The 461,373-nt window shown below is 67.0% G+C and carries 401 protein-coding genes, 4 tRNA genes and 4 pseudogenes; 232 read left to right on the forward strand and 177 right to left on the reverse strand.

The genetic code is table 11. The features are described from left to right. Nucleotides 1–259 precede the first annotated feature (259 nt). A complete protein-coding gene (locus F5544_RS11160; protein ID WP_167473120.1) occupies nt 260–1,189 on the forward strand; it encodes an MlaD family protein in 930 nt (309 codons plus the stop codon). A gap of 244 nt (nt 1,190–1,433) precedes the next feature. Here F5544_RS11160 and F5544_RS11165 read toward each other — a convergent pair whose 3' ends face one another. Next, a complete protein-coding gene (locus F5544_RS11165; protein WP_167473121.1) occupies nt 1,434–1,829 on the reverse strand; it encodes a VOC family protein in 396 nt (131 codons plus the stop codon). Nucleotides 1,830–1,928: 99 nt separating this feature from the next. After that, the gene (locus F5544_RS11170) at nt 1,929–2,828 is read right to left on the reverse strand and encodes a VOC family protein (protein WP_167473122.1); all 900 of its coding nucleotides are present in this window, start codon (nt 2,826–2,828) and stop codon (nt 1,929–1,931) included. Between the two features lie 105 nt (nt 2,829–2,933). Here F5544_RS11170 and F5544_RS11175 point away from each other — a divergent pair, with 105 nt between their 5' ends. From F5544_RS11175 to F5544_RS11185, 3 genes are all read left to right on the forward strand, one after another. Further along, nucleotides 2,934–3,254 (forward strand): DMT family transporter, encoded by a 321-nt coding sequence (locus F5544_RS11175; protein ID WP_167473123.1) that lies wholly within the window; start codon nt 2,934–2,936, stop codon nt 3,252–3,254. Nucleotides 3,255–3,317: 63 nt separating this feature from the next. Continuing rightward, nucleotides 3,318–3,905: a TetR/AcrR family transcriptional regulator gene (locus tag F5544_RS11180; RefSeq protein ID WP_167473124.1), complete on the forward strand. Its 588-nt coding sequence runs from the start codon at nt 3,318–3,320 to the stop codon at nt 3,903–3,905. A gap of 124 nt (nt 3,906–4,029) precedes the next feature. Beyond that, nucleotides 4,030–5,172 (forward strand): winged helix DNA-binding domain-containing protein, encoded by a 1,143-nt coding sequence (locus F5544_RS11185; RefSeq protein ID WP_167473125.1) that lies wholly within the window; start codon nt 4,030–4,032, stop codon nt 5,170–5,172. 118 nt (nt 5,173–5,290) lie between these two features. On the opposite strand, the gene F5544_RS11190 is transcribed toward F5544_RS11185, so the two are convergent. Then, a complete protein-coding gene (locus F5544_RS11190; RefSeq protein ID WP_167473126.1) occupies nt 5,291–5,836 on the reverse strand; it encodes a GNAT family N-acetyltransferase in 546 nt (181 codons plus the stop codon). Between the two features lie 293 nt (nt 5,837–6,129). Here F5544_RS11190 and thrS point away from each other — a divergent pair, with 293 nt between their 5' ends. Continuing rightward, nucleotides 6,130–7,383, forward strand: coding sequence for a threonine--tRNA ligase (gene thrS, locus F5544_RS11195; protein ID WP_238847191.1), 1,254 nt, complete (start codon nt 6,130–6,132; stop codon nt 7,381–7,383). A gap of 225 nt (nt 7,384–7,608) precedes the next feature. Further along, complete coding sequence (locus F5544_RS11200) at nt 7,609–8,016, forward strand: DUF6157 family protein (RefSeq protein WP_167473127.1); 408 nt, start codon at nt 7,609–7,611, stop codon at nt 8,014–8,016. 417 nt (nt 8,017–8,433) lie between these two features. Here F5544_RS11200 and F5544_RS11205 read toward each other — a convergent pair whose 3' ends face one another. Further along, the gene (locus F5544_RS11205; RefSeq protein ID WP_167473128.1) at nt 8,434–8,979 is read right to left on the reverse strand and encodes a GGDEF domain-containing protein; all 546 of its coding nucleotides are present in this window, start codon (nt 8,977–8,979) and stop codon (nt 8,434–8,436) included. Between the two features lie 387 nt (nt 8,980–9,366). Between F5544_RS11205 and F5544_RS11210 the strand changes: the two genes are divergently transcribed. Genes F5544_RS11210 through F5544_RS11230 form a run of 5 tightly spaced genes read left to right on the forward strand, consistent with a single transcriptional unit; the run spans nt 9,367 to nt 16,088 of the window. Next, a complete protein-coding gene (locus F5544_RS11210; protein WP_167473129.1) occupies nt 9,367–10,698 on the forward strand; it encodes a purine-cytosine permease family protein in 1,332 nt (443 codons plus the stop codon). 48 nt (nt 10,699–10,746) lie between these two features. Then, entirely contained in the window at nt 10,747–12,312 is a 1,566-nt protein-coding gene (locus tag F5544_RS11215) for a hydantoinase/oxoprolinase N-terminal domain-containing protein (RefSeq protein WP_167473130.1), read from the forward strand. Beyond that, nucleotides 12,302–13,396: a DUF917 domain-containing protein gene (locus F5544_RS11220; protein WP_167473131.1), complete on the forward strand. Its 1,095-nt coding sequence runs from the start codon at nt 12,302–12,304 to the stop codon at nt 13,394–13,396. The genes F5544_RS11215 and F5544_RS11220 overlap by 11 nt, the downstream gene beginning before the upstream one ends. Next, complete coding sequence (locus F5544_RS11225) at nt 13,393–14,520, forward strand: DUF917 domain-containing protein (protein WP_167473132.1); 1,128 nt, start codon at nt 13,393–13,395, stop codon at nt 14,518–14,520. The genes F5544_RS11220 and F5544_RS11225 overlap by 4 nt, the downstream gene beginning before the upstream one ends. After that, entirely contained in the window at nt 14,517–16,088 is a 1,572-nt protein-coding gene (locus F5544_RS11230) for a helix-turn-helix domain-containing protein (protein ID WP_167473133.1), read from the forward strand. Before F5544_RS11225 ends, F5544_RS11230 begins: the two co-directional genes overlap by 4 nt. A gap of 76 nt (nt 16,089–16,164) precedes the next feature. Here F5544_RS11230 and F5544_RS11235 read toward each other — a convergent pair whose 3' ends face one another. Then, a complete protein-coding gene (locus F5544_RS11235; protein ID WP_167473134.1) occupies nt 16,165–16,836 on the reverse strand; it encodes a DJ-1/PfpI family protein in 672 nt (223 codons plus the stop codon). Nucleotides 16,837–17,013: 177 nt separating this feature from the next. On the opposite strand from F5544_RS11235, the gene F5544_RS11240 reads away from it, so the two are divergent. After that, on the forward strand, nt 17,014–17,964 hold the full coding sequence (locus F5544_RS11240; RefSeq protein ID WP_167473135.1) for a GlxA family transcriptional regulator: 951 nt from the start codon (nt 17,014–17,016) through the stop codon (nt 17,962–17,964). Nucleotides 17,965–18,016: 52 nt separating this feature from the next. Here the strand turns inward: F5544_RS11240 and F5544_RS11245 are convergent, their stop codons facing one another. Together F5544_RS11245 and F5544_RS11250 are read right to left on the reverse strand one after the other, a co-directional pair. Then, nucleotides 18,017–18,460 (reverse strand): carboxymuconolactone decarboxylase family protein, encoded by a 444-nt coding sequence (locus F5544_RS11245; RefSeq protein WP_203217537.1) that lies wholly within the window; start codon nt 18,458–18,460, stop codon nt 18,017–18,019. Nucleotides 18,461–18,472: 12 nt separating this feature from the next. Continuing rightward, nucleotides 18,473–18,757, reverse strand: a complete 285-nt coding sequence (locus F5544_RS11250; protein ID WP_167473137.1) for a hypothetical protein — start codon at nt 18,755–18,757, stop codon at nt 18,473–18,475. A gap of 329 nt (nt 18,758–19,086) precedes the next feature. On the opposite strand from F5544_RS11250, the gene F5544_RS11255 reads away from it, so the two are divergent. After that, nucleotides 19,087–19,908: a helix-turn-helix domain-containing protein gene (locus tag F5544_RS11255; protein WP_203217538.1), complete on the forward strand. Its 822-nt coding sequence runs from the start codon at nt 19,087–19,089 to the stop codon at nt 19,906–19,908. 424 nt (nt 19,909–20,332) lie between these two features. Next, complete coding sequence (locus F5544_RS11260) at nt 20,333–20,767, forward strand: STAS domain-containing protein (RefSeq protein ID WP_275107024.1); 435 nt, start codon at nt 20,333–20,335, stop codon at nt 20,765–20,767. A 25-nt stretch (nt 20,768–20,792) separates the two neighbouring features. Here the strand turns inward: F5544_RS11260 and F5544_RS11265 are convergent, their stop codons facing one another. Beyond that, nucleotides 20,793–21,764: a threonine ammonia-lyase gene (locus F5544_RS11265; RefSeq protein WP_167473139.1), complete on the reverse strand. Its 972-nt coding sequence runs from the start codon at nt 21,762–21,764 to the stop codon at nt 20,793–20,795. 628 nt (nt 21,765–22,392) lie between these two features. Between F5544_RS11265 and F5544_RS11270 the strand changes: the two genes are divergently transcribed. After that, entirely contained in the window at nt 22,393–24,237 is a 1,845-nt protein-coding gene (locus tag F5544_RS11270; RefSeq protein WP_275107053.1) for a S9 family peptidase, read from the forward strand. 441 nt (nt 24,238–24,678) lie between these two features. Here F5544_RS11270 and F5544_RS11275 read toward each other — a convergent pair. Next, nucleotides 24,679–24,752: transfer RNA gene (locus F5544_RS11275), tRNA-Arg, on the reverse strand. A gap of 195 nt (nt 24,753–24,947) precedes the next feature. Here F5544_RS11275 and F5544_RS11280 point away from each other — a divergent pair. The 9 genes from F5544_RS11280 to F5544_RS11320 all read left to right on the forward strand — a co-directional run bounded on the left by F5544_RS11280 (nt 24,948) and on the right by F5544_RS11320 (nt 40,763). Next, a complete protein-coding gene (locus F5544_RS11280; protein WP_167473141.1) occupies nt 24,948–26,987 on the forward strand; it encodes a cytochrome c oxidase assembly protein in 2,040 nt (679 codons plus the stop codon). A gap of 49 nt (nt 26,988–27,036) precedes the next feature. After that, a complete protein-coding gene (locus F5544_RS11285) occupies nt 27,037–27,987 on the forward strand; it encodes a serine/threonine dehydratase (protein ID WP_238847192.1) in 951 nt (316 codons plus the stop codon). 108 nt (nt 27,988–28,095) lie between these two features. Then, on the forward strand, nt 28,096–30,522 hold the full coding sequence (locus F5544_RS11290) for a beta-glucosidase family protein (protein WP_167473142.1): 2,427 nt from the start codon (nt 28,096–28,098) through the stop codon (nt 30,520–30,522). Between the two features lie 245 nt (nt 30,523–30,767). Next, nucleotides 30,768–31,256, forward strand: a complete 489-nt coding sequence (locus F5544_RS11295) for a single-stranded DNA-binding protein (protein ID WP_167473143.1) — start codon at nt 30,768–30,770, stop codon at nt 31,254–31,256. A gap of 174 nt (nt 31,257–31,430) precedes the next feature. Next, a complete protein-coding gene (locus F5544_RS11300; RefSeq protein WP_167473144.1) occupies nt 31,431–31,940 on the forward strand; it encodes a hypothetical protein in 510 nt (169 codons plus the stop codon). Between the two features lie 612 nt (nt 31,941–32,552). Next, nucleotides 32,553–34,229: an energy-dependent translational throttle protein EttA gene (gene ettA / locus F5544_RS11305; RefSeq protein ID WP_167473145.1), complete on the forward strand. Its 1,677-nt coding sequence runs from the start codon at nt 32,553–32,555 to the stop codon at nt 34,227–34,229. 444 nt (nt 34,230–34,673) lie between these two features. After that, a complete protein-coding gene (locus F5544_RS11310) occupies nt 34,674–39,608 on the forward strand; it encodes an NAD-glutamate dehydrogenase (protein WP_167473146.1) in 4,935 nt (1,644 codons plus the stop codon). A 14-nt stretch (nt 39,609–39,622) separates the two neighbouring features. Next, nucleotides 39,623–40,081: a thioesterase family protein gene (locus F5544_RS11315; protein ID WP_342760430.1), complete on the forward strand. Its 459-nt coding sequence runs from the start codon at nt 39,623–39,625 to the stop codon at nt 40,079–40,081. Between the two features lie 16 nt (nt 40,082–40,097). Next, nucleotides 40,098–40,763, forward strand: coding sequence for a hypothetical protein (locus F5544_RS11320; RefSeq protein WP_167473147.1), 666 nt, complete (start codon nt 40,098–40,100; stop codon nt 40,761–40,763). Between the two features lie 135 nt (nt 40,764–40,898). On the opposite strand, the gene F5544_RS11325 is transcribed toward F5544_RS11320, so the two are convergent. Further along, nucleotides 40,899–41,075, reverse strand: coding sequence for a hypothetical protein (locus tag F5544_RS11325; protein WP_167473148.1), 177 nt, complete (start codon nt 41,073–41,075; stop codon nt 40,899–40,901). Between the two features lie 183 nt (nt 41,076–41,258). On the opposite strand from F5544_RS11325, the gene F5544_RS11330 reads away from it, so the two are divergent. Next, nucleotides 41,259–41,498, forward strand: coding sequence for a hypothetical protein (locus F5544_RS11330; RefSeq protein ID WP_167473149.1), 240 nt, complete (start codon nt 41,259–41,261; stop codon nt 41,496–41,498). Between the two features lie 42 nt (nt 41,499–41,540). Here the strand turns inward: F5544_RS11330 and F5544_RS11335 are convergent, their stop codons facing one another. Beyond that, a complete protein-coding gene (locus F5544_RS11335) occupies nt 41,541–41,852 on the reverse strand; it encodes an AzlD domain-containing protein (RefSeq protein ID WP_167473150.1) in 312 nt (103 codons plus the stop codon). Further along, the gene (locus F5544_RS11340; protein WP_167473151.1) at nt 41,849–42,553 is read right to left on the reverse strand and encodes an AzlC family ABC transporter permease; all 705 of its coding nucleotides are present in this window, start codon (nt 42,551–42,553) and stop codon (nt 41,849–41,851) included. The genes F5544_RS11335 and F5544_RS11340 overlap by 4 nt, the downstream gene beginning before the upstream one ends. A gap of 79 nt (nt 42,554–42,632) precedes the next feature. Between F5544_RS11340 and F5544_RS11345 the strand changes: the two genes are divergently transcribed. Then, nucleotides 42,633–43,250: a helix-turn-helix domain-containing protein gene (locus F5544_RS11345; RefSeq protein WP_167473152.1), complete on the forward strand. Its 618-nt coding sequence runs from the start codon at nt 42,633–42,635 to the stop codon at nt 43,248–43,250. 3 nt (nt 43,251–43,253) lie between these two features. Here the strand turns inward: F5544_RS11345 and F5544_RS11350 are convergent, their stop codons facing one another. Together F5544_RS11350 and F5544_RS11355 are read right to left on the reverse strand one after the other, a co-directional pair. Further along, entirely contained in the window at nt 43,254–43,565 is a 312-nt protein-coding gene (locus tag F5544_RS11350) for a hypothetical protein (RefSeq protein WP_167473153.1), read from the reverse strand. 41 nt (nt 43,566–43,606) lie between these two features. Further along, on the reverse strand, nt 43,607–44,203 hold the full coding sequence (locus tag F5544_RS11355; protein ID WP_374111170.1) for an HNH endonuclease: 597 nt from the start codon (nt 44,201–44,203) through the stop codon (nt 43,607–43,609). A 487-nt stretch (nt 44,204–44,690) separates the two neighbouring features. Here F5544_RS11355 and F5544_RS11360 point away from each other — a divergent pair, with 487 nt between their 5' ends. The 5 genes from F5544_RS11360 (at nt 44,691) to F5544_RS11380 (ending at nt 49,206) form a co-directional block, all read left to right on the forward strand. Then, complete coding sequence (locus F5544_RS11360; RefSeq protein WP_167473154.1) at nt 44,691–45,095, forward strand: globin; 405 nt, start codon at nt 44,691–44,693, stop codon at nt 45,093–45,095. Nucleotides 45,096–45,330: 235 nt separating this feature from the next. Next, complete coding sequence (locus tag F5544_RS11365) at nt 45,331–46,935, forward strand: glycoside hydrolase family 13 protein (RefSeq protein ID WP_428847131.1); 1,605 nt, start codon at nt 45,331–45,333, stop codon at nt 46,933–46,935. Between the two features lie 69 nt (nt 46,936–47,004). Beyond that, complete coding sequence (gene ctaJ, locus F5544_RS11370) at nt 47,005–47,283, forward strand: aa3-type cytochrome oxidase subunit CtaJ (RefSeq protein ID WP_167473155.1); 279 nt, start codon at nt 47,005–47,007, stop codon at nt 47,281–47,283. Next, nucleotides 47,270–47,734, forward strand: coding sequence for a DUF5130 domain-containing protein (locus F5544_RS11375; protein WP_167473156.1), 465 nt, complete (start codon nt 47,270–47,272; stop codon nt 47,732–47,734). Before ctaJ ends, F5544_RS11375 begins: the two co-directional genes overlap by 14 nt. 203 nt (nt 47,735–47,937) lie before the next feature. Next, complete coding sequence (locus tag F5544_RS11380) at nt 47,938–49,206, forward strand: lipase family protein (RefSeq protein ID WP_167473157.1); 1,269 nt, start codon at nt 47,938–47,940, stop codon at nt 49,204–49,206. Between the two features lie 171 nt (nt 49,207–49,377). Here the strand turns inward: F5544_RS11380 and pepN are convergent, their stop codons facing one another. Next, on the reverse strand, nt 49,378–51,948 hold the full coding sequence (gene pepN, locus F5544_RS11385; protein ID WP_167479121.1) for an aminopeptidase N: 2,571 nt from the start codon (nt 51,946–51,948) through the stop codon (nt 49,378–49,380). Between the two features lie 243 nt (nt 51,949–52,191). Between pepN and F5544_RS11390 the strand changes: the two genes are divergently transcribed. Beyond that, nucleotides 52,192–53,043 carry a phosphoribosylaminoimidazolesuccinocarboxamide synthase gene (locus tag F5544_RS11390; RefSeq protein ID WP_167473158.1) on the forward strand — a complete coding sequence of 284 codons (852 nt, stop codon included), beginning with the start codon at nt 52,192–52,194 and terminating at the stop codon, nt 53,041–53,043. Between the two features lie 121 nt (nt 53,044–53,164). Here F5544_RS11390 and F5544_RS11395 read toward each other — a convergent pair whose 3' ends face one another. Beyond that, nucleotides 53,165–53,671 carry an NUDIX domain-containing protein gene (locus F5544_RS11395; RefSeq protein WP_167473159.1) on the reverse strand — a complete coding sequence of 169 codons (507 nt, stop codon included), beginning with the start codon at nt 53,669–53,671 and terminating at the stop codon, nt 53,165–53,167. A 96-nt stretch (nt 53,672–53,767) separates the two neighbouring features. Here F5544_RS11395 and F5544_RS11400 point away from each other — a divergent pair, with 96 nt between their 5' ends. Then, entirely contained in the window at nt 53,768–54,373 is a 606-nt protein-coding gene (locus F5544_RS11400) for a hypothetical protein (RefSeq protein WP_203217539.1), read from the forward strand. A gap of 317 nt (nt 54,374–54,690) precedes the next feature. On the opposite strand, the gene F5544_RS11405 is transcribed toward F5544_RS11400, so the two are convergent. After that, complete coding sequence (locus F5544_RS11405) at nt 54,691–55,215, reverse strand: hypothetical protein (protein ID WP_167473160.1); 525 nt, start codon at nt 55,213–55,215, stop codon at nt 54,691–54,693. A 338-nt stretch (nt 55,216–55,553) separates the two neighbouring features. Here F5544_RS11405 and F5544_RS11410 point away from each other — a divergent pair, with 338 nt between their 5' ends. Both F5544_RS11410 and F5544_RS11415 read left to right on the forward strand, forming a co-directional pair. Beyond that, complete coding sequence (locus tag F5544_RS11410; RefSeq protein WP_167473161.1) at nt 55,554–55,871, forward strand: hypothetical protein; 318 nt, start codon at nt 55,554–55,556, stop codon at nt 55,869–55,871. Between the two features lie 141 nt (nt 55,872–56,012). After that, the gene (locus F5544_RS11415; protein WP_167473162.1) at nt 56,013–56,774 is read left to right on the forward strand and encodes a GNAT family N-acetyltransferase; all 762 of its coding nucleotides are present in this window, start codon (nt 56,013–56,015) and stop codon (nt 56,772–56,774) included. A gap of 185 nt (nt 56,775–56,959) precedes the next feature. On the opposite strand, the gene F5544_RS11420 is transcribed toward F5544_RS11415, so the two are convergent. Beyond that, entirely contained in the window at nt 56,960–57,202 is a 243-nt protein-coding gene (locus F5544_RS11420) for a hypothetical protein (protein ID WP_167473163.1), read from the reverse strand. An 80-nt stretch (nt 57,203–57,282) separates the two neighbouring features. Beyond that, the gene (locus F5544_RS11425) at nt 57,283–58,569 is read right to left on the reverse strand and encodes an IS256 family transposase (RefSeq protein WP_428847132.1); all 1,287 of its coding nucleotides are present in this window, start codon (nt 58,567–58,569) and stop codon (nt 57,283–57,285) included. 190 nt (nt 58,570–58,759) lie between these two features. Between F5544_RS11425 and F5544_RS11430 the strand changes: the two genes are divergently transcribed. Further along, the gene (locus tag F5544_RS11430; RefSeq protein ID WP_167473164.1) at nt 58,760–59,209 is read left to right on the forward strand and encodes a PPOX class F420-dependent oxidoreductase; all 450 of its coding nucleotides are present in this window, start codon (nt 58,760–58,762) and stop codon (nt 59,207–59,209) included. A gap of 200 nt (nt 59,210–59,409) precedes the next feature. On the opposite strand, the gene F5544_RS11435 is transcribed toward F5544_RS11430, so the two are convergent. Next, nucleotides 59,410–59,988, reverse strand: coding sequence for a TetR/AcrR family transcriptional regulator (locus F5544_RS11435; protein WP_167473165.1), 579 nt, complete (start codon nt 59,986–59,988; stop codon nt 59,410–59,412). A 51-nt stretch (nt 59,989–60,039) separates the two neighbouring features. On the opposite strand from F5544_RS11435, the gene F5544_RS11440 reads away from it, so the two are divergent. Next, nucleotides 60,040–60,894 (forward strand): phytanoyl-CoA dioxygenase family protein, encoded by an 855-nt coding sequence (locus F5544_RS11440; RefSeq protein WP_167473166.1) that lies wholly within the window; start codon nt 60,040–60,042, stop codon nt 60,892–60,894. 839 nt (nt 60,895–61,733) lie between these two features. Here F5544_RS11440 and F5544_RS11445 read toward each other — a convergent pair. Next, complete coding sequence (locus F5544_RS11445; RefSeq protein ID WP_167473167.1) at nt 61,734–62,252, reverse strand: MarR family winged helix-turn-helix transcriptional regulator; 519 nt, start codon at nt 62,250–62,252, stop codon at nt 61,734–61,736. A gap of 46 nt (nt 62,253–62,298) precedes the next feature. Continuing rightward, the gene (locus F5544_RS11450; RefSeq protein ID WP_174867313.1) at nt 62,299–63,135 is read right to left on the reverse strand and encodes an SDR family oxidoreductase; all 837 of its coding nucleotides are present in this window, start codon (nt 63,133–63,135) and stop codon (nt 62,299–62,301) included. 274 nt (nt 63,136–63,409) lie between these two features. Here F5544_RS11450 and F5544_RS11455 point away from each other — a divergent pair, with 274 nt between their 5' ends. Further along, the gene (locus F5544_RS11455; RefSeq protein WP_167473168.1) at nt 63,410–64,576 is read left to right on the forward strand and encodes a hypothetical protein; all 1,167 of its coding nucleotides are present in this window, start codon (nt 63,410–63,412) and stop codon (nt 64,574–64,576) included. Nucleotides 64,577–64,886: 310 nt separating this feature from the next. Beyond that, nucleotides 64,887–65,999 (forward strand): FAD-dependent monooxygenase, encoded by a 1,113-nt coding sequence (locus F5544_RS11460; protein ID WP_167473169.1) that lies wholly within the window; start codon nt 64,887–64,889, stop codon nt 65,997–65,999. A gap of 337 nt (nt 66,000–66,336) precedes the next feature. Here F5544_RS11460 and F5544_RS11465 read toward each other — a convergent pair whose 3' ends face one another. After that, on the reverse strand, nt 66,337–67,308 hold the full coding sequence (locus F5544_RS11465) for a threo-3-hydroxy-L-aspartate ammonia-lyase (protein ID WP_238847193.1): 972 nt from the start codon (nt 67,306–67,308) through the stop codon (nt 66,337–66,339). Between the two features lie 68 nt (nt 67,309–67,376). Here F5544_RS11465 and F5544_RS11470 point away from each other — a divergent pair, with 68 nt between their 5' ends. Beyond that, entirely contained in the window at nt 67,377–68,015 is a 639-nt protein-coding gene (locus F5544_RS11470) for a LysE family translocator (protein WP_167473171.1), read from the forward strand. A gap of 57 nt (nt 68,016–68,072) precedes the next feature. Here F5544_RS11470 and F5544_RS11475 read toward each other — a convergent pair whose 3' ends face one another. The 3 genes from F5544_RS11475 to F5544_RS11485 all read right to left on the reverse strand — a co-directional run bounded on the left by F5544_RS11475 (nt 68,073) and on the right by F5544_RS11485 (nt 71,024). Further along, a complete protein-coding gene (locus tag F5544_RS11475; protein ID WP_203217540.1) occupies nt 68,073–69,284 on the reverse strand; it encodes an RNA polymerase sigma factor in 1,212 nt (403 codons plus the stop codon). Nucleotides 69,285–69,305: 21 nt separating this feature from the next. Continuing rightward, on the reverse strand, nt 69,306–69,707 hold the full coding sequence (locus F5544_RS11480) for a YciI family protein (protein ID WP_167473172.1): 402 nt from the start codon (nt 69,705–69,707) through the stop codon (nt 69,306–69,308). Nucleotides 69,708–69,791: 84 nt separating this feature from the next. Continuing rightward, on the reverse strand, nt 69,792–71,024 hold the full coding sequence (locus F5544_RS11485) for an NAD(P)/FAD-dependent oxidoreductase (protein ID WP_167473173.1): 1,233 nt from the start codon (nt 71,022–71,024) through the stop codon (nt 69,792–69,794). Between the two features lie 187 nt (nt 71,025–71,211). Here F5544_RS11485 and F5544_RS11490 point away from each other — a divergent pair, with 187 nt between their 5' ends. Next, a complete protein-coding gene (locus F5544_RS11490; protein ID WP_167473174.1) occupies nt 71,212–71,847 on the forward strand; it encodes a DsbA family protein in 636 nt (211 codons plus the stop codon). A 9-nt stretch (nt 71,848–71,856) separates the two neighbouring features. Here the strand turns inward: F5544_RS11490 and F5544_RS11495 are convergent, their stop codons facing one another. Next, a complete protein-coding gene (locus tag F5544_RS11495; protein ID WP_167473175.1) occupies nt 71,857–72,822 on the reverse strand; it encodes a M48 family metallopeptidase in 966 nt (321 codons plus the stop codon). A gap of 195 nt (nt 72,823–73,017) precedes the next feature. Here F5544_RS11495 and F5544_RS11500 point away from each other — a divergent pair, with 195 nt between their 5' ends. Together F5544_RS11500 and F5544_RS11505 are read left to right on the forward strand one after the other, a co-directional pair. Further along, a complete protein-coding gene (locus F5544_RS11500; protein WP_167473176.1) occupies nt 73,018–73,491 on the forward strand; it encodes a ribose-5-phosphate isomerase in 474 nt (157 codons plus the stop codon). A gap of 47 nt (nt 73,492–73,538) precedes the next feature. After that, nucleotides 73,539–74,351, forward strand: coding sequence for an Fpg/Nei family DNA glycosylase (locus F5544_RS11505; RefSeq protein ID WP_167473177.1), 813 nt, complete (start codon nt 73,539–73,541; stop codon nt 74,349–74,351). Here the strand turns inward: F5544_RS11505 and F5544_RS11510 are convergent. Then, a complete protein-coding gene (locus F5544_RS11510; protein ID WP_167473178.1) occupies nt 74,339–75,394 on the reverse strand; it encodes a cytochrome P450 in 1,056 nt (351 codons plus the stop codon). The genes F5544_RS11505 and F5544_RS11510 overlap by 13 nt on opposite strands. A 384-nt stretch (nt 75,395–75,778) precedes the next feature. Here F5544_RS11510 and F5544_RS11515 point away from each other — a divergent pair, with 384 nt between their 5' ends. Beyond that, nucleotides 75,779–76,990 carry a cytochrome P450 family protein gene (locus tag F5544_RS11515; protein WP_238847194.1) on the forward strand — a complete coding sequence of 404 codons (1,212 nt, stop codon included), beginning with the start codon at nt 75,779–75,781 and terminating at the stop codon, nt 76,988–76,990. Between the two features lie 48 nt (nt 76,991–77,038). Here the strand turns inward: F5544_RS11515 and F5544_RS11520 are convergent, their stop codons facing one another. Next, complete coding sequence (locus F5544_RS11520; protein ID WP_167473179.1) at nt 77,039–77,995, reverse strand: GGDEF domain-containing protein; 957 nt, start codon at nt 77,993–77,995, stop codon at nt 77,039–77,041. A gap of 753 nt (nt 77,996–78,748) precedes the next feature. Here F5544_RS11520 and F5544_RS11525 point away from each other — a divergent pair. After that, nucleotides 78,749–78,822, forward strand: a tRNA-Gly gene (locus F5544_RS11525). Nucleotides 78,823–78,866: 44 nt separating this feature from the next. Next, nucleotides 78,867–78,940 (forward strand) — tRNA-Pro (locus tag F5544_RS11530). A gap of 448 nt (nt 78,941–79,388) precedes the next feature. Here the strand turns inward: F5544_RS11530 and F5544_RS11535 are convergent. Next, nucleotides 79,389–79,577 (reverse strand): SDR family NAD(P)-dependent oxidoreductase, encoded by a 189-nt coding sequence (locus tag F5544_RS11535; protein ID WP_167473180.1) that lies wholly within the window; start codon nt 79,575–79,577, stop codon nt 79,389–79,391. A gap of 266 nt (nt 79,578–79,843) precedes the next feature. On the opposite strand from F5544_RS11535, the gene F5544_RS11540 reads away from it, so the two are divergent. Genes F5544_RS11540 through F5544_RS11560 form a run of 5 tightly spaced genes read left to right on the forward strand, consistent with a single transcriptional unit; the run spans nt 79,844 to nt 86,282 of the window. Continuing rightward, on the forward strand, nt 79,844–80,326 hold the full coding sequence (locus F5544_RS11540; RefSeq protein WP_428847133.1) for a YbaB/EbfC family nucleoid-associated protein: 483 nt from the start codon (nt 79,844–79,846) through the stop codon (nt 80,324–80,326). A gap of 40 nt (nt 80,327–80,366) precedes the next feature. Further along, nucleotides 80,367–80,672 carry a hypothetical protein gene (locus F5544_RS11545; protein ID WP_167473182.1) on the forward strand — a complete coding sequence of 102 codons (306 nt, stop codon included), beginning with the start codon at nt 80,367–80,369 and terminating at the stop codon, nt 80,670–80,672. A 41-nt stretch (nt 80,673–80,713) separates the two neighbouring features. Then, nucleotides 80,714–84,445, forward strand: coding sequence for a hypothetical protein (locus tag F5544_RS11550; RefSeq protein ID WP_167473183.1), 3,732 nt, complete (start codon nt 80,714–80,716; stop codon nt 84,443–84,445). Beyond that, a complete protein-coding gene (locus F5544_RS11555) occupies nt 84,442–84,924 on the forward strand; it encodes a YbaB/EbfC family nucleoid-associated protein (protein WP_167473184.1) in 483 nt (160 codons plus the stop codon). The genes F5544_RS11550 and F5544_RS11555 overlap by 4 nt, the downstream gene beginning before the upstream one ends. Continuing rightward, on the forward strand, nt 84,924–86,282 hold the full coding sequence (locus F5544_RS11560) for a hypothetical protein (RefSeq protein WP_167473185.1): 1,359 nt from the start codon (nt 84,924–84,926) through the stop codon (nt 86,280–86,282). Before F5544_RS11555 ends, F5544_RS11560 begins: the two co-directional genes overlap by 1 nt. Nucleotides 86,283–86,313: 31 nt before the next feature. Here the strand turns inward: F5544_RS11560 and F5544_RS11565 are convergent, their stop codons facing one another. The 6 genes from F5544_RS11565 to F5544_RS11590 form a co-directional block, all read right to left on the reverse strand. Further along, the gene (locus F5544_RS11565) at nt 86,314–86,670 is read right to left on the reverse strand and encodes a hypothetical protein (protein ID WP_167473186.1); all 357 of its coding nucleotides are present in this window, start codon (nt 86,668–86,670) and stop codon (nt 86,314–86,316) included. 125 nt (nt 86,671–86,795) lie between these two features. Then, nucleotides 86,796–88,019 (reverse strand): serine hydrolase domain-containing protein, encoded by a 1,224-nt coding sequence (locus F5544_RS11570; RefSeq protein ID WP_167473187.1) that lies wholly within the window; start codon nt 88,017–88,019, stop codon nt 86,796–86,798. A 131-nt stretch (nt 88,020–88,150) separates the two neighbouring features. After that, nucleotides 88,151–89,044, reverse strand: coding sequence for a glycosyltransferase (locus F5544_RS11575; RefSeq protein ID WP_167473188.1), 894 nt, complete (start codon nt 89,042–89,044; stop codon nt 88,151–88,153). A 509-nt stretch (nt 89,045–89,553) separates the two neighbouring features. After that, the gene (locus tag F5544_RS11580; RefSeq protein WP_167473189.1) at nt 89,554–92,175 is read right to left on the reverse strand and encodes a polynucleotide kinase-phosphatase; all 2,622 of its coding nucleotides are present in this window, start codon (nt 92,173–92,175) and stop codon (nt 89,554–89,556) included. Beyond that, nucleotides 92,172–93,725, reverse strand: a complete 1,554-nt coding sequence (locus F5544_RS11585; protein WP_167473190.1) for a 3' terminal RNA ribose 2'-O-methyltransferase Hen1 — start codon at nt 93,723–93,725, stop codon at nt 92,172–92,174. The genes F5544_RS11580 and F5544_RS11585 overlap by 4 nt, the downstream gene beginning before the upstream one ends. Nucleotides 93,726–93,779: 54 nt before the next feature. Continuing rightward, nucleotides 93,780–94,682 carry a glycosyltransferase gene (locus F5544_RS11590; protein ID WP_167473191.1) on the reverse strand — a complete coding sequence of 301 codons (903 nt, stop codon included), beginning with the start codon at nt 94,680–94,682 and terminating at the stop codon, nt 93,780–93,782. A 277-nt stretch (nt 94,683–94,959) separates the two neighbouring features. Between F5544_RS11590 and F5544_RS11595 the strand changes: the two genes are divergently transcribed. From F5544_RS11595 to F5544_RS47490, 6 genes are all read left to right on the forward strand, one after another. Next, nucleotides 94,960–95,511 (forward strand): FKBP-type peptidyl-prolyl cis-trans isomerase, encoded by a 552-nt coding sequence (locus F5544_RS11595; RefSeq protein WP_167473192.1) that lies wholly within the window; start codon nt 94,960–94,962, stop codon nt 95,509–95,511. Nucleotides 95,512–95,682: 171 nt separating this feature from the next. Further along, complete coding sequence (gene tig, locus F5544_RS11600) at nt 95,683–97,059, forward strand: trigger factor (protein ID WP_167473193.1); 1,377 nt, start codon at nt 95,683–95,685, stop codon at nt 97,057–97,059. Nucleotides 97,060–97,258: 199 nt separating this feature from the next. Then, nucleotides 97,259–97,837, forward strand: a complete 579-nt coding sequence (locus F5544_RS11605) for an ATP-dependent Clp protease proteolytic subunit (RefSeq protein WP_167473194.1) — start codon at nt 97,259–97,261, stop codon at nt 97,835–97,837. 40 nt (nt 97,838–97,877) lie between these two features. Then, nucleotides 97,878–98,543: an ATP-dependent Clp protease proteolytic subunit gene (locus F5544_RS11610; RefSeq protein ID WP_167473195.1), complete on the forward strand. Its 666-nt coding sequence runs from the start codon at nt 97,878–97,880 to the stop codon at nt 98,541–98,543. A 467-nt stretch (nt 98,544–99,010) separates the two neighbouring features. After that, entirely contained in the window at nt 99,011–100,291 is a 1,281-nt protein-coding gene (gene clpX, locus F5544_RS11615) for an ATP-dependent Clp protease ATP-binding subunit ClpX (protein WP_167473196.1), read from the forward strand. A gap of 127 nt (nt 100,292–100,418) precedes the next feature. Further along, nucleotides 100,419–100,676: a ribosomal protein bL12 gene (locus F5544_RS47490; RefSeq protein WP_167473197.1), complete on the forward strand. Its 258-nt coding sequence runs from the start codon at nt 100,419–100,421 to the stop codon at nt 100,674–100,676. On the opposite strand, the gene F5544_RS11625 is transcribed toward F5544_RS47490, so the two are convergent. After that, on the reverse strand, nt 100,673–101,125 hold the full coding sequence (locus F5544_RS11625) for an Lrp/AsnC family transcriptional regulator (RefSeq protein ID WP_167473198.1): 453 nt from the start codon (nt 101,123–101,125) through the stop codon (nt 100,673–100,675). The genes F5544_RS47490 and F5544_RS11625 overlap by 4 nt on opposite strands. Before the next feature lie 109 nt (nt 101,126–101,234). Here F5544_RS11625 and F5544_RS11630 point away from each other — a divergent pair, with 109 nt between their 5' ends. Together F5544_RS11630 and F5544_RS11635 are read left to right on the forward strand one after the other, a co-directional pair. Then, on the forward strand, nt 101,235–101,846 hold the full coding sequence (locus tag F5544_RS11630; protein WP_167473199.1) for a LysE family translocator: 612 nt from the start codon (nt 101,235–101,237) through the stop codon (nt 101,844–101,846). A 92-nt stretch (nt 101,847–101,938) separates the two neighbouring features. Next, on the forward strand, nt 101,939–102,727 hold the full coding sequence (locus tag F5544_RS11635; protein WP_167473200.1) for an alpha/beta fold hydrolase: 789 nt from the start codon (nt 101,939–101,941) through the stop codon (nt 102,725–102,727). A gap of 83 nt (nt 102,728–102,810) precedes the next feature. On the opposite strand, the gene F5544_RS11640 is transcribed toward F5544_RS11635, so the two are convergent. Then, nucleotides 102,811–103,743 (reverse strand): hypothetical protein, encoded by a 933-nt coding sequence (locus F5544_RS11640; protein ID WP_238847195.1) that lies wholly within the window; start codon nt 103,741–103,743, stop codon nt 102,811–102,813. A gap of 135 nt (nt 103,744–103,878) precedes the next feature. Continuing rightward, nucleotides 103,879–104,256 (reverse strand): nuclear transport factor 2 family protein, encoded by a 378-nt coding sequence (locus tag F5544_RS11645; protein ID WP_167473201.1) that lies wholly within the window; start codon nt 104,254–104,256, stop codon nt 103,879–103,881. Nucleotides 104,257–104,879: 623 nt separating this feature from the next. On the opposite strand from F5544_RS11645, the gene mihF reads away from it, so the two are divergent. Then, the gene (gene mihF / locus F5544_RS11650; protein WP_167473202.1) at nt 104,880–105,194 is read left to right on the forward strand and encodes an integration host factor, actinobacterial type; all 315 of its coding nucleotides are present in this window, start codon (nt 104,880–104,882) and stop codon (nt 105,192–105,194) included. Nucleotides 105,195–105,356: 162 nt separating this feature from the next. Here the strand turns inward: mihF and F5544_RS11655 are convergent, their stop codons facing one another. The 3 genes from F5544_RS11655 to F5544_RS11665 form a co-directional block, all read right to left on the reverse strand. Next, nucleotides 105,357–105,902, reverse strand: coding sequence for a hypothetical protein (locus F5544_RS11655; RefSeq protein ID WP_238847196.1), 546 nt, complete (start codon nt 105,900–105,902; stop codon nt 105,357–105,359). A gap of 136 nt (nt 105,903–106,038) precedes the next feature. Then, on the reverse strand, nt 106,039–106,878 hold the full coding sequence (gene fdhD / locus F5544_RS11660) for a formate dehydrogenase accessory sulfurtransferase FdhD (protein ID WP_167473203.1): 840 nt from the start codon (nt 106,876–106,878) through the stop codon (nt 106,039–106,041). Beyond that, nucleotides 106,871–109,168, reverse strand: a complete 2,298-nt coding sequence (locus tag F5544_RS11665) for an FdhF/YdeP family oxidoreductase (protein WP_167473204.1) — start codon at nt 109,166–109,168, stop codon at nt 106,871–106,873. Before F5544_RS11665 ends, fdhD begins: the two co-directional genes overlap by 8 nt. A 964-nt stretch (nt 109,169–110,132) precedes the next feature. On the opposite strand from F5544_RS11665, the gene F5544_RS11670 reads away from it, so the two are divergent. From F5544_RS11670 to F5544_RS11685, 4 genes are all read left to right on the forward strand, one after another. After that, nucleotides 110,133–110,498 carry a hypothetical protein gene (locus F5544_RS11670; protein ID WP_238847197.1) on the forward strand — a complete coding sequence of 122 codons (366 nt, stop codon included), beginning with the start codon at nt 110,133–110,135 and terminating at the stop codon, nt 110,496–110,498. Between the two features lie 85 nt (nt 110,499–110,583). Beyond that, nucleotides 110,584–111,627 carry a hypothetical protein gene (locus F5544_RS11675; RefSeq protein WP_167473206.1) on the forward strand — a complete coding sequence of 348 codons (1,044 nt, stop codon included), beginning with the start codon at nt 110,584–110,586 and terminating at the stop codon, nt 111,625–111,627. Further along, nucleotides 111,624–113,693, forward strand: coding sequence for a serine/threonine-protein kinase (locus F5544_RS11680; protein ID WP_167473207.1), 2,070 nt, complete (start codon nt 111,624–111,626; stop codon nt 113,691–113,693). The genes F5544_RS11675 and F5544_RS11680 overlap by 4 nt, the downstream gene beginning before the upstream one ends. Before the next feature lie 214 nt (nt 113,694–113,907). Then, the gene (locus F5544_RS11685; protein WP_167473208.1) at nt 113,908–114,867 is read left to right on the forward strand and encodes an alpha/beta fold hydrolase; all 960 of its coding nucleotides are present in this window, start codon (nt 113,908–113,910) and stop codon (nt 114,865–114,867) included. On the opposite strand, the gene F5544_RS11690 is transcribed toward F5544_RS11685, so the two are convergent. Further along, nucleotides 114,818–117,409: an FHA domain-containing protein gene (locus F5544_RS11690; RefSeq protein ID WP_167473209.1), complete on the reverse strand. Its 2,592-nt coding sequence runs from the start codon at nt 117,407–117,409 to the stop codon at nt 114,818–114,820. The genes F5544_RS11685 and F5544_RS11690 overlap by 50 nt on opposite strands. Before the next feature lie 78 nt (nt 117,410–117,487). Then, the gene (locus F5544_RS11695; protein ID WP_167473210.1) at nt 117,488–118,135 is read right to left on the reverse strand and encodes a nitroreductase family protein; all 648 of its coding nucleotides are present in this window, start codon (nt 118,133–118,135) and stop codon (nt 117,488–117,490) included. 99 nt (nt 118,136–118,234) lie between these two features. Here F5544_RS11695 and F5544_RS11700 point away from each other — a divergent pair, with 99 nt between their 5' ends. Continuing rightward, entirely contained in the window at nt 118,235–118,696 is a 462-nt protein-coding gene (locus F5544_RS11700; protein ID WP_167473211.1) for a MarR family winged helix-turn-helix transcriptional regulator, read from the forward strand. Nucleotides 118,697–118,807: 111 nt separating this feature from the next. Here F5544_RS11700 and F5544_RS11705 read toward each other — a convergent pair whose 3' ends face one another. Continuing rightward, nucleotides 118,808–120,346, reverse strand: a complete 1,539-nt coding sequence (locus F5544_RS11705; RefSeq protein ID WP_167473212.1) for a glycerol-3-phosphate dehydrogenase/oxidase — start codon at nt 120,344–120,346, stop codon at nt 118,808–118,810. Nucleotides 120,347–120,383: 37 nt separating this feature from the next. After that, complete coding sequence (locus F5544_RS11710) at nt 120,384–121,004, reverse strand: TetR/AcrR family transcriptional regulator (RefSeq protein WP_167473213.1); 621 nt, start codon at nt 121,002–121,004, stop codon at nt 120,384–120,386. A gap of 162 nt (nt 121,005–121,166) precedes the next feature. On the opposite strand from F5544_RS11710, the gene F5544_RS11715 reads away from it, so the two are divergent. After that, nucleotides 121,167–122,744 carry an FAD-binding oxidoreductase gene (locus F5544_RS11715; protein WP_174867581.1) on the forward strand — a complete coding sequence of 526 codons (1,578 nt, stop codon included), beginning with the start codon at nt 121,167–121,169 and terminating at the stop codon, nt 122,742–122,744. Further along, complete coding sequence (locus tag F5544_RS11720) at nt 122,741–123,682, forward strand: diacylglycerol kinase (protein ID WP_167473215.1); 942 nt, start codon at nt 122,741–122,743, stop codon at nt 123,680–123,682. The genes F5544_RS11715 and F5544_RS11720 overlap by 4 nt, the downstream gene beginning before the upstream one ends. Before the next feature lie 9 nt (nt 123,683–123,691). Here the strand turns inward: F5544_RS11720 and F5544_RS11725 are convergent, their stop codons facing one another. Continuing rightward, nucleotides 123,692–124,291 (reverse strand): helix-turn-helix domain-containing protein, encoded by a 600-nt coding sequence (locus F5544_RS11725; protein ID WP_238847198.1) that lies wholly within the window; start codon nt 124,289–124,291, stop codon nt 123,692–123,694. 576 nt (nt 124,292–124,867) lie between these two features. Here F5544_RS11725 and F5544_RS11730 point away from each other — a divergent pair. From F5544_RS11730 to proB, 12 genes are all read left to right on the forward strand, one after another. Further along, entirely contained in the window at nt 124,868–127,546 is a 2,679-nt protein-coding gene (locus F5544_RS11730) for a valine--tRNA ligase (RefSeq protein ID WP_167473216.1), read from the forward strand. After that, on the forward strand, nt 127,543–128,991 hold the full coding sequence (gene folC / locus F5544_RS11735; RefSeq protein ID WP_174867316.1) for a bifunctional tetrahydrofolate synthase/dihydrofolate synthase: 1,449 nt from the start codon (nt 127,543–127,545) through the stop codon (nt 128,989–128,991). Before F5544_RS11730 ends, folC begins: the two co-directional genes overlap by 4 nt. 96 nt (nt 128,992–129,087) lie before the next feature. Continuing rightward, nucleotides 129,088–129,498, forward strand: coding sequence for a DUF4233 domain-containing protein (locus tag F5544_RS11740; RefSeq protein WP_167473217.1), 411 nt, complete (start codon nt 129,088–129,090; stop codon nt 129,496–129,498). Between the two features lie 127 nt (nt 129,499–129,625). Further along, nucleotides 129,626–129,817, forward strand: coding sequence for a hypothetical protein (locus F5544_RS11745; RefSeq protein WP_167473218.1), 192 nt, complete (start codon nt 129,626–129,628; stop codon nt 129,815–129,817). 356 nt (nt 129,818–130,173) lie between these two features. Next, on the forward strand, nt 130,174–130,407 hold the full coding sequence (locus F5544_RS11750) for a hypothetical protein (RefSeq protein WP_167473219.1): 234 nt from the start codon (nt 130,174–130,176) through the stop codon (nt 130,405–130,407). Nucleotides 130,408–130,615: 208 nt separating this feature from the next. Next, the gene (gene ndk, locus F5544_RS11755) at nt 130,616–131,032 is read left to right on the forward strand and encodes a nucleoside-diphosphate kinase (protein WP_167473220.1); all 417 of its coding nucleotides are present in this window, start codon (nt 130,616–130,618) and stop codon (nt 131,030–131,032) included. A 482-nt stretch (nt 131,033–131,514) separates the two neighbouring features. Then, nucleotides 131,515–134,655 carry a translation initiation factor IF-2 N-terminal domain-containing protein gene (locus F5544_RS11760; protein WP_238847199.1) on the forward strand — a complete coding sequence of 1,047 codons (3,141 nt, stop codon included), beginning with the start codon at nt 131,515–131,517 and terminating at the stop codon, nt 134,653–134,655. A gap of 359 nt (nt 134,656–135,014) precedes the next feature. Further along, entirely contained in the window at nt 135,015–135,326 is a 312-nt protein-coding gene (gene rplU / locus F5544_RS11765) for a 50S ribosomal protein L21 (protein ID WP_167473222.1), read from the forward strand. 31 nt (nt 135,327–135,357) lie between these two features. After that, nucleotides 135,358–135,624 (forward strand): 50S ribosomal protein L27, encoded by a 267-nt coding sequence (gene rpmA / locus F5544_RS11770; RefSeq protein WP_167473223.1) that lies wholly within the window; start codon nt 135,358–135,360, stop codon nt 135,622–135,624. 120 nt (nt 135,625–135,744) lie between these two features. Beyond that, nucleotides 135,745–137,196: a GTPase ObgE gene (gene obgE / locus F5544_RS11775; protein ID WP_167473224.1), complete on the forward strand. Its 1,452-nt coding sequence runs from the start codon at nt 135,745–135,747 to the stop codon at nt 137,194–137,196. A gap of 83 nt (nt 137,197–137,279) precedes the next feature. Further along, nucleotides 137,280–137,969: a hypothetical protein gene (locus tag F5544_RS11780; protein ID WP_167473225.1), complete on the forward strand. Its 690-nt coding sequence runs from the start codon at nt 137,280–137,282 to the stop codon at nt 137,967–137,969. Nucleotides 137,970–137,983: 14 nt separating this feature from the next. Further along, nucleotides 137,984–139,120 (forward strand): glutamate 5-kinase, encoded by a 1,137-nt coding sequence (gene proB, locus F5544_RS11785; protein WP_428847134.1) that lies wholly within the window; start codon nt 137,984–137,986, stop codon nt 139,118–139,120. A gap of 956 nt (nt 139,121–140,076) precedes the next feature. Here proB and F5544_RS11790 read toward each other — a convergent pair. The 3 genes from F5544_RS11790 to F5544_RS11800 all read right to left on the reverse strand — a co-directional run bounded on the left by F5544_RS11790 (nt 140,077) and on the right by F5544_RS11800 (nt 142,623). Then, the gene (locus F5544_RS11790) at nt 140,077–141,264 is read right to left on the reverse strand and encodes a hypothetical protein (RefSeq protein WP_167473226.1); all 1,188 of its coding nucleotides are present in this window, start codon (nt 141,262–141,264) and stop codon (nt 140,077–140,079) included. A 187-nt stretch (nt 141,265–141,451) separates the two neighbouring features. Further along, nucleotides 141,452–141,826 carry a hypothetical protein gene (locus F5544_RS11795; protein WP_167473227.1) on the reverse strand — a complete coding sequence of 125 codons (375 nt, stop codon included), beginning with the start codon at nt 141,824–141,826 and terminating at the stop codon, nt 141,452–141,454. Between the two features lie 83 nt (nt 141,827–141,909). Next, the gene (locus F5544_RS11800) at nt 141,910–142,623 is read right to left on the reverse strand and encodes an ESX secretion-associated protein EspG (protein WP_167473228.1); all 714 of its coding nucleotides are present in this window, start codon (nt 142,621–142,623) and stop codon (nt 141,910–141,912) included. A gap of 186 nt (nt 142,624–142,809) precedes the next feature. Here F5544_RS11800 and F5544_RS11805 point away from each other — a divergent pair, with 186 nt between their 5' ends. The 9 genes from F5544_RS11805 to F5544_RS11840 are packed head-to-tail and all read left to right on the forward strand — an operon-like array spanning nt 142,810 to nt 153,669. Beyond that, nucleotides 142,810–145,542 carry a phosphoenolpyruvate synthase gene (locus tag F5544_RS11805; protein ID WP_167473229.1) on the forward strand — a complete coding sequence of 911 codons (2,733 nt, stop codon included), beginning with the start codon at nt 142,810–142,812 and terminating at the stop codon, nt 145,540–145,542. Next, nucleotides 145,532–148,945 carry an AMP-binding protein gene (locus F5544_RS11810; protein WP_167473230.1) on the forward strand — a complete coding sequence of 1,138 codons (3,414 nt, stop codon included), beginning with the start codon at nt 145,532–145,534 and terminating at the stop codon, nt 148,943–148,945. The genes F5544_RS11805 and F5544_RS11810 overlap by 11 nt, the downstream gene beginning before the upstream one ends. After that, nucleotides 148,942–149,205, forward strand: a complete 264-nt coding sequence (locus F5544_RS11815; protein ID WP_167473231.1) for an acyl carrier protein — start codon at nt 148,942–148,944, stop codon at nt 149,203–149,205. Before F5544_RS11810 ends, F5544_RS11815 begins: the two co-directional genes overlap by 4 nt. Beyond that, on the forward strand, nt 149,202–149,879 hold the full coding sequence (locus tag F5544_RS46275) for an SDR family oxidoreductase (protein ID WP_238847200.1): 678 nt from the start codon (nt 149,202–149,204) through the stop codon (nt 149,877–149,879). The genes F5544_RS11815 and F5544_RS46275 overlap by 4 nt, the downstream gene beginning before the upstream one ends. Next, nucleotides 149,867–150,286 (forward strand): hypothetical protein, encoded by a 420-nt coding sequence (locus tag F5544_RS46280; protein ID WP_238847201.1) that lies wholly within the window; start codon nt 149,867–149,869, stop codon nt 150,284–150,286. The genes F5544_RS46275 and F5544_RS46280 overlap by 13 nt, the downstream gene beginning before the upstream one ends. Then, entirely contained in the window at nt 150,283–151,197 is a 915-nt protein-coding gene (locus F5544_RS11825) for a nucleoside-diphosphate kinase (protein WP_167473232.1), read from the forward strand. The genes F5544_RS46280 and F5544_RS11825 overlap by 4 nt, the downstream gene beginning before the upstream one ends. Next, a complete protein-coding gene (locus F5544_RS11830; protein WP_167473233.1) occupies nt 151,194–152,144 on the forward strand; it encodes a ScbA/BarX family gamma-butyrolactone biosynthesis protein in 951 nt (316 codons plus the stop codon). The genes F5544_RS11825 and F5544_RS11830 overlap by 4 nt, the downstream gene beginning before the upstream one ends. 2 nt (nt 152,145–152,146) lie before the next feature. Beyond that, entirely contained in the window at nt 152,147–152,761 is a 615-nt protein-coding gene (locus F5544_RS11835; RefSeq protein WP_167473234.1) for a nitroreductase family protein, read from the forward strand. Next, complete coding sequence (locus tag F5544_RS11840; RefSeq protein WP_238847202.1) at nt 152,758–153,669, forward strand: UbiA family prenyltransferase; 912 nt, start codon at nt 152,758–152,760, stop codon at nt 153,667–153,669. Before F5544_RS11835 ends, F5544_RS11840 begins: the two co-directional genes overlap by 4 nt. A 5-nt stretch (nt 153,670–153,674) precedes the next feature. On the opposite strand, the gene F5544_RS11845 is transcribed toward F5544_RS11840, so the two are convergent. Continuing rightward, entirely contained in the window at nt 153,675–156,224 is a 2,550-nt protein-coding gene (locus F5544_RS11845) for a cytochrome P450 (RefSeq protein ID WP_167473235.1), read from the reverse strand. A 73-nt stretch (nt 156,225–156,297) separates the two neighbouring features. On the opposite strand from F5544_RS11845, the gene F5544_RS11850 reads away from it, so the two are divergent. Together F5544_RS11850 and F5544_RS11855 are read left to right on the forward strand one after the other, a co-directional pair. Next, complete coding sequence (locus F5544_RS11850; RefSeq protein WP_167473236.1) at nt 156,298–157,578, forward strand: glycosyltransferase; 1,281 nt, start codon at nt 156,298–156,300, stop codon at nt 157,576–157,578. A 17-nt stretch (nt 157,579–157,595) separates the two neighbouring features. Next, a complete protein-coding gene (locus tag F5544_RS11855) occupies nt 157,596–158,360 on the forward strand; it encodes an ABC transporter permease (protein WP_238847203.1) in 765 nt (254 codons plus the stop codon). On the opposite strand, the gene F5544_RS11860 is transcribed toward F5544_RS11855, so the two are convergent. The 7 genes from F5544_RS11860 to ligD all read right to left on the reverse strand — a co-directional run bounded on the left by F5544_RS11860 (nt 158,361) and on the right by ligD (nt 165,669). Continuing rightward, a complete protein-coding gene (locus F5544_RS11860; protein WP_167479133.1) occupies nt 158,361–159,122 on the reverse strand; it encodes a MerR family transcriptional regulator in 762 nt (253 codons plus the stop codon). A gap of 99 nt (nt 159,123–159,221) precedes the next feature. Beyond that, nucleotides 159,222–160,718 carry a flavin-containing monooxygenase gene (locus tag F5544_RS11865; RefSeq protein WP_167473237.1) on the reverse strand — a complete coding sequence of 499 codons (1,497 nt, stop codon included), beginning with the start codon at nt 160,716–160,718 and terminating at the stop codon, nt 159,222–159,224. Between the two features lie 14 nt (nt 160,719–160,732). After that, nucleotides 160,733–161,653 (reverse strand): ferritin-like domain-containing protein, encoded by a 921-nt coding sequence (locus F5544_RS11870; RefSeq protein WP_167479134.1) that lies wholly within the window; start codon nt 161,651–161,653, stop codon nt 160,733–160,735. Between the two features lie 7 nt (nt 161,654–161,660). Further along, nucleotides 161,661–162,566 (reverse strand): SDR family NAD(P)-dependent oxidoreductase, encoded by a 906-nt coding sequence (locus tag F5544_RS11875; protein ID WP_167473238.1) that lies wholly within the window; start codon nt 162,564–162,566, stop codon nt 161,661–161,663. A 1-nt stretch (nt 162,567) separates the two neighbouring features. Next, nucleotides 162,568–163,551: an alpha/beta hydrolase gene (locus F5544_RS11880; RefSeq protein WP_167473239.1), complete on the reverse strand. Its 984-nt coding sequence runs from the start codon at nt 163,549–163,551 to the stop codon at nt 162,568–162,570. Between the two features lie 114 nt (nt 163,552–163,665). Continuing rightward, entirely contained in the window at nt 163,666–164,622 is a 957-nt protein-coding gene (locus tag F5544_RS11885) for a D-isomer specific 2-hydroxyacid dehydrogenase family protein (protein ID WP_167473240.1), read from the reverse strand. A gap of 87 nt (nt 164,623–164,709) precedes the next feature. Continuing rightward, nucleotides 164,710–165,669: a non-homologous end-joining DNA ligase gene (ligD, locus tag F5544_RS11890; RefSeq protein WP_167473241.1), complete on the reverse strand. Its 960-nt coding sequence runs from the start codon at nt 165,667–165,669 to the stop codon at nt 164,710–164,712. A gap of 135 nt (nt 165,670–165,804) precedes the next feature. Here ligD and F5544_RS11895 point away from each other — a divergent pair, with 135 nt between their 5' ends. The 4 genes from F5544_RS11895 (at nt 165,805) to F5544_RS11910 (ending at nt 168,541) form a co-directional block, all read left to right on the forward strand. Next, complete coding sequence (locus F5544_RS11895) at nt 165,805–166,263, forward strand: MarR family winged helix-turn-helix transcriptional regulator (RefSeq protein ID WP_167473242.1); 459 nt, start codon at nt 165,805–165,807, stop codon at nt 166,261–166,263. After that, nucleotides 166,260–167,669 carry an MFS transporter gene (locus F5544_RS11900; RefSeq protein ID WP_167473243.1) on the forward strand — a complete coding sequence of 470 codons (1,410 nt, stop codon included), beginning with the start codon at nt 166,260–166,262 and terminating at the stop codon, nt 167,667–167,669. Before F5544_RS11895 ends, F5544_RS11900 begins: the two co-directional genes overlap by 4 nt. An 11-nt stretch (nt 167,670–167,680) precedes the next feature. Further along, nucleotides 167,681–168,262, forward strand: a complete 582-nt coding sequence (locus F5544_RS11905; protein WP_167473244.1) for a hydrolase — start codon at nt 167,681–167,683, stop codon at nt 168,260–168,262. Nucleotides 168,263–168,325: 63 nt separating this feature from the next. Then, a complete protein-coding gene (locus F5544_RS11910; protein ID WP_167473245.1) occupies nt 168,326–168,541 on the forward strand; it encodes a hypothetical protein in 216 nt (71 codons plus the stop codon). 756 nt (nt 168,542–169,297) lie between these two features. Here F5544_RS11910 and F5544_RS11915 read toward each other — a convergent pair. Beyond that, nucleotides 169,298–171,418, reverse strand: a complete 2,121-nt coding sequence (locus F5544_RS11915) for a RecQ family ATP-dependent DNA helicase (protein ID WP_428847135.1) — start codon at nt 171,416–171,418, stop codon at nt 169,298–169,300. A 151-nt stretch (nt 171,419–171,569) separates the two neighbouring features. Between F5544_RS11915 and F5544_RS11920 the strand changes: the two genes are divergently transcribed. Continuing rightward, nucleotides 171,570–172,058, forward strand: coding sequence for a hypothetical protein (locus tag F5544_RS11920; protein ID WP_167473246.1), 489 nt, complete (start codon nt 171,570–171,572; stop codon nt 172,056–172,058). 47 nt (nt 172,059–172,105) lie between these two features. Here F5544_RS11920 and F5544_RS11925 read toward each other — a convergent pair whose 3' ends face one another. The 4 genes from F5544_RS11925 to F5544_RS11940 form a co-directional block, all read right to left on the reverse strand. Next, nucleotides 172,106–173,329, reverse strand: coding sequence for an RtcB family protein (locus tag F5544_RS11925; protein ID WP_167473247.1), 1,224 nt, complete (start codon nt 173,327–173,329; stop codon nt 172,106–172,108). 69 nt (nt 173,330–173,398) lie between these two features. Then, nucleotides 173,399–174,460, reverse strand: a complete 1,062-nt coding sequence (locus F5544_RS11930) for an amidohydrolase family protein (protein WP_167473248.1) — start codon at nt 174,458–174,460, stop codon at nt 173,399–173,401. A 1-nt stretch (nt 174,461) separates the two neighbouring features. Beyond that, nucleotides 174,462–175,826: a glutamine synthetase family protein gene (locus tag F5544_RS11935; protein ID WP_167473249.1), complete on the reverse strand. Its 1,365-nt coding sequence runs from the start codon at nt 175,824–175,826 to the stop codon at nt 174,462–174,464. A 64-nt stretch (nt 175,827–175,890) separates the two neighbouring features. Further along, a complete protein-coding gene (locus F5544_RS11940) occupies nt 175,891–176,769 on the reverse strand; it encodes a ribokinase (RefSeq protein WP_167473250.1) in 879 nt (292 codons plus the stop codon). A gap of 43 nt (nt 176,770–176,812) precedes the next feature. On the opposite strand from F5544_RS11940, the gene F5544_RS11945 reads away from it, so the two are divergent. The 16 genes from F5544_RS11945 (at nt 176,813) to F5544_RS12020 (ending at nt 194,585) form a co-directional block, all read left to right on the forward strand. Then, a complete protein-coding gene (locus tag F5544_RS11945) occupies nt 176,813–178,078 on the forward strand; it encodes a glutamate-5-semialdehyde dehydrogenase (RefSeq protein ID WP_167473251.1) in 1,266 nt (421 codons plus the stop codon). A 45-nt stretch (nt 178,079–178,123) separates the two neighbouring features. Beyond that, the gene (locus tag F5544_RS11950; RefSeq protein WP_167473252.1) at nt 178,124–178,999 is read left to right on the forward strand and encodes an AAA family ATPase; all 876 of its coding nucleotides are present in this window, start codon (nt 178,124–178,126) and stop codon (nt 178,997–178,999) included. A gap of 3 nt (nt 179,000–179,002) precedes the next feature. Continuing rightward, complete coding sequence (locus F5544_RS11955; protein WP_167473253.1) at nt 179,003–180,427, forward strand: vWA domain-containing protein; 1,425 nt, start codon at nt 179,003–179,005, stop codon at nt 180,425–180,427. A 58-nt stretch (nt 180,428–180,485) separates the two neighbouring features. After that, on the forward strand, nt 180,486–182,309 hold the full coding sequence (locus tag F5544_RS11960; protein ID WP_238847204.1) for an HSP90 family protein: 1,824 nt from the start codon (nt 180,486–180,488) through the stop codon (nt 182,307–182,309). A 2-nt stretch (nt 182,310–182,311) separates the two neighbouring features. Then, on the forward strand, nt 182,312–184,372 hold the full coding sequence (locus F5544_RS11965; protein ID WP_167473255.1) for a hypothetical protein: 2,061 nt from the start codon (nt 182,312–182,314) through the stop codon (nt 184,370–184,372). A gap of 55 nt (nt 184,373–184,427) precedes the next feature. Continuing rightward, nucleotides 184,428–185,102 (forward strand): nicotinate-nucleotide adenylyltransferase, encoded by a 675-nt coding sequence (gene nadD / locus F5544_RS11970; protein ID WP_167473256.1) that lies wholly within the window; start codon nt 184,428–184,430, stop codon nt 185,100–185,102. Further along, nucleotides 185,099–185,503 (forward strand): ribosome silencing factor, encoded by a 405-nt coding sequence (gene rsfS / locus F5544_RS11975; RefSeq protein ID WP_167473257.1) that lies wholly within the window; start codon nt 185,099–185,101, stop codon nt 185,501–185,503. Before nadD ends, rsfS begins: the two co-directional genes overlap by 4 nt. Continuing rightward, a complete protein-coding gene (locus F5544_RS11980; protein WP_167473258.1) occupies nt 185,500–186,159 on the forward strand; it encodes a histidine phosphatase family protein in 660 nt (219 codons plus the stop codon). Before rsfS ends, F5544_RS11980 begins: the two co-directional genes overlap by 4 nt. After that, a complete protein-coding gene (octT, locus tag F5544_RS11985; RefSeq protein ID WP_167473259.1) occupies nt 186,149–186,880 on the forward strand; it encodes a diglucosylglycerate octanoyltransferase in 732 nt (243 codons plus the stop codon). The genes F5544_RS11980 and octT overlap by 11 nt, the downstream gene beginning before the upstream one ends. Beyond that, a complete protein-coding gene (locus tag F5544_RS11990; RefSeq protein ID WP_167473260.1) occupies nt 186,881–187,723 on the forward strand; it encodes a DegV family protein in 843 nt (280 codons plus the stop codon). Between the two features lie 178 nt (nt 187,724–187,901). Then, on the forward strand, nt 187,902–188,927 hold the full coding sequence (locus F5544_RS11995; protein WP_167473261.1) for a ComEA family DNA-binding protein: 1,026 nt from the start codon (nt 187,902–187,904) through the stop codon (nt 188,925–188,927). 31 nt (nt 188,928–188,958) lie between these two features. Continuing rightward, nucleotides 188,959–191,442 (forward strand): ComEC/Rec2 family competence protein, encoded by a 2,484-nt coding sequence (locus tag F5544_RS12000; RefSeq protein ID WP_167473262.1) that lies wholly within the window; start codon nt 188,959–188,961, stop codon nt 191,440–191,442. 59 nt (nt 191,443–191,501) lie between these two features. Then, nucleotides 191,502–191,792, forward strand: a complete 291-nt coding sequence (locus tag F5544_RS12005; protein WP_167473263.1) for a hypothetical protein — start codon at nt 191,502–191,504, stop codon at nt 191,790–191,792. A gap of 44 nt (nt 191,793–191,836) precedes the next feature. Then, nucleotides 191,837–192,247 (forward strand): PIN domain-containing protein, encoded by a 411-nt coding sequence (locus tag F5544_RS12010; RefSeq protein WP_275107054.1) that lies wholly within the window; start codon nt 191,837–191,839, stop codon nt 192,245–192,247. A 44-nt stretch (nt 192,248–192,291) separates the two neighbouring features. Continuing rightward, nucleotides 192,292–193,263: a DNA polymerase III subunit delta gene (gene holA, locus F5544_RS12015; protein WP_167473265.1), complete on the forward strand. Its 972-nt coding sequence runs from the start codon at nt 192,292–192,294 to the stop codon at nt 193,261–193,263. Nucleotides 193,264–193,328: 65 nt separating this feature from the next. Next, the gene (locus F5544_RS12020) at nt 193,329–194,585 is read left to right on the forward strand and encodes an LCP family protein (protein WP_167473266.1); all 1,257 of its coding nucleotides are present in this window, start codon (nt 193,329–193,331) and stop codon (nt 194,583–194,585) included. 102 nt (nt 194,586–194,687) lie between these two features. Here the strand turns inward: F5544_RS12020 and F5544_RS12025 are convergent, their stop codons facing one another. Next, entirely contained in the window at nt 194,688–195,761 is a 1,074-nt protein-coding gene (locus F5544_RS12025; RefSeq protein WP_167473267.1) for an aldo/keto reductase, read from the reverse strand. Nucleotides 195,762–195,886: 125 nt separating this feature from the next. Here F5544_RS12025 and F5544_RS12030 point away from each other — a divergent pair, with 125 nt between their 5' ends. Next, nucleotides 195,887–196,762, forward strand: a complete 876-nt coding sequence (locus tag F5544_RS12030) for a helix-turn-helix transcriptional regulator (protein ID WP_167473268.1) — start codon at nt 195,887–195,889, stop codon at nt 196,760–196,762. A gap of 10 nt (nt 196,763–196,772) precedes the next feature. Here the strand turns inward: F5544_RS12030 and F5544_RS12035 are convergent, their stop codons facing one another. Next, nucleotides 196,773–197,027: a hypothetical protein gene (locus F5544_RS12035; RefSeq protein WP_167473269.1), complete on the reverse strand. Its 255-nt coding sequence runs from the start codon at nt 197,025–197,027 to the stop codon at nt 196,773–196,775. Nucleotides 197,028–197,339: 312 nt separating this feature from the next. Then, a complete protein-coding gene (rpsT, locus tag F5544_RS12040; protein WP_167473270.1) occupies nt 197,340–197,600 on the reverse strand; it encodes a 30S ribosomal protein S20 in 261 nt (86 codons plus the stop codon). Nucleotides 197,601–197,839: 239 nt separating this feature from the next. Between rpsT and F5544_RS12045 the strand changes: the two genes are divergently transcribed. The 4 genes and pseudogenes from F5544_RS12045 to F5544_RS12060 all read left to right on the forward strand — a co-directional run bounded on the left by F5544_RS12045 (nt 197,840) and on the right by F5544_RS12060 (nt 202,213). Further along, on the forward strand, nt 197,840–199,543 hold the full coding sequence (locus tag F5544_RS12045; RefSeq protein WP_167473271.1) for a circularly permuted type 2 ATP-grasp protein: 1,704 nt from the start codon (nt 197,840–197,842) through the stop codon (nt 199,541–199,543). Then, nucleotides 199,543–200,508: pseudogene (locus tag F5544_RS12050) on the forward strand (alpha-E domain-containing protein); the annotation flags it as partial. The gene F5544_RS12045 and the pseudogene F5544_RS12050, both read left to right, overlap by 1 nt. Nucleotides 200,509–200,512: 4 nt before the next feature. Further along, nucleotides 200,513–201,355: a transglutaminase family protein gene (locus tag F5544_RS12055; RefSeq protein WP_174867318.1), complete on the forward strand. Its 843-nt coding sequence runs from the start codon at nt 200,513–200,515 to the stop codon at nt 201,353–201,355. Nucleotides 201,356–201,424: 69 nt separating this feature from the next. Next, complete coding sequence (locus F5544_RS12060; protein ID WP_167473272.1) at nt 201,425–202,213, forward strand: aquaporin; 789 nt, start codon at nt 201,425–201,427, stop codon at nt 202,211–202,213. Nucleotides 202,214–202,236: 23 nt separating this feature from the next. Here F5544_RS12060 and F5544_RS12065 read toward each other — a convergent pair whose 3' ends face one another. Beyond that, nucleotides 202,237–202,644 (reverse strand): DUF5360 family protein, encoded by a 408-nt coding sequence (locus F5544_RS12065; protein ID WP_167473273.1) that lies wholly within the window; start codon nt 202,642–202,644, stop codon nt 202,237–202,239. A gap of 17 nt (nt 202,645–202,661) precedes the next feature. Further along, nucleotides 202,662–203,213, reverse strand: a complete 552-nt coding sequence (locus tag F5544_RS12070) for a type II toxin-antitoxin system PemK/MazF family toxin (protein ID WP_167473274.1) — start codon at nt 203,211–203,213, stop codon at nt 202,662–202,664. Nucleotides 203,214–203,799: 586 nt separating this feature from the next. On the opposite strand from F5544_RS12070, the gene lepA reads away from it, so the two are divergent. Next, nucleotides 203,800–205,695 (forward strand): translation elongation factor 4, encoded by a 1,896-nt coding sequence (gene lepA, locus F5544_RS12075; RefSeq protein ID WP_167473275.1) that lies wholly within the window; start codon nt 203,800–203,802, stop codon nt 205,693–205,695. 108 nt (nt 205,696–205,803) lie between these two features. Continuing rightward, a complete protein-coding gene (locus tag F5544_RS12080) occupies nt 205,804–206,388 on the forward strand; it encodes a Uma2 family endonuclease (RefSeq protein ID WP_167473276.1) in 585 nt (194 codons plus the stop codon). Here the strand turns inward: F5544_RS12080 and F5544_RS12085 are convergent. From F5544_RS12085 to F5544_RS12095, 3 genes are read right to left on the reverse strand one after another with little or no spacing between them, the layout of a single operon-like run. After that, the gene (locus F5544_RS12085; protein WP_167473277.1) at nt 206,369–207,952 is read right to left on the reverse strand and encodes a sensor histidine kinase; all 1,584 of its coding nucleotides are present in this window, start codon (nt 207,950–207,952) and stop codon (nt 206,369–206,371) included. The two genes, F5544_RS12080 and F5544_RS12085, sit on opposite strands and share 20 nt — an antisense overlap. Next, nucleotides 207,949–208,641, reverse strand: coding sequence for a response regulator transcription factor (locus F5544_RS12090; protein ID WP_167473278.1), 693 nt, complete (start codon nt 208,639–208,641; stop codon nt 207,949–207,951). Before F5544_RS12090 ends, F5544_RS12085 begins: the two co-directional genes overlap by 4 nt. Nucleotides 208,642–208,667: 26 nt before the next feature. After that, a complete protein-coding gene (locus F5544_RS12095; RefSeq protein WP_167473279.1) occupies nt 208,668–209,048 on the reverse strand; it encodes a hypothetical protein in 381 nt (126 codons plus the stop codon). Between the two features lie 335 nt (nt 209,049–209,383). Here F5544_RS12095 and F5544_RS12100 point away from each other — a divergent pair, with 335 nt between their 5' ends. Beyond that, nucleotides 209,384–211,609, forward strand: a complete 2,226-nt coding sequence (locus F5544_RS12100) for a hypothetical protein (RefSeq protein ID WP_167473280.1) — start codon at nt 209,384–209,386, stop codon at nt 211,607–211,609. 70 nt (nt 211,610–211,679) lie between these two features. Beyond that, on the forward strand, nt 211,680–213,488 hold the full coding sequence (locus F5544_RS12105) for a dynamin family protein (RefSeq protein WP_167473281.1): 1,809 nt from the start codon (nt 211,680–211,682) through the stop codon (nt 213,486–213,488). Between the two features lie 52 nt (nt 213,489–213,540). Here the strand turns inward: F5544_RS12105 and F5544_RS12110 are convergent, their stop codons facing one another. Continuing rightward, nucleotides 213,541–215,523 (reverse strand): glycoside hydrolase family 15 protein, encoded by a 1,983-nt coding sequence (locus F5544_RS12110; RefSeq protein WP_167473282.1) that lies wholly within the window; start codon nt 215,521–215,523, stop codon nt 213,541–213,543. Between the two features lie 176 nt (nt 215,524–215,699). Between F5544_RS12110 and F5544_RS12115 the strand changes: the two genes are divergently transcribed. Beyond that, complete coding sequence (locus F5544_RS12115) at nt 215,700–215,999, forward strand: hypothetical protein (protein WP_167473283.1); 300 nt, start codon at nt 215,700–215,702, stop codon at nt 215,997–215,999. A 77-nt stretch (nt 216,000–216,076) separates the two neighbouring features. Here the strand turns inward: F5544_RS12115 and F5544_RS12120 are convergent, their stop codons facing one another. Next, a complete protein-coding gene (locus F5544_RS12120) occupies nt 216,077–217,135 on the reverse strand; it encodes a M48 family metallopeptidase (RefSeq protein WP_167473284.1) in 1,059 nt (352 codons plus the stop codon). Nucleotides 217,136–217,224: 89 nt separating this feature from the next. Between F5544_RS12120 and F5544_RS47305 the strand changes: the two genes are divergently transcribed. The 9 genes from F5544_RS47305 (at nt 217,225) to F5544_RS12160 (ending at nt 227,291) form a co-directional block, all read left to right on the forward strand. Beyond that, entirely contained in the window at nt 217,225–217,314 is a 90-nt protein-coding gene (locus F5544_RS47305) for an Ms4533A family Cys-rich leader peptide (protein ID WP_342760417.1), read from the forward strand. Between the two features lie 199 nt (nt 217,315–217,513). Beyond that, entirely contained in the window at nt 217,514–218,557 is a 1,044-nt protein-coding gene (locus tag F5544_RS12125) for a sulfate ABC transporter substrate-binding protein (protein WP_167473285.1), read from the forward strand. Nucleotides 218,558–218,588: 31 nt separating this feature from the next. Next, a complete protein-coding gene (cysT, locus tag F5544_RS12130; protein ID WP_167473286.1) occupies nt 218,589–219,479 on the forward strand; it encodes a sulfate ABC transporter permease subunit CysT in 891 nt (296 codons plus the stop codon). A gap of 160 nt (nt 219,480–219,639) precedes the next feature. Continuing rightward, on the forward strand, nt 219,640–220,446 hold the full coding sequence (gene cysW, locus F5544_RS12135; protein ID WP_167473287.1) for a sulfate ABC transporter permease subunit CysW: 807 nt from the start codon (nt 219,640–219,642) through the stop codon (nt 220,444–220,446). Nucleotides 220,447–220,466: 20 nt separating this feature from the next. Beyond that, complete coding sequence (locus F5544_RS12140) at nt 220,467–221,462, forward strand: sulfate/molybdate ABC transporter ATP-binding protein (protein ID WP_167479137.1); 996 nt, start codon at nt 220,467–220,469, stop codon at nt 221,460–221,462. Nucleotides 221,463–222,096: 634 nt separating this feature from the next. After that, on the forward strand, nt 222,097–222,741 hold the full coding sequence (locus F5544_RS12145) for a hypothetical protein (protein WP_167473288.1): 645 nt from the start codon (nt 222,097–222,099) through the stop codon (nt 222,739–222,741). 571 nt (nt 222,742–223,312) lie between these two features. After that, nucleotides 223,313–224,533, forward strand: coding sequence for an Hsp70 family protein (locus F5544_RS12150; RefSeq protein ID WP_167473289.1), 1,221 nt, complete (start codon nt 223,313–223,315; stop codon nt 224,531–224,533). A 173-nt stretch (nt 224,534–224,706) separates the two neighbouring features. After that, nucleotides 224,707–225,711 (forward strand): AurF N-oxygenase family protein, encoded by a 1,005-nt coding sequence (locus F5544_RS12155; protein ID WP_167473290.1) that lies wholly within the window; start codon nt 224,707–224,709, stop codon nt 225,709–225,711. Next, nucleotides 225,711–227,291, forward strand: coding sequence for an FAD-dependent oxidoreductase (locus tag F5544_RS12160; protein WP_167473291.1), 1,581 nt, complete (start codon nt 225,711–225,713; stop codon nt 227,289–227,291). The genes F5544_RS12155 and F5544_RS12160 overlap by 1 nt, the downstream gene beginning before the upstream one ends. A 52-nt stretch (nt 227,292–227,343) precedes the next feature. On the opposite strand, the gene F5544_RS12165 is transcribed toward F5544_RS12160, so the two are convergent. Together F5544_RS12165 and F5544_RS12170 are read right to left on the reverse strand one after the other, a co-directional pair. Continuing rightward, complete coding sequence (locus F5544_RS12165) at nt 227,344–227,946, reverse strand: DinB family protein (protein WP_167473292.1); 603 nt, start codon at nt 227,944–227,946, stop codon at nt 227,344–227,346. A gap of 28 nt (nt 227,947–227,974) precedes the next feature. Continuing rightward, complete coding sequence (locus F5544_RS12170; RefSeq protein WP_167473293.1) at nt 227,975–228,736, reverse strand: SDR family NAD(P)-dependent oxidoreductase; 762 nt, start codon at nt 228,734–228,736, stop codon at nt 227,975–227,977. A 541-nt stretch (nt 228,737–229,277) separates the two neighbouring features. Between F5544_RS12170 and F5544_RS12175 the strand changes: the two genes are divergently transcribed. After that, nucleotides 229,278–231,224, forward strand: a complete 1,947-nt coding sequence (locus tag F5544_RS12175; protein WP_167473294.1) for an Hsp70 family protein — start codon at nt 229,278–229,280, stop codon at nt 231,222–231,224. Nucleotides 231,225–231,452: 228 nt separating this feature from the next. Here the strand turns inward: F5544_RS12175 and F5544_RS12180 are convergent, their stop codons facing one another. After that, nucleotides 231,453–232,355 carry an aminoglycoside phosphotransferase family protein gene (locus F5544_RS12180; RefSeq protein WP_167473295.1) on the reverse strand — a complete coding sequence of 301 codons (903 nt, stop codon included), beginning with the start codon at nt 232,353–232,355 and terminating at the stop codon, nt 231,453–231,455. A 15-nt stretch (nt 232,356–232,370) separates the two neighbouring features. Between F5544_RS12180 and F5544_RS12185 the strand changes: the two genes are divergently transcribed. Next, entirely contained in the window at nt 232,371–232,511 is a 141-nt protein-coding gene (locus F5544_RS12185; protein WP_167473296.1) for a hypothetical protein, read from the forward strand. A gap of 48 nt (nt 232,512–232,559) precedes the next feature. On the opposite strand, the gene F5544_RS12190 is transcribed toward F5544_RS12185, so the two are convergent. After that, nucleotides 232,560–233,570: a threonine/serine dehydratase gene (locus tag F5544_RS12190; RefSeq protein ID WP_167473297.1), complete on the reverse strand. Its 1,011-nt coding sequence runs from the start codon at nt 233,568–233,570 to the stop codon at nt 232,560–232,562. A 72-nt stretch (nt 233,571–233,642) separates the two neighbouring features. Here F5544_RS12190 and F5544_RS12195 point away from each other — a divergent pair, with 72 nt between their 5' ends. Both F5544_RS12195 and F5544_RS12200 read left to right on the forward strand, forming a co-directional pair. Continuing rightward, nucleotides 233,643–234,281, forward strand: coding sequence for a TetR/AcrR family transcriptional regulator (locus F5544_RS12195; protein ID WP_167473298.1), 639 nt, complete (start codon nt 233,643–233,645; stop codon nt 234,279–234,281). An 82-nt stretch (nt 234,282–234,363) separates the two neighbouring features. Beyond that, nucleotides 234,364–235,158, forward strand: coding sequence for an HAD family hydrolase (locus tag F5544_RS12200; protein WP_167473299.1), 795 nt, complete (start codon nt 234,364–234,366; stop codon nt 235,156–235,158). Between the two features lies 1 nt (nt 235,159). Here the strand turns inward: F5544_RS12200 and F5544_RS12205 are convergent, their stop codons facing one another. The 3 genes from F5544_RS12205 to F5544_RS12215 all read right to left on the reverse strand — a co-directional run bounded on the left by F5544_RS12205 (nt 235,160) and on the right by F5544_RS12215 (nt 237,088). Beyond that, nucleotides 235,160–235,933, reverse strand: coding sequence for an anti-sigma factor (locus tag F5544_RS12205; protein WP_167479138.1), 774 nt, complete (start codon nt 235,931–235,933; stop codon nt 235,160–235,162). Then, on the reverse strand, nt 235,930–236,472 hold the full coding sequence (locus F5544_RS12210) for a sigma-70 family RNA polymerase sigma factor (protein ID WP_167473300.1): 543 nt from the start codon (nt 236,470–236,472) through the stop codon (nt 235,930–235,932). The genes F5544_RS12205 and F5544_RS12210 overlap by 4 nt, the downstream gene beginning before the upstream one ends. A 205-nt stretch (nt 236,473–236,677) precedes the next feature. After that, nucleotides 236,678–237,088: a VOC family protein gene (locus F5544_RS12215; RefSeq protein ID WP_167473301.1), complete on the reverse strand. Its 411-nt coding sequence runs from the start codon at nt 237,086–237,088 to the stop codon at nt 236,678–236,680. A gap of 94 nt (nt 237,089–237,182) precedes the next feature. Between F5544_RS12215 and F5544_RS12220 the strand changes: the two genes are divergently transcribed. Then, nucleotides 237,183–238,124 (forward strand): helix-turn-helix transcriptional regulator, encoded by a 942-nt coding sequence (locus F5544_RS12220; RefSeq protein WP_167473302.1) that lies wholly within the window; start codon nt 237,183–237,185, stop codon nt 238,122–238,124. Between the two features lie 215 nt (nt 238,125–238,339). Further along, nucleotides 238,340–238,837, forward strand: coding sequence for a hypothetical protein (locus F5544_RS12225; protein ID WP_167473303.1), 498 nt, complete (start codon nt 238,340–238,342; stop codon nt 238,835–238,837). A 57-nt stretch (nt 238,838–238,894) separates the two neighbouring features. On the opposite strand, the gene F5544_RS12230 is transcribed toward F5544_RS12225, so the two are convergent. Together F5544_RS12230 and F5544_RS12235 are read right to left on the reverse strand one after the other, a co-directional pair. Further along, a complete protein-coding gene (locus F5544_RS12230) occupies nt 238,895–239,578 on the reverse strand; it encodes an SGNH/GDSL hydrolase family protein (RefSeq protein ID WP_238847205.1) in 684 nt (227 codons plus the stop codon). A gap of 8 nt (nt 239,579–239,586) precedes the next feature. Beyond that, nucleotides 239,587–241,005 (reverse strand): MFS transporter, encoded by a 1,419-nt coding sequence (locus tag F5544_RS12235; RefSeq protein ID WP_275107025.1) that lies wholly within the window; start codon nt 241,003–241,005, stop codon nt 239,587–239,589. On the opposite strand from F5544_RS12235, the gene F5544_RS12240 reads away from it, so the two are divergent. Then, a complete protein-coding gene (locus tag F5544_RS12240) occupies nt 240,916–241,536 on the forward strand; it encodes a TetR/AcrR family transcriptional regulator (protein WP_167473304.1) in 621 nt (206 codons plus the stop codon). The two genes, F5544_RS12235 and F5544_RS12240, sit on opposite strands and share 90 nt — an antisense overlap. A gap of 101 nt (nt 241,537–241,637) precedes the next feature. Further along, nucleotides 241,638–242,330, forward strand: a complete 693-nt coding sequence (locus tag F5544_RS12245; protein ID WP_167473305.1) for a TIGR00266 family protein — start codon at nt 241,638–241,640, stop codon at nt 242,328–242,330. Nucleotides 242,331–242,482: 152 nt separating this feature from the next. Here F5544_RS12245 and F5544_RS12250 read toward each other — a convergent pair whose 3' ends face one another. The 7 genes from F5544_RS12250 to F5544_RS47495 form a co-directional block, all read right to left on the reverse strand. Further along, complete coding sequence (locus tag F5544_RS12250; RefSeq protein WP_238847207.1) at nt 242,483–244,060, reverse strand: amidase; 1,578 nt, start codon at nt 244,058–244,060, stop codon at nt 242,483–242,485. Nucleotides 244,061–244,341: 281 nt separating this feature from the next. Then, the gene (locus F5544_RS12255; protein WP_275107055.1) at nt 244,342–245,232 is read right to left on the reverse strand and encodes a sirohydrochlorin chelatase; all 891 of its coding nucleotides are present in this window, start codon (nt 245,230–245,232) and stop codon (nt 244,342–244,344) included. Between the two features lie 184 nt (nt 245,233–245,416). Beyond that, nucleotides 245,417–246,712, reverse strand: a complete 1,296-nt coding sequence (locus F5544_RS12260) for a sulfate adenylyltransferase subunit 1 (RefSeq protein ID WP_167473307.1) — start codon at nt 246,710–246,712, stop codon at nt 245,417–245,419. Next, nucleotides 246,712–247,659, reverse strand: a complete 948-nt coding sequence (cysD, locus tag F5544_RS12265; RefSeq protein ID WP_174867322.1) for a sulfate adenylyltransferase subunit CysD — start codon at nt 247,657–247,659, stop codon at nt 246,712–246,714. The genes F5544_RS12260 and cysD overlap by 1 nt, the downstream gene beginning before the upstream one ends. Continuing rightward, nucleotides 247,638–248,357, reverse strand: a complete 720-nt coding sequence (locus F5544_RS12270; protein WP_167473309.1) for a phosphoadenylyl-sulfate reductase — start codon at nt 248,355–248,357, stop codon at nt 247,638–247,640. Before F5544_RS12270 ends, cysD begins: the two co-directional genes overlap by 22 nt. 105 nt (nt 248,358–248,462) lie before the next feature. After that, a complete protein-coding gene (locus F5544_RS12275) occupies nt 248,463–250,262 on the reverse strand; it encodes a nitrite/sulfite reductase (RefSeq protein ID WP_167473310.1) in 1,800 nt (599 codons plus the stop codon). A 134-nt stretch (nt 250,263–250,396) separates the two neighbouring features. Continuing rightward, nucleotides 250,397–250,489: an Ms4527A family Cys-rich leader peptide gene (locus F5544_RS47495; protein WP_428847136.1), complete on the reverse strand. Its 93-nt coding sequence runs from the start codon at nt 250,487–250,489 to the stop codon at nt 250,397–250,399. 327 nt (nt 250,490–250,816) lie between these two features. Here F5544_RS47495 and hemW point away from each other — a divergent pair, with 327 nt between their 5' ends. From hemW to F5544_RS12290, 3 genes are all read left to right on the forward strand, one after another. Then, the gene (hemW, locus tag F5544_RS12280) at nt 250,817–251,977 is read left to right on the forward strand and encodes a radical SAM family heme chaperone HemW (RefSeq protein WP_238847435.1); all 1,161 of its coding nucleotides are present in this window, start codon (nt 250,817–250,819) and stop codon (nt 251,975–251,977) included. 139 nt (nt 251,978–252,116) lie between these two features. After that, nucleotides 252,117–252,389 (forward strand): hypothetical protein, encoded by a 273-nt coding sequence (locus F5544_RS12285; protein ID WP_167471226.1) that lies wholly within the window; start codon nt 252,117–252,119, stop codon nt 252,387–252,389. 549 nt (nt 252,390–252,938) lie between these two features. Then, entirely contained in the window at nt 252,939–253,166 is a 228-nt protein-coding gene (locus F5544_RS12290; protein WP_167473312.1) for a hypothetical protein, read from the forward strand. 52 nt (nt 253,167–253,218) lie between these two features. On the opposite strand, the gene F5544_RS12295 is transcribed toward F5544_RS12290, so the two are convergent. Then, a complete protein-coding gene (locus F5544_RS12295; RefSeq protein ID WP_167473313.1) occupies nt 253,219–253,383 on the reverse strand; it encodes a hypothetical protein in 165 nt (54 codons plus the stop codon). A 45-nt stretch (nt 253,384–253,428) separates the two neighbouring features. Here F5544_RS12295 and F5544_RS12300 point away from each other — a divergent pair, with 45 nt between their 5' ends. Next, nucleotides 253,429–255,048: a DUF885 domain-containing protein gene (locus F5544_RS12300; RefSeq protein ID WP_167473314.1), complete on the forward strand. Its 1,620-nt coding sequence runs from the start codon at nt 253,429–253,431 to the stop codon at nt 255,046–255,048. Nucleotides 255,049–255,106: 58 nt separating this feature from the next. Here the strand turns inward: F5544_RS12300 and F5544_RS12305 are convergent, their stop codons facing one another. The 3 genes from F5544_RS12305 to F5544_RS12315 form a co-directional block, all read right to left on the reverse strand. Then, the gene (locus F5544_RS12305) at nt 255,107–255,697 is read right to left on the reverse strand and encodes a TetR/AcrR family transcriptional regulator (protein ID WP_238847208.1); all 591 of its coding nucleotides are present in this window, start codon (nt 255,695–255,697) and stop codon (nt 255,107–255,109) included. 21 nt (nt 255,698–255,718) lie between these two features. Next, entirely contained in the window at nt 255,719–256,822 is a 1,104-nt protein-coding gene (locus F5544_RS12310) for an agmatine deiminase family protein (RefSeq protein WP_167473315.1), read from the reverse strand. 175 nt (nt 256,823–256,997) lie between these two features. Next, nucleotides 256,998–257,795, reverse strand: a complete 798-nt coding sequence (locus F5544_RS12315) for a CPBP family intramembrane glutamic endopeptidase (RefSeq protein WP_167473316.1) — start codon at nt 257,793–257,795, stop codon at nt 256,998–257,000. A 138-nt stretch (nt 257,796–257,933) separates the two neighbouring features. Here F5544_RS12315 and F5544_RS12320 point away from each other — a divergent pair, with 138 nt between their 5' ends. Beyond that, nucleotides 257,934–258,278: an MmcQ/YjbR family DNA-binding protein gene (locus F5544_RS12320; RefSeq protein ID WP_167473317.1), complete on the forward strand. Its 345-nt coding sequence runs from the start codon at nt 257,934–257,936 to the stop codon at nt 258,276–258,278. Nucleotides 258,279–258,347: 69 nt separating this feature from the next. On the opposite strand, the gene F5544_RS12325 is transcribed toward F5544_RS12320, so the two are convergent. After that, the gene (locus F5544_RS12325; RefSeq protein ID WP_167473318.1) at nt 258,348–259,283 is read right to left on the reverse strand and encodes a GlxA family transcriptional regulator; all 936 of its coding nucleotides are present in this window, start codon (nt 259,281–259,283) and stop codon (nt 258,348–258,350) included. Nucleotides 259,284–259,353: 70 nt separating this feature from the next. Between F5544_RS12325 and F5544_RS12330 the strand changes: the two genes are divergently transcribed. After that, a complete protein-coding gene (locus tag F5544_RS12330) occupies nt 259,354–259,689 on the forward strand; it encodes a cupin domain-containing protein (protein ID WP_167473319.1) in 336 nt (111 codons plus the stop codon). Between the two features lie 152 nt (nt 259,690–259,841). Here the strand turns inward: F5544_RS12330 and F5544_RS12335 are convergent, their stop codons facing one another. After that, nucleotides 259,842–260,744: a hypothetical protein gene (locus tag F5544_RS12335; RefSeq protein ID WP_167473320.1), complete on the reverse strand. Its 903-nt coding sequence runs from the start codon at nt 260,742–260,744 to the stop codon at nt 259,842–259,844. Nucleotides 260,745–260,931: 187 nt separating this feature from the next. On the opposite strand from F5544_RS12335, the gene F5544_RS12340 reads away from it, so the two are divergent. Further along, nucleotides 260,932–262,218, forward strand: coding sequence for a cytochrome P450 (locus F5544_RS12340; RefSeq protein ID WP_167473321.1), 1,287 nt, complete (start codon nt 260,932–260,934; stop codon nt 262,216–262,218). On the opposite strand, the gene F5544_RS12345 is transcribed toward F5544_RS12340, so the two are convergent. Continuing rightward, nucleotides 262,215–262,820 carry a class I SAM-dependent methyltransferase gene (locus tag F5544_RS12345; RefSeq protein WP_167473322.1) on the reverse strand — a complete coding sequence of 202 codons (606 nt, stop codon included), beginning with the start codon at nt 262,818–262,820 and terminating at the stop codon, nt 262,215–262,217. The two genes, F5544_RS12340 and F5544_RS12345, sit on opposite strands and share 4 nt — an antisense overlap. A 111-nt stretch (nt 262,821–262,931) precedes the next feature. Here F5544_RS12345 and F5544_RS12350 point away from each other — a divergent pair, with 111 nt between their 5' ends. Beyond that, a complete protein-coding gene (locus F5544_RS12350) occupies nt 262,932–263,264 on the forward strand; it encodes an MmcQ/YjbR family DNA-binding protein (RefSeq protein WP_167473323.1) in 333 nt (110 codons plus the stop codon). Between the two features lie 3 nt (nt 263,265–263,267). Here the strand turns inward: F5544_RS12350 and F5544_RS12355 are convergent, their stop codons facing one another. Together F5544_RS12355 and F5544_RS12360 are read right to left on the reverse strand one after the other, a co-directional pair. Then, nucleotides 263,268–263,852 carry a hypothetical protein gene (locus tag F5544_RS12355; RefSeq protein ID WP_167473324.1) on the reverse strand — a complete coding sequence of 195 codons (585 nt, stop codon included), beginning with the start codon at nt 263,850–263,852 and terminating at the stop codon, nt 263,268–263,270. A gap of 218 nt (nt 263,853–264,070) precedes the next feature. Further along, nucleotides 264,071–264,745 (reverse strand): LppP/LprE family lipoprotein, encoded by a 675-nt coding sequence (locus tag F5544_RS12360; RefSeq protein ID WP_167473325.1) that lies wholly within the window; start codon nt 264,743–264,745, stop codon nt 264,071–264,073. A 175-nt stretch (nt 264,746–264,920) separates the two neighbouring features. Between F5544_RS12360 and F5544_RS12365 the strand changes: the two genes are divergently transcribed. After that, nucleotides 264,921–266,000 (forward strand): NAD(P)/FAD-dependent oxidoreductase, encoded by a 1,080-nt coding sequence (locus tag F5544_RS12365; RefSeq protein ID WP_167473326.1) that lies wholly within the window; start codon nt 264,921–264,923, stop codon nt 265,998–266,000. Between the two features lie 26 nt (nt 266,001–266,026). Continuing rightward, a complete protein-coding gene (gene sigJ / locus F5544_RS12370; RefSeq protein ID WP_167473327.1) occupies nt 266,027–266,947 on the forward strand; it encodes an RNA polymerase sigma factor SigJ in 921 nt (306 codons plus the stop codon). On the opposite strand, the gene F5544_RS12375 is transcribed toward sigJ, so the two are convergent. From F5544_RS12375 to F5544_RS12385, 3 genes are all read right to left on the reverse strand, one after another. Beyond that, nucleotides 266,889–267,197 carry a hypothetical protein gene (locus tag F5544_RS12375; protein WP_238847209.1) on the reverse strand — a complete coding sequence of 103 codons (309 nt, stop codon included), beginning with the start codon at nt 267,195–267,197 and terminating at the stop codon, nt 266,889–266,891. The two genes, sigJ and F5544_RS12375, sit on opposite strands and share 59 nt — an antisense overlap. A 40-nt stretch (nt 267,198–267,237) precedes the next feature. Further along, entirely contained in the window at nt 267,238–267,657 is a 420-nt protein-coding gene (locus tag F5544_RS12380; RefSeq protein WP_167473328.1) for a GNAT family N-acetyltransferase, read from the reverse strand. 79 nt (nt 267,658–267,736) lie between these two features. Next, nucleotides 267,737–268,015 (reverse strand): CopG family transcriptional regulator, encoded by a 279-nt coding sequence (locus F5544_RS12385; protein ID WP_167473329.1) that lies wholly within the window; start codon nt 268,013–268,015, stop codon nt 267,737–267,739. Nucleotides 268,016–268,095: 80 nt separating this feature from the next. On the opposite strand from F5544_RS12385, the gene F5544_RS12390 reads away from it, so the two are divergent. Then, nucleotides 268,096–268,875, forward strand: a complete 780-nt coding sequence (locus tag F5544_RS12390; RefSeq protein ID WP_167473330.1) for an enoyl-CoA hydratase-related protein — start codon at nt 268,096–268,098, stop codon at nt 268,873–268,875. Here the strand turns inward: F5544_RS12390 and F5544_RS12395 are convergent. From F5544_RS12395 to F5544_RS46285, 7 genes are all read right to left on the reverse strand, one after another. Next, nucleotides 268,872–270,530, reverse strand: coding sequence for an alpha/beta fold hydrolase (locus F5544_RS12395; RefSeq protein WP_167473331.1), 1,659 nt, complete (start codon nt 270,528–270,530; stop codon nt 268,872–268,874). The genes F5544_RS12390 and F5544_RS12395 overlap by 4 nt on opposite strands. Nucleotides 270,531–270,592: 62 nt before the next feature. Continuing rightward, on the reverse strand, nt 270,593–272,020 hold the full coding sequence (locus F5544_RS12400; protein ID WP_167473332.1) for a pyridoxal phosphate-dependent decarboxylase family protein: 1,428 nt from the start codon (nt 272,018–272,020) through the stop codon (nt 270,593–270,595). Between the two features lie 104 nt (nt 272,021–272,124). Next, nucleotides 272,125–272,526: a hypothetical protein gene (locus tag F5544_RS12405; RefSeq protein ID WP_167473333.1), complete on the reverse strand. Its 402-nt coding sequence runs from the start codon at nt 272,524–272,526 to the stop codon at nt 272,125–272,127. Further along, the gene (locus tag F5544_RS12410) at nt 272,526–273,770 is read right to left on the reverse strand and encodes a hypothetical protein (RefSeq protein WP_167473334.1); all 1,245 of its coding nucleotides are present in this window, start codon (nt 273,768–273,770) and stop codon (nt 272,526–272,528) included. Before F5544_RS12410 ends, F5544_RS12405 begins: the two co-directional genes overlap by 1 nt. Nucleotides 273,771–273,789: 19 nt before the next feature. Continuing rightward, the gene (locus F5544_RS12415) at nt 273,790–274,554 is read right to left on the reverse strand and encodes an ESX secretion-associated protein EspG (RefSeq protein ID WP_167473335.1); all 765 of its coding nucleotides are present in this window, start codon (nt 274,552–274,554) and stop codon (nt 273,790–273,792) included. Continuing rightward, a complete protein-coding gene (locus F5544_RS12420; protein ID WP_167473336.1) occupies nt 274,551–275,867 on the reverse strand; it encodes a hypothetical protein in 1,317 nt (438 codons plus the stop codon). Before F5544_RS12420 ends, F5544_RS12415 begins: the two co-directional genes overlap by 4 nt. After that, the gene (locus F5544_RS46285) at nt 275,864–276,688 is read right to left on the reverse strand and encodes a hypothetical protein (RefSeq protein WP_238847210.1); all 825 of its coding nucleotides are present in this window, start codon (nt 276,686–276,688) and stop codon (nt 275,864–275,866) included. Before F5544_RS46285 ends, F5544_RS12420 begins: the two co-directional genes overlap by 4 nt. 300 nt (nt 276,689–276,988) lie before the next feature. On the opposite strand from F5544_RS46285, the gene F5544_RS12430 reads away from it, so the two are divergent. The 4 genes from F5544_RS12430 to F5544_RS12445 all read left to right on the forward strand — a co-directional run bounded on the left by F5544_RS12430 (nt 276,989) and on the right by F5544_RS12445 (nt 279,121). Next, on the forward strand, nt 276,989–277,315 hold the full coding sequence (locus F5544_RS12430) for a type VII secretion target (protein WP_167473338.1): 327 nt from the start codon (nt 276,989–276,991) through the stop codon (nt 277,313–277,315). Further along, nucleotides 277,312–278,043 carry a hypothetical protein gene (locus tag F5544_RS12435; protein ID WP_167473339.1) on the forward strand — a complete coding sequence of 244 codons (732 nt, stop codon included), beginning with the start codon at nt 277,312–277,314 and terminating at the stop codon, nt 278,041–278,043. The genes F5544_RS12430 and F5544_RS12435 overlap by 4 nt, the downstream gene beginning before the upstream one ends. Next, nucleotides 278,040–278,555, forward strand: coding sequence for a hypothetical protein (locus F5544_RS12440; protein WP_167473340.1), 516 nt, complete (start codon nt 278,040–278,042; stop codon nt 278,553–278,555). Before F5544_RS12435 ends, F5544_RS12440 begins: the two co-directional genes overlap by 4 nt. A gap of 152 nt (nt 278,556–278,707) precedes the next feature. After that, nucleotides 278,708–279,121 (forward strand): hypothetical protein, encoded by a 414-nt coding sequence (locus F5544_RS12445; protein ID WP_167473341.1) that lies wholly within the window; start codon nt 278,708–278,710, stop codon nt 279,119–279,121. Nucleotides 279,122–279,198: 77 nt separating this feature from the next. Here F5544_RS12445 and F5544_RS12450 read toward each other — a convergent pair whose 3' ends face one another. The 8 genes from F5544_RS12450 to F5544_RS12485 form a co-directional block, all read right to left on the reverse strand. Beyond that, nucleotides 279,199–279,681 carry a SitI3 family protein gene (locus F5544_RS12450; RefSeq protein ID WP_167473342.1) on the reverse strand — a complete coding sequence of 161 codons (483 nt, stop codon included), beginning with the start codon at nt 279,679–279,681 and terminating at the stop codon, nt 279,199–279,201. Nucleotides 279,682–279,862: 181 nt separating this feature from the next. Further along, nucleotides 279,863–280,642, reverse strand: a complete 780-nt coding sequence (locus tag F5544_RS12455; RefSeq protein ID WP_167473343.1) for an ESX secretion-associated protein EspG — start codon at nt 280,640–280,642, stop codon at nt 279,863–279,865. Nucleotides 280,643–280,783: 141 nt separating this feature from the next. Next, nucleotides 280,784–281,968, reverse strand: a complete 1,185-nt coding sequence (locus tag F5544_RS12460; protein WP_167473344.1) for a hypothetical protein — start codon at nt 281,966–281,968, stop codon at nt 280,784–280,786. Beyond that, complete coding sequence (locus F5544_RS12465) at nt 281,965–282,450, reverse strand: hypothetical protein (protein ID WP_167473345.1); 486 nt, start codon at nt 282,448–282,450, stop codon at nt 281,965–281,967. Before F5544_RS12465 ends, F5544_RS12460 begins: the two co-directional genes overlap by 4 nt. A 37-nt stretch (nt 282,451–282,487) precedes the next feature. Then, nucleotides 282,488–283,069 carry a DUF3558 domain-containing protein gene (locus F5544_RS12470; RefSeq protein ID WP_167473346.1) on the reverse strand — a complete coding sequence of 194 codons (582 nt, stop codon included), beginning with the start codon at nt 283,067–283,069 and terminating at the stop codon, nt 282,488–282,490. 453 nt (nt 283,070–283,522) lie between these two features. Beyond that, a complete protein-coding gene (locus tag F5544_RS12475; protein ID WP_167473347.1) occupies nt 283,523–284,410 on the reverse strand; it encodes an alpha/beta fold hydrolase in 888 nt (295 codons plus the stop codon). Between the two features lie 475 nt (nt 284,411–284,885). Continuing rightward, nucleotides 284,886–285,092, reverse strand: a complete 207-nt coding sequence (locus F5544_RS12480; protein ID WP_167473348.1) for a DUF397 domain-containing protein — start codon at nt 285,090–285,092, stop codon at nt 284,886–284,888. Beyond that, complete coding sequence (locus F5544_RS12485; RefSeq protein WP_174867324.1) at nt 285,089–285,970, reverse strand: helix-turn-helix domain-containing protein; 882 nt, start codon at nt 285,968–285,970, stop codon at nt 285,089–285,091. The genes F5544_RS12480 and F5544_RS12485 overlap by 4 nt, the downstream gene beginning before the upstream one ends. Before the next feature lie 270 nt (nt 285,971–286,240). Between F5544_RS12485 and F5544_RS12490 the strand changes: the two genes are divergently transcribed. From F5544_RS12490 to F5544_RS12500, 3 genes are all read left to right on the forward strand, one after another. After that, nucleotides 286,241–286,699: a DNA-directed RNA polymerase subunit beta gene (locus F5544_RS12490; RefSeq protein WP_167473349.1), complete on the forward strand. Its 459-nt coding sequence runs from the start codon at nt 286,241–286,243 to the stop codon at nt 286,697–286,699. A 219-nt stretch (nt 286,700–286,918) separates the two neighbouring features. Beyond that, complete coding sequence (locus F5544_RS12495; RefSeq protein WP_238847211.1) at nt 286,919–287,407, forward strand: DUF4254 domain-containing protein; 489 nt, start codon at nt 286,919–286,921, stop codon at nt 287,405–287,407. A 177-nt stretch (nt 287,408–287,584) separates the two neighbouring features. After that, complete coding sequence (locus F5544_RS12500; RefSeq protein WP_167473351.1) at nt 287,585–288,169, forward strand: hypothetical protein; 585 nt, start codon at nt 287,585–287,587, stop codon at nt 288,167–288,169. A gap of 23 nt (nt 288,170–288,192) precedes the next feature. On the opposite strand, the gene F5544_RS12505 is transcribed toward F5544_RS12500, so the two are convergent. Both F5544_RS12505 and F5544_RS12510 read right to left on the reverse strand, forming a co-directional pair. After that, nucleotides 288,193–289,320, reverse strand: coding sequence for a hypothetical protein (locus tag F5544_RS12505; RefSeq protein WP_167473352.1), 1,128 nt, complete (start codon nt 289,318–289,320; stop codon nt 288,193–288,195). Continuing rightward, entirely contained in the window at nt 289,317–289,628 is a 312-nt protein-coding gene (locus F5544_RS12510; RefSeq protein ID WP_167473353.1) for a hypothetical protein, read from the reverse strand. Before F5544_RS12510 ends, F5544_RS12505 begins: the two co-directional genes overlap by 4 nt. Nucleotides 289,629–289,904: 276 nt before the next feature. On the opposite strand from F5544_RS12510, the gene hrcA reads away from it, so the two are divergent. The 6 genes from hrcA (at nt 289,905) to F5544_RS12540 (ending at nt 294,405) form a co-directional block, all read left to right on the forward strand. Further along, nucleotides 289,905–290,939 carry a heat-inducible transcriptional repressor HrcA gene (gene hrcA / locus F5544_RS12515; RefSeq protein WP_167473354.1) on the forward strand — a complete coding sequence of 345 codons (1,035 nt, stop codon included), beginning with the start codon at nt 289,905–289,907 and terminating at the stop codon, nt 290,937–290,939. Between the two features lie 129 nt (nt 290,940–291,068). Next, nucleotides 291,069–292,223 (forward strand): molecular chaperone DnaJ, encoded by a 1,155-nt coding sequence (dnaJ, locus tag F5544_RS12520; RefSeq protein WP_167473355.1) that lies wholly within the window; start codon nt 291,069–291,071, stop codon nt 292,221–292,223. A 5-nt stretch (nt 292,224–292,228) separates the two neighbouring features. Further along, nucleotides 292,229–292,969: a 16S rRNA (uracil(1498)-N(3))-methyltransferase gene (locus F5544_RS12525; RefSeq protein ID WP_167473356.1), complete on the forward strand. Its 741-nt coding sequence runs from the start codon at nt 292,229–292,231 to the stop codon at nt 292,967–292,969. Between the two features lie 76 nt (nt 292,970–293,045). Next, nucleotides 293,046–293,462 (forward strand): hypothetical protein, encoded by a 417-nt coding sequence (locus tag F5544_RS12530; RefSeq protein WP_167473357.1) that lies wholly within the window; start codon nt 293,046–293,048, stop codon nt 293,460–293,462. 33 nt (nt 293,463–293,495) lie between these two features. Beyond that, complete coding sequence (locus F5544_RS12535; protein ID WP_167473358.1) at nt 293,496–293,894, forward strand: nitroreductase family deazaflavin-dependent oxidoreductase; 399 nt, start codon at nt 293,496–293,498, stop codon at nt 293,892–293,894. A 148-nt stretch (nt 293,895–294,042) separates the two neighbouring features. Continuing rightward, the gene (locus F5544_RS12540; RefSeq protein WP_203217541.1) at nt 294,043–294,405 is read left to right on the forward strand and encodes a hypothetical protein; all 363 of its coding nucleotides are present in this window, start codon (nt 294,043–294,045) and stop codon (nt 294,403–294,405) included. Between the two features lie 126 nt (nt 294,406–294,531). On the opposite strand, the gene F5544_RS12545 is transcribed toward F5544_RS12540, so the two are convergent. Further along, complete coding sequence (locus F5544_RS12545; protein WP_167473360.1) at nt 294,532–294,963, reverse strand: pyridoxamine 5'-phosphate oxidase family protein; 432 nt, start codon at nt 294,961–294,963, stop codon at nt 294,532–294,534. A 182-nt stretch (nt 294,964–295,145) separates the two neighbouring features. Here F5544_RS12545 and F5544_RS12550 point away from each other — a divergent pair, with 182 nt between their 5' ends. Next, the gene (locus F5544_RS12550; RefSeq protein WP_203217542.1) at nt 295,146–296,069 is read left to right on the forward strand and encodes an alpha/beta fold hydrolase; all 924 of its coding nucleotides are present in this window, start codon (nt 295,146–295,148) and stop codon (nt 296,067–296,069) included. 72 nt (nt 296,070–296,141) lie between these two features. On the opposite strand, the gene F5544_RS12555 is transcribed toward F5544_RS12550, so the two are convergent. The 3 genes from F5544_RS12555 to F5544_RS12565 are packed head-to-tail and all read right to left on the reverse strand — an operon-like array spanning nt 296,142 to nt 298,070. Continuing rightward, a complete protein-coding gene (locus tag F5544_RS12555; protein WP_167473361.1) occupies nt 296,142–296,435 on the reverse strand; it encodes a carbohydrate-binding module family 14 protein in 294 nt (97 codons plus the stop codon). A gap of 43 nt (nt 296,436–296,478) precedes the next feature. Beyond that, nucleotides 296,479–296,790: a zinc-ribbon domain-containing protein gene (locus F5544_RS12560; protein WP_167473362.1), complete on the reverse strand. Its 312-nt coding sequence runs from the start codon at nt 296,788–296,790 to the stop codon at nt 296,479–296,481. Between the two features lie 35 nt (nt 296,791–296,825). Then, complete coding sequence (locus F5544_RS12565; protein ID WP_167473363.1) at nt 296,826–298,070, reverse strand: MFS transporter; 1,245 nt, start codon at nt 298,068–298,070, stop codon at nt 296,826–296,828. Between the two features lie 88 nt (nt 298,071–298,158). Here F5544_RS12565 and F5544_RS12570 point away from each other — a divergent pair, with 88 nt between their 5' ends. From F5544_RS12570 to F5544_RS12625, 12 genes are all read left to right on the forward strand, one after another. After that, nucleotides 298,159–299,061 (forward strand): LysR family transcriptional regulator, encoded by a 903-nt coding sequence (locus tag F5544_RS12570; protein WP_167473364.1) that lies wholly within the window; start codon nt 298,159–298,161, stop codon nt 299,059–299,061. A 385-nt stretch (nt 299,062–299,446) separates the two neighbouring features. Further along, nucleotides 299,447–300,508: a PhoH family protein gene (locus F5544_RS12575; RefSeq protein ID WP_167479146.1), complete on the forward strand. Its 1,062-nt coding sequence runs from the start codon at nt 299,447–299,449 to the stop codon at nt 300,506–300,508. 23 nt (nt 300,509–300,531) lie between these two features. Then, on the forward strand, nt 300,532–301,080 hold the full coding sequence (gene ybeY / locus F5544_RS12580) for an rRNA maturation RNase YbeY (protein ID WP_167473365.1): 549 nt from the start codon (nt 300,532–300,534) through the stop codon (nt 301,078–301,080). Continuing rightward, a complete protein-coding gene (locus tag F5544_RS12585) occupies nt 301,077–302,429 on the forward strand; it encodes a hemolysin family protein (RefSeq protein WP_167473366.1) in 1,353 nt (450 codons plus the stop codon). Before ybeY ends, F5544_RS12585 begins: the two co-directional genes overlap by 4 nt. Then, on the forward strand, nt 302,422–302,781 hold the full coding sequence (locus F5544_RS12590; protein ID WP_167473367.1) for a cytidine deaminase: 360 nt from the start codon (nt 302,422–302,424) through the stop codon (nt 302,779–302,781). The genes F5544_RS12585 and F5544_RS12590 overlap by 8 nt, the downstream gene beginning before the upstream one ends. Continuing rightward, nucleotides 302,774–303,682: a GTPase Era gene (gene era, locus F5544_RS12595; RefSeq protein WP_167473368.1), complete on the forward strand. Its 909-nt coding sequence runs from the start codon at nt 302,774–302,776 to the stop codon at nt 303,680–303,682. The genes F5544_RS12590 and era overlap by 8 nt, the downstream gene beginning before the upstream one ends. A gap of 497 nt (nt 303,683–304,179) precedes the next feature. Next, nucleotides 304,180–305,658: a serine/threonine-protein kinase gene (locus F5544_RS12600; RefSeq protein ID WP_238847436.1), complete on the forward strand. Its 1,479-nt coding sequence runs from the start codon at nt 304,180–304,182 to the stop codon at nt 305,656–305,658. Beyond that, nucleotides 305,645–306,913 carry a DUF7373 family lipoprotein gene (locus F5544_RS12605; protein ID WP_167473370.1) on the forward strand — a complete coding sequence of 423 codons (1,269 nt, stop codon included), beginning with the start codon at nt 305,645–305,647 and terminating at the stop codon, nt 306,911–306,913. The genes F5544_RS12600 and F5544_RS12605 overlap by 14 nt, the downstream gene beginning before the upstream one ends. A gap of 3 nt (nt 306,914–306,916) precedes the next feature. Next, complete coding sequence (locus tag F5544_RS12610; RefSeq protein WP_167473371.1) at nt 306,917–308,422, forward strand: serine/threonine-protein kinase; 1,506 nt, start codon at nt 306,917–306,919, stop codon at nt 308,420–308,422. Between the two features lie 21 nt (nt 308,423–308,443). Continuing rightward, entirely contained in the window at nt 308,444–309,883 is a 1,440-nt protein-coding gene (locus F5544_RS12615; protein WP_167473372.1) for a serine/threonine-protein kinase, read from the forward strand. Nucleotides 309,884–309,902: 19 nt separating this feature from the next. Beyond that, a complete protein-coding gene (locus F5544_RS12620; protein ID WP_167473373.1) occupies nt 309,903–311,126 on the forward strand; it encodes a DUF7373 family lipoprotein in 1,224 nt (407 codons plus the stop codon). Then, nucleotides 311,123–312,649, forward strand: a complete 1,527-nt coding sequence (locus tag F5544_RS12625) for a serine/threonine-protein kinase (protein WP_167473374.1) — start codon at nt 311,123–311,125, stop codon at nt 312,647–312,649. Before F5544_RS12620 ends, F5544_RS12625 begins: the two co-directional genes overlap by 4 nt. A gap of 4 nt (nt 312,650–312,653) precedes the next feature. Here the strand turns inward: F5544_RS12625 and F5544_RS12630 are convergent, their stop codons facing one another. Then, on the reverse strand, nt 312,654–314,081 hold the full coding sequence (locus F5544_RS12630) for an amidase (RefSeq protein ID WP_167473375.1): 1,428 nt from the start codon (nt 314,079–314,081) through the stop codon (nt 312,654–312,656). Between the two features lie 132 nt (nt 314,082–314,213). On the opposite strand from F5544_RS12630, the gene F5544_RS12635 reads away from it, so the two are divergent. Both F5544_RS12635 and F5544_RS12640 read left to right on the forward strand, forming a co-directional pair. Then, on the forward strand, nt 314,214–315,080 hold the full coding sequence (locus tag F5544_RS12635; protein WP_167473376.1) for an alpha/beta fold hydrolase: 867 nt from the start codon (nt 314,214–314,216) through the stop codon (nt 315,078–315,080). Next, nucleotides 315,067–315,669 carry a TetR/AcrR family transcriptional regulator gene (locus tag F5544_RS12640; RefSeq protein ID WP_167473377.1) on the forward strand — a complete coding sequence of 201 codons (603 nt, stop codon included), beginning with the start codon at nt 315,067–315,069 and terminating at the stop codon, nt 315,667–315,669. The genes F5544_RS12635 and F5544_RS12640 overlap by 14 nt, the downstream gene beginning before the upstream one ends. Before the next feature lie 57 nt (nt 315,670–315,726). Here F5544_RS12640 and F5544_RS12645 read toward each other — a convergent pair whose 3' ends face one another. Both F5544_RS12645 and F5544_RS12650 read right to left on the reverse strand, forming a co-directional pair. Further along, on the reverse strand, nt 315,727–316,332 hold the full coding sequence (locus F5544_RS12645; protein WP_167473378.1) for a dihydrofolate reductase family protein: 606 nt from the start codon (nt 316,330–316,332) through the stop codon (nt 315,727–315,729). Nucleotides 316,333–316,451: 119 nt separating this feature from the next. Then, nucleotides 316,452–316,964, reverse strand: coding sequence for a DUF1772 domain-containing protein (locus F5544_RS12650; protein ID WP_203217543.1), 513 nt, complete (start codon nt 316,962–316,964; stop codon nt 316,452–316,454). 112 nt (nt 316,965–317,076) lie between these two features. Between F5544_RS12650 and recO the strand changes: the two genes are divergently transcribed. The 7 genes from recO to F5544_RS12685 all read left to right on the forward strand — a co-directional run bounded on the left by recO (nt 317,077) and on the right by F5544_RS12685 (nt 322,959). Next, nucleotides 317,077–317,844: a DNA repair protein RecO gene (recO, locus tag F5544_RS12655; protein WP_167473379.1), complete on the forward strand. Its 768-nt coding sequence runs from the start codon at nt 317,077–317,079 to the stop codon at nt 317,842–317,844. Between the two features lie 91 nt (nt 317,845–317,935). Beyond that, nucleotides 317,936–318,745 carry an isoprenyl transferase gene (locus tag F5544_RS12660; RefSeq protein ID WP_167479148.1) on the forward strand — a complete coding sequence of 270 codons (810 nt, stop codon included), beginning with the start codon at nt 317,936–317,938 and terminating at the stop codon, nt 318,743–318,745. 11 nt (nt 318,746–318,756) lie between these two features. Then, complete coding sequence (locus tag F5544_RS12665; protein WP_167479149.1) at nt 318,757–319,170, forward strand: YbjN domain-containing protein; 414 nt, start codon at nt 318,757–318,759, stop codon at nt 319,168–319,170. A gap of 76 nt (nt 319,171–319,246) precedes the next feature. Then, the gene (locus tag F5544_RS12670) at nt 319,247–320,203 is read left to right on the forward strand and encodes an ABC transporter ATP-binding protein (RefSeq protein WP_167473380.1); all 957 of its coding nucleotides are present in this window, start codon (nt 319,247–319,249) and stop codon (nt 320,201–320,203) included. Continuing rightward, nucleotides 320,200–320,976: an ABC transporter permease gene (locus tag F5544_RS12675; protein ID WP_167473381.1), complete on the forward strand. Its 777-nt coding sequence runs from the start codon at nt 320,200–320,202 to the stop codon at nt 320,974–320,976. Before F5544_RS12670 ends, F5544_RS12675 begins: the two co-directional genes overlap by 4 nt. A 192-nt stretch (nt 320,977–321,168) precedes the next feature. Beyond that, nucleotides 321,169–322,311 (forward strand): sensor histidine kinase, encoded by a 1,143-nt coding sequence (locus tag F5544_RS12680; RefSeq protein ID WP_238847212.1) that lies wholly within the window; start codon nt 321,169–321,171, stop codon nt 322,309–322,311. Nucleotides 322,312–322,353: 42 nt separating this feature from the next. Next, nucleotides 322,354–322,959, forward strand: coding sequence for a response regulator transcription factor (locus F5544_RS12685; RefSeq protein ID WP_167473383.1), 606 nt, complete (start codon nt 322,354–322,356; stop codon nt 322,957–322,959). 75 nt (nt 322,960–323,034) lie between these two features. Here F5544_RS12685 and F5544_RS12690 read toward each other — a convergent pair whose 3' ends face one another. Then, nucleotides 323,035–323,637: a TetR/AcrR family transcriptional regulator gene (locus F5544_RS12690; protein ID WP_167473384.1), complete on the reverse strand. Its 603-nt coding sequence runs from the start codon at nt 323,635–323,637 to the stop codon at nt 323,035–323,037. A gap of 102 nt (nt 323,638–323,739) precedes the next feature. Here F5544_RS12690 and F5544_RS12695 point away from each other — a divergent pair, with 102 nt between their 5' ends. Both F5544_RS12695 and F5544_RS12700 read left to right on the forward strand, forming a co-directional pair. Further along, the gene (locus tag F5544_RS12695) at nt 323,740–324,705 is read left to right on the forward strand and encodes a hypothetical protein (RefSeq protein WP_167473385.1); all 966 of its coding nucleotides are present in this window, start codon (nt 323,740–323,742) and stop codon (nt 324,703–324,705) included. 187 nt (nt 324,706–324,892) lie between these two features. Then, nucleotides 324,893–325,837, forward strand: a complete 945-nt coding sequence (locus F5544_RS12700; protein ID WP_203217544.1) for a phosphotransferase family protein — start codon at nt 324,893–324,895, stop codon at nt 325,835–325,837. A 27-nt stretch (nt 325,838–325,864) separates the two neighbouring features. Here the strand turns inward: F5544_RS12700 and F5544_RS12705 are convergent, their stop codons facing one another. Further along, on the reverse strand, nt 325,865–326,485 hold the full coding sequence (locus F5544_RS12705) for a TetR/AcrR family transcriptional regulator (RefSeq protein ID WP_167473386.1): 621 nt from the start codon (nt 326,483–326,485) through the stop codon (nt 325,865–325,867). A 114-nt stretch (nt 326,486–326,599) separates the two neighbouring features. On the opposite strand from F5544_RS12705, the gene F5544_RS12710 reads away from it, so the two are divergent. Together F5544_RS12710 and F5544_RS12715 are read left to right on the forward strand one after the other, a co-directional pair. Beyond that, nucleotides 326,600–327,001 (forward strand): Dabb family protein, encoded by a 402-nt coding sequence (locus F5544_RS12710; protein WP_167473387.1) that lies wholly within the window; start codon nt 326,600–326,602, stop codon nt 326,999–327,001. Nucleotide 327,002: 1 nt separating this feature from the next. Then, entirely contained in the window at nt 327,003–327,404 is a 402-nt protein-coding gene (locus F5544_RS12715; RefSeq protein ID WP_167473388.1) for a Dabb family protein, read from the forward strand. A gap of 54 nt (nt 327,405–327,458) precedes the next feature. Here F5544_RS12715 and F5544_RS12720 read toward each other — a convergent pair whose 3' ends face one another. The 4 genes from F5544_RS12720 to F5544_RS12735 all read right to left on the reverse strand — a co-directional run bounded on the left by F5544_RS12720 (nt 327,459) and on the right by F5544_RS12735 (nt 329,754). Further along, nucleotides 327,459–328,427, reverse strand: a complete 969-nt coding sequence (locus F5544_RS12720; protein ID WP_167473389.1) for a hypothetical protein — start codon at nt 328,425–328,427, stop codon at nt 327,459–327,461. Nucleotides 328,428–328,515: 88 nt separating this feature from the next. Then, a complete protein-coding gene (locus F5544_RS12725) occupies nt 328,516–328,953 on the reverse strand; it encodes a Fur family transcriptional regulator (RefSeq protein WP_167473390.1) in 438 nt (145 codons plus the stop codon). Nucleotides 328,954–328,956: 3 nt separating this feature from the next. Further along, nucleotides 328,957–329,304, reverse strand: coding sequence for an ArsR/SmtB family transcription factor (locus tag F5544_RS12730; protein WP_167473391.1), 348 nt, complete (start codon nt 329,302–329,304; stop codon nt 328,957–328,959). Between the two features lie 123 nt (nt 329,305–329,427). Continuing rightward, on the reverse strand, nt 329,428–329,754 hold the full coding sequence (locus F5544_RS12735; protein ID WP_167473392.1) for a hypothetical protein: 327 nt from the start codon (nt 329,752–329,754) through the stop codon (nt 329,428–329,430). Between the two features lie 213 nt (nt 329,755–329,967). Between F5544_RS12735 and F5544_RS12740 the strand changes: the two genes are divergently transcribed. Beyond that, nucleotides 329,968–331,359: a glycine--tRNA ligase gene (locus F5544_RS12740; protein ID WP_167473393.1), complete on the forward strand. Its 1,392-nt coding sequence runs from the start codon at nt 329,968–329,970 to the stop codon at nt 331,357–331,359. A gap of 51 nt (nt 331,360–331,410) precedes the next feature. Here F5544_RS12740 and F5544_RS12745 read toward each other — a convergent pair whose 3' ends face one another. Beyond that, nucleotides 331,411–331,818, reverse strand: a complete 408-nt coding sequence (locus tag F5544_RS12745) for a DUF1707 SHOCT-like domain-containing protein (protein WP_203217545.1) — start codon at nt 331,816–331,818, stop codon at nt 331,411–331,413. A gap of 115 nt (nt 331,819–331,933) precedes the next feature. On the opposite strand from F5544_RS12745, the gene F5544_RS12750 reads away from it, so the two are divergent. Then, nucleotides 331,934–332,851, forward strand: a complete 918-nt coding sequence (locus F5544_RS12750) for an NADP-dependent oxidoreductase (protein ID WP_167473394.1) — start codon at nt 331,934–331,936, stop codon at nt 332,849–332,851. 5 nt (nt 332,852–332,856) lie between these two features. Here F5544_RS12750 and F5544_RS12755 read toward each other — a convergent pair whose 3' ends face one another. Both F5544_RS12755 and F5544_RS12760 read right to left on the reverse strand, forming a co-directional pair. After that, nucleotides 332,857–333,465: a TenA family protein gene (locus tag F5544_RS12755; RefSeq protein WP_167473395.1), complete on the reverse strand. Its 609-nt coding sequence runs from the start codon at nt 333,463–333,465 to the stop codon at nt 332,857–332,859. Next, nucleotides 333,462–333,857: a PPOX class F420-dependent oxidoreductase gene (locus tag F5544_RS12760; RefSeq protein WP_167473396.1), complete on the reverse strand. Its 396-nt coding sequence runs from the start codon at nt 333,855–333,857 to the stop codon at nt 333,462–333,464. Before F5544_RS12760 ends, F5544_RS12755 begins: the two co-directional genes overlap by 4 nt. Before the next feature lie 462 nt (nt 333,858–334,319). On the opposite strand from F5544_RS12760, the gene F5544_RS12765 reads away from it, so the two are divergent. Further along, nucleotides 334,320–335,867: a molybdopterin-dependent oxidoreductase gene (locus tag F5544_RS12765; RefSeq protein WP_167473397.1), complete on the forward strand. Its 1,548-nt coding sequence runs from the start codon at nt 334,320–334,322 to the stop codon at nt 335,865–335,867. Nucleotides 335,868–335,871: 4 nt separating this feature from the next. Here F5544_RS12765 and F5544_RS12770 read toward each other — a convergent pair whose 3' ends face one another. From F5544_RS12770 to F5544_RS46295, 3 genes are all read right to left on the reverse strand, one after another. Beyond that, nucleotides 335,872–336,687, reverse strand: a complete 816-nt coding sequence (locus tag F5544_RS12770; RefSeq protein ID WP_167473398.1) for a MerR family transcriptional regulator — start codon at nt 336,685–336,687, stop codon at nt 335,872–335,874. A 137-nt stretch (nt 336,688–336,824) separates the two neighbouring features. Beyond that, nucleotides 336,825–337,298, reverse strand: a complete 474-nt coding sequence (locus F5544_RS46290) for a hypothetical protein (protein WP_238847213.1) — start codon at nt 337,296–337,298, stop codon at nt 336,825–336,827. Continuing rightward, nucleotides 337,211–339,334 (reverse strand): TPM domain-containing protein, encoded by a 2,124-nt coding sequence (locus F5544_RS46295; RefSeq protein ID WP_238847214.1) that lies wholly within the window; start codon nt 339,332–339,334, stop codon nt 337,211–337,213. Before F5544_RS46295 ends, F5544_RS46290 begins: the two co-directional genes overlap by 88 nt. A 78-nt stretch (nt 339,335–339,412) precedes the next feature. Here F5544_RS46295 and F5544_RS12785 point away from each other — a divergent pair, with 78 nt between their 5' ends. Next, nucleotides 339,413–340,090 carry an MBL fold metallo-hydrolase gene (locus F5544_RS12785; RefSeq protein ID WP_167473399.1) on the forward strand — a complete coding sequence of 226 codons (678 nt, stop codon included), beginning with the start codon at nt 339,413–339,415 and terminating at the stop codon, nt 340,088–340,090. A 9-nt stretch (nt 340,091–340,099) separates the two neighbouring features. On the opposite strand, the gene F5544_RS12790 is transcribed toward F5544_RS12785, so the two are convergent. Beyond that, on the reverse strand, nt 340,100–340,978 hold the full coding sequence (locus F5544_RS12790) for an NAD(P)-dependent oxidoreductase (protein WP_167473400.1): 879 nt from the start codon (nt 340,976–340,978) through the stop codon (nt 340,100–340,102). Between the two features lie 294 nt (nt 340,979–341,272). On the opposite strand from F5544_RS12790, the gene F5544_RS12795 reads away from it, so the two are divergent. Genes F5544_RS12795 through dnaG form a run of 3 tightly spaced genes read left to right on the forward strand, consistent with a single transcriptional unit; the run spans nt 341,273 to nt 345,104 of the window. Then, entirely contained in the window at nt 341,273–341,851 is a 579-nt protein-coding gene (locus tag F5544_RS12795) for a YdcF family protein (RefSeq protein ID WP_167479152.1), read from the forward strand. Nucleotides 341,852–341,857: 6 nt separating this feature from the next. Then, the gene (locus tag F5544_RS12800; protein ID WP_167473401.1) at nt 341,858–343,120 is read left to right on the forward strand and encodes a deoxyguanosinetriphosphate triphosphohydrolase; all 1,263 of its coding nucleotides are present in this window, start codon (nt 341,858–341,860) and stop codon (nt 343,118–343,120) included. A 46-nt stretch (nt 343,121–343,166) separates the two neighbouring features. Further along, nucleotides 343,167–345,104 (forward strand): DNA primase, encoded by a 1,938-nt coding sequence (gene dnaG / locus F5544_RS12805; RefSeq protein ID WP_167473402.1) that lies wholly within the window; start codon nt 343,167–343,169, stop codon nt 345,102–345,104. Between the two features lie 44 nt (nt 345,105–345,148). On the opposite strand, the gene F5544_RS12810 is transcribed toward dnaG, so the two are convergent. Next, complete coding sequence (locus tag F5544_RS12810; protein WP_167473403.1) at nt 345,149–345,394, reverse strand: hypothetical protein; 246 nt, start codon at nt 345,392–345,394, stop codon at nt 345,149–345,151. A 196-nt stretch (nt 345,395–345,590) separates the two neighbouring features. Between F5544_RS12810 and F5544_RS12815 the strand changes: the two genes are divergently transcribed. Further along, a tRNA-Asn gene (locus F5544_RS12815) sits at nt 345,591–345,663 on the forward strand. Between the two features lie 891 nt (nt 345,664–346,554). On the opposite strand, the gene F5544_RS12820 is transcribed toward F5544_RS12815, so the two are convergent. Then, nucleotides 346,555–346,719 carry a DUF6374 family protein gene (locus F5544_RS12820; protein ID WP_167473404.1) on the reverse strand — a complete coding sequence of 55 codons (165 nt, stop codon included), beginning with the start codon at nt 346,717–346,719 and terminating at the stop codon, nt 346,555–346,557. 156 nt (nt 346,720–346,875) lie between these two features. Between F5544_RS12820 and F5544_RS12825 the strand changes: the two genes are divergently transcribed. Beyond that, nucleotides 346,876–347,193 carry a DUF6300 family protein gene (locus tag F5544_RS12825; protein WP_167473405.1) on the forward strand — a complete coding sequence of 106 codons (318 nt, stop codon included), beginning with the start codon at nt 346,876–346,878 and terminating at the stop codon, nt 347,191–347,193. A 21-nt stretch (nt 347,194–347,214) separates the two neighbouring features. On the opposite strand, the gene dnaE is transcribed toward F5544_RS12825, so the two are convergent. From dnaE to F5544_RS12860, 7 genes are all read right to left on the reverse strand, one after another. Beyond that, entirely contained in the window at nt 347,215–350,733 is a 3,519-nt protein-coding gene (gene dnaE / locus F5544_RS12830) for a DNA polymerase III subunit alpha (RefSeq protein ID WP_238847437.1), read from the reverse strand. 145 nt (nt 350,734–350,878) lie between these two features. Beyond that, nucleotides 350,879–351,682 (reverse strand): thioesterase II family protein, encoded by an 804-nt coding sequence (locus F5544_RS12835; protein ID WP_167473407.1) that lies wholly within the window; start codon nt 351,680–351,682, stop codon nt 350,879–350,881. Nucleotides 351,683–351,753: 71 nt separating this feature from the next. Continuing rightward, nucleotides 351,754–352,212, reverse strand: a complete 459-nt coding sequence (locus tag F5544_RS12840) for a nuclear transport factor 2 family protein (RefSeq protein WP_167473408.1) — start codon at nt 352,210–352,212, stop codon at nt 351,754–351,756. Then, nucleotides 352,209–363,158: a type I polyketide synthase gene (locus F5544_RS12845; protein ID WP_167473409.1), complete on the reverse strand. Its 10,950-nt coding sequence runs from the start codon at nt 363,156–363,158 to the stop codon at nt 352,209–352,211. Before F5544_RS12845 ends, F5544_RS12840 begins: the two co-directional genes overlap by 4 nt. 15 nt (nt 363,159–363,173) lie before the next feature. Continuing rightward, nucleotides 363,174–377,381 (reverse strand): type I polyketide synthase, encoded by a 14,208-nt coding sequence (locus F5544_RS12850; protein ID WP_167473410.1) that lies wholly within the window; start codon nt 377,379–377,381, stop codon nt 363,174–363,176. Nucleotides 377,382–377,428: 47 nt separating this feature from the next. Continuing rightward, complete coding sequence (locus tag F5544_RS12855; protein WP_167473411.1) at nt 377,429–395,272, reverse strand: type I polyketide synthase; 17,844 nt, start codon at nt 395,270–395,272, stop codon at nt 377,429–377,431. Nucleotides 395,273–395,570: 298 nt separating this feature from the next. Continuing rightward, nucleotides 395,571–396,617 carry an aldo/keto reductase gene (locus F5544_RS12860; RefSeq protein WP_167473412.1) on the reverse strand — a complete coding sequence of 349 codons (1,047 nt, stop codon included), beginning with the start codon at nt 396,615–396,617 and terminating at the stop codon, nt 395,571–395,573. A gap of 290 nt (nt 396,618–396,907) precedes the next feature. Between F5544_RS12860 and F5544_RS12865 the strand changes: the two genes are divergently transcribed. From F5544_RS12865 to F5544_RS12880, 4 genes are read left to right on the forward strand one after another with little or no spacing between them, the layout of a single operon-like run. Further along, on the forward strand, nt 396,908–398,071 hold the full coding sequence (locus F5544_RS12865) for a cytochrome P450 (RefSeq protein ID WP_238847215.1): 1,164 nt from the start codon (nt 396,908–396,910) through the stop codon (nt 398,069–398,071). Nucleotides 398,072–398,090: 19 nt separating this feature from the next. Then, entirely contained in the window at nt 398,091–399,356 is a 1,266-nt protein-coding gene (locus tag F5544_RS12870) for an LLM class flavin-dependent oxidoreductase (RefSeq protein WP_167473414.1), read from the forward strand. Next, on the forward strand, nt 399,353–400,324 hold the full coding sequence (locus tag F5544_RS12875; RefSeq protein ID WP_167473415.1) for an LLM class flavin-dependent oxidoreductase: 972 nt from the start codon (nt 399,353–399,355) through the stop codon (nt 400,322–400,324). The genes F5544_RS12870 and F5544_RS12875 overlap by 4 nt, the downstream gene beginning before the upstream one ends. A gap of 37 nt (nt 400,325–400,361) precedes the next feature. Next, the gene (locus tag F5544_RS12880; RefSeq protein WP_167473416.1) at nt 400,362–401,183 is read left to right on the forward strand and encodes an SDR family NAD(P)-dependent oxidoreductase; all 822 of its coding nucleotides are present in this window, start codon (nt 400,362–400,364) and stop codon (nt 401,181–401,183) included. Nucleotides 401,184–401,278: 95 nt separating this feature from the next. Here F5544_RS12880 and F5544_RS12885 read toward each other — a convergent pair whose 3' ends face one another. From F5544_RS12885 to F5544_RS12895, 3 genes are read right to left on the reverse strand one after another with little or no spacing between them, the layout of a single operon-like run. Beyond that, nucleotides 401,279–402,115, reverse strand: a complete 837-nt coding sequence (locus tag F5544_RS12885) for an SAM-dependent methyltransferase (RefSeq protein ID WP_167473417.1) — start codon at nt 402,113–402,115, stop codon at nt 401,279–401,281. Continuing rightward, the gene (locus tag F5544_RS12890; RefSeq protein ID WP_167473418.1) at nt 402,115–402,345 is read right to left on the reverse strand and encodes a ferredoxin; all 231 of its coding nucleotides are present in this window, start codon (nt 402,343–402,345) and stop codon (nt 402,115–402,117) included. The genes F5544_RS12885 and F5544_RS12890 overlap by 1 nt, the downstream gene beginning before the upstream one ends. Nucleotides 402,346–402,353: 8 nt before the next feature. Next, the gene (locus F5544_RS12895) at nt 402,354–403,454 is read right to left on the reverse strand and encodes a cytochrome P450 (protein ID WP_203217546.1); all 1,101 of its coding nucleotides are present in this window, start codon (nt 403,452–403,454) and stop codon (nt 402,354–402,356) included. Nucleotides 403,455–403,755: 301 nt separating this feature from the next. On the opposite strand from F5544_RS12895, the gene F5544_RS45940 reads away from it, so the two are divergent. Together F5544_RS45940 and F5544_RS12900 are read left to right on the forward strand one after the other, a co-directional pair. Next, a complete protein-coding gene (locus F5544_RS45940; RefSeq protein ID WP_203217547.1) occupies nt 403,756–404,535 on the forward strand; it encodes a phytanoyl-CoA dioxygenase family protein in 780 nt (259 codons plus the stop codon). A gap of 28 nt (nt 404,536–404,563) precedes the next feature. Then, on the forward strand, nt 404,564–405,490 hold the full coding sequence (locus F5544_RS12900; RefSeq protein ID WP_203217548.1) for an SDR family NAD(P)-dependent oxidoreductase: 927 nt from the start codon (nt 404,564–404,566) through the stop codon (nt 405,488–405,490). Nucleotides 405,491–405,643: 153 nt separating this feature from the next. Here F5544_RS12900 and F5544_RS47500 read toward each other — a convergent pair. Beyond that, nucleotides 405,644–406,492, reverse strand: a pseudogene (locus tag F5544_RS47500) (LysR family transcriptional regulator); the annotation flags it as partial. Between the two features lie 629 nt (nt 406,493–407,121). Between F5544_RS47500 and F5544_RS12910 the strand changes: the two are divergent. Then, on the forward strand, nt 407,122–407,547 hold the full coding sequence (locus tag F5544_RS12910; protein WP_167473420.1) for a response regulator transcription factor: 426 nt from the start codon (nt 407,122–407,124) through the stop codon (nt 407,545–407,547). Nucleotides 407,548–407,605: 58 nt separating this feature from the next. Here F5544_RS12910 and F5544_RS12915 read toward each other — a convergent pair whose 3' ends face one another. From F5544_RS12915 to F5544_RS45945, 3 genes are read right to left on the reverse strand one after another with little or no spacing between them, the layout of a single operon-like run. After that, on the reverse strand, nt 407,606–407,881 hold the full coding sequence (locus F5544_RS12915) for an acyl carrier protein (protein WP_167473421.1): 276 nt from the start codon (nt 407,879–407,881) through the stop codon (nt 407,606–407,608). After that, the gene (locus F5544_RS12920) at nt 407,878–409,374 is read right to left on the reverse strand and encodes an amino acid adenylation domain-containing protein (RefSeq protein WP_167473422.1); all 1,497 of its coding nucleotides are present in this window, start codon (nt 409,372–409,374) and stop codon (nt 407,878–407,880) included. Before F5544_RS12920 ends, F5544_RS12915 begins: the two co-directional genes overlap by 4 nt. Further along, complete coding sequence (locus F5544_RS45945) at nt 409,371–410,498, reverse strand: acyl-CoA dehydrogenase family protein (protein ID WP_167473423.1); 1,128 nt, start codon at nt 410,496–410,498, stop codon at nt 409,371–409,373. Before F5544_RS45945 ends, F5544_RS12920 begins: the two co-directional genes overlap by 4 nt. Nucleotides 410,499–410,902: 404 nt before the next feature. Here F5544_RS45945 and F5544_RS12930 point away from each other — a divergent pair, with 404 nt between their 5' ends. Beyond that, the gene (locus F5544_RS12930) at nt 410,903–411,751 is read left to right on the forward strand and encodes a 3-oxoacyl-[acyl-carrier-protein] synthase III C-terminal domain-containing protein (RefSeq protein WP_167473424.1); all 849 of its coding nucleotides are present in this window, start codon (nt 410,903–410,905) and stop codon (nt 411,749–411,751) included. Nucleotides 411,752–411,809: 58 nt separating this feature from the next. Here F5544_RS12930 and F5544_RS12935 read toward each other — a convergent pair whose 3' ends face one another. From F5544_RS12935 to F5544_RS12945, 3 genes are all read right to left on the reverse strand, one after another. Continuing rightward, entirely contained in the window at nt 411,810–412,100 is a 291-nt protein-coding gene (locus F5544_RS12935) for a hypothetical protein (RefSeq protein WP_167473425.1), read from the reverse strand. A 307-nt stretch (nt 412,101–412,407) separates the two neighbouring features. Continuing rightward, complete coding sequence (locus tag F5544_RS12940) at nt 412,408–414,066, reverse strand: AMP-binding protein (RefSeq protein ID WP_238847217.1); 1,659 nt, start codon at nt 414,064–414,066, stop codon at nt 412,408–412,410. Further along, nucleotides 414,063–415,001 carry an SDR family NAD(P)-dependent oxidoreductase gene (locus tag F5544_RS12945; RefSeq protein WP_167473426.1) on the reverse strand — a complete coding sequence of 313 codons (939 nt, stop codon included), beginning with the start codon at nt 414,999–415,001 and terminating at the stop codon, nt 414,063–414,065. The genes F5544_RS12940 and F5544_RS12945 overlap by 4 nt, the downstream gene beginning before the upstream one ends. 254 nt (nt 415,002–415,255) lie before the next feature. Here F5544_RS12945 and F5544_RS12950 point away from each other — a divergent pair, with 254 nt between their 5' ends. The 4 genes from F5544_RS12950 to F5544_RS12960 all read left to right on the forward strand — a co-directional run bounded on the left by F5544_RS12950 (nt 415,256) and on the right by F5544_RS12960 (nt 418,897). Further along, complete coding sequence (locus F5544_RS12950; RefSeq protein WP_167473427.1) at nt 415,256–416,203, forward strand: alpha/beta fold hydrolase; 948 nt, start codon at nt 415,256–415,258, stop codon at nt 416,201–416,203. 216 nt (nt 416,204–416,419) lie between these two features. Further along, nucleotides 416,420–418,141, forward strand: a complete 1,722-nt coding sequence (locus tag F5544_RS12955; protein WP_238847438.1) for an adenylate/guanylate cyclase domain-containing protein — start codon at nt 416,420–416,422, stop codon at nt 418,139–418,141. 196 nt (nt 418,142–418,337) lie between these two features. Beyond that, entirely contained in the window at nt 418,338–418,547 is a 210-nt protein-coding gene (locus tag F5544_RS47505; protein ID WP_203217549.1) for a helix-turn-helix domain-containing protein, read from the forward strand. 35 nt (nt 418,548–418,582) lie between these two features. Next, nucleotides 418,583–418,897: a TetR family transcriptional regulator C-terminal domain-containing protein gene (locus tag F5544_RS12960; protein ID WP_238847218.1), complete on the forward strand. Its 315-nt coding sequence runs from the start codon at nt 418,583–418,585 to the stop codon at nt 418,895–418,897. Nucleotides 418,898–418,988: 91 nt separating this feature from the next. On the opposite strand, the gene F5544_RS12965 is transcribed toward F5544_RS12960, so the two are convergent. Together F5544_RS12965 and F5544_RS47510 are read right to left on the reverse strand one after the other, a co-directional pair. Beyond that, on the reverse strand, nt 418,989–419,480 hold the full coding sequence (locus F5544_RS12965) for a nuclear transport factor 2 family protein (protein ID WP_167473429.1): 492 nt from the start codon (nt 419,478–419,480) through the stop codon (nt 418,989–418,991). 354 nt (nt 419,481–419,834) lie between these two features. Continuing rightward, nucleotides 419,835–420,113 (reverse strand): CocE/NonD family hydrolase, encoded by a 279-nt coding sequence (locus tag F5544_RS47510; protein ID WP_428847138.1) that lies wholly within the window; start codon nt 420,111–420,113, stop codon nt 419,835–419,837. Nucleotides 420,114–420,285: 172 nt separating this feature from the next. Here F5544_RS47510 and F5544_RS12975 point away from each other — a divergent pair, with 172 nt between their 5' ends. After that, nucleotides 420,286–420,699 (forward strand): MmpS family transport accessory protein, encoded by a 414-nt coding sequence (locus F5544_RS12975; RefSeq protein WP_167473431.1) that lies wholly within the window; start codon nt 420,286–420,288, stop codon nt 420,697–420,699. A 38-nt stretch (nt 420,700–420,737) separates the two neighbouring features. Further along, complete coding sequence (locus tag F5544_RS12980) at nt 420,738–423,575, forward strand: RND family transporter (protein WP_238847439.1); 2,838 nt, start codon at nt 420,738–420,740, stop codon at nt 423,573–423,575. 78 nt (nt 423,576–423,653) lie between these two features. Here the strand turns inward: F5544_RS12980 and F5544_RS12985 are convergent, their stop codons facing one another. From F5544_RS12985 to F5544_RS47515, 4 genes are all read right to left on the reverse strand, one after another. Next, on the reverse strand, nt 423,654–424,283 hold the full coding sequence (locus F5544_RS12985; RefSeq protein ID WP_167473433.1) for an AAA family ATPase: 630 nt from the start codon (nt 424,281–424,283) through the stop codon (nt 423,654–423,656). A gap of 73 nt (nt 424,284–424,356) precedes the next feature. Then, the gene (locus tag F5544_RS12990; protein ID WP_167473434.1) at nt 424,357–424,866 is read right to left on the reverse strand and encodes an AAA family ATPase; all 510 of its coding nucleotides are present in this window, start codon (nt 424,864–424,866) and stop codon (nt 424,357–424,359) included. Nucleotides 424,867–424,978: 112 nt separating this feature from the next. After that, nucleotides 424,979–425,335: a hypothetical protein gene (locus F5544_RS12995; RefSeq protein ID WP_167473435.1), complete on the reverse strand. Its 357-nt coding sequence runs from the start codon at nt 425,333–425,335 to the stop codon at nt 424,979–424,981. A gap of 94 nt (nt 425,336–425,429) precedes the next feature. Beyond that, on the reverse strand, nt 425,430–425,786 hold the full coding sequence (locus F5544_RS47515) for a DUF6924 domain-containing protein (protein WP_428847139.1): 357 nt from the start codon (nt 425,784–425,786) through the stop codon (nt 425,430–425,432). 1,186 nt (nt 425,787–426,972) lie between these two features. Here F5544_RS47515 and F5544_RS13000 point away from each other — a divergent pair. From F5544_RS13000 to F5544_RS13015, 5 genes are all read left to right on the forward strand, one after another. Beyond that, nucleotides 426,973–427,098 (forward strand): keywimysin-related RiPP, encoded by a 126-nt coding sequence (locus F5544_RS13000; RefSeq protein ID WP_167473436.1) that lies wholly within the window; start codon nt 426,973–426,975, stop codon nt 427,096–427,098. A gap of 30 nt (nt 427,099–427,128) precedes the next feature. After that, complete coding sequence (locus tag F5544_RS13005; protein ID WP_167473437.1) at nt 427,129–428,940, forward strand: asparagine synthase; 1,812 nt, start codon at nt 427,129–427,131, stop codon at nt 428,938–428,940. Nucleotides 428,941–428,950: 10 nt separating this feature from the next. Further along, nucleotides 428,951–429,208: a lasso peptide biosynthesis PqqD family chaperone gene (locus tag F5544_RS13010; RefSeq protein ID WP_167473438.1), complete on the forward strand. Its 258-nt coding sequence runs from the start codon at nt 428,951–428,953 to the stop codon at nt 429,206–429,208. Then, nucleotides 429,205–429,633: a lasso peptide biosynthesis B2 protein gene (locus F5544_RS46305; protein WP_238847219.1), complete on the forward strand. Its 429-nt coding sequence runs from the start codon at nt 429,205–429,207 to the stop codon at nt 429,631–429,633. The genes F5544_RS13010 and F5544_RS46305 overlap by 4 nt, the downstream gene beginning before the upstream one ends. A gap of 101 nt (nt 429,634–429,734) precedes the next feature. Then, nucleotides 429,735–431,411, forward strand: a complete 1,677-nt coding sequence (locus F5544_RS13015) for an ABC transporter ATP-binding protein (RefSeq protein ID WP_275107056.1) — start codon at nt 429,735–429,737, stop codon at nt 431,409–431,411. On the opposite strand, the gene F5544_RS46310 is transcribed toward F5544_RS13015, so the two are convergent. Both F5544_RS46310 and F5544_RS47520 read right to left on the reverse strand, forming a co-directional pair. Further along, nucleotides 431,385–431,900 carry an AfsR/SARP family transcriptional regulator gene (locus F5544_RS46310; RefSeq protein WP_238847220.1) on the reverse strand — a complete coding sequence of 172 codons (516 nt, stop codon included), beginning with the start codon at nt 431,898–431,900 and terminating at the stop codon, nt 431,385–431,387. The genes F5544_RS13015 and F5544_RS46310 overlap by 27 nt on opposite strands. Before the next feature lie 12 nt (nt 431,901–431,912). After that, nucleotides 431,913–432,173: pseudogene (locus tag F5544_RS47520) on the reverse strand (AfsR/SARP family transcriptional regulator); the annotation flags it as partial. Nucleotides 432,174–432,998: 825 nt separating this feature from the next. Here F5544_RS47520 and F5544_RS13025 point away from each other — a divergent pair. From F5544_RS13025 to F5544_RS13040, 4 genes are all read left to right on the forward strand, one after another. After that, nucleotides 432,999–433,289 (forward strand): hypothetical protein, encoded by a 291-nt coding sequence (locus F5544_RS13025; RefSeq protein ID WP_167473441.1) that lies wholly within the window; start codon nt 432,999–433,001, stop codon nt 433,287–433,289. Nucleotides 433,290–433,612: 323 nt separating this feature from the next. Beyond that, the gene (locus tag F5544_RS13030; protein ID WP_167473442.1) at nt 433,613–434,140 is read left to right on the forward strand and encodes an ImmA/IrrE family metallo-endopeptidase; all 528 of its coding nucleotides are present in this window, start codon (nt 433,613–433,615) and stop codon (nt 434,138–434,140) included. 14 nt (nt 434,141–434,154) lie between these two features. Beyond that, nucleotides 434,155–435,276 (forward strand): MAB_1171c family putative transporter, encoded by a 1,122-nt coding sequence (locus F5544_RS13035; protein WP_167473443.1) that lies wholly within the window; start codon nt 434,155–434,157, stop codon nt 435,274–435,276. A gap of 7 nt (nt 435,277–435,283) precedes the next feature. Next, nucleotides 435,284–436,474: an FAD-dependent oxidoreductase gene (locus tag F5544_RS13040; RefSeq protein ID WP_167473444.1), complete on the forward strand. Its 1,191-nt coding sequence runs from the start codon at nt 435,284–435,286 to the stop codon at nt 436,472–436,474. Here the strand turns inward: F5544_RS13040 and F5544_RS13045 are convergent. The 4 genes from F5544_RS13045 to F5544_RS13060 all read right to left on the reverse strand — a co-directional run bounded on the left by F5544_RS13045 (nt 436,452) and on the right by F5544_RS13060 (nt 439,072). Then, nucleotides 436,452–436,841, reverse strand: a complete 390-nt coding sequence (locus F5544_RS13045; protein WP_225731185.1) for a helix-turn-helix domain-containing protein — start codon at nt 436,839–436,841, stop codon at nt 436,452–436,454. The two genes, F5544_RS13040 and F5544_RS13045, sit on opposite strands and share 23 nt — an antisense overlap. Before the next feature lie 154 nt (nt 436,842–436,995). After that, on the reverse strand, nt 436,996–437,676 hold the full coding sequence (locus tag F5544_RS13050; RefSeq protein WP_167473446.1) for a VC0807 family protein: 681 nt from the start codon (nt 437,674–437,676) through the stop codon (nt 436,996–436,998). A 142-nt stretch (nt 437,677–437,818) separates the two neighbouring features. Further along, nucleotides 437,819–438,583, reverse strand: a complete 765-nt coding sequence (locus F5544_RS13055; RefSeq protein WP_167473447.1) for a thioesterase domain-containing protein — start codon at nt 438,581–438,583, stop codon at nt 437,819–437,821. A 72-nt stretch (nt 438,584–438,655) separates the two neighbouring features. Then, nucleotides 438,656–439,072, reverse strand: coding sequence for a GlcG/HbpS family heme-binding protein (locus F5544_RS13060; RefSeq protein ID WP_167473448.1), 417 nt, complete (start codon nt 439,070–439,072; stop codon nt 438,656–438,658). A gap of 68 nt (nt 439,073–439,140) precedes the next feature. Between F5544_RS13060 and F5544_RS13065 the strand changes: the two genes are divergently transcribed. Beyond that, complete coding sequence (locus F5544_RS13065) at nt 439,141–440,028, forward strand: aminoglycoside phosphotransferase family protein (protein ID WP_167479155.1); 888 nt, start codon at nt 439,141–439,143, stop codon at nt 440,026–440,028. Here the strand turns inward: F5544_RS13065 and F5544_RS13070 are convergent. The 3 genes from F5544_RS13070 to F5544_RS13080 form a co-directional block, all read right to left on the reverse strand. Further along, entirely contained in the window at nt 440,015–440,671 is a 657-nt protein-coding gene (locus F5544_RS13070) for a GGDEF domain-containing protein (RefSeq protein ID WP_238847221.1), read from the reverse strand. The two genes, F5544_RS13065 and F5544_RS13070, sit on opposite strands and share 14 nt — an antisense overlap. A 164-nt stretch (nt 440,672–440,835) precedes the next feature. Next, nucleotides 440,836–442,158 (reverse strand): lipase family protein, encoded by a 1,323-nt coding sequence (locus tag F5544_RS13075; protein WP_167479157.1) that lies wholly within the window; start codon nt 442,156–442,158, stop codon nt 440,836–440,838. Between the two features lie 195 nt (nt 442,159–442,353). Then, nucleotides 442,354–443,316, reverse strand: a complete 963-nt coding sequence (locus F5544_RS13080) for an Lrp/AsnC family transcriptional regulator (protein WP_174867328.1) — start codon at nt 443,314–443,316, stop codon at nt 442,354–442,356. A gap of 81 nt (nt 443,317–443,397) precedes the next feature. Between F5544_RS13080 and F5544_RS13085 the strand changes: the two genes are divergently transcribed. Next, nucleotides 443,398–444,858, forward strand: coding sequence for a carboxylesterase/lipase family protein (locus F5544_RS13085; RefSeq protein WP_167473449.1), 1,461 nt, complete (start codon nt 443,398–443,400; stop codon nt 444,856–444,858). Here the strand turns inward: F5544_RS13085 and F5544_RS13090 are convergent. After that, nucleotides 444,818–445,624, reverse strand: coding sequence for a GbsR/MarR family transcriptional regulator (locus F5544_RS13090; RefSeq protein ID WP_238847222.1), 807 nt, complete (start codon nt 445,622–445,624; stop codon nt 444,818–444,820). The two genes, F5544_RS13085 and F5544_RS13090, sit on opposite strands and share 41 nt — an antisense overlap. A gap of 240 nt (nt 445,625–445,864) precedes the next feature. Between F5544_RS13090 and F5544_RS13095 the strand changes: the two genes are divergently transcribed. The 7 genes and pseudogenes from F5544_RS13095 to F5544_RS46320 all read left to right on the forward strand — a co-directional run bounded on the left by F5544_RS13095 (nt 445,865) and on the right by F5544_RS46320 (nt 454,312). Next, entirely contained in the window at nt 445,865–447,079 is a 1,215-nt protein-coding gene (locus F5544_RS13095) for a cytochrome P450 (protein ID WP_167473450.1), read from the forward strand. A gap of 9 nt (nt 447,080–447,088) precedes the next feature. Further along, the gene (locus tag F5544_RS13100; RefSeq protein WP_167473451.1) at nt 447,089–447,283 is read left to right on the forward strand and encodes a ferredoxin; all 195 of its coding nucleotides are present in this window, start codon (nt 447,089–447,091) and stop codon (nt 447,281–447,283) included. 69 nt (nt 447,284–447,352) lie between these two features. Next, complete coding sequence (locus F5544_RS13105; RefSeq protein WP_167473452.1) at nt 447,353–448,570, forward strand: flavin-dependent oxidoreductase; 1,218 nt, start codon at nt 447,353–447,355, stop codon at nt 448,568–448,570. A 69-nt stretch (nt 448,571–448,639) separates the two neighbouring features. Next, nucleotides 448,640–450,238, forward strand: a complete 1,599-nt coding sequence (locus F5544_RS13110; RefSeq protein ID WP_167473453.1) for an FMN-binding glutamate synthase family protein — start codon at nt 448,640–448,642, stop codon at nt 450,236–450,238. Between the two features lie 212 nt (nt 450,239–450,450). Beyond that, the gene (locus F5544_RS13115; RefSeq protein ID WP_238847441.1) at nt 450,451–452,313 is read left to right on the forward strand and encodes an amino acid transporter; all 1,863 of its coding nucleotides are present in this window, start codon (nt 450,451–450,453) and stop codon (nt 452,311–452,313) included. 468 nt (nt 452,314–452,781) lie between these two features. Continuing rightward, nucleotides 452,782–453,603: pseudogene (locus tag F5544_RS46315) on the forward strand (diguanylate cyclase domain-containing protein); the annotation flags it as partial. Between the two features lie 103 nt (nt 453,604–453,706). Beyond that, nucleotides 453,707–454,312, forward strand: coding sequence for an SAM-dependent methyltransferase (locus tag F5544_RS46320; RefSeq protein ID WP_238847223.1), 606 nt, complete (start codon nt 453,707–453,709; stop codon nt 454,310–454,312). 6 nt (nt 454,313–454,318) lie between these two features. Here the strand turns inward: F5544_RS46320 and F5544_RS13130 are convergent, their stop codons facing one another. After that, nucleotides 454,319–455,020 carry a cupin domain-containing protein gene (locus F5544_RS13130; RefSeq protein WP_167473455.1) on the reverse strand — a complete coding sequence of 234 codons (702 nt, stop codon included), beginning with the start codon at nt 455,018–455,020 and terminating at the stop codon, nt 454,319–454,321. Between the two features lie 400 nt (nt 455,021–455,420). Between F5544_RS13130 and F5544_RS13135 the strand changes: the two genes are divergently transcribed. Then, nucleotides 455,421–456,449, forward strand: a complete 1,029-nt coding sequence (locus F5544_RS13135; protein ID WP_238847224.1) for an esterase/lipase family protein — start codon at nt 455,421–455,423, stop codon at nt 456,447–456,449. A 58-nt stretch (nt 456,450–456,507) separates the two neighbouring features. On the opposite strand, the gene F5544_RS13140 is transcribed toward F5544_RS13135, so the two are convergent. Beyond that, nucleotides 456,508–457,110, reverse strand: coding sequence for a TetR/AcrR family transcriptional regulator (locus tag F5544_RS13140; protein ID WP_167473457.1), 603 nt, complete (start codon nt 457,108–457,110; stop codon nt 456,508–456,510). A gap of 92 nt (nt 457,111–457,202) precedes the next feature. On the opposite strand from F5544_RS13140, the gene F5544_RS13145 reads away from it, so the two are divergent. Further along, complete coding sequence (locus tag F5544_RS13145; protein ID WP_167473458.1) at nt 457,203–458,306, forward strand: Gfo/Idh/MocA family protein; 1,104 nt, start codon at nt 457,203–457,205, stop codon at nt 458,304–458,306. 206 nt (nt 458,307–458,512) lie between these two features. Here the strand turns inward: F5544_RS13145 and F5544_RS13150 are convergent, their stop codons facing one another. After that, complete coding sequence (locus F5544_RS13150; RefSeq protein WP_167473459.1) at nt 458,513–458,857, reverse strand: histone-like nucleoid-structuring protein Lsr2; 345 nt, start codon at nt 458,855–458,857, stop codon at nt 458,513–458,515. 170 nt (nt 458,858–459,027) lie between these two features. Here F5544_RS13150 and F5544_RS13155 point away from each other — a divergent pair, with 170 nt between their 5' ends. Then, complete coding sequence (locus tag F5544_RS13155; RefSeq protein ID WP_167473460.1) at nt 459,028–459,735, forward strand: nitroreductase family protein; 708 nt, start codon at nt 459,028–459,030, stop codon at nt 459,733–459,735. Nucleotides 459,736–459,737: 2 nt separating this feature from the next. On the opposite strand, the gene F5544_RS13160 is transcribed toward F5544_RS13155, so the two are convergent. Further along, on the reverse strand, nt 459,738–461,270 hold the full coding sequence (locus F5544_RS13160; RefSeq protein WP_238847225.1) for an AIM24 family protein: 1,533 nt from the start codon (nt 461,268–461,270) through the stop codon (nt 459,738–459,740). Between the last annotated feature and the right edge of the window lie 103 nt (nt 461,271–461,373).

Raw genomic sequence — 461,373 nt, forward strand, 5'->3', positions numbered from 1 at the left:
CACCGTCTCAGGAATGAGTGGTCTCGGTCACGGTGCACGCGCCTAGAGATCGATCGACATCCTTGTGCGCACGACGGGATCGGCTGATTGCAAGCCAGCTACTAATGGCGAATTTCCGTACTAGCGAGAATGTTTGGTTGATTCGAGAAATACCGGGTTGTTTGCTGTGCACGCAGCTGAATCGACAAGTGGTTCGGTCGAGTTACATTCACACATGAAGGTTTTGACGCCGACGCGCGGACGGCGAGCAAGGAGAGCGATGCGGCACACCGTCAAACCGTTCATCGGATTCGCACTGTTCGCGCTCGTTTCGATCCTGGTGACAGCGTTGGTGTGGAATACGTTGGCACGCAACGTAACCGGTGACACCACCAGATATACGGCGACTTTCACCGACGTACTCGGTCTGCACGAGGGTGACGATGTGCGGGTGGCTGGCGTGCGGGTCGGCAAGGTCGAGGCAATCGGACTGGCCAGGGATGCCCAACGCCGGAAGACGGTGGCCAGGGTGACCTTCGTGATCCAGCGCGACCAGATGATCTATGACGACACCAAAGCCCTTGTGCGATACCAGAACCTGCTCGGCCAACGCATTCTCGCACTCGCCCCCGGCCACACTCCCGGTGCGCTGAGGTTGCGCGAAACCTTCGTCCAGGCTTTACAAGGCGACGGAGTCTCGGTGAGCGCGTTCATCACTCAGGCCGTGACACTGGCCGACGACTTCCATCGACGGGACGAAGTCCTGTCCGGCGTGATCGCCGACCTCAGCGGCGTGATGCACGGATTGGCCGGCCGCAGCGACGAATTGGAGACCCTGGTGACCCAGACTCGCGCACTCGTCAGCGGCCTCTACGAACAGGGGCAGACCCTGCAACGGTCCACCACGCGGATAGCCGATGCCACGTCCTCGATGATCGGCATGATGGACCGGATCGAGCCGAAACTACGGGAAACCCAGAACTCGACCAGTGCCGCATTGGCACTGCTGCTGGCCAACGGAGCCGAGCTCGATCGGGCCGCCATCGACCTGCCCGATGTGCTCGCCCATGCCGGGAACAACGCGTCCAACGGCGGGTTCGCCACCGGCTACCTCTGCGGTCTGGATATCTCTCTGTGCGGCGTGCTGTTCCCGCGCGGGATGTTCTCGCAGATCGGTGGCGACTCACACTCCGCGGTCTGCCGCCCGTAGCGGAAACGAGCGGCGGCGCGGGTGCCGCCGAAGCGGACCCGCGCCTGCCGTGATGATCAATCCAGCGGCCGGATCTGGTTGACGCCGATGGTGTAGCCGTTGGGGTCCTTGAAATACATCAGGCGGCCGAATTCGAATTTCTCGTCCTTGACCACCTCGACGCAGTCGATGATCGAGTCGATGAATTCATCGGCATTGTCGAGGTTGAGGTAGAGCCAGCCGGAAAAGGTGTGAAATCGGTGCGCTATTGCGGCGCGGCGATATTGAGGCAGATCGGGGTGCCCTCCGGATCCAGCACGATGGTCCATGGTTGGTGGCCCGCCCAATCGGGATCGGCGCCGGGCTGGAAGTCGGGCAGGGTGGCGCCGAGTTCGACGGCGCGGGCGGTGGCCGCGGCCAGATCGTCGACCGCGAGGTCGAAGTGGACGCGTTTGGGGTGGCCGGGGTCGTCGGGCCAGCGTGGGGGAGTGTGCCCGGCGACCGCGCCGAAGCACAGGGTGGTGTGCCCGTCGCCGACCATCGCGTAATCGGCGTCGCTGTGGTAGATCTGCCAGCCGAGCAGTCGGCTGTAGAACTGGGCCAGCGTCGGCGGATCCGCCGCATCGATGGTGGTGCAGGTGAAGGAAAGTGTTGCGGTCACGGGTATCTCCTGTTCGTTGTTCACCGCGACGGTCAGGCCGGTTCGATCGCGATGCCGAGTTCGATGAAGGCATTGCTCATGGTCGAAACTCCTTGCTGGTTACGGGCGTTCGAGTAGCCCGAGGCTGTTACCGCTGGGGTCGGTGAAGAAGGCGTACGCGCCGCCGGAGGCAAGAGATGTCTTGGGCTGGAAGGTTTTTCCGCCGGAGGCCGCGATATCGTGCAGCGTGGCTTCGATATCCGGGGTTTGCAGCAGCACCACCGGTTGGCCGACCTGGTAGAGCGGGCGGGCGGGTCCGGCGGCCGGATCGTCGGCCAGGGCGATGCCGATATCGGGTCCGGTCCCACTGGTGAGGATCGGGTAGCCGGGTGACTGTTCTTTCAACCGCAGCCCGAACAGTTGCTCGTAGAAGCGGCGGGTGCCGGGCACATCGGGTGTCGAAATGGCAACCAGCGTAGCGGGATTCGGCTTGCCGACAGCGATCGCCGGATTCGTGGCACCGGGCGCGGACCGGGTCAGTGCGATCGTATTGCCGACCGGATCGGTGAACATCGCGTAGGAGCCGCCGACCGAGACCGCCGTCTCGGGCTGAACCACCTTGCCGCCCAACGATTCAGCGCGCGTCAGCGTCGCCTTGATATCCGGGACGCCGAAGAACACGATGCTTTTACCGATCCGATACAGCGGCTCCAGCTTGCCCGCCTCTGGATTGCCGAGCATCGCGATGCCGATGTCGGGTCCGTTCCCGGCGGACAGGATCGGGTAGTTCGGGTAATCGGCCTTCAGCGTCCAGCCGAAGGAATGCTCGTAGAACGCTCGGTCGCGGGGGACGTCGGCCGAGGTGATGTCGATCAGCGTCACCGCGGGTCCGGTCGCGGCATCCGGCCCGGCCGACCGATGGCCGGGTGCAACCAGTGCCGCGATGATCGCCGCCGCCGCGAGCACGGCCGTGACGGCAATCCAACGCCAGCGTCTGGTTGCAAAACGTTCGCCAGTCATGCCCTTCTCCTCGCCTACTCGCCTGGATCAGTAATGTACTATTGTACATGTTCATGTGTACACTATCGAGTGACGACTAGACAAGACCGAACGAAAGGTTGCGCGATGTACTGGGGATTCATGTTCGGTGCGATCGTTTTCGAGGTGTTCGGCACCACCTGTATGAAGCTGGCGGACGGCTTCACTCGACCCCTGCCATCGCTTGGAATGGCGGTCGGCTATCTGGGTGCCTTCGGTTTGCTGACGCTCGCGTTGAAACAGCTCCCTGTCGGCGTCGCGTATGCGACGTGGGCCGGTGTCGGCACCGGACTGGTCGCGGTGGTCGGCGTCACGCTGCTCGGCGAGTCGTGGTCGGCGCTGAAGGCGGCCGGTATCGCGCTGGTGATGATCGGCGTCGTCGTGCTCAACCTCAGCGGCGCGCACTGAACGATGGACCCGTTGATGTACGAATGTACGCAAGAGTCCGCGTTACGAGGAAGGTGCGCTCGAGTGGTATCCGAAGGCGGTCGCCTGCGCCGCAGGCGCGACCCGTCCCAGCGGCGATCGGAGATCATCGCCGCCGCAGAGCAGATCATCGCGACGAAAGGCGTTGGCGCCCTTACTCATCGCGCGGTGGCACAGCAGGCCGGACTCTCCCCGGGCTCGGCGACCTACTACTTCGAAACCATCGACGACCTGCTCGAGGCTGCTTTGACCAGCATCGTCGACCAGTTCACCGCATGGTTGGCCGAATGGGCAGACCGATACCGCGACGCCGACCGCGACCAACTCGTCGCGGGCCTGACCGACAGCGTCATGGAAAGCTTCGGCGAGGGCCGGGAAAATTCGATCGTCGAATACGAACTCACCGTCGCGGCGATGCGCAATCCGGCGCTGCGTCCCATCGCCGACCGCTGTGCCCAGGTAGGCGAGGCGACTCTCGCCGAGGTCACCGACCCGCACACCGCGAAAGCGCTCACCGCGGCTATGACCGGCCTGATTCTTATCGGATTGGCCGCCCCGCAGCCGCCGACCCGCGCCGAAATCGAATCCGTCATGAACGATCTCGTGCCCGACACCCGAAGTGGGACACCGTAGCTCGGTCGCCTGTCCCGAGCGCCTTCGGACGTGCCCTTTCGACCTCACGGTCGACGACTGTTGGTCGGCGAGCGACAGCGCCTTCGCCGCGGTGAGCTCGCATCCGACACGAAAGCCTTTGGCCATGAAGACGATTACCCCGACGATCAGCCCCGAACAACGCCGCGCGCTACTGGTGGCCCGGCAATTGCGCCGAGCCCGAACCGCCGTCGCCGTCACCGAATCGGTGCTGGCCCTGCATGCAACCGACCCCGCCACCGTCTATCTCTCGGTGGCCGCCCGCCTGGCCGACCCCGACCACGCGCGCATCGAAAACCAGCTCTACGACCGCACCCGGCTGCTGCGGATGACCGCCATGCGCGGCACCCTTTTCGTTGCTCCCACTGCCCTCGCACCCGTGCTGCACGCATCGCTCGGCCGCGAATACGCGCAAGCGCGAATGCGAATATTGGTGCGCCACTTGGAATCCGAAGGCATCGGGACCGACTGGATCACCGGCGCGACCAGTGCGCTACTCGATGCACTGACCGAACTCGGCACCGCGACCACCGCCGAACTCACCTCCGCCGTCGCCGGTTCGGACCGCACCTTCGCCACCACTACCCGCACCCGCAGCAGCCTGGCCTCCTGGCTGCTGTTCATCCTCGCCGCCGAAGGCCGTATCGTCCGCGCCGACCGCAAAGGCGCCTGGACCAATATCCAGCACACCTGGGCCATCGCCCCCGAATTCCCGCCGCTCCCAACCGAACAGGCCCGTGCCGAACTCGCCCGCCACTGGCTGCGCACCTTCGGCCCCGGCACCGCCGCCGACCTGAAATGGTGGACCGGCTGGAAGGTCACCGAGACCCGCAAGGCGCTCGCCGCCGTCGGCACCATCCCGGTAAACCTCGATGGCACAACAGGATTCGCACTCCCCGAACACCTCGACGAAATCCCGGAGCCCGAACCCGTCGCCGCCGTTCTCCCCGGCCTCGACCCAACCCCGATGGGCTGGCGCCACCGCGATTTCTACCTCGACCCCGCACACATCCCCGCCCTCTTCGACGGCCGCGGCAACATCGGCCCCACACTCTGGTGGCGCGGCCGCATCGTCGGCGGCTGGGCCCAACGCCGCGACGGCACGATCGCCTGGCACCTACTCACCGACCCGGGCCTCACCGCCCGCACCGCAATAGCCACCGAAATAGACCGCCTCACAACCTATCTCGGCCACCGCCGCTTCACCGTCGCCTACCGCAACCCCCTCGAACGCACCCTCAGCGCCTGACAAATCGCCCCCACCGTCGACATCGGTACCCGACGGCAGCCAGTCACGATCACTTCGCGTCGATACCCGGGCGAGGTCGGCATTCATTCCGACTCGCGGGAACTGTCCCACTCCGCTGCTACGCCGACGACCGATCGAGTTCGCGTGTCATCCAGATCGAGTCGCCACGAACAGGATCCGGGGTGACGCGTCCGCTGTCGTAGAAGTCGAGCTTCTCCAGCACACGGAACGAGGCGGTGTTCCATTCCCGCACCGTCGCCCACAACCGCTGTCGCCCCGTGCGTGCGGCTGCCTCGACGACGGCCCGGGCCGCCTCGGTGGCGTACCCGTGACCGTGAGCCCGCCGAGTGAGCTCGAACGCGATTTCCGGTTCGTCGTAGGACCCCTGGCCGACGATCAGTCCGCAATAGCCGATGAATTCGCCGTTGTCCCTGCGTTCGATAGGAAGCAGCCCGAGCCCATCCGCCGCGCCAGGAGGGTTGGCGAGCAACCGGCCGCGTACCTCCTCGACCGTCGGGCGCCCGGCCGCGTCGAAGCTGCGGACGGAGCGCACGTCCCGCTCTGTCCACAGCGCATGGTATGCCTCCGCATCCGATGGAAGCCATGCTCGCAACCGGAGCCGCTCGGTCAAAAGACTTGCCGGGAAGTCCGCGTAGGCTTTCATGATCCCAATCTACTTGACGCGCAACACAATCGGCATGATCGTGCGTTCGGCCGACGGCAGATGGCCTGGCCCCGTTGATCATCCGCGGCACCGCACCGGCCGGTTCGATCAGCGGTGCCGGACGTTCGGATGCAACGTCGTGAACGGCGGAACAATGTTGTTGTTTCGTAGAGCGCAACGGGTGTAGCGTCCTGGGCGTGCAGCGCGCTCAGTTCACCACGACGCCGGACGACGTCCCGGCGCGCTGAACCTTGTTCTGAACGAAGCCCCGGGCTGATGCCCGGGGTTTTTCCGTGTGGTCATCCGCCCTCGACTGGGAGGAGACCCACGTGTACGACCACCGAAAGCTCGGCCGGGAACTCGACTTGTTCGACACCGACCCGCTGATCGGGGCCGGATTGCCGTACTGGCTACCCGGCGGAGCCATCGTGCGTCACAGCCTCGAGGAATACATACGCACCGTGGAACGACAAGCGGGCTACCAGCACGTGTACTCACCGGTCCTCGGCAAACGCGAACTGTACGAAATCTCCGGGCACTGGTCGCATTACAGCGACGACATGTACCCGCCGATGGACATCGGTGGCGAGCAGGTGGTGCTGCGACCGAGCCTGTGTCCACATCATGCGGTGATGTACCGATCCCGCTCGCACAGCTACCGCGAGCTTCCGCTGCGGATGGCCGAGCTCGGCGCGATGTACCGATCCGAATTGTCCGGAGTGCTGGGCGGTTTGACCCGAGTGCGAGGTATCCAGCTCAACGACGCACACATCTTCTGCACCCTGGACCAGGTCGCCGACGAAGCGACCAACGCATTGGCGCTGATCGGCGACGCGTATCGGGCCATGGGGACAAGCGCCGCCCGCTACCGGCTGTCGCTGCCCGGCGCCAGCGGGAAATATGTTGCGGCACAGGATATGTGGCAGCGGGCGAGCAAGGTATTGAGCGAGGTGCTCGACCGGTCCGGGGTGGCCTACGAGGCAGTCGAGGGAGAGGCCGCGTTCTACGGCCCGAAGATCGACATTCAGGTGGCCGATCACGCGGGCCGTGAGTCCACCTTGTCCACCGTGCAGGTCGACTTCTATCAACCCGAACAATTCGACCTGCACTACATCGGCGCCGACGGCAGTAAGCATCGTCCGGTCATGGTGCACCGCAGCATCATCGGCAGCATCGAACGCGCGGTCGCCCACCTGGTCGAACACCACGGTGGCGCCTTCCCCGCCTGGCTGTCCCCGGTACAGGTCGCCGTGCTGCCGATATCCGAGGCCGAGGAACCCGCCGCACGCCGGCTTCGCGACCGCTGCCTCGGCGTCGGCCTGCGCGCCCACCTGATCGGCGCCGAATCCGGCAGCCTCGCCGCGCGCGTCCGAGAAACCCGGCTGGTGCCCTACCATTTCATCCTCGGCCCGACCGAGACCGCCAACGGCGCTGTGGCCCTGCGACTGCGAGACGGACGCCGCCTACCAGCCCAACCCATCGACAATGCAGTCACCCATATCCGCGCACTCGTCGAGGGACACAACACCCGCTTATGGACCGACTGACTCCTCTGTTCGGTCTCTAGAACTGACCTTCACCATCGGTGCAGAGGGTTGTGCATGCGACTGAGCCACAGCGGAATCCGAAGGAGTTACGCTTGCGTTGTGCGAGCAGCGATGCGGGTGGATCGCTCAGGGGCGGTCGAGATAGCTAAAGCCGCAATGGAATTCGGGTGGACGTGGACGCGGTCGGATCTTGCGAACTTCATCGTCCGCACCGAAGGAGGCGCAATGAACTACATCGGGACATTCATCGCGGTCGCGGATGATTGCAAAGTGGACTACGGGAAGGTGCCGGTGGCCCGCGGGCCGTCACGATCCGTCGCACAGATCCAATACGAGATGCTGTCCGAGCACCCGTACACGTATACGCAGGAAGATGTGTTGTTCGAGTCCTGGTTCGCCCGCCAGGACCTCGAGGTCAGTGAGGCGGAGAAGGCCGATATGCGCGAGCAGTTCTTCTCGAAGGACCAGCCGTGCCTGCGATCCTCACCCCTGACGCGCACGCACGGATGGGGTTTGGTATTCGACGAGCAGGGCCGTATTGCCCTGTGCCCCAAGGGTTCACCGGAATATGACAAGTTCGTTCGGTCCAAGGACCTCGAGGTCATCAAGGCGCTGCGGTCCAAGCGAGCGTGATTCCGGTGGAGCACGCCGGTCTGGCCCAGCGGCGATATTCCACAGCAGTTTCATCTCGATTTCGAAGTGCAGGATCTCTCGGTCGCTGAGAAGGAATTGCTCGCGGCGGGTGCCGTCATATCCCTTTCCGCGTCGCAGGGTCGGCCCGGGATCGGTACGCCACCTGGCGCTGTCGACTCGGACCATGACGGCCACCGAGGCGGGTCAGCGGCACGGTCACCGCTAGCACGCAGGGATCCACGAGGGGATCGTCATCCCAGAACTCCATATGCTGTGCCGCATAGGCGATCACGTCGGATGGGTGGTGAAAGGCCATGCTGCCCGACTCCGAGAGTTCGGCGGGCAGACCGATGGACAAGCTCGGATCGCCCTAGCGACGATGTCGCTGTGTGCGCGCTCAGCCGTCGGCGAGCAGGATCAGCCGGCGCGCCGGGCGAAAGGGCGGACGGCCCTGTCGAAGGTCCAGTCGCGGCCGCCTCTGATACAGCTCTGGGCGCGGCCGTTGCGTTTCGCCGCCAGCAGCGCCGCGTCCGCGGCCAGCAGCAGGTCCTCGAGTCCGGTGCCGGTGCGGTAGGTGGCCAGCCCGACGGATGCCGAGAGGCCGGTCAGGATGATCTCGCCCTGGCGGGCGCTGAGCGTGGGTAGTCGCGCGGCGTTCAGCTCGAGGTTGAGGCGGCGGGCCACCTCGCGCGCGTCGTCGGCGTCGGTGTCCGGCATCAGCACCAGGAATTCGTCGCCGCCGTAGCGGGCGACCAGGTCGGTGTGCCGGGTGACCGCACGCAGGATGCCCGCGACCTGGCGCAGGGCGTCGTCCCCGGCAAGATGGCCGTGTTCGTCGTTGATGATCTTGAAACGGTCGAGGTCGGCGATGAGCAGGGTGACGGGTTCGCGGCGGGCGGCGCCGTCGGCCAGCACCAGATCGGCGTGGTGGTGCCAGGCGCCGCGGTCGAGCAGACCGGTCAACCAGTCCCGGCCCAGGTGATCGAGCGGACGACCACAGGTCGGACAGAGTGGAGGGTCGGTGTGGGCACACCGTTCGCGATAATCGGCCTTTGCGTGACGTGCGCGACGGCTGCGGAGCAGACCAGTGAACACGTTGTTCCCCCTTTCCGATATGTGAAATGTGACCCACCGTTGACAGACCGTAGGTATCTCCAGGGCGACCGTCCATGTGCGGACTGCATAGCCGACCGGTGTGGATCGAGCGGCTGGCACATTCGGTCACTCGATCCGGGCGTGCTGCACATTTCGGTCAGGCCGGTTGTGCGGATCGCACATGGGGTGTTTGTCCGGCTCTCGGTACTATGCGAATCCCATTACGCTACAGCGGAATTCAGAGGGGGAACGTCGATGGCCGCCCGGCTTGGGCACGACGACTACGCGCTGACCCGTGTCCCGCAACGGGCGCGCTATCCCTGGCTGTCGGTGGCTACGCAGCGATTCGGCCAGATCTCCGGGCTCAGTCAGTTCCTACTGGGCGCGACGCTGGGTTTCGGTCTGCCGTTCGCGCAGGCATTTCTGGCGTTCACCCTGGGCGCCGTGCTGCTCGAGCTGGTGGTCATCGGGGTCGGCATTATCGGTCAGCGCGAAGGACTTTCGACATCGGTGCTCAGCCGCTGGACCGGATTCGGCCAGGGCGGCGCGGCGGTGGTCGGGCTGGTCATCGGGCTGAGCGCGGTCGGCTGGTTCGGTGTGCAATCGCAGCTGGCGGGCAGCAGTCTGGAGAAGATTCTCGGGCTGCTGCCGGTGTGGGGCTGGTCGCTGCTGTTCGGCCTGCTGGTCACCGTGATCGTGACCTACGGATTCCGGTGGATGGCCTGGACGGCCTACATCACCGTGCCCGCCTTCTTCATCCTGGCGACCGTGTCGGTGGTGATCGAACTGCGCCGCCACGATCTGGGGCACCTGCTGACCGCCCCCGCGCCCGGCCCGCATCTGAGCCTGGTGCAGGCCGTCACGCTGGTCGCGGGCCAGTTCATGGTCGGCGCGGTGATCTCCCCGGATATGACCCGCTTCAACCGCACGCCCGCCGACGTGGTCAAGCAGACGATCGTCGGAATCACGCTGGGTGAGTGGGTGATCGGATCGGTGGGTGTGCTGCTCGCCCATGCGCTGCAGAGCAAGAACATCGTCGTGATCGTCACCTCGTCGGTCGGCTGGGTCGGCGTGTTGGTGATCGTCGCCGCAGCCATCAAGGTCAACGACTGGAACCTCTATGTGTCCTCGCTCGGCGTGACCAATCTCGTGGAGGCGGTATCGGGTCGCCGGGTCGACCGGGCGTGGGTGTCGATCACGCTCGGAATAGCAGGCAGTGTGCTCGGTGCGGCCGGAATCCTTTCGCACTACACCGATTTCCTCAATCTGCTCGCGGTGGCCTTCCCGCCGATACCGGCGATCATGATCGCCGAATACTTCGTTGTGCGCCGCTGGCGATCGCAACTCGCCTCGTCGGACACCACTTTGCCGATGAGCTCGCCCATGTGGGTGCCCGCAACGCTCGTGATCTGGCTGCTGGCTTCACTTTTCGGCAAGTACGTGAAATTCGGCCTGCCCAGCGTCAACGCTCTGGTTGCTGCCTTCGTGCTCTACCTCGTCGCGGACCGGATCGGGCTGCTGCGCGGGTTCGGATCCCACGATACGGAACCGGCCGCAGTCAAATCGGCTCTGCGGCAGTCGATTTGACTTGGCGATTAACCAGAACGAAGCGCCCGGTTACCGTAGGGTGATCGCATGCGCATTGGCATCGATGTCGGTGGCACGAACACCGATGCGGTCCTCATGGACGGCGCGCGGGTAGTTTCCGCAATCAAGACGCCGACCACCGAGGACGTCACGTCCGGAATCGTCACGGCGCTCGCCGATCTCGCCGCGAGCTCCGGCGTGCACCCCGCGCACGTGCGGGCGGTCATGATCGGTACCACGCATTTCATCAACGCGCTCGTCGAGGCGAACCGGCTCGCGCCCACGGCGGCGCTGCGCCTGGGCCTGCCCGCGACGGCCGCACTGCCGCCCATGGTCGACTGGCCGGAGTCGCTGGTGCGGGCTGTCGCGGGTCGGCCGTACCTGTGCCACGGCGGTTTCGAGTACGACGGTCAGCTGATCTCGGACCTGGACGAGGACGAGATCCGGGCGGCCGCGCACGACATGCTCGACCACGGTGTGCGCAGCGTCGCGATCTCCTCGGTGTTCTCGCCGGTCAGCGCGGAGCACGAAATGCGGGCGGCGCAGATCGTCGCGGCCGAGGCGCCCGAGATGTCCATCAGCCTGTCCCACGAGATCGGCAGGCTCGGCCTGCTGCAGCGGGAGAACGCCACGATCATCAATGCCGCGCTCGGTGAGATGGCCGCGCAGATCGTGGACGGGCTGATCGATGCGGTGCGCGGCGCGGGCATCGGCGCGCCGCTGTACCTCAGCCAGAACGACGGCACGCTGATGGAAATCCATTACGCCAGACAGTATCCCGTCGCGACCTTCGCCTCCGGTCCGACCAATTCGATGCGCGGCGCGGCGTTCCTGTCGGGGCTCGGTGACTGCGTCGTCGTCGATGTCGGCGGCACCACGACCGACGTCGGCGTGCTGCGCCGGGGTTTCCCGCGGGAGGCGGCGACGGAAGTGATCGTCGCCGGTGTCCGCACGAATTTCCGTATGCCGGACGTGATTTCGATCGGGCTCGGCGGCGGTTCGCTGGTGCGCGAATCCGCCTCGGACGGAATCGATGTCGGGCCGGACAGCGTCGGCTATCGGCTCACCGGCCAGGCCATGGTGTTCGGGGGCGATATCCTCACCGCGACCGATATCGGCGTTGCCGCAGGCATTCTCGATATCGGCGATCGGAGCCGGGTCCGGCAGTTGTCCGACGACTTCGTCAAGCGGGCGCTCGACGCGGTCGAGGCGAAGATCAGCCAGGTGATCGACCGGATGCGCACCTCGCGTGAACTGCTGCCGGTGGTTGTCGTGGGCGGCGGCGAATTCCTGGTGCCGGATCAGCTCAGCGGCGTCGGAAGTGTGCACCGCACAGAGCATTTCGCGGTCGCCAACGCGATCGGCGCGGCGATCGCGCAGATCGGCGGCGAAGTGGACCGCATCTACTCGGTGGAGCCCGGACGGCGCGATGCCGTGCTGGACGCCGCCAAACAGGAGGCCGTCGATCGCGCGATCGCCGGTGGCGCCGATCCGGATCACGTCGACATCGTCGACGTGGACGAAGTCCCGATCGCCTACCTGCCCGGAAACGCCACGCGCGTGCGGGTCAAGGCGGTCGGCGATCTGCTGTTGGCGAGCCGCCATGGGGCGTGAGCTGCGTGTGGAGGATCTGCCGGACCTCGCCCGGGGCGCCGCGCTACTCGGCACCGGCGGCGGGGGCGATCCCTACCTGGGCTGGATGATGGTGCGGGAGGAGTACCGGCGCGGGCGCACCGTCGAATTGGTCGACCCGGAGGAGATCGCGGGTGACACGCTGGTGATTCCGACCGCGGGCATGGGCGCGCCGACCGTGCGGATCGAGAAGCTGCCGCGCGGCACCGAGGCGGCCGCGGCCCTGCGCGCACTGGAGCGCCACCTCGGCCGGCGCGCCGACGCCACCATGCCGCTCGAGTCCGGCGGCTCCAATTCGATGGTTCCGCTGCTGGTCGGCGCGCAGCTCGGGCTGCCGGTGGTGGACGCGGACGGTATGGGCCGGGCCTTTCCGGAATTGCAGATGGTGACGTTCGCCGTGTACGGAATTCCCGGTTCCCCCATGGCATTCAGCGGTGCGCACGACGAACACGGCATCATCGACACCGGCGCCGACAATCGCAGGCTCGAGCGGCTCGCGCGCGCCGTCACGGTGCGGATGGGCGGTACGGCCAATATCGCGCACTATTCGATGAGCGGTGCGCAGGTGCGGCGCACCGCGATCCGCAACACCCTCACCCTGGCCCTGCGGGTCGGCCGCTGCCTGCGCGAGAGTCGCGACCGGCATCGAGATCCGTTGCAGGAGTTGACGGCACTGTTCAAGGAGACCGACTATGGTTATGCCGCGCCGGTTTTCACCGGTCGCATCATCGATGTGGAGCGCGCGACCGTCGGGGGATTCGCCCGAGGTAAGGCGCTGATCAAGTCGTTCGGCGGTGATTCGGTGCTGGAGTTGACTTTTCAGAACGAGCACCTTCTCGCCCGCATCGATGGCCGCGTGAGAGTTGTTGTGCCAGACCTCATTACGGTGCTCAATGCGGAGACCGCGGAGCCGATCACGACCGAGGCGCTGCGCTTCGGCCAGCGGGTGACGATCTACGCGATCTCCGCGCCGCCGATCATGCGTACACCCGCCGCGCTGGCCGTATTCGGCCCGCGCGCATTCGGATTCGAGCTCGACTTCCGATCGGTCGAGGAACTGACGTGATCACCGGCAAGCTCGGTCCCGACGATGTGGACGCATTGCAGCGCGGGGCGAGCCTGCTCGGCTCCGGCGGCGGAGGCGATTCCCACCTGAGCGCGCTGTGGTTGAGCACCGAACTCGCTTCCGGGGCCGAGGCCAGGTTGATCGGCATCGACGAACTCGATCAGGGCTGGGTCCTCGTGCTGTGCGCATTCGGGTCGACCGCGTCGGTGGCCATCGAAAAGCTGCCCGCCGGAGACGAATTGCGCCGCTGCGTCAGCACCGCTGAGCGGCAACTCGGTGTCGCGGTGGACGCCATCGGCGTGGTCGAGATCGGCGGTAGCAACGCGCTGGTTCCGTTCATCGCCGCCGCGCAAACCGGTAAGCCGGTGGTCGACGGCGATCTGATGGGCCGGGCGTTTTCCCGGCTCGACCAAACCGTATTCACCGCAGCCGAACTCACCGGTGCGTGGGTGAGTGCCGAGGCGCACGGCGCGGCCGTCATCGTCGACGGGGTGGACGCCCGGACCGCTGAGCGGGTCATGCGCGGTGCGCTCACCGGGTTGGGCGGTTGGGCGGTGCTGGCCTATCCGCCGATACCCGCGCAGATATACCGGAATGTTGCGCTGCCGGGCACAGTGGCCGAGGTCATCAGGCTCGGCCGTCGGCACCAGGAAGGCGAGGCCGCGGGGGACGACGGAAAGGCGTTGGCGGAGCGGCTCGGCGGCAATTTCCTGGGCCAGGGCACTGTGCTCGAGGTCTACCGTTACGAGGGGCGCGCCTTTGCCAGCGGCAGCGTCGCGGTGCAGACCGTTGACGAGCATGTGCTCACTCACACTCTCGGCTCCGCCTCCGATCATCCCCCTGTGCTGCGCGTCGAAATGCAGAACGAATACTCGATGGTCCTGCGGGACGGCGAGGTGGTCGTGACCACTCCGGACGTGATCTGCGTGCTCGACGCGCACACGCTGCGCCCGATCCAGACCGGGCAGGTGCGGCGCGGGCACGAGGTGGCGGTGCTGACCCTGCCGGTGCCCGATCGGCTCTGGCAACAAGACATTTTGGCTCGCATCGGACCACGCGCCCACGGCGTCGACGTGGATCCGGTTCGGGCGCAGGTGAGCCCACCCAGGAGGCCTACACGGTGAAGACAACGCCCGGCCCAGTATCGCTGGTACAACTCGTGGCCCATCCGGAACTCGCAGCCGCGCGCGTTGTCGGCGGCCCCGTCACCGATACCGTGGTGCGCCGGGTGAACGTGCGCGCGGGCGTCGATGCCGCCGGGCTCGGCGTCGGCGACCTGATCGTGGTCACCGGGCTCGGCGATTCGACAGGGTGGCAGGTCGAGGCCGGTATCCGCCGGTGCGCGCTGGCCGGTGTCGCCGGTCTGGTGCTGCCGGGCGGGCCGCACGGTCCGCTCGCCACCAGCGTGCTGCTCGCGGAGCGGCTCGGCCTGCCGCTCATCCTGCTGCCCGAGCAGGCCGGTGCGCACGACGTGGCTTTGCGTCTGGCGCAACTGGTTTCGACGCCCGAGGTGGTGCGGGCCGAGCACATACTGCGCTTCCTGCGCCGGATCCACGGGCGGGCCGACAGCCTGAGCTCGGTGATCAAGGCCGCGTCGGAGGTGCTGCGCGCCCCGGTCAGCGCGCTGAGCCCGGATGGTGAACTCGTGCACGGCGACCATGCGCCCGCGCAGTTCCGGCGCGATCTCACGCTGCCACAGGTCGTCGTAGAGGATGCGATCACCTATGTGCTGCACCCTGTCAGCACAGGTTCGGCGCCGCTGTGGACGACCGCGGCGCTGTCGCGGCCCGCGCAGGCGATGGTCGAGATCGCGCAGGCGGTGCTGGCCACCGCAGAACCGTGGGTGCTGGCGTGGCTGGCCACCCAGCGCCTCGACGCCGAGCGCGATGCCCGCGCCCGCACCACACTGCTGGCCGACCTGCTGCGCTTGCGCGAGGACGCGGGCCCGGTGCCCAGACACCGCGCCGCGATCCTGGGTTGGCGACTCGACGGCTGGCACACCGGTATCTACCTGCGCCGCCTCAACGAATCCCCGCACGACAACCTCGCCGACCGCGATGAGATGCTGCGCGCGCTCGACGACAACGAAATCAGCGGCCCCCTCGTCGAACAGTTCGACGGCTGGGTCGCCTGGCATACCACCAAGGACGAACCGTCACCCCAGACCGTCAACGGACTGCTCACCGCGGTGCGCCGGGCCCTGCTCCGCCTCGGCTCCCGCATCGAGATCGCCGCCGGTGTCGGCCGCAGCCACCCCGGCATCGGCGGCCTCGGCCGCACCGTCGACGAGGCCCGCGAGGCCGCCCTCTCCATCGATCCCACCACCCCGGATCTCGTCCAGGACACCGGAACTCGCGTCGCCCACATCGACACCCTCGGTGTCGGCCGCCTGGTCCGCGCCTGGACCCGCTCCCGCCCCGCCCGTGCCCTGGCCAACACCCTGCTCGCCCCCCTCGTCGACCAGGAACTCCTCCTCACCACCCTCGACGTCTACCTGGAACACGAGTCCTCGGTAGTAGCCACCGCCAGCGCCCTCGGCCTGCACCGCAACACCGTCGCCGACCGCATCACCCGCACCCAGCGCCTCCTCGGCGTCAACCTCCGCGACCCCGACGACCGCCTGGCCGTCGAGTTAGCCTGCCGCACTTTGCGTCCCAACGTCCGCAAAACCCAACAACCATCGGCCGTTTGAGCCCGCCGCGTTGAGCCGGTTTGCGGGAGACGCCGCCGCCGTGTGGAAATGCCTGTGGCGGTGTCGATTTCGTCGATCAGACGGTAGGAACCCGCCCGCGATCCGCCCAGGCGATGCCCCGGCGCTCGTAGGCGAAGAGGGTTTCGACGGTGTGGGCGACCTGGGGGCCGAGTTCGCGCTCGATCAGGTGCAGGGCCGCGTCGAGGCCGGAGGTGACGCCCGCGCCGCTGATCAGATCGCCGTCGTCGACCACCCGGGCGTCGATCCGGCGCGCGCCGGTGCTGTCCAGCAGCTCATTTCCGATGTGGTGGGTGGTCACCGGTCTGCCGTCGATCAGGCCCGCCATCGCCGGGATCAGCGAGCCGCCGCAGATCGTCATGACCAGCGTCTCCGGGCGGTCGAGCGCCGCCTTGATCAGGGCGGGCAGCTGGGTGCCGAGGGTACTGCCGAGAATTCCGGGGATCGTGCCCGCCAGTTCCTCCTCGGTGGTCTCCGCGCCGGTCGGCAGCGTGCCGCCCGCGCCGGGCACCAGGACCAGATCCGCGACGGCGGGGTCGAGGGCCGCGGTGGCCCGCAGGCTCAGGCCAGGAACTCCGCTCGGCACGTCGCGCGCCCCCTCCGCGGTGACCAATTCGAAGGCGAAGCGAACATCGTCCTCGGTGACCATGGCGGCGGTGTACAGCACCTCCAGGGGCGCGATGACATCCAGTGGGTCGAAGCCGTCGAACAGAACGAATTGGGCGCGCATCGGGTGCTGCTCCTTCTTTGCGAATGACGTTGCGGTGCAACGCTAAGTCGATTGGGCGCGGCCGGACATCGGCGAAATCGACAATGTCCAACGGGTTCTCGCCAACTGGTCCAACGCGTGATTTTCGCCACTGACCTGTGTCGTTGGGGTTGGCGGGAATTCGTTTATCGTGGCCGAATGCACACGGTGGCGATCCTGGTGATCGATCATGTCGTACCGGCCGATATGGCAACTCCGATCGAGGCATTCGGGCGAGTGCGGCTCGGCGACGGGCGGCGGCCGTACCGGGTCCAAGTCTGTGCGCCGGTCGAGCGGGTGCTCACCGAATCTTTCGAAATCATTGCGCCCCATCGGCTCGACGCACTGGCCGCGGCCGACACGATCATCGTGCCCGGCTGCTCGGAGCGAGCCGAGCCGCCACCTGATGAGGTTCTCGACGCACTGCGCGTCGCGGCGGCCGCGGGCACCAGGATCGCCTCGATCTGCACCGGCGCGTTCATCCTCGGCGCGGCCGGATTGCTGGATGGGCTGCGGGCCACCACGCACTGGATCGCCGCCGACGCCTTCACCCGGATGTTTCCGCGGGTCGACCTGCATGCCGAGGTCCTGTACGTGGACAACGGCCAGATCCTCACCTCCGCGGGTGCGTCGGCGGGCCTCGATCTGTGCCTGCACCTCATCCGCCGGGATTTCGGTTCGGCCGTCGCGGCCGACGCCGCCCGACTGTCGGTTGTGCCGCTGGAACGCGAAGGGGGACAGGCACAATTCATCCTCACCCCCTTCCCGGCCGCGCCGCGTGGCTTACTACTCGACCCGGTGCTGAGCTGGATCGAGGACAACCTGTCCCGCGACCTGACGCTGGCCGACCTGGCCGGGCAGAGCGGCATGAGCGAGCGCACCTTCAGCCGGCGGTTCCGCGAGCAGATCGGCACCACACCCCTGCAGTGGCTGCTGCGCGCCCGCGTCCGCCGCGCCCAATTCCTCCTCGAAACCACCGATCACGGCGTGGAACGCATTGCCGCCCAAGCCGGTTTCGGCTCCCCGACGGCCTTCCGCGAACGCTTCAAACGCGTCGTCGGCGTATCACCCCACTCCTACCGCTCCGCCTTCCGCGCGACCGCGCACTGATTCGCCCGCGCAGATCATGCGCAGCGACAGCGCGCCCGTTCGGGAGACTCCGTCACGGCTGGGAGTCTCCCGGCGACTCGGATGCCAGCAGCCCGCGCTCGGCGAAAACCCTGCGGGCGATCATGACCGCTGTCTGCACAGGCGGGAATCCCGCATACGGCAGCACCTGCACCAGGGCCTCGACGATTTCCGTAGGCGTCAGGCCGACATTCAATGCCGAATGCAGATGGATCTCCACCTCGGCGTCCCGTCCCAACGCGGTCAACGCGCCGAGGATGACCAGTTCCCGGCGACTCGGATCCAGCTCCGGGCGACTGTAGATATCCCCGTAGGCGAACTCGACGATGTACCGGCCCAGATTCGGCGCCACATCCGAGAAGGCAGCGAGCAGGCGCTCGGTTTCGACATCGTTGACCTGCTTCAGTATTCGCGCACCGCGATCGAAGCGGACCGCGCTCTCCTCGGATTCGTCGACATAGGACCGGTATTCACTCACGTGCATTCCTCCTCAACTGTTCGACGGCACGCCCGCACCGGCCAGGTCCGCGGGCAGCGTGCGGGTCCGTGTCGCGGATTCGCCTCCGGTGTACAGCATGCCGACGAATTCGGTCGCGCCCGACTCGACGATCTCACGAATTCGTGCCCTCACCTGCTCCTCCGTGCCGACGACCACCAGATCACCAGGCCCGGCAACGGCTTCGCGGTCCATCATGGCGCGGTAGTTCGGCAGGGTGCCGTAGAACTCGAATGCCCTGGCCGCGGCGAGCGCGGTCAGCGCATCCATCCCGAACATGTGTGGCAGCCAGGCCGATTCGACACCGCAGGCCCGGGTATGGCCAGGCTCCCCGAACCCCCGCGTCGCTATGCTCGATCCCGACCGCCGAGCACACCGACGCCGGCGGATCCGGAATCGAACGCGGAGTGGATTCGGTCGACGATGAACAACACGGCAGCGGAGGTCTTCGACGCGTGCGGTGGGTTCTCGCTGGATTCCACCGTCCCCGGAGCGGGATCGCGTGGTTTCGACGTGTTCCGGCACGGGTGGCGGACGCAGGTCGGCGACGGGTTCCGCTACCGACCTTCAGTGCCGTCACGACCGGCGATTTCCGGGTCAGAAGCCGCGTGGCGAAGGTGCTCGACGCGGCGATCACCGACCTCGACAGCGCGAGCGTCATTCGCACGGGTGGCACTCCGCTCGGCTATGACGATCAGGTGCGCATCTACGTGGTGCGGCGTGGCGTCTGGATGCTGGGCGGCTCACCCCATCGCGCCGAATACACGGTGACCGCCGGGCAGTTTCTGCTGCGGCACGGACCGCCATTGCACTTCGGGGCGGCGCCGGACACCACGGTGCAGATTCTCACGCTGCCCTCCGCGATGCTCGAGCCGCGGCTGCGAAACCGCAGCATGACCGAATCGGCGGTCTCGGCCGAAATGCGCCTGCTCGCGGCGCATACGAACATGATTCACAGCACCGTGGCCGAGCTCGGCCCGGTCGGTGTGTACGCGGCGCACGGCGCGCTGATCGAGCTGGCCAAGGCGGTGGTGGTGGGTCGGTTCGACGATAGGGAGCCCGGACTGCGGCCCGCGCTCGTCCAGGCGGCGAAGATGCTGGCGGACCGCCACCTCACCGACCCCGAACTGGGCCCGGCAATGCTGGCCCGTGAGCTTCATATCTCCGCGCGAACGCTGCAACGAGCGTTCACCGCGGCGGGTGAGTCGGTGACGACCTATATTCGCAACCGCCGCTTGGAACAGGCTCGGCAGGACCTGACCGCCTCGCGCCGGCGGCCGACGGTCTCCGAAATCGCCGCGCACTGGCAATTCTCCGACAGCAGTCACTTCATTCGCGCCTTCAAGAAGCGCTACGGCCAGACACCCGTCGAGTTCGCCCGCTCGAACGATCCCGGCCGGGCTCGTGGCGCGGACGTTCAACCGGAGTGACGCGATCGTTCACGCGTGCGCCGGAACAGCCTTCCTGGATTTGATAGCGAAAGCGCGCCGAGAGGCGCGAAACCCTGGCTGTCGTCGGCATGGCGCAGTCAGTCGGCTCGTGGGACGAGGAGCAGGACGCGAAAGTCGTGGTATCGCAACGTGTTACCGGCCCACAATCAACAGGCTCTTGTTGCTGCGCCACTGGTATCGGGTGACCGGGGTGGTGGCGATGCTGAACGACTCGGTCGGTGCGACCCATTCGTCAATTGCTCTGTCGGCCGTGCGGTGACGGGTGTATCCGGTGGCGGGTTCGGGTATTCCACGGTCACGGTTGAATAACCAGCCCAGTTCGCGGCGAAGAGCGCGGGCGCGAAAGGTGTTGTGGCGGGAGCCGTTTCGGTCGTCACACCTGATCGGGAAGCCGGAGTGCGTCATGCCGAGGCTGTTCGTCGTTCCGAGTCATTGTGCTGTTGCTGAACCCCAAGGGCGGGACCTGCTCGATGTCGCTGTCAGCTGGCCCTCACCGCAGGTGACGGTGTTGACCGTGCGGGGGGAGGTCGACGGCGCCACCGCGAACGTGCTGCGCCTGCGCCTGCTGGAGATTTTCGCCTCGCGGGCGCGGTTGGTGGTGGTGGATCTGTCCGGTGTCGGGTTCTTCGGCATCGCCGGGTTGGCTGTGATGCTCGAGGCCGCCCGCCGCGCCCGCGGCCGCCTACCGCTGGCCTGGGTGACCGGGCCCGGCTGCGTCGATCGCCTGCTCGAGGTATCCGGTCACGGTGATGAGGTGGTGACCGCGGTCACGGTCGCCGCCGCGGTCAGGCGGGATATTCCGGCGGCAATCGCGGAACCGGCGCAGGGCGTCGGGTAAGGCGATCTCGTTCTCTATTTCCGCGCTACTCGGGAGCCGCGCCGACCCAGCGACGATAGGCAGCCAGGTCGACGTTGCTCCCGCACACGATGGTGACCACCTGCCGCCCGGCGAAGCGGTCACGGTTCTCGAGGATCGCCGCGATCCCGAGTGCGGCTGAAGGTTCGACGACGAGTCCGGCATGCTCGAGCAGCATCCGCATACCAGCCATGATCGATGCCTCCCGGACCAGGATGGCATCGTCGGCGACCAGGAGCAGGTCGTCCAGGACGGCCTGGATCGGCCGCCTGCTGGCGACGCCGTCGGCGATGGTGTCGGTCGAATCGGTGGTGACGACGCGCCGTTGCTGCCATGAGCGTGTCATGGCCGGTGCGCCCAGCGGTTGCACGCAGATCACCTCGACCTGCGGTGCCAGCGTTTTCACCACATGACCCACCCCGGTGGCGAGTGCCCCGCCGCCGAGCGCGATCAAGACGGTGTCGAACGACGGCGGGGCATCCACCAGTTCCAGGCCGATGGTTGCCGCGCCCTCGCAGGTCTCGATGTCCAGGCTGTCTTCGAGCAGCCGGATGCCGTCGCGGCGCGCTATGGCCGCCGCTGTTTCCCGTGCCGCATCGAAATCGCCGTCCACCAAATGTAATTCGGCGCCCAACGCACGAATGCGCGCGAGTTTGGCGGCGGGCGCGAACCGTGATGCCACGACGGTGACATCCAGTCCCCGGCGCCGACCGGACCAGGCGAGGGCCTGGCCCAGGTTGCCCGCGCTGGCACACACCACGGCCCGTGAACCGTTGTCCGCGAGCAGGCCCGCGACGAGCTCGGTGCCGCGGGCCTTGAAACTGCGCACCGGATTCGCCGTTTCGAGTTTGACGCGCACGGTGCACCCGAGTTCGGGCTCCAGCGCCGGGCAGCGGTACAGCGGAGTGTCGAGAAAAATCGGATCGATATTCCGGCGAGCCGCCCGGATCCGGTCAGTGTCGAGACGCGTTTCTGGCACGACACACCACGATAGCGCCTCCGCGAGTTCGCTTGCGGCTCAAGTCGATAGCAGATCATTCGGTCGAAAATCGCTGGTGCCCAGCGAATGACAACCGATACAGATCCGACCTCGAATCGGGTGGGTTCGCCGCCGATTTCGCGGCGGCGTTTCACCGTCGAACCAGCCGGTCCGACGCCCTCGTCACCCCGTCCTCGTCGTTGTAGCGTGGCGGTGTGGAGCGGAAGATGACACCGCACGACTATCGGCGGGCCGAGCAGATGCTGAAACATCATCGGGCTGAACTGGTTTCGGGAATCATCGAGCAACATGTCTGGTCCGAGAAGCCGGAGCTGTTGTGGTATCACACAGCTCGGGGGACGGCCACCGGGTACTTCGTGGTCGATCCGATCGTCGGCATTCCGCAACCAGCATTCGACCATTCCCGGCTTACCACCGCGCTGGCCACGGCCTGGGACACACCGGTCGAGCCGATATCACTGCGCGTCACCACACTCGAGCCTGGTGATCATGTCGTGGTTGTCGGCCCGGGTGGGCGGTCGTGGCGGTGTTCCCTCGACGATTATGAGTGCGCCCCGGTCGAGCGGGCCGAGATCGGGCCCGGGGAGTCGAGGTCTCCGGGTGGACGGTGTTCGTGCGTGATCCCAATCTGTGGGCTCGGGACGGTGAGGGTCCCGCGTTCGCGTTGACCGGAGACGGCGGTCCCGACAACGCATACGCGGTGAATCCCGCATTCGGGCAATTCCGTTCGATCATGCGCGCCTTCGGAGCGGTCGCGACTCCGGTAGTGCGCTGGTCGCCGGACGGGAGCAAACTGCTCACCAACCGGATGGACGAACGTGACGTCGAACTGCTGCATCTGGTCGAGTCGGTGCCGCGCGCCGGCCGACGCCCGGTGACCCACGCCTACCGCTATCCGATGCCCGGTGAGCCCGGCCAGCCGCAAGAGCACCTGTTCATCGTCGACCTCGAACAAAGAACCGTCACACCCGCCGAGCGAGGTCCGCTGCACAGCCCGTATCTGTCGCCGCTGTCGATCGGCCGCGCGTGGTGGTCGCACGATGGCGCGACCACCTACCACCTGGACTCGGGCCGTGACGCTCGGAAACTACGCCTGCTTGCCGTGGATCCGGTTGATGGCCGGACCCATGTGATGGTCGAGGAATCCGGCGCGACGAGGGTCGAGCCGACCCAGATGATCGGCGAACCGGCGATGGTGCACACGCTGCGCAGTGGTGAGATCGTGTGGTACTCCCAGCGTGACGGGTGGGGCCACCTGTACCGCTATGCCGCGTCGGGGGAGCTGATCAATCAGGTGACGACCGGAGCCTGGGCGGTGCGGGCGGTTGTGCACATCGATGAGGATCGGCAGGTCGTGTACATTCTGGCGGCGGGTCTGGCGCAGGCTGATCCGTATGCCCGTCAGCTCTGCCGGGTCAATCTGGACGGGTCCGAATTCGCTCGGCTGACCAATGATTCGGGCGACCATACGGTCCGGATGTCGCCGTCGGGCGACTATCTGGTCGACACGGTGTCGACCCTGGCTCAACCCCCGGTCACGGTGGTGCGGGATCGGTTCGGGCGCATGGTGGTGGAGCTGGCACGGGCCGATGCGTCGGCGCTGGAACGAGCGGGTTGGCGCGCGCCGGAGCGGTTCACCGTGAAAGCCGCCGACGGGATCACCGACATCCACGGAATACTTTGGCGTCCTTATGGATTCAAGGCCGGGTCGAGCTACCCGGTGATCGACCACGTCTATCCCGGCCCGCAAACCCACCGTGCGCCGGCCGGTTTCGACAATTCCTGGACCGGCGAGCCGGAAGCGTACGCCGCACTCGGATTCGCTGTCGTGGCGATCGACGGTCGCGGAACCCCTGGGCGCGGCAAGGAATTTCACGATGCGTCCTATGAGCACCTCGACGACGCGGGCGGCATGGCCGACCACGTTGCCGCTCTTACCGAACTCGGACGACACCACCCTTGGCTGGATCTCGATCGGGTGGGTGTCACCGGTGCCTCCGGCGGCGGTTTCGCTGCGGTGCGTGCCATGCTCGAGTATCCCGAGGTCTTCAAGGTCGGTGTCGCCGCCTCGGGGTGCCACGATATTCGCCAGTATCTGTCGATCTGGGGCGAGATCTATCACGGCCCCTGGGATCCGGACCGCTATGCGGGCGTGGCCAACAGCGGTCTCGCCGCCAATTTGCGCGGCCGACTGCTGTTGATCCACGGTGAACTCGACGACAACGTCTCGCCCTATCAGACGCTGAGCCTGGTCGACGCGCTCATCGCGGCGAACAAGGATTTCGACCTGCTCCTGGTACCCGGCGCCGGGCACGTTATCGTTCATCGCGCCGCCTACGTGCAACGGCGGAAATGGGACTTCTTCGTCCGTCATCTGCTCGGTGCCGAGCCGCCCGCTGAATACCGGCTCGCTGACATCCCGCCCAGTTTCGAGCGAGGGGCACAGTTTTGACGATCACACTGATCGGCGGGGTCAGCCGGGCGAACGGATCGGTCAGCAGGATGTCTTCGGCCAGTAGATCTTTGGCGAACTGCTGAAGGCTGCGGTATTGGGGGTGTGCGTACTCGGGCGTGATCGGCTTGCCGGTGCGTCGGTTGACCCGCGTCAGCGTGTCGGTGATGTATGCGCTGATGTACTCCCGAGTGAACTCGTCCGCGGTCGCCGCGAGGAACTCGGCGAAGTATCCGATGCCGCGGCAGTAGGTGTTGATCGTCCCCGTCGACTTGTTCTGCTGCCGCAGCTCGCCCTTGAAGTCGTCGGCCAGCTCCGATAGGCCGTCCAGATCACCCCCCATGTCTGGGTTCTACCGGCAAAGTTCCTAGCTGTTTGAGCTTTGTGCTCGCCGGGTACTAGGGAATACGAGCGGCAATGCCGCTGGTAGAAGGTGTTTTGTGCCCCCGGCAGGAATCGAACCTGCGACCTAGGGATTAGAAGGCCCTTGCTCTATCCAACTGAGCTACGGAGGCAACGCGTTCCACCATGACCGAGTTCGGCCGTGCTGTCCAGCAAGGCAATTATAGCGACCGTCCAGATTGTCAGGTTCTTCGCGTTAGCAACATTCCAGCCACCTCGTTGGCCTCCGTCGGGCCTCGATCGCATCCCAGACTATCGGCCCAAACCCGGCCGGGCTATGGAATATCGGCCGAACTAGGCTCGATCCCATGTCGTCAGCGCAGGACCCGCCAGTAGAACAGGATGCCGCGGCGGCGCGGCCGGGTTCCGCGTCCGCGTTCGCCGTCCTCTCGGTGCTGGCGCTGGCCATCGCGGGTGTGGTTGCCGCGCTGGTCGTCGGGCTTTCGGCGGCTCAGGCACTGACTCTGCTCGGCATTCCGGACCCCGGCCCGCTCACCACATACGGGCTGCCCGCGATGCGCGCGCTCGCCGACCTGTCCGGCGCGCTCACCGTCGGGTCCCTGCTTTTCGCCGCGTTTTTGGCGCCCCCGCAGCGGGACGGGCTGCTCGATGTGGGCGGATATCGCGCGGTGCGCAGGGCGGGTAATACCGCACTGCTGTGGGCGTGTTGCGCGGCTCTGCTCGTCCCGCTCACCGTGTCCGACACCACAGGACAACCGGTGAGTCAGATCTGGCGCCCGGAACAGTTGTGGCGGGCCGTGAACCAGGTGGCGCTGGCCGAAGCCTGGCGCACCACAGTTGTTTTCGCGCTGGTCGTCGCGGTCGGCTGCCGGTTGGCGCTGCGCTGGGGCTGGACTCCGGTGCTGTTCGGCGGTGCGATCATCACGATGATGCCACTGGCCTTGACGGGCCATTCCTCCTCTGGCGGATCCCACGATGTCGCGACGAACAGCCTGATCCTGCACCTGATTTCGGCCGCGGTCTGGGTAGGCGGACTGTTCGCGGTGCTCGCCTACGCGATGCGTGGCGGCAAACACACCGATCTCGCGGCGCGCCGTTTCTCTCGCGTCGCCACCGTCGCCTTCGTCACCATCGCGATCAGCGGTGTGATCAACTCGTGGGTCCGGGTGCCGCTCGACGACCTGTTCACCACGACATACGGCCGATTGGTGCTGGCCAAGGCCACGGCGCTGGTGATCCTCGGCGTGATCGGCTACCAGCAGCGCCGCGCCTCGCTGCCCGCGCTGGCCGCCGACCCCACCGACCGCGGCGCGCTCATCCGGTTCGGCGGCGTCGAGGTATTGATCTTCGCGGCAACCATGGGGCTCGCGGTCGGCCTCGGTCGCACCCCGCCTCCGCCGCCGAAGTCGATACCGACACCCACCGAGGTCGAACTCGGCTACAACCTGGACGGCCCGCCGACGGTCGCGCGCATCCTGTTCGACTGGCGCTTCGATCTGATCTTCGGCACGCTGTCGATCGTGTTCGCGGTGCTCTACCTGCTCGGAGTCCGCCGCCTGCGGTCGCGCGGCGACGCATGGCCCGTCGGGCGGACCATCGCGTGGCTGTCCGCCTGTGCGGTACTGCTTTTCGCGACGTCCTCCGGTGTCGGCCGGTACTCGCCCGCGATGTTCAGCGTGCACATGGGTCAGCACATGGCGCTGTCGATGCTCGCGCCTATCCTCTTCGCGCTCGGCGGCGGCCTGACCCTGGCGCTGCGGGCGTTGCCCGCGGCAGGACGGGATGGCGTGCCGGGCCCGCGCGAATGGCTGCTGGCCATGGTGCACAACCCGTATTCGCGTTTCCTCACCCACCCGATCGTGGCCGCCGTCATCTTCGTCGGCGGTTTCTACGCGCTGTATCTGGGCGGGATCTACGGCCAGTTCGTGAATTCGCATGCGGCGCATCTGCTGATGAACCTGCACTTCCTGCTCAGCGGCTACCTCTTCTACTGGGTGGTGATCGGCGTCGATCCGAAGCCGCGTCAGGTGGAACCGCTCACCAGGCTCGGCATGGTGTTCGGCTCGCTGCCGTTCCACGCCTTCTTCGGTATCGCGCTGATGAGCATGACCACGGTCATGGGCGACTGGTTCTTCCGCGGTCTCGGGCTCGGCTGGAACGGCGATCTGCTCGGCGATCAGCGCACCGGCGGCAGCCTGGCCTGGGCCAGTGGCGAGGTGCCGCTCGTCGTCGTGATGCTGGCGCTGCTCATCCAATGGTCGCGCAGCGACAAACGCCTGGCCGACCGCACCGACCGGGCCGCCGACCGAGACAACGACGCGGCACTCGCCGCGCACAACGCGATGTTCGCCGAACTCGCCAAGCGGGACCGCGAGGTGCGCAATTGAGGCGACAGTTCTGACCAGGGTGGGTAACCAGGGAGGGATCACGGATACCGTGAACAGCACGATCGCGCGCCCGGCCAGGGTGTATCGATCCGATGTGCGCGCGGCCCGCAAACGGCTGGGCGGACGCATCCGCAAGACACCCGTATTCCACACCACCGTGCGCGGGCCATACGGTCCGGTCCCGGTGACGCTGAAACTCGAATACCTCCAGCACGGCGGCACTTTCAAGGTCAGGGGCAGCCTGAACGCGCTGCTCGAATCCGCCGATCGCGCCGACCAGGTGGTGATCGCCTCTGATGGCAATGCAGGTATCGCGGCCGCACTGGCCGCCGCCGTCCTCGGCAAGGCCTGCACGGTGGTCGTCCCGGAGTCCGCGCCGCACACCAAGGTGGCCGCGATGTGGTCGCACGGAGCCGAGGTGCTGTGGCATGGCACCACCTACGCCGAAGCGTCGCGTTACGCCGACGAGCTGGCGGTGCAGCGAAAAGCGTTGCAGCTGCACGCCTATGACCTGCCCGCGGTGGTCGCGGGCGTCGGTGTGGTCGGGCTGGAACTGGAGGAGCAGGTGCGGGGGCGGCCGCCGGTGCTGCTCGCGGTCGGCGGTGGTGGTCTGCTGGCGGGGGTCGCGGCGGCGCTGGGTAGGCGTCAACAGGTGATCGGCGTTGAGCCGGAAGGGATTCCGACCTTGCACGCGGCGCTGTCGGCCGACCGCCCGGTCGAGGTCGGCGTATCGGGCATCACATCGGATACGTTGGGAGCCAACAGGATCGGGGAGATCGCGTTGGATGTCGCACGGCGCTACGGGGTTCGCTCACTGTTGGTGACCGATGACGCGATCGCCGCCGCGCGAGATTACCTGTGGCGCGAGTTCCGGATCGTCGTCGAATACTCCGGCGCGGCCGCGCTGGCCGCGATACAGAGCGGGGTGTACGTGCCGGCCGAGGGCGAGCGGCCGGTGGTCGTGCTCTGCGGAGCCAACACCGAAGTAGGCGTACTTTAGCGTCTGCTGTGCCGTCTGCTAATGGTCGCTGACCGATAGCTCGGGCGTAGATTGGCTGCTGGCGGCGGTCCGCGCCGTCATCGATCGACGATCCGAGGAGTGGCATCGATGCCCGAGACGACGGATCCGGCGCTGGGCGCGCTGGTCGGCAAGCTCACGCTGGAACAGAAGGTGCGGTTGCTGACCGGCGCCGATATCTGGTCCACCGCGGCCGAACCGGCCATCGGCCTGCGCTCGATGACGTTGTCCGACGGGCCGTCCGGGGTGCGCGGCCCGGTGTGGGACGAGCGCGATCCCTCGCTCAACCTGCCGTCGGCCACCGCGCTCGCCGCCACCTGGGATCTGGCCCTCGCCGCCCGCTACGGCGCCGCATCGGCCGCCGAGGCCCGCCGCAAGGGTGTGCACGTCGTGCTCGGCCCGACCATCAATCTGCATCGAAGCCCGTTGGGCGGCAGGCATTTCGAGGCGTACTCCGAGGATCCACTGCTCACCGGCGAACTCGCGGCCGCGTATGTGGCCGCCGTGCAACGGCATGGCGTCGCAGCGACGCCGAAACACTACGTGGCCAACGATTCCGAGACCGACCGCTTCACCGTAGACGTCGACCTGGACGAGCGGGCGCTGCACGAACTGTATCTGGCCCCGTTCGAGGCCGCGGTGCGCGCGGGCGCCTGGCTGGTGATGTCGGCCTACAACTCGGTGCACGCCGTGACCATGTCCGAAAATCCGCTGCTGACAACGCCGTTGCGCACCGAATGGGGCTTCGACGGTGTGGTGGTTTCGGATTGGACGGCGGTGCGCAGCACCGTGGCCGCGGCCAATGCCGATCAGGATCTGGCCATGCCGGGCCCGGAGGGGCCGTGGGGCGCGAAACTCGTTGCGGCGGTGCGGGACGGTTCGGTGCCCGAGGCGGCGATCGACCGGAAGGTGTTGCGGTTGCTGCGTTTGGCCGCGCGAGTGGGTGCGCTCGATCCGGTCGAGCCGCGTCCGGATCCGGCGGTGGACGGTCTCGCCGTGGCTCGCGAGGTGGCGGCCGCCGGTATGGTGCTGCTCCGCAACGATGGCGAATTGCCTTGGGCGGGTTCGGCGCCCGGTTCGATCGCGATCATCGGCGAGGCCGCCGTCTACCCGCGGACACAGGGCGGCGGCAGCGCGACCGTGGTGCCCGACGAGGTGATCGGCCCGGTCGACGGGTTGCGCGCGGCACTGCCGGATACCGAAATCACGGTGCATCCGGGCGTTCCGGTGCAGACGGGCATCCACCCGCTGCCGCTGTCGACCATGACCGACCCGGTGACGGGAGAGCCTGGGTTGCGGGCACGCTTCCTCGACGCCGATGGCGCGGAGCTGCGCACCGAACATCGCCGCGCCGCGCAACTGGTGTACCTCGGGCAGGTTCCGGCAGGGGCCGCGGCGATCGAGTTGTCCACGAATTACCTTCCGGGACCGGATGATCCGGCGGCGGTGCGGCTCGGCGTCGCGGGCATCGGCCGCACCGAGCTCACCGTCGACGGCGAAACCGTATTCGACACCGTGCTCACCGGTACAGGGGAGGCGCTCGGCGCCGCGTTGTTCGCACCTGGCGTCGCATCGGCGCCGGTGATTACCGACAGTGGCCGCCCGCTCGCCGTCGTGGTTCATCAGGAAATCGAAAATAGCAGCGCGACAATGGGTTTGGTTGTCGTAACACTGGGAACCGAGGCCGCCGTCACCGATCCGGCCGCCGCGCTCGCCGATGCCGCGGCCATGGCCCGCGCCGCCGATGTCGCGGTCGTGGTGGTCGGCACCTCCGCGCAGACCGAGAGCGAGGGATTCGACCGGACCACCCTCGCGCTGCCCGGCGCACAGGATGAGTTGGTGCGTGCGGTCGCCGCCGCCAATCCGCGCACCGTGGTGGTGGTGAATTCCGGTGGGCCGGTACTGATGCCGTGGCGCGATGAGGTCGCCGCCGTGCTGCTCACCTGGTTCGGCGGGCAGCAGCTCGGCAATGCGCTGGCCGATGTGCTGCTCGGGCGGCGCGAGCCGGGCGGACGGCTGCCGACCACCTGGCCCGCCGCCGAGGCCGATGTCCCGGTGCTGTCCACCACTCCGGTCGACGGCGTGCTGCGTTACGACGAGGGCATTCACATCGGCTATCGCGCATGGCTGAAATCGAATCGGTTGCCCGCGTACCCCTTCGGGCACGGGCTCGGCTACACCTCTTGGGAATTGGGCGATCTCACCGTCACGCCCGGTGCCGACGAGGCATTCGAGATTCGAGTGCCGCTGCGCAACACCGGAATTCGCGAGGGCAAGCAGGTGGTGCAGGCGTACCTTTCGCGATCGGATTCCGCGGTGGACCGTCCGGTGCGCTGGCTGGCCGGATTCGCGACGATCACACTGCCCGCAGGCGCCGCGCGGGAGGTGCTGATCACGGTGCCGCGGCGGGCCTTCGCGCACTGGGACGGCGGCTGGCGGGTGGAGCCGGGCACGTTCACGGTGCACGTCGGCACCAGCGTGGCCGAACTGCCGCGCGCCGCCGACATCACCGTCTGATCCGCGAACCGTCGCCCCCGCGAACGCCCGGGATCCGGTGCCGAGGGACCCAATCCACTCTCGCCTGGATCCCGGCGTTCGCGGGGGCGACGGCTTGCGGATGTCTGAAGCGCCAGATGTCCACAAACACGAAAGTTATCCCCATTTCCGAATCGGCCGGTCCAACCGGCCGCCGCGTGCCGCAGGCTGGAGCGGTCCCCGCCGAAGGGGTGCGGGCTCGGACCGAAATGGGAAGGGGCATAACCGTGTACGAGACATTTGTGACGGTCGTCGGCAATGTGGTGACAACGCCGGTCCGGCGCGATATCGGCAATGGCGAGCACGTGGTGACCATGCGGATCGCCAGCAACCCGCGCCGCCTCGATTACGGCACGGGGGAGTGGCTGGAGAACGGCGCGATGTTCGTGACGGTCACCTGCTGGCGCAGGCTCGGTGCCGGCGTCGAGCCGTCGCTGCGGCGCGGCGATCCGGTCATCGCGTACGGCCAGCTGCGCAGCTACGAATACACCACCAGGGACGGCGGCTCCCGCCGCGACCTGGAACTGCGCGCGTACGCGGTCGGCCCGGACCTGTCCCGCTGTACCGCCCAGGTCACCCGGCGCAATTTCCATGACGGTGCGGGCGCCGACTATCGGGCGGGTGGCAGCGGCGTCGCGCAGGGGGAGTCGGCGAGCACCGCGTCACCGAACACCGAGCCCGAATCCGTCGACACCCCCGCACCCGTCGAGGCCTGAGCCCATCCGGAATCAGGCACGAAGGCGGTGCCGACCGCAGCCTTCGGCCCGATATGTCCTTCGCGGGAGGTAAGTGAACATCTATTCTGCTACCATCATCCGACTGGTTAGCCGATCGGTAGCTGAACATCAGTGCATTACCTGGACTCCTGACATTGTTCTAAGGAGGAACGGATGACTATCACTGTGAATATGTGCGCTCGAGTTCTGGCGATCTTTGCCGCCGCTCCGATCTCACTCGCCGTTGCCGCTCCGGCCGCGCTCGCCGATACCGCTGACACCGTGTATTTCAGCTATGGCCCCGAGGTGAACTGTGCGATCACCGGTGACGGCACGGTCGGATGCGACGTGTCTCCGGGCTATTGGCTGAGCCTTCCGGTCGCGGACAGGTCGATACCTGTTCCGTTCGTCCCCGTCCGCCAGGTGGTCATCGATCAACCGTGGTTGCCCGCCCACCCGGGCAGCGCGATCGGCGCATTCACCTTGCCTGGTGGGAACCCGTTCCTGGGCACGATCAAAACCGGTGAGGGCTACGCGAGTATCTGGGTCGATCACGCGGGCGCGACCTGCACGATAACCGGCTTCCACTATTCCGGCCCGGGTTTGAGCTGCTCATCCAAGGGACACAGCTTCGCGCTCTACTCCGACCACGACGGAGTACGAGGGGGAATCTATATGCGTTGACCCGGTCGGCTCCCGAACGCGCTCATGGCCATTGAGCGCGTTCGGTTGCCACCCTCGACCCAATTCGGGTTTCGCCTGCGGCCCGACGTCGTTGGCGGCCTTTCCAACATCGTGTACCTACCTCCGGAAGTGGCGCAGAAGTTCGTGACCTGGAGTAAGGCACGACTCGATGCAATTTGCGCGCGACAAGATCGTGGTCCCGCGCGGAAAAACCTGGTCGCCGATGACGGAGGATCCGGACCGGCCGGCGCGAATGGTGCACGCGCAGCGTCGGATCCGGCATATCTATATGTCGAACCAACTTGCCGGTGCGGTCCGGTTCCGGAATTGGTGGAGTTCGTGGGGCACGCTGATCCGGCGCCCGCGTCGCGTATCTACACTCACTTGATCCCGTCGAGCGACGATCGATCCCATGCCGCGACGGACGCAATGTTCGGCCTGGCGGAAACCGAGACGGCACAGCCACGGCCCGACGCGGATTCCGGCGAGCGCGGTGAGGGAGATAACGAGCGTGGGGGAGACGGTGACCAATGACTGAAAACGGCTGCGTAGCTGGACGGATGCACCCTGCCCGGATGCGTCCGCACGGCGTGGAATGGATAGGGTGAGGATATGGCTGAGTTCATCTATCAGATGAGGAAAGTTCGTAAGGCGCACGGCGACAAGGTCGTGCTCGACGATGTCAACCTGAACTTCCTTCCCGGCGCCAAGATCGGCGTCGTCGGTCCGAACGGCGCCGGTAAGTCGAGCGTGCTGCGGATCATGGCGGGACTGGACCAGCCGAACAACGGTGACGCCTGGCTCGCCCCCGGCGCCACCGTCGGCATCCTGCAGCAGGAGCCGCCGCTGAACGAGGAGAAGACGGTCCGCGGCAATGTCGAGGAGGGCCTCGGCGAGATCAAGGTGAAGCTGGACCGCTTCAACGAGGTCGCCAAGCTGATGGAGACCGAGTACTCCGATGAGCTGATGGAGGAGATGGGCAAGCTGTCGGAGGAGTTGGACCACGCCGACGCGTGGGATATCGACTCCCAGCTCGAGCAGGCCATGGACGCGCTGCGCTGCCCGCCGCCGGACGAGCCGGTCAACAAGCTCTCCGGTGGTGAGCGCCGCCGGGTCGCGCTGTGCAAACTGCTGCTCAGCAAGCCCGACCTGCTGCTGCTCGACGAGCCGACCAACCACCTCGACGCGGAGAGCGTCAACTGGCTCGAACAGCACCTGGCCCAGTACCAGGGCGCCGTCCTCGCCGTCACCCACGACCGGTACTTCCTGGACAATGTCGCGGGCTGGATCCTCGAGCTGGACCGCGGCCGCACCTACCCGTACGAGGGCAACTACTCCACCTACCTGGAGAAGAAGGCCGAGCGCCTCGAGGTGCAGGGCAAGAAGGACCAGAAGCTGCAGAAGCGGCTCAAGGACGAGCTGGCCTGGGTGCGTTCCGGCGCCAAGGCCCGCCAGGCCAAGAACAAGGCCCGCCTCGGCCGCTACGAGGAGATGGCCGCGGAGGCCGAGAAGATGCGGAAGTTGGATTTCGAGGAGATCCAGATTCCGGCGGGCCCGCGCCTGGGCAGTGTGGTGGTCGAGGTCGAGCACCTGGACAAGGGTTTCGGCGACCGTCAGCTCATCAAGGACCTGTCGTTCACCTTGCCGCGCAACGGCATCGTCGGCGTCATCGGCCCGAACGGTGTCGGTAAGACCACGCTGTTCAAGACCATCGTCGGCCTGGAGCAGGCGGACAGCGGCACGGTGAAGATCGGCGAGACGGTCAAGCTGAGCTACGTCGACCAGAACCGCGCGGGCATCGACCCGAAGAAGACGGTGTGGCAGGTGGTTTCGGACGGTCTGGACTTCATCGAGGTCGGTCAGCAGGAGATGCCGTCGCGCGCCTACGTGAGCGCATTCGGTTTCAAGGGCCCGGACCAGCAGAAGCCGGCGGGCGTGCTCTCCGGTGGTGAGCGCAACCGGCTGAACCTGGCGTTGACCCTCAAGCAGGGCGGCAACCTGATCCTGCTCGACGAGCCGACCAACGACCTCGACGTGGAAACCCTTTCCTCGCTGGAGAACGCGCTGGAGAACTTCCCGGGCTGTGCCGTGGTCATCTCGCACGACCGCTGGTTCCTGGACCGCACCTGCACGCACATCCTGGCGTGGGAGGGCGATTCGGACAACGATGCCAAGTGGTTCTGGTTCGAGGGCAACTTCGAGGCGTACGAGGCCAACAAGGTCGAGCGTCTTGGCCCGGAAGCGGCTCGGCCGCACCGGGTTACGCATCGCAAGCTGACCCGCGACTGATCCGTCGGACCGGCGGAGCGCCCGTGCGCTCCGCCGCATCGATCGCCGAACCGTCCCGTCGGCAAGACAGTTCATGTCACGAGACGGCCACACTTCTCCGTAGATCTCGTTAGGGTGGAGAGGTGAATGCGAAGGCGCAGTCCGAGCAATCAGCCGTGTCCGGTGGAGTCATTGCCTTACCCATCGTCACGGAGCTGATTCCGGAGGCCGGATCGGCGCCGTTGCCGCCGTCCGGGCGCCCAGCCGCACTCACCTGACATCCGGCGGTCCGATCGCTGTGGTGCCGAGATCATTCCGTGATCACGGCTACCCGTGGGCGAACCGTGCGGTCGCGTGAACAACCCAGGATTAGAAGGGTTTTCACCCCCGCGCCACCGGCACACAGCTACTCTCGGACCGGCGTCACTTTGTTGCGGAACCGATATCCGAGGAGTAGGCGAAAAAATGACGGTCTCGTCCGAATTGTCCAGCGCGGCGTGGGCCGCGAGCTTGCCGCAGGTGCTGCGCGGCGAGCTCGCGACGCTCGAAGAGGCGTATTTCCGCCACGTCGACGCGGGCGATGTGGACTGCGCGATCACCGGGATCACCCAGATCTTCCGGCGGCACCTGGAGCTGGCCATGACCAGGCAGGCAAGCAAGTCACTGGTCCGGGTGTACCACCCGGACGACGGCTCCGGCCTCGGCGCCGCCGTGCAACTGGTCACCGACGATATGCCGCTGCTGGTGGAGTCGATCACCTCGTCGCTGAGCCGGATGGGCGTCAGCGTCAGCGAGGTGATCCATCCGATCTTCGAGGTCGAGCGCGATGCGACCGGACAGCTGATCCACGCCGCGGCCCACGAGGTCGACGGCAACGGCAGTTTGCGCGAATCCTGGATGCATCTGCAGTTGCACCCGTCCACCAGCCGGGCGCTGCTCGACCGGGTCGCGGCGGCCATGCCGGACGTGGTCGCCGACGTCCGCCAGGTCATCGACGACACCGAGGCCATCACCGCGGTGCAGAGCCAACTGGCCGCGGACCTGGAGGAGAGCGCGAAATCCGGCACCTCGCCATTCGCCGAAACCGATCTGCTCGATACGGCGAATCTGTTGCGCTGGTTGGCAAGTGGCAATTTCACCGTACTCGGCTACGCCCGCTACCGGCTGAGCACCGAACTGGGGCAGGAGACCTCGAACGCGATGCCGGGCACCTGCCTCGGCGTGCTGCGCCCCGGTGTCGGCACCGATTTCCGGGTGCCGGTCAACAGCGGTGACCGTCCGCTGCTGATGCTCACCCAGGGCCTGGTGCCCGCCACCGTGCACCGCTCGGTGTACCCGTACTTCGTCGGTGTCGCCGATGTCGACGATTCCGGCGCGATCATCGGCGAGCACCTGTTCATCGGCGTCTTCACCGTGACGGCGGTGCACGAGAACGTGCTCGACATTCCGGTGATCGAGCGGCGGGTGCGCTCGGTGATCGAGGAGAGCGGCTTCGATCTCGAATCCTTCTCCGGGCAGGCGATGTTGGAGATCATCCAGTCGTTCCCGCGCACCGAACTGTTCTCCTCCGATGTCGAAACCATGCGCCGCACCGCGGCCGCGGTGCTCAATGTCGGCCTGCGCCGCCAGGTTCGACTGTTCATGCGTTCGGACAGCTACGGGCGTTTCGTCGCATGCATGGTGTATCTGCCGCGCGACCGCTACACCACGCGGGTGCGGCTCGAGATGCAGGACATCCTGGTGCGTGAGCTCGGCGGCGTCTCCATCGACTATTCGGCGCGGGTCAGCGAAAGCGAGCTCGCCAGCGTGTATTTCACGGTCCGGATGCCGGAGGCGGAGTACGGCACGCCGCGGTTCGCCGCCCCGACCGCGGATACCTCCGAGGTGAACCGGCTGCGCATTCAGGAGCTGCTGGCCGAGGCCAGCCGCACCTGGGACGACCACCTGTCCGACGAGGTGAGCACCTCGACCGTGCTCGACCCGAGCGTTGTCGAGCGGTACGCGGGCGCGTTCCCGGAGGGCTACAAACAGGATTTCGAACCCGGCCGCGCGCTGGTCGACATCGTCCGGCTGGAGCGGCTGGCCGAGGGCTCGATCGACCAATACCTGTATCGCAGACCGGATTCCGCGCCCGGCTCGTGGCGGTTCAGCCTGTACATCGGCGGCACCGGAGTATCGCTGAGCCAGGTGCTCCCGGTGTTGCAGAGCCTCGGCGTCGAGGTGGTGGACGAACGGCCGTACCAGCTGAAGCTGGATCCGCTGCCCGGCGGTGATCAGACCATTGAACGCTGGATCTACGATTTCGGTCTGCTGGCGCGACCGGAGCTGCTGCGCAGCGCGCTGGATCGCGATCTGGACGCCGAACTACTCGAAGCATCCGCCCGCGCCGACGCCCTGGAGGCCGAGGTACGCGGGCTGCGTGAGCGGTTCATCGAGGCGTTCGAGGCGGTCTGGTACGGGCGGGCCGAGGCGGATGGGCTGAACGAGCTGGTGCTGCGGGCCAGGCTGCCGTGGCGCGCGGTGTCGATCCTGCGCACCTACGCGAAATACCTGCAACAGGCCGACTTTCCGTACAGCCAGTACAACATCTCGCGGGTGCTGCTCACCTATCCGGATGTCGCGCGGCTCTTCGTCGACCTGTTCGCGGCTCGATTCGATCCGGATACCTATTCGGCCGACCACGCCGCCGAACTCGAGACGCGGGTGCGGTCCCGCATCGACGAGGTGGTCAGCCTCGACGCCGACCGCATCCTGCGCGCCATCCTCGGCCTGATCAAGGCGACGCTGCGCACCAACTACTACATCACCGATGCCGACGGCGTATCCCGCGGCTACGTCTCGGTGAAGGTGGAACCGCACGCGATCGCCGAATTGCCCAAGCCCAGACCGCAATTCGAGATCTTCGTGTATTCGCCGCGGGTGGAGGGCGTGCATCTGCGGTTCGGTCCGGTGGCGCGCGGCGGGTTGCGCTGGTCGGACCGGCTCGAGGATTTCCGTACGGAGATCCTGGGTTTGGTGAAGGCACAGGCGGTGAAGAACGCCGTGATCGTGCCCGTCGGCGCCAAGGGCGGATTCGTGGTGAAACAGCCGCCGGCCGCGACGGGCGATCCGGTGGCCGACCGCCAGGCGTTGGGAGCCGAGGGCGTCGACTGCTATCGCACCTTCATCTCCGGCCTGCTGGATATCACCGATAACGTCGATCACGCGACGGGCCGGGTGCTGCCGCCGGCGCGGGTGGTGCGGCACGACGGCGACGACACCTACCTGGTGGTCGCCGCCGACAAGGGCACCGCGACGTTCTCCGATATCGCCAACGAGGTGGCCAAGCGGTATGGGTTCTGGCTGGGCGACGCGTTCGCCTCGGGCGGCTCGGCGGGCTACGACCACAAGGCGATGGGCATCACCGCCAAGGGTGCGTGGGAGTCGGTGAAGCGGCACTTCCTGGAGATGGATATCGACACGCAGACCACGGATTTCACGGTGGTCGGCATCGGCGACATGTCCGGTGACGTCTTCGGCAACGGAATGTTGTTGTCCGAGCACATTCGGCTGGTGGCCGCGTTCGATCATCGGCACATCTTCTTGGATCCGAATCCCGATGCGGCGGTGTCGTTCCGGGAGCGGCAGCGGATGTTCGGGTTGGCCCGGTCGTCGTGGGCGGATTACGACCTGTCGCTGATCTCCGAGGGCGGCGGCGTCTGGGATCGCACCGTCAAATCCGTGCCGATCAGCCCGCAGGCGCGAAAAGCGTTGGGGCTGGCCGACGATGTCACCGCGCTCGCGCCGCCCGAGCTGGTGCGCGCGATCCTGCTGGCTCCGGTGCAGTTGCTGTGGAACGGCGGTATCGGCACCTATATCAAGGCGTCCACCGAGTCCAACGCCGAGGTCGGCGACAAATCCAACGACCTGGTCCGGGTGAACGGTAATCAGCTGCGGGTCAAGGTGATCGGTGAGGGCGGCAACCTCGGCGCCACCGCGCTCGGCCGGATCGAGTTCTGCCGCAGCGGCGGCAAGATGAACACCGACGCGCTGGACAACTCGGCCGGTGTCGACTGCTCCGACCACGAGGTCAATATCAAGGTCCTGCTCGACGGTGTCGTCTCCAGCGGTCTGCTGCCGCAGGAGGAGCGCAACCCGCTGCTGGCCTCGATGACCGATGAGGTCGCGGCAATGGTGTTGCAGGACAACGTCAATCAGAACTTCCTGATGGGCATCTCGCGCACCGACGCACCGGACATGCTGAATGTGCACATGCGCCTGATCGACGATCTGGTGGCGCGGCGCGGCCTGGACCGCGAGCTGGAGGCGCTGCCGTCGGAGGCGGAGATGCAACGCCGGATGGCGGAGGGCTCCGGGCTGGCCTCGCCGGAACTGTCCAATCTCATGGCGCACGTGAAGCTTTCGCTGAAGGCGGATCTGCTCGCCGCCGACCTGCCCGACAGTGCCTATTTCGCCAACCGGCTGCCGCAGTACTTCCCGACACCGCTGCGGGACCGGTTCAGCAATGCGATCAAACGGCATCGGCTGCGCCGCGAGATCGTCACCACCATGTTGGTCAACGAGATGGTCGACTACGGCGGCATCACCTACGCCTTCCGGCTCAGCGAGGAGATCGGCGCGACGACCACCGACGCGGTGCGCGCCTTCGCCGCGGCCAGCGAGATCTTCGATCTGCAGGACATGTGGGCCCGCATCCGCGCGGCAGACACCCCCACCGGCGTGCGCGACTCGCTGGAGCTGGAGACCAAGCGGACGCTGGACCGGGCCTCGCGCTGGCTGCTGTCCAACCGGCCGCAGCCCATCGCGGTGGGTGCGGAGATCAACCGGTACAGCCGCGGCGTGCGCGAATTGGCGCCCAAGGTGCCGGGTTGGCTGCGCGGACACCACGTGTCGACGCTGACCGATCAGTCGGCCGAGCTGATCGCCCGCGGCGCGCCGACCGACCTCGCCACCGAGGTGTTCGGGCTGCTCAACCTGTTCCCGCTGCTGGATGTGCTGGATATCGCGGATATCACCGATCGCTCCGGCGACGAGGTCGGCGCGCTGTACTACGCGCTGAACGAGCACCTCAAGATCGACTGGCTGTTGCAGGCGGTCAGCCACCTGGAGCGCGGCGACCGCTGGCATTCGCTGGCCCGGCTCGCGCTGCGCGACGATATGTACGGTTCGCTGCGCTCGCTCACCCTCGATGTGCTCTCCGCGGGAGACCCGGAGGAGACCGCCGACGAGAAGATTGCATACTGGGAGTCGAAGAACCAGTCTCGGCTCGGGCGTGCCAGGGCCGCGCTGTCGGAGTTGTTCGAGTCCGGAACCCACGATCTCGCCACGCTGTCCGTTGCGGCGCGGCAGGTGCGGAGCATGGTGAGCGGGGTGGGCGCCCAGTCGGAGGTACCACGTTGACGGATGTCGGTTCGCTGAACGGTCACGGGAAGGCACACGGTGGCAGCATCGTGCTACCCAAGCGGTTTCACGCCAAGGTGGAAATCAGGTGGTCGGATATGGACGTGTTCCAGCACGTCAATCACGCCCGCATGGTGACGCTGCTGGAGGAGGCGCGGATCCCGTGGCTGTTCGAGGACGGACGCCCGACCGCCGCACTGCGAAACGGGTGTGTGCTGGCCGATCTGCGCGTGCGCTACCGCGGCCAGCTCCGCCACGAGGACACCCCGCTCGATATCGCGATGTGGATCGAGCAGCTGCGGGCGGTCGACTTCACCGTCGGCTACGAGGTGCGGGCCAATGGCGCCGCACCGGATTCGCCGCCGGCGGTGATCGCGTCGACGCAGATGGCCGCGTTCGATATCGAGACGCAGCGGCTGCGCAGGCTGACCGAACCGGAACGTGAATATCTGAGCGAGTGGATGTCCGACTGACCACTGCGCGTTCGTGATGGCAGAGCAGCGGGTGCTGCATGTGTCCGATCCGGCCGAACGGGAGAATCTGGCCACCTTCCTGACCAGGGCCGTCCGGCTGGATCCCGCCGCGGTGATCCGGTTGCGCCGGCGCGGCGATCGGTACGTATCGGCCTGGGTGGCAACGGGTTTCGAGGCGCTCGCGGTGCGCACCGTGGTCGCCGAACTCGGCGTCGACGATGTCACCGTCGGGGCCGACCTGGTGCTGGCCGGTTTGGGTTCGGGCAGCCCGATCGATCTCGGGTATTCGATGGATTCGGCGTGGCGGGGCGCGCTGCCGCCGCTCGACGGCTTCGGGCACGTCGACGATGTGCCCGCGCGCACCCTGATCGAACTGGCCGAGCAGGGTGCGCGGCTGGCCAAGGAGCACGGCAGCGGGCACGGTCCGCCCGCCTCGCTGCTCGATCAGACCGTGCTGACCGTCTCCGGCGCAGGCATGGAGGTCGGGGTGCCGATGCGGGTGGTATTCGCGCTCACCGCAATGGATTTCATCCCGCATGCGGGGGAGCGGGCGGTGGCGCGGCGCATTCCGGCCGATGAGATCGTCCGGGTGCGCGCCACCAAGACCTGGCTGCGCCTGGACGCCCGCTACGGTTCGGTGGCCCGCCGCCGTGGCGGCGCCATCCCACTGTTTCCGAGCTGAGCCTTCGGTTACCAAGCTGCGCAACGAAATCCGCATCGCGTGCCCATTGAATTCGGGGCATCGGAAACCAGGGCTGGGTGGCGGCATGGTCCGCAACTAACCTCGCTGCGACGGGGGCGGAATGCAGTGAAAGGGTTAGGGTTTCATGAAGTTCAGCAGGTCTGTCGCCGGTACGGCGATGGCCGTGGCGTGCCTGATCGCGGTGGCGCCGATGGCGAATGCGGGCACCGGTTCGTCCTCCGGAAGTGCCTCGGGCAGCGCCCAATTCGCTACCGGATCGGCCTCCGGTAGCGCCACCTTCAGCAAGAGCATTATCTGCCTACTGAAAAACATTATGTCGCAGCCGGATTCGGCACCCTGTGGCAACTGGGGCTGATTTCCCCAGTTGCGCGCGTATTCGGCCCCCCAACCGTTCGGGGCGCTAGACTCCCTGGCTGGATCCCGGCCGCTGGTCTGCCGCGCGGCACGGCCGGAATCAAGAGGGAGGCAAGTGATATGCGCATTCGTTCGGCGGCCGCTACCGCGCTGGTGGCGGCCGCTTTCGTAGTTCCGACCGCCCCATTGGCCGGTGCGGCCAGCGGTTCGGCGTCGGGCAGTTCCTCGGGTAGCGGCGATCTGCTGACGAACCTCGGCACCGGCAGTTCCGGCTTCATCCACGGCATCACCTGCTGGCTGGCGGCGGTGTCGCCGCAACCGGACCCGGACAGCTGCGACACCTTCAACACTTTCGACTGAGTCCGCAAAGATGCTGGGCGGCAGCGGTTTACGGTGGCGCTGTCAGGAAACGCCGCACAGGCGTAGCGCCGCCGTCGTTGCCGCCGCCGCGACGATCACCACGAGCATCGGCGCCTTCCGCACGGCGAGCACGCCCGCGACGATGACGCCCGCCGGTAGCGCGAAGCCGAATTTGCCTGTGCCGGTGGGAATTGTCGTCACCGCGACCAACGCGGTGAGCAGCACCATGGCGCCGATCTCCAGCAGCCGCACCGCGCGCTCCGGAAAGCGGATCCGGTCGCGCAGCGCCGGACCTGCCCAGCGGAACGCGTAGGTGCCGAGGCTCAGCGCGACCATGCCGATCGCCAACATCATTGTGCCGCCACCTTTTCCGCGATACGGCTCGGGCGGGTGAGCTCCCATGCCGCGACCAGCAGGCCGGACAGGGCGAGCAACACCGGCAGCCCGGCGGGCACGAAAGGCGCCGCCGCGACGGCGATGACCGCGCCGAACAGCGCCGCGCGCAACGTGATTCGATCGCGGAACGCGGGTATCACCAGGGCCAGCAGTATCGCGGGGAATACCGCGTCCAGTCCGAGCGCCCCGGTGTCGGGCACCAGTGCTCCGATGAGCGCACCGATCGCGGCGCCGCCGGGCCAGACCACGCCGACCCCCAGCCCGCACAGCCAATATGCCGCGCGCTTGCGTTCGGGATCCGGCTGCGCCAGCGCCACCGCCACGGCTTCGTCGTTCATCACGTGGATGCCGATCAGCCGCCGCCATCCGGTACCGACGACATCGGGCACCGACAACCCGTACGGCAGGTGCCGGGCATTGACCAGCAGCCCGGCGAACATGGCGGCGATGGGATTGCCGCCGGACGCGATGATCCCGGTGAACAGGAATTCGGCGCCGCCCGCGAGCACGATGTAGCTGAGGACGATAGGTAGCCAGACGGGTAGTCCGGACGCGACCACCGTCGCCCCGTACGAAATTCCCATCACACCGACCGCGAGCAGGACGCCCCCGATGCCGGTGACGGCGTCTCGGCCGAGTGTTCGCCATATCGAACGCATGTTGTTTATAGTGAACATGGCGATCGGATTCGTCAATATGGTTTCCTGTTGGGCGATTCACACCGAGGCGGGAGGGTGCATGGGCGACGACGAATGGGTTCCGACGGATCGCTATGCCCCGGTTGTTCGATTCGAGCCGGACGCCGCGCAGCAGAGCCCGCAGGCGATCATCGCCACCTCGCTGCGGCGCGAACGCGTCCGCGCCGGTATCTCGCTCACCGAACTGGCCAATCGCGCCGGTATCGCGAAATCCACGCTGTCCCAACTGGAATCGGGCACCGGCAACCCGAGCATCGAAACGCTCTGGGCGCTCTGCGTCGCCCTCGACATCCCGTTCTCCCGGCTGCTGGATCCGCCGCGCCCGACCATCCAGGTGATCCGGGCGGGCGAGGGGCGGGTGGTGGCTGCCGAACAAGCCGACTACCAGGCCGCACTGCTGGCGGCCGGTATGTCGAACTCGCGGCGGGATATCTTCCGGATCACCGCCGAACCCGGACACGTCCGCCGCTCCCAACCGCATATGCCGGGTGTGCTCGAACATGTCATTCTCGCCGCGGGTCGCGCACTGGTCGGCCTGATGGACGACCCGGTGGAGCTGGGCCCCGGCGACTACATCCTGTACCCGGCCGACGTCCCACACGTATTCGAAGCACTCGAACCCGGCACCTGGGCGGTCCTGGTCAACGAATACCCGTGAGGGTCAGGTCGCGATGGATCGGCGTCGCTCTTTTCGTTTGGCGCGGCGCCATTCGAAAACGCTTATCGGGATGAGAGCCGCGCCGATTCCGGCCCCGGCCGCGGACAGTTTCAGCCGTGCCCAGTCGTTGCGCCGTTCGATGTCCCGAAGGTGGGGAGCCATCCAACTGCCGTGGTAGCAGACCACGTGCGAGGTTTCACCATCGGGATCGCAGTGCTGCGACGACCACAGCGACGACCCGAAATAACCGAATACGGCCACGCCGACGACGAACAATGCCGCGCCGACCAGGCCGAGCTTGACGTACCAGCGCACCGCGCCCCCCTTGCTGACAAGACTTGGGGACGGAGTCTACGTCAGGCCGCGCCCTCGCCCAGATACTGCAACCAGACAGGGTCGAGCTCGGAGGTGGTGGACAGCAGACGCCAGTGCGGGCCCTTCGGGGACACCAGCGGTGAATGCAGGGTCCAGCCCAGCTCGCTGAGCAGTTTGTCGGCCTTGCGGTGGTTGCAGGGCGCGCAGCTGGCGACGCAGTTCTCCCAGGAATGTTCGCCGCCGCGGCTGCGGGGGATGACGTGGTCGATGGTTTCGGCCTTGCCGCCGCAGTATCCGCAGCGGTAGCGATCGCGATGCATGAGGGCGGCGCGGGTCATCGGAACCCGGGCCCGGTAGGGGACGCGCACGTAGGTGCGCAGCCGGATCACGGACGGAATCGCGACGGTGGACCCGGCCGAGTGGACCACGGAACCCTCGGGATCGTGGTGGACGGCGTCGGCCTTGTCGCAGATGAGCAGGACTACCGCGCGACGGGCGGACAGAGCGGTGAGCGGCTCGTAGGTGGCGTTCAACAGCAGCACCCGGCGCTTCAACCAACTGGTGTGCGTCGTTCCGGCCTGCGGGGTGGTGCGATGTTCGGGCTGCCCGTGTTGGGCGCCGGGATAATGATCGGACAAGATGTGCAGCGGAGTAGCCCCCGACCCACGATTGTGGACGTCGGCGGGCTGGAGTTGTCGATGCGTGCGCGCCTCATGTGACTTGGCGCCGTGCCGCTGCTTCATCTGGACCTCAGTTTCATGATTGGCAGGATCATGTGGTATTCGGGCAGAGACTGCCACCCAGTTGACCATGGAACGGCGGGGAATGCACGGTGATTTCGCGCAATGTCCGGTGAACCTTGGTTGAAGAGCCGCCGGTTCGTAATCCCGAACCCCCTACTGACCGGCCGACCCCACTCCGCAGGCGATCGCGAGAGTGTTGCCGACCCCTCCGACTGTACCGCCGACCGCTGTGGTCTCGCCCACATCCACCCATCGCATCGGCAGCCGTTCGAGCCCGGTCGATCGAACAGAGCACAATGAACAGGGGCGAGATTCAATCCGACGCAACCAGCTCGCGAGCGAGTCTTACGAGCGACGTTCGCGGCCAAACAGAAAGGGCCTGATGACTTCGGGTGAACAAACGGCTACGTCGTTCTATGACGCGGTCGGCGGTGCGGATACGTTCCGGCGGCTCGTCGCGGCGTTCTATCGCGAGGTGAAGGCCGACGAGCTGCTGCGCCCGCTGTATCCGGAGGAGGATCTGGGTCCGGCCGAGCGACGGTTGCGGATGTTCCTGGAACAGTATTGGGGCGGTCCGCGCACCTATTCCGATGAGCGCGGCCATCCGCGCCTGCGCATGCGGCATATGCCGTTCAAGATCGGTCCGCTCGAGCGGGATGCCTGGCTGCGCTGTATGCGGATCGCGGTCGCCGAGATCGAGCCGGATGTGTTGGACGATCAGCATCGCCGGGCGCTGCTCGATTACCTGGAGATGGCGGCCAACTCGTTGGTCAACTCGCCCTTCTGAATGTGCCGATCCGCCTGTGCGGGGCGGATTTCCGGTCGCGGGGGACTTGTTTGCTGGCGACGCGCCGAGTGATCATGAATTTGCTGGCGCTGTCGCGCGGTGCCGTTTCGGCCGAGTAACCCGATGCCCCTAGGGTTTTCGGCTTGACACCCAGGAATGCTGGTTATTTGCGGAAACCGGACAAGTTTGCTGACGATGCGGGAATTTGTCGGTGCGCCCTGGCAATATAACGACTGTGACACAGACATCTGCCGTGCCAGCGCCGGTGGATCGCCAAGCACAGTCGTGGTGGCGGTCGGCCGTGTTCTATCAGGTCTATCCCAGATCGTTCGCCGATTCGAACGGTGATGGGATCGGCGATCTCGGCGGCGTGCGTGACAAGCTCGGCTATCTCGAGCTGCTCGGTGTCGACGCGCTGTGGATCTGCCCGGTCATGCGGTCGCCGATGGCCGATGGCGGTTACGACGTCGCGGACCCGCGCGATATCGACCCCATGTTCGGCGGATTGACCGCGCTGGACGAGTTGATCGCCGAGGCGCACGACCGCGGCATCAAAGTGACCATGGACCTGGTGCCGAACCACACCAGTAGCGAACATCCTTGGTTCATCGAGGCTTTGGCCGCGCCGCCGGGGAGTCCGCAGCGGTCTCGCTACATCTTCCGCGACGGCCGAGGGCCGGACGGCGCACTGCCACCGAACAATTGGCCGAGCATCTTCGGCGGCCCGGCCTGGACCAGGGTCACCGAGGCCGACGGCAGACCCGGTCAGTGGTATCTGCATATCTTCGCCCCCGAACAGCCGGACGTGAACTGGGACAATCCGGAGGTCTGGCAGGATTTCGAGAAGACGCTGCGGTACTGGCTGGATCGCGGTGTCGACGGTTTCCGGCTGGATGTCGCGCACGGCATGGCCAAGCCCGACGGCCTGCCCGACATGGTGGACGTCCCCGCGGGGCAGCTCACCCACATCGATGACGACGATCCCCGGTTCAACAATCCGGCCGTGCATCAGATCCACCGCCGCATCCGCAAGGTGCTGGACGAATATCCCGACGCGGTGTCGATCGGCGAGGTGTGGGTGGACGACAACCACCGCTTCGGCGAATATCTGCGCCCCGACGAACTGCATCTGGCCTTCAACTTCCGGTTGGCGGAGACGCCGTTCGATGCCGATTCGGTGCGCGGCGCCATCGACAACTCGCTGGCCGCGGTGGCCACCGTCGACGCGAACCCCACCTGGACGCTGTCGAATCACGATGTCGACCGAGAGGTATCCCGCTACGGCGGCGGCGTGGCGGGCCTGGCCAGGGCGCGGGCCATGGCCCTGGTCGAATTCGCTTTGCCCGGTGCGGTTTTCATCTACAACGGGGCGGAGCTCGGCCTGCCGAACGTCGACGATCTGCCGGAGGCGGTGCTGCAGGATCCGACGTGGGAGCGGTCCGGGCACACCGTTCGCGGCCGGGACGGTTGCCGGGTGCCGATTCCCTGGGAGGGGGGCGAGCCGCCGTTCGGATTCACCACCGGGCAGCCGTGGTTGCCGCTGCCGCCGTCTTGGGCCGAGCTCACGGTGGAGCGACAGTTGGAGCAGCTGGGTTCGACGCTGTCGCTCTACCGGGCGGCGATCGAATTGCGCGGTGTGCGACCGGAATTCGCCGGTCCCGGACTCGACTGGTACGGCAGCCCGCCCGGCTGCCTCGCCTTCCGCAGACCCGGCGGCCTGATCTGCGTGCTCAACGCGTCTCCGGCCCCGGTGGCGCTGCCGCCCGGCACGGTGATCCTGGCCAGCGCCCCGCTGGACGGCGGTCTGCTGCCGCCCGACACGGCCGCCTGGCTGGTCTGAATCGACACGAAGTCAACGATCTTTCGGCCGGTGGCGGAACTACTACACAGCATCGTCTACCGTTGATCCGTGAGCATTCTCGAGACAGTGCTGATCTTCGTCGGCATCCCGCTGGTGATCTACGGCGTGATCGCCGGATTGTCGTTTCTCGGTAAGCCACTCGCCGGCGAGAAGCCGACCCACTTCGACCTCGGTCAGGAGTGGACGGCAGAGCCGGTGCTGTGGAGTGCGACCGACGAGGTGACCGGATCCGGTCACCATGACAGTGGTTCGTCGCATGGCTCCCATGCGGCTATCGAGTCCGCCGCGGCGGAACTGATCGGAGGCCGGGCAAGTGGCAAGTTCTAAATGGCCCGCGGTGGTCGAGGCCGATCTGCCGCACGGATACGCCATCACCAGCAGCGGACGCGTTTCCGGCGTGCACGAGGCCGGTGCCGTGTTCAAGGAGGCGCCGTTCAGCGATCCGGAGCGGCTTGCCATGGACAACGTGCTCACCGAGGCCACTCGGGCGACCAAGGTGCGCTTCAACATCTACATCGGCCACCTCGGCGAGGATCCCGCCGCGGGCGCTGACGCGATCTTCCCGAAGACACCGGAGGCGGCGCGTTCGGTGCTCATCGCCGTCTCCCCGAACGACAAGGCGATCGAGGTGCGCTCCGGCCGCGAGGTCGCCGACCGCGCCAACGACCGGGTTTGCCAGCTCGGTGTCACGGCCGCGCTGAGCTCGTTCCGTCAGGGGCAGCTCATCGATGGCCTGGTGTCGGCGGTTCGCGTGATGGCCGCCGCGATCGGACGTTAGGCTCGCCCGCCCGAATGCTTTTCGGCGCGTCCACCGTAATCGGTGGGCGCGCCGAAGCTTTTGACAGAGTGCACAAATCATTGGCCCGGCTAACAGGCCTGTTGCGACTACCGCAACGCTGCGCCTTGGTGTGTTGTGAAAGCTGACACAGGGAGGTGTTGGCTGTACGACAGATCTCCCTTCAACACACGGTAGGGGAGAAGATGTCGGCACGACGGCTTTCGATGCTCGCCGGTCTCGGCGTCTGCGTGCTCACGGCGGTATCCACCGCGGTGGCCGTGGCGCAGCCACCGATACCACTGCCGAGCGAACGGCAGATCTATCCGGCGGTGGTGCCGCTGACGCCACCCGAGAGCGATCCCTGGTACGCCGATCCGCCGAATCTGGACAGCCTGAACAATGGCGATATCGTGCGGACGCGCGATGTGCAGTCCTATGTGCTCGGCATCCCGATTCCGGTGTCCACCAGGCAGATTCTGTACCGCAGCACCGATGCGCACGGGACCCCGCTGGTCACCGCGACCACGGTGCTGACCCCGGGTATTCCGTGGATCGGGAGCCCGCGGCCGCTGGTGTCCTATCAGGAGGCGATCGACAGCACCGCGAACATCTGCAACCCGTCGTATACGTTGCGGGCGGGGCTGTTCAAGGAGATCGCGCTGACCCAGTATTTCCTGGAACAGGGTATGGCCGTGGTGATCTCGGATTTCAACGGCAAACGCAATACCGCGCTCAGCCCGTCCGAGGGACGGATGGTGCTCGACGGTATCCGGGCCGCCAAGCGGGATCCGGCACTGGGACTCGCCGATTCGGCGGTCGGGCTCTACGGGTATTCCGGCGGCGGAAATGCCAGCGCGTCCGCGGCCGAACTGCACGCGTCCTACGCACCGGAGTTGCCGATCCTCGGGTCGGCGCAGGGCGGTGTGCCGGGCGATAAGAACGCGCTGCTCGACGAGGTGCTCGGGCCGGTGAACCTCGGCAACTTCTTCGCGCAGTGGGCGGTGTGGGTCTTCGTCAACGGGGTTGCCCGGGAATATCCCGACGTGCTGAAACCCGAGGATCTGCTCACGCCCGACGGCGTCGCGCACTTCGACGATATGGGCAACCGCTGCCTGTGGACCGAGATCGCGGCCGGAATGCTCAGCCCGCCGATGTCGACGTACCTGAAGGATCCGAACGTATTGCGGCGGCCCGAGATTCAGCAGGTGCTGCACGACATCAGCTTCGGCGTCGACCCGGCGCACCGCCCCGATATGCCGCTGTTCATGTGGCAGTCCACCACCGACCAGCTGATCCCGCCCCAGGTCATCCACCCGACGATCGAGGCCTACTGCCGAGCGAACGTCGACCTGCGCTACCTGGAAGTGCCGATCAGCGAACATATTTCGGCCGATGTCATCGGCTGGCCCGCCGCGACCGCCTGGCTCAGCTGGGTCCTGCGCGGTGGTAACCCGGGTCCTAAGACCTGCTGACGCCGCGGTTGGGCGCACCGCTGAAGATGTGGGCGGCGGTTCGTCCTCGGACCGGGCCGCTTCCTCTGCTGAAGGTGTGGGCGGCGGTTCCTTCTGGGAACGGGCCGCACCCTTCCGCACCCCTACCGTTCCCCCGGCGACAGCCGGGGGAACGGGATTACAGAGTTACCTCTACTCCTTGTCGAAAGCCCGTGCGCGCAGCGAGCGTTCGATGCCCGCCTTGCCCTCGGACACCAACCGGAGCAGGGCGGGCGGATGGTTGTCGGCGAGGAACTTGTCGGCCACCGCGACCGCCTCCTCGCTGATCGCCCAGCTCGGGTAGAGGCCGACCACCACGGTCTGCGCGACCTCGCTGGAGCGGCGCTCCCACACGCCGGGGATCTCGGCGAAGTAGCGTTCGACGAACGGCGCGAGCAGTTCGCCCTGACCGACCGGCGAGAAGCCGGCGACGATCGCGCGGATGGTGATGTTCGGGACGGCGTCGTCGAACATCGCGGTCTGCCAGGCCTGTTCCTTCACCGCGGCGATCGGCCGCGACGCGCCGGCGGTGGCCGCCTGCCGCTTGCCTGCCGCGGTCGGATCCTTGGCCAGCTCCGCGTCGATGAACGGATGGTCCACCCCGTCGGCGTCGATTTCGCCCGCCGCCGCCAATGCGGTGACGATCCGCCAGCGCAGATCGGTGTCGACGGCGAGCCCCGCGAGCCCGACCTCGGCCGGGTCGGCGTCGAGCAGCTTGCGCAGTACCTCGATGTGCTGGCCGGACAGCTTGGTCGCCAGCAGCCCGTTGACGAAGGCCAGCTGGTGATCCGAACCGGGCGCGGCGGCGCGGGACAGCTCCAGCAGCCGGTCGGCGTAGCCGGTCCAGCCGGAGGCGGCGAGCCATTCGGGGTCGGCGTACGCGGCGAGCGCGGTGTTGGCCTGCATCAGCAGCCGTTGCACCACGCCGACCTCGGTTTCCGCGCCGATGCCGCGCTGCACCAGCGCGACGAAATCGCGGGCCCGCATCTCGGCCTGCCGCGTCATCTCCCACGCCGCCGACCAGGCCAGGGTGCGCGGGAGCGGTTCGGCGATATCGCCGATCCGGTTGATCAGCACGTTCAGCGAATCCGGGTCGAGACGGACCGAGCAGTAGGTGAGGTCGTCGTCGTTGACCAGCACGAACTTCCCGCGCGGCACGCCGACCAGCTCCGGCACCTCGGTGCGTTCGACGGCGTCCAGGTCGAGCTCGACGCGCTTGGTGCGCACCAGCTTTCCGTCCTGGTCGTCGTAGACGCCGATGGCGAGGCGATGCACCCGGCGCTCACCGGCGCCCGGCGCGGCACCCTCCTGCACCACGGCGAACGAGGTGAATTCGCCCGCCTCGTTCACGGTGAAGTCGGGGCGCAGGATGTTCAGGCCCGTCGTCTTCAACCACTGTGCGCCCCAGGTGGAAAGGTCACGGCCGGAAGCCTTTTCGAGCGCGCCGAGCAGATCGTCGAAAGTGGCGTTGGCATAGGCGTGTTCGGTGAAGTACTGGCGCAAGCCGGTCAGGAACGGCTCCAAACCCACATAGGCCACAAGCTGTTTCAGCACGCTTGCGCCCTTGGCGTAGGTGATGCCGTCGAAGTTCACCTCCACCGCGGCCAGATCGGGAATGTCGGCGGCGATGGGGTGGGTGGACGGCAGCTGGTCCTGCCGGTACGCCCACGACTTCTCCGCATTCGCGAAAGTGGTCCAGGCGCTGGTGTATTCGGTCGCCTCCGACTGGCACAGCACCGAGGCGAAGGTGGCGAACGATTCGTTGAGCCACAGGTCGTCCCACCACTTCATGGTGACCAGGTCGCCGAACCACATGTGCGCCATCTCGTGCAGCACGGTCTCGGCGCGGCGCTCGTAGGAGGCGCGAGTCACCTTGGAGCGAAAGACGTAGTCCTCCAAGAAGGTTACCGCGCCCGCGTTCTCCATCGCGCCGGCGTTGAACTCCGGTACGAACAGCTGGTCGTACTTGCCGAAGGCGTACGGCACGCCGAAACTCTTGTGGTAGAAGCCGAAACCCTGCTTGGTCTCGGTGAACAGGCGCTCGGCGTCCATGTATTCGGAAAGTGAAGCGCGGCAGTAGATTCCGAGTGGGATGGTGCCGTGCTCATCGGTGTACTCATCGGTCCATCGAGCGTACGGCCCGGCGATCAGGGCGACCAGGTAGGTCGACATCCGCGGCGTGGTCGCGAAGACGTGCTTACCCGGATCCGGTTGGGTCGCAGCGCTGTTCGAGATCACCTGCCAGTCGGACGGTGCGGTGACCGTGATATCGAAGGTGGCCTTGAGATCCGGTTGATCGAAGCACGCGAACATCCTTTTGGCGTCGGCGGTTTCGAACTGCGAATACAGGTAGACGGCCTGGTCGGTGGGATCGACGAAGCGGTGCAGGCCCTCGCCGGTGTGCGAGTATTCGCAATCGGCCTCCACCACCAGCTCGTTGCGCTCGGCCAGGCCGGTGAGCGCGATGCCCTTGGCCTCGTCATAGTCGCCGATCTCGACGGGGGCGCCGTTGAGCACGGCCGAGCGCACACCGCGCGCGACGATATCGACGAATGTGCTCGCGCCCGGCGTCGCGGTGAACGTCACCGTGCTGCGGGAGAAGAAGGTCTGCTCGCCCGGCTTGCCGGCCCCGTCGGTGAGGTCGAGGTCGATGCGATAGTTCTCGACCCGCACTGTCGCGGCGCGTTCGATCGCCTGGTCGCGAGTCAGATTCGGTGCGGACAATTGGGCTCCTTCGTTGTCGAAGAACTGAGCACGGGCGGCACTCACGATGCCACCTCGGCGTGGTCGCCCGCGCGGGGTTTTCCTCGCTCAACCCTAGTCACTGCCCGCCGGTTGCCGCGGCGGAGTCGAATCGGTCATGGGATGCGTGTGGCTCGACGGTCCGAGGAGGTCACCGCGCCTACCGCCGCTGACCCGGCACGGCGGGCTCGGCGGTATTGTGCGGGTGCCGGGAACAGCCGAGGAATGTGGAGGTCTGCGTTGAAGCATGTGCACGCCGGGAAGGTGCGTGACCTGTACGAGGACGGTGACAGCCTGCTGCTCGTCGCCTCCGATCGGGTCTCGGTGTACGACGTGACGCTGCCGACGCCGATTCCCGAGAAGGGTGCGCTGCTGACCCAGCTGTCGAACTGGTGGTTCGACTTCTTCACCGATGTGCCCAATCACGTGCTGTCGGCCACCGACGTGCCCGCCGAATTCGCCGGGCGCGCCATCCGCTGCAAGCCGCTGAAGATGGTGCAGGTGGAATGCATCGCCCGCGGTTATCTCGTCGGACTCGGGCTGAAGGAATATCAGCGCACCGGTGCGGTTTCGGGTGTGCAGCTGCCGCCCGGACTGGTCGAGGGCGACAAGCTGCCCGAGCCGATCTTCACGCCCACCACCAAGGCGTCCGAGGGACACGACGAGTTCATCACCTTCGACGACGTGGTGGCCCAGGAGGGGCGCGAGGTCGCCGAACTGCTGCGCGAGCGCACGCTCGACATCTACTCGCGCGGTGCGGCGCATGCGGCGCAGCGCGGTGTGATCATCGCCGACACCAAACTCGAATTCGGTTGGGACGGTGACGTTCTCACCCTCGGAGACGAGGTGCTCACCTCCGACTCGTCGCGCTTCTGGCCCGCCGACGAATGGCAGCCCGGTCGCACGCAGCGGTCCTTCGACAAGCAGTTCGTCCGCGACTGGGCCACCTCCACCGGCTGGAATCAGGAACCGCCCGGGCCGGAAATTCCGGCCGATATCGTCGAGGCCACCCGTAAGCGGTACGTTCAGGCGTACGAGCTGATCACGGGCCGTGCCTGGACCGGGGTGCCTGCCTGAGACCGTTCCTGTGTAGCGTCCGGCGTTGGCCAGGCGACTCGATGTGGCCCGGTGTCGCGAACCGACGCATCGAAAGTTGGCCGACGCCGGAAAGTCAACCGCTGTGCGGGAATTGGCGATCTCAGTCGCCCATCACCGTACCGGCGGTGCGCCGATTCGCGATCAACTCGGCGAGCCGGTCGAGCAGCGGCCGTTGACCGGCCCCGAGTTTGTCCGCGGCGGTGGCCAAATCGAACCAGCCCGCGCGGTCGATCTCCGGAAACTCCGCCAGCTTGCCGGATTTCGGCGGCCATTCCATCTCGAACGTTCCCGGCACGATGGCGCCCGCATCGAGGTCGCCCTCGATCGCCCAGGCGGACAACTGCTTTCGGCTTTTGCCGCTGCCGTACGTCACATCGCCGAGCGCAACCCATTCGCCATCCGGCACCGGCAGCCCCAACTCCTCGGTGAACTCGCGGGCCGCCGCCGCCCGCGGCTCTTCCGTCGCGGGGTCGTACTCACCCTTCGGCAGCGACCACGCGCCGCTGTCCTTCTTCGCCCAGAACGGCCCACCCATATGCCCGAGCAGTACCTCGGTGGTATCGGTCATCCGGAACAACAGAATCCCCGCACTGAATTTGGCCACCATGAGTTGGCAGTTTGCCTCATCGGGCGGGCGACCGGATAACCCGAGGTCCCGAAGGCCCGGCGCGACGGGCCGGCCGAACTGGGTTTCGATGACTCTGTGAACGAACTGCTGCGCCGCCTTCCCGACATCCCGATCCTTCGCAACCGCTGTCGGGCGATGGCCATACTCGATGCTGTTCTCAGCCCGGAGTGGGAATACCGCTACTACTCGTTCGACAGTCGTTGGGGCGACGGTGCGGAGATGGCCTCGATGCGCAACGGCTCCGGTGACAACTGGTTCATCGTCTTCTCCGGCGCCGGCGTCTACGGCCGGGGCTTCGACCACGAGGCGCCGAATGCCCCACAGGTCCTCGATGCCGTGCCTCCGGTCTTCGGTCCCTATGTCACGGAGCCGGCGTTCGCCGCCCACGATGGTTCCCCTCTTGCCACCGTGTGCTTCTGGCGTGAACCCCGCGACACCGCCTGGGGCGTGTCGGCCGCCGACCGCGGTGGCCGGGGTTTGTTCGAGCTGCTGGTCGAAGGCACACCCGAGGCGTACCGGGACTGGGCCGAGAACTACTACGAGACCGAGGTCAGCCTTTCCGCCGTCCAGCACGTATACGCCCTGCAACCACTTACCCCCACCGTGCTGGCCGAACTCGATCCCGACATCGAATTCGCCGATCTAGAGCAAGACATCATCCAAATCGATTACCCGCATTGAGAATTCGCTCCAACACGCTCACAACCATCTCGGCCGGTGCCGGAGCGAAGATGTCCACCACCTCGAGCTCCGCACCTTTTCGGCACCGGACCGATCGCGAACTGTGACCTCGTGGCTGGAGGCCGGACAGACCGCGGCACGCCTGGAAACCGGTTACAGCAGATACACTGCGCGGCAACGGCTTCCACTGTGCAGACCGCCCGATCAGCGGCATGAGGAGCGGCGTAGTCGTGGTGGTTGGGTTTGCCGGGAGGGAGATCAGAGACCCGCCCGTCGGCGGGCGAATCCGATTCGCCCGCCGCCTCGCCCGTGCTCTACTACTTGTAGATGGTGAGGGTGCCTTTGGTTGTCGCGCTTGTCAGGCCCGGGCAGGATTTCGATTCCTTCTTCGTCAGAGTGTCCTTATCTATAGCGGTGTCGCCCGTGAAGTCGTTTCCGTCCTCGATGATGAGCGTGAACTCGCCGGTGCCGTTACCTTTGAACTTGCTCTGCTTCGACGCCTTCTGCTTGAACGTGGTGGTGGACCCGTCCGACCAAGACATCTCGCCACGGCCCTCGTGGCTCTCGACAGCGTCGCACGACGCGAGTTCGGTGCCCATCGCGACGGATCTCTCCGGGTACACCTGGGGTGTGGATCCGTCCGGCAGCTTGCAGTTGTCGTAGTGTTTGGTGTTCTCCCAGTCGACCTTGGCCTTGGTGTCGGTGATCCCGGCGCCGAGCCAGGTGACGTTGCCGGTCTCGTCGCACGTCATGACAACGGTGTCGGGCTTGGCCGCCGCGGGCGCCACCCACCCCGGCGCACCGAACGACACGGCCCCGGCCAGCACGCCCGCGACAATCACGCCGCTAGGTTTGCACCGGCCTGGGAACGATTCACCCGCACGGTTTCTGACCCGACCAACTCGCACTGATTCTTCCCCTGTCCTCAGATCGAATGTTCAGTTTCGGTTCTCTGCAGGGCCGAAGCGACGGATCGGGATGGTGACCTGCCTGGACCCCTCGATATTCGTTTCCACAAATGATTCCGGATGGGATGGTCGGTGCCGTAACCGTGCCGCTGACGATGGCCGCCTGAACCCACAGGCACTATCGGATGTTCGCGAAATCGACTGGCGACCAACGGCTACGGCTCGCCCGAACGCCCGGAACGCAGCATGGGAGGATGGTGTAGGGAGGACGGATGGAGCCGCAAGCACGTGTACGGTACGAAGTCGTTCGATGTTCGGTGTACGGCCACGCGCCGTATGGGCTCCTGATCGAATCCGAGGACGGCGAACGCGGATTTGTGGACAGCTCATACATCACGGACAATCCGGGCGAGCCGTGGCCTGCGGTCGGCCAACAATTGCGCTGCGTCGTTTTGTGCTATACGGGCGATGGCAGGCTCTGCGCTGCGGCAATTCCCCTCTACGTCGAGATGGTCGCCGCAGCAGACGACCCTGCTGCTGCGGCCGATCAGTGGGGTTCGCTCACAGGCAGAGGGCGACAGCACGACTGACGCGCCTCTCGGCCCGTGCGCGCATTCCGCGGGATCGCCTGTCAGCCAACGGGTGTGGCTCACTTGATCGCCGACCGCTGGTGGCGAGGTTGAGAGCACCCGCCATCGCGTAGGTCGATCGAGAAGATCAGAATGGCGGTAATGATCGAGCCGGAGAGGGATATCGAGACGATTTTCGATTCTCGGGGAACTGCGCTGGCACACTACGAGCCGGGGCGCCGTGGTGACCGGCAGTGGGCGGAGGACTTGCGCTGGGCCGATCCTGGTGATCAGAGCGCGGTGACACCGATCCTGCGGGCACTGCCAGGTTGGGGCGCGACCACGGATGCCGACCTGGGCGCCGCACTGTTGAATGCGGGCGCCCACCGTGTGCGGCTTTTCCACACCTACACACGAGATTTGACCGGGATGGCGCCGATCGAGCCCGAACTACCGTCGGGGCTGCGACCTGTCCCCGCATCCGAGGTTGCGCCCGCCGCTCTGCAGGACGCATTCTCGGCTGCTTATCCATCGGCTCATCCCGACCATGATGTCGACGGGTTGCAGACGCTCGCCGCACTGTACGACGGCTCGCTCATGGGTCCACTGCTGCCGTGTAGCACCGTGGCATGGGATGGGCGACGTGCGGTCGCCGCGGTCCTCGTCCAGGACACCGGCGGTGAGCCGCCGCTGGAAGGCGCCTGGATCTCCGACGTCTTCCGCCGCCCCGGCCCCGATCACGCCGGGCTCGGTGCGCTACTGCTGCGGGTCGTCCTGGCCCGCGCGGCGTCGTCGGGCATTGCGGCGCTGGGGCTGTCGGTGACCGACGGCAACCCGGCCCGCATCGTCTACGAGCGAATCGGTTTCCACCACACCGCAAGCTGGATCGATCTGATTTTCCCGGCATCGCAACCGACCACATAACCTTCGAAACCTTTTCCGGCGCAGACGATGCCGAGCGAACAGACATGCTCATCGGCATGGGACGAGTTAGAAAGTCATGTCTCCCAACCGGTTCGGACAGTTGGCCAACGCACGCCGTAAGCGCGGATGATTTCTAACCCAGATCGGCGGCCTCACCGGCAGAGTCGATCGCTGACCCACCCCGGCTAGGGGTAGTCGGGCCAGGTCCACTCGGTGTTCGTCTTGGCGTCGGCCGCGACGGCGGAAACACGCTCTCTGAGAAGGCCATCGAAAACGTCTGTCCACGAGCCGTTTCCGCCGATGATCACCGTATCGAGCGACTCGATCACCACATAGACCTCGGACTCGCTTCGCTGCTTGATCTCCACGTTGAAATCCCAACCACCTTGGAACTCCTCCGCCAACAGTTGCTCGACCGCGGTCTTCACAGACTGTGCTTCATGAAGATCGGCAAGACCTATCACCGTTGCGGGGTCTATCTCGCTAACGGTGTTTCCGGCGTTGTTTCTCAGTAGGTTTGGGCGTCGGGCCAGCGGTCGGCGAAGGTGATCGCGAAGGCGTTGACCGCGGGTTTCCATCGCATGGTCCATCGTGCCCGACCCTGCCCGGTGGGGTCGAGGGATCGGGTCACCAGATACAGGCATTTCAGCGCGGCTTGCTCGGTGGGGAAATGCCCGCGGGCCTTGATCGCGCGCCGGTAGCGGGCGTTGAGCGACTCGATCGCGTTCGTGGAGCAGATGACGCGTCTGATCTCCACGTCGTAGTCCAGGAACGGGATGAACTGTTCCCACGCGTTGTTCCAAAGCCGCACGACCGCACCGTATTTCGCGCCCCACTGCTCGGTCAGCTCGTCCAGCGCGGCGCGGGCGGCGTCGGCGTTGACCGCGGTGTAGATCGGCTTCACATCCCGTTTGAGCGCGTCCCAATGCTGACGAGACACCAGCCGGAAGGTGTTGCGGATCAGGTGGATGACGCAGGTTTGGACAGTGGCCAGCGGCCACACGTTCCCGACCACCTCCGGCAGGCCCTTCAATCCGTCGCAGACCACGAAGAACACGTCTTTCACGCCGCGGTTGCGGATGTCGGTGAGCACGCCCATCCAGAACTTCGCGCCTTCGCCGCCGGTGCCGGCCCACAACCCCAGGACGTCCTTTTCACCGGAGACGGTGACTCCGATCGCCGCGTAAATCGGCCGGTTCGCGACCTGCCCATCTCTGACCTTCACCACGATGGCGTCGATGAAGATCGCCACGTAGATCTCGTCGAGGGGCCGGCACGACCACTCCTGCATCTCCGCGACCACCTTGTCGGTAATACGGGAGATCGTCTCCTTCGATACCGACGCGCCGTAAATCTCGGCGAAGTGCGCCGAAATCTCGCCGGTGGTCAAGCCTTTCGCATACAACGACAACACGATCTCATCCACCCCGGTCAACCGGCGCTGTCGCTTGCGCACGATCTGGGGCTCGAAGCTGCCCTCACGGTCGCGGGGCACATCGATCTGCACGTGCCCACTCGACTCGGTCAGCACCGTCTTCGGACGAGTTCCGTTGCGCACGTTCGAGGTTTCCCGCTCTGCGGGCGCCTCGTGCTTGTCATAGCCGAGGTGATCGGTCATCTCCTCGTTCAACGCCGTCTCGAGGACGGTCTTGGTGAACTGCTTGAGCAGCCCGTCCGGCCCGGTCAGCGACAGGCCCCGCTCCTTGGCCATCCGAACCAACTCCTGGGCGGCCAACTCCTCAGCCGAAGCCTCGACCGGTTTCTTCTTCCTCGTCACCGGATCAAGTGTCGTCATGGTGGCACCTTCCCGCTGAACTTCGTTCAGCGAATAAGGCCGGAACCACCGTTAGATCAACAGTCCCCCGTTGCGTAGAGATCGCAGTTCACAGACACATGGTGGAACCTACCGTGAGACGTGGCGCGACGATCGGGTCTCCGAAATCCGGCACGAGCGCGTGTTCGGAGTCGTCGGGCAGGATGACGATATGAGCGATGCGCTGGACGATGAGATTCGGGATTGGCTACGGCGGCCGTGGTTTTGGGTGATGGGAACGTTGAACCCGGACGGCGGGCCGCAGTTGACGCCGATGTGGGCAGGGCTGGAGACGATCGATGGAACCGAGTGGATCGTCGTCGATACGTCGCGGGGACGGATGAAAGAGCAGAATCTGCGCCGGGATCCGCGATTGTCACTGTGCTCGTTCAGCCCGGACAATCCTTATGATCGCGTCGAGATCCGTGGGCGCGCAGCGGGATTCGTGGAGGGAGCTCCCGCGTCGCGGATCATGGACCGGCTGGCGCAGAAGTATCTCGGCACCGAGACGTTCCCGTGGCCGATCGACGGCGAGGTACGGGTGGCGGTGCTCATCAAGCCCGACTACGTGCATCGAACCATCGGCGTGGAGCCGTTCCGCCCCGGCGTACTGCCCACCTGACCCGGCGATGCGAATGGCCGTGTCGTGTGTCGCCGGTGCCAGTCCAGGACCGCGGTCAGGGTCTGTCTCGCCACCCGCGTCGGGCGGGGCGAATGTCGCAATCGGCATAGCAGATGTTCGGCGACGCAGTCGATCTCGTGGCGCAGGTCGCCCGCACCGCGGCACGAGTGAGTGTTCGGTGACTCGGAAGTGCGGCTGGGTCAGGTGATTTCGAGGGTGGCGGCGATCAGGCGCCACAGTCGCTCGGTGACCTGGTCGGGGGTTGGGGTCGGGGTGATGCGGAGTTGGTGGGCGATGCCGTGGCGGAATCCGCCGATGATGTAGGCGCCGGTACTGTCGGGGTCGAGGTCTGCCGATAGCTCGCCCAGGGCTTGGCCGTTGCGGATGTTGGCGGCGGCGTTGGCGATGATGGTCTGGATATAGGACGATTCGAGCTCGACGAGTTGCGGGTCCAGCGTGGGGCGGTTGAGCAGGATCGGGGCGAGCGGGTCGGCGCAGTGGTAGGCGACGGAGCGGCGGGTGCGTTCGCGTTCGCGAGTGGCCCAATCGGCGTCGGCGGGTAAGTGGGAATCGGCGATGGCGTGCAGAAATCCGTTGTAGAAATCGTCGTAGATCACCGCTAGCAGACCGCTTTTCGAGCCGAAGTGGTGGTAGAGCGCACCGGTGCTGAGTCCGGCGTGGCGGGTGAGCGCGGCGAGTTCCATCACGCCGTTGCCGCGGACCAGCTCGTCGCGGGCGGCGTCGAGAAGTTGTTGACGTCCGATCGGGGCGCGTGCCATGCTCGGGAGCATAACAGAACTCAGTTATGTTACTGATTCGAGGAGCCCCGCATGGGTGTCGAAGTGTCGTCGATACTGGATATGGGCGGCGATCTGGCCGGCTCGCATCGCCGCACCGCGAGCAGCGGTGCCGGCGTCGACTCGGCGGTCGCCGAGGCGGATCTGGCCGCGGTGCAGCGGGACGGGTATGTGATCCTGCCCGATCTGCTCACCCCCGAACAGCTCGACGCGATCCGCGAAGCCGTGGCGCCGCTGTTGGATCACAAGGGCCGCAACCGATTCGAAGGGCACGCGACCCAGCGGGTGTACAGCGTATTGAACAAGACTCGTGTCTGCGACCGGCTTGCCGACCATCCGCGGGTGCTGGCCTTGCTGGATCGGTTGTTCCTGCCGAACTATCTGTTGTCGATGCTGCAGATAATCAACATTCTGCCGGGTGAAAAGGCGCAGATGTTGCACACCGACGACGGCTTCTACCCGCTACCCAGACCGAGAAAAGCGTTGGGGGCCGCCACGATCTGGGCGATCGACGATTTCACCGCCGACAACGGTGCCACCGACATCGTCCCCAACAGCCATTGGCTGGGCAGCGAGATACCCGACGAGGCCGGACGTGAACCTGTGGTGATGGCAGCCGGCTCGTGCGTGTTCTTCCTCGGCACGCTGTGGCACGGCGGCGGCGCCAACCGCTCCGCCGCCCCCCGATTGGCCGTCACCGCTCAATATTGCGAGCCATGGCTGCGCCCGCAGGAAGCGTTCACCCTGTCGACCACCCGCGACACTGTGCGCGCCGTATCCGAGGACATTCGCCGCATGCTCGGTTACAGCATCCATCCGCCGTTCATCGGCCAGGTCGACGGCATGCACCCCAAACGTCTCCTCGAACCCGGCGCCCAACCCGTGTAACACTCAGGCCTACATGCAGTTCGACGGTAATTGCACGCTCATCGGCAGCAGGGGACGTTCAAAGACCATGTCGCCCAACCCATCTGAGCGGTTGGCCAACCCCGCCCGGCGGCATTACAGCGCAGTAGCAACTGGGTGCCCAGCCCATGGTGGCCTGGGTCGGGTGTCTCTCGATAGAGTGGCCCAGTATTCGCCACGGCGGCCCACCCGACATAGGACCCTGGTGTAGCCGGACGCGCTCAACGGAATGTGCATGCGTTGAAAGACTTTGCCGCTCAACCGATCTGAAGGATTGACCAAGGCCCACGCAGCGGCAAGGGCGGATACATGCTGCTGTCAACCGCGTTCACGACGGCGATCTTGTAGTCGGCAGTCGTACTCTCTGCACCTTGCCAGCCAATGGTCCAATCGTGCTGCGACTTCGCGCTCGGACAACACGTACGGTTCGGCGCCGCCATGGGATATGAGGTTCGAGGAGGCCGGGCTCGCGGTCATGTCCAACCCGTGTAGATACTCGAGACCCAGTGCGGCCATAGCGTCCGGTGGTATGCCGACATCAGCACCCGCTACCCACGGCTTCGCCCAGCCATGGGCTGCTTCCCGAGGCAGCTCACCCGCCAGCACTCGCCGCCAAACACTTTCGACCTCAGACCGCTTCGGCCATTCGTCTTCGATCACCACCGAGCTGATTATGGTTCCTCACGCCGCCGCGTGACAGGTACCCGGATAGCACGAACATCGGCATGAGCGCGCGGAGCCGCGCCCCTCCGGCCACCACGAAGGCCACGGTCTGCGGGTATCCCGCCCGGCACGCCCACGGGCTCGACTGAGAGCGTGTCTCATGTGGGGGTGCCGGGTGCGGGGCGGGTTTTGATGTGTGGTTGCTGTTGGTAGTTCCAGTTGCGGATGCGTTGGGCGAGTTGTTGTTGTTGGTCGACTTGTTGTCGGACGAATTCGGTCAGCAGTTGTAGCTGGCTGGATGTGTAGTTGCTCAGCTGGGTTTGTGTGTCGGTGATGGTCTGTTCCCATACTTGGTCGGCGAGTTGCCGCGCTTGGTCGGAGGCTGTGACGATCACCCTGCGGCGGTCTTGCTGATCGGACGTGCGATGAGCGAGGCCGGCCTTCTGCAATCGGTCGACCGCGAAGGTGAGTGCGCCTGGTTTCAGCCCGGCTGTTTCGGCGAGTTCGCTGGCTGTCATCGGGCCGCGGATGATCAGGCAGGACAGGCAGCGTGCGTCGGTGCGGTTGAGACCGAGGCTGTCGCTGATGGCCTGGTCGGCGATGCCGGAGGCGTTCTTGAGGTCCGTCACGGCGCGCATCAGATCTTCGATCAGCTGCTGTTTCGGAGGATTCACCACTGTGCCCGTCCCTGCTGTTCACCGCCTGCCGTTGACCATTATGTGGCTACCGGAACTCGGCCGCGTGTTCGGTCGCCCATTCGGCGAAGGTACGCGGTGGCCGGCCGGTTATCTCTTCCACTGTGTGGGTGATGCCGACTGGGTGGGCAACGGCCGCGGCGAGCTGGCCGAGTACCGCATCCACGATCATCGGCGGCGCGTAACGGGTCATGTCCTCGCGGGCCTGGGCTGCCGGTATCTCCTCGAAGTGAAGTGTGCGCCCGAGCGCGGCACCGATGAGGTCGAGTTGGTCGACATGGGTCAGCGTGTGCGGCCCGCTCAGATAGTGTGCCGCCCGGTCGTGCCCGTCGTCGACCAGCGCCCGGACCGCCACAGCCGCGATATCGCGCTCGTGGATCGGTGAGGTACGGGCTTGGCCGTATGGGGCACGCACCACGTCGCCGGTCCGAACCTGCGGTGCCCAGTGCAGGCTGTTGCCGGCGAACTCGTTGGGGCGCAGGAACGTCCATTCCAGCCGCGACGAGCGGATCGCGTTCTCGAAGCGCGCGTGATGCTCGGCCACCGCGTCGCGCCGGCACTTCACGTCGTCGCGCACGTCGCCGGTGGACAGCAGCACGATGCGCTGCACACCAGCGCGTTCGGCGAGGTCGACAAACCGCTCGGGCGCATCCCCCATCGCCATCAGATAGACGGTGCGCACACCTCGCAGCGCGGCCGTCAGCCCATCAGGTTCCGCGAGGTCGCCGCGCAGCACCTCAGCGGCGCCAGGGATATCGGCGATGTTCGGGTTGCGGGTGAGCGCGCGGACGGGGTGGCCTTCGGCGACGAGTCCGGCAACGACATGCCGTCCGACGCTGCCAGTGGCTCCGGTGACGAGGAACATCAATACTCCAATCAATAGATAATCCAACTATTGTAATATGATGACCGCCTGAACCCGCAGGCATTTCCGCGCATTGCTCATGTCGAAATGATCTCGGCGCGTTGGTCTTTCGGTGTGCCGCATGACGGGCTCGGGAAGCCGCCCGCGAAACGGCGGAAGAGGATGTTCGTCTGTTGCGCGTCGTCATGGTCCTGGCTGGGAACCGATGGCATGCGTCGGGCCCTTCGGCACAGTCCGCCTGCGCGAGTTGGGCACACCCGGCAGAGTGGGGAATATGGACGTGCTGCGTGACTATGCTCTGCTCGCGCTGCGAGCCGATCGGCTGGTGACCGAACATCCCACGGGGAGCTGGATTCTGGATTACCGGGGGCTTGATCAATGGCGGGCTCAGGTGGCGGCCGAGCCCGTGGCGAATCCGGTCGATCTGGTACGGGCCGCGCAGGATCTGGAAGCGGCTGTCGCCGAGGACGATCCCGCCCTGGCGGAGCAGGTGCGGGCGCTGCACACCATTTCCAGACGGCTGGCCGGGGAGCAGCTGCCGCTGCCCGAGCAGGTTCGGGGCATGCTGGGGATCGATGTCGAATGGATTTCCGACGAGGTGTTCGGTGAGGCCCACCGGCTGCTGGACGAGGGCCTGCCCGAGACGAAAGGCTCACTCGCCCAACGGTTACACGCCTGGCGCACCGCGCACAGCCTGCCGACGGGCCGGGCCCGGCGGCTGTCGGAATTGATCCAGCGGGCGGTGGCCGAGGCGCTGCGACGGGCCGAGGCGCTGCTGCCGTTGCCCGAGAACATCGATGTGACAGTGAAATTCGCGCCCGGGCCATTCCGTGGACTGCATCGGGGCGGAACCGAGGGGACGGTGTTCGTCGATACGAACCTGCCGTTCAACCTCGCCGATCTGTTCTACGTCGTTGCCCACGAGTCGATTCCGGGACACATCTGCGAATTCATGATGAAGCAGATACATCAGGGGCACCGGCCCGACATCCAGGTGCGCTTCATGCCGTCACCGGCGTACGTGGTGTCCGAAGGGATCGGACTGCATGCCCCGCAGCTGCTGTTTCCCGGCGACGAGGCACAGCACTGGCTGCTCGACAATGTCGAAGAACTCCAACCCGATTCGAGCAATTACGCCAAGATCCAGCACGCCCGCAATATCCTCTGGGGTGCATACTGCAACGCGTCGCTCCTGCTCGCCGACGCGACACCCTGGCCGAAGGTCCACGAGTATCTGGCCGATACCACGCTGGCCGCCGACGACGAATTGGCCTTCATGAGAGGCTTTCTCGGCACACCGTTCACCGAGTCCTACATCTTCACCTACTACCACGGCTGGCGTCTGCTGCGACCACACCTGACCGATCCGGCTTTCCTGCGGCGAGCGCTCACCGAACAGCTCGCGGTTTCCGCACTGCCGGACGCCCGGAACGCGGCATAGAGGGGATGGTGCGCTAGCAGGGTATGTGAAATACTCACGGACCCAACCGGTTCCGGTATGGACCGAGTATCACCGGTTGACCAGGGATCGTTCTCTCTGCTAACTTCCCGGTCGGAACTCCATCCAGACCGAGGAGCACTGAAGCCTATGTCGGCGCGCTCATGCGGGCCGCTGTGTTGCACCGACCAGGACAACTGAGCCTGGGGATCGGCGCTGTTCGGCTCGCCTCCTTGCCAATTCTGGATTTCTTCGCCTCCGATCAACGCTGCAGTACGGCGTCGGCTGGACGCGGCTCACAAGGAGTTTCCCCATGTATAGCAAGACCGTCCTGATTTCCGGCGCGGGCGTCGCGGGACAAGCCCTGGCCTACTGGCTGCACCGGTATGGCTACACCCCGACCGTGATCGAACGCGCGCCACGGCACTACGGCACCGGGTTCGACGTTGACGTGCGCGGACCCGCGCTGGACGTACTCGACCGGATGGCGTTACTCGAGCAGGTTCGCGCACACCAGACACCGCGCCGCGACACGGTACTGCTCGACGGAGACGGCAACCAGGTGGACGTCCTGCCCCCGGAGATTTTCGCCGGTGACGTCGAGATCCACAACCGCGACCTCCTGCGCATCCTGTACTCGGCCACCCGCAACGAGGTTCGCTACCTGTTCGGCAACTCGATCACCGGTCTTCTCCGGCGTGATGATGGGGTCCGGGTGAGTTTCGAACGGGGGGAACCAGAGGACTTCGATCTCGTGGTCGGCGCGGACGGAATCCATTCCACCGTCCGCGAGATGGTTTTCGGTGCGGAATCGAACTTCATCCACCACTTGGGAATCGCCTTCGGGGCCTTCACAACTCGCGATTACCTGACGCTCGGCAATCGCGGCATGCTGTATCGGGCTCCGGGTATCTCCGTCGGCGTGAACGGCCGCAGCGACCTGGGCGAACTCCACGTGGTCGTTTCGTTCGCCGCGGATGCCCTGGACCCCGGTCGGTACGACATCGAGCAGCGCAAGAAGATCGTCGCGGACCAGTGCGCTGGTCTGGGCTGGGAAACACCCCGCCTCATCGCTGCGATGCGAGACGCGCCGGACTTCTTCTTCGGCACGATCAGCCAGATCCGGATGGATCGCTGGGCGCAAGGCCGGGTCGTGCTGGTCGGCGACGCCGCCTATTGCGCTGCGCCGACCTCCGGGCGGGGCACGTCACAGGCGCTGATCGGCGCGTACATCTTGGCCGGTGAACTCGCCACGGCCCGAGATCACACCGAAGCCTTCGCCGAATACGAACGCCAACTGCGCGGCTACGTGGCCGGAAATCAGCGAATCGGGCGACGGACCGCCCGCTGGTTCCTGGAACCGGATGCCGACGCAGAGCACGACGCGGCGGACACCCCGGTCGCAGTCAACGATTACCTGTCCTGAAGGGAAGGGGGCCCTCGCACGCGAGGGCCCCTTTGGTTCCACCTCGGACTGACCGAGCTGCGCTCGCTCATCGGCTAGTTAGAGACTGGTATCAGGATCGAATTGCGGCCTGGATTTGGTCCAGGTGCCCGGTGGGATGCTCTCTCATGCGGCTGCCCACCGTGTGTTTGGTGTGGCTCTCTAATTGGCTTGCCTCCCATCGGGTGCCGTGCCGGGAGTGGCTCGAAAGGTGGTTTGCCCGCGGCTCGAACTAGCGGTGCCATTATGGAGCGTTAGCATGTGAACCCATCCGCCCGCGGAGTCCTGCCGAGAATCTGACGCGGGACAGAGGCGGCCACTAACCGGAAAGGGCGCCGACCAAGTGGGTGAATCGGGTGGTGTTGATATTGCCGCCGGAGATTACGATGCCGACGCGGGCGTCGGGGAGTGAGATCTGGTCTGCCAGTAGGGCGGCGACTCCGGCGGCGCCGGTTGGTTCGGCGACGATTTTCATGGTGTCGAAGAGGAAGGACATGGCTGTTGTCAGTTGGTCGTCGGTGACCAGTGCGATTTGATCCACCAGTCTGCGGTTGACGGCGAAGGTGAGTTCGCCCGGAGTTTCGTTGGCCTGCGCGTCGGCGATGGTGTGGGGCACCGGAATTCGGATCCGGTGGCCGGCTTCCAGCGAACGCTTGGTGTCGTCGCCGTCGACGGGTTCGACGCCGATGATGCGGGCGCCTGGGGACAGCGCGGTGACGGCGGTGGCGCATCCGGCCATCAGCCCGCCACCGCCGATGGGCGTGAGGAAGGCGTCCAGCGGTCCGGTCTCTTCGATGAGTTCGAGCGCCGCGGTGCCCTGTCCGGCCATCACCTGCGGGTGGTCGAATGGCGGAATCGGGGTTCGGCCGTGCTCGGCGGCCAGGGCTTCGCCGATCGCGGTCCGGTCCTCGGTGTAGCGGTCGTATGTGACGATCTCGGCCCCATATTCCTTGGTGGCGGCCAACTTCGAGGCCGGGGCGTCGGCGGGCATCACGATGACCGCCGAGGTGCCGAGCAGCCGCGCGGACAGCGCGACCGCCTGCGCGTGGTTACCGGAGGACCAGGCCACCACACCGCGCGCGAGTTGTTCGGCGGTCAGCTGGGAGATCGCGTTGTAGGCACCGCGGAATTTGAAAGCGCCGACGCGCTGGAAATTCTCGCACTTCAGAAACACTTCGGCCCCGACGCGCTTGTTCAGCACGCGGGAGGTGAGCACGGGTGTCCGGTGCACGACCCCCGCCAACCGACCCGCCGCCGCACGCACGTCATCAATGGTGAAATCGTCCGCCACGCAAGGCATTCTGTCATCCGACACGGCCCACCTGGTCGTAAAACGCTTCGCGTGGCTAACATTCCCTGATGGTGTCGGCTGATAGGTTGGTCGCGTTCGCGGCGATGTCGCTTGTGTTGCTGGCGATTCCGGGCCCGAGCGTATTGTTCCTGATCGGGCGCGCGCTCGCGCATGGGCGACGCACGGCGTTGGCGACGATTGTCGGCAGCGCGATCGGCGCCTACATATTGGTGATCGCCGTCGCTTTCGGCGTCGGCGCGATCGTGGAACGGTCGGTCATCGCGTTCACGGTGCTGAAGTGGGCCGGTGCCGGGTATCTGATCTATTTGGGGGTCAAGGCACTTCGGCAGGGTCGGTCGTTGCGGACCGCCATAGCCGGTGAGTCCGTCGCACATCCGGGGTTGCGGTCGATGTGGGAAGGGCTTGCCGTCGAGGTGGGCAATCCGAAAACCATCATGTTCTTCGTTGCGGTGCTGCCGCAGTTCGTCGATCGCGGCGCGGGGCATGCCACTGTGCAAATGCTGGTGCTCGGGTTGGTTTTCACGCTCCTCGGTCTCTTGTCCGACAGCGTGTGGGGACTGGCGGCGTCGATGGCGCGGGACTGGTTCGGTCGCTCGCCGCGCCGACTGTCGATGGTCGGCGGCGCCGGTGGACTGACGATGATCGGCCTGGGTGTCGCCGTCGCCGTGACCGGTCGCAACGATTGAATGAGCCTGGCGCAAATAGGCTGTGCCACAACGGCGGTCAGCCTATTTCGAACGGATTCACAGCCGACGCAACTGCGCGGCCCGGATGGTGAGGTAATCCCGCTCGGCAAGGCTGGTGGTGCGTTCGGCGGCAGCGGTGTACGCGGCGATGGCCGCGCGGTAGTCGCCCGCCATTTCGTGCAGGTGACCGCGCACCGCGGCCAGACGATGATTGCCCGCGAGGTCGTCGACGAGGGTGTCGGTGAGTTCGAGGCCCGCGGCGGGCCCGTGCACCATGGCGACGGCGACGGCGCGGTTCAACGTCACCATCGGATTCGGTGCCAGGCGCTCGATCATGTTGTACAGCACGAGGATTCGATCCCAGTCGGTGTCCTCGGCGCGGGCGGCCTCCGCGTGCAGCGCGGCGATGGCGGCCTGAAGTTGATAGGGGCCGGTCAACCCCCGTGCCAGCGTGCCGGTGACGAGCCGGACGCCCTCGGTGATCAGCCCGCGGTCCCATAGGGCGCGGTTCTGTTCGGCGAGCGGGATGAGCTCTCCGTGCGGGCCGCTGCGGGCGGCGCGGCGGGCGTCGGTGAGCAGCATCAGCGCGAGCAGGCCGGTGATCTCCGTATCGTCGGGCAGCAGCCGGTGCATGGCCCTGGTGAGCCGAATCGCCTCGCCGGACAGGTCGGTTCGGTGCAGGCCGGGTCCGGAGGTGGTGGTGTGGCCCTCGGTGAAGATGAGGTACAGCACGTGCAGCACCGCGCCGAGTCGTTCCCGCCATTCGGCGTCGCCGGGCCGCGCGAATGGCCGCTCCAGCGTCGACAGTTTCTGTTTGGCGCGCGAAATGCGTTGCGCCATGGTGGCTTCCGGTATCAGGAAGGCGCGGGCGATCTCGCCGGTCGTGAGCCCGCCGACGGCGCGCAGGGTGAGCGCGATGGCGCCGGCCGGGGACAGCGCCGGATGACAGCACAGGAAGAACATGTCCAGGGTGTCGTCGCGGTCGACGGCCGCGGCATCGGGCACGTCACGCTCGAAAGCCGTTGTCTCCCTGCGTCGCCGGGCGATTTCGGCGCGCACCGCATCGGTCATCCGCCGCTGGGCGACCTGGATGAGCCAGCCGCGCGGATTGTCCGGCAGCCCGTCCGCAGGCCACTGGGTGGCGGCCGCGAGCAGTGCCTCCTGTACCGCGTCCTCGGCGGCGCCGAAATCGCCGAACCGGCGCACCAGCGTGCCGAGGACCTGCGGCGCGAGTTCGCGCAGCAGGTCCTCGGTCGACGAATCAATCACGGGCGCAATAGGTTTCGAGCGTCAGTCCGATGTGGCCGGTACATCGAGCACCGCACGCACCTCGATGTATTCGCCGATCGGCTTGCCGCCGGGCCCGGGCGCGGCGGACGCCTGCCCCGCGATCTCGTAGGCGCGCTGCGGCGAATCGACATCGACGATCCAGTATCCGGCCAGGAATTCCTTGGTCTCCGGAAACGGTCCGTCGGTGACCACCGGCGCGGACCGGCCGTCGGAGCTGACGATCCGCGCCTCGGCCGGGCCCGCAAGGCCCTGCGCGTCGACGAGTTCGCCGGACCGCTGCAGTTCCGCGCCGAGTGCCCGCTGAAAGTCGATGTGCGCCTGGATATCCTCGGGCGCCCACTCGGATATCGGCGTATCGCAGAAGGCGGCGGCCGTGTAGGTCTTCAGCAGCATGTACTTCATGGCTCGAACTCCTTTGTGTGGGATGTGTTCACCAGGAGGTCGGTGCCCGCCCGCCGCATTCTACGTATTTCGATGTGACTCCGGTCACAGTGAAGTCGAGGTATCGGCGATCCGGTCAGGGGCCACCGGGTCGCCCGACAGGATGAGCTCCTTGATCCGGTCCCCGGCATCCCAAATGTTGACGTTCATCCCGGCCAGCACCCGATTCGCGCCGTCGAGCCAGAACGCGAGGAACTCCCGGGCCGCCTTGTCGCCGCGCACCACCACCCGCTCGTAATCGCCCGGCCCGGCGTAACCGGTGTACTCCATGCCGAGGTCGTACTGATCGGTGAAGAAATAGGGCAACCGGTCGTAGCTGCCCGGTTTGCCGAGCATGGTCGCCGCCGCGACGGCGGGCTGGTTGAGCGCATTCGCCCAGTGCTCCACCCGGATTCGCCGCCCGAGCACCGGATGCTGCTGCTCGGCGATATCGCCGACCGCGACGATATCCGGATCGCTCGTGGTGAGGCTCGCGTCGACGAGCACGCCGCCGTCCACTTCGAGCCCGGCCGCCCGTGCCAGGTCGATATTGGGTGCGGCGCCGATCGCGACCAGCACCGCATCCGCCTCGACGACACTCCCGTCGGCCAGCCGCACACCGGTGGCGACATCGGTGGCGATACCGTGCGTGGTGACGATCTCGGCGACCTGCACGCCGAGCCGCAGATCGACACCATGCGCCCGATGCAGGTCCGCGAATACCGCGCCCATCTCCGGGCCGAGCGCGCCGAGCAGCGGCTGTTCGGCGGATTCCAGTATCGTCACCTCGACCTCGGCGGCCCTGGCCGCCGCCGCGACCTCCATACCGATCCACCCGGCCCCGATAATCGCCAAACGCCTTGCGCTGCGGAACAATTCGATCAGCGTGTCGGAATCTTCGATGGTGCGCAGGGTGTAGACGTTCGGCGCGTCCGCGCCGGGGATGCGCAGCGTGCGCGGTGCCGAACCGGTGGCCAGCGCGAGTTTGTCGTACGGCAGGGTCGACCCGTCGGGCAGCGTCACCGTCCTGGCGGTCCGATCGATCGCGGTGACGCTGGTGCCGAGGCGCAGATCGATGTGGTGATCGCGGTACCACTGCGGCGATTCGACGGTGAATTCGATGAGCGATTTCTTGCCGAGCAGATGCTCCTTGGACAGCGGGGGCCGCTCGTACGGGAGTTGGTCCTCGGCGGCGAGCAGCGTCACCGATCCGGCGAAATCGTTGGCGCGCAAGGCTTCCGCCAGTTTGGCCGCGGCCAGTCCGCCGCCGACGATGACGAAATGCTGTCCCGAGGTCATATCCGGCTCCCTGCTCGGTTCCAGTTACTCCTGTCCGGTCAACCCTACTGGCGCGGGGCGGTCGGGGCCGTCGGATCCGGACAGAAGTCGCGTCCGAAATGGGGAACGAATCGGCCTACGGCATGGTTGGTTCGGTATATGCGGTGGCGGGTTCACCGCTGCGCGCAACACGACCGAGAGGAAGCCCGTGAGTAACAAAGACCTCGCCGAATTCTGGTTCGATCCGCTGTGCCCGTGGTGTTGGATCACCTCGCGCTGGATTCTCGAGGTCGAGAAGGTGCGCGATATCGAGGCCAAATTCCACGTGATGAGCCTGTCGGTGCTGAACGAGAATCGCGAGGGCCTGCCCGAGCAGTACCAGGAGTTGCTGGCCACCGGTTGGGCGCCGGTCCGGGTCTGCATCGCCGCCGCGCAGGAGCACGGCGACAAGGTGCTGCTGCCGCTGTACACCGCGATGGGCACCCGCATTCACAACCGCCGCGAGGAGTACCGGCGCGATTCCCGCAAGGAAACGCTGGCCGCCGTGATCGCCGACTCGCTCGCCGAGGTCGGCCTGCCCGCCGAACTGGCGAAGGCCGCCGACAGCACCGACTACGACGAGGCGCTGCGCGCCAGCCACCACGCGGGTATGGACAAGGTGGGCCCCGATGTCGGCACCCCCACCATCCACATCAACGGCGTCGCGTTCTTCGGCCCGGTGATCTCCCGGATCCCGCGCGGTGAGGAGGCGGGCAAGCTGTGGGACGCGTCGGTGACGCTGGCCAACTACCCGCACTTCTTCGAGCTGAAGCGGACCCGCACCGAGGATCCGGAATTCGACTGAATTCGCCCACTACGGAACGGGTTTCGGCGGCAGCGCCGGAACCTCTCCGTACGGTTGATAATTCGGCGGGAACGGCGCGGGCGACGGCCGCAGGAACAGCTTGCCGTGCCTGCTGCGGTCGCGCAGCGCCGCCATCCGCCAGGTGAGCACCGGATGGCTGGCCATGGCATTGACCATCCAGACGAAGAAGCCCTTCTCCTGTGCGGCCCGGTCGGCCATCTCGTCGAAGCCGACCAGGGTGTTCATATATTTGCCCGCGGCCAGCGTGCCCATCGCGGTGGGTGCGCCCTGGTGGCGGTTGCAGTAGCCGTGATTGTCGGCGGTGTACTCCTGCGCGCGGCTGAGGCTGCTGCCGAGGATCGGCAGGAACGGTGCGAGGAACATGCCGAGCTGGCGCCAATAGGAGACGTGCCCCGCCGCGATATGCCCGACCTCATGCCCGATGATGAACGCCAGCGCGTCGGGTTCCCGTGCGGCGCCGCCGATTTCGAACAGGTCGCTGTAGACGACGACATAGCGGCGGAAGCCGTGCCCGGAGGCGAACGCGTTGATCTGCCCGTTCCCGAGCACCACGTAGGCGTCCGGGACCTTGGCCATGCCGAAGCGCGCCGCGGCCTCCTGCACCATGCGGTAGCCCTCCGGGAATTGTGTCGGCGACATCTTCACGCCGTTCACCCGCTGCGCCGAATAGTTGATGCCGCGGCCGAACCACACCAGCGCCGGCGCGAACACCAGCAGCAACACCAGTTGATCGACGCTGCCGAAGATCAGCATCAGCAGGGCGATCAGGTACGCGAACACCGTCATCACGATGACCACCACCAACAGCGGGATCTCCCAGCTGTGCCGTGCCGGCCTGCCCCACGGCGACAGGCCGCGCGGTTGCTGCTGCGGCGGCACACCCGGCGGCACCGGTCCGTACGGCGACTGGGCGTAGGGGTTCGGATACGACAGTCCAGGCACGTTGTAGCTCATGTCCTGTGATTGCGCCCATCCGGGCCCGGACGGGTGTGGTTCGTGCGGCTGCATGCGATGCACTCTATTCAGTTGCTGGGAGCCGATTTCGCGGCGCTACGCGCCCAACCTCGGATTCGCGCGGTCGCCCGCCGGTGTTAATGGCGGCGTGTCCCGGCGGCCGGGCGGTTCGCGCGGCCTGACACAATGCAGCCCATGCGCGTATACCTTGGTGCCGACCATGCCGGTTTCGAACTGAAGAATCACGTCAAGGCTCATCTGGAGCAGGCGGGGCACGAGGTCGTCGACTGCGGTGCGCTCGAGTACGACGCCCAGGACGACTACCCGGCCTTCTGCATCGAGGCGGCCCGCCGCACCGTCGCGGACCCGGGCAGCCTCGGCCTGGTGTTCGGCGGCAGCGGCAACGGCGAGCAGATCGCCGCCAACAAGGTGCCCGGCGCCCGCTGCGCGCTGGCCTGGAGCGTCGAGACCGCGAAGCTGGCCCGCGAGCACAACAACGCCCAGCTGATCGGCATCGGCGGCCGCATGCACTCCACCGAGGAGGCGCTGGCCATCGTCGACGCGTTCGTCACCACGCCGTGGTCCGGTGAGGCGCGGCACCAGCGCCGCATCGACATCCTGGCCGAGTACGAGAAGACCGGTGTCGCACCCGAGGTTCCGGCGTACTGAAATCCATTGCTCGCGTAGGTAATAGCCCGAGAGGATAGCGACCTTCCATGCCTGAAGGGCATACCCTGCATCGTCTCGCCCGGCTGCATCAGCGTGAGCTGGCGGGTGGCGTCGTCCGGGTTTCCAGCCCGCAGGGGAAGTTCGCGGTCGGGGCGGCGCGGGTGGACGGGCACGTACTGACGCGGGCCGAGGCGTGGGGCAAACACCTACTGCACCACTATGATTCGGGACTCGTCGTCCATGTGCACCTCGGGTTGTACGGGAAGTTCTACGATTCCGGGCTGCCGATGGGGGAGCCGGTCGGCCAGGTGCGGATGCGGATATTCGGTGTGCCCGACGGTAAACCGGGATTCGGCACCGACCTGCGCGGCCCGACGGCATGCGAAATCCTGCTGCCGCCCGAGGTTTCCGCGCTCACCGAGCGGCTCGGCCCGGACCCGCTGCGCCGCGGCGCCGACCCGGACCGGGCCTGGCGGCGAATTCATCGCTCGCGCAAGCCGATCGGGGCCCTGCTGATGGATCAGCGGGTGGTGGCCGGAGTGGGCAATGTATATCGGGCGGAACTGCTTTTCCGGCACCATATTTCGCCGCACCGGCCGGGCACCGCGTTGAGTCCGGGTGAGTGGCAGGCGATGTGGGCGGATCTCGTCGAGCTGATGAAGGTCGGGGTGCGGGTCGGCAAGATGGTGGTGGTGCGACCCGAGGACGATCACGGCGCACCCTCGTACGCGCTGGATCGCCCGCGCACCTACGTCTATCGGCGGGCGGGCGAACCGTGCCGTCTCTGCGGAACACCGGTCGCGCATGCGGTGATGGAGGCGCGAAACCTGTTCTGGTGCCCCGGCTGTCAGCCGGACTGACCGGCGCGCACCCGCATGGTCGCGATCTCCAGCAAGCCGTCGAGTTCCACCCGACCCGTCGTTTGGCCCGGATCGACCGCGAGGCCGTCGCGGCGGGCGATATCGAGGATGCGCTCGGCCAGCGGCAGCACCATATGCCGCCCCCAGCAGCGCTCGGACGCGTGGCCGAAGGGCAGGTAGCCGGGATGGGTTTCCGGGTCGAGCGTGTCCCAGCGTTCCGGGCGGAATTCCTCCGGCACCTCCCACAGCCGTGGATCGCGCTGGCTGAGCAGGGTGAGCAGCAGGATGTCGTCGTCGGCGCCGATCCGGCCGTCGAGGGCGGCGTATTCACTTCCCCTGTTGCGCAACAGATTCCAAGACGGCGGTAGCAGCCGTAGCGTTTCCAGGAGAATATTGCGGTTGCTTACCGCCGGATCCAGCGGCGACGCCAGCCACAGTGCACCGGTGACCAGCGACGCCACCGTGAAACACACCGGCGCCGCGACCCGGCGGTACAGGTACATCGAATACTGGCGGTCGCGGAAATTATCGGCGTCGAAGACCTGCGCCGCCAAATTCGACAGCGGCCGGTCCGCGCCGAGCCTGCCGATCAACGCCGCCCCTGAGGTGGCGGCCGACCAGGTCAGCTTCGGCGTCAGCTCCAGCCTGCGGTCGACCAATAGGCGGAAGCGGAAATCCTCGCGCCCGAAAACCAGGTCGCGCACGTAATCGTGGGCGCGTTGCGGCCATTTGCCGGTGAGGTCGGCGGCGGGCTCCAGCGGGGTTTTCAGCGCGGCGCGGACGTCGGCGGTCACGGCCCGCATGAATGTCACCGCATCCGCCCGGTCCACCAGCCGCCCGCGGATGGGTTTGAACGTAGGGCGTTCCGCGGCCTGGGCGGGCCGGGCGCTGAGCACGGCATCCATCAGATCCGGATCGGCGATGCCGATCGTATCCGGCTCCAGCCGAAAAAGATCTTGTCCGCGATATTTCTCGAGCAATTCCGCCAGTCGGGGCGCGAAGGCGACGGTCCGTGAATTCCTGGTCGTATGCGATGAAGACATGGCGATTCCTCGCGAGGGTGAAAGGGAAAATGCCCGCGCCCGGAACGGCACGCCGAACCGGGCGCGGGCGCTATCGGGTCAGTGGATTACGTCCAGCCGTACCACGCGAAAGTCTTCAGACTCTTACCCTGCTTCAGCCACCTGGCAATGCGAACAAACGCCATGACTCCATCTCCTGTTTTGAGTGTGCCCTGTTATCGGAGCGCCCGGATCTCGGGTGCAGATCAATGGTATGGAATGCACGCCGACCCGGCGGTCTTATCGGTGAATCTGACTTTTTGGTTATCCATTTTATACGGAAAAATTACGATCCGAGTTTAATGTTTCAGTGGCGGACTGTGTATGCGATCGAATCGCGATCGCAGGTATTGGCGAGGACCTATTGTGGATATCGAAACCACGAATCCGATCGAAACGCTGGACGACGACTTCTATGCCGATCCGCAGGCGCATTACCGGCAATGGCGCGAGCGCGGGCCGGTCGTGCGATTCCATGCCCCCGAGGGGGTGGTGAGCTGGATGATCCTGGGCCACGACGAGGCGCGCGCCGCACTGCGTGACCCGCGGCTGCGCAAGAATGTCGACGGCACGGCGGCGATTTTCCGCCGCCAATGCCCGGCGGCGCCCGAGAGCTCGTCGCTGCTGAATCTCGACAACCATATGGGCAACTGCGACCCGCCCGAGCACACCCGGCTGCGCAAACTCGTCAACAAGGCATTCACGCCGCGGGCGGTCGCGGCGATGCGACCGCATATCGAGGCGACGACGAACGCGCTGCTCGACGAGATCGCCGGCTGCGACGAGGTGGATCTGCTCGCCGCGTTCGCGGTGCCGCTCCCGGTCCGGATGATCTGCGGAATACTCGGGGTGCCCCGGACCGACCTCGGCGAATTCCAGCGCTGGGCCAGAGAAATGTTCGCCATCAGCGGTGAGCGGCGCAGGGCCGCGATCGAGGAGAAGCGCGGATATATCCGGGACCTGGTGCGGGCGAAGCGGGCCCGGCCCGGTCCGGATCTGCTTTCCGCATTAGTGCACGCGCGGGAGGACAATGACCGGCTGACCGAAAAAGAGCTGGTGTCCATGGCGTTTCTGCTGCTGTTCGCCGGGCACGGGACCACCGCCGATTTCCTGACCACCGGATCGCTCACGCTGCTGCGCGACGAGACCCTGCTGCGGACCGTGCGCGACGATCCATCGAAGCTGCCGGGCGTCATCGAGGAACTTCTCCGATTCGACGGCCCGATCCACCTCTCCGCCATCCGCTTCACCGCCGAACCCGTCCGGTTCGGCGATATCGAAATTCCGGCGGGCGAATTCGTCCACATCGCGCTTTCCGCCGCCAATCACGATCCGGCGTATTTTCCCGACCCGGATCGGCTCGACATCACCCGGGATGCCGGGCGGCACCTGGGATTCGGGCACGGCGCCCATTTCTGTGCCGGTGCCAATCTGGCGCGGATGGAGGCCACCGTGGCGTTCTCCACCCTGCTGTGGCGCTTCCCGGATCTGCGGCTGGCGCGGCCCGCCGCGGAGCTCACCTGGCATCACGAATTCGGGTTCCCCACCCTCACCGAACTTCCGGTGCGGCTGGGGTAGCGGGCGTTCTGTCGCGCGCTCGCCGGATGGGCGCGCGACAGGCCCGCGTCAACCGGCGACGGCCGACTGGATCTCCGGCTCGTCGGAATCCGCCAGCGCGAACCGCCGCCCGCCCGCCGTCTTCGCCGAATACATCGCCCGATCCGCCCTGCGCAGCAGATCCGTGAAATCGCATGGGCTACCGGGCGGGCAGTATGCCGTGCCGACACTCGCCGACACCGGCACCGGACCCGCCGTCGACCACACCGGATCGCGCAGCGCCGAAACGATGCGGTGCGCCAGGTCGCCGAGGGTGTTGCGCCGCGGATTCACCGCGAGCACGAACTCGTCGCCGCCGTACCGGCAGATCACCGTATCGGGCGGGCACACCTCACGCAGCCGGTTCGCGAGCTCGACGAGCACCTCGTCGCCGATGGCGTGCCCGTAACCGTCGTTGATCTGCTTGAACCGGTCCAGATCAATGAGCAGCAGTCCGACGCCGCGGGTCGGATCGGTCGCCATCAGGCGCACGCGGTCCTGCAACAGCGTGCGGTTGGCCAGATCGGTGAGCGCGTCATGGGTGGCCTCGTGCCGCAGCCGATGCTGCAACGCCGCGATCTCCTGCACCCGCACCGACACCGCGGCCGAGATGTGCTGCTCCTGCTGTGCCAGCGCACGCTCCTGCAAAGCCTGCGCATAACTGTCGATGGCCTGGCTCGCGACGAACGGCCAGCGCGTCGCCACCAGCGAACCCGGCGCCCCGGACGGGAAGCCGAGCAGCCACCTGGTGGCCTGGGCGAGCATCCTGATCCGCTCGAACGGCGGCTCGGCCAGCCGCGCCCCGAGCGCGCGCGCCTCCGGCACCGGGAAAGGTTCGGATCTGGCCAGTACGAGCAGCCGGTCGACGATTTCGATCAGTACCGGTTCCAGCTGCTGGGGTGACGCGCCGGAACCCGGTTCCGCGCACACCGCGCGCGCCCAGGCACGGCACATCGCCGCTACCGGTGGCTCGATGTCGGTCGGCATCGAGATCACCCTGCGTGGGTGACGTTGGTACCCAGGTGCCCTGTGCGAACACAGGTGCCGGCGTCACCCCGATCGTTCCCACTGCTACGCGGTTGTGTCCACCTCGCTCGGCGCACGCTCACCGCCCCCTTTCCAGATACCCCCGTCCGGCAAAAAGGATCCTAGCAAGCCACTCGGCATCGAAAAACGCCGTTTCACAACGTGTTCTCGGTGCCTAGCGAATGGCGATCGGGTATGAGATCGCTGACGATCGCGAGGCGTTACACATCAATTCCGTTCGCTGAAAAATCGCCGCCGCGCACGCTGAACCGAAGCGGTCCGCACCGGCGTGCCCAGCGTCACCGACAGTCGACGCCCAGGTGGCCGCCGAGGCAGCCGGACATCGCGATAGCGAACCGGATAGCCGGTGGTAAGCGAGTTGGCGAGCCCACCGGGCAAATTTGCGTAGACCCGCCGCGTGGCGACCCGAACCGGCCGGTACGGCCCGCCCGCGACACGCGGATAGCGGATTCTTGTCATAGTCGGCCGTGTCGTCCGATTCGGGCGATTCCCGGGAGCGTCCGGCGCACAACCACTCCCGCCCAGCGGATTCCGGCCATATCCGGGCGGACAACCTTGCCGCACACGGCATTTGCGGCCCCAACCAGCCGCCACACCACCATTGGGCGGGGCGATTGGCGTTCCGGGAGCCCCGTTGGGTACAGTCACACACGCACACGGCATCATGGCGATCCCAAAGATGTCGTATGCCCAGCGGGCGTAGTTCAATGGTAGAACCTCAGCCTTCCAAGCTGATGGTGCGGGTTCGATTCCCGTCGCCCGCTCCACTGGAAATTCTTCCTCGTCGACGGAACACACGTCGCGAGGGCAACGGGGTGTAGCGCAGCTTGGTAGCGCATCCGCTTTGGGAGCGGAGGGTCGCAGGTTCAAATCCTGTCACCCCGACGGTTCCTCTCGTAGGTGAGCTGTGCTCACGGAGGGCGTTCGCCTGGCTCGAGGAACCGAGTGTTTTGTGGGGGTGCAACCCCCACACCCCGCCCGGCGGGGCTTTGCCCCCGGACCCCCCAAATTCTGTGGTTGCGTTTGGTGGGGTGGTTTGGGTTGTTGTTGGGTTCGGTTTCTTGCGGTCTGTTGGTTGCGTTTCGTTGGGGTGGTCGCCGCTCTTTCGGAAGTTGGTCATCCACGCACGTCTCATTGCGTGTGGGTGCAGATCAGGTATCTCCATGTCGGCGAGGGTGTGTCTGTTGATGCGGGCCTTCGTTGCTGGTTGCGTTTCGCTGGTCGCTGGTCGCTGGTCGCTGGTCGCTGGTCGCTGGTCGCTGGTCGCTGGTCGCTGGTCGCTGGTCGCGGGGGCTTCGGGCGGCTTTATTCCCTGGTCTGCTGGTTTGTGTAACTAGTTCGGGATGATGTGGGTGGAGTTGGTGCGCTTGATCGCGTCCGCGCGCGGTGATCGGGTTCGTGCGCAGTGATCGAGCGCCGTGTCGGGCGCGCCGCGGTCGACCACCTCGACCGTCGCACCCTCGACGGCTAGCCGTTTGGCGGTGGCCGCGCCGATACCCTGTGACGTGCCGGTGACCACCACGACCTTGCCGCTGGGTTTGTGCGTTGGCTATTAGGTGTTGGGGGAGTTCGGGGTGTGCGGGGATGGGGTTCGGTTTTTGTGATTGGGTGATGAGGTGGCGATTATTTTTGGGTGATTGGTGAGTGACCTGGATTTGGGGGGTGGGTGTTAGTTTCCTCTTCTACATCTCTTGTTCGTTTTTGGGACAACTTCGGTTCGAACGAATGGGGCAGGGGGTGCCGCTCGGGGCGCGCTGTTGATAGGGCGTTCGGTGGAAGGAGGACGGTATGGGTGATGGGGGTGGCTCGCCGTTGACTGATGCGGACGTCCGGCGGCAGTGGGACGATATTGCCGAATTGGAGCGGCGGCGGTCGCTGCTTACCGCCACGGCGAGCGTTTGTGACAAGCGGGTCACGGTGACGGTGAATGCCGAGGGGGTGCTGATCGAAACCCGCTTTGGCGACGATATCGGGGATCTGACGTATGACGAGATCGCGGTGGCTGTGCCGGATGCGGTGCGCACTGCGGCGCGGGAAGTCACTCGGAAAAGCCGGGAACTCATGTGGGGTTTGCTGGAGCGTGACACCGAGACGCCGGTGGAATTCGAAATGGTCGATGCCGGGGGCGAACGGACGACGGTGGCACTGACGCCCACGTCGCGTGATCTGCCCGCGAGCCTGCGCGAGCCGGAATCGGATACGGATGGTGAAGAGTCCGCCGGCCCCTGGGGTGGTGCGGGGTATTCCGTTGTCCGAGAAGATGATTGGTGATCTGATCGGGCGTTCTTGCCGATGTGGTTGGAGGAATTCGATGTCGGGAAATCTCGAGGTCTATGTGCCCGCGCTGGCGAAGGCCGGCAAAAGGATGCTGGAGGTGAAGACGAGTATCGGCGGTGTCGTCGAACGGCTGGCAGCCGAAGCGGGGCGCTACGGTCACGAAACCTGGGGTACCGACGAGGGCGGAACGGAATTCGCCAAGACCTACCTGCCCCAACGGACCAGCCTGGTAGGAGGCGGCAGGGAAGTCGTGAAGACACTGCACAGTAACGGCACCGGCATGGTGGATGCGGCGAAATCGCTGGACGGCGCCGAGGCGCACAGCGCAGAGAATTTCTAGCCGAGTCGGTCGAACCGCATTGCGTGCAGAGGTGAGCGGTCGTGTCCATTGAAATGCCATCCGAACTCCGCTGGCTGGCATGGGTGACGGGTTCGGTATGGCCGGATGGTGACGAGGACCGGATGTTCGCACTCGCGGATGTTTGGAATCACGCCGCACAGGAAATGCGGTCACATGTCTCCGATATAAACGAGCTCCGGGGCGAATTGGCCGCCGCCTATCCGGATGGGCGCGGCCGTGAGGCCGTGGATCAGCAATTACGATTACTGGTCAGCGGCGACAGTTCGATAGACCAGCTGGCCGACTACTTCGTCGCCGTCCACACGTCGATTCGGAATACCGGTACGGGAATCGAGCAAACCAAACTCCTGGTCCTGGTATCGCTCGCCATGCTGGCCATCGAAATCATGGAGGCCTGGCTTTTTCCGCCGACCGCGCCCGGGGCCGAGGCGGCAGCCATCGGTGCGACACGCGCATTCGTGCAACGGGTCGGTCGGCGATTCCTCGAGCTGATCGATAAACTCAAGTGGACCCGCGTTACTATCGGAGATTTCCTCCGCTATGTCGATGGTAATGTGTTCGCGCTCGCGGCCAAGCTGAGCGAGTCATTGGGTAAACGTGTCGGAGAATTGGTCGGGAAGGTGACGCCCGGCCTGGTTCGTTCCCTGGAGGGCAAGGTCGGAGCCAAATGGGCGCTCCGGATCGGGGGTGCCCCGGCCGAATTCGCGGAGTTCGCGGTCAAAAAGGGCCTGAATATGATGATCTGGGGCGCGGTCCAGGACGGCTTGGTCCAGCAGATACAGATTTGGCGGGGGCATCGCGACGGGTTCGAGGGGCGCGAAATGGGGTTGACATTGGCGGCCTCGATCGCCGGTCCGTTCGCGGGCCATCTGCCCGGCGTATGGTCCCAGAAAATTGTCGGAAAACTCTTCACCAAAGGAGGGTTCGACCCGACTCGCGGTTGGGCCGGCTCGGTAACCGGTGTTGTCTCCGCTCAGTTCACGAATAATTTCAGCAACCTCGCGGGCTCCGGCGTGGTCGCGCTGATGAACGGTACGCCCTATAAACCGTACGGCGACGGGTTCGCGGGTTTCGTCGGCGCGGTAGGCAGCGGGACGATAACGGGTGTGCAGCGAGGTTATATCGGATCCCGTGGCGCTCTGCCCGGTACCCATGAAGAATTCAAAGCTGCCTACGACAGGACGCCTGCCGAGAACAACGGCTCGCAAACATCGCTTCAGCCGGAGCATGTTCAGCCCGCTTCATCGCAAACTCATCATATGCCGCCGCAGGGCGAGCACACCACGCCACAGAGCCAGCATCCAACGGAACACGCACAGTCCGTTGCCGGTTCGAACCAACAGCCGAAGTCGTTCGCCGACGCACGCAAGGAAATGATCCAGCAGCACGAGAAAGAGCTCAACGGCACCGTTCGCGATACCGTCCGGAAAACCTACTACCAAGAACATCTGAAAAAGTTGTTCACCAAGGAGCTGTACACGCGCGACCCGCTCGTCGACAGGGCCGACCCACGGGTGTCGCATGCGCCGGGTTCCGCGGAAGCCACGGTTCTGCGGCAGCGCACAGAGCTGCACGAACTCACGCAAAAGCATTTGAGCGAGAAGACAGCGGCGCTCGAGCAGGCGAAGCAAAACGGAGGGGCTGCTCGGGCGGGCACGGCGGCTTCGACCGCACGGCAGAATCCACATTCAACGGTTGAGGCCAGCCGAACCGAGCAGGTCGTACCGCAACGGAGTAATTCGTCGGGGCAGCAGCATCAACAGCTGCAGCCGGCAGAGCATGTCCAGCAGGATCAGCCAAGTCAGCAACACCAGCCGACCGATCAGATTCAGCATCAGCAGCCGCAGCAGAATGAGCAGATCCGGTCGCAACACCCCGGCGGTTCGAACGATGATATCCAGTTACATCCGATCGGTGATGAGGCCGGCGCAAGAAACGGAAACCCTCGGCCCGGGGACAACGGACTGCCGCAGCAACAACATCAGCCGGGCGATCTGACATCCGCCGAAGCGAATGTGCGGGACCGGATCGAAAAACTCCAGAAGCAAGTGAACGATGCGCATGAGGAAGTGAATAACCTCTACGAACCCAAAAAGGCGGCAGTCGAGGGGCTCGCCGGAGAACGCCTTGCCAAGGAAATCGCAGTAGAACATGCGCAGCGCGCTCATGACGAAACCGTCAAGTCGATCAAAGACAAGGAGACGGCGCTGAAGACGGCGGATGGTGAGCAGCGCACCACGCTGAAGAATGAGATCAAAGCTCTGAAGGAAACCTTGCGAGGGCAGGAGAGCGCGCTCGATAAGGCAAACGCCGAGCTCAAACTTCACGACATCAAACTTGCCGACGAACACGCGGGACTGAAAAAGACGGTGGCCGCCCAGGACAAAGCCACGAAGGAAATCGAGGATGCCCAAGCCGAGCTGACGTCGGCCGAGCGCGACGCGCGGGAAAAGTACGAGGCGGAGGTGTCGCGATTAGGGGGTGAGTTGGAGTCGGCCCGGACGACGCAGCAGGATCATGTGCGGACCGTGTCGCGGCTGGGGGATGAGCTGGAGTCGGCTCAGCGGACGCAGCAGGATCATGCGCGGACCGTGTCGCGGCTGGGGGATGAGCTGGAGTCGGCTCAGCGGACGCAGCAGGATCATGTGCGGACTGTGTCGCGACTGGAGGGTGAGCTGGAGTCGGCCCGGACGACGCAGCAGGATCATGTGCGGACTGTGTCGCGGCTGGGGGGTGAGCTGGAATCGGCCCGGACGACGCAGGGGGAGCATGCGCGGACTGTGTCGCGGTTGGAGGGTGAGCTGGAGACGGTCCGGACCAATCAGCAGCAGCATCAGCAAACCCTGAGACGCGAGTGGGAGGAATTCCGAACCGACGAGCAGACCCATCAGGAAGAGATGTCCAAGCATCAGGGCGATCCGACCAACGAGCAGAAAGCGAGTCAAGGCCAGCTGGAGGAACGACGGAGCAGGCTCGAAGCAAAGAACGCGCGGCAGACAGAACTGCAAAACGAGGTGTCGCGGTTGGCGGGTGAGTTGGAGTCGGCCCGGACGACGCAGGGGGATCATGCGCGGACTGTGTCGCGGTTGGCGGGCGAGTTGGAGTCGGCTCAGCGGACGCAGCAGGAGCATGCGCGGACCGTGTCGCGGTTGCAGGGTGAGTTGGAGTCGGCCCAGCGGACGCAGCAGGAGCATGCGCGGACCGTGTCGCGGTTGCAGGGTGAGTTGGAGTCGGCCCAGCGGACGCAGCAGGAATATGCGCAGACCGCGGCGCGGTTGCAGGGGCGATTGGAGACCGCCCAGCACGCCCAGCAGGAGCATCAGCGCACCGTGACGCGACTGCGGGACCAGATCGAACACCTCGACCAGACCCGAACCACCATCGAAAACGACATCCGAACCCTCCGCCGACGAGTCACCGACCTCACGAACGAGTTCGACAGCCAGTTGGCCGCGTCCGGCATAACGGAGGCCAAGGCGCGGACCGAACTCGAGGCGTTCGTCAAAGATATGCGATACGAACGGGAACTCATCGGCGGTACGTCCACCAGCGGTCGGGTGCGTGCCAAAAAGCTGTTGCTGCACAACGTGATACCGAACATCTTCAATGGACAGGCGCCGCTGCCCGACGACTTCTGGATCAATCCCGACAAGTACGCGGACCTGCTGGTCCAGCCCGCGAAGCTGGCGCTGGTGGGACCGGACCTGTCGATTCCGTTCAGTCATCGATCCGACCCGGAGACCGCGAGTTGAGCAACGAATTCCTGAAACATGAACTGGCGACGGTGTTGGACGGTCTCCAGCAGCAGATGCGCGATATCGCCGAGGTGGGCAGGCGGCGCGGCGAACTCACGGCGACCGCCTCGGTGCAACAGCGGCGGGTGACGGCGACGGTGGATGCCGACGGGATCCTGACGAAACTCGAATTCGCCGACGATATCGACGATCTCACCTATGACGAGATCGCCGCGGCGATCACCGAGGCGGTGCGCACCGCCGCGACCGACGCCGCTCGGATGGGTGTCGAGCTGGTGCGGCCCCTGCGCGAGCGCCGGGCGCATTGGCCGAAGTTGTCGGATCTGCTCGAAGGGGCGCTTGATCTACCGGAGCATGTGCCGGGCGAGTCGCGGGCGCCGATCAGCCCGCCGAATGCGGATGAGCGTATTGCGGCGACCGAGCGCTCGGATGCCGATTCGCCGCAAGGCCGCTCGATCGTGGCGGATCTCGACTGATGGCCGCGGTCAATGGTGAAGAGCCGCAAGGGAGTACGACACCTGTGGTGAACGAGGCCGCATCGGGCACGGTGGAGACGGATTGCGTTGTCGCCGAGACGCTTCCGGATATCGCGTTCACGTTGTCCGATGGCGGTCCACTCGGTGACGAGCCGGAACAGCCTGCCGCGCGGGACTATCCGATCGGCCACGAGCCGGCCGCGATCGATCCGGAGCCGCCGCGCACAGAGATGTCCACGAACGCGGAAGAGGATCGTGTGGATATCGCCGGTGCCACCGCGGAGCTCACCCGTAGGTTGATGGAATCCTTTCTGCTGGAGGCGCCCATCGGATGGCGCAGGCTGGAGGCCGTATTCTCGGTCGCCGCAACGGTCTCCATCGCCGAGGCGGGGTTCTTCGACGAGGACGGCCATCTCTCCCGAGTCGATGCCACGCCCGAGACGCTCGAGTACGTTCACGAGCTGCGCGCGCTGACGAGTGTGGTCGCGGGTGGACCGTGGTGGCGAATTGTGCTGTGGCTCAGCGACTCCGGCGAGCTCGACTACGAGTTCGACTACGGTGACCGGCCGTTTCCGGCCGACCATCTGCTGCCGCCCGAAGCATACGAGGCCGATTTGGCGGTTTACCCGCGTGAGCGCCTGCCGGTATGGCTGGCCGCTTATATGCGGCACAACGACAGACAGCTGCGTATCCCGGAACGAACCGAGCATCGCGTTCTGGCCGATCGGGCCGCCGGTATCGTCCCGAGCATCCTGCGATTTCCATCGCTCGACCTGGTGTGGGCGCGGTGGGCGGTGGTGGCGGCCGCGGCGGTGGCGGTCGGATCCGATTGGGGGCCACGGATTTTCCCGTCCTCCGGGCGGTTCGAGAGCGTCGGCGGTAGCGGATCGACGTTGCAACTGCTTCCGGGGCGCCGGGCGGTGCTTTCGGGCGGGATCTGGGATGACCCGTCGCTGGACGCCGCGTACAACGCGGGTGCGCCACTACCGGATTACTTTGCCGGCGCGCCGGATTGGCTCGCCGTGCCGGTGCTGAACCCGCGCGTCGGCGGCGGGCTGCTGTCGTTCTGCTACTGGTGGGACGGCGACGGCTGGTATCGGGGCGAGTCACCCGATCCGGATCGGATCGGCGACGCGATTCCCGGATTGTGGACCGTAGAGACGGTTGTCGATGTCGTGTGCCGGGTAATGGACGAGTCGGTGCCGGCGACCGCGGTCGCGGATCTGGTCCGAGCCGGGGAATCAGCCGAGGTCGACCGCGATATCGCGGGTGCGGTGCTGCGGCCGACGGACGAAAGCGCCTTCGCGGATGCCTATCACCAACTCGCGCTCGCGGGCGTGACGGTGCGCGATCGCTGACTATCCGGCATAGGCCCAGGCGATAACCGGCTCAGGCGCAATGCAATTGGAACGGTGCGACGACGGGCACACCCGCGCGGACATCGACCTGAACATAGGCCATACTGGCGAGCGTGCAGCCGGACGGCACCGAGGTGACCTCCGCCTGGTAGCAGTTCGGCGCGAAATCGTGCGCCGCGGTTCCGTCCGCCCCGGTGGTGAGGGTCGCGAGCACCGAGCCCGCCGCGCAGGTGGTGACACCCACGCTCAAACCGCTGACCGGGATCGGGTCGGAGCCCGTGGTGGCCTGCACCTTCAGCGTGCCCTGGGCCGGATCCGCGCCCGCCACCGGGGCGGCCGCCAACACCATTGCGCCGAGTACGGATGTGACGATCAGCGTGCTGCGCACCGAATCTCCTTCTGCCTGACAAATTTCGGCCGGACAGGTCCGCCGTGGCCGAAACGGACCGGATGTCCTGCGCCAATATATGCGCTGAAAGCCGCTGGCGGCCGGACCCGGCGATGCGCGACCCATCAGGCGGTCAACTGCCGCTCGGTGTCCGCGGCACCCGGTTCCTCGCCGTTGGCCGCGCGAACCGCCCGTTCGGCGAGTGCCGCGAGCGTCGGCAGCCGCGCATCGCCGAGCGACATCACGACATTGCCGAGATGATTGGTGACGAAGGCGACCGAAAGACCGAGGCGTGGATTGGCGATGGCGCCGGATCCGCCGATGCCGAAGTGACCGAACGCCTGCCGGGTGAGCCGGGTGCCGACGATGGCGCGGTGGTAGCCGAGCGCGAAATGCGGTGGCGCACCGAGCACATAGTCGAAGCGGCTGTTCGGCGGCATTTGCGCGATCAACCGGGCGGTCTCGGGCCGCAGCAGGCGGCCGCGGCCGGTCATACCGTCGTTGGCGATCGCGCCGTACATGGCGGCCAGCGCGCGGGCGGTGAAGACGCCGTTCCATGCGGGCATCATGGCGTCGTATGGTCTGGGACCCAGCGTCATATCGGCCCAACCGTCGTATACGGCACTGCGTGCGGAGCGCAGTCCGCCGACGCGGGCCGCGGGTGCGGTGAGCGTGTCGAACGGTATGCCCGCCACCCGCAGCCGTGGCGCGAGCCGCGCCAGCCGGTGCCGGTGGCCGCGCGGCACACCGAACCAGAAATCGTTCTCGCCCAACGGTTCCGCGAGCTCGGCGCGGACCAGGTCGGGGAAGTCGCGTCCGGTGGCCCGCCCGGCGATCTCGGCGATCAGGGTGCCGAAGGTCAGGCCGTGATAGCCGGATGCGCGCAGCCGCAACGGATCCGGCGCGGCGGCGGCCAGTGCCGCGGCCACCGCGTCGTGGTCGAGCGCCAGCTCCGGCGGCACCAGATCGCGGATGCGCTGCAATCCGGCCCGGTGGTCGAGTATCTGGCGAATCGTGATGTCGCCCTTGCCGTTCGCGGCGAACTCCGGCCAATAGGCGGCCACCGGCGCGTCCAGCTCGAGCACCCCGCGTTCGATCAGGCAGTGCGCGACGGTCGCCGCGACGCCCTTGCCGGTGGAGTAGGACAGCGCCATGGTGTCGGCGCGCCAGCGCCGCCGCGGGTCGGCCCAGCCCGCCCAGATATCGAGGACCGGTTCGCCGTGCAGGTAAATGGCAAGTGCGCCACCGCCTTTGGTCCGCCGGAAGATCGAGAAGAATTTGGCGGCGACGGCGGTGAAGCGATCGTCGACGACCATCGATCGCTCGGCACCATCCGAATCAATAGGCATGGTCGGACTCCCTTGTCAGAACGCCGGGCAACCCACCGCACGCAATTGCAAGCGGCTTGCAACCGATCCGACTGTAACGGGTTCCGATCCGCGACGGCAATGGCCGCACGCGCCGATCAGCGGTACCGCGATCAGCCGTAGAAGACGCCGTGGCGCAGGCTGGTGCGCAGCCGGCCGTAGAAGACTCCGGCGTGCAGCGTCCACAGTCCACGCGGTAGCCGATTGCGCACCAGCGGAATGAACGGGTTGTGCAGCACCGTGATGGCGAGCGAGGTGAGCGTCGCCTGCCACGGCAGCCGGGGCGCGCCGAGCGGGCGGTGCTTGACGTACACCTCGGCCGCGCCGCGCCCGTAGTTGACGGACTGGCGCCAGACCTCGCGATATGTGGTGCGCAGCCGATAGGCGATCAGGGCGTCGGGCGCGTGGCCGAGGGTCATGCCCGCCTGCTGGATCCGCCACGCGATATCGACGTCTTCACCAGTGTGCGTGAGGTTTTCGTCGTAGCCGCCGACCTGTTCGAAGGCGCTGCGCCAGAATCCGACGTTATTGCCCTGCGCGAAGGGCAGATAGTGCGTGTCCCAGCGCGTCTCCGGTGCCGGTACCGGGCGCCAGCTCGCCACCTCGGGATCGTTGAGCGAGGTCACCTCGTTGGCGCCGCTGACACAGTCGTGCTCGGCGGCGGCGCGCACCAGTGCGCTGAGCCAGCCGGGGTACACCCGGTCGTCGTGGTCGGCGAAGGCGAGGAAGTCGCCCTTCGCGACGGCCGCGCCGTTGTTGCGCGCGTAGGAGATGCCGGGTTTGGCGGAGCTGTCCACGTAGCGCAGCGCGAGGCGCCGGCCGAGCGGATGCTCGTCGATATGCGCGCGCAGGCCGTCGGTGGAACCGTTGTCGCTGATGATCACCTCGAACGGGTCCGGGTAATCCAGTGCGGCGAGCGCGGTCAGCTGCTCATCCAGCAGCGGGAGGCCGTTGAAGACGGCGACCACTACCGATACGAATTCTGGCTGCTTTCGGGCATGCGTCATCGCCGATTCTCCCTTTTGGCGGAACTTAAATAAGTTAATGAGAATTTCAGATGAACCATTTCGGATGAAAGACTCATCTGAAAGACTCATGAGTAAGACTCGGCGAACCAGGTTCGGATCTACCGAGGTGAATCCGATGCCGATGTGGTGGGGTTTCGCCGCTATACGCGTCCGACCAGGCACTTCGGCCGCGCTGGGTCGGCCGTCCGGTGTCTGTGTTATCGGAGATGATTTTCGAAGGCGAATCGAATGCTCGCGGAACTATTCTGCCGGATCGCTCGGATCGGCAGAACGCCGCGCGCGGGCAACGGCGCTCTCCCCTCGGTTCGGGATGACACTTGAACAAGACAAACGGACATCCACCTTAATTCGGCGGATGACTCCGTACAAGCATGAACAATTACCAGCACTGGGAAGTGTCGTCAAACCCCCGAATTACCCGGGACCGGGTATCACGGCGCGATAACGTGAGCGTGCGCCACCGGTGGACGAATCGGCTGTGCCGATCGTCACAACCTGGGGTCGACCGGTTCCGACTCGAGGGCGAGCACCGCGAAAACCGCCTCGTGCACCCGCCACAGCGGTTCACCCGCGACGAACCGGTCCAGCGCCTCCAGCCCGAGTGCGTACTCGCGCAACGCCATCGAGCGCTTGCGGCCGAGGCCGCGGGTGCGCAGGCGGCGCAAGTTGTCCTCGCGCAGGTACTCCGGGCCGTAGATGATCCGGAGATACTCCGGCCCACGGCATTTGACGCCGGGCTGGACGAGACGTCCCTCGGCCGTCGACAATGCCGAACCGGCGCCGCCCAACGGTTTCACCACCATGCCCTCGCCGCCCGCCGCGGTCAGTTCGGTCCACCATGCGGTGGCGGCGGTCTCGCTGTCCGGATCCGCCAGATCCACCAGCACCCGTCTGGTCGGCGCGCACAGATCCGGATCGGCCGCGACCAGCCGGTCGATCCGCGTCAGATGCCAATCGTGGTCGCGCAGCGCGTAATTCACGCCCTCGGCGGCCAAGATCTGGAACGGCGCGACGCGCAGCCCGGACAGTCCGTCCACCGGCCAGCAGTAACGCCCGTACGCGCTGGTGAACGCGTGCGCGTCCGCCTCGCGCGCCGCGGTACGCGCCGCCAATTCGGCGACGTCGAGCCCGCGCGCCGCGGCCTCGGCGAGCACCGCGCTCGCGCCGCCGAGCGACGCGCGGGCGGCCGCGCCCACCGCCGCGTACTGATCGCGAAGCAGCCCAACCGCCTTCGCCGACCACGGCATGAGTTCGGCGTCCAGCAGCAACCATTCGGTGGCCAGCTCGTCGAACAGGCCCGCGGACTCGGCGGCGGCGCGCACCCGGGCCAGCAGCGCCTCGGTCTGCGCGGCATCGTCGAAAAACGGGCGGCCCGTTCGGGTGTAGACCACACCGGTCGCGCCGTCGGTCACCCCGAACCGGGTCCGCGCCGCGAGCGCCGAACGCGCCACCACCACGACCGCGCGCGAGCCCATATGCTTCTCCTCGCACACCGCCCGCGCGACGCCCTCGGCCCGGTAGTAGCCGAATGCCTCCGCGGGATGTTCGAGCAGACCATCGCGCGGCGAGGTGGCGCACGGTGCCATGGTCGGCGGCAGATACACCAGCCAGCGCGGGTCGATCGCGAAGCGGCTCATCACCTCCAGCGCCGCGCTCGCGTTCTCCTCCTGCACGCCGATGCGGCCGTGATGGCTGGTCTGCACCACCCGGCGTCCTATCACATCGTCTAGGTCGAGCACGCCACGCTCGCGATGGACCACGCCCCCGGCCCGCGTAACCACGGACGCCGCATCGGATACGGCCGTCGCCCGCAGCGGGCGCACTGGTTCGTACCAGACCTCTTGCGCCGCAACCGAAACCGGCTCCCGCTCCGGATAGCGCAGCGCGGAGAGCCGCCCGCCGAACACCGCGCCGGTGTCCAGACACATGGTGTTGTTCACCCACTGCAGTTCGGTCACCGGCGTGTGGCCGTAGAGCACCGTCGCCCGGCCCCGGTAGTCGTCGGCCCACGGATAACGCACCGGCAGCCCGAATTCGTCGGTCTCCCCGGTGGATTCGCCGTACATCGCGAACGAGCGCACCCGGCCGGACGCGCGGCCGTGATACTCCTCCTTCAGCCCGGCGTGCGCGACGACCAACTTGCCGCCGTCCAGCACATAGTGGCTCACCAGCCCGCGGCAGAACTCGTGCGCCGCCTTGCGGAAGTCCTCGTCTTGAACTTCCAGCTGAGCCAACGATTCGGCCAGACCGTGCGCGACGTTCACCTGGCGGCCGTCGAGCGCCCGCACCAGCTTGTGTTCGTGATTCCCGGTGACGCACAACGCCGTTCCGGCCGCCGCCATACCCATCACCAGCCGCAGCACACCCGGTGTGTCCGGGCCGCGGTCCACCAGATCGCCGACGAAGACGGCGGTGCGCCCTTCCGGATGCGCGGCGCCGACGGCTCGGCCGGACTCGTCGCGCAGCAGCCGGTAGCCGAGTTCGCCGAGCAGCGTTTCCAATTCGGCGCGGCAGCCGTGCACGTCGCCGATCACGTCGAACGGCCCGGTGAGTTCGCGACGGTCGTTCCACGACTTCTCGTAAGTGATGGTGGCGGAATCGATCTCGGCGACCCCGCGCAGCACGTACACCTTGCGGAAGCCCTCGCGCTCCAAACCGCGCAGCCCGCGCCGCAATTCGCGCTGCTGCCGCAGCACCACGTGCCGGTCCAGATCCTTCCGGTCCGGCCGGGTCGAATTGCGTTCCAGACAGACCGAATCCGGCACGTCGAGCACGATGGCCACCGGCAGCACATCGTGTGCGCGAGCCACCTGGACCAGCTCCTGCCGCGATCTCGGCTGCACATTGGTCGCGTCGACCACCGTGCGCAGCCCGCGCCGCAGCCGCACCCCCGTGATGTGATGCAGCAGCGCGAACGCGTCCGGCGTCGCGGTCTGGTCGTTCTCGTCGTCGCTGACGATGCCGCGGCAGGCGTCGGAGGAAACCACCGAGGTCGCGCGGAAGTGTTTGCGCGCGAACGTCGATTTGCCGGAACCGGTGCTGCCGACGAGCACGACCAGGGACAGTTCCGGGATAGTCAGCTCACGCCCATCGCTCGGCAACGCAGTCATTTCTCGGTCCCCTCCTCGGCAGCGGTCTTGGCGAATATCGCCATCTGGGTCGGCGGGCCGAGTTCGGCATCGACCGGCCCGATCGGCTCGTGCCGGACGGTATACCCGTGCGCCGCCGCCACCTGCTCGGCCCAGGCCGCGAATTCGGTTCTGCTCCACTCGAATCGGTGGTCGTGGTGGCGGAACTCGCCTGCCGGCAGCGTCTCGAACCGCGCGTTGTGCTCCGCGTTCGGGGTGGTCACCAGCACCGATCGCGGTGCGGCCGCGCCGAATACGGCGTATTCGAGGGCCCGCAGCCGGGGCGGGTCGACGTGCTCGATCACCTCCATCAGCACCGCCGCGTCATAGCCGCGCAGCCGCGCGTCGGTGTAGGTGAGCGCGCCCTGCCACAGCGTCAGCCTGGCCCGCATCCGCTCCGGCATCCGGTCGAGGCGCAGCCTGCGCTTGGCAATATTGAGCGCACGCATCGAGACATCGACGCCGACGATCTCGGTGAAGGTCTTGTCGGCCAACAGATCCCGCAGCAACGCACCCTCGCCGCAGCCGAGATCCAGCACCCGGTGCGCGCCCGCATCGTGCAGGGCGCGCAGCACGGCGGCACGGCGGGTCACCGCGAGAGATACCGGGCGATCGCCGTTTCCGGCATCGACCGCCTCGGCATGCTCGGGGCCGGTGCGGTCCGCGACGACATCGGAGGCCGTCGCCGTGGATTCGCTATCACCGTTGGCATCGGAACCCGTTGCCACCGTATCGCTTTCCTCGACCACCTCGACCGCGCCGAGTTCCTCCGGCTCGACCTCGTCCACCTCGGCCAGCCGGGCCAGCGCGGTGCGCACCAGCGACTGCCGCCGCGCCAGGTACCGCCGAGTGATCCAGGCGCGCTCCGGATGTTCGCCGAGCCAGCCGGAACCCGCGCGGATGAGCTTGTCCACCTCGTCGGCGGCCAGCCAGTAATGTTTGGCGCCGTCCAGCACCGGCAGCAGCACATAGAGGTGCGACAGCGCCTCGGCCAGCCGCAGCGCGCCGGTGAGTTCCAGCCGCAGGTGATGTGAGGCGCCCCATTCCGGGAATGCCGGATCCAGCGGCAGCGCAGTGGAATTCACCTGCCAGCCCAGCGGGCCGAACATCCGCGCCGCCACCTCCGGGCCGCCCTTGCACGGCACCGCGGGCAGTTCGATCCGCAGCGGCAGCGGTTCGCCGACCAGGTCGGGTCGCTGGGTGCAGCGCCCGTGCAGCGCCGTGCGGAACACCGACCCGATCGCCACCGACAGCAGCGACGACGCCGCGTACGGCCGGTCGTTGACGTACTGTCCGAGGCTGAAATCCGGTGTGTTGCGGGCTCTTCCGCGCACCAGGCGGATCGGGTCGACCTCGAGCAGCAGCGCGGCGGTGCAGCGCGCCGCGGTGGCCTCCGGATAGACGACGTGCGCGGTGCCGTACGACTGCTCGAACGCCTGCACCCGGTCGGGGTTCTTGTGCAGCAAGAACCCGAGGTCGGTCGCCGGCCAGGCGGCGCCCTCCGGTGGTGTGCAGGTGATGGTCAGCAGCATGGTGCGATCGTCGCCCAGTGACCGACCGGTCGCAAGGAAGTATTTATGGCGGCATTACCCGTAGAAGGTGTGGTAGCGCAGGTTTGCTCGCATCCGCCCGACGAATACGCCGGCGTGCAGCACCCACAATCCGCGCGGTAATCGCCTGCGGGTCAATCGGATATACGGATTGTGCAACACCGTGATGGCCACCGATTGCAGTGTCGCGCGCAGCGGCAGCCGCGGGCAGCCGTTCGGTCGATGCTTGACGTAGACCTGTACCGCGCCGTACCCGTAGTTCACCGACTGCCGCCATTCGTCACGGTAATCCGCGCGCAGCCGATAGGCGACGAGTGCGTCCGGCGCGTGCCCGAACCGCAGCCCGGCCTGCTGCAGCCGCCAGGAGATGTCGACGTCGTCACCGGCGATGATCAGGTCCTCGTCGTAGCCGCCGATCCGCTCGAAGGCGGTGCGCCAGTACGAGGTGTTGTTGCCGTTCGCGTAGGGCAGCCAGTGGGTCGGGAAGCCGTCCTCGGGTGCGGGCAGCGGCCGGGATGCCGCGATCTCCGGGGTGTTGAGCGTATCCACCTCCAGCGCGCCGCTCACCGCGTCGTAGTCGGCCGCGGTCCGCACCAGCGCGCTCAACCAGCCGGGATGCACCCGATCGTCCTGGTCGACGAAGGCGAGGAAATCGCCGAGGGCCAGCCGCGCGGCGTTGTTGCGCGCGAACGGCGCGCCCCGCTTCGCCGAACTGTCCACATAGCGCAGCCGCAGGCGCGCGGTCAGCGGATGGCCCGAAAGATGTTCGCGCAGGCCGTCTTCGGAGCCGTTGTCGCTGACGAGCACCTCGTACGGGCCGCGATAATCCTGTGCGGCCAGGCCGGACAACTGCTCGTCGAGATACGGCAGCCCATTGTGGACGGGAATGATGACGGAGACGAACTCGGGATGGCGCGGCGAATGTGAATCGGTAACCATTTCGGCTTCCTCGGAAACGGTGTGCGGCGGTGTGACTGTCCCTGCTACCTGGTTATTCGTTCGAGTCGCCGGAAAACGAACACTCTATTCGGTTCTATTTCGAAATATGTTGCCGGATAACCCTCTTCGCGTTTGCTGTACCCGCATTTCAGAATTCCACCGGATGCCGGGAACGGCTCGACGAATGGAAATGACCGCTCGGTACGGGATTGATCGCGGCAGGTGGTGCGGGCGGTTGCCGAGGCGGCGTCAGCGCGTGTGGTCTAGGTTCGGCCGCATGCAAACACTCGCCAGGTTCATCGGGATCGCCGCCGCCGCGGCCGCGCTGACGCTGACCGCATGCGGTTCGAGCGACAGCAAGTCGGACGCGCCGTCCTCGGCGAAGCCGACCGCCGCCGCGCAGGTGCAGAGCAAGGGCCGGGCCTGCACGGCCGAGGATATCGGCGTCACCGGCGACTTCGGCGCCGCGCCGAAGATCACCATCCCGAACGATTGCGATCCGCCGAAGCAGCTGATCACCAAGGATCTGGTCCAGGGCAGCAGTCCCGCCGCCGCGCCGGGCCAGCCGCTGACCATGAACTACGCGCTGGTCACCTGGTCGGACAAGAAGAAGCTGGACAGCTCCTTCGACCGGGGCAAGCCGTTCCAGCTCACCCTGGGCGCGGGCATGGTCATTCCCGGCTGGGACCAGGGCCTGGTCGGCGTGCAGCAGGGCACGCGCAGGCTGCTGATCATCCCGCCGGAGCTCGGCTACGGCAGCGGCGGCAACGGCATCAAGCCGAACGAGACGCTGGTCTTCGTGACCGACGCCGTCGCGGTCGGTAAGTGACGCCGGTATAGGGCTGACCGCCTGCAAGGGCTCGCGGCCGGTCGACTAACCTGGAGCGGATGCGTACGCCGCATCCCTCATCCCCCGGCAATTGCCGGAACGCGAGGAAAGAGTCCTGATGATGAGGGTTTGCGCCCCAACCGTAACGAACGACGAACAAGGAGCATGTCCGTGAAGAGCACCGTCGAGCAGCTGAGCCCGACCCGGGTCCGGATCAATGTCGAGGTGCCCTTCGAGGAGCTCAAGCCGGACTTCGACCGCGCGTACAAGGCACTGGCCAAGCAGGTCCGTATCCCCGGTTTCCGTCCGGGCAAGGCCCCGGCCAAGCTGCTCGAGGCCCGCCTCGGCCGCGGCGCGATCCTGGAGCAGGTCGTCAACGATGTGCTGCCCGGCCGCTACAGCGAGGCCGTCACCACCTCCGAGGTGAAGGTCATCGGCCAGCCCGAAATCGAGATCACCAAGATCGAGGACGGCCAGGAACTGGCCTTCACCGCCGAGGTCGACGTGCGCCCGGAGATCGCGCTGCCGGACTACACCGGTATCGAGGTCACCGTCGACGCGTTCACCGTCGAGGATTCCGATATCGAGGAGCAGCTGCAGTCGCTGCGGCAGCGCTTCGGCACCCTCACCGGTGTCGAGCGCCCGGTGCAGGACGGCGATTTCGTCTCCATCGATCTCTCGGCCACCGTCGACGGCGAGGAGGTGGCCGACGCCTCCACCACCGGCCTGTCGCACGAGGTCGGCTCCGGCCAGCTGATCGAGGGCCTGGACGAGGCGCTGATCGGCCTGTCGGCCGGTGAGTCCAAGGAGTTCACCTCCAAGCTGGTCGCGGGCGAGCACGCCGGCAAGGACGCCGTCATCACCGTCAAGGTGCAGACCGTCAAGGAGCGCGAGCTGCCCGAGGCCGATGACGAATTCGCCCAGCTGGCTTCGGAATTCGACACCCTCGACGAGCTGAAGGAAGACCTGAAGACCCGCGTCGAGCGGGTCAAGAAGGTGCAGCAGGCCGGCGAGATCCGGGACAAGGTGCTGGAGACCCTGCTGGAGCAGGTCGAGGTGCCGCTGCCGGAGAAGGTCGTCCAGGCCGAGATCGACGCCGTGCTGCACGACGCGGTGCACGGCTTCGACCACGACGAGGCCAAGCTGGCCGAGGCGCTGGAGGCGCAGGGCTCCAGCCGCGAGGAGTTCGACAAGGACACCAAGGAGGCCGCCGAGAAGTCGGTGAAGACCCAGCTGCTGCTGGACGCCATCGCCGAGGCCGACCAGGTCCAGGTCGGCCAGGAGGAGCTCACCGAGCGGATCCTGTTCCAGTCGCAGCGCTACGGCCTGTCCCCGGAGCAGTTCATCCAGCAGGTGCAGCAGGCGGGTCAGCTCGGCGCGGTATTCGCCGACGTGCGGCGCGGCAAGGCGCTCGCGGGCGTCGTCGGCAAGGTGAAGGTGACCGATTCCGCGGGCAACACCGTGGACACCGCCGAAATGTTCGGCGCGCCTGCGGATTCCGAGGCCGAGGGCGAGGCGGCCGAGACCGCGGCGGCGAGCGCGGAATAAGTTCGATGGATAACCGGCGCTACCGGCGGGTTTTTCCCGAGTCGATTGCGCTGTAAGCGAAGAAAGGGCGGTACCGGGAGTTCGGTACCGCCCTGCTTCGTTAATGTTTGTGACAAGCGAACCAGAGATGGCTGCTCGGCATTCAGCAACGAGCGAGAGAAGGCAGGTACCCGTGACAATTAATCAGGCAGGGGTCGTCATGACATCCCCGACCGCTGGTCTCAACCTCAGTGATTCGGTGTACGAGCGGCTGCTGCAGAACCGCATCATCTTCCTCGGCACCCAGGTCGACGACGACATCGCGAACAAGATCTGCGCGCAGATCCTACTGCTGACGGCCGAGGATCCGACCAAAGACATTGCGCTGTACATCAATTCGCCTGGCGGTTCGGTCTCCGCCGGTATGGCCATCTACGACACGATGCAGTTCGCCACCTGCGATATCGCCACCTACGGCATGGGCCTGGCCGCCTCGATGGGGCAGTTCCTGCTCACCGCGGGGACGAAGGGCAAGCGCTACGCCTTGCCGCACGCGCGGATCATGATGCACCAGCCGTCCGCGGGCATCGGCGGTTCGGCCGCCGATATCGCGATCATGGCCGAACAGTTCGCGCACACCAAGCGTGAGCTCAACGAGCTGCAGGCGCAGCACACCGGCAAGTCCGTGGAGCAGGTCACCGCCGACGCCGACCGCGACCGCTGGTTCACCGCGAAGGAAGCCCTGGAATACGGCTTCATCGATCACGTAATCGCGCACGCGAGCCAGGCCAACGGCTAAGCAGCGAATCCAGCTCACCCCCACAGACTTTGGAGAGAAGATGGCTCTGATCGATCCGCGCGCCGGTCTGTCCGGTATCGCACCGTCCAGCCCGCAGTCGCGCTACATCCTGCCCTCGTTCATCGAGCACTCCAGCTTCGGTGTCAAAGAGTCCAACCCGTACAACAAGCTGTTCGAGGAGCGCATCATCTTCCTCGGCGTGCAGGTGGACGACGCCTCGGCCAACGACATCATGGCCCAGCTGCTGGTGCTCGAGTCGCTGGATCCGGACCGCGACATCACCATGTACATCAACTCACCGGGTGGTTCGTTCACCTCGCTGATGGCGATCTACGACACCATGCAGTACGTGCGCGCCGACGTGGCGACGGTCTGCCTCGGTCAGGCCGCCTCCGCGGCGGCGGTGCTGCTGGCCGCGGGCACCCCGGGCAAGCGTGCCTGCCTGCCCAACGCCCGGGTGCTGATCCACCAGCCGTCGGTGGAGGGTGGCATCCAGGGCCAGGTTTCCGACCTGGAGATCCAGGCCGCCGAGATCGAGCGCATGCGCCGCCTGATGGAGACCACGCTGGCCCGGCACACCGGCAAGTCCGCGGACGTCATCCGCAAGGACACCGACCGGGACAAGATCCTGACCGCCGAAGACGCCAAGGAATACGGCATCATTGATACCGTATTCGACTACCGCAAGCTGAGCGCGAAGAAGTAGTCGGTCTGCGGTCGAGCGAGGATTTCAGTAGATCGGTTCTGCCGAATGCTCCCCGCGCCGGCGGGGATGAGCCTGCTCGTAAGTTGCTGCACGTCAGTTGAATACGGCCGGGCGAGATGCCTACCGGCAGATCGCCCGGCCGATCCGCCACCGCGGACCGGCCGACGGGTCATCCCGCCCGTCATCCGGTACGCGATGGGTGGCCGGGAGCGGTTGCCGGCCGTCGCTCTGGGTGAAACGGGTCCATTCCGGTGAGAACTCGCACAACCCTGACGAGAAACATGCTCGAGTTGTCGACCTCGGTCGCGCACACCGGGTACGGTCAACCTAGGGACCTTTGCTCCTGGTTGACAGCTCTGCCATCCGCCGGAAACGGCAGTGGTGTTCCCGACCTCGCCCGAGGACGGCAGATAGCTGGCAACCTGGAATGACGGTTGCACGCGGACAAGGAAGTAGGGACCCACGAGATGGCGCGCATCGGAGATGGCGGCGATCTGCTGAAGTGCTCGTTCTGTGGAAAGAGTCAAAAGCAGGTCAAGAAGCTCATTGCGGGACCAGGGGTGTACATCTGCGACGAGTGCATCGATCTATGCAACGAGATCATCGAGGAGGAGCTGGCCGAGTCCAGCGAGGTCAAACTCGATGAGCTGCCCAAGCCCGCCGAGATCCGGGATTTCCTGGAGAACTACGTCATCGGGCAGGACACCGCCAAGCGCACGCTCGCGGTGGCCGTCTACAACCACTACAAGCGCATCCAGGCCGGGGACAAGGGGCGCGACAGCCGTGGCGAGACGGTGGAGCTGACCAAGTCGAACATCCTGATGCTCGGCCCGACCGGCTGTGGTAAGACCTACCTGGCGCAGACGTTGGCCAAGATGCTGAACGTCCCGTTCGCCATCGCGGACGCCACGGCGCTCACCGAGGCGGGCTACGTCGGCGAGGATGTGGAGAACATCCTGCTGAAGCTGATCCAGGCGGCCGACTACGACGTCAAGCGGGCCGAGACCGGCATCATCTACATCGATGAGGTCGACAAGATCGCCCGCAAGAGCGAGAACCCGTCGATCACCCGCGACGTCTCCGGTGAAGGCGTGCAGCAGGCCCTGCTGAAGATCTTGGAAGGCACCCAGGCGAGCGTGCCGCCGCAGGGCGGGCGCAAGCATCCGCACCAGGAGTTCATCCAGATCGACACCACGAATGTGCTGTTCATCGTGGCGGGCGCGTTCGCGGGACTCGAGAAGATCATCTCCGATCGCACCGGGCACCGCGGCATCGGCTTCGGCGCCGAGGTCCGGTCCAAGGCGGAGATCGACACCACCGACCACTTCGCCGAGGTGATGCCGGAGGATCTGATCAAATTCGGTCTGATCCCGGAGTTCATCGGCCGGCTCCCGGTGGTCGCGTCGGTGACCAACCTGGATAAGGAATCCCTGGTCAAGATCCTCTCCGAGCCGAAGAACGCGTTGGTCAAGCAGTACATCCGGCTGTTCGAAATGGACGGTGTGGACCTGGAATTCACCCAGGACGCGCTGGAAGCCGTTGCGGACCAAGCGATTCTGCGTGGCACCGGCGCTCGTGGTCTGCGCGCCATCATGGAAGAGGTCCTGCTGCCGGTGATGTACGACATCCCGAGCCGCGACGACGTCGCCAAGGTGGTCGTCGATGCCGATACGGTCAACGACAATGTGTTGCCCACCATCGTGCCGCGCAAGGCGCAGCGCACCGAGCGCCGCGAGAAGTCGGCCTGATTCGAAGCCGTTCAGCGATCGCGGTCGTAACCCGGCCGCGTCGTGAAATCCATTCGCTCCGGCCATGCGCAGGCTGGGGACGGACTTCGTCCGGCAGCGCCCATTAGGTTGATCGAGGATCGAGGATATGTTCGGCGACCGCAATCTGGAACGCAGGATCGATCTGCTGAACTACAAGCTCGATCTGATCATCAAACATCTGGGCATCCAGGACGCCGATGCCGTCGTGCTGAACAAATCGTCGGGGTCCTACTCGGTCGATCTCACCGAGGTCGGCGAACTCATGGCTCAGGGCAAGAAGATTCAGGCGATCAAGCGCTACCGGGAATTGACCGGCCTGGGGCTCAAAGATGCCAAGGACGCGGTAGAGACCCGCTGGCGCTAGAGCGGTAGCGGCCGATCGGTGACCACCTGCTTCATCACCAAGGTCGACGTCAATCGGCCGACGCCGGGGAGCGTCGCCAGTCGATCATCGTAAAGCTGTTGGAAGGCAGGCAGATCCGCGGCCACCACGCGCAGCAGATAGTCGGGATCGCCGAACAGCCGCTGGGCCTGTAGCACTTGGGGAATCTCGGTGAGCGCCTGTTCGAAGGCGGCGACGGTGCCGCGGTCCTCCTGATGCATGGTGACGAAAATCAGGGCCTCGAAGGCCAATCCGACCGCGGCGGCGTCGACCGACGCCCGGTAGCCGCGGATCACGCCGCTCGCCTCCAGTTCGCGCAATCGCCGATGGCACGGCGAGAGGCTCAGCCGCACCCGGGCGGCCAGGTCGGTGATCGTCATCCGGCCGTCGCGCTGTAGTTCGGCAAGGATCTTCCGGTCGACCGTATCCATGGGGAAGATTCTTCCACCCGTAGGGCTCTAGCTGGAAATACTTGGAATCCTGTTCGGCATCGTTCGCATTAGTCTCCCTTCGGCAAGCGAAGTGAAGGGAGAAATTGTCGTGACCGCCGGTTCCGTCGCCGCCTTCTGGTTGGTGTCGTTCCTGCTCGTACTGGTTCCGGGTGCGGACTGGGCCTATGTCATCGGCGCCGGATTGCGTGAGCGCTCGGTGCTGCCGTCGGTCGGCGGATTGCTGGTCGGCTATCTGGCGCTGACCGCGGTGGTGGCCTCCGGTATCGCCGTCATCGTCACCCGCAACCCGGCCGTGCTGACCGCGCTGACCACGGCAGGTGCGGCCTACCTCATATGGATCGGGGGCGCCACCCTGATGCGTCCCGCAACGCCCGGTGCCGCGCTCGGCGAGCCGACGCCGTGGGGCGCGCGAATTCGCCAGGGCGCGGGTATCAGCGGTTTCAACCCGAAGGCGCTGCTGCTGTTCCTGGCCCTGCTGCCACAGTTCACCGATCGAAACGGCAAGTGGCCCATAGCAATTCAGATCGGCACGCTCGGGATCGTGCACACCGTCACCTGCGGCGTCATCTATCTGTGCGTCGGGTTGCTTGCGCAATCAGTGCTCAACGCCCGCCCCACCGCCGCCCGCATTGTCAGCCGAATCTCCGGCGCCGCAATGATTCTCATCGGTATCTTCCTGCTGGCGGAACGCCTCATCTGACTTCACCGGTCTGGCCGGGTGTCTCGCACAGGAACTCGGCCGACAGCGCATACGGCGTTGTGTGAGTCGAGGGATTCGGCGAAGGTGATCTTGTGACATATGCCCACCACCTGCTGGAGCTGCCCGACGCGACGTTGTACTACGAGACCAGGGGAGAGGGGCCGGTTCTGGTGCTCATTCCCGGCGCGGGCGGTGACGCGGGCGTCTATACCGAGGTCGCCGAATTGCTCGCCGACTCCTACACCGTGGTGACCTATGACCGGCGCGGCAATTCGCGCAGTACGCTGCGCCATCCGCTCGAGGAACTCACGCTGACGCGGCAGAGCGCGGATGTGTGCCGATTGATCGATGCGGTCGGTGGCGGTCCCGCCCGGGTGGTCGGCAGCGGCGCCGGGGCCGTTGTGGCCCTGGATCTCGTTGCGCGGCAACCGGATTACGTCGATCGCATGATCGCGCACGATCCCGGTGTGCTCGATGTGCTGCCGGATGTCGCGGCCATGCGGGACCGGGCCGATGCCATGATGCGCGCATTCCTGCGGGACGGCCCGCGGGCCGCGGTCGACCGCCTGCTATCGGCGGTCGGCACCGCCCTGCCGCCGGACCTGGCCGCGCGGTTGACCGGTAATCCAGAGCTGACCTTCGTGCACGAGACCAGGATGATCGTGGACTCCGTCACCGATATTCCCGGATTGTCCGCTGCCGCAGCGCGATTCGTTATCGCGGTGGGGTGTGACCAGCCGAATTCGCATCCGTACCGGGCCGGTCGGGTGATCGCCGAGCGGACCGGCGCGCGTCTCGTCGAGGTGCCCGGCGATCACTGGTCGTTCCTGAAACAACCGGAGACCTTCGCCGGTATGGTCGTGGAGCTTTTCGCCGCCTGAGTCGAAACCTGTTTGTCACGAAGACACTTCGGGCTCCCGCTGCCGGAAGGTCCGGTGTGCGGGAGCCCGAGCGGTGCGATCGGTCAGCGCTGTGTCGTCGCGGGGAACGACAGGCCGACGAATTCTCGATCGGTGGCGGGCGCCGGGTCGGCGTCCTCCACGGTGCCGTACACCATCTGCTCGTAGGCGTTGTCCGCCATCGCCTCGTCACTATCGGACAGGGTCGGCGTGCTCGACATCGGATCGGGCACCTCCCGCACCGCCTGCGTCGCGCGGGTGATCGCCATTCCGTAGCGGGCGCTCGCCGCGTCGTGCACCAGCAGTGCGACGCCGATCATCACGGGGGCGATACCGTGCACCGCGGCGTCGAACCATAGCGTCGAACGGATGTACGGGTAGGTGTTCAGCCCGACGGTCAGTGCCAGCAGGGCGATCTCGGCGGCCACCACTTTCTGGCGGCTGTCCAGGATGCCCCATTCGGCGACCTTGTTGGTGCCGATCATGATGATGACGAGGCAGGCGCTGATCATCGCCTCGATGAGGTAGCTGAACCAGTACAGCGGATCGGACGCGCCCGCCGGCGCGATATTGTGCTGCACGTTCACCGCCGACCACAGCATGCCCGCGACGACGACTCCGGCCAGCGCGCGCAGCGACCAGGCCCGATGCCGGTAGAGCGAGGCCAGGCGCGCATGCGGACTGGATTCGCGCCGTTGCGCGGCGATCGCCCTGCGGGCCGCCATCACATCCCGGATATCGGCCTTCTCGATCTCCTCGACCGTCTGGCGGACTCGATCGGCCGCGACACCGGCGGCCTGGGTGTGCTTCCAGCGCTGCTCCCGGTCCAGGGTCCGAATGCGTTCGGCGAGTTCGCGTTCCGCACGCAGCTCATCCTCGGATAGTGCCTCGGTGAGTGCCGGGTCGAACTGGTAGGCCAGGCGGCCGCGAGCCTGCTCGACGCGCGCGGCGAGCACCGCGACATCGACATCGTCGTCGAGCGGTTGCAGGTCGGACATGCGGCTCCAAACGGGATGGTCGGTAAGGGATCTCGCGCGAGTAGGAGCGAAATCCCTTCCTACGTCCGGATTCCCGGCAGTCGCGAGGATCCCAAGATACCGTCTCGGGCTCCGGCGCGCAGCATCGCGGCGAGTTTACTCGGGCTCGGCGTGCATATCCTCCTGGCTCCAGTAGGCACGCATCCGGGAGATCTTGCCGTCGGCGTCGAATTCCATGACGTCGATGGGGGACAGCGTAAACCGTTGACCGCCGACCCGGGTGACGATGGTGAACATGAACGCGGCCTGCCGATCGCCGATCCGCACGGTGTCGGGATGCAGTTCGGCCTCTCGGTCGAGCCCGGTCACCACGTCGTAGAACTCGCGCAGCGCGGCGTGTCCCTGACGTGTCGGGGTGCCGATCGGATCCTCGACGGTCGCCTCGGGTGCGAACAGCGCGAGAATTTCGGCGGTGGTTCCGGAGCCGACTGCCTTCACATACTGCTCGATGACGTCACGAATTTGCCGCACCATGGAAAACTCCCCAAAAATTGAAACGTGTTCTAGCGCGCAGCGTATCAGCCCGCAAACGCGTTTCAACCGGTTATCCGGCATTCGGCGACGGACTCGTCGACCGGCTGATCCGGCAAATCGCCCGCACAATTCGGCGGAAACGGCGCTCGCCGGCAGCGACCGGACCGGCAATGTCCGGCGGCGCCGCCGACGGCGCTCACCCCACCCCTCAGCCGCGCCGACGTCCATCCCCCGATGGTGGAGTCGGGATCCCCGATATCGGCGCCGGTGGAACCGGTGACGGCGGTGCCCGGAATGACACGTCGCGCCCGGATCGGGAATCGCCGTTGATCCCCCTGGCTCGTCGTTGAACCTTGTTTCCACGCTGGTGCTTTCACCGATGCTGTCGGCATCGGAAGGTGCGGCGTTACCGGTTCGTCGTGCCGCATGAATCGGGGGCACAAACGGGCCGTTTCGTCCGTTTGGTCGGCTCTCGTCGGCGGTTGCGGGGGTTTGCTCGGTCAGGGCCCAGAAAACTCATCGCTACCTCGTCCCGGTGTGTCGGCGTTACGCTATCGACGCCGTGCGGTTTACTCGGTCCGGTCCAACCAGATGTTCGAGTGACGAGTAGAAGCGGAGGAGACATGGCACTGCCTACCATGACCGCGGAACAACGCACTGAGGCGTTGGCCAAGGCGGCGGCTGTTCGCAAGGCGCGCTCCGAATTGATCGGCAAGGTGAAGGCGGGCAAGCTGACGGTCGCGGACCTGCTTAAGAAATCCGACACCGACGATCTGGTGAAGAAGACCAAGGTCGCCGCCGTTATCAAGGCGCTGCCGGGTGTCGGCCCGGTCAAGGCCGCCAAACTGATGGATCAGGCGGAAATCCCGGAAGACCGGCGCATCGGCGGTCTGGGTGCCCGGCAGCGGGCCGCGCTGCTCGAGGCGCTCAAGGACTGACGACGCCGATCGCGCCGTGGCGTCACGCCGCCGGGCCAACCGGGGCGGGCGCTGCGGCCAGGACGACCCACCGGGTTGCCGGGGTAGAGCCCGGCGGGTGGTTCGCACACGACGAGGGTGCCGGACCGCGGTCCGACACCCTCGTGCTGTTTTACGCCCCGGTCAGCGGGCCGGGCGCGCGCCCGTGCCGCGGCGGCGGAAGCGAAGGTTGATCGGGTCCGGGTCGGGCAGTTGCGCGCCGCGCGGTGCGATGACGAGTACGGCGGTGGCCAAGATCGCGAGCAATACGGTGGCGATCACGCTGAGCACATAGCTGCCGGTCGGCATCGCGGTGGGGTGGTGCGTCACGTGGTACAGGAAATGCGGCACCGCGAAGACGAGCCAGCCCAGCCCGGCAAGGCGCGCGGCATTGCCGGTGTTCAGGTACGCGGCCGCGGCCGCGACCACGCCGAGGGCGAGGAAGAACGCGCCGACGTCGGTGGTGAGGTGGTGGTTGTACGGGCCGTCCGCGGCGATCCAGTGCATGCCGAGCCCGGGGAAATCCTCGTAGAAGGAATGCGGCAGCACGACCGCCCAGAACCCGATGACCACACCCTGTGCGGCCGAGACGGCCAGCAGGATCCGGGTGGTCAACCATCGCCAACGCTGCCGGTCCAGGTGCATCCGCACCTGGACGCCGCCGGAATCGCCACGCACCGAGATCCGCATCGGAAACTCCCCTTCGTCCGAAGATGGTGGACCGGTGCCGCCAACCGTAGTTGCGGACGTGACCGAGGGGCAATAGCCCCATGGATCAGGTCGCGGAGCGACTCGATGAGGGGTGGTGGTCGGGCGACGGGTGGGCCTAGCGCACGGATTCGTATGCCGTCGTGTGCTCGACGAGGCGGTCGGCCTCGGTGTAGATGTTCATCGTCTCGCCGCGCAGGAACCCCACCAGCGTGAGGCCGGATTCGGCGGCCAGATCGACGGCGAGCGAGCTGGGGGCGGAGACCGCGCCCAGCATCGGGATACCGGCCATGACGGCCTTCTGCACCAGTTCGAACGAGGCGCGGCCGCTCACGATCAACACCAGATCGCTTGCCGGAACCAGGTTTTCGCGCAGCGCCCAGCCGATCACCTTATCCACCGCGTTATGCCTGCCGATGTCCTCGCGCACCGCGAGGACCGTGCCGTCCGCGGTGAACAGACCCGCCGCGTGCAGGCCGCCGGTGGCGTCGAACACCGACTGTCGCGCGCGCAGCGCGTCCGGCATCGCGGCCAGTGTCGCGACCGAGACCCGCGGACCCGGTCGCGGAATCGGGAACCTGCCGCGCTTGCGCACCTCGTCCAAAGCCGTTTTACCGCAGAGGCCGCAGGCGCCGGTGGACAGGAAATTGCGGGCGGGCAAGGGAATCGGCGTGCGGGGTGTGATGTCGAGGACGTTGTAGGTGTTGTGCCCGTTCTCGTCGGTACCGGCGCAGTAACGCGCCGCGACGATATCGTCGGCGTCACCGATGAGGTTCTCGCTCAACAGGAATCCGTGCACCAGGTCGATATCGTTGCCCGGTGTGCGCATGGTGACCACCAGCGACCGGCCGCCGACCCGGATCTCCAGCGGCTCCTCCACGGCGAGTGTGTCCGGCCGCCGCACCGCGCCGGTCGGCGCGATCCGGTGCATGGGGCGGCGGGCGGTGACCCTACTCATGACGGTGCCGTTCCAGCCGTACCGTGACGGCCTTGGCGACCGGCGTATTCGACCGTGCCGCAACATGATCCAACGGAACGAGCGGGTTGGTCTCCGGGTAGTAGGCGGCGGCGTTGCCGCGCGGGGTCGGGTAGCCGACGATCCGGAATCCGGTGACCCGGCGTTCGACGCCGTCGGTCCATTCGGAGACGATGTCCACCAGATCGCCGTCGGCGAAACCGAATTCGGCGATATCGGCCTGGTTGACCAGGATTACCTTGCGGCCGTTGTGAATACCGCGGTAGCGGTCGTCGAGGCCGTAGATGGTGGTGTTGTACTGGTCGTGGCTGCGCAGGGTCTGCAGGATCAGCCTGCCCTCCGGCACCGGCAGCCAGGTCAGCTCGTTCACCGCGAAATTGGCCTTACCGGTGCCGGTCCGGAACTCGCGGGCGTCGCGCGGCGGATGCGGCAGCTGGAAACCGTTGTGCTGGCGCACTTTCGCGTTGTAGTCGGCGCAGCCGGGCACCACGCGGGCGATGGCGTCGCGAATCAGGTCGTAGTCGCCGCGGAATTCGCGCCACGGCACGGGATGATCCGGGCCGAACAACTCCTGGGCGAGTTCGCAGACGATGGCGACCTCGCTGCGCAGCTCATCGCTCACCGGCCGCAGCCTGCCGGTGGACAGGTGCACCATCGACATCGAATCCTCCACCGACACCTGCTGTTTGGCGCCGTTCTGCAGGTCGAGGTCGGTGCGGCCGAGGGTGGGCAGGATCAGCGCGGTCTTGCCGTGCACCACGTGGCTGCGGTTGAGTTTCGTCGAAACCTGCACGGTGAGTTCGCAACCGCGCAGCGCGGCCTCGGTGACCTCGGTGTCCGGGGTGGCCGAGACGAAGTTGCCGCCCATGCCGAAGAACACCTTGCCGCGGCCGTCGCGCATGGCGCGGATGGCATCGACGGTGTCCCAACCGTGTTCGCGCGGGCTGCGGATGCCGAATTCGCGATCCAGCGCCGCGAGGAATGGCTCCGGCATTTTCTCCCAGATACCCATCGTGCGGTCGCCCTGCACGTTCGAGTGGCCGCGCACCGGGCAGACGCCCGCGCCGGGCTTGCCGATCATACCGCGCACGAGCAGCAGGTTCGTGGCCTCCTCGATGGTGGCGACGGCGTGCGTCTGCTGGGTAAGACCCATCGCCCAGCAGATGATGACGCTCTTGGCCTCGGCGAGCAGGCGAGCCGTATGCTCCAATTCCGCCCTGGTGAGACCGGTCGCCTGCGCGACTACGGCGAGATCGACCGCGCGGGTTTGCTTTTCGTATTCGGCGAAGCCCGCGGTATGCGCCTCGACGAAGGCGTGGTCGACCACCGTGCCCGGTGCGCGATCCTCGGCCTCGAACAGCAGCCGGCCGAGTCCCTGGAACAGCGCCATATCGCCGCCGAGCCGGATCTGCAGGAAGTCGTCCGCGATCGGGATGCCGGTGGTGAATCCCTTGACCGTCTGTGGATCACGGAAGCCGAGCAGGCCGGTCTCGGGCAGCGGGTTCACCGCGATCACCCTGGCGCCGTTGGCCTTTGCCGTGCCGAGCGCGCTGAGCATGCGCGGATGGTTGGTGCCCGGATTCTGGCCCGCGACGATGATCAGGTCGGCCTTGCCGAAATCGTCGATCGACACCGAACCCTTGCCGATGCCGATCGAGCTGGTGAGCGCCGCGCCGGAGGATTCGTGGCACATATTCGAGCAGTCCGGCAGGTTGTTGGTGCCGAAGCTGCGCACAAGCAGCTGATAGAGGAACGCGGTTTCGTTGGCGGTGCGGCCCGAGGTGTAGAAGACCGCCTCGTCGGGAGTCGCCAACGCGCGCAGGTGATCCACGATCAACCGGTAGGCGTCGTCCCAGCCGATGGGCGCGTAGTGGGTCGCGCCCGGCCGCAGCACCATCGGATGGGTCAACCTGCCTTGCTGGCCGAGCCAGTAACCCGACTTGTCCGCCAACTCCTCGACCGAGTGGGCGGCGAAGAATTCGGGCGTCACCGTGCGCAGCGTGGCCTCCTCGGCCACCGCCTTCGCGCCGTTCTCACAGAATTCGGCCGGGCGGCGGTGCCCCGTCGGCTCGGGCCAGGCGCAGCCGGGACAGTCGAAGCCGTGTGCCTGATTCACCCGGGACAGGGTGCGCGCGGTGCGGATGACGCCCATCTCCTCGACGGAACGCTTCAGCGCCACCGCCACCGCGGTCACGCCCGCGGCCTGATCCTTCGGTGCGGAGACCCGGAGGGCGGATTCGTCGATGTCCTCGGTCGGCCCATTTCGGTGCATATGGCCATTGTCCTCTCCACTCGGCGGCCGGTCGGTGCGCCCTCGCCTGCCCGCTGGAGTCACCTGTTGTTCGCGATCTCGATATACCGCCAGTGTTCACGATCATCGCGGTCCGCGCGATTTATCACCGAGTAGGGCGGAAGAACCCGCGTTGGCGCGCAGGGCTTTACGATGATATTGGTCACACTCCGATTCGGGGGCTACGCCGATGGGGACGCGGGCAGAGGCCGACGGGGAGCGTCGGCATGGGATGGTGTTGTGCGGCCAGGAGCCGATGGGGGACCGTCACCGGCCGAACGGTCGGGTTTTCGCGAAATTGGTTGTCCGACTGGGGATTCTGATTGCCGCAGTGGGGTTGGCGGCGCTGGTTGCGGTGCCCGCGGGCGGGCCGGATGCGCTGGCGGACCCGGTGACCACGACGCCGCGTCCGTCTCCCGGAAGGCTGCCCGGGACCCGGGACGGCGGCCGGACGGCTATATCACCGGTCCCGCAGCGACCCCTGCCGGAAAGCCGGGTCAGCCTTCAGCCGACCGTGCCACCGGTCCCGCACGGAACCCATGATGGAGTACCGACGGGCGTGTCGGCGGTCCCGCAGCGCCCGCAAGAACCGTGTACGCGAGGATGCGTCCCGGTCACGGCGATTCCTATTCCGCCGCAACCGCCGTCGCAGGTGCCGCCGTCGAGATCTGTGCCGCCTACTTCGCCGACTCCGACATCCTCGAATGTCCCGTCGAGTTCGTCGCAGGCTCCGCCGACATCGTCCGATGTTCCGTCGCCGACCTCCGCATCGCCTGAGCCCGGACCCGTGCCGGTGCCGGGACCCGTACCCGGCCCGCGGCCAGGGCCAGGGCCAGGGCCAGGGCCGGTGCCGACCGCCGTGCCGCCGGTGACCTCGGCGCGATCCGTGCCGGCCACGAGCGTCGTTGTGCCGCAGCCTGTTCCGCCCGCACCCGGGTCGACTTCCGTGCCGGGATTGCAGCTGACACCGGCCGCCGTCGCGCCGGGCGGCAATGTCACCGCGGCCGGTATGGGCTGCGCACCGCAGGCGCCGGTGGAGTTGACCATCGGCGATACGCGGGTCGGCGGCACCGTCGCGGGTCCCGACGGGCTGTTCCGTACGCCGTTGACGCTGGCCGCCGTCGCGGTCGGCCGCCACGACGTCACCGCGAAATGCGGTCCGACGCTGGCCGCGTCGCTCGATGTGGTGCTGGCCGGATCGGTGGGCACCGATTCGGCGACGCTCACGGTGATCCTGTTCTTCCTGCTGCTCGGCGGCTGGTTCTATGGCCACCGGCTGATCTCGCACCTGCCGGAGCGGAGGCGGATGTGACCCGGATTATCTTGTCGCTCTGCGCTTTCGGGCTGTTCGCCGGTGTGTGTAGGGCGGCGCATGCCATGCGTAGGGGGCGTCGGCCGTGAATCATGTAATTCGAATCGCCCTGCTGCTCTGTGCTTTCGGGCTGTTCGCCGGTTCCGGTGGGGTGGCGGGTGCGGCGCCCGCGACCGCGTCGGGCGGGGTCGGGATCGTGGCGACCATCGACGACCGGGAGATCGCGGGCGCCACCTCCGATGCGCCGGTGCGGTTGACTCCGGGCAGCGCGGTGCGGTTGACGGTAATGGTGGCCAACGGCACTGGTTCGCCGATTGTCGTGCACCGCGTCGACCTCGCCGGTCATGTGCTCGGCCTGACCTTCTTCTCCTACTCGACGGCCGTCGAATTAACCATTCCCGCAGGCAAATCCGATACGTTGCGGTACACGCTCGACCTGACCGGACTGCGCGGCCAAGCCACCGGGCTCATCGGTGCGGAGCTCACCGTCGTCGGCACCGACGGCGCCACCATAGCCACCGTGCCCACGGTGACCGATGTGCGCGGATCGGTGTGGTCGGTGTACGGACTGTTCGGCGTCGCGCTGTCGGTGCTGACGGCGCTGGCGATCGCCGATGCCGCCCTGTCCATCGCGCGCCACCGGTTGGGCGCCAACCGATGGCAGCGCGGGCTGCGGCTGCTCGCCCCCGGCGTCGGCATCGGGCTGGTCTTCGGCTTCACCGCCTCGGTGCTGCGGTGGTGGGTGCCGCAGACCGAGCTCTGGCTCGCGGTGGGCGGCGGCTGCGCCGCAATGGCATTCCTGCTCGGATATTGCTCGCCCACACCGGAACCCGGTTACGAGGTGCCGGAATTCGCTGAGCTGGAAGGTGATCTGGACGACGATCTCGTCGGTCCACCGGACCCCGTCGCCCCGAATCCGCAGATCCCGTTCGCCGCGCGATTCCCCACCGCCTCACCCGTTGAGGTCCCGTTCGCCGCGCGGTTTCCTTCGGACGAACCCGATACCGTCCGATTCGGTCCTGCCGATCCCGGTTCGGGCCAAGGGCCGCACCATCTTTCGGATGCACCGGAGACGGTGCGGTTTCCCGTGCCCGGGAAAGGGGTTCCTGGGGAGGGAGCGGGACGGTGACCGAATCCATCGAGTGGGTGCGGCGGGCGTTGCCGGGGTACGAGGTGGGCGGTGAGCTCGGCCGGGGCGGGTGCGGTGTGGTGTTGGCGGGAAAGCATCGGCGGCTGGGGCGGCCGGTGGCGATCAAGCAGATTCCGCCGCAATTCGCGCACGACGAATTGGTGCGGCGGCGGTTCGTCGCCGAGGCCAGGGTGATGGCCGCGATCGACCATCCGCATGTGGCAAGGGTTTTCGACTATGTCGAGCAGGACGAATTGTGTTTGCTCGTGCTCGAATATCTGCCCGGCGGCACGGTCGCCGATCGGTTCGCCACCGCGGGGTTCGACACCGCCGCGGCGGTCGCCGTCGCGCTGGCCGCGGCCGCGGGGCTGGCGGCGGCGCATCGGCAGCGCGTGCTGCACCGCGACGTCAAACCGGCGAACCTGATTTTCGCGGCGGGCGGGGCGATCAAACTCACCGACTTCGGCATCGCCAAGATCGTCGGCGGCGACGAGACCCTGGTGACGAAGGCGGGCGACATCGTCGGCACACCCGCGTATATCGCGCCGGAACAGGCTCGTGGCGAGGCGCTTTCACCGGCCACCGACGTGTACGCGCTGGCGACCATGCTCTATCAACTGCTCTCCGGCGTGCTGCCGTTCCCGTCCGGCGGCGGACCGCTGGCCATGCTGTTCGCGCACGCGTACGACGAACCGCGTCGACTCGGCGAGGTCGCGCCGACCGTGCCCGAACCTATCGCGGACGCCGTAATGCGCGGCCTGGCAACGGATCCGGCGCAGCGGTTCGCCACCGCCGAGGCATTCGGCATCGCCTTGGCCGAACCCGCCGCCTGGTGCTGGGGTGGTGATTGGCTCGGCCCCGTTGGCATTCCGGTCATCGGCGCCGACACCATAATCGCCGCCGCGACCGGTGGCTATCGCGGTGGTGCGCCGATTACCCCGGCACCGCGACCGGGTCCGCGTCCGCCGCAGCCGTTTACGACGACCGCGTCGGGTTCGGTCGTCACTCCGCCGCCGGTCGGCCCACCCGCACCGGCGACCGTCGCGTTTCCGAGTGGGATGCCGCCCGAATCGGGAAACTTCTGGCTGCCGCGAACTCCCCAGCAGCTGCCGAGTCCTCCAGGGGCGGATCCCGTTGGTACGCCAGGCCGTCAGGGGACATCGGCTGTGCCAGGGAGGTCGGGTCCGCAGGGAGCGCCGGTGGGCGGGCAGCGGCGGTTACCGCCGACTCATCGGGTTCGGCCCGCTGAGGCATTGGCGGACAACGGTATTCGATTGATCGAGGTCGATCGTCGCGACCTGGTGCCGATCCGCGAGGTCGTCACCTTCGATTCGCCGCGAGTGCCGTTCGGTTCGGCGGCCGTGTTGGCGGTCGCATCCGTCGCGGCGGCGCTGATCGGGATCGGCGGTCCGGCAACGGGTGGTGATCTGGCGCCCGGCACCGTGGCCGTCGCGGAGGTGGATCCGGTTTCGACGGAGCCGATCCGGGTCGACCTGTCGCAGCGGATTCCGTTGCGGGTCAACGGATTGGACGTGGACTCCGGAGCGTTGCGGCTACGTATTCTCGGGCTGTCGGTCGGCGCGGATCCGGTGCCGATCCGTCCTGGCACCCCCGCGACGCTGGCCGCTCCGGTGAACCGATACGTCATCGCCGGAATGCTCCCGGCCGAACTTTCCTTGCGCCGCAACGGCACCGAGGTAGCGACCCAGCGGCTGCGCCTGCGCAGTACCCAACCGCCGACCACCACCGCGACCGCTGTCGGCGTCGTCGTTCTCGCGCTATTCGCCCTGGCCTACATCGAATCGAATATGCGTGTATTACGCAGGGGCAGAGGCGGATTCGCCAACAGCGTCGGCCTGATGCTCAGTGCCGCCCTGCTCGCGGTGGCCTTGGTCGGTGCCGCCTGGATCCTGCTCGATCAACCGGCCACCGTGGCGACCGTCGCCGTGAGCGCCGCACTCGCGGCGGCCGCCGGACTGGCAACATCCTTCGGTGCCCGCCGAATCGGCAAACGCTATCGCTATCTACGCCGCATCCGATTACGAGTCCGCCGTCCAGCCAGCTGACTTACGGCGGTCGTCGACATATGCGCCATGAAGAATTGGGTTTCGAATTTCCCTCCCACTTAAACATATACCGGGTGGGCGGGGTTGCCGCAAGGGCGGGGTGACGGGCCATAATCGCTGGTCCGGGCGGTGACGGGCGTCCAGGAAGTGCGATTTCCGGACGCGCGGGTCCGTGGTTCCGCTGATTCGATGTCGAGGATTCGGGGAGATATTTATGGCTGAGGAAGTTGTGTCGAATGTGGGTCCGGCGGGGATCACCATGGCGTATGAGCGGCTCGGGGATCCGGCGGGGCCGCCGGTGCTACTGATCATGGGTGGCGGTGCGCAGCTGATCCACTGGCCGGATGGGTTCTGTGCGGAGCTGGTCGACTGTGGTCTGCAGGTGATCCGATTCGACAACCGGGATGCGGGACGGTCGACGCATTTCGCCGACGGTCCGCAGCCCGATTTCCAGGCGGCGCTGGCGGGTGATTTCACGACGGTGCGCTACACCCTGTCGGATATGGCAGCCGATGCGATCGGTCTGCTGGATGCGCTCGGCTACGAGAGCGCGCATATCGTCGGCGCATCGCAGGGCGGGATGATCGCGCAGTCGATCGCGATCGAATATCCGCACCGTGTGCGGTCGCTTACGTCGATGATGTCCACCACCGGCAATCCGGAGGTGGGGCGGACCGATATGCACGCGTTCGGTTCCCAAGGGCCCGCGCCGGAAGGTCGCGCGGAATTCATCGAATGGCAGGTTCGGCTGCGGCGCACCCTCGGTTCGCCGGGATTCGCCTTCGATGCGGCGGCGGTCGCCGACCGGGCCGGGCGCGCCTACGACCGCGACAACGACCGGGGCGCGCTGATACGGCAGGCGGCGGCGGTGCTCGCCTCCGGCGATCGCACGGCCCGGCTGCGCGAATTGCGAGTGCCGACACTGGTGATCCACGGGACCGCCGATCTCGTCATCGATATCAGCGGGGGAGAGGCGACCGCGGCGGCGGTGCCCGACGCGGAGCTGATCACCTTCGAGGGGATGGGCCACAGCCTGCCGCGCGAGCTGTGGCCGGTGTTCGCCGATCACATCGCCGGGCTCGTCGAGCGCGCCGATGCGCGAAACCTCCTGAGCAACAGGCGGTTCAGACGCGGGGCGGCTCGTCGGTCCGGAATGTCAGCACTCGGCTGCTGATCTTGATCCGCCAGCCGGGCGGCAATTCGACCGGCTCGGCGCCGATGCGGGTCCACTGATCGGTGCCGGGCGCGGCGACGAACGTGCCTGAGCGGGTCGAGGCGTCGCGCACGAAAACCTTGCCGCGATCCAGCGATACGTATGCGTGCACGCGGGATACGTGCCGGTCGCGGGGCAGCACGATGGGTGAGGCGGATGCCTTCTTCACCAGATCATCGGACTGCGGGCTGCGGCCGATCACATACGGACGATCCAGCGGATGCGCGGTGCCGTCGGGCATTACCAGCGCGCCCGGTCCGGTGTCTGGCGAGCCGATGCCCGCGGCGGGCCGCATGATCCGGGTCTGCCCCTCATCCGGCGGAAAGAGGTTCGCCGGCTCCAGCGGGGCGGGCGCGACCGTGCGCGGCGGCGGATACGGCCGCGGCCAGGTAGGCGGACGCGATTGCGCGCCAGGCGAATTCGGCGGAGGTAGCACGCGGCCGGGTCCGACCGGCCGCGGCCGGGCGATCATGGTCGGCTCGGCCGCCGCCGGATCCGGCCACTGCCCCGCCGGACCGAATTGGTTCGCGGCCCCCGGTCTTCGGCTCCACGCCCAAGGTTGATTCGGCGCTGGACTCGGCAGGTCCGCCTTCATGGTCACGGCCGCCGGATCCGCTTCCCCCGTACCGGATTCGTCGGCGGCATTCCACGGCGCGGTCGCTGGTTGGTCCGCGGTATCGATACGTTCCACCCCGCGCGACTGTCCGCCCGATTCTGCGGCTTCGGTGTCGGTCGTCGGCCGCCCCGGCGCGTCGCCCGCACCCGGCCCGCGCGTCTGTCTGCTCGATTGCGCAGCTTCGACGTCGGTCGTCGCCCGTCCTGGTGCACCGAAAACGCCTGGCCCGCGTGACTGTCTGCCCGGTTCCATGGTCTCGGCGTCGGTCGGCTGGCTGGGCGCGGTGAAAGTTCCTGCACCGTACGGAGTTTCGCTCCACGCCAGAGCTTGTCCGGTGGTACCTCGCGCGTTGTCATCCGAATCGTCGGAGGATGCGTCCCATGGCGCGGTCGCTGGTTGGTCTGCTGTATCGATCCGATCCGCCCCGCGCGACTGCTCACCTGGTTCCGCGACTTTGGCGTCGGTCGGCTGCTGGAATGCGTTGAAAGTGCCTGCACCATAGGGAGTTTGGCTCCGCTGGAGGGATTGGCCAGTGGAGGGTGCGCTGTCGTCCGAATCATCTGCGGTGGCATCCCATGGCGCGGTCGCTGGCTGATCCGCCGTATCCAACCGCTCGGCAGCGCGATCACGCGCTCCGGCAACGCTTATCCCGGGCACGTCGGGGCTGCCGACCGTTTCGGAGCGCACGGTCACATCGGATGCACCGGCCCGCTCGCGCCCGCCACTGTGAAGTTCGCCCAGCACCCCGGCTCCGGTATCGAATCCGGCCGCGCCGCGGATGACGCCGTCGTCGGGTCGCTCACCTGCGACTGATTTCTCGATCTCTCCGGATTCTGTTGCGGCACTTGGCTCTTCGGAGGTCTGCGGTGCCTCGGTTTGTTCCGGTGCGTCGAGGCCGCCGGAGCTGCCGCTATCACGCCGGTCGCCGCTGGCGGATCGTCCGGTCGTGCCGAACCCTCCTGTGGTGCCGGGGGTCTCGGCACTCGGTGGTCTGTTGTCCGGTGTCACCGGTGCGCCGAACTTGCCGATCTCGGTTCCGGGGCGGTCGTTCGCGGCGGGCTGGCCGGGGTCATCGAATCGCGTTGCGGCGCTTGGTGTTTGGATGCCACTGGGACTGCTCTGTGCCTGCTCTGCGCTGCGTCCGATGACATCGCGGCCTACTCCGCGCGGCGTATCGGCCGGTCCCTGCGGCGCGCCGAATACGCCGGGGATCCGGCTGGCCCTGCTGGCGGGCCGATCGGTTGCGCTGGATCCGAAAGTGCTCGGGGTGCTGGGCGTTCGGGAGATTCGCTGACCGGGATCCGGCAGCGCCTCGAAGCCGGAACCCGCGGTCGACTCGGCTGCCGCGAAACCGGATGCGGCGGTGGTGGGGAGTTCGGGTGCGACGGTTTCGGCGGGCCGGTTTTTTCCGTTGCGCCGCGCCGTCGCGACGACGAATCCGCTGCCGGGTACCACGCCCGCTTGCAGGTCGGTGCGGGGGAGGGCGCGTACGGGGGCGCCGCTGTCCGCGCCGACGGTGATGCGCCGCACGGGCTCACGCACGATTTCGTCGACCCAGGTGAAGGCCCGCGCGCCGTCGAGGCGCCGAATCCCTTCCGCGCCTTCGACGACCGCGCTCACCGGGCCGCGCAGCAGCACCAGGGTGCCGTCGGCGGTCGGTGCGACGACGCCGAACGGTGGCGGCTCCGAACCGCTGCCGAAGACGACGGCGGCCAGCCGCTGCGCGATCGCCGCTCCCGCATGCCGCTCCTGCGCGACCGCCTCGACGGCGCCGAGTATGCGGTCGGTGGACGCGGTCTCCTTCGCGAGGTACACCACCACCTCGCCGAAGCGTGCGACGAGTCCGTCACCCGCCGCGATTCCCACGGACAATTTCCTGCGCATCATGCGCCTCCTTCCCGGCGCATCGAAACCGGCGTCCAAGCCAGGATAGTGGCTCGCGCGGACTGCCTCGGCGCGGCGAAGTCACCACCGATTCCAGTGCAACACCTGCGCACGCGGTATCCGGCGGGCCGGCCGGAAGTCGGTGCCGATGGTGTAGGCCAGCGGAATCAGCGCCGCCAGCATCACATCGCGGTGCGGAATGCCGAGGGTGTGCGCGAGTTCGCCCTCCAGCGGTCCCTGTGCCGAGGTCCACACCGTGCCGAGGCCGCGGGCTCGCGCGGCCAGCATGAAACTCCAGACCGCGGGCAGAATCGAACCCCAGGTACCCGCCTGGACCTGAACGGACGCGTGATCGGTGCGGCCCTCGATGGCGGGAATCACATATGCGGGCACCCGGTGCGCGTTGTCCAACAGGTAGCGCAGGCCGTCGAAAACCTTTGCGGTGGAATCGGGATACATGTTCATCCGGCGAATATCGTTGGCGCGCAACGGCTGCCCCTCGGCCACGGCGATGGCGCGCCGGAAGATATCGGCCACCCGCCTACGCTGCGCATCCTCGGTGACCACCAGGAAATGCCAGCGCTGGCGGTTGCGCCCGGTGGGCGCCTGGGTGGCGAGGTCGACGCATTCCTCGATCAGCGTGCGCGGCACCGGCCGATCGAAATCCAGGCGTTTGCGCACCGCGCGGGTGGTCGACAGCAGTTCATCTGGGGTGAGCTCGAGGGTCATCGCCTGCTCCGGTGGGTCGGGTTCGAATGCCCTAAAAGTATGTTCAGAGATAATCTGCTGTCAAATGATTTGCACGCAGACGAGTGGTAGGCTGAGCGCATGATCAAAGGGGCCCCTGCCGTTCGCCCGGCCTACTTCCCGCGGCTGGCGACCGAACGCGTCGATATCGCGCTGTGCCGCGCCTCGACGCTGGTCGCGCGCGCCGCCGAAACCCACGCGGGCGCACACGGACTCGGCGTCGGCCAGCATCTGGTGCTGAAGATGCTGGAAAGTCAGGGACCCTGCTCCCAGCAGGCGCTCAGCGAGGAACTGCGTATCGACCGCAGCGTGATGGTCGGCGTCTGCGACGACCTGGAGAGCGCGGAATACGTTCGCCGCGAACGCAATCCGCACGACCGCCGGTCCTACGCGGTCACCATCACCGACGCGGGCCGGGCCCGTCTCGCCGAGGCGGAAGCCACCGTCGCGGACTTCCTGGACGACACCTTCGCACCGCTCACCGCCGCCGAACGAGCGCAGCTGGCCGGGTTGCTCGGCAAACTGCTGCACGTGGCGGACTGAGGTGGGTGCCCGTTCCCGCACGGCAATCGGCTTCCAGCGCGTGGAATAGCATGCGCGAGAAGCAGATACATACGCGGGATATGGGGCCGAAGCGGAACGGATCTGCGACTGCTAGAACTGTTTCTCCGCGGCCGCCATAGCCGCGGCCCGGTCCGCGGCCACCAGTCCGATTCGAGACCGCCGGTCCAGGAGATCGCTGGGATCGAGCGCACCCTCGTGCGTTACCCCGAACGCGAATTCCGCCGCGGTGACGTCGATTCCGGGCGCGACCGGCTCCAGCAGCGCCGGGTCCCGTTCGGCCGCGGCCACCAGGTGCGCTGCCTCGCTACCGTAGCGTTCTATCCAGACCTGCGGCGCGGTCATGCGGTCGCGGGCGGCGCCGGATACGGCTCCCACCAACGGAAGTCGTTTGGTGCGGCACGGACCCGCGGCCAGCCCGGCGCGCGCCACCGCGGCATCGATCGCATCCTCCGCCATCTGCCGGTAGGTGGTGAGCTTGCCGCCGACGATGGTGATGATGCCGGTGGGGGAGCGTAGCACCGCGTGCTTGCGAGAGATGTCGGCGGTGCTGTTGTCGGCGGTTTTCAGCAGCGGTCGCAACCCGGCGAACGATCCGCGAATATCCTTGCGGGTCAATGGCTCCCGCAGCGCGCCATTGATGGTGTCGAGCAGGAAGTCGATCTCGGTGTCGGTCGGCCGCGGCTCGTCGGGGACGGGGCCCGGCGCGTCCTCGTCGGTGAGACCGAGATACACCCGGCCGTGCGCGGCCGGGAGCGCGAAGACGAAGCGGCTGGTGCTGCCGGGCACCGGGACGGTCAACGATGCGCTGAGCCCGCCGAACGCCTCGGCCGAGAACACCAGGTGGGTGCCGCGGCTCGGACGCAATTCGATGCTCTCGTCGACGGTGTCGGCCCATACGCCGGTGGCGTTGACGACCGCGCGGGCCCGGATGTCGACGGTCTGGCCGGTCAACGTGTCCCGAAGGGTGGCCGAATCACCGGTCACGGCAAGGGCTTCCACGCGGGTGAGGACGGATGCGCCCGCGGCGGCGGCCGTCCTGGCCAGTGCCACAACCAATCTGGCGTCGTCGACGAGCTGGCCGTCCCAGGCCTGCAGGCCGCCGCGCAGGCCGTCCCTGCGCGCCGTCGGCGCGAGCCGCAGCGCCTCGGCCGCCGCGACCCGGCGCGACCGCGGCAGCAACGCGGGCGGGGTTCCCGCGCTGCTGCGCAACATATCTCCGGCCACGAACCCGGCCCGGATCAAAGTGCGCTGGAAGGCCCGGATTTCGGGCAGGAGGGGAACCAGCTGCGGCAGCGGCCGCACGAGATGCGGTGCGGTGGTACGGATCAGGATGCCGCGTTCGACGGCGCTCTCGTGCGCGATCCCGACCTGTCCACTGGCCAGATACCGCAGCCCGCCGTGTACGAGTTTGGAGCTCCACCTGCTGGTGCCGAACGCCAGATCATGCCGCTCGACCAGCACCGTGCGCAGTCCGCGCGCCGCGGCGTCCAGCGCCGCGCCCGCACCGGTGACGCCGCCGCCGATCACCAGCACATCGATCGCGGGACGGTCGCCGAGCTCGCGCAGCTCCCGCGCCCGCCGGTCGGCATTGAGCGCCGAATCGCCGGTGGTCATCGAATTCGCCGTCATCAGAGTTCCTTTCCGGCGGTGGGGTGGGTTTCGCGGCTCACCGCCGCGATTTCCGTTGCTCGTCGGGCGGTGGTGCGAGATATCCGTTGACGGCCCTTGCCAATTCGGTATCCAGTGCCGGGCCCGCGAGCAGCGGCGCGACGGTACCCGCCGATTGGACCGCCGATTGGGCGATCAGCAGCAGCATCGTGGCCAGCTGTGTCGGGTCGCCGTCCCGGATCGAGCCGTCGGCCTGTCCCTCCCGGATGCCCGTCGCGAACAGGTCGATCAGGGTGCGTTGATTGCGGCCGAGCCTGCCGAACACATAGGTGAGCATGAGGTCGGTGTCGGTGCGGAAGATCTTGCCGAACAACGGATTCGAGCGAATCGTCGCCGCACCCGCGACGATCCCGTTGACCAGCCGGACGCGGCCGGTGCCCGTCGCGGGCATGGTGGCCGTGACGATGCCGCGCAGTTCGCGCACCAGCAGTTCGGCCACCAGCGCGCCGGTGTCGGGCCAGCGGCGGTAGACCGTCGGCCTGCTCACGCCGGCGCGGCGCGCCACCTCGGTGAGGGTGGTGCGCCGCACACCGAACTCCTCGACGCAGGCGCGGGCGGCGTCGAAGATCGCGAGATCGATGGCCGATGGCGCGGTTTCGGGCTCATCGGGGGTGGACATGCGGGTGATCACCACCGGGGGTCGGCGGCGCCGGAGCGCCGAAGCGTGCGTTACTGCTTGACAGTCTATGTCAAACTGTAACGCATGGTCGAGATGCAGCAGCACGGCGATAACGATTCGGCTCCGGCTGGAAAGCCGGGCGTGGCGGCGCCCGCAGCGAGTATGGTGTGGGACGCCTGGGGTATTCCGGCCGGTCACAAGCCGCTGTCGGCGCAGATCCGGAGCCTGCTCGCGCAGGTGTTCGGAATATCCGGCGATCCGGTGGCGCGCCGCGATGAGGGCGACGTGCCGTTGCGCGAGTCGGCGCTGACGCCGGCCCAGCGCGATGGGCTGGTCGCGGTGGTCGGCGCGCGGCATGTGTCGTCCGACCATCGGGACCGATTGCGCCATGCGGGCGGTAAAAGCACTCCCGATCTGCTGCGTCGTCGCGCCGAAGGTCCGCAGGACGCACCCGATGCCGTCGTATTCCCCGCCGATCACGAGCAGGTGCTCGCAGTGCTGGCCCACTGCGCCGAGCACGCCATCGCGGTGGTCCCGTTCGGCGGCGGCACCAGCGTGGTCGGCGGTGTGGATCCGGTGCGCGGCCGCTTCGGCGCCGTCATCGCGCTGGACCTGCGCCGCCTCGACGGCATCGCGCGGGTGGACCCGATCAGCGCGACGGCTGCCCTCGGCGCCGGCCTGACCGGTCCGCAGGCCGAGGAACTGCTTGCCGCGCATGGGCTTTCGCTCGGACACTTCCCGCAGAGCTTCGAATTCGCGAGCATCGGCGGTTTCGCGGCCACCCGTTCGTCCGGGCAGGCATCGGCAGGCTACGGCCGCTTCGACGATATGGTCCAGCACCTGCGGATCGCGACCCCGACCGGCACCCTCGAACTGGGCCGAGCGCCCGCCTCGGCCGCGGGGCCGGATCTGCGCGAGCTGTTCGTCGGTTCCGAGGGCACGCTCGGGGTGATCACCGAGGTGACCGTCCGGGTGCATCCGATGCCGGAAACCGTTGCCTACCAAGCATGGTCGTTTCCCGACTTCGAAACCGGCGCGGCCGCACTGCGTTCGGTGGTGCAGGCGGGTGCGGCGCCGACGGTCATGCGGTTGTCCGACGAGGCGGAGACCGGTATCAACCTGGCTCGCTCCGGCGATATCGGCGGCAGGGCGGTGGCGGGCTGCCTGGCCATCACCACCTTCGAGGGCACGAAGGCACATGTGGCGGCGCGTACCGCCGAGGCGTCCGCGCTACTCGCGGCCGCCGGTGGTGAAGCGCTGGGGGACAAGCCCGCTCAGGAATGGGAGCACGGCAGGTTCGCCGCGCCTTATATGCGGGATGCGCTACTCGACGTCGGCGTGCTCTGCGAGACCCTGGAAACCGCGACCTCTTGGGCCAATCTCGCCAACCTGAAGGCAAAAGTTACTGCGGCGCTGACCGATTCGTTGTCCGCCCAGGGCACGCCCCCGCTGGTGATGTGCCACATCTCGCACACCTACCCGACCGGCGCGTCGCTGTATTTCACCATCGTCGCCAAACAACTCGACGACCCTATCGCGCAGTGGCACTTGGCCAAACGCGCGGCGGGTGACGCGATCGTCGCCGCGGGCGGCACCATCACCCACCATCACGCCGTCGGCGCCGATCACCGGCCGTGGATGACCGACGAGATCGGTGAACTCGGTGTGCGCGTATTGCGCGCGGTGAAAGCGGAATTGGACCCGACCGGGATCCTCAACCCTGGAAAGCTGGTCCCGTGAACGAAGCTCCCCGCCGCAACGTCACCGTGGTGACCAATCCGCTGTCGGGGCTCGGCAAGGGTGCCGACGCGGCCGGTGCCGCGCTGGCCCGCTTCGCCGAACGCGGCGTGACGGTCACCGAGGTGCGTACCGGCTCACCCGCGGAATCGGTACGGCGCGTACGTGATTCGATCGACGACCCGCTCGCCCGGCCGGATGCGGTGGTCTGCATCGGTGGCGACGGTCTGGTGTCGATCCTGCTCGCTGCCGTCGCGCGGACCGGCGTCCCGCTCGGGCTGATCCCCGCGGGCACCGGCAACGATCTGGCGCGCGAACTCGGCGTTCCCACCGAAGATCCCGTCGCCACGGCCGATTTGGTGCTCGACGGGCGTATCCGCACCATCGATCTCGGCCGGGTCGAGGCGCGGGATGCGGAACCGATGTGGTTCGCCACCGTCACCGGCACCGGCCTCGACGCGCGAGTCACCCTGCGCGCCAACGAGATGCGCTGGCCGAAGGGGCGTCTCCGGTACACCGTCGCCGCGCTCAGGGAACTCTCGACCGGACTCACGGTGCCCTATCGCATCGAGCTGACCGGCGTCCCCACCGCACCGGCGGCGGACCGCGACACCGTCGTCGAAACCGATGCCGTGATGGTCGCGGTCGGCAATACCCGCGCTTACGGCGGCGGCATGCTGATCTGCCCCGACGCGGTGATGGACGACGGCCTGCTGGACGTCACCGTGGTCGGCGCGCTGTCCCGCCTCGAAATGCTGAGGCTGCTGCCCGCCCTGTCGGCGGGCAAGCGACTCGACCATCCGGACGTCAAGCAGTACCGTGCCGCCGGGATCACCCTTACCGCGCCCGGCGTACCCGCCACGGCCGACGGCGAACCGGCGGGCAGCCTGCCCGTCACCATCCGCGCCGTCCCCGGCGCGCTCGATGTGCTCGTGCCCTGAAAGACTTTGTCAGGAGCGCGTTTTCGTGCGGGCGCGCAGATGCATCCGCTCGCCCTGGCTGCCGAACAGGCTGAGCACCTCGACCGGCCCGCGTCCGGTGCTGCCGAACCAGTGCGGCTGCCGGGTGTCGAATTCGGCGGCCTCGCCCGGGCCGAGGACGATATCGTGCTCGGCGAGTATCAGGCGCAGCCGACCGGCCAGCACGTACATCCACTCGTGACCCTCGTGCACCCGCGGATCGGGTTCGGTGCGGTCCGCCGGGATGATCATCTTGTACGCCTGTAACGGCCCCGGCTGTCGGGTGAGTGGAATGATGGTGGTGCCGTTGATATTTCGCGCGGTCGTATGCACCCGCGGATCGGCGACCCGCGGGCCGGAGATGAGTTCGTCGAGCGGCACGTCGTGCGCGACGGCGATCGGCAGCAGCAGCTCCAGGCTGGCCTTGCGCTGACCGGATTCCAGCCGGGACAGGGTGCTCTTCGAGATCCCGGTGGCCTCGGCGAGCGCGGTGAGCGTGACGTTGCGGTGCGTGCGCAGCGCCTTCAGCCGCGGGCCGATATTCAGGATGGTCTCGGCGATGGCCGGATTGTTCATGACCACAGTGGACATCACCTTCCCGAAATCGGCAACAATCGTTGCCGATACTGGACCGTCCCCGGGTGGTCACCGCGGCCCCTGGCGGATCGGCCGCCGCCATTCGCAGTCAACGGCAGCCTGGTCGAAGAGGATGCGCCGGTACCCGCCGACGCGGTGTGACCTGTCTCATTACGTCTGATAAGTCGGAGTGCGGGGGTGAAAAATGCCGGAATCTGAGAATTACTTGTGGATTCCGGATCGCGACCTAGAACAGCGGTAAGCTTGAACACATAGGCGGAGTGTTCGGTGTCCCTCATCCACCGAAGGCTCCGCCTTCTTTTATGCCCACATCGCATTCCCTTGCCGCACAGTCGATCTCGCGATCCCTGAGCGATCGGCCTCCCGCACCGGCCCGCCCGTCGCAAGCGCGGGAAGCGGACGCCCGTGCGGGCAACATCCGCGCGACGCGTTTTCCACGGCGGCCCGTCGATCTTCGCCGACGGTGACCGACGATCGGCGCGGTCGCCTTCCACAGCTGACGAGTCGACTGGATGCGCTGGTCACGGAGGTCTGCGTAAATGCCTTGGAGGTGACCACTAGAATCACCGCGTGACCAGCGCAACCCCTGACAACACGCGTAATCGTGCCGATGCCCTCCCGAGGAACTGGAACCCCAGTGACGTAGAGGCTCCGATGTACGAGCGCTGGGTAAACGCTGGCTATTTCACCGCGGACCCCACCAGCGGCAAGCCGCCGTACTCGATCGTGCTGCCGCCGCCGAACGTCACCGGCAACCTGCATATCGGCCACGCCCTCGACCACACGCTGATGGACACCCTCACCCGCCGCAAGCGGATGCAGGGGTACGAGGTGCTGTGGCTGCCGGGCATGGACCACGCGGGCATCTCCACCCAGACCGTCGTCGAGAAGCAGCTCGCCGTCGACGGGAAGACCAAGGAGGACTTCGGCCGCGAACTGTTCGTCGAGAAGGTCTGGGATTGGAAGCGCGAATCCGGCGGCCAGATCCAGTGGCAGATGCGCGCGCTCGGCGACGGCGTCGACTGGAGCCGCGACCGATTCACCTTGGACGACGGCCTTTCCCGCGCGGTGCAGACCATCTTCAAGCGGCTGTACGACGCGGGCCTCATCTATCGCGCCGAGCGGCTGGTGAACTGGTCGCCGGTGCTGCGCACCGCCATCTCCGATATCGAGGTGAAGTACGAGGAGGTGCCGGGTGAGCTCGTCTCGATGCGGTATGGCTCGCTCGACGACGCCGAACCGCACGTCGTGGTGGCCACCACGCGGGTGGAGACGATGCTCGGCGATACCGCGGTGGCCGTGCACCCCGACGACCCGCGCTACCGGGCGCTGATCGGCACCACCCTGTACCACCCGATCACCGGCAGACAGATCCCGGTGGTCGCCGACGACTACGTCGATCCCGAATTCGGTTCCGGCGCGGTGAAAATCACCCCCGCGCACGATCCGAACGACTTCGAGATCGGCATGCGGCACAACCTGCCGATGCCGACGATCATGGACGAGCGCGGCCGAATCGCAGACACCGGAACCGAATTCGACGGTATGGATCGGATGGAGGCGCGCGTCGCCATCCGTGAGCGGCTGGCCGCGGAGGGTCGCATCGTCGCCGAGAAGCGGCCGTATCTGCACAGCGTCGGCCACTCCGAGCGCACCGGCGAGCCGATCGAGCCGCGGCTGTCCATGCAGTGGTGGGTCAAGGTGGAATCGCTGGCCAAGGCCGCGGGCGACGCGGTTCGCAACGGCGACACCGTGATTCACCCGGCCAGCTCGGAGCCGCGCTGGTTCGACTGGGTGGACAACATGCACGACTGGTGTATCTCGCGCCAGCTGTGGTGGGGCCACCGCATTCCGATTTGGTACGGCCCGGAGGGCGAGGTCGTCTGCGTCGGCCCGGACGAGCAGGCGCCGGAGGGGTACATCCAGGATCCGGACGTGCTCGACACCTGGTTCTCCTCCGGGCTCTGGCCGTTCTCCACCATGGGTTGGCCGGACGCCACCGCGGAACTCGAAAAGTTCTATCCCACAAGCGTTCTCGTCACCGGGTACGACATCCTGTTCTTCTGGGTGGCCCGGATGATGATGTTCGGCACGTTTGTGGCGAACGATCCGGTGCTCACCTCGGGTAAGGGCGGCGCGTACCAGGTGCCGTTCAAAGATGTGTTCCTGCACGGCCTCATCCGCGACCAGCACGGCAAGAAGATGTCCAAGTCGCGCGGCAACGGCATCGATCCGCTGGAGTGGATCAACGAATACGGCGCCGACGTCGTGCGTTTCACGCTGGCCCGCGGCGCGCAGCCGGGTAGCGACCTCTCGGTGGGCGAACCGCACGCGCTGGCCTCGCGCAGCTTCATCACCAAGGTGTTCAACGCCGCCAAACTCGCGCTGATGAACGGCGCCCGCCCCGGTGACCTGCCGGACCGCGCGCAGCTCACCGATGCCGACCGCTGGATCATCGACCGGCTGGAAGCGGTTCGCGCCGAGGTGGATTCGGCCCTGGACGGTTACGAATTCGGCAAGGCCTGCGAGTCGCTGTACCACTTCTTCTGGGACGAATTGTGCGACTGGTACCTGGAATTGGCGAAAGTCCAGTTCGCCCAGGATGATTCGCGCGTCGAGGCGACCCGGGTCGTGCTCGGCACCGTGTTGGAGACGGTGCTGCGGCTGCTGCATCCGGTGATCCCGTTCGTCACCGAGACGCTGTGGCAGGCGCTCACCGGCGGCGAATCGGTGGTAGTCGCACCGTGGCCGCAGGCCACCGGCGCCGCACCGGACGAGGTTGCCGCGCAGCGTATTTCGGATGTGCAGCGGTTGATCACGGAGATCCGCCGATTCCGCAGCGATCAGGGCCTCGCCGAGAAGCAGAAGGTGGCGGCCAAACTCATCGGCCTCGCCGACGCCGATCTCGGCGGCCTGCACGAGTCGGTGACGAACCTGGCTCGGCTCACCGATCCGGAGGCTGGCTTCGCGGCGACCGCCTCACTCGAGGTGCGGCTGAGCACCGCGACGGTGACCGTCGAGATCGACACCTCCGGCACGGTGGACCTGGATGCCGAACGCCGCCGCCTGGAAAAGGATCTCGCGGCCGCGCAGAAGGAGTTGGCGGGCGCCGTCGCCAAACTCGGCAACGAGGCCTTCCTGGCCAAGGCGCCCGAGCAGGTGGTCGACAAGATCAAGGCTCGTCGCGAGGTCGCCGCCGCCGAGGTCGACCGGATCACCGCGCGACTGGCGGAGCTGAGCGGCAAGTGAACGACGAACCGGAACCGCAGCACGGCGCGGCGGCCCGCCTCGGCACCGGGCCGTCCCCGGTGGACCTGGCCGAAATGGCGCTGGTGGAGGCCGAACTCGATCAGCGCTGGCCGGAAACCAAGATCGAGCCGTCGCTCACCCGCATCGCGACGCTGATGGATCTGCTCGGCTCGCCGCAGCAGAGCTATCCGGCCATCCACGTCGCGGGCACCAACGGCAAAACCTCGGTGACGAGGATGATCGACGCCCTGCTCACCGCGCTGCACCGGCGCACCGGCCGGATCACCAGCCCGCATCTGCAGCTGGCCACCGAGCGGATCAGCATCGATAACGCGCCGATCAGCCCGGCGAAGTATGTCGAGATATATCGCGAGCTGCTGCCGTACGTCGAGATGATCGATAAGCAGTCGGCGGCCGCGGGCGGCCCGGCCATGAGCAAATTCGAGGTGCTCACCGGCATGGCGTACGCGGCCTTCGCCGAGGCGCCGGTCGACGTCGCGGTGGTAGAGACCGGAATGGGCGGCACCTGGGACGCCACCAACGTCATCGATGGACAGGTCGCGGTGATCACCCCGATCGGCCTGGACCACATGGATTACCTCGGCCCGGACCTCGCATCCATCGCGGGGGAGAAGGCGGGCATCATCAAGCGCGCCCCGGAGAGTCTGGTGCCGCGCGACACCGTCGCGATTATCGCCGAACAGGAACCCGAGGCGATGGAGGTGCTGCTGCGCCGCGCCGTCGAGGTCGATGCCGCCGTCGCCCGCGAGGGTTCGGAATTCCGAGTGCTGGCCCGCCAGATCGCCATCGGCGGACAGCAGCTCCAATTGCAGGGTCTCGGCGGGGTTTACGACGAGATCTTCCTGCCGCTGCACGGGGAACACCAGGCCCGCAACGCGGTGCTCGCGCTGGCCGCGGTCGAGGCGTTCTTCGGGGCCGGTGCGCAGCGTCAGCTCGACATCGACGCGGTGCGCGCCGGATTCGCGACGGTGGCCAGCCCCGGCCGGATGGAGCGGATGCGCAGCGCGCCAACGATTTTCATCGACGCCGCACATAATCCGGACGGCGCGAAGGCGCTGGCGGCGACGCTCACCGCGGAATTCGACTTCCGCAAGCTGGTCGGCGTCGTCGCGGTGCTCGGCGACAAGGATGCGGCGGGCATCCTGGCCGCGCTGGAGCCGGTATTCGACGAAATCGTCGTCACCACAAACGGTTCCCCGCGCGCCATGGACGTCGACACGCTCGCCGATCTGGCGGTGCAGCGCTTCGGCGACGAGCGGGTGATCACCGCGGCTACTTTGCCCGACGCGCTGGAATCGGCGATCGCGCTCGCCGAGGAATCGGGCGACGGCGACGAAATGATCTCCGGCGCAGGCGTTGTCGTCACCGGCTCGGTGGTGACGGCGGGTGCGGCGCGCGCGCTGTTCGGGAAAGATCCGGCATGATCGGTGCCTCTCGTAACCACGTGGGCCATGCCGATCGTGCCGGGATGGACGCAGCATGATCGGTGCGGCCGGAGGCAGCATCGGAAAGGACGCGACATGACCGACGCCGAGCCGGATCAGACGCCACCGCCCGCCCCCGATCCGTGGAAGGGGCTGCGCGGCGTCATGGCGGGCACCCTCGTCCTGGAGGCGATCGTCGTGCTGCTCGCACTGCCGGTGGTCGGCACGGTCGGCGGCGGCATCGGCTGGTTCTCCGGCAGCTATCTGGTGGTGCTGGCCTTACTGATGATCGTCGGCGCGGGACTGCAACGACGCTCCTGGGCGGTGCCGTTCAACCTCGGGCTCCAGGTGCTGGTCATCCTCGGGCTGTTCATCCACCTGTCGATCGGCGTGATCGGCGTGCTGTTCGCCGCGGTCTGGGCCTTCATCCTGGTCCTGCGCTCGGATGTGAAGAAGCGCATGGAGCAGGGTCTGCTGCCCAGCCAGCGCATCCAGCGCTCGTCCTGAAAACGCCTCCCGCCCCGAGATATCGGGGCAGGCCAATTTCGGTCTGCCGCGGATACCGTCCGCGCCCATAGTCTTTCGCTCGACATCCGTGATTGCGACGGATGTTCGAACGGGAGGAAAGATAGTGATGAAGCGCGTATTCGCGGGTGTGGTCGTAGCGGGGGCGCTCGCCGTCGGCATCGCGGTCGGCGCCGCGCAGGCCAGTGCCGAGTACGGATTGCTGCTGATGGGGCCTGACTCGACGTCCGGCACTTGGGCACACACCGATTCGACATCCGGCACTTGGGCCCATACCGACGCCTCCGCAACGGAGTACTGAGATCACTGCTCGGGCGCTGTCGCGACAGGGGTGCCGACGCGCTCGCGTCGAGTGATCCGGCGGTCGCGCGCCGACTGGGACGATGCGCGACCGCCGCTCCGGAGTGGTGCCTGCTGCTCCATGCGGTCAACGGGATGGGTGTAGCCGCCGAGCAGACGATGATGCCCCGGCTCCGCGGTGAGCCGGGGCATCGTCGTATCCGAGGGTCACGGGCCCCGCGTTTCGATCCGTCGGCGACCGGGTACTCCGGTCGGATCGTTCGCCGACAAGCGTTCTACCAGCGAGTTCTCCTGCGCGCGTAGCCTTTTCACTGGGTACCCGGTGTTCGATGCGGGTATCGAGGCATGGGAGGAACCATGAAGCGAATCATCGCGGGCGCTGTCTTCGCGGGGGCGATCGCCGCGGGTATCGCGATTACCGCAGGATCGGCCGCAGCCGACAACGGGGTGATCCACGTGCAGGCGGGGACCCACGGCACATCGGCCAGGTCCGATGCGACGGCGATCGAGTACGGCTCGGCGAAGTCCGGCGGCACGGCGCACACCGATGCCACCGCCATCGAGTACGGCCTGCGGTCGAACGCCCGCTGACGTCCCGACGCATGCTCTGACACAGAAACCGGCAGGTCCCGCCGACGGTCGGTATCCGCGGTGAGCGCTGGTCAGACGAAGGAGTTCGGGCCGGTGCGGTCTGAGGACGGCTACGCCGACAGCGCATATTAGGCGTACCTCCGCCTTCGCTCCGGCCATGCGCAGGCTGAGGACGGCTTCGCCGGCAGCGCCCATTAGGCTGAGCGCCGTGACAGAGCAGACGTTGGTACTCATCAAGCCGGACGGTGTGGCCCGTGGCCTCGTCGGCGAGGTGCTCACCCGGATCGAGCGCAAGGGCCTGAAGATCGCGGCCCTGGAGCTGAAGAACGTATCCGAGAAACTGGCCGGCGAACACTACGCCGAGCATGCCGAGAAGCCGTTCTTCGGATCCCTGATCGAATTCATCACCTCCGGCCCGGTCGTCGCGGCCATCCTCGAGGGCCCGCGTGCCATCGCCGCGTTCCGGCAGATCGCCGGCGGCACCGATCCGGTGGAGAAGGCCGTGCCCGGCAGCATTCGCGGTGATTTCGCCCTGGAAACCCAGTTCAACCTGGTACACGGCTCCGACTCGGCGGATTCGGCCAAGCGCGAGATCGCGCTGTGGTTCCCGGAGTTCCCCGCGTAGTTTCCCCACCGCCGACGCTGCGCGCACCAGGCGCGCCCGAGCCCATGTGGCGCGCGACTCGTCCGAACGGACCTACCGGAGTCGCGCGCCAGTGGCAAAGCCTCGGCGCACGGTGTGGGATACTGGCACTGGTTGCTTTCGATGCCGACTGTTCGCGCAGGTACGCGAGTTGTCGGTGACGTGGCAGCCGGATGACACCGCGGTTCGATGCCGATCATCGCTGCCACGGACGAGCGGCCCGTTACCTCGGGCCCGCAGTTCGCGTCGGCACGCTGGATGAACGCTCGCCTCGCGGAGTTCAGCCAACAGCCAGGCGCCGCGTGACCAGTTAGCCCGACGACGAAGATAATGGAGATAACCGGGCACGCGGGGCGAGACCACTTGACCTCGCGCCAATGGGCGTGAGTCGAATAAGCAGCGCCCCCGCGCTGGCCGCGTCACTCCGTACCGGGAGGGACGCGCCCGGGGCCCGAGGAGACTTCGTGGCCGATCAAGAGCCGCTGGACACAACAAAACAGGATGCCGAACAATTGCCGGAGCGAATCCGAGTTCATGCACTGGCCAAGCTGCTTGGTGTAACGAGCAAGCGCATCCTGGCCAAGCTGAGCGAAATGGGTGCCGACGCGCGTAGCGCGCAATCGAATGTGGACCGTGCGGTCGCCGAATCGGTGGTCGACGCCTTCGGGCCGAGAGCGGTCGAGGCCGCTCCTGACCCGGTCCCCGAGCAGACCACCGATTCGAATCAGACCGCCGAGCAGCCCACGGAACCCGTCGCCGAACCCGTCGTCGAGGTGACCGAAACCACCGAGGCGCAGGCCGAACCGTCGCAGCCGCAGCGGATGCAGCTGTTCACCAGCCCGGTGCAGGAGGATCCGCACGTCTCCGCGCCGGTCGTCTTCGAATCCGCCGCGGTGCACGTGCCGTTGTTCCTACCGCCGGACGCCGCCGCCGCGGAGGCCGCGCGCAAACAGCGTCGCGCCGCGCGGGAGGCCCGCCGGGCGGAGGAGCCCGTCGCCGAGGTGGTCGAGGAAGAGCCCGATACCACCACCGCCGATGAGGAATCGGATACCGCCGAGCAGTCCGGCGATGCCGACGATCAGCCGCGCCGTCGCAGGCGGGGTCGCCGTGGCCGTGGCCGTGGCAGGGGTGAGCAGCACGCCGAAAGCGACGAGCAGGACACCGATTCCGACACCGCCCCCGAATGGCAGGAGCCGGAGCGGGCCGGCGAGGAATCCGCCGACGAGTCGAACGAATCCGCCGAATCCACCGATGACGGGGATGCCGACGAGGAGGCCGTGCCGGAGGGTGCGAGCCGCCGTCGCCGCCGTCGTCGCCGTCGCAAGGTGGCCGGCGAATCGGGCGAGGCCGAGCCCGCCGACGACGATCCGCCGAATACCGTTGTGCACGAGCGCGAACCGCGCAACAAGAGCCGTGCCCGCGCCGCGTCCGACGAGGTGCAGGGCATCACCGGCTCCACCCGGTTGGAGGCCAAGCGTCAGCGCAGGCGCGACGGCAGGGAGGCCGGTCGCCGCCGCCCGCCGATCCTGACCGAATCGGAATTCCTGGCCCGCCGCGAGGCGGTCGACCGGGTGATGGTGGTGCGCGAGAAGTCGTTCCCCGGGGCGAACGGGCACGATCATCCGACGACCACCCAGGTCGCGGTGATGGAAGACAACGTGCTGGTCGAGCACTTCGTCACCAATACCGGTTCCGCGTCCATGGTCGGCAACGTGTACCTGGGCAAGGTGCAGAACGTGCTGCCGAGCATGGAGGCCGCGTTCGTCGATATCGGCCGTGGCCGCAACGGCGTGCTGTACGCGGGCGAGGTGAACTGGGAGGCCGCCGGGCTCGGCGGTAAGGAGCGCAAGATCGAGCAGGCGCTCAAGCCGGGCGATCAGGTGCTCGTGCAGGTGTCGAAGGATCCGGTCGGCCACAAGGGCGCCCGGCTCACCACCCAGATCAGCCTCGCGGGCCGCTTCCTGGTCTATGTGCCGGGCGGCACCTCGACCGGTATCAGCCGCAAACTGCCGGACACCGAGCGCAAGCGGCTCAAGGAGATCCTGCGCGATATCGTCCCCGCCGACGCGGGCGTGATCATCCGCACCGCCTCCGAAGGTGTCAGCGAGGCCGAGCTGGCCCGCGACGTCGAGCGGCTGCAGGCCACCTGGCGCACCATCGAAAAGGCCGCGGAGGGTAAGGATTCCGGCGGCCCGAAGACGCTGTACGAAGAGCCGGACCTGCTGGTCAAGGTGATTCGCGACCTGTTCAACGAGGACTTCTCCCGGCTGGTCATCGAGGGTGAGCGGGCCTGGAGCACGGTGGAGAACTACATCCGCACCGTCGCGCCGGACCTGCTGGCCAGGGTGTCCCGGCACGAGAACAGCGGTATCGACGTCTTCGAGACCTACCGCATCGACGAACAGCTGGCCAAGGCGCTGGATCGCAAGGTGTGGCTGCCGTCGGGCGGCACCCTGGTGATCGACCGCACCGAGGCCATGACGGTGATCGACGTGAACACCGGCAAGTTCACCGGTTCGGGCGGCAGCAACCTCGAAGAGACGGTCACCAGGAACAACCTGGAGGCGGCCGAGGAGATCGTGCGCCAGATGCGGTTGCGCGATATCGGCGGCATGATCGTCGTCGACTTCATCGATATGGTGTTGGAATCCAACCGGGATCTGGTGCTGCGCAGATTGACCGAGGCACTCGGTCGCGACCGCACCCGGCATCAGGTGTCCGAGGTGACCTCCCTCGGCCTGGTGCAGATGACCCGTAAGAAGCTGGGCACCGGGTTGGTCGAGGCGTTCTCCTCCACCTGTGAGCACTGCCACGGTCGCGGCATCATCGTGCACACCTATCCGGTGGAGCCGTCGGCGGCCGAGGACAGCGTGGTTCGCACCAAGGAGTCCGGTTCGCGCAGGCGCCGGGGCCGGGACAAGACCGCCCCGGCCGCGCCGCCGGTGGTCGTCGAGCCTGTGCACGAGGCATCCGAGGAGGATGCGGCGGTCAAGCGGGCGCATCCGGTGGCATTGGCGATGGCGGCCCATCTGGCCGAGGAGGCCGCCGTCCATGAGGCGGAGTCGGCCGCACAGCATGCGAGCGAGGCGGGCGCCGCCGCGGTGACCGCGGAAATCGCTGCGGCAGAGGCGGTTTCGGCCGTCGCCGAAGGCGTGGACGCGGCGTCCGCGGCAGCCGAGGCCGAATCGGCGGCCGCCGCTGCGGAGTCGTCCGCGGTTGCGGCGGAAACGGTTGCCGCCGAGGCGGATTCGGCTGTCGCCACGGCCGCGGTGGCCGCTCAGGTCGCCGCCGAGGCCGCGGCGGAAGCGGTGACGGCCGAGGTGTCGCCCGCCGCTGACGAGGAAGCGAAACCGGCTGCCGCTGAAGCGGTTCCGGCCGCCGAACGCAACGGCACGGCCCGCCCGGCGCGCAGGCGCCGGGTCGCCCGGTCGGCCGCCGCGCCCGCGGCCGACAGCGCGAGTGCCGTATTCGTGTTGTCCGCCGATCAGCCACCCGCCGCGGTGATCGACTACTCCGACCCGGAGCCGGTCGAGTTGCCGCACCGCGGTCGGCCGCGGCGGCGAGCCGTCGGGCGTCCGGCCGGCGCGCCGGAGGCAGGCAGCTAGATCCTCGGCCGGAAACAGCTCGGGTGGTCCCCATCGCGGTCAGCGGTGGGGACCACCCGCATTTGCGGCACCGGTTCCGGCAGGTGTGTCGAGGTAGCTTTCCGGCCCGAGCGCGGCACCCCGGTTTTGTCGCGACGGTGCCCGTCCTGTAATCTTGGACAGTCGCTGCCCGGTGACAGCATGTTCTGTCTTCGTGGCCCGGTTCTCGAATTCGCTCGATCCCGAGAGCCACCAGATGCCGAGGCGGCGGTAAATTACCAGACCAGTCGTGCGGCGGTTTCCGGTGGAATGATCCGGCCGGAAATGTCCGTCGCCAGCAAGTGCCTAGCACTACTTAGAGGAAGAAGGGCAGCCGACCGATGGCAACGTACGCGATCGTCAAGACCGGCGGAAAGCAGTACAAGGTCGCGGTCGGTGACCTGGTGAAGGTCGAGAAGATCGAGGGTGAGCCGGGCACCGCGGTGGCGCTGTCCCCGGTGCTGGTGGTCGACGGCGCCCAGCTGACCACCGATGCGGACAAGCTGGCCAAGGTTTCGGTGTCGGCCGAGATCGTCGACCAGACCAAGGGTCCGAAGATCCGCATCCACAAGTTCAAGAACAAGACCGGCTACCACAAGCGTCAGGGACACCGTCAGAAGCTGACGGTCCTGAAGGTCACCGGCATCAAGTAAGCGACTTCGAAAGTACGAGGAGACTCGAGCAATGGCACATAAGAAGGGTGCATCCAGCTCCCGGAACGGTCGCGACTCCAACGCCCAGCGACTCGGCGTCAAGCGGTTCGGTGGCCAGGTCGTCAAGGCGGGCGAAATCCTGGTTCGCCAGCGCGGCACCCACTTCCACCCCGGCGTGAACGTCGGCCGCGGCGGCGACGACACCCTGTTCGCCCTCGAGGCGGGCGCGGTCGAGTTCGGTTCCAAGCGGGGCCGCAAGACCGTCAACATCGTCGTCCCGGAGCCGGTCGAGGCCTGACCGCAGAAGCCACTCCGTAAGACTTAGAGCGGGTCAGGGTGCGAAACCCCTGGCCCGCTTTCTTTGTGCAGATAACAAGCCCTGAAGTACGACCACCTCGGAAGGAGGATGATTCGGCGTATGTCCAAGTTCATCGACCGTGTCGTGCTTCACGTGCGCGCCGGAAAGGGCGGCCACGGATGCGCCTCGGTGCATCGGGAGAAGTTCAAGCCGCTCGGCGGGCCCGACGGCGGTAACGGCGGAAACGGCGGGGATGTGATCCTCGAGGTCGACCCGAATGTGCACACCCTGCTGGACTTCCACTTCCACCCGCACGCCAAGGCAGGCAACGGCAAACCCGGCGAGGGCGGCAACCGCGACGGCAAGATGGGCGCCGACCTGCTGCTGAAGGTGCCGGACGGCACGGTCGTGCTGAGTACCGACGGTGAAGTGCTCGTCGATCTGATCGGTGCGGGCAACCGGTTCATCGTGGCCAAGGGCGGCCGCGGCGGGCTCGGCAACGCGGCACTGGCCTCGAAGGCGCGTAAAGCGCCCGGGTTCGCGCTGCTCGGCGAGGAGGGCGAGGAGCTCGATCTCGTCCTGGAGCTGAAGTCGGTGGCCGACGTCGGCCTGGTCGGGTTCCCGTCGGCGGGCAAGTCGTCGCTGGTTTCGGTGCTGTCGGCGGCCAAGCCGAAGATCGCGGACTATCCGTTCACCACGCTGGTGCCGAATCTCGGCGTCGTGGCCAGTGGTGACACCACCTTCACCATTGCCGACGTGCCCGGGCTCATCCCCGGCGCCAGCGCAGGTCGCGGGCTGGGGCTGGACTTCCTGCGACATCTGGAACGCTGCGCGGTGCTCGCACACGTCGTCGACTGCGCGACGCTGGAACCCGGCCGGGATCCGGTGTCCGACGTCGACGCGCTGGAGGCCGAACTCGCCGCGTACAAGCCCGCGCTGAACGCCGATGCCGGTCTCGGCGACCTGGCCGATCGGCCGCGCGTGGTGATCCTGAACAAGACCGATGTGCCCGACGCCGAAGAACTCGCGGAAATGGTTGCCCCCGAGTTCGCCGAGCGCGGCTGGCCGGTCTTCCAAATCTCCGCCGTGAGCCGGGCCGGCCTGCGGCCCTTGACCTTCGCGCTCGCGGATCTGGTGCGCCGGTATCGCGAGGAACATCCGAAGGCGGCGCCGAAGCGTCCGGTGATCCGGCCGATCGCGGTGGACGAGACCGGTTTCACGGTGCTCACCGACCCCGAGGAGCCGGGCGGGTTCATCGTGCGCGGCGTGCGCCCCGAGCGCTGGGTGCGCCAGACCCAGTTCGACAACGACGAAGCCGTCGGCTACCTCGCCGACCGGCTGGCCCGCCTCGGCGTCGAGGATCAACTGGTGAAGATGGGCGCCGAGCCCGGCGCACCGGTCACCATCGGCGACGTCACCTTCGAATGGGAGCCGCAGATCTCGGCCGGTATCGATATGGTGCCCACCGGTCGCGGAACCGACGTCCGTCTCGAGCAGAGCAACCGGACCAGCGCGGCCGAACGCAAACACGCGTCGCGGGTGCGGCGCGGGCTGGTCGACGAGGAGGAATAGCAGTGGCGGGCTGGACGCCGGGAACCATTGGTGCGCAAGGGCTTTCGGAGGAGCTGCGGAGCCGTCGGCTGGCCAGCGGCTGGGTGCTGCGCGACCATGTCGCCGCGCCCGTGCGGGCGGTGCTGGAGTCGACCCGTGGTCGCTCCGTGCGCCGGTTCGACCGGGATGCTCGCGCGGTGGACTCGCGGTTTGCCGAACGGCTGAGCTCGGGTTGGGTTGTGCGTCAGACGGATTCCATTGTGGCGCAGTCTATTCGGCGAGTCGGATCGTCGGGCCTTTCGCGCGCCAAGTTCATTTCAGGCATGGATGCGGATGCGGTGGATACCTCCCATGCGATGGATCCCCAGGTATCGGATTCGCGCGGGGTCCGGCGGGGGGCGTTCGGCGATGAGTCGGCCGCCGCCGGGGCGCAGGCCGATCGACGGTTCGGTGGGTCGCTGGAAGGTTGGCGTGCGGAGTTCGTGACGGGTGCGCCGCTTGCTGGTTCGTCGAGTTTTGGTGATGTGCTGGAGGATTCGGTTGCCGCTGCGGCGCAGGCTGGTCGCCGGTTCGGTGGGTCGCCGGAAGGTTGGCGTGCGGAGTTCGTGACGGGTGCGCCGCTTGCTGGTTCGTCGAGTTCTGGTGATGTGCTGGAGGATTCGGCAGGGGCTGTTGCGCGGGGCCTACTAAATGGTGGGCGCGGAAATGGTTACTTCGACGCGCCCGGTGGCGGCGTCGCAGGAGGGTTCGGCCGGGATATCTCCGGCGACGAGACAGATTCCGCTGCGGTGTAGGGAGTTCGGTGGCGATGCGGGCGAATGTGGTTGGGGCCGAGGCGGATTCGCTGAGTGAAGCGCGGCAGGCGATCGCCTCGGCGCGCAGCGTGGTGGTGAAGATCGGCTCGTCCGCGTTGACCAGCCTGAAGGGTGGGCTGGACACCGACCGGCTCGATCGGCTCGCCGATGCCGTCGAGGCGCGGATGCGCGCCGGATCCGATGTGGTCGTCGTCTCGTCCGGTGCCATCGGCGCCGGGATCGCGCCGCTCGGATTATCCAGCCGCCCAAAGGATCTGGCCACCAAACAGGCGGCGGCCAGCGTCGGGCAGTTGGCCCTCGCCCATGCCTGGGGCACCTCGTTCGGCCGCTACGGCCGCACCGTCGGACAGGTGCTGCTGAGCGCGGGCGACTTCGCCCGCCGGGAACACCACCGCAACGCCCAGCGCACCCTGGACCGGCTCCGCTCGCTCGGCGCCGTCGCCGTGGTGAACGAAAACGACACCGTCGCAACGGAAGAGATCCGATTCGGCGATAACGACCGGCTGGCCGCCCTCGTCGCGCACTTGGTCGGCGCCGACGCGCTGGTGCTGCTGTCCGATGTCGATGGCCTCTACGACGGCGATCCGCGCAAAGGCGCCGCCAACTTCATTCCGGAGGTGCGCGGCACCGCCGACCTGGACGGCGTGATCGCGGGCAACGGCGGCGCGCTCGGCACCGGCGGCATGGCATCCAAATTGTCCGCCGCCCGGCTGGCCGCCGACGCGGGCGTCCCGGTACTGCTCGCCGCCGCCACCGCGGCCGCGACCGCGCTCACCACCGGCACCGTCGGCACCGCGTTCGCGGCGCGACCCACCCGCATGTCCGCCCGCAAATTCTGGGTGCGCCACGCCGCCGACAGCCGCGGCGCGCTGCTCATCGACGACGGCGCGGTGCGGGCCGTCGCAGGCTGCCGCCGCTCCCTGCTCGCCGCGGGCATCATCGGCCTGCGCGGCAAATTCTCCGGCGGCGACGTCGTCGACCTGATCGCCCCCGACGATCGCATCGTCGCCCGCGGCGTCGTCGAATACGACAGCACCGAACTGGAAGGCATGCTCGGCCGCTCGACCACCCAACTCCCGGAAAACATGCGCCGCGCGGTAATCCACGCCGACGACCTCGTCAAGGTCTGAACGCGGGCCGGTCTCGGTTCGCGAAGGTGTCGGTGCGTCAGGTGGGTGGTCGCGCCGCTACGACGACGTAATCGCCCCAGGTAGGCGCTTGGTGCGTTGGTATGTGGTGCGGCGGTTTCCCAGTCCGGCTGCCTCTGTTCCCGCTTAGCCCCCAGTTTCTCGCGCGGCACACCCACGCCAGTTATCTACGTATCCAAAGCTAAAACTGTGCCGCCGCACCCCTTGTCGAAAGACGCGCCGCGCGACACGCCGCTGGTTTTCGTGGACGGGGTGTGGCAGTTGCGAACGGGGTGCGGCAGCGGCAACGTGCGCGGAGTGTAGGGCTCGCGCGGTGTGAACGCTACCGCCGAGTACCAACGCACCACGCGCCTACCTGGGGCGATTACGTCGTCGTAGCGGCGCGACCGCCAACTCAGCGCGCCGATCCCTCCCAACTGGGGCGGAATCCGGAACGCCGACCACGTAGCAACTTCGGTCGAGTCGTCGTAGCGGTGCGCCCGCCAGGCCTGCCGAGCCGAAACTCGTGATTCCCACCCAGCATTCGGCGCTCGCGCTGGCCATGGCGTGTGCGGGAAGCCAATTGCTATGCCGGAATCGGAGTTTCGGTGCGCCAGGTAGGTAGTCGCGCCGCTACGACGACTTGATCGCCCCCGGTAGGCGTGTGGTGCGTTGCATGTGGTGCGGCGGTTTAAATCTGAGCTGCCGCACCCCTTGTCGGAAGACGCGCCGCGCGACACGCCGCTGGTTTTCGTGGACGGGGTGTGGCAGTTGCGAACGGGGTGTGGGGCTCGCGTGGTGTCGGACCGCTACCGCCCCATGCCAACGCACCACGCGCCTATCTGGGGCGATTACGTCGTCGTAGCGGCGCAACCAACTGTTCATCGCACCGATTCCTCCGAGCCGCGATGCGAACAGTGGTGCCCGCGAACGTCATTCGTATGCGAGGTGGTTTGCGGTTAGCTCGGGATGACGCCGGGTTGGTCGGTGTCGCCGCGGGGGGTGCTTCGGTCGACGGCTGGGATGGGGCCGGTTATGCCGGGTTGTCCGCCGGGGTCGGGGAGTGGGGCTGGTTGGCTCGGGGGTGGGATGACGCCGGGTTGGCTCGGTTGGGTCGGCGGTTGGCTGGGTGGGACCGGGGCCGGTTGTGGTGGCGGCGCTGGCTGTTGGGTTGGTTGCTGTGGTGGTGGTGCCGGTTGTTCGGTTGGTGGTGCGGGTTGTTGAGTTGGTGCGGGCTGCTGTGGTGGTGCCGGTTGTTCGGTTGATGGCGCTGGCTGTTGAGTCGGTGGTGCTGGCTGCTGCGTTGGTGCCGGTTGGTCGGTCGGCGGGGCCGGTTGTTGTGTCGACGGCGCCGATTGGGTTGGCGGCGTTGGCTGTTGGGTTGGGGGTGGTTGGGGGGACTCGGTGGAGGGGGCCGTTGGTGGAACCGGTTGGGGGGCCTGGTCTTTGGGGTGCGGGGTGGCCTGCTCTGGGACGGGCTGGGGCGTTTGGGTTTCCGGCGGGGGTGGGCCCTGTTGCGGACGCTGTGGTTGCTGATCCCGTTGCGGTGGTGCGGGTTCGGTTTGCTGCGGTTGGGTTCTGGGCTGGGGCTGGGCCGGGGCGGTGTCGGGGCCATTGGGCGGGGCGGGCAGGGCGGGGACGCCGGTGCCCGCGAGGCTGTAGGCCGGTTTGTAGATCATGTTCATGGCGAGCACGGCCTCTTGCCGCAGCGTCTCCTGTGCCATCTGCGCATCGATGACGTGTGCGGCCTCCAGCAGTTGCGCTATCGCGCCGATCGGACCCGTATTGCCCGGCGGCGCAACGGCGATCTTCACCGCCTCGGCGGCCGCGGCGACCGCACCGAGGCGCGCGCCGACCTGGCCGAGCACCGCGGTGAGTTCGTCGACTGAGGCGGCGAAGCTGCGGGTGCTCGTGTATGCGGCGTCCGCGGCGGCACCCTGCCAGCCGGTCGCGTTCATCACTCGGTCGGCGCCGCCGCGGGTGAGCGGGAATGCGGTGGCGAGCGTGCCCGCGACCTCCAACCAGGCGGCCGCGGCCTTCAGGATTTCCGCAGCGTCGATCTGCTGGGCCTTGGCGTAGATCTCCTCGTGCGTCAGCGATTCGAAGTGTTCCATCGAGCTGATATAGGTGGGGTCCGTTCCGGTCATGACCGCACCCCACGGCGGATAAGCCTTGTGCGGGAGTCCCATTCGGCGGCTGCGCGGTCCAGCCCGCCGCCTGGCTGTGTTGCCGCTACGAATCCGGTATCGGCTCGTCCTTGCCAGGAGACGAGCTGGAGCACGGATACATCCGGCCGGATTTCGACGCAGGGCCTATGGGCGCCCGGCTCCGCATTCATCGGGGCAACCTCGACTGCACGGCGCGCAATGCGGCGGCATTGGCGGCGTCGGCCTCCTCGTACAGCCCGGCGCTGAGCAGGAAGGCCTCCTTCATCCGGTACGCGGCCTCGATATACCGGTCGAGCAGCGCGGCGGCATCGCGCGCCTTGTGCCCGAAACCGGCCTGGAGCTGCTGCGCTGAGACAAAGCCGCCGAAACCTGTGAGATCCGAGACGGATTCGAGCCGCTGGCGCAGGTAGTGCAGCTGTTCGGCCTGGTTGTCGTACATCTGCGCACACCGTCGCGCCGCGGCCGGATCGAATTGCACACCGCCGCTTTGCACCTGGGCCTTGAACCGGGCGATGTCGGCGCGACTGGTCTCGATCGTCATGGTGCACCCCTGAATCGGTCGGTCCGCTCAGCGTAGCGGGAAGCCGAGTGTCCGGTCAGCAATAGTTCTCCGTTATGCGTTCGTCAGCGGACCTGTGCGGGAATGCGTTTCTGCAGTTGCGCGGCTATCTGTTCGGCGGCCGCCGGGACGATGTGCACCTCGGCGCCCGCCCGGAGTAGATAGCGCCCGTCGCCTTTGACGTCGATCCAGGTGTAGTGGACCGGTGGTTGCGGTGTCGGTTGGTCGAGCCGCGATTCGATGCGGATATGCCCTTCTGCCGTATGCGGTTTCAGGAGCAGCCGCCGAATCAGCTGGGCCACGCGCTGATCCGCGGTCCGGTCGCCGTCGTCGTGCACCGCGGATGTCGCGGCGGATCTGGCCGGCTCGTGTCCCGGCGGCGTCTGCGGCAGCAGTGCCGCGATACGGACGCCGAGTTTACCGCTGTGGCCGATCGAAATCCGCACCCGCCCACCGTAATCCGGTGAACCGCCGGGCTCCTGCACGGCGAGCACGGCGTGATCGAAGATGGCGCAGGCGAGCATCCGCAGCTCGGTGCCGGGCCGGTGGCCGCCGCCGACCGCGACGATTCTGGTGTGCGGCCGGGCCAGGATGCGCAGGCACGCGGACAGATCCGGATCGCCGCCGAGCGGAAGTCGTTCGGCGAGTTGGGTGCGCAGCTTCTCGGCCTCGGTGTCGGTGCGCGGCGTCTCCAGAATCCGGATCGGATACGGGTGCCGATCGGTGTCTGTTTCCCGCCAGATGTGGGCGAACTCGTCCGGGGTGAAGGTCCAGCTCACCGTTAGATCACATCCTCACCGCACCCACGAACTCGGACTAGCGTAGCTGTGATCCCGCCAGGATTACCGGCTAACGCAACGGTGAATTCTGGGATATATCCAAACAACCCCTTTGGTTATCGCTTGTCACACGGGCTGGGACACCCTGTCCCAGCCCCGGTTATCAGGGGTGATGGGAGTGTGTTTGTGCAGGTACTCGGAGCGTGGACCGATAGCGAGACATTCGCCGCAGTCGCGGGTGGCAAGGCACGCGGTCTGCACGCGCTGCACAACGCCGGATTCCGGGTCCCGAACTGGGCCGTTCTGGGCACCGACGCGTTCACCTGGTTCCTCGCCGAATACGATCTGACCCGGGCTGTGATAAACGTCACGACCGCCGAGGATCTCGAAACCGCGCTCGCGGCGGCGGCCGAATTGCGCGCCGAAATAGCCGGCGCGGAGCTGCCGCCGGCCATCCGCGAGCTGATCGGTGCGGCCTACGAACGGATCGGCGGCGGCGCCATCGCGGTCCGCTCCTCGGTGGTCGCCGAGGATGGTGCCGGGTATTCCTATGCGGGACAGTTCGATTCGTACCTGAACGTGCACGGCGCCGACGCGGTGGCCGAGCGGGTGCGCGACTGCTGGATCTCGGCGTTTTCGGAGCGGTCGCTGCGCTACGCGTTCGCGCATGATCAGCCGCGGGCCACCGCGGCCGCGGTGGTGCTGCAGCGTTTGGTGCCCGCGCGGGTGAGTGGGGTGTTGTTCACGGCCAACCCGGTATCGGGCGCCGCGGACGAACTGGTGTTGAGCGCGGTGTACGGGCTGGGTGAGGGACTGGTATCCGGCTTCGTCGACGCCGATTCGGTGATCGTCGACAAGGCCTCCGGTGTGGTGACCGATACCGTGGTCGGGGACAAGGACCGCAGTTATCTGCCCGCGGCGGGCCAGGGAAGTGAAGTGCGGGAGGTGGATTCGGCACTGCGCGAGCGAATAAGCCTGTCCGACAGTGAGATCGCCGAGCTGGTGGCGATCGGCCGCAAACTGGAGGACGGTTTCGGTGCGCCGCAGGATGTGGAATGGGCCATCGACGACGACGGGATCTGGTTGTTGCAGTCGCGCCCGATCACCACGGCGATCGGCGCGCCCGTCGACGCGATCATCATGGGCGCGGGCGAGGACGTGCCCGACGGTGAACTGCGAATCTGGGATAATTCCAACATCATCGAAAGTTTCAGCGGCATCACCTCGCCGCTCACCTACACCGTCGCGGCGGATATCTACGGCCGGGTGTACCGCGGATACGCCGAGTCGCTGCGGGTGCCCGCCGCCCAGCTGCGCCAGACCGATAGCTGGACTCCGGTGCTGCTCGGTTACTTTCATGGACGTGTCTACTACAACCTGCTGCACTGGTACCGAATGGTCGGCATCGCGCCCGGCTATCCGCTGAACCGGCGGGTGCTGGAGGCGGCGCTCGGAGTAGGCGAACCGCTGTCCACCGAACTCGCGAAAACGCTGCGCCCGTTCACCTTCGGCAATCCGCTGGCCCGGCTTCGGTCGCGGGCCGTTACCACGGCCACCTACCTGCGCAGACTCAACGGAATCGACGATCTGGTCGAGGAGTTCCTCGACGATTTCTACCGGGTGTACGACGAATACGACGCCATCGACTACACAACGATTTCCGGCGCGCAGGCGTACGCCGCGTACCGGCGGGTGGACCGGGATCTGGTGCGGCGCTGGGGACCGCTGATGGTGCTCGACGCGATCCTGTTGACCACCACCGGATTACTGTTCGCGCTGACCAAACTGCTGCTGCCGAAGGCACCGGAATGGTTCATGTACGCCATCGTCGGGCCGGGCGCCGACGTGGAGTCGGCGGAGCCCGCCCGCGCGATGACGGCGCTCGCCGCGGCGGCGCACGCCGATCCGGAACTGGCCGCGCTGGTGAATTCGACGGCGCCGGAACGGATCTACGCCGAGCTCCAGCGCACCGGCCGCACCGAATTCCTGGCGCTGGTCGACGACTACCTGAACCGCTATGGGTACCGCAGCCTCGACGAACTGAAGCTGGAAACGCCGGATCTGCGCGAGGATCCGTCGGGTCTGTTCGTCATGCTGCGCAGCGCGCTCGGCCGGGCGGCCGATACGGCGCTGCCCGGCGCCGAACCGGTGGACCGGCGCGCCGAGGCCGAAGCCTATCTGGACGAGCGGCTGCGCGGCTGGCGGCGGCGCGTCTACGAACGGTTGCGCGGCAAGGTTTCCCGGTGCGCGGGCCATCGCGAGCGGCTGCGCTTCTGCCGGACCAGGGCCTTCGGCATGGTGAAGCGGATGCTGCGGACGATGGGCCGAGATCTGGTGGCGCGCGACATGATCGACGATTTCGCCGATGTGTTCTATTTGACCATCGATGAATTGCGGAACTGCTACGACGGCGCGGAAGCCGCGGATCTGCGCCCGCTGATCGTCGCGCGTAAACGCCAGCGCGCCAAGGATGCCGGGCTGGTCGCGCCCGCGCGGTTCGTCACGCACGGAACATCCTTCGGACGGGCCGAACTGGCCGAGCAGGGATGGGTGCCGATCGCCGATACCCCGGCCGCCGAGGCGGGCACCGTGCTCACCGGAACGCCATCGGCCGCCGGAACAGTCGAGGGGATCGCCGTCGTCGTCGACGAGCCGCGCGATGTCGCGGGCGGCATCTTGATCGCCTACCGCACCGACCCCGGCTGGGTCGCCGCGCTGCCGTCGGCGACCGCGCTGATCATCGAGCGGGGCAGCCCGCTGACCCACGTCGCGATCGTGGCGCGGGAACTGGGAGTGCCGACCGTGGTCCAGGTCCCCGACGTCACCCGGAAGATACGGACGAATATGCGAATCAGAGTCGACGGCGCCGCCGGAACGGTCACCGTGCTGTCCGAAGGAGATGACCGCGATGACCTATGAGCGCGATGTCTCGACGGTCCGGCAGTGGCTGGCCGATCCGGCGCAGGACGCCGGAATCTACCTCGCCGACGAGGCCGATGGCTGGGCCTACCGCAGCTATCGTGAGCTGGCCGATACGGCCTGGTCCATCGCCGAGCTGATGCGGGCGCGCGGCATGTCGGGCGGCGACGGCGTCTGCGTCATCATGCCGACCGGATTCACTTGTGCCGCAGCCTTTTACGCGGTCTGGGCAGCGGGCGGGGTGTTCACGCCGGTGGCGCCGCCGATGTTCGGCGATCTGCAACAGATCATCGCCCATATCGCGGGCATCGTCGCGCGGGCGCAGCCGCGGCTGGTGGTGACATCGCCGGAATTCGCCGACCTGGTCCGGCAGGCGGTCACCGAGGCGGGCCGGACGGATGAGCCGCTGATCGTCGACGCGGCCGCACTGGCCGACCCGCCCGCGGACCGGACCTTCGGTGAACCGGCCGAATGCGCGCTGCTGCAGTTCACTTCGGGTTCGACCGGCAGCCCGCGCGGGGTCCGGGTGAGCTGGCACAACCTGGCGAACAACATCGATATGATCTCGCGCCTGATGGGTTGGCGGCCCGGCGATACCAGCGTGTCCTGGCTGCCGCTCTATCACGACATGGGTTTGGTCGGCGCGTTTCTCACCACCGTGACCAATCAGGGCGACCTCTACCTGATGCGGCCCGATCAATTCGTCCGCGACCCGGCGCGCTGGCTGCGGGCGATGGCGCACGCGCAGCATTCGCCGTCGCCATCGTTCGCGCTCGGCTACGTGGCGCACCGGGTGCGTCCGGAGGAGATCGCCGACCTCGACCTGTCCGGTTGGCGCACCCTGGCAGTGGGTTCGGAGCCGGTGGAACTGGCCGATCTGCAATCGTTCGCCGAACTCACAGGGCCGCAAGGCTTTTCGACCAGCGCCTACACCCTCGCCTACGGGCTTGCTGAGGCGACGTTGATGGTGACCTCCTCCTCACGCACCGAACCGGTCACCGCGCTGCGCATCGACAACGCGAAATTGCGCTTCGGCGAACCGATCACGGTGCTCGACGAGCGCCGCCTCGGCATCGGCGGGCCGATCGAGGGCCCGGGCTGGATCACCGGGCTCGGCTATTCGACGCCCGAATCCACCGTGCGCGTGGTGGACGAGGACGGGAACGAACTGCCCGACGGCACGTTGGGCGAGATGGTGGTGATCGGCGATTCGGTGGCATTGGGCTACACCGGTGACGCGACCGGCGCCACCGCCATCACCGACGGCAAACTGTTCAGCGGTGACGCCGGATTCCTGTACCGCGGTGAGGTTTTCGTACTCGGACGGATGGGTACCAGCCTGAAGGTGCGTGGGCGTTCGGTATTCATGGAGGACATCGAGTCGCGGGTGTCCCAGGAGACCGGCATCACCAAGGGCAAGCTGGCCGCCGTCGCGATCACCGAGGCGGCCGGACAGGGCATCGCGCTGTTCGCGGAGGCCGCGGCCGGTGAGTGGATCGCCAAGGCGCGCGCCACCATTCGCGGTGAGCTCGGCCCGGCGCAGACCATCACCGTGGTGACCGGTCCGCGCGGGTTGATCCGGCGCACCTCCAGCGGCAAACCGCGGCGCAGGCATATGTGGCAGCTGTTCCGGGCCGGCGAGCTCGACGGCGCGGTGGTGCACGACGCCGAATCGGCGGCCGCCGCGCCCGAACCGGCGCTGCCGCTCGACCGCCTGCACCAGCTGCTCGACATGGCAATGGAAGACGTTGCGGTGCCGCAGGATTCGACGATCCTGTTCGAAGGTTCACTGGCCGAGGGTTTCGGCAATGCCGGATCGGATATCGACTTCCTGGTCCTGGTCGCGGGTGACGACGAGCTGCCGACGCTGCCGACGGTGCTGTTCATCGACGGCCGCCGAGTGGAGGTGCGCACGCGGTCGCAGGCCCAGCTGCGCGGCCAGCTCGAACGGGTGGCCGCGGGCACGGACCTCGATGAGGATGTATTGAACCGGTGTCAGCGCTTCCTGGCCGCCACCGTGCTGCGGCCGGGCGCGGCGAATGTCGACGAGCTGCGGGATTTGCTGCCATACACCGAGTTTCGCGAGATCGTCGCGCGCTGGTGGCTCGATCGCGCGACGCAGGCCGTGCGCTACGCGGTGGCCCTGCGGGCATTCGACGCGCGGGCGGAGGCGGTCGGCTGGATCCGCGACGGCCTGCTGCAGGCTATGAAAGGTTGGGCGGCCCGGCGCGGCGAAACCTACCTGGAGACGAAATGGCTGCCGCAGCAGCTGGATCGGCTCGGCACCGACGAATTGATCGCGCGCTACCGGGAATTGAGCGATCCGGCCGCCTGGTCCGACCCGGACCGGAACTACGGTGAACCCACGCAGGGCATCCTCGGTGACGCGACGGCACGCGAACTGGCCGAACGGATTCCCTGGGAGCAGTCCTTCGAATTGGCGGCCGCGCTCGGCGTGACCGATGTCGCGGACGATCCGCACCAGGTGCTCTTCGCCCGGGTGCCCCGGGTCACCACATGGAGTATCGGTGGTCGCGTGCATGTGCTCCGGGACGACCGCGATATTTTCGCGCTGTCGGAGAAGGCGGGCCGGGCCTGGCGCGGTGTCGTCTTCCGGCACTCGCTGCGCGATGTGCTCGGGCGTGCGCCGGAGGACCACCGTGCGGAGCTGGCCGAATTCGTCCGGCTCGGTCTGGTCGGATTGCAGTGGCGCGGAGCCGGATTCGTGACGCCGGCACTGGCCATGTGTAAGCCGGTGAAGCCGTACACCCCGGTGCCGTGCTCGGTGATTCCGACCCTCGGTGTCGCGGGTGCGGCCCGCGACGGCGCCATCGCCACCCTGTCACCGCTGCCCGCGGACCGTTTCACGGGCTGCGCGCTCGATCTGGTCTGGTCGAATGTGGTGCTGGAGAATGCCAGGGAGGATCTGGCGGGCGCGGTGAAGGACGGCCAGGGCGAGGTCGCCGATATCGCGGCGCATCGGCTCATCGCCATGACGGTGCGAATGGTTTTGTCCGCGTACGGAATTCACCCGCTGCCTGCGGATCTCGCGCCGGTGGAAACCCTGCGCAGAATCCTCGGCGGCAACGGCGACGAACTTCTGGTGTGTCTGGAAACCGCCGAGCGCCAAAGATTCACGGAACTCATTCGAACCGGTGTCGGCACCGATGCGGCGATCGTCGCGCTCGACGATCTGGTCGCCCGGGTCCGAAAGCTCGCGGGCGGCGCGGACTTCCCCGCCTCCTTCGATTCGCGCGAGCAGTGGCGGCGCACCCTCGCCATCGGTTACGACTGGTTGCGCCTCGCCGGATACCTGAATAGCGAACTGCCGCTGGACGAGGCCAGGGACCTGCTGAGTTCCGGTGGGCAGCAACCACATCTGCGTCGAGAGGGGTCAGCATGACGGCGGACCGGGTACGCGCACTTATCTCGGCCATGGCCCCCGACCGCGGGGCCCCGGTCGAGGACGGCCGCAGGCTGATCGAGGACCTCGGATTCGATTCGCTGCGCCTGATGGAGCTGACCGTGGTGTTGGAGCGCGCCTTCGACCTGCCGCGCTACCGGCCCGAGGAGTTGATCGGCGTGCGCCGGGTCGGCGATGTCGTCGAGCTCATCGCGGGCAGCCTTCGGGCGAAGGGTGAACCGAGCGAGGTGCGGTCATGACGGAGCGGGATACGGTATTGCTCACCGGCGCAACGGGTTTGGTCGGGGCCGAGGTGATGGCTCGCCTGTCGGCGGCCGGTCGGCCGGTGGCGGCGGTACTGCACAGCAATGGCCGGATCGTGCGTAACGACGGCACCGTATTGGTGGCGGGCACCGCGGTGGCGGGCGATATCCGCGCACCCGGCTTCGGCCTCGCCGAGCGTGACCTCGCGGACCTGGCCGACCGGGTCGGGATCATCGTCCACTGTGCGGCTACCACCGCATTCGACGCGCCCGCAACGGATTACGAGCAGCTGAATGTCGACGGCGCCGCCAACGCCGTCGCGCTGGCGCTGCGCTGGGGCGTGCCGCTGGTGCAGGTGAGCACAGCGTACGTGTGCGGTATGCGCGGCGGTGTCATCGCCGAGGACGAACTCGACGCGGGCCAGGATTTCGGAAGTGCCTACGAGCAGAGCAAGTTCCGCGCCGAACAGCTGGTGCGCGGCGCGGCCGGGCTGCGCTGGGCCATCGTGCGGCCCGGCATCGTCACCGGCGCCACCGGCACCGGCGTGATCCGCGAATACAAGAACCTCTACACCGTGGTGAAGCTGATGGTGGAGGGCAAGCTGCGGTCGCTGCCCGGGCGCTACGACGCGACGCTGTCGCTGGCCCCGTGGACCACGTGGCCGACGTGATCGCCGCGGCCGTACTGGATTTCGATTCGGCGGAGGGACGGACCCTGCACGCGCTCGGCCGGGATACCCTGTCGCTGCGCGAGGTCTCGGATGTACTTGCCGAGTATCCGTCGTTCGCGGTGGCAACCTTCGTCCCGGAGGCCACCTTCGACGAGGCGGCGCTGGACTCGATCGAGCGCGAATACTACCGCCGCATCGGCGTGCTCTACACGAGTTATTTCAAGCGCCGGTTGACCTTCGAGACCGCCCGCGCGCAGGTGCTGCTCGGCAGGCCCGCACCGGCCACCGGCAAGGACTATCTGCGGCTGCTGCTCGACTACTGCCTGGAATCGGGATATCTCGGAGCCCCGCTGCCGTCCATCGAGGATGTGCTGGCGGGCAACGACTTCGGGAGCGTGCCGCGATGACCGATACGGTGCGGGAGCTGCTCACGACGCTGACGCCGCAGGCGGAGAAGGTGGACGCGTACGTCGCCGACACCTATCTGCTGGAGACGGTGGACCACCTGGACCGGCTCGGCATCGACCCCGCCAAATTCGGTAGGCAGCATTCGCTGCTGCTGCTCAAACCGGACGCGATCGTCGCTCGCGCGGTGGAGCCGACACTGGAGTGGTTGGCGGACAACGGATTCCAGGTAGTTGGTGCCGAACGGGTCGCGGTGAACCGGCATGTCGCGCGGGCGCTGTGGTATTTCGCGTGGAATATCGCATCGCCGGAACGCAGGCGGCTCGCCGATCTGCTCGTCGGCATTTCGGATGTGCTGGTGCTGGTGGTGCGGGCCGCCGATGCCGCGCTGCCGGTTTCGGTGCGGCTAACCGAGGCGAAGGGGCCGACCGATCCGCGCAAGCGCAAACCGGGTGAGCTGCGCCATCTGCTCGGCAGGCACAGCTACCTGCTGAACCTGGTGCATTCGCCCGACGATCCGGCCGATACGCTGCGGGAATTCGCCATCTACTGGGATGAGTCGCGCCGCGGCGAGGTGATCGCGCGGGCCGAGGCGGGCGCGGACGGTACGGCAAGGGCCCGCGAGATCGCGGCCGAACTGTACGCGGGCACACCGGCCCGCGGCTTCGATCGGGCTGATGCGCTGGAGCGGATCCGGCGCGATATCACCGATGGGGGCGCACCTGTTCCCGCCGACCTCGAATCCGATGCGGACTGCGCGCGATTGCTGTACGACGCGTGGGCGGCCGGACAGCAACTGGATCCGTGGTCGGTGCTGGTGCTGGGTTCCCATGTGCTTCCCATGCGAATCGGAACCGGGCCGCAGACCCTGCGGCCGGTTTCCGCGAAAGAGTGGTTGGAGGGCCCTCTATGACGGCAAGTGTCGGCGCGGCAACGCATCTGCGCACGATCTCACGCGAATTGGCGCATCGGTGCGCGGTTTCCGAGGTGTTCGTCACCTCGCTGGATGACGCGGGCTCCGGCGAATTCGTGGTCGGAGCCCAGTTGCCGCGCATGCACGCCTACTACGGCGATCATGTGGGATCGCTTGCGGCCCGCCATGATCCGCTACTGGTGATGGAGGCGGCGCGGCAGGCGGCGCTGGCGGTGAGCCACGAATTCTACGGTGTGCCGCCGGAGATGGCGTTCATCGTGCGCACCTTCAACGGTGCGGTAGTCGACGGCGCTGCGTGGGAGATCGGTCCGGCCCCAGCGGATCTCGTGATGTCCGTGCGGGCGCCGCGGCAGCATCGGCAGGACGGTGTGCTGCACGGTCTGGATATGGTGCTCGATATCGAATGCGATGGAACGCCGATGCTGACCGTCGACGGCTCGTTCTCCTGGACCACGCCGGCGCGGTGGGCGCGCCTGCGCTCGGGCTTCCGGGAAAGCCTCGGGCTCGGCCCGTTCCGCGGTGCGGTGGCGCCTGCCGAACAGGCCGTCGCGGCGACGGTCGGCCGGGAGAACCGGCGCAACGTGGTGATCGGGCCGCCGTCATCGGCGGCCGATGGGTCCGCGGCGGCGGTGATCGTGGCCGATACGACCCATCCCTTCCTGTTCGACCACCAGCTCGATCATGTGCCGGGCAGCCTGCTGCTCGAGGCATGCCGTCAGCTCGGGCTCACCCTCGTCGGCGGCGAATCGCCGCGATTGGCCGGTATCGCAAGCACTTTCGAGAAGTTCGTGGAGCTGGACCTGCCGGCCGAATGCCGGGCGGTGGTCGCCGAACGCGAGGTCGGGCGGACGTTGCTGCACTGCGAGATCGAGCAGACGGGCGCGATCACCGCCCGGATCGAACTCGAATTCGCCGAGGGGGCATAGCGATGGGCGCGGAACTCCTGACCACGACGCGGTCCTTTCGCAGGCGGCTCGATCTGACCCGGCCGGTCTCGCGGCAGGATCTGTTGGCCTGCTTGGATATCGCCGTCTGCGCGCCGAGCGGCAGCAATCGGCAGCCGTGGCGGTTCCTGGTGATCCAGGACGCCGAGCTGCGGCAGCGGATCGCCGAGTACTACCGGAAGAGTTTCACCGCATTGCTTTCCGCGCGCAGCCCGCGTCCGGATCAGCTCGGCGATATCGCCTCCGGACAGTATCTCGCGGACCATTTCCACGAGGTGCCCGCGCTGGTGCTGGTGTGCGCGCCGGGCCGCCCGCCCGCCGATGGCTCGGCGCTGCGGTTGGCCAGCTTCTACGGCTCGGTCTATCCGATGGTGTGGAATTTCCTTCTGGCCCTGCACGATCGGGGTTTGGGCGGCACCATGACCACCGCCCATCTGGCGTTCGAGCGCGAGATCGCGGAACTGCTCGGCATTCCATTCGACGAGGTGACCCAGGTCGCCCTTGTTCCGGTGGCCCATCTGCGTCCTGGCGCCGAGCGCCCAGGGCCGCGCGTCCCGGCCGCCGAGGTGACGAACTGGGATCGCTGGAGCGCGACGTGAGCGTCGCCGCTCCCGCCCTCGAATCCCTCACCCGCGTAGCGCGTTTCACCGCGGTGATGTACAAGCCGCACTACTTGGTGTACGGGATTCTGTGGGTGCTCGCCGTCGAGGGTACGGCGGCCGTTGCGGCGCAACCGTATTCGGCGTGGCGGCCGGGCGGCGCCACCGTCGTGCGCATCGTGGTGGTCGCCGTTGTGCTGCTGTATCTGCGGATGGTCGACGAGCAGAAGGATCTCGAATACGACCGGGTGCACAACCCGGACCGTCCCCTCGTCACGGGGGCGGTGTCGGCCAACGAGTTGCGTGCGGCGATGGCGGTGCTCGGTGCCGTCACGATCGCGCTGAGCCTCACGCAGTCCTTCTGGTCCGCCGTAATGCTCACCGCCACCCTGCTTTACGGGCTGGCACTGTGGGCGCTGGAGGCGCGGTCGGTGGCCGTGCGCGGCAACGCTCTGCTGAACCTGGCCGTCACGTATCCGATTCAGCTGTTGCTCGCGGCATACGTGCTCACCGCGGCGGCGGCCACCGGCCAGGTCCATTTCCATTGGCGTGCGGCGCTTGTCGTGCTCATATTCACCGGGGCCTTCCTGCACTTCGAATTCGCCAGGAAGACCGCGCAGCCGCCGGAACAGGACGAGCACAGTTATTCGGCCGTGCTGGGACCCACGGTGAGCGCCGTCGTCACATTGCTGCTCGCGGCGGGCGCGGTGGTCACAGACCTGCTGTTGCTGGGACCGGGCGGCCAAGCGGTCTTTACCTTGATCCCGTTGGTGCTCTTGCTCATTCCGGGGTATTCGACGTGGACGTTCCTCCGTGGGGAACGCCCGGTGCATCCGGTCGTCCCCTCGGCGGTGTTCGTGCTCGCGTTCTACGCCGTCCTGATAGTCCAAGCGTTGGTCCGCTCCTGAATTCCCTAACGGCGCGTGAGCGTCACCGGGAGTCCGGATGGAGTCGGAACGAAGTCGAGCGTTGTCGGCCGCACCCGGTACTCCGGATCCGGAGTCGGCCGCCAGCGGGTGAACAGTGCGGCGGTGGTGAGGGTGATGGTCATGGTGGCGAAGGTGTTTCCGGGGCAGTGGCGGGGTCCGAGACCGAATGGAAGCAGGGCCTTCTTATCGATCTCGGCGAGTCGATCCGGTGCCCAGCGGCCCGGGTCGAAGGTTTCGGGAGACGGGTAGTGACGGGGATCGTGGTGAATCATGTAGGGGCTGTAGACGATCATCGATCCGTCCGGCAGCGTGGTGTCGCCCAGCGTGACCGGGCCGTCGGCGGTCTGGGTGCTCACCCACGGCGACCAGATCCGCAGGGTCTCCATGATGACCTGACGCAGATACGGCAGGGACGGAATATGCTCCGGCCGTACGGGTTCGGTGCCGACGACGGCGTCGAGTTCGGCGCGCACCGCGGCCTCGACGTCCGGATGCCGCATGATCTCGTGCCATACCCAGGACAGGATGGATGCGGTGGATCCGACACCGGCGGCCAGCATGAGCAGCAGTTCGTCGATGATGTCGGCGTCGGAGAGCTTGGTGCCGGTCTCCGGGTCGGTGTGCCGGACCAGCGCCGAGAGCACATCGTGGAAATCGCGGTCGGCGCGGCGGTATTCGGTGACGACCTTGCTGATCTCGGCGCGCACGCGGGCCGCCTTGGCGGTGAAGCGGCGATTGGCGATCACTCGCAGGCGGCGCACCGGCTCGGGCAGCGCGGCGCGCTGGATCACCTGACCGAGCAACCACGGGATATTCTGGCGCACTTCGCGTTTGGCGTCGGCGCTGAAATCGGCGGTGAACAGCGTCGCCGAGATCGTGTCGAGTACCAGGCGGTGCGCCTCGTGCACCAGGTTGTGCCGTTGGCCCGACGGCAGTGCGGCCGCCCACGAATTCGCGAGATCGGCGGCGACACCGGCGTATTCGTTCAACCGTCGCTGGCGCAGCGCGGGCGCGATCATCCGGCGGCGCAATTCGTGCGGCGGGCCGCTGAGCACGTTCGAGGCGCCCCGGATGACCTCCTGGATGGCGCCGCGCAGCTCCTCGCGGTGGAATTCGCCCGCGTCGCCGAACGCGACCGCGCGAATGAGTTCGGGCGTGGTGACCACGTAGGCGGGCCGGGGGCCGAGGTAGATGGCCACGATAGGGCCGACATCGGACAGCGACCGGACGAAGTCCAACCCGCCGCGCAGCGCGACCAGGCTGTGCCCGAGCAGTGGAATCCGACCCGGCGCGGTCGGAATACCAACCGGCCCAGCGGATTTCGGACGATCCAGCACCTCGTCGTATATGTCGAGGATGGCGGCGGTGAGTCCCGACTGCCTGGCCGAATCGGCATGCTGGGCAAGGACCTTGCGCATCGGCGCGAGCAGCGCCCGATCGCCGGACAATTCGCGCAACACCGAGGCGATCGCGGCGGGCGACGGATCGCCGGTGCGAACACCGCCGCCCTCCGGCACGGTCTCGGCCAGATCCGGATCGCAGTAGACCACGGGCAACCGCATCGCGACGGCCTCCAGCACCGCCATGCCCTGGGTATCGAAACCCGAAGAGGGGAAAAGCATTACATCGTGCCCGGCCATAGCGGCGAGGCAATCCGCCTGCGGTACATCGCCGTGCAGCCGCACCCGATCCGCGATGCCCGCCGTCTCGATCGCCGCGCGCACGGCCTCGCGCAGATCGCCGTCGCCGTACATATCGAGGGTGCAGCCGGGCGCCGCCGCCACCGCCTCGATGGCCGCCAGCGGCCGCTTCTCCGCGGAAAGGCGTGCGCACCACAGCACCCGCAGTGGGCCGGAAGATGCTGCGGTGCCGGGGATTTCGGCCCGCGCGCGGTCGAGCAGTTCATCGTCGACGCCATTCGAGACGACATGCGCAGGCCGGGTCAACCCGTGCGCCCGCAGCCGTGCCGCGAAATGCGCGCTCGGCGCGATCACCGCGTCGGCGGCCTGCGCCTGCCCGACCATGGTGCGCCATGCGTGCCTGGCCGCCCTGGATTCGGCGTTGCGCGGCATCGGCCAGCGGTGCGAGACGAACCTGCCGTGCAGCAGCCGCAGCGTGAGCGCGGAAAGGTAGGGGACCGGGGAGGTGTGCTCGATGAATGCGTCGTCGCGGCTGTGCACGGTCTGCACCAACGGAATTCCGTGCCGCCGAGCCGCCCGCAGCCCGGCGATCGCCACCCCGTAGGTCGTGTGCACATGCACGATGTCGACCGGGCCGCGCTCGGCGAACACCGCATCGATGCGGTGATTGTTCGCGGGCGTCGGCAACACCATGGCGAATCCGTTCACCGCGACGCCCGCGAGCGCGGAAAGAACAACCACATCGGGATCCGGTTCGGTAGATTCCGGCGCGGGCGCGGTGAATACGGTGACTCGATGGCCGAGACGTTCCAATCCGCGCCGTTGCGCACGCACCGAGGTCTGAATCCCACCGATGGTCGCGGGATGAAAGTCGGTGAACAGCACTACATGCATGCTGATCACGGTAATGATGAGGAGGGCCGATGAGCCACTTTCGGATAGCCACCAAAAAACTGGGGGCGGCGGCATGAGGATCTCGATACCACTGACGGGCACCCGCGGCGATGTGCAGCCCGCGCTGGCCCTCGGCCTGGAACTGCAACGGCGCGGCCACGACATACTGGTGGGCGCACCGCCGAATCTGGTCGATTTCGTCACCAGCGCCGGACTGTCCGCCATCCCGTGCGGACCCGATGTGCAGCAGCTCTATTCGTCCGATGAAGGTCAGCGCACCTTGGCCGCGGGCAGCAGCTTCCGGTTGATGCAGTTGGTCGGCAAGCAGATGGCCGATTACGCGGATCAGATGAACCACGAGGTGATCGAGGTCTGCAAGGGTGCCGACGTGGTGGTCGCCACGATGACCACCGAGGACCGGGCGGCCTCGGTGACCGAGGCGATGCGGGTGCCGCTGGTCGTGCTGCACGGATTCCCGTGCCGGAAGAATCACGCCTACCCGGTGCCCGGCACGCTGCCGCCGCACTGGCAGCCGCCGGGTGTCGTGAACGGCGCGACCTGGACGCTCGGCGAGAACCTGCGCCGGGTGGTGTTCATGCGCTATCTGAACCAGCTGCGCGCCGAGCTCGGCCTGCCGAAGACGATGGCGAGTCCGGCCGCGGAGATGGATCGGCGCGGTGTGCCCGAGGTGCAGATCTACGATCGCGCGCTGATACCCGGGTTGGCCGAGGAGTGGGGTGAGCGCCGTCCGCTGGTCGGCTTCCTGCCGCTGGAGCGCTCCGCGCGCGAGGCGGTCGGCGAGCTCGCCGCCGATCACGGTGAGGTGGTGGCCTGGGCCATCGAGGGCGAACCGCCCATTTATTTCGGCTTCGGCAGTATGCCGATTCGCGATGGCGCCGCGGTGCTCGCCATGGTTGAGGAGGTATGCGCGCGGCTCGGCAAGCGGGCGCTGGTCAGCGCGGGCTGGAGCGATCTGTCTCCCGAGGACGCGCGCACCGGGCCGAACACCAAGGTGGTCGGCCCGCTGGCACACGACATCGTCTTCCCGCTCTGCGCCGCCGCGGTGCATCACGGCGGGCCGAACACCACCTTCGAGAGTCTGCGGGCCGGGCTGCCGACCCTGGTGTGTTCGGTGTCGTTCGATCAGCCGCTGTGGGGTGCGCAGATGGAGCGGCTCGGTGTCGGCGCGCACGTGCCGTTCCGCAAATTGAACCGGGATACCCTGACCGATGGGTTGCGCAAGGTGCTCTCGGATGCCACCGCGGCGCGCGTGAAATCCTTTGTGGAGCAGCTACAGTCGAATTCGGATGCGACGATGCGAACCGCCGATATCGTCGAGGCGGCCGCCGGATGAGCCGGGGGAGCCGCTGAATGGGCCGTACCGCAGCGGCTTTCGCGGATTCGTATGTCATGTTCCTGCGCAGCGTGCGGCATACCCTGCGCAGCCCCGACACCCTGCTCATCTCGCTGACGCTGCCGGTGCTGATCATGCTGCTGTTCGTCTACGTCTTCGGCGGCGCGATCCAGGTGGGCGGACCGTACATCGATTTCGTGATCCCCGGAATCATCCTGCTGTGCACGGGATTCGGCGCATCGATCACCGCGACCGCGGTGGCGACGGATCTGCGGACGGGCGCGGTGGACCGGTTCCGCACCCTGCCCAGCTTCCGGCAGGCGCTGCTCGTCGGCCATGTCGGCGAGGGCGTGCTGCGCAACCTGGCGGCCGTCGGAATCGTGCTGGTGCTCGGGGTGATTCTCGGATTCCGTTCCGGTGCGGGTGTTTTCGGGTGGCTGGGCGCGGTCGTGACGATCGCGCTCTTCGTCATCGCGATCACCTGGATCGCGGTGGCGCTCGGTCTGCTGGCCCGCAGTCCGGAGGCGGCGGGCGGCTTCACCTACGCGATCATGTTCATCCCCTACGTCAGCGGCGCTTTCGTGCCGACCGGCTCGATGCCGTCGTGGCTGCGTGGATTCGCCGAACATCAGCCGGCCACCCCGGTGGTCGGCACGATCCGCGGTCTGCTCATGGGCGATGCGGTCGGCGGCACCGCCTGGGTGGCCGTGCTGTGGTGCGTCGGGCTCACCGTCGTCGGATATGCCTGCGCCGCACGGCTTTTCCGGCGGCTGACCGATTGATCAGCCGTTCTTCCCGGAGCGCTTGCGGTCGCGCTCGGCGGCGACGGCCAGATAGTCGCCGAGCTCGCGCCGCAGCGTGACGTCGAGCGAGCGGGCGAGCGTCGCGTGCACCGAGGCCACCGCGAGCTCCCGCATTTTGTTGAGCATCGTTGTGGTGTCGGCGATTTCGGTATTGGTCTCGGGCAGCCAGCCCGGGCCGTGCTCGTCGACGATGTGCTGTTTGGCGGCGGTGATCATGATGTGGGTGATGTCATCGATCCGGTCGGCCACCTTGGCGTATATCTCGATGAGCGTGCGCAATTCCAGGCCGTACTCGTGCAATTCGGCGAAGGCCGTGAGCAGCTGGGTGTCGGTGAACACCACCGTCTCGCCCTCGATGCGCACCAGCTTCATCTCCAGCAGCCGCCCGACCAGCTCGTCGGCCTCCGCACCGAGGATGGTGCCGATCAATTCCCTTGGCACCTCGAATGTTTCGTCCCGGCCCCAGGATGCCGTCACGGCGTGCTGCAGGCCGAGCACCTCGCTGAGGTCCTTACCGGTTTCCCAGCTGGTGATGAAGTCCGAGATGTGCGCGGTGGTGAATCCGCGCTGCAGCAGCGCATCGATCAGGCGCAGCCGTTCCAGATGCGAGTCGTCGTAGATGCTGGCCCGGCCGTCCTTGCCGACCGGCGGCGGCAGCAGGCCGCGCTCCTGGTAGGCGCGCACGTTCCGGGTGGTGGTGCCCGCGGCGCGCGCGAGGTCATCGATGCGGTATTCCGGTATCGAACTCACCTCCTCTGTGCGAGCCGGGTGGCCTGCTGATCGAGCCTGCGGTCTGCTGATCGAGCAGAGTCTAGTACGCAGGCCACCCACCACCTCCGGCTACGACACCGCGGCGACCCGGGCCGGGCGGTCCGCCGCCATCGGCACCGCGTCGTAATCCTCCAGCCGCACGGTGCGCAGCTGGTTGACGTACTGGGTGGCGAATCCGGGGTACATCGTCGCGTTGAACCCGTCCTCGGTCAGGTACCAGCTGCGGCAGCCGGAATTCCAGGTGGTGCCGGTGAGCCTGCGCTGGATGCGCGCGTTGTACCGGTCCTGCCGGTCCCTGCGCACGTCGAGCAGCCGCAGGTCGCGATTCAGGATGATGCCGATGGCGCGCACCAGGTAGTCGATCTGGGCCTCCATGTACACCAGCGCCGAATTGTGCCCCGGCCCGGAATTCGGCCCGAAGGTGAGGAACAGATTCGGATAGCCGGACACCGCGACGCTCTTGTACGCGTACGCGCCGCGCGACCATTCGTCGGCGAGCACCCGCCCACCGCGGCCGCGCACCGGAATGGGCGTCCCGGTCTTGGACACGTCGAATCCGGTCGCGAAGACAATGCAATCCGCTTGGTGCTCAACACCTTCCGCGGTGCGAATACCTTTCGGCGCCAGGCGGGCGATGGGCCAGGTGATCAGCTTGCAGTTGTCGCGCTGCAGGGCCGGGTAGTAGTCGTCGGTCATCAGCAGGCGCTTGCAGCCGGCCCGGAAGTCCGGTGTCAGCTGACGGCGCAGCCACGGATCGGCGACCTGCCGCCGCAGCTGTGCCCGGCCGACGAGCTCGACGACCCGCGTCAGCGGGGTATTCCAGACGACGCCGAGCGCCACCGACTCGTGCCCGTAGAACCAGGCCAGCCGGGCCAGCGATTCGGTGGCGGGCACCCGGCGGTACAGCTCCTTGGTGAGCCCATTGGTGCGCCGGTTCACCCGCGGCAGCACCCAGCCGGGCGTCCGCTGGAAAACCTTGACGGACGCGGCCTTTTCGACGAGCTCCGGAATGATCTGCACCGCGCTGGCCCCGGTGCCGATCACCGCCACCTTCTTACCGGTGAAGTCGTAGTCGTGATCCCAACGGGCGCTGTGGATCTTGTGGCCCTCGTAGGTCTCGATACCGCGGATATCCGGGAAGCTGACATTGGCCAGCGGACCGGAGGCGAGGACGACGGTGCGGGCGCGGATGGTGTCGGCCCGGCCTGCCACCGCGATATCCCACTCGCCCGCGGCCTCGTCGAATTCGATCCCGGTGACGTTGTGCCCGAATCGGATACGCGAATGCAGCCGGTACTCGGTCGCCATCGCCTCGATATAGCCCAGGATTTCGTCGCTGCCCGAGTAGGTGCGCGACCAATTCGGGTTGGGCGCGAAGCTGTACGAGTACAGCCGGGACGGAATGTCGCACGCCGCACCGGGATAGGTGTTGTCACGCCAGGTGCCGCCGATCCTGCTGTCCCGCTCCAGGATCGCGAAGTCGCGAATCCCCTGCTGCGTCAACCGGATAGCGGCGCCGATCCCGGCGAATCCACCGCCGATGATCGCCACGTCGAGTGTTGCCATGCCATGGTCTCCGATCAGGCCGCGGGCTCGTAGGTGAGTTCTTTGGACCAGGTCGGGTCCCTGCGCAGCAGCCGCTGCGGCATCCGGGCGGTGATCTTCACCAGCGTGTCGGCCAGCAGGTGATAGGGGTGATCGCGGTTGATCACCCAGCCGCCGTGCATCTTCACGATCTGGTACATCGGCAGCCGCTTGGCGAATTCGCTGCGCTCACCGACATTCGCGTAGCGCTTGAGCGCGGCGTAGAGCTTCTCCTCGTCGACGCCCATCGCGACGATATTGTCGCGCATCTTGTTCAGCAGCGGCACATAGCTCAGCACGCCGATGATGAACGACGGCTTGGCCCAGCCGCCCACCAGATCGATGAGCAGTTTGCGCGCGTGCGCGTGGCCGAGCAGGTCCATCACCGCGAAATCCACTGCCAGATGCCGGGATTCGTCATTGTTGATCCGTTTGAACGCCTCCTGGCATACCGGATCCTCGATCTCGTCGACGATGAACTTGATCAGCGCGCCGTCCAGCGCGACCTCGAGCATCGGGATGACGGTGCCGAGGAAGGACAGCGACATCTCGTCGGAGTACTTGTCCAGGAAGTCGATCACCAGCTTCACGTTGACATTCGGCTGCGGGATCTCGTCGCCGTTCAGCATGCCCCACCGGCGCATCAGCGCCAGCTCGGCATTGGCGTGCTTCTGCTCCTCGGCATGGAAGTACTGGTAGATCTCGCGCAGGGTTTCGTTGGGCGCCTTCTTCGCCATGGCGGCGAAACCGCGCGCGCCGACGTTCTCGATCCACATCAGGTCGGCCATGAAGGGCTTGAGCTTGGCGTGCAGTTCGGGCGTTATCGTCTCCGCACCCGGTGCGTCCCAGTCGATATCGGCCAGCGCCCACTGCCGATCCTTGATCTTGCGGAGCATATCGTCGAAGTCCATGGTGATCGCCATGTCAGACTCCCGTCTTGTCTGAGACCGACGTGCGGTCGATGGTTGTCGAATCCTCGTGCGGCAGTAGCCGTTCCAGGAGTCCGAGGGCAAAGGTGTACTGCGCGGGGAAGTAGCGCTTCAGCATCCAGACGAGGTGGGCGTCCAGCTGCGGCAGCACATACAGCTGGCCGCGGTCGTGTGCGTCGAGGGTGGTGCGCGCGACGTATTCGGGACTGAAACCGGTCCAGCGCATGAAGGTATCGGCGATTTGCAGGCCCTGCCGGGTGATCCGGCCGTCCTTGGCGACATTGGTTTTCACGAAGGTGGGGCAGAGCACCGTCACCGCGACACCGCTGCCGCGCAGCTCGGCGGACATCGTTTCCGACAGCGACAGCACCGCGGCCTTGGACAGGTTGTACGCGGCCATCGTCGGCAGGGCGGCGAATCCGGCGGCCGAGGCGACATTGATGATGCCGCCCGCGCGTGCGGCGCGCAGCCGCGGCGCGAAGATCTCGCAGCCGTACACCACGCCCCACATATTGATGCCGAGCGTCCATTCCCAGTCTTCGAATCCGATGTCGCCCACCGGTTTTCCACCGATTCCGACACCCGCGTTATTGATCACCAGGGTGGCGGGGGCCGCGAATATCGATTCGGCGAAGCGGGCCAGGTTTTCCACGTCGGCGCGGTGGGACACATCGCAGCGGAAGGCGTGCGCTTTGCCGGGATGGTCGCGTTCGATCAGCGCGACGGTGTGATCGGCGCGCGCCTCGTCGATATCGGCGCAGATCACCTGGCCGCCGCGGGCGGCGATCTCCAGCGCGAACGCGCGGCCGATACCGCTGCCCGCGCCGGTGACCACGGCTCGCGCGCCGTAGGACCGGCGCGGTCGAATGCCAAGGGGCAGCAGCTTTTCCAGTCCGAACATGTCAGCTCACCTTCTCCGGGACCAGGGTGGCGCGCAGCGCGGTGCGCAGAAAATCGGCGGCCCGGTCCAATGCTTTGGCCGCCTCGGGCGTCACCAGCGGCAGCGCCTGGAATACGTGCACCTGGCCCGGCCAGATCTCCAGGTCGCAGTGGCCGCCCGCGGCGCGCACCATGGCATGCAGCGCGCGGGCGTCCGCGCTGAGCATCTCCGCACCGCCCGCCTGCACCAGGATCGGTGGCAGGCCGGTGCCCGGCGGAATCGAAAGCCGAAGGCGCGGTGCGTCATCCGGCAGGCCGCGGGTGTACTTGCGGGGCAGCCGTCCGGCGGCGCGGGCCGAGATCACCGGATCGCGGCGCAGCCGTTCCTGTTCGGCGGCCAGGCCGAGGGTGAGATCGAGCAGCGGCGAGAACATGGCGACGCCGGCGGGTTGCGGCGTTGTGCCGCGGCCGTTTTCGATCAGCAGATCGAGGGCGAGATGACCGCCCGCCGAATCACAGCCGATCACAAGGTCTTTCGCGGCGTAGCGGTCGAGCAGCCAGCGGTAGCCCGCCTCGACGTCGTCGGCGGCCGCCGGGAACCGGTGTTCCGGGGCGAGCCGGTAGTCGGTGAGAAATACGGGCAGGCCGGTCCGGCGGGACAGTTGTGAGGCCAGTCCGCGGTGCGTGCGCGGGGAGCACAGCACATATCCGCTGCCGTGGATGTAATACACGGCCTGGCGGCCGAACTCCACCCCGGGCGCGCGGACCCATTCGCCGCGCACCGCGCCCGCGCGGACCCGGCTGACCCTGGTACCGCGGATGGGTGGACCGCCGAGGGCCATGATCGTGGCGATCAATGTGCGGGAGAACCAGACGCCCGGCGCGTTCAGCGGAATCGCGTTGTTGAGCGGCCGCAACCCGATCTCGGTGGCCGTCGCGGCGAGACGGGACCGGGCGGACGGCACGGTGGGAACGCCGGGGACCGAGGTCCTCGTTGACCTTGTCATAGATCGATGATCAGAGATCAATGTGCCATTTGTCAATGGCACATTTGTTGAAGAATAGATAGCGGCGGTGTTGTGCTGCGGAAATCCGGGCGATGATCACCGCCCGGCAGGATCTCAGTACCCGCGCTCGACGTCGACCAGGGCCAGCAGCTCTCGTCCATCGACGAATCGTGCGACGTTCGCCGAGACATGATCGGCGAACGCCGCGAGCCGCAGCTGCGGGGGATTCGAATCATGCGGTGTCACAATCGCATTCGGCAGCACCCAGAGCGGATGCCCGTCGGGCAGCGGTTCCGGATCGGTGACGTCGAGCCCGGCGCCGCCGATCTGGCCCGCGGCCAGTGCGGCGACCAGTGCGTCGGTGTCGATCAGGCTGCCGCGCGCCACGTTGATCACCCACGACGTCGGCTGGAGGCGGGCGAGTTCGTCGGCGCCGATGAGGTGGCGGGTGGCGGCGGTCGCGGGCGCGGCGACGACCACATGATCCGTGCGCGACCACAGCTTGCCGAGTTGATCGGCGGGTACCGTTTCCACACTGTCCGGAATGCCGGGACCAGTGACCGGATTGCCGGTCCGGTTGACCGCGATGACGTGCGCGCCGAGCGGAACCAGCATGGGGATCAGCGCCCGGCCGATCCCGCCCGCGCCGACGATGGTGACCGTCTTGCCGCGCAGCGACCCGACGTGCGGGAAGAAATCCCGTTGCCGCCAGCTGGCGGCGCGCAGCTGCTCGGGCAGATAGCGCACCCCGGCGAGCAGCAGCATAAGCGCGTGCTCGGCCACGCTGGCCGCGAAAGCTCCTGCGGCGGAAGTGAATCGAACGCCGGGGTGGCGTGCGAAGATGCCCGCGGTGAACCAGTCCTCGATACCGGCGGCGGGCAACTGCACCCATTCGATGCTGCCGGGCAGTTCATTCGGGAATTCGCCGGGGCCGCCCGACCAGACGAGCGCCCGCGCCGCATCGAGTTCGGCCAGCCGGGCGCCGCCCTCGAGTACGGCCTTCTCCAGCAGCGGAGGCGGGGGCACGGCCGGACCGATCGCCACCGGGACGGTCTGCTCGGATCGCCGCATGATTCCTCCTCGCCCGCGCCTGTTCGGTCGCCGCGTTCGTTCCTGGTCTGCCAAAGGCGCTGCCGCTTCGACCTTATCGCGCGCAGGCTACTGCTCGTCCTCGGGCAGTTCGTCGATCTTGTCGCGGTCCGCCCAGTCGAGCAGCGGATCGAGCCGGGATACGGCGTTATCGATGTCGGCGTGCAGATCACCAAGTGCCGCATAGCGTTTGGGCATGGTCGAGATGGTGAAATCGCGCGGGTCGATATCCGGGATCTCGTCCCAGCGGACCGGCGCGGAGACGGTCGCCGCCGGGACGCCGCGCACCGAATAGGCGGCGGCGATGGTGTGGTCGCGGGCGTTCTGGTTGTAGTCGACGAACAGCATTTTCGGATCGCGATCGCGCCGCCACCAGGTGGTGGTGACAGCGTCGGGCGCGCGGCGCTCGATCTCACGGGCGAAGGCCAGTGCGGCGCGGCGCACCTCGTGGAACCCGTGCTCCGGCGCGATCCGCACGTAGACGTGAATTCCCTTGCCGCCGGACGTTTTCGGGAATCCGACGGCGCCGAGTTCGTCGAGTACCTCGTGCACGACGCCCGCCACCTGCTGTACCCGCGACCACGGGCAGTCGGGCATCGGGTCGAGGTCGATGCGCCATTCGTCCGGGCTCTCGGTATCGGCGGCGCGCGAGTTCCACGGATGGAATTCGACCGTCGACATCTGCACCGCCCAGATCACATCGGCCAGTTCGCGCACGCACAGCTCGTCGGCGTGTCTGCCGTAGCGCGGGAAGTAGACGCGCACCGTATTGATCCAGTCGGGCGCGCCCGCGGGTAGTCGTTTCTGGTGCACCTTGTCACCGGCCAACCCCTTCGGGAACCGGTGCAGCATGCACGGCCGCTCGCGCAGCGCGTTGACGATGCCGTCGCCGACGCTCAGGTAGTACTGCACCAGGTCGAGCTTGGTCGCACCGGTTTCCGGGAAGTAGACCCGGTCCGGATTGGACACGCGCACGGTGTGGTCGCCGACCTCGAGTTCGATGGCGGGCGCCGCGGACTTGCTGGCCACCCGTCCGACGATAACGGGTCATCCGGTTCGATGTGCGGATCCGCGGGATCGTCAGCCGAAACTGAACAGTTAAAACTGGACAGTTTTAACTGAATAAATTAGAGTCGGCGACAGACCGAGTGATTGCGAGCGACTATGGGTAACGCACCGAAACTCGATGGCCGGGTTGCCGAATCCGCCGTCCGGGCCGCCAACGATGTGCGCACTGTCTTCAGCAGATTGCGCCGCAGGTTCCGTGAGCTGGCGGTCGACGACGATCTGACCCCGTCACAGACCGCGGTGCTCAGCCGTCTCGAGAAGGACGGCCCCGCCTCGACGAGCGACCTGGCCGCCGCGGAGCGGGTGCGGCCGCAATCGATGGCGATGACGGTCTCCGCGCTGGTGGGTTACGGATACGTGGAGCGGCGGCCCGATCCGGCGGATGGCCGCAGGCAGCTGCTCTCGCTGACCGAGACCGGGCGGGTCAAAGCGCTCGGTGACCGGGCCGCGCGTCAGGAGTGGTTGTCGCACACCCTGCACGAGCGGTTCACCGAGGCGCAGCGCCGCACCATCATCGAGGCGATGGCATTGCTCGACGAGGTCGCGCAGTCGTGACGGAGGTTTCCGAAAGACCCGACAGCACAACGCGATTCGATCGGAAGCTGATCGCGCCGATGATCCTGGGTTCGATACTGAACCCGATCAACTCCTCGATGCTGGCGGTCGCGCTCATCCCGATCGGTCAGGCCTTCGGCGCGCCGCCCGCGCAGACGGCGTGGCTGGTCACCGCGCTGTATCTGGCCACGGCGGTGGGGCAGCCGGTGATGGGTCGGTTGGTGGACGGCTACGGGCCGCGCCCGCTCTACCTGATCGGCACCGGACTCGTCGGAATCGCCGGGCTGCTGGGCGCTTTCGCGCCGAACCTGGGCGTGCTGATCCTGGCCAGGGTGCTGCTCGGCTTCGGTACCTCGGCGGCCTATCCGGCGTCGATGTTCCTGCTGCGCAGCGAATCCGAGCGCACCGGGCTGGCGAATCCGGCGGGCATACTCGCCGCGCTGTCGATCGCGAACCAGGTGATGGCCGTCGTCGGCCCGACGCTCGGCGGGGTGCTGACCGCGCTCGGCGGCTGGCATCTGATTTTCACCATCAACGCGCCACTGTCGTTGGCCTGCTTGGTATTCGGCTGGCTGTGGCTGCCGAGATACGCGCAGCTTCCCGCCGTGGTGCGGCAGGGCCGCGACACCGGTGTCGATGTGCTCGGTATGGCGCTGCTCGCCGGTACGCTCGTCGCCGCGCTGCTGTTCTTGATGAAACCCCTTGCGGCGCACTGGTATCTGCCGGTGCTGGCGGTACTGCTCGGCATCGCGTTCGCGATCCGTGAGCTGCGCACCGCTGCGCCGTTCATCGACCTGCGGGTGCTCGGCGGCAATGCCGCGCTGTTGGCGACCTACGGGCGGCAGGTGCTCGCCTTCATCACCGCATACGCCTTCCTCTACGGCTTCACGCAGTGGTTGGAGGAGGGACGCTCGCTCAGCGCGTCGGCCGCCGGGCTGGTGCTGCTGCCGATGTCGGTGTGCGCCATCGCGATCACCGCGATCACCGGGCGGCGCAGTCAGGTGCGCGGCAAACTCGTCGCGGGCGCGCTGCTGCAGATCGCCGCGAGCGTCTGCCTGTTGTTCATCGGCGCGGGCAGCGCGGTGTGGCTGTTGGTCGGCGTCGGAGCCCTGGCCGGATTACCGCAGGGGCTCAACGGATTGGCGAATCAGAACGCGCTGTACCACCAGGCCGATCCGGCTCGGATGGGTTCATCGGCGGGTCTGCTGCGCACCTGCATGTACCTGGGCGCGCTGCTGGCCTCCGCCGCGACCGCCGCGGTGTTCCCGCACGTCGCCGACAGCGCCGGGATGCATCACCTCGCGGTGCTGTTGATCGTCGTCTCCGCGCTGCTGCTGCTATTGACCGTGGCCGACCGCTCACTCGGCCGGGTCGGACTGAATCACACTGTGTCGGAACAAAATTGAAAGGGATAGCCATGACCGTGACCACCCTCGACGAGCGGACCGCGCTGGTCGTCATCGACCTGCAGCACGGCATCGTCGCCGCGCCGAGGGCGCCGCACAGCGCCGAAACCGTCGTCGCGAACTCGGCCGCGCTCGCGCACGCCTTCCGCGCGCACGGCCTGCCGGTGGTGCTGGTGCGGGTCAGCTTCGCACCCGACGGCGCCGATCAGGCCAAGGGCCGCAACGAATTTCCGTTCCCACAGGGGACGCCACCGGAGGGCTGGGACCGGATCGTCGACGAACTCGTCGGTCATCCGGAGGACATCAACGTCACCAAGCGGAACTGGGGCGCCTTCTACGGCACCGACCTCGACCTGCAACTGCGCCGCCGCGGCATCACCCAGATCGTGCTGGCAGGCATCGCGACCAGCATCGGCGTCGAATCCACCGCGCGCGCCGCGCACGAACACGGCTACCACGTCACGCTCGCCGTCGACGCGATGAGCGATTCCGACGCCGCCGCACACGAACACAGCGTCGGCAAGATCTTCCCGCGCCTCGGCGAAACCGGCACCACCGCCGAAATCGTCGAACTGCTCGACAAGACCCGCTGACCAGTCCTTCGCCATGCGCGAACAGCATGGGCACGAGTAGCGCCGCGACGGCACACTGGCCGCATGGCGAAGAAACCGCGGCGACGCATCATCCGGCGACTGTTCATCCGAAGACGCACCGCACCCGTTGGCGGCGCACGCGGCTCGGACGACGATCCAGGCGGCACGGCGGGCGTGCGCGAACCCCGCCGCCCGCTCCCACCGGACCGTCCGCTGCACGCGGCAAGCGACCTTCCGCGTGAAACGCGGGTGATCGAGCTGCCCGACGCGCGCCAGTAGCGTAATTGGTTGGGGCGCAACGGGTTCCCGGCGTAGAGGATCGCTCGGTCGGGTTGGCGGTTGCGTCGCGGCTCGGTTGCCGAAGGGCGGGTCGGAGTGATCGGCGGCCTTTGCGCGTGGTCGCGTCGCTACGACGACTGGATCGCCTGAGCTGGGTGCGGGGTGCGCTGGTAGGCGGTGCGGCGGTTGCGTGCCACGGATGATGCTCTCCCCAGCATTGCCGGTACTGCCGCGCTTCCCTTTGAACCAGTAGGTACTTCGCTCGTGACGGCGTGTCGGACGACACGAGCCATCATCGTCGACGTGTCCCGACGTGTCTCGATGTCGCACCCCGTCTTCGAACAAAACACACGAAGTACGGGGTGTTCGGCTCGCAGACGAGGTGCGACTGGCTCTCTTATGGCTTTGACTGCGTAGGTAATTGGCGTGAGCGTGCGCGGGAGCAACGTCATTCGTGGTGCGCGACCGCCGCACCGCTCACCACGCAACCCCGCGCCTACCTCGGGCGATTCCGTCGTCGTAGCGACGCGACCATGCACTGGCGTACCGATCCGTCCAGACGGAGCCGGAAGCCGCCACATGCCAACGTATCTCACTAACCGAGGGAACGATCCAGTCGTAGCGACGCTACCAAGTGCGAAACCCGCCGATTACTCCCCACGGAGACGAAAACCGAAGCCCCGCATGGCCAAGGCCCCCGCGCCAGCCAGGGAACGATCCAGTCCCCGGCCCAGTGCGAAGTCGGCGATTGCCGAACTATGTCACCGAGGCCAGTGCGAACGGCAGTACCGCGGTGGCGCCGGCACGGCGGAGGGTGTGGGCGGCGAGGGTGAGGGTCCAGCCGGTGTCGGTGCGGCTGTCCACCAACAGGATTGGTCCGTCGACGGTGGTGAGATCCGGTACTTCCCACGAGTCGAAGAGTCCCGCGACGCGGTAGGCGGAGTTGGCGGCCGAGGCCGGGGTGCGGTCGGGGCGGGTGCGCAGGACGCCGAGGTCGCGGAGGCGGCCCACCTGTGCCAGCCGGGCGGCCAGGCTGGTGGTGAGAATCGGGTGGTCGGCGGAATCGTTGGCGATGACGGCGGTGGGGCGCGCGGCCCAATTCCAGTCGCGCAGCACCGCTATGCATGCGTCGAAGACGCTGTCCGGTACCGGGGCGTCGGGGCCGTCCAGTATGCCGCGCAGGCGCTGACCCCAGCCGAGGTCGGTGAGCCTGCCGAGTACACGGCCCGGTTCGGCGATGTCGGTTATCTTGCCGGACAACGGGATTCCGAGTTTCGCCAGACCTGTCGGCCACTGTTTGCGTAGCGCCAGATCGATACCGGGCCGGTCGAGTCGGGCGCGGGTGGCGGCGACGGCGTCGGCGGCCACCGCGGTGTCGGGCCGGGCGCCGGTGCAATTGTCGCAGCGCCCGCAGCCGGGTGAATCCGATTGGGCGGCAGGCAATCCCGGGTCATCGAGCTGGCGGCGCAGGAACTCCATCCGGCAGTCCGCGGTCGACTGGTAGTCGATCATGGCCTGCTGTTCCACCTCGCGGGCCGCGTTCAACCGCTCATAGCGCTCGGCGTCGTAGGTCCACGGTTCGCCGGTGGCGAGCCAGCCGCCGCGCACCCGGCGCACCGCGCCGTCCACGTCGAGCACCTTCAGCACCATCTCCAGCCGCGACCGGTTCAGTTCCACCAGCGGTTCCAGCGCCTGCGTCGACATCGGCCGCTCCCGGTCCAGCGCGTCGAGCACCGCGCGGACCACGTGTTCGCGCGGAAAGGCAACGGAGGCAAAGTAACTCCAGATCCGTTGGTCCTCGGGGCCGGGCAGCAGCACCACCTCGGCCCGTTCGGTGCCGCGACCGGCGCGGCCGACCTGCTGGTAGTAGGCGATGGGGGAGGAGGGCGCGCCGACGTGCACCACGAAACCCAGATCGGGTTTGTCGAAACCCATGCCCAGCGCCGATGTCGCGATGAGCGCCTTCACCTCGTTGTTCAGCAGTGCGGCCTCCAGCGCCTCCCGCTCGGCCGGATCCGTCTGCCCGGTGTACGCGGCGACGGTGTGCCCGTGCGAATTCAGCACGTCGGCCAGATCGTGCGCCGCCGCGACGGTGAGCGTGTACACGATGCCGGAGCCGGGCAGCCGACGCAGGTGGCCGCTGAGCCACGCCGTGCGCTCCACCGCATCGTCGAACCGGACCACCGACAGGTGCAGCGATTCGCGGTCCAGGGTGCCGCGCAGCACCAGGGTGTCGGTGCCGATCTGCGTCGCGACGTCGCGGACCACCCGGTCGTTGGCGGTCGCGGTGGTGGCGAGCACCGGGACGTCGGAGCCGAGATCGGCGATCAGGGTGCGGATGCGGCGGTAGTCGGGGCGGAAATCGTGCCCCCAGTCCGAGACGCAGTGCGCCTCATCGATCACGACGAGTCCCGCGTCGGCGGCGAGCTTCGGCAGCACCTGATCGCGGAAGTCCGGATTGTTGAGCCGTTCCGGACTCACCAGCAGCACGTCGACCGCGCCCGCCGCGACACCGGCGTGTATTTCATCCCATTCGGTGACATTGCCCGAATTGATGGTCGCCGCGACGACCCCCGCCCGCCCCGCGGCCGCGACCTGATTGCGCATCAGCGCGAGCAGCGGCGAGACGATCACCGTCGGCCCGCGCCCCGCCGCCCGCAGCAGTTTGGCGGCGATGAAGTACACCGCCGACTTACCCCAGCCGGTGCGCTGCACCACCAGCGCCCGCTGCCGCCGCACGACCAGCGCCTCGATGGCGGTCCACTGGTCCTCGCGCAGGCGCGCCGACGGCCCGGCCAACTCCCGCAGCAGCTGCTCGGCGCGTGCGCGCAGTTCGGGAGTCGCCAGGTCTGCGATGGTTCCGGTCGCCGTGGTCACCCGGACCATACTGCCCGAAGACACCGACAAGAGTTGTCGGCTATCGGTCCGACATCGGACCGCGCCGATTCATTCACCGCGAATTGTCTGGGGAGGAAGGAGAATAGGGCGAACATCATCCCCATCGGTGGGAGCGCGCAGGAGGCCAAGCATGTCGAGCAACTATCAGCCGCCGGCGGGCTGGTCCCCGCCCGGCGCCCAGTTCCGGAGCAAGTCCACGGTGGGCCGCACCGTGTTCGGAACGGTATTCGCGCTGGTGGTGACCCCGATCGGGATAGGTCTAGCGGCCAACGGCGCCGCCGACACCAGGCAGTGGATCATTCTCGGCGATGCCACCGCGCGCTGGGGTTCGTCGTTCCAGATCATCGGCGGCGCGCTGCTGCTGTTCCTGGTCGCGGCGTTCGCGGCCTACTCACCCGCCGGGACCGCCATCGCGGGGCTGGTATGGGGTCTGGTGCCGGGGCTGGCGCACGTGTTCTTCCCGGAGGACACCTTCACCCAGATCCACGATCTGCCCGCGCTGTCGGATTCACTGCGTCAGGCGCTGTACTCGTGGGTGATCAACGGCTTCCCGCTGCTGCTCGGCGCGCTGCTGATCGCCACCGCGGTCGCGGCGACCCTGCGACGGCGCACCGACTGACCGCCGGGGCGAGGCGGGCCGCGAATTCTCCTGGCCCGCCTCGTTTTTCAGCCCTTGACGCAGAGCACCTGGCGCAGCGTCGCCACCACGTCGACCAGATCCCGCTGCGCGGCGATGACCTCGTCGATGTCCTTGTACGCGGCCGGGATCTCGTCGACGACACCCGCGTCCTTACGCGATTCCACGCCCTCGGTCTGCGCGACCAGATCGGCGACGGTGAACTGGCGCTTGGCCGCGGCCCGGCTCATCCGGCGGCCCGCCCCGTGCGATGCGGACTGGAAGGAATCCGGATTTCCCTTGCCGCGCACCACATACGAGCGGGTGCCCATCGAACCCGGGATCAGGCCGAGATCGCCGACGCCCGCCCGGATGGCGCCCTTGCGGGTCACCAGCATCGGCATTCCGTCGATCAGCTCCTCCGCGACATAGTTGTGGTGGCAGGAGATCGGCTCGTCGAAATGTACCGGGCGCCCGGCGAATTCGTCGCGAACCGCGCGGCATACCAGGGCGAGCATCACGGCGCGGTTGCGCGCGGCGTACTCCTGCGCCCAGGTCAGATCGCGCCGGTAAGCATCCATTTCCGGTGTGCCGGAAAGGAATACGGCCAGATCGCGATCGACCAGGTCGCGGTTGTGCGGCAGCGCGCGGGCCACCGTCATATGCCGCTCGGCCAGTTCCTTGCCGATATTGCGGCTGCCGGAGTGCAGCAGTATCCACACGGTGTCGTGCTCGTCCAGGCATACCTCGATGAAGTGGTTACCGCCGCCGAGCGTGCCCATCTGCTTGTGCGCCTTGGACTCCCGAGCCTGCACCCCCTCGTCGAGCGAGCCGAACGCGCCCCAGAAGGTGTCCCAGCCGCGTGCGCTGCGGGCCGCCGCACCGTGCGATGCGGCGAATTCCGCGCCAAGGCGGGTGACGTTCACCGGGTCGTCGTGCGCCTGGAAGCCGACCGGCACCGCGGCCTCGATGCGCGAACGCAGCGAGCGTAGATCGTCCGGCAGGTCGGCGGCGGTGAGATCGGTCTTCACGCTCTCCATCCCGCAGCCGATATCGACGCCGACGGCCGCCGGGGCGACCGCGTCCCGCATGGCGATGACCGAACCGACCGTCGCACCTTTACCGAGGTGCACGTCCGGCATGACGCGCACGCCGTGGACCCATTCCAGCCGCGCGATATTGCGCAGCTGTTGCACCGCGGCAGGCTCGATGTCCTGTTCGGTGGCCCACATCAGCGTCCGCGCACGGGTTCCGTGCAGCTCGACGGGCAACATTGCGGTCGTCCTTTCTCGTGTCCGTGACCATCAACGGTAGGGACCGAGCGGCCGCGACGCACTCGAATATCAGAGCCGGTAGGTGCGCTCGGCGTTGCCGTACGCGATCGCCGCGATCAGGCGGTCGGCGTCGGCGAGGGTGAGCACGTCGTCGGCGAGCCAGCCGTCGATGACCGCGCCGAGGCCGTCGCGCCAGAGTTTCGCGCCGAGGTAGTGCAGTTCGGGCAGCCCGTAACCGTCGGATGAATAGAGCAGCGCGCCGAACGGCGCGAGTTCGAGCGTTTCGGCCAGCAGTGCCGTGGCGCGTTGTCCCACATAGGGAATCGCCAGCCCGAGGTCCAACCGGACGTGGTCGAAGGCGTGCGCGAGATAGGCCGCGTTACGGTGAAATGGCCAGCAGTGCAACAGCATCACCGAAAGTCCGGTGCCCGCGGTCGCGTGCAGGAAGTCGGTGAGCAGCGCCGGATCCGCGCGGTGCAGGCGCAGGTCCGGATCGCCGAATCCGGTGTGGATCTGCAGCGGCAGACCGTATTCGGCGCCGAGCCGGGCGCCGAGCCCGACCAGCCAGCCGATGAGGTTGCGGTCGGTGATCCTGGCCTGCGGGATGAGCGCGGCGGGCGGCCGATGGGTGACCGGGAAGTCGAGCCCACAGCGGTAGGCGGCGATGGTCTTGAGCCCGACGGCAGTGCCGATGCGAGCGCGCAAGGCCGCCTCGATATCGTCGAATATCGTTGCCGTAGCGCCGTTCTCGGCGATTACCTGCTCGGCGACCTGTTCCAGCCGGACGATCTCGCGCACCTCGCCGCCGCTCAGCTCGGCGAATCCGGCCAGGTCGGCGCCGCCGTAGCCGGTGTCGAGGAACCAGCGGGTCACCCCGGCCGCGCCGAGTAGTCGGGAAGTGGCTTCGCGCCAGCCGATTTCGGCCCGGCGAGCCAGGTACTCCGCGGCATCCGCATGCGGTGGCAGATCGAGTATCGGTGCACACCAACGCCTTACCGCGAGACCTATCGCCGAATCGAAGGTGCCGCGCGGCCCCTCGCTGAGCAATTCCTCGAAGCCGGGCCGGTCGAGTTGTCGAGTGACGACGCCGTGGCAGTGGTGATCGGTCAGCGGTATCTCGGTGGTGCGCACGTCAGAACCGCCAGCGGGTCAGCTCGACGAGTTCCAGCGGATCGGTCTGCGCGTAGCGCTCCGCCTCGGCCCGGCGCACCGTGAGCAGCGCGTCGTGCAGTTCCGGGCCCATCGCCTCGGCCAGCACGGTGGACTTGGCCAGCCGCTCCGCCGCCTCGACGGACGACATCGGCAGCCGCCGCACTCCGGACAGCATGAGTTGCTCGGCATCGAAAGTCATCGGATCCCCGGTGATTTCGGGTGGCAGCCGCAGCTCCTCGTGCACTCCGGCCAGGCCCGCCGCGATCACCGCACCGACGATCAGGTACGGATTGCCGGTCGCGTCAAGGCATTTCACCTCGGCATTGGCCGCCCGCTCCTCGGTGCCGCGCACACCGGTGATGAAACGCAGCGCCGCCTCCCTGGTCTCCCGGCCCCAGCACTGCCAGACCCCGGCCCAGCGCGACGGTTCCAGCCGCAGGAAACTCGCCGGATTGCCCGCGCCGACCGCGACGAGCGCGGGCAGCTCGCGCAGGATGCCGGCCAGAAATGCCTCGCCCGCCGGTCGCATCCCGTGGTGGCCGGTGCCGCCCGCGAATAGCGATCCGCTCCCGTCGCGCACCGAAAAATGCAGGTGCGCACCGGATCCGGCGCCGCCGGGCTCGATGCACGGCGCGAGCATGGCCCGCCAGCCGTATCGGCGGCTCTGCTCCCGGATGGTGTGCCGCACCAGCACCGCGTCGTCGGCCGCGCCGACCGGTTCGTTCGGCGACACCGACAGCTCCAGCTGGGAGAGCGCGTATTCCGGGTGGAACTGCTGTACCTCGATCTGCTGTCGGGTCAGCGTATCGACGAGATCCCTTGCGTAGTCGGCGATTTGGCCCAGCCGGGTGATGCCGTACCCGGGACCGTACAGCACCGGGTCGAATTCGGCGGTGTCGGCGCCGAGCGCCCACTCGGTTTCGAACGCCATCGAAAGCCGCAGCCCCTGCCGCCGCGCCGCCTCGGTCTGGCGGGCCGCGAAATCGCGTTGGCAGGCGACGAAGCGGGTGCCCTCCTGGGTGTACTTGTCCGCGGGCGCCCAGGCCCAGCCGGGCTGGCAGGCCAGCTCGGTGAGCCGGGACAGATCAGGGATCAGCCGCAGGTCACCGTCGGGACCGCCCAGATATTTGCCGGTGGCCATCAGGTCGTCGAAGGTGAAGGTTTCGAAGCACGGCGATACCCCGACCCCGAATCGCGCGGCATCGGCCAACCGGGCCGCTGGCACGGTTTTCACCCGTGTGATGCCCGCGTTGTCCACGAAGGACAACACGACCATCTGTGCATCGATACGACCGATCGCGCCGAAATCGCCGTCGGCCGGTATGCGTTCCGGCGTTGAGGACATGGAATCGACGATAAACGGCCGCGGCCGGGTGTGCTGCCGAGTCGGTGAATCGGCGGACGCCGCACTACTGTTCGCCGGCGAGCGCGGCCGCGATATCGGCGCGGGCCGGAATGGAACTGCTCGCACCGAGTTTCGTCGTGGCCAGTGCGCCGGCGGTACTCGCCCAGGCCAGCGCGCGTTCCGGGCCGCGGTGCCAGGCGGCAGCGAGCGCGCCGGTGAAGGTGTCACCCGCGCCCGTCGTATCGACCACCTCGACTCGCGGGCTCGGTACCTGCGATTCGCCGCCGGGCCCGCGATAGGTCGCGCCCGCCGCGCCCTGGGTGATCACCAGATGCGTGACCTTGTCGAGGGTGCCGCCGAGCTGTTCGGCCTCGCCGGAATTCACAACGGCGATATCGACATTCGCCCACAACTCGTCCGGGAGGGGTTGTGCCGGTGACGGATTGAGCATCACCATGGTGCCGTTCGCGCGGGCGTGCCGGGCCGCGGCCGCGACGGTCGGAACCGGAATCTCCAACTGGCACAGCAGGATATCCGCCTTCGCGATGACATCGAGTTCGGCGGCGGTGAGGGTGGTGAGCGTCGCGTTCGCGCCGCCGACCACGATGATGCTGTTCTCGCCCGACCCGTCGACGACGATCGCGGCGACCCCGCTCGGGCCCGCGACGGTGCGCAGCAGGCCGGTGCCGACACCGGAATCCGCGAGGACCCGCCGCAATTCGGCGGCGAACAGATCGTCGCCGACCGCGCCGAGGAATTCGACCGTATGCCCGGAACTCCGGGCCGCGGCGATGGCCTGATTGGCGCCCTTACCGCCGGGCACCAGCCGGAAGCCGGTGCCGAGCACGGTTTCCCCCGGCGCGGGCCGCCGCTCGGTGGTGGTCACCAGATCCATATTGACGCTGCCGAGTACGGCGATCAGTGGCGCTCGATCGGGACACATATACCGGACGCTACCCGTAACCGCGGGTCAGTACGCTGTACCCATGACGGTAGGTACGACGCCCGAGCTGGATGTTCGCGAGGCGGTGCACGCGGCCGCACGAAGGGCTCGGATCGCGTCGCGGGCGCTGGCCCAGCTCACGACCGCGCAGAAGAATACGGCCCTGCACGCTGCGGCCGACGCGCTGCTCGCCGCCGCCGAATCCGTGCTCGCGGCCAATGCCGAGGACATCGCCGCGGCCGCGGCCGCGGGCACCGAGGATTCGCTGCTGGACCGGCTGCGGCTGACCAAGGCCAGGATCGACGGTATCGCCTCCGGTCTGCGTCAGGTGGCGGGCCTGCCGGATCCGGTCGGCGTCGTGGTGCGCGGTTCGACGCTGCCGAACGGTCTGGAGATCCGTCAGGTGCGGGTGCCGCTCGGCGTGGTCGGCATGGTGTACGAGGCGCGGCCGAACGTCACCGTCGACGCCTTCGGGCTCGCGCTCAAATCGGGTAATGCCGCACTGCTGCGCGGCTCCTCCTCGGCCGCGAAATCCAATGCCGCGCTGGTCGCGGTGCTGCGGGAAGCACTTGCGGCACAAGATATTCCGGCCGACGCGGTGCAATTGCTGCCGAGTGCGGACCGGTCCAGCGTCACCCATCTGATCCAGGCGCGCGGCCTGGTGGACGTGGTGATCCCGCGCGGCGGCGCCGGACTGATCAACGCCGTGGTGCGCGACGCGCAGGTGCCGACCATCGAGACCGGCACCGGCAACTGCCACGTCTACGTGCACGCCGCCGCCGACCTGGACATGGCCGAGCAGATCCTGATCAACGCCAAAACGCGCAGGCCCAGCGTGTGCAACGCCGCCGAAACGGTGCTCATCGACGCCGCCGTCGCCGATGTCGCGGTGCCGAAATTGACGCGGGCGCTGGAGCGGCACGGCGTCACCATTCACGGGGACCTGCCAGGTCAGGTGCCCGCCACCGACGCGGACTGGGGCGAGGAGTACCTCACCCTGGATATCGCGCTCAAGGTGGTCGCCGACCTGGACGCCGCGGTCGAGCACATCAACACCTGGGGCACCGGCCACACCGAGGCCATCGTCACCGGTGAGCTGGCCGCCGCCCGCGAATTCACCGCCAGGGTGGATGCCGCCGCGGTCATGGTGAACGCCTCCACCGCCTTCACCGACGGCGAGCAGTTCGGGTTCGGCGCCGAAATCGGCATCTCCACCCAGAAGCTGCACGCCCGCGGCCCGATGGCGCTGCCGGAACTTACCTCCACCAAATGGATCGTGTGGGGCGACGGCCAGATCCGGCCGGTTTAGCCGCGAAGCACCGCAGCGCGGCGGTTCTACAGGAAGGACTGCACAGTGGCCGATGCAGAGCAGAAGCCGATCTTCACCTCGGTCGACGATGTCGTCGAGCGTCTCGCCGAGACCGGCTATCTGGCCGACAAGGCAACGGCCACTTCGGTTTTCCTCGCCGACCGGCTGGGCAAACCACTGCTGATCGAGGGCCCGGCCGGTGTCGGCAAGACCGAGCTGGCCCGCGCCGTCGCCCAGAGTTCGGGCGCGGAGCTGGTCCGGTTGCAGTGCTACGAGGGCGTCGACGAGGCCCGCGCGCTATACGAGTGGAATCACGCCAAGCAGATTCTGCGCATCCAGGCGTCGAGCGAAAATGATTGGGCCGAAACGAAGGCCGACGTTTTCACCGAGGAATTCCTGCTATCGCGCCCGCTGCTCACCGCGATCCGGCGCACCGAGCCGACGGTGCTGCTCATCGACGAAACCGATAAGGCCGACGTCGAGATCGAGGGACTGCTGCTGGAAGTGCTGAGCGATTTCGCGGTCACCGTCCCGGAATTGGGCACGATCACCGCCAGCCGGAAACCGTTCGTCGTGCTCACCTCCAATGCCACCCGCGAACTGTCCGAGGCGCTCAAGCGACGCTGCCTCTACCTGCATCTGGACTTCCCGGACGAGGAGCTGGAGCGGCGCATCCTGGCCAGCCGGGTGCCGGAGCTGTCCGCCGCCGTCGCCGCCCAACTGGTGCGGATCGTGCACGTGCTGCGCGGTATGCAGCTGAAGAAGCTGCCGTCGGTGGCCGAATCCATCGACTGGGGCCGCACCCTGCTGGCGCTGGGCCTGCACGATCTCGACGACGCCACCGTGCGCGCGACGCTCGGCGTCGTGTTGAAACATCAGAGCGACCACCAGCGCGCCCTGACCGAGCTGAAGCTGGCCTGAGGCATGGCCCCGGGTTCGGCGCCGACGGAGCTGCCGCTCGATGCGCCGCACGGGCTGCCGGGTCATCTCGTCGGTTTCGTGGAAGCATTGCGGGCCAGGGGAATTCCGGTCGGTCCCGCGGAAACCGTCGACGCGGGCCGGGTGCTGACCGTCCTCGATCTGCTCGACCGCGAGGTGCTGCGCGAGGGTTTGGCGTGCGCGCTGCTGCGCCGCACCACCCATCGCGCCACCTACGACGGGCTGTTCGATCTGTGGTTCCCGGTGGCGCTCGGCGAGCGAACCGGCGCGCTGGACGAGATCGAGATCCCGCATCGGCCGTCCGGCGAGGTCGACATTCCGGCACTGCGTGAACTGCTCGCCGGACTCCTCGCCCAGGACAATGCGACCCAGCAGCTGGAGCTGTTGGCCGCGCAGCTGGTCGACCAGCTCGGCCAATACCAATCCGGGGGCGGCCCTTCGTTTTCCGCGTATCAGGCACTGAAAGACGTGCAGCCGCAGACACTGTTGGCCAGGATCCTGGCCGGGCTGGCGGCCGGGCCGGACACCAGCGAATTCGATATGGAGATCGCGCGCCGCGCGGCCCGGCAGCGCATCGCTGGCTTCCGTAGCGCGGTGGAGGCCGAGACGCGCAGGCGGGTCGCCGAGCGCGTCGGCCGCGAGCGGGTCGCGGGCTACGGGGTGGCCCGGCAGGCCGAGGACGTGGATTTCCTGCGCGCCTCCGAACGCGAACTCGCCGAACTGCGCCGCAGCACGCAGCGGCTGGCCCGCATCCTGGCCTCGCGACTCGCGGTGCGGCGCAGGCATTCCCGGCGCGGCGAGATCGATCTGCGGCGCACGCTGCGCAAGTCCATGTCCACCGGCGGCGTGCCGATCGATCTGGTGAACCGCAAGCCGCGGCCCGGTCGTCCGGAACTGGTGCTGATGTGCGATGTTTCGGGTTCGGTCGCCGGATTCAGCAACTTCACCCTGCTGCTGGTGAGCGCGCTGCGCGAGCAGTTCTCCCGGGTGCGGATCTTCGCATTCGTCGACGATGTCGACGAGGTGACCCAATTCTTCGATCCGCGAACGCAATTGGATAAGGCGATGGCCCGGATATTCACCGAGGCGCAGGTGGTCGGCAGCGACGGGCATTCGGATTACGGTGCGGCGCTGCGCGGATTCGCCGCGGGCTGGCCCGACGCCGTCACCAGCCGCAGCTCGCTGCTGATCCTCGGCGACGCCCGCACCAACTACCGGGACCCGCGCCTGAATACGCTGCGCGACCTGGTCGGCGTCGCGAAACACGCGCACTGGCTCAACCCGGAACCGATGGGCCAGTGGGGTTCCGGCGACTCCGCCGCCGACGAATACCGGCAGGTGATCGAGATGCACGAATGCCGGTCGGCCCGGCAACTCACCGCGGTGGTCTCCCGGCTGCTGCCGGTGTGATCGAAGCGATCAGCTTTCGTTAAGCCGACCATAGGGTCTTTGCGGGACCATGCGCGGCATGGCGAATACGACCAACAACGTCTTCCAGGTCGATCTGCGGGGGATCGTCGATCTGCTGTCGCATCATCTGTATTCGGGCCCGCGCGTGTACGTTCGCGAGCTGTTACAGAACGCGGTGGACGCGGTCACCGCCCGGCGGCAGCACGATCCGTTGGCGCCGAGCGATATTCGCCTCGATATCGAACAGGGCGGCCTGTGCGTCACCGATCCCGGAATCGGGCTGACGGAGGCCGATGTGCACCGCTTCCTGGCCACCATCGGCCGCTCCGCCAAGCGCGACGATATCGCGGGCGCGCGCCGGGAATTCCTCGGGCAGTTCGGCATCGGGCTGCTGGCCTGTTTCACCGTCGCCGAACATATCCGGGTGGTGAGTCGCTCGGCGATCGATCCGGCGGCCGCACCGGTGGAATGGGTGGCCGGCGCCGACGGCACCTATTCGGTACGGGTGCTCGCGCCGCGGGACCATCCGGAGCCGGGTACGACGGTCCATGTGACGCCGCGCGCCGGGGCCGGATCGTGGTTCGCCCCCGAGCGGGTCGTCGAGCTGGCCCGTGAGTACGGTTCGCTGCTTCCGTATCCGGTGACGGTGCGCGCCGAGGGGGAATCCGTCTGTGTCACCGAGGGTTTGCCGGTTTGGCGGCGGAAGTTCGGTTCGCCGGAGGAGCGCAGGCTCGCCCTCCTCGAATACGGCGCGCGCACATTGGGTTTCGCGCCATTGGACGTCATCGAACTGGATGCTGATCTGGCCGGGGTGCACGGCGTGGCCTATGTGCTCGCACAGCCGGGCAATCCCGCCGATACCGGCGCGCACCGGGTCTACCTGAAAGGGATGCTGCTCGGCGCGGCCGTGCGCGGATTGCTGCCGGACTGGGCGTTTTTCGTGCGCTGTGTGCTCGATACCGATTCGCTGCGGCCCACCGCCTCGCGCGAGGGTCTCTACGAGGACGAGCGCCTCGCCATCGTGCGTGAGGTGCTCGGCGAGCAGGTGCGCTGCTGGCTCACCGATATCGCCGCCACCGCGCCGAACCGGCTGGCCGCCTTCCTCGCGGTGCATACGCTCGGCGTGAAGGCGATGGCCAGACATTCGCCGGAGCTGCTGCGAATCATGTTGCCGCACCTGTTGTTCGAGACGACGGACGGTCGCGTCCCGCTGAGCGAATTCGCCCGCAACCATCCGGTGGTCCGGGTCACCGCGACAGTCGAGGAGTTCCGCCAGGTGGCCGCGATCGCGGCGGCCCAGGGCGTGGGGGTGGTCAACGGCGGCTATGTCTATGACCGCGAGCTGATTTCGCTGCTCCCGCACGTCCTGCCCGAAGTGACGGTCGCGGACCTGGATCCGGACACGCTCACCGCGGCACTCGATACCGTCGCGGCGGCCGACGAATTGGCGCTGGCCCCGATGCTGGCGACGGCGCGCGCCGCACTGGACCGGGTGGGCTGCGAGGTGATCGTGCGGGCCTTTCATCCGGTTTCGGTGCCCGCGCTGTACCTGGACGGCCGGGCCGCGCGCAACGAGCGCGCCAGGGCCGAGACCGCTGCAGAGGCCGACGATTTGTGGACCGAAATCCTCGGCGCCCTCGAATCCTCGATTCCGCGTGCGCAATTGGTGCTGAATCTGCACAGCCCGGTGGTGCGCGGCCTGCGCCGCATCGATGACCCCGCCTTCCTGCGCACGGCCGTGGAATCGCTGTACGGCCAGGCCCTGCTGATGACCCACCGCCCGCTGCGCCCCGCCGACACCGCGCTGCTGAACCGCGCCTTCGGCGAATTCCTCGACTGGGCGACGCGGCACGCCGTCGGGAACGGCGAAGGAGAACGCTGACCATGAACCCCGACGAAATCCGCGCCGCACTCGACCGGAGCGCGGCGCTGCCGCACGGCCGGATCCGCACCGAGCACCTGGAAACCCTTGCCGCGGAGGCGAAATCCGGTTCGGACCGGCGGCTGGAAGGTCAGGTGCTGCTCGCCCTGGTGCAGGCGTACAGCTACGCGGGTGAACGCGACCTGGCCCCGGTCGCCTACGGCAGGCTGCTGCACATCTACGACGAATTCCCGGTCGAACTCGGGCCGCTCACGTCATCGATCCACTGGTATCTGAAGTGGATGACGTGGGGCCTGATCGATAACCCGGCCATTCCGCTGCCCACCGTGCACCGCTGGCTCGACGAGCTCGAAAACCGTTACCGGCTGCGCGGTTACAGCCTGCGGCCGGTTTTCGCGTTGCGCGCCGAACTGGCCAGGGAGACCGGTGACGCGGATTCGGCGCGGGCGCTGCTCGACGCGTCGATGGCCGCGCCGCGCGACGGCATGTCCGACTGCGGCGCCTGCGAGCGCAACGAATGGGGCAGGACCAGTGCGTATTTCGGCGATGACGAGGCGGCGCTGACACACTGGCAGCCGGTGCTCGACTCCGAGCGCACCTGTGTGGAGGAACCGCACCGGGTATTCGCGCAGGCGCTTCTGCCGCTCGTGCGCACCGGCAGGCTGGCCGACGCCCGCAATGCGCACCTCACCGGCTATCAGCTGGTGCGGCACGCGCCCGACCTGCGGCATTCGGTTGGTATGCATATCGAATTCTGCGCGTTGACCGGTAACGAGGCGCGCGGTCTGGAAATCCTGGCGGCACATGCCGGTTGGCTCACCGATCCGGGTTCGGATGTGGCACATCGTCTTTCGTTCGTTACCGGGGTGTGCGTACTGCTGCGGCGGTTGACCGTACTCGGTCTCGGCGAGTTGAGCATCGGCACCGGATCGGCGAATTCGCTGCTGGCCGAGCTGGATTCGGAGATCGCCGAGCTGTGCACCCGGTACGACCTGCGCAACGGCAATACCGTCGTGAGCACCAGGATCGCTGGACGGCTGGCCCGGCAGCCGCTCGTCGACCAGCTGCCGCTCGGGCTGGGCGCCACCTTCGTGAAACGGACGCACGGATCCGCGGTGCCCGCATTCGCCGACGCGATCACCGAACGCGGGACGGTCATCACCCGGTCCGGTGGTCCCGCGGCGTCCACGGAGTCGGCCGATTCGGCCGTCGCGCCGGACAGCGACGCCGCGGACCGGGCCGCCGAGGCGCGCCGGTTGGCCGAACTCGGCACCGCCCAACTCTCGGATGATCCGAGCTCGGCGGAAGCGCTGCTGCGGCACGCCCTTTCGCTCGGCGCCCCGGTATTGCCCGCCGAGCATACGGCGCGGATGAGCGCGCAACTCGTCATCGCTATCGCCGGACAACCCGGTAACGAGCTGAAGTTGGCCGACGCGGCGCTGCGGGCGGCCGCCCGGTGGGAGGAGATCTCCGTCGCGGATGCGGTGCACCACACGCTGATCGCGGCCAGGGCGCTGCACCGGGCCGAACGGCACGGCGAGGCGGTCGCCCTGTTCGAACAGGCGTTGGCAGGTACCGAGATTCCCTATCCGGATGTCGAATTGGCGGTCGTGCGTGGCCAATTCGGCGAGTCACTGCGGGCATTGCGCCGAGACCGGGAGGCGATCGAGCAGTTCGCGCTCGGCGCCGGACTGGTGCCGTCCGACAGCGACCGCGGCGTGCTGCGTGCCGAACTCGCGCGATCGGCCGCGGCGGCGCTGAGCGCCTGCGGCGAGGACGAACGCGCGCTCGCCGCGTACCTGCATGCCGCCGAGATGTTCGGCCGCGCCGGACGGGCACTCGACCGGGTCCGCTGCCTGCGCGCCGCGGCCCGGACACAGCGCTGGCTCGGCGCGCCCGAGGCCGGGGGCCGTCCATGGCTGGACACCATGGCCGCCGTGCTGGCCGAACTGACGGAACTGGCGGCCGGGGATACCGCGCCGGAGGTGACCGCCGAACTCGCCGATGCCAGGGATCAGCTGGCCGAAATGCGGCGGCGGGAGGGCACCGGCAGGGCCGACTAGACGTAGCTCACAGCGAACGTACCGCTCGTAACGTCAACCACTAAGCTCGGCAATCATGCACGAGAACGGTCGGCGCCGACGCAAGCTGGGGGTGATGGGCGGCACCTTCGACCCCATCCACCACGGCCACCTGGTTGCCGCGAGTGAGGTTGCCAACAGGTTCGAACTGGACGAGGTGATCTTCGTCCCGACCGGTCAACCATGGCAGAAGGCGGGCGTGGCGGTCAGCCCCGCCGAGGACCGCTACCTGATGACGGTCATCGCGACCGCCTCCAACCCGCGGTTCTCGGTGAGTCGCGCCGATATCGATCGGGGCAAGGTCACCTACACGGTGGACACCCTGCGCGAGATGCAGGCCGCCTATCCGGACGCCGAGCTGTACTTCATCACCGGAGCGGATGCGTTGGCCAACATCCTGACATGGCACGATTGGGCGGAACTGTTCGAACTGGCCAAGTTCGTCGGAGTGACCCGTCCCGGATACGAGCTGAACACCGACCATCTCGAGGAACATCTGCGTGATCTTCCCGCCGATGCGGTGACCATGATCGAAATCCCGGCCCTGTCCATCTCGTCGAGCGAATGCCGGCGCCGCGCCGCCGAGAATCGGCCGGTGTGGTACCTCGTCCCCGACGGCGTGGTGCAGTACATATCGAAGCGGCACCTATATGCCGCGCAGGAAGCGGAAGGTCCATTGAGCGTGGGTAAGCGGAGCGAGGCACAGGAATGACGGCATCGGTGGAGTCGGTGGAGATGGCGCAGGTCGCCGCGCGGGCCGCGGACGAGAAGCTGGCCTCCGACGTCGTGGTGCTCGACGTGTCCGAGCAACTGGTGATCACCGACTGCTTCGTCATCGCATCCGCGCCGAACGAGCGGCAGGTCAATGCCATCGTCGACAATGTCGAGGAGAAGCTACGCGCGGCCGGGCACAAGCCGGTGCGGCGCGAGGGCACCAGGGAGGGCCGCTGGGCGCTGCTCGACTACGTGGACGTCGTGGTGCACATCCAGCACAACGACGAGCGCAATTTCTATGCGCTGGAACGATTGTGGAAGGACTGCCCGGTGGTTCCCGTCGATGGCATCGGCGTCGATCCGCGTCAGGTCAGAACGGATGTGGAAGGCGCCGAGTGAGTAAGTATGCCGGTGTTCGCACGCTGATTCTGTTGCGGCACGGGCAGACGGAGTGGAACGCCGTCGACCGGATGCAGGGGCAGATCGACACCGATCTCACCGAACTCGGTAGGCGTCAGGCGAAAGAGGCCGCGCGCGAACTGGTTTCGCGCAACGCCATCGCGATCGTCTCCTCCGATCTGCGCCGCGCGTACGACACCGCGACGGCGCTGGCCGAGCACACCTCGCTGTCGGTCGAGACCGATCCCCGGCTGCGCGAGACGAACCTCGGCCGGTGGGAGGGGCTGACCCATTACGAGGTCGACGCCGAATACCCGGGCGCGCGGGTGGCCTGGCGGCTGGACGCCGAGTACACGCCGCCGGATGGAGAGAGCAAACTGCGGGTCGGGGCGCGGGCGCTGCCGGTCGTGCGGGAGCTGTACACCGAGCGACAGGATTGGCCCGGCCGCACTATCATCCTGGTGGCGCACGGCGGGCTGATCGCCGCCCTCACGGCCGCGCTGCTCGACCTGCCGCCCCGCAACTGGCCTGCCCTCGGCGGCTTGGCCAACACCAGCTGGGTGCAGCTCAGCAGCCACGGCCCGAGCATCGATCAACCCGGCTGGCGCCTGGACGTGTGGAATGCGGCGGCGAAGGTGGCACCGGATGTCCTCTGAAGATCCGACCAGGCAGGGCCGGCCGGTGCTGCTGGTGATCGCCGACTCGTTGGCCTATTTCGGCCCGAAGGGCGGGCTGCCCGCCGACGACCCCAGGATCTGGCCGAATCTCGTTGCGGCCGAATTGGGTTGGGATGTCGAGTTGGTGGCCAGGATTGGCTGGACCTGCCGGGACGGATACTGGGCGCTGATCGGCGACCCGCGGGTGTGGGCCGCGGTGCCGCGCGCGGGCGCGGTGGTGTTCGCGGTCGGCGGCATGGACAGTCTGCCGTCCCCGCTGCCGACCGCGCTGCGCGAGCTCATCCGTTACCTGCGCCCGCCCGCGGTGCGCAGGCGGGTCAGGGAGACCTACAACTGGCTGCAACCGCGGCTGTCCAAACTCGGCAGGCCCGTCGCGCTGCCGCCGCACGTGAGCGTCGACTATCTGGAGCAGTCGCGAAATGCGTTGGCGCAGTTGCGGCCCGAGCTGCCGATGGTGGCCGTACTGCCGTCGGTGCACGACTGCGAGGCGTACGGCCGGGTGCATTCCGGACGTGAGCCCGCGGTGCGCGCGCTGCTGGAATGGTCTGGGCGCACCGGTGTTCCGCTGGTCGACCTCGCGAAAGCGGTGCGCGACAACATATTCTCCGGCGAGGCTAACCCTGATGGCATCCACTGGGGCTGGGCCGCGCACGTCGAGGTGGCCAGGGCCATGGTGAAAACCCTGCAGGAGGTTCGGTAGTTGGCCGTCGTGGTCGTCACCGATTCGTCCGCCTGTCTGCCCGCCGAATTCGTCGACGAACTGGGAATCGCCGTCGTCCCACTGCATGTGCTGATCGGCGACCGCGCGATCCGGGAGGGCATCGACCCGATCGAGATCGACTATGCCGCCGACACCGTCACCACCTCGGCCGCCTCACCGGGTGAGCTGCGCGAGGTCTACGAACAGGCATTGGCCCGCAGCGACGGTGATGGCGTTGTGGCCGTACATATTTCGCGTCAGCTGTCCGGCACCTGGGAGGCGGGCAGGCAGGCGGTGCGGGATATGGACGCAGCAGATCAAGTGCGCCTGGTCGATTCGCTCGGCGCCGGGCTGGCCACCGGGCTGCCGGTGCTCGCGGCGGCGCGGCGGGCGCGGGCGGGCGCCGCGCTGGACGTCGTCTACGACACCGCGGTCGCGACCGCGAGCCGGGCGCGCACCTTCATCCTCGTCAACCGCACCGAACAGCTGCGGCGCGGCGGCCGATTGAGCAGTGCCGCAGCGTTTTTCGGCAGCGAGCTGGTCACCAAACCGCTGTTGCAGATCGTCGAGGGACGGCTCGAACTGCGGGAGAAAGTCCGCACCAGGTCCAAGGCGTACGCGAAACTCGTCGCCGCCGCGGTCGATGCGGCGGGCGATGACGGCGCGGCCGTCGCGGTGCAGCACCTCGGCGCGGCGGACGCGGCCGAAACCGTTGCCGCGCAATTGCGCGAGCTGATTCCGGGCATTCGCGAACTCGTCGTCGCCGAATTCGGCCCCGCGCTCGGCGTACACCTCGGCCTCGGTGCGGTCGGCGTGCTCGTCGTGCCCGGCGGCTGCGCCTGACCACAACCCGCACTTCGCGGCCGCCGCGATCCGACCGTTTCGCCGAGAATCTGGTGCGACGCTGATCGTGCGGCGTGGCGGCGGCGAGTTGTACACAGCGGCGCGGTTATCCCCAGACTTCTTGAAATGCCTGGTCGCAGCGCGGATTCGGCGGTAGGCCGCGCTTAACGTCGCGGCCATGTCACGACATGACGAGCGCGAGCGGATTCGGCGGCGGCTCGGCGCGCTGCAGCGCGATATCGGGGCCGGGCGGGCTTCGGCGATCGGGGCGGCCCCGGCGCGGGCCGGTGGGGTGCGGATGCGTCCCATCCCGCTCGGCTCGCCGATCAGCGGATTCCGCGGACGGCCCGGCGATCCGAGATCCGTCGCGCGACCGGACGCCGCGGACTCCGACGTGTGCGGCGCCGCAACGGATTTCGGGAAGTGGGAGCTCGAACAGCTCGCGCCCGAGCCCGGCCGCCGCGACGGCGAATTCGCCGCCGTCGAACGACCCAAATGGCTCGACGAACCGGCGGATCGCGCCGGTTGGTGGGAACGCCTTGTGCCGGAACGGTTTCGCGGGACCCGGCTCGATCCGGGCCGCCGCGGCGTGCTCACCCTCGCCGCGGTCGGACTCGCCGCGGTGGCCGTCGCCGTCGTCATGGTGGTGCGCGACCGGCCGGTCGCCCAGGCGGTGCCGCCGCCGACGGTTCATCCGGCGGCCACCTCGGCCCGCGCCGTGCACGCCTCGGGCGCACCCTCCGTCGCGCCGCCCGCGAACACCGAATTGGTGGTCAGCGTGGTCGGATTGGTTCGGCGCGGCGGCCTGCATCGCCTGCCGCCCGGGTCCAGGGTCGCCGATGCCGTCGCGGCCGCGGGCGGCGCCACCGAGGAGGCCGACCTCACCGGCCTCAACCTGGCACAGCGCCTCCAGGACGGCGACCAGGTCGTCGTCGGCTCCCGGCAGAGCCAAGCCAGATCCGGCAGCAGCACCGTCGGCGGCGCGAACACCACCGCGTCCGGCCGCCCCGCCGTTCGCATAGACCTCAACACCGCCACCGAATCCGAACTCGACGCCCTCCCCGGCGTCGGCCCGGCCACCGCCCGCGCCATCCTCACCTGGCGCGCCACCAACGGCCGCTTCACCGACGTATCCCAGCTATCCCAAATAGATGGCATCGGCCCGGCCAAACTCTCCCGCCTCCGCGACCTGGTGACCGTATGACCCGGAAAGGGCGTGCCTGCGAGGCGCGCGGATGAGCGGAATCGATGGGGCCGGGGATGTTGATCCGCGGGCGGCGGATGAGCATGCGGGGGAGTTGGCCGTACTGGATGCGCGGCTGGTGCCCGCGGCGGTGTTCTGTTGGGCCGCAACGATTGTGGCGCTGGCAGCGGGGTGGGTTGCCGGACTGCTGCTTGCCGTCGGGTTGATGGTGGCGGCCATCGGGTTGTGGGTGCTGCTGCTGTGGGCGATGGCGCATCGCAGTGAGCGGTTGCGGGCGGTCGCGTTGGTCGCGCTGGCGGCGGTGCTGCTCGGCGCCGGATTCGCGGTGGCCGCCGCATGGCGGGAGTACCGGGTGGCGACCCATCCGCTGCGGGCCGTCGCCGGGCGGTCGATGCAGGTGGTCGTCACACCGAGCGCGGACCCGAAGGCGGTGCGGTCCAACGCCTTCGGCGAACAGCGGTGGGTGGTGCGAGCCACGCTGCGCGAGTATCGGAGCGGCGCGAAATCCACCACGGTGGGCGGCGCGGTGGTGATCCTGGCATCGGGCGAGGAGTGGGCCACCCTGCTGCCGGGGCGGCCGATGACCTTCCGGGCCCGCGCCGAGCCGCCGCGCAGACACGACCTCACGGTGGCCACCCTGCGGGCGCAGGGTCCGCCGGAACCGGCCGGCGCACCGCCGTGGTGGCAGCGGGTCGCCGGTTACGTGCGCGCCGAACTGTCGGCCGCGGCCGCGGGCGCGCTCGGCCCGGATGCGGCCGGACTGCTGCCCGCCGTGGTCGTCGGCGATACCTCTCGGCTGCCCGAACACGTCACCGAGGATTTCGAAATCGCGGGGCTGGAACACATTTACGTGGTGAGCGGAGCCAATTTCTCGATTCTGCTCTCGGCCGTGCTCTGCGTGGTCCGGATGCTGACGCTGGGGCCGCGCGCGCAGGCGGCCGTCGCCACGCTGACGCTGCTGCTGTTCGTGGTGATCGCCAGGCCCGATCCGAGCGTGCTGCGGGCCGCCGGGATGGGTGCGGTGACCCTGCTCGCCATGGTGACCGGTCGGCGCAAGCAGGCGCTGCCCGCCCTGTGTGCCGCGATCATCGGATTGCTCGCGCTGGCACCGGAATTGGCGATGCGAGCCGGATTCGCGCTGTCGGCGTTGGCCACCGCGGGCCTGATTCTGCTGGCGCCGAGCTGGTCCGACTGGTTGCGGGCCCGCGGCTGGTGGCGCGGGCCCGCCGAATCGGTCGCGGTGGCCGTCGCCGCGTTCGTGGTCACCACCCCGCTGCTCATCGCGCTGTCCGGCAAGCTGAGCACGGTATCGATTCTGGCGAATATCCTGGTGGAGCCGGTGATCGGCCCGATCACCGTGCTCGGTGTGCTCGCGGCCGTGCTCTCGGTCGTCTGGCCGCCGCTCGCCGAAGCGGTGCTGCTGTGTGCGCGCCCATTGCTGTGGTGGTTGCTCTCGGTCGCCGAGCGCTTGGCCGCCGTGCCGGGCGCGGAGCTGGCGATACCCGGCGGAACCGGCGGCGGCATTCTGGCATGCGCACTGCTCGTCGTCGCCGTGCTGGCGCTGCGGTCGCGGCGGGTGCGCAGGCTGGCCGCCGTTATCACGATTTGCCTTGCGGCCGTGCTGGTTCCGGTCCGGGTCTGGCATCCGGGCTGGCCGCCGCCGGGCTGGGTGCTGGCCGCCTGCGATGTCGGCCAGGGCGACGGGCTCGCGCTCTCGCTCGGTGGTGGCGCCGCGATCGTCGTCGATGTCGGTCCGCAGCCGCGACTCATGCGCTCCTGCCTGGATCGGTTGCGTATCACCACAATTCCGCTGTTGCTGCTGTCGCATCCGCACGCCGACCATATCGGTGGCCTCGCGGGGGCGCTGCGCGGTCGCACGGTCGCGGCGATCGCGGTAGCCGCGGGAGAGCTGGCGGCCTCTCATTCACCTCCGGCGAACAGAAGTGCGGCACAGCACCATTCGTCGAAAACCGGCTTCGAGCGTGAGCCGGTCGCCGATATCGCCGAGGTGGTCTCCGCCGCACGGGCGGCCGACATTCCGCTTCTGGAATTACAGTCCGGTGCGGAATTGAATTTCGGCCCGGTCGAATTGACGATTCTGGCCCCGATATCGAGCGGTGCAGCACAATCTTCCGCCGACAACGCCAATGACCGTTCGATTGTCTTCGCTGCCAAAACGCCTGCGGGCCGAATCCTGTTCACCGGAGATATCGAGGCCGAAGCCCAACGCGCGTTGGTTAACTCCGGCGCACCGGTACAGGCCGACATCCTCAAAGTCCCGCATCACGGATCACGAACCACCGCAGCGGAATTCCTGGACGCTGTTCACCCGCGTCTAGCCGTGGTGAGCGTCGGCGCGGACAACACCTTCGGCCACCCGAATCCGGCCATCCTGGCCCATCTCTCGGCCCTCGGCGCGACCGTGGTCCGGACGGACCATCAGGGTGACGTGCTGATCCTCGGATCCGGCCCGACCCTGCGCACCGTTGCGCGCCAGCGAAATTCCGGCGACTGATTGCCGCAATCGACTTAATCTTTCATGAGAGGAGTTGGCTATCAACGAGGAGCGTGATCATGACGGACATGAGTATCACCACGGTGTCGGCTCCGGCCGGATTTTTGGAATTCGCGATGAAGGAGTTGGGCTACACCACGACACAGGACATGATGCTGGCCCTGGTCCAGCAGGCGCTGGAGCAGGAGCGTCAGCTCTATGTGCTGGAGGGGCCGGGGGAGGGCGAGCTGGAAGTTATGGACCTAGCCACACTGCAGGAGGAACAGCAAAAGGCGTTCGATATCATTTCGGCGCATACAGGTCTGGCTTTGCTGGCGGATCCGGAATTTCGTGCGATGGCGCGCCGCTAGTTCTCTGCCAGGAATCTCCGCCGACCAGGAAGCCGGGTCGGTACCTGCTCGATTGCAGTGCGTGGTCTCGGGTGCAGTCAGGGCAGCTCGATTACACGGCAATCCGGAAGCGATATGCCGGTCATGGCTCGATGCTGGTCACGACGACGATCCAATTGCTGGAGATCCTGTTCACCGCGCAGAGCCCTGCGGAGTGGGAAAGGCTCCACACCGTAATGGCACGATATCCGTTGCTGCACGCCAACGTTCGAACGCACCGAATTGCCACCGGCATTCAGCGACGGCTCTGGCACCAAGGCCGAAAACGAGCCGCGGGCTCCGCCGACATCTACATCGCCGCGATCGCCGTGCAATACGACACCACGGTCGTGCACTACGACAACGACTTCGAGCACATCGGCGCGGTCGCTCCCGAGTTCCGACACGAGTGGGTCGCCGAACGGGGAACACTGTGAGCGCCACCGAGTTCTGTCGGCCCGCACCCGTAGGATCGTTCCCCGTGGCGGATTCCATTGCACCCCTGCACCTGGTGCTCGGGGAAGAAGAACTGCTGATCGAGCGGGCGATCGCGGAGATCACCGGGCGGGTGCGGGCGGGTGCGCCGGATCCGGACGCGGTGCCGGTGGATCGTCTGCGGGCGGGCGATGCGAGCACCGCGGAGTTGGCGGAGCTGCTGAGCCCGTCCCTGTTCGCCGAGGACCGGGTGATCGTGCTGGATTCCGCGGCCGAGGCCGGTAAGGAGGCCGTCGCGGTGATCACCGCGGCAGCGGCCGATCCGCCGCCCGGCGTGGTGCTCGTGGTGCTGCATTCCGGCGGCGGCCGCGCGAAGGCGCTGGCTCCCGCGCTGCAGAAGGCGGGCGCCGCGGTGCACAACTGCGCGAAGCTCACCAAGGCGGCCGAGCGGGTCGAGTTCGTGCGCGGCGAATTCCGCGCGGCGGGCATCAAGGCGTCCGGCGATGTTGTCCAGGTGGTGCTGGAGGCGGTCGGTTCGGATCTGCGTGAGCTGGCCGCCGCGTGTTCGCAGTTGGCCGCGGATACCGGCGGCAAGCTCGATGTGGCGGCCGTGCACCGCTACTACTCGGGTAAGGCCGAGGTCTCCGGCTTCGATGTGGCCGAGCTTGCGGTGGCGGGTGATCGCCCGGCCGCGATGGAGGCGCTGCGCTGGGCCAACGATCGCGGCGTCCCGCACGTGCTGCTTGCCGACGCGCTGGCCGATTCGGTGCACACCATCGCGAAGGTCGGTTCGGCGGGCCGGGGCGACCCGTTCAAATTGGCTTCCGAGCTGGGCATGCCGCCCTGGAAGGTGAAGAAGGCGCAGCAGCAGGCGCGCGGCTGGACCTCCGCCACCATCGGCTCGGCACTGCAGGTGGTCGCGACGCTCAACGCCGATGTGAAGGGCGGCGCGGCGGATTCGAGTTACGCCCTGGAATACGCGCTCACCAAGATTCTCGATTTGCACGCGGCGGGCTGACCAGGAGATATCGGTCACTCGACCCCCGAAATGACCAGTTGATCCAGGCAAACTGGAAACTGGTTATGAATGAGCAAACTCCACTGAAGTCCAGTCCCGGCGAGCGAGCGCGCGCCCGGCACCGCCGGATCCGCGGCGCGCATCGGCGCGCGGTGCGGCGGCGGATCGGCCGCGCGACGGCCAAGGCGTGCACGGCCGGGCTGTCCGCCGCGGTACTGGCCGCGACCGCGGTGGGCTGGGCGACGGCGGGCAGCTTCGACAGCGGCTTCACCCGGTCCGGCGCGGTGGCGGCCGACGCGCCGCGCTCCCTCGGTGGTGATCTGAACGTCCTGCTGGTGGGTCTGGACACCAGGAAGGATCAGAACGGCGACAACCTGCCGCCGGAGATCTTGTCCCAGTTGCATGCCGGCGACGGCGACGAGGGTGGCTACAACGCCAACACGCTGATCCTCGTGCATATCCCCGCCGATATGAAAAGGATTGTCGCCGTGTCGATTCCGCGCGACGACTACGTTCCGGTGCAGGGCATACCCGGCTACACCCACGCCAAGATCAAGGAGGCGTACGGGCTGAAGAAGGCCGCGGTCGAGGATCAGCTGATGAGCCAGGGCATCACCGATCAGGCCACGCTGGAGCATGCGGGCCGGGAGGCCGGGCGCGCCTCCATCGTGCAGGCCGTGCGCGACCTGACCGGGGTGCCGATCGACCGGTTCGCCGAGGTCACCCTCGGTGGTTTCTACGATCTGGCCAAGGCGCTCGGCGGCGTCGAGGTCTGCCTGAATCATCCGGTGCGAGATCTCGAATATTCCGGCGCCGATTTCCCGGCCGGACGCCAGCGCCTGGACCCGGCGCAGGCGCTGGCCTTCGTCCGGCAGCGGCACGGCCTGGAAAACGGTGATCTGGACCGCACCCACCGCCAGCAGGCCTTCCTCACCTCGGTGGCCAAGGATCTGAAGAGTGCGGGCACCTTCACCGATATGCGCAAACTTTCGGCGCTGATGGAGGTCGCGCATCGCAATATCGTGCTGTCCGACGGCTGGAATGCCACCGATTTTCTGCGCACCGTCGGCTCGGCCGACAACCCGACCGTCGAATTCCGCACCCTGCCGGTGCTGAGCTACGACGTGATCAACGGGCAGGACGTCAATATCGTCGACCAGGACGCCATCCGGCGCGAGGTGCGGGCCGCGTTCGGCGGTCAGGACCTCGCGCCGACGGCACCGACCACACCGACACCGACCGTATCGGAAACTCCCACACCGGATGTCGGGCAACCGGTCGATACCGTCATCGGTGGCGACTCCATACCCTGCGTGAATTGATGTCTCCCGCAATATGATTCGCCCGCACAGCGAAATATGCTGTGCGGGCGTAATTTTCGTCCCGAAGGAATGCGGAGTTGCCCGGCCCGCGCCACGGCCGAATCAGGCGATCCGCCCCGCCACCTTCAGGTCGCCGAACGTCACGTTCTGTGTCATCGGGCGCGCCAGAAAATCGTGCGGGAAGCCGAGTTCGATGGCGCTGGCCTGCTCCAGCCGGGCGAGCTGCTCGGCATCGAAGGTCACCTCGAGCGCGCCGAGATTGTCCTCCAGTTGTGCCGCGGTGCGCGCCCCGATGATCGGCGCGGTCACCCCCGGCCGCCGCAGCGCCCAGGCGAGCGCCACCTGTGCGGGTGTCTTACCCAATTGTGCCGCAACGTCTTTCACGGTATCCGCAATGCCGAGTCCGCGTTCGCTCAATGCCCCGTTGGCCGCGGCGACGTTCTTCCTGGTACCGGTCGGCGACGCGTCGGCCTGATGTTCGAGGTCGGCGCGGGTGTACTTGCCGGTGAGCACACCGCTGGCCAGCGGCGACCACGGGATCACGCCCAGCCCCAGTTCCTGGGCCATCGGGATCAGATCGCGCTCGACGGTCCGCTCGATCAGGCTGTACTCGATCTGCAGCGCGATCAGCGGCGACCAGCCGCGTAGGTCCGCGATGGTCTGCATGCGCGCGATCTGCCAGGCCGGCGCGTCGGAGATGCCGAGGTAGAGCACCTTGCCTTGGCGCACCAGATCGTCGAGCCCGCGCAGGATCTCCTCGACCGGGGTCAGGAAGTCCCAGGCGTGCAGGTAGAGCAGGTCGATGTAATCGGTGTTCAGGTTGCGCAGGCTGGCCTCCACCGAGGCGACCATGCTCTTGCGGTGGTTGCCGCCGGAGTTGGGGTCGCCCGGCCGCCGCAGCATGGTGTATTTCGTTGCCAGCACCAGGCTTTCGCGATTGTCCTTGGTGAACTCGCCGAGCAGCCGCTCGGACGAGCCGTTGGTGTACATGCTCGCCGTGTCGATGAAGTTGCCGCCCCGCTCGACATAGGTGTCGAAGATCTTGCGGGACTCGTCCTGCTCGGCGCCCCAGCCCCAATCGGTACCGAAGGTCATGGTGCCGAGCGACAGCGGCGACACCCGCAGACCCGAGCGGCCGAGCAGCCGGTAGGTGTCGAGGGTGAGCGCTCCGGTCATGTCGAACTCCTGTCGATCTCGTGAATCTCGTTGTTCGACAATGAGTCTGCGACGGGCGAAACCGGTGGATAAGGGAAGGTTCTTCCTGGGAAGGCCAGTACCAGGCAGCCGTATTATCAATGGTGATGACTAGAACGGTGAATGCGACTGGCAGCGCGAGCGTCAGCGTCGCGAATCCGGTAGCGGAGCTGGCGGCCTTCCTGCGGGACCGGCGCGAGCGCCTCGCACCGGCCGCGGTCGGGCTGCCTGAGCGTAAGCAGGTCCGACGCACCCCTGGTCTGCGCCGCGAAGAGGTCGCCGAGCTGGCCGGGGTCAGCATCGACTACATCGTCCGGCTCGAGCAGGGCCGCGGGCTGCGTCCCTCTCCGGAGGTGTTGGAGGCGCTGGCCGACGCGCTGCGCCTGGACGACGCCGAACGCACCTACCTGTTCGATCTGGCCCAGCAGCGCCAGCCCGGGGGCGGCAAGCCGAGCAGTGTCGCCGCGCCCGCGCTCGCCCGGCTGATCGAGGATCTGCGTCCACTGCCCGCGATGCTGGTCAACCACCGCTACGACATCCTCGAGTGGAATCCGGAGATGGCGCGGTTGATGGTGGTGGATTTCGCCACCCTGCCGACGGCGCATCGCAACACCATGTGGCTGTGCGTAATGCATCCCGCACTGCGCGACTTCTACGCGAACCGGGACCAGACCATCCGCGAGGGCATCGCCGACCTGCGCGCCGCGTGGGCGGCGCATCCCGACGATCGGGTGCTCGGCGACATGATCGCGGAGCTGCGGGCCCGCAGCGACGAATTCGCGACCGCGTGGGCGCAGCATGATGTGATGGTCCGCGGCCGGGGCCGCAAGCCGCTGCGGCATCCCGATGTCGGCGCGCTGGCGGTGAATTTCGAGGTGCTGATCTCGGCGCAGGACCCGGATCAGCGTTTGGTCATCTACCGCGCGGCGGATCCGGACTCACAGGCGGCACTGGACCGCCTCGCCGCATCCGCCACGCGGTAGTGGGCCGGAATTATTCGCCCAACAGCACGGCTGTCAGTTCCGCGTCCTCGCCCTCGTCGGACTCGTCGTAGCGGCCCTCCCAGTCCTCGTAGAGGGGCACCTCCTCGTCCCGGGTGACGACCCACTCCAGCGAGTACCCGCCGTCATCGTCCGGGACCATGACGTTTTCGATCTTCAGGCCGAAGCCCAACACTTCGGCCGCCCGGATGATGTCCGGGAGATCCTCGGCTCGCACCACAGTCTGATTGGCGTACACGGTTACCATGCGCGGCATCGTAGCTGGCTCGGGTGACATGGCCCGCCGTGATCCGAAAACAGGCCGCTGACCGGGGGGAGTTCGTCGGCGGGTCGTGCCGGGGAAATCGGGGTCTTGCCGGTGGGCCGAGCGGGGAACTCACGCTGCGCGGTGTCGGCCATAGGAGGACGGCAAATCTTCGGCATCCAATCGGGAACGGACACCGGACATCGGCCCATCGCACCGATCCGTTCGGCGGCGAGATTATGCGGACATGACAAAAGCCGCCATGGTCATCGAGGCCACGGCGGCTGCGTCAGTCGATCGGCGATATGCCGAAAATCAGATCTTGTTGACGGCCTGCGAGAGCGCCGACTTCTTGTTGGCGGCCTGGTTGGCGTGGATGACACCCTTCGAGGCGGCCTTGTCCAACTTCCGGCTGGCGAACTGCAGCAGGTCGGTGGCCTTGCCCTTATCGCCCGCCGAGATGGCCTCCCGGACCTTGCGGATCTGGGTGCGCAGCTCGGACTTGACCGACTGGTTGCGCTTGCGCGCCGCCTCGTTCGTGCGGATCCGCTTCATCTGGGACTTGATGTTGGCCACGCCTGTATCCTCTGATTCCTGTCACTGAGTGGTCTGGTACTGACGAAAAGTTCGTGAGCGTGCGTCGCACCATGAATATGGGTAACGCAATGCCGAAGGTCGAGGTTACCAGCCGCAGCGTAGAACCAGAAATCGGCGGTCGCGCGGGTCACCGAAGCGGGTGCGGCGTCGCCCGAGTGATGCCAGAAATTTATCTGTGACCTGCCCGGCATCGCCGCTGCGTGTAGCACGATTTCTGCATGACATCCGCCGCGACTCCGCGTTCGGCGCGAGGTACCGCGCCCGCGCCGGGGCGCGGCAATGGGCAAATCGCTGGCAACGGCCGGGCCGGGCCGACGGGGCTGTTCGACGGCTATCACCCCGGTCGTTTCGCCGACGCCTTCGACGAGATGTTCGACGCGGCGGGCCGGGTGCGTCAGCCGTACAAGGGCATCTATGCCGCGCTCGCGCCTATCGATGTCGCGGATCTGGCCCGCCGGGCCGACGCGCTGGACCGGGCGTTCATCGATCAGGGCATCACCTTCTCGCTGTCCGGTAAGGAGCGGCCGTTCCCGCTGGACCTGGTGCCGCGGGTGATCGCGGCGGCGGAGTGGAACAAGCTGGAACGCGGGATCAAACAGCGGATGGTGGCGCTGGAGTTGTTCCTCGCCGACGTGTACGGCGAGCAGAACATCCTGCGCGACGAGGTGATTCCGAAGCGGCTGGTCACCTCGTGCGAGCACTTCCACCGCGCGGCGGCGGGCCTGGTCCCGCCGAACGGGGTGCGCATCCACGTCGCGGGTATCGATCTGATCCGCGACGAGAAGGGCGATTTCCGGGTGCTGGAGGACAATCTGCGCTCGCCGTCCGGCGTCTCGTACGTGATGGAGAACCGCCGCACCATGGCCAGGGTCTTCCCGGACCTGTTCGCCTCGCACCGGGTGCGCGCGGTCGGCGACTATCCGAGTCATCTGCTGCGGGCGCTGCGCGCGTCGGCCGCGCCGAACGAGGCGGACCCGACGGTGGTGGTGCTCACGCCAGGGGTCTACAACTCGGCGTACTTCGAGCATTCGCTGCTGGCCAGGCAGATGGGCGTCGAGCTGGTGGAGGGGCGCGACCTGTTCTGCCGCGACAACGTCGTCTACATGCGGACGACGGCGGGGGAGCGGCAGGTGGACGTGATCTATCGCCGCATCGATGACGCGTTCCTGGATCCCATGCATTTCCGGCCGGATTCGGTGCTCGGCGTCGCGGGCATTCTCAACGCGGCGCGCGCGGGCAATGTGGTGATCTCCAGCGCGGTCGGCAACGGTGTCGGCGACGACAAGCTGATCTACACCTATGTGCCCGCGATCATCGAGTACTACCTGAACGAGAAGCCTGTGCTGCCCAATGTCGACACCCTCCGCTGCTGGCACGACGCCGAGCGGGCCGAGGTGCTCGACCGCATCGCCGAATTGGTGATCAAACCGGTCGAGGGGTCCGGCGGTTACGGCATCGTCATCGGGCCGGATGCGAATTCTCGTGAGCTGGAAGCGATTCGGCGCAAGGTCCGGGCCGATCCGCGCGGCTGGATCGCCCAGCCGGTGGTGCAGCTGTCCACGGTGCCGACCAAGGTCGGCAACGAATTGGTGCCCCGGCACGTGGATCTGCGGCCGTTCGCGGTGAACGACGGCGAGGACGTGTGGGTGCTGCCCGGCGGGCTGACGAGGGTGGCCTTGCCCGACGGTTCGCTGGTGGTGAATTCCAGTCAGGGCGGCGGCAGCAAGGACACCTGGGTGCTGGCGGGGCGGGCCTCGCCCGCCGATCGAGAACTGGCGGGCGGCGAGCTGGTCACCGATCCGCCGCCCGCCCGAACGCGGGAACTGGGGCGGGAATTGACCGCCGCCCAAGCGAATCAGCAACAGCAGCAACAACAGCAGTCGTCCGGAATATCCTGCCGCCCAAGGGAAATGGGACCGTGATGCTGGCCCGCAACGCGGAATCCCTTTACTGGATCGGGCGTTACGTCGAACGCGCCGACGATACCGCCCGGATCCTCGATGTCGCGGTGCATCAACTGCTGGAGGACGCCACCGTCGACCCCGATCGCACCTCCCGGGTGCTGCTGCGGGTGCTCGGCATCGAACCGCCGGAGGGCGACCTGGATGTCTGGTCGGTAACCGATCTGGTCGCGTTCAGCAACGAACATGGCGGCTCGATCATCGACTCGATCGCCAAGGCCCGCGAAAATGCCAGGGGCGCAAGGGAAGTGGCCTCCAGCGAGATGTGGGAATGCCTCAACGCCACCTACAACGGGCTGCCGGCCGCGGAACGGGCGGCCAGGGCGCTGGGCCCGCACCAATTCTTCCACTACATCAAGGATCGGGCGGCCATGTTCGCCGGGCTGTCGGATTCCACGCTCAGCCGCGACGACGGCTACCGCTTCCTGCTGCTCGGCCGCTCCATCGAACGCGTGGATATGACGGTGCGCCTGCTGCTTTCGCGCGCGGGCGACCGCGCGTCGTCGCCCGCCTGGGTGACGGTGTTGCGGTCGGCGAGTGCGCACGACACCTATCTGCGCACCCATCGCGGCCTGCTCGACGCCACGCTCGTCGTCGAATTCATGCTGCTGGACCGGCTTTTCCCGCGTTCGGTATTTCATTCGCTGCAGGTCGCGGAGACCTGCCTCGCCGAATTGGATCAGCGTCCGAGCAGCCGGGTCGGCGCCAGGCACGAGGCGCAGCGGCTGCTCGGCCGGGCCCGCAGCGAACTCGAATTCCTGCCGCCCGGAGCGCTGTTGGAGGATCTGCAGAACCGCCTCGACGCGTTGCAGACCACCTGCCGCGAGGTCGGCGAGGCCATCGCGCTGCAGTACTTCCACGCCGCGCCCTGGGTGGCGTGGACCGACCTGCGCGGCGGCCGCGGTCGGGACGCGGTGGTGGAGGGGAGCTGTGAGCTGGCGGATCAGGGTGGTGCACACCACCGGATACGTGTACGACGCACCGGTCACCCGCTCGTTCAACGAGGCTCGGCTCACCCCGCGCGCCGACAGCAGGCAGAACGTCATCCTGAACCGGGTGGAAACCGTTCCGTCCACCCGCTCCTACCGCTACACCGACTACTGGGGCACCGCCGTCACCGCCTTCGATCTGCATGCGCCGCATACCGAATTGGAGGTCACCGGTTCATCGGTGGTGGAGACCGAACCGTTCGGCGACCCCGGCGAGGAACTGGACTGGGCGGCCTTGCGCAGCAGCCAGATCGCCGACCGCTTCGACGAAATGCTCGCGCCCACAACGTATGTCCCGCGCGATCGTAAGCTCGCCGCCGTCGCCGAGCGGTTCGCCCGCGAACTGTCACCGGCGCAAGCCGTTGTGGCGGCGGCGCAATGGGTGCACGACACGATGGACTACATCCCGGGCACCACCTCCGTGCACACCTCGGCGGTGCAGGCGTACGCGGAACGTGAAGGGGTGTGCCAGGATTACGCGCATCTGACCCTGGTCCTGTTGCGCGGCATGGGGATTCCCAGCCGCTACGTCTCCGGATATCTGCACCCGAATCCGGTGGCCGAGATCGGCGCGCCGGTGGCGGGCCAGTCGCATGCCTGGATCGAGGCATGGACCGGACTCTGGTGGGGCTACGACCCGACCAACAATATCGCCGTCAACGAACAGCACGTCTCGGTCGGCGTCGGACGGGATTACGCCGATGTGCCGCCGCTGAAGGGCATTTTCTCGGGCGGCGGCTCGACAGACCTCGAGGTCGTTGTGGAGATCACCCGCCTCGCGTAGCGTCCGGACTGCGATACCCCATCTCGTCAGGCAGTTCTGCGTTCAGCAACCGCGTCGGAAGGTGGATCGATGTCTCCAACGGCTCAGGAAGTGGTCGAGGAAGTAACCGAGAACGCGCCGACTTCGGAGTCCAAGAAGTGGGCGGCCGAGGCGTTGGGCACCTTCGTACTGGTCATCGGCGGCGTCGGCACTGCGGTGCTGGCCGGCCAGCGGGTCGGCGCGCTCGGTACCGCGCTGGCCTTCGGGCTGACACTGATGTTCCTCGTCTACGCGATCGGGCCGATCTCGGGCTGTCACGTGAATCCGGCTGTCACCGTGGGTCAGTTGCTGCTCGGCCGGATTTCCGGGCTCACCGCGGCCGGCTATGTGATCGCGCAGCTGATCGGCGCGTTCCTGGCCGGCATCGTGCTGTTCGCGCTGGCGAAGAACCTGCCGTCCTACGATCGCGCGGTGAACGGTCTCGGCGCGAACGGCTGGGGCAGGCACAGCCCGTCGGCGGAGACCGGTCCACTGGGCCAGGTGGTGGTCGCGGACGGTTACGGGATGGCGGCGATGATCATCGTCGAGGTGATGCTCACCGCGCTGCTGGTGTTCGTGGTGCTGGCCTCGACCGATCAGCTGTCGGACGTGCCGCTGGCCGGGTTGTCGATCGGCGTCACCCTGGCCGTGATCCACCTGGTCTCCATTCCGGTCGACAACACCTCGGTGAATCCGGCCCGCAGTCTCGGCGTCGCGCCCTATCAGGACGGAGCTATGGGGCAGGTGTGGGCGTTCGTGGTGTTCCCGGTGATCGGCGGGGCGCTCGGCGCGCTCCTCTATGGGATGCTGTTCGGCCGATCGCGGCCGCTGGTGTCCTGAACGGTGTTGTGCGCGGGGCGATTTCAGTCGGCGGTGCGGCCCGGTGGCGTTGCCGTGCAGGTCAACGTCACCAGGGCGGGCAGCGGGAACAGCAGCAGGAAGAGGTTGGGCACCCACCACAGCACGCTGAAATCGCCGCGCAGCGCCCAGAACGCGATCGCCTGCAGTCCTGCGGTGCTCGTCAGCGTCAGCGACACCGTCATCAGCGTCCGTGATCCGGACACCCGGCACAGGCTCGCCAAACCCGTTGCGCTGGCGGCCAGATCGAGTGCGACGAACGAGAAATTCCAGTCGCTGAGAATCGGGTTGGTGTAATCCTTGTAGGCCAGATCCGGTGGGATCAGCCGGGCGAAGGCGGCGGCCCAGTACAGCAGGAAGCCGATATCGGTGATCAGCATGGCCACCTTGGTCGGCCCGAGCACCCGATTCATGAAATCTCCGATTGTCTTCAGTGCCAGGCGTATTCGGCGCAGAGCCGGTGGGCCACCAGGTCGAATGTCTTGCGCGCCAGGATGGCGCCCTCCCGGCGGATGCCCGCCTCCGGCACGTCGAGCACCCGGTCCAACCGGACCCAGCTCGGCCTGCCGTCGGGATCCCAACTGCCCCTGCCGATTCCGATCCAGTTGCGATCGTATGCGCGTTCCGGATTCGACGACAGCATGAGCCCGAGCAGCGTGCGGCGCTCGCGCCCCACCACCAGCACCGGGCGGTCCTTGCCGTTGTGCGGATCCTCCTCGAACGGCACCCAGGTCCAGACGATCTCGCCCGGATCGGCCCGCCCGTCCAGGTGCGGCGCGTACACGATCTGGCGGGCCCGCTCCCCGGTCGGCACCGGCGTCGAGGCCGCCGGACGCACCGCCACCCCCGAAGGGCGGCGCTGGGCCAGCGTCCCGACCAGCTTGTCGACCAGTCGCGGTCCCTGCTGGCGAACGAGTCTGGGCCCCTGCTCCTTCGCAAGGAGACCTAGCTGTTTGCCGAGTGAGTTCCAACTTCGGGCCATCTTCGGAGAATAACCGCGCGCCGAGAAACCTTCACCCGAGCCGGATTTCGGATCCGACCGCTGCGAATTTGCTGAACTCCCCGGTCAATCGGTGATTCGTGGGCCGTGATTTCGGCGGTCGGTTCGCGATATGGCTTGTCTCGAGGGTCCTTCGGGCCGAACCGCGATGCGCGGTTCTCCAGCCAGCCGTACCAGTGCTGGCCGGGGCATCATGGTCGCTCGGCGAAGCAGGTGTAACCGACGTCACGGTGACGCTCAGAACGCCAATTCCGCCCCAATCGATCCGGATAGGAAAGGGGAAGTCGATCGTCGGGCCACCCTCGGCCGTCGGCTCCCACTCTCCGACTTGGCGGTATATCACCGGCCGCAGCGGTGTGACTCCGTCGGCCAGACTTCCGTGACCGACCTCGAGGGCCTATCCCAGGTCATGAACTCGGGAAGTTCGAGCTGTTCGATACCCGCCACAGGCATGAGGCAATGCTATGGCCCGGTGTGATCGGTGGCCGGCTGCCGAGCCTGGCCGGGGTGCGAATCCGCTTGTCGGCGGGCGTGGCGCAATACCTGGGGCCGGGCGGGGTCGCGGGCCATGGGACGATATGGTGCGCAGTTTCCGACATCAACCAGGAGTCCCGTGGCCCCCAGCTTCGCCGACACGACGTTCACCGATCCGTCCCGGATCCGGAACTTTTGCATCATCGCACATATCGACCACGGCAAATCGACGCTGGCCGATCGGATGTTGCAGCTCACCGGTGTGGTCGAGGAGCGGGCTATGCGCGCCCAGTACCTGGACCGGATGGATATCGAACGCGAACGCGGCATCACCATCAAGGCGCAGAATGTGCGGCTGCCGTGGCAGGTCGACGGCACCGACTACGTCATGCACCTCATCGACACGCCCGGCCACGTCGACTTCACCTATGAGGTGTCGCGTGCGCTGGAGGCCTGCGAGGGCGCGGTCCTGCTGGTCGACGCGGCGCAGGGGATCGAGGCGCAGACGCTGGCCAACCTGTACCTGGCGCTGGACAAGGATCTGACGATCATCCCGGTGCTGAACAAGATCGACCTGCCCGCCGCCGACCCGGACCGCTACGCCGCCGAGCTCGCGCACATCGTCGGCTGCGATCCGTCGGAGGTGCTGCGCGTCTCCGGTAAGACCGGCGTCGGCGTCCCGGAACTGCTGAACGAGGTGATCCGGCAGGTGCCGCCGCCCGTCGGCGATGCCGACGCGCCCGCGCGCGCAATGATTTTCGACTCGGTGTACGACACCTACCGCGGTGTCGTCACCTATGTCCGCGTGGTGGACGGCAAGCTCACCCCGCGCGAGAAGATCAAGATGATGTCCACCGGCGCCACCCACGAACTGCTGGAAATCGGCATCGTCTCACCGGAACCCAAGCCGACGAGCGGTCTCGGCGTCGGCGAGGTGGGCTATCTGATCACCGGCGTGAAGGATGTGCGCCAGTCGAAGGTCGGCGACACCGTGACGCACGCGCGCGGCGGCGCCACCGAACCGCTCACCGGCTACCGGGAACCGCGGCCCATGGTCTACTCGGGCCTGTACCCGGTGGACGGCTCCGACTACCCGGACCTGCGCGACGCGCTGGAAAAGTTGCAGCTCAACGACGCCGCCCTCAGCTACACCCCGGAAACGTCGGTGGCGCTCGGCTTCGGCTTCCGCTGCGGCTTCCTCGGACTGCTACATATGGAGATCACCCGCGAGCGGCTGCAGCGCGAATTCGATCTCGACCTCATCTCCACCGCGCCCAACGTGGTGTACCGGGTGGAGATGGAGGACGGCACCGAACATATCGTCACGAACCCGTCGTACTGGCCGGAAGGCAAGACGCGCAGCGTATTCGAGCCGATCGTCAAGTGCACCGTCATCTCGCCGAGCGAATTCATCGGCTCGATCATGGAGCTGTGTCAGTCGCGCCGCGGTGAACTCGGCGGCATGGACTACCTGTCCGACACCCGGGTGGAGCTGCGCTACACCATGCCGATGGCCGAGATCATCTTCGACTTCTTCGACTCGCTGAAATCGCGCACCCGCGGCTACGCCTCGCTCGACTACGAGGAGGCGGGCGAGCAGGAATCGCAGCTGGTGAAGGTGGACATCCTGTTGCAGGGTGAGGCGGTGGACGCGTTCAGCGCGATCGTGCACAAGGACGCCGCCCAGGCCTACGGCCACAAGATGACCACCAAACTGCGCGAGCTCATCCCGCGCCAGCAGTTCGAGGTGCCCATCCAGGCCGCCATCGGCTCGAAAATCATTGCCCGCGAAAACATTCGGGCCATCCGCAAGGATGTGCTCGCCAAGTGCTACGGCGGTGACATCAGCCGCAAACGCAAACTGCTGGAAAAGCAGAAGGAGGGCAAGAAGCGGATGAAGACCATCGGCCGGGTCGATGTCCCGCAGGAGGCCTTCGTCGCCGCGCTGTCCTCCGACGCGCAGTCGGATAAGCCGAAGGACAAGAAGTGAAGTTCTTCGGTCCGGCATCCCTCGGCGAATCGCGCGATAATGCGTTATAGGCGCGACGCATAAGGCAGGATTCCGTTGGCTGGTGACGAGCAACCAAGGAGACGGGCGATGACTGCGGTAGAAGAGGGGCGGATCCTCACCACCGAGTTCGAGTCGATCGCTCGTGCAGTCGAACGAGAGACCGAGGGTGTGCTCGTCGAGTTCATCGACGGAAAATTGGGGGTCAAGGGAGTGCCGGACGGTGATCACAATCGGATCCTCAACTGGCTGTTGATGACGCTGATGCCGTTGCATCCGGCCTTGTTCCTGCATATCGCCGGGCAAGGCCTCGCTGTGGGGGCATACCGCAGGGGTCGGGCGCGACCGGATGGCGTACTTGCCCCACCGGATGCTTTTGTCGGCGCTGGCGAATGGGCGTCTGCGGATCAGGCCGTGATGGTTGTGGAAGTCACCTCACCTGACTCCGACAGCAATCGACGGGATCGATGCGAGAAGCCGATCGCTTACGCGGACGCGAGCATTCCGATCTACCTACTGATCGATCGCGATTCAGCCGAGGTTGTCGTACACAGCCAGCCGAGCGCCGGACGGTATCAGGATGTGCACCGCTATGCCTTCGGACTGGAAGTGGCATTGCCCGAGCCTGTGGGTGTCACACTCGACACCGAGCCGCTCAAGAACTGGATCGACTGAGTCGAACTCCGGTGTCGAGACGCACCCGCAGGCGGGTGCCGCCTGATGGACTTTCGTTGAGTTCGGCTGTGCCCGAGTGGAGTTCGGCTTGTTGGCGGATGAGGGCGAGGCCGAGGCCGGAACCGGGGGAGCCGGGGCTTTTGACGAAACGGTCGAAGGCTTTGCGGCGCAAGGGTTCCGGGATGCCGGTGCCGTCGTCGTCGATCAGCAGCTCGACCGTGTCGCCGGTGGAATCGGCTGTGACGCTGATATTTCGGGCCTTACCGTGTTGAACGGCGTTGGCGACGGCGTTGGTGACGATGAGCATGATTCCGCCGGGCAGCCCGGTGACGGTTACCGGGGTGCAGCTGGTGAGTTCGATATGCGTATCCGGATGCCGACGCTGGGCGTCCTGCACCGCGCGGTCCAGGGTTTCGCAGAGTTCGAAGGTTTCGAAGGCGTCGGATTCGGTGAGTTCGCCGACGGCCAGGCGCTCCAGATCGGTTAGTGTGGTCTCGATCTGCTGTTCGGCAAGTAGGACGTCCGACATGATGGCGTGGCGCTGTTCGGTGGGAATGTCCTTGGTGGCCAACACTTGTAGATCGGTGCGCAGGGCCGTGAGCGGGGTGCGCAGCTCATGTGCGCAGACCGCGGCGAAATCCCGGGCGCCGGCCAGTGCGCGAGTTGTCGCGGTGTGCGCGGACTCCAGGCGGGCCAGCATCCTGGTGATGGCGTCGGAGAGTTCCTCCGCCTCGCGGGCGCCGCGGCCGGACAGCGGCGGCAGCTCATCGAGGGTGTCGATGCCATGGGTGGCGGTGGCGAGCCTGCGCAGCGGTTGGGCCGCGTAGCCCGCGAGCAGCCAGCCGAGCAGCGCCGCCAGCGCGACGCCCGCGACTCCTATTGCGACACCGATCAATTGGCTGTTCCGCACCGCTGCGTCGACCCGGTCGCGGTCGGGGTTGAGCGCGACCGTGACGCCGGGCAGCCCGTCCACTTTGGCCAGCGTCTCGTCCCGGGGAACGGTGACCTGCCGCTCGTCTCGCGGCTCAGGCGCCTGATTCACTTGCGGTGCGGCGGGTTTCGTCTGCGATGGTGCGTGATCCGATGGAGGCGGCGGGCTACCTTCGTTCGGCGATCCAGGATTCGGCTGCGGCGTCGCGGGATTCGGTGGCGCCGGTGCGTTACCGGGCTGCGACGGCGCCTGGTCCGGTTGCGTCGGCGCGTTACCCACATGCGGCGAACCCGGATTCGGTTGCGCGGTGGCGAACGGCGTCCCGGTCTTGGCCAGCGATCCGGCGACATCCGGCGAAAGAGGTTGCGCCGGAACACCTTGCCGAGGCCCCGCGATGGTGACCCCGAGCGAGGAAAGGGTGTCGTCGAGCTGACGCGACCCGGCCGCACCGAGCAGCGCGGTATAGGTGATGCCCAATGTCAGCGCCACCAGCGCGGCAACGGCTCCGGACACCAGCGCGACCCGGGTCCGCAGCGATGGCGAGCGACGTTCCCGCCGGTGCGGCGGCCGGGCCGTCTTTCGAAGGTGCCGCCGATCCGAACTCGACGGACGTTCGGCCAGTATTCCGGTCATGGCTGCTCCCGCAGGACGAATCCGACGCCGCGCACCGTGTGCACCACCCGGCCCGCGCCCGGCGCCTCCAATTTGCGCCGCAGATATGAGACGAAGACGTCGACCACATTGGTATCGGTGGCAAAGTCGTAACCCCATACGGCGGAAAGGATTTGCTCGCGGCTGAGCACGATGCCCGCGTTCTCGGCGAGCAACGCGAGCACCTCGAATTCCCGTTTGGTCAGTTCTACCGGCGCGCCGCAGGCCAGCACCCGGTGTCCGGCCAGGTCGATCTGCACCTCGCCGACCCGCCGCAGTTCGGCGGGGCGTTCCGGCGCGGCCGCCCGGCGGCGCAGCAGGGCGCGCAGCCGGGCGACGAGCTCGCCGAGATCGAAGGGTTTGGTGAGGTAGTCGTCCGCGCCGCGCTCCAGGCAGGCGATCCGATCGCTGACCGCGGTGCGCGCGCTCAGCACACAGATCGGGATGTCGTTGCCCATCGCGCGCAGTGCGGTGACCACCCCGACACCGTCGAGTACGGGCATGTTGACGTCGAGCACCATCGCGTCGGGCGCGGTATTGCGCACCATGGTCAGCGCCTGCGCCCCGTCACCCGCCGTGACGACCTCGAAGTCGGACAGTTCCAGCCCGCGCCGCAGCGAGGTCAGCACGCGAACCTCGTCGTCGACGACCAGGATCCGATGACCGGTCATGGCGTCACCCTACGGCCGGCGGTGTGTCAGAAGCCCGCACTTCCGCTCGGCAGTGGGGCGGCGGGTCGAGCGGGGACGGCGTCCGAGGGGATGGCAGGGCGGACCTCGATACCGGGACGGTCGCATCGGTAGGTGGTGACGCTCGGGTCGCCGGGCGCGGTCGGGAGCACACAGGTCAATTCGGGTACCTGCCCCGACGGGCCGACCTGGGCCGGGACGGCGTCCTGCGGGGTGATCTGCGTCAGCGTCGGCCCGCCGGAGCCTTCCGGATTCACCATCACCCGAGGTCCCGCGGAAACCGGTGGCTCGGCTGCGGCACTGCCGGTGGCGAGCGCGATGGCGGCGGCGGACAATCCGACTCCGGCGAGGACGGTGCCGAGGCGTCTGCGTCGGGTGGTTGCCTTCATTTGATTGCTCCTTCGCGTCGATAGTCGCCGGCCGGGCGGTCGGCCAGTTCGACGGTAGGAAGCGGATCTTCACCGCTCGTTGAGTGTTTATTAGAGAACTCTTAGTTCCGGACGGAACGGACCGCCCCGGCGGGGATCACTCCGCGATCATGGGGAGATAACCGGGCCAGGCCCGGTACGGAAGGCCAGTGAATAGGGGGCTTCCGTTCTGGTTTCACGGCTGGCAAGGTTTGCCCCGGGACTGTGTTGGTTGGGTTTTCCGGATATCGTTTTAGGTGATCTTCACTCGGTCGACCCGGCGTGTGAGGATGCTGGATTGACGAGAGTGAGTTTCGATGACGCGTGACCTGCCCTTCGACGACGACACCGAGGCCGGCGAGCAGGCGGGCGACACCGCGTACCGGGTAGCGACCGGCGTCGCCCGGGTGGCGCGGGCCGGTGCGATCGTCACCGGCGGCGCCCTGGTGGCCTCCGCGGGCGCCGGACATCCGCAGCCGCCGGGTTCCTCCCGGTTGGACAGCTGGAATACCGGCTGGGTGCACGGCGGCGATCCCGATCCCGGGCCGAGCCCGACGGTGACCTTCCCGGATCCCGCACCCGACTACACCCCGCCCTCCCACCATTCGCCCAACCAGCAGGTATCGCGCGAGCACGACGGCTTCGCCCTGCCGGGCCAGACCGGTGTCGGCCATGGCGCGTCCGGTCTTCCGCTGCCGGGCTTCGACGGTACGGGCACCGACGCCGGACTGCCGATTCCGGGCGCCGACCCTGTTCCCGACAACTCGGGCATGAGCATCCCCGGCACGCACGCATATGAATACCCGGGCGGTATGCATATCCCCGGCAGCCATCCGTCGTCCGGTATGGCCCTGCCCGGCACGTCCGACGAGGCCGCGGATGCGATGGTCGACGAGTCGAACGGTTTCACGATTCCCGGCGCCCATTCGGGCGGTTTCGGTCTGCCCGATTTCGGCGGCAGCGCGTTCAACCAGCCGGGCGGTTTCGGTCTGCCCGGGCACGGCCTCGGCGGCGATCACGGCTTCGGTATTCCGGACACCACTGGGTTCACCGGTGGTTCGAATCCGTTCGAGATCCCCGGCACGCAGCCCGTCAACGACGGCGGCCCGTTCGACGGCGTCGGTCACAGTGACGGTGTCGGCCTCTTCCTCGGTACCGAGACGAAATTCGATGTGCACGTCGGCCTCGACGGCGTCTACGTGCACTCCGAGATGAAGGTCGATGTCGGTGCGGGCAAGGTCGGCGACCAGCTCGATCATTTCACCGACTACCTCGGCAGCGGCCTGCATGTTCCGGACGGCACCTCCCGATCCGGCCTGGATCAGCAGGGCAATCAGGGTTTCGGGGTGAGCTCCGGAAGTTCCGCGCCCACCGGCATCTCCTCGACCGCGCCCGCCACCTCGGTCGCGGGCACCCAGTCCCCGAATTTGGCGCAGTCGCCGGGTTTGGCGCAGCCGCAGCCGGTCGCGCAGACGTTCGCGCAGCCGGTAGCTCCCCAGGCCCCGACCCAACTGGCCACGACTCAACCGGTCGCGCAACCGCTGGCCACCACGGCGCCGATCCCCACGGCCCCGGCGCCCGCGCCGGTCGCGAGCGTCGCGCAGCCGGTGGTGACCACCCCGTTGCAGACCACCATCCAGCCGGATGTCGCGCACACCCCGATCGCGAATGTCGTTGGCGTGCATACGGGTCCGTCGCCGCTGACCGCGCCCGCCGCGGTCGTGCCCGCGCTGTTCGAGCCCACTCGGCCGGTGCCGGTCAAGCCGGTGGATCACCCGGTGGTCGATCCGGTCAAGCCGAGCCCCATCTCGTCCACCGTCGTCCCGCCGACCGGCGCGGTCGTACCGCCGGTGGTGCCGACCAAGGTGCCCGGTTCCGACGTGACCGTTCCCACGCATGTGCCGGGCGGCGTGAGCACCCCGGTCGTCCCGATTCCGACGATCCCGCCCACCGGCACGGACGGCGGCATCGTCAAACCAACGGTGCCGAACTCGTCGGGCACCGTGCCGACCACTCGCCCCGGCACCTCGACCGGTGACGAACCCGGTACGGGTACGGGTACCGGAACCGGCGGCACCTTGCCATCGGTGCCGACCACGCAGCCGCCGGTCCCGACGCACGGCGGGCCGACCGTCCCCACCGAACCGACGGTTCCGGTGACCGTCCCGGTCCAGCCGCCGACGCATGTGCCGGTCCCGGTGCCGAGTACGGTGCCGATCAAGCCGCCGACCGCCGTCGATCCGGGGCATACGGTGCCGTCGGTGAATCCGCATCCGGTGCCGGTCACCCCGATCCAGCCGGTGCCGACGCCGTACGCGCAGCCGCATCCGATCTCGGGCGACAACGGTGCGATCTTCCCGGTGGCCGATCACGGCGCGGTGCATGTGCTGCCGGTCGCGGACGTGCCGTCATACGACCAGTCCGCGCTGATGGGTGGCCCGCTCTCGGGCACGACACACCACCTTTCGGCGCATGTGCTGCCCGATGCGACCCTCACCGACGCACACCACCTGATGCCCACGGACGGTATCGGGCTGATCTGATCCGATCAGGGGGGTGGTAGTAAAGGGGGGCGTCGTTGCTAGTGCGAGTGAACCAGAGTAAGGAGGCGGGTTGTCTGCCGCTGCCGGGATGAAGGCCGCGACGGTGAAACATCCGGACGCGATGGCCCCGGTCATCCGGATTCTCGACGAGCTGCGGGAGATGACCCGATCCGCCGGTCGCGACGACCTCGGCGGCCGCCTCGCAATGGTCCGGGCCAGGGTGAGCGATCCGCGGGTGCGGCTCGTGGTCGTCGGCGATGCCAAGAACGGCATGAGCACCCTGGTGAACAGCCTGGTGCGGGCCGAGGTCAGCGCCACCGACAGCGCGTTGAGCGTGCCGGTGATCGTCGAATACGGTCCGGAATCGACCGCGACCCTGGTGCGCGCGGTCGCACCGGGACGCACCGAACGCCAGCCGGTCGACCCGCTGAATCCGGGTCCGGCGCTGGCCGCGGAGGGCGTGATCCGGGCCGAGTTCACCGAGCCGAGCCGACTGCTCGCCGACGGCATCGTGGTGATGGACGCCCCAGGCGGGCACACCCAGGACAACACCACCTGGTCGATGATCGCGGCCGCCGATGTCGTGCTCTACGTCGCCGACGCGGGCACCGAGCTGACCCATGAGCAGATCGGTTATCTGCGCCGGATCGAGCAGGTCTGCCCGACGGTGATCTGCGTGCTCAACAAGATCGACCTATACCCGCAGTGGTCGCATATCCAGCAGCGCAACCGCGATCTGCTGGACGCGTCGGGTCTGGGTTTCGCGGTGGCGCCGGTTTCGGCGCTGCTGCACCGGCAGGCCGACGCGGCGGGTAACTATCAGCGCGATATCGAATCCGGTGTGCCGCAGCTGATCGACCATCTGCGCGATTACGTCGTCGCCCGCGCCGACGCGGTCGCGTTGGATGCCGCGGTGCACGATATCCGGCTCGTCGCGGACCAGTTGGCGCAGACGCTGCGCGCCGAGGCGGACGGGTTGCGCAACCCGCGCCGCCGCAACGAGCTCACCCAGCGACTGGTCGCCGCCCGCGACGAGGCCGACCAGCTGCGTCAGCGCACCGCGAGCTGGCAGGTCACGCTGATGGACGGCGCGACGGAGCTGATGGCCGATGTCGAGCATGATCTGCGGCATCGGCTGCGAAATATCGTGCGGGAGACCGAAATCGAGATCGGCAAGATCGATCCGGCTCGGCGCTGGAAGGATTTCGGCGTCGATCTCGACGCCAAGATCGCCGAGGCGGTCGAGGAGAATTTCGTCATGGCGCACTACCGGTCGGTGGAGCTGTGCGATCAGGTGGCCGCGAAATTCCCTGCGGACCACCGCAATCCGCCGTCACCGGACCTGCGCCTGAGCAATCCCGGCGAGGTGCTGGAGCCGGTGCAGCCGCTGGAGCCGCTGGAGAGCGCGAAAGCCGGTGTCACCGAACAGTTCCTGTCCGCGCTGCGCGGTTCCTACGGCGGCATACTGATGGTCGGTCTGGTCACCAGCTTGCTGAAAATGTCGCTGGTGAACTGGTATTCGGTGGGTGCGGGCGTGCTGCTCGGCGTGAACGCGCTGTGGGAGGTGCGCCGGTCGCGCAAGCAGCGCCGTCGCGCCGAGGCGAAGGTCGCGGTGTCGCGTCTGATGGACGACGTCATCTTCCAGGTCGGCAAGGAATCGCGGAATCGCTTGCGCGCCATGCAGCGTGCGCTGCGCGACCATTTCACCGAGGTGGCGACCGATGTGCTGCGCGGCGCCGACGAGTCGCTGCGGGCCGCGGAGGAGGCCTACGCCAAATACGGTGACAACGGCAAGGATCGGTCCGTCGAATTCGAGGCGCAGCTGGGTCGTCTGCAGGCGCTGCGCGCGCACGCCGACAAATTGACCGGCGCCGGTTGATATTTCGGAATCCAGCGCGGCCCGGTCGAATGTGACCGGGCCGCTTGCGTTTTCAGTGCCCGGACGGCCCGTGCGCGGGCTGGAACTGCCCGGCGTCGCGCGACTCCTCGGCCCTGATCACATGGGTGACCGCGTTGATCAGCGCCAGATGCGTGAAGGCCTGCGGGAAGTTGCCGAGGTGGCGTCCGCTGCGCGAATCGATCTCCTCGGCGTACAGCTGCAGCGGGCTCGCGTAGCCGAGCAGCCGCTCGCACAGATGCTTGGCCCGTTGCAGCTCACCGATTTCCACCAGCGCCGACACCAGCCAGAACGAACAGATGGTGAAGGAGCCTTCCGCTCCGGAGAGCCCGTCGTCGGTGGTTTCGGTGCGGTAGCGCAGCACCAGGCCGTTCTCGGTGAGCCGGTCCGCGATGGAGAGCACGGTGGCGCGCACCCGGTGGTCGTCGGGTGGCAGGAACCGCACCAGTACCACCAAAAGCAGTGACGCATCGAGGGTTTCGCCGCCATAGGTCTGGGTGAACACGCCGGTGCCGGTCACGCCGTTGGTCAGGATGTCGGCCTTGATCTCGTCGGCGATGGCGTACCACTCGGTGGCCCGCTCGATCTGGCCGTGCAGTTCGGCGAGTTTCGCACCGCGGTCCAGCGCCACCCAGCACATCACCTTCGACGAGGTGAAATGCTGTGGCTCGCCGCGCACCTCCCAGATGCCGCGGTCGGGTTCGCGCCATTTCGCGATCGCCGCGTGCACCTGGCGTTCCAGCAGTGGCCACAGCGTCTCCGGCACCTGCTGCCGGGACTTCACGTGCAGGTACACCGCGTCGAGCATGGTGCCCCAAATGTCGTGCTGGTCCTGGTTGTACGCGCCGTTGCCGATGCGCACCGGGCGGGCCTGGTCGTAGCCGCCGAGGTTGTCGAGGGTGGTCTCGGTGATGTCGCGTTCGCCGCCGATACCGTAAAGCACTTGCAGCGGAACGGCATCGCCGTTCTCATCGGTGGTCGCGTCGTTGAGGAAGGCGAAGAAATCGTCGGCCTCGCGGTCGAGCCCCAACGTGTACAGGCCCCACAGCGCGAAGCTGGAGTCGCGCACCCAGGTGTAGCGGTAATCCCAATTGCGTTCGCCGGCAGGGGTTTCCGGTAACGAGGTGGTCGCGGCGGCGAGCAGTGCGCCGGTGGGCGCGTAGGTGAGCCCTTTCAGGGTGAGCGCGCTGCGCTGTAAGTAGCCGCGCCACGGGTGATCCGGGAAATTGCCGAGCGTCACCCACTGCCGCCAATATTCGGTGGTCTGCCACATCTTTTGCGCCGCATCCTCATACGTGCGCGGTGCCGGCAGCTCGGACCAGGTGAGCGCGACGAAAACCTCGTCGCCCTCCTGCATCCTGGTGCGCGCCCGCGCCTCCCGGCCCTCCAGGCCGAGTCGCAAATCGGTGGTGAGCACCAGCGTCGGACAGGTCGACGGATCGCCCGCGCAGACCGCCGTCGCCTCCTCGTACACCTTGCCGGTGTACTGCCAGCGCGCCCCGGCCCGATGGTAGTCGAAGGCCGGTTCGCAGCTCATCTCGAGTTCGACCGTGCCGTTCACGCATTTGACCGTGCGCAGCAGCAGGTGCTCGGCATCCCAGTCCATCGGGGTGCGGCGGTGGGTGCGGCTGCGCTGATCGTTGTTGTGCCATGGGCCGAGCACCAGCGCGTCGCGCACGATCAGCCAGCCGGTCTCGGTCTGCCAGGTGGTCTCCAGGATCATGCCGCCGGGCAGGTAGCGGCGCGCGGCAGGCACGTTGACGCCGTACGGGCCGATCCGGAAATGACCCGCGCTGCGGTCCAGCATCGCGCCGAAAACGCTGGGGGAGTCGGGGCGCGGCACGCACATCCACTCGACCGCGCCATTGCTGGCGATCAGGCAGTTCGTCTCGCAGTCGGACAGGAAGGCGTAGTCATCGATCGGGGGATAGAGCGCCTGCCCCTGGATATCGGTGAGCGGGCTGAGGATCGGCAGATCCTTCGGTTCGTCGACGTCGTAGTCGTCCGTGTACGCCATGGACACATGATCTGTCGGTACGGGCCCGACGTCCACAACCAAACTGCCGCACTCGGCCCTGCGCAGGCTGAGGTCGGCTGCGCCGGCGGCGTCGTACCAGGCGTACCTCCGCATTCGCTCCGGCCATGCGCGGTCTGAGGTCGGCTCCGCCGGCTGTGCGTACTAGGCTGGGCTTCGTGCACAGCATTGCGGGTTGGTGGGACGGCGTCGAGCTGTGGGTTGCGGGTCTGCCCTTCATCCCGCAATTTCTGGTGGTGCTGCTCGGCATGGCGCCGGTGAGCTTCGCCATCGCATACACCCTCGACCGTTCGCTGCGCGCCGCGCTGCATCTGCTCGGCCGGGACCGGGTGGCGGTCCGCCGCGAGCTGGCGCGACGCCGATCGCTCGGGTCGCGCCTGGCGGCGCCGGTGGAAGAGCCGTTGCCGCCGCCCGCGGAGACCGAGGCGCGCACCGTGGTGCAGAGCGGGGCGCGCTGATGCCTCGGTCCCGCGTTCAGCTCGCCCTTGTCGCCCTGCTGGTGCTGGTGATCGTCGCCTGGCTGATCACCCGCTGATCAGCGGTCGCCGCCGCCGCGCCAGTCGGTGAAGGCCCTGCCGACCTTCGATACGACGTCGTTGACCTCCTGCCCGACCGTATTCACCGCCGCTCCGAAATCGTGGCCCAGGTTGCGCACGGTCTTGATCAGCGGATCCTCGGACTGGTCGAAGTTCTGCTTGTAGACGCGCGCCGCCTCCTTGATCTCGTCGCCGATCCGGATGTCGCGGTCCTGCTCGCGGCGCGGGTAGTTGCCGTCGAGCATCCGCCCGTACTCGCCGGACTGGATCCAGCTGCGCAGTTCGGCGGCCCGCAGCACCGAGAACGGATGCGACTGCAACTCCAGGTTCAGCAGCTTCAGCAGGCCGTCGCGCAGATCGCCGGAGCGCTCGTAATCGTCGGCCTGCATCAGGAACGCGCCGTGATCCATCTCCTTGATCCAGGTGCCGCCCGCCGTCTTCATATGCACCCGCACCGACGCGTCGACGTCCTGGCCGCACAGCAGCCCGGCCCGGTCGCCGGACAGCTCGGATTTGCGGCTCCATTCCATCAGCGCGGCGACGATCGCGCGTATCGCCCAGCCGCCCACCGGCATCCAGCCGATGCTGGACGAAATCCGCAGCAGGTGCATGAGCATGGTGCGGTACACGGCGTGCCCGGACAGCGCGTGCCCGAGCTCGTGCCCGACGACGAAACGCAGCTCCTCGGTGTCCATCAAATCGATCAAACCGGTGGTCAACACGATGAACGGTCGGTCCATGCCGATGGTGAACGCGTTGACGGTCGGATCCTGCATCACGAACATCTCGGGAACCGTTGTGGTGTCCAGGATTTCGACGCAGTCCTGGCGCAGCTGGTGCAGCGAGCGGAACTGCCGCTCGTCCACCCTGACGGCGGTGGCCAGGTAGAGCAGCCGGTGCTGGCGTTCCTGGAACAGCCCCGACAGTGTGCGCAGGATGGTGTCGAAACCGCTGAGCGTGCGCAGTGTCACCAGCGCCGTGCGGTCGGCCGGATGCTCCCAGGCCCGTGTGCTGATGCCGGGAAAGCGGGTGCGGATCCGGTCCGGACTTGTCGTCATAGGTAAAACCCCCGTTGTCGCGGATTAATTCACAGTGATCGAATTCGACTGATTCGAATTCGTCGTATCTGCTCTGCTACAGTCTGCCCGTGTCTTCGAGTTCCGTCCCGCAGGTCCGCCATGAACTGGCGTTGATCGCGGTCGGGGATCTCGCCGTCGCGGATATTCTCTGTCGCTGAGTGGCGACGGTACGTCCGCGCGTCCCTGCCCCGTAGACTGGCGCGCACCTTCGCAGACGTACCCACCGGCGGCCCTCCGGGTCGTAGTCGCGCCGCCGCCGCGCTGTCAGTGCGGTGGGTCTACCGATCATCATCATTTTTTCGTCACCGTCCGCCCGTCCCGGCGGCGACGGTGATCCCGCAGGAAGGGCACCAGCCGATGTCTCGCAAATCTTGGCTCGCTCCGCGCCGGTACGCCGCCGTCGCCGTCACCGCGCTCGCGGCGGTCGTCCTCACCGCATGCGGCGGCGGAGCCAGCGACACCGTCGGCGGCGGCAGCGGCGACAAGAGCGGCGGCACCCTCAACCTCTACGCCTATTCGGTGCCGAAACCCGGCTTCGACAAGGTGATTCCGGAGTTCAACAAGTCCGAGAAGGGCAAGGGCGTCCAGATCCAGCAGTCCTATGGCGCGTCCGGCGATCAGTCACGCAAGGTGAAGGACGGCGCCGACGCCGATGTGGTGAGCTTCTCCGTCGAACCCGACATCACCCGCCTGGTCGACGCGGGCCTGGTGGATTCGAGCTGGAATGCCGACGCCACCAAGGGAATTCCGTTCACCTCGGTGGTGGTGCTCGCGGTGCGGCCCGGCAATCCGAAGGGCATCAAGGACTGGGACGACCTGCTGAAGCCGGGTGTCGAGGTGGTCACCCCGAACCCGTTCAGCTCCGGTTCGGCAAAGTGGAATCTGTTGGCGCCGTACGCGGCCAAGTCGGAGGGCGGTAAGAATCCGCAGGCCGGACTGGACTACCTGAGCAAGCTGATCACCAAGGACCATGTGAAGGTGCAGCCGAAATCGGGCCGCGAGGCCACCGAAACCTTCCTGCAGGGCACCGGTGACGTGCTGATCAGCTACGAGAACGAGGCCATCTTCTCCGAGCGCAACGGCGACAAACTGGAACACCTTCTCCCGCCCACCACCTTCAAGATCGAGAACCCGGTCGCGGTGTTGAAGAACAGCAAGAATGCGGAGAAGGCGGTGGCGTTCAAAGACTTCCTGTTCACGCCCGCGGGCCAGAAGGCTTGGGCCGCTGCCGGATTCCGCCCGGTCGACCCGCAGGTGACGGCCGACTACGCCAAGGATTTCCCGGCGCCGCAGAAGCTGTGGACCATCGCCGATCTCGGCGGCTGGAAGACGGTGGACAAGGAGCTGTTCACCCCGAACACCGGCTCGGTCGCGGTGATCTACGACAAGGCGACGAAGTAAACCGGTAATCCAGAGCGCACCCGGAATACTCATGACAGTGACAGACCGTATTGACACCGAGACCGGGGACGATCCGGGTCTCGGCGGGTCGGTGGCACCTTCGCGCAGGCGTTGGTCCTGGCTGCGGGTGACCGGTTCGGTCGGCCCGCTCGGCATCGCGACCGCGGTGCTGTGGCTCAGCGTCATCGTGCTGCTGCCGCTCGCCGCGCTGACCGTCACCTCGTTCGACGAGGGCTGGTCCGGATTCTGGGCCGCGATCAGCGCGCCCGCCGCGGTGGACGCGCTGCGGATCACCGTGCTGGTCTCGGTGATCGTCGCGCTGGTGAACGTAGTGATGGGCACCCTCGTCGCCTGGGTGCTGGTGCGTGACCGGTTTCCCGGCAAGGGGATCGTCAACGCGCTGATCGATCTGCCGTTCGCGCTGCCGACGATCGTGGCCAGCATCGTGCTGCTCGCGCTCTACGGCCCGCAGAGCCCGATCGATATCCATCTCAGCGCGACGCAGCCGGGTCTGGTCGTCGCGCTGGCGTTCGTGACGCTGCCGTTCGTTGTGCGCTCGGTGCAGCCGGTGCTGATCGAGGCGGACAAGGAGGTCGAACAGGCGGCGCTGTCGTTGGGCGCCGACAACTGGACTACCTTCCGCCGCATCGTATTACCGACGCTCGCGCCATCGATCATCAGCGGCGGCGGCCTCGCATTCGCCCGCGCCATCGGCGAATACGGTTCGGTGGTGCTGATCGGCGGCAATATCCCGCGCAAGACCGAGATGGCCTCGCAGTACATCCAGAAGCAGATCGAGATCGACCGGCCGGTCAACGCGGCCGCGGTTTCGGTTGCGCTACTTGTCATCTCGTTCGTGACGCTGCTGGTGCTGCGGCTGCTCGCCGAGCGGTCCGCCAGGAAAGAGCAGGCCACCCGTTGAAACTCTCTGCGCTGACCCGTATTTCATTGCGGACAGTGGGGTACGCACGACGACACCTCGCTGGCGCTCGGCTTTCGTCGTGCGTACCAGGAGTTGTTCCGAGATCGGGGGCGCTCCGCTTCCCCGATCTGCGTGGCGTGGCTCCGAGGGGAGAGCGAGGATGAAACTTTCTGCGCTGACTAGAGTTTCACTGCGGACAGTAGCGCTGGCTTACTTGTTCGTACTGTTGCTGCTTCCGCTGATCATCATCCTGTGGCGCACCTTCGAGAAGGGGATCGGCGCGTTCGTCGATTCGATCAGCACGCCCGCCGCCATCTCGGCGTTCCAGCTCTCGCTGCTCATCGTCGCGATCACGGTGCCGGTGAACGTGATCTTCGGTATTGTCACCGCGATCGCATTGGTGCGCGGAAAGTTCCCGGGCCGCAACCTGGTTCAGGGCATCGTCGATCTGCCGTTCGCGGTGTCGCCGGTGGTGGTCGGTGTCGCGCTGATCCTGCTGTGGGGCGTCGACGGTTGGTTCGGCGGTCTGGAAGATCTCGGCATCAAGGTCATCTTCAATCTGCCCGGCATGGTGATCGCCACCATCTTCGTGACGCTGCCGTTCGTGGTGCGCGAGGTAGAACCGGTGCTGCACGAGATCGGCGACGATCAGGAACAGGCCGCGGCCACGCTCGGCGCGTCGCGCTGGCAGACGTTCTGGCGGATCACCTTGCCCGCCATCCGCTGGGGCCTGACCTACGGCATCGTGCTCACGGTGGCCCGCGCACTCGGCGAATTCGGTGCGGTGATCATGGTTTCCTCGGCGCTGCCCGGTAAATCGCTGACCCTCACCCTGCTGGTGCACAACCGATACATCAACGACCACAACACTTTCGGCGCGTACAGCGCGGCCACCCTGTTGATGGGGCTGGCCCTGGTGACCCTGCTGCTGATGACCCTCCTCGAACGTAAGCGAGCGACCAAATGACCTCGGTCGACACCAAGAACATGATCTCGGTCTCGGGTGCGAAGAAGCGCTACGGCAGCTTCGCCGCGCTCGACGACGTCTCGATCGACATCCCGTCCGGCGCGCTCACCGCACTGCTGGGCCCGTCCGGATCCGGTAAGTCGACGCTGCTGCGCGCCATCGCCGGACTGGAGACCCTCGACGCCGGAGTCGTCGTGATCGGCGACCGCGATGTCACCGGGGTGCCGCCGCAGAAGCGCGATATCGGCTTCGTCTTCCAGCACTACGCCGCGTTCAAACATATGACGGTGCGCGACAACGTCGCCTTCGGTCTGAAGATCCGCAAGCGGCCAAAGGCCGAGATCGCCAGGCGGGTGGACGAACTGCTCGGCATCGTGGGGCTGGACGGTTTCCAGCACCGGTATCCGGCGCAGCTGTCCGGCGGTCAACGTCAGCGCATGGCGCTGGCCCGCGCGCTCGCGGTGGATCCGCAGGTGCTGCTGCTGGACGAGCCGTTCGGCGCGCTGGACGCCAAGGTCCGCGCCGATCTGCGGACCTGGCTGCGCAGGCTGCACGAGGAGGTCCATGTGACCACCGTGCTGGTCACCCACGATCAGGAGGAGGCGCTCGATGTCGCCGACCGGATCGCGGTGATGAACCGGGGCCGGATCGAACAGGTCGGCACGCCGGAGGATGTTTACGACCGGCCCGCGAACGAATTCGTGATGTCCTTCCTCGGCGCGGTGGCCCGGTTGAACGGGCATCTGGTGCGGCCGCACGATATCCGGGTCGGGCGCGATCCCGGTATGGCGCTGGCCGCGCACGAGGGGACCGCGGAATCCGCCGGCGTCACCCGGGCGACGGTGGAGCGGGTGGTGCATCTCGGCTTCGAGGTGCGGGTGGAACTGCGCAATGCCGCGACGGGGGATCTGTTCGCGGCGCAGGTGACGCGCGGTGACGCGGAGGCGCTGCGGCTCTCGGATGGCGAGACGGTATACGTGCGGGCCACCCGGATTCCGGACCTGCCCGCGCAGTGATCCGAATACCGGTGTGCCGAATCGGGATTCGGAGTTCTCCACAGCCCCGAGTTATCCACATTCGGGGCTTCGGGGGTTGTTCGCCGGCGTTCGCCACTCGATGATCGAGCCATGGAACTCCGATCCGATGCGTGCGCGCACCGGCGCGCGATTTCGGCCGCCGTGCGCTCGTATGGCGACCGTGTCTCGGTAAGTCATGTATCCGCGGCGGTGTTGTATGAGCTGCCCGTCCGGTGCGGCTATCGGGTACATCTGTCCGCCGATTTATGGAATCGCCGTTATTACCGGATGAATTAGATATTCGCGGAATCATTTACTTGTAACGCATTCTGCCTGGTAGACGCGATGATCAATTGGTAAACCACCGTGTTGTGATCGGCGACACGCCGGGGTGTGAAATGTCGTTGAATCCGAATCCGGTGTGATCGAATATGCCCCATGACGAACGAGTGACCCCGATGTTTTTCGGAATGTGATCTCGTAGGGCCGGATATACGGCCATGCCGCGACTCGCGATTGGTTGGCGAGTCTCCCCAATAATTCGCCGGGCCTGTTTCGCGTGCGCGGGGAAGGTGGACGCGAGCTGGGTCGTCGGCGCCTGTCGAGAATGCATGGGAATGCAATGTCGATTCGAATGAACCTGATTCTCTCCGCTGTGATCGGCTGCGCGATCGCCATATTTCCGGCGAATTCCGCGGCCGCCGAGCCGCCCGAGGTGACCGTCGAGGAGTGGCCGCTCGACCTGCCCGACGTGCCACGCACGCTGGTGCCCGCGCCGTCGGCGAGCCCGCCGATCAGCGCCGCGCCGATCGCCCAGGCGATCGACCCGTACCTGAGCGTGACGCCCGCTCAGTTGCTCGCCGGGCTGGACGGTCCGCAGATGCGGCTCGATCCGAGTCCGGAACAGTTCGAAAACGCAAGGCGCATAGTCGAAGTCGTCCGGCAGCGGCATATGCCCGCGATCGCCGCGGTGATCGCGCTGGCCACCGCGCTGCAGGAGTCGACGCTGCGCAATCTCACCGAGGCGGTCGACTACGACTCGCTCGGACTGTTCCAGCAGCGGCCGTCGGCCGGTTGGGGCAGGCCTGAACAGTTGACCGATCCGGTCTATGCCACCAACACGTTCCTGGACGTGCTCGAGCGGAAGGTGCCCGACTACGCGTCGGTGCCGCTGTGGCAGGCGGCGCAGACCACGCAGGGTTCGGCATTCCCGACCGCGTACGCGAGGTGGCAGGAGCAGGCGGCGATCTTGACGATGCGGATCCTGCTCGGTCAGTGAACGCTGAATGTTTGCTGTGATGGTGGCCGAGTCGCCGATCGCAGGGTCGGCTGGAAGGTTGCTCGGTCACTGTCTAAAGTGTTGCCGCACTTGGGCTTCGGCGTGTCGATGACGTGCCGGATAGCATGTCGGGCGGTTCGCGCCCGGTGTGTCTATCCGGCCCCGGCCGGGAGCGCATGACGGTGTGTGCGACGGTGACGGCCGCCGGGCGACCCAGGTCGCCCGGCGGGTCGCCATTCGGACTGGACGGTCCGGAGTGTGTTGCGCGACAGCGGATTAGGGATCTGTTAGGGGCTATTGCCGCATGTGACGTGAGCTTCGGACCCGGGGTGTGTCGAGGTCGGCGCGTCGGCAACCCGCCGCCGGTCGCCGCCGAACTTCGGCCTGGCGCAGCGCAATCCGCCGCGCGGCAGGTCCGAGCCGCAGACCTGCCGAATGATCTTGCCCGCCAACGCCTCCCCAAACAGGCGGGGTGCGGACAATCGGCTGTCCGGTGGTTGGCAGGTGAGTCGCGGAGTGGTTGCGTGAGGGGAGTTCGAAGCAAATCGGCTCGGCGATCAGGTGGATTGCGATGGCGGTTGGACTCGGGTTGAGCATCGGTACGGTGAACACGGTTTCCGCGCTCGCGGAAGAGGGTTCGGGCAGAGCCGACGCATCCCGTCGGCTCCGCCTCCGACCATCCCCGAGTGCCCCGCCGGGCCGCCGCCGGTCCCAGCAGCAGGCCATCACCCGTCGCACCACCCTCACCTTCGACAGCACCGGAATGACGCGGGTCGGCATGATTCCCCGGCACGGCCGAGCCATCACCGAATTCGCCGATCTCACCCAGCGATCCATCGGGCAGGCGCGGCTCGGGCACCGCGCGCTGTCCCAGGCCGATCTGGTCGCGATGGTCGCCGAATCGCTGATCGGCGAGGCGCTGCAGGATCATCGCGGTGTCAAGGGCTGGGCGGAGACCAAGCCGGCGGGGCGGGCGGGTGCGAGCGTCGGCATCACGCTGACCCATCCCGCGCGCTACGCGCCCGAACACATACAGGACCTACGCTCGGCGCTGGATGCGCTCGGACTGAATCACGTTGCGCTGGTTGCCGAACCGATCGCCGCCGCCACCTGGCTGGAGGCCGATCGTGGTCCGCTCATGCCCGGCCTCGCCCTGGTGTACGACCTCGGCGGCACCAGCCTCGACATCACGCTCGTGCGGGTCGGCGCGGGCTGCCCGGAGAATCCGATCGTCGGCGAACCGCTGCGCTCCCCGAGTTTCGGCGGCCGCGCCTTCGGCGCCATGGTGGCCGAGCGGGCCGCACGTGCGCGTATCTGTTCCGGCTCGCTCACCGTGGCATCCACCGATGAGCTACGCATCGAACATATCCGCCATTCGCTCGAACTCGTCTATCGATGCCTGCGCATCGCCGATGTCACCATGGCCGATGTCGATTGCGTCCTCGTGGTCGGCGGTGCGGCCCGGCCCGTCGAGGTCGCCCAGGTACTCGCGGGCGAGCTGGCCCGGCCGGTGATCACCGCGCCCGATCCGGAACGCACCATCGCCGACGGCGCCGCCATCCTCGGCAGGCGCGCCGCGGCCGAGGCGGAGCAGTCGACCGCTCGCCAGCACGGCAGGCGCAGCGGCGCGCATCGCGCGGCCACCAGGGCGCTGGTGCTCTCCAGGCGCACGCGCCGCCGGTTGACCAGGGTCGCCGTCGCGGCCGGTATGTCGCTCGGTGGCGTGGGTCTGGCATTCGCGCTGCCGGCGGACGGGCTGGTCGCGGGCCTGTCACAGCTCGGATTGCGCTGATACTTCGTCCGGTGTGCCGGATGGGGAAAGCTATCCGGCGGCGATCGCAGTGGGTGCCGGTCGCCGCCGGAATAGCTGATCACATACGTCGGATGTTCCAGTTGACGTGACTCCTCGTAAGTGTAACTATGGGATACAGGTAACCGGTCCCATGAGGAGAGGCAGTGACGACGATGTCCACAGCCATCACGCCCGCCGTCGACCCCGATGTCGCGAAGGCCCAGGAATACGCCGCGAAACTGCTGCTGCTGTCCGAGGGCTCGGTCAACAAGCACTTCGACCCGTTCGAAGATATCGACTGGGACAATCCGGACTTCGCCGCCGACGCCGGTGTCGAGCGGTGGATTCTGCCGAAGTCCGCCGACCTCCTCGGACGTCATCCCTGGTATCTCGCATTGCCCGTCGAGCGCCAGATCGAGATCGGGCGCTACCGGCAGGCCAATGTCGCCAAGGTCGGTTTGCAGTTCGAATCCATCCTCATCAGTGGAATGGTGATCCACAACTTCAACCAGCCCAACGGCTCGCCGGAATTCCGCTACTGCTCCCACGAAATGATCGAGGAGCACAACCACACCCTGATGTTCCAGGAGATGGTCAACCGGATCGGCGCCGATGTCCCCGGTATGGGGCCGCTGGTCAGCAAGTTCAAATACCTCGGCGCACCGGTCGCCTCGCTGTTCCCGAACCTGTTCTTCATGGCGGTGCTGGCCGGAGAAGAGCCGATCGATCACGTCCAGAAGCAGATCCTGCGCTCGGAAGAGGAAGTGCATCCGATCATGCGGGGCGTCATGGCGATTCACATCGCCGAGGAGGCCCGGCATATCTCCTTCGCTCATGAGTACCTGAAAAACCATGTGCCGGACGCGAATCCGTTCAACAAGCTGGTGCTCTCGATCGCCATGCCGATCGTCATGTGGATACTGGGCCGCTCGATCTTCACCCCGCCGAAAGCCTTCTTCAAGGAGTTCGACATCCCGGATTCCGTGCGCAAGGAGCTGTTCTACGGCTCGAAGGAATCCAAGCAGGTATTCAGTGACTTCTTCGGTGACGTGCGCACGCTGGCCCAGGACATCGGCCTGATGAACCCGATCGGCAAGGCGGTGTGGAAGCTGCTGAAGATCGACGGCCACACCACCCGCTACCGGTCCGAGCCGCTGCGCGCCGCCAAGGCCGTCTGATGCCGTATGTCGTCACGCAGTCCTGCTGCAGCGACGCGTCCTGCGTATACGCCTGCCCGGTCAACTGCATCCATCCGACGCCCGACGAGCCGGACTTCCTGACCGCGGAGATGCTGTACGTCGACCCGCAGGCGTGCGTCGACTGCGGCGCCTGCGCGACCGCGTGCCCGGTCGATGCCATCGTGTCGACGAAAAAGCTTACGGCGGAAGAGAAACCGTTCATCGAGATCAATGCCGACTTCTACCGGCAGTCCCGCCCGCGCCCGCTGCTGGCCCGGCCGGTGCCCGCCGCCGAGATCCGCACCGGGCGCGCGCCGCTGCGGGTCGCGATCGTCGGTTCCGGGCCGTCGGCCATGTACGCCGCCGATGAGCTGCTCACCCAGCCGAACGTATCGGTCACCGTCTTCGACCGGCTGCCGGTGCCGTACGGGCTGGTCCGGCACGGCGTCGCGCCGGACCACGGGAAGACCCGGCAGGTGCGCAGGCTGTTCGACATCATCTCGGCCCAACCCGCATTCGGCTCGTACCTGAATGTCGAAGTGGGGCGGGATATTTCGCACGACGAACTGCTCGGCTACTTCCATGCGGTGATCTATGCCGTCGGCGCGTCCTCGGATCGCAAACTCGGCATTCCCGGCGAAGGACTGCCCGGCACGGCATCGGCCACCGACTTCGTCGCCTGGTACAACGGGCATCCCGATCACGCGGGCGACGAATTCGAGCTGACCGACCGCAGGGCGGTGATCGTCGGCAACGGCAATGTCGCGCTGGACGTCGCGCGGATACTCACCGCCGATCCGGAAGCGTTGGCGCGCACCGATATCGCGCCGCCCGCCCTGCGGGCGCTGCGCGAGAGCAAGATCGAGGAAGTGGTGATCCTCGGCCGTCGCGGTGCGGCCGAATCCGCCTTCACCGTGCCGGAATTCGTCGGCCTGCTCGGCTCCGACGTGGATATCGCCGTCGACGGCGAGCTGCCCGACGGTGCCGAGCTGCCATACCAGGTCGGGCAGAAGCTGCGGTTGCTGCGTTCCGTCGCGGACCGGCCATTCGGGTCGCGGAAGCGAATCATATTCCGGTACTTGGCATCTCCGCTGTCGATCGGCGGCACCGACCGGGTCGCCGGCGTCGAGATCTCCCGCAATGCGCTCGTCACGGACGCGGACGGCGAGGTGCGCGCGGTACCCACCGGAGAGTCCGAATTCCTCGACGCGGGACTGGTTCTCACCTCGGTCGGCTACCGCGGTGTCGCGCTGCCCGGCCTGCCGTTCGACGAAAAGGCCGGTGTCATCCCGAATCTCGACGGCCGGGTGCTGGAGCAGTCCGGCGGCGCGGTCGTCGCCGGTACCTACGTGACGGGCTGGATCAAGCGCGGGCCGACCGGTTTCATCGGCACCAACAAGTCCTGCGCCCAGGAGACCGTCCGCCAGTTGGCCGACGACTACAACGCGGGCCGACTGAGCGAACCGGCCAGTGGCGCAACGGATTTCGATCGCTTGATCCGATCGCGCCGCCCCTCGGCGCTAGCGGGTGGCGCGGCGGCCCGCCGCAACCCGGTCCGTCGCCTGCTCACCCGCGCGTAAGCCCCGTAGTCGGCTTCCCGCGCCTGCCATCGCCTGCGCGGGAAGCCGAAACCTATGCGGGAGCGGTGTTGTCGAACTGCTTCGCGGTGTCTTCCAGCTTCGCTCGATATTGCTGCCACCAGGTCGAGTCGTGGGTGGGCATGTTGTCGTTGCCGTCACGTAGGCCCGCCGCGCCGTCGATCAACTCGCGGACGATATCGGCATGTCCGGCGTGCCGGTTGGTTTCGGCGACCACATGCACCAGGATCTGATGCAGGGTGACGGTCCGGCGGTCCTCGGGCCACCATGGGACCGAGCCCTCGGCCGTCAGCTCGAGGCTGTCGATCGTGGCGTCGGCATGTGCCCAGGCCCGACGGTAGAACCCGATGATGTCCTCGCGGGACTGTTCGGCGGTGGCCCACATGTCGGCCGTCGGATCGGCCTCGAAGTCGTATTCGGTGAGTGGTTCGCCGGATACGGGCCGGGCGAAGGTGTCGCCGAAGTAGCCGAACTCGACGGTGCCGAGGTGTTTGACCAAGCCGAGCAGGTTGGTGCCGGTCGGTGTCATCGGGCGACGCACGTCGTACTCGGACAGGCCGTCGAGTTTCCACAGCATGGCTTCACGGGCAGAGCGCAGATAACGGTGCAGGTCCGCTTTGGGGCCGGAGACAGTCATATCCTGCACTCTGCCATTTCCGCCAGGATCAGCGGGCGGTGAAGCCGCCGTCGATGGAGAGAGCCGCGCCGGTGATGAAGCTCGCCTCCTTGCTGAGCAGGTATGCACAGAACGAGGCGATTTCGTCGGGGGTGCTGATCCGGCCGAGCGGGTGCAGGGCCTTGATCGCCGCCAAACTCTCCGGGGTCGCGCCCATCGTGGCGCGGAAGGCCGGGGTATCCGTCGCGCCGGGCAGCACGGCATTCACCCGGATGCCCTGTGCCGCGGTCTCCAGCGCGACCGTGCGGGTGAGCCCGACGACACCGTGTTTCGCGGCGACATACGGTGCGACGGAACCCATTCCGACAACGCCGAGGTTGGACGCGTTGTTCAGGATGGCCCCGCCGCCCGAGGCAATGAGCGCCGGAACCTGGTGCCGCATACAGTAATACACACTTGTGAGGTTGGTATCCAGGTCGGCGCGCCAACCCGCGTCGTCGATATCCTGCACCGGGCCCATGGCGGTGACGGTCCCGGCATTGTTGAAAGCCACGTCCAGCCTGCCGAATTCGGTGAGCGCGGCCTCGGTCAGGCGGGCCACATCGGCCTCCGACGTGACATCGGTCGGCACGAACACCGCCCGTGCGCCCGTCGCGCGGACCTCCTCGGCCACCGCCTCGCCCGCGTCCTTGCCGCGCGAGCCGAGGACGACCGCGGCGCCCTCGGCCGCCAGTCGCAGGGCGACGGCCCTGCCGATTCCGGAGCTGGCGCCGGTGATCAGCGCGACCTGGTTCGCGAATCGGGTAGACATCGTTTCGATTTCCTTTCCGTCCATGCGATTTCGTCTCGGTCGACGTCATCGCGGAACCGAGTCAACCCGCTGCGGGAGCGCGCTGCTGGCGGAAAACGGTCCTGTAGTTGATGCATCATTGGTCTCGGCCTTTCGTCATACGATGCCGAAATGCTCGGCGTGAGCAATGATTTGGTTACCGACCAGTTGGTGCGTCATGACAGTGTGGGGAAGTGCCCGAAAACGGGGCGTGAGTACGGTGATGACCCGAATTTCCCTGATCGCCAAGTGGTAGCCGAATCGCCCGTGTCGCAAGGGGTTTGCGAAAGTCCAGGGGGCTGAACGGATTTGAAGAAACCGCTCTACCTGCTAATTTCTGAAATGATGGCGATCGGACAAACCTTTCGTATCAATCCGGTATCCGATAGCGCACCGAACGGTTAACCTGTAGAGGCTGTTTGGAAGACGACCGCGGCCACATGGGCCCCTGTGCACTGGACGTGGTCTCGGTACGTTGACGGGATAGCGAATGACAATAGGTCTTGGGTGCAGCATCGGCACAGTGAACTCGGTTTCGGCCTCGGTGACCGGTGAACGACCCCGACCAGCGGTACGCACGCGGCGCACCGCGGTGACCTTCGACAGCACGGGCAGCGCGCGGATCGGCGGCATACCCCAATTCACCATGGCGGTAACCGATTTCGCGGATCTGTCCCGCGATCCGGAATCGGTGGTCGTCGGCGGCAGGCTCTGGTCGCCGACGAATCTCGTCGCCGCCGTGGTGAACGGGCTGATCGAGGCGGCGGAACCGAATGCCGGAGTCGTAACCACCTATCCCGCAACCTATTCCGACAAACAGGTGGCGCTGCTGCGGCAGGCGCTCGACCTGGCGGGCGCGGCGCATGTCATGCTGGTGCCGGAGCCGGTGGCCGCCGCCGAATGGCTCGCACACGAATACGGGCCGCTGGAAACCGGCTTCGTCCTCGTCTACGACCTGGGCGGCAACTGTCTCGACGTCGCGGTGGTCCGGGTCGGCCCCGACTGGGAAAACCACCCGATGGTCGGAAAGCCCATGCGCTCATACGATTTCGGCGGGCGGCCGCTCGGCGCGATGATCGCGCGCTATGCGAAGGGTGTGCTGCCCGATCGGTCCGGATCGCTGTCCATGACATCGATCGTCGACATCGACAGCCTGCGCACCGAACACGTGCGCGATTCGCTGGAGATCGTTCGCGCCTGCGTGCGCTCGGCGGATATCACCATGTCCGATATCACCCGGGTGCTGCTGGTCGGCGGTGCGGCCCGGCCGCCCGAGGTCGCCCGCACCATCGCCGAACTCGGCCGCCCCGTGGTGATCTCGGCCGATCCGGGCCATTCCATCGCCGCGGGCGCGGCGTTCATGGCGGCCCGTACCATGGCGCCCACCGGCCCCGGCGATAACAAGACGCCGCGCGTCGCGGTATTCTCCAGCGCCGCAGCGGTTTCCGCCATGGCGATGTCCGCGATGACGGTGTTCGGCGGGCCGGGCGGCCCCGGGCCCACCGCGATACTCGACCCGTTCCCGGCGATCGACGCGCCGGTCGAAGCGCTGCTCTACGACATACACACCGAAGACCTGCTCAACCGGGATGTTCCGGTCTCCGAATGGAGTCTGTCACGCACCAGCGGCAACCCCATCGCCGGATCCGCCTACGGCCGGTTCATCACCCCCGTCGCCCGGTCCGTCCAATTGGGCCCATCCATGGCCGACAGCCTCATCGGCCACCATGCCGATCCCCGAAGCCTCAGCGACTCAATGGAATCCATGTACACCTACGCCAACCCGGCGCAGTTCGTGAACCCGCTCCCGTTCCTGCGGTCGCAACCGATCCCCGCGCCGCAATCGGGGTGGCCCCCACCGGCTCCGGTACCTCCCGCAGCGCAGCCCCCTGCCCCCGCCCCGCAGCCCCCTGCGCCGGTATCGGCTCCGGGTCCGGCTCCTGCGCCCGTCGGAGCGCCGACCACTCCCGGAACACCCACGGATACAACGGTTTCCGCGAGTACTCCGAGCAGTCCGGCCGCTTCGGGTGCTCCGGCGTCGAGTGGTGCGGGATCATCGACCGGCACGGTGTCGAGCGGTACCCAATCCGGAGCATCCGCATCGAACGGCGGGTCTACCGGTACCGTCAGCGAAACATCCTCCAGCACAAGCACTTCCAGCGGAACCACCGCGAAGGATACGTCGTCGACCAGCGGTACCTCTTCGGGCGCGTCGTCGTCGGGTAGGACTTCCTCGGGAGGCACGTCCTCCGGCAAGTCATCTTCCGACGGCAGCGCATCGGGCGCCAACAGCGGCGGCTCATCCGCGAAGGGTGACTCCACCGGCGAGAAAGCCACCACCTCGTCGCACGAAACATCGGCTAGCGGACCATCTTCCGCAGGCGCCTCGTCCGGCCGATCCGCCGAAGCCGCCGGTTCCCACGAAAGCTCGCACGACGGCTCATCCTCCGGTGGCGCGCGCGTTCACTGACCTACTGTGACGTCGTTCCCGGCGCCCGATGGTTCGCTTCTCCTTCTCCGGTCGTAGCTCGGCCCACGCTGAACCGCCCGGCGGAGACGGGATTGTCTGATGCCGTTGAATCATCCTCGAGGTGGTGCCTCGACCCTGCGATGAGGAATTCGATCGGCGAGCCCGGACCCGTTGGCGGAGCGGCCGACTCGGGGATCTCGCCGTTGGATCTGCTCGTTTCGTGACCGGTCAGGTAAGGATGCCCGCGAGCTGGTCCGTGGCTTGGATGATCCAGTCCGGATCACCGTGCTGACGGCCCCAAAGCGCGGATCTGACCGCACGAGCCTGAGCCCAGCGGCGTCCCCGATCGCGGTCGATATCGGCCGCGTCGCAATACATGTCGAGTCCGCGCAGCAGGTTGGCCTCGGGGTCGGGGGTGAACAGCAGCGGGGCGAAACGGCGACTGCGGATCACGGTGGCGGTGTCGTATGCGGGGTCACCGACATAGCCTTTAGGGTCGATCGCCATCAGGTGTTCGCGTCCGCCGATCAGGACATTGCTGTCGCTCAGGTCGCCGTGGACGAGGGTTTCGGGTTGGTCGGGGCCGAGTTCGCGAAGGGTGGCCAGGGCCGCGTCCACAACTGCGCGAGGCAGGGGATTGCCGAGTTCGGCTGCGGTGGTGCGGATCTCGTGTTCCCAGTCGGTGACCATATCGCTGATGCGCGGGAGTCCCGCTGGCGCGTCCACCGACAGTTGTCGCGACAATTCGCCCAACGCGGTGACGGCTTGGTCGAAATCGGTGACCTCGGCGAGCGTCGCGTGTCCCGATCGTTCGAGCAGCATCGCGAATCGGTCATCGTCGCGGGCGTAGAGGTGCACCGCGCCGCGCCCGTTCCATACGGTGAACGCATCGGGTTCGTGCACGTTGCCCGGATGGGGAAACGACACCTTCACCACCGCCGCGGGCAGGTCCGGATGCTGAACGGGCACAACGATTCCGACATGTCCGTGCATGATGGGCCCGTCCGGTGTACAAGACCAGCGTTGCAGCAGTTCGTCGACGAGGCCGGGGAGTGCGTCGAGCCATGCCTGGCCGGATTCTCTTTCGCGCAGCACTGTCTCGCGGGCGAATTCGTCGGGGATGTCGATCACACCCCGACTGTAAACATGCCGAAGAATCAGGTCGTCGGCTTCACCGGTCTGTGCCTCGCACACTGCGCCGACGACGGCGAGTGGTACATGGGCCACCGGGGCGAACCGGGGGAACCGATCTTCTGCTGGTCCAGCTACGGTGCGGACGGCCTGTAGGACGACTCCCGAGCACCAACCGGACCGCAGGGCCGCCCGCCGGTCGGCTCAGGCGGTTCCAGCGAGTAAAGCGGTGTCGGCGTCGGAGTTGGGGGCCAGGTCGGCGGGGTTGGTGTTCGCACCGCAAAGGATGGCGCACAGTTTCTCGCCGGGCGCTGGACGGTAGGCCTGAACCCCGTCGAATTCGGTGACGGCGGCGAAAGCGGTTGCGGCGCCGTTCTCTACGGCTATCCGGCGGCAGTCCCAGAGCGCGGCGCGTGCGGCGACGATGGCCGGGTCGGGGACGAGAATCGAACGGACGTCATAGTTTTGGGCCGCATGCAGGGCCAGCTCGGTCACCCGGGCGGCCCCGAGCGAGTCGGCCGCGATGGAGTCGACCGGCCCGTCCACCACCCGGCCCGCCTCGATCGCGACGTTGAGCGCGCGACAGTTCGCCGGTTCGACGGCCACCGTACGGATGCCGAAATGCGCTGCCACGGTGGCGATTCCGGCGAACAGCCCGCCACCGCCGACGGCGACGACAACGGTGTCGAGATCAGGCAGCTGTCGCCGGATTTCCAGCATGAGCGTGCCAGCGCCCGCGGCGATCAGCTCGTTGTCGTACGCATGCGACAGTAGTGCGCCCGATGTGGCGGCGAATTCGTGGCAGGCGGCCAGCGCCTCGTCGTATCCGGTGCCGACCAAGCGCACATCGGCGCCGTATTCGACCAGCCGGTCGACCTTTATGGCTGGTGCGGTGGTCGGCACGAATACGGTGGCGCGCACACCCTGTTGCCGCGCCGCCCACGCACAGGCCAGCCCGGCATTGCCGCCGGAGGCGATGGTCACCCCGGCCGCGGGGAGGGTGCCGCCCTCCCGGTGCGCCCGGATGAAATTCTGTGCGCCGCGCGCCTTGAACGAACCCGTGTGCTGCATGAATTCCAGCGCCAGCCACGCCTGGCACGGTTCGTCACCCGCCGCGCGGACGACGCCGTGATCCATCGGCGCGATCGTCACCGGACGCACCTGTCCGGCGATCCGCGCCGCGGCGGCCTCGACCTCGGAATAGTTCAGTTCCATTGCACTCCCTGGTATTCCACCCCGCCGTGCGGCGGCGCGCGGATAGATACACCGTATCGTACGATGTCTCCCATGCCTAGACATTCGGCGGCCCTGACACGGGCGACGCAGGAGCGGATCGCCGCGACGGCACTCGCCATCATCGACGCCGAGGGTCCCGACGCGCTGAGTTTCCGCGCGGTGGCCGCCCGCCTCGATATCTCGCATGCCACGGTGCAGCGCCGCTGCGGCGATATCGCGGGCCTGCTGGATCTGTGCGTCGATCATCTGGTGAGCGCGCTACCCGAGCCGTCGCCCGGCGCCGCGTGGGCCGAGGCGACGGAGATCCGTTTCCGCGGGCTCTACCGGCTGTTGATCGCGCACACCGGCCTGGCGGCGCTGCGCGGCGCGCGCTCCTGGCTCGGACCGCGCATCCTGGAACGCCTGGTCGAGCCGCAGCTCGCGGACAATATCGCGGCGGGAATGTCGCTGGCCGAGGCGATTTCCACCTATCGTCAGCTGTATCTGTTCACCCTCGGCGCCGCGAATTTCGTCGACCACCGCGATCCGAAATCGAGTCGCCGCCGCACCCGCGCGACGCTCGCCACCCTGGACCCAACCGAATTCCCCTGCCTGACTACGGATTTCGACACGATCGCCGACGCCCTCGTCGATCACGAGGTGTACTACGAAGGTCTGCGCCGCCTGATCGCCGCCGCCCCCGTGCGGTAGTTCATATCGAATCGACAACCGCGGGTGGCGATCTCGAAGCAACCCGGGGACGCGGGATACCCCGGCGGGGCACAATGGTCCGATGGAAGTCGGAGGGGGAGCGCCCGAGCTGATCGCGCTGGATGTGGACGGCACCCTGCTGCAGACCGGTATGCCGGTGAGCGCGCGCGTCGCCGATGCCGTCCGGGCGGCGGTTGCCGCGGGTGCGCACGTGGTGGTGAGCACCGGCCGGACGCTGCTGGCCACCCGCCCGGTGCTGGCCGAACTCGGGCTCGTCGACGGCCACGCCCTGTGCTCGAACGGCGCGGTGCATATCGATGTCGCGCGCGGCGCCCCGGTCACCGTGCAGTCGTTCGATCCGGCGCCCGCGGTGTCGGCGCTGCGAAAGCTGTTCCCGGAGATGATCTTCGCGGTGGAGAAGGTCGGCGTCGGCACCTGGGCCACCGGGGTCGGACCGGCCGGGTACACCCTCGGCGAATTCCTGCTCGTCGATCACGGTGAGTTGAGCGCGGAGCCGACCCCGCGACTGAACTGCTGGCTGCCGAACGGAACGCTCGCGGATATGTTGCTCGCCTTGGCGGCGTTCGAAGTGCCGGGCGCGAGCTGGGTGCACGGCGAATTCGGGCCGTGGCTCACGGTTTCCCGGCAGGGCGTCTCCAAAGGCTGGGCGCTGGAACGCCTTCGGTGCGCGCTCGGCATCCCGACCTCGGCCACCCTCGCCATCGGCGACGGCTACAACGACCGCGAAATGCTGAACTGGGCCGGGCATTCCGTCGCCATGGCCAACGCGCCGGACGACGTCAAGGAGTACGCCGACGAGGTCACCGGCGATGTGCTCGACGACGGTGTCGCGGCGGTGCTGGAACGCTGGTTCTGATTCAGGCCAGATCGATCTGCGCGACCATCGGCGTCGTCGGTCCGGCGGAGCCGGCGACCGGTTCGGCGGTGATGGTGACCAGCCGGATGTCCTCGGGGAGGTCGGCGACGAGTTCGGTGCTCCGGCCCGCCGTTCGCATCATGCCCGCCGACCGCGCCGTCCCGTCGTGGCGGACCAGCCACAGCTGATATTCGTGCTCGTTGTCCAGCGCAGGCAGCCCGAAGGCGGAGACCGCCACCTTCCCGACGCTCTGTGAGAGCACCGCGGTAGCCGATCCACCCCCGACCACGACGACGCCGTCCCTGGTCACGGCGTCGCGAGCCCGCCGAACCTGCTCCAGCGGCACCGGGGCGCCCGCCTCCTGTTCGTGATCGAGCAGGAGCAGTCCGCCGACGAAGGTCGCGGCGGCCGCGGTGGCGGCGAGCCCGGCGGCGATCCGGGTGGTCCACCGGTGGCCGCCGGTGCGCGCCGGTTCGGTGTCGAATTCGAAGGGCGGCATAATCGATGTGCCGGCGAGGTCGTCGAGCGGCGGCATGACGGCGGTGCTGTCGAGCCGCTGATGCGCCCGGATATCGGCCAGTACCTTGACTTTCACCGCCTCGGCTCGGGCCGGTGGCAGTGCGAGCGCCAATCGCGCTGTCACCGAGCGTAATTCGGCGATCTCCCGGCGACAGTCCGGACAATCGAGCAGATGTGATTCGAAGGTGGCCCGCTCGATGGCGTTCAATGCGTCGAGTACGTAAGCGCCGGTGTCGGAACGGGTTTCGCAGGTCATGCCCGAACCTCCATATCGCGCAGCGTGATCAGGCCGTCGCGCATATTCGATCGCACGACCGTGACGGATTCGGCCAGCGCGGTGGACACCTCGTGATCGGTGTAGCCGCCGTAGTAGGCGAGGATCAGTGACCGCCGCTGTGGTTCGGTGAGCTGGTTCAGCGCGGCCGACACCGGGTCGTGCGCCAGTTCGTCGAGCGTGCCCGCCTCGTCGAACCGCTGCCCGGTGCGTCGATCGCGTGCGTGCTCGTAGCGCACCCGGTCGACCGCGCGCTGGTGCGCGATGGTCAGCACCCAGGCCAGCGCGCCGCCGTCGGCTTCACCGAACCGGTTCGCCTTCAACCAGACCTCGAGCAGCACCTCCTGGGCCACCTCTTCGGCAAGGTCCCGGTCGTGCAGGATTCGGGTGACGATGGCGAGCACCGGCCCGGCGATCGCGTCGTAGAGCTCGGCGAAGGCGTGCTCGTCGCCGCAGGCGACGCGGCCGAGCAACCGCTCGAGCGGTGCGGCGGTGGGTACTGCTCGGGTGCGACTGACCATGCGGTGTCCTTCCAAGCTCGACCGGGGCCGACGGCTGGTGTGTGCCAGATCATAGGACCCCGGTCGTATCGCAACGCCTCGGCTACCTGTTTCGCGCGCATCGATTCCGCAACAACCTGCACGGTCGCGCCCGTTATCGGTGGGGTGCGACCGCCGCTCGGCGGCTCGCAATCGATGGGAAAACGCTGCGCGGCAGTGGGATCGGTCAGTCGACTCCGCCGGTCCGCGCCAGCACCTCCAGGTAGTGCGGGTTCGACATCAACCCGAGCACGTTGCCGAACGGATCGACCACCGAGGCCGTGATGAAATCACCGTCGCCGTGCCTGGTGACCGGCAGGTACAGTGTCGCGCCGAGTTCGAGCAACCGCGCGAGCGTGCCGTCGAGGTCGTCGACATGCCAGTTCAGGATGGCCCCACCGGGCGGATTCTTGGCGCCGGCCGGGCCGTACGCGCGATTGATGATGCCGAATTCGTGCTGGTAATCGCCGAGCCGCCACTCGAGGTAGCCGCCGGGCACCTGGTAGTACGGCTCGATACCGAAGAACTCGGTGTACCAGGCTCGGGCCGCCGCCAGGTCGTCGGTGTAGAAGGTGCTGGTCGCCATTCCGCGCAACATTTCGGATCTCCTTCGGGTCGTTTCGACTTGCTTGTATCCATCGTCGAGCCCAAAGTGCGCACCGAATGAGCACTTTTATCGGCAGAATCAAATCATGCGAGCGGACAGGTTGGTGGCCACCCTGCTGCTGATGCAGGCGCGTGGCCGGGTCACCGCGGCGGAACTGGCCGCGGAGTTGGAGATTTCGGTGGCGACGGCCCGCCGCGACCTCGAGGCGCTCTCGGCGGCGGGCGTTCCGGTCTATCCGCAGCCGGGCCGGGGCGGTGGCTGGTCGCTGATCGGCGGCGCGCGCACCGATCTCACCGGATTGACGGCGGGTGAGGCCAGGGCGCTGTTCCTGCTGGCCGGGCCGACCGCGGGGTCGGTGCCCGAGGCGAAGTCGGCGCTGCGAAAGTTGGTGCGCGCGTTACCGCAGACGTTCCGGGGTGATGCGCAGGCGGCCGCCGACGCGGTGATCATCGATCCGGCGCGCTGGGGTCAGCCGAATCGCGAGATACCCGCCCTGGTGGGTCTGCTGCAGCGTGCGGTGGTGCAGCGCAACAAGGTTCGCTTCGGATATCGGAGTAGGGGCGCTGCGCCGTCCGAACGCATCGTCGACCCATGGGGTTTGGTCGACAAGGACGCCGACTGGTATCTCATCGCCGGAACGGAGCAGGGGCAGCGCACATTTCGGGTCGACCGCATATCCGATGCGGTGGTGACGGACGAAACGGCGCACCGGCCGGCGGATTTCGACCTCGACGCCGCCTGGGCGCGGGTGGTGGACGAAATGGAGCGGCGGCGCGCCGAAACCTCCGCCACCGTGCTGATCACCGCCCACCTGCTTCCGGTGCTGCGGAAACAGCAGGGCCGCAACTGTGTTCCGGACGGCGAAGCGTCCGACGGACGGGCTCGGTGCCGCGTCACCGCGCCGACGCCGCACATGCTCGCCCAGCAACTGGCGGGCTGGGGCGCCGATATCGAAGTGCTCGGGCCGGAATCGGTCCGGCAGGAACTGGTCGCCATCGGGCGGGAGCTGGTCGACCGGTACCGGTGAATCCGAGGGCTCGCCGCGCGAATTTCAGGGCGGGGATCGCGGTCTGTCCGATTCGGCTATGTGAATCGAAATCCATTGTGACAGAAGGAATAACGCGTTCATCCCGGTTTTGGTGATGTCTGAAGTGTCCGATATGTTGGGGCGTTCGGCCCGATGTGGGCCGGGCAGCTGATTCGAGACGTCCGATGCGGACGTCAGGGGAAGGGATAACGAATATGGTCCGTCGGACCTTTGGGCGCACCGGTCTCAAGGTGATCGCAGCCGCACTGCCGTTGGCGGTCGGAGTCATGTTCTCCGGTGTGGCCGCGGCCGATCCGGGGCCGGTGGCCTCGGCGGCCGCGCCGGTCGCGCTCGTGCAGTCCGCTGCCGAGGTCTCCGCGCCGGTCGCGTCGCAGCCGGTGGTCGAGGCGCCGGTCGCGCAGCCCGTCGCCGCGGTGCAGGCGCCGGCCGCCACCCCGGTGGCCGGACTGCCGTTGGATGAGGTCGCCACCAATCCCAATGCGCAGAACCACGATCCGCTGGCCAACGGCGCGGTCGCGGGCATCATGGCCGGCGCCGCCGCATCCGGCATCCTGGGTGCGGTGAGCGGTCTCGGCATCATGAGCATCCCGCTCGCGATCAGCGGCGCCATCTCCGGCGCGCTGTGGGGTGCGGTGATCGGCCTGGTGGTCGGCGCGGTCGCGCCGCAGGCCGTGCCGCAGGTGCTGCCCTGATAGGGTGATACCGGGCCGTGTCGAGGACGAAAGTCCTTGACACGGCCCGTTTTTCGTTCAGTGGGCGGAGACGCGCCGACCCAGCGCGCGAATCACCTCGGCGGCCACCACCGCGTGCCCGCTCGCGGTGAAATGGATGAGATCCGCGCTCATCAGATCCGGGCGCAGCCGCAGCGGATGGTCCCAGAAGTCCACCAGCACAGCGTCATAGCGCGCGGCCGTCGCCCGAATGACCTCGTTCACCCTGGCCATCGGCGCGCGCATCGGCCGCATCGGCGCCATCCGCTCGAGATCCCAAACATCGGCCATGGTGAACGTCGACAGCTGCGCACCCGTCCGGGCCAGCGCGCCGAAGAGGGTATCGAGATTGGTGCGCAGGGCGGCGATGCTGCCGTGGCCGGTGAACAAATCGTTTCCGCCGCAGACGATGTGCACCAGATCGGGCCGGAATTCGATGATCTCGTCGAGCTGTTCGGCGACGACCTGTGCGCTGGTCGCCCCCTGCCGGCCGGTATTGCGGTATGCCACAGCGGGTTCGATCGAGGTGAGGATATCGGCGACGCGGTCGGCCCAGCCGAGGTTCAGATAGCCCGGGCTGGGATCGCGCACTCCCTGGGCGATGGAATCGCCGAGTACCGCGAACCGCCGCCACGGTGCGTCGCCGAGCAGGCGGCGGGCGGCTTCGGTGGACAGCAGCATCGGGTCGTCGGCCTCGGTGTGAATATCGTTGCTTGTCACCATGTCTCCTGTCAGGCCGGTTCGTTCGCGGCGTGGGTGGGGATCGCCAGTACTGCGGCCGCGACGACGGAGATCCCGGCGCATACGGCGAACAAGGTGTGGAAGGCCGACAGCGCATTGTCCGCGTTGGCCGCGAATATCGCGGCCGATACGGCGACTCCGAGCGCGCCGCCGACCTGGCGAGCGGTGAGATTCATTCCGATACCGGCCGCGAACCGTTGCGGCGGAAGCGAACTCGCGGCCGCGGTACCGAGCACGGTCACCACGATGCCGACCCCGCCGCCGCCGATCAGCCCGGCGGGCACCCAGGCCGACCACAGCGCGGGGATCGTGCCGAACGCATCGGAACTCATCCAGCCTGCGGTGGCCGAGAACATCAGTGCGCCAACGACTCCCAGCCAACGGCGCGGTGCGGGGCCGGTGACCCGCCCGGCCAGCGTCGCGGTCACCATGGACGACACGGCTCCGACGGTCAGCGCGGCGGCCGAACCGAGCACCGAATACCGCCAGATCGCGTCCAGGAACAGCGGTCCCGCGAGCAGCCAGGCGAACATCGCCGCACCGAAGACGAACAATACCGCGTTCGCCTGCGCGTACGGCCTGCTCCGCCACAGCTCGACGGCAATGGCAGGATTGTGGTGCCGTGTCGAACGAGCAAGTGCCGCAAGGAGTATCAGCCCGCCGAGGATCAGCGCGGTGAGCGTGCCCGGAGCGGTCCAGCCCCAGCGCTGGCCCTCGGTGACGCCCGCGACCACCGCGCCGAGTCCGGCGGCCACGGCGACGGTGCCGAGCGGATCGGGCAGTGCGCCCGCGGACCCACGTGCGTCCGGGATCCGCAGCCCGGGCACGATCAGCAGTAACGCGACCGGAATATTGATCATGAACACGGCGCGCCAGCCGAAGACGTCGACCAGCGCGCCACCGAGCGCCGGACCCACGACAGCGGCGAATCCGCCTGCGGCGGACCAGGTTCCGATGGCGGCGCCGATGCGTTTGCGCGGTGTCACGCTCAGCACGAGCCCGAGTGCGGATGGCACCAGCGCCGCCGCGGTCGCGCCCTGGAGCACCCGGCCCGCGATCAGCCAACCCGCGCCGGGCGCGAGTCCGCACAGCAGCGAGGTGAGGGCGAATCCGGCGAGTGCGATGAGGAAGAGCCTGCGCCGCCCGAATATGTCGGCGAAGCGGCCCGCCGGGGTGAGCAGTGCCGCGAATGCCGCGGCGTAACCGCTGACCACCCAGGTCAGGGTGGCGGTCGGCGTGCCGGGATAGTCGCGGGCGATGGCGGGGAAAACTACGACCGACCGTTCGTATATGCAAGGCGGAGATGGAAGAATGGACCCGTGACCACCCCGAACACCACCTCCGACCAGCAGGGAACCGATCAGCGCCTGGCCAAGGGCGCCCGCGCCAGAGCCGCCATCGCCCGGCACGCGGTCGACGTCGCCTCGGTCGAGGGGTTGAACGGGGTGACCATCGGCAGGCTCGCCACCGACCTCGGCATCAGCAAGAGCGGTATCGCCACCCTGTTCGGCAGCAAGGAGGCGCTGCAGGTGGCGGCGGTGAAGGCGGCCAGGGAAGTGTTCATCGAGGAGGTCGTCGCCCCGGCCATGTCCGAGCCGGGCGGGCTGCCTCGGCTGCGGGCGCTGATCGATGGCTGGTTCGAGCACATCACCAGCCCGGTCTTTCCCGGCGGCTGTTTCCGCGTCGCCACCATCGCCGAATTCGACAGCAGGCCCGGCCCGGTCCGCGATGTCATCGCCGAAGACCACCGCGACTGGCTCACGTTGCTGGCCAAGGAGATTCGCCGCGCACAGGAACAGGGGCGGCTCGGTGCCCGCGACGCCGACATGATCGCGTTCGAACTCGACGCCGTGGTATCCGCGGCCAATACCGCGCGTCAGATGGGCGACGAACCGGGCGTGGCCACCGCGCGCGCCATCATCGATCGGTTGCTGACCTGAAACTCTTTGCCGGACACGCTACTTCGACATGCCCGAACGGGTACGCGGCGCGGGCGTAAGATCGCGGACATCCGCGGTGGCCCGAGGGAACGGGGACGAAGATGGACTCCAGGATCATCGGTGGCGTCATGCCGGTGCTCGAGATCACGCTGGACCCGGGCGACCGGCTCAATGCCGAGGCCGGACAGCTGTCCTGGATGACGGAGTCCATCCGGTTGCACACCTCCACCAAAGGGGCCAGCTCGAGTTTGTTCGGCGCGGTGCGGCGGGCGGCCAGCGGCGGCGGCCTGTTCATGACCGAATACACCGCGGCGAAAATGCCTGGGCGAGTGGCATTCGCGGCCAAATTGCCCGGCCATATCGTTCCGGTCGCCCTACAGCCGGGCGGGGAATATCTGGTGCACCGGCACGGATTTCTCTGCGCCACCGCCGATGTGCGCCTGGCGCTCAGCTTTCAGCGGCGGCTCGGCGCGGGCATCTTCGGCGGCGCCGGCTTCACCCTGCAAAAGCTGAGCGGCTCGGGCAACGCGTGGATCGAACTCTCGGGCGAGATAGTGCCCTACACCCTCGCCCCCGGCGAAACCCTGCGGGTACACCCCGGCCACATCGGAATGTTCGACGCCTCAGTAGATTTCGACATCACCATCATCCGCGGCGTCCGCAACATCCTCTTCGGCGGCGACGGCCTCTTCCTCGCCCAACTCACCGGCCCCGGCCGCGTCTGGCTGCAATCCATGACAATCAGCAACCTGGCCCACGCCCTCACCCCCTACCTGCCATCAGCGGGCGGGTAGTCGAGGGACACCCCTGCCCACGCACACCGAATTACGTACGCACACAAAGCTGAAAAGCGGTCCTCGCGTCCCGTCTGCGAGCCGAGCACCCCGTACAACGAATGCGCGGTTCGAAGACGAGGTGCGGCTGTACCCGGACGTGCTGGCTCCTGCTACCCGATCGTCGGGATGAATTCCGGCGCGCGTCGAGCGGGAGCGGCATTCTCGAATGCGGCGGCGAACGCCAGAACCCGGGCATCGGCCCACCGCTGGGTGAAGAACGACACTCCGATCGGTAGTGGTCCGGCGAACCCGGCTGGTATCGAGATATTCGGGTACCCGGCCGCCGCTGCCGGTGTGGCGGACTGGATCCCGATCGTGTCGCCGGTGGTGTAGTTGGTCTTCCATGCGGGGCTGTTGGTGGGGGCCATGATGGCGTCGAGGTGGAACTTCGCTAGGGTTTCGTCGATCGACCGGCGGGCCAGGTCGGTCGCGGTGGCCCGCTGCTGCCGGTAGGTCGGGTCGGTCGAATCCGGTGCCTGGGCGGCCATTTCGAAGATCTCCTGCCCGAACCTCGACAGCTCGATCGAGTCGTTGCGGTTGAACGTGATCAGCTCGTCGAGGGTGGCGGGATGTCCCGGCCGGTGCGTGAGGTAGGCGTTGAGGTCGTGCCGGAATTCGGTGAGCAGAGCCGGGAACTCGTTGGCACCGATCGTGTCCTGGTAGGGCAGGTCGACGTCGACGACGGTGGCGCCCTGCGCGGTGAGCGTCTGTACGGCGTCCTGCACCACCCGGTCCACGTCGATGTCCGCACCGGACATTCGCCAGACGCCGATCCGGCTGCCGCGCAAGGCATCTGGCCGCAGTAGCGCGGCGTAGTCCTGCGGCTGGTCCGCTGGGATCGCCGTGGTCGCGGGGTCCGCGGCGTCGGCCCCTTGCAGCATGGAGAGTGTGATGGCGGTGTCGACGACATGGCGGGCCATCGGGCCGGCGGTGTCCTGCTCGGCGGAGATCGGTACCACGCCGGTCCGGCTGACCAGGCCCAGCGTCGGCTTGTGCCCGACCACATCGTTGATCCCGGCGGGGCAGACTATCGATCCGTCGGTCTCGGTGCCGATTGCCACCTGAGCCAGCGTCGCCGCGACGGCGGCGCCCGAACCCGACGAGGAGCCGCATGGATTCCGGTCGAGCACGTAGGGGTTGTTGGTTTGGCCGCCGACCCCTGACCATCCGGAGGTCGACTTCGTGGATCGGAAGTTGGCCCATTCGGAGAGGTTGGTCTTGCCCAGGATCACCGCTCCGCCGCGTTCGAGTCGTTCGGCCAGCGGTGCGGTAGCGGCGGGCCGGGATGGCGGCAGCGCGCGCGAGCCTGCCGTGGCGGGCTGGACCTGGGTGTCGATGTTGTCCTTGAGCAGCACGGGAATTCCGTCGAGCGGACTGTTCACCCGGCCCGCCAAGTGGCGCGCGTCGGAGGCGGCGGCCTCGGCGAGGGCGAGCGGGTTGCGGGAGATGACGGAGTGGATCTTGCCGTCCACGGCGTCGATTCGGTGCAGGTAGGCCAGGGTGAGCTGCACCGAGGTGAGCTGCCCGTGGTCCATCCGCTGCTGCAGGTCGGGAATGGTGGCCGTGTTCAGATCGAAGCCCAGGACTGCGGGGTCTTGGGGCGCGCCGACGTCGACGGAGACGGGGAGCGGCGTCGCGACGGCAGCGGCGAACGCGATGAGCACGGCCGAGATGCGCACGGGGAACATGCATCCCATACCACTCGTGGGAACGGGAACCGGTCAACCCTGCTGCGAACGACCGCCGACCCCTAGGCCATTTTCCGCTACTCTGCCTGTGGATCGCTCGAATACGGCACATCGAACCCGTCGCTGACTCGGCGATAAGTTACCGGTGGGCCCGCGACAGTTGATGACGTGGGCCCACCAGTAAACCACCACCGAAGCGCGACCGGACTCTCAATTCACGTGTGGCCCGCATGGTCATTGCCGATCCCGTTGACGCGCAACGCCAATCAGGAACGTTGGGCTCAGGCTGTGCGGGCGAGGATGGTGGGGATGGCCGCCGCATAGCGGTCGAGGACGATCTCGGTTAGGGCGGGGTGGGGGCCGATTGCGTTGGCGTGGGGGATGTTCGGGGCGGCCGAGAGTAGGCGGTCGGTGAGTAGGCCGGGGGCCAGGAACCAAGGGGCGACCAGGAGGTGGGTGGCGCCTCGGGTGGTTAGGCGGGAAATGGCTTGGGGGAGTGATGGTTCGGTGGTCGCGAAGCAGATATCGGTGTGCCAGCCGGTGATCGCGGCGAGTCTGCGGGCGACGGCGGCGGTCCGGGCATTCGCGGCGGCCGATGACGAGCCGACGGCGGCGACCGCCACGCCGATGCTCCCGGCGCTGTGCCCCGCTGCGAGCAGTTCGAGTTCAGTGGGCATCGGCTGGGCTGCCGATAAGAGAGGCCTGGCATCGGTTTCGCGCGGGCCGACGGAGTCGACTGGCGTGCCGGTCTCGGGCCCATACGAATGTTGTTGCGCGGCAATGATATCCACTACCCGGTCGCGCAGCGCACGCACCAGCCGCGGATCGGGACCCAGGACATCGGCCTGCGTCAGCCGCAGCAGCGGATGCCTGGAGCGGGCGGCGTCGAGTATCCCGGGGAGATCCACTCGCGCGTGGAATGCGCTGCCCAACAGCAGCGGTACCACCACCGCACGCGTATGTCCTTGCGCAGCAACCGCATCGATAACCTGGTCGACCGAGGGCGCGTTCAGGTCGAGGAAAGCGAGGCGCACATCGATACCCGGCCGTGCCGCCGCGATATCGGCGACCACCGCCGCCATGGTTGCCGCCGACCGCGGATCCCGGCTGCCGTGTGCGACGGCGATCAGCGCGGGAACATCCCCTGCCGTCGCCGCCTCGGTCGTGTCGATGGATGCCGCCGCATCGGGCCGTGATGTGATGGGCTTCGTCACGGCGGCGACCGGTGCCAGGGTGTTCCTCGGAGTCACGAGCCCAGGGCGCTGAGCCGTGCCGAGGCGCGGCGCCGTATCGAAGCGCGATGGTACTGCGCCGAAGGCGCCGGAAGCAGCGGGAAACATTGGCGCCCAGTCCATCTCAGGCCCCGGTGCCGACCTCGACGGCGGTCAGCACGTCGCCGACCAGTCCGGCGGCGAGGGTGTTGCCGCCGGAGGGATCGATGAGGAGGAAGCTGCCGGTATGGCGGTTGACCCGGTAGTCGTCGGCGGCGATCGGTTCGGCGAGGCGGATCGAGATGCGGCCGATATCGTTGAGCGCCAGGGTTTCCGGGGCGGGTTCGGCGGTGAGGCGCTGTTCGTCGAAGCGCTCCAGCAGCGCGCCGACGATGGCCTGGGTGGTGCGGGTGCCGTGCTTGAGCAGCAGGCGAGCGCCGGGGCGCAGCGGTTTGTCGCCGAGCCAGCAGACGGTGGCGTCGAAGCTGTCGATCGGTTCCGGTGCGTCGGCGGGGGAGGCGAGGATATCGCCGCGGGAGATGTCGACGTCGTCGGTCAGCAGCAGGGTGACGCTGCGGCCGGTCTGCGCGACGGCCAGCTCACCGTCGGGAGTGTCGACGCGGGCGACGGTGGTGCGAATACCCGAGGGAAGCACCACGATCTCGTCACCGGGCGAGACCGAACCGGCGGCGATCTGTCCGGCGTAACCGCGGTAGTCCGGGTATTCGGCGGTGCGCGGCCGGATGACGTACTGCACGGGGAAGCGGAAGCCGAGCGCATGTTTGCCCGCCGAATCCGCGTCCACCGGAACGGATTCCAGGTGTTCGATGAGCGAGGGCCCGTCGTAGTACGGGGTATTCGCGGAGCGCGACGCGATATTGTCGCCGTGCAGCGCGGACACCGGAATCTCCAGCACATCCTCGCGCGCCCAGCCGAGTGTGCTTGTCAGCGTGGCGAATTCGGCGGAGATATCGGCGAACACCTGGGCCGCGTCGTCCACCAGGTCGATCTTGTTCACCGCGAGCACCAGTTTCGGCACCCCGAGCAGCGCCAGCACCGCCGCATGCCTGCGCGTCTGCTCGACGACGCCCTTGCGCGCGTCGACCAGCAGGATCACCAGTTGCGCGGTGGACGCGCCGGACACCGTGTTGCGGGTGTACTGCACATGCCCCGGTGTGTCGGCGAGCACGAAAGACCGCTTGGGCGTAGCGAAGTAGCGGTAGGCGACATCGATGGTGATGCCCTGCTCGCGTTCGGCGCGCAACCCGTCGACGAGCAGTGAAAGATCCGGGGTGGCGAGACCCTTGTCCACCGACGCGCGGGTGACGGCGTCGATCTGGTCGGCCAGTACGGATTTCGTGTCGTAGAGCAGCCGCCCGACCAGGGTGGACTTACCGTCGTCGACTGAACCGGCGGTAGCCAGCCGCAATAGGTCGGCCATCAGAAATATCCTTCTCTCTTACGATCTTCCATCGCGGCCTCGGAAACCCGGTCGTCACCGCGGGTTGCGCCGCGTTCGGTGAGCCGGGACGCCGCCACCTCGGCGAGGATGTCCTCATTCGTCGCCGCCTCGGAAAGTATTGCGCCGGTGGATGATCCGTCACCGACGGTGCGGTAGCGCACCGAACGGACCTCCAACGTCTCGTCCTCGCGCGGGCCACCCCATACGCCTGGCGTCATCCACATGCCGTCGCGCTGGAACACCGGACGCTGATGGGCGTAGTAGATGCTGGCGAGATCCACGTTCTCCCTGGCGATGTAGCGCCAGATGTCGAGCTCGGTCCAGTTGCTGAGCGGGAAGACCCGCACATGCTCACCCGGCGCGTGCCGCCCGTTGTACAGGTTCCACAGCTCGGGCCGCTGCCGCTTCGGATCCCACTGCCCGAATGCGTTGCGTAGCGAGAAGATTCGCTCCTTGGCCCGGGACCGCTCCTCGTCGCGGCGCCCGCCGCCGAAGACGGCGTCGAAGCGGTGCTCACCGATCGCGTCCAGCAGCGGGACGGTCTGCAACGGGTTGCGGATGCCGTCGGGGCGCTCGGTGAGCCGCCCGTCGGCGAGGTAGTCCTCGACGCGGGCGACATGCAGGCGCAGCCCGTACTTTTCGACGATCCTGTCCCGGAATTCGAGCACCTCCGGCAGGTTGTGCCCGGTGTCGACGTGCAGCAGCGCGAACGGCAGCGGCGCGGGCCAGAACGCCTTCAACGCCAGATGCAGCAGCACCGTCGAGTCCTTGCCACCGGAGAAGAGGATCACCGGCCGCTCGAATTCGCCTGCCACCTCACGGAATACGTGGATGGATTCGGATTCGAGCGCGGCGAGCGTGTCGAATTCGCTGATTCCGAGTGAACGTGCGCTGATGGTTTCGGTCATGATTGATGCAACCCGCATTCGGTCTTGGCGAGGCCGGCCCAGCGGCCGCTTCGCGGATCGGATCCCGGCTCCGGCTTCCGGGTGCACGGAGCGCAGCCGATGGACGGATATCCCTCCTCCACCAGAGGATTGACGAGGATGCCGTGCTGTTCGATGTAGGACTGCATCTCGTCGTCGGACCAGGCGGCGATCGGGTTGATCTTCACCAGTCCGAAGGCCTCGTCGAACGAGATCAGCGGTGCGTTGGCCCGGGTCGGCGCCTCGACGCGGCGGATACCGGTGACCCACGCGTTGTACCCGGACAGCGACCGCCGCAGCGGCACCACCTTGCGCAGGCGGCAGCATTCGTTCGGGTCGCGCGCGAACAGATCCTTGCCCAGCAACCGATCCTGTTCGGCCACAGTGTGTTCCGGTCGGACGTTGACCACGTTCACCCCGTAGACGGCCTCGACCGCGTCGCGGGTGCCGATGGTTTCGGCGAAGTGGTAGCCGGTGTCGAGGAACAGCACGTCCACTCCGGCGCGGACCTGCGCCGCGAGCTGCACGAGCACACCGTCCTGCATATTCGATGCGACGATATAGCCGGTGCCGAAGGTGCGGTCGGTCCATTCGAGCAGTTCGGTGGCGGTGGCGTCGGGGCCCAGTTCGGCCGCACCGCGCTCGGCGATTGCTCGCAGTTCGCTCTCGTCCAGTTTCGCCAGCGTTGCTTCAGTCATCGGCCTGCTCCTTACCGTGGAGATCCGCTCGTAACTCCAGCACAAACCCGTGAGCTGAGGGTTCGCTGTGAGATCGCGATGGGATCTCCGAGAACGTCGTCGTCATCACCGCAGATCCGCCTCGTCAGCGCGGACTGCCCATTGCGCGAACCGTTCGCCCTCGTCGCGGTTCTTGATGAAGTTGCGCACCAGCCGCTCGATGTAGTCGCCGAGTTCGGCGCTGGTCACCTTGTGCTGGCGCAACTTCCGGCCGAACGCGCTGTCGAAGCCGAGGCTGCCTCCGAGATGAACCTGGAAACCCTCCACCTGATTCCCGTTGCCGTCGTCCACCAGCTGACCCTTGAAGCCGATATCGGCGATCTGGGCGCGGGCGCACGAATTCGGGCAACCGTTGATATTGATGGTGATCGGCACGTCGAGTTGCGCGTTGATATCGGCCAGCCGCTCCTCCAGTTCGGGGGCGAGCGCCTGCGACCGCTTGCGGGTCTCGACGAACGAAAGCTTGCAGAACTCGATACCGCTGCACGCCACCAGATTTCGCCGCCAGATCGATGGACGCGCCTGTAGCCCGAGCGGTTCCAGCTCGGCGATGAGCTCGTCGACCTTGTCGTCGGCGACGTCGAGCACGATCAACTTCTGGTACGGCGTGAACCGAATGCGGTCGGAGCCAACCTTTTCCACCGCGTCGGCGACCTTCTGCAGGATGGTGCCGGAGACGCGCCCGGCGATGGGGGAGAAGCCGACGGCGTTGAGCCCGTTCCTGAGCTTCTGCACGCCGACATGATCGATCGGCCGGGTGGGCTGTTCCGGCGCGGGCCCGTCGATCAGCTTCCGCTTCAGGTACTCGTCCTCCAGCACCTGGCGGAATTTCTCGATGCCCCAATCCTTTACGAGGAACTTGAGCCGAGCCTTGGTGCGCAGGCGGCGGTATCCGTAGTCGCGGTAGAGCGCGACGACCGCTTCCCAGACGTCCGGCACCTCGTCGAGCGGCACCCAGGCGCCCACCCGCTGGGCGAGCATCGGATTGGTCGACAGGCCGCCGCCGACCCAAAGATCAAGCCCCGGACCGTGTTCCGGATGATTCACGCCGACGAATGCCACGTCGTTGATCTCGTGCACCACATCCTGCTGGCCGGAGATCGCGGTCTTGAACTTGCGCGGCAGGTTGGAGTATTCCTTCTTGCCGATGTAGCGGCGCACGATCTCGTCGATCGCGGGCGTCGGATCCAGCACCTCGCCGAGGGATTCACCGGCCAGCGGCGACCCGAGCACGACGCGTGGGCAATCGCCGCACGCCTCGGTGGTTTTCAGCCCGACGTTCTCGATCCGCCGCCAGATCTCCGGTACGTTCTCGATCTCGATCCAGTGGTACTGGATGTTCTCGCGATCGCTGAGATCGGCTGTGTCGCGGGCGAATTCGGTGGAGATCTGGCCCAGGACGCGCAGCTGTCCGACATCGAGCGCGCCGCCGTCGCAGCGGATGCGCATCATGAAGTACTTCGCCTCGAGCAGATCGATGTTCTCGTCGCCGGTCCAGCTGCCGTCGTAGCCCTGCTCGCGCTGGGTGTAGAGGCCCCACCAGCGGAAGCGGCCGCGCAGGTCGCCCTTGTCGATCGAGTCGAAGCCGTTCTTGGCGTAGATGTTCTCGATGCGGGACCGGACGTTGAGCGGGTTGTCGTCCTTCTTGGACTGCTCGTTCGGGTTGAGCGGTTCCCGGTAGCCGAGGGCCCACTGGCCTTCGGCTTTACGGCGGACCGGCTTTCCGGTGCGTTCCCGGGGCGCGGTGCCCGCGGCGGGCTGGGGACGGTCCGGCCGGACGCGGCGCTCGGACGCGGGACGTTCCGGTTTCGTTCGCTGTCCCTGGGTTGGCTGATCGATGGGACCGGCGTCGGTGCTCGACGTCATGGGGTCGCTCCTGCTGGGTTGTGATACGTCCGTGCTGAGGGCGCGGCGGGCTGAGCCGCGCCTACGGTGTCAGCGGACCGATGATGCGTCGATATCGAAGAATTGCCGGGTGAACCCGGAGACGGCGCGCTGAACTACCGCGAGGAACCGGGCAGACAACAGGCGCTGCAAACGCGCTTGTAATCGACGTGGCGACGTGCCACCAGTCGTACCTCCGAAGCGCGCATGAGCCTTATTGTGCCACGTCAGCCGCGCGGTTCCGACGGCGGTCCGATATTTTCCGGATTTTTGAGGGAAATGCCCTGGACCGTAAGGGGCCGCTGTGACGGTAGTCATAGCAGCCGGTCCCGTCGCGGGGCGATACGCGGCCCGATTCGGGCGATGTGAACCGGGATACGCATCATTTACGGATCATCGGCACTCCGACCGCACCGGCATCGAGTTGTAGATCACGGCAGGTGTTCCGGCCCGCGGTCGGGTCGGGCACGGGCGGCGGTCAAACTGGAACGGTGAATTCCGCAGTTCGCCAGGAGGCCGAGTCGACGACACCCGTACTGCACGATTTCGGGGGTGGGGCGTTCGGTGTGTACGTGCACGTGCCGTTCTGCGCGACGCGCTGCGGATACTGCGACTTCAACACCTACACCGCGGGCGAACTCGGCACCTCGGCCTCGCCGCGGTCGTGGTTGGAGGCGCTGAAAGGGGAGTTGGCGGCCGCGGCGGCGCGATTCGGCGCGCTACCGACGCCGACACCGCCGGTGGCGACGGTCTTCGTCGGCGGCGGCACACCATCGCTGCTGGGCGGCGACGGCCTGGCCGAGGTGCTCGACGCGGTCCGCGCCAACTTCACCCTGGCGCCGGACGCGGAGGTGACCACCGAGTCGAATCCGGAGTCGACCGGGCCGGAATTCTTCGATCGACTGCGTGTCGCGGGATTCACCAGGATTTCGCTGGGTATGCAATCGGCCGCCGCGCACGTGCTGCGGGTGCTGGATCGCACACATACGCCGGGCCGGGCGGTCGAGGCCGCGATGGAGGCGCGCGCGGCCGGATTCGAACACGTCAACCTCGATCTGATCTACGGGACGCCGGGCGAGCGCGACGCGGACCTGGACGCCAGCCTCGATGCCGTGCTCGGCGCGGGCGTCGATCACGTCTCCGCCTATTCGCTCATCGTCGAGGACGGCACGGCGCTGGCCCGGCGGGTGCGCCGCGGCGAACTCCCGGCGCCGGACGACGATGTGCTGGCTGCCCGCTACGAACGCATCGACGCCCGCCTCACCGCGGCCGGATTCGCCTGGTACGAGGTGTCCAATTGGGCCGCGGGCGATTCCGCCCGCTGTCGGCACAATCTGGGTTACTGGGACGGCGGCGACTGGCTCGGCGCCGGGCCGGGTGCGCACAGCCACCTCGGCGGCGTGCGCTGGTGGAACGTGAAACACCCTGCGCGCTATGCGGATCGGGTCGCCGAGGGCGGATTGCCCGCCGCGGGGTGGGAGGCGCTCACCCCCGACGAGCGGCACACCGAACGCGTGATGCTCGCGGTGCGCCTGCGCACCGGCCTACCGCTGCCCGAGCTCGATTCCGCCGAGGCCGCGGCGGCGGAACGCGTTATAGCCGACGGTCTCGCCGTCCGGAACGGCGACCGTCTCGTCCTGACCGATCGCGGTCGGCTGCTGGCCGACAATGTGGTGCGGCAATTGCTCGTACCGTAGGGCGCGGTTTTGATCGTGTTTGCCCGATTGCTGAAAAGGTGCTGGTGACGCCGCTTGCTGACGGACGGAATTGTTCGTCGAGTTCCTGCTGCGGCACGCGGGCGGGGGCGATAGGCTGCGGGCAACCCGAAGGAGTCCCATGTCTCTCGACAGCCATCGTCGTCCTCCAGAGAGCCGGGATATCGGCAGTTCGGATATCAGCGTCTTACCCGCCGATATCGCCCCGCTTCACGAACCGGGTGAGTTCGCCGAGGCGCGGGCGGCCGAAAGAGCCGAATCCGCCAGGCAAAGCGCGATTGCCGCGCGCACCGTCGCAAGTCATGCCCATAATGCCGCGGACTGTATGTCGCTATTGGCGATGCTCGGTCTGGACGCCATGGCGGGCAAGCTCGCCGGCGGCGAGCGCATCTGAACTATCGAACCACCGCCGCGCACGATGCGATGCCGGGTCGTGCGGGTATTTACTGTTGCGTGTCAACAATTTTCGCCATGCGTGTTGCTATGTGAAGAAGTGATGTGTCACCGGCTGGGGTAACCCCTATGCGATTGTTCGGGACATATTGAGCAAAACCTCCCCAATCGTCGCAAAAGCAACGAAAAACGCTGTGCTGCTTCCGAATGCGGCGCGACGGAACTATTCTGAAGCACCATAAGCGGTACGCGATATCAGGTACCGCGAGCGGGGAAGCTCTCAGCGGCAAGGAGGTTCAAGGATGAACCTGATTCGCGCCGGGTGCGGCGCATTTGCGGCGGTCGCCGCTCGCTGAAAAACGTGGCCGGATCGAGTCGAACCCCTTGCGATTCGATCCGGCCGCTTTCAGCGTCGACCCGACGCCCGGCGCGCCGATATCGAGGGTGCGCTCGGTGCCTTACCGTCCGGTGCAGGGCGTGATCATCGCCACGCGGGGACAGAGGAATTGGGGGAGCCACTTCGTCCGGTCGGCAGGGCAAGATTTGAAATATGACAGTTCAAAGGTTCATGGCGAGTGGATTACTGTGTGCTGCCTCACTTTTGGCCGTAGCGCCGCTGGCCAACGCGGAGACCGGATCTTCTTCGATCAGCTCGCAGATCAATGTCGGCTGTCTGCTGCAATCGCTCTCGGGTGGTCCGAGGACCGCGGATTGCGGCGGCGCGCACATCCCCGTGAGCGACACCGCCCCCAATTTCACTGAACTCGCCGTCCACTGACCTACCGTTACCGGGGCCGCCTGATCCGGATGGCGGCCACCGGTGCGCAATCCTATTCGGGCGCCGGATCTTCCCGGCGCGGGCTCGGTGGGGACAAGCGGATCACGCCCGCGTCCAGATCGAGTTCGACGCGCGGACGGTGCTGCTCGCCGTTGCTGTCCTCGCCGCTCTCGTCGGTGAGCTTCTTGCCGGGAAACAGTTCGCCTATGACACCCACATATTCACGATAACCAGGCATCGGGGTCCGGGGTAGCGTGGCCGCATGTCGGGAACTTTCGTAGAACGTGCCGGGCGGATCGTCGACGCGGTACTGCAATCCGATCCGCACGCCGCCTATTTCGCCGGTGATCATCGAGTGGACGATCAGCTGCCGGACTGGTCCCTCGCGGCCGTGCGGGACCAGACGGCCATGCTGCGGGAGGCATCGCACGCGCTGGCCGAGGTGGACGAACTGGAGCTCACACCCGAGGACAGGGTGGACCACGCCATGCTGCAGCACGAGGTGGACGGCAGGCTGTTCCTGCTCGAAGACGTGCGCGAGCACGAGTGGAATCCGTTGGTGCACAACCCCGGTCCGCTGCTGTACGGCCTGCTGGCCCGGCCGTTCGCGCCGGCCGATGAGCGGCTGGACAAGCTCGCCGCCCGGTTGGATCTGGTGCCGGACGCGCTCGCCACCGCCCGGGTCGCGCTCGACGGCGACTGTCCGCGCGTCCATGTCGAGACCGCGATCGCCCAGTTCGGCGGGGTGGCCGCGCTGATTCGCGACGAGGTCCCCGCGCTGGCCGCGCAGGTCCCCGGCGCGAACGTGACGAAGGTGTCCGACGCGGCGATCGCCGCGATCACCGAATTCGTCGCCTGGCTGACCAATCGGCGCGACGGCACCACCACTCGCACGGCGCGGCTCGGGCGGCGGCAGTGGGATGCCAAGCTGTGGCACACCCTGGACACCGACCTGTCCGCGGCCGACCTGCTGGACCGCGCCGAGCGGCAGCTGGAGCAGACCATCGACGAAATCCGTTCCGTCGCGGGCGAATTGCTCGGCGTCGCACATCCGGATGACGACACCGTGCGCACCGCGCTCGACCGTGCCGCCGCCGAACACCCGGACGACGATACGGTCGTGGCGCGCGCCGTCGCCGCCCTTGCCGACGCGAAAGACTTTGTCGTGAAACATGATCTGGTGACGCCGGTGCACGATTCGCTGGTGGTGCAGCCGATGCCGGAATTCGCCAGGGGTGTCGCGGTGGCCTACTGCGATCCGGTCGGTCCGCTCGAAACATCCGATATACCAACATTTTTCGCCATCTCACCGACTCCGGCGGACTGGCCGGCGGAGCGGGTCGCATCGTTCTATCGCGAATACAACGACCACATGCTGCGCAATCTGACCGTGCACGAGGCCATGCCCGGCCACTATCTGCAACTGGCCCATGCCCGGCGGTTCCGCGGTTCCACCCCGGCGCGGGCGCTGTGCTGGAGCGGCACCTTCGTCGAGGGCTGGGCGGTGTACACCGAAGAGCTCATGGCGCGGTACGGATTCGGCGGTCTGCGGGTGCGTCTGCAGCAGTTGAAGATGCGGCTGCGGATGACCATCAACGCCATCCTGGACCAGCGGGTGCACTGCGAGGGCATGACCGAGGCCGAGGCGATGGACCTGATGCTGCGCCGCGGCTTCCAGGAGGAGGGCGAGGCGGCGGGCAAGTGGCGGCGGACGCTGCTCAGCTCCACTCAGCTGTCGACGTATTTCGTTGGCTATACCGAGGTTTCGGCGATCGCGGCGGCGCGGCCCGCGGGCACCACCGAACGGGCGTGGCACGATGCGATGCTGGCGCACGGTTCGCCCGCGCCGAGGCATCTGCGGACCCTGCTCGGAATCGATTGACGCTGATGGTCCGGTAGCCGCACGGGATTGGGCTATTCGATATGAAAGGTTAAGCGGCTCAGGCGCGTTCACCGAATTCGAGTGCGATCGCCCGGGTGAGAACCGCCCGGGCGCGGTCGAGCGTCGTCGAGCCGCTGTGCCAGCGTTCGCTGAGCCCCTCCACCAGCGCGGTGAGATGTTCGGCGACGGCGGCCGGATCGATATCCGCGGCTACGCTGCCTGACGATTGTGCTTGGCGCACCAGGGTTTCCACATCGTCGTTCCATCGGCGCGTTGTGCTTTCGAGCTGTTCGCGCAGGTCCGGCTGGAAGACCGCGGTTGCCCGCAATTCGCCCCAGGCGACGCTGTTTTCGCGCACGTCGGCATCGTCCTGCAGTTCGAGCAGCAGCATCTGCTCGAGCCGGTCGCGCGGGTCGCCCGTACCGGCCGTGGTGTAGCGCTCGGCGCGCTGGTTGATGTGGCCGAGCGCCGCTCGCAGGATGCCCGCGCGATCCTTGAAGTGGTAGTAGATCAGCGCGGTGGACACCCCGGCCGCGGCGGCCAGTTTCTCGATGCGCAGCCCGCGCACGCCGTCCTGGGCGATGACGCGGACCGCGGCCTCCAGGATCTGCGTCTGCCGGTCCTGCGTTTGGGTTGGTGTCTCTCGCACGGCACTCCACTCTATGGTCGGTCAGGCGGGTTCCTGCTGGGTGGTGCAGTGGATGCCGCCGCCGCCCGCCGCGATGCCGTCGATATTGATCTGTACCACCTCCCGGCCGGGGAACAGGCGCTCCAGCGTCGCCTTGGTCGCCGGATCGGTGTCCGGATCGCCGAATTCGGGGGCGATCACCGCGCCGTCGCACACGTAGAAGTTGATATATCCGGCGGCGAAATCCTTGTGGGCGAAGGCTTCTCGCACGGTCGACGGACCGGGCAGCACCTCGACCCGCAGTGGCCGCCCCCGTGCGTCGGTGGCCGTGCGCAGGATGTCGAGGTGGCGGCGGGTGATGTCGTAGTCGAATGAATCCGGATTATTTTCGAGTCCGGCGACCACGACGCCGGGTTCGGTGAAGCGGGCGTAGAAGTCGGTGTGTCCATCGGTGATGTCCTCACCCGCGATGCCGGGCAGCCAGATCACCTTCTCGATGCCGAGCAGCCTGCGGAGTTCGGCCTCGACGTCGGGTTTCTTCCAGCCCGGGTTGCGGTTGTCGTTGAGCACACAGCTCTCGGTGATGAGCGCGGTGCCCGCACCGTCGACCTCCAGACCGCCGCCCTCCAAAACCAGGTCGGTGTGGCGCACCTGCGCGCCCGCGCGGTCGGCGATGAATCCGGCGAGCTTCGCGTCGCGGCCGTGCTGCTGCTTATTGCCCCAACCGTTGAAGTTGAAATCCACTGCGGCCCTGGCGGATCCGTCGCGCACGAAGACCGGGCCGGTATCGCGCAGCCACAGGTCGTCGAGTTCGGCGGCGACGAGTTCGATATTCGCCGCGCCGATCATGTTGCGCGCCATATCCATTTCCGCGGGCCGCACCAGCAGCGACACCGGTTCGAACCAGGCGATGGTCTGCGCGACAGTGATCAGATCGCGGCGCACCCGCGGCAGCAGCTTCGCACCCCAGATCCGTTCGCCGGCGCCGAACGCCATCCAGGTGCGCTTGTGCGGCTGCCCCTCGTCGGGCATCAACCATGGCCGCCCGTCGTCCTTGCCGCTCGCGGGCGCGCCGGTGCCGCACGACGCCAGCAGCAAACCGCTCAGCGCGGTCGTGCAGGTCCCGATGAATCGACGCCTACGCATCGCGATACTTCCTTGTCCTGTATGGATTCGCTCATCTATGTGATCGCCCGCGGCAAAGGGTTCGGTGCGATGACCAACTTTCGGCGATCACCTGGCAATCGATGAGGGTAGTGCTGACTAAAAATTTAGTCAAGGCTGATGACACGGCCGCCCACGACGCGGCCCCCCGGGCGCTTCAGTGGGGTAGTTGTGCCGAATCTCTCCGGTTCGTACGCTGTCTCGCGATCACCGCCACCGCTACCGCCGTGGTCAGGATGCCGGTGGTGATCATGGTGATCGGCTTGTCCAGGTCAGGGGTGTACGCCTCGGTGACGTTCAACATGGCATGCAGCAGGATCGCCGCACTCACTCCGTGCCCGGTTTTGTTGTGCAGCCAGACGATGAGCACACGGGCGGCGACGGTGCCGAGGAACCAGCCCGCGATCCACTGGGCCGGATGCCCGGCTTGCAGCAGCGGAATCAGATGCCACAGCGCCCAATACGTGCCGAGCCCGATTCCGGTGGCGGCCGGACCGAAGCGCCGCTGCAGCGGATCGGTCGCATACGCGGTCCAGCCGAGTTCTTCGCAGGTGGCCGCCAGCAGATACATCACGAGTACCGCGGGCGCCGCCGTCGGCGACAGCGGCAGCGCCGCACCCACCTGCCCGGACCACCGCAGTGGCAGATACGACAGCACGGCGATCGCCGGAATCAGCAGTGTGGCAACCACATACCAGCGCGGCCGGGCCGCGGGCCGATCGACGGCGCGGCGCAACAGTCCGGCGGTGGCGGCGCGACCGCCGTGGCGCCAGGTGAGTGCCGCCGCGACCGCGACGGGCAGCACGAACATGACGGCGCTGCTCGGCAGTCGCATCGCGCCTATCGACAATCCGCCGGTGACCGCTCCGAGGACGAAGAACGGAATCGACAGTGCCGCGAGCAGACTCAGGAACAGTACCGGGCGGGCTCGCGAATCACGACGCTCACGATACAAAGATCGCCACGCGATCGTCGTCGGGTTTTCGGGCGGTGGAGCGGGTACTGAACCTGCACAACAAGATTGGTACGGCCGGAGTGGATCGTGGATTGCCGCGGCCGGATGGTGTCGGTGCGGGATGGCATCATCCGCGGTGTGTTCACGGTCGATGACGTTCGCCGGGTGGCGAAGATCCTGCCCCGCTCGTATGAGGTGATCGTGCACGACCGGATCAAGTTCCGGGTCGGCCAGATCGTCTATCTCGCGTTCTCCCGGGACGAGACCGTGCTCGGTTTCGCCTTCCCGAAGTCGGAGCGCGCCGCGCTGGTGGCCGCCGAGCCGGACAAATTCCAGCTGCCGCGGCCGTCGGATCTGCGCTACAACTGGGTCGAATGTTCGATGGCCGCGCTGGACGAGGCGGAGATGCGCGAGCTGGTGATAGACGCGTGGCGGATGGTTGTGCCGAAATTTCTACACGACCATCCGAGCACGCATATTTGATGCCATCGCGGTGTGGGTCGAAAACTGCACGGCCCTGGTCTATTTCGTACTCGGCCGGGTGCGGGGAGATCACGGTACCCGGAATGCCCGACGGTAAGCCCCGGGGGTCGTCCCAACCTGGGCGCGGAATCGCCGACGCAGGTTGACCGCCGAGGCGAGCCCGACCCGCGCCGCGATCGCCTCGACCGGTAGGTCCGTCTCCTCCAGGAGCGTGCGCGCCTCGGCGATCCGGCGCGACAGCAGCCACGCGCCGGGGGCGGTACCGAGTTGGTCGGCGAAGCGCCGGGCCAGCGTGCGTGGCGAGACGTTGAGGTGTGCGGCCATATCGCACACCGACAACGGCGTTCCCAGGCGCGCGCCCGCCCATTCGAGCAGGCCGTCCAGCGCCTCCGCGGGCGGTGCGGGCGGCGCGTACTGCGCCTGGCCGCCGTCGCGGTGCGGTGGCATCACCATGTGCCGCGCGACGAGCGCGGCATGTGCGGCGCCGTGATCGCGCCGGACGAGATGCAGGCACAAGTCGATACCCGCGCCCGCCCCGGCGCTGGTGGCGACGTCGCCGTGATCGATGTAGAGCCGGTCCGGTTCCACCAGCACCTCGGGGAACTCCCGCCGCAGCTGTTCGGCGCGCGCCCAGTGCGTGGTGGCCGAGCGGCCGTCCAGTAATCCCGTGCGCGCCAGTGCGAACACTCCGGTGCAGATGGTCACCAGTCGCGCACCGCGCGCGTGCGCCCGCAGCAGTGCCCGGCGCACGGTGGCGGGAAGTGGCGCTTCAACCGGTGTCCAGCCTGGGATGAGCACGGTATCCGCGGTGTCGAGCGCCGAAAGACCGCGGGCGACGGCGATGGAGTATCCGGCCGATGTCGGCACCGGCCCCGGCTTCTCGGCGCACACCTCGAATTCGTAGTGCTGGGCGATACCCGGCCGCACCATCCCGAAAACCTCTGTGGCACAGCCGAGCTCGAAGGTCGACTGGACCGGGCGGACCAGGGCCACCACACGATGCATGGCAAGAAAGTACCCCATGGTGTCTTTGTCGACACTTTCCGCCACGGCTCGCCTGCGGCACGGTTGGGGCATGCATCCTGAGATCTTGGCCCAAGAGGGCTACACCTCCATCTCCCTCGACGAGGCGCCCGTCCGCGAACTCTTCCCTGGAATCCGGACCCGTCGCCTGTGGAAAGGTCCGAACGGCGCGCACGCCAACGTGCTGGAGATGGATCCCGGCACGTCCTGGCCGCGCCGCGACGTGCACGAGCCGGGTCCGGAGGAGGTCTTCGTGGTCTCGGGCATCTTCAACGACGGTGCGCGCGACTACCCGGCGGGCACATTCCTGCACGCTCCGGCCGGGTCATGGCACGTGCCCACCTCCGCCACCGGGTGCACGTTGTTCGTCTTCTACCCGGAGGGTTAGGCATCGCATTCGCTCCGGCCATGCGCGGGTCTGCGGACGACTTCGTCGGCAGCACCTGTTAGGCGTGCCTCCGCATTCGCTCCGGCGATGTGCGGGTCTGGGGACGGCTTCGTCGGCAGCGCGCTGCATTCGCTCCGGCAGTGCGCGGGTGTTCAGGCCGGAATGCCCGCGATGCCGGTCAGCGGTTGTCCGGGGAACTGGGTGACGACGTATTCCGTTGCGCTGCTTGACGAATCGATTGGTATCGCACGCACGGTCCCCGCGAGATCGGTGACGTAGGCGAGGTCGGTGTCGACCGCGACGCCGATGGCCTCGCCGAAGCCGCGGGCCAGAATCTCCGGCTGGTCGCCGCGTTCGCCCTTGCGGGGGATCGGTGCGCGGTTGAGGGTGTTCCCGAACGGTTCTGCTCCGCGGTCGGTCCAGTAGATCGTTCCGGCCGGGTCGAGGTGCAGATCGATGGGTTCGGGCAGTGCGTCCCAGAGGATTTCGATATCCGAGCGGGTCGCGGCGGTTTCCCCGGCCGGGATCTCCAGTCCGGCGCGCAGGATCCGGCCGCGCCCGCCGTCGGTGGGACCCTTCTGCGTCCAGTAGAGCTGCCCGTTGACGGAATCTATTGCGATACCGACACATTCGGACATGCGGTGGTCGGTGTGCGGGTTGACGACGAGGTCGGTGCGGCCCGAGCCGTCGGTATTCACCCGGCTCACCTTGCAGCCCTCGCGATCCGACCAGTAGAGGCGCTGCGTCGCGAAATCGGCGGTGAGCTGTTTCCCGGTGGTGAGCCCGCCGTCCGGTACCACCTGACGGTAATCGGATCCGTCGAGCCGGGCCGACCGCACCGAACCGTCCCGACGGGTGAAATCGCGGTCGTTGCCCGGTACTCGCCGCGGCGTTCCCATGGTGGTCCAATAGATCCGGTCGGCGCTCGGATCGTAGACGACGCCGTCCGGATGCGGGCCGGTATCGGCGACGACCGTGTGAACGGTGTTGTCCGCCAGGTCGATTCGTTCGATGGTGTGCGCATTGATGCGGAGCACCAGCAGCGCTCGGAACATTCCGGCCTCCTTCCATGCGGCAATACCACCCTAGGACGCGCCCGAGCCCCCGCGATATTCGGCCGCCGACAGCGGTTTTCGCGATTGCACCGGTCGACAGCGAAGGGCAGCATGGCGGGGGAGCACAACCTACCGGCATCACATCTGCCGTCCGGGCCGTCGCTCGGACGGGATCTGGAGGAATGTCATGACGAGTGCCGCCGCACGGATTCCCGGCCCGGACACCGACGGTTTCGCCGATATCGCCGAAGTGGGTGGCCTGCACAACTATCAGCTGAAGCTGCACGCCGAATACGGTCCGGTGGCGCGTTTTCGGCTGCCCGGCGCGGATACCGCGGTCTCGGTCGCCGATCCGGTGCTGCTCGAGGCCGCGGCGAAGATCGACAAGCGGCCGGAGAAACTGTTCGAATTCCTTGCGCCGCTACAAGAATCGGATAACTTGCAGACGATCGACGCCGCCCGGCACACGCCGTGGCGGCGGGCGCTGCTCTCGGTGCTGGCCGGACGTCCCTCACACGAGGCGCATTTCGGCGAATTCGTCGCACTGGCCGGTGACCTGGCCGACCGATGGGCGGCCGCCGACGGACCGATCCCCTTGCAACACGACCTGAGCGCGTTGTCACTGCGGCTGATCTGCGCGTATGCGTTGGGCAGCGATTCGGCCGAACCGGACCGGATCGTGGCGGCGTTCCACGATGTGTTGAGCGAATACCTGACCCGGCTGTATCAGCCGGACGCTCCGTCGAATCCGGAATGGGCACAGGCCGCGCTGGCCTATCTGCGCCACTGCGTGGACGAGGTGCTCGCGGCGAACCGCGGCGGCAGCGAGCTCATCGCCGCCCTGGCCGCGGCGGGTCAGCCGCCCGCGCGGATCCGCGACTCGGTGCTGATGACGATGCTTGCGGCACACCACACCACCGGTGTCGCGGTGTCCTGGACCCTCTATCTGCTGGCGCGACATCCGGATATCACCGAGCGGGTGGTCGCCGAACTCGCCGAAGTGCTCGGCGCCCGCCCCGCCCCCGACTACGCCGACCTGAAGCGGCTGACCTACCTCGGCATGGTGCTGAAGGAGTCGATGCGGCTATATCCCCCAGGGCCTTACGGCGCCCGCGAGACCACCGAAGAACTCCGGCTCGGCGAATATCTGCTTCCGGCGGGCACAACGATCTTCTGCCCGATCTGGGCCATCCACCTGAACCCCGAATATTGGCCCGCGCCGGAGGTTTTCGATCCGGAGCGGTTCACCCCGGCGCGCAGCGCCGAACGCCCGCGCCTGGCCTACCTCCCGTTCGGCTTCGGTCCGCGCAGCTGCGAGGGTGCGGCGCTGGCCCAGCTGGAGGCCGAGCTGATGCTCGCGATCCTGTTGCGGCGCTTCCACTTCGAGATCGTCGCCGATCATCCGGTGGTGCCGATCGAACGATTCGTGCTGTGGGCCGCCGACGATATCCTCATGCGCGTCACACCGCGCTAGGTCGACGGTTTCGTCCACACAATCGAGTACCGCGGCAGGAGGTGCTGCCGGAATCGCGCGCCCGGCAACACTCGCTCGGTGAGCTTGCGCATCGTCCGGTAAGTGTCGGGCGGCGGCCACACGATCGGTGACGGATGCCGCCACTGCTTTTTGGGCACCACATGCCAGGCGTACGCGAGCACCGCCGCGGGCACGCGGGGCAGGTCGGCGGGAAATTCGTTGCGGGCGAAGCCGATCACCGCCGCCGTTCCGCCCGGCCGCAGCAACTCCTTGATCCGGTTCAGCCCGCGCTCGGGATCCATGTGGTGCAGTGTCGCCACCGAGACGATGCCGTCGAACGATTCCGGTTCGAACGGGTGGGTCAGGAAATCCGCTCGCAGGTAATCGATTTCACCACCGGGTGACTGCGCCTTCGCCAGCTCGATACTCGCCGCGTCGAGATCGATTCCGGTCACCGCATCGGCTTCGCATCGCAGTCGTCGCGCCAGCATCCCTTCCCCGCAACCGATATCGAGCACATCGGCCGCGCCGGATACCGCCCGCACCACCAAATCGTGGAAGTGGATGTTGATATTCCACCGTTGCGCGTCGGGAACCTCCATGAGCCGATCTTGGCACGGCCGCCTGCCCGCGCTGGCCATAGGGCATATCGTGCAGTAACCCACATAGGACCGGCATAGTCCACCCGCGCCGTACCCTGGCAGGATACGTGCATGAGTTTCACCGGCGACGATGTCCGCGCCTACGCTTTGTCGTTGCCCGAGGCAGCGGAGGAGTTCGCCTGGGGTATGCCGATCTTCCGGGTGACGAGGAAACTGTTCCTGACCCTGCCAGAGGCCGAGTCATCGATGGCGGTGCGCTGCCCCATCGTCGACCGCGACGAACTGGTACTAGCGGAACCGGACAAATTCTGGATCGCCGCGCACGAGTCGAACAACGCCTGGGTCCGGGTCCGGCTGGCGGCGCTCGACGACCGCGACGAACTGGAGGCCATAGTCCTCGACTCCTGGCGGCAGGCCGCACCCCGCCATCTACTCGACGGATGAACGTCAGCCCGGCAGCTCGGTATCCGGGTGCAGCACCGCGACATTGTCGGCCGACGGAGCAAGCACGCCGCCGGCCGACTCGCCCAATATCACCTCGAGTTTCCGGTCCGGCCACTGGAAAGTGATACGCGGACACCGGAATCCGGGCGGATACGGCTCGTAATGCAGTCGGATATCGGTGAACGGCACGCCGAGCGGCCAAATCTCGCCGCCGCGCCAGATAGTGATATCGGCATCCGCCCGAACACCGCTGCCCAGCATGGGAGTCCGGCGTAGCCCGATACCCTCGCGGTCGCCCGGCGGATCCCAGGTGAGCGAGTAGATCAGCCCGGAATCGGTCTCGAGCTCGAACCCGTAGTCGAGGCTGTCGAAACCGTCGCAGCGCCACGGCGGTTCCGGGTCGTCTCCGAAAATCGGCCCCGCGCCGACCGATTCGGGGCTGCGCTCCCAGCGGTCGTCACACAGGTAGTACCGCACGGTCGTGAGCCGGGCACCGATCAGCGGCTCGATGTGGCGGCGGCGCTCCGCCACATCGTCCAGGGTGCGGGCCCACGACCACTGCCTGGGTTCCGGCCGCGAAGTGTCCACCGGAACTTCCTACCCGGCGTTGTCCGAATTATCGTGGTGTGGCCGGTTTTACGGTGTGGCGAAACCGATGAGCGCGCCGACGCCCGCGTTGTACTGCTTGCGCGCGAGCGTGTCGGAGGCCTCGTCGATGGCCTGCGCGGTCTGGGCCGCAGCGGATCGCGCTGCCGATGGCGACCGCCTTTCACACGCAGCCGAGAGACGGCGGGCCCCCGCCGTGGTCAGCGCTTCGGATTCGCGACCTGGTCCGGGATCGCCGGATCCGGTGTCACGGTCCGGCCGTCGGCGCCGAGGTTGAAGCTGATGACGGCCGGTCCACCGGATGGACAGCAGTTCGCGTCATTGCCCTGGAGCCACCGGTATTGCACCTGCACACTGCGTTCGGTCGAACCGACCACCTTCGTATACGACGTCGCCTTCGCCGTGGCGGTGCCGAGATATCCGTCGTGGTTGAAGAACAGCACGTGCCATGGTGAGCTCGCGGTCCCGTGCGGTGTCCCGACGAGCACCCAGAGCAGCTGCGGGCACGATCCGATGGGTGCGTCGAGCGCACTGTCCACGTAATACGAATCGCCGCCCACCGACGGACCGAGCGACTTGACCGCCCTGCCCACCACGGCGGAATTCACGTCGACGCAGCGGCCTTTGCCGCTGGTGGCCGGTGCGCCGCTGTTCGCGGGCTGGCCACCCGACTGGGGTTGGTCGGTGTTACCCGTCTGTGGCTGATCGGTATTGCCCGGTTGCGTCGCCGCCGTGCCGGGTGCCTGCGTGCCGTGCGCGGTCGTTTGCCCGGGGTTGCTCGTTGTGGTCGCCGACGTACTCGAATCGCTCTGGCATCCCCCGACCGCTGCGGTCACCGCGATGGCGGCGATGAACGCACCGATGATCTTCTTCACTTGACCTCCCTTTCGAACTGTCATCTGACAAATCGGTAATGGGACATTTCGGTTACAACCCCAGTTCTGGGGGTTGCGGCGAAACACGCTGGCGGACAATGGATGCTTCGTTGTCACAAAACGGGAAGGTTCCCCGTTCAACCTCCGATCCGAATTTCAGACCAGGAGGTTTCTCGTGACGCACCGCATCGTCGTGCTCGGGGCCGGATACGCCGGACTCAACGCCGCGGCCCGCGCCGCCCGCCTGCTGCGCGGCCGCGACGTCCGGTTGACGCTGATCAACCGGACCGACCGTTTCGTGGAGCGGATTAGGCTGCATCAGCTCGCGGCCGGACAGGAGCTGCCGGACCGCCCGCTGCGGCGGCTGCTCGCCGGTACCGCGGTCGAACTCACGGTGGCGACCGTAACCGGCATCGATCTCGAAAACCGCGTCGTGCGAACGGATTCCGCGCCGGTCGGCTACGAGACGCTGATCTACGCACTGGGCAGCGACGCCGATCTGGACGCGGTCCCCGGTGTGCGCGAGCACGCGTACTCGGTGGCCGAGCGAACGCAGGCGCTCCGGTTGCGCGAAAGATTGTGTGGGCTCGACGGTTCGGTCGTGGTGGTGGGTGGCGGGCTCACCGGTATCGAGGCCGCGACCGAGATCGCGCAGGCGTATCCGCGGCTGCGGGTCGAACTGGTTTCGAGTGCTTCGGTGGGCGGATGGCTCTCCGAACGTGCGCAGCGTCACCTTCGAAAGTCCTTCGCGGATAAGGGAATATCGGTAATCGAAGGAGTATGCGTCGCGAAGGCCGGGCCGGACGGGTTAGTGGCCGAGGACGGGCGGACCATCCCGGGCGACCTGATCGTGTGGGCCGCCGGATTCCAGGTGCCCGAGCTGGCCCGCGCGGCCGGACTGACCACCGATGCGCGCGGCCGGTTGCTCGTGGACGACCGCCTGCGGTCGATTTCACATCCGGAGGTATACGGCGTCGGCGACGCGGCCGGTGACGGGGTGCGCATGTCGTGCCAGACCGGCATGCAGATGGGCCCGTACGTCGCACAGGACATCGCCAGGGCGCTTCGCGGACGTAAGTCGAAACCGGTTGTGCTGCGCTATTTTTGGCAGAACATCAGCCTGGGCCGTGGGGACGGCGTCACCCAGTTCACCCGGTTCGACGACAGCCCGACCGGCCTCGTGCTCACCGGTCGCACCTCCGCGTGGTTCAAAGAGTTGGTCTCCCGCGGCGCGATGTGGGCGGTCCGGCGCTGACCGCGCGCGAGTGGCAGGCTGCGGGAATGGAGACGTTGGCGATCTTCCAGGAGCAGCGCGGCAGGCTGTTCGGGCTGGCTTACCGCCTGCTCGGTGACGCCGCCGAGGCCGAGGACGTCGTGCAGGACGCCTATCTCAAATGGGAAGCGCGTGCCACCGCCGACGTTCCGGTGCGCACCGCGTCCGCCTGGCTCGCCAAGGCGGTGACGAACCTGTGCCTGAACCGGCTCACCGCCGCCCGCGCCACCCGCGAACAGTATGTCGGCCCGTGGCTGCCGACCCCGGTCCGCACCGCCGACCTCGGCCCGCTGGAAACCGTGGAGCAGCGCGAAACCGTAACGCTGGCAATGCTTTTGCTACTCGAACGGCTCACGCCGCCGGAGCGTGCGGTATTCGTGCTGCGCGCCGCGTTCGAATACCGGTATCGCGAGATCGCCGACCTGCTCGACCGCGAAGAGGCCGACGTGCGTCAGCTCTATCACCGCGCGAGCACCCATATCGCCCAGCACCGCAGGCGTTTTCCGGTCGATCCGGATCGGCACGCGGAGATCGTCGGCCGGTTCTTCGCTGCGGCCGGGCGCGGCGCGGTCGGCGAACTGGCCGCGGCGCTCGCCGACGAGGTCACCGCATGGGCCGACGGCGGCGGTCGAATCTCGGTGGCCCGTCGTCCGATTCACGGCCGCGCCGCCGTCGCCCGCTACTTCGCCGCGTTCGGGCTGAATCCGCGCGCCGCGGGCATCGAACTCGTGCCCGCCTCCGTCAACGGGGTTCCCGCGATGCTGGCGCCACAGGACGGGGTGGTGCGTGCCGCGCTGGTCGTCGAACTGGACGGCGAGCTGATCACCGGCATCTATTCGATCGTGAACCCGGACAAGCTCACTCACGTGTTCAACCGCGGGGCAGATCCGGCCACGGAGGACGGCGCAGCACCGCGACGGCAGCGATAATCGCTGGCAGCAGCCCGCCGACAATCGCGATCAAACCGAGGCGGTGACTGTCGGCCGCGGGCACCCACCTGGTCTTGCCCTCCCGGATGACGAATATCCCGGCGGGCCGTGCCACGGGACGGAACAGTCCACCGGGCCGGGCGACGGTGATGATCGTGGTGCCGTCGTCGGTCTCGTACGGTTCGCCATAGACCAGCGAGGTGTCGATCGCCTTGTCCGACAATCGGATTCGCCGCAACCCAGCCGTCACTCTTCGCCCTCGTCTCGTCGCCGGATCAGCCGATGATGCCCTAGCTTAACGGCTTCACCCACCGCGACCATTCGGATTGCGGTGCATACCCGTTCGCCTTCCACGCACTGTGCGCCAGCGTGTTGTCGTCGAGAACCATTGCGTCGGCCCGTATTCCGCCCATCTCGCGAAACCGCTGTTCGGCGGCCTGCACCAGCAGCCGTCCGATTCCGGCGCGGCGGCGATGCGGCGCGACGGCCAACCGGTAGATGTGGCACCGCCATCCGTCCCAGCCCGCGATCACGGTGCCGACGATGCCGGAATCGTCACAGGCCAGCACCAGCGCCGCCGGATCGCGCCGGAGCAGTGCGCCCAGCGCGGCCGCGCTGTCGGCGGGCCGGTGCGCGTCCTCGGCCGCGGTCCGCCAGAAGCCGAGTACGGCAGGGATATCGGCTTCGGTGGCCGATCGCAATGTGGTCACCGCACGAGCCTACGGGTGCCCGTTCACATCGACGGCAGGCAGAACATCGGTTGCCGGCGCCATGGCGAATCTACGCATGTCAATCCTCATTTCGCACCACCCGCAGCAGCGGCGGCGGTGCCGGGAGGCCGAAGTAGCGGGCCATCGCCTCGGTGATCGCGGCGTGATCGGACTCGTCGGCGGGACGGGGCGGGATCTCGACCTGACACGAAGCGGATGTGGCGGGCTGTTCGGCGAGGGGAGCGAGCGCCTGGCGCAGGGCATCGTTCACGATGCGGGTCTTGGATCGGCCTGCTTTGTTGGCGGTGCTTTCGATGAGCTGCGCGACGTCGTAATCGAGCTTCACGGTCAATCGCATCTGCCAATGATGCGGCGGGTGTCCTGGCATGGCCAGCGATTCGGCGACTGGTAACTTAATTCACAAACTACCGTGTAGTCATGACGGCCTTGGAATATCGGCATCTGCTCGTCGACCGGGACGGCGACACCATCCGGATCACCATGAACCGGCCCGAGCGGCGCAACGCGCTGTCGGCGGAACACCTCGGCGAACTGCTCGCGGCATTCCGGGCGGCGGGGGAGACCGACGCGACGGGCATCGTGCTCGGCGCGGTGGGCCCGGTGTTCTCGGCCGGGCACGATTTCGCGGATGTGGCGGCCCGGGATCTGCTCGGCGTGCGCGAGTTGCTCACGGTGTGCACCGATCTGATGAGCACCATGCGATCGGTGCCGCAGGTGGTGCTCGCCCGGGTGCACGGTCTGGCGACGGCGGCGGGCTGCCAGCTGGTGGCGTCGTGCGATCTGGCGGTGGCGGCGGAGTCGGCGGGCTTCGCACTGCCCGGCGGCAAAGGCGGCTGGTTCTGTCACACGCCCGCGGTTCCGGTGGCCCGCTCGATCGGGCGAAAACGGTTGCTGGAGTTGGCATTGACCGGTGACGTCATCGACGCCGCGACGGCCGCGGACTGGGGTCTGATCAACCGCGCGGTGCCCGACGCCGACCTCGACGCGGCGGTCGCCGAACTGCTCGCCCGCGCGACGCGGGGCAGCCGGGCCAGTAAGGCGCTCGGCAAGCGCACCATCTACGCCCAGCTCGACCGCCCCGAAAACGACGCTTACACAATCGCTTTGGAAGTGATGGCCGCCGCATCACAACTGCCCGGCGCCCGCGAGGGCATGGCCGCGTTTCTGGAGAAACGCAAACCGGCCTGGCCCGACTAGTCCGGCCCGCAGACGGTGTCGGTGTCCGGAAGCCTTCCGCGCAGCAGGTATTCGGCCGCCGCGGCGGTGGCGCAGCCGCTGGTGGCCGGAATCGATCCCGGTAACCCGTTCGGCATGAGCTGCGGCAGCGCCAGATGCCGTTGCTTACCGGCGACGGTGACGAGCCGAGCGCCCGGTATGGCTGTGCGGACCGCGCGTGCGCCGGAAATCGGTGTGACCGGATCCTTTTCGTTGACGATGAGCAGTGCGGAGGCGATCCGGTCGAGGCGGGCCGGATTCGGGTCGGCGTGCGGTGCGGGCCAGAAGGCGCAGGCCGCGGTGAAGCCCATACCGAGATAGGTCAGTGGTGCCTGCTCCGCGAGTTGCCTTGCCGCGCCGACGATCTCGTTCAGGTCGTGGCTCCAGCCGGTGTCGTTGCAGTTGCGCGCCGTCCACCAGCCGATCCTGGAACCCAGTTGCAGGATATTGCCGCCGAAATTGTCCAACATCGGCGAGATGCGAAAGGCCAAGGCGGCGTTGAGCTGGGTGGTGATCGATGGCTGTCGCACCGCGGCGAGCAGGTTCAGCAGCTTGCCCTCCAGCGCCTCGTACGGCCCGTTGTCGACGCCGAAAAGCACCATGTTGAGGTCGTTTCCGCTGAAGGACTTGTCGAACGGCAGCGGGATCGGGTGGGCGGTGAGGTCGGCGCGCAGCCGGGTCAACGCGGCGAGCACCGCTTCGGGACTGTTGCCGAAACTCGTGCCGCGTGCGGCGAGCCACGGGGCGAAATCGCGCTCGACTGTTCGCTGTTGGCGCGTCACCCGCTCGCGGTGACCCGCGGCCTGGGTGACCGCCGGATCATCGATGGAATCGAGTACGAGGCGGTCGATACGATCCGGGAAGGTGCGGGCCAATTCCAGCCCGAGGTCGGTGCCTTGGGAGACACCGAGGTAGCTCCAGGTCGGTGCGTCGAGCAGCGACCGGACCAGGTCCAGATCGCGAACCGTCTGCCAATAGTCGACCGCGCCGAGCATATTTCCGGAACGCTGCTCGCAGGACCGGATCCAGTTCTTGGCCTGGGAAAGCTGGTGCCGCACCGATTCCGGCCCGAAGTCGAGAATATCGGCGCCGTCGTTGCGACCTCCGGCGAGCAGTTGCGGATCGCCGGAGCTGTTGGCATCGCAGTCCAGCGCGGTGCCGGAAAGCGGTGTGCCGCGCGGATCGAATCCGATGAGGTCGTACGCGTCACGCAGTTGCGGGAACGCGGTGGCCCACGCGATCGGATTCAGCAGCGTGCCGGCGCCCGGGCCGCCCGGGCTGGTCAGCAGCGGACGGGTGGCGCCGTGGCCGGGCAGCCGCGAGATCTGGAAGGTCACGGTCGGCCCGTCGGGGCTCGCCCAGTCCAACGGTGTTCGCACGGTCGCGCAATCCAGTCCGTCGAACAGGGCGGCGCGGGCACCCGCAAGCGCATTGCCGGTCAGCGCGTCCCGCAAACCTGTTGTGCCGCAGGGTTTCCATTCCAAACCCTGCTTCGCGATGGCGTCGGGAACGGTCGGCGGATCGATGGGGTGCGTCGTGTGCCGCGCCGGTGTCGGCTCGAATTCCCGGTTGTAGTCGCTGGTCTCCGCGGCGGCCTTGCCGGCCGAAAGACACAGCGCCACAACAGATAGCAGCACAACATGACGTTGTCGCACCAAAAACTCCCCTCATTCGGTGCGGCAACGCTAACAGGCGAGCGTCAGTTCAGCTCGGGGCCGAGTTCGCGGATCACCTCGATCAGCAGGTCGGCCTCGGCTTCGGTGATCCGCCAGTTGACGAAAGTCGGTCGCAGCACGGTCATTCCGCGATATTTCGTGGTGCCGACGTAGACGCGGCCGTCGGCGAGTACGGCTCGGCCGAGGCGGGCGTTGAGGTCGTTCAGCTCGGGCTCCGGGACGCCGGGCGGGCGATAGCGGAAGCAGGTCACCGACAGCTGCACCGGGGCGATCAGCTCGAAATCCGGTGCGGCATCGACTATTCGGCCGAGCCGCTGGGCCACGTCGAGATGACGTTCCACCATCTCCCGGTAGCCGTCCCGCCCGTAGGCGTGCAGCGTCGCCCAGATCGGGAATGCCCGTGCCCGCCTGGATGATTCGGGACCGAGCATATTGAAGTTCGGGAACTCCTCGTCGAATTCCGGCAAGTAGGCCGCACCCCAGGCGCCGAATGCCTCGGTCAGTGTGGATTTGTTCTTCACGAACGCAAAACCGCTCTCGTAGGGCACATTCAGCCATTTGTGCCCGTCGGCGGTGATCGAGTCGGCGCGCTCGACGCCGCGCGTCAGGTGCGCCGTACGCGGCGACGCCGCGGCGAACAGCCCGAACGCGCCGTCCACGTGCAGCCAACAGTGGTAACGGGCCGCCAGATCGGCCATTTCGGCGATGGGGTCGCTATCGCCGGTATTCACCTCGCCGAGGTTGCCGACGAGTACGGCGGGCATGCCACCGAGCCTGCGCAGCCCCTCCTCCATGGCGGCGAGGTCGAGCCGCCCGGCATCGTCGCGGACGAACGTGCGCACCATATCGCGCCCGCAACCGAGTATCTGCAACGCCTTTCGGACACTGGGGTGCACATAGCCGCTGCTGAACACGGGCATCGCCGGCAGGCCCGACATACCCTGCGACGTGACGTCGGAGCCCAGCCGCTCGGCCCACCAGCGCCGGGCCGCGGCCAAGCCGGTGAGGTTCGCGAAGGTGGCGCTCGGGGTCAGCACACCACCGAAATCGCTTGGCAGGCCAAATAATTCCTTCAGCCAGTCGAGGACGATCGCCTCCATCCTGGCCGCCAGCGGCGAGCCGATCCACAGTCCCGAATTCTGGTCGAGCAGCGAGGCCAACCAGTCCGCCGCCATCGCCGCGGGCGTCGCACCGCCCACCACGAGGTGGTAGAAGTGCGGTCCCGACGCGTGCGTCGCCGCCTCCGGCGCGACGGCGAGCAGTCGCTCGATGGTCGCCACCGTGCCCGAACCCTGTTCCGGCAGCGGCCCGTCGAGCTGGTCGATGAGCACATCGTTGGCCGAATCATGCACCTTCCGTCCCGACAGGCTCGCCAGATACGGCCCGGCCGCCCCGTGCACCAACTCCAACGCCTGCGCCGCGTCCTCTTGCTCCTTCAGCGGATCACTCATCCCCCCACCGAACCGCCAACCGGTTCGCTTGTAAATAGCCTGCGGCCCAATATATTCCGGGTCTTGCCGGATACCGTTGCTGAAACTTCGCCGCTGGCCACCGGCTATTCGAGCCAGCTATCGGGCGGGCCTTCGTCCTCGTCGTCGACGAGAGCGGGTTCGGTGGGTGCGGGGCGGCGAAAAGTGGCGAAGCTGAAGGGGATTCCGTTCGCGGCGAAGCGTTCGATCTCGACCGGTTGTGGTCGGTGACCCGCCACCACGTCGGCCCAGATGTATTCGCCGCGGCCGATTGCCGCGGCGCACTCCCTGAGTTGTGGCGACGCGTGCGGGTCGGCGGCGAGTATGGTCAGGAACTCCTCGTCGACGCCGTGGAAAGGGCGCTCCGCTTCCTCGGCGTCGGCCCGCAGCCGGGCACCCGCCGTTTCCAGATCGGCCATCGAACTCTCGAAGCGCAGCACCGCCGCTTTCGCGCCGGGCGGCAGGTCGCCGTAGTCGAAATCCATCATCACTCCCAGGCCGCGCCGCCGGTCGGCGCGGCGTATTTGTCCGGTGGCGCTTGGGTTATCGCGCTGACATCCGACGCGCGGGTGATATCGGCGCTGATATCCACCTTGTTCTTGTCGCCGTCGGCGGAGTCCGAGTCGAACGTGCCGTACTTCTTGCCCAGGTCGCCGATCGCGCCCACCGGGTTCTGCAATACCGCCAGTATCGCCTTGGCGTCCTCGAGCAGCTTCTTCATCTTGTTGTAGATGTCCTCGGCATGCTGGTAGAGCTTCCACATCCGGTAGGCGACATCGGCGATCTTCGCGACGGGGATGGCGTCCTCGATGACATTCTTCAGCTTGTCCCACCAGTGCTTGCCGACGAACATATTCACCAATTCGTCGTTGATGTGGTCGAGCAGTTCCTTACCAACCTTCTGGATCTGCTGCGAGGTCTTCTTCAGCACCACCTCGGCGATCCGGCCGAGCGGGCCCTCCCATTCCATGGCTCGCGCCAGCCGCTGCCCGTGATCCTGGTACGCGGCGGCGGCCTTGCCCTGCCAGCCGTGGTCGAGCTGGCCATCGGCCTTCTTCAGCGTCCCGGCGAGCGCTTCCGACGCCGTCCCCGCTTTGCGGAAACACTCACCGGCACGCTCCAATTCGTCCCAGTTCCCGATGATCGGCGCGAGCAGTTTCTCGACCGGATCCCAGCCCTTACCGTCACCGCCGAGTATGTGCTTATCGATCCAGCCGGTGGCCTGGCGGACCACCTTGTCGAATTTGAGGATATTGCCCTGGGTCTGGTCGATCAGATCCCGGAAGTCCGCCTTCTTGTCATCCGGCACCTTGACATCCGGTTTGTCGCCGGACGGGAACGGTGTGGCGTTCGCCAGCGGGTCGACGTTGTAATTGGTGCGCCCATCCCGGCTATCGATATGGGCGTGCTGGTCGGCAATGCTGTCGGCGGTCGATCTGTCCTGACTGGTGTAGCGCCATGCCGCCCGCTTCAACTGGTACCCGATATCGTCGAGATCGTCACCGCGGCTGGTGAGCCGGGCGGCCATCTGTTTGGAGAATTCGGAAACCGCCTCGTCGAAATGCACGGTCGCGATCAGGCCTTTGAACGAGTAGGCGCCGCCGCTGGATTTGTAGTCGAAACCCTGTGGTGCGCGGGCGAGATCGATCACGCCGTGCATGGTCTGCGCCAGATCGGTCGCGAGATTTCCCGCGCCGAACAGGTCCTCGGGTTTCGCCTGGAAGTCCGTCATCCTCATGCTCCCGGTAGGTTTACCATTCGTAGTCTTCGTCACCGCGCAGCCGTCGTGCCGCATCATCGATCCACGTAGTGAATTCGCCGATGAGTTCCTTTGGCACGGTTGGCCTTACGTGGATCAGGTCGCCGTCGCGGCGTTCGGTGTAGCGACCGTCGCCGGTGATGTCGTGCCAGCGGATGGTCTGCGACGGGTCGGCGCGGTGCAGGATCGAGCCGGTGTGCAGGAGGGCGATGCCCTCGCCGTGCGCGGGTCTGCGCAGCAGCCGCTCGAAGCGTTCGCGGGGCGAGCTTCGGGTGTAGTCGTCGCGGTAGTCGCCGTCGCCCGCGGTGATATCGGCGGCGTAGAAGCTGGCCGCAGGCTGACTGCCGGGGTCGGCGGGTAAGAGCGCGTTGACGATTCGTGTGGGCAGGTGCTCGGGTCGGCACAGCCGGGCGCGGATACCTTCCGGCTGTCGGTCGACGATCGACTGGCATAGCACCGCGCCGTGGAAAAGGTTGCGGGCGCCTAAGATTCGGTACTCCCAGATGGTTCCGCGCAGCTCCGTTGTGCTGCCGAGTATTTCGATGCGGATATCGGAGGTGCTCAACGTGTGGACCAGCAGCTCGACCTCCTCGGCCGCGTCGGCGGAGTATCGGCTGCGCACCTGTTCGCGGTGCGCCTGGTAGTCCTCAAGATAGGGGAATCGGCTGAGATAGTGCAGCGGGCTCGGGAATCTGTCGTTCGCCTCGCTATACCAGAGCGCGGCGAAATCGTCTGGTTCCCAGGTCCATTCGGTCATCCGCGCGGCTCTTCCCGCTCATCCGGGCGTGGCTGGGCGCCGGGTGGTGGTTGGGCGGCGCGGAATTTGGCGCCGAGCACCCCACCGGGCACCCAGCGCGGTTGTTCGCCGAGTAGTTCCTCGGTGTTCGCCGCATTTTTGAGGTAGTCGGGTGTTTTGTGCTCCGAATCATCGTCGCCCTTACCGCGTGCCGCTGCGGGCGAGATCATGCCGGGGAATCCGCTTGCCGCCGTGGGACGTCCAGCGGTGGCCGCCGCCGGGGTCGCGCCGGGTGCGCCTGGCGTGCCAGGAAGGGCGCGGCCCGGTGCCGGGGGTTGGGTGCCTGGTCGATCGGGTGTGCCCGGTGCGGAAGTGCCTGGGCTGTAGGGAGTTCCGGTGTGAGTGCTCGCGGGGGTTGTCGATGTCGGGCTGTCCGAGGTCGGGTTGGTCGAGGTGGGGTGTGCCGTGTGTGGGATGTACGGCTGGTCCGTTCTGGGGGACAGTGTGCTGGTCGGCGAGGTTGGCGTGTGGTCCGCCGGGGGCTGTTGATGGCCTTCCGGCACAGTGGGTTTGCCGGGCACAGTGGGTTTGCCGCTCGGTCCGCTGTGTTTCGGGTCGGCGCCGGGGTGCGGGTTCTGGTCTCCCGGTTGGGTGCCGGGCTGAGGTTGGTTCGGATTCGACGGTTCGGGGCCGCTCGGTTGCTGAATCGGTTCGTATTGATCGATGACGCTGGTGGGGTGCGGCAGCATCGGTAGTGAGGAATCCGCTTCGGCAAACGATTTCACATAGACGTCGTGCATGGTCTGTCGCGCGGCCTGCTCGTCGTATATGTACTGGATTTCGCCGGAGAGGCCTGCGGGCTTCGAATTGTATTGGTCCACATCGAATTTGGTGTTGCTCGCGGCGTCGGCCGTCATGGTGATCAGCTCGGCGACCTTGGTGAAATGCGGAGTGAGCTTATCGGCGTCCGCGATGTAGTTCAGGATCGCCTGTTTCGCGGCGTTCGCGGCGAGACCGTCCCAGGCTTCGCCGATCGAGTCCAGCAGACGGTGTTGCAGGGTCCGCAGTCCCTCGGTCCAGGTGCTCGCGGCCCAGGTGTAGTTGTCGGTCGCGTTGTGCGCGTTGAAGGGGGCGACGTCCTGGAAAGCATCTTGAATCTGGCTCAGCTGGAAGTAGTTCGGGTTCTCGGTGTGCGGCGGGATCTCTGCGGGCTCGGCGTGCTCTTCGGTGGCGGCGCTGGTGGCCGTGCCGGGTCCGGCCGCCTTGGCGACGGTTCCGGTCGGGGTTGGGTTCGTGTCGGTAGTTTCGGCCGGGTCGGGAGTCGGGGAGGTCATTTGGCCTCTCCGAGGTTCTGCTCGAATCTCCAGAACTGATCCGACGGTTGAGGTTTACTCTGTGACCGCTGTTCGAGTTCGGCGAGTTTGACCCGGAACTGATCCGCGAGGCCCTGATCCTGCGCCAGGTAGCGGTCGCGGACCACGGCGAAGATCTGGCGTAGCTGTTCGACTATCAGCGCATGCTCCTGCAGTACGTCGAAGAAGTTGTTGCCCGCGTTGCCCTCCGATATCTCGCGGAAGCGTCTGGCCATGGTGGACGCGGAGGTGAGGGCGGAACCGGAATCGTCACCGAATCCGAAGGACGACATCAGCGACACCGCCCGCAGCTGATCTTGAATCGCTTGAATCACATTCTCGTGGAACTGGATACACGCGTACTCGATCTCGGCGAATTTATCCGGATCCATTTTCAGCGATAGCCTGCCCTCCTGGGCGTCGGTGATCAGGCCGGCTATCGGAACCCGCGTTGGTTGGTCTGCCATATGCGTCGTCGCTCGTTCGAACTCGAAGGTGGTAAGCGCCGCGAGCACCCGCCACCTGGTTTGTGATCGGAGATCCTGGGGTATCAGAAGAGAACTGGTCGGAATTCGCTGCGGCGCAGCGAACTTCATAGAACCCGCCCGTGTCGTTCCGCGAGAAGAAGCGCCCGAGCGCACACCGTTCTGCCCACTCTGCTGAGCATCGATGACCCCTTCAACATCGGAACCGCACGAGATCAGGGGTGCACGAACTCCCCCCGCTATCGATACGGATGCTACCGCCGTGCCCGCCCGGATGTTGCGGAATGGACGCTCGCCGTCGTCCGCGGTGAAACCCACACGGGCTCATCAGGATTCAGTCAGATTTGTCAGCGGGTATATGTGCACACTGCACAACCGTGACGCGACACATAGGGCCGCCGACCCTACCTTCATCGCCAAGGGCTGGCGAACGGATCCGGCGCCGGACCACCGGACGCAGCGGGCGGCCACGGCAGTCGGACCATCGAAACCTGGTCCCTGGATTTGGTACCGTGTGGAAGGCTCGGTGAAAATCAGGAGCGGCTGTAGCCCATTGCATCGTCGTAATCGCGAGGTTGGGTTCGCGTTCGGCGTGAGATCGAAAATACTCGGGGTTGGATGTCTGAAACATTGAAGGTGGAGCCAGATCACTTGGAGACGGCGGCCACGAAGTTGCGAAAACTAGCCGAGGATAACGCGCAGACCAGCGCATACCTGAAGCAGTGGCTCGATCTGCCGGGCTCGGAGGGCGGTTTGGTGCTGCGTGGTGTGATCGGTGTAATTCAGGAAGCATTGACGAAACTACAGTCGAACTATGAACGACTGGGCTCGGTTACCAACGAGTCGTCGAGTGAAATCGCTAAAGCGGCGAAAATGTACCGATCAACCGACCGCAGTTTCGCCGAGGCCCTGGATCGCGCATATGCGAAAGATGGTGGAAGGTGAGCCAGGCGCCGATCGAAAAGCTCACGACACCGCAGCCCAAAGACCCTGTTCCGGACATGGTTGAGCTCGCTACCAATGCCAATGCGGTCTCCCCGGCGTACTGGTTGGACGGCATCATCAAAACCATCACCGGCTGGGACGCACTGAGCACGATCACAGATTATGTCGCGGGGGACTGGGCTGCGATACAAAAGGCGGGAATCGCGATTGAGAATCTTGCCAAATACAACACCGGTTACGCGACGAGTATCGATGCGGCGATCAAAGAGTTCGAAACCTCATGGCGTGGAAACGCCGCCGAGAGTGCCCGTGAGTACTTCAAATCACTCAACGATGGGCTGAACAAGCAGGTCGATCCTCTGGAAGGCGTCGCGGATAAGATCAAGGCATTCGCGCTCTCGTCATATGCTCTGGCACAGACGATATCGGGCTTGGTGCAGACCCTGTTCGATTACGCAGCCATGTGGGCCATCAAGCAAGCAGCGGTCGCCGCATTGAGCGCCACTGTCGCCGGTGCGCCGGCCGCCGCGGCGATGGAGGCGGCAGCAGCCCTGGACGCGGCGCGAATGATCAAGACATGGATCGATATCTGGAGCAAACTCGGACTGATGTGGGCCGGGGCCGAGGGGGTGATCGGCCTGATTTCGGCCGGGATCAACGGCGCCATCGACTCAGCCGACCTGCCTGCTATCAAAGCCGCCGGCTACGACCATCCTGGAGTCTCATGACCACCCCGGAACGTATTCTCGATGTAGCTCGCGGCGATGCCGCCGTGTCGCGTCAACTATCCGATGCCCTGCGACTACTCGCTGCGAAAAGTACCGATCCAGCGCTGAAGGATCAGATCGGTGCGGTTTTGTCGGGCAGGGTCGGGGTTCGTGATTTCGCCCGCACCGACGCGTTCAACCAGACGCTTGATCGAGTCATGCCGGCCGCGCTGGAGAAATATCAGGCCATGTCCGAGGAGCAACGTCAACGGCTGGCCGAACAAGGTGAGCAGGAGTTGGAGCGGTACCGTGCGGAATTGGTCGAGCGGTCGCCGGTTCAGGCTCCCGATGTTCAATCACCGTCACCCGAATCATCCCGTCAGGGAACATTCACCAGTAATCAGGATGATTCGACTGGGCGGCTGATACCGGGGACGCGTAAACCTAACCGCGATCAGATCGTCACGCCCGACGAGCCGGACGACGATGATCTGTATTTCCAGGATCGTCGGCGACGCGGATGGCTGGAGTAACGCGGGAGGTGACGGTCGCTGTTCGGGCTGATGCCGAATCCGGACATGCATCGATGGAGTTGTGTCGACCGTTGCCTGCGATGTGCAGTAGGCATGGGTTAACCGCGGTCGAACGCCGACCGGATTTCGTGGGATTCCACTGGGACGGCCGGGTGCGAGTGCAAAGCACATTCGGTTCGACGCTTGTCCATGCGGTGCGTCGATTCCGCCGTGTGCCGCCCGGCACGGCCACCGAACTCTTCGGCGAGTGGCCGATCTGTGCGCGATGCGTTCGGCAGCGGCGATGGCTGCGCTCGATCGGCCTTACTCTGATACTTGCGGGTGCCATTCCATTGGCCGGATTGATGGTGGGCGCCTATCTCGGGTTCCTGTCCCCGCTGCGGTCGCCGCTCGTAGGCATATTGCTTATCCCGGTCTGGTTTCCGGGAATGGTCGGGTTGGCCTGCGCGGCCATCGACCGGGCGACCAGATACGTCCGCATCGAACCGATCACCGACGATGCGGCGATCGTGATTCGGGCGCACCCGCGTTTCGCCGAAGCGGTAGCGGCCCAGGGCCTTCCATAAGCCGTTGCAATTGCCACCGCTGCAGCCGCTCACCCGGCCCGACTACGCCGGGCCGAAGGTCTGGCGAAAGTTCGAGGTCAGGAGAAGAAGTAATTCTTACGGCTATATGGCATATGGATAGAATCGAGTCTTCCTGCATCCCAGACGTCCTCGTCTTCGCTGAGACTGAGGTCGCCGTCACGCCGTAGGAGCCACAATTTTTCGGAGCCCTCCAGATACAGAAGAGCATCGCCCGGTACGCGTCCCAGCAGCCCGGCGACAATTTTTACCAGATCATCGCCCTGGGTCGACGTCGGGGAATTCTTTCCGTATCTGAATCTTGCGAATAACGTCGGTGAGAATCCGAAGTCTTCCGCTACTGGATCGCCCCAACGTGATGGTGTGGCCATGCCTACCTTGACCCAGGTTCCGAGATGAGTGCGGATACCGTCCGACTGCAATGCCACAGCGCTCGATTCGGTCTCGAGAATGTCCAAGGCGTTTGCTATATCGATCAAGGTGTCGGAAAACTCATCGACAGATACCTGCGTGGCTATCTTGAATACGTATTCCAACGCCATTCAATGCCTCCTTCTGGCTCGGCATCATGCCATTTCCGTCGACTTTGTCGAGGCGTCGACGGAATGTTAGCGGCGGAAAGGGTCTGAAGGTCGCGGCCCGCCGAATAGGGCTAAATTCGGGCCCAACCGGATCATCACCGATCACCTTCTTGCCCTCCGGTAATCGGAACCCGGCGCGAAGCTAGTCCCAGGGTTCTTTGTTTTTGTCGGCGAGGCGGGATTGGGCGCGGTCTATCCAGGTGGTGAAGGTTGCGGTCAGGTCGGGGACGGTGGTGGGGCGGACGGTGATGTGTTCGGCGCGTTGTTCGGTGTAGCGGCCGTCTTTGCTGATGTCGCGCCAGGTGAGGACATTCCACGGTTTGGTGTTCGCGTGGAAGGGGCCCGCGAGTAGGACGGCCGTGCCGCCGCCGTCGGTGGGGCGGTTGACCAGGCGTTGGTATTGCTCGCGCGGCGTGTTGCGGGCGACGTCCTCCATGTAGCCGTCGCGGCGGGGGCGCAGGTCGTCCGGGTGCAGCATGAGGGGTTTGCCGGATCCGGGCGGGCAGGCCGGGAGGCTCGCGGCCAGCCGGGAGGGCAGGCTCTCGGAACTGAAGGTGCGCACCCGGATCGGGCCGTAATCCGGGTCGGCGCCGTACTGGCTCATCACCACGGCGCCGAATCGGGTGCGCGCACCGACGATCCGGTATTCGCGGACATCGCCGGGACCGGTGCTGTTCTTGTGTTTGCTTGTGCCGCCGATGATTTCGATCCGCAGCTCGGCGCGACCGAGAGTATCGAGCGCGGCCTGGATCTCGTACCGTTCATCCCGGGAATAGCGGGCGTGCACGACCTTTCGGTGTGCCGCGAAACCGTCGCGGAATTCGAAGCGGCTCGTGTACTGCAGCGGGTCGGGGAACCGGTCGTAGGCGTCGCTGAACCACAGCGCCGCGAAATCGTCCGGATCCCAACTCCATTCGGCCATGCGTGCTCGTTCTCCTCGGTAATTCCAGATCGTCCCGTATACCGGTCGTTCAGGCGCGTCCCGGCATCACCTGGACGCGGCATCGGCGCCGGGGTGGGGCGTGGCCCCCGGCGCCTGGTGAAGCGAAAACCGCTGTGCCGCTCAGCCGTCCGTGAATTCCGGGTTCGTCCCGATCACACCGCCGGGCAGCGTCCTCGGCTGCTCGCCCAGCAGCTCCTCGGTATTCTCCCGGTTGATCAGGTAATCCGGGATCTTATGCTCTTTGTCGTCGTCGCCCTTACCGCGAGCCCCACCGGGCATGCCGAAGCCGCCCGCCGTACCCGCCGCCGCGGCGTTTCGCGCCGCCGCCGCTGCCGCCTGAGTCGCGGCGGGCGAACCCGGGAGACCCGGAATGTTCTGCCGCGGAGCCGGAGTCGTCGTCTTCGGCGCACCCGGAGTGGTGCCCGGACTCGGAGAGTTCGGCCTACCCGGAACATACGGGCTGGTCGTCGTCGGATTGACCGACGTCGGGCTCGTCTTCGTCGGATCGACACCCGTCGGTGTGGTGGGAGTCTTTGTGTTGGACGGGTTTTGAGTCGACGGATCCTGAGTGGTGGTCGGATTCGTCGACGTCGGGTTGGTCGACGGGTTATCCGTTCCCGGTTGCTTGCTCTTGTCGTTCTTGTCGGTGGTGCTTGGGCCCGGGTCGCCCGGAGTTTTGGGGCCAGGGGTGGTCTGCGGGCCGGGGGTGCTCGGGCCGGGGTCGCCCGATTGCTGCCAGTCCCATCCGCCGGGCGGGGCGTTAGGGATGTCGACCGGGTTGGTCGGGCTGCTCGGGGTGGGGAAAACCGGAATCTTGGCGTCTACGAGAGACATGGGCTTGACGTAGTCGTTCTCCATGGCCTCGCGGGCTTCTGATTGTTTCTCCGACTTCTCGGCGTTTTTGCCCCAGCTCCACGGGTTGTACCAGTGCTGGTCGCCCGAAACCAGGCCGGGTACTTTCGATTTGGTGGTACCGACCGCACTGGAAGCATCGTCGACGCGGTCCTGCATTTCGGATATCGGGCCGCTCAACTCGTGTGCTTTTGCGACGTAGTTCTTGATGGCCTGCATTGCGAGTGGTGCGGCTTTTCCGCCTGTCCACGCGCTGTCGAGCGACTTCTGGATCGACCGGTCGAAGGTCTGGAGTCCTTGCTCCCAAATCGACCATGCCTCGGCGTACTTCTGGCCTAGACCAATCGCAATCGTATGTTGGGTCGGTTCAAATGTGTTGTGGATGTCCTTGTGGCTCCAGCTATATGGATTCTCGCCACCGCCTGGAATCTTCGGGCCCTCGTATTCGGTCATTTGTGGGGCCTCGAAGCCAGAGCCGGAGTATCGACCTTCGGGCGAGTGTCAGCCGCCTCGTTCGCGGTTTTGAACGCGGCCGCGAAGTTGGCATCCGATTCGACCATGCGGTCGCGAACGGTGCGGTGCGCCGTCTGAATGTCTTCGACAATCTTCAGGTGCTGGTCCATGATCTGATAGAGGCTATTCGGGTCGTTCAGCGCCTTGTCTCTGAACCGATTGACGAGAGTGTCGCTGGATACCAGTTGCCGAGTGCCCTCTCCGTTTCCCCAGCCGCTTTGTTCGCCGAGGCCCCAGACGTCGTGAGACGCGATATCCTGTGCCTTCAGTTGGACGTTTCTGATCGCATCCTTGAAGGCTTCGCAGTCACGATCAATGTTTACGAAATCCTCGGCAGACAGCTTGATAGCTATGTGCCCGTCCTGCGCCTCTTTGAGGATGTTCGCCAACGGTCGAGGTGTTTGTGTGGTGTCGTCGCTCATTTCGGTTCCCTCCCGACGATACGGTTCAAGATGACGATCAGGCTCCGACTGGGAGTGTCGGAACAATTTTTTCGGCCAACGTCTTTGCGATGTCGCACGAGTCGAGGTTCCGAGTTGTTGACGACTGGCTCGGCGGATTGTTTACGTTGACGTCGAGACTTCCACCTTTCATCTCGACATTTACGGTGCACGAATCCTTGATGTTCGGCCCTTTGAACTGGCGGGTCGAAATCGCCTTACGGCCGTCGACGGTGAATTCGGCTGCCTCTGGGAATTTTTGGTCCCTCACCGCATCCACCGTGGCGTTTGTAACCCTGATGATCGTGCCGTACCCGCCACTATGTCTGTAACTGCAGCCACGCCACAGAAAATGGCCACTGCTGATATCCTCGGGGCCGATGATCTTGAGCTGTTCCGAATCCAGCACACTCTGCGGGATGTCCTTGCAGGTGTTGTAGCCGGATGGCACGTCAGGAGCCGGGCTTGCTGATGACGCTGTCTTGTCGCCATTAGCAGTAGGTTCTGGGTTGCCGTCCTTCGATGACCCGCACCCCGCGAGCACGAACACTGCACCCAGCGCTAGGGCTGCCAGCCGCGCAGAATTCGACCTACTCGTCATCGATTTCCCTACACGCCGGTACCAGCTGCTGGCCTGCCGGGGCTGGACCGGCATTTCCGCCCCCTCAGACTTGCCAACCTTACGTCAGCTCATGCAGACGCTACCGGTGGGTCTATGGGCTTGCAAGCATACGGCTGTGCAGGTTAAGGCAGGTTTCGTACCAGTTGGCCGCACCTGCTGTCCGACAACCGGGCGATCAAACGATTGCCCGGATCGCCCCAGTCGTCGGGACAGCAGTGCAGGGTCTCAAAAGTCGTGGCATTCGTTAGCAGATTGACCTGGTTGTTTCTGGTTTGTCTCACGCGGCGGCGGGCGATGTTCGTCTCAGTTCTATGGCACTTCTTCGGTTCGCCGCCAATGCGATTTCCCGGGCCGTGGGGTGACTTCCGCGGTTGCGGAAGTTGTCACGGTCGGCTGGCGAAGCTCTCGCTCCCGCGCCGCACAGACACGCAATCATGTTGTGCGGGTGGCGAAGTCGATCAGGGCTCGGTTGACCTGCTCCGGGCGTTCCTGCTGGATGAAGTGGCCGGCTCCGTCGAGGGTGATCATCTGTAGGTTTGGAACCCAGATTCGCATCGGTTCGGTCGGCATGAACGTCCGGACTATGTCCTCGGTGCCCGTGATGAATAGCGCGGGCATCAGCACCTTCTGGTCGGCGAAGCGTGCGCTGAGCTGCCAGTTGCGGTCGAAGTTGCGGTAGTAGGACAGGCCGCCGGAGAAGCCGGTGCGAGTGAAGTCGAGCACGGCGGCAGCCAGTTCTTCCTCGCTGAGCCAGTCGGGTCGCGGGGGCATCGCGCCGCTCCGGGCCCACGCGCGGGTCCAGTTACCCTCGGTCAAGAGGGTCCTGCGGACGTCGCGGGTGAGGATTTTCTCGGCGATTCCAGGCTCTTGGAACAGCAATAGGTAGTGCTCTGGTCCGAGTGTTGCCCGCAGCACGGCGGTGGGTGGTTGTGTCGGCCGCGGTGCGAACGGGACACTGAGCGCCGCTACCGCCCGGACGCGGTCGGGATTCGCTCTGGCCAGGTGCCACACCATCGTCGCGCCTATGTCGTGGCCGACGAAGATCGCCGACCGCTCGCCGATATGGTCGAGTAGGCCGGTCAGATCGGCCGCGATGGTGTCGGCGTCGTAGGCGGCGGGGTCGTCCGGGATGGTCGAGCGGCCGTACCCGCGCATATCGGGTGCCAGCACCCGGAAGCCCGCGGCGGCGAGTGCGGGGATTTGGTGGGTCCATCCCGCCGACGTCTGCGGAAAGCCGTGCACCAGCACTATCGCCGGCCCCTCGCCTGCTGCATGGAAGTGCAGATCGATCCCGTTCACATGTGCTGTTGATGTCTCCACACATCGAAACGGTAAGCAGCTGCGTATGATCTGTCAATGCATACAATCAGTGATTGTGATCTTTGCGCTGAAGCCCGCCAACACCTCGCGAAGATGTTCGGCAGGCTCGAGCGTGCCGACAACGTTTCGCCTCGTTCAGGGTGGCGAGAACACTGCTCGCAGAGACCTTTTCGTCGTCGGCTGCCGAGCCGTTATCGGCCGGGACGACCTACCTCAACAGCCTCGCCGTCAGAGATCGCTCACGGAATGCGGACCTTTACAACATCGAAAGAGACCGCTCGCGCGGACCACGACGTCCTCGCTGCCGTGCTCGCCAACCGAATCCTCCTGCACTGGACCACGCCTGGCGACGATCATCCACCACCGGTGAGTGCAGGAGCGGAATCTCAAAACCGTGGCGGATCCGCCATGTCACCGCCACATTCTGAGATTCCGCCACGCGTTTCGAGACCCTACAAGCAGGCGGTTGTCCACATCAGCGCCGGTCGAACCTGCCAGCACCGATATCCGCGACGAACTCATCCCACCGGGTTGCGGAGAAGACGAGAGTTGGCCCGTCCGGGTTCTTCGAGTCGCGCATCCCGACCAGACTCCGGCCGAGGAACGCGACCTCGACACAGTCTTGGCTGGGGCTGCTGTGGCTGCTCTTGAACCACATCACGGACGAATCGTTTCTATTCATACCGCGTACTCCCTCGCGATCTTGCGGATGAGTGTGCGGCTTCGCGACTCATCCAACGACGAACGTTGAAGTTCGGCGTATGCCCTTTGGAACTGGCGTACCTCCTCGGTCTTCTCAAGGTACAGCCCACCGGTGAAGCCCTGCACGTAGACGATCGGCGGCTCGGTGAGACGTGCCGTTGGGTGCCTAGGGAATTCGAGGATGACGAATGGTCCGATAACCAATCCCAGATACGCTTCTTTGCCGAGTGGAACGATCCGGATGGAGACATTCTCCAGCTCGCCGAGCCGGAGAAGGTGCTTCAGCTGATCGGCCATGACAGCCGGTCCGCCGATCGCCCGGCGCAAGGCCGACTCGTCGATGATGGCTTCCACAGTCAGGCGGTTGGTGGAACTCGTCAGCCGAACCGTGCGCTGCGCGAGCATCTCGATACGTCGCTCGACCTCGACTGTCGTAAAGGTGGGGGATTCCACCCAGACCATCGCGCGGCGATACTCATCCGTCTGCAAGAGCCCCGGCAGAAGTACGTTCTGATACGAAAACAGTTTCTTCGCAGCCTCTTCCAGTCCGATGAACGCGTCGAACCAATCGGGAATGAGGTCGCCGTATGCCTGCCACCACCCGGTGCGTTTGGTTTCCTCGGTCAACCCGAGAAGCACATTCGTCTTCTTCTCGGTCGCACCGTACATCTGACACAACCGCTCGATGAACAGCGGATTCAACCGCACCTCCTGCCCGGTCTCCATCCGCCAAAGCGTCTGTTTGGCAACGCCTATCGCCTGCCGGGCGGCATCGGCGCTCACCCCGGATTTCTCTCTGAGATCGCGCAACTGGCGGCCCAGCATGCGGCGCGGGAGGGTCGAACCTGTCGGTGTCACGACGAATCCCCTTTCGTAGTCTCACTAGTCAGTTGCGTTCGTAACTGGAACCTCGCTGCGGGAACCATCGGAACTTTGCGACCATTCGGCCGGTTCCGTGTGTCGAAGAGATTCCTTGCCCCAATTACCGGTGCTCTACTGAACGCGCGCCCGGTCGCCATCGCAGAAAGTCCTGAAACCATATCCGCGCCAAAGGGTTCAGGTCCAGTGCGGTCGGGCGCGCCGCACTCGTTTCCGGCGCGGCACGAACAGATCTCCTAGGGGGCAGATATGGACGAACCAGCTTTCGCGGATACGCCGGCCACGCGCTGCGCCTACTATCGGCGCACCTGCGGCCTACCCGCCGGAATCCATCCGGAGGTCGGGCGGATCGTGGTGAAGGCGGGGGTGGTCGGCGGGATCACCATGCCCGCCCGGCTCGGTCAGCGGGTGCGCGACGAACTTCTTTTCCGGGGCCTGGCAATCGGCCCGATCGTGGCCCACATCCGTTCCCGCAGATGGACTTTCCTCTGCCGACCCGACCTCACCGTCGATACGGATCTGGCCGTCGAACTCTTCCGTCTCGACGTATCCATCGTCCCCTTGGGCGGTGAAATAGCTCTTCCGTCCCCGGCCGACTCCGCTACGGCCTACCGCACCTGGATCGTTCCCCCGCGCGACACCTTCCGTCCCTCGGCCGCCGTGATAGTCCGCGCCGCGCGCACCTGCGTCCGCGGAGCAGTTCGATGATCAATGCCGAAAATGACTGCACCGCAACCGAACTGATGTGCTCGCCAGCCGGTCGAACCTCCCGTCGAGACGGTGCCCACATGTCTGTACAACGCATCCGCGGCAACGAACGAGAGACGGATAATCGCAACGCATACCCGCGAGCCCATCTCGAAAATCCCGGAATGGCACATGGGATGCGATCCGGTTGGCGATTCGTCGGCTCGGGACGGGGGAGCGGTGAATAGCACCCTGCCAACGAGATACGAGGTGCTGCAAGCGTGCCGAGGTGAACTCGACTCCGATCATCCGCTCCTGGCGGCGGCGCGACAGCTGACCCGATGGCACGAACGACGGCTCGTCGCAGGCACTTCGGAATGCCCTGAATCGGCAAGCCGCAAGCCGGAGCCCGATCCGGCATCGCCGGTGACGGGATCGCCGTGCGGCGCCGCCGAATCCCGTGCGGACCTGATCACCCGCATCGACCGCTGGGCCGAAATCCATGTGCCGCCTGTCCGCGGCGCGGCATTCGTACACACCGAAACGCTGGGTTCGGTCCTGGACCGCCTCGCCTATCTGACCGCGCACGCCTATACCGCCCTGGCCGCGCACGACGAATGGGAGCTGTGGTTCCTGTGGGAGCGACTCGCCGAATTATCCTGCGCCTACGAGGATCTCGTCACCGAACTCGCCGCGGGCCGCCGCCGTCTTCCTGGCACGATGATCTGATGGTCCGCGGCCGCGCTCGCGACCTGAACCGATGGCAACGCTTTTCGGGGCATGTCCGGTTTCCGCGTGGCTGCGATGCTGAGTGCCCGGTCAGGAGTAAACGGGACGGATTGCCGGTCCGTGCGAACGGGGTGCGCATTGCGAAAGTTCTTCGGTGCCATATGTACGGCGCTGATAGTGGGTGCGGTCCTCGCCTTTCTCGGCGGACTGATCGCGGCCGTCATCGGCGTCTACGACGCATTCCAGGATCCCGGCGCGACTCCGACCTGCGACGGCAAACCCATGGTGCCGCATACGGAATGCGTCGAATACAAGAATGGTCAGCGGGTAAGCGTTACGTCCTACGAACAAGCCGTCAAGGACCAGCACGACAGTCGCGACAAGGGAATCGGGATGCTCGAGGTGGCCGGTGGGCTGCTCGTCGGCAGCGTCGTCGTCTTCTTCGGCTCCGCACGGATCGGCGAACGCCTGCTGAAAACCGCCGAACCCCAACCCGCGCCACTACCGGCGCCGCAACTCCCCACCGCGGCAACGAAAGAGATGCCCGCCCTCGCGAAACCGGCGCTCGCTCCGACCAAACAGTTGCCGGCGATCGCCACACACGACGACTACCGCCAACTTCTCACCATGGTGATGGGCAACCCCACCACTGCCGACCGCCTCATCGAATACGAACGCCGCAAATCCCCGACCGCAGACCGCGACACCCTGATCACCAGCGCGATCGAACAACTCCGTCGCGACCGGGAACGCCAGGGCTGAACTTCACCGCCCATCCTGATCGCTCAGCGATTTCGATCGGCATCGCGTTCGCGTTCCTGGTTAGAGATCTCGGCAAGCCAGGTGTCATCCCGGTCTCGCTCGATGAACCTGCGCCCCTCGGCCTCGATCTCTTCCGCGACAATGTCCAAGAGTTGGCCATCCTGGTGAGCCGCATATCGTTCTATGGCTCGTTGCAGCGCGCGGTTCACGATTACGCCCAACACCGCCCGCGCAGGCACATGCGGCCCGAGGTAGTGCCGCGCGATGTCAGTAGCCTGTGGCGTCAATATGGTATTGATCATGAAGGCTAACTCCTGGTAATCACGTGTGCCGGGAGTTGAATCCGCCAATGCGGCGTAGAGCTTTTCCCGAGAACGCTCTTCGGAGTCTCGAATCCGGGCGCTCGATTTCCGCTCGATCCGACCGCTGTAGACACCACGATCGGTCTCCGGCGAGTCGTCCTGCCGCATTGTTCGCGTTTCTCGGAAGTGGCGATTCAGATCGCGCGCAATATAGGCCAGTGCAAGCGTGTCGAACCTGGTTTCACCAGGGACGTAGTGATCCATTGCCTGCGCTATCGCCTGCCGGACCACTTGGTCGATTTCCGCTGTGTACTCACGTGGAGCGATACGCGCGCGAGCATAACGCTCAGCCTTCGGCATGAATGATTCGACAGTGGCGCGGCGTAAGGTGTCGTGTTCCGGCGTGCCTGGAATCGTTTTCATGAGTTCGGCGATGAGCGTAGACGTCTGCGGTTCGGCCGCGCGCTCGGTACGGCCTTCGTCCTGATGTGAACTGGGTTTCGCGCTTGCTTCACCCAAAGGTCCAGGTGCGATCGTTTCGGATTCGCAGGAGTGCCCCGTCGGGTCCGTCGAAGGCCCCGGATCCGTTGCCCGCGAATGGTATTCGTCGGCAGCGGTCCGCGTGAACATCGTCGACGTTCCCGCGAGCGCGGACAGTAGGCGACGGGCAACGGTACGGCCCTCGGGTGCGGCACCGGATGTGAACGCGGGCGTCGATCCCGCGAGCGCCGCCAGCAGATGACGCACGCCGAATCCGGTATTCCCATCGGGCGCAAAGGTTTTCGAAACCGGCGCGAAGGCGGGCGTAGAGCCCGCCAATGCGGCCAGCAGTCGGCGCGCGGTGTTCACTTCTTGCCGTCCTCGCCGGGCAGCAGCGATTCCGCATACGCGGCAATCTTCTTCACCACGACCGGTGCCCCCGCGCCGACGCCGAACGCGATCAGCCCGTTCGACACGATCAGGGTGGTCGCCAGGGCGGCCGTAGTCGCCGTCGCGACGCCGAGATTGATCAGGATCGAGACCAGATACACGCCCCCGCCCGGCCCGCGCGGCCGGATCCACGGCCAGCCCTTCACCCGGCGACTCGCCTCCAGGAAGACGACACCGCTGTTGGTAGCCGCACCGACCAATCCCCACACGGCGTATTGCCATGGCATGCCACGACGATACGGCGATGTGGCCCCGGACTACGCGGTTTCGGCGCGGCCGCGCGGCCGGGATGTGGCGAACGTGACGTGCGATATCAGGTTCCCCCGGACGCCGACACCGGAAATCGGGGCGTACCCGGATAAAATGGTTAGTTAGACGAACCGGGTCCTGTGGTATGCGATGTGCGGTGAGTCGAGGCCGATCGATGCGAAACCGGGTCGATCGGGCGGTGTGACCGAGATGATTCGGTGACGTGGCCGAGACGAAGCGAGGAGGTGGGCCGAATGTCGAGCACCGAGGATCGGCGCTTCGAAGTTCTGCGCGCGATCGTCGCCGACTATGTCGCGACCAAGGAGCCGATCGGCTCGAAAACCCTTGTGGAGCGCCACAATCTGGGTGTTTCCAGCGCGACCATCCGCAACGATATGGCGGTGCTGGAGGCCGAGGGCTACATCACCCAGCCGCACACCAGCTCAGGACGGGTCCCCACCGACAAGGGGTATCGCCAATTCGTCGACCGCATCGCCGCCGATGTGAAGCCGCTGTCGGCGGCCGAGCGGCGGGCGATCATGCAGTTCCTGGAATCGGGTGTGGACCTCGATGATGTGCTGCGCCGGGGCGTTCGCCTGTTGGCCCAGCTCACCAGGCAGGTCGCGGTGGTGCAGTATCCGACGGTGTCGGCCTCGACGGTCCGGCATATCGAGGTGGTCGCGCTCAACCCGGCCCGGCTGCTGCTCGTGGTGATCACCGACACCGGCCGCGTCGACCAGCGGCTGGTGGAACTCGGCGCGCTCGTCGACGACGACGATCTGGCCGCCCTGCGCGCCATGCTCGGCACCGCGATGGACGGCAAACGGCTGGCCGCGGCCTCGGCGGCGGTCGCCGAACTGCCGGAGCGGGCCCCGCAACCGCTGCGCGACGTGCTGATCCGGGTGTCGACGGTGCTGGTGGAGACGCTGGTCGAACATCCGGAGGAGCGGCTCGTGCTCGGCGGCACCGCGAACCTCACCCGCAACGCGGCCGATTTCGGTTTCCCCGGTTCGCTGCGCGCGGTGCTGGAGGCGCTGGAGGAGCAGGTCGTTGTGCTCAAACTGCTGGCAGCGACCCAGAATCCCGGCACTGTCACCGTGCGGATCGGCGAGGAAACACAGGTGGAGCAGATGCGCAACACCTCCGTGGTCTCCACCGGGTACGGCTCGGCTGGCGCCGTGCTCGGCGGAATGGGTGTGCTCGGCCCCACCCGGATGGACTACCCGGGAACAATCGCCTCGGTCGCGGCCGTTGCCCGTTATATCGGTGAGGTGCTCGCCGAACGCTGACCGGTCTCGCTGCTAGCCTGTAACCCCGGCCGGATAAAGTTGAGTGCATCCGACTAATGTTGGTCGGTCGGCGTGGTGCAGGCACACCAGTCGGAACTGTGGAGAGCGACCAAGGACTAGAGAACTCAAGTGGCACGGGACTACTACGGACTGCTCGGCGTTTCCAAAAACGCGACCGACCAGGAACTCAAGCGCGCGTACCGCAAGCTGGCACGGGAGCTCCACCCCGACGTGAATCCGGACGAGGCGGCGCAGGCCCGCTTCAAGGAGGTGTCCACCGCCTACGAGGTGCTCACCGATCCGGAGAAGCGGCGCATCGTCGACATGGGTGGGGATCCGCTGGAATCCGGCGCGGGCGCGGGCGGTTTCACCGGTGCCGGCTTCGGCGGCCTCGGCGATGTTTTCGAGGCGTTCTTCGGCGGCATGAGCGGGGGCGGCGGTGGCCAGCGCAAGCCGCGCGGCCGGGTGCAGCCCGGCGCCGACTCGCTGATCCGCACCCGGTTGAGCCTGGCCGAATGCGCGGTCGGCGTCACCAAACACCTCACCGTCGACACCGCGATCCTCTGCGATGTGTGTCAGGGCGCGGGCACCAACGGCAATTCGAAGCCGGTGCGCTGCGAAACCTGCGGCGGCGCAGGCGAAGTGCAGTCGGTGCAGCGGTCCTTCCTGGGCCAGGTGCTCACCTCGCGGCCGTGTCCGACCTGTCGCGGCGCGGGGGAGACCATCCCGGATCCCTGCCACAAGTGCGGCGGCGACGGTCGGGTGCGAGCGCGCCGGGAGATCGCCGCGCCGATTCCGGCCGGTGTCGCGAACGGTATGCGGGTGCGGCTGGCCGCGCAGGGCGAGGTCGGCCCCGGCGGCGGCCACGCGGGCGACCTGTACGTGGAGATCGTCGAGCAGCCGCACGACGTATTCGTCCGCGACGGCGACGATCTGCACTGCACCGTGCGCGTCCCGATGGTGGACGCCGCGCTCGGCACCACCGTGGTGATCGACACCATCCTGGACGGGCCCACCGAACTGACCATCGCGCCGGGCACCCAGCCGGGCGAGGTCTCGGTGCTACGTGGCCACGGCATGCCGCGGCTGCGTTCCGGTGCGCGCGGAGATCTGTTGGCGCACTTGGACATCGTGATCCCGACTAAACTCGACGGCAAGCAGACCGAACTGCTGCGCAAGTACAAGGGCCTGCGTGAGCGGGAGCGGGCCGAGGTGATGTCGGCGCAGTCCGAACACAACAGCGGGCTGTTCGCGCGGCTGCGCGCCTCGTTCAGCGGGCGCTGAAATCCTTGGCCGCCACGGTTTTCTACCTCGACGAGATACCCGCCGTAGGTTCGGTCGCTGTCCTGGACGGACCCGAGGGGCGGCACGCGGCGACCGTGCGGCGGATCCGGGTCGGCGAGCCGATCACGCTGTCCGACGGCCGCGGCCTGCTCGCCACATCGGAGGTGGTGGCGACGGCCAAGGACCGGCTCGACCTGCGGGTGCTGGATCGGGTTGTCGCACAACCGGTTTCGCCGTCGGTGACGGTGGTGCAGGCGCTGCCGAAATCCGATCGGTCGGAGCTGGCCGTCGAATTGATGACCGAGGCGGGGGCCGACCGGATCGTGCCGTGGCAGGCGTCGCGGTGCATATCGAACTGGGAGAGCAAGGCGCGCAAGGGCGTCGAGAAGTGGCGGCTCGCCGCGCGCTCGGCCGCTCGGCAGTCGCGGCGCGCATACATACCCGATGTACTCGACCTGCACGCCACCCGGGACGTTATCGCGATGGTTCGTGACGTGGTCGGCCGCGGCGGAATCGCGGTGGCGCTGCACGAATCCGGCGCGGCGAGGTTCACCGAGCTGCCGTTCGACAAGGTCGCCGAGATCCTGCTCATCGTGGGTCCCGAAGGGGGACTGGATGATTCGGAACTTGACGCGTTCACCGAGCCGGGCGCTTCGGTAACCCTTTTGGGCCCAACGGTTTTGCGGACGTCGACGGCCGCCGCGGTGGCACTCGGGGCATTGGGTGCGCTGACGCCGCGCTGGTGAGGCTCGGCGTATGCGGCGGGACCGCTTTACCTGGTAGGTAATCGACTTCGACCGGGATGCGAGCCAGGCTGCGGGTATGGCTACGAACACGGATTCGCGGTTGGGTTCGGCGTTGCGGGGGTTGGCTTTCGGGCGGATCGCGCTCGGGGTGGTTTCGCTCGCGGCACCGAGGGGCACGGCTCGCCTCTTCGGGATTCGACCTACACCCGAATTGACCTATATGACAAGGATTTTCGGTGCACGGGCGATAGCGCTCGGCCTCGGGTATCTCGGGGCCTCCGAGACCGAGCGGGTGCGGTTGCAGCGGCTCGCGCTCATGGTGGACGTCATCGACACCGTGCACGGCGCGGCACATTTGGTGCGCGGTGACGTGCCACGGCCGATCGCGCTCAGCATGGTCGGGATGACCGGCGGCTATATGGCCGTCGGGGCAGCGAGATTCGCGCTCGACCTGCGCCCAGGGGCGGATGCGGGGCGGGACAGCGGCGATTAGTCTGTCTGAGACTGTATTCGGAAGGGGCACAGGATGACAGCTCACGCGGACGCTTCGTCGATCTTTCCCGCCTGGGTCGATCGGCTACAGCTGAAGTATATGAATCCGGTGGTGCGGCGGGTCGGGCCGTATTTGCCGACGTTCGCGGTGATCGAGCATCGAGGGCGGAAATCGGGCAAACAGTATTCGACTCCGGTGAACGTGCTCAGGTTCGACGGGAAGCTGGCGGTGGTGCTCGGACATGGAATCACCGACTGGGTGCGGAATGTACGCGCGGCGGGGGAGGCTCGGGTGCGCTACTCCGGCCGCACCTGGCATGCGACGAATCCGCGGATTATCGAGCGCGGCACGGGCGGTGCGGAGCTCCCGGCCATCGCGCGAATGATGGGGAAACGATTCGGCGTCTTTGTGGTCGACATCGAGCGGAGCTGAGACCGGCTGCCCTTGACAGGGTATATCCCACTGTGGAATATGGTGGTGTCATTCGGCGGACCGCCGTTGCCCTCGCATCGAAAGAGCGACCATGCCCACGCTTCCATGGACGACAGTCGGCACGCCCACGACACCGGAGGTCCAGTGCATGGCCTCACGTCTCGAGGTCAAGTCGCTGCTCGACGTGCCCGGATTTCTGATTGCTTCGCTGGCGCTTTGGCGGCAGGCCCGCCGCTCGCCGGGAGCGCTGGGCGTCGCCTTGAAGGCGGAGATGCCGAAGCGCACGTTCTGGACGTACTCGGCATGGCAGGACAAGGCGGCCATCTACGCCTACGCGGGTTCCGAACCGCACAAGTCGACTATCGAGCGCAAGCGAAAGGTTATGCGGGAAGCGACTTTTGTGTTCTTCAACGCCTCGGTGGACGAATTGCCCGTGTCGTGGGATGAGATCCGCCGCCGGATCGCCGACCAGCGCGACTCGGCACAGACAGGCCACGACGCGGCGTCGTGACCGCTCGACGCCGCACCCGGCTCATCTGTCGGTGCGTTGAAAGCCCATGTCGCCCAGACCAATTCGAACGTCATCGACTAACACGCGTGCTGTCTCGGGGCCGATTCCGCTGAGGCTGAGCGACTTTCAGAGGTCGCCCGAGTAGTCCTGGGTGATCCAGCGGTCAGGGCGGATGGTGAACAGAACGGATTTGGTGCCGTCCATGCTGTCGACGAAGGCGCGTGCTTTTTCCGGGCCGAGGTAGCGGGTGGCGATCGCCTCTCGGGCTTCTCGCGGGGACGGGGTGGTCGCGTCGATGACGGTGCCTTCGACGATGACGTACTGGTAGGGCAGCTCTTCGCGCTGCACGGTGACGGTCACCGTGCCGGCCTCCCGGATGAGGCGCGCTTTGCGGCGCTCGGCGCCGGTATTGATCCTGATGTCACCGCCGGGGGTGTAGTCGTACCAGATCGGGACGGTCGCGGGCGGGCGTCCGTCGGTCGCCGCGACCGACAGCACGGCAATATGTTTGCCCGCGAGGAATTCCTGACGTTCGGCCTCCGTGAACGGTTTTGGCATGTGAGTCCGAACACTCCGATCGGTGCTGTTATTCCCGTACGCCGCTGACATGCGCTTGTCGACGTTTGCCACGGGGTGATCGCGTCGATTCGTGAGCACATGACCGTTGGCACAACGAGATTCGCGCCCGGCGAGCCGATGGGCACTCGCGCTGCGGCACATCTATGCGTATATTCATGCGTATGATTACTGGCGGGGAGAAGTTGCAGGGTTCCGGTCCATTGGTCGCACCGGAACCAGGGCTCGGTCGGCATTACACGGTCGACGGTCGCAGTCTGTTCTTGGAACGCTCGGGTAGCGGCGGACCGGCGGTGGTTTTCCTGCCGGGCGCGGGCGGAGTCGGCTTGGACTGGTTGAACATTCACCGCCGGGTGGCGCAGTGGACGACATCGGTACTGTACGACCGGGGCGGCACCGGATGGAGCGACCGGCTCGAATTACCGAGAACCGCAACGGAAGTCGCGACCGAATTGCGAGATCTGCTGCGAGTGGCCGGAATTCCCGGACCCTATGTGCTGGTAGGGCATTCGCTAGGCGGCGTCTACGTTCGTCGATTCGGGCAGCTGTTTCCGGACGAGGTGGCCGGTGTGCTGGCGGCCGATGTGGTAGGCGAAGAGTGGGATGCCCACATGCCGGACAAGCTGAAGATTCGCCCGGCGCCCGTTCCCGGCCGGATGCAACTACGGCTGCAGGGGCTGTTCATCCGGCTGCTGCTCCGAAAGCAGCTCGCCGACTGGCCCATTCGAATAAGACGAGCGTTGCTCGCCGGGCACGCGAGCCTCGAATGGAATCTGATCGCCGCCCGAGAGCGCGCCGACATGACCACGGTGATCGACGAAATACGCTGCGGTGCGGACGCTCCCGATGTGCCGACAATCGTGCTCGCCGCACTCGGCACGGATCTCGGCATGCGGTTGTACTACGGGCGATCGGGTCTGCGCGAGCTCACCGCGGCGAAACAGCGGGTCTATCAGGCCATGGCGGATTCGGTACCCCGAGGCGAGTACCGGGCGGTCACCCACGCCAGCCACGGCACCTTGCAGACCGACGCCGCGGACGAGATCATGCAAGCCATCCGAGACCTGCTCGATCGTGCCGCCCGCTGACGCCGGGCCGAGCCGGGTTCAGGCGGTACCTCCGCCTCCGCTCCGGCTATGTGCGGTTTGCCGACAGCGCTATCAGGCGGGCGGGAACAGTTCCGGATGCGCGATCTGGGGCCAATCGCAGCGATCGGTCCTTACGTCCCAAAGGAATCCGCCGTCGCAGTTCTTCAAGTAGGCGACGCCGTCGCGGCCGCAGCGCCAGTACTCGTTGAAACGCTCGCCGGGGGCGTAGCGCTGGCCGGGATCGGTGCAGCCCGCCTCCGCGTTCGGTTTTGTGGTCTCCCACGGAATCGGCGGCTCCGCGTAGGCGATTGCGGGCGCGGCTAGGAAGCCTGCGGCGAGCAGGCCCGCCGTTATGGTGCGTTTCATTGCCTTGTCCTGACTGTATGTGCCCGGGGCACAGGGTGTTTCGTTACCGCTGCGGCGGCCAGGGTGCGTTCTGGCCGGTCGGCTGCGGCTGAGAATAGCCGTTCTGCGGCATATTCTGGGCGTGGGCCTGAGCCATCAGGTTCGGCACGTCCTGGGAGGGCACCTTGGACTGGACTCCGCAAAATGTGCACTGCAGTTCATGTTTGGTGCTCACGGGGAACAGCGGAATGAAGAACAGCGTGAACTTGGTGACCAATTCGCGCAGCGCGTGCGCGGACGGGTTGCGGCAGTTGCCGCAGACGAAAGTGATCATGGCCATGGTGCGTACGTAGCGCCGCCAGCCCCAGATGAGCATGGAACCCCCAGTAATGGAATGTTGCGGTGCAGACCTTACCCGTTCACCGGTTCCGCGGTGGTATTCCGGTGCGTCAAAGCGCACAGCAGTAGCACCGCGACCGTGAGCAGCGCGCCGACACAGAGGATGAGCCCGGGCCAACCGCCCGCGGCGAAGGCGAGTCCGGTGGAGCCGCCGACGAGGGCGCTGCCGAGGTAGTAGGCGAAGAGATAGAGCGAGGAGGCGGCCCCCCGATTCTCCGCGAGCCTGCCGACCCATGCGCTCGCCACCGTGTGCGCGGCGAAAAAGCCCGCGGTGTAGAGCAATACGCCGATGAGCAGGGTCACCAACCGATCCGGGATGGTGAGCGAGATCCCCGCGGCCATCGCGACGAGCGATGCGGTGAGCACCCGGGGCGGCCCGTGCCGGTCCGCGAGATGGCCTGCGGCGGTGGAGGTGACGGTGCCCGCGAGATAGAACACGAAGATCGAACCGGCGATGCCCGAGGACAATTCGAACGGCGGGCGGGTCAGCCGGTAGCCGAGGAAGTTGTAGACCGAGACGAAGCCGCCCATCAGCACGAAGGCGAGCCCGAACAGCGCGAGCAAACCGGGATGCCGCAGCTGGGCGACGAGATCCGTTGCTACCGTTCGTAATCCGGCCGGTCGCGGCACAAAACCGCGAGACGGCGGCAGATCGCGGACGAACCAGATCGTGCATGCCGCCGCGGCAACGGCGATCGCCGCCTCGGCCCAGCGCCACGACGCGACCTCGAGGGTGAGCGCCGGGATCAACCGTCCGGCGAGTCCGCCGATGGTGTTGCCCGCGATGTAGACGCCCATCGCCGCCCCCAATCCCGCCGCGCCGATCTCCTCGGCGAGATAGGCCATCGCCACCGCGGGCACGCCCGCCAGCGCGATCCCCTGCAACGCGCGCACCGCGAGCAAAACCTGTAGCGACGGGCACAGCGGCAGCAGCAGCCCGAGGACGGTCGCCGTGATCGACGACCAGATCATCACCCGGGTCCGGCCGATCCGGGAGGCCAGCGCGCTCACCGGGATGATGGTCAGCGCCAGGAATCCGGTGGTGAGCGAGACCGCGAGCGCCGATTGAGCGGGTGTGGCCCCGAACGCCGCGGAGAAGCTCGGCAGCAGCGCCTGCGCGCTGTACATCGACGCGAACGTGGTCAGACCTGCCGCGAAAAGCGCTCTTATGATTCGCTTTTCATGCGCGGGCCGGTCGGTCCGGCGTTTCGTGACGTGCGCATCGCCGATGGTCGAAACGCGTTGATCCGGGGCCATAGCTCAAGGCTGAACGCTGGCCGTTAGTCATGGAAATGAATAAACTTGGCCGAAATAATGCACCAGACGCATATAGCGAGGAGGGGTCGTGCTTGGCGAGGATCTGGAGTGGTTCACGACACTCGCCGAACTGGAGCGGGTGAGCGCGGCGGCGCAGCGGCTGCACATCGCGCAGCCGACGCTGTCGCGAATGCTGGGCAGGCTGGAGCGCAGGCTCGGCGCCGAACTGTTCGACCGGCACGGAAAACGCATCGCGCTCAACGACTTCGGCCGGATCTACTATGAGCACGCGCGCCGGGCCCGCGCCGAACTCCGGGCCGGCGAGCAGGCCATCGCCGATCGGCTGAGCCCCGCGAAAGGCATTGTGCGCCTGTCATTCCCGCATTCATTCGGACATATGCTGGTGCCGCAGTTGATCTCCGGATTCCGCCGGACCTCCGGCCGGGTCACCTTCGAACTGTGGCAGGGCGGCGCCGAGATCTGCGCGCAGCAGGTGCTCGATGGGGAGGCCGACCTCGGCATCGTCTCGCCGCGCCCCGGACTCGCTGGAATCGGCTGGCGCAGCCTGCTGCATCAGCCGCTGGTGCTCGCGGTGCCGAACGAACACCGGCTCGCCGGGCGCAGACAGGTGCGGATGGCCGACCTCGCCGACGCCGAATTCATCACCATGCATCCGCGCTACGGCATGCGCCGCATCTTCGACGACCTGTGCGCCGCCGCGGATATCCGGCCGCGCATCGCCTTCGAATCCAGCGATCTGATGACCGTCGCCGGTCTGGTCGCGGCCGGACTCGGCATCGCGCTGCTGCCGCTCGGCGACCCGATGCCGCCGGGCCTGACCACGGTCGCGCTGGCCGACGCGGGCGGATTCCGCGATATCGGGCTGATCTGGTCGGCCACCGCGACACCGTCGGACGCGGTGCGCCGCTTCCGGGATTTCGCGGTCGACTGGGCCGAACACCGCCGCGACGAACGCGCGCTGCGGCCGTGAACCGCTCCGCGCTGTCGGCCACCACCCCCTCCGAATCGTTCCGCGATGCTGGCCCGCCCGTCGCCCGACCACCACCCCCCATCGAATCGCTCCGCGATGCTGCCAATCCGCTGCCTCATGCGGTATCGCCGAGGCCGGAACGCGGTAGCGTCCGTCCCGGAATACCGTGCGCATCCGGAGCATTTAGTACTGGAGGGATTGGGTGGGTCACCGTAAGGGAACACCCTCGTTACGCCATCGACCGGTAGCCGCTTATTCACTGGGCGGTGTCGGTGGGCGGCGTTAAACTTTCACCAAGAAACAGCTGTCGAGACCGGAAAGCAGGCCATAGCCCCTTTTGAGAACACAAGGCGAGATCGGCGACCCGACCACCCCCACTGCAGGTATCGGTACTGGTGACAATGGTTCGGGCCCAGCAGCACGCACCGTGCGCTCCAGCATCGAACTCGCTCCCGAATCCGTGTTCCCGTTTCTCGGTTCGGCTGACCAGAATCTGCGTGAACTGGAGCAGTTGTTGGATGCGGATATCCATGTCCGCGGCAACGCGGTCACACTCACCGGCAAGGCGGCCGATGTCGCCTTGGCGGAGCGTGTGATCGAACAGCTCGTCGCGCTGACCGGTCGCAACCGAGTGGTGACACCGGAGGCGGTGCGGCATACCGTTTCGATGCTCACCGAGGGCACCTCGGAATCCCCTGCGGAAGTGCTGAGCCTGGACATTCTGTCCCGGCGCGGCAAGACCATCCGGCCCAAGACGCTGAACCAGAAGCGCTACGTCGACGCGATCGACGCCAACACCATCGTGTTCGGCATCGGCCCGGCCGGTACCGGCAAGACGTACCTGGCGATGGCGAAGGCCGTGCAGGCGCTGCAGACCAAGCAGGTCAACCGGATCATCCTCACCCGTCCCGCGGTGGAGGCGGGCGAGCGGCTCGGCTTCCTACCCGGCACGCTCAACGAGAAGATCGACCCGTACCTACGTCCGCTGTACGATGCACTGCACGACATGATGGATCCGGAGGCCATTCCGAAGCTGATGGCCGCGGGCGTCATCGAGGTGGCGCCGCTGGCCTATATGCGCGGTCGCACGCTGAACGATTCCTTCATCATCCTGGACGAGGCGCAGAACACCACGGCCGAGCAGATGAAGATGTTCCTCACCCGGCTCGGTTTCGGCTCCAAGATCGTGGTCACCGGTGACGTCACCCAGGTCGATCTGCCCACCGGCGCCCGTTCGGGCCTGCGTGCGGCGTCGGAGATCCTCACCGAGATCGACGATATCCACTTCGCGCAGCTCACCAGCAGCGATGTGGTTCGGCACCGGCTGGTCTCGGAGATCGTCGACGCATACGACCGATTCGAGTCCGAAACCCGGCCGCCGGTCGGCGCGCACTATCCGGGCAACCGGGCGCAGCGCCGCGCCGCGAGCCGGGGAGACCGCAGGTAAGTGCGGTCGCCTACGCTGTTCGGGTGAGTATCGAGATCGCCAACGAGTCGGGTATCGATGTACCCGAAGAGGATCTGGTCAGCGTCGCGCGCTTCGTGATCGGCCGGATGGACGTGCACCCGGCCGCCGAGCTGTCGATGGTGCTCGTCGATCTCGACACCATGGCCGACCTGCACATGCGCTGGATGGACCTGCCGGGCCCGACCGATGTCATGTCGTTCCCGATGGACGAGCTGGAGCCGGGCGGCAGGCCCGACAGCGCCGAACCGGGGCCGTCCATGCTCGGCGATATCGTGCTCTGTCCCGAATTCGCCGCGGGCCAGGCGCGTAAGGCCGGCCACTCGCTGCAGCACGAACTAGCCCTGCTCACCGTGCACGGCGTCCTCCACCTGCTCGGCTACGACCACGCCGAGCCCGAGGAGGAAAAGGAGATGTTCGCGCTGCAGGCCCGGCTGCTCGACGAGTGGTACGAGAGCCTGCGCGAGGCGGCGCTACGGGCCGAACTCGCCGAACGCGACGCCCGCCTGCTCGGCAAGACCGGCTTCACCAGTCCGGGTGAAGCGCCCGCGTGAATGCGTTCACCCTTATCCTGCTGGCGATCGTGCTGGTGCCCGTCGGTGGCGCGTTCGCGGGCATCGATTCGGCGCTGAACACCATCTCGCCCGCGCGAGTGGACGACCTGGTGCGCGCCGATCGCCCCGGCGCGGTGCGGTTGAGCCGGATCATCGCCGACCGGCCGCGCTACGTGAATCTCATGGTGCTGCTGCGCATTCTGTGCGAGATCACCGCGACGGTGCTGCTGGCGGCCGGGCTGATCACCGTGATGGAGGACGACTGGGCGCTGCTCATCACGGCTTTGGTGATGGTGGTCGTCGACTACGTCGTAATCGGGGTCGGGCCAAGGACTTTGGGACGCCAGCACGCGTATTCGATTGCGCTGGGCGCGGCGCTGCCGCTGCAGTTCATCGGCGCGCTGCTCGGGCCGGTGTCGCGGCTGCTGATTCTGCTGGGTAACGCGATCACCCCGGGTAAGGGTTTTCGCAACGGCCCCTTCGCTTCCGAGATCGAACTGCGCGAGGTCGTCGATATGGCGGGCGAGCGCGGGGTGGTGGATGCCGAGGAGCGGCGGATGATCCAGTCCGTCTTCGAATTGGGCGACACCCCGGCGCGCGCGGTGATGGTGCCGCGCACCGAGATGGTGTGGATCGAGGCGGACAAGACTGCCGCACAGGCGATGTCGCTCGCGGTGCGCAGCGGTCACTCGCGGATTCCGGTGATCGGCGAGAACGTGGACGATATTCTCGGCGTCGTGTATCTGAAAGACCTTGTGCCGCACGCCGATCGTGCGCGCAAGGTGCAGGTGCGGCAGGTGATGCGCCCCGCCGTCTTCGTACCCGACTCCAAACCCCTGGACAGCCTCCTCGACGAAATGCAAAGGCGGCGTAACCATATGGCGCTGCTGGTGGACGAATACGGTGGTATCGCCGGACTGGTCACCATCGAGGATGTGCTGGAGGAGATAGTCGGGGAGATCGCCGACGAGTACGACATCGACGAAACCCCGCCCGTGCAGGACCTCGGCGGCGGACGCTATCGGGTGTCGGCCCGGCTGCCGGTGGAGGATCTCGGCGAACTGTACGGCCTGGAGATCGAGGAAGAGGATGTCGACACCGTCGGCGGGCTGCTCGCCCACGAACTCGGCCGGGTGCCGCTGCCCGGCTCGAAAGTCGTTGTGCACGGGCTGGTTCTGCGGGGCGAGGGTGAGGCCGACGCGCGTGGACGGATGCGGGTGAACACGGTGGTTGTGAAGCGGGCGCCGGAGAGATCCGAGGCGCCCGCCGAGTCCGATGTCAACGGCAGTGGTCGAAAAAGCAACGGCAGCAAGCGCAAACGCGACGAGGATGGAGAAACCGATGACTGAGTTGGATGCCGAGGATACCAAGTTGGTGACGCTGGCCCGCGGTGCGCTCGGCCGCACCGGCGGCGCGAGCGGCGCGGCGATCCGCGATACCGACGGCCGCACCTACGCGGCGGGCGATGTCTGCCTCGGCGCGCTGCGGCTGACCGCGCTGCAGGCGGCGGTGGCGGCCGCGATCTCCAGTGGCGCAGAGGGTTTCGAGGCGGCCGTGGTGGTCGCCGGACGGCTGTCCGACCCGGGGATCACCGCGGTGCGCGAGGTGTCCACCGGTGCCCGGATCGTCTTCACCGACAAGGCTGGTGCGGTGTTCGACATCGTCGACGATACCGTCGATTCGGTGGTGCAGGATGGCTGAGGCCAGCGAATTCCGTTCGGGCTTCGTATGTTTCGTCGGCCGGCCGAATACCGGCAAGTCGACGCTGACCAATGCGCTCGTCGGTGCCAAGATCGCGATCACCTCGTCGCGGCCGCAGACCACCAGGCACACCATCCGCGGCATCGTGCACCGGGAGCACGCCCAGCTCATCCTGGTCGACACCCCCGGACTGCACCGGCCGCGGACCTTGCTCGGCCAGCGGCTGAACGACCTTGTGCGCGATACGTATTCGGAGGTCGACGTGATCGCCCTCTGCATTCCGGCCGACGAGAAGATCGGGCCCGGTGACCGCTGGATCGTGCAGCAGGTCAAGCAGATGGCGCCCAAGACCACGCTGATCGGCGTCGTCACCAAGATCGACAAGGTGAGCCGCGATCAGATCGCCCAGCAGCTGATCGCCACCTCCGAACTGCTCGGCCCGGAGGCCGAGGTGGTGCCGGTATCGGCGGTGCGTGGCGAACAGGTCGAGGTGCTCGTCGACGTCATCGCCGCGAAAATGCCTGAGGGCCCGGCCTTCTACCCCGACGGTGAGCTCACCGACGAGCCGGAGGAAACCCTCATGGCCGAGCTCATCCGCGAGGCCGCGTTGGAGGGGGTGCGTGATGAGCTGCCGCATTCGCTCGCCGTGGTGATCGAGGAGGTGCTGCCGCGCGAGGAAAACGAAGACATGCTTGATGTGCATGCTTTGCTTTATGTAGAACGCCCGAGCCAGAAGGCGATCATCATCGGTAAGGGTGGGGCGCGGTTGAAAGAGGTTGGTACCAACGCCCGCAAGCAGATCGAGCACATCCTCGGTGTGCGGATCTACCTGCATCTGCATGTGAAGGTGGCCAAGGACTGGCAGCGCGACCCGAAACAGTTGGGCAAGTTGGGCTTCTGACCGCGCTACAATTGTCGGTTGGCGGCGGTACGCTTGTAATACTATGTTTCCCATAGCTTTCCGCCGCCCAGCTGATCCGCTATGCGCCGAAGGGGTTGGCCGTGCGCATGATGGTCCGAGCGGCCCGCGACCCGGACTCGGCGTATCGGGCCGGAATGCCGCACCGTGACGTCGATCCGGCCGATCCGCTTGCCGAGCCGCGACACGATGATCGCGGGGGCGATGGAGTCGGGCGAACAGTATTCCTGCGGTCGCCGCGGTTGCTGATGTTGCGCTGAGCGCGAATTCGAGTCCGCCGGGGATGTCACGCGTCGATTCGGGGAATCGGCTCCGGTGTTGCCACGGCGGATAAATGCCCGATAAATGCCGGGCAAGGCCGAATATCTGGTGGGTGGACGGGGGAGTTCGCCACACATATAGTCCCGCCTATAGACGTGCCGCTGAACGCGTTCGGGGTGTCCGTCTGATGGGAGTTCGGGAGGAAACCCCAAGTGAGAATGGTCGAAGGCACGGTCTTCGCCGGATACCGAATTGAGCGGCTGCTCGGCGCGGGTGGGATGGGCGCCGTATATCTGGCGCGGCATCCGAGGTTGCCGCGCCATGACGCGTTGAAATTGCTCGCGGACAATCACGCCGCGGATCCGGAATACCGGGCGCGCTTCCTGCGCGAGGCGGAGATCGCGGTGCGGCTCCAGCATCCGAACCTGGTCGCGGTCCGTGACCGTGGCGAGGAAGCCGGACAGCTGTGGATCACCATGCAATACGTGCCGGGCCTCGACCTCGCCGCGGTGATCGCCCGCAACCCGCGCGGCCTCGCCGTCGAACGGGCGCTGTGGATACTGGGCGAGGCCGCGCGGGGCCTCGACGAGGTGCACGACGCCGGACTGCTGCACCGTGACGTGAAACCGGCCAACATCCTCATCACCGGGGAGTGGGACGGTCCCGACCGGGCGCTGGTCACCGACTTCGGAATCGCCCGTGCCGCAGAAGATTCCGCGACGTCGGCGGTGCGCGAGCCGACGGCCAGCTTGGCGTATGCCGCCCCCGAGCAGATACGCGGCGATGCGATGGACCGGCGCGCGGACGTTTACGCGCTGGGCTGCACGCTGTTTCATATGCTCACGGGTTCGGTGCCGTTCCCGCGCGAGAGTCCGGGGGCGGTGATGTACGCCCATCTCAATGAGGACCCACCACTGGCCACCCGGGAAAATCCCGGTGTGCCAGCGGAATTGGCCAAGGTTGTCGTTAAGGCGATGGCGAAGCGGCCGGAGGATCGGTACCCGAGTTGTGGTGCGCTGGCGACGGCGGCGCGGACGGCGTTCGCGCGGTCGCTCGCCGCCGAGTCCGGCGCATCCGAAGAGGCGGGCCGCAAGCGCGGTCGGTGGTTGCTGTCCGGTGTCGCGCTGGCCGTGATAGTTATTGCCGCGGTGGCGATTTCGGCTTTCGCCTGGAGCGGTGACGGCGGATCGGACCGGTCACATCATGTCACGGCGCCGGTGCCGAGGGTGAACGCCGCACTGTGGAGTACGTACACGTTCATGGTCGAGCCGTTCGCGGATCTGCTCCCGCCGGGGCCATTTCTGTCCGGATATCGGGATCTGAGCGGATGCCAGCCGGTCGATGCCGCGAACCCGGACGTGGATCTGCCCTTCGACCAGTCGGTCAAGGTCGGCGAATTGCTGTGTGTCGGCGACCATGATCCGGTCACCACGTTGGTCGTCGAGTGCAATGCGGATCGCACACCGATTCTGCCGAGACCTTCGACGGATCGAGTCGAGGGTGAGGAGCGGTGGTCCCGGCCGTCCGGCACCGGCCGATTGCGGTGGGGTAGCAATACGACCAACACCGGAGCTCGAACGGGTTGGCTCTACGTGTATTTCGACGGTCCCGACCGGAATTTCTGCAACCTGACGGTGTCGGGCACCGGATCGGGAACCGAACTACGCGGTAAATGGTGGCCGGATGCGCCTCTTTAAGCGAAACACCTTGCGCGCCAGTATCGTCCGCAGGATTTTCGGCACGGTGTCGATACTGCTGATCGTGACGGCGGGCTGCGCCGTGCCGGGCAATCCGATGCCGGAGCATCCCGACCTCGGCGCTCTCGACGTCGGCCCGTATCCGAGGGAGCCGCTGCCGGTACCGCCCAGCGGCGACGAAAAGTACGGCAGGGTAATCGAATCCGTACGGATGGGTGAGGCGGTCATCGATCCGACGGAGGCCGACGCCGCGCTGAGCTTCGGCCTGTCCGGCAACGGGGCCGTTCCGCTGCCGACTCCGGCGAAGGCCGCCGGATTCCTGGCCGGGCCGGTGCGCGCGGTTCTGGAGAAGCGCGGAATGCTGGCCGGATTCGCGGTGAGCGCCGCCGACCGGGAGGTGTCATCCCGCCCGCAGGTCGGAACTTGCCGCCTGCTCACGGTGATTGTGCTGCGTTTCCCCGACCCGGACGCGGCGCGCCAGGCGGCCCGGGAAATCGACTCGGTCGATTTCGCGGTGAACACCGAGAACGCCGCCGTGCCGATTCCGGATTACCCGGAGGCACAGGCACACTGGCGGCCCACCGTGCCGACGCTCGCCGCGACGACCTCCATCGACTCGTATGTCGTCAGCGTGCTTGCCGGGCACACCGGGACCGATCTCCCGGCGCTGACGGGGTTGGCCCGCAAGACATTCGGCGTGCAACTACCGAGGTTGCGCGAGTTCGCGGCCACCCCGCTCGACCGGATCGCGTCGCTGCCGCTGGATCAGGAGGGCATGGTGCGGCGGCAGGTGCCCGCGTTGGCCGGGCGCTGGTCGTATCCGACGGTGGTTCTGATGAACCGGCAGGAGGTCGCGGGTTGGGATTCGCTCATCTCCGCGCGTGGCGTCGTCTACGGGCCGCGGGCCGCGCGCCGGTTCATCCGGCAGGGCGGTGGTGATTTCGATGCGATCGCCGTCAACGGGACCGATTTTCTGGCGCGCTATCCGGATGCCGCGACGGCCAAACAGCACTTCGACGCCGCGGCGCGTAAAGGCGGCGCGCTGGGCCTGCGCCCTATTCCGGCTCCGGACGGGACCAGGGATGTGCTCTGCTACGTCGACGACAGTATCGGTCAGTCGCCGGGAGTCGCATTGATCAAGTACTCGTGCCGCGTGCTGTACGGGCGTTATCTCGCACAGATCTTCAGCCGTGTGCCGCAGGATATCCGGCAGAAGGCGGCATCGCAGTACGCGCTTTTGGTTGGCAGCGGGTAGGTGATGAGCGAAACATTCCGTCCGGGAACGGTTTTCGCCGGATATCTGATCGAAAGGGTGCTCGGCAGCGGTGGCATGGGCACGGTGTACGCGGCCAAGCATCCACGGCTGCCGCGACGCGACGCGCTGAAGGTGTTGTCGCAGCGGCACAGTGCCGATCCGCAGTTTCAGCGGCGGTTCATCCGGGAGGCCGAGCTCGCCGCCCAACTGGACCATCCGAATATCGTCTCGGTGCACGACCGCGGTATGACGGACGGACGGCTCTGGATCGCAATGCAATTCGTCGACGGAGCCGACGCCGCCGAACTTGTCCGTCGCGGGGCGCTGCCGCCCGAGCGCGCGGTGGCCGTTATCGGTGCGGCGGCGCGCGGGTTGGACGCGGCGCATCGCGCCGGACTGCTGCACCGGGATGTGAAGCCGGGCAACATCTTGGTCGAGTCTCGTCCCGGCGGACCGGACCGGGTGTACATCACGGATTTCGGAATCGCGCGTGCGGTAGGCGATGCGAGCGGGCTGACCGTGACGGGTGCGATACTGGGTACCTTCGCGTATACGGCGCCGGAACAGCTGTCCGCGAGCACCGTCGACCACCGCGCCGATATCTATTCGCTCGGCTGCACCCTCTTCGAATTGCTCACCGGCACAAGACCTTTCCCATATACGACACCTGTCGAGGTGATCCGGGCGCAACTGCAGGACCCGCCGCCGCGTCCGTCGGCGACGAATCCCGGGCTGCCGCGCCGGATCGACGAGGTCATCGCGACCGCCATGGCCAAGGATCCGGCCGCACGTCAATCGAGTTGCGGTGCGCTGGCGAATGCCGCGGCGGCGGCGTTGGCGCCGGACACTGCGACGGTGCTGGTTCGGGCAGCGCGACCGGTCTCCCGCCGCCGTTGGAAGTACTTCGCGGTGGCCGCGGCGATCGCCGTGCTGGCGGCGGCGATCGTGAGCGGCCTTGTGCTGACCGGTAATTCGGATGTCGTGAAGGCGCCGGGCGCCACCACGACGGCGCGTCGCACGGTATCGGCGACGCCGCCGACCACGAGCGGAACGGTCGCTTGGGGAAACTACAGCTATGTGGTGCAGGCGTTTCCCGGATTGCTGCCCGCGACCCCGCTCGACAGTGGTTATCAGGGTTTGGTCTGCGCGGCCGTCGGACTGAATGGCAAGCCGATCGATGTGAACGCCCGTGATCCGGTGAACGAGTTGAAGTGCAACGGCAATTGGAATCCGGTCGAGCGGATACGGGCCTTCTGCAACGCGGATCGTCGACCGACCACCGTCGAACCGTTCGACGACGCGGTGCAGACCGGACAGGAACGGTGGACCAGGCCGTCGGGCAGCGGTCTGGTGACACTGAACGACGCGACCAAATCCGACGGTACCGGAACCGGTTCGCTGCAGGTGCAATTCGACGACCCGAACCGGAACTTCTGTGCGCTACAGATTTTCGGCGGCACATCGGGACGGGATCTGTACGACCGCTGGTGGGTGGGCGCGCCGCTGTAACCGGAAACAGGGGAGAAGACAGTGAATACGGCCGCGGGAGCGACCTTCGCCGGATACCGCGTCGAGCGCACGCTCGGCACGGGTCCGATGGGTACGGTGTATTCGGCGCGGCATCCGCGATTGCCACGCCAGGATGCGCTGAAGATCTTGTCGGAGCGCTATTGCGACGCCGGTTTCCGTACGCGATTTCTGAGCGCGGCCGATGCGGCCGCACGGCTGCATCATCCGAATCTGGCCACCGTGCGTGACTTTGGTGAATTCGACGGCCGGTTGTGGATCGCGACGCAGTACGTCGAAGGCGTCGATGCGGGTGTCCTGATCGAGCGCGGTCCGGTCGCGCTCGATGTGGCGCGTGCGGTGCGAATCGTCGCCGAGGCGGCGCGTGGGCTGGACGAGATTCATCGCGCCGGCCTGTTGCACGGCGACGTGAAGCCGTCCAACATTCTGGTGGCGGAGCCGCGGGGTGAGCCGGACCGGGTGTTGCTGACCGATTTCGGGATCACCTATGCGACAAAGGATTCGGTGGACAGCGCATATGCCGCACCGGAACTGTTCACGGGTACGGATCTCGATGGCCGCGCCGACGTATATGCGCTGGGCTGCACGCTGTTTCACCTGCTGACCGGATCCGTGCCATACCCGGACGGCGCAACCGCACACGATTCGCCGCCCCGGCCATCGCTGATGAACCCCAGGGTGCCGACGGAATTGGATGCGGTGATCGCGCGGGCACTCGACCCGGATCCGGCACGGCGCTATCCGAGCTGCGGGGCACTGGCCGAGGCCGGGCTCGATGCGGTTGCCGAATTGCTTGCGCCGCAGGCTCGGTCGGTGCCCGCGGTCGCCGGACCGCCGCGCCGGATCGGTGTGCTCGCGGGCGTCGCGGCGTTGGCGGTTGTCCTCGTCGCGGTGGTGGTTTCGCTCGTTGTCTGGTTCGGCCGTGCGGGTGCGACGGCGGTGGCGCCGATCGCGACCGCCGGTATTCCGGCGCCGGAGGTATCCGCCGGTTGGGGGCAGCATGCCTTTATGGTCCAGGCATTCTCGGAATTGCTGCCCTATTCGCCGGACGGGATCGGCTACCGTGAGCTCGCATTCTGCCGCGCCTTCGACGACCACCACCAGAGCGTGCCGCTACGGCAATCGTTCGAGCGGGGTGTGCTCGAATGCAGCGGCGGCGACGATCCCTCTGTGGTGCTGACGGTGACCTGCAACGCGGACCGCACGCCGATCACACCCGCCGCGACGACCGACCGGGTCGAGGGTGACGAGCGCTGGACCCGTCCTTCGGGATCCGGATATCTGCGGTGGAGCAATTACACGACGGCGGCCGGACGGGAGTGGGGGCGATTAGAGGTGTATTTCGACAAACCGAATCGGAACTTCTGCAAGCTGTCGGTGGCTTCCGGTGCGGCCACCGGAAGCGGCCTGCGCAGCGGTTGGTGGCCCGATGCGCCACTGTGACAGGAACATTCGGGTCCGCGTGGGGTATCTGCTCGTCATCGTCGTCGCGCTGATGCTGGCCGCGGGTTGTGTGCGAGACGGAATTCCAGTGCCCGCCGGGCCCGACGGCGTGCTGGACGTGGGACCGTATGCCACCGAACCGACCGTCGCGCCCCGGGACAGCAATGAGAAATACGGAAGGGTGGTGGAGTCGGTCCGGATGGGCGAGGCGGTGATCGATCCCGTCGAGGCGGATCCCGCCCTGTCGCACGGGTTGGGTTCGCACGGCAGCCTGGTGTTGCCCACACCGGCGAGAACCCAAGGGCTGCTGTCGGATCCGGTGCGTGCGGTACTCGAGCGGCGCGGCATGCTGGCCGGGTACGCGGTGGGCGGCGCCGATCGCGATACCGGCGCCAATCCGGTGGTGGGCACCGCTCGGCTGCTCACGGTCGTACTGCTGCGCTTCCCCGATCCGGCGGCGGCAGCACAGGCCGCGCAGGAGATCGACGCCGCCGACGCGTCGGTGAGTCCGGCGAACGTGGCCGTATCCATCCCCGGAATATCCGCGGCGCACAGCCATTGGCGCCCGAATATCCCGACCTTGGCGGCGACGATGGCGCAGGACTCCTTCGTGATCAGTCTGCTCGTCGGCCACACCACGCCCGATCAAGCGTTGCTAACGGGTCTGGCCGCGAAGGCATTCGGCGCGCAGGCGACCCGGCTGCGCGAATTCCGGCCGACGCCGCGGGACGGGATCGCAACGCTGCCACTCGACCAGGACGGAATGCTCGCCAGGACGCTGCCGGAAAAGCCTGGGCGGTGGCAGTTTCCGCTCGTCATCTCCGCGGATCGCGATAGGAACGCGGGCTGGTCGGGTACCACGGTGGTCCGCGGCGTCGTCTACGGCCCGCGGGCGACGCATCTGTTCGTCGGCCGCAGCGGGGGTGCGGAGGCGGAGTTGTTCGCGGCCGGAACCTATTCCAATGTCAGTCGATTCGCGGACGTCGCCGTCGCGCGCAAGGCTTTCGGGGAGGCCGCGAAGGATGCGCTGGCGGATCCGGATGTGCGCGCCGCACCCCCGGTGGCGGGTCTACCGGATTCCAATTGCTTCCAGTTCCTCGGCGGGAACGAGGACCAGATCGCCTTCGCCTGTCAGGTGCTGTACGGTCGCTATGAATCGGTCATTTACGGTGGGACGCTGAAAGATACGCAGCAGCGCGCCGCCGCGCAGTATGCGCTATTGGCGAACAGCGAGTCCCGATGATCGGAACACTCACGCCCGGAACGGTTTTCGCCGGATACCTGATCGAACGCGTGCTCGGCGCCGGCGGGATGGGGGCGGTCTATCTGGCGCGCCATCCCCGATTCCAGCGCCGGGACGCGCTCAAGGTGCTGTCATCGGATCATGCCGGCGATCCGGAATTCCGGGCCAGGTTCGTCCGGGAGGCCGATCTCGCTGCGCGGCTGGACCATCCGAATATCATCGCCGTGCACGACCGGGGTGTCGAGCACGGGCGGTTGTGGATCGCCATGCGTTTCGTGGACGGAATCGATGTCGCGGAGCTGATTCGGCGCATGCCCGGTGGGCTGCCGCCCGCGCAGGCCGTCGATATCGTGGCGCAGGCGGCGAGCGGGCTGGACGCGGCGCATCGCGCCGGAATGCTGCATCGTGACGTGAAACCGGCCAACCTGCTGCTCGAAGCGCGTCAGGGCGAACCCGATCGGGTGATCGTCACCGATTTCGGGATCGCCAAGGCCGCAGGGCAATCCACGGTGTTGACCGAAACCGGCGCCGTGCTGGCCACGCTCGCATACGCGGCTCCGGAGCAGCTGACCGCGACCGGCATCGATCATCGTGCCGACGTATACGCGCTGGGCTGCACCCTTTTCGAGCTGTTGACCGGGGCGAAGCCGTTTCCGCGAGTCAATGCGGCCGCCGTGATGCAGGCCCATCTCCAGGATCGGCCGCCCTCGGTCTCGGCAGCGAATTCCGCTGTGCCGCGGGCGATGGACGCGGTGATCGCCCGCGCGCTCGCCAAGCGTCCCGAGGAACGCTTCGGCTCATGCGGTGAACTCGCGGCCGCCGCGGCGGCCGCGCTGGCCGGGTATCCGGTGTCCGCGTTCGATGCGCCAGTATCGCCGCGGCGGGTCGGGCGGATCGCCGTCATTGCGGCCATGGCATTGGCGATTACCGCCGCTATCGTGAGTGTCGTTGTGCTGGTCAATAATTCGAGTGGATCCTCGGCTGAGGTGACGGCGGTGACCAGGGCGCCGACCAGCACTGCGGTCACCCCGCCACCGTCGACGGCCGCAGCGTCGGCGTCGTGGGGCACCTACAGTTTCGTGCCTCAGTTGTTTCCGGGCCTGTTGCCTGCAGGCCCGGATGTCAACGGGTATCTAGGTATTCACTGCTACGCGCTCAACAAGGATCACAATCCGGTCGACCTGCACGCATCGCTGGTCAAGGAGATCGTGCGGTTCGTCTGTGACGCGCCCGAGGGCGGCCCGTTCACGGTAATGACCGTCAGCTGCAGTACCGACGGATTCGTACCCGGCCGCGTGCCGTTGCCGCCCGACGTGCAGCCCGTCGGCGACGAGCAATGGGAACGCGCGTCCGGGCGTGGGTGGGTGCTCTGGGGCAACTCGACGAACAACAACGGCAAACCGACCGGGCACCTGGCCGTCCAATTCGATATCGGGCCACGCGATATCTGCGTCATAGTCGTGCGTGGCGCCAACAATGGCCAAGAGCTGTACGACAATTGGTGGAAGTCCGCGCCGATCTAGCTTCTCACCACCACTGTTCCGGTCGCTGCCGGTCCCAGCGCAGATCCGATTCCAGTTGGGATGCAACGGATATCAGTAGGGGTTCGGTGGCGGCGGTGCCCATCAGTTGGGCGCCGACCGGCAGGCCGGATTCGGTGAACCCGGCGGGGATGTTGATGCTGGGCCAGCCCAACACATTCCACGGCCAGGTGTATGGGCAGGCGGCGGTGATGAGGTTGTCGGTGGCCATCGCGCCTATGCCGTCGATGGCGTCGGCGCGCGGCGGTGGCGTCGCGGTGGTGGGCGCCAGGACCAGGTCGTAGTCGTGGAAGAAGGAGCCGATGCGGTGGCGCAGTAGCGGTTCGGCGCGGCGGGCGGCGAAAAGGGCTGGGCCGTCCAGTATTCGGCCGATGCGGGCGTTGGCGGCGGTGCGCGGGTCGACGGTGGCGTGCGGAATCCGGCGGTGCCAGGCGTGGATTCCCGCCATCGAGCGCGGCAGGAACGACGCGCCGACGAGTATGCCGTAGTGCAGGTCGGCGACGGTCACCGAATGTCCGGCGCGGCGCAGGGCCGCCGCGATGCGTTCGACACCGGCCGCCACCTCGGGATCGAGCCGGGTTCTGGTGGCGGTGAACGGGATCCGCAGCGAGAGCGCGATGCGCAGTCGGCCGGGGTCGCGGCCGAGCGCGTCGACGGCGGTGATCGGGTCGGGCGTGTGCCGGTCGCCGGGATGTGGTCCGGCGGCGGCGTCGAGCAGCAGGGCGGCGTCGGCGACGGTGCGGGCCAGCGGTCCGTTGACGGTGAGCCCGTAGAACGCCTCCGGCTCCGGCCAGGTGGAGATGCGGCCGCGCTGCGGTTTGATGCCGACGAGATTGGTCCACGCGGACGGGATGCGCACCGAGCCCGCGCCGTCGGAACCCAGTGCGGCGGGCACCAATCCGGCCGAGACCGCCGCGGCGGACCCGCCCGACGAACCGCCGGGCGTGTGGTCGCGATGCCACGGATTGCGGGTGTGGCCGAAGGCGGCGCCGCTGGTGAACGGCCACTGGCCGAGCTCGCAGGTGTTGGTCTTGCCGACGATCACCGCACCGGCGGCGCGCAGCCGCCGAACCGCCTCGGCGTCTTCGGTTTTCGGCGGGAAGTCGCCGCCGCAACCGAAAGCCGTTGGCGTACCGGATAAATCGGTGTCGTCCTTGATCGCGATCGGCACGCCGAGCAGGGGGAGTCGCTCGCCTGCGGCCAAGCGTCGGTCAGCCTCCCGCGCCTCGGCGAGCGCCTGCTCCCGGCGCACGATGCGGAAGGCGTTGAGTGCGGGCTGGGCGGCATCGATCCGGTCGAGCGCGTCGGTGACCGCATCGCAGGAGGTGCGCGCGCCCGTCGCGATCGCGGCGGCAAGCTCGGTGAGTCCGAGTTCGGGCCGCGCCTGCTGCGGCGTATCGCTCGATGCAGTCATATCCGCTCCCTCTCGTGCGTGGGTTGGGTCACCGTAGCGCCGATCTGGTCAATCGTCCATATGCACCCACGGCATGTAGACATACATACAGAATGTATGTAAAGGTGGTGGCGAACCATCAAGGGAGGAAATATGGCAACCAGCACGGCACTCGGCCCCGCTCACGAAATCGACCTGCCCGGTGGACGGATCCGCTACCACGAGACGGGCGAGGGCGCTCCGGTCGTCTTCGCACACGGACTGCTCGTGAACGCGGACCTGTGGCGCAAGGTGGTACCCGTCGTGGCCGCGGCCGGATATCGCTGCATCACACCGGATTGGCCGCTCGGCTCGCATTCGATACCGATGCCACATGCGGACCTGACCCCGCCCGGCGTCGCGGATCTCATGGCGGCTTTCTTGGAAAAGCTCGACCTGAACGACGTCACCTGGGTGGCGAACGACACCGGCGGCGCGTTAACTCAGATATTGCTCACCCAGAATCCGGACCGCATCGGACGCGTCGTGCTCGCCTCTGTCGACTCCTATGACAGCTTCTTTCCCGGCGCGCTCAAAGCCCTTACGCTGCTTGCGAAGATCCCGGGTTCGATGCGCCCGATGACCGAGGTACTGCGGATACGGGCACTGCACTCGCTATCGATCGCCTTCGGTATGGCGGCCAAATACCCGATGCCGCCCGAGGCGATCGACTCCTACCTGCTGCCGAGCCGCAACTCCGGTGCGATCCGAAAAGACCTGCGGCGCTTCGTGAAATCGGTGAAAAGCAGCTACACGCTGGATGCGGCGAAGCGGTTCGGCGCGGTTCGGCAGCCGGTGCTGCTCGCCTGGGCCGCGCAGGACCGGTTCTTCCCGGTGTCCTACGCCGAACGGCTGGCCATGGATCTGCCGAACGCGACCCTGCGCCTGATCGACGATTCCTACACCTTCCTGCCCGAAGACCAGCCCGAGTTGCTCGCCGAGGCGATCCTGGAGTTCACTCGGCTGCATGCCACGCCGTAGCCAGGAGGATCGATCCCGCACGACCAGGGCCGCACTGGAACAGGCGGGCCGCAGGTTGTTCGCCGAACGCGGCTTCGCGGGTACCTCGGCCGAGGAATTGGTGACCGAGGCCGGGGTCACCCGCGGCGCGCTGCATCACCACTACGGCGACAAGCGCGGACTATTCGTCGCGGTGCTCGAACACGTGGAGATCGACATAGTCACGGAGGTCCGAAGCGCCATCGACACAACCGATCCCGACGATCTGATGGCGGGGATGGCCGTCGGACTGGCCACCTTCCTGGAGATCTGCCAGCGGCCCGACGTGCTGCGCATCGTGCTCACCGACGCGCCCGCGGTCCTCGGCTGGCAGGCTTGGCGGGAATTCGAGAACCAACACGGACTCGGCCTGATCGCAGGCGAATTGGAGCGAGCGCGCGCCGCCGGACTCATCGGCGACGCGCCCACCCAGGTGCTCGCCCAGATCCTGATGAGCGCGATTTCCGAGGCGAGCCTTATCGTCGCCCACGCCGACGATAAGGACACGGCCCGCGCCCAAGCTCAGCAATCGCTGCTGCTGCTCATCTCCGGCATGGTCCGGACGTCCTGAAATCCTCACGCTAGCTTGGTAATTCACGGTTTCGATGACAGCGTCGGACGAGTGACGTCAGGCAGGAGCGCCGAGCGGCGGATGCTCGAGCACGCGGAGCTTGTACTCCACCAGCTGGATGCGGCCGTCGAAGGTGCGGTGCTCGATCATCTCGAGGGCAACGTCCGGATAGCCGTCGTAGATGCGTTCCGCGCCTGTGGCACCGGTGATCACCGGGAACATTACGACCCGGAATCGGTCGACGAGCCCGGCTCGTAGCAGGGAGCGGCACAAGCTCAGGCTGCCGATCGTGCTGAGGAGCCCCGAGCCATTCGATTTCATGGTGCGGACCGCCTCGACGGCGTCGCCGCGGACGAGTGTGGAGTTGGCCCACGTCAGTGGCTCCTCGAGTGAGGAGGAGAACACCACCTTGGACGCTTGCGTGAGCTCGTCGACGGACGCCTCTTCTTCGGGCCTGAACTCGTCTTGGCCATTGGGGACCTCGCCGGCGGCGAAGCCCGACATCAGGCGGTAGGTGTTCGCCCCCATCAGGTAGGTGGCCTTGGGCTGCTCGCCGAGCCATGCGAGGTACTCCGGGCCTTCGAGGCCCCAGAACCCGGGCCATCCCTCTCCCGATGCGTATCCGTCGAGGGAGGTGATGAAGTCGACGAGAAGCTCCGACATGGTGGTGTCCTTTCCTGGGGTGTCACGAGCTTTGACCGGCCGGGAACCACAAACTCCTCGCTGCGACACCGACAGTGTCGCCCAGCTCACGTTTCTTCCTCGCCACGCCGAACCCGGTGTCAGACAGCGCTGCCTTGCCGACTTGCTGATCCGGCCGTGCGGCGGAGTACGGCGGCGGTGGCCAGGAGGATGAAAGCGATTGCGGCGGTGCAGGTTCGGATGGCGTGGGCGAGTTGCCAGCGATCGCGGACGTCCGCCCAGTCGACGGGCGGCACGGTGCTGACCCAGTCGCGTTGGTCGGCGTTGATGGGCAGGTTGACCGTCAGGGTCAGGATCAGCACGCCGATCAGCAGGGTGAGGGCGACGATCGGGAACAGGCGATGGCCGCGGAGTGCGGTCGCGGCGAGGACCGCCGTCACGACCAGCGCGGGGAGCAGCGTTGCGGAGGCGAGCCGATCCATGCTGTTCAGTTCGATGTGCCGAACGGTGACGTAGGTAGGGCCGTCCGCCCCGCGCATCGACAGCTCGAGCACCAGCACGGTGAGCAGGAATCCGGTGAAGGTCCCGACCAGCAGCAGGCTGGCGAGTCGGGCGAATTGATTGATCGATGATCTTTCGACGGTGAATGGCACGGCGGCGTTCCTAACATATGAGATTCATATAGTACGAAACCGATACTAAATCGCTCGATTCGATCCGTCGAGCCTGGCGGGCGTTGTCGCGGGGGCGTGCGAGGATGTTCGGGTGCGTTTGTATCGGGATGAGGCGGTTGTCGTTCGCCAGCACAAGCTGGGGGAGGCGGACCGCATCGTCACCTTGCTGACGCGGCAGCACGGATTGGTGCGGGCGGTGGCCAAGGGGGTGCGGCGGACCAAGTCTCGGTTCGGGGCGCGGTTGGAGCCGTTCGCGTACGTCGACGTGCAGCTGCATCCGGGACGCACTCTCGACACCATCACCCAGGTGCACACGATGGAGGCGTTCGCCGCCGATATCGTCGACGATTACGGCCGCTACACCACCGCGTGCGCGGTGCTGGAAACCGCCGAGCGGCTGGCGGGCGAGGAGCGCGCGCCCGCACCGAAACTGCATGCGCTCACCGCGAGCGCACTGCGCGCCATCGCCGCGAAACAGCACCCGCACGAACTGATCCTCGACGCATACCTGTTGCGCGCCATGGGTTTCGCCGGATGGGCGCCCGCACTGGACGAATGCGCCCGCTGCGCGACCCCCGGCCCGCACCGCGCCTTCCACGTCGCGGCGGGCGGCGCGGTGTGCGTGCACTGCCGCCCACCCGGCGCCGCCACCCCGGCCCCCGGCGTCCTCGACCTGCTCATCGCGCTGCTCAAGGGCGAATGGGCTTACATCGAAACCGTCCCCGACAACCTCCGCCGCCAAGCCAGCGGCCTGGTCGCCGCCCATCTGCAATGGCATCTGGAACGCCAACTCCGCACCCTCCCGCTGATCGAACGCTCGCGTCCGGCGTTGGCGGCCAACGGGAGTGTGGCTCTATAGCGCCACGCGTCACGTGGCGAAGTTGTGCGAAGCGTGTGGAAAGTGTGTGGGGCTCGGTCGGGCCGCCGAGGGCATCGGGCAGGATGGAGCCGTGATTCTGCGCCGAGACTCCGCCACCGCGACCGTTCCGGATAACGGAAGGTCGGTGCGGCCGCCGTCCCAGCATCCGTCGGGTGCGCGGCCGCCGAAGTTGCCGCCGGAGCTGGTGCCCAACCATGTGGCGTTGGTGATGGACGGCAACGGCCGATGGGCGCAGGAGCGCGGGCTGCCGCGCACCGCTGGACACGAGCGCGGCGAGGCCGTGCTGATGGACACCGTCGAGGGCTGTATCGAAATCGGGGTGAAGTGGCTGTCGGCGTTCGCGTTCTCCACTGAGAACTGGCGGCGCAGCCCGGAGGAGGTGCGCTTCCTCATGGGGTTCAACCGCGATGTGATCCGCCGCCGCCGCGACGAAATGCACGAGATGGGTGTCCGGGTGCGCTGGGCGGGCCGCCGTCCGCGCCTGTGGCGCAGCGTGATCAAGGAACTCGAGATCGCCGAGGAACTCACCAAGGACAATACGGTGATGACCCTCACCATGTGCGTCAACTACGGTGGCCGCGCCGAAATCGCCGACGCCGCAAAGGAAATCGCGCGCCGGGTGGCCGCGGGCGAACTGGATCCGGAGAAGGTCACCGAGGCGACCGTCGCCCGGTTCATGGACGAGCCGGATATGCCGGACGTCGATCTGTTCCTACGTCCCTCGGGCGAGCTGCGCAGCTCCAACTTCCTGATCTGGCAGTCGGCCTACGCCGAATTCGTCTACCAGCACACGCTTTTCCCCGATTTCGACCGGCGCAACCTGTGGGACGCCTGCGTCGAGTACGCTTCGCGTGACCGCCGCTTCGGCGGCACCAAGTGAACGGCAGCAGAATGGACGCGGTGGTCACTCCGGCCGAGGAATTGCAGGCGCGCGCGGGCGCCGGGTTGTCGCTGTACGACGTCGACGTGCGGGTCGATCAGGACGGCTCGCTGAGCTTCCAATACGAGGGTGCGCTGTGCTCGCTGCGCGGGGTGAACCTGTCCGCCGGGCTCGACGTGCTCAGCCTCACCTGCGTGCTCGCCTGGGACCGCCCGCTGAAACCGCAGCTGCACAAGCGGGTCGCCGAGCGCAACAATGCGCTGAAGTTCGGTTCGCTGACGCTGATCAACCGCGACAAGTTGGCCGACGTCATCCTGCGCTACACCTTCCCGGCGGCCGGACTCGACGATCAGGCGCTGGCCATGATGCTGCTGCTGGTGCTGTCCGACGCCGGCCGGGCCAGACAGGGACTGCTGCTGCCGTGAACCCGTGACAGATGTCATGGCGGAGTCGTGACAGCCGGGCGAGGTCCGCGGCCCCGGATTCGGCGACCGTTGAGCCATGACATCAGCACTGAGGGCCGTATTCTCGGCCGCGGGGGGCGCTGCACACCGGAAAGCGCCCGCGATAGAACTGCGTGACCTGCACAAGAGCTTCCGCCAAGCGGGCGGCGGCGCCGTGCGGGCGGTCGACGGGCTCGACCTGGTGATCCAGCCGGGCGAGATCGTCGCATTCCTCGGCCCGAACGGCGCAGGTAAGACCACGACCATCGATATGCTGCTCGGCCTGAGCGCGCCGGATTCGGGCAGCGTTCGGGTTTTCGGCGCAGACCCCGCGCAAGCCATTGCGGCAGGCCGGATTTCGGCGGTGATGCAGTCCGGCGGGCTGCTGCCGGACCTCACCGTCGCCGAAACCGTAAGGCTGATCGGCACTTTGCACGCGAGCCCGCGGCCGGTGCAGGAGGTGCTGGCGCGCGCCGGAATCATGGGCATCGCCGATCGGCTGGTCGGCAAGTGCTCCGGCGGACAGCAGCAGCGGCTGCGGTTCGCGCTCGCGCTGCTGCCGAATCCGGATCTGATCGTGCTGGACGAGCCGACCACCGGCATGGATGTCGAAGGGCGGCGGGAATTCTGGAATGCCATGCGGGAGGACTCCAACCGCGGCCGCACCGTGCTGTTCGCCACCCACTACCTCGACGAGGCCGACGCGTACGCGGACCGCGTCGTGCTGATCCGCGCGGGCAAAGTGGTCGCCGACGGTACCGCGGCCGAGGTCAAGAATCTGGCCGCGGGCCGGACGCTGTCCGCGACCCTGCCCGGCGCGGATCCCGCACGGCTGCTCGCGCTTCCGGGCGTCGACAATGTCGAACTGCGCGGCGATCGAATCATCATGCAGGCCAAGGACTCCGATTCCGTCGCCCGCTACCTGCTGACCGAGACCGCCGCGGTGGATCTCGAAATCACCGCGCACAACCTGGAATCCGCATTCCTGGCGCTGACCACCGGAGGGGACCGATGACAACTACCATCAATGTGGCCGGAATGCGTTCCGCGCTTGGGGGATTCAGCACCGGCTTCTTGGGCTTGGAATTGCGGCGGACGCTGCGCAACCGCCGCACGATGATTTTCACGCTGGTTTTCCCGCCGGTGTTCTTCGCTATCTTCGGTCTGCAGAACGGTGCGAAGGGGGAGACGGCCGGATCGGGCAACGTCACCGCCTACATCATGGTGTCGATCGCCCTGTACGGCGCGATGCTGGCCACCACGAGCGGCGGCGCCATGGTCGCGGTGGAGCGCGCGCACGGATGGAGTCGGCAGCTGCGGTTGACCCCGCTGCGTCCGGTCGCCTACATCGCGACCAAGGTGATCGTCGCGATGGTTCTCGGATTATTCTCCGTCACAACGGTTTTCGTGTTGGGCGCGGTCTTGGGCGCGCACCTCACCCCGGTCGCCTGGGTGAGCTGCTTCGTACTCGCCTGGGTCTGCTCCTCGGTGTTCGCGGCCTTCGGGCTGTTCATGGGGTACCTGCTGCCGTCGGAGAACGTCATGCAGATCCTCGGCCCGGTGCTCGCGGCCCTCGCCTTCGCGGGCGGGCTGTTCATACCGCCGTCGGGCTGGTTCGAGACGGTGTCGAAGGTGTTCCCCACCAATGGAATCGCCACCCTGGCCCGGTTGCCGTTCGTAAATCCCGGTGTCGGATCGATCGCCTTGGCGGTGTTGAACGTCGTTATATGGCTGGGGATCTTCGTCACGGGCGCCGCGCTGCTCTTCCGTCGTGATACCGCGCGCTGAGGGGTACCGGCCGTGCGGTCGCTCATCAGGGTGGATGAGCGGCCGCACGGCCGTGTGTGCGGGGTCGCCGGTGTTGGAGACGGTAGCGTCGAGGCCCGTGAGGCAGGATCAGCGTGTGCGCGGGGCGGCCCCGTGGAGGTGAGAGCGCGGCTCGAGACGCTCCGGCCGCGGGCTGCGCGGTTGGTGGACAGGGTGTTCGGTATCGGACCGCATGGCACGTCCAAACTGCGGCACGGCTGGTTCGGTACGTTCTTGGCGACCGCCTGGTTGGCCTACCTGGTCGGTCCGGTGATCGGGGAGTGGGGCAGCGGCGCGTACGTAAGGGCGATCGCGGGGGCGGCATGTGTGATCGTCTTCGGTGCGTTGATCGTGGCGGCCTTCGTCACGTTCCGGCAGTCCAACTGGCCCGATATGGACGAATTCCTCGAACCGCCCCAACCCCAGGCGCGAATTTGGGCGGTGCTGGGCGCGATGGCGGTCCTGGTCGTCGCCATGACGTTGTTGCTCGGGCCGACCGCCCTGCTGACGGCGATCTATATCGCGGTCGTCTCGATCTTCGGCCTGCCGGTGCGCCGCGCCGGATATGTCGCGCTCGGGGTCAGCATCGGGTTGCTGGTGGTGCCCAACGTCGTGCCCGGCTGGGAACTCGGCGGTGTCCCGATCTTCGTGGCGATCGTACCGATAATCATCTGGATCGGCCGCGAGATCGGGTTGCGCGGGCGCAGACTGCAACTGCTCGCGCGGCGTCAGCGCGCGGAACTCGCCCTCGTCGAGGAACGTAACCGGGTGGCCCGCGACGTGCACGACATCCTGGGTCATTCGCTCACTGTCATCACCGTGAAGACCGAACTGGCGCAACGGCTCATCGATATCGACCTGGATCGGGCGCGCACCGAACTGGCCGATATCGAGCGGCTGGCCCGCGAGGCGCTGGCCGGGGTGCGCGATACGGTCGGCGGGCTGCGCGAGGTGAGCTTGCGCGGCGAGCTGGCCAACGCGCGCTCGGCGCTGGCCGCCGCGGATATCGCCGCCCGGCTGCCCGAACCGGATTCACTGCCGGACGGCGACAACGAACTCTTCGGCTGGGTGCTGCGCGAGGCGGTCACGAATGTGGTGCGGCACAGCGCCGCTCGGCATTGCACGGTCACCGTCACCCCGACCACCATCGAGGTGGTCGACGACGGGCGCGGTATGGGATCGGGCGCCGCCGGAACCGGTGTGTCCGGGCTGCGGGAGCGGGTGCGCGCCGCGGGCGGCACGCTGACCTTCGGCACACCGGAGGGAGGTGGGGTGCGTGTCGTCGCGACCATTCCGTATCCCGTCGAAAAGGATTGATATACAACGGATGTGCGGGGTGGGTGGAGGTATGGAGGATCGATGATCCGGTTGTTGCTCGCCGACGATCAGGCGCTGGTGCGCGGTGCGCTGGCCGCGCTGCTCGGGCTGGAAACCGATTTGGAGGTCGTCGCGGAGGTCGGGCGCGGCGACGAGGTGCTGGACGCGGTGGCGCGCAGTAAACCCGATGTGGTGCTGCTGGATGTGGAAATGCCTGGGCTGGACGGTATTTCGGTCGCCGAACAGCTTCATACCACCCATCCGGACGTGCGCATACTGATGGTCACCACCTTCGGGCGGCCCGGATACCTGCGCCGCGCCATCGACGCGGGCGCGAGCGGCTTCGTGGTCAAGGACACCCCGGCCCGTGAACTCGCCGATGCGGTGCGGCGGGTCCAAATGGGTTTGCGTGTGGTCGATCCGGCGCTGGCCACCGAAACGCTCACCGCGGGCACCTCACCGCTCACCGCCCGGGAGCGCGAGGTGCTCACCGCCGCGGCCGACGGTGCCACCGCCGGTGCCATCGCCAAAAAGCTGCACCTTTCGGAAGGCACTGTGCGCAACCACCTTTCGTCGGCGATCGGCAAGACCGGCACCAGCAACCGGGCCGAGGCCGTGCGCGCCGCCGAACGTCTGGGTTGGCTGTAGTCGAATTCGCGCGCGGCAGTTGGCTTCCCAGGCAAGCTGATCGCTATGCGGGCGTTGTCGCGGGCGGCGCGCGTTTCAGGTTTTGTGGTTATAGGTGAGGAGGGCGCGGAGGCCGCGGGCGATGGTGTCGGGGTCGACGTCGCCGAGGATCAAGTGCTGCAACATGAATCCGGGGAACATGCCTACGGCCGTGACGGCGATGGCGGCGGTGTCGGCGTCCGGGGCGATCCAGCCCTGGTCGCGCATGCGTTCGGCGTAGAGCTCCCAGTGTCCGCGGATGGCGGTCATCGCCGCGCCGACAAAGGCGTTCGCCTCCGGCTGTACCAGGGCGAGCGCCCAGGCCTGGGGGGCCAAGCGAATTCGGCCGGACGGGCCGCTGTTCTCGATGATCATCTCGGTCATAGTCCGGACCAACTCGTCCGGGGTCGGCAGCGGATCGGCATTGATGGCGGTGTCGAGCCGGTCGCGCACCTCGTCGGCGGTCGCCGCGGCGATGGCGGCGATAAGCTCGTTCTTGCTCTTGAAGTAGCGGTAGACCGCGCCGGCGGACAGCCCGGATTCGGCGAAGACATCCTGCATCGAGGTCTCGTGAAAACCCTTGCGGGTGAAGCATAATTGGGCCGCGTCCAGGATCTGTTGACGGCGCCGTTCTAGATGTTCTTCGCTGACTCGGGGCACGCTTCCAAAGTAAAACGAATGTTCGTTCTTGACAACTACCGGCGGCCGATGGGACGGTATTTGCGATAAAAGAGAACGAACATTCGATTTACGGAGAGCGTCATGAACTCCACCCGGCGTGCGTTGGCCTTCGGTCTCGCGGCGGCTCTGCTCCAGGCCATCATGCTCATCGCCTTCGCCTGGCCCGCGGCCAATATCGAGCCGCGCGATCTGCCGATCGTCGTCACCGGTCCGCAATCCGCCGCCGTCGCAGGCAAACTCGCCGGACACGACCCCGGCGCCTTCCGGATCACAACGGCCACAGACGAATCCGCCGCTCGCACGGCCATCGCCGACCGAAAGGCGTACGGCGCCATCGTGACCGGTGCGGGCGCGCCACAGGTACTCGTAGCCTCCGCCGCGAGCCCGGCGGTGGCGCAACAGCTCACCGGCATCGCCCAGCAGCTGTCGGGTGTGCCGCAGGCGAAGGTGGCCGATATTGTTCCCGCCGCCGAAAAGGATCCGCGCGGAATGGCATTCGGCGCGATGGTGCTGCCGCTGGTGATGTCCGGAATCGCGGCGGGCGTGCTGCTGTCGCTGCTGATCCCGAGCGTGGGCGCCCGCCTGGTAGGGCTGGTGACCTTCGGGGTGGCGGGTGGCTTGCTCAGCATGGCGATCATCCAGGGCTGGATGTCGGTGGTTCCCGGGTCGTATCCGGTGCTCGCGGCGGTCGCCGGGCTGGTGTCCTTCGCAGTGTCCGGCACTGTGATCGGCCTGAACGCTGCGCTCGGCCGCGCCGGTATCGGACTCGGCGCGCTGACGATGCTGCTGATCGGCAACCCGTTCTCCGCCGCCACCTCCGCGCCCGAACTGCTACCCAAGCCGTGGGGGGCCGTCGGGCAGCTCCTTCCGCCGGGCGCCGCCGCGTCACTGCTGCGCTCGGTGGCCTTCTTCGACAATGCCGGATCCACGAAACCCATTGCGGTACTGCTCATCTGGGCCGCAGCAGCACTGGTTCTGCTCGGTATCGGCGCGCGCCGCGCCGCCCCTGCCGTCACCCCCGCCCGCGAACCGGCGACGGTGGCATGACCCCACGACCGGACAGCTCGGTCGTCGGAGGTGAGTGCCGGAATCCGTTCACGCCCACCACAATCAGATGTGCACCCACACATCGGGCGTGATCCGGATTCCGGCATTCGCCGTGCGCCGCACCGCGATTCGCGGGCCACGGTAAATGCTTTTGCGTGCGTCTTCGTCCGGATGATGAGATGTCACGGTGTTCGACCACGATGCGGCGGCCGTACGTCCGTTGACACTGGCCTGGGTGAGCAGACATCTGGAGGTCGGTGAACGGGTCCTCGGAACCGAGGCGCTGCACGGCGGCATCACCGCCGAAATGCGGAGGCTGACCATCGGTAAGCGCGACGGCGGCGCCCGTGATCTGGTGCTGCGCACCTTCGTCGACGCGGAGCACGCCGAAGACTGGCTGAACAGGGAGGCAGGCGCCCTGACCATGCTCGCGGACACGGACGTTCCGGCTCCTGCGCTGGTCGCGGTCGATCCGACCGCTGCGCATTGCGAGTATCCGTCGCTGCTGATGACGCACCTGCCGGGCCGGACGGTCCTCGATGACGAGGCATTGGCGACGCGCGTAGTTCTGCTGGCCCGTCAACTCGTCGCGATCCACGCGTTGCGGCCCGCCGAGCGGCCCAGGGAGTATCTGGCGTGGACAACCGCCGACACCGTCGTGGTTCCGAAGGGCGCCGACGCCACGGTATGGGCCGCGGCGATCGATGTGATCCGCAAGCCCGCGCCGGCCTATGAAGGGTGTTTTCTGCACCGGGATTTCCAACCGGGCAATGTGCTGTTCGACATGCCACCCTCGGCGGCTGCACGGATCACCGGCGTCGTCGACTGGGCGCAAACCTCCTGGGGCCCTGCGGATCTCGACGTGGCGCACTGCTCGACGAATCTTGCGCTGCTGCACGGTCCTGCGTGGGGTCTGCGCTTCGCCGAGGCGTATGAGCAGGCCGGCGGGGTGCTGGCCGCGACAGCGAGCGAGCGGTTGTTCTGGCGGGTGCGGGACGGGCTGGCGGCCTCGGAAGAGGTGCGGTTGGTGGCCCGGCCATGGCGGGAGGCAGGGCGAACGGAGTTGACGACGCGAGTCCTAGAGGAGCGGCTGGATGCCTACGTCACCGCCACGATGGACACGCTGGGCTGAAATGGCTTGCCCTGAACAGATTTCCGCTCACGTGTAAGCGCGGAGGAAGGTGTCGACGGCGGCGTCGGCGATGGCGCGGAGTTCGGCGGTCGCGGGTTTGCGGGTGCCGAGGTGGGTGCGTATTTCGAGTGGGCCGGTGAGCAGGGCGAGGAGATGTTCGGCGGCGACGGTGGGGTCGCACTGGCGCAGCGCGCCCGCCAGCACCAGGCGGGCGAGGCGATCGGAGAGCGCCTCGCGGAGCCGAATCGTGGTGCGCCGCATGACCTCATCGATGAGATTCGGAAATTCCGCGGACTGCGCGTTGGCCAGGCGGCGCAGGGCTCGGCCGCGCTCACCCGCGCAACTGCGCACCAGCCGCAGCGCGGTTTCGGTGAGCGCGGCGCGCACGTCACCCGGATCGCGCAGCGGGTCTACGGCCGCGACGGTTTCCGCGGACATGGCATCGGCGGCGGCCAGCACCGTCTCCTGGAACAGGGTTTCCTTGTCGTTGAGGTGGTTGTAGACGGTGGGCTTGGCGACGCCCGCCGCATTCGCGATCTCCTGTACGCAGGCTTGCCGGTAGCCGCGTTCGGCGAAGACGTCGAAGGCGACCTCGAGGATCGCCGATCGCTTATCTATCCGGCCTCGTTGGGCTTTCGTCTCCGCCACCCCTGCATGCTACCGCGCCGGTACGGTCCATTGAACTCACGGGTTCACTCTTGTGAATCTACTAGTACGTTCACTATGTTGAACCCGTCAGTTCAAATCGATAAGGGAGATCCGATGATCGTCCATACCCTGCGCTTCCGGTTCCGCGACGAAGCGACCGAGGCCGAACGCGCCGCCGCGCTGACCGCGATGCGGCAGGTCGCCGCCATGGATTCGGTCAGCTACGGGACCGTCGGCCAATGCCTCGGCGACCCGGCCGCGGGCTACACACACGCCTTCACCGTCGGCATCGAGGATCTGGCCGCGCTCGAGCGGTACATGAACGATCCGGTCCACCTGGCCGCCGACCCGCATATCGCCCCGCGTCTCGCGAAACTGGCTGTCGGCCCGGATCTTTCGGATGACCCGGACCCGGAGCTCGGCGCGAAACTCCTCGCGATGCACGAAGCCAAACTGCGCAAGTACCCGGACTGGGCCGAACTCATGTCCACCATCCCCGAAGTAACCGTCGCCTGACATGATCGTGCTGATACGGCGCTTCCGATTCAGGGACGAACTGACCGAGGACGAAAAGGCCGAGACGCTGCGCCTGATTCGCCGCACGGTCACCCTCGGATCGGCGCGATTCGGCATCGTCGGACAGTGTCTCGGCGATCGGACGGACGGCTGCACGCACGCATACAGCACCGGCTTCGACGATCTCGCCGCGCTCGAGACGTATCTCTACGATCCGGTGCATCTGGCCGGCGATCCGGACATCGTCCCGCACTATGCGAAACTCGTACTCGGCCCGGATGTTTCGGATGATCCCGACCCGGATCTGGCCGCGAAGATCATGGCGATCCACGACCGGAAGTTGGCGGCGTATCCGGATTACGCCGAGCTGATGGCGGGGATCCCGGAGGTTCGATTCCTTTGAGAACGCGAAAGACCCCTTCGCGCAACGGATTCGAAGGGGTCTTTCGGTGTGTGATCAGTTGACGGTGAACGACAGGGTCGGGGCCGCAGGGTCCGCTTCCTTCTTGGCGTTGTAGGTCAAGACATAGTTGCCGGTACCCGGGGCGGCTACCAGGAAGGTCGCGACATCCTTGGGGTTGTCGATGGTCTGGCTCTTCTCCAGCAACTCGTTGATCGGGGCGCGGTCGTCGGCGACCAGGCTCTGCCCGTCCGGTGTCTTCACCGAGAAGTACTCGTTGAAGATATTCGCGCCGCCCGCCGGAATGCCCGCGCCGCCAATGATTTTCACGTGCAGCGCGAGTTCGTACTTACCGTGCTCGTTCTTGGTGTAGCTGGGGCGCAGCGTACCGCCGGTGACCTGGATCGTGGTCTGATCCTGGACGAGCGTTCCGGTGACAGCCAGCGTCTTCGGCTGCACGCTCTCCACCTGCGCATCGGTCTGCAGCGGGATCTTGGTCTGGTTGTCCGAGGTCTGCCCGAACACCACGATCACCGTGTCGAGCAGGTGATCGGCATCGGTTCCCGGCTTCACCGAAGTGGTGATCTTGCCCGCGGCCGAACCCTGGCCGGGCACGGTCGGGTTGTCGAAGCTCGCCGCCTGGTCGATCTGACCACCGATCTGCAGATAGGCGTTGGTGCTCAACGTCTTGTTCTCGGTGGTGAGGTTCTTGTAGGTCAGGTCGAGCACGAGCCTGCCGCCGGACTGATCCGGCACCACGGTCGCCTTGTCGACGGTGATGGCGAAACCCTCGAACCAGCCGGTCTTTCCGACGGTACGCACCGTCGACTGCCCGCTCGGGGCGCCCGTCTGCCCACCCGCCTGCGGTTTGCCCGCGACGGTACCCGGCGCCGACGCCGGAACCGGACTGCCGGAGTCCTTGTCATTGCACGCCGTCAAAAACGTTGGCGCCAAACCGATCAGCGCTACGGCCCCCACCGAGGTGAGAATCCGGCGGGTTCCGAATTTTTGCATGGTCGAACGCACGATGCCTCCCAGAAGATTTTGCCAAACTCCAAAGTGCGGATTCGCAAAGGAATCTTCGCCGGAAGGCCGCGCGTTAACCAGGCGCGGTTCACTGAGCGGACCGGTGTCCGTCCACGCCACACGGGCGGCAGGTGCCGAAGACCTCCATGGTGTGGCTCACCTCGGTGAAACCGTGCTGGCCCGCAATGGATTCGGCCCACGCCTCCACGGTCGGGCCCTCCACCTCCACGGTGCGGCCGCAGTGTCGGCAGACCAGATGGTGGTGGTGTCCGCTCGAACATTGCCGGTAAACCGACTCGCCGGAATCGGTGCGCAATACATCGACCATTCCCGCGTCGGCCAATGACTGCAGGGTTCGGTAAACCGTGGTGAGCCCGATTCCCTCACCGCGACGGCGCAATTCGTCGTGCAATTCTTGCGCGGAGCGGAATTCATCGATATCGCCGAGCAGCGCCGCGATGGCGCTGCGCTGTCTGGTGCTGCGGACTCCGACCGGTTTGGTGGGTGCGACGGTCTTGTCTGGCACGAATTACCCTTCCTCGGCATGCGCGACGGCGTCGACGACGATATGCGCCAAGTGATCGTCGACGAGTTCGTAGAGCACCTCGCGTCCCGACCGCTCACCGTGGACGACGCCGGCCGATTTCAGAATGCGCAGATGCTGGCTGACCAACGGCTGGGTGACCCCTAGCGCGTCGACCAATTCGTGGACGCAGCGTGGCGACTCGCGCAGCTGCAGCACGATGGCGATGCGGACCGGTGCGGCCAGCGCCCGCAGCAGTTCCCCCGCGTCCTCGAGCACGGTCCGCGCGGGTACCGGCGCGGGCGCAGGGGAGCGGTACGGGTTGTGTGGGTGGGTGGTGGCCTCGGTGGTCATGGGATACTCCTTATTGGAAAGCGATCCCATTTTGATATGCATAATTGCGCATGTCAAACGTGGCGCGCGCTATCCGGTGTGATGTACCTCATTTCCGCGGCCGGATCACCTGCGGGCCAACGACTATCGACGGCCGGGGTCGGCCGCGGCCGGGAGCTCGGCCTTGGTCGGCACGGCAGGGGTAGGGGTGCCCGCGGAGGTGACCGCGACCTTGGACGGCACCGACGGATCCGGCGCGCTCGGCCCGAACAGGGCGTTCGCGGTGAACCACACCAGGCTCGACGGGGTGAGCAGCAAGACGACGAGCACCACCGGGTAGTGCCAGCGGATGCGCCGCCTGCGCGCGGACCAGCGCTCGCGCCGCAGCGCCCACCGGTGTCGGCGCAGCACGCGCCGTTCGGCGCGGGCGGCCCAGCGGGCATCGAACAGTTCGGGCGGAATCTCCGTCATGGACCCACCTCACGGGTAAGACCGGATTCGTTATAGTCCCATCCTTTCAGGTGGCGCGCACCTTCGGCGCAAGCGCGACGGCCCGCGTGGAAATTCGAGCTGACCACGCAGGACCCACGGAGATAACGGGTGGAACACGGCCGATACGCTATAGGGATGCGGCCCGGGTCCGGGCCGGACGAATCCGACTCGCAGTGGATGGAGAATTCTCGCGTGGCACCCAAGTCGAAGGTGGACACCGTTGCCAACCTCGCCAAGCGCCGGGGGCTGGTGTACCCGTGCGGTGAGATCTACGGAGGCACCAAGTCGGCGTGGGACTACGGTCCGCTCGGCGTCGAGCTCAAGGAGAACATCAAGAAGCAGTGGTGGCGCTCGATGGTCACCAGCCGCGAGGATGTCGTCGGCCTCGATTCGTCGGTGATCCTGCCCCGGCAGGTGTGGGTGGCCTCCGGTCACGTCGGCGTCTTCAACGATCCGCTGGTCGAATGCCTCAACTGCCATCATCGGCACCGGCAGGACCACCTGCAGGAGGCGTACGCCGCCAAGAACAAGATCGACGATCCGGATTCGGTGTCGATGGAGCTCGTCGCGTGCCCGGACTGCGGCACCGTCGGCAAATGGACCGAGCCGCGCGATTTCAACATGATGCTCAAGACCTACCTCGGCCCGATCGAATCCGAGGAGGGTCTGCACTATCTGCGCCCGGAGACCGCGCAGGGCATCTTCGTGAATTTCGCGAACGTGATGACCACCGCGCGCAAGAAGCCGCCGTTCGGTATCGCGCAGATCGGCAAGAGCTTCCGCAACGAGATCACGCCGGGCAACTTCATCTTCCGCACCCGCGAATTCGAGCAGATGGAGATGGAATTCTTCGTCAAACCGGGTGAGGACGAGCAGTGGCACCAGTACTGGATCGACACCCGGCTGGCCTGGTACACCGACCTGGGCATCACCTCGGAGAACCTGCGCCTCTACGAGCACCCGAAGGAAAAGCTCTCGCACTATTCGACCCGCACGGTCGATATCGAGTACCGCTTCGGCTTCCAGGGCAGCGAATGGGGTGAGCTGGAGGGCGTCGCGAACCGCACCGACTACGACCTGAAGACCCATTCGGAACATTCCGGCACCGACCTGAGCTACTTCGACCAGACCACCAACGAGCGGTACACCCCGTACGTCATCGAGCCGGCCGCGGGTCTGACCCGCTCGCTGATGGCGTTCCTGGTGGACGCGTACGCGGAGGACGAGGCGCCGAATGCCAAGGGCGGCGTCGACACCAGGACGGTGCTGCGGCTGGACCGGCGGCTCTCCCCGGTGAAGGCGGCGGTACTTCCGTTGTCGCGCAATGCCGATCTGACGCCGAAGGCGAAAGATCTTGCGGCGCAACTGCGTAAGAACTGGAATGTGGAATTCGACGACGCGGGCGCGATCGGCCGCCGGTACCGGCGCCAGGACGAGATCGGCACCCCGTTCTGCATCACCGTCGACTTCGACACGCTCGAGGACCAGGCGGTCACCGTGCGCGAGCGGGATTCGATGACGCAGGAACGGATTTCGCTCGACCGGGTCGAGGGTTACCTGGCGCAGCACCTGCTCGGCGCCTGAGCGTATTTCGGCGAAGCGCTTTCCATTCCGGAAAAGCGCTTCGCCGGTGCGTTACGCGGATGTCGGCTTGTTCACGACAATGCCGATGGCGGTGGGGATGAGCAACGCGCAACCCCACGGCACCTCGACCCAGAACGGCCAGAAGTAGCCCGCGCCGGTGGCCAGATAGATGGCCAGAATGAGTATGTTGACCGCGACCCAGGGGATCCACATGATGATCACCCACTGCGGCACCGCCCTGGGCCGCTTCTGCTTATCCAGCCGGACCTTCTTGTCCCGGGGCACGGGCAGATCCGCGAGCACCGGTTGCAATTCCCCGTATGTCCTTGCGGCATAGACCTTTTGGAGCCGGTCGTCGAATTCGTGCAGGCTCAGCCTGCCCTCATTCATGGCCAGCCGCAATTGTTCGACAATCTTCTCGCGGTCGCCGTCGGACGCCCGCAGATTCTCCTGACCCACGGATGCCAGCGTAGGATCGGGCACCCGCGAGTGCGAGTCTTTGTTCCGCCGGAAATATCCGCGGGCGGCGTGTGGTTGACGGTCGATGCCTGAAAGCACGAATAAAGGACATGTGATGGCACGAGCGGTGAAGTTCGAGCGATACGGCGCGATCGAGGAATTGAAGGTCGTCGACGTGCCGACGCCCGCGGCGGGGCCGGGGCGGGTGGTTGTCGAGGTGGTCGCGGCGGGAATCAACCCGGGCGAGGCCAAGATTCGCACGGGTTCGTTGCACCAGCTGTGGCCCGCCACCTTCCCCTCGGGTGAGGGATCCGATTTCGCGGGACGAATCGTCGAAGTGGGCGAAGGGGTTTCGGCCTTCGCGGTCGGCGACGAGGTGCTGGGATTCACCCATGAGCGGGCCAGCCACGCCACGCACGTTTCCGCACCCGCCGATCAGGTGACGCCGAAGCCCGCGGGATTGTCGTGGGAGGTCGCGGGCGGGTTGTTCGTGGCGGGGACCACCGCGGTCGGCGCGACCCGGGCGCTCGCGGTGCGGCCGGGCGAGACGATTGTCGTCGCAGGCGCCTCCGGCGGTGTCGGTTCCATTGCGGTGCAACTACTTCGGCGGTCCGCTGCCTTGGTGCTCGGCATCGCGAGCGAGCGCAACCACGAGTGGCTGCGTTCGGTGGGCGTGGTCCCGGTCGCCTACGGTGAGGGACTCGCCGATCGCTTGCGTGCCGAAGCGCCTGACGGGATCGCCGGATTCATCGACGCGTTCGGCGGCTATCTCGATCTGGCGCTCGAACTCGGCGTCCCGGCGGCGCGCATCGACACCATCGTCGATATGGCGGTCGCGGGCGAGTACGGCGTGCTCACCGATGGGAACGCTGCGGCCGGTACCGTCGAGGTGCTCGCCGAACTGGCCGAACTGGCCGCGTCCGGCGAGCTCGAGATACCGATCGCCGCCGTATACCCGATCGACGAGGTGCAGGCGGCGTACCGCGAACTCGAACAGGGACATACGCACGGCAAGATCGTGTTGCGTCCCTGAGCTTTTCAGTCGGGAACGGTCCAGAAGGCGAGTTCGTGGCGCATACCCGCCGCGAACAGCGCCTCCGCCCGGGCCGGATCCGGGTTCGCCTCATCCAGCATCTGGGCGCAGCGGCGGGTGAGGGCGGCGAAGGCCGGGTCGGCATAGGTGTCGACCCAGCGGCGGTAGCGGGGGTCGGCCGGTGGGTTCCGCGCGAGGATCGCGCCGAGCGTCGAATAGCCCCACATACACGGGTACAGGGCGGCCAGGCCGTCGGAATAGTCGGCGGCGGATTCGAGCAGGAAGGCCGTATATTCCTGGCACGGTTGGCCTTTGGTCGCACCATCCAGGTCGGCGCCGAATTCCGCGGCCAGCGAACGATGTAGCGTCAGCTCGTCGTGAAAAGTGGCGTGCGCCAAGTCGACCAGATCGCCGAGGTGCGCGGCGGGCGCCTGCCAGGCCAACCTGCTGAACACCCGCACGTAGTCGAGCAGGAACAGGTAATCCTGTTCCAGCCACGACCGGAACACCCGCTCGGGCAGATCCCCGCGCGCGATCCCTGCCACCGTCGGGTGCGCGAGTTGCGCATCGATCAGCGGAAGCCCCGCCGCCTCCAGCCGTGCGGCGAGACTCACTGGTGGGTGGTGCGCGTCGGACGCAGCACGAGGATCACGCGGCGTTCGTGGTCGCCCACCGGCGGTTGGTATTCGAGCCCGTAGCGGCGCGCCAGCACATCGAAGAATTCGCCGTCGGGATCCGCATCGATGGACTCGATCACGCCGCGCACCTCCAGGTAGCGGTACGGCTGATCCGGATCGTTGATGCTGATCGCGACGTGCGGATTCGCCTTGGTGTTGATGGCCTTGCGGCGATCGGTCGTCGTGGTGAAGCGCAGATGCGTGCCGTCCCAGATCTGCCATACCGGGGTGACCTGCGGGGTCCCGTCGAGGTTGAGCGTGGCCAGATGACCGTAGAGCGGGCGGGTCAGAAGATCGATGTGGCTTTCCGGGATGACGCTGTCGTTCATGCTTGGCAGCCTAATGAGCCTTGTCGGCGCAGCCGTTTTCAGGCTGCGCATGGGGGAGCGGATCGGAGGTACGCCTGACGGGTGCTGTCGGCGTAGCCGTCTCTAGTCCGCGCTTGCGGAGCGAAGGTACGCCAAATGGGCGCAGTCGGTGAAGCCGTCAACAGTCCGCGCACGGCCGGAGTGGATGCGGAGGTACGCCAAATGGGCGCTGTCGGCGTGGCCGTCTTGCCTGCGCATGGCGGGAGCGAAGGCGGAGGTACGCCTACGCGGGTGCCCGAACCGCGCTGCGGTCCGGGCGGGTTCGTGCAGAATGCTGGGTGTGCTGGAGGTTGTGCGTCGTGCGGGTAGGCGGCGCTTTGTGCACGGTGCCGACGGGCGTCGGCGGTCCGAACCGATGATGTGCGGCTCAGCGGGTACATGCGAGGTGGCGTCGTGAACGATCGTGGGAGGTGGGTGCCGACGATGCGGAACGGGAAACTTGGTTCGGTCGCCGATGCGGCGGTCGGGCTCGCGGCGCTGGGGGTTGGCGAGGCGGTGGCGGCGGTCGGCGGCGATTCGCTGATCGACACGGTCGGCCGGGCGCTTATCGATGCCGCGCCGACTCCGGTCGTGGAGGCGACCGTCGCGCTGTCGGGGCGGCACGACAAGGAGGTCACGCGGATCGGGGTCGGGGCGGGCGCGGTGGCCGCCGCGGTCGGCTTGGCGGTGTTGCCGGAGCGGATTCGGTTACTCGGTGCGGCGGTGTTCGGGGCGGGTGCCGCGGCATTGGCGACGCGGCGGGCGACACGGTCCGGTGCGGCGTTCACCGGTGCGATTGCGGCCGCTGGTGTACTCGGATTCGGGATGCGCGGGCGTTCCCGTGCGCGGGGCGGTTCCGCCGAGTCGTTCGGCGGCTCGGCCGGTTCGCTGTTGGTCGAATCGCTCGGCGGTTCGGCGGAACTTCTTGGTGGCGTTGCCGATTCGCGCCGTAGGTGGCCCCGCACCATGCTGTATGCGGCTGCCGGTGTCGGCTTGCTCGCGATCGCCCAGCGGGCGCAACGGGCGCGGGATCGCAAGCAGGAGCAGTTGATTCGCGCCGTCGGGCCGATGGGCGCGCTCGGCGTCGTCCCCGAGGACGGGCTGGAGGACGAGCCGGGTCTGCCCGCGCTGTACACGGCCAACGAGCGCTTCTACGTCGCGGATGTGAACCTGCGCCCGCCGCGGCTGGATCCGAACCGCTGGCGGCTCGCCGTCACCGGTTTGGTCGCCCACCCGCTGCGCCTGTCGCTCAACGAATTGGCTTTGGACGCCGTCGAATTCGATGCGGTGATGGTGTGCGTGCACAATCGTCCAGGGCAGGGCCGGGTCGGCAACGCGCGCTGGTTCGGTGTGCCGCTCACCGAACTGCTCGCGCACGCGCTGCCCGACGACAATGCCACCCGGCTGGTGACCAAGGCGGTCGACGGCTACACGATCTCGCTGCCGTTGGAGCCGCTGCGCACCGGCGAATGGCCCGGCTATCTGGTGATCGGTATGAACGGCGCGCCGCTGCCACCCGAGCACGGATTCCCGGCCAGGGTTATCGTTCCCGGCAGCTACGGGCAGTACGCGGGCGCGAAATGGCTTACCGGGCTGGAGATCACGGACGACAGCCAGGTCGACTACTGGTGGCGGCGCGGCTGGCCCCGTGGGCCGCTGTGGATTTCGCCGCAGGCCCGCATCGATGTCGCCGCGCCGGGCCGGATCGCCGCGGGCACGACGACCATGGCCGGTGTCGCGTGGGCGCCGCCGAACGGCGTCGCGCGGGTGGAGCTGCGCGTAGGCGAAGGGGATTGGCAGACAACCGATCTCGGCGCCGAGCTGGCGCCGGCGGCGTGGCGGCGCTGGCGGATCACCCTGCCGCTGCCGCCCGGCGAACATGTGGTCCAGGCCCGTGCGATCGGCAACGACGGCCAGGTGCAGGAGGGGGTTGCGCGCCCGCCGTTTCCGAACGGGCCCGCCGGCTATCACACCCTGACGGTGCGCGTCTGAGCGCTCACACCGCGACGATCGGCTCCTGGAATTCGGTCACCCAACCGCTCGGATCCTCGGTGAACTCGAGGGTGACCTCCCGTGGCGCGCCGAGCGAACGGTAGCCGTTGGATTCGATCCACCAGCCAAGTGCCTGAACGGGTTCCAGCGCGTTGTCCATGCTGCCGTGATGAACGATGGTGGCCGCCTGTATCTCCGGGAGATCGGTGATCGTGACGTCCGGCGCCGCACCCGGCGCGATATGCACCGGCATACAGGCGTGCACGACGACGCTGCCGTCCGGATTCGGGTCGTAGTAGGCGATGCCGGGTCCGACGGGCATGGTCCCCGCCGCCTCGAGGCGTTTGCAGAGTTCGGCGAAAAGCGGCCTGATCACCGGGCCGATCGCGCCCGGATCGAAACCGTCAGCGACCGCACTCAATTCGGCAACCCGCACTGCCGCAACGGTTTTCACGACCACTTCGTGATCGGGCATGATGCCCTCCTGTTCGATCACCCGAAGCCTCGACTCGACCTGGACGAGCCGTGCCCGATCGCCCGCGATGCGCTGCTCGAGTTCGGCCCGGCGCAGTGCGAGCATGGCGCGCAGCTCGGCGCCGCCCACCTTCTCGTCCAGGATCCGGCCGACCTGTTCCAGCGTGAAGCCCAGATCCTTCAGGGCGACAATGCGATTGAGCCTGGCCAACTGCGCGGCCTGGTAATAGCGGTAGCCGCTCACCGCGTCGACCCGCACCGGGCGCAGCAGCCCGATCGCGTCATAGTGACGCAGCATGCGGACCGAAACCCGTCCGTGTCTGGCGAAGTCTCCGATACTCAACATGACGGTCTCCGGTTTAGGGGCTCACACGGTGTGAGAGTCAAGGATCGAGAGGCGATTCGATCGCGGCGGTGGTGGGTGGCGGATGGGCCAAACGTCGCTCGGCGATTCGGTGAGGCGTGGTGGAGGGCCGGAGGTGTTCAGAATCGTCCGCCGCGACCGATCCGGCGGGAACCTTGTGAGCCGCCGTATGAGGCCGCGCCGTAGTCGCCGGTGGGTCCGGAGCGGTAGGCGGTGCCCGCGCCGCGCAGCAGTCCATCGATGAGGATGCCGCCGAGTACCGCCCCGGCCTGGGCGGTCCCGGACGGTGGCTGTGCGGCCGCCCAGGCACGGACGCTGGCTTGTGCCGAGACCAGCGCGCGTCCGCCGAGGTCGGCGGCGGTTCGGGCGTGGGTGATGGCCTGTTGCGGATCGGTGGGTGCGAGCCGGCGGGCCAGGTCGAGGTTGCGCTGCGCCTCGGATAGCCGGGTGCGTGCCTCGGCGTCGACGCCGCCGCGGCGGGTGGTGATGTAATCGGCGGCGGTGTTCACTCGGGCGCCCGCATCGGTGAGCGCGTGTTCGAGCCTGCGGCGCAGATCCTCGGCGGCGAGCTTGCGATCGGTGGCGGCGGCCACGGCGCGGTCGAGTTCGCCATCGGCGGCGACCGCATCGTGGAAGGCGGTGAGCGGATCGGTGGCCGCCTTCGCGGCCGCCGCGTCCAACGCGTCCCGCGCGGCGCCGACCGCAGCGGCGAGTTCCGCCCCGCCGTAGTCGGAAAGCCCGGTGGCTTCGGCGATTTCGCGCCGCAGCTCGTCGAGCGCGGCCGGGATGCCCACGCGGGCCTGCTCGATATCGGCCGCGAAGCCGTCGACCGCGTCGAGGAGCGAATTCGCCTGTCCAACAGCGGCTTCCGCAGCGCGAATGGCACCGACCGCGGCACCCTGTTCACCACCGGGCGGCCGAGTGCGGCACGCCCGGCGTCTATGTTCTGCTCCGCGAAGGCGATTCGCTCGCGCGCCATGCCGATGTTGTCCGCGATAGGGGCAAGCGCCTCGGCGGGATACGCGAGCGTCTGGCGCGGGGGTCCGGCCTGGCGGAGACTAGCGACGGCCTCCCGCTCGTCGGCGAGTGCCCTGGGCTGGGGTTCGGCCCGGTGCTGGCTGGCGACGGACCCCCGCTCGTCGGCGAGCGTCTCGGACTGGGGCTCAGCCCGACGCTGCCTGGCGACGGACGCTCGTTCATCGGCGAGTGCTCTGGGTTGGGATTCGGCCTGGCGGAGGTTAGGGGAGGACTCCGGCTCGTCGGCGAGTGCTTTGGGTTGGGGCTCGGCTCGGTGGCGGTTGGCGACTGGCGCCCGCTGGTCAGCGAGTGCTCTGGGCTGGGGTTCGGTCTGGCGGAGGCTGGGGATGGATGCCCACTCGTCGGTGAGTGCCCTGGATTGGGGTTCGGTCTGGCGGAGGCTGGGGACGGCCTCCCGCTCGTCGGTGAGTGCCCTGGGTTCGGTGCGGCGGAGGTCGGGGGAGGATTCCGGCTCGTCGGCGAGTGCTTTGGGTGGGGGCTCGGTCAGGCGCTGACTCGGGGCGGCTTCGTTCAGGGCGCCGGTGAGCCTCGTCCATTCGGCTTCGGAGGCGGGTATTCGGCCGGTGAGCGCGACCAGGTCGCGGGTGAGTGCGTCGAGGCGGGCGGGGGCGTCGATGAGCAGGTTGCGCATCGTGTCGAATTCGGTTACCTGGGCATCCAGTTCGCGGTCGGCGCGGCCGACGGCGCCTAGCAGGTCCACCAGTAGTGCGCGCTGTTCGTCGGGGGTTTCCGGAATTTCGTCGTCGAGTCGCTGACGGATCGAAAATGCTTTGGCGGCGGCATCTTTCGCGTGATCGAGGGCGGTGCGGAACGGTGCGGCCGCGGTTGCGCCGAATTCACCTGCCGCCAGCTCCAATTCCTCGGAGCTGGTGCGGATCGCGTTGTCCAACTCCACCAATGCCTCACGTGATCTGGCGTGCAGCGCGTCCAGCGGCAGCGCGGCGAGCGCGACGCTGTCGTCCGGATTCACCCTGCGGGCCGCCGCCAGTTCGGCGCGGGCCCGGTCCCGGCCGCGATGACGCGAATAGAGTGCGAAGCCCGCGATCACGGCCGCGAGTACCGCACCCGCGATGAGCAGGGTGCGAGCGCTGATGGTGCGCCCGCGCAGTTCGGTATCGATGCGGTTGGCGGTGACGATACCGGCGTCGGCCCATCGCCCGTCCCGCAGCGCGGGCTCGACCTGGCCGACCAGCAGCTCGCTCAGGTCGGAATCCGTTATGCCGCTGGGTAATTCGCCGTAGAACCAGTAGTCCCGATCCTGGGTCGCGACGGCGAGCAGCAGATCGCGGTTGCCGAATCCGGATTTGCGCGCGGTCTGCTCGGCCCAGCTCTGCGGGCCGAGCCCGGCGAAATCGCGGACGTAGACGATCCACAGGCGCAACTGCTGATCGGCGTAGAGGTTGTCGACGGCGCCACGGACCCGGTCTAGCTGTGCGCTGTCGAGGGCCTGTGCCGAATCGACGACGTAGGTGCCCAACCGCACCGGCGGTTCGGCCGACGCCACCGGCGCGCCCAGCATGGCGGCACCGGCGACCAGAACGCTCAACGCCGCCGATACGGACCGGCGAGCGCGACGATTCCGCGCGGACATGGCACGAATCTAGCGCCCGTTCGGGCGCCGGATGGCGAAGCCCGTCGTCACGCGAAGGACTCGCATAGCATCGACGGGGTGATCACCATCGACCGCCCGTACACCGGTCACGTATCGCCTGGTTCGAATGCGCAGCAGCGCGATCTGCCCGGTGCCAGGATCGTCAAACTGTCCGTCGGACAGATGGACAACAACTGCTATCTCATCCAGGACACGAATTCGGGTGCGGCGCTGCTCATCGACGCCGCCAACGAGCCGGAACGACTGGCCGAGCTGGTCGTGCAGGAGGCGCCCGGACAGGTCCGCCTGATCGTCACCACCCACCAGCACCTGGACCACTGGTTCGCGCTGAAGGAGACGGCCGCCGCCACCGGTGCGCCGACCGCCGCGCACGCACTCGACGCCGAGCCCCTTTCGGTCCAGCCTGCCCGGCTGCTGGCCGACGGGGACGTGATCGAGATCGGCGATCTGCGCTTCGACGTCATCCACCTGGTGGGCCATACGCCCGGTTCGGTGGCGCTGGCCTATACCGACGCCGACGGCCGGACCCATCTGTTCACCGGCGACTCGCTGTTTCCGGGCGGGGTCGGGAAGACGCAGAATCCGGCCGATTTCGATTCGCTGTACCGGGACGTGACGACGAAGCTGTTCGATCGCTACGGCGACGATACGGCGGTCTACCCGGGCCACGGCGATGACACCACGCTCGGCGCCGAGCGCCCGCATTTGGGCGAATGGCGCGAACGCGGCTGGTAGCCAACGCGATCAGGGCCGGCGCGGCGGGTTGAGGCTTTCGAACATCCGCTCGTAGCTGTCCGCGCCGTGCCCGTTCGCGATTTGCCGATCGATGAGATTGCGCACCGCGCCGATGATGTCGAGGTCGACCCCGGCGTCCCGGCTGGCCGCGACGATCGCGTCCAGCGCCGCTTTGGCGAAGCGCAGATCCTGTACCGGCCGCGTGTAATCGCCGCTGTCGAAACGTTTTCCGGCCCGCGGCAGGTTGAATGTCATGGCGGGCAGGAAGTTCGCGGCACGGCGCGCGAAATCCTCGGCCGACATGCCGACCGAGCGGACCATGGCCGCGCCGTGATACACCCCGGCGAACATCGAGTACATCGCGGCCAGCAGCGCGAAATCGACCGTGGACGCGTAACCAGGGTCTTCGCCGAAGTACTCGGTCGTGCCGAGCGCCTCCAAAACCGTTCGCAGCTCGTCGAATACGCGTTGGGAACCGCTGTAGTAGATGGCGGCGACGGGCTGCCCGATGAGGTTCGGGGTGGCCATGATGCCGCCGTCGAGATACTCGATACCGTTGGCCGCGGCCCAATTCGCGAGTTCGCGGGCCTCTTCGGGGCGGGTGCTGGTGAGGTTCACCAGGATTCGGCCGCTCAGGTCGGCGACCACCGGATCCAAGGTTTCGTACACCGAGGTGTGGTCGAACAGACAGGCGACGATCACCTCGCTCGCCTCGATGGCCGCGGCGAGGTCGGGTGCACCGTGCGCGCCCGCCGCGACCAGTTCGCTGTCCTTGCCAGGGGTGCGATTCCACACCATCGTCGGATATCCCGCCCGCAGGAAGGTGGCGGCGAGCGCCGCGCCCATCGCGCCGAGGCCGAGTACCGAAATGCGCGGGGAATCCGCCATTGTTCACTCCTTGGTGGGTTGGCCGGAGATCCGGCTGGATGGATTCGGCGCCGAATTCGATACTTGTCGCCGCACTCCATTTGGAGCAAGTACTTACTAATTTGTTCAATACTCACTATTTGGTAAGTGTTGATTGCCACCCGAGATGCTTCGGTGCCGGGACCGACCTGGCAGACTTGGGGAGTGGATTCGGCACTGCAGCGCAGCCCATCGGCCGGGCACACCGGCCTCTCGCGCGGCGTCGGCGCCGGATTGGCGCGCTGGACGCGGCGGCTGCTCGCCGGCGCCGTTCTCATGGCGGTGGTGCTGGTCGGCGGGACCGCGTTCCGGGTCTGGCAAGTCGCCCGCGTCGACGACTACACCAAGGCCGACGCCATCGTCGTGCTCGGCGCCGCGCAGTATTCGGGCACCCCGTCCTCGGTATTCGAGGCGCGACTCGACCAGGCGTACAAGCTCTTCCGGCTCGGCGTCGCGCCGAAGGTGATCACCGTCGGCGGCAAACAGGAGGGCGACCTCTACACCGAGGCGGCCTCGGGCAAGAACTATCTGCAAAACCGTGGCATACCCGGGGACAAGATCCTCGCCGTCGAAACCGGATCGGACACCCTGCGCAGCATCGAGGCCGTCGCGGTGGCGATGGAGGCGCGCGATATGTCCTCGGCGGTGCTGGTGAGCGATCCGTGGCATTCGCTGCGCACCCGCACCATGATGCGCGACCAGGGCGTGTCGGCGTGGACCGCGCCGACCCGCACCGGCCCCGCGGTCTACACCAGGGAATCGCAGGCGCACGGAATCGCCAGGGAGACCGGCGCTTTGCTGTGGTACCGGCTCACCCACTTCTCGGCGGACTTCAAATACACAGCGGGGCAGTGAGTTTCGATGAGCGGGCGCTATACCGAGCACGACGCCGAACGTATGGTGCTGGAATCCCCGAAGACGGCGGGTCTCGGTTCGCCGACCATCGAGGCCGAAATCGGGCACCGCACCGAATTCTCCAGGGACCGTGCGCGTGTCCTGCATTCGGCGGCGCTGCGCAGGCTTGCCGACAAGACCCAGGTGATGGGTCCGCGCGACGGTGACACCCCGCGTACCCGGCTCACCCACTCGATCGAGGTCGCTCAGATCGGCCGCAGCATCGCCGACGGGCTCGGCTGCGATCCGGACCTGGCCGACCTGGCCGGGCTCGCCCACGACATCGGGCATCCGCCATACGGGCACAACGGAGAACGGGCGCTGGACGAATTCGCCGACGCCTACGGCGGATTCGAGGGCAACGCGCAGAATCTGCGCATCCTCACCCGACTCGAACCCAAGGTGCTCGACATCGACGGCACCAGCGCGGGCCTCAACCTGACCCGCGCAGCACTGGACGCCGCGCTCAAATATCCTTGGGGCAGAACGGGTTCCGGCACCAAATTCGGGGCATACGAGATCGACGCCGACCGCATCGACTGGGTGCGCAAGGGTGCGCCGGACCGCAGGCGCAGCCTGGAATGCCAGATCATGGACTGGTCCGACGACGTCGCCTACTCGGTGCACGACGTGGAGGACGGGGTGATCGCGGGCCGGATCGAATTGCGCGCCCTGGCCGATCGCGCCGAACAGGACGCGCTCGCCGAACTCGGTCACCGGCAGCATCCCACGCTCGCGGTGGACGAATTGGTCGCTGCCGCACAACGACTTTCGGAACTGCCCGTGGTGGCGGGCGTCGCGGTATACGACGGCAGCTTCGCCGGTTCGGTCGCGCTGAAACGGCTCACCAGCGAGCTCGTCGGGCGCTTCGCCACCGCCGCCATCACGGCCACGAGGCGGGTCGCCGGACCGGAACCGCTCACCCGGTACGCCGCCGATCTGGAGATACCGCCCATCGTGGCCGCCGAGGTGGCCATGTTGAAAACCGTTGCCTTGCGATACGTCATGTCGGATCCGGAACACAAACTCCGGCAGGCGGCTCAGCGTGCGCGGGTTCACGCCGTCGCGACGCGGTTGCTGGCCGACGCGCCGCATGGTTTGGATCCGGTGCTGCTGCCGTGGTGGGATGCCGCGGCGGACGATCAGGCGCGGGTCCGGGTGATCGTCGATCAGATCGCCTCGTACACCGAGAGCAGGTTGGAGCGCATCGCGGCGGCGTTGGGCGAATAGTCCGGCCGAAAAACGCGGAACGGCCGGACTAGCCTAGACTCGCTGCGTGGCTGGACGACTCCCTGACCGCGATATCGCGGCGATACGCGACCGCGTCCGGATCGAGGACGTGGTGGGGGAGTACGTCGCCCTGAAACGGGCCGGCGCCGACTCGATGAAGGGTCTGTGCCCGTTCCACGACGAGAAATCGCCGTCGTTCCACGTGCGGCCCAACCACGGCCTCTTCCACTGCTTCGGCTGCGGTGAGGGCGGGGATGTCTACAAATTCCTGCAGAAGATCGAGCACATCGGCTTCGTCGAAGCGGTCGAGCAGATGGCCGACCGGATCGGTTATCAGATCAACTACGAGGGCGGCGGCACCTCGGTGCAGCGCGACCGCGGCACCAGGGCCCGCCTGGTCGCCGCCAACGCCGCGGCGCACGAGTTCTATATGGCGCGGCTGCGCGAGTCCGAAGCCGAGGCGGCCCGCAAATACCTGACCGACCGCAACTTCGACGGCAACGCCGCACAGCAGTTCGGCTGCGGTTACGCGCCCGACGGCTGGGACACCCTCACCAAACATCTGCTGCGCAAGGGCTTCGACTTCAAGGAGCTGGAGGCGGCGGGCCTGTCGAAACAGGGCAAACGCGGCCCGATCGACCGGTTCCACCGGCGGTTGCTGTGGCCGATCCGCAACCTCGGCGGCGAGGTGATCGGCTTCGGCGCGCGCAAGCTGTTCGATGACGACACCATGCCGGGCAAATACGTCAACACACCGGAAACGGTGCTGTACAAGAAGTCTCAGGTGCTGTTCGGGCTGGATCACGCCAAACGCGAGATCGCCAAGGGACATCAGGCGGTGGTGGTCGAGGGCTACACCGATGTGATGGCGATGCACCTGGCGGGCGTGAAAACCGCGGTGGCGTCCTGCGGTACGGCCTTCGGCGAGGAACACATGGCGATCCTGCGCCGCTTGCTGATGGACGACAATTTCTGGCGCGGCGAGATCATCTACACCTTCGACGGCGACGCCGCAGGGCAGGCCGCGGCGCTGAAAGCCTTTGCGGGCGACCAGAGATTGGCCGGGCAGACCTATATCGCGATCGCGCCCGACGGCCAGGATCCGTGCGAACTACGCCAGCGCTCCGGCGACGGCGCGGTACGCGATCTGGTGGCTCGGCGAACCCCGCTGTACGAGTTCGTGATTCGCGGTCTGCTCGCCGACCACAACCTGGACACCGCGGAAGGTCAGGTCGAGGCGCTGCGGCGCGCGGTGCCGGTGGTCGCGCAGATCAAGGACAATGCGCTGCGCAAGGCGTACGCCACCAAACTCGCGGGCTGGGTCGGCTGGGACGATATCCAGACCGTGGTCCGCCGGGTCGGCGAGGAGGCGCGCCGCAACCGGAACGGCGTGCAGCGCAACGGATCCGGCCGCACCTCCGGCACCGCGGTGAACGAGGCGGCCACCGCCTCACACGCCGAACGCCCGGCCGCGCGGCCCAGCCCCAACGACCCGAGCCTGCTCCCGCAACGCCAAGTGCTGTGTGCCGCACTGCAATACCCGGCCATCGCAGGTGCGGCATTCGACGCGCTCGAGCCGGAGGCGTTCACCCACCCCGCGTATGTGACGGTGCGCACACTCATCGGCGCGGCGGGCGGCACCTCCGCCGGACTCGGCGGCGCCGAATGGGTCAACGCGGTCGCCGACCACACCGACGACCTGGTGATGCGCGCATTCGTCTCCGAATTGGCCGGAGAGCCGCTGCCGGTGAAATCCGCCGACGACATCCCCCGCTTCGTCACGGGCGTGCTGGCGCGCGCCCAGGAGTCCTGGGTGGGGCGCCAGATCGCCGAGCTGAAGTCGAAGCTGCAGCGGGTGTCCTCCACCGAACAGTCGGAGGCGTATATGGCGCTGTTCGGGGATCTCGTCGCGTTGGAGCAGTACCGGAAGAGCCTGCTGAAGCAGGCGATGGGCAACTCCGACGATTTCGCGCAGAGCCCGTAGCGGTTCGGCCCTGTATCGGGCCGAACCGTAACTACTGCCCGGATTCAGCGGCGCAGCTGGTCCTGCGGCACCAGCAGTGTGGTGCGCTCATCGATCGGCTGCATCGGCTCCAGCTTCGGGCGCGTGCTGAGCTTGTCCGACAGCCGCTGGCGGCCCAGGAGTACGAGCTTGCGGGTCACCGGACTTTCCGTCACGGCGCGCGTAGCGGCACTGATCTGCTCATAGCGGGCTCGCCCGGCCTTACTTCCGAGCACATAGCCTGCCGCTATGCCGATGATCAACCGCAGCATCTCGATACGCTCCTCCCAGTTGCCAATTCGCGGCTCCCATCCTGCCCGACGCCACCGACACATGTCGATCCGGCCACCCCTTCGGCCACCCCGACCCACCCCCACAAGTGAGCTGGTAGAGACACGATTTGGGAACGCGCGTACCGATACGCTAAAGTTTCTTCTCGGCCGCCGGAGACGGCAGCCAGGGAAACAATCCCCTATAGCTCAATTGGCAGAGCAGCCGACTGTTAATCGGCAGGTTTCTGGTTCGAGTCCAGATGGGGGAGCTTCCACAAGGCCCTGACCAGCAGGAACGTCCTGCACAGGTCAGGGTTTCTTTGTTTTCAAGGTCGAATGAGTCGAATTTGCGGAGTAGTCGACAGTAGCTCTGAAATGGTTCGAGTCACGTCTTAATCGCTTGGGTTCGATCGCACCGCGGTTGTCCCACCTCTCGGTTGCGAGCCGCATTGCGCGGGATGCGACAGCGGGCGAATTTCCAGCTGCTCGGTCGCTGCCTCGATGCCTCGCGACTGCCGGACGTCGGTACGACGCATGTCAAGGCGGAGTTGGCCGCGCAAACGGGTTGGCGCGGTGCATAAGTCGCTTTCGCGGGCGTGGCGTACCCGTTGATGTGATTGGCGATCGACTCGGGATGTCGGCGCCGGCGGCGCAATTGGCGCAGGCTGGACCGCCGCGCGGAGTAAGGAACGGTGCCCGCGCGACCAAGTAGGGGGATTCGACAGCGACGGGCTTGGAGTCGGGGCTGGCGGGCTGCGTACTACTGGATCGGTTGGTGGTGGGGGCGGCTTGCTCGTGGCGGCCGACCGCACTTCCTCGATACCCTCCGCCGTCGTGCGCAGCTCGCGGGCCGCTGCGTGCCCGCGGCGGAGCCTTTCTGTCGTATCCGTCGGTGCGGGAGGCAGTCTGTGCACCCGGGATTGGTGAGGTAGTGCTGCTCGGCTATGCGGTCGACTTGGCATCAGGGAGAGCGATGTGGTGCCCGAGCTCCAACGAATTCGGGTAGGTCGATTGGTCCCGATCGGTGGGGCCGAGTGAGGGAGAGGCGAATTCGCTTGACGGGTTTGCCGTTTCGGGGAATTCGGGTGTAACCCGCTACCGCAGGGCCGCGGCCGGTTCAGTTGCGTTGCGCGGGCAAATGGATTGGGCGCGTGCGGGTGTCACGGTTCCTCGGTGAGAATTCGTAAGCTGTCGCCGAGTTTTGCGGCTAGGTGTTCGAGTTGGTCGGGGGTTATGCGTTTGCCGAAGGCTGCGGCGTCGAGGAGTTGGCGGCGAACGTTGTCGATCTGGGTTTGGGCGAGTGAGATTCGAGAGCGTTCGAGCACTGGGGGAGAGTATCTCATCGGGGGATCCGTTCTGACGATGGTCTGGGTTCACAACTGGCGGTTGGGGATTGGGAGTTTTGTTTGTTGGACAAGGGGGTGGTGATCTAGTCCAATCAGTTATCGACGCCTGCTTACGACTGAAGAAGGGCGACGGTAGTGGATTTCGAGATTTCGGTGGTGGACGATCTGCCGTGTCACCGGTGCGGTGACACGCTGATTTGTGCTGTGCGGGTGCCGCATTCGTTTCTGCGGGAGGACGGCGTCGAGGTGCGCGGAATGCGGACGGTGGGTTTGTGCCCGAACTGTGCGGGAGACAATCCGGCGGCTCGGGCGGTTGTCGACCACTTTCGAACCGGATCGCGCCTGCCCGATATCGCTGTGCCGCTGGGGGAGTGGTTGAGCGAGGTGTTGCCCGCACAGGTCGATGACGCGCAGCTGGCGGCGCTGCGCGCCGGGGGTTCCTGTCCCGCCTAGCAGTCCGTGCGAAAGCTGTTGTCAGGTAAGCACTTTGACGCCTCGCACGGCTCGCAGCTCACCCAGCAGGGCGGAGCTGACGGTCACCGGATATTCGTCGACCGCGAGTGTGGTGCGGCGTTCCCGGTAGGACAGTATGAGGCGCACCGGGGTTCCGCCGTGGTGGGATCGCAGGGCCGATTTGAGTTCGAGGACGCTGTCGCGGTCGGTGGTTTCGGCATTGATTTCCAGCATCAGCGGGGGTGTCTGTTCACCGCGTTCGACGGAGCTGACGTCGAGTGGTGCGAGGTGTGTGCCGAATATCCCCATTTTTTCCTCCCGCCAATTGACTCGCCCCTCTACCACCACGACCGCGTCGACGGCGAGGTCGGCCGCGAATACGCTGTAGCTCTTCGGGAAGAAAAGCACCTCGACCGATGCGTCCAGGTCCTCGATGACGGCGATCGCCCAGCTTTCCCCCTTCTTGTTGACCCGGCGTTCCAGCGCGGAGATCATTCCCGAAATGGTGATCGTCCCCTCCCGTGGCGCATTGGCCAGAACGGCGGCGATCGGCTTCGGCGCAGCCTTGCGGAGAATGTGGCTCGCGCCGTCCAGTGGATGTCCGGAGACATACAGTCCCAGCATTTCTCGTTCGATTCCGAGCAGTACTTTGCGGGGCCACTCCTCCCCGTCGAAGCGCAGGTGGCTCAACGGTGAGGAATTGCTGGATTCCTCCGCTGATTCGCTCTCGATGCCGAACAAGTCGAACTGTCCCATCGCCTCTTGACGTTTGAGGCCGGTGACGGCGTCCACCGCCTCTTCGTGGACGTCGATGAGCGCCTTGCGCGGATGCCCGAAGGAGTCGAATGCGCCTGCCTTGATGAGAGATTCGAGGACGCGCTTGTTACAGCAGACCAGCTCCGACTTCTCCACGAAATCGGCGAACGAGGTGTATTTGCCCTTCTTGTTACGGGTTTCGATGATCGACTCGACCACGTTGGCCCCGACGTTGCGAATTCCGCCGAGCCCGAACCGGATATCGTTGCCGACGGCGGAGAAGCGCAGCGAGGACTCGTTCACATCCGGCGCCAGCACCTTGAGGCCGAGCTGTCGGCATTCGGCGAGGTAGATCGCTGACTTGTCTTTGTTGTCCGCCACCGAGGTGAGCAGGGCCGCCATATATTCGGCCTGATAGTTGGCCTTGAGGTAGGCGGTCCAGTAGCCGACCAGCGCGTACCCCGCGGCGTGTGACTTGTTGAACGCGTATCCGGCGAACGGCAGGACCGTATCCCACAGCGCCTGCACCGCCTCATCGGAGAATCCTTGTTCGCGCATGCCGGCTCGGAAGCCCTCGAACTCCTTCTCCAGGACCTCGAGTTTCTTCTTACCCATCGCCCGGCGCAGCACGTCGGCGCGGCCCATGGAGAAGCCGGCGACGCGCTGGGCGATTTGCATGATCTGTTCCTGGTACACGACCAGGCCGTAGGTTTCGGCGAGGATATCGCGCAGCGGTTCGGCCAGTTCCTCGTGAATCGGCTGAATCGCCTGCCGGGCATTTTTGCGATCGGCGTAATTGTTGTGGGTGTTCATCGCCATCGGCCCGGGCCGGTACAGCGCGTTGACGGCGATGATGTCCTCGAAACCGGTGGGCCCCAACCGCCGCAGCAGATCGCGCATGGCGTTGCCATCGAGCTGGAATACGCCGAGGCTGTCGCCGCGGCCCAGCAGCTCATAGGTTTTCGGGTCGTCGGTGCCGAGCGAATCGAGCTCCACCTTTTCGCCGCGGTTGGCCTCGATATTGTCGATCGCATCGCCGATGACGGTGAGGTTGCGCAACCCGAGGAAGTCCATCTTCAGCAGTCCGATGGCCTCGCAGGACGGATAGTCCCAGCCGGTGATGATCGCGCCGTCCTCGCGTTGCCACAGCGGGATCACATCGGCCAGCGGTTCCGCGGACATGATCACCGCGCAGGCGTGCACGCCCGCATTGCGGATCAGGCCCTCGAGGCCGCGGGCGGTCTCGAAGATGGTGGCTACGTCCCTGTCGGTCTCGATCAGCGAACGGACCTCGGCCGCTTCGGGATAGCGTTCGTGCTTCGGATCGACGATGCCCGACAGCGGGATGTCCTTGGCGGCGACCGGCGGTGGCAGCGCCTTGGAGATCCGGTCGGCGATGGCGAAACCCGGCTGGCTGAAGTGGACCCGGGCGGCATCCTTGATCGCCGCCTTCGTCTTGATCTTGCCGAAGGTGATCACCTGGGCGACGCGGTCGGCGCCGTATTTCTCGGTGGCGTAGCGGACCATCTCACCGCGGCGGCGATCGTCGAAGTCCATATCGATATCGGGCATGGATACCCGCTCGGGGTTCAGGAACCGCTCGAACAGCAGGCCGTGGTGGATGGGATCGAGATTGGTGATGCCCAGCGCGTAGGACACCAGCGATCCGGCGGCCGAACCACGGCCCGGACCGACTCGAATGCCTTGCTGCCGTGCGTAATTCATCAGGTCGGCGGTGATGAGGAAGTAGGCGGGGAACCCCTTCTGCACGATGATGTCGATCTCGAATTCGGCGCGGCGCAGGTATTCCTCGGGCACGCCGTCGGGCAGCCGCCAGTCGAGGCCGCGCATCACCTGCGCGCGGAACCACGAGGTGACGTCGTAGCCTTCGGGCGCTTCGTAGACCGGCATCCGGTCGGTGTGCTCCCACACCTCGGCATAGGATTCGACCCGCTCGGCGATGAGCAGGGTGTTGTCGGCCGCGCCCGGGACCTGGTTGTCCCAGTACGCCCGCATTTCCTCGGCGGATTGCAGGTAGTAGCCGTCGCCGTCGAATTTGAATCGGGTCGGATCGTTGAGCGTCTTTCCGGCCTGGACGCACAGCAGTGCGGCGTGCGCGTCGGCCTGATCCTTGGTGACGTAATGAGAGTCGTTGGTGGCCACCGGGGGCAGACCGAGTTTCGCGCTGATCTCGAGCAGACCCTCGCGCACCGACCGCTCGATCGGCAGCCCGTGATCCATCAATTCGACGAAGAGGTTGTCCTTGCCGAAGATGTCGCGGTAGTCGGAGGCGGCCTGAATGGCCTCGGCGTGCTGGCCGAGTCGCAGCCGGGTCTGCACCTCGCCGGAGGGGCAGCCGGTGGTGGCGATGATGCCGTCGGCGTGCGCGGCGATCAGCTCCCGATCCATGCGGGGCTTGCGGTAGTAGCCCTCGATACTCGCCAGCGAGGACAGTTTGAACAGGTTGCGAAGTCCGCGCGCGTTACGCGCCAGCATCGTCATATGCGTGTAGGCGCCGCCACCGGAGACGTCGCCGCCGACACCCTCGCCATTGGAGCCGCGCTGATTGGCCTGACCCCAGAACACCGGCTTCTTGTGCCACCGGCTGCCGGGGGCGAGGTACGCCTCGATGCCGATGACGGGCTTGATCCCCATTTTCGTTGCGACCTGGTAGAACTCGTCCGCGCCGAACATATTTCCGTGGTCGGTCATCCCCACCGCGGTCATCCCGAGCCGACCGGCCTCCTCGAACAGCGGCTTGATCTTCGCCGCACCGTCCAGCATCGAGTATTCGGTGTGAACGTGCAGGTGAACGAATGAGGACAACGGACGCCTCCAGATGCGGCTAGGGCTCGGATCGCTCTATTCGAGCCGAGCCCGCGAGCGGGGGTCAAACAATCGACACGCACATCCCGACAACCGGTGGTTGTTATGGCTGGCCTTGTGCCGCAGGCTGATCCGTGCGCGGACCGGACACGCTGAGCAAGGATTCCGCGATCAGGTCGATGACGGCGATCCGGTGGGCGGTCAGGTAGAAGTGCCCGCCGGAGAAGACCCGGGTCTCGCACGACGCGGTGGTGTGCCGCGCCCAGTCGCGCGCCTCCTCGACGGTGGTCTTCACATCGTCGTCGCCGACCAGGACCGTGATCGGCGATCGGACGGTGACTTCCGTTGCGCACCGGTAGGTTTCGATCGCCCGGTAGTCGCCGCGGATCGCGGGCAGGATCATCCGCAGCACCTCCTCGTCGCCGAGCAGCGCGCTGTCGGTGCCGCTGAGCGAACGAAGCTCCGCGACGAGCGCATTGTCGCCCCGGGTGTGCACGTTCTCGTCCCGATGCCGGGAGGGCGCCCGGCGACCGGAGGCGAACAGCATGGTGAGCACGATGCCGTCCCGCTCCTCGAACCGGCGGGCGACCTCGAAGGCCACGATCGCACCCATGCTGTGCCCGAAAAAGGCCAGCGGGATATCGGTCCACGGTTTCAGCGCTCGGTAAACCTGTTCGGCGAGCGTATCGATATCGTCGATACACGGATCGAGCCGTCGATCCTGTCGTCCCGGGTATTGCACGGCAAGCACTTCCACCGAACCGGAACCGGACAGCGCGGCCGATACCGGGAAGAAGAAGCTGGCAGACCCGCCGGCGTGCGGAAAGCAGACCAGCCGGATCGCCGGGGCCGATACCGGATGGGGCCGTCGGATCCAGCGCGCGTCGTGCACTGTCGGTTCCGCCATGTGCTGGGTACTCCTTCGGTCGAAATCCCCGCTCTGCCAACCGAAATCGGATGACAGAGCGGGGCGGGGAATCAGTAGCGGCGCTCACCGTCGCCGCTCAACGGCGACCACCACTGGGTGTAGTTCGTCGCGCCGTCACCGAAGATCCCCCCGGCGCCCTCGACGACCTTTCCGTTCTCCCACTTGAGCATCTGCACGCCCGAGATGTCGAGGACGTCGAAGGGCGAGGTGCTGCCCTCCGGTGCGCCCTTGCGCACGGCGTGGATCTTGTTGGCGTCGATCGAATAGCCGTCCTCGTTGTTGATCAGCAACGTGACGGGTTGCATGCTCCACGTGCCGCCGGAAGCCTCCAGCATGCCCTGCACGTAGGTCATGAAGTCGTCGATGCCGATCCGCCAGCCCGCGTGCGCATGACTGCCCGGCGCGAGAAAACGCAGGTCCTCCGACCAGTACTGGGCCGTCTTCGCACGGTCTCCGGAACTGACCGCCTCGTAGGCGGCGGCGACCAGTTCGGGGGTGATCTCGGTCATTTCTTCCTCTCCTGTTCGGTTGTCACCGGTAGTGCGGTGAGCCACGAATCCACCGCTCGCGCAGCGTCTTCGGCGTGCTCTCCCACGATCGTGAAGTGGTCGCCCGCGACCGCGAGGTCGGCGTCGCAGAGCTTCCAGGACGGGCCCCAGTCGGCGTCGGCCAGCGGCGTTCCGTCGGTATCGGGCAATGCGTCGGCGGCGCGCAGAAACAGCGTCGGGACGTCGATGCGCTGCGGTTCCCAGGTCCCGAACACCTCGAAGTAGCCGCCCATCGCGGTCAGCGACACATGGTCCATCGAGACCAAATCGCTGCGCCGCGCGAACAATCCGTGCGTGAAGGCCCGGCTGAGCCTGGGATTCATCTCCATGGGCAGATAGGTGTCGACGAGGACGACGGCGGACGGCGGCGCATCGGTCCGCGCCAGGCGGGCGGCCACCTCGTGGGCGATCCAGCCGCCCGACGAGTAGCCGAGCAGCGCGTACGGCTCGCCCGCCGCATGTTCGAGCACCGCCCGCGCCTGCGCCTCGGCGAGGGCGGCCACGCTGCCCGGAAGCCGTTCTCCGGCACCGAATCCCGGCTCGGGCAGTACCACGGTGTCGCGGCGCTCGCGCAGCGTCGCGGCGAACCGCGCGTATTGGTGCGCTCCGGACATGGCCACCACCGCGGGGAAGCAGATCAACCGTGGCAGCCGCGGTCCGCGCGCCAGCGGCACCGGATGCGGCCACCGGTCCAGTTCGTCCGGATCGTGGAATACCGGGCGCAGGCGAGCCGCGACGCGCGCCAGTTCCATACCCGCATCGATTCGATCCTCGACACACGCGACGCGGAACAGGGCGCCGAGCGGGTCGTCGACCGCCGGGGACGGCGCCGTCCGCGCCAGTTCGTCGGACAGGTAGCGGATCAGCGCGGGCGGCGTCGGGTAGTCGAACACCAGGCTCGCGGGCAGTCGCAGTCCGGTCGCCGCTTCCAGCCGGTTTCGCAGATCGACGGCGGTCAGCGAGTCGAAGCCGAGTTCGGTGAATGCCCGTCCGGCATCCAGTTCGTCGGGCGAGGCGTGACCGAGTACGAAGGCGACCTCGCGACGGACCAGCTCCGGCAGCGCCGATTCGCGTTCCGCAGTGGACAATTCGGCCAGTCGCGCCGACGGATCCGGCTGCGGCAGCGCACGAACGTCGGCTCTGGGGGAGGGGACCAGGCCGCGCCAGATCGGTGGCAGCGGCTCACGGGCGGCCGCGGCCCGGAGCGCGGCGATATCCGCGTGCACCGGTACGAGCAGTGCTTCCGGCCGGTGCAGTGCGGCGTCGAACAGCGCGAGACCCTCCTCGGTCCGCATCGGTACCAGCCCGCCGCGGACGAGCCTGCGGCGTTCGGCCGCCATGCCGTCCTCGATATCCCACGGGCCCCACGCCAGCGAGACCGCCGGAAGACCGTTCGCGGCGCGGTGCGCGGCGAGCGCGTCGAGGAAGGCGTTACCCGCCGCATACGCGGCCTGGCCTGCCGAGCCGAGGATCCCAGCCACGGATGAGAAGAGCACGAATGCCGTGGTGTCCCTGGATAATTCGTGCAGGTGCCACGCGGCGTCGACCTTCGGGCGCAGTACTCGGGCGAGTTGTTCGGCGGTCAGCGATCCGACCACGCCGTCTTCGAGCACACCCGCGGCGTGCACCACCGCGTGCACCGGGCGATTCGCGAGCAGCGTCGCGACCTGGTCCCGCTCGGCGACATCGCAGGCGACCACTTCGACATGTGCGCCCGCGGCCGTCAATTCCGCACGCAGAGCCGCCATTTCACCGCGTCGGCTGACCAGCAGCAGGTCGCGGACACCGTGCGCGGTGACGAGATGCCGGGTGAGCAAGTGCCCGAGCGCGCCGGACGCGCCGGTGACCAGAACGGTACCGCCGCTCAAATCCACACCGGGTGCGGCGGATCCGGTGAGCCGAGTGAGCCGGGGCGCGTGCACGCCACCGTCGCGGATGACTGTTTCGGGCTCGCCGGATGCGAGCGCCGCGGCCAGCGGTCGCCAATCGGGACGATTCGCGCCGGAGGCGATATCGATCGTGGTGATCCGGCCGGGGTGCTCGGCCTGGGCCGCACGCAGCAGGCCGGTCAGCGCGGCCATCGGCGGATTCGTGGTCGCGTCCCGGGTCACCACGACGAGGCGACTCGCCGAGAAGCGCGAATCGGCCAGCCAGGATTGCAGCAGCGCGAGGACGTGCGCGGCCAATTGGGTGGTGGCCGTGGGCAGATCGCCGTCGGGTTCGATAGGTGCGAGGAATACCGCGTCGGGGGTCGCGCCGGAAGTCGTTGCTGCCGAGGCCAATTCGACTAGGTCGGGATATGACTCCACGCGAGCGCCGCTGTCGCGCAACGTCGAGGTCAGCCAGGAACCCTCGAGAACTGCCCACCACGACGGGGGCGCGACCTGTTTCGCGGGCAACTCCTGCCAGCGCACTCCGAGCAGCGCCCGCGGGGTATCGCCGCGTTCGATGGTCGACCGGCGCAGGGCCAATGTCGTCACGCCGCCGATGTCGCGGCCGTCGGTATCGGAAAGGTCAAGTGCCACAGCATCGTTGCCGGCCGAACGGAGCCGCGCGCGCAGTGCGGTGGCGCCGGAGGACGTGATGCGGACACCGCGCCAGGCGAAGGGCAGGCTCGGACCGGAATCCGCGGCCGCGACGAAGTCACCGAGCCCGATGGCGTGCAGGGCCGAGTCCAGGAGCGCGGGATGGATGACGTGTCCGGTCACGTCGATCCCCTCCGGCAGGGCCACCTCGGCGAATACCTCGTCCGCGGTGCGCCATGCGGCGCGCAGACCGCGGAATGCGGGACCGTAGTGTAAACCGTTGTCCGCCAACCGATCGTAGATCGCGTCGAGGTCCACGGCCTGGGCGTCCCGTGGCGGCCACGGCTGCGCGGCCTCGGTGGTCGGCGGTGTGCCCGGTTCGGTGAGCACCGCGGTGGCGTGCCGGGTCCAGGTGTCGTCCGTGCCGGATTCGCGGCTGTGCACGCGGGCGGTCCTGCGGCCCGCGGAGTCGGGCGGCTCGACCGTCACCCGGATGTCCAGCGCCGCATCGGCCGCGAGTACGAGCGGCGCCTCCATGACGAGGTCGTCGAGTTCGCCGACGCCGCATTCGAGGCCCGCGTGCAGTACGAGATCCACCTGCGCGGCGCCGGGTAGCACGATCCGGTCCCCGACCCCGTGGTCCGCGAGCCACGGATGGGTATCGAGACCGATGCGGCCGCAGCACATCAGCGCATCCGACTCCGGATCGGCGATCAGCGCGGTCAACAGGGCATGCCCGGACCCGTCGACACCGGCCGCCGCGAGATCCGCCGGACCGGATGCGCGATGGTCGAGCCAGTAGCGCTGACGTTGGAACGGGTAGGTCGGCAGGGAGGTGATGCGTGCGCCGGAGCCCGCGAAGTAGTTGTGCCAGTTGGGATTCGCGCCGCCGACGACGAGGTGGGCGAGGGCGGTGGTAAGGATGTGGACCTCGGGCCGATCGGCGCGCAAACCGGCGACGGCTCCGGCGGGCAGATGGTGCGCCAGGGCGGAGGTGGGGCCGATCTCCAGATAGGTATCGGCGGTGATGTGTGCGATCGCGTCGGCGAAGCGAACGGTGTTGCGGGCGTGGCGGATCCAGTGGTCGGGGTCGGCGAGGGTGGTGTCGTCGACTCGGTCGCCGGTGACGGTGGAGACCATCGGGAGGACCGGTGGCGCGAACGACAGGCTCGCGACGACCTCGCGGAATTCGTCGAGGACGGGGTCCATCAGCGGTGAGTGGAAGGCATGGGAGACCCGTAGCCATTTGCTCCGATGCCCGTCGAGGCGTTCGACGATGCCGGTGAGTGCGTCGCGATCACCGGACAGCACAAGGGAATTCGGTCCATTGACGGCGGCGATGCCTACGGTGTCCTCGAATCCTTCGAGCGCGGGGCGGATCTCGTGTTCGGATACCTCGACGGCAACCATCGCCCCGCCTTCGGGCAATGACTGCATCAACCGGCCGCGGGTGGCGATGAGGGTGGCGGCGTCGGTGAGGGTGAGAACGCCGGTGATGTGAGCGGCGGTGATTTCGCCGATGGAGTGTCCGGTGACGATGGCGGGGGTGATGCCCCAGGATTCCCAGAGCCGGTAGAGGGCGGTCTGCGTGGCGAATAGGGCGGGTTGGGCGTATAGGGTTTGGTCGAGTAGTTCGGTGTTTTCGCCGAAGACGATCTCTTGCAACGGTTTCGGCAGGTGCGGGTCGAGTGCCGCGCAGGCGGCGTCGAATGCTTCGGAGTAGGCCGGGTAGGTGTTGTAGAGTTCGCGGCCCATGCCGGGGCGCTGGGTGCCTTGTCCGGAGAACACCATCGCGATTCCGCCGCGGGAGGCTCGGCCGACGATGACGTCCGGATGTGCGCCGCCCCGGGCGAGTGCGAGGAGGGCCTGCGTGCGCCGGGTCGGATCGCCGGTGATCACCACCGCGCGTTCGTCGAGTCCGGCCCGGCCTACGGCCAAGGAGTAGGCGACGTCCACGAGCGCCTTGTCGTCGAGTGCATCGGCCAGGCGGGCCGCCTGGGCGCGCAACGCCGTTGGCGAATGTGCGGATAGCAACCAAGGCGTGGCGGGGGCGTCATCGGGGCGCGGCGCGACGGGTTCGGTGGGTGCTTGTTCGAGGATGATGTGTGCGTTGGTGCCGCTGATGCCGAAGGAGGATATGGCTGCGCGGCGTGGTCTGTTGTGGTCGGGCCATGACTGGTTTTGGGCGAGTAGTTCGACTTTGCCTGTGTTCCAGTCGACTTGGGTGGTGGGTTGGTCGATGTGCAGGGTCCGTGGCAATTCACCGTGCCGCATGGCCATGATCATTTTGATGATGCCTGCGGCGCCTGCGGCGGCTTGGGTGTGGCCGATGTTGGATTTGATCGAGCCGAGCCAGAGGGGTTCGTCGCGGTTTTGTCCGTAGGTGGCCAGTAGTGCTTGGGCTTCGATGGGGTCGCCGAGTCGTGTTCCGGTGCCGTGTGCTTCGACCGCGTCCACCTCGGACGCGCGTAAACCGGCGTTGGCGAGGGCCTGCCGGATAACCCGTTGCTGCGCAGGGCCGTTGGGTGCGGTGAGCCCATTGGACGCACCGTCCTGGTTGACGGCCGAGCCACGCACGACCGCCAGCACAGGGTGGCCGTTGCGGCGCGCGTCCGAAAGTCGTTCCAGCAGCAGCAGTCCGACGCCTTCGCCCCAACCCGTGCCGTCGGCGTCGGCGGAGAACGCTTTACAGCGTCCATCGGGTGAAAGCCCGCCCTGCCGACTGAATTCGGTGAATGTCGTGGGAGTGGCCATCACGGTCACACCACCGGCCAGCGCCATGGTGCATTCGCCGTTGCGCAGCGCCTGGGCAGCTAGGTGTACCGCGACGAGCGAGGACGAGCAGGCGGTATCGATGGTGACCGCCGGACCCTCGAGTCCATAGGTGTAAGAGATGCGTCCCGAGGCGATGCTGCCCGCGCTGCCGTTGCCCAGATATCCGGCGACCTCCTCGGGCGCCCGGTCGAAACGGGCGGCGTAGTCGTTGTACATGACGCCGGTGAAGACGCCGGTCTTGCTACCGCGCACTGATTTCGGGTCGATGCCCGCGTATTCGAAGGTTTCCCAGGCGGTTTCGAGCAACAGTCGCTGCTGTGGGTCCGTCGCGAGCGCCTCGCGCGGCGAGATCCCGAACAGCGTCGCATCGAATTCGGCTGCCTCATACAGGAATCCGCCCTCGTGGGTGATGGATCCGCCCGGTGTGTCCGGACCGTAGATCCGCGCCGCGTCCCATCCGCGATCGGTGGGGAACGCGGTGATGGCGTCCCGACCGGAGACCAGCAGGCGCCACATGTCATCGGGATTGCCGATACCGCCCGGATATCGGCAGCCCATCCCGACGATGACGATCGGATCATCCTGGGACGCAACGGAAATCGCCGGTGCGGCGTCGATCGTGGCCGTGCCGGACAGTTCCCCGCGCAGATATGTCACGAGCGCGGCCGCATTCGGATGATCGAAGACGAGCGTGGCCGGAAGTTCGAGCCCGGTCGCCGCGTTCACGCCGTTGCGGAACTCGACGGCGGTGAGCGAGTCGAAACCGAGGTCGTGGAAGGCGCGCTCGGGAGCGATCGCGGTCGGGTCGGCATGGCCGAGCACGGCGGCGGCCCGCTCTCGGACGAGGGTGAGCAGGGCGCCGTCGCGATCGGCCGGGGACATCCGGCGAAGCCGCTCGGCCAACGAATCCGCAACGCCCGCAACGGCTCTGCGTGGCGCGGCGGGCACGAGCGCACGCAGCAGCGGAGGCACGGATCCCATGGCGGCGGCGACCGCGTGCGGGTCCAGATGCATCGGGACGACGACGCGGGCATCGACGGTCAGGGCGGCGTCGAACAGGCGCAGGCCCTCCGCCTCGGTCAGCGGCCGCATGCCCCGGCGCGCGGCGGCGGAGTTCGCCATACCGGTGTGCCAGAGGCCCCAGGCGATGCTGGTGGTGTTGGGGTGGTGGTGGGCGAGGGTGTCGAGGTAGGCGTTGGCGGCGGCGTAGTTGGCTTGGCCGGGTGAGCCGAGTGTTGCCGCGGCGGAGGAGAAGAGGAAGAGGGGGGTGTCGTGGTCGCGGGTGAGTTCGCGCAGTAGCGATGCCGCGGTGGCCTTCGGCGCGAACGTGCGACGCAGGTGTTCGGGTGTCTGATTGGTGAGCACCGCGTCGTCGACGACGCCCGCGCAGTGGACGACCGCGGCGAGGTCGCGGCCGTGCAGGACGGCGGCGAGTTCTTCGCGATCGGTCAGATCACAGATCGCCGACGCCACCTGGGCTCCGGCGGCGGTCAACTCCGAGCGCAATTCGGTCGGAATCGGGCGGCGGGCCAGCAATAAGAGGTCGCGCACGCCGTGCTCGCGCACGAGGTGCCGGGCCACCAGACCGCCGAGTGCGCCCGTCGCTCCAGTGATCAGCACCGTGCCGGTCGTCCAATCCGGGCCTGCGGTGGTGTCCGGCGCCGCCCGCACGAGCCGGGGCGCGAACACCTCCCCGTGCCGGACCGCGATCTGGTTTTCCCCCGCGGCGACGGCGGCGGTGACCGGCTCTTGCCACGGCGAGTCGAGGTCGTCGACATCCACCAGCACGAACCGTTCGGGGTGTTCGGACTGTGCCGACCTCGCCAAACCCCATACCGCCGCATTGGCCAGGGCCGCGGGCGCCTCGGTCGGCCGATCGTCGTCGAGTAGCCGGGAGCCGGTGGTGACCAGCGCGAGGCGGGCGGCCGGGCCGCGCAGCCAGTCCTGCAGTATCGAGAGTGCGTGTGCCGCAGCTGCTTCAGCGTCCTCGGTCGGTTCGAACGGCAGGAAGGTCAGGTCCGGTTCCGCGGTGGCTTCGGCGGGCGGCAGCGCCACCCAGGAGGTCCGGAACAGCGAGCGATTCAGCCTGCCGGTCGCGCTGGGGCGCGGCAGCGGTCGCAGCACGAGCCGGGCGACGTCGAGCACCGGTCGGCCCGTGTCGTCGGCGAGCAGCAGCGATACCGCGTCCCGTCCGGCGGGCGTGATGCGCACCCGCAGGCGCCGGGCGTTGACGGCGTGCAACGCCAGCCCGCTCCAGGAGAACGGCACGACGGGTGTGTCGGCGTCATCCAGGAATCCGGCGAGCCCGATGGGGTGCAATGCGGCGTCCAGCAGCGCCGGATGTACCGCGAAGCGGTCGGCGTCCGGATGCTGTGCCTCGTCGAGCTCGATCTCGGCGAATACCTCGCCGTCGCACCGCCACGCCCGGCGCACACCCTGGAACGCGGGGCCGTACCGCAGTTCGGGCCGATCGCCGTACAGCGCATCGGTATTCAGCGGTGTCGCACCCGCGGGCGGCCATGCGGTGAGCCCGCCGACGGGCGGTGCGACCTCGGCGGTGAGCCGCCCCCGCGCGTATTCGGTCCACGGTTCGTCCGCGGCGGCGCGAGCGAATACGGTGACCGCTCGCCCGGAATCCGGTGCGCCCACCAGGATCTGGAGTTGGACAGCGGCATCACCGGGAAGGACGAGCGGAGCGCCGAGGGTGAGTTCGGCCAGTCGCGGATGATTCACGTGCTGCCCGGCGTACAAGGCGAATTCCACGAATGCGGCGCCGGGTAGGAGTATTTCGCCGTGCACGGTGTGATCGGCCAGCCACGGATTCGCCGCCGGGGAGAGCGTGCCGGTGAGCAGCACGCGATCGCCGTCGGCGAGGGCGATGACCGTATCGAGCAGCGGGTGGGCCGAATCGTCTGCGGCCGCTGCCGATTCGAGCCAGTAGCGCGAGTGTTGGAAGGCATAGGTCGGGAGCGCCACCTGATGTGCGCCGCTGTCCGCGAAGTAGTTGTCCCAGTTCGGGTTCGGCCCGCGGACGACGAGCTGAGCGAGGGCGGTGGCGATCGCGCGAGGTTCCGGATGTCCGGCCCGCAGGCTCGCGACGGCTCCGGTGGGCAGATGAGGGGTGAGCGCGCTGCCGGGGCCGATCTCCAAGTGCGCGGCCGGTTTTCGGGACGCGATGGCGGCGACGGCATCGGCGAAGCGGACGGTGTCGCGGGCATGGCGAACCCAGTGTTCGGGGTCGGCGAGGGTGCGGTGGTCGACCGGAGTCCCGGTGACGGTGGAGATAATCGGGACGGTGGGCGGGCGGAAATCCAGGCCGGCGACGACGGTGCGGAATCGGTCGAGAATCGGGTCCATCAGCGGGGAATGGAAGGCGTGCGAGACGCGCAGCCATTTGCTCCGATGCCCGTCGAGGCGGTCGACGATTTCGGCCAGCGCGGAGCTTTCGCCGGACAGCACAAGCGAATTCGGGCCGTTGACCGCCGCGATGCCGACCCGGTCCGCATATCCGTTCAGCCGGGGCAGGATATCGTCCTCGGCGCAGTCGACCGCGACCATCGCGCCGCCCTCGGGCAGCGATTGCATCAGCGCGCCGCGGTGCGCGACGAGCGTGGCGGCGTCGCGGAGGGTGAGCACGCCCGCGACGTGCGCGGCGGCGATCTCGCCGATGGAGTGCCCGGCGAGCACCTCGGGTGTGACGCCCCAATGTTCCCAGAGCCGGAACAGCGCGACGTGCAGGGCGAACAGTGCGGGCTGGGCGTACCGGGTGCGGTCGAGCAGCTCGGCGTCGGCGCCGAATATGACCTCGCGCAACGGATTCGGAAGGTGCGGGTCCAGTTCCGCGCAGGCGGCGTCGAAGGCCGCGGCGTATACGGGGTAGGCGTCATATAGTTCGCGGCCCATGCCGGGGCGTTGCGTGCCCTGACCCGAGAACACCATGGCCACACCGCCTTTGGCCGTTCGCCCGGTGATCGCCGTCGGGGGTTGGTCGCCCGCGGCGAATGCGAGCAGCGCCCGCCGGTACTCGTCGCCGTCGCGGCCCAGCAGGACGACGCGTTCCTCGAACGAGGCGCGCGTGGTCGCCAGCGAGTATCCGATATCGAGTATCGCGGCGTCGTCCACCCCGTCGGCCAGCCGAGCCGCGTTGGCGCGCAACGCCTCCGGAGTCCGGGCCGAGAGTAGCCAAGGCACGATCGGCGGGGGATTGCCGCTATCGGCCGCTTCCTCCGGTTTCGGCGCCTGCTCCAGGATGATGTGGGCGTTGGTGCCGCTGAAGCCGAACGAGGACACACCGGCACGGCGAGTGCCGTCGCGCTCCGGCCATGCGACGGGTTCGGTCAGCAATTCGACCGCGCCCGCGCCCCAGTCGACCTCGGGCGTCGGTTCGTCGACGTGCAGTGTGCGCGGCAAGGTGGCCTGCCGCATCGCCAGCACCATTTTGATCACACCCGCGATACCCGCGGCGGCCTGGGTGTGGCCGATATTCGATTTGATGGAGCCGAGCCGAAGGGCTTGGTCGCGGTTTTGTCCATAGGTGGCGAGCAGGGCCTGTGCCTCGATGGGGTCGCCGAGCCGGGTTCCGGTGCCGTGCGCCTCGACGGCGTCGACCTGCTCGGCACGCAATCCGGCATCGAGTAGGGCATCGCGGATGACGCGTTGCTGCGACGGGCCGTTCGGTGCGGTGAGGCCGTTGGATCGACCGTCCTGGTTCACCGCGGTACCCCGCACGATCGCCAGGATCGGATGACGGTTGCGGACGGCGTCGGACAACCGCTCGACCACCAGCATGCCCGCGCCCTCGGCCCAGCCCGTGCCATCGGCGTTGCGGGAGAACGACTTACACCGGCCATCCGATGCGAGGCCCTGCTGCCTGCTGAAATCGATGAACGGCGCCGGGCTTGCCATTACGGTGACGCCGCCGACCAGGGCGAGCGAACATTCCGAGCGACGCAGTGCCTGGCCCGCCAGGTGCAGCGCCACCAGCGACGACGAGCAGGCGGTATCGATCGTGACCGCCGGGCCCACCAAGCCGAGGGTGTACGCGAGTCTGCCCGACGCGATGCTGCCGGAATTACCGGTGCCGAGAAACCCCTCGACCACATCCGGGATCCGGGCCAGGCGCGAGGCGTAGTCGTGGTACATGACACCGACGAACACGCCGGTGCGGCTGCCGCGCAGCGAATCCGGCACGATGCGCGCGTTTTCCACGGCCTCCCAGGCAGTTTCGAGCAACAGCCGCTGCTGCGGGTCCATCGCCAACGCCTCGCGCGGCGAGATGCCGAAGAACTCCGCGTCGAATTCCGCCGCGTCGTAAAGGAATCCGCCCCGCAGGGTGTCGCTGCTGCCCGCTTCGCCGGGCCGCGCGCCCCGCAGTCCGGCGATATCCCAGCCGCGGTCGTCGGGGAATTCGCCGATCGCGTCCCGGCCGGTGGACACCAGCTGCCAGAGCTGTTCGGGCGTGCTCACCCCGCCCGGATACCGGCACGCCATGCCGACCACGGCGAGTGGTTCCCGGCCGCTCTCCTCCGCAGCGCGCAGCCGCTGGCGGGTGTCGCGCAGCTCGGCCGTGAGGCGCTTGAGGTACTGAAGGGTCTTTTCCTCGTTCACGTCACGTCACTCTCGTCAGGAAAGGCCGAGCTCGTCGTCGATGATGTCGAAGACCTCGTCCAGGTTTGCGTTCGCCAATTCGTCACCGGCCGCGGTGTTCTCGAAGGTGCCGAGCAGAGACCGCAGCCGTCCGCGCGCCTGAGCCGCCTGCTGCGGGTCGAGGTGGGCGAGGTTCGCCTCCAGGCGGTCGATTTCGGCGAAAATCGAGTCCGCCGTAGCGGATTCGCCGGGCAGCAGGGCGTCGTGCAGGTGCTGCCGCAGTGCTGCGGGTGTCGGATGGTCGAAGACCAGCGTCGCGGGCAGCCGCAGTCCGGTGGCCGCGTCCAGGGCGCCGCGCAGTTCGACGGCCATCAGCGAGTCGAATCCGAGGTCGGTGAAGGGCCGGTCCATCGAGATCGCCTCGGCCGAGCCATGTCCCAGCACCGCGGCGATGCGGCCCCGGATGAGCTGCCCGAGCTGCTCGTCTTGTTCGTGCGGTGGCAGCCCGCGCAAGGTATCGGCCAATGCCTGCCGGGGCGCGGCCGGTGCGGCAATCGCCCGGGCGGGCACCGGGGCCAGATCGCGCAGCACCGCGGGCAGTGGGCCGGTCGCGGCACGGCGCCGCAGCACCGCCCGGTTCACCGGCAGCGGAACGACAACCGGTGCGCCGCAGGCCACGGCCGCATCGAACAGCGCGAGTCCGGTGGCCTCATCGATCGGAGCCAGGCCGGTCGCGGCCAGCCGCCGCCGGTCGGCGTCGCTCAACCTGCTCGCCATGCCGGTGTGCCAGAGGCCCCAGGCGATGCTGGTGGTGTCGGGGTGGTGGTGGGCGAGGGTGTCGAGGTAGGCGTTGGCGGCGGCGTAGTTGGCTTGGCCTGGTGAGCCGAGTGTTGCCGCGGCGGAGGAGAAGAGGATGAGGCTGGTTTCCGGGTCACGGGTGAGTTCGCACAGTTTCCACGCCCCGGTCGCCTTGGCGCCGAAGGCAACCCGGAGGTGGGCCTCGGTTTGGTGCTCGATCGTCGCGTCGTCCAGCGCGCCCGCGGTGTGCACGACGATGCGGGGGCGATCGCGGGGGATGGTATCGAGGGCCGCGGCGAGCTGCCGCGGATCGGTGAGATCGCAGGCGATCTGGGTGACGGTGGCGGCGTCCGGTTCCGGTGCGTCGCCGGTTCGACTGAGCAGCACCAGATCTCGGGCACCGTGCACGTCGACGAGATACCGGGCGATGAGGGTGCCGAGCGCACCGGATGCGCCGGTGATCACGACGGTGCTCACGCTCCAGTTCGGGGCGGTCGCGGCGGTGGCGGGTGCGGGAACCAGCCGCGGCACGCGAATCTCGCCCGCGCGCAGGGCCATTTGCGGTTCGTCGCAGGACAGTGCGTGCGGCAGGGCCGCCAACGATCGCTCGTCGTCATCGATGTCGACCAGCAGTACGCGGCCCGGCCGCTCGACCTGCGCCGCGCGCACCAGCCCCCACACCGCCGCGCCCGCCGGAGCCGGCGCGCAGTCCACCGCGACGGCCCGCTCGGTCACGACGACGAGCGTGCGGTCCTCGGCGAAGGATTGGATCGTGCGCAGCACGTCCGTCGCCGCCGCCAGCGCGGCATCGGGATGGAGATCGTCGCCGTGGTTCGTGCGCAGTAGCACGTGGGTGGCGTCGGACGGCCCGTCCTCATCGCCGAGCGTGATGAATACCGTTGTCGCCATTGGGGTTTCCAACGGCTGCCAGACCGGTACGAATATCGACCGCTGCGTGTTCGCGAACTGTTCCGGTGCGATCTTGCGCATCGTCAGGCGTTCGACCTCCGCGACGGGGCTGCCGACGGCATCGCTGACCGACAGCGCCACCGCGTCCTCGCCCTTGGACGACAGGCGGGCGCGCAGCACCGGTGCACCGGCGGCATGCATGGTCACGCCGGACCACGCGAACGGCAGCCGAGCCTGGCCGTCCTCGCCGAACATCCGGCCGATGCCGACGCCGTGCAGCACCGCGTCCAGCAGGGCCGGGTGCAGATCGAAACCCGCGGCGCGGTGTTCCTCGTCCGGGGGCAGCGCCACCTCGACCGCCACATCCTCGCCGATCCGCCACGCCGACCGTAGGCCCTGGAACAGCGGACCGTAATCGATTCCCGCGGAGGCGAATTCGGCGTAGACATCGTCGACGGGCAGCGCGACCGCGCCCTGCGGCGGCCAGGTGGCGAGGGACCACGACGGTTCGGGGACGGATGCGGTGTCGAGGATGCCGGTGGCATGCGGCTGCCACACCTCGCCGGGGCCGTCCAGCCGGGAGTGGACCGTGACGGCGCGGTGGCCCGCGCCGTCCGGTTCGCCGACGGCGACCTGTACCTCGACCGTGCCGCTGTCCGGCAGCGTCAGCGGGTTCTCCAGGGTGAGCTCGCGCAGGTTCCGCAGTCCCACCGCCCGCGCGGCCCGCAGCACGAGCTCCACGAACCCCGTGCCGGGGAATACGACCGCGCCCCCGACGTTGTGGTCGGCCAGCCAGGGGTGCGACGCCAGGGACAACCGGCCGGTGAGCACCACGCCGCTGGTGTGCGCGAGGTCCAGGGTCGAGTCGAGCAGCGGATGGCCGCCGCCCGCTCGATCCGGCGCGGCAGTGGCCGCCGGCCAATAGCGGACGTGCTGGAAGGCGTAGGTGGGCAACGGGGTTCGGCGCGCGCCGGTACCGGCGAAGTAACCATGCCAGTCGGGGTCGATACCGCCCGCGACGAGCCGCGCGACGGCCGCGGTGATCGCCTCGACGCCACCCTGTTTGCGGTGCTGCGATGGGATCGCCGTACCGGGGATGTGCGGGGTGAGTGCGGCGTCGGGACCGATCTCGAGGTGGATCGACGTCGCGGTGTGTGCGATGGCGTCGGCGAAGCGAACGGTGTTGCGGGCGTGGTTGATCCAGTATTCGGGGTCGGTGGTGTGGGTGGGTTTGCCGGTGACGGTGGAGATGATCGGCAGGGTGGGTGGGGTGAAGGTGAGTTGGGTGAGGGTTTCGCGGAATTCGTCGAGGATGGGGTTCATCAGCGGTGAATGGAAGGCGTGCGAGACCCGCAGCCAGTGGGTGCGCTGTCCGCGCAACCGGTCGACGATCGCGGTGAGCGTGCCGCGATCTCCGGACAGGACAACCGAATTCGGGCCGTTCACGGCGGCGATGCCGATCTTGTCGTCGAATCCTTCGAGCAGCGGCCGGATTTCGTGTTCGGTCGCCTCGACGGCGACCATGGCCCCGCCCTCGGGCAGCGATTGCATGAGCCTGCCGCGAACGCTGACGAGAGTGGCGGCGTCGTCGAGGGTGAGCACTCCGGCGATATGCGCGGCCGCGATCTCGCCGATCGAGTGCCCGGCCACCACATCCGGTGTGATGCCCCACGATTCCCACAGGCGGCACAGTGCGACCTGCATCGCGAACAGCGCGGGCTGGGCGTATTGCGTCCGGTCGAGGAGCGCCTCGTCGTCGCCGAATACCACATCGCGCAACGGATGCGGCAGATCCATTGCGGCGCAGGCGGCGTCGAAGGTCTCGGCGTAGACGGGATAGGCGTCGTAGAGTTCGCGGCCCATGCCGAGGCGCTGGGAGCCCTGGCCGGAGAACACCATTGCCACATCCGCGCCGATGGCGGGGCCGGTGAATACTCCGGGCACGACCTCGCCTTCGGCCAATGCGGTCAGTGCGCGTATACGTTCGCCGGACTCGCCCGCGGTCAGGACCGCGCGATATTCGAAGGTGTGGCGGGTGGTGGCGAGCGAGTAGGCGACGTCGAGTACCGAGGCATCACCGTCGAGCCGTCGTGCCAGATTGTCGGCCTGAGCGCGCAGCGCGGCCTCGTCTCGTCCGGACAGCACCCAGGGCGCGGCGACCGGTCGCTGTGCGGCGGGTTCATCGGTGGTGGGTGCTTGTTCGAGGATGATGTGTGCGTTGGTGCCGCTGATGCCGAAGGAGGAGACGGCGGCGCGGCGTGGTCTGTTGTGTTCGGGCCATGACTGGTTCTCGGTAAGTAGGGCGACTTTGCCTGTGTTCCAGTCGACTTCGGTGGTGGGTTGGTCGATGTGCAGGGTTCGGGGTAGGAGGCCGTTTTGCATGGCCATGATCATTTTGATGATGCCTGCGGCGCCTGCGGCGGCTTGGGTGTGGCCGATGTTGGATTTGACCGAGCCCAGCCACAGGGGTTCGTCGCGGTCTTGTCCATAGGTGGCCAGCAGTGCCTGGGCTTCGATCGGGTCGCCGAGTCGTGTTCCGGTGCCGTGTGCTTCGACAGCGTCCACCTCGGACGCGTGTAAACCGGCGTTGGCGAGGGCTTGGCGGATAACTCGTTGCTGGGCGGGACCGTTGGGTGCGGTGAGCCCGTTGGACGCGCCATCTTGGTTGACGGCCGAGCCGCGCACGATCGCCAGCACGGGATGGCTATTGCGTTGCGCGTCGGAAAGTCGTTCGACGAGGAGTAGGCCCACCCCTTCGCCCCAACCAGTGCCGTCGGCGTTGGCGGAGAACGCTTTACAGCGTCCGTCGGGTGAAAGCCCGCCCTGCCGACTGAATTCCACGAAAGTGGTGGGGGTGGCCATGAGGGTGACACCACCGGCCAGCGCCATCGTGCATTCGCCGTTGCGGATCGCCTGCGCTGCGAGGTGCAGCGCGACCAGCGAGGACGAGCACGCGGTATCGATGGTGACCGCCGGACCCTCGAAGCCGAAGGTATAGGAGATGCGCCCCGACGCCACGCTGGTCGTATTGCCGGTGAGGAGATATCCCTCCGAGCCCGGCGCCCCGCCGTGCAGCAGCGAGACGTAGTCCTGGCTGTTTCCGCCGACGAAGACGCCGGTCCTGCTGCCGCGCAGTGATTTCGGGTCGATGCCCGCGTATTCGAAGGTTTCCCAGGCGGTTTCGAGCAGCAGTCGCTGCTGTGGGTCCATCGCGAGCGCCTCGCGCGGCGAGATGCTGAAGAACTCCGCATCGAAATCCGCCGCACCATCGAGGAATCCGCCCGCGGTCGCCGTACTGCTGCCGTGCTCGCCGGATGCGGTTTCCAGTAGCGAGCCGAGGTCCCACCCGCGATCGGTGGGGAATTCGGATATGGCGTCGCGGCCCGCCAGCACGAGATCCCACAGTTCCTCGGGGCCGCGTACCCCGCCGGGGAAGCGGCAGCCGACGGCGACGATGGCCAGCGGTTCGTCCGATTCGGCGACGGCGGTGACCCGCTCGGTCCGCGATTCGTCGCCGAACAGCGCGGTGAGATGGGCGACCAGCCGCTCCGGACTCGGATGATCGAATACCGTTGTGGCGGGCAGGGAGATGCCGATGGCCGCGCTGAGGCGGTCGCGCAGTTCGACCGCGGTGAGCGAGTCGAATCCCAGGTCGCGGAACGCCCGGTCGGGCTCGACGGCGCCGATCTCGGTGTGGCCCAGCACGGTTGCCACCTCGGCCGAGACGAGCTCGAGCAACCGCGCCCGCCGCGCTTCGGCGTCGAGCGTGGAAAGCAGGTTGTGCCCGGCGGTTTCGGGAACATCGTTGGTGTCCAGGGTTGTCCGCGCCTCGGGCAGATCGGACAGCAGGGCACTGGTCCGGGCGGAGACGAACAGCGGCAGGAAATCCGGCCAGCGCACGTCCGCGATGGTCGAACAGGGTTCATCGTCGCGCATCGCTTGCTCCAGTGCCGCGAGCGCCGAAGCCGGCGGCAGCGGGATCAGCCCGCGGCGGCGCATGTGCTCGCCCGACTCGCCCTGGGCCATCCCGCCCTCGCCCCACGGTCCCCACGCCACCGATGTCGCGACGAGCCCCCGATCGCGGCGATGCCGCGCGAGTGCGTCGAGGTAGGCGTTGGCGGCGCCGTACGCCGCCTGCCCGCCGGTGCCCCACACGCCGGATACGGAGGAGAAAAGGATGAACGCGTCCAGCGCGCGATCGCCGAGCAGCTCGTCGAGATGTGCCGCGCCCGCCGTCTTCGCCCGCACGATATCGGCGAATTCGCCGATCCCGGTGTCGGACAGCGGCGTCAGCTGGCCGACGCCCGCGGTGTGCACGACGGCGGTCAACGGTCGGTGATCCGGCACGGCCGCAAGCAGATTCGCGACCGACGTCCGATCCGCGACATCACCCGCCGCGATGGTGACCTCCGCGCCCAGTGCCGACAGCTCGTCCACCAGCTCGGCCGCGCCCGGCGCCGCCGGACCGCTGCGGCTGACGAGCAGCAGGTGCTCCGCCCCGCGCCGGGCCAGCAGTCGGGCGACATGCGCGCCCAGCGCCCCGGTACCGCCGGTGATCAGGACGGTGCCGCGTGGGTGCCACGGTTCGGTCTGCGACGCGGCCCGGGGAGCGCGCACGAGACGCCGGGCGAACACACCCGAGGTGCGCAGGGCGAGTTGGTCTTCGCCGCCGAAATCGGCCAGCAGCCCGGGCAATCGGGTCAGCGTACGGTCGTCGAGCGTCGCGGGCAGGTCGATGAGCCCGCCCCAGCCCCGCGGCCACTCCAGCGCGACGGCTCGCCCCATGCCCCAGAACTGGGCCTGATCCGGCGAGCGCAACCGCTCGGACCGGCCGATGGCAACGGCGCCCTGGGTCAGGCACCACAGCGAGCCACCGAACCCGTTGCCCTGCAACGTCTTGACCAGTGCGATGGTCGCGGAGAGCCCGCGCGGCAGCGCCGGATGCGTATCGTCGGGCTCCTCGTCGAGGGCCAGCAGCGATACCACCCCGACGAGCTCGGAACCGTCGCCGACGTCGGCGATCTGCCCGATCCGGACGGTCGCGCCCGCGTTCCGCAAGGCAGTGCGCACGGCGTCCGCCTCCGCGCCCCGGGTCGGCGGCGCGATCACGAGCCAGGCGCCCGCCAGTTCGGGCGCCGCTGCGGCCACCGGCGTCCAGGTGACCCGGTAGCGCCACGAATCCAACACGGACTGTTCGTGTTTGCGTTGCCGCCAGCCCGCGAGCACGGGCAGCGCCTCGGCGAGCGCCGCCTGGTCCTCGCTGCCCAGTTCCCGCGACAGCGCGTGGAGATCGGCCCGCTCGATCGCGTCCCAGAACCGGGATTCGGCCGGATCCGATATCGCCTCGCCGCCGCGCGGTCGCTCCTCTTGCGCCAGCCAGTAGTGCCGATGCTGGAACGGGTAGGTCGGCAGGGCGGTGGTGCGCGCACCGGAGCCCGCGAAGTAGTTGTGCCAGTGCGGGTTCGCGCCGCCGACGATCACGTTGGCAAGGGCGGTGGCGAGCGTCTGTCGCTCGGATTTGTTGTGCCGCAGGCTCGGAACGGCCGTGCCGGGCAGGTGGGCGGTCAGCGCCGCATTGGGACCGATCTCCAGGTAGATGTCGGCGGAAATGTGCGCGATGGCGTCGGCGAAGCGAACGGTGTTGCGGGCGTGGTTGATCCAGTATTCGGGGTCGGTGGTGTCGATGTGGTTGCCGGTGACGGTGGAGATGATCGGCAGGGTGGGTGGGGAGAAGGTGAGTTGGGTGAGGGTTTCGCGGAATTGGTCGAGGATGGGGTTCATCAGTGGCGAGTGGAAGGCGTGCGAGACCCGCAGCCAGGTGACCCGGTGCCCGTGCATGCCGTCGGTGATCGCGGTGAGTGCGTCGCGATCTCCGGACAGGACAAGCGAATTCGGTCCGTTCACGGCGGCGACGGCGACCCGATCACGATATTCGTCCAGCAGGGGTGCGATATCACGCTCGGAGATGTCGACGGCGACCATGGCCCCGCCCTCGGGCAGCGACTGCATCAACCGGCCGCGGGCCGCGATCAGCGCGGCCGCGTCGGTGAGGGTGAGCACCCCGGCGATGTGCGCGGCGGCGACCTCGCCGATGGAATGTCCGATCACGACCGTCGGTGTGATGCCCCATGATTCCCACAGCCGGTAGAGGGCGACCTCCACGGCGAACAACGCGGGTTGGGCGTATCCGGTCTGGTCGAGTAGGTCGGCATCGTCGCCGAAGACGATGTCGCGCAAGGGGTGTGCCAGATGAAGGTCGAGTTCGGCGCAGGCCGCGTCGAACGCCTCGGCGTAGACCGGGTAGGCCTCGTACAGTTCGCGACCCATGCCGAGGCGCTGGGAGCCCTGGCCGGAGAACACCATCGCCACCCCGCCCTCGGCGGCGCGGCCGGAGATCACGCCCGACGTGGGCTGTCCGTTCGCGAACGCCCGCAGTGCGTGTGCGCGCTCGGCCGGATCGCCGCCGACCAGCACCGCCCGTTCCGCCAACGCGGCGCGAGAAGTGGTGAGGGAGTAGGCGATATCGAGCAGATCGGTGTCGTCGGTGATGCGGTCGGCGAGCCGGGCGGCCAGTGCGGACAGCGCGCCCCGGTCGCGGGCCGAGAGCACCCACGGCACGATCGGTGGCGGTGTCGGCGCGGTGGCGACGGGCTCGGGTTCCGGGGCCTGTTCGAGAATCACGTGCGCGTTGGTCCCGCTGACGCCGAACGCGGAGATGCCCGCCCGGCGGGGCCGATCGACCTGCGGCCAACTCCGCTGCGCGGTGAGCAGCGAGATCGCGCCTGCGGTCCAGTCGACGTGTGGCGTCGGCTCGTCGACGTGCAGGGTGCGGGGCAGGATGCCGTGCCGCATCGCCATGACCATTTTGATGACACCCGCTGCGCCCGCGGCGGATTGGGTGTGACCGATATTCGATTTGACGGTGCCGAGCCAGAGCGGTTCGTCGCGGTCCTGTCCGTAGGTGGCCAGCAGTGCCTGGGCCTCGATCGGGTCGCCGAGCCGTGTTCCGGTGCCGTGCGCCTCGACGGCATCGACCTCGTCCGGCCGCAGGCCGGAATTCGCCAGCGCCTGCCTGATGACCCGTTGCTGCGCGGGACCGTTCGGTGCGCTCAAGCCGTTCGACGCGCCGTCCTGGTTGACCGCCGAACCCCGCAGCACGGCCAGTACCGGATGACCGTTGCGGCGGGCATCCGACAACCGTTCCAGGAGAACGACTCCGGCGCCCTCGCCCCAGCCGGTGCCGTCCGCGTCCGCCGCGAACGCCTTGCATCGGCCGTCGGCGGCCAGGCCCCGCTGGCGGCTGAATTCCACGAAGGCCGCGGGCGTGGACATCACGGTCACGCCGCCGGCGAGTGCGAGGGAACATTCCCCCGAGCGCAGCGACTGCGCGGCCAGGTGCAGCGCGACCAGCGAGGACGAGCAGGCGGTGTCGATGGTGACGGCGGGACCCGCCAGCCCGAAGGTGTAGGAGATGCGGCCGGAGACCACGGCCGTCGCCGTGCCGGTGATCAGATAGCCCTCCGCGCCCTGCCCGGCGTCACCGGTGGCGTAGTGCGAGGTGGCGGCGCCGATGAACACACCGGTTCGGCTCTCCCGCAAGGTATCCGCCGCGATGCCGGCCCGCTCGAACGCCTCCCACGAGGTCTCCAGCAGCAGCCGCTGCTGGGGATCCATCGCGATCGCTTCCCGCGGCGAGATGCCGAACAGCGCGGCGTCGAACTCCGCGGCCCGGATGAAGGCGCCTTCGCGGGCATAGGAGGTGCCGGGGCGGGAAAGGTCCGGGTCGTAGATGCCGTCGACATCCCAGCCGCGATCGGCCGGGAATTCGGAGACGGCGTCGCCGCCGCGGGTCACCAGATCCCACAGTGCCTCAGGGGAATCGACGTCACCGGGGAATCGGCAGCTCATCGCGACGATCGCTACCGGATCCCCATCTCGGGGCAGCGCATCGGCGGTCGGCTCCGCCTGGTCGATATCGCCGGACAGCTCCGCCTCCAGCCGCGTGACCAGCGCGAGCGGTGACGGGTGGTCGAATACCAGCGTGGCGGGCAGCGCCAGACCGGTCGCGGTGCGCAGCCGATCACGCAGCCGGACCGCGGCGAGGGAATCGACCCCCAGATCCCGGAAAGCCGTGCGCGGCGGGACCGTATCGGGCGAGGCGTGCCCGAGCACGGCGGCCGCCTCCGCGCGCACCAGGTCGAGCAGGATGCGGTGGCGTTCGGTCGCGGTGCGTCCGGCCATCCGCCCGCGCCAGGTGTCCTCGCCCGAATGGCTTGCGGCGGAACCGGATTCGTCCAGCGCCGCGCGCGCCTCGGCAAGGTCATCGATCAGCGGGCGGCGGCGTGCCGCGCTCAGCGTCGGCGCGAAGGTGTCCCACACGATATTCGCGACCGTGACGGCGGTTTCGTCACCGTCGAGCGCCCGCCGCAGCGCCGCGACGGCGAGTTCGGGCGCCATGGCGGGTAAACCGGTGCGGCGCAACGTTTCTCCGGCTGTGCCCTGGGCGGCCATACCGTCGCCGTCCCAGGCGCCCCACGCGACGGCGAGCGCATGTGCGCCGCGGCCGCGGCGGGCTTGCGCCAGCGCGTCCAGATAGGCGTTGGCGGCGGCATAGGCGCCCTGTCCGCTGCCGCCCCACACGCTCGCGCCGGAGGAGAACAGCACGAACGCGTCGAGCCGGGTATCGGAGAACGCGTCGTCGAGATTGCGGGCGCCGAGCGCCTTACCCGCCCATACCTGTGCCAGCAGCGTCGCGTCGGTATCGCGCAGCGACGCCGCGGTGCCGACACCCGCGGTGTGGAATACGGCGGTTATCGGCGAGTCCACGCTGCGCAGCAGCCGGTCCAGCGCCGCGCGGTCGGCGACATCGCACGCCTCGATATCGACGCGGATGCCGGGCGCGATGCGCTCCAGTTCGGCTCGCAACTCCGGTGCGCCGGGAGCATCGGGCCCCCGGCGACCGGTCAGCACGAGATGCCGCACCCCGGAACCGGCCAGCCACCGCGCGACGTGACCGCCGAGTGCGCCGGTGCCGCCGGTGATCAGCGCCGGACCCGCGGTGGACCACGTGCGTTCCGGTGTTCGGTTCGCGGCCCGGATCAGTCTGCGGACGAAGATGCCCGAGGCACGCACGGCGAGCTGGTCCTCGTCCCAGCCGCCCGCGAGAATCGTCGCGAGCCGGGCGGCGGCGCGGTCGTCGACCTGTTCGGGCAGGTCGACGAGACCGCCCCACCAGCGCGGGAATTCGAGGCCCGCCACCTGTCCCAGGCCCCACACCGGCGCCTGATCCGGATCGCGGAGCCGGTCGGCGGGGCCCAGGGATACCGCGCCGGACGTCACGCACCACAGCGAGCCGTCCAGGTCGGCATCGGCGCAGGCTTGCAGTAGCGTCAGGGTCGCGGCCGCGGGGTCGGCAGCTAATGCGAGGAACGAAAGCACTTGCCGCGGTTGCCGTTCGACGAGGATGGCGGCGATCGAAGCGCGAGAGCTGTTGGTGTCGAACGGGATTCGGACAACGTCGGGCTGTGCGTCGAGTGCGGCGGTGATGACGGGATGTTCGGCGTGCGCGGCTGGGATGAAAGCGAGTCGGAGTCCATCGGTTTCGGCCGCGGTGCGCACTGTCGGCAGCGGGCGCCAAGTGATCTGGTATCGCCACGTGTCGACGGTCTCGCGCGCGGTGCGTCGGCGATGCCAATCCGACAGCAGCGGCAGCGCCGGGCGCAGCACATCGCGCGGGTCCCGGTCGCCGACCGCCAGCATCGTCGCCAAGGCGTCGAGGTTCTCTTGCTCGACCGCGTGCCAGAAGTCCGCATCGGCGGCACCGTCGGTGACGGCGGCGCGGGCCGGAGCGTCGAGCCAGAAGCGGGTGCGCTGGAAGGCATAGGTGGGCAAGGAGATTCGACGCGCGCCGGGGAACTGCGCGGACCAGTCGACATCGATGCCGCAGGTCCACGCCTCGGCGGCGGAGCGGAGTAGCCGGGCCGGGGTGCCGTCGTTGCGGTGCAGTGTGCCAATCGCGACGACCTCATCGGCGGCGTCTTGGATGGCTGTGGTGAGTACTGGGTGTGGGCTGGGTTCGATGTAGGTGGTGTGGGTGGGGAGGAGTGTTTGGAGGGTGGGGTGGAACAGTACTGGTTGGCGGAGGTTGCGGAACCAGTAGTGGGGGGTGAGTTCGGTGCCGTGGAGTTGGGTGCCGGTGACGGTGGAGTGGAATGCGATTCGGCTCTGTCGTGGGGTGATGGGTGCCAGGGCCGTGGCCAATTCCGATTCGATGGTGTCGACGTGGGCCGAGTGTGAGGCGTAGTCGACGGGGATGCGGCGTACTCGGATTTCTTGCTGTTCCAGTGTGGCGAGGAGGTTTTCGAGTTCGTCGGCAGAGCCGCTGATGACGGTGGATCGGGGTCCGTTGAGGGCGGCGATTTCGAGGTCGGGGTGGTTGGTGAGGTGGTTTCGGATGGTGTCGGCGGGTAGGGCGATGGAGGCCATTCCGCCTTGTCCGGCAAGGTGTTCGGCGATGATGCGGCTGCGGAGTGCGACGATTCGGGCTGCGTCGTCGAGGGTGAGTATTCCGGCGACGGTGGCTGCGGCGATTTCGCCTTGGGAGTGTCCGATAACGGCGCTGGGTTCGACGCCGAACGAGCGCCAGGTTTCGGTGAGCGCGATCATCATTGCCCAGAGCGCGGGTTGCACCACGTCGACACGGTCGAGCGCAGAGTCATTGCCGCGCAAGACATCTGTGAGCGACCAATCGACGTACGGGGCGAGTGCTTGTTCGCAGCGTGCGATGGTTTCGGCGAATACTGGTGAGCTGTCGAGTAATTCGACGCCCATGCCCAGCCATTGCGAGCCTTGGCCGGGAAAGACGAACACGACCTTGCCAGCCGAATCCGCCGTGCCCTCGACCACGGCCGGGTTCGGGTTCCCCTCCGCCAGCGCCCGCACCCCGGCCAGAATCTCGGCGTGGTCACCGCCGACCACGACCGCCCGGTACGCCAGCGCCGCGCGTGCGGAGATCAGCGACCAGCCGACGTCGACCGGGTTCGCGGCGGGCAGCGTCAGCAGTCTCCGGGCCTGATCACGCAGTGCGGCAGCGGTTGTCGCCGACACCGCCCACGGCACGGCGACCGGCGCGGGTCGCGGCGCGACGGGTTCGTCCTCGGCGGGCGCCTGTTCGAGGATGACGTGTGCGTTGGTGCCGCTGATACCGAAGGATGACACGGCGGCGCGGCGCGGGCGGTCGTGTTCGGGCCAGGTTCGGTTCTCGGTGAGCAGGGCGAGTTTGCCCGTGTCCCAGTCGATTTCGGAGGTCGGCCGATCGACGTGCAGGGTGCGGGGCAGGACGCCGTGCCGCATGGCCATGACCATTTTGATGACACCGGCGACGCCCGCCGCGGCCTGGGTGTGGCCGATATTGGACTTGATCGACCCCAGCCACAGCGGCTGTCCGCGGTCCTTGCCGTAGGCGGCGAGCAGTGCCTGGGCCTCGATGGGATCGCCGAGTCGTGTTCCGGTGCCGTGTGCTTCGACGGCGTCGACCTCGCCGGGCCGCAACCCGGCGTTGGCGAGGGCCTGGCGGATGACGCGTTGCTGCGACGGGCCGTTGGGCGCGGTGAGCCCGTTCGACGCACCGTCCTGGTTCACCGCCGAGCCGCGCACCACCGCCAGCACGGGATGGCCGTTGCGTCGCGCGTCCGAAAGTCGTTCCAGCAGAAGCAGTCCGACGCCTTCGCCCCAGCCGGTGCCGTCGGCGCCCGCGGAGAACGCCTTGCAGCGACCGTCCGGCGACAACCCGCCCTGCCTGCTGAACTCCACGAACGTTCTGGGTGTCGACATCACGGTCACACCACCGGCCAGCGCCATGGTGCATTCGCCGTTGCGCAACGCCTGTGCGGCGAGGTGCAGCGCGACCAGCGAGGACGAACACGCCGTGTCGATGGTGACCGCCGGACCCTCCAGTCCGAAGGTGTAGGAGATCCGCCCCGAGGCGATGCTGCCCGCGCTGCCGTTGCCGAGATGACCCGCCACCTCGTCGGGTACCTGCTCGAAACGCCCCGCGTAGTCGTTGTACATGACGCCGGTGAAGACGCCGGTCTTGGTGCCGCGCAGTGATTTCGGGTCGATGCTCGCGTATTCGAAGGTTTCCCAGGCGGTTTCGAGGAGTAGTCGCTGCTGTGGGTCCATCGCGAGCGCCTCGCGCGGCGAGATGCCGAACGGGGTGGGGTCGAAATCGGCCGCGTCGTAAAGGAATCCGCCCTCGCGGACGGCGGATGCGCCGGATGCGTCGGGGGCGTCGCCGAACAGTTCGGCCAGCGGCCAGCCGCGATCCTGCGGGAATGCCGAAATGGCATCCCCGCCCGAGGAGACCAGACTCCACAGCGCGTCCGGGGTGGCTACGCCACCGGGAAAGCGGCAGGCCATCGCCACGATCGCGATGGGCTCGCGGTCCTTGTTCTCCAGCTCCGACAGGCGTTCCTTCGCCTGCTGGAGATCAGCGGTGACCCGCTTGAGATAGCTGAAGAGCTTTTCCTCCTGCGCCATGCGCACAACCACCTGTCGATTCGAGCTGATTTCGGTACGGGACTGCGTCAGAGGTTGCGGTCGATGAACTCCATCAGCTCCTCCGGCGTGGTGGTGTCGGTGAGATCGGCGCCGTGGTGCGCCTTCCCGTTGCCCGCGCCGCGCAGGTTCCAGACGGTGAGCAGGCTCGTGAGGCGCTCGGCGACGTGCTCGTGGTCGGCGGCCGACTCGGCGCGCAGCAGGTCCTCCAACCGGTCCAGTTCGGCGAGCAAAGTGTCGGTGGCTCCGGGCAATTCGTCGTCGAGGAAGGCGGCGAGCGCCGCGGGCGACGGATGGTCGAATGCGAGCGTGGCCGGGAGCGGCACACCCGTGCGGGCGGTGAGCCGGTTGCGCAATTCGACCGCGGTGAGCGAATCGAAGCCCAGGTCGGTGAAGCTCGTGCGGGGATCGAGCGCGGCAGGGGAGGCGTGGCCCAGCGTCGCGGCCACTTCGGCACGCACCGTATCGAGCAGCAGGTTCGAGCGTTGCGCGCCGACGAGTCCGGCGATCCGATCCCGCAGCGACTCCGCGACCCGCTCGGTGGATTCGATTCCTCGCGGGGTCGGCACGAATCCGCGCAATACCGCGGGTATTTCGGCCGCGTCCCGCAGCGCCGCCCGATTCAGCAGCAGCGGGACGACCAGTGCGTCTTCGGATCCGAGCGCGTCGTCGAACATCGCAAGGCCCTGCTCCGCCCTGATCGGCACCACGCCCGCGCGGGCCAGGCGGCGGCGATCGGCCGCACCGAGTTCGCCCGCCATACCGTCCGTGGCATCCCAGAGGCCCCAGGCCAGCGAGAGCGCGGGCAGGCCCTGCTCCCTTCGGATCTCGGCGAGCGCGTCCAGGAATGCGTTGGCCGCGGCGTAATTCGCCTGCCCGGCCGAGCCGAGTACGCCGGCGGCGGAGGAGAACAGCACGAATGCCGAGAGTTTCAGCTCGCGGGTGAGCTCGTGCAGCTGCCACGCGGCATCGGCCTTGGGCGCGAAGACATTTCGCAGGCGTTCGCCCGACTGCCCGGTCAGCGTGGCGTCGTCGACCACACCGGCGCAGTGCACGATCGCGGATAGCGGCCACCGCTCGGGCACCGCGGCGAGCAGTTCCGCGAGCGCCTGCCGATCGGCGACGTCGCACGCCGCGAATTCCACCGCCGCGCCGAGCTCACGCAACTGGGCGGCGAGGTCATCGGCGCCGGGGGCGTCGGCGCCCCGGCGGCTGACCAGCAGGAGGCGGCGAACCCCGTGCGACCGGACCAGGTGCCGCGCGACGAGGCCGCCGAGCGCGCCGCTCGCTCCGGTCACCAGAACCGTTCCGTCCCAGGTGATTTCGGCTGCGGCCGGCGTCTGCCGGGTGAGCCGCGGAGCGAATGCCCGCCCCGCGCGCAGTGCGATCTGTGCCTCGCCGGAGGCCACGGCGGCAGCGAGCCGGTCGGTGTCGCCGTCGGTGTCGACCAGCACCACCCGACCGGGATGTTCCGCCTGCACCGAGCGCACCAGCCCCCAGACCGCGGCGGCGGGCAACCGACGGCCCGGATCGCTGGAGTGGACACCATCGGTCACCACGATCAGCCGGGTGGCGGATCGGCGCGCCAACCAGTCCTGTACGGAATTCAGCACATATTCGGCGGTGAGCCGGGCGGATTCGGCCGGATCGCATCGATCCGACTGCCGGGCAACGACTTCGAGCACGACGGCGTCGAAAGGAAGTTCCGTCGCCGACGGCAGCGCGACCGGCTGCCAGTCCATCCGCAGGGATGCCGTCCCGGCCGGTCGCACTCGGTCGGCGGGCACCGGCCGCCCGACGAGAGCGGAGACCGAGACGATCGGAGCGCCGGACGGATCGGCCAGCGCGAGCGCGACCGCCTCGGGGCCGCGGCGCACGAGCCGGACCAGGAGCTCACGGCCCGCCCGGCCGTGCAGCGCGACACCGGACCAGTGGAACGGCAGGTTCGCCGGTGCGTCGGCGTCGACCGCGCCGATATGCAGCGCGGCGTCGAACAATGCCGGGTGCACGGCGAAACCGTCTGTCGTGTCGTCCAATTGGATCGAGGCGAACATCTCGTCCCCGCTGCGCCATGCCGACCGCAGGCCGCGGAATGCCGGACCGTAGGTGATACCGGTCTCGGCCATCCAGGTGTAGAAGTCGGTGATGTCGACCGGGGTGGCGTCGACGGGTGGCCACCGCATGGGCTCGGGCCGGGTGACGGGTTCCGCGTCCAGCACGCCTTCGCAGTGCCGCGTCCACGGCGCGTCGGGTTCCGCACCCTCCGGTCGGGAGAACACCGCGATCGTCCGGTGGCCGTCCTGTGGCTCGCCGACCTCGACGCGGACCTGGACACCCGCGGTTTCGGTGAGGATCAGCGGGACGCCCGTGGTCAGCTCGGCCACTCGCGGATGGCCGCTCAGGCGTCCGGCGTGCAGCGCCAGATCGACGAATGCGGTACCGGGGAACAACACCGTGCCATGCACGGCGTGGTCGGTCAGCCACGGCTGCGATTCCAGCGACACCCGTCCGGTGAACAGCATGCGGTCCGACGACGGGAAGGCCACCGACGCTCTGAGAATCGGATGGTCCGCGCCGTCCAAACCCGCCGCGCCGAGATCGATCACCCCGGACGGCCGGTTGTCGAGCCAGAGCCGCCGACGTTGGAACGCGTAGGTGGGCAACGGAATCGAGCGGGCGTTCGCATCCGCGAAGTAGTTGTGCCAGTTCGGATTCGAACCGGCGACGACGAGATGCGCGAGCGCGGTGGCGAGCGCCTGCGGCTCAGGCCGGTCGTGGCGCAGCGAGGCGACGGCAGCGCCGGTGACGTGGGTGGTCAGCGTGGCGGTGGCGCCGATTTCCAGATATACGGCCGGATCGTGCGCCGTCAGCGCGGTGAGCGCGTCGGCGAAGCGCACCGTCTGCCGTGCGTGCCGGACCCAGTGGTCGGGATCGGCGAGGGTGGTCTCGTCGATCGGCGCCCCGGTGACGGTCGAGACCATCGGGAGGGTGGGCGTCGAGAACGTCAATTCGGCGACGGCGCTGCGGAATTCGTCGAGGATGGGGTCCATCAGCGGTGAGTGGAAGGCGTGCGAGACGCGCAACCACTTGGTCCGGTGCCCGTCGAGGCGTTCGACGATCTCGCCGAGTGCGGCGCGATCACCGGACAGCACAAGGGAATTCGGGCCGTTGACCGCACCGATGCCGACCCGGTCCCGGTATCCGTCCAACAGGGGCAGAATGTCGCGCTCCGAAATATCCACGGCCACCATCGCCCCGCCTTCGGGCAGCGACTGCATCAACCGGCCGCGGGCCGCGATGAGGGTGGTGGCGTCGGTGAGGGTGAGAACGCCGGTGATGTGGGCGGCGGCGATTTCGCCGATGGAGTGTCCGATCACGACCGTCGGTGTGATGCCCCATGATTCCCACAGCCGGTAGAGGGCGACCTGCACGGCGAACAACGCGGGTTGGGCATATCGGGTTTGGTCGAGCAGTTCGGCGTTGTCACCGAAGATGATCTCTTGCAACGGTTTTGGAAGATGTGGGTCGAGTTGGGCGCACACGGCATCGAATGCCGCGGCGTAAACCGAGTAGGCCTCGTAGAGTTCGCGACCCATGCCGAGGCGCTGGGAGCCCTGGCCGGAGAACATCATTGCCACCCCGCCCTCGGTGGCACGGCCGGTGATCACCGCCGGATGCGTGACTCCCTCGGCGAGCGCCCGCAGGGCCGCCGATCGATCGGTCTCACCGGTCGCGACGATGACCGCGCGATCGGCCAGATCGGCCCGGGTGGTGGCCAGCGACCAGCCGATGTCGAGCGTCGAGTCCGCGGCCGTTATCGCATCCGCGAGCCGAATTGCCTGCGCCCGCAGCGCCGCTGGACCACGGGCCGACAGCACCAATGGCACGACTGGCAAGCAGCGCTGCTCGCTTGTATCGGACTCGAATGCCGGTGCCTGTTCGAGGATGACGTGTGCGTTGGTGCCGCTCACACCGAAGGAGGACACGGCGGCGCGGCGTGGTCTGTTGCGTTCGGGCCAAACACGGTTCTCGGTGAGTAGTTCGACTTTGCCTGTGTTCCAGTCGACTTCGGTGGTGGGTCGGTCGATGTGCAGGGTGCGGGGCAATACACCGTGTTGCATGGCCATGATCATTTTGATGATGCCTGCGGCGCCTGCGGCGGCTTGGGTGTGGCCGATGTTGGATTTGACCGAGCCCAGCCACAGGGGTTCGTCGCGGTCTTGTCCATAGGTGGCCAGCAGTGCCTGGGCTTCGATCGGGTCGCCGAGTCGTGTTCCGGTGCCGTGTGCTTCGACAGCGTCGATGTCGGACGGTTGCAGTCCGGCGTTGGCGAGGGCTTGGCGGATAACTCGTTGCTGGGCAGGACCGTTGGGTGCGGTGAGCCCATTGGACGCACCATCTTGATTGACCGCCGAGCCACGCACGACCGCCAAGACCCGATGGCCATTGCGTCGGGCATCCGAAAGTCGTTCCAGCAGAAGTAATCCGGCCCCTTCGCCCCATCCGGTGCCGTCGGCATCGCTGGAGAAGGCCTTGCACCGTCCGTCGTGCGCCAAACCACCCTGTCGGCCGAACTCCACGAACGGGGCGGGCGTCGCCATGATCGTCACACCACCGGCCAGTGCCATCGTGCATTCGCCGTTGCGGAGTGCCTGCGCTGCGAGGTGCAGCGCGACCAGCGAGGACGAACACGCGGTGTCGACGGTGACCGCGGGCCCCTCCAAACCGAAGGTGTACGCGACCCGGCCGGACGCGACACTGCCCGCGCTGCCATTGATCAGATACCCCTCGACATCGGCGGGGACCTCGGTCAGGCGGGCGCCGTAATCGTGGTACATCACGCCCGCGAATACGCCGGTTCGGCTGCCGCGCAACGACATCGGTTCGATGCCCGCGCGTTCGAACAGCTCCCAGGAGGTCTCCAGCAACAGCCGCTGCTGCGGATCCATCGCGAGCGCCTCCCGCGGCGAGATCCCGAACAGCTCCGGATCGAACTCGGCCGCGTCGTACAGGAACGCACCCTCCCGCAGTGGATTCGGTGCCCAGCCGCGGTCCGACGGCATGACCGATACGGCATCGCCTTCGGCGGAAACGAACTGCCAGAACGCCTCCGGGCTCGTCCCGCCGCCGGGGAAGCGGCAACTCATCGCGACGATGACCACCGGATCGTCGTCGAGCCGCCCGGCGGGAAGCACATCCGGCGTCGCGGCCACGCGCCCGTACAGCGCCTGTTCGAGGTATTCGGCCAACGCGGTCGGGCTCGGATGATCGAAAACGATGGTGGCGGGCAGGCGCAGGCCGGTCGCGACATTGAGACGATTGCGCAGATCGACCGCGGCGAGCGAATCGAAACCGAGATCGCGGAACGCGCGGGTCGACGGCACGCCGGCGGCGGAGCCGTACCCCAGGACCGCCGCGGCCCGGCTGCGGACGAGTTCCAGCAGGACACCGGCCCGCCGCTCGGCGGGGATATCCGCCAGCGGGCGCGCCTCGTCGTCCTGGCGCGCGATCGCCCGCCGGACCGGAACCCGAACCAGGTCGCGCAGCAGCGGGGGGATCGGGCCGCCGGATGCGATCAGCGCACGGGCGTCCACCCGTAGCGGAACCAGCGCGGCATCGTCGTGCGCACCGTTCCAGGCCGCGTCGAACAGTGACAGCGCCGATTCGGTCGGCATCGCGCCGATACCCAGCTCGGACAGTCTGCGCAGGTCCAGGTCGGTCAGCTCGGCGGTCAGCCCGCTGCGTTCGTCCCACAAACCCCATGCCAGCGCCACCGCCGGTGCACCGTGCTGCCTGCGGTAGCGGGCGAGCGCGTCGAGGAATGCGTTCGCCGCCGCATATGCCGCCTGCCCCGCGGGACCGAGAACGCCTGCCGCGGAGGAGAACAGGACGAACCGGCGCACGCCGTGCTCATTGCTCAGTTCGTGCAGGTGCACCGCGGCGTCGGCCTTCGGCCGCAGCACCGCGTCGAGCTGTTCGGGGGTGAGCGAGTCGACGACGCCGTCCGCGAGCGTGCCCGCGGTGTGGATCACGGCGGTGACCGGGTGGGTGTCGCGGAGCTCGTCGAACAGCCGGGTCAGCTCGTGCCGGTCGGCCACATCGCATGCGACGATCTCCGCCGCCGCGCCCGCGGCACGCAGCTCGCCCAGTAATTCGTTGGCGCCGTTCGCGTTCCGGCCCTGCCTGCTGACGAGCAACAGGCGGCGCACGCCGTGTTCGGCGACCAGGCGCCGGGCGACGAGACGGCCGAGAGTGCCGGTGCCGCCGGTGATCAGGACGGTGCCGTCGGGATCGATGGGCGCGTCGGCGGGCGCGGGCTCGCCGACGCGAACCAGCCGCGGGAACCGGGGCTGACCGTGGCGCACGGCAATTCGCGGTTCGCCGCTGGCGACCACGATGGGCAGCGTTCGATAGGAGGCGTCCTCGCCATCCACGTCGGCGAGGACGAACCGGTCCGGGTGCTCGGTCTGGGCCGAGCCCACCATGCCCCATACGGTCGCGAACCGGGTGGACGCCGGATCGTCCGGCAGCACCCGAACGGCGTGCCGGGTGACCAGCACGAGCTGCGACTCCTCGAACAGCGGCTCGGCGAGCCAGCGCCGCAGCAACTCCGCCACCCGCAACGCCTCGGCGCGTGCGGACGCGGCCGACGGCTCCGACTCCTCGTCGTGTCCGAGATCGAGGCGGGCAAACACCAGGCTCGGCAGTTCGGCATCGTCCTCGGCGAATGCGGCGGCCAGCGCGGCGAGTTCGGTCGCATCCGCGACGTCGGCGCGCGACACGATATCCGCGGGCACCACCGAGGCCGGGGTGAATACGCTCCACTCGACGCGCAACAGCGCATCGCTGCGCCCGACGCCGAGGCGGGTGAGCCCGGCGAGATCCACCGGCCGCAGCACGAGCGCCGCCGCCTCCGCGATCGGCATGCCCGAGTGATCGGTGATCGACAACCGGGCCTCGGTGGGGGAGACGGTGTGCAGGTGCACCCGCGCCGCCACCGCACCGGTCGTGTGCACGGTGAAGCTCCGCCACTCGAATGGCAGCACCGATGGTGCGCCGTCGCGCGGCGGGGATGCGAGCAGGACGGTCTGCGCCGCCGCATCCAGCAGCGCCGGATGCAGGGTGAACCGCGCCGCGGCCGCGTGCTGCTCCTCCGGCAGGGCGATCTCGGCGAATACCTCACGGCCCGAACGCTTTACCGCCCGCAGCCCCTGGAAGGCGGGACCGTAGGAGTAACCGTGCCCGGCGAGGCGCTGGTACACGGTGTCCACCGGCACCGGTTCGGCGTCGGCGGCCGGCCGGGCGGCGGGCGTCGCGACGCCCGCACGACCCGAGCGGGTCAGCGTGCCGCTCGCGTGCAGCGTCCACGCGTCACCGTCGAGTACATTCTCCGGCCGGGCGTACAGGCCGATCGTGTGGCGGCCGTCGCCGATCGACGAGATCCGCACGCGCAGTTGGATTCCGCCGCGTTCGGGCAGCACCAGCGGTGTGGTGAGCGTGAGTTCCTCGACGAGTTCGCAGCCGACCTCGTCACCGGCCCGGATCGCCATCTCCAGCACGGCCGTACCCGGCAGCAGGAGCACGCCGGCGACGGCGTGATCGGCGAGCCACGGATGCGTATCGATCGAGATCCGGCCGGTGAGCAACACCTCGCGTCCATCCGGCTGGTCGACGCGGGCCGAGAGCAGCGGATGATCGAGCGCCGTCTGCCCGGCCGCCGCGAGATTCGCCGAACCGGTGGCCTGCTCCTCCAGCCAGTAGCGCGTGCGCTGGAATGCGTAGGTGGGCAGCGGGATCGGCCGGGCGCCGGGAAGCTGTGCGGCCCAGTCGATATCGATGCCGTTGACCCACGCCGTCGCCGCGGCGGTGAGCAGCCGGGCGATGCCACCGTCGTTGCGGCGCAGGGTGCCGATGGCGGTGACCGTATCGCCGGATTCCTCGAGGGCGGGGAGCAGGACGGGATGCGGGCTCGGCTCGATGAAGGTGATGCGGTGGCCGGAGACGATGGTTTCGACTGTGGGGTGGAACAGCACCGGCTGCCGGAGATTGCGGAACCAGTAGTCGGCGGTGAGTTCCGTACCGTCGAGCGGGTTTCCGGTGACGGTGGAATAGAAGGTGATCTCGCCGGGACGCGGAGTTACGGGCGCCAGCGCGATATCGAGTTCGGCCCGGATCGCCTCGACGCCCGGGGTGTGTGAGGCGTAGTCGACGGGGATGCGGCGTACCCGGATTTCCTGTTGTTCGAGCGTGGTCAGTAGGTGTTCCAGCGGCTCCTGCGGACCGGCGACGACCGTCGACCTAGGTCCGTTGAGGGCGGCGATTTCGAGGTCGGGGTGGTTGGTGAGGATGTGTTCGAGGTCGGTGGCGGGTAGGGGAATGGAGGCCATTCCGCCTTGTCCGGCAAGGTGTTCGGCAATTATTTGGCTGCGCAGTGCGACGATTCGGGCTGCGTCGTCGATGGTCAGGATTCCGGCGATGTGGGCTGCGGCGATTTCGCCTTGGGAGTGTCCGATGACCGCGCTGGGTTCGACGCCGAGGGAGCGCCAGGTTTCGGTGAGGGCGATCATGATTGCCCACAGCGCGGGTTGCACCACGTCGACACGGTCGAGCGCGGAGCCGTTGGCGCGCAAGACATCTGTGAGCGACCAATCGACGTACGGGGCGAGTGCTTGTTCGCAGCGTTCGATGGTTTCGGCGAATACTGGTGAGCTGTCGAGTAATTCGACGCCCATGCCGATCCACTGCGAACCCTGACCGGGAAAGACGAACACGACCTTGCCCGCCGAATCCGCCGCGCCTTCGACGACGGTTTCGTCCTGCGTACCGTCGGCGAGCGCGGCAAGCCCGGCGCGCAACCGGTCGCGGTCGCCGCCCACGACGACCGCGCGATGGTCGAGCGTGGCACGGGTGGCCGCCAGCGACCATCCGATATCCACCTGGTCCCGGTCGGCGACCGCCAGCAGCCGTCGCGCCTGATCACGCAGTGCCCCAGGAGTTTTCGCCGACAGCACCCAGGGCACCGCGACCGGATCCGGGCGTGGCGCCTCGGGCTCCTCCGCGACCGGCGGCTGTTCGAGGATGACGTGGGCGTTGGTGCCGCTCACCCCGAAGGACGAGACCGCCGCGCGGCGCGGGCGGTCATGGCCGGGCCACCGCCGCTGCTCGGTCAGCAACCGGACAGCGGCACCGTCCCAGTCGATCTCGGCGGTCGGCTCGACGACATGCAGTGTCCGCGGCAGGATGCCGTGCCGCATGGCCATGATCATCTTGATGACGCCGGCGGCGCCCGCTGCGGCCTGGGTGTGGCCGATATTGGATTTCACCGAACCCAGCCACAGCGGCTCCGCTCGATCCCGGCCGTAGACGGCCTGGAGCGCCTGGGCCTCGATGGGATCGCCGAGACGTGTTCCGGTGCCGTGTGCTTCGACGGCATCCACCTCGGATGGCCGAAGTCCGGCGTTGGCGAGGGCCTGCCGGATGACCCGCTGCTGCGACGGACCGTTCGGGGCCGTGAGTCCATTGGACGCGCCGTCCTGATTCATCGCCGACCCGCGCACGATGGCCAGCACCGGGTGGCCGCGCCGCCGAGCCTCGGACAGCCGTGTCACGAGCAGCAGGCCGACGCCCTCCGCCGCGCCGAATCCGTCCGCAGCGCCGTCGAACGCCTTGCATCGGCCGTCCGGCGAAAGTCCTTGCTGGCGGCTGAATTCGGTGAACATATGCGGTGTCGCCATGACCGCGACACCACCGGCGACGGCGATGGCGCATTCGCCGCGCCGCACCGATTCGGCGGCGAGGTGCAGTGCCACCAGCGATGACGAGCACGCCGTGTCGATGGTGACGGCCGGGCCCTCCAGTCCGAAGGTGTAGGAGATCCGGCCCGAGGCGACGCTCGGCGTCGATCCCGTCAGGAGGTAGCCCGCCAGATCCTGCGGCGGCTCGGTGATCCGGGCCTGATAGTCGTGATAGGACATGCCGACGAATACGCCGGTATCGCTGCCGCGCAACGACATCGGGTCGATGCCCGCGCGTTCGAAGGTTTCCCAGGCGGTTTCGAGGAGCAGTCGCTGCTGCGGGTCCATCGCGAGCGCCTCGCGCGGTGAGATCCCGAACAGTGCCGCATCGAAATCCGCCGCGTCGTACAGGAATCCGCCGCGACCGGTCACCGAGGTCCACGGCCCGCCCGGCGCCTCCGGCAGCAGCCGTGCGAGATCCCAGCCGCGGTCGGTGGGGAACTCGCCGATGGCGTCGCCACCGTCGGCGACCAACTTCCACAGGCCCTCCGGCGAGTCGATCCCACCGGGATAGCGGCACGCGGCCCCGATGATCACCACCGGGTCGTCGTCGATCGCCGCGGCGGTGGGGCGCGCCTCGGTCTCGTCCGCACCCAGCAGCACCGATTCGAGATGGCGGGCCACCGCGGCGGTTGTCGGGTGGTCGAACACCAGGCCCGACGGCAGCCGCACCCCGGCCTCGGCGCCGAGCCGGTTGCGCAGCTCCACACCGGTGAGCGAGTCGAATCCGAGGTCATGGAACGGCTTTTCGACGTCGACGGCGTGTGCGTCGGCATATCCGAGCACCGCGGCGACCTGAGCGCGAACCGCCTCGAGCACCGCCGCCGACCGCTGCTTCGGCGGGAGCGAGCGCATCCTTGTCGCCAGCCCGGAGGCGGATTCGTCGCCCGAGCCGCCCGCGTCCAGCTGCGCGCGCACCTCGGGCAGTTCCTCGATGAGCGGTCGCCTGCGGGCCTCGGTGTAGGCGAGAAAGAAACGGTCCCAACGGAAATCGGCCACCATGACGGTCGCCCGGTTCGCGGGCGCACCGCGGGTGAGAACCGTCAGCGCCTGGTCGGGCGCGAGCGGCGGCACGCCGTGGCGGCGCAGCCGGTCCGCGACGTCACCGACGGCGGCCATACCGTCGCCCGCCCACGGGCCCCAGGCGTATGAGGTGGCCGGAAGTCCCAGCCCCCGGCGGTGCTCGGCGAGCGCGTCGAGATAGGCATTGCCGGGTGCGTAGCCGCCCTGACCGGGTATGCCGAGCACACCGGAAATCGAAGAGAACAGGACGAATTCGTCCAATTCCAGGTCGGCGGTGAGGTCGTGCAGATGCCGCGCGCCCTCGGCCTTCACCCGCAGCACCCGATCCAGCTGGTCGACGGTGAGGGAGTCGATCACCGCATCGTCGACCATGCCCGCGGCATGCAGTACCGAGGTCACCGGGAACCGCGCCAGCAGCCGCGCGACGGCCGCCCGGTCGCCCATATCGCAGGCCACGACGCTGACTTCCGCACCGAGCGCCCGCAATTCGGCGGTGAGCTCGTCCGCGCCGGGTGCGTCCGGCCCACGGCGGCCGACCAGCACGAGATGTCGCGCGCCGTCCAGTGCGAATCGGCGAGCGACCTGTGCGCCGAGCGCGCCGGTGCCACCGGTGATGAGCACCGTGTCACGTGGTTCGCGCCTTTCCGAAGCCGGTTCGGGCGCGGTGGCGTGCACCAATCGGCGGGCGAAGACACCGGATTCGCGAATGGCGAGCTGATCCTCGGTCCGCTGCGCCAACACCGCGAGCAGCCGCGTGATCGCCCGATCATCGGGCTCGGCGGTGAGATCGACGAGCCCGCCCCAGCGTTCGGGTTGTTCGAGCGCCACCACGCGGCCGAGTCCCCACACCTGACTCTGCACGGGATTGGGCAGAGCGTCGGCGCGGTGCACGGTGACCGCACCCGAGGTGAGAATCCACAGCGGGGCCGCGAGTCCGGCATCGGCGAGCGCATGGACCAGGGTCAGCGTCGTCGCGGTGCCGTTCGGAACCGCGGGGCTGCCCGGAGTCGGCGTCTCGTCCACCGCGAGCAGTGAGAGCACGCCGTCGACGGTGTCGGGCAGCCGATCGCGCAGTTCGGCGCGATCTGTTGTGCTGCAACGCAATTCGACGACCTGCGCGCCACTCGCGCGCAATGCCGCGCACACCGCCTGCGTCCAGGCGAGCTCGTCGGCGGTCTCCGGTACGACGACGAGCCAGGTACCGGCGGGCGAGTCACGGCCGATCGTGGTCGAAGGCGTCCACTCGACCACATACCGCAGGGCATCGAGTGCGCTACTCGCCCGGCGCGATTCGCGCCACCGCGCCAGCGCGGGCGCCGCCTGCGTGAGCCATTCCGGCCGGTCCCCCTCGAGACCCAGCATCGACGCGACCGCGTCGGCGTCGGCGGACTCCACCGCGGCCCAGAATTCGGTGTCCTCCGTTTCGGCGGCGACCGGTGGCACGGCGGTGCTCAACCAGTAGCGGGTGCGCTGGAACGGATAGGTGGGCAACGGGATTCGGCGGATGCCGGAAAACCGCGCGTGCCAGTCGACGGGAACACCGTGCGTCCAGGCATCGGCGGCGGCGATGAGCAGATCGATGCCGGTGCCGTGGTCGCGGCGGAGAGTGCCGACGGCGGTGACGGCTAGATCGGCGGCATCGGCGGCGTCCTGGATGGCCGCGGTGAGTACCGGGTGTGGGCTGGGTTCGATGTAGGTGGTGTGGGTGGGGAGTAGTGCTTGGAGGGTGGGGTGGAACAGTACTGGTTGGCGGAGGTTGCGGAACCAGTAGTGGGCGGTGAGTTCGGTGCCGTCGAGTTGGCTGCCGGTGACGGTGGAGTGGAATGCGATTCGGCTTTGTCGCGGGGTGATGTTCGCGAGTGCCATGTCCAGTTCGGCCTGGATGGTGTCGACGTGGGCGGTGTGTGAGGCGTAGTCGACGGGGATGCGGCGTACCCGGATTTCCTGCTGTTCCAGTGTGGTCAGTAGGTGTTCCAGTGGCTCCCGCGATCCGGCGATGACGGTGGATCGGGGTCCGTTGAGGGCGGCGATTTCGAGGTCGGGGTGGTTGGTGAGGTGGTTTCGGACGGTGTCGGCGGGTAGGGCGATGGAGGCCATTCCGCCTTGTCCGGCAAGGTGTTCGGCGATGATGCGGCTGCGCAGTGCCACGATTCGGGCCGCGTCGTCGAGGGTCAGGATTCCGGCGACGGTGGCCGCGGCGATTTCGCCCTGGGAGTGTCCGATGACGGCGCTGGGTTCGACGCCGAACGCGCGCCAGGTGTCGGTGAGCGCGATCATGATTGCCCACAGCGCGGGTTGCACCACGTCGACACGGTCGAGCGCAGAGCCGTTGCCGCGCAAGACATCTGTGAGCGACCAATCGACGAAAGGTGTCAGCGCATGTTCGCATCGTGCGATGGTTTCGGCGAATACTGGTGAGCTGTCGAGTAATTCGACGCCCATGCCGATCCACTGCGAACCCTGACCGGGGAAGACGAACACGACATCACCCGTGGCCGAGGCCGCGCCGCGCACGAGTCCCGGATGCGGCTGTCCCGCGCTCAGCGCCGCGAGCGCCTCGGCGCGCTCGGCGACATTCGCGCCGAAAATGGCGGCACGTGTGCCGAATACGGTACGGGCGGTCGCGAGCGTGGCACCGACCGCTACCGGATCGGCCGCCTGCTCGTACAGATATTCGCGCAGTCGCCGCGCCTGAGCGCGCACCGCGGTCTCGTCGACGGCCGACAGCAACCACGGCGCATCGAGTTCGCGCTCGGTCGATCCGTCAGCCGGATCGACCGCGATGGCCTCGATGTCGACGGGCGGTTCCTCCAGCACCACATGGGCATTGGTGCCGCTGATGCCGAAGGAGGACACACCCGCGCGGCGAGGACGATCGTGTTCGGGCCATGGCTGGCTTTCGGTCAGCAGTCGTACGGAACCAGCGGACCAGTCGACATGGGGTGTGGGCCGATCGATGTGCAGGGTCCGCGGTAACTCACCGTGCCGCATGGCCATGATCATTTTGATGATGCCTGCGGCGCCTGCGGCGGCTTGGGTGTGGCCGATGTTGGATTTGATCGAGCCGAGCCAGAGGGGTTGATTGCGGTTTTGTCCGTAGGTGGCTAGGAGTGCTTGGGCTTCGATGGGGTCGCCGAGTCGTGTTCCGGTGCCGTGTGCTTCGACGGCGTCCACCTCGGACGCGTGTAAACCGGCGTTGGCGAGGGCCTGCCGGATAACCCGTTGCTGGGCAGGACCGTTGGGTGCGGTGAGCCCGTTTGACGCACCGTCCTGGTTGACGGCCGAGCCACGGACGATCGCCAGCACGGGATGGCCGTTGCGTTGTGCGTCGGAAAGTCGTTCCAGCAGTAGTAGTCCGACGCCTTCACCCCATCCGGTGCCGTCGGCGTTGGCGGAGAACGCTTTACAGCGTCCGTCGGGTGAAAGCCCGCCCTGCCGACTGAATTCGACGAACATGCCAGGGGAGGACATGACGGTAACGCCACCGGTCAACGCCATCGAGCACTCACCGCGCCGCACCGCATCCGCAGCGAGATGCAGCGCGACCAGCGACGACGAGCAGGCCGTATCGATGGTGACCGCCGGTCCCTCGAACCCGAATGCATAGGCCACCCGGCCCGAGGCCACGCTGCCCGTGGTGCCCGTCAACCGGTAACCGTCCGTACCGTCCGACGGCTCGTGCAGCCGCGGGCCGTAATCCGGCGCCATCGCCCCGATGAACACACCGGTATCGCTGCCGCGCAACGCTTTCGGGTCGACGCCGGTGCGTTCGAATGCCTCCCAGGCGGTTTCGAGCAGCAGTCGCTGCTGTGGGTCCATCGCGAGCGCCTCGCGCGGCGAGATGCCGAAGAACGCCGCATCGAAATCGGCCGCGTCGTAGAGGAATCCGCCACGGGAGGTCGCCGAGGCGCCCATGCCATCGAGAGCCCAACCGCGGTCGGCGGGGAAGGCGCCGATCACATCCCGGTCGGCGCGGACCAACCGCCACAGTTCCTCCGGGGTGGCCACCCCGCCCGGATAGCGGCAGGCCATTGCGACGATCACCACCGGATCGTCGTCGGCGGCCACCGCACGCGCCGGGCCCTCCGGAACGGCGGCGGTGGTGCCGCGCACGCGTTCTTCGAGATGGACGGCCAGCGCCAGCGGCGTCGGATGGTCGAAGACCGCGGTCGGCGGCAGGCCGACTCCGGTGGCCTTGGCGAGGTCCGCGCACAGCGTCGCCCCGACGATCGAGGTCAATCCCTGCGACCGGAACGGGTTCGTGGCCTCGACCGCGGCGGGGCCGTCGAGGCCCAACGCCACCGCGGTGTGCCTGCGCACCATATCGAGCAGGACATCGCGCAGCTTCTCGGCACCCGCCTCGCGCAGTCGCAGGGCCAGCGCCGACATATCCTGCGCGACCACGGCGTCGACCGTGTCGAGCCAGTGGCGCGTGCGCTGGAATGGGTAGGTGGGCAACGGAATCCGGCGCGCACCGGTGCCGTCGAAGACGGCGGTCCAGTCGATCGCGACCCCGGCGGTCCATGCCTCGGCGGCCGAGCTCAGCAGCCGCGGGTACGTGCCTTCGTCGCGTCGCAGTGTCCCGATCGCGGCGACCGGCAGCGTGGCCACCTCGGCCGTCTCCTGGACGCGGACCGTGAGCACCGGGTGCGGGCTCGGTTCGATGAATGCGGTGTATCGCCGCAGCAGTGCCGCGACGACGGGCTCGAACCGGACCGTCTCGCGCAGGTTGCGGCACCAGTACGCCGCGGTGAGCTCGGCGCCGTCGAGCTGAGCACCGGTCACGGTGGAATAGAAGGCGATATCGCCGGACCGGGGCGTGATCGGTCCGAGTGCGTCGAGCAATTCGTCGGTGACGGCGTCGACATAGGCCGAATGCGAGGCGTAGTCGACGGGTACGCGCCGTACCCGAATCTCTCGGCTCGCCAACAGTTCCAGCAGTTGTTCGAGCGGTTCGGACGGGCCGCTGACCACGACGGAGCGCGGCCCGTTCAGCGCGGCAAGCCCGACCTCGGGATAGTCCGCGAGTATCTCGCGCAGCTCATCGGCGGGCAGCGCGACCGTCGCCATTCCGCCCCGGCCCGCGAGGTGGCGGGCGATGATCTGGCTGCGCAACGCGACGACTCGCGCACCGTCGGACAGCGAGAGCAGGCCCGCCACGCATGCGGCGGCGATCTCACCCTGCGAATGCCCGACAACGGCCGCGGGCCGCACACCCAGCGAGCGCCACATATCCGACAGCGCGATCATCATCGCCCAGAGCGCGGGCTGCACCACGTCGACACGGTCGAGCGCCGCGGCGGGCCCGTCGCCGCGCAGCACCTCGGTGAGCGACCAATCCACGTACGGCGCAAGGGCGTTCGCGCATCGAGCGATGGATTCGGCGAAGACGGCCGAGGTGTCGAGCAGCTCCGCCGCCATGCCGACCCACTGCGAACCCTGCCCCGGAAAGACGAATACCGGATCGGCCGCGTCGAGCGCCCGGCCGGTGGCCACCGCGGTCGCGGGTTCGCCGGCGGCGACCGCGGCCAGCCCGTCGAGCGCGGAACCGACGGCATCGCGATGGGGCGCGAGCACCACGGCGCGGTGCTCGAATTCCGAGCGCGTTGTGATCAGCGACCACCCCAGATCCAGCACGTCCGAACCGTTTTCGAGCGCGGTGGCGAGCCGGGCCGCCTGCGCCCGCAGTGCCGCCGCGCCGGTGGCCGACAGCACCAGCGGCACCGGTGTCGCCGTCGCGGCCGCGGCGCGCGCCCGCGCGGATGCCGCCGGCGGCGTGGAAACCGCTATGTGGCAATTGGTTCCACCGATACCGAAGGAGCTGACCCCGAGCACCGCGGCGTCGGCCGGCAGCCGCTCGACGGCGGTCTGGACGCGCAGGTTCAGCTCGTCCAGCGGAATGTCCGGGTTGGGCGTGCGGAAATCCGCGGTGGGCACGAGGGTTCCGGCGCGAGCACACAGCGCGGTCTTGATGAAACCCGCGATACCGGCCGCCGCCTCGAGGTGACCGATATTCGATTTGATCGATCCGATGCGCAGCGGATCCCCGGTCCGGCGCACCGCGCCGAGTACCGCGCCGAGCGCGGCGGCCTCGACCGGATCCCCTGTCGGCGTGCCGGTTCCGTGCAACTCGAGGTGCGCGACCGTGGCGGGATCGATATCCGCCTGCCGGTACGCGGCCCGGATCGCCTCGATCTGCCCCTCGACGGTCGGCGTCGAAAGTTGCTCACCGCCACCGTCATTGGTGATGGCGCTACCGCGAATGACGCAGTAGACGTCGTCACCGTCGGCGAGCGCGGCGGCCAGCGGTTTCAGTACGACGGCGCCGCCACCCTCGCCCTGTGCGAAACCGTTTGCGCGCGCGTCGAATACATGGCACCGCCCGTCGGATGACAGCGCCCCGATCCGGTGGGCCGCCAGGGTGTGGTGCGGGGTGAGCCGCAGCATGACGCCACCGGCGATGGCGACGGCGCATTCGCCGCGGCGCAGGCTCTCCGCGGCGAGATGGACGGCGACCAGTGAGGATGCCTGCCCCGCGTCGACGACGAGGCTGGGGCCCTTGGCCCGCAGGAAGTACGACACGCGGTTGGCGACGATGGACCGCTGGGATCCGGTGAACGTGTGCGCGGTGATCGCGTCGGCGCCGCGCTCGCGTACGAGCGTGGTGTAGTCGTCCCCCGTGACGCCGAGGAATACGCCGGCACGGCTGCCCGACACCGAGGAACCCGCGATTCCCGCGTCCTCCAATGCCTCCCAGCTCAGCTCCAGCATCAGCCGCTGCTGCGGATCCATCGTCGCGGCCTCCCGGGGCGAGACCCGGAAGAACTCGGCATCGAATCCGGCGACATCGTCGAGGAAGGCGCCGCGCCGGATGATGTCCGCCTCGGCATCGGACACGCCCGCCAGCGCGCCGGGCGACCAGCGCCCGTCCGGGACCGGTGCGTCGACGACGGTTCCGGAGGTCAGCAGCGACCACAGCGCATCCGGATTCGCGGCGCCGGGAAACCGGCAAGCGATTCCGACCACCGCGATGTCACCGTCGATACGCAGCGGCATCTACTTCCCCCTTCGTGGGTGCGTGTTCACTGGAGACCGATCGTGTCTTCTCGCGGTCGGCGGCGCGGCGGTGTGAATCGAACGACGAATACCGTGCTCGAGTCGGAAACGGAGTTTCGGCGCGCGCGGCGCATCCGAGTTCCGTCGTCAATTGACCGGCGAACCGGCGAGAGAAATCTCTTTCAAATAATTTCTACGTAATACCGGCCCGGCGGTAAAGTGGACCTTGGTACACGCAAAATAGTGCTGTGTACAAAAGTTCAATTCGCCGCACAAAGGCGGGAATTCCGCCGCGCCGTCACGGCAGCAGGCGGGCCCGCAGTGCGGCGCCGAACTTGCCGTAGGGATAGCCGCTCGGAGCCGGATCGCTCGCCTCGGTCAGCCGCGCTAGCTCGTCGGCGTCCAGGGTGAGGTCGGGCGCCGCCATGTTGGCTGCCACCTGTTCGCTGTTGCGGGCGCCGAGAACCACACAGCTGACCCCGGGCCGGGCGGTGACCCAGGCCAGGGCTACGACGGCGGGCGTCACATTCCTGGTGGCGGCGATATCGTGCAGGATCTTCAGCACCGCCCAGGTGCGGTCCTGCGCGACATGTGAGCTGTAGAGCGCCGCGACATAGTTGTCGTGCATCATTCCCCGGTCCAGCTGCGCACCGAAGCGGGAGTCCCGTGGACGTTCGTCGGTGGTGTACTTGCCGGTGAGCAACCCGCCGGACAGCGGGGACCAGGCCAGCAGGCCCAGGCCGTTGGCCATACCGGCCGGAATGATCTCCCATTCCACCTCGCGGCACAGCAGGCTGTACTGCGCCTGATACACCACCGGCCCGATCAGACCGAGGGTTTTCGCCAGGTCGACGGCCTTCTGCAGCTGCCAGCCGGTGAAATTGGACAGCCCGATGTACTGGATCTTGCCCTGGCGCACCGCGTTGTCCAGGAAGGACAGCGTCTCCTCCAAGGGGGTCAGGGGATCCCACGCGTGCACCTGGTAGAGCGGGATGGAATCGAGCCCGAGTTTGGTGAGCGAGGTGTCGAGCGCCCGGGTGAGGTTGTGCCTGGTGTTGCCCCACTCGTTCATCGCGGCGGTCGTGGTGTACCCGCCGCCCTTGGTCGCGATGAGGACGCGGGCACGGATCTCGGCGGGTTGCCTGCCCAGCCAGCGCCCGACGATCTCCTCGGCGCGCCCGCCGGTGTAGCCGTCGGCGGTGTCGATCAGCAGCCCGCCGGAATCCACGAATACGTCCAGCGCGCGGCCGGCTTCGGCTTCGTCGGTGGAATCGCCGAAAGTCGCGGTGCCGAGCGCGAACATCGACGTGCCGACGCCGCTGGCGCCGAGTAGTACCTGCTTCATCTATTACCACCTCGCTGGCCTCTGGTCCCGAGCAAGCGTTTTCATCCTTGCCTACCCGTCGGGCGCAGTTGAATTGAACTTTCGTACACGGACGGGCGGAAAATGCACGAAGGTTCAATTCACACTCGGGTTTCGGTGCGGTACGAACGAATTGATGTGCAGCGCACCTTCCACGGGATTCGAGGATGGGAATGTCCGATAAAGTGCCGGAAGTCGACTACGATCACCATTCGGCCGAGTACGCCCGTGATCCATGGGCCGCAAACATTGCATTGAATAGCCGAACGCCGGTGGCGTACAGCGGCCGGCACGGTGGTTTCTGGCTGGTGACCGGATACCAGCAGGTATCGCAGGTGGCGCATCAGCCGCAGCTGTTCTCCTCGGCGCACGAGCTGCCGAACACCCCGGGCAGGCCGCAGGGGACCGTGGTACCCGCCTCCTCCTTCCGCGGGCTGCCGCTCGAGCTCGACCCGCCCGAATTCCTGGAGTGGCGCAAGGCGTTGAACGTCTTCTTCTCGCCGCAGGCGGCCCGGCGGCTGCGCCCCCGCATCCAGCGGTACGCCACCTGGTGCCTCGATCAGCACATCGAAAGCGGCGCGATCGATCTCGTGCTGGATCTGGCGAATCCGGTGCCCGCGCTGGTCACGCTGGATATCGTCGGGCTGCCGATGGACGACTGGCGGTTGTACGCCGACGTCGTGCACGCACTGGTGTACACGCCACCGGGCACACCGGAATTCGCGCGGGTCGAGGCGGGTTTCGCGCAGCTCATCGAGACCGTGCGCGAGCTGATCCCGAAGCGGCGTGCCGAGCCCGGCGACGATTTGCTGAGCTTCCTGACCCAGCTCGAGATCGACGGCGCCAAGATCTCCGACGAGGACATCGTCGCGGTGTGCAATGCGGTGATCCCCGGCGGAGTCGACACCACGACGGCGCTGCTCGCCTCGACACTGGACTACCTCGAGCACAACCGGAAGGCCCGGCAGCTGCTGATCGATGCGCCGGAGCGGATTCCCGCGTCCTGCGACGAATTCCTGCGGTACTACACCCCGGTCATGGGTGTCGGCCGCACCGCGACGGCGGACACCGAGATCGACGGCTGCCCGGTGGCAAAGGGCGAGCGGATCCTATTGTCTTGGGCCGCAGCGAATCTGGATGCGAAGGTCTTCCCGGATCCCGATGTCATCGATCTGGATCGCGATGCGCGCAAACAGGCCGCGTTCGGTATCGGCATCCACCGCTGCATCGGACGCCACATCGCCCGAATGGATTTCGAGGTTGTCATCGGTGAGGTGCTGCGCCGCATACCGGACTACCGGATCGATGGGGCCCAGAAGTACCCCACGGTCGGGCAGATCAACGGCTTCGTGCGGATGCCCGCGTACTTCACCCCGGGACCCCGCATCGGCACGGAGACGGGCGGCGTCGCCGCGCCGCCGATCCTGCCGGACTGATCCGAGACGAGGAAAAACCATGACACAGCAGCAAAGAACGCTGCGCCTCGGCGCATGTATCGATGGGCCGGGCGGCCATATCGCCGCTTGGCGGCATCCGCGGACCCCGGCCGACGCGCAGCTGGATTTCGAGTTCCACCGCCGCAATGCCGAAACGCTCGAAAGTGCCGTATTCGACTGCCTTTTCGTCGCCGACGTGGTCGCGCTGTGGGGCACGGATGTGGAGCATCTGAGCCGGACCGCCCGCAACGAGCACCTCGAGCCGCTCGCCCTGCTGTCGGCCTACGCCGCGACGACCGAGCACCTCGGGCTGGTCGCGACGGCGACCACCACCTACAACGAACCCTATGATCTCGCACGGAAATTCGCGTCGCTCGAGCACATCAGCGGTGGCCGGGCGGGCTGGAATGTGGTGACCTCCGCCGCGCCCTGGGAGTCGCGCAACTTCGGTTTCCCCGAGCATATGGAGCACGATCTGCGCTATGCGCGGGCGGACGAGTTCGTCTCGGTGACGAATCGGCTGTGGACATCGGGCGACGAGCCGATCGAACACAGCGGGCGGTTCTTCGATGTTCGCGGTCCGCTCAACATCGCGCCCCTGCCGCAGGGGCGACCCGTGATCTTCCAGGCCGGCGCGTCCCCGGTCGGCCGCGCGTTCGCGGCCCGGCACGGCGAGGTGCTCTTCACCCGGCACCCGCGGCTGTCCGACGCACAGGAGTTCTACGCCGACATGAAGGCGCGTGCCGCCGCGAATGGTCGCGGCCCCAACACAATTCAGATCTGGCCCGGATTGCAGCCGATCGTCGCGAGCACCGAGGCCGAGGCGCGGGACCGGCTGCGGGAGTTGCAGGAGCTGATGCCGGATATCGTCGCGCTGCGCGCGCTGCAGGCTCAACTGGGTGAGGTGGACTTGACCGACTACCCGCTGGACGGGCCGGTGCCCGACCTCCCCGTCACGAACAATTCGCGCAGCACCGCCCAGCGCTGGATCGACCTCGCGCACCGGGAGAAGCTGACCCTGCGCCAGCTGTCCCTGCGCACGGCGGGCGATGTCGTCGCGGGCACCCCCGAGCAGATCGCCGACCATATGGAGACCATGTTCAGCCAAGGCGCCGCCGACGGGTTCCTCATCGACTTCCCTTGTCTGCCTGCATCATTGGACGACTTCGTCGAGCAGGTCGTGCCGGAGCTGCGGCGCAGGGGGCTGGTGCGCACGTCCTATGTCGACGGCACCCTGCGGGACAATCTCGGCCTCGCCGAATCGACACTGGCAGGTGCCCGATGACCACGGTGCTCTTCGCCCAACTGACCACCGCGGGAGGTGGCGGCGGCAACGGCCGCACCACCTTCGCTCACGTCCGCGATTGGGCGCGCGCCGCGCAACGCGCGGGCATCGACGCCCTGCTGTTCGACGACCGCCAAAGCCGGCAACCGGCCGGGCCAGGCGCCTTCGAGGCCGGGACTTTGGCGGCCGCGCTGGCCGCCGCGACCGACGGCATCGGACTGGTGTCGTCGATCTCGACCGAACATCTCGCGCCGTACCACGTGGCCCGGTTGCTCGCCACGATCGACTATCTCAGCGGCGGACGTGCGGGATGGGAAATGAGCACACCCGGCGACAGCGCCGACACCGCCAACTATCACGCGGGCGCCCCGGCGGCAGTCGATCGGCAGCTTGCTCGCGCCGAGGAATTCGCCGATGTCGTCGCCGGGCTGTGGGACAGCTTCGACGACGACGCATTCCTGCGCGACCGCGAATCCGGCGTCTACTTCCTGCCGGAGCGGCTGCATACGCTCGGCCACAAGGGTGAATATTTCGACGTGGCGGGCCCGCTCAATATCGCCCGCCCGCCGCAGGGGCATCCGGTGCTGGTACGCCGGGCCGACAGCGCCGAGGCCGCCGCGCTCGCGGGCCGGGTCGCCGACGTCGCCATCGTGCCGATCGATCGGGCCGACGAGGTGCGCGAGATCGGGGATGCGGTGACCGAGGCGGCGCTCGGCGCCGGTCGGCGGCGCGGCGACGTACTGATCCTGGCGGAGCGGTCGGCGGCCACCCCGGTGGACGAGCTGCTGCGAGAGCCCGTCGACGGATTCAGTTTGCTTGCCGCACAGCAGGATTCGGCAGAGAAGGCGTACGCCGACATATTGGCGACCGCCATCGCCGTGCGCGACCGATCGGCGCAGGCGGCGGGCCGGACACTGCGGGAGCGGCTCGGCCTACCCCGCCCACTCAGCAGATGGACCGCGGCATGACGGCCACCCGACCACATCGGACAGGAGCGAACCACAGATGAGCGCATATCCGGATCTGCGCGGAAAGGTCGCCGTGGTCACCGGCGGCGCCTCCGGCATCGGAAAAGGCACCGCCCGGCAACTCGTCGCCGAGGGGATGCGGGTGATCATCGCCGATATCGAGCGCGACGCCCTGGAGCGGACCGCGGCGGAGATCGGCGCGGTCGGTATCCCCACCGACGTCAGCGACCTGGACAGCGTGCGGGCACTCGCCCGGGCGGCGACCGATCGGTTCGGCGCCGTGCACGTCGTCTTCAACAATGCCGGTGTCGGGCCGATCGGGCGGATCGCCGATCTCACCATCGAGGACTGGCAGTGGATGCTCGGCGTGAACCTCTTCGGCGTCATCCACGGCGTGCAAACCTTCCTGCCGATCCTGAAGGCCAACGCGGACGGCGGCCACATCGTGAACACCGCATCGATATTCGGTCTGTTCTCCCAACCGCCGCTGGCCGCGTACGCCGTCAGCAAGTACGGGGTGGTCGCGCTCACCGAGGCGCTGGCCGGCGAGCTCGAACAGGACGGTTCGAAGGTCGGGGCGACCGTATTGTGTTCGGCCACAGTGCAAACCAATGTCGCGACGAGCACCCGCAATCGGCCGCAGCGCTATGCGGGCGGCGGGCTGACCGATTTCCGGATGACCGAGGAGGAATACCGCTCGCAGCGGTGGCTGCAACCCGATGAGGTCGGCGCGCTGGTGGTCGATGCCATCAAAAACGGTGACCTGTACGCCGTGACCCATGCGGAGTGGTACGGACCGATCGAGCAGCGGCACCGGGAGATCGCCGCCGCCTTCGCGCGGGCCGGTTCGACCTCATAGAGAAAGGGGCGCGGCTTCGAACGGCGGCCGCGCCCCTTCTATATATTCGTCGCAGAAAAATGCCGGGCCGCGACGGTAGCGCGACCCGGCAACTGTCAGCGGCGAGTGGCGGTGATGAACAAATAGCCGTTCTCCGGCGTGGCGGCCGCCCGGCGCATGAAATCGGTGAACGAGTCGAGTTCCTGTTCGGTGGCGTGCCGCAGGAATTCGGCGCGCTTCTTTTCGACGGTTTTGGCCAGCACGATTCCGGTGCGATTTACCTTGTCGGTGATATCCGTGATCTCGACATCGACGAAATCGTTGGCGGCCAGGTGTGCGCGATATTCGTCGGCGGTACCGAGCGAATGGATTTTGTAGGTGCTGCGAATATGGTCGAGCACGATCTTGCCCTCCGGGCCGACGGGCCCGCGCTCGACGACGTCGGCGATCGCCAGCCGTCCGCCCGAGCGCAGCACGCGGGCGGCCTCGGCCAGCACCTGGCCGCGGTCGGGCATATGCAACATCGATTCCAGTGCCCAGGCGAGATCGAAGGAATCGTCCGGGAACGGCATCTTCATCGCATCGGCCAACCGGAATTCGGCGCGGTCGGCGATGCCGAGTTCGGCGACCCGGGCCTGCGCCTGCTCGGCCTGCAGCTTGCTGATGGTGATCCCGACGACGGATACGCCCTTGGTGCGGGCCAGGCGCAGCGTCGGATTGCCGTTGCCGCAACCGATATCGAGCATGTGCTGGCCGGGTTGCGCGTTCAGGCCCGCGATCATCAGGTCGGTGAGCCGATCCGTCGCGGCCTCGATGGGACCGTCCTCGTCGGTGCTGTTCTCCCAGTAGCCGTAGTGCAGGTTCGCCCCCCACAGCTCATCGATCTTGCCCTCCAGACTGAACTTGTCGGTTCCGTCGTAGAAGCTGGCCACATCATCCGTGCTGACTGTCATCAGGTCTCTTCCCGTTCGGTTGCGGATTCTTCTCGAGGGTCGTCCAGAAGTGCGATGGCGGCATTCGGGCAGAGCTGGACGACCTTTCGCACCGTGTCGGCGCGCGCCGGATCGGGTTCGGGATCGATGACCACGACCCGCCCGTCCGCTCCGGAGTCGAAGATGTCGGGGGCCGTGCGCAGGCAGTGCCCGACGCCGATGCAGCGGTCCCGGTCCGCGGAGATATGCATGCGGGCGCTCACCAGACGACGGGGAATTCGTCCAGGCCGAAGATCGCGGCGTCGTATTTGAACGACAGGTCCTCGACCTGCGCGTCCAGCCGAAGCGTCGGCACGCGCCGGAACAGCGTCTCGTAGGAGGTCTCGAGCCAGGCCCGGGCCAGGTTCTGGCCGATGCACTGGTGGACGCCGTATCCGAAGGCGAGGTGGTTGCCCGCGCTGCGGTGGATATCGAATTCGCCGGCCCGGGGGAAGGCTCGTTCGTCGTGATTCGCCGAGGCGCACAGCGCGAAGACGGCGTCGCCCGCCCGGATGACCTGGTCACCGACCTCGATATCGGCGAGGGCGATGCGGGCGAAGGTCGGTCCGTCGGCGATCGAGTGGTAGCGCAGCAATTCCTCCACCGCACCGGGCCACAGCGTCGGATCGGCACGCAGTTCGGCGAGCTGCCCGGGATGCCGCAGCAGGGTGAGCGTGCCGAGCATGATCATGTTCGACGTCGTCTCGTGCGCGGCGATCAGCAACTGCAGGACCATGCCGACGGCCTCGTTGTGGTTGATCTCGCCCGTCAGGACCCGCTGGGTGACCAGCCTGCCGATGAGGTCGTCGCCGGGATCCCGCTCGGCCCGGCTGATCACCGCGTCCGTGTAGGCCCGCAGCTCCGCGACCGGGGCCAGCATGTCCTCGGATGCCTCGATCTTGCGGGTCCGCACCCGGGACTGGAAGAACTTGTGATCCTCGTACGGAATGCCGAGGAGTTGGCAGATGCCCAGCGACGCGACCGGCAGCGCGAACGCCTCGGCCAGATCGGCGCGGGAACCGTTCGAGAGCATGGTGTCCAGCAGCTCGTCGATCATGGTCTGAATGCCGGCCCGCAGCGCCTTGATGCGCTTGAAGCTGAACTCGGGGATCAGCATGCGCCGGTAGAAATCGTGCCGCGGCGAATCCATATTGAAGAACTCGCCCTCGAACAGCTGATAGCGTTCGGCATCCGGATCCGAGGTCAGCTCCGGGAAGCCGGGCCGGGTGATATCGGTACTGATCCGCGGATGGGCCAGTACTCGCTGCACCTCGTCGTACCGGGTCACCACCCACGCCGACTGTCCGCTCGGCAGCACCACGCGAGCGAGTGGTCCCTTTTCCCGGAGCTCGGCGTATTCCGCTGACGGAGCGAACGGACATCGACGCCGCATCGGAAAACCGCGAACCGCCTGATTTTCATCGAACGTCGTCATTGCGCTGTCTCCGGTAACTCTGCAACGGATGTCGACATGCTCGCAGTCTTGCGCAGGTCGACGGCGCATTAGAAGTGAACCTTCGTACATTAAACCTTTGTGCGATGCACGAAGGTTCACTTTACGGCGGGTCCCGAGCGCGTTTAGAAATAGCTAGTTCATGCCCAGGAATGACGGGAGAATCGACGTGACCCGATCGGACGTCGTTGATCAGCGCTATGTTACGCAGTTCAGGGAGGACGGTTTCACGCACATTCCGAATGTGCTCACCCCGGAGGAAGTAGCGCACTACCGGGAGGCCGCGCTGGAGGCGATCGAGCGCGAGGGCATGGTGGCCGGAATGGGTATGAAGGTCGGCCGGACGGCGGTCCGGACCACCAAGGACGCGTTCCGCAACAATCCGGCGCTACGCGCCCTCGCCCGTCACCCCCGGGTCGGCGCGATCGCCGAACAGCTGTCCGGTCTCTCGCTGCGGGTGTGGGGCGGCGAAACCCTCGTCAAGTCCCCGGGCGACGAACTGCCCACCATGTGGCACGACGATCTGACGCTCGCGCCGCTGGAGGGCCGGATCCTGCTGAACGCGTGGATCGCGCTGGTGGACGTCCCGGTCGAGCGCGGCTGCATGACCTTCATCCCCGGTTCGCATCGGCGGCCGGAGCCGTTCCGCGCTCCGCTGGCCGCGGCGCAGGAGAATCCGGATTCCTATCTGTTCGACACCTATCCGCAGCTCGCCTGGGAACGGCGGGTCACCGTTCCGCTGCGCGCCGGTGATGCCACCTTCCATCAGTGGCGGACCGGACACACCGCGGGCGGCAACACCTCCGACGGCGACCGCGTCGCCTTCATCACCACCTACACCGACGCCGAGTCGACCTACCGGCCGCATCCGGGCCACCAGTGGGCGGACCTGGAGGCCGGCCAGCTGCCGCCCGACGACATCTACCCGCGGGTTGCCGAGTTCGCTTGAGCACGAACAAGTTCGACGAGGGAGCGCAGTGAAGCACGCGGTCGTGACGGGGGCGACCAACGGGATCGGCGAGGCGATCGCACGTGGCCTCGCCGGACCCGGCCGGATGGTAACGCTGGTGGGCCGCAGCGATTCTCGGCTCCGCGCGGCTCGGGATCGGATCGCCGCGGAGGTGCCCGGCGCCGAACTCGCCTTGGCGCGGGCCGATTTCGCCGAACTGGACGAGGTGCGCGGTCTCGCCGAAGGACTGTCGGCCGGGCCGCCACCGGATGTCGTGGTCAGCAATGCCGCCGTGGTGGCGCCCGTGGACCGCATGACGTCCGCCGGTCTGCCCCGGATGCTGACCATCAACTATCTCGCGCCGTATCTGCTCTTGCGGACCCTGTCCGCGATGGTGGATCACGCCAGGTTGATCATCATCGGCTCGGACCCGGTCCTGCTGGCGCACGAGCCGGTCGATCTGGACGACATCATCTGCGCCGACCCCGAACGCCTCGGCGAGCACACCGGCCTGTGGCCGTACTACGGGTATGCGCGCAGCAAGAATATGAATACGATGTTCGCCCATGCCCTCGCCCGGCGGCTGGACGGCACCGGCGTCACCGTCAATGTCTGTCACCCCGGCACGATTGCCGGTACGGGGCTCGGCACGGAGGCGCCGGGGCTCGGCCCGATCATCGTGCGGGCACACCGCGACGGGATTCTGCCGCAGCCCGGTCCGCAGCCCGGTGTCGGGCGTTGGGAGCATGGTCGGTCCGATCCCGCGGAGCTGCCAGGTCCCGAGGTCGGCGCGCGGACACCCATCTGGTTGGCCGTCTCGCCCGAGCTGGACGGGATAACCGGCCGCTTCTATGCCGGCCGCACTCCGGTCGAGCCCGCGCCCCACACCACCGATCCCGAACGCTGCGAACGACTTTGGCGAGAGACCGCCGCACTGGTCGGCCTCGCTCCGTGAAAGACCTTGTCGCTCAGGTGGACCGGCCCCAAAGTCCCCCGCTGATCTCGGCCGGGGCAGCCAGTGACGTTCAGGGTCGAACGGGCGGAAATCGGCGGCGATGTGACCTATGAGCCGGGGCAGAGCCGGATGCTGGTTGCGCCGGTGCCACAGCATGGAGTGCGGATAGCCGGGGGTCGGGTCGACGATCAGGATCTGGCAGATGTCGGGATGCCAAGGGACGCGCAATCGTTCGCCGGAGAACATGTAGACATCGGGTGATCCGGCGATCTCGTCGAGCGTGTGATCCAAGCCGAAGTTCGGTCCATCGGCATCGATGGTGAGCCCGAAGGCTTGGGCGAGATCGTCGTAGAACTGCGCCCATTCGCTGCCCGGCTCGTTGCCGGGCATCCGGGCGATCGAATTCCCGAGATCGGCGAGCTGGATTCGGCGCTGGTCGGCCAGCGGGTGTTTGCGGCCCACCAGAATATGCAGCGGTTCGAGATACGCGGGCATATGTTCGATGGCGGGATCCAGCGCACCGACCACCCGCGCGAAGGCGACATCGATCGTGCCGTCGATCAACGCGGACCGCCCGCTGCGCAGTCCGCTGGACGTCACGACGTCGATCTCCACATCCTGATGGATCTCGTGGAACGTCCTGACCAGTTCGGTGGCCGTGAGGCGGGTGCCGAGCACGTCGACGCGCAGCGGACGATTGCGCCCCCGCAGTGAGGCGGTGGCTTGATCGGCCAGCGCGATGAGGGCTCGGGCCTGGGGGAGGAAGGCGAGTCCGTCCTCGGTGAGTGTGTTCCCCTGCCGGGATCGGCGGAACAGCGTTGTGCCCAATGCGGTTTCCAGCTTCGAGATTCGCTTGGAGATCGCCTGCTGGGTCAGCCCCAACTGGTCCGCGGCCTCGCTGAAGTGCAGGCGGTCGGCGATGGTGATGAAGGCGCGGACCGCACCTAGGTCCAGCTCCAAACCTGCTCCTCTCACAACAGTTGGCTGTCGGGCCGGATGCACCGGTTGTTGGACAGGGGACGCGTCATCGAGTCAAATGTTCAACCAGGACGACAGTACAAGAAGGAGTGCGCACCGGAGCCTCGGCCCCAGCGATCCCGTCGTATGAGGAGGCGGAGATTTTACATTCAAGTATGAATGGAATTCCGTCGCGATCGATGTCGGCTATCTCGACGAGCCACCTCGATCGGTGGTCGCGCGCCCGGGTGCCTGTGTACGAGAGTCGTTGGCGTATACCGGCATCGGCGGGAGTGGAGCAGGGGAAGATTCCGACTGCTCTGTGGCGCAAAACTTTTCCGTTCGGTGGTATTGAATCGATCAGGCATCGGAGCGTGATCGTTGTTGTGGCAGTGGCGTTTTCGTCGACCGAGACGTGCGCCGAGCTGGGATTCGATACCTGTTCCAAGGTTCCGGCTGGAACAAACTTTCAGGTACGGTAACATCATCGATAGATAGGATGTTGTTTAGTCGGATCGCCTGGAAAAAGGGGGTTTTGCGAGTCTGAGTCGGCTGAGAGCCTCCGATCATGGATTCTCCGTGGACATCTCGATCTCCGCTACCCGCATGGGAATCGTATTGCCTTTGTGGGCACGAGATGTCGCTTCGGCGGAATGTGATGCGCGCTCTCGGATATGGGGAAGACGGCCGGGTATGGTAAAGCCCGCGGCAGCCATGGGAAGAAAGATTTGATGTCTGAAGAGCTTGGGCAGGGAAATCTGGTTCGGCAAGATTGCTCGACCGAGGATACTCCTCCGACATGGCACAACGAGACGGCGCGGGCAGCATTGTTGTCGTCTCGGGAGATTCAAGTGTTCTGGTTGCTTGGGAATGGGCAGTCGAACCGGGCCATTGCCGGTCGATTGCAGATCACCGAACGTACGGTAAAAGCGCACGTGGCACGAATCATGGCAAAGCTCGGTGTCGAATCACGTTTGCAGGCCGGGCTGGTCTCGTACGCCTATCAGCTTGCGAGACAAGATGATAGCGTGCGCAGTGTGCTGGGACGAGGGTGTTCGTGTCCCTATATGCCGAATCACCTCGAATCGGCGATCTGCTGAGTACGGCCCCGTCTCGGCGCGGTGGTCGTCCAACGGACCAGCGCGCCGAGACGGAATCTCATGCCGACTGATCTCGACTCGCCTCGGTCGTGTCGACGATAAGTGCGGCAATGCAGTTGGCGTTGCGGAAATTTCGAACGTTGACGCTGGATTGGTGCACGGCGCAGTCGAATTCCGAGCGGATGAAGCTGATCAGCTCCGCCGTGTTCACCGAGTTGAGGATGCCCCAGTCGAGTAGCGGGGTTTCGCCGTCCAGGTTGCTGGCCGGGTCGTCATCGAGAAACCGTTCCCGGATGAAAGCCAATAGTCGTTCGGTCAGTTCGACCTGCGTCATGTTGTACTCCTTGTGCTTTCGGCAGGGGGCACCGTTCGGTGCCCGCGTTCGGATGCCGCGAGGAGCGCGGCGCGGTCGGTCTTTCCGGTCCGTGTTCTGGGCAGCGACGGCACGAGGTGCACCTCGTCCGGGATCATGTAGCGCGGCAACCTTTCCGCGCTGTGACGCTTGATCTCCAGCACGCTGAGTCGCTGGTCCGGATGCGCCACCACGAATGCGGCGAGCCGGGCGTCGATACCCGTACCACGCACCGCCGCAACGGCTTCCGCCACGGCGGGGTGCGCGAGGAGCGTGGCCTCCACCTCCCCGAGCTCGACCCGGTGGCCTCGAATCTTGAGCAGCTGATCCCGCCGCCCGAGATAGTCGAAGGAGCCGTCCTCGCGCACCCGCACCACATCCCCGGTCCGGTAGTCCCCGCGCTGCGGATCCTGCCCCCAGTAGCCCAGCATCACGGTCGGTCCCGCGACGATCAGCTCACCTTCTTCGCCCGATTCGGCCACCACACCGTCGGGGCGCTCGGCCCAGACCTTGTCGCCGCAGGTGGCCTGACCGATCGGTGCCGGCCGGTCACGCAGCAGATCGGCATCGGTCACCTCGTGCGCGGTGCACACGTTCGTCTCCGTCGGCCCGTACAGGTTCAGCAGCCGCGCTCCGGTCCATGCCCGTAGCCGGCGAACGTGTCCGATGGGGAACGGCTCGCCCGCGAAGAGTACGGCGCGCAGCGACGGCGGGGCCGGGGCGTCGAGCAGTCCGCCGTCGCGCATCATCAGCATGAGAACCGAGGGAACCGAATACCAGACGGTGATCCGCTGCTCGCGCAGAAACTCGGCGAGTTGCACTGGGGCATAGGCGAGTTCGGCGGGGATCAGATGAACCGAGGCCCCGGTGGCGAACGCCGCGTAGAGGTCGAGCACCGATAGGTCGAAGGTCAGCGGCGCGTGGTTGGCGAACCTGTCGTCCGGCCCGGCGTCCAACATCGTGACGGCCCACTCCACAAAGGCGCGGGCATTTCCGTGGCTGATGCAGACACCCTTGGGCGCTCCCGTCGAGCCCGATGTGTAGAGGATGTAGGCCAGGTCGTCGGGGTCGGTGTCGACGATCTCGGCACGGGGTGCGGACGAGGGGACCGACGGATCGAGCCATCCCGTATCCGGGGGAAGATCCGCGACGGGCGAGCGCGTGGAACACACCGCCGCGGCGGCGCAGTCCGCGGCGAGCGCCGCCACCCGGCTCGGCGGAGTTGTGCCGTCGACGGGCACGTAGGCCGCGCCGAGGCGCAGTACGGCCTGCATCGCGGCAATTGCGATGGGGGACTTGTCTTCCCACACGATTACCCGATCACCCCGGCCGACGCCCAGCCGCGCCAACGCATCGGCGGCGCCTGCCGCGGTCCGGACGAGTTCCGCATAGCTCAACTCACCCAGTGGCCCCGCGAGGGCCAACCGATCCGGATACCGATCGGCCGCGTCGAGAAGTAGTCGATGCAGACTCACAGGCCCATCTCCCGGGCAATGATGTCGCGCTGAATCTCGTTGGTCCCGGAGAACAGTCGCGCCGGAACGGAATCCCGCAGATACCGCTCGACCCCGCCCTCGACCAGATATCCCGCCGAGCCGAAGATCTGAATGGCGTCGAGGCTGTTGGCCACCGCGGCCTCGGAAACCGTGACCTTGGACAGCGCGGCTGCGGCGGCTTGCTCCGGATGCCCCTGGTCGATGAGCCAACACGCCCGGTACACCAACAGCCGGGCGGCCTCGAGCCGCTGCTTCATCGTCGCGATGCGATGCGATACGGCCTGGAACCTGGCGATGGGCCGACCGAACTGCCGTCGCCGTCGCGCATGCGCGACACAGCGGTCGAGCTGATCGTCCATCATCCCGATATAGGTGGCGAACAGGCAGGCGCGCTCCCAGGTCATGGCGTGCGCGAAGATCGCCGAACCCTGGCCCTCGTCGCCGAGTAGATAGTCCGCGGGCACCTGGCTGTCCTGGAATTCCACCCGTCCGGCCAGACATCCGTCCAATCCCATTTTGCGGAAGGGCGAGCCGAGCCGGATGCCGCTGCGGTCGGACGGGATCGCGAATGCGGAGATGCCGAGGAATCCGCCGTCGGGGGCCGTGGACGCGTACGTCACGAGGACGTCGGCGACCGGTCCGTTACTGACGAACGATTTCTCCCCGGCGATCACATACGAGTCGTCCTCGCGGCGCGCGGTCACCGCGAGGCGACCGGTGTCGGAACCCGCATCGTCCTCGGTAATGGCGTTGGCCGCCGTCAGATCGCCCGCGGCGAGTCCCGGCAGCAGCTCCCCGCGCAGGCGTTCGGAGCCGAAATCCCGGATGGCTACGGCGCCGGCCAGGAGGTGGGCCGAGACCGCGAAGACGAGCCCGGTGTCGGGACACCCCCGGCCGAATGCCTCTAGGCAGAGTGCCGTGTCCAGCGCGCCGAAACCGCTGCCGCCGTACTCGGCAGGGATGCACAACCCGGTGAATCCGAGGGTCGCGGCGGTCTTCCACTTGTCGGCGGCGGACGCTTCGCCGTCCGTCAGCCGGTCCCGTGTCTTGTCGAGCAACTCCTCGTATCGTTCGAGCTGCGCGGCGGTCGGTGCAAAATCCATCTATGTCCTCGAAACAAGGTAGCCGGTAAAGCCTGCCCGAACATTTCCCCAGGTGGAATTCCGCCGATGTCGGCCTGCTTGCATTCTCATGCCATGGTGATCTTGCATTCAATAGAACTTTTGGACATGAACCTTTGGGCAAGTGCGATGGTTCAATTTACGCGGGGCGGCACAGGGTCTAGGAATTGACTGGAGTGAGCCATGAGCGTCGTATACGCGCGCTCGGTAAGAAAGCAGGTGCGTGCGCAGTGAGTAATATATTTCTATCCGGAATCGGTTCTGTGCTACCGGAGGCCGTACCGGTCGACGAGGCTCTCGCGGCCGGTGCCTGGACGAAACGCGACGCCGCCGATACCCAACAACTCGCGGTTACCATTGCGTCGAGCGAACAGTATTCTCCCGATATGGCGGTGGACGCGGCGCGTCAGGCGCTCGGGCGGGCGCGGCTTTCTCCCGCGAAAATCGGCCTCGCATTACATTGCATGATGCTCACGCCCGGTGGCCGCCTCTGGCACGGTGCGCCCTATGTGCACCGGCGGCTCGGCGCACTGGCCGGCCGGTGTCTGGCCAGCGACCTGGATGCCGGATGTGATGGCGCCCTGGTGGCACTCGAGTTGGCGGCCGCATATCTCGCGGGCCGAAACGATGACGAACTCGCCCTCATTACCGCGGGTGATTGCTGGCGGGAACACGAGGTCGATCGCTGGCGGACGTCCAGTAATCCATTCGGTGACGGCGCCGCGGCGGTCGTCGTTTCGCGTGCGGCCGGATTCGCGCGTATTGCCGGTATTGCGTCACGCAGCGATCCCGAATTGGAGCCGATCGGTCGCGGTCTGAACCCCTTTTCGCCCGAGCGCGAGAAACTCACCGGCCCGGTATATCTGCGCACGCGGCACGAGGAAATCGTGGATGGTGAACGTATCTGGCAGGTGGTGGCCGATGACGTCCGGTCGGTGGTCGATTCGGCGACCGAACAAGCCGGTATCCGCCTCGGTGATATCGACCACGTCGTATGCCCATTCCTGGGATTACAACTGACCATGCAGCAATTTCTCACGCCGCTATCGCTCGACTCGAGCATCACGCCATGGGAGCTCTCGCGCCGGGTGGGGCATATCGGCCCGGCGGACCCGTTGGTCGGCCTGGACCACCTGGTCAACGTCGAACGCGTCGACTGGCGCTACATTCTCCTGCTCGCCCACGGGCTCGGCGGAACGACAACCGCGGTAGTCCTCGAATCCACCGGAGCCTGACCACCGTCGCCTCGTCGGTTCCGCAAGTGCGGCAATATCATTCGTGATGTGCGGCTGGTTACCCGGCGGCGCGATCGTCACCGAACAATGGAAGTTGCCCGGTCGAGGAGTGCCCGCCGATCCTGCGCAGGCAGCGCGCGCACGTCACGTCCGCACGGGTCGGCTCCAGCGCTGCGGGGGACCATCCGGCGACGCCGGTGTGGCACAGCAACTCCGGAACCACTTCACCCCCGACCCACTCAGTGAAACCGACCGCGTGCACGGTGCGCCCGGCCCGCACGACCGCGTGAACACCCGGGTCGCCGAACCGGGCCCGCGCGGAGGCAGCCAGGGGAGCAATGTCGGTCATATGCCCAACGATAGGGGCAGCGACCGACACCCAGCACCAGGACTGTCGGAGAACTGACTAGATATCGCCCTGTCGAATTCGCCTTCCTACTTTGTAGGGCGGGCTGGTGGAACCGGCCTGCTGTCAACTGAAGGACGAGTCCGCGAGACGCGGACACCGGCGTTCGGCGAGGCACGGAATAATTGCCTCCCTTTTGATCGGTGACCGCGACTGGTCGCACGGCTGTAGAAGTCCATTGCATCAGGGTCCTGCAGGAGGACGAGTGCGGTCGGGGTGGCGATGACGAGCGCAAGCCAGAGGGTGGCTGTCATCGCTGCCCCCCTCGTCGGCAGAACGCGGGGTCGCGGGTACCCGGTTCCGGGCCCGCGGTATGGCCGCGCAGGGTGGCTTTGCCGGTGGCGTTGCGTGGGATTCGGTCGACCCAGGTGAAGGTTTTGGGGACTTTGTAGCGTTCCAGCGTGGTGCGCAGGTGCAGTTTGAGTTCGTCCGGGCTGGGGCGTGCGCTGCCGGGAGTTTGTTCGAGGTAGGCGGTTAATACTTGCCCATATTCATCGTCGGGGACTCCGATGACTGTGGCGTCGGTGACAGCGGGATGGGTCAGTAGTGCATTGGTGACTTCGGTGGGGAAAATGTTCTCGCCACCGGAGATGATCATGTCGTCTGCGCGTCCATCGATGTAGAGGCGGCCATGCTCGTCGAGGTGGCCCAGGTCGCCGGTATTGAGGTAGCCGTCGACGATTTCCTCGGCGGGTGTGCCCGCGGCGTCGGGAACGTAGCCCGTGTAGCTGATTCCGCCGCGGACGAAGATTGTTCCGACTACACCCGGTTCGCAGTCGGTTCGATCGGTTCTGAGTATTCGCAGGCGCAGGCCGAGAACGGGGGTACCGACGGTGGCGGGGTTGTCGGCGAGTTGGTTGGGTTCGGCGAGGGAGATGACTCCGGCTTCGGTGGATCCGTACCCGTTCACCAGGATGGGCCCGAACGTGTGCTGGAAGGCGGCGACGACAGCGGCGGGTACCGTTGCTCCTCCGGTGACCGCCAGGCGCAGTGTGGTCGTGCATAGGTCGGAGCCGCCGACGGCGAGCAGGCGCTGGAGCATCACCGGAACCCCGGCGAGCACGCTCACACGGTGAGCGTCGATGTCATGAAGGGTTCGGCGGGCGTCGAATCGTTTGCGGCACACCACCGTCGACCCGGTGCCGAGGGTGGCCAGCAGGCTGAGCAGCCCGAACCCGTGGAAGAACGGGGTCGCGATGAGGGTGACGTCGCCGCTGCGTAATCGCATGGCCGCCATGGCGGAGAGTCCGAGACCGGTCGTGCCGGCCGGTAGCGGGGCCCGGGACACACTTTTGGCCAGTCCGGTGGTGCCCGAGGTCAGCATCGTGAGCGTGGTTTCACCACGTACCCGCCGGGTGCGACGGCCACGTCCCGAGGCTGCCAGCCAGTCCAATGTCCGTGTCGCGTGCTCGGTGGGGCGGGCGGTGTCGAAGACGATCCGCCCTGAGTAGTCGGCGAGCGCTGCGGCATATTCCCGGTCGGCGATCAACAGATCCGGGCTGTACTGGTCGAGGATCCGATTCAGTTGTGCCGCAGGCATTTCGGTATTGATCAGCACGGTGTCGGCGCCGAGTTGCCCGGCGACGACGAGTCCTTCGATGAAACTGCGATGGTTGCGGCACAGCACCGCCACCGATCGCGGTGTGCGGCCGCGGCCGGCGAGAGCGGCGGTGATCGCCTCGCACCGCTGCTGCAACTGCCGGTAGGTCAGTGACCCCCGCTCATCGATGACGGCAGTCCGCCGCGGATACCGGGCGGCGGACACGGCGACAAGGGTTGCCGGTGAACGTCCGTAGCGTCGCCATGCGCGGGCCATGCGTGCCGCGGTCACCGGTCCGACTGGACGCAGCAAACCCGACATCAGCAGGTGGCGCAGGGCGGTGGCGGTGGTGCGGATGGCGGCGTTCATCGCACCAGCTCCAACCCTGACCGGCGGATACCGGTCAGCCCGGCCAGTTCTGCTTCCTCGGTGTCGCCGTGGTGTCGGTGGATATGTTCGAGTAGCCGTTCGATCGGGACCGGTGCCAGCGCCGCGCCGATCCGGCTGACACGTCCGTACATCGGGGCCAGTACGCGTGGCCGGTGCACCAGTGCGTAGGCGATGATCTGTGCGGCCTGGTCGGGGGTATGCCCGGGCAGCCGCCGCATCCAGGCGCTCGGCGCGCTCATCCTGGTATGCATCAGTCCCGCATACACCGTGGTCAACCCCACTCCGTCCGTCCGGGATTCCATCGCCACCGACCGCATCCAGGTATCGAATCCGGCCTTGGATGCCAGGTAGAACGCCCACTTCGGTGCCACCGGGAACAACACACCCACGGTGGAGACGTTCACGATGTGGCCGCGCCCGCGCGCCCGCATGGACGGCAGCAGGTCCAGCGTCAGACGCATCGGACCGAGCATGTTCGCGCCAATGGTGGCGTCGAGGTCTTTGGGCCGGTCGTAGGACAGATGGATCGACCGGCGCAGCGATTTGCCTGCGTTGTGGATCAGGTAATCGACATGTCCGTGCTCGCCGAGTACCCGGGATGCGAAGTGGGCCACGCTCGCCGCATCAGCGAGGTCGAGCCGATAGGTGAAGGCCTCGCCGCCGGTCGCTTCGATATCCGCCGCCACTTCACCCAGCCTGCCCTCGCTGCGTGCGGCCAGCACGACCGTCGCGCCGGCACTGCCGAGCAACCGGGCCGTCGCCGCACCCAAACCGTAGGAGGCGCCGGTGATCACCACGATCTTGCCCGCGACCGCCCGCTGCAACGCTGCCGCATCGGCCGACCGATGTGGGCCGACGATCCGCATCACCAACGCCGAAACACGCTCCGGCGTCCACCTCGTCGCGTTCGTCATTGGCATCCTCCGGTTTCGAATCCGTACTCGGGCGAGAACACAGCGATGAACTATGACATCTGTCATATATCGTTGATTCGTGGATTGCCGTAGTCAAGATCCAACCCACTATGACGAATGTCATAGTGGGTCTGACCTGCGAGCTCGTACCCTGGAGTTGGGATGACGGCCGGCCCGAGCTGTGGGTCGAAATACCGCCGAAGGACGGGTCGCAATGGCTGAGGACGAAAAACCGATCCAGTGAGGAGGCGGACATGTCCCCGACCGCATCGGCCGCCGGATCCGGCGAGGTACTTGCCGACGAGGGCCTGATCAACTGGCGCTCGCGTGGACGTTTCTTCGAGTTCTCGGGACACGAGGTGTTCTACATCGATGAGGGCAGCGTGCTCGATGGGCGCAGCGCGCCTGCGTTGCTATTGATTCACGGATACCCGTTCAGCTCTTGGGACTGGGCGTCGATCTGGTCCCATCTCACGAAGCACTTTCGTGTCATCGCGCCCGATATGCTCGGTATGGGCTTTTCGGCAAAGCCGGTCCATTACCGGTATTCGGTTGCGGCACACGCCGACATGCACGTCGCGCTGCTTCGCGAGCTCGGCATCGGCACCTGCCATATCATCGCCCACGATATCGGCGTGAGTGTCGCGCAGGAGTTGCTCGCGCGAGCGATCGAGGACGAAGAGGCGCCGAAGCTGGCATCGATCACCTTTCTCAATGGCGGTCTCTTCCATGAGGTGTATCGGCCCCGGCTCGTCCAGAGGTTGCTCTCGGATACCGTCGCCGGTTCAGTCGTCGGTCGTTTCCCATTTCTGATGCCGGACCGGCTCGTGGATATCGCGCTCGCCGAGATGTTCGGGCCCGAGACAAAGCCGTCGAGGCGTTTGTTGAGCCAGTGGCATGAAATTCTGGCATATAACCATGGCAAGCGGGTGACACATCTGGTCGGCCGGTTCCTCCACGATCGCCGCATTGGACGGGACCGATGGGTTGCGGCGATGCAGGACACGGCGGTGCCGCTTCGTTTCATCGACGGACCCCGCGATCCGAACTCCGGTGCGCATATGGCTGTTCGTTATCGCGAGCTGATCCCGAATCCTGATGTTGTCATGCTCGGTGACAATATCGGGCACTGGCCGCAGATCGAAGATCCCGCCGGAGTTGTCCGGCATTTCGACGAGTTCGTCGACCATATCCGCCGATGAGCGTGAAGGCCTCGGAATTTCGGCCGGTACGGCCTCGTGCCTGAATCAGGCACCGTGCATTGAAATCAGACCGTGGTCGCAGTACAGTTCAGTCACTATGACTACCGTCATAGTGACTGACTCGGGGTGAGGAGTAGTCATGGGACGTGCGTCGATGTCCACGGCGACCATGACGCCTGCCCTCACCCATCCCAGGTGCGTGGAGCGCACTTGAGCGTGGTCTCGTGGCTGCGTTACTCCCTTTTCCTTGTCGCGCTATCAGCCGCAAGGCCGGACTCGGCCGCTGATCGGGCCGTGCGTGCCGCGACAGAAGGATTGCGGCGCAGCGGCACGGGTCGGACGACCGACGACCAGTCGGGGCAGCTTCGAGGCCTGCAACTGTCGCCCGATGACAGAGTGTGGGACGCGGTGGCAGCGGTGAGCGAGCGCTACCGTGGGCGAAACTCCGTGATACTGGCGAACTTTGTCGGAGCGGCGCTGGTCACGGCCCAGATAATCGCAGTCGGTTTTCCGTGGGAAGGCGGCGGCCACTTCGGGCGCGATGTCGTCATCTTCGGCTCGGCCGGTGCGGTGTACCTGATCGCCGCGACGGTCACCGTTGACTATCTGGGGCGGCGACGAGCAAATCAGATATTGACGTGGGTCCGTGAACGGCGGGAGCCGACAACGCACGAGCAGTCGTCGACGTTGTTCTTACCTGTGGCTGTCGCGGGCGAAATATTCGGCCGATGGCTGTTCGGGGCGCTACTGGCGGCCACCGTCGAAGGTGCCCTGGGGTACCCGCTGCTCTACGCCCTACGGGTCGGCCTTGTCATTGTGCTCGCCGGGCTGACCAGCGCCGCACTCTCGTTTCTCCTGCTGGAAAGAAGTGGTAGGCCGGTGCTTCAGTTGATCTTCGCGTGCGAGGATCAGCCGGTCGTCATGTTCGGCCTGCGTTGGCGGCTGATGTTGGCCTGGGTACTGAGTGGCGCGGTGCCGATCGTGCTGCTCGGCACCGCGCCGATCGGACTGACGGCCAGCCAGCGGGCCGGCCTGCCGGTATCGCTGATGGTGATCGCCGCGGCCGGTGTCGTCGCCGGCTTGGCGGTGACCTTTGCGTTGACCCGGTCGCTGGTCGAGTCGGTGAACGATCTTCAGATCGCGCAGCGGATGGTGCGACAGGGTGACTTGACGGTACGAGTTCCGGTGGACGACATAGGCGAGGTCGGGCTGCTGAAGGCCGGGTTCAATGACATGGTCTACGGGCTGCGGGAGCGTCAGCAGTTGTATGACCTGTTCGGCCGACACGTCGGGACCGAAGTGGCCCGCGTGGCACTGGCTGGAAGTGCGCGCCTGGGCGGTCGGCGCTGCCAGGCCAGCGTGCTGTTCGTCGACGTGATCGGGTCGACCACACTGGCGCAATGTTTGCCGCCCGAGTCGCTGGTGGCGCTGCTGAACGAGGTCTTCGCGGCGGTTGTCAGATGTATCGGTAAGGAGGACGGGTGGGTCAACAAGTTCGAGGGGGACGCCGCATTGTGTGTGTTCGGTCCGCCTGCGGAGAACATCGGGCATTCGACCGCAGTGCTGCGGGCGGCACGAGCATTGCGAGTCGAATTGATGGCACTGGCACGGCGTTATCCTGGCCTCGATGTCGCAATCGGCGTGTCATCGGGGGTGGTTGTGGCGGGCAATATCGGCGCCGAGGACCGTTACGAGTACACGGTCATCGGTGACCCGGTCAATGAAGCCGCTCGCCTCACCGAGCAGGCGAAAACCGTACCCGAAAGGGTGCTGGCCGCGCACGGGACCATTGTTGACGCCGCTGACGAAGCTCAGTGGTGGCAACCGTACGAAGTGATGAAATTACGTGGTCGATCCGATCCGACCAACACATTCATCCCGGTACTGTGCGCAGCCTCTTCGTTCCGCGTGTATTCGGATACGCCGCGAGCAAAATAGCTATTCATTGGATCATCTGCCGTAGTGGCTCGGTTCGCGACGCATGATGGCCGCGCGGCAGCCGAGAGTGCGGCAAATATCTAACCACACCGTGTCAATATGACGTCTGTGATAGGGACGCGCTAGCATGACGAGAAGGACTTGTTCTCGTCCGCGCGTGTGGGAGGCTCAGTTGGCATCGGATAGCCGGGAACGTATGGTCCTGAGCGCGGTGCAGTTGTTCCGAGAACACGGCTACAGCGGAACGGGATTCCGGGACGTGATCGCGCACAGTGGCGCTCCGCGCGGGTCGATTTATCATCACTTTCCCGGTGGCAAGGCTCAGTTGGGCCAGGAAGCTGCCCGGGCCTGGGGAGGCTCATCCAGGACGGAATGTCTGCTCTGGCGGCAGACGCCGATGTGGTGACGATGCTCCATATATTTCTCGGGCTGTGGCGTCAGATGCTCAGCGACACCGAGTTTCGCGCCGGTTGCCCGATCGTGGCCGTCGCGGTCGAGGTACACGATGAGGCGCCGGAACTCACCGACACCGTGTCCGAGGTATTCACAGAATGGCGTGAAACCCTGGCCACCACACTCCGCGCCGAAGGTGTGTCTGCCACCCGGGCAGCCAGTCTGTCCACCCTGATGATCGCCGCGGTCGAAGGGGCGGTTGTGCTCTGCCAGGCCGATCGGAGTACCCAGCCCCTGGACGAGGTGGGTGCCGAATTGGAAGTGCTGATCCGCGCGGCTCTCGAGGTTTCCACCGCGAACTGAATCATGATCGCCCGCGAAAACGGCCGTCACCGCACCGATTCGCGATGCCGGAAAACTTCGTAACCCGCCTACGCACCGTATCCGCAGATGCCTAATTCGGCGACGCATTCGCCGCAGACGCTGAAGGTGAGGGTATGTCGAGTTGGCGGTTTAGGTCGGCTATGTTCATTATTGTCCGTACACTGCATGCGCGGCCGTCGCGGAATTTGTAGATATCCGTGCCCTCGAGCTCGCAATGCTTGTCGGTGGCCGGGGAGTCGGGTGAGTCGAAATGGCCGGTCATGGTGCATCGGAAACGCCAGTGAACGGCCGCACGTGGTTGCTCCGGCATCGGGTAGACGCCGAGGACTTCGAATTCCAGGTCGGGTAGGTTGTGCCATAGCGTTTCCAGCCACACCCGGACCTCACCATGGCCGTGCATCACGGTTGGCCAGGAGTCGTCGTCGTAGACTACGTCGGTGGTGAGCAGATCGAGCACTTGATCCGGATCATGGTCGTTCCATGCCGCCAGAAAGCGCCGACTGAACTCCATTACCCAGGCGGAGTCGACTGAATCCTGTGTCGTGTCGTTTGGGTAAGTCATTTTTCCACCTGATTTCCGGGGTCTCGCAACCTGTCACCGGGGAGTCGAGAGACTATTGGACAACTGCCCGGCATTGGTCAATTCTGTTATTGAGCCGAGACCGTGAAGTTGAATTCGGTTAGGTCGCTGTTGTGTAGTGATGCCGTGCAGGCTGCTGGCTCGATGGCCAGGAAATGGAGCCGGTCGAACTTTCGGGGCCATCGGCCTTTTTCGAGACGACTGGTTATCTTGATGTGAGGGTATCCGCGAATGCAAGTGACATCAAGGGCCCGTCTAGTTTGCCAATTTGTTGCACATACTGCCGCGACGGCGATACCGCGAGGTTTCCCGTTGTAGTGGTCGCAGTGAAAATGCTCATTCAGGCAGTTCGACGTCGTGCCCGTCGCACCACGGCTGTTCGCGGATCCAGGCGAGCACCTCGAGATAATCCTGCTGTTCCCGCGGGCTGAAGTAATCCCATGTGCCAGTAGAGGATCCGGTGCCGCACGCTCCACCACCAGGTCTGCGTAGCCGCGCGACACCAGTGTTCGATTGGTTGCCCAAACATCCAGCGCGCCCCCGCTCGGGGTGTGCAGGAGGTCGCGGCCATGGAAGCGGCGCCGATCCGGCGAGCCCACCGCGCGGCTCACCCACCGGGCCAGGGCTCGGCTCGGGGCGCTGTACCGGTTCTTGCGAGGCCAATTTCTTGCGAAGCCTCGACTATGCCGACTGTCATAGTGTAGCTTCTGGTTAGCTGCACCGCACTGATACGTCAATTCACAGCTGCGCCAGCTGCTCACAGGCTCGAACGCATAGGGAGAGTCGGATGAAAAGTGTATGGGTGTACGGCGTTGTCATCGCGGTCCTGGGTTTGACGGCTGTCTTCATAGCCGATTTGCGGCTGAGCCGGATCCCGGACTTGGCGATCGGGTATTCGAACCCGCCTCCTTCGTTCGGGAGGCCGAGAGAAAAGGTCGTCGATTATGAGGTCGACGGTCCGGTCGGAGCGTCGGCGACGTTGTCCTACATTGATGCAAATGGCGAGGTTCAGGACGTGGCGGCAGCCCTACCGTGGCGAATCTCGTTGCGCACCAACAGGTTGACCATGCCGACGGGATTGGTTGCGCAATCGGATGCGCAACAGGTTTCGTGTCGAATAGTCATCAACGGGCAAGCGCGTGATTCGCGCGCTTCGAATGCGCCGTCCGCCGCCGTCAACTGCAACGTCCTGGTGTCATGAGCGGGTATCCGATCCGCATTCGGGATCTGCGCGACGGGATGCGGCGCGAACTGTCGATGCCGTTCGAAAGGACCCATTTGCGGCGCGCACCGGGGCGGTCACTGTGGGCGCGGCTGATGTACAAGTTTTCGCTGCCGATTATCGTCGCGTGGCTTGCGGTAGCCGGCGGGCTCAATATATTCGTTCCCCAGCTCGAGACCGTCGTCCATCGGCATGCCCAGTCCTTTCTGCCGGACGAAGCCTCATCGGTGCAGGCGATCGTGAAAATGGGGCGAAATTTCGGCGGATCGGGGACGAACAATTTCGTCTATGTACTGCTAGAGGGGCACGCCCCGCTCGGGGTGGAAGCCCACCGCTACTACACGGCGCTCCTCGACCGACTGACCGAGGACAAGACACACGTCAACTCCGCGATGGACCTGTGGTCCGATCCGGATTTCGCCCCAGCGAACGAGAGTTCCGACCGGAAAGCTTCGTATGTATTGCTCAACCTGGCTGGGAATATGGGCACGGCGTTGGCCATGGAATCCACGCAGGCAGCGAGGGACATCATCGCCGGTTACCCCCCGCCGCACGGGATCAAGGTCTATCTCACGGGTCCATCCGCGGTTGTCAACGATGAGCTCGTATCGATCGACAATTCAATTCTTCTGCTCGTCACCTCGTGCGCCGCGCTCGTCGGTGCCGTCCTGATCTGCGTGTATCGCTCGCCGATCACGGCTGCGATGCCGTTGATGACGGTCGGAATGGGCCTCGCCGTGGCCCGGTCTCTTGTTGCCTACCTCGGGGACCATCGGTTGATAGGCGTATCGATTTTCGCCTCTGCGCTACTCGCGGTGATCGTGCTCGGAGCGGGCACAAACTATGGCATCTTTCTGCTCGGCAGGTACCAAGAGGCTCGTCGCGCCGGAGAAGACCCCGAAACCGCGTACTACACCGCGCTACGCGGGGTGCTGCACATCATCATCGCGTCCGGCTCGACCGTCGCCGGTGCGACCGCCTGCATGTCGCTCACCAGGCTCGCGATCTTCAGCACATCCGGTTTGCCGTGCACGATCGCGGTGTCCGTCACTCTCGCCGCGGCCTTGACGATGGGGCCGGCCCTGTTGGCAATCGGTAGCAGGTTCGGCTTCCTCGAACCCCGCGGGCAGCGATCGCAGCGCAGGTGGCGGCGGATCGCGACCTCCGTGGTGCGCTGGCCCGGGCCTGTATTGGCCGGCAGCCTCGCCATTCTCCTGCTCGCGATCCTCGTCCTGCCGACCTTCCGGCCGAGCTTCGATGAGCGCGTCGCGCAACCGAGCAACTCGCTCGCGAACCAGGGGTTCATGGCGGCCGACCGCCATTTGCCGCCCAACGTCATGGCTCCGAGTATCTTTCTCGTCGAATCCGATCACGACATGCGCAACCCTGCGGATTTGATCGCGCTCGCGAAATTGACCAACGCGGTTTTGGATGTCCCCGGAGTCAGTGCGGTACAGGGGATTACCCGGCCGTTGGCCGCTCCGCTGGAGCAAGGCACCCTCGCCAACCAAGCCGGCTACATCGGAAATCGCATCACCCAGATAACGAACATGCTCACCCGACGACTTGACGACGTCAATGCTTTGTCCGGGAATCTGGAACAGCTGACCCGGACGGTCAATGGTCTCCAAGGCGCGCTGGACACCGGCGAACAGGGATTCAGCCAGGTGAACAGCAACGCAGCCGCGCTGCGATCCGCCGTGGAAGGGGTGGTGAACAAACTGAACTCGTTACGGGAGACGGCCGGACCGGTAAAGGAATTGGTGGGTTCGATTCCCAACTGCCGCGATATCGACGCCTGCCGTGCGACGCTCACCGGATTCTCCCTGTTCGACGATGTCGACCAGTTCGACGATCTCGTCAACGGCCTCGTCTCCGGCGCAAACGTGGCCGCTCAGGCCCTACCGCAGCTTGCCGCCCAATTGAGCGGCCTCGAGCATTTCATTGCGCAGGTCGAAGACGTGCTCACACCGCTGCAGAGCACGTTGAACGTATTGATCCCGCAGGTATCGGAAATAACACAATTCTTGGACGAAGTCAGCCGGGGCTTTACCAATGGCGATCCCAACGAATTTTTCTTCTTTCCCAGTCAAGCGTTGACTAATCCGCTTTTCAAAGATGGCATGAAGTATTTCTTCTCCGCTGACGGCAAGGTCACGCGAATGATCATCACGCCACAGATGGAGGGTTTCAGCCGCGAAGCCATGGACCTCAGCGCGAAAATCATCCCGGAGGCCCTTCGAACGATGAAAGGCACCTCCCTCGCGGGCAGTACGGTCAGTATGGGAGGACCTGGCGGCACGCTGCTCAATATCGAGGCGTTCGCACGCGAGGACTTCATCACCAGCGCTCTCGCCGCGTTCGCTTTCGTATTTTGCGTGGTGCTGATCTTGCTCCGCAGCCTGGTCGCGGCCGTCGCGGTGGTCGGCACCGTGGCGTTGTCATACCTGTCCGCCATGGGCCTGACCGTGCTCATCTGGCAGCACGTCATCGGCAATCCGCTGCACTGGTCGGTGGCCCCCGTGGCATTCATATTCCTTGCCGCCGTCGGCGCGGATTACAACATGTTGCTTGTCAGCAGGTTCAAAGAGGAACTGAAGTCTGGAATCAACACCGGGATCATCCGCTCCATGGTCAACACCGGCGGAGTGGTCACCACGGCGGGCCTGGTCTTCGGCCTGACGATGTTCGCAATGCTCGTGAGCTACGCGCACAACATCGCCCAAATCGGCACAGCCGTGAGCATCGGACTCTTTCTCGACACGCTGATCGTCCGGTCATTGGTCGTACCCGCCATCGCGACCCTTGCTGGTCGCTGGTTCTGGTGGCCGATAAACATCCACACGCGCCGGTGAACAAACCGATCATTTCGTAGCCACGCCGCGAATGTTTCGTGCCCGGCGGCGCGGGTCTTGGTTTCTATCGGTTGCAGATCAGTTGGTGACGACGATATCGACGATCGCGCGGGCGGCGGTGCGGACGCCGCCGTCGAGCACTTGGGATTCGTATGTGTCCCAGTTGGTGAGTTTGGGTACGTCCCGTGCGGCGCCGCGGGCGAGCATCCGTGTCCGGATGTCGTTGTTCGCGCTGTCGAACCACATCGTGGTGACGATCGCGTTCGGGGTGAGACCGGAGCGTGTCCACAGGTATTCGGTGAGGGTCGAGCCGCTCGATGCCGCTTGCCGGATGAACGAAATGAGTGGGGCATCGATGATGACGGGATGGTGTGCGGCCACGGTGAACGCGGCATGAACGAGGCCGTCGTACAGGTGCGGGCTGACCACCGTTCGATAGACGTCGCTGTCGCGGTCGAACGGATCACCGGTCAACCGGGTCATCACCGCTTCCTCCAAACCGGGTGCGAAGCCGTCCTTGTCGAACACCGGCGCACCGATACGGTCGGCCAAATAGGTTGCGGCGGTAGACTTCCCGGACGCGGGCAAACCGCAGATAACGATCGCGCCCGACTCGGCGAGTGAATGGGCCGAGGCATCCAACACTTCGATCACTCTCGGCGAGAGGTCGCCGGGCAACGAGATCTTGCGGTTACGGTTCGAGGGCACGGTGCTAGTCCACCATGTGCCCGCAGCACGTTGGTGTCGGATCAGGCCGGTGCCGCACTGATTTCGTCGACCGTCACATCTGCGTCGCGATCATCGTTGCGATCTGTCGGGGTTGGAGTTCGGTGGTGTCGATGATGCGGGCCTCCTTGCGATGCCAGGATCGGGCTTCGTCGTAGTCGGTGAGGTGTTCCAGACGCCAGGTGGAGTTCGGCTCGACGGGGTCGGATTCGATGCGCCGGAGCAGTTCGTCGCGTTCGGCGTGGAGAACGAAATGCTGTAGCGGGATGCTGGAGTTTTCGAGTCCGGCGCGGATCTCTTGCCAATATTGGTGCACCAGAACCGATTGGGGGATCACCAGGATCCCGCCGACGTAGTCGAGGATCTGTGTTGCCGCGGCGACGACCAGTCCGCGCCTGGGCTGCCAGTCCTGGAAGTCCCTGACGGTCTCGGTGGAGAGGACGTGGCGGAGCATGACCCCGACTTCCTCGGTGTCGAAGACTCGCGAACCCGGCAGGAGCGCGGTCAATTCCTTTGCCGTAGTGGACTTTCCGGCTCCGAAGGTCCCGTTCAACCAGATGATCATGGGTCGAGCGTATTCGGTGGGTGGTGGACGCGCGTGATGCTGCTGCGGTGGTTGACGTAGGTGCGGACCTTATTCGAAATCCGGGCCCTGACCGGCGTGCTGAGCACGAAGATCAGGGCCGAATGGCCAGGCTGCCTGTGGGCTGGTACGGGACGGCCAGGTCGAAGTCGGCGGCGCGGTAGATGACCCAGTTGCCCCAAGCTTGCAGTCGACGTGCGTTCTCGAGACCCGCGAGGAATCCGTCGAACCGGAAGTGGTGGTTCTCCGCGTTGATACCGAAATCGCCGTTCGGGCCGGGTGCGGCGAACTGGTAGGTGTTCGAGTAGAAGTAGCCCCGATTCGGTATCGATCCAGAACATTCCTTCTGGGCGTCGCCCGCGGGCGCGTGCGGTATACCGGCAGCGGCCTGCCCGGCACCGACCACCGCGGCGATCATCGCGGACAACAACACGAACAAGACTCTTATCACCGTGAAACTCCTTTTTCTCCAATGGTTTTCGGTCCATAACGAAGGAGCCATCAGGATCATCGGCGGCGATGAAGCGGTCGTTTACGAGGCCGGATCATTTTTCGATCACCACACGCTCAACCACAGTGGGAGCAGCGGGCACGTGTTGTTCTCCACGCTCCCCAGCCGCCACCCGGAACGGCTGGTAATCGCCTTGGCCGTCATCCGTGCGCGGGAGTACCCACACAGCCAGGATGGGATGTTCGCGTCGGTGAGAGGTTGTCTGGTCCGCGAGGAAGGAGCTCGAGGGTGTTGCGGTCGCCGAGATGCGGAGGCGACGAGATGCGGAGGCAGGGGAGGATCGGGCCGAAGGGAACCGAAGATATAAGCGGAGATAAATGGAAACGCGATCGGATTGGATGTAAGAAATGAAATTCATCGAAGTCCATCGAGGCCCGGAAGGTTTCACCATCAGCGCGGACGCCTATGTGAAACAACTCGACGGTCTAGCGGGTCGGCTTCCCGCTGGCGCGTGGGCATTCGCCTCCGATCCCGGTCATTATGACTTCTACGGGACCACATGCGTGAAGGATCTGAATCTGAGAGCCATCGATCATTTCGGGGAAGGATCGGCAAAGATAATTTTCGGACCGAACGAGTTCAAGCATGAAAAAGGCCTTACGATCGTGTATGAGAATATTTCGAGGGGTCGATATTCATCTCGGGGCGGCCGGATATTTTTATCACGGATTCGGCTCTGTGATGCTGGACGAGATTTTGCCTGCTCAATCGGGATGCTCGCACGAAATCGTGCTGACAGACGGTAGGGTCTACATCGAGTGCGCAGATCTACGAGCTGATTGGACCGGACTCGTCAGCGAGAGTTGATCAGATCGTCCACCAAAGTGACATCGGCCAGGAACCTGTCTTCGCTGGGCGTCCGTATCTCCTGGATCGGAGCCTCGTGCGGTGGCGTCGCTGAACCAGGTACGGACCGACTCGTTCGGCAGAGTTGTCACGGCCGAACCGTAGCGACGGTTGCCGACACTTACGGGTCGGTGAGCCCGGGCGAGAGTCCATAGAAGTGTACTTCTTAGAAGTATAGTTCTAACCGTGGCTGACTTGGTGAAACCGGAGAATTGTTGGCGGCCAAGGGATATGGCACCAGCCAAACCGTGCTGGCCTGTTACAGCGGAGCGGGATTCGATGAGAACTTGGCGGCCGTCGGCGCTGGGCCCGGGCAGCGGCCCAGCGGGCACGACAGCCCCATACTGGTTGACCTGAACACCGTTTACACCGAGATGTAGTGGCGATCGCCTCGTTGGGGTTCGCTGTTATCGGGTACTTCGACCACGGGATCGGATCGAGCTTGTTTTCGGGCCGAACGGGTCCGAGCATGACGTCGGTTCTTCAATTGTTCATTAGAGGGTTTCTCGGATCGATATTTCGATAGCAGCAGAAATTCCCGGTATGACAGCTCCGGATTCGGACCATGGAATGTCTATCGGCAACGGTAGGTGAGAGGGGAAACAGCGGGGGAACAATCGGACCACAGCGAGGAACTAGCGGGGTTCGTGATGATCGAGATAGCCCGCTCGAGAGGAACGGGTTGATGTGTCGGGAAGTCGGCGCATCGTTCTCGCGATAGGAGAGTTGAAGTGACCGTGAAGAAGCAGAAGTACGACAAGCCCGTGTTGATCGACAGAGGTAGTTTCCGCAAAGACACAGGCAATCTCCGGCGCGGCATTCCCGAGCCGATCATTGTGGTTCCGCTCGGCAAGTAACGTTTAGACGCTGGTAGAAAGGAACGACTGATGTCGCTCGGTGGGGGCTTCTTCATCGTCTTGCCTGACGCCGCGGAGGCCCTCACCGTGGCCGAACGGTTGTCTGGGCAGTACCTGCAGCGGGTGGACCATCCGTCTGGTCGCCCGTGGTTGCTGGGCTCTTGGACCGATCAAGAACTGACAGTCGGCAGGTCGGGCACCTGTCTGCTCGTCACAATCGGTATGGGGCAACAGAATTCGGCTGTTCTGGAGGCTGCGGCCAAACAGGCATCGACGGTGCATGCGCTTGATGGCTTCGCTGCGTCGCTGATCGGTAGTCACAATTTGATCGCCACTGATGGCAGCCATATTCGGGTGCAGGGTACGGCCTCGGGTATGCGGCGCATGTACGTCGCCCGAATCGACGGAGTCCTGGTGGCGAGCGATCGAGCCGACGTACTGGCGGGCCTGTCCGGTGCGCACCTGGATGACCAGATGCTGGCCTTGCGGCTGTTGGATTTCATCCCTTACCCACTCAACGATCGGTCGATGTGGCACGGCGTCGAATTGATCGAGCCGGGAACCTATTTGGCTATTCGCGCGAACGGCCGAACTGCATCCGCGCATTCATGGTGGCGGCCGCCGGAGCCGGTGCTGCCACTCGCGGCAGGCGCGGCGCGACTCAGGGATGCGCTCGACGCAGCGGTCAACGCGCGAACCTGCGACGGCGGATTTGTCAGCTGCGACCTGTCCGGCGGATTGGATTCCACACCAGTCTGTTATCTCGCCGCCGGGGGTGCCAAGCGGGTACTGGCCCGCACCATCGCAAGCCGTGATCCGGCGGATGACGATATGAAGTTCGCGTTGCAGGCCGCAGACGATCTGCCCGAGATAACTCATCTGATCGTGCCCGCCGATGAACTGCCACTGTTCTACTCCGGCGTGCACGACTCCGTTCCACAAGTGGATGAGCCGGCGCCGACAGTTCTCGACGCGGCCCGGCAGTTCGCCGGGTACGAGCGGCTGATCGAGGGTGGTGCTGGGATCCACCTGACCGGTATCGGTGGTGATCACCTGCTCACCCCACCACTCGCACACTGCCGCGACGAACTCACCTGCCACCCCGTCGTGGCCGTTCGGCACTTGCGGGCGAATCGGGCACAGGAGCGATGGCCACTCCTGCCAGTGCTGTCGACCGTCCTGCGGAGCGGGTCGTATGCGGACTGGCTTCGTAGCGCAGCAGAACAAGTTCGCGACAGGCAGACACCGCAGACATATCAGCTGCTGGATTGGGATATGGCACCTCGGGTCCCATCATGGCTCAGTGCCGATGCCGTCGAGATCGCGAGTGAGGCACTGCGGATGGCGGCCGATGCCGCGACACCGCTGTCGGCACGGCGCGGCATCCACTCGGATGTCTTCATTGTCCGGCACGGCACCCGCATCACCCGGATCTTGCACCAGCTGAGTGCTGCGCGGGGCTTGCCGATGGAATCGCCGTATTTCGACGATCGGGTAGTCGAGGCGTGTTTGGCCGTGCGGCCGCTGGAGCGGGCAACGCCATGGGATTTCAAGACCCTCATCAAGGTCGCGATGAAAGATGTCGTATCACCTTCGTTGCTCACCCGGCAGACGAAAGGTGCCGGTGCCGCAGACAAAGCCGAGGGGTTGCGTCAACATCAGGCGGATCTCGCGGCGATCTGGCGCGATTCGCACTTGGGTCGACGTGGGTTGGTTGACGTCGATCATCTCGAGGATCTCCTGGGGAAACCGTGGCATTCCAATTTCGCGGACGCGAATTTGGACAACACACTGTCCAATGAGTTGTGGCTCGGTTCGCTGTCCGATCGCTTCGATTTCTAAGGGGGAGTACGTGACTCGCAGGTTTGCTGGGCACGTCGATGTGGCGAAGACCCGTGACGGTTATGTTTTGCTCGATGGACGGTCCGGCACCTACTGGGAAATCAATGGCACAGGCCGAGTCGTCGTGGAAACATTGCTCGCCGGTGGCGAGTTGGACGCGGCAGCCGTGGCCGTGGCAGCGGAGTACGACATCGAACTCGAACAGGCGCAAAGAGATCTGACAGAGTTCGTGGACGAGATCGTATCGAAAGGGTTGCTGATCCCATGACCTATCAAGGTGTTCTGGAGTTGCCGACCGCACGGGTACGGTTGGTGCACGGAGTGGTCGCACGGTTCATAATCGTGGTCGCGACCGTGCTCACTTACCTGCCGCCGTATCGAATTCGCCAGATACTCATGGTGGTTCGGCGTGGTGCGCACCCTGCCTCGCACGAGTCGGCGGTCGCGGCGCGCAACGCCGTCGTCGCGGTCAGCATGCGTTGTGCTGGACGGGACGGCTGTCTCGTCCGATCGCTGTCCACCGTATTGCTGTGCCGGTTCTTCGGTCAGTGGCCGACTTGGTGCATCGGCGTGCAGAACCTGCCACCATTCGGTGCGCACGCCTGGGTAGAGGCCGAGGGAAAGTTGGTCAACGAGTTGGTGCCATACGATTACCTCAGCCGGTTGATCGTGGTTCCACCGATCGAACAGTGAGTGATTCGATGACTCAGCAGAATTCGACAAGAGTGCGCTACCGCGATCTGATCGCACTGCTCCGGAAGCACCGCGGAAAAGTTGTGTCCGGAACGCTGTTGATGGTTCTTGGTACCGCTGCAGGAATGCTTCAGCCGTTATTGACGATGCGCATCATTAATGCGGTATCGGCAAGCGACCCGATCGCGGGTACAGTGATGCTGGTCGTCGCGATATTTATCGCGCAGGCGGTATTCGAGGCGGTCGGCAACTTTCTGATAAGCCGGACCGGTGAAAGTGTCGTCTTCGACCTCAGGACGAGACTGATCGACAGGTTCCTGCATCTGCGGCTGAATATTCTCGATAGATCGCGGGTGGGTGATCTGGTTTCGCGCCTGGGTGCGGATACGACTTTGCTCCGCGAAGATGCGGTAACCAGCTTCGTGCAACTGGGTATTGCACTGGTGTCGAGTGTGGCCGCGGTAGCGATCATGATCTATTTGAGCCCGCTCATGACACTCGTCGTCCTGCTCACGGTGCTGTGCGCGGGTGTGCTCGTCGCGGGGGCGCTCGCCGGGATTCGACTGGCGACGGAGGGCGCACAGGCCAGTGTTGGTGCGCTGACCGCAGATACCGAACGCGCGCTGAGCGCACTTCGTACCGTGCGCGCCAGCCTGGCCGAGGAACAAGAGCGGACCAGGCTCGTCGGTCGAGCCCGCGCGGCGTACCGGAATGGTGTGCGGGCGGCGCGGCTCGACGCCGCGATCAGACCCGCCACGATGCTGGCCGCCCACGGAGCGTTTCTGGTCGTACTTCTCGTCGGCGGGATCATGGTGGCCAGTGATCGACTGCAAGTGGGTCAGCTGGTCGCATTCCTGCTGTATTTCATGCAGTTGGCCACCCCGATCGTGAGTGCGATCGGACTGCTCGGGGCAATGCAGAAGGGTATGGCGGCTTTCCAGCGGGTCGCGGAAGTGTTCGGCATGGACATCGAGACTGGGGACGAATCCGGTTCCAGCGCAACGGCGCCCACATCCGCGCGTAATACGAGCGGTCCGATCCTGTCGGTCGATGGTGTGGACTTCGCCTATGGTGATCGGTCGATTCTGTCCGAGGTTTCGTTCGAGATTCCGCGCGGCAGCCGGGTCGCTCTCGTCGGCAAATCGGGTAGCGGCAAGTCCACGCTCTTAGCGTTGATTGAGCGCTTCTACGAACCAGATCGGGGCTCGATCAGACTGGACGGTGTGCCCATCGATCGGATCGCCTTGAAGACCTATCGGCGTTGTCTGGCTCTGGTGGAACAGGGCGCCCCGGTGATGTACGGCACGCTACGCGACAACCTCATGTACGCGGCGCCCGAGGCGAGCGAGCAGGAGGTCGCTCGCGTCATCGAACTCGCCGGACTCGAAGAGGTCGTGCACCGGCTGGAGCAAGGGCTGGACACCGAGGTCGGCGAGCACGGACATGCGCTCTCCGGCGGTGAACGGCAGCGTCTCGCGATCGCGCGAGCGCTGCTGAGCGGTCCGGAGTTGCTATTGCTCGACGAGCCGACGTCGAATCTCGATCCGCTCAGCGAGGCGGCGATCTCCCGCACAATGCGGTCGCTACACCGTGAGTGCACGATACTTGTTGCGGCACATCGATTTTCGACGGTCCGGGACGCCGACCGAGTGATCGTACTCAACAATGGCCGGGTCGAGGACATCGGCACCCACGATGACCTGCTCGAGTCGAATTCCTACTATCGGGAGTTGGCCACCCAGTCCGGTCTGTCATTGGCGGCGAGCCCCGAGGGATAGTCGTGTCATCGAGCTGATGGCTCGCCCGCGTAGTATCGCGTCACCGAGCCGACGGATCTCTTGATCGGGCTCGATACCGAGTTCGGTGGCCAGCAACTCGTTGACCTGCCGGTAGACTTCCAGAGCTGCGGCACGTCTACCGGTCCTGTCGAGTGCGATCATGAGCTGACCGTAAAAGCGCTCATGCAAGGGATTTCGGGCGATGTGCTGGCGGAGTTCCACCGCCGCCGCACTGTGTCTGCCTAGCGTGAGGTAGGCATCAATCAGCTTTTCCACCGCCATGATGCGCAGTTCCGCGAGCCTGTGCGCCTCGGTTGACTGCAGGGTGTCCGACTCGATATCCATGAGGGCGGGGCCTCGCCACAGCGCAAGCGCGTCCTGCAGGTGGTCGGCGTGTGCGGCGATATCGCCTCGGCCCAGTGCCAGATCGGCGTCGAGCAGCGCGGCGTCGAATGTGGCTGTGTCCAGCTCGTTCTCGGCGACCGTCATACGGTATCCGGGAGCTACGGTTTCGATCCGGTCCTGCGGTTCTCCGAATGTTGCCAAGGCTTTTCGAATCCGCATGATGTACCCCTGAAGAACCACACGGCTTCTCGCCGGTGGCTGATCAGACCACACTGCGTCGGTCAATGCGCTGACCGAGACTGTCCGATTCGGCTGACACAGTAACGCCGCCAGGACGATACGTTGTTTCGCCGCGGGAATTCGGATGGTGGTATCACCTGAGGAGATCTCCAATGGGCCTAGGACTCGGAAGCGCATCGTCACCTCGCCTGCTCGACGTGGTGTGGATGAGTTCCCCTGTGGCACTGTGCGATCGATCTGACCATGACCATTCCTCCCGTTCCCCAGCGGACCGTTGACCGGTACCCAGAACCAGCGGCGGCCTGGCGCGTCCTCGACAGTTGGCACGCGCCTTCACGATCCGTTCTTTCCCTCCAAATCAATGACGCAACTGATGCTCCGCCGGTTCCATTGATTCGAAAGATCACGTTCATACCCGTGGTCCTGTGCTTTCTCGTTGCACCCCAACCGCTTCCGGCGTATCGCCAGCTCAGTTCGCCATCGGATCCAATGCCCGGAAGGCTCGGTGGCTTCCGGCAGCCCCGGGGAGGTGATCAGGCGGAACATGGTCGAAGGTGACCGACCGATCTCGGCGTCCCAGAACGTCGTACTGCCATGTGGGGTGGCTTCGATTCGTCGATGTCTTTCGGGAGTAGGTCGGACGCGAAGCGTCGGACTCCCGGTACCGCGAACCGAATGACGTTGTGGTGAGGCGACTTTGGGGGTGGGCCGGGTCGGTGTTCGGCTACCTTGCTAGTACATGGCGAAATGATTGACATATACCCACGTGCATGACAGGGTAGGCGCTATATACATAAGTACACGAGTTGGATCTACACATGTACTGGCGCGCAGGGGTGTCAGTACATGCCGAATGTCCGGGTGCTTCGGTCAGCGATGCTCGAAGCCCCGGCACTCGGGGACATGCTGGGCGTCAACGGGATTCGGATGAATCGACCTACCCCTGGGGTCAGCTACCAGTGTGTGCCCATGGAATACCGATAGAACTCGAGGGTGGGCACGATGGCCAGGACTGGTGCTGTCGGATACCTGCGGCGCGATATCGCGGGCACGCGACAGCAGTGGGACGAAACTCAAATCCGCAGTCTGGCAAAGCGGTTGGGATTCGATCTGCGGAAGACGATCACGTTCTGCGCCCGCACCGAACGCCCCGTGGAACGGCTGAGCGCCGCACTGGGCGCCCTCGGCGTCGACACCTTGTTCGTGCCGAGCCTCGACCATTTCGACGGCGGTGAGATACCGGCGACGCTGCGGGCCGTCACCGTGATCACGGTTTCGGATAACGCCGCATGAGCATCGATCATCGATTCAGCCTGCTGGACGTCATCGCCGCATACGGATCCGAGGCCGTGATCGCCCGGATCGCAACATTGCATGCGACAGGTTGCCACCGAGCCGCGTACGTGATCGAACGAGAGTTGAACCAGCTCAACGCTTTACGATCGGAACGCAATGGCGGTCCCCGCATGCCGGTCGAGGTTGACGCGCCTCGTTTCGGCGGGCTAGCCTGAACCCCATTTCCAACGCCGTCGAATTTCGTATTCTCTTTGCCTGGACGGCGATGCGCCAGAAAGGTGGGGAAAGCCATGGCGCGTAAGGCGAGGGAATCGGGGGGCATGAGGGCCGAACGCGAGCTACGTCGCCGGTGCCGAGACCTGCTCAACGAGTTGGGGATCCGGCCACCGCTGGATGTGGTGACCCTGTGTCGGCGGCTGGGTGAGCGGCGGGGAAGGCCGATTGTGCTGTTGGCGCATCCCATCGAGGTTTCCGGTCCGTTCGGGGCGTGGATCGCGACCGCCGATACGGATTACATTCTGTATCAACAGGAAACGACGAAGGCCCACCAAGATCACATAATCCTGCACGAGCTGGGACATATCATCGCCGGTCACGGCGGCGACGAGCAGGACGATGCGTTGATGAGCCAATTGTTTCCACCCGAGGCCGGCTGGAACCCCGACGCGGTGCGTCGCGCCCTGCGCCGCACGTCATATGACACGGCCGAGGAGCGCGAAGCCGAGACGGTCGCCACGATCATCCTGGAATGGGCGTCGGTACTGGATCTGGTCGCGCCGCCGCCCGCATCGGATGAATCCGTCCGGCGGTTCGAGTCGGCACTGGATGACAGGCTGGGTTGGTTGTGATCTCGGTTCGTCTCGTGGAGTGGGTGGAGGCTGCCGCCCTGCTGTGGATGCTGTCCCTGGTGACGCGCAGGCCGGGCGATATCCGGCTGCGCTGGATCACCGCGATGGTCGCGTGCTGGAGCATCAACATTCCCTGCATAATGCAGGCCGGCACCGGCCAGGATTTTCTGGGCCTCGATCCCATGTGGTGGCAATTGATCGGCCAGGTATCGGTGCTCACCGGTGCGTACTGCATGGTGTGTTTCTTCCTGTTCACCCTGTTCGATCAGCGGCGTGCGGCCGCTCGCGCCAAATGGAATGCCTTGGTCCTGATCACCGTATTGATCGTGATGATCGTGGCGACCGCGACCATGCCGACGGATATGCGGCTCATCGCCGCGAAGAATGCGATGAATCCGCAACCGGCCGCCCGCGGCGTTATAGCCATCGCGGTGTTCTATACGGCCGCGAACGCGTACATGCTCTCCGCTATGGCGACCGCGGCGGTGTCGACCGGACGGGCCGCTCGTCATGCGGTCGGCTGGTTCCGTCGCGCGCTGTTGATCACCACGGCGGGGTCGGCGACGCTGGTGCCGGTCTGCGTCATCTTCATGTTGGACGGTGCCTTTCTCTTCGCCGACGCCAACCTGCCCACCCCGATCCATCTGACCGCGCTGGTGCTGCTGCTGCCCGGTTGCGCATTGTTCCTCATCGGGATCGCGCTGCCCGCCGCGATCACCAGGGTTGCGGCAGTGCGTATTTGGTGGCACCACCTGCGTGCGTACCACGCACTGGGTCCGCTGTGGACCGTGCTCCACGCGGAGTTCCCGGAGGATGCGTTGGCCCGTACGCCGGTGAATCCATGGCTGGATCGGGTACGGCTCACCGGTGTGCATCGCCGCTTCTACCGGCGAGTCATCGAATGCCGGGACGGTCTACTGCGAATCAGCCCCTATATCACCAAGATTCGGCAGGACGGACCTGCGACCGCACGGCTGGCCGACCAGCTTGCCGCCGCGGTCGGCCTGCGGGCCGCCGGTGTATTCCCGGGCGAATCCGTCGCATTGATCGCGCCGCCGTCCGGCCCCGGGCTGGATGCCGACGTCGACGAACTTCTCACCCTTTCGCGCGCCCTGCGCACGAACGCGAACAACTAGGAACTCAGTGACTCGAGCGTTGATAATCGGTGGCGGCATCGCGGGTACCGGCACCGCGATGGCCTTGCAGCAGGCGGGCATCGATTCCGTTGTGTACGAAGCGTATCCGGGCGGAGCCGACGACGTCGGCTCCTTCCTCACCGTCTTCGCCAACGGTATGGACGCCCTGCGCGCGATCGACGCACATCAACCGGTGCTCGAAAGTTCTTTTCCCGCAGAGAAAACCGATGCATTCGACAGCGCTGGTCGCCCGGCGGGGCAAGGCAGCCTCGGCGGCCGGCGCGGTATCGGTCCCCGCACGCTGACCCGTGCGCAGCTGTACCGGGTGCTGCGGGATGAGGGGACGCGGCGTGGCCTGCGCATCGAATACGGTAAACGGCTGATCGGTGCCGAGAATGCCCCGGGTGGCGGTGTCATCGCCCATTTCGAGGACGGCAGCCAGGCGGAGGGGGATCTGCTGATCGGCGCGGACGGTGTGCACTCGACCGTCCGCCGCGTCATAGATCCCGCCGCATCCGAGGCCCGCTACGGCGGGACAATCGTGATCTCCGGATACGCCGAGAATGCGCCGGTCCCACCCGCGCCGCAGACCTACCGCGTGACCTACGGCAGCCGAATCATGTTCGCCTACACCACCACTCCCGACGGAGAAACCTGGTGGTTCACCAACGTCCCCGAATCATGCACGGAAAACCTGGAATTCGACAGCGCCGAGCGCTGGAAGAACCGGGTGGCCGATCTCCTGTCCGGCGACAACACCCCGGTTATCGACCTCATCCGATCCACCGAACGGATATTCGCGGTGCCCGCGTACCACCTGCCCGTGCTCCCCGTTTGGTACACACCGACCATGGTCCTGGTCGGCGATTCGGCGCACGCGGCGAAACCTCAAGCGGGCCATGGTGCTTCGATGGCGTTGGAGGACAGCGTCACCTTGGCCAAATGCCTGCGCGACATCGCAACCATCGAGGATGCGTTCGCCACCTACGATCGACTACGTCGCGCGCGGGTGGCGCGCGTATCGGCCACCAGCGCGCGCATGAGCAAATTCGCCACGCCCGCCGGCGCTCTTACCCGCATCTTCCGGGATGTGGTGATCCTGCGACTGGCCAAGGCCCGCAACCGCAACGCCGATGACTGGCTGATCGACCATCACATCGACTGGAGCGCCCCCATCACCGATGGTCATCCGGTGTGACGGAAGATTCGACGGGCGGCAGATTCTCGATCTCGCGCGCCCGGTCGATGATCGCGGCGATATTCGCGAGCGTTCGCGGGGTGAGCCCCGAGGCGCGCAGCGCGAGGTTGCGCACGTCGGTGTCCTTCATGGCCTGTAGCAGGCGCAATTGGGATTCGATCGACTCGTCGGCGCCGTTGTCGATCAGATATGAGGCCGGGACACCGAAGAATTGGGCGATCGCCTGCAGATGCTGCACCGTCGGGTTGGATTTCACCCCCGACCGCAGCTGCCACATATAGGCGGCGCTGATCGACGTCCCGGTCGAGCGGGTAATCGCCTCCGCGGCAGCAGCATTGGACAACGGCGGTTCGGAAGGTCTACGCATGACCTCGAACAACCGATTTATCTTCGCGGCCAACTCGGTTCGGGCCCGGTCCGGGCTCTCCGAAGCTGCCTGTTCGCTGTCCACGGTTCTCCGTACTACACGGCGGCAGTTTGCTACAACAGTACATCACTTGGCGGCCGGCGCACGCCACGGTTTACAGCCGCTCGAACCCGGCCTCGGCGGCGACCTTCGCGCGCGTGCGCGAATTGCGGACGGCCCGTTGGCTACTCACCTCCAGCAGGACGAATACGACCACATATTGCAGACCACTGACGAGAGGCACCTGGTCGATCGGGAGGGTGTAGGCGAGCACCACCCGCACCACCGCATCCGCGATGAGACCGATGCCCCAGATGGCCGTGGCGAGCGTCATCGCCCGGCGGAAGGTGGTCGAGCGCAGCCAGCTGAGCTCGATTCGCTCGTGGATCGCGCCCGTCGTCATCGTCCGCGACAACTGGAAGTAGAACGGCGTGCGCAACAGGGTCGCGCATATCCACAGGCCGGCCGCGCCGGTGATCCAACCGTCTTTGGCCAGTGCGAAGCGGGGGCTGCCGGTGACGAACGACATCGCGACGCTCAAGGCCAGGATGCTGATGGTGAAGATCGCCATCGTGTCGATGCGCCGCTGGGTGGCGACGGTCCATCCGGTCCGGATGGCGGGCGGGATGACACCGAGCGTGACGGCCAACCACGGATCGACACCCGCCGCGCGCAGTGCGTAGTAGAGCGCGATCGGCGCGACCACATTGATCGCGATCTTCTCGAGCACGGCGCGGCGCGTATCCGGCGGCTTCGTCGTCGATTGCCGGTCCGTCGCGGATGTCGGTGCGTTCATCGGATTCCCTTTCGAATCGTGACGAAAAATGTTTCGTACGAATGAAATTAGGAGTCGGAAACGCTCGGCGGCATGACCTTGGCTCCCCGATCGGGGTGGGGCTGGCACCACCGTCGGCGGTAGGGCTCGGTGGCGGAGGCGCTTACGGGTTCAGCTCGCCGATTGTCGAATTGATCCCGGCGGCAATGACTTCCGCGTGCGGCGAGCGCATGATGCCGTAGTGGTCGGTGTCCAGGCACTGCCATGCGCTGGGCTCCGGCAGATGCATGTGCCAGGTGGCCTGCCACACCTGCGGCGTCGCGGTCGGCGTCAGCTCCGGGACCGGCCGGTCGGCGACCCAGAGCCTGCTCGGTGTCTGCGTCAGCCGGGGCAGCCGGTGATAGCTCATGCTCCGCAGGTTGGTGCGGCAGCAGCGGGCCAGTTGGTCCGCATACTCTTGGGTGCCGGGCCCTTCGGCGCTATCGAGCTCGTGCGCGATGATCGCCGCCAGCTTCGCCTCGTCGAAGTGCCGGAACAAGACGCCCGACGCGGGCGGCGGGGGATCGATGAGATGCAGTGCGCGCACGGGCGTTCCGGCCGCCTCCGATTCGGCGGCCATGCCGATGGCCACCCAGGCGCCGAACGACCAGCCCGCCAACTGCCAACGCCATTCGTCGTTCGGGAATCGCGTCTGCAGTGCGCCGTGATAGTTGGCCGCCCGCTCCGCCAGCGTCCACTGCGGCGAAACTTCTTGTCGCAGTCCGGGATCGGCGATGAGGCAGACGGTGAGCGCCGGATCGAGGGCGGCGGCGAGCGCGCGGTAGACCCGAATGTCACCGCCGATCGGATGGATCAAACACAGCACATCCCGGCCGGTGCCACGCTGCCACAGCTCCAGCGGAAATGGTTGACGCACTGACTCTTTCACGTATTCGAAAGTGTAGTCCGCCGACCCGAATCCGGCATGTGGGAAATTTCGGACGGGATAACCACCGGTGGCTCAGCGCGATCCGGCCGCGGCTGCCGCGATTTTGTGATCGGTCATGAGGGAGCCCGCGCCGGCTACGCCGACCGCGCCGATGGTCGCACCGTCCGATCGAATCAGCACGCCACCCGGCTCGGGCACCGGGAAATCCGGATCGGCGGGCCACGGGGCATCCGACAACAGGTGGCCGAGCAGTTGTCCCGGCGGCAGGATCGCGGCGAATTGGACGGTGTCGTATCCGAGCATGACCGCGGCGGTGGCCCTGCGCGGCGCGGAGTCGACGGTGCCGAGATGGGCATCGTCCATTCTGGCGAAGGCGACGAGGTTGGCCGCGGCGTCGACGACGGCGACGGCGATCCGCGCGCCGCGCTCGGCCGCCGCCTGCTTGGCCGCCGCGATCACCCGGTCGGCCTGTTCGAGCGAGATACTCATCGGCACGTCCTCTCGGTCGGAAATCGCTTGTGCGCCCGGCGGGGGTGGGTGAGGCTGCGGGGGTGAAGATGCACGCCGACCAATTGACAGTAACCCCGGCGACGGTGCGGGCGCTGGTCGACGAGCAGTTCCCGGCCTGGCGCGGGCTGCCGATCCGGGCGGTCGGGGGGACGGGGACGGTGCATGCGATCTTCCGGATCGGCGACCGTTTGGCGGCCCGGTTACCGCTGGTGCTCCGACCGGTCGAGGCGGCGCGGCAGGCATTGCTGGACGAAGCGGATGCGGCGCGGAAGTTGCTGGGCCGCACGCCTTTTCCGACACCGGAGCCGATCGCGCTCGGTGTGCCCGGCGCCGGTTATCCGATGCCGTGGTCGGTGCAGACGTGGGTGAGTGGAACCGTTGCCGCCGTAGCCGATCCGGGCGACTCGGTGGAATTCGCACTGGATCTGGCCGAGTTCATCCGCGCGGTGCGCGAGATCGGTACGGACGGGCGCGGATTCGGCGGGGGCGGTCGCGGCGGCGAGCTGCACGCGCACGACGAGTGGATGCGCACCTGTTTCGAGCGCAGCGCGGGCATGCTGAATGTCGCAGCGCTGCGGGCGATCTGGGCGCGGATGCGGGACCTGCCGCGCGGGGCTGCCCCGGATGTGCTGAACCACGGCGATCTGATCCCTGGCAATGTGCTGGTGTCCGGCGGTCGGTTGGCCGGGGTGATCGACGTCGGCGAGCTGGGTCCCGCGGACCCGGCGCTGGACCTGGTTGCGGCGTGGCATCTGCTGGATGCGGTGCCGCGCAGCGCCTTTCGCGCGCATCTCGGATGTTCCGACCTCGAGTGGGAGCGTGGCAGGGCCTGGGCGTTCGAACAGGCGATGGGGCTGGTCTGGTACTACGCCGAGAGCAATCCGGCGCTGAGCCGGATCGGCCTGCGCACGCTCGAACGGATCACCGAATGCTGAGGATCCAGCGGCCCTTGCCGGTCGATTTCGCTTCGTAGAGACCGGTATCGGCGGCATCGAGCAGTGCTTCGGCATGTGCGCCCGCGACCGCGGTGAGCACCGCGCCGATGCTCGCGGACAGGCGCAGCGGGTGGCCCGCGACGACGATCGGTTCGGCCAGCGCCGTCAGCAGCAGGTTCGCGATCGTGCGGATGCGGGCGTCGTCGGCGGGCGGCGGGATCAGGGCGACGAATTCGTCGCCGCCGATGCGGGCGATCATGCAGTCGCTTCCTCGCACACTGTCGCGCAGCCGGTCCGCGACCACGGCGAGTACCTGATCGCCGGTGCCGTGGCCGAACCGATCGTTGACCTCCTTGAAGTGATCGAGGTCGGCGAAGCAGAGGCCGATATCGTCCTCGCCCGCCGCCGCGATCGCCGCATCGATCCGTTCGAGCAGATGCCGCCGATTCGGCAGTCCGGTCAGCGGATCGTGGCGCGCCTGATGATGTAACTCGCCGATCAGCTGGGCGAGAACGCGATTGGCCTCCAGCAATCGGCCGACCAGCAGCGGCGCGGACGGACCTGCCGGAACCGGCACGCCGCCGGTGGTTCTCGGTCTCTGCTGGCGCTCGGATACCGGTGCAGCAGGTACGAACTCGTTCACCGCGGCCCCCATCATCGTCGTCACCGCCGGGCGATGCGCGCCGGCGATGCCATACCCTGTACAGCCCGTGATCCTGAAAAACTACCGCACGGAATGGCTTTCAGGAATGGCTGGAAGATCGCCGACGCGACGCGATTCGGTAAACGGTTGGGTTGCCGAGGGTTTCAGCTGCCGGGAAAACCGGGCGGCAGGGGTTTGAAATCGGCCATGAAGCGGGGCCCCGGCGAGAGACCGCGCAGGATCGCGGAGGTCCAGGCCACCGCCGGGGTCCAGCCGACGCCCGCGTTGACGACGTGTTCGGGCAGCGGGACGGTGTAGAAGCGCAGGTCGGCGCCGCGTTCCCAGTAGGAGTGGACGACGGGTAGCACGACGGAGGGTGGGATGAGTTCATCCCACATGCCGTGCCACCACAGGATCGGAGTGTCGGGGACGTATTTGCCGAGGCTGTTGTCCTGCAACACCTTCAGGATCTCCGGTTGGGTCTCCAGCGACTTGCCCGGCTGATAGTAGGCGCTGACGGGCCGGTAGAAGCCGGTGACCGCGGCGGTGTACACGCAGCGGTGGTGCACGTCGGCGACGAGCTGCTGCCCTTCGGGGGTGAGCAGGTCGTCGACCTCGAAGGCGTCCGGATATTCCTTGGCGAAGGAGGCCAGGCCGAGCCACATGGTGAAGCTGCTCAGCCCGGTGACTCCCGGCTGCGGCTTGGTCGCGTAGTCGGCCAGCATCCGCAGGTCGCCGGGGGTGCCGCCGATCGAGGTGCCGAGCAGGCGCACATCGGGCGCGTAGGTCTGGCGCAGTTCCGCCGCCCGGATCGAGCCGGAGCCGCCGCCGGAGTACCCGTAGAGCGCGATTCCGGAATCGGTGAGGCCCAGTGCCGCATCGTTTTTCGCGGCGCGCAGGCTGTCGAGGACCATCTTGCCCTCGTCATAGGTGTTGAAGGTGTTGAATTTGCCGTCGAAGTCGGGGATGTTGATGGCGAATCCCTGTGCCAGCCAGCCGACTACGAGCGTCGACTCCTTCATCGTGCCGACCTGCAGCGTGTAGGACGGATTGCAGGACGAGTCGCTGGAATCGATGGCCTCCTGGAACGACACCAGCGGGCGCGCGCTGCCCTGCCACGGAATTCCGGGGACGATGACGGTCGTCGCGGTGACGATCGGATTGTCGTAGATATCGTTGGTGCGGTACAGCAATTGCTTGGTGTACACCGGGAACGGAATGCCGAGCACTCGGGTCTGCACCTCGCGAGTGCGCACGATCTGCCCGGGCGCGTAGGAGGCGAGGTCGGCCGGATCGTCGTACCAGGGGTCCTTGTCCGGCGTCGGGATCGGCAGCATGTTGTATAGCTGCGGTTCGCTCGGCAGGTCCGGTAGTTGATTCTGGTCGGGCGGGAAATTCTGTGGGAAGGCCGAGACGACACCCGCACCGGATGTCGTAAGGCAGGCTGCCGAGCACAGCACCAACAGCCGATACAGCGTCTTCTTCATCGAAGCGTCCTTCATCAGGTCGGCCGCCGCATCACGGCCGTTGTACAGATCCATCACACGCGATTGTTTATCCGGTGCATACCGTCAAATCGGCAAAGCTGACGGTGCGGATTTGGCAAGATGCACAACCTACCGAGGTCGCTGACCTGCGGATTAGCCGCGATATGCCCGGCTTTTTTGTGAAATACGTCCGTGTCACCGAATGAGCCCGGTGCGTTTGACCGTGCTGAGGATGGGATGGGTCTCCACCGCGCTGTGGCCGGTCAGTGGGCCGAGGGTCGCGGTGAGGAATTCGTAGAGTCCGGTGCGGTCGGCCGCCGCGACGGCGATGAACAGATTCGAGGTTCCGGTGGTCGCGGCCGCGAAGCGGACCTGCGGGTGGGCACTGAGCGTGCTGCCGGTCCGCTCGAGCTCGGCGGGCGGCACCGTCAGCCAGAGCAGCGCGTCGGTTTTGATGCCGAGCAGCGTGAGGTCCAATTCCGTTGCCAGACGAATCATCTGGCCGTCCAGAATGGCGGCGACGCGGCGGCGGGCCGTGGTCGCGCCGATTCCGGCCCGCGCGGCGATGGCGCCGTAGCTCGCGCGCGCATCGGCGGTGAGCGCCTCGATGAGCGCCGCGTCGACCGGTTGCGGCGCAGCGGGTTTCACCGGCTCGGCGGGCGGGCGGAGCCGGGCCAGCTCGGCCTCGGTGAGCAGGCCGCCGGTCCATGCGAAGGCGGTCGGGAAGACCCGGATGAGCTGCTGGGTGGTCCAGGAGGTGACCGCGGCGGTGGCCGGAAGGTCGCGCAGCAGTAGCCCGTTGCGCGACGCGGCGTCGGCCAGGAACAGCACGACGCTGATTTCCTCACCGCCGCCGAGGATTTCGACCCACACGGTATCCGGCCGGTGCGCGAGCGTGCGCGCGACGGCGCCGATGGTGCTCGGGCGGCAGCGGATTCGCAGCGCGACGGGGGTGAGCTCGGGAAAACACAGCGGGTTGCGGATCGCGGTGGCGCGCAGGGTGCCGTCACCGTACAGCGGTGCCGCCCGGCGCAGCACCGTCCGCTCCGAGAGGTCGAGGCAGTCCGCGATGGTGCGCCACGACGCGCGCGGAGCGGCCAGCAGCGCGGCGGCGATGCGCTGCTCGATCTGGTCGAGGCTCTGTCGCATAATCGCCATTTTCGGCGGCATACAGTCCAGAAATCTACAAGCGGCTATGAAACACGTCGCGATTTCGGTGCCGCGTCGTAAACCGGACGTATGGACAACAGCATCGAACAGCGTCACGTGGTGGTCGGAACCGGGTCGGGCAAGCTGCGCGGGGTCGCCACCGGGTCGGTGGCCTTCCGCGGCGTCCCGTACGCGCGGTCACCGATCGGTGAGCTGAGATTCGCGGCACCGCAACCACATCCGGGTTGGACGCGGATCCGGGACGCCATCGACGCCGGACCCGCCGCGCCGCAGTGGCCGTCGCGGCTCGAGGCCGTGATGGGCACCCGGCTGCCGGATTGGTCGGAGCACGGCTGCCTGAACCTCAATATCTGGACGCCCGACGACGATTTCGGCGCGGCGCGGCCGGTGCTGCTCTGGTTCCACGGCGGCGGTTTCACCAGCGGTAGCGGCGGCTGGAACTGGTATGACGGCGGACGCCTCGCCGCGCTGGGCGGCATCGTGGTGGTGACCGCGAATTACCGGCTCGGGCCGCTCGGCTATCTGTATCTGCCCGAATTCGGCGCGGACAATCTCGGCACGCAGGACCAGGCCGCCGCGCTGCGGTGGGTGGTGGACAATATCGCCGCGTTCGGCGGCGACCCGGGGTCGATCACCGTCGGCGGTCAGTCCGCGGGGGCGTTCTCGGCGCTGGCGCTGGCCGCGGATCCGGGGACCGGGGGCATGGTGCGCCGGGTGATCGGGCAGTCCGGTCCGTGGGGTATGCCGCCGCAGGATCCCGGGGAAGCGGCCGGTGTCGCGGCGAAATACCTCGAGATCCTTGGTATTTCGTCGGACCGGCAGCGGTTGCGCGAGCTGCCGGTCGCCCGCCTGCTCGCGGCCTATGCGCGGATCTTGGCCGATAGCGCGCGGCCGGGCGGTATCGCGCCGCCGATGTATCCGGTGCGCGGCGGCGCGGGTCAGGCCGTCGGCTGGCCGGAGGCGCTGGCGAGCGGGGTACTGGCGGATAAGGACGTGCTGATCGGATCCACGGCCAACGAGGCATCATCCTTCCTGGCGCTGAACCCGATCATCCAAACCGCCGACCGCGATACCGCCGTTCGCCTGCTGGCCGAACAGGGCGGTGCGGCGCGGTACGACGAATACGTCGACCGCTATCCGGCCGCCGGACCGGCCGAACTGCTCACCGCGATCGTCGGCGATCTGCTGTGCGGTACCACGGATCTTGCGAATGGTCTTGTGGCACAGGGTAATCAGACCTATGTCTATCGGTTCATGCGCGGCCCCGCCGTCGATCCGTACGGGTTCGGTGCGGCGCACTGCGCCGAACTGCCATTCCTCTTCGGCACCTTCGAGAGCTATCCCAACGCCCCCATGCTCGGCACGTTCAGTCCGGCGGACCGGATTCTCGCGGCCGAATTCGGCGGTGCGCTGGCCGCTTTCGTCGCGACCGGAACGCCGAACGGGCCCGCGCTCGCGCCGTGGCGGCCCTACGCGACGGACGAGGCGATCAGGTACTTCCGGTCGGCGGGAGATCCCGACGCCGGGTGAGCGCCGGTTCGTCGGCGCCCGCGGCGAGTGCGGCGCGTACGCGCTCGGCGGTGCGAACCAGATCGTGACCGAAACGATCGAGGAAGCTGGCCATCTCGTCCAACCGGGTGCCCGCGGGAGTGGTCGCGCCGAGGATTTCGCTGCCGTCGCGGGCCGTCGCGGAGAGCACCCCCAAGATCCGGACCGAGACCAGGGTGGCGCGGAACCACGCATCGGCATCGAGGACGTAGTGGTCCGCGCGGCCGGAATGGCGCTCGCGCTGAATCAGATCTCGAATCATGAGATGGCGCAGCGCCTTCGAGATCGACGCCGGGCTCACCCGCAGCCTGCGGGACAGGTCGGCGGAGGTGAGCCTGCCGGAGTCGCTGACGAAGAAACAGGCGAGCACCCGGGCGGGCGTGCGCGGCATTCCGCCGTCGGTGAGCAGTGTGACGACGCGGACGGCGAATTCGTGCACGGCGGTCAGGTCTCGATCGAATCCGATTGGGATATCGATATTTTCCACCGCGGCCCGGCGCCGGTCGGTGCGCCGCGCGCGCCGCTTCGCGGCCAGGTGCGCCCACTCGGCGTGATAGCGGCCCGGACCGCCGTTGCGGGCGACCTCCCGGCTGATGGTCGAGGTGGGACGGTCGAGTTGGCGGGCGATCTCCGCGTAGCCGAGTCCCTCGGCCAATCCGGCCGCGATGCAGTCCCTGTCCGCGCTGGTCAACCTGCCGCCGGGCATCGCGCGCACCTCCCTCGCTCGCTGCCGCCAGTATGCGTTCATACACACACCATTGCAACGACGCCCTCGCCAATTGCTTTCATGCACATGACCGTTGCAATGACCACGGCGAATCTAGCTGCGACGGAACGGGAATCGGCGGCAGACTGGTTGAGTCGGCTGATGAAAGCGACGTAGCGTCCGACAGCGGTAGGCGTCGGCCGTGCGGGGGGTCTACGGACGACTTCGTCGACAGCGCCCATCAGGAGTTCTGGCCTCGGTACAAATAATTGAGGAGTCAATATGACTACAGCATCGCGAAGCGGGTCGGAGCCGGTATCGGTCATCTCGGGTCTGCCGCTCGACCGGCAGGCCGATCGGCCGTTCGACCCGCCCGCCGAGCAGACTCGGCTGCGTGAGCGAGAACCGTTGGTCCGCATGGATTTTCCGGATGGTCACCGCGGTTGGCTGGCCACCGATCACGCGACGGTGCGCGCCGTGCTCGCCGATGCGCGGTTCAGTTCGCGAAGTTCGTTGCAGCACTCGCCGTTCGAGGGCATCGCGCCGCTGGAGCTGCCGCCCGGCACCTTCATCCGCTACGACCCGCCCGAACACACCCGGTTCCGAAAGCTGCTGACCGGCAAGTTCACCGTGCGTCGGATGCGGCTGCTCACCGAGCGCATCGAGGAATTCTCCGCCGAACGGCTGGACGCGCTGGAGCGGCGCGGCGGGCCGGTCGATCTGGTGACCGAATTCGCCCGCCCCATACCGGAAATGGTGATCTGTGAGCTGCTCGGCGTGCCGCGGGCCGACCACGACCGATTCCGGACACTTGCCGCGGCCAAACCCGGCGCACCGGCGAAGGAGGTAATCCAAGAGCGCCTGGCTCGGTTCACCGATATCGGGACCTACATCCGCCATCTCGTCGTCAGCAAACGCGAGCGGCGCACCGACGACCTGCTCAGCGATCTGACCGAGAGCGACCTCACCGAGGACGAGTTGGCGGGCGTCGGCGGCCTGCTGCTGGTGGCAGGGCTGGACACCACCGCGAATATGTTGGCGCTGGGAACCCTTGCGCTGCTGCGGAATCCGGAGCAGCTCGCGCTGCTGCGGGCGGATCCGGACCTGATCGACGGTGCGATCGAGGAACTGCTGCGGTACCTGAGCATCGCGCACACCATCGGCCGGGCCGCCCTCGCGGATGTGGAAATCGCCGGGAAGGTGATCAGGGCCGGTGAGACGGTGCTGCTCTCGGTGCAGGCCGCCGATCGCGACAGCACTCGGTTCGCCGACCCGGACACCCTCGACATCCGTCGAAACCCGGTGGGGCACTTGGCCTTCGGGCACGGCGTGCATCAGTGCCTCGGCCAGCAGCTGGCCCGCACCGAGATGCGGGTGGCCTTCCCCGCGCTGCTATCCCGGTTCCCGGGGCTGCGTCTCGCCGTCGCGCCGGAGCGGATCGGATTCCACGGGCCCTTCGAAATCGGTGGCGTGCGCGAGCTTCCCGTCACTTGGTAAGGATTGTCGATGCGAATTATCGCGGATCGCGAAATCTGTGTCGGCGCGGGAATGTGCGCCCTGACCGCGCCGGAAAACTTCGACCAGGACACCGACGAGGGCAGGGTGCTCGTCCTCGACGAGAATCCGGCGCCGGATCGGCAAGAGGCGGTACGCCAGGCGGTGCTGGCCTGCCCATCGGGTGCCATCACGATCGAGCAATAGGCCCGCCCGAACCCGCCGACCGGCCTACACTGCGAATATTCCGTAGGGCCCGAGTCACGGTAGGTCGCAATGGTTTCCACGGTGATCGCCGGGGCCGGTATCGGCGGGCTCAGCGCCGCGCTCGCATTGCGCGCGGTCGGCGTCGAGGTCGTGATCCTCGACGCCGCGACGGAACTGCGCCCGCTCGGCGTCGGCATCAACCTGCTGCCGCCCGCGGTCGGGCGGCTCATCGAATTAGGCCTCGGCGCCGCGCTGGACGAGATCGCCGTCGCCACCGCCGAAATGGCGCATTTCGACCGGCACGGCAATTTCATCTGGTCGCAGCCGCGTGGATTGGCGGCGGGGGCGAGCTGGCCACAGTATTCGGTGCACCGGGGGTCGCTGCAGCACATGCTCTACCGCGCGGTGCTGGAACGTCTCGGACCGGACGCGGTGCGCACCGGCACCGCGGTGCGATCCTTCACCCAGCATCAACGCGGGGTGAAAGTGGTTGTGGCGGTGCGTGGTACCGAGCAGCGCATCGAATGCGACGCGTTGATCGGCGCCGACGGCCTGCATTCGGCGGTGCGCGCCCAGCTGTATCCGGATGAGGGCAGGCCGCTGTGGTACGGAATGCGGATGTGGCGCGGCGTCGGCCGGGCCGAACCATTCCGGACCGGGCGCACCGTCGCCATCGCCGGTGACAACAAATCGGCCAAGCTCGTGGTCTATCCGATCGCCGTGGAACTCGACGAGCACGGTATGGCCCGGACCAACTGGGTGTGCGAGGTCGCCGATCCGGCCGCCGAGCCCGGCCGGGCCGACTGGAACCGCACCGGCGCTCTCGCGGATGTCCTTCCGTACTACGCGGATTGGCGTTTCGAGTGGCTGGATGTGCCCGCGCTGCTCGCCTCCGCGCCGCGCATCCTGGAATACCCGATGGTCGACCGGCAGCCGCTGCCCGCGTGGACCGAGGGACGGGTGACGCTGCTCGGCGACGCGGCGCACCCGATGTACCCGATCGGCTCGAACGGCGGCACCCAGGCGATTCTCGACGCGGCCGCGCTCGCCGAGGCGTTCGCCGGGGAACCGACGCCGGAGAAGGCCTTGGCCCGCTACGACAGCGTGCGCCGCGAACCGGCCAACGCCATCGTGCTGGCCAATCACGACATGCCCGCGGACCGCATTCTGCGCGCCGTCGCCGAGCGCGCACCCGGTGGATTCGAGCGCATCACCGATGTGCTCACACCCGACGAGCTCGCCGAACTCGACCGGGCGTATCGGCAGACCTCGCCGACCGACCGCTGACGAATCCGGCGCCGCGGGCCGCCGAGGGGGTAGTTTCCGACACGGCGTGCGATATCGGAAAGGTCGACAATGCTCCGATTTTTCATACTCGGATTCCTTGCCACCGCGGTGCTGCTGGTGGGGGTGGCCGCGGCGATCGGGTCATGGGCGTGGTGGGTGCTCGTCGCGCTGCTGGTGCTGCTGCTCTGCGTGGGCGTCTATGACATGGTGCAGAAGCGGCATTCGGTGCTGCGCAACTATCCGGTGCTCGGGCATATGCGGTTCCTGCTGGAGGGCATCCGCCCGGAGATTCAGCAGTATTTTGTGGAACGCAACTTCGACGGTCGCCCCTTCGACCGCGACGTGCGCACCATGATCTACGAGCGGGCCAAGGGAATTCACGGCGAGCTGTCCTTCGGCACCGAACGCGATGTCGAGCAGGTCGGCTACGAATATCTGGTGCATTCGACGGCGCCGGTGCCGGAGCCGAAGACGCCGCCGCGGGTGCTGATCGGCGGCCCGGACTGCACCAAGCCGTATTCCATGTCGCTGCTGAATGTTTCGGCGATGAGCTTCGGCGCGCTGTCGGCGAACGCGCTGCGCGCCCTGAACCGGGCGGCCGCGATGGGTGGTTTCGCGCACGACACGGGCGAGGGCGGGCTCACCCCGTACCATCTCGACGGCGGCGGAGATCTGGTGTGGGAGTTGGGTTCCGGCTACTTCGGCACGCGCACCGCCGACGGCGCCTTCGATCCGCACCGCTTCACCGAAACCGCGGCGCGCGAACAGGTGAAGGCCATCTCGATAAAGCTCAGCCAGGGTGCGAAACCCGGGCTGGGCGGCGTGCTGCCCGCGGCCAAGGTGAGCGCGGAGATCGCGGCCTATCGCGGTGTCCCCGCGCATACGAAATGCGTCAGCCCGGCGGCACATTCGGCCTTCCACACACCGCGTGAGCTGATCGCGTTCGTCGCGCGGCTGCGCGAATTGTCCGGCGGTAAGCCGGTGGGCTTCAAGCTGTGCGTCGGATCGCGCATCGATGTGCTCGCCATCTGCAAGGCGATCCAAGCCGAGGGCATCGCACCGGATTTCATCGTCGTCGACGGCAAGGAGGGCGGAACCGCGGCTGCCCCACTGGAATACGAGGACAATGTCGGCCTGCCGCTCACCGACGGGCTGATGACGCTGCACAACGCGCTGGTCGGCACCGGCCTGCGGGACCGGATCCGGCTCGGCGCCAGCGGCAAGGTGGCCACCGGAACCGATATCGTCAAGCGGCTCATCCAGGGCGCCGACTACACCAATTCGGCGCGCGCCATGATGATGGCCGTCGGCTGTATCCAGGCTCAGCGCTGTCACACCAACAAATGCCCGGTCGGTGTCGCCACCCAGGATCCGCGGCGGGCGCACGCGCTGGACGTCGCGGACAAATCGGTGCGCGCCCAGCGCTATCAGGAGGCGACGGTGCAGCAGGCCGTGCAGCTGATGGCATCGCTGGGAGTGGGTGAGCCCGGCGAGCTGAACCCCCATATGCTGCGCAAGAAGATTTCGCCGACGGTGGTGCAGTCGTATGCGGAGCTGTACGAGTGGCTCGCCCCCGGTGAGCTGCTGAGCGATCCGCCGCGCGGCTGGCGCATGGACTGGGCCGCGGCGGACCCGGATTCGTTCCGGCCGATGCCCGGTAAAGCATAGGAAGGGCGAATCGCCGAGAACGGGGGACACGTCCTATGAATTCTGGCCCGCTAAGGTTCCGTCGACATGCTCGCGCCCGGCCCGGGTCAGCCGGACCGGACAACACCGAGGGGACAACGGTGACAACGACCGCGGACCGGACGGCGACGCCCTTCCGGGATTGGCTGCTGGAAGGCGCCACCGACGAACGCTATTCGCAGCATCCGGGTCCGATGCGCAAACCGGGTGATGCCGAACACGAGCATTCCTGGTGGAAGGTGATGTGCCTGACCGGCGTCGACTACTTCTCGACCCTGGGTTATCAGCCGGGTATCGCGGCGCTGGCCGCCGGCGTGCTCTCACCGATGGCGACGCTGGTGCTGGTGGCGTTGACGCTGCTCGGCGCGCTGCCGGTATATCGGCGGGTGGCGAAGGAGAGCCCGCACGGCGGCGGTTCGCTGGCCATGTTCAGCCATGTGCTGCCCCGCTGGACCGGCAAGATCTTCATCCTGGTGCTGCTGGGTTTCGCGGCGACCGACTTCGTCATCACGATGACGCTGTCGGCCGCCGACGGTGCGGCGCATATCGTGGAGAACCCGTATGTGCCCAAGGCGTTCGACCATCACAACCTGCTGATCACGCTGGTGCTGCTCGCACTGCTCGCGGCGATCTTCCTGAAGGGTTTCGCCGAGGCGATCGGTATCGCGGTCGCGCTGGTCGGCACCTATCTGGCGCTGAATCTGGTGGTGGCGGTCGTCGGGCTGTACCAGGTGCTCAGTGCCAGCGGGCTGGTGGTGGATTGGACGCATGCGATGACCGCGCAGCACGGCAATGTGCTGGCCATGGTCGGCGTTTCGCTGCTGGTGTTCCCGAAGCTCGCGCTCGGCCTTTCCGGATTCGAAACGGGCGTCGCGGTGATGCCGCAGATCAAGGGCGCGCCCGGTGATTCGGAGGACAATCCGGTGACCAGGATCGCGGGCACCCGCAAACTGCTCACCACCGCCGCGCTCATCATGAGCACCTTCCTGGTGGTCACCAGCTTCATCACCGCCGTCCTGATTCCGGAGAAGGAGTTCCAGCCGGGCGGCGCGGCGAACGGGCGGGCGCTGGCCTACCTGGCCCACCAGCACCTGGGCGATCTGTTCGGCACCGTCTACGACCTGAGCACCATCGCGATCCTCTGGTTCGCGGGTGCGTCGGCCATGGCCGGGCTGCTCAACCTGGTGCCCCGCTACCTACCCCGTTACGGCATGGCGCCGGAGTGGGCGCGCGCGGTGCGGCCGCTGGTGCTGGTGTTCGCGGTCATATCCTTCGGCATCACTTGGTATTTCGACGCCGACGTCGATGCGCAGGGCGGCGCGTACGCCACCGGTGTGCTGGTGCTGATCACCTCCGCCGCCGTCGCCGTGACGATCTCGGCGGTGCGAAAAGGCGAGCACCGCAAGGTGATCGGCTTCGGCGCGGTCTCGGCGGTATTCGTGTACACCACCATCGCGAATATTTTCGAGCGGCCGGAGGGTGTGCAGTTGGCCTCGCTGTTCATCCTCGCGATCATCGTGGTGTCGTTCGTGTCCCGGGCCCGGCGCTCGTTCGAATTGCGGGCGCTGGAGGTGACATTCGACGACGCGGCGGCCGCGATGATCGATGAGGCCGCGGCGCAGGGCATGATCCGGATCGTCACCCACGATGTGGATCAGCGTCAGCCGGAGGAGTATCTGGAGAAGGCGGCCGAACAGCGGATAGAGAGCCACATCCCCGACGACGCGCCGATCATGTTCCTCGAGGTGATCGTCGGCGACGCATCGGATTTCAGCACCGAGCTGCGGGTCAACGGAATCGAGGTGGGTGGCTACCGCATTCTGAGCGTCGAGGCCACCGCCGTCCCCAATTCGATCGCCGCCATTCTGCTGGCCGTCCGGGATCGCACCGGGCTGGAGCCGCACGTGTATTTCGAATGGACCGAAGGCAATCCGCTGGTGAACCTGCTGAAGTTCATGTTCGTCGGCGAGGGCGAGGTGGCGCCGGTGACCCGGGAGATCATCCGGCGCGCGGTGCCGAATCCGGCCGAACGGCCGCACGTGCACGTCGACAGCTGATCCGAACCGCCGAGTGCGGCAACGGTTATCCCGAGCGGTCGGGTTTCGGCATTGCTACCATCGGGATGCCGCGCGGGATGGGGGTAGCCCGGTGGCGCGGACCGGAGGGGTGCGGTGGACGACGGCGCGCGGGCCAGGCTGGCGCGGGCATGGTGGCAGGAACTGGCCGAGGTGTCCTATCTGCCGATGCCGGCGCGCGCGGCCCGGCGGCTACTCGCCAGGCTGGTAAGCGATTTCGCGGCCGCGCTGGCCGCCGAACCATTCGACGCCGACGCGGGTGCGCCGATCGGGGCGGCGCTGGTCGAGGCGCGGCTCACCGGCGCACCGGTGCTCACCACCTCGGCGCGGGTGCTCGCGGAGCTGGCCGGGCCCGATGCGGCCCGATTCGCCGCGCTGCTCGCGGCTTTCGGGCGCGGCTACGGGGAAGCGTTGCAGCAGCGGCGATTTCGTGGCCGCGATGCGCTGGCCATGGACCAGGCGCGCCGCGCGGCCGAGGAACGGTTCCGGGTGGTGTTCGACAATGCGGCGGTCGCCATCGCGGTGGGCAGCGTCGACGGCACGGTCGTCGACGCCAATCGCGGGCTCGCCGATATGGTCGGCGTGCCGGTCGACTGTTTGCGCGGCCGTTCGGTATATGACTTCGCCCATCCGGACGATCGCGACGAGATCCGGAAACTGGTGTACGAGAAGCTGATTCCGGCGGGGGAGGGCACGGTGAACATGGAGCTGCGCACCGTGCGACCGGACGGCGGCCATGGCTGGGTCACCTTCGCCGTCACGTTCGTGCGGGGGATCGGCCGGGATGACGATTACCTGCTCGCGGTCGGCGTCGACAGCACCGAACAGCACCGGATGCAGGACGAACTGCACCGGCAGGCGCGCAACGACCCGCTGACCGGCCTACCGAACCGGCGTCACCTGTTGGAGCGAATCGAACTGCTGCTCACCGGGAACGGCGCGGAACGGCTCGGCCTGTGCTTCATCGATCTCGACGGGTTCAAGGACATCAACGACCGCTATGGGCACGGCGTCGGCGACCGGTTGCTCGCCGCCGTCGCACAGCGGTTGTGCGAAAGCGCCGCCCCGCAAGACGTTCTGGTGGCCCGCATCGGCGGCGACGAATTCGCCGCGCTGATCCCGCCGCCCGCCGACGACGACCGGGTCGCCGCGGTCGCCGAGGCCATGCTCGCCGCGCTGGCCCGGCCGGTTCCGGTCGGCAACAAGTTGCTGCGGGTCACCGCGAGCATCGGCGCGGTGACCGCGAGAGCCGCGGGCACACCGGCGGAATCGTTGTTCGACGCCGCGGATACCGGGCTCTACCAGGCCAAGGCGGACGGTAAGAGCCGCTGGGTGCGCAAACCGGGCCTTTCTGCGCCGTGCGGTGACCTACCTGGTGGCCGAGGCCGGTATCACCCAGTTTCTCGACCTCGGTTCGGGTATTCCGACGGTCGGCAATGTGCACGAGGTGGTGCACGCGCACGATCCGGCGGCCCGCGTCGTGTACGTCGACATCGATCCGGTGGCGGTGGCGATGAGCCGCATGATGCTCGACGGAAATCCGGCCGCCACCGCGGTCCGCGGCGATGTCAACGATATCGACGCGGTGCTGCGCGATCCGGAGGTCACCGAAATGCTCGACTTCGACCGGCCGGTCGCGGTGCTCGCGGTGGCGCTACTGCATTTCCTGCCCGATACCGCCCGGCCCATCGAAACCATTGCGCGCCTGCGTAATTCATTGGCATCGGGCAGCTATCTGGCGATCTCGCACGCCGGGAACGAGGGCCCGCCGGACCAGATGGCCGCCGCGCTGGAGCTCTACCGCCGCACGCCGACTCCGATGGTGCTGCGCTCGCGCACCGAAATCGCCGCTTTCCTGGCCGGATTCGAGCTGGTCGAACCGGGTCTGGTGTATCTGTCGCAGTGGCGGCCCGATCCGGACGATATCGTCGAGGTGCGCGATTTCGACGGCTATGTGGGGATCGGGCGCGTGGCGCGCTGAGTTGCGTTACCGCACTTGACGTTTGGTGATCACCACCGGCTTCGTCTCGGTGGGGATCGCGTCGAATGCCGACCGGGGGACGCCGAAGGCGGCGGCGAGGACCTCGCGCGGGACCGCGTTGAACGCGCCGACGATGCCGATATCGTCGTTCGGTTCCTTTGCGCTGGTGTTGAATACGACCAGCACCTCCAGCGGTGCGGTGGCGTCCGGATTTTCGAAGTAGTGGAAGAAGCCCTGCGGCGCGAAGACCAGATCGCCCTTGCCCGCGTCGAAGACGTCGTTGCGGTAGCCGCCGTCCGGATGGGTGCCGAGGATGGTCCAGCGCGCGGTGCCGGAGATCACGAAGTTCAGCTCCCACGCGGTCGGATGCCAGTGTGGTTCGCGCACGCCGCCCGGTTCGAGCCGGACGAAGTACACCGATCCGCTCTGCCCGGCCAGCACCGGGAAGTTGTCCTCGTGCGCGCCCTGCAGGGTGCCGCCGTCGAACCGGTTGGGTTCGGTGGCGGTGAGGTGGAACAGGTGGGGTGCGGTGTTGAGGTTGTCGTCCAGCGCGGCGGTGTTGGGGAGTTGATCCGCCGCGGCGGTCGATGCGTCGGCGACCAGTGCCGCGCCCACCGCGGCGCCGCCCAGCGCGGCGGCGCCGGCGCCGAGTAGCGCGCGCCTGTTCGGTTGGGCCGCAGTGTTTTCCGGTGTCGAATCGGTGGTCATATGCGGCGTCCTCCATTTTCCGGGTATGCGCGGAGAATCGGGTTCAGGTTATCGGTAGGCTATCGATGTTCGGCCGTTTTACGCACTGCCATTGTCCGCGAGTTCCGGCGGGTATGCGCGATGGTCGTCATCTTTTCAATCGGAAGCGTTCGACAGTGCTGAACGCCGGAAACGACGCGTAAACACTGGGTGCGGTTTCGCGTATCGATCTGTACATCGACCGGCCAGAAGCCGGGCCGGACCGGTTCACCTGACCGACCGATGATCATCGTCACGGCTAATTCTTGGCGAAGTGGCTTTACGGTGTACTCCAACTGGACGTATGACCATTACTGTGGCTGCGCCGGTCACTCGAAATCCCTCGGGGGTACACCCGAAAGTTCCAGGAAGAAGCACGTCAATGAAACGCAATTTCCGCACGCCGCGCGCCGTCGCGGCGATCATGGCAGCCGCGATCGTCGGGATCGGGTCGAATGCCGCGGTGGCCATGGCGGATCCGGGTAACGGTGTCGGCTCGCACGCGTCGGACACCGTCGGCTACGGCCCGGAACTCACCGACGAGGCGGCCGCCTTCGCCTACGGCCTGGCCAATCCGGATGTCGCTCCGCAGGGTGCGAACAACTGGTCGTGCCGCCCCGACGCCACCCACCCGCGCCCGGTCGTACTGGTGCACGGCACCTGGGCCAGCGCGTACGGCGCGTACGCGTACATGTCGCCGCGCCTGGCCAAGGCTGGATACTGCGTCTTCACCTTCAATTACGGCCGGGCCGACGCGCCGGGCGCCGGGTTGGTGCAGCCGACCATCGGCGCCACCGGCTATATCGAGGATTCCGCCGCGCAGCTGGCCGCCTTCGTCGATCGCGTGCGCGCCGTCACCGGCACCGCGCAGGTCGACGTCATCGGGCATTCGCAGGGCGGTGTGGTGATCCGGCAGTACCTGAAGTTCAACGGCGGCGCCGACGCGGGCGATCCGTCGCGCAACAAGGTGAAGAAGGTGATCACCTTCGGCGCGACGAACCACGGCACCACGCTGAGCGGATTGGGCAGCCTGCTGGGCGTTTTCAAGAATGCGGGCCTGGACCTGAGCGCGCCGACCGAAACGCTGATCGGCCACGCCGGCATCCAGCAGCTCATCGGCTCGCCGGTGCTGACCGAGCTGAACGCGGGCGGCGACACCATGCCGGGCGTCGAGTACACCATCGTCGCCGACCGCTACGACGAGGTGTCCAGCCCGTACACCCGCACCTACCTGCAGGCGGGTCCGGGCGCGCAGGTGCACGACGTATTGCTCCAGGACGGTTGCGATCTGGACACCTCCGACCACAACTCGATGATGTTCTCGCCGCGCGCCACCTCCATCGCACTGCAGGCGTTGGATCCGGTGGGTCACCCGAATCTGGTGTGCTCCCTCAACCCGTGGTTGCTCTGAGTCGATAGTTCGAATCGCCCGTGCCGGAATATGTTCCGGTGCGGGCGATTTCGGCGGTCTATCCGGCGGCCAGCCCGTCGAGGACGATGCGTAGATTGCGTTGCCACTGGTCGGAATCGGCGGTAAGCCCCAGCGTGTGCTCGCCGCTCGTCGCGCCCGCCAGCGCGAAAGCCACGTCCGCCCAGGCGATATCGGCGCGCATCGCGCCGGCCGACTGTGCCCGCTCGACCATGGCGCGCAGTTTGCCGCGCAGGTCGGCGAGTGTGCGCTCCAGGCAGGGTTCGGCGCCCAAAGCCGCTGCGACACCGCAGCTTTCGGCGCGCAGCCGGGCGTATTTCGTGGCGAATCCGGTGAATCCGCGCCAGGCGTCGGGGTCGGCGAGTCCGTCGTCGGCGGCGGCGAGTATTTCGTCGAGCACCTCCTCCAGTACGGCCCGCAGCAGCGCCTCGCGGGAGGAGATCCGGCGGTAGAAGGTGCCTTTGCCGACTCCGGCCCGCCGGGCGATCTCCTGCGCGGTGACCTCGACGCCGATCTCCGCGACGGCCTCGCGCGTCGCGGCGACGAGGCGTTCCAGATTGCGGCGGGCGTCGGCCCGCGGCGGGCCGTCCTGCTCCGCCAGCAGTCGATCGATCGCCGTCGTTGCGGCGTCGCGTGCGCTCATGACCGGCAAGCCTACCAAGTGGACTCTGTGGGTCCGGTTAGCGTAGCGTGCTTAAGCGGACCACATGAGTCCGCTTATTTCGAGGAGGAGCAATGGCGGATCCGATTCGCGTCGGCATCATCGGGGCCAATCCGGAGCGGGGCTGGGCGGTGCGCGCGCACATTCCGGCGCTACAAGCGCTGCCGGATTACAAGATCACCGCGGTCGGCACCAGCAGGCCGGAAAGCGCAAGGGCCGCCGCGGAATTGGTGGGCGGCGCGCACGCGTTCACCGATCCGCGGCAGCTGGCCGAACATCCCGACGTCGATCTGGTCGCGATCACGGTGAAGGTGCCCGCGCACGCGACGCTGATCCGCGCGGCGCTCGCGGCGGGAAAACACGTCTATTGCGAATGGCCGCTGGCCCTGACCACCGACGAGGCCGTCGAGCTGTCCGGTATGGCCGCGGCCGCGGGCGTTCGGCATGCCGTCGGATTGCAGGCCCGGTACGCCCCGGAGATCCGGCGGGCCCGCGATCTCATCGCCGAAGGCTATGTGGGGGAAGTGGTTTCGGCCACCGTCTACTCGCCGCGCGGCAAGGGCGCCGGCACGACGGTACCCGGCTGGGTGGCATACACCCTGGACGAGCGCAACGGCGCGGGCGTGCTGGAGGTGGCGGGCGGGCACACCCTCGACGCCGTGCGGTATCTGGTGGGCGATTTCGCCGAGGTGTCCGCGCAGCTGTCGATTCGGCACCCGCACAACACGATCGCGGAAACCGGCGAGCGGATCGCGGTCACCAGCCCGGACCACGTGCTGCTTACCGGCGCGCTCGATGGCGGTGCGGTGATCTCGGCGCATATCCATGACGCGAAGCTGACCGACGATCCGACCCGCGTCGCGATCTCCGGCACCGAGGGCGATCTGGCCATCGTCTCCGATGCGCGCCCACTGGGCGGCATCCAGATGAGCGAGCTGCGCCTGTTCGGTTCCCGCGGCGTACACGGAACCTGGCGGGAACTAGGCGAAAGAACCGGTCTCGCAGCGGAACTCGGCACCGAACCACGGAATGTGGCCGGGCTCTACGCGGCGCTGGCCGAGGATATCCGCACTGGTGCGCATACGGTGCCCACCTTCGCGGACGGGGTTCGCGTGCATCGGCTGCTGGACACGATCCGCCGGTCCGCCGAATCCGGTCGTCGGCTGAGCGCCCGCTGAAACCTTGGGCCACAAGGTATTTCGCTCGGTCGCGGCGCGTTGGTGGCGGACCGGGCGGTAGCGGGCGCGAATATGAAAATGGGCGTCGTTTGCTTCGCGAGATCAGTCGAATTTCGCGAACCGGGCGGGCCCGCGCCATTGTGGAAAGACAATAAATCGCGCCCCAGGGGATGGTGGAAACCCTGGGGCGCGACCGGGTGGATTTGCTACTTCTGTGCGTTGTTGTAGGCGGCGACCACATCCGCGGAGATTCGGCCACGGGCCGAAACCTTGTGGCCGTTCTTGCGGGCCCATTCACGGATTGCCAGCGACTGGTCCCGATCGACCGTGGAGCGGAAATCTTTCCCGGCGCCACGGGTCTTCGTCTTGAGACGGCCGGTGCGACGGGCGTTGTCCGCCCACGGCTCCAGGGCGGCGCGCAGCTTGCCCGCGTTCTTGGTCGACAGATCGATCTCGTAGGCCACGCCGTCGATTGAAAAGTGAACGGTCTCGTCCGCCTTCGATGTGCCGTCGAAGTCGTCGACCATCGTGACGGTTACTTTCTTGGCCATGAGGCAGTCCTTAGGGTAGGTGCGGGTATTTCCTTCGAATGCTAATGCGGATACCCAATTATTCCAAATCCCATTCAATCGAGTTTGCTATGGCCGGTTGTGGATTTTGCAATGCGGCGGATTCTTTCGGTTCCGCGGCCCGGTTCGCGCTCCGGCCATACGCTGGCTGCATGGTGAACCAGACCAGTACGCAACCGTCCCGCAGGCACGACCACCCCTTCGTGCCGTACGCACCGCCCCGCCTCGATCAGACCGAGGGCATCCTGCGCGGCGAGACCTTCCACGAATTCCTCGAAACCCGGCGCAGCGTGCGATTCTTCGCCCCGGATCCGGTTCCGCGCAGGATGATAGAACTCGCCGTCGCGGCGGCGAATACCGCACCGTCCGGCGCGCATCACCAGCCGTGGAAGTTCGTCGCGGTCGCCGATCCAGCGGTGAAACACCGGATTCGCGTCGCGGCCGAAGAGGAGGAGCGGATCAACTACGAGGGCGGGCGGTTACCCGAAGCCTGGCGTGCGGCATTGGCGCCACTGGAGACCAACTCGGACAAGTCCTATCTGGATGTGGTTCCGTGGATCGTGGCGGTTTTCGCGGAGAAGAGCACCCCGCAACCCGACGGTTCGCTGCGCAAGAACTACTACGTCAACGAGAGCGTCGGCATCGCGTGCGGAATGTTCATCGCCGCGCTGCATTCCATGGGCCTCGCGACGCTCACCCATACCCCCAATCCTATGGGCTTCCTCTCCGAGATTCTGGGGCGTCCGGGTTCCGAACGCCCTTACATCCTCTTCCCGGTGGGCTATCCCGCGCCGGATTGCGAGGTACCGGATCTGAGCCGTAAGCCGCTGCGGGCGGCATTGGAGTTCTACCCGGAATAGCCTCAGCCGAAGAGCCCGCCCAGTATTCCGCTGTTTTCTCCGGCGCGTTCCCCGCCGCCCGCGCCGCCGATGATCCCACCGGTGGGAACTTCGGACGGTTGCACGATGACGAATCCGTGGCCGGAGAACGACAGCGTGATTCCCTCACCGGTGCTGCGCCCGATGAGCCTGCCGAGCCCGAACGAATCATTGCGTTTGATTCCGGTCTGCAGGCTCGACGACCAGGCAACCGCGGCCTGCGGATCGGCATAGGTCGGCTGATCGACGTTCAACACCACCGGATGGCCGTGCGTGGTGATGGCGATGCGGCCGCGTCCGGTGAAAACACAGTTGAAAAGGCCCGCATTACTGGTGAATCCGGCCGCGCCCTGCACCATGCGGATGTTATAGGTGAGCGTCGGGTCGAAGGCGAGCACATTGGCGCCGTTGATGGTGAGTCCGTCGGTGCCGTCCAGATCGATGATGTGCACATCGGTGGCGGCATTGGCGAGGAATAGATCGCCGCGGCCGGACACCTTCATCAGCGGCACGCCCTCACCGGTGAGCCGCTGCTGAATCGCCCGTCCGATACCGCCGGCGCCTAGCGCCTGGAAATGCAGATCGCCCTGGTAAGCGACCATCGAACCGGCGCGGGCCATGACCTCGCCATTGAGCCCGACGCGAATCATCTTGCTGCCCTGCACCTGAATGCCGGCGCCCGCGACCTCGGCGTGCTTCTGGGCGAATAGTTCGCTCTGCATGGGCATGGCTCCTTGCTGGAATGCGGGCTGGGCGGGTGTCGGGTATGGGGGCGGTGCACCGTATGCGGGTGCCGCCGGATTCGGGACCGGAGGGTATTGCCCGGCCGGTGGATTGGCAGGAGGGTATTGCCCGGGCGGCGGATATGGGGCACCCGGCGGAATCTGCGACTGTGGAATCCGCGCATGCGGAATCGGTGCCTGTGGATTCTGCGCGCCAATGGGATTCGGCGTGCCGGGCGGAACCACTGCCTGCGGATTCGGTGCCGCAACCGGATTCGGCGGCGGCGCGGGTTCCGGCTCGTCGTCGACGTTCACCCCGAATGCGGTGGCGATTCCGGCCAGACCATTGTCGAAACCCTGGCCGACGGCCCGCACCTTCCACGCACCCGCGCGGCGGTATATCTCGACGCATACCACCGCGGTCTCGGTGGTGAGCCCGGTCATCGGGAAAGCGAGTGCGCCGGAATCGGATTCGATGGTGGCCCGCAGCGTGCCGACGCCCGCGAAGGTCGCGGGACCGCTGCCGTCGAGGCTGGCGGTGATCACCACCTTGTCGATATCGGCGGGCAGCGCGGAGGTTTGTACATCGACGACGTCACCGGCGCCGCGGCCGTGCCGGTAGACGACGCCGGGGCCGACCGGTTGGTTGAAGAAGATGAAATCGCCGTCGGACCGCACCTTTTCGTTCGCGCCGAGCAGCAGCGCCGATACGTCGACACCGGCGGAGCAGGTGACGGTGATCGAGAGCCGGTCGGCTGGAGCCGGGCGATTCTCGCCGCGGGCAAGTGTCGTCACGATAGACCGTCCCCCTGCTGGTGGAATTGTCCAATTCTCCAACGGTTCACCACTCAAGTGTGTCCCGTGTGCGCGCGGCGCGTCCACTTGCCCCCTCGGCCCT

It is taken from the genome of Nocardia arthritidis (assembly GCF_011801145.1).
GTDB classification, from domain to species: Bacteria; Actinomycetota; Actinomycetes; order Mycobacteriales; family Mycobacteriaceae; genus Nocardia; species Nocardia arthritidis_A.

Bases quoted from the DNA above. Each gene is read 5' to 3' on its own strand.
- F5544_RS12880 (WP_167473416.1), top strand. From the start codon at position 400,362: ATGAGCGCATATCCGGATCTGCGCGGAAAGGTCGCCGTGGTCACCGGC.
- F5544_RS12710 (WP_167473387.1), top strand. From the start codon at position 326,600: ATGATCGTCCATACCCTGCGCTTCCGGTTCCGCGACGAAGCGACCGAG.
- F5544_RS11685 (WP_167473208.1), top strand. From the start codon at position 113,908: ATGGCTGAGGAAGTTGTGTCGAATGTGGGTCCGGCGGGGATCACCATG.
- clpX (WP_167473196.1), top strand. From the start codon at position 99,011: ATGGCGCGCATCGGAGATGGCGGCGATCTGCTGAAGTGCTCGTTCTGT.
- F5544_RS12210 (WP_167473300.1), bottom strand. From the start codon at position 236,472: ATGGTCAGTCGCACCCGAGCAGTACCCACCGCCGCACCGCTCGAGCGG.
- F5544_RS12160 (WP_167473291.1), top strand. From the start codon at position 225,711: ATGCCGTATGTCGTCACGCAGTCCTGCTGCAGCGACGCGTCCTGCGTA.
- nadD (WP_167473256.1), top strand. From the start codon at position 184,428: ATGCACGAGAACGGTCGGCGCCGACGCAAGCTGGGGGTGATGGGCGGC.
- lepA (WP_167473275.1), top strand. From the start codon at position 203,800: ATGGGACGATATGGTGCGCAGTTTCCGACATCAACCAGGAGTCCCGTG.
- F5544_RS12800 (WP_167473401.1), top strand. From the start codon at position 341,858: ATGAGCGGGCGCTATACCGAGCACGACGCCGAACGTATGGTGCTGGAA.
- F5544_RS11505 (WP_167473177.1), top strand. From the start codon at position 73,539: ATGCCTGAAGGGCATACCCTGCATCGTCTCGCCCGGCTGCATCAGCGT.
- F5544_RS11440 (WP_167473166.1), top strand. From the start codon at position 60,040: ATGGGTGTCGAAGTGTCGTCGATACTGGATATGGGCGGCGATCTGGCC.
- F5544_RS12730 (WP_167473391.1), bottom strand. From the start codon at position 329,304: ATGACCACCGAGGCCACCACCCACCCACACAACCCGTACCGCTCCCCT.
- F5544_RS12635 (WP_167473376.1), top strand. From the start codon at position 314,214: ATGGCAACCAGCACGGCACTCGGCCCCGCTCACGAAATCGACCTGCCC.
- F5544_RS12170 (WP_167473293.1), bottom strand. From the start codon at position 228,736: ATGTCTACCCGATTCGCGAACCAGGTCGCGCTGATCACCGGCGCCAGC.
- F5544_RS11345 (WP_167473152.1), top strand. From the start codon at position 42,633: ATGGGCGACGACGAATGGGTTCCGACGGATCGCTATGCCCCGGTTGTT.
- fdhD (WP_167473203.1), bottom strand. From the start codon at position 106,878: ATGAGTAGGGTCACCGCCCGCCGCCCCATGCACCGGATCGCGCCGACC.
- F5544_RS45945 (WP_167473423.1), bottom strand. From the start codon at position 410,498: ATGGATTTTGCACCGACCGCCGCGCAGCTCGAACGATACGAGGAGTTG.
- F5544_RS12610 (WP_167473371.1), top strand. From the start codon at position 306,917: ATGAGCGAAACATTCCGTCCGGGAACGGTTTTCGCCGGATATCTGATC.
- F5544_RS11215 (WP_167473130.1), top strand. From the start codon at position 10,747: ATGCGCATTGGCATCGATGTCGGTGGCACGAACACCGATGCGGTCCTC.
- F5544_RS12200 (WP_167473299.1), top strand. From the start codon at position 234,364: ATGGAAGTCGGAGGGGGAGCGCCCGAGCTGATCGCGCTGGATGTGGAC.
- F5544_RS11790 (WP_167473226.1), bottom strand. From the start codon at position 141,264: ATGACCGGAACGGACCCCACCTATATCAGCTCGATGGAACACTTCGAA.
- F5544_RS13005 (WP_167473437.1), top strand. From the start codon at position 427,129: ATGTCGCTCGGTGGGGGCTTCTTCATCGTCTTGCCTGACGCCGCGGAG.
- F5544_RS12960 (WP_238847218.1), top strand. From the start codon at position 418,583: ATGCTCAGCGACACCGAGTTTCGCGCCGGTTGCCCGATCGTGGCCGTC.
- F5544_RS12350 (WP_167473323.1), top strand. From the start codon at position 262,932: ATGAGTTTCACCGGCGACGATGTCCGCGCCTACGCTTTGTCGTTGCCC.
- F5544_RS12965 (WP_167473429.1), bottom strand. From the start codon at position 419,480: ATGACTTACCCAAACGACACGACACAGGATTCAGTCGACTCCGCCTGG.
- F5544_RS12665 (WP_167479149.1), top strand. From the start codon at position 318,757: ATGGACGCGGTGGTCACTCCGGCCGAGGAATTGCAGGCGCGCGCGGGC.
- F5544_RS11625 (WP_167473198.1), bottom strand. From the start codon at position 101,125: ATGGATACGGTCGACCGGAAGATCCTTGCCGAACTACAGCGCGACGGC.
- F5544_RS46275 (WP_238847200.1), top strand. From the start codon at position 149,202: ATGACGGAGCGGGATACGGTATTGCTCACCGGCGCAACGGGTTTGGTC.
- F5544_RS11895 (WP_167473242.1), top strand. From the start codon at position 165,805: ATGGGTAACGCACCGAAACTCGATGGCCGGGTTGCCGAATCCGCCGTC.
- F5544_RS11435 (WP_167473165.1), bottom strand. From the start codon at position 59,988: ATGGCACGCGCCCCGATCGGACGTCAACAACTTCTCGACGCCGCCCGC.
- F5544_RS12205 (WP_167479138.1), bottom strand. From the start codon at position 235,933: ATGACCTGCGAAACCCGTTCCGACACCGGCGCTTACGTACTCGACGCA.
- F5544_RS12465 (WP_167473345.1), bottom strand. From the start codon at position 282,450: ATGAGCGACGACACCACACAAACACCTCGACCGTTGGCGAACATCCTC.
- F5544_RS12120 (WP_167473284.1), bottom strand. From the start codon at position 217,135: ATGACGACAAGTCCGGACCGGATCCGCACCCGCTTTCCCGGCATCAGC.
- F5544_RS11310 (WP_167473146.1), top strand. From the start codon at position 34,674: ATGACGGTCTCGTCCGAATTGTCCAGCGCGGCGTGGGCCGCGAGCTTG.
- F5544_RS12530 (WP_167473357.1), top strand. From the start codon at position 293,046: ATGGCTACGAACACGGATTCGCGGTTGGGTTCGGCGTTGCGGGGGTTG.
- cysT (WP_167473286.1), top strand. From the start codon at position 218,589: ATGACAGTGACAGACCGTATTGACACCGAGACCGGGGACGATCCGGGT.
- F5544_RS12590 (WP_167473367.1), top strand. From the start codon at position 302,422: ATGACTGAGTTGGATGCCGAGGATACCAAGTTGGTGACGCTGGCCCGC.
- F5544_RS13130 (WP_167473455.1), bottom strand. From the start codon at position 455,020: ATGACCACCGATTCGACACCGGAAAACACTGCGGCCCAACCGAACAGG.
- F5544_RS12565 (WP_167473363.1), bottom strand. From the start codon at position 298,070: ATGGCCCCGGATCAACGCGTTTCGACCATCGGCGATGCGCACGTCACG.
- F5544_RS12045 (WP_167473271.1), top strand. From the start codon at position 197,840: ATGACATCCGCCGCGACTCCGCGTTCGGCGCGAGGTACCGCGCCCGCG.
- F5544_RS11665 (WP_167473204.1), bottom strand. From the start codon at position 109,168: ATGCACCGAAATGGGCCGACCGAGGACATCGACGAATCCGCCCTCCGG.
- F5544_RS11460 (WP_167473169.1), top strand. From the start codon at position 64,887: ATGTATAGCAAGACCGTCCTGATTTCCGGCGCGGGCGTCGCGGGACAA.
- F5544_RS13015 (WP_275107056.1), top strand. From the start codon at position 429,735: ATGGTTCTTGGTACCGCTGCAGGAATGCTTCAGCCGTTATTGACGATG.
- F5544_RS46310 (WP_238847220.1), bottom strand. From the start codon at position 431,900: ATGACGGTCGCCGAGAACGAGCTGGACACAGCCACATTCGACGCCGCG.
- F5544_RS11920 (WP_167473246.1), top strand. From the start codon at position 171,570: ATGTCGAGCAACTATCAGCCGCCGGCGGGCTGGTCCCCGCCCGGCGCC.
- F5544_RS12855 (WP_167473411.1), bottom strand. From the start codon at position 395,272: ATGCCGCTGCGTATCGACGGTGACATCGCGGTGGTCGGAATCGCTTGC.
- F5544_RS11725 (WP_238847198.1), bottom strand. From the start codon at position 124,291: ATGTCCACTGTGGTCATGAACAATCCGGCCATCGCCGAGACCATCCTG.
- F5544_RS11745 (WP_167473218.1), top strand. From the start codon at position 129,626: ATGAAGCGCGTATTCGCGGGTGTGGTCGTAGCGGGGGCGCTCGCCGTC.
- F5544_RS12760 (WP_167473396.1), bottom strand. From the start codon at position 333,857: ATGAACGACAGCGTCATCCCGGAAAGCCACATCGATCTTCTGACCCGC.
- F5544_RS11695 (WP_167473210.1), bottom strand. From the start codon at position 118,135: ATGACCCTCGAGCTCACCCCAGATGAACTGCTGTCGACCACCCGCGCG.
- F5544_RS11885 (WP_167473240.1), bottom strand. From the start codon at position 164,622: ATGCGGCGATCCGAGCAGACCGTCCCGGTGGCGATCGGTCCGGCCGTG.
- F5544_RS11925 (WP_167473247.1), bottom strand. From the start codon at position 173,329: ATGTTGCCCGTCGAGCTGCACGGAACCCGTGCGCGGACGCTGATGTGG.
- F5544_RS11290 (WP_167473142.1), top strand. From the start codon at position 28,096: ATGCCCGAGACGACGGATCCGGCGCTGGGCGCGCTGGTCGGCAAGCTC.
- F5544_RS12550 (WP_203217542.1), top strand. From the start codon at position 295,146: ATGATTACTGGCGGGGAGAAGTTGCAGGGTTCCGGTCCATTGGTCGCA.
- F5544_RS12065 (WP_167473273.1), bottom strand. From the start codon at position 202,644: ATGAATCGGGTGCTCGGGCCGACCAAGGTGGCCATGCTGATCACCGAT.
- F5544_RS11750 (WP_167473219.1), top strand. From the start codon at position 130,174: ATGAAGCGAATCATCGCGGGCGCTGTCTTCGCGGGGGCGATCGCCGCG.
- F5544_RS11175 (WP_167473123.1), top strand. From the start codon at position 2,934: ATGTACTGGGGATTCATGTTCGGTGCGATCGTTTTCGAGGTGTTCGGC.
- F5544_RS13030 (WP_167473442.1), top strand. From the start codon at position 433,613: ATGAGGGCCGAACGCGAGCTACGTCGCCGGTGCCGAGACCTGCTCAAC.
- F5544_RS12245 (WP_167473305.1), top strand. From the start codon at position 241,638: ATGGACTCCAGGATCATCGGTGGCGTCATGCCGGTGCTCGAGATCACG.
- rpmA (WP_167473223.1), top strand. From the start codon at position 135,358: ATGGCACATAAGAAGGGTGCATCCAGCTCCCGGAACGGTCGCGACTCC.
- F5544_RS11690 (WP_167473209.1), bottom strand. From the start codon at position 117,409: ATGATGCGCAGGAAATTGTCCGTGGGAATCGCGGCGGGTGACGGACTC.
- rsfS (WP_167473257.1), top strand. From the start codon at position 185,099: ATGACGGCATCGGTGGAGTCGGTGGAGATGGCGCAGGTCGCCGCGCGG.
- F5544_RS12300 (WP_167473314.1), top strand. From the start codon at position 253,429: ATGTCGGGAACTTTCGTAGAACGTGCCGGGCGGATCGTCGACGCGGTA.
- proB (WP_428847134.1), top strand. From the start codon at position 137,984: ATGCGGGCGAATGTGGTTGGGGCCGAGGCGGATTCGCTGAGTGAAGCG.
- F5544_RS11330 (WP_167473149.1), top strand. From the start codon at position 41,259: ATGCGCATTCGTTCGGCGGCCGCTACCGCGCTGGTGGCGGCCGCTTTC.
- F5544_RS11220 (WP_167473131.1), top strand. From the start codon at position 12,302: ATGGGGCGTGAGCTGCGTGTGGAGGATCTGCCGGACCTCGCCCGGGGC.
- F5544_RS47495 (WP_428847136.1), bottom strand. From the start codon at position 250,489: ATGCGCGCTTCGGAGGTACGACTGGTGGCACGTCGCCACGTCGATTAC.
- F5544_RS11655 (WP_238847196.1), bottom strand. From the start codon at position 105,902: ATGCGGATCTCGGTGCGTGGCGATTCCGGCGGCGTCCAGGTGCGGATG.
- F5544_RS12990 (WP_167473434.1), bottom strand. From the start codon at position 424,866: ATGATCATCTGGTTGAACGGGACCTTCGGAGCCGGAAAGTCCACTACG.
- F5544_RS12185 (WP_167473296.1), top strand. From the start codon at position 232,371: ATGCCGAAGAATCAGGTCGTCGGCTTCACCGGTCTGTGCCTCGCACAC.
- F5544_RS11510 (WP_167473178.1), bottom strand. From the start codon at position 75,394: ATGTCTTCATCGCATACGACCAGGAATTCACGGACCGTCGCCTTCGCG.
- F5544_RS11450 (WP_174867313.1), bottom strand. From the start codon at position 63,135: ATGTTCCTCGTCACCGGAGCCACTGGCAGCGTCGGACGGCATGTCGTT.
- F5544_RS12335 (WP_167473320.1), bottom strand. From the start codon at position 260,744: ATGTTCCGAGCGCTGCTGGTGCTCCGCATCAATGCGCACACCATCGAA.
- dnaE (WP_238847437.1), bottom strand. From the start codon at position 350,733: ATGCTGGACGGTGCGGCGAAGATCAAGCCGCTGTTCGAGGAGGCCGGT.
- F5544_RS11160 (WP_167473120.1), top strand. From the start codon at position 260: ATGCGGCACACCGTCAAACCGTTCATCGGATTCGCACTGTTCGCGCTC.
- F5544_RS12140 (WP_167479137.1), top strand. From the start codon at position 220,467: ATGATCTCGGTCTCGGGTGCGAAGAAGCGCTACGGCAGCTTCGCCGCG.
- F5544_RS11905 (WP_167473244.1), top strand. From the start codon at position 167,681: ATGACCGTGACCACCCTCGACGAGCGGACCGCGCTGGTCGTCATCGAC.
- F5544_RS12810 (WP_167473403.1), bottom strand. From the start codon at position 345,394: ATGCTGCGGTTGATCATCGGCATAGCGGCAGGCTATGTGCTCGGAAGT.
- F5544_RS12275 (WP_167473310.1), bottom strand. From the start codon at position 250,262: ATGACGTCGAGCACCGACGCCGGTCCCATCGATCAGCCAACCCAGGGA.
- F5544_RS12850 (WP_167473410.1), bottom strand. From the start codon at position 377,381: ATGGCGCAGGAGGAAAAGCTCTTCAGCTATCTCAAGCGGGTCACCGCT.
- F5544_RS11585 (WP_167473190.1), bottom strand. From the start codon at position 93,725: ATGCTGCTGACCATCACCTGCACACCACCGGAGGGCGCCGCCTGGCCG.
- F5544_RS12695 (WP_167473385.1), top strand. From the start codon at position 323,740: ATGAACTCCACCCGGCGTGCGTTGGCCTTCGGTCTCGCGGCGGCTCTG.
- F5544_RS11470 (WP_167473171.1), top strand. From the start codon at position 67,377: ATGGTGTCGGCTGATAGGTTGGTCGCGTTCGCGGCGATGTCGCTTGTG.
- F5544_RS11520 (WP_167473179.1), bottom strand. From the start codon at position 77,995: ATGCCGACCGACATCGAGCCACCGGTAGCGGCGATGTGCCGTGCCTGG.
- F5544_RS12390 (WP_167473330.1), top strand. From the start codon at position 268,096: ATGACGGCCTTGGAATATCGGCATCTGCTCGTCGACCGGGACGGCGAC.
- F5544_RS11795 (WP_167473227.1), bottom strand. From the start codon at position 141,826: ATGACGATCGAGACCAGTCGCGCCGACATCGCCCGGTTCAAGGCCCAG.
- F5544_RS11185 (WP_167473125.1), top strand. From the start codon at position 4,030: ATGAAGACGATTACCCCGACGATCAGCCCCGAACAACGCCGCGCGCTA.
- F5544_RS12715 (WP_167473388.1), top strand. From the start codon at position 327,003: ATGATCGTGCTGATACGGCGCTTCCGATTCAGGGACGAACTGACCGAG.
- F5544_RS12675 (WP_167473381.1), top strand. From the start codon at position 320,200: ATGACAACTACCATCAATGTGGCCGGAATGCGTTCCGCGCTTGGGGGA.
- F5544_RS47515 (WP_428847139.1), bottom strand. From the start codon at position 425,786: ATGGTGAAACCTTCCGGGCCTCGATGGACTTCGATGAATTTCATTTCT.
- F5544_RS11855 (WP_238847203.1), top strand. From the start codon at position 157,596: ATGGGCCGTACCGCAGCGGCTTTCGCGGATTCGTATGTCATGTTCCTG.
- F5544_RS13110 (WP_167473453.1), top strand. From the start codon at position 448,640: ATGCTCCGATTTTTCATACTCGGATTCCTTGCCACCGCGGTGCTGCTG.
- F5544_RS12935 (WP_167473425.1), bottom strand. From the start codon at position 412,100: ATGACCGACATTGCTCCCCTGGCTGCCTCCGCGCGGGCCCGGTTCGGC.
- F5544_RS12290 (WP_167473312.1), top strand. From the start codon at position 252,939: ATGACAGTTCAAAGGTTCATGGCGAGTGGATTACTGTGTGCTGCCTCA.
- F5544_RS12110 (WP_167473282.1), bottom strand. From the start codon at position 215,523: ATGGCGTACACGGACGACTACGACGTCGACGAACCGAAGGATCTGCCG.
- F5544_RS13140 (WP_167473457.1), bottom strand. From the start codon at position 457,110: ATGAGCGCACGCGACGCCGCAACGACGGCGATCGATCGACTGCTGGCG.
- F5544_RS12455 (WP_167473343.1), bottom strand. From the start codon at position 280,642: ATGGCCGAATGGAGTTGGGATCCGGACGATTTCGCGGCGCTGTGGTTC.
- F5544_RS12310 (WP_167473315.1), bottom strand. From the start codon at position 256,822: ATGCGTAGGCGTCGATTCATCGGGACCTGCACGACCGCGCTGAGCGGT.
- F5544_RS13085 (WP_167473449.1), top strand. From the start codon at position 443,398: ATGGACAACAGCATCGAACAGCGTCACGTGGTGGTCGGAACCGGGTCG.
- F5544_RS12480 (WP_167473348.1), bottom strand. From the start codon at position 285,092: ATGAATAGAAACGATTCGTCCGTGATGTGGTTCAAGAGCAGCCACAGC.
- F5544_RS12640 (WP_167473377.1), top strand. From the start codon at position 315,067: ATGCCACGCCGTAGCCAGGAGGATCGATCCCGCACGACCAGGGCCGCA.
- F5544_RS12470 (WP_167473346.1), bottom strand. From the start codon at position 283,069: ATGACGAGTAGGTCGAATTCTGCGCGGCTGGCAGCCCTAGCGCTGGGT.
- F5544_RS12535 (WP_167473358.1), top strand. From the start codon at position 293,496: ATGACAGCTCACGCGGACGCTTCGTCGATCTTTCCCGCCTGGGTCGAT.
- cysW (WP_167473287.1), top strand. From the start codon at position 219,640: ATGAAACTTTCTGCGCTGACTAGAGTTTCACTGCGGACAGTAGCGCTG.
- F5544_RS12225 (WP_167473303.1), top strand. From the start codon at position 238,340: ATGGTCCGTCGGACCTTTGGGCGCACCGGTCTCAAGGTGATCGCAGCC.
- F5544_RS11235 (WP_167473134.1), bottom strand. From the start codon at position 16,836: ATGCGCGCCCAATTCGTTCTGTTCGACGGCTTCGACCCACTGGATGTC.
- hrcA (WP_167473354.1), top strand. From the start codon at position 289,905: ATGTCGAGCACCGAGGATCGGCGCTTCGAAGTTCTGCGCGCGATCGTC.
- F5544_RS11280 (WP_167473141.1), top strand. From the start codon at position 24,948: ATGTCGTCAGCGCAGGACCCGCCAGTAGAACAGGATGCCGCGGCGGCG.
- F5544_RS12790 (WP_167473400.1), bottom strand. From the start codon at position 340,978: ATGGCGGATTCCCCGCGCATTTCGGTACTCGGCCTCGGCGCGATGGGC.
- F5544_RS11300 (WP_167473144.1), top strand. From the start codon at position 31,431: ATGACTATCACTGTGAATATGTGCGCTCGAGTTCTGGCGATCTTTGCC.
- F5544_RS11945 (WP_167473251.1), top strand. From the start codon at position 176,813: ATGACGGTAGGTACGACGCCCGAGCTGGATGTTCGCGAGGCGGTGCAC.
- F5544_RS11570 (WP_167473187.1), bottom strand. From the start codon at position 88,019: ATGCCTATTGATTCGGATGGTGCCGAGCGATCGATGGTCGTCGACGAT.
- F5544_RS12020 (WP_167473266.1), top strand. From the start codon at position 193,329: ATGAATGAGCAAACTCCACTGAAGTCCAGTCCCGGCGAGCGAGCGCGC.
- F5544_RS12085 (WP_167473277.1), bottom strand. From the start codon at position 207,952: ATGACCGGAATACTGGCCGAACGTCCGTCGAGTTCGGATCGGCGGCAC.
- F5544_RS11640 (WP_238847195.1), bottom strand. From the start codon at position 103,743: ATGTCCGACCTGCAACCGCTCGACGACGATGTCGATGTCGCGGTGCTC.
- F5544_RS11815 (WP_167473231.1), top strand. From the start codon at position 148,942: ATGACGGCGGACCGGGTACGCGCACTTATCTCGGCCATGGCCCCCGAC.
- F5544_RS11190 (WP_167473126.1), bottom strand. From the start codon at position 5,836: ATGAAAGCCTACGCGGACTTCCCGGCAAGTCTTTTGACCGAGCGGCTC.
- F5544_RS11880 (WP_167473239.1), bottom strand. From the start codon at position 163,551: ATGACAAGGTCAACGAGGACCTCGGTCCCCGGCGTTCCCACCGTGCCG.
- F5544_RS12540 (WP_203217541.1), top strand. From the start codon at position 294,043: ATGGCCTCACGTCTCGAGGTCAAGTCGCTGCTCGACGTGCCCGGATTT.
- F5544_RS12220 (WP_167473302.1), top strand. From the start codon at position 237,183: ATGCGAGCGGACAGGTTGGTGGCCACCCTGCTGCTGATGCAGGCGCGT.
- F5544_RS12685 (WP_167473383.1), top strand. From the start codon at position 322,354: ATGATCCGGTTGTTGCTCGCCGACGATCAGGCGCTGGTGCGCGGTGCG.
- F5544_RS11260 (WP_275107024.1), top strand. From the start codon at position 20,333: ATGCCGAGGCTGTTCGTCGTTCCGAGTCATTGTGCTGTTGCTGAACCC.
- F5544_RS11500 (WP_167473176.1), top strand. From the start codon at position 73,018: ATGCGCGTATACCTTGGTGCCGACCATGCCGGTTTCGAACTGAAGAAT.
- F5544_RS11845 (WP_167473235.1), bottom strand. From the start codon at position 156,224: ATGCATGTAGTGCTGTTCACCGACTTTCATCCCGCGACCATCGGTGGG.
- F5544_RS13155 (WP_167473460.1), top strand. From the start codon at position 459,028: ATGGTGAACCAGACCAGTACGCAACCGTCCCGCAGGCACGACCACCCC.
- F5544_RS11590 (WP_167473191.1), bottom strand. From the start codon at position 94,682: ATGGTTACCGATTCACATTCGCCGCGCCATCCCGAGTTCGTCTCCGTC.
- F5544_RS12560 (WP_167473362.1), bottom strand. From the start codon at position 296,790: ATGCTCATCTGGGGCTGGCGGCGCTACGTACGCACCATGGCCATGATC.
- F5544_RS12605 (WP_167473370.1), top strand. From the start codon at position 305,645: ATGCGCCTCTTTAAGCGAAACACCTTGCGCGCCAGTATCGTCCGCAGG.
- F5544_RS11395 (WP_167473159.1), bottom strand. From the start codon at position 53,671: ATGGTGGCCAAATTCAGTGCGGGGATTCTGTTGTTCCGGATGACCGAT.
- F5544_RS11410 (WP_167473161.1), top strand. From the start codon at position 55,554: ATGGAGCCGCAAGCACGTGTACGGTACGAAGTCGTTCGATGTTCGGTG.
- F5544_RS12400 (WP_167473332.1), bottom strand. From the start codon at position 272,020: ATGAGTGATCCGCTGAAGGAGCAAGAGGACGCGGCGCAGGCGTTGGAG.
- F5544_RS12950 (WP_167473427.1), top strand. From the start codon at position 415,256: ATGTCCCCGACCGCATCGGCCGCCGGATCCGGCGAGGTACTTGCCGAC.
- F5544_RS12625 (WP_167473374.1), top strand. From the start codon at position 311,123: ATGATCGGAACACTCACGCCCGGAACGGTTTTCGCCGGATACCTGATC.
- F5544_RS12405 (WP_167473333.1), bottom strand. From the start codon at position 272,526: ATGATGGATTTCGACTACGGCGACCTGCCGCCCGGCGCGAAAGCGGCG.
- F5544_RS47505 (WP_203217549.1), top strand. From the start codon at position 418,338: ATGGTCCTGAGCGCGGTGCAGTTGTTCCGAGAACACGGCTACAGCGGA.
- F5544_RS11940 (WP_167473250.1), bottom strand. From the start codon at position 176,769: ATGTGTCCCGATCGAGCGCCACTGATCGCCGTACTCGGCAGCGTCAAT.
- F5544_RS11200 (WP_167473127.1), top strand. From the start codon at position 7,609: ATGAACTACATCGGGACATTCATCGCGGTCGCGGATGATTGCAAAGTG.
- F5544_RS12330 (WP_167473319.1), top strand. From the start codon at position 259,354: ATGCATCCTGAGATCTTGGCCCAAGAGGGCTACACCTCCATCTCCCTC.
- F5544_RS11910 (WP_167473245.1), top strand. From the start codon at position 168,326: ATGGCGAAGAAACCGCGGCGACGCATCATCCGGCGACTGTTCATCCGA.
- F5544_RS12545 (WP_167473360.1), bottom strand. From the start codon at position 294,963: ATGCCAAAACCGTTCACGGAGGCCGAACGTCAGGAATTCCTCGCGGGC.
- F5544_RS11710 (WP_167473213.1), bottom strand. From the start codon at position 121,004: ATGTCCACCCCCGATGAGCCCGAAACCGCGCCATCGGCCATCGATCTC.
- F5544_RS12840 (WP_167473408.1), bottom strand. From the start codon at position 352,212: ATGACCGAGATCACCCCCGAACTGGTCGCCGCCGCCTACGAGGCGGTC.
- F5544_RS11835 (WP_167473234.1), top strand. From the start codon at position 152,147: ATGGGCGCGGAACTCCTGACCACGACGCGGTCCTTTCGCAGGCGGCTC.
- F5544_RS11825 (WP_167473232.1), top strand. From the start codon at position 150,283: ATGACCGATACGGTGCGGGAGCTGCTCACGACGCTGACGCCGCAGGCG.
- rplU (WP_167473222.1), top strand. From the start codon at position 135,015: ATGGCAACGTACGCGATCGTCAAGACCGGCGGAAAGCAGTACAAGGTC.
- F5544_RS11170 (WP_167473122.1), bottom strand. From the start codon at position 2,828: ATGACTGGCGAACGTTTTGCAACCAGACGCTGGCGTTGGATTGCCGTC.
- F5544_RS12025 (WP_167473267.1), bottom strand. From the start codon at position 195,761: ATGACCGGAGCGCTCACCCTCGACACCTACCGGCTGCTCGGCCGCTCG.
- F5544_RS12250 (WP_238847207.1), bottom strand. From the start codon at position 244,060: ATGTTCCCCGTGCGCATCTCGGCCGTGCTCATCGCGTTCGCCGCTGCC.
- F5544_RS12890 (WP_167473418.1), bottom strand. From the start codon at position 402,345: ATGCATATCTCCGCGGACCGGGACCGCTGCATCGGCGTCGGGCACTGC.
- F5544_RS12145 (WP_167473288.1), top strand. From the start codon at position 222,097: ATGAACCTGATTCTCTCCGCTGTGATCGGCTGCGCGATCGCCATATTT.
- F5544_RS13135 (WP_238847224.1), top strand. From the start codon at position 455,421: ATGAAACGCAATTTCCGCACGCCGCGCGCCGTCGCGGCGATCATGGCA.
- F5544_RS11995 (WP_167473261.1), top strand. From the start codon at position 187,902: ATGTCACGACATGACGAGCGCGAGCGGATTCGGCGGCGGCTCGGCGCG.
- F5544_RS11740 (WP_167473217.1), top strand. From the start codon at position 129,088: ATGACCGACGCCGAGCCGGATCAGACGCCACCGCCCGCCCCCGATCCG.
- F5544_RS12070 (WP_167473274.1), bottom strand. From the start codon at position 203,213: ATGGCCCGAAGTTGGAACTCACTCGGCAAACAGCTAGGTCTCCTTGCG.
- F5544_RS12490 (WP_167473349.1), top strand. From the start codon at position 286,241: ATGGACGAACCAGCTTTCGCGGATACGCCGGCCACGCGCTGCGCCTAC.
- F5544_RS46305 (WP_238847219.1), top strand. From the start codon at position 429,205: ATGACCTATCAAGGTGTTCTGGAGTTGCCGACCGCACGGGTACGGTTG.
- F5544_RS12450 (WP_167473342.1), bottom strand. From the start codon at position 279,681: ATGGCGTTGGAATACGTATTCAAGATAGCCACGCAGGTATCTGTCGAT.
- F5544_RS12345 (WP_167473322.1), bottom strand. From the start codon at position 262,820: ATGGAGGTTCCCGACGCGCAACGGTGGAATATCAACATCCACTTCCAC.
- ettA (WP_167473145.1), top strand. From the start codon at position 32,553: ATGGCTGAGTTCATCTATCAGATGAGGAAAGTTCGTAAGGCGCACGGC.
- F5544_RS11960 (WP_238847204.1), top strand. From the start codon at position 180,486: ATGGCGAATACGACCAACAACGTCTTCCAGGTCGATCTGCGGGGGATC.
- F5544_RS11340 (WP_167473151.1), bottom strand. From the start codon at position 42,553: ATGCGTTCGATATGGCGAACACTCGGCCGAGACGCCGTCACCGGCATC.
- F5544_RS12415 (WP_167473335.1), bottom strand. From the start codon at position 274,554: ATGACCGAATGGACCTGGGAACCAGACGATTTCGCCGCGCTCTGGTAT.
- F5544_RS12000 (WP_167473262.1), top strand. From the start codon at position 188,959: ATGAGCGGAATCGATGGGGCCGGGGATGTTGATCCGCGGGCGGCGGAT.
- F5544_RS12420 (WP_167473336.1), bottom strand. From the start codon at position 275,867: ATGACCTCCCCGACTCCCGACCCGGCCGAAACTACCGACACGAACCCA.
- F5544_RS11430 (WP_167473164.1), top strand. From the start codon at position 58,760: ATGAGCGATGCGCTGGACGATGAGATTCGGGATTGGCTACGGCGGCCG.
- F5544_RS11850 (WP_167473236.1), top strand. From the start codon at position 156,298: ATGAGGATCTCGATACCACTGACGGGCACCCGCGGCGATGTGCAGCCC.
- F5544_RS11210 (WP_167473129.1), top strand. From the start codon at position 9,367: ATGGCCGCCCGGCTTGGGCACGACGACTACGCGCTGACCCGTGTCCCG.
- F5544_RS13150 (WP_167473459.1), bottom strand. From the start codon at position 458,857: ATGGCCAAGAAAGTAACCGTCACGATGGTCGACGACTTCGACGGCACA.
- F5544_RS12195 (WP_167473298.1), top strand. From the start codon at position 233,643: ATGCCTAGACATTCGGCGGCCCTGACACGGGCGACGCAGGAGCGGATC.
- F5544_RS12930 (WP_167473424.1), top strand. From the start codon at position 410,903: ATGGCGGTGGACGCGGCGCGTCAGGCGCTCGGGCGGGCGCGGCTTTCT.
- F5544_RS12765 (WP_167473397.1), top strand. From the start codon at position 334,320: ATGCGGAACGGGAAACTTGGTTCGGTCGCCGATGCGGCGGTCGGGCTC.
- F5544_RS12385 (WP_167473329.1), bottom strand. From the start codon at position 268,015: ATGCGATTGACCGTGAAGCTCGATTACGACGTCGCGCAGCTCATCGAA.
- F5544_RS12260 (WP_167473307.1), bottom strand. From the start codon at position 246,712: ATGGCCGACCTATTGCGGCTGGCTACCGCCGGTTCAGTCGACGACGGT.
- F5544_RS13090 (WP_238847222.1), bottom strand. From the start codon at position 445,624: ATGAACGCATACTGGCGGCAGCGAGCGAGGGAGGTGCGCGCGATGCCC.
- F5544_RS11645 (WP_167473201.1), bottom strand. From the start codon at position 104,256: ATGGTGCGGCAAATTCGTGACGTCATCGAGCAGTATGTGAAGGCAGTC.
- F5544_RS12795 (WP_167479152.1), top strand. From the start codon at position 341,273: ATGGCGGTGGTGCTGGTCGGCGGGACCGCGTTCCGGGTCTGGCAAGTC.
- F5544_RS11700 (WP_167473211.1), top strand. From the start codon at position 118,235: ATGATCAAAGGGGCCCCTGCCGTTCGCCCGGCCTACTTCCCGCGGCTG.
- F5544_RS13050 (WP_167473446.1), bottom strand. From the start codon at position 437,676: ATGAACGCACCGACATCCGCGACGGACCGGCAATCGACGACGAAGCCG.
- F5544_RS11935 (WP_167473249.1), bottom strand. From the start codon at position 175,826: ATGTCCTCAACGCCGGAACGCATACCGGCCGACGGCGATTTCGGCGCG.
- F5544_RS11955 (WP_167473253.1), top strand. From the start codon at position 179,003: ATGGCCCCGGGTTCGGCGCCGACGGAGCTGCCGCTCGATGCGCCGCAC.
- F5544_RS11810 (WP_167473230.1), top strand. From the start codon at position 145,532: ATGACCTATGAGCGCGATGTCTCGACGGTCCGGCAGTGGCTGGCCGAT.
- F5544_RS11335 (WP_167473150.1), bottom strand. From the start codon at position 41,852: ATGATGTTGGCGATCGGCATGGTCGCGCTGAGCCTCGGCACCTACGCG.
- F5544_RS12090 (WP_167473278.1), bottom strand. From the start codon at position 208,641: ATGACCGGTCATCGGATCCTGGTCGTCGACGACGAGGTTCGCGTGCTG.
- F5544_RS47490 (WP_167473197.1), top strand. From the start codon at position 100,419: ATGTTCGGCGACCGCAATCTGGAACGCAGGATCGATCTGCTGAACTAC.
- era (WP_167473368.1), top strand. From the start codon at position 302,774: ATGGCTGAGGCCAGCGAATTCCGTTCGGGCTTCGTATGTTTCGTCGGC.
- F5544_RS13025 (WP_167473441.1), top strand. From the start codon at position 432,999: ATGGCCAGGACTGGTGCTGTCGGATACCTGCGGCGCGATATCGCGGGC.
- F5544_RS12980 (WP_238847439.1), top strand. From the start codon at position 420,738: ATGCGGCGCGAACTGTCGATGCCGTTCGAAAGGACCCATTTGCGGCGC.
- F5544_RS11325 (WP_167473148.1), bottom strand. From the start codon at position 41,075: ATGCTCTTGCTGAAGGTGGCGCTACCGGAGGCCGATCCGGTAGCGAAT.
- F5544_RS12875 (WP_167473415.1), top strand. From the start codon at position 399,353: ATGACCACGGTGCTCTTCGCCCAACTGACCACCGCGGGAGGTGGCGGC.
- F5544_RS12095 (WP_167473279.1), bottom strand. From the start codon at position 209,048: ATGAAGGCAACCACCCGACGCAGACGCCTCGGCACCGTCCTCGCCGGA.
- F5544_RS12230 (WP_238847205.1), bottom strand. From the start codon at position 239,578: ATGGTGACAAGCAACGATATTCACACCGAGGCCGACGACCCGATGCTG.
- F5544_RS11595 (WP_167473192.1), top strand. From the start codon at position 94,960: ATGCAAACACTCGCCAGGTTCATCGGGATCGCCGCCGCCGCGGCCGCG.
- F5544_RS11875 (WP_167473238.1), bottom strand. From the start codon at position 162,566: ATGTTCGGACTGGAAAAGCTGCTGCCCCTTGGCATTCGACCGCGCCGG.
- F5544_RS11415 (WP_167473162.1), top strand. From the start codon at position 56,013: ATGATCGAGCCGGAGAGGGATATCGAGACGATTTTCGATTCTCGGGGA.
- F5544_RS12555 (WP_167473361.1), bottom strand. From the start codon at position 296,435: ATGAAACGCACCATAACGGCGGGCCTGCTCGCCGCAGGCTTCCTAGCC.
- F5544_RS12100 (WP_167473280.1), top strand. From the start codon at position 209,384: ATGACGCGTGACCTGCCCTTCGACGACGACACCGAGGCCGGCGAGCAG.
- F5544_RS12080 (WP_167473276.1), top strand. From the start codon at position 205,804: ATGACTGCGGTAGAAGAGGGGCGGATCCTCACCACCGAGTTCGAGTCG.
- F5544_RS12945 (WP_167473426.1), bottom strand. From the start codon at position 415,001: ATGACGAACGCGACGAGGTGGACGCCGGAGCGTGTTTCGGCGTTGGTG.
- F5544_RS11575 (WP_167473188.1), bottom strand. From the start codon at position 89,044: ATGACGCATGCCCGAAAGCAGCCAGAATTCGTATCGGTAGTGGTCGCC.
- F5544_RS12600 (WP_238847436.1), top strand. From the start codon at position 304,180: ATGGTCGAAGGCACGGTCTTCGCCGGATACCGAATTGAGCGGCTGCTC.
- F5544_RS11360 (WP_167473154.1), top strand. From the start codon at position 44,691: ATGACTTCGGGTGAACAAACGGCTACGTCGTTCTATGACGCGGTCGGC.
- F5544_RS11425 (WP_428847132.1), bottom strand. From the start codon at position 58,569: ATGACGACACTTGATCCGGTGACGAGGAAGAAGAAACCGGTCGAGGCT.
- F5544_RS11830 (WP_167473233.1), top strand. From the start codon at position 151,194: ATGACGGCAAGTGTCGGCGCGGCAACGCATCTGCGCACGATCTCACGC.
- F5544_RS12165 (WP_167473292.1), bottom strand. From the start codon at position 227,946: ATGACTGTCTCCGGCCCCAAAGCGGACCTGCACCGTTATCTGCGCTCT.
- F5544_RS46295 (WP_238847214.1), bottom strand. From the start codon at position 339,334: ATGTCCGCGCGGAATCGTCGCGCTCGCCGGTCCGTATCGGCGGCGTTG.
- F5544_RS13045 (WP_225731185.1), bottom strand. From the start codon at position 436,841: ATGCGTAGACCTTCCGAACCGCCGTTGTCCAATGCTGCTGCCGCGGAG.
- F5544_RS11605 (WP_167473194.1), top strand. From the start codon at position 97,259: ATGACATCCCCGACCGCTGGTCTCAACCTCAGTGATTCGGTGTACGAG.
- F5544_RS12005 (WP_167473263.1), top strand. From the start codon at position 191,502: ATGACGGACATGAGTATCACCACGGTGTCGGCTCCGGCCGGATTTTTG.
- F5544_RS11485 (WP_167473173.1), bottom strand. From the start codon at position 71,024: ATGACCTCGGGACAGCATTTCGTCATCGTCGGCGGCGGACTGGCCGCG.
- F5544_RS12910 (WP_167473420.1), top strand. From the start codon at position 407,122: ATGGGGAAGACGGCCGGGTATGGTAAAGCCCGCGGCAGCCATGGGAAG.
- F5544_RS13115 (WP_238847441.1), top strand. From the start codon at position 450,451: ATGCGCAAACCGGGTGATGCCGAACACGAGCATTCCTGGTGGAAGGTG.
- F5544_RS11495 (WP_167473175.1), bottom strand. From the start codon at position 72,822: ATGAGCTACAACGTGCCTGGACTGTCGTATCCGAACCCCTACGCCCAG.
- F5544_RS13100 (WP_167473451.1), top strand. From the start codon at position 447,089: ATGCGAATTATCGCGGATCGCGAAATCTGTGTCGGCGCGGGAATGTGC.
- F5544_RS11320 (WP_167473147.1), top strand. From the start codon at position 40,098: ATGGCAGAGCAGCGGGTGCTGCATGTGTCCGATCCGGCCGAACGGGAG.
- octT (WP_167473259.1), top strand. From the start codon at position 186,149: ATGTCCTCTGAAGATCCGACCAGGCAGGGCCGGCCGGTGCTGCTGGTG.
- F5544_RS11545 (WP_167473182.1), top strand. From the start codon at position 80,367: ATGTCGGGAAATCTCGAGGTCTATGTGCCCGCGCTGGCGAAGGCCGGC.
- F5544_RS11380 (WP_167473157.1), top strand. From the start codon at position 47,938: ATGTCGGCACGACGGCTTTCGATGCTCGCCGGTCTCGGCGTCTGCGTG.
- F5544_RS12325 (WP_167473318.1), bottom strand. From the start codon at position 259,283: ATGCATCGTGTGGTGGCCCTGGTCCGCCCGGTCCAGTCGACCTTCGAG.
- F5544_RS12060 (WP_167473272.1), top strand. From the start codon at position 201,425: ATGTCTCCAACGGCTCAGGAAGTGGTCGAGGAAGTAACCGAGAACGCG.
- F5544_RS12630 (WP_167473375.1), bottom strand. From the start codon at position 314,081: ATGACTGCATCGAGCGATACGCCGCAGCAGGCGCGGCCCGAACTCGGA.
- F5544_RS13065 (WP_167479155.1), top strand. From the start codon at position 439,141: ATGCACGCCGACCAATTGACAGTAACCCCGGCGACGGTGCGGGCGCTG.
- F5544_RS13145 (WP_167473458.1), top strand. From the start codon at position 457,203: ATGGCGGATCCGATTCGCGTCGGCATCATCGGGGCCAATCCGGAGCGG.
- F5544_RS12150 (WP_167473289.1), top strand. From the start codon at position 223,313: ATGGCGGTTGGACTCGGGTTGAGCATCGGTACGGTGAACACGGTTTCC.
- F5544_RS12770 (WP_167473398.1), bottom strand. From the start codon at position 336,687: ATGTTGAGTATCGGAGACTTCGCCAGACACGGACGGGTTTCGGTCCGC.
- F5544_RS11240 (WP_167473135.1), top strand. From the start codon at position 17,014: ATGCACACGGTGGCGATCCTGGTGATCGATCATGTCGTACCGGCCGAT.
- F5544_RS12670 (WP_167473380.1), top strand. From the start codon at position 319,247: ATGACATCAGCACTGAGGGCCGTATTCTCGGCCGCGGGGGGCGCTGCA.
- cysD (WP_174867322.1), bottom strand. From the start codon at position 247,659: ATGCGGGTTGCATCAATCATGACCGAAACCATCAGCGCACGTTCACTC.
- F5544_RS13075 (WP_167479157.1), bottom strand. From the start codon at position 442,158: ATGAAGAAGACGCTGTATCGGCTGTTGGTGCTGTGCTCGGCAGCCTGC.
- sigJ (WP_167473327.1), top strand. From the start codon at position 266,027: ATGGAGACGTTGGCGATCTTCCAGGAGCAGCGCGGCAGGCTGTTCGGG.
- F5544_RS12340 (WP_167473321.1), top strand. From the start codon at position 260,932: ATGACGAGTGCCGCCGCACGGATTCCCGGCCCGGACACCGACGGTTTC.
- F5544_RS12155 (WP_167473290.1), top strand. From the start codon at position 224,707: ATGTCCACAGCCATCACGCCCGCCGTCGACCCCGATGTCGCGAAGGCC.
- F5544_RS11480 (WP_167473172.1), bottom strand. From the start codon at position 69,707: ATGAAGTACATGCTGCTGAAGACCTACACGGCCGCCGCCTTCTGCGAT.
- F5544_RS13080 (WP_174867328.1), bottom strand. From the start codon at position 443,316: ATGGCGATTATGCGACAGAGCCTCGACCAGATCGAGCAGCGCATCGCC.
- F5544_RS11455 (WP_167473168.1), top strand. From the start codon at position 63,410: ATGGACGTGCTGCGTGACTATGCTCTGCTCGCGCTGCGAGCCGATCGG.
- F5544_RS12835 (WP_167473407.1), bottom strand. From the start codon at position 351,682: ATGGCGGAACCGACAGTGCACGACGCGCGCTGGATCCGACGGCCCCAT.
- F5544_RS12510 (WP_167473353.1), bottom strand. From the start codon at position 289,628: ATGCCATGGCAATACGCCGTGTGGGGATTGGTCGGTGCGGCTACCAAC.
- F5544_RS12940 (WP_238847217.1), bottom strand. From the start codon at position 414,066: ATGAACGCCGCCATCCGCACCACCGCCACCGCCCTGCGCCACCTGCTG.
- F5544_RS12410 (WP_167473334.1), bottom strand. From the start codon at position 273,770: ATGACGGACTTCCAGGCGAAACCCGAGGACCTGTTCGGCGCGGGAAAT.
- F5544_RS12440 (WP_167473340.1), top strand. From the start codon at position 278,040: ATGACCACCCCGGAACGTATTCTCGATGTAGCTCGCGGCGATGCCGCC.
- mihF (WP_167473202.1), top strand. From the start codon at position 104,880: ATGGCACTGCCTACCATGACCGCGGAACAACGCACTGAGGCGTTGGCC.
- F5544_RS12285 (WP_167471226.1), top strand. From the start codon at position 252,117: ATGTCTCTCGACAGCCATCGTCGTCCTCCAGAGAGCCGGGATATCGGC.
- F5544_RS11390 (WP_167473158.1), top strand. From the start codon at position 52,192: ATGTGGAGGTCTGCGTTGAAGCATGTGCACGCCGGGAAGGTGCGTGAC.
- F5544_RS12645 (WP_167473378.1), bottom strand. From the start codon at position 316,332: ATGTCGGAGCTTCTCGTCGACTTCATCACCTCCCTCGACGGATACGCA.
- F5544_RS11540 (WP_428847133.1), top strand. From the start codon at position 79,844: ATGGGTGATGGGGGTGGCTCGCCGTTGACTGATGCGGACGTCCGGCGG.
- F5544_RS12035 (WP_167473269.1), bottom strand. From the start codon at position 197,027: ATGGTAACCGTGTACGCCAATCAGACTGTGGTGCGAGCCGAGGATCTC.
- F5544_RS12885 (WP_167473417.1), bottom strand. From the start codon at position 402,115: ATGACAGTCAGCACGGATGATGTGGCCAGCTTCTACGACGGAACCGAC.
- F5544_RS11610 (WP_167473195.1), top strand. From the start codon at position 97,878: ATGGCTCTGATCGATCCGCGCGCCGGTCTGTCCGGTATCGCACCGTCC.
- F5544_RS11865 (WP_167473237.1), bottom strand. From the start codon at position 160,718: ATGGCAACACTCGACGTGGCGATCATCGGCGGTGGATTCGCCGGGATC.
- F5544_RS11250 (WP_167473137.1), bottom strand. From the start codon at position 18,757: ATGTTCGGGATGGATGCGCTGACCGCGCTCGCCGCGGCCAGGGCATTC.
- F5544_RS12975 (WP_167473431.1), top strand. From the start codon at position 420,286: ATGAAAAGTGTATGGGTGTACGGCGTTGTCATCGCGGTCCTGGGTTTG.
- F5544_RS13105 (WP_167473452.1), top strand. From the start codon at position 447,353: ATGGTTTCCACGGTGATCGCCGGGGCCGGTATCGGCGGGCTCAGCGCC.
- F5544_RS12750 (WP_167473394.1), top strand. From the start codon at position 331,934: ATGGCACGAGCGGTGAAGTTCGAGCGATACGGCGCGATCGAGGAATTG.
- F5544_RS12430 (WP_167473338.1), top strand. From the start codon at position 276,989: ATGTCTGAAACATTGAAGGTGGAGCCAGATCACTTGGAGACGGCGGCC.
- F5544_RS12125 (WP_167473285.1), top strand. From the start codon at position 217,514: ATGTCTCGCAAATCTTGGCTCGCTCCGCGCCGGTACGCCGCCGTCGCC.
- F5544_RS12915 (WP_167473421.1), bottom strand. From the start codon at position 407,881: ATGACGCAGGTCGAACTGACCGAACGACTATTGGCTTTCATCCGGGAA.
- F5544_RS12270 (WP_167473309.1), bottom strand. From the start codon at position 248,357: ATGACTGAAGCAACGCTGGCGAAACTGGACGAGAGCGAACTGCGAGCA.
- F5544_RS11965 (WP_167473255.1), top strand. From the start codon at position 182,312: ATGAACCCCGACGAAATCCGCGCCGCACTCGACCGGAGCGCGGCGCTG.
- F5544_RS12870 (WP_167473414.1), top strand. From the start codon at position 398,091: ATGACACAGCAGCAAAGAACGCTGCGCCTCGGCGCATGTATCGATGGG.
- F5544_RS12460 (WP_167473344.1), bottom strand. From the start codon at position 281,968: ATGACCGAATACGAGGGCCCGAAGATTCCAGGCGGTGGCGAGAATCCA.
- F5544_RS13060 (WP_167473448.1), bottom strand. From the start codon at position 439,072: ATGAGTATCTCGCTCGAACAGGCCGACCGGGTGATCGCGGCGGCCAAG.
- F5544_RS12190 (WP_167473297.1), bottom strand. From the start codon at position 233,570: ATGGAACTGAACTATTCCGAGGTCGAGGCCGCCGCGGCGCGGATCGCC.
- F5544_RS13095 (WP_167473450.1), top strand. From the start codon at position 445,865: ATGACTACAGCATCGCGAAGCGGGTCGGAGCCGGTATCGGTCATCTCG.
- F5544_RS11705 (WP_167473212.1), bottom strand. From the start codon at position 120,346: ATGACGGCGAATTCGATGACCACCGGCGATTCGGCGCTCAATGCCGAC.
- F5544_RS11715 (WP_174867581.1), top strand. From the start codon at position 121,167: ATGGTGTGGGACGCCTGGGGTATTCCGGCCGGTCACAAGCCGCTGTCG.
- F5544_RS11560 (WP_167473185.1), top strand. From the start codon at position 84,924: ATGGCCGCGGTCAATGGTGAAGAGCCGCAAGGGAGTACGACACCTGTG.
- F5544_RS12735 (WP_167473392.1), bottom strand. From the start codon at position 329,754: ATGACGGAGATTCCGCCCGAACTGTTCGATGCCCGCTGGGCCGCCCGC.
- F5544_RS12030 (WP_167473268.1), top strand. From the start codon at position 195,887: ATGACTAGAACGGTGAATGCGACTGGCAGCGCGAGCGTCAGCGTCGCG.
- obgE (WP_167473224.1), top strand. From the start codon at position 135,745: ATGTCCAAGTTCATCGACCGTGTCGTGCTTCACGTGCGCGCCGGAAAG.
- F5544_RS12215 (WP_167473301.1), bottom strand. From the start codon at position 237,088: ATGTTGCGCGGAATGGCGACCAGCACCTTCTACACCGACGACCTGGCG.
- F5544_RS12860 (WP_167473412.1), bottom strand. From the start codon at position 396,617: ATGAAGCAGGTACTACTCGGCGCCAGCGGCGTCGGCACGTCGATGTTC.
- F5544_RS11580 (WP_167473189.1), bottom strand. From the start codon at position 92,175: ATGACTGCGTTGCCGAGCGATGGGCGTGAGCTGACTATCCCGGAACTG.